The 446,295-nt window shown below is 69.9% G+C and carries 409 protein-coding genes, 4 tRNA genes, 3 pseudogenes and 3 riboswitches; of the genes and pseudogenes, 166 read left to right on the forward strand and 250 right to left on the reverse strand.

What is annotated here, in order from left to right:
* Window positions 1-368: 368 nt before the first annotated feature.
* The 9 genes from argH to J2Y69_RS00045 form a co-directional block, all read right to left on the reverse strand.
* Window positions 369-1,802, reverse strand: coding sequence for an argininosuccinate lyase (argH, locus tag J2Y69_RS00005; RefSeq protein WP_310016405.1), 1,434 nt, complete (start codon window positions 1,800-1,802; stop codon window positions 369-371).
* Complete coding sequence (gene argF / locus J2Y69_RS00010; RefSeq protein ID WP_310016407.1) at window positions 1,799-2,731, reverse strand: ornithine carbamoyltransferase; 933 nt, start codon at window positions 2,729-2,731, stop codon at window positions 1,799-1,801. Before argF ends, argH begins: the two co-directional genes overlap by 4 nt.
* On the reverse strand, window positions 2,728-3,933 hold the full coding sequence (locus J2Y69_RS00015) for an acetylornithine transaminase (protein WP_310016409.1): 1,206 nt from the start codon (window positions 3,931-3,933) through the stop codon (window positions 2,728-2,730). Before J2Y69_RS00015 ends, argF begins: the two co-directional genes overlap by 4 nt.
* Window positions 3,930-4,847, reverse strand: coding sequence for an acetylglutamate kinase (argB, locus tag J2Y69_RS00020; RefSeq protein WP_310016411.1), 918 nt, complete (start codon window positions 4,845-4,847; stop codon window positions 3,930-3,932). The genes J2Y69_RS00015 and argB overlap by 4 nt, the downstream gene beginning before the upstream one ends.
* Window positions 4,844-6,001, reverse strand: a complete 1,158-nt coding sequence (argJ, locus tag J2Y69_RS00025; protein WP_310016412.1) for a bifunctional glutamate N-acetyltransferase/amino-acid acetyltransferase ArgJ — start codon at window positions 5,999-6,001, stop codon at window positions 4,844-4,846. Before argJ ends, argB begins: the two co-directional genes overlap by 4 nt.
* A complete protein-coding gene (gene argC / locus J2Y69_RS00030; RefSeq protein WP_310016414.1) occupies window positions 5,998-7,050 on the reverse strand; it encodes an N-acetyl-gamma-glutamyl-phosphate reductase in 1,053 nt (350 codons plus the stop codon). Before argC ends, argJ begins: the two co-directional genes overlap by 4 nt.
* Window positions 7,051-7,316: 266 nt before the next feature.
* Window positions 7,317-9,635, reverse strand: a complete 2,319-nt coding sequence (locus J2Y69_RS00035) for a bifunctional hydroxymethylpyrimidine kinase/phosphomethylpyrimidine kinase (RefSeq protein WP_310016415.1) — start codon at window positions 9,633-9,635, stop codon at window positions 7,317-7,319.
* The gene (gene thiM, locus J2Y69_RS00040; RefSeq protein ID WP_310016417.1) at window positions 9,632-10,492 is read right to left on the reverse strand and encodes a hydroxyethylthiazole kinase; all 861 of its coding nucleotides are present in this window, start codon (window positions 10,490-10,492) and stop codon (window positions 9,632-9,634) included. Before thiM ends, J2Y69_RS00035 begins: the two co-directional genes overlap by 4 nt.
* A riboswitch (TPP riboswitch) is annotated at window positions 10,483-10,577 on the reverse strand. (Overlaps the previous gene by 10 nt.)
* 7 nt (window positions 10,578-10,584) lie before the next feature.
* The gene (locus J2Y69_RS00045; protein ID WP_310016418.1) at window positions 10,585-11,574 is read right to left on the reverse strand and encodes an NAD-dependent epimerase/dehydratase family protein; all 990 of its coding nucleotides are present in this window, start codon (window positions 11,572-11,574) and stop codon (window positions 10,585-10,587) included.
* Between the two features lie 111 nt (window positions 11,575-11,685).
* Between J2Y69_RS00045 and J2Y69_RS00050 the strand changes: the two genes are divergently transcribed.
* Complete coding sequence (locus J2Y69_RS00050; RefSeq protein WP_310016421.1) at window positions 11,686-12,828, forward strand: AAA family ATPase; 1,143 nt, start codon at window positions 11,686-11,688, stop codon at window positions 12,826-12,828.
* An 81-nt stretch (window positions 12,829-12,909) separates the two neighbouring features.
* Here J2Y69_RS00050 and pheT read toward each other — a convergent pair whose 3' ends face one another.
* From pheT to infC, 10 genes are all read right to left on the reverse strand, one after another.
* Window positions 12,910-15,408, reverse strand: coding sequence for a phenylalanine--tRNA ligase subunit beta (gene pheT, locus J2Y69_RS00055; protein ID WP_310016423.1), 2,499 nt, complete (start codon window positions 15,406-15,408; stop codon window positions 12,910-12,912).
* A complete protein-coding gene (pheS, locus tag J2Y69_RS00060; RefSeq protein WP_310016425.1) occupies window positions 15,408-16,448 on the reverse strand; it encodes a phenylalanine--tRNA ligase subunit alpha in 1,041 nt (346 codons plus the stop codon). The genes pheT and pheS overlap by 1 nt, the downstream gene beginning before the upstream one ends.
* Before the next feature lie 137 nt (window positions 16,449-16,585).
* Window positions 16,586-17,491 (reverse strand): amino acid ABC transporter permease, encoded by a 906-nt coding sequence (locus tag J2Y69_RS00065; protein WP_310016427.1) that lies wholly within the window; start codon window positions 17,489-17,491, stop codon window positions 16,586-16,588.
* A complete protein-coding gene (locus tag J2Y69_RS00070) occupies window positions 17,488-18,135 on the reverse strand; it encodes an amino acid ABC transporter permease (protein WP_310016429.1) in 648 nt (215 codons plus the stop codon). The genes J2Y69_RS00065 and J2Y69_RS00070 overlap by 4 nt, the downstream gene beginning before the upstream one ends.
* 60 nt (window positions 18,136-18,195) lie before the next feature.
* Window positions 18,196-19,107: a glutamate ABC transporter substrate-binding protein gene (locus J2Y69_RS00075; protein ID WP_310016431.1), complete on the reverse strand. Its 912-nt coding sequence runs from the start codon at window positions 19,105-19,107 to the stop codon at window positions 18,196-18,198.
* A gap of 94 nt (window positions 19,108-19,201) precedes the next feature.
* Window positions 19,202-19,951 (reverse strand): amino acid ABC transporter ATP-binding protein, encoded by a 750-nt coding sequence (locus J2Y69_RS00080; protein ID WP_396653005.1) that lies wholly within the window; start codon window positions 19,949-19,951, stop codon window positions 19,202-19,204.
* Window positions 19,952-20,055: 104 nt separating this feature from the next.
* The gene (locus J2Y69_RS00085) at window positions 20,056-20,868 is read right to left on the reverse strand and encodes a TrmH family RNA methyltransferase (protein ID WP_310016433.1); all 813 of its coding nucleotides are present in this window, start codon (window positions 20,866-20,868) and stop codon (window positions 20,056-20,058) included.
* A gap of 90 nt (window positions 20,869-20,958) precedes the next feature.
* Window positions 20,959-21,345: a 50S ribosomal protein L20 gene (rplT, locus tag J2Y69_RS00090; RefSeq protein ID WP_310016436.1), complete on the reverse strand. Its 387-nt coding sequence runs from the start codon at window positions 21,343-21,345 to the stop codon at window positions 20,959-20,961.
* A gap of 29 nt (window positions 21,346-21,374) precedes the next feature.
* On the reverse strand, window positions 21,375-21,569 hold the full coding sequence (gene rpmI, locus J2Y69_RS00095) for a 50S ribosomal protein L35 (RefSeq protein WP_310016437.1): 195 nt from the start codon (window positions 21,567-21,569) through the stop codon (window positions 21,375-21,377).
* A gap of 89 nt (window positions 21,570-21,658) precedes the next feature.
* Window positions 21,659-22,270 carry a translation initiation factor IF-3 gene (gene infC, locus J2Y69_RS00100; protein ID WP_310016999.1) on the reverse strand — a complete coding sequence of 204 codons (612 nt, stop codon included), beginning with the start codon at window positions 22,268-22,270 and terminating at the stop codon, window positions 21,659-21,661.
* Window positions 22,271-22,513: 243 nt separating this feature from the next.
* Here infC and J2Y69_RS00105 point away from each other — a divergent pair, with 243 nt between their 5' ends.
* Window positions 22,514-22,906: a DUF1844 domain-containing protein gene (locus J2Y69_RS00105; RefSeq protein WP_310016439.1), complete on the forward strand. Its 393-nt coding sequence runs from the start codon at window positions 22,514-22,516 to the stop codon at window positions 22,904-22,906.
* Window positions 22,907-22,921: 15 nt separating this feature from the next.
* Here J2Y69_RS00105 and J2Y69_RS00110 read toward each other — a convergent pair whose 3' ends face one another.
* The 6 genes from J2Y69_RS00110 to J2Y69_RS00135 form a co-directional block, all read right to left on the reverse strand.
* The gene (locus tag J2Y69_RS00110; protein ID WP_310016442.1) at window positions 22,922-23,719 is read right to left on the reverse strand and encodes an SseB family protein; all 798 of its coding nucleotides are present in this window, start codon (window positions 23,717-23,719) and stop codon (window positions 22,922-22,924) included.
* Window positions 23,703-24,449 (reverse strand): bifunctional 1-(5-phosphoribosyl)-5-((5-phosphoribosylamino)methylideneamino)imidazole-4-carboxamide isomerase/phosphoribosylanthranilate isomerase PriA, encoded by a 747-nt coding sequence (priA, locus tag J2Y69_RS00115; protein WP_310016444.1) that lies wholly within the window; start codon window positions 24,447-24,449, stop codon window positions 23,703-23,705. Before priA ends, J2Y69_RS00110 begins: the two co-directional genes overlap by 17 nt.
* A gap of 132 nt (window positions 24,450-24,581) precedes the next feature.
* Window positions 24,582-25,214 (reverse strand): imidazole glycerol phosphate synthase subunit HisH, encoded by a 633-nt coding sequence (hisH, locus tag J2Y69_RS00120; RefSeq protein ID WP_310016445.1) that lies wholly within the window; start codon window positions 25,212-25,214, stop codon window positions 24,582-24,584.
* Window positions 25,211-25,813 carry an imidazoleglycerol-phosphate dehydratase HisB gene (gene hisB / locus J2Y69_RS00125; RefSeq protein WP_396653006.1) on the reverse strand — a complete coding sequence of 201 codons (603 nt, stop codon included), beginning with the start codon at window positions 25,811-25,813 and terminating at the stop codon, window positions 25,211-25,213. The genes hisH and hisB overlap by 4 nt, the downstream gene beginning before the upstream one ends.
* Window positions 25,810-26,895, reverse strand: coding sequence for a histidinol-phosphate transaminase (locus J2Y69_RS00130; RefSeq protein WP_310016447.1), 1,086 nt, complete (start codon window positions 26,893-26,895; stop codon window positions 25,810-25,812). Before J2Y69_RS00130 ends, hisB begins: the two co-directional genes overlap by 4 nt.
* Window positions 26,896-26,981: 86 nt before the next feature.
* Window positions 26,982-27,404 (reverse strand): LysM peptidoglycan-binding domain-containing protein, encoded by a 423-nt coding sequence (locus J2Y69_RS00135; RefSeq protein WP_310016449.1) that lies wholly within the window; start codon window positions 27,402-27,404, stop codon window positions 26,982-26,984.
* A gap of 262 nt (window positions 27,405-27,666) precedes the next feature.
* Here J2Y69_RS00135 and lexA point away from each other — a divergent pair, with 262 nt between their 5' ends.
* Window positions 27,667-28,353: a transcriptional repressor LexA gene (lexA, locus tag J2Y69_RS00140; protein ID WP_310016451.1), complete on the forward strand. Its 687-nt coding sequence runs from the start codon at window positions 27,667-27,669 to the stop codon at window positions 28,351-28,353.
* 67 nt (window positions 28,354-28,420) lie between these two features.
* Here the strand turns inward: lexA and metE are convergent, their stop codons facing one another.
* Complete coding sequence (gene metE, locus J2Y69_RS00145) at window positions 28,421-30,739, reverse strand: 5-methyltetrahydropteroyltriglutamate--homocysteine S-methyltransferase (protein WP_310016453.1); 2,319 nt, start codon at window positions 30,737-30,739, stop codon at window positions 28,421-28,423.
* Between the two features lie 43 nt (window positions 30,740-30,782).
* Window positions 30,783-31,754 carry a methylenetetrahydrofolate reductase gene (locus J2Y69_RS00150; protein ID WP_310016454.1) on the reverse strand — a complete coding sequence of 324 codons (972 nt, stop codon included), beginning with the start codon at window positions 31,752-31,754 and terminating at the stop codon, window positions 30,783-30,785.
* A gap of 188 nt (window positions 31,755-31,942) precedes the next feature.
* Between J2Y69_RS00150 and J2Y69_RS00155 the strand changes: the two genes are divergently transcribed.
* A complete protein-coding gene (locus J2Y69_RS00155; RefSeq protein ID WP_310016455.1) occupies window positions 31,943-33,841 on the forward strand; it encodes a dipeptidyl-peptidase 5 in 1,899 nt (632 codons plus the stop codon).
* Between the two features lie 15 nt (window positions 33,842-33,856).
* Here J2Y69_RS00155 and smpB read toward each other — a convergent pair whose 3' ends face one another.
* From smpB to prfB, 4 genes are all read right to left on the reverse strand, one after another.
* Complete coding sequence (gene smpB / locus J2Y69_RS00160; RefSeq protein WP_310016456.1) at window positions 33,857-34,333, reverse strand: SsrA-binding protein SmpB; 477 nt, start codon at window positions 34,331-34,333, stop codon at window positions 33,857-33,859.
* A gap of 205 nt (window positions 34,334-34,538) precedes the next feature.
* Window positions 34,539-35,453, reverse strand: coding sequence for a permease-like cell division protein FtsX (ftsX, locus tag J2Y69_RS00165; protein WP_310016457.1), 915 nt, complete (start codon window positions 35,451-35,453; stop codon window positions 34,539-34,541).
* The gene (ftsE, locus tag J2Y69_RS00170; protein ID WP_310016458.1) at window positions 35,450-36,445 is read right to left on the reverse strand and encodes a cell division ATP-binding protein FtsE; all 996 of its coding nucleotides are present in this window, start codon (window positions 36,443-36,445) and stop codon (window positions 35,450-35,452) included. The genes ftsX and ftsE overlap by 4 nt, the downstream gene beginning before the upstream one ends.
* A 103-nt stretch (window positions 36,446-36,548) precedes the next feature.
* Complete coding sequence (prfB, locus tag J2Y69_RS00175) at window positions 36,549-37,658, reverse strand: peptide chain release factor 2 (RefSeq protein WP_310016459.1); 1,110 nt, start codon at window positions 37,656-37,658, stop codon at window positions 36,549-36,551.
* A gap of 338 nt (window positions 37,659-37,996) precedes the next feature.
* Here prfB and J2Y69_RS00180 point away from each other — a divergent pair, with 338 nt between their 5' ends.
* Window positions 37,997-39,262 (forward strand): MFS transporter, encoded by a 1,266-nt coding sequence (locus tag J2Y69_RS00180; protein WP_310016460.1) that lies wholly within the window; start codon window positions 37,997-37,999, stop codon window positions 39,260-39,262.
* A 70-nt stretch (window positions 39,263-39,332) separates the two neighbouring features.
* On the opposite strand, the gene J2Y69_RS00185 is transcribed toward J2Y69_RS00180, so the two are convergent.
* From J2Y69_RS00185 to J2Y69_RS00215, 7 genes are all read right to left on the reverse strand, one after another.
* Window positions 39,333-39,788: a pilus assembly protein TadG-related protein gene (locus J2Y69_RS00185; protein WP_310016461.1), complete on the reverse strand. Its 456-nt coding sequence runs from the start codon at window positions 39,786-39,788 to the stop codon at window positions 39,333-39,335.
* A complete protein-coding gene (locus J2Y69_RS00190) occupies window positions 39,785-40,255 on the reverse strand; it encodes a TadE family protein (RefSeq protein ID WP_310016462.1) in 471 nt (156 codons plus the stop codon). The genes J2Y69_RS00185 and J2Y69_RS00190 overlap by 4 nt, the downstream gene beginning before the upstream one ends.
* Window positions 40,256-40,262: 7 nt before the next feature.
* Window positions 40,263-40,652: a TadE/TadG family type IV pilus assembly protein gene (locus J2Y69_RS00195; RefSeq protein WP_310016463.1), complete on the reverse strand. Its 390-nt coding sequence runs from the start codon at window positions 40,650-40,652 to the stop codon at window positions 40,263-40,265.
* Between the two features lie 14 nt (window positions 40,653-40,666).
* Window positions 40,667-40,858 (reverse strand): hypothetical protein, encoded by a 192-nt coding sequence (locus J2Y69_RS00200; protein ID WP_310017003.1) that lies wholly within the window; start codon window positions 40,856-40,858, stop codon window positions 40,667-40,669.
* Between the two features lie 90 nt (window positions 40,859-40,948).
* Window positions 40,949-41,869: a type II secretion system F family protein gene (locus J2Y69_RS00205; RefSeq protein ID WP_310016464.1), complete on the reverse strand. Its 921-nt coding sequence runs from the start codon at window positions 41,867-41,869 to the stop codon at window positions 40,949-40,951.
* A complete protein-coding gene (locus J2Y69_RS00210; RefSeq protein ID WP_310016465.1) occupies window positions 41,866-42,720 on the reverse strand; it encodes a type II secretion system F family protein in 855 nt (284 codons plus the stop codon). Before J2Y69_RS00210 ends, J2Y69_RS00205 begins: the two co-directional genes overlap by 4 nt.
* Complete coding sequence (locus J2Y69_RS00215; protein WP_310016466.1) at window positions 42,717-43,868, reverse strand: CpaF family protein; 1,152 nt, start codon at window positions 43,866-43,868, stop codon at window positions 42,717-42,719. The genes J2Y69_RS00210 and J2Y69_RS00215 overlap by 4 nt, the downstream gene beginning before the upstream one ends.
* A gap of 109 nt (window positions 43,869-43,977) precedes the next feature.
* Between J2Y69_RS00215 and J2Y69_RS00220 the strand changes: the two genes are divergently transcribed.
* The 3 genes from J2Y69_RS00220 to J2Y69_RS00230 all read left to right on the forward strand — a co-directional run bounded on the left by J2Y69_RS00220 (window position 43,978) and on the right by J2Y69_RS00230 (window position 45,453).
* Window positions 43,978-44,059, forward strand: a tRNA-Leu gene (locus tag J2Y69_RS00220).
* Between the two features lie 42 nt (window positions 44,060-44,101).
* Window positions 44,102-44,506, forward strand: coding sequence for a VOC family protein (locus J2Y69_RS00225; RefSeq protein ID WP_310016467.1), 405 nt, complete (start codon window positions 44,102-44,104; stop codon window positions 44,504-44,506).
* A 299-nt stretch (window positions 44,507-44,805) separates the two neighbouring features.
* Window positions 44,806-45,453, forward strand: a complete 648-nt coding sequence (locus tag J2Y69_RS00230) for a DedA family protein (protein ID WP_396653016.1) — start codon at window positions 44,806-44,808, stop codon at window positions 45,451-45,453.
* Window positions 45,454-45,537: 84 nt separating this feature from the next.
* On the opposite strand, the gene ku is transcribed toward J2Y69_RS00230, so the two are convergent.
* Window positions 45,538-46,359: a non-homologous end joining protein Ku gene (gene ku / locus J2Y69_RS00235; protein WP_310016469.1), complete on the reverse strand. Its 822-nt coding sequence runs from the start codon at window positions 46,357-46,359 to the stop codon at window positions 45,538-45,540.
* A 56-nt stretch (window positions 46,360-46,415) separates the two neighbouring features.
* On the opposite strand from ku, the gene J2Y69_RS00240 reads away from it, so the two are divergent.
* Entirely contained in the window at window positions 46,416-48,902 is a 2,487-nt protein-coding gene (locus J2Y69_RS00240) for an ATP-dependent DNA ligase (protein WP_310016470.1), read from the forward strand.
* Between the two features lie 12 nt (window positions 48,903-48,914).
* On the opposite strand, the gene J2Y69_RS00245 is transcribed toward J2Y69_RS00240, so the two are convergent.
* From J2Y69_RS00245 to murI, 4 genes are all read right to left on the reverse strand, one after another.
* On the reverse strand, window positions 48,915-49,835 hold the full coding sequence (locus J2Y69_RS00245; RefSeq protein ID WP_310016471.1) for a cation diffusion facilitator family transporter: 921 nt from the start codon (window positions 49,833-49,835) through the stop codon (window positions 48,915-48,917).
* 92 nt (window positions 49,836-49,927) lie between these two features.
* Complete coding sequence (gene rdgB / locus J2Y69_RS00250) at window positions 49,928-50,539, reverse strand: RdgB/HAM1 family non-canonical purine NTP pyrophosphatase (protein WP_310016472.1); 612 nt, start codon at window positions 50,537-50,539, stop codon at window positions 49,928-49,930.
* A complete protein-coding gene (rph, locus tag J2Y69_RS00255; RefSeq protein ID WP_310016473.1) occupies window positions 50,536-51,288 on the reverse strand; it encodes a ribonuclease PH in 753 nt (250 codons plus the stop codon). Before rph ends, rdgB begins: the two co-directional genes overlap by 4 nt.
* Window positions 51,289-51,350: 62 nt before the next feature.
* On the reverse strand, window positions 51,351-52,187 hold the full coding sequence (gene murI / locus J2Y69_RS00260) for a glutamate racemase (protein WP_310016474.1): 837 nt from the start codon (window positions 52,185-52,187) through the stop codon (window positions 51,351-51,353).
* Window positions 52,188-52,262: 75 nt separating this feature from the next.
* Between murI and J2Y69_RS00265 the strand changes: the two genes are divergently transcribed.
* Window positions 52,263-53,588 carry a nicotinate phosphoribosyltransferase gene (locus J2Y69_RS00265; RefSeq protein WP_310016475.1) on the forward strand — a complete coding sequence of 442 codons (1,326 nt, stop codon included), beginning with the start codon at window positions 52,263-52,265 and terminating at the stop codon, window positions 53,586-53,588.
* Here J2Y69_RS00265 and J2Y69_RS00270 read toward each other — a convergent pair whose 3' ends face one another.
* The 3 genes from J2Y69_RS00270 to J2Y69_RS00280 form a co-directional block, all read right to left on the reverse strand.
* Window positions 53,589-53,855 (reverse strand): DUF3039 domain-containing protein, encoded by a 267-nt coding sequence (locus J2Y69_RS00270; RefSeq protein WP_310016476.1) that lies wholly within the window; start codon window positions 53,853-53,855, stop codon window positions 53,589-53,591.
* Between the two features lie 77 nt (window positions 53,856-53,932).
* A complete protein-coding gene (locus tag J2Y69_RS00275; RefSeq protein ID WP_310016477.1) occupies window positions 53,933-55,504 on the reverse strand; it encodes a hypothetical protein in 1,572 nt (523 codons plus the stop codon).
* A complete protein-coding gene (locus J2Y69_RS00280; protein WP_310016478.1) occupies window positions 55,480-57,405 on the reverse strand; it encodes an ABC transporter ATP-binding protein in 1,926 nt (641 codons plus the stop codon). The genes J2Y69_RS00275 and J2Y69_RS00280 overlap by 25 nt, the downstream gene beginning before the upstream one ends.
* A gap of 239 nt (window positions 57,406-57,644) precedes the next feature.
* Between J2Y69_RS00280 and J2Y69_RS00285 the strand changes: the two genes are divergently transcribed.
* The 3 genes from J2Y69_RS00285 (at window position 57,645) to J2Y69_RS00295 (ending at window position 59,870) form a co-directional block, all read left to right on the forward strand.
* Window positions 57,645-58,337: a phosphocholine cytidylyltransferase family protein gene (locus tag J2Y69_RS00285; RefSeq protein WP_310016479.1), complete on the forward strand. Its 693-nt coding sequence runs from the start codon at window positions 57,645-57,647 to the stop codon at window positions 58,335-58,337.
* A gap of 123 nt (window positions 58,338-58,460) precedes the next feature.
* Window positions 58,461-59,408 carry a hypothetical protein gene (locus J2Y69_RS00290; protein WP_310016480.1) on the forward strand — a complete coding sequence of 316 codons (948 nt, stop codon included), beginning with the start codon at window positions 58,461-58,463 and terminating at the stop codon, window positions 59,406-59,408.
* 165 nt (window positions 59,409-59,573) lie between these two features.
* Window positions 59,574-59,870, forward strand: coding sequence for a hypothetical protein (locus J2Y69_RS00295; RefSeq protein WP_310016481.1), 297 nt, complete (start codon window positions 59,574-59,576; stop codon window positions 59,868-59,870).
* Window positions 59,871-59,872: 2 nt separating this feature from the next.
* Here J2Y69_RS00295 and J2Y69_RS00300 read toward each other — a convergent pair whose 3' ends face one another.
* Both J2Y69_RS00300 and J2Y69_RS00305 read right to left on the reverse strand, forming a co-directional pair.
* Entirely contained in the window at window positions 59,873-60,187 is a 315-nt protein-coding gene (locus J2Y69_RS00300; protein ID WP_310016482.1) for a helix-turn-helix domain-containing protein, read from the reverse strand.
* Between the two features lie 150 nt (window positions 60,188-60,337).
* Window positions 60,338-61,633, reverse strand: a complete 1,296-nt coding sequence (locus tag J2Y69_RS00305) for a CDP-glycerol glycerophosphotransferase family protein (RefSeq protein ID WP_310016483.1) — start codon at window positions 61,631-61,633, stop codon at window positions 60,338-60,340.
* A gap of 83 nt (window positions 61,634-61,716) precedes the next feature.
* Between J2Y69_RS00305 and J2Y69_RS00310 the strand changes: the two genes are divergently transcribed.
* Window positions 61,717-62,799 carry a glycosyltransferase family 2 protein gene (locus tag J2Y69_RS00310; protein WP_310016484.1) on the forward strand — a complete coding sequence of 361 codons (1,083 nt, stop codon included), beginning with the start codon at window positions 61,717-61,719 and terminating at the stop codon, window positions 62,797-62,799.
* 35 nt (window positions 62,800-62,834) lie between these two features.
* Here the strand turns inward: J2Y69_RS00310 and J2Y69_RS00315 are convergent, their stop codons facing one another.
* The 3 genes from J2Y69_RS00315 to J2Y69_RS00325 all read right to left on the reverse strand — a co-directional run bounded on the left by J2Y69_RS00315 (window position 62,835) and on the right by J2Y69_RS00325 (window position 67,089).
* Complete coding sequence (locus tag J2Y69_RS00315; RefSeq protein WP_310016485.1) at window positions 62,835-64,271, reverse strand: CDP-glycerol glycerophosphotransferase family protein; 1,437 nt, start codon at window positions 64,269-64,271, stop codon at window positions 62,835-62,837.
* Entirely contained in the window at window positions 64,268-65,521 is a 1,254-nt protein-coding gene (locus J2Y69_RS00320) for a CDP-glycerol glycerophosphotransferase family protein (RefSeq protein WP_310016486.1), read from the reverse strand. The genes J2Y69_RS00315 and J2Y69_RS00320 overlap by 4 nt, the downstream gene beginning before the upstream one ends.
* 95 nt (window positions 65,522-65,616) lie before the next feature.
* Entirely contained in the window at window positions 65,617-67,089 is a 1,473-nt protein-coding gene (locus J2Y69_RS00325; RefSeq protein WP_310016487.1) for a S1C family serine protease, read from the reverse strand.
* 98 nt (window positions 67,090-67,187) lie between these two features.
* On the opposite strand from J2Y69_RS00325, the gene J2Y69_RS00330 reads away from it, so the two are divergent.
* Window positions 67,188-68,393, forward strand: coding sequence for an aminotransferase class I/II-fold pyridoxal phosphate-dependent enzyme (locus J2Y69_RS00330; RefSeq protein WP_310016488.1), 1,206 nt, complete (start codon window positions 67,188-67,190; stop codon window positions 68,391-68,393).
* Here the strand turns inward: J2Y69_RS00330 and J2Y69_RS00335 are convergent.
* The gene (locus tag J2Y69_RS00335; protein WP_310016489.1) at window positions 68,380-69,225 is read right to left on the reverse strand and encodes a carbon-nitrogen hydrolase family protein; all 846 of its coding nucleotides are present in this window, start codon (window positions 69,223-69,225) and stop codon (window positions 68,380-68,382) included. The genes J2Y69_RS00330 and J2Y69_RS00335 overlap by 14 nt on opposite strands.
* A gap of 128 nt (window positions 69,226-69,353) precedes the next feature.
* On the opposite strand from J2Y69_RS00335, the gene J2Y69_RS00340 reads away from it, so the two are divergent.
* The 3 genes and pseudogenes from J2Y69_RS00340 (at window position 69,354) to J2Y69_RS00350 (ending at window position 72,791) form a co-directional block, all read left to right on the forward strand.
* A tRNA-Met gene (locus J2Y69_RS00340) sits at window positions 69,354-69,427 on the forward strand.
* A gap of 135 nt (window positions 69,428-69,562) precedes the next feature.
* On the forward strand, window positions 69,563-71,479 hold the full coding sequence (locus J2Y69_RS00345; RefSeq protein ID WP_310016490.1) for a YhgE/Pip domain-containing protein: 1,917 nt from the start codon (window positions 69,563-69,565) through the stop codon (window positions 71,477-71,479).
* Window positions 71,480-71,614: 135 nt separating this feature from the next.
* Window positions 71,615-72,791 (forward strand): annotated as a pseudogene (locus J2Y69_RS00350) (IS3 family transposase).
* 38 nt (window positions 72,792-72,829) lie between these two features.
* Here J2Y69_RS00350 and J2Y69_RS00355 read toward each other — a convergent pair.
* From J2Y69_RS00355 to J2Y69_RS00495, 32 genes and pseudogenes are all read right to left on the reverse strand, one after another.
* Window positions 72,830-73,096, reverse strand: a complete 267-nt coding sequence (locus J2Y69_RS00355; RefSeq protein ID WP_310016491.1) for a hypothetical protein — start codon at window positions 73,094-73,096, stop codon at window positions 72,830-72,832.
* 81 nt (window positions 73,097-73,177) lie between these two features.
* Window positions 73,178-73,663 (reverse strand): hypothetical protein, encoded by a 486-nt coding sequence (locus tag J2Y69_RS00360; RefSeq protein WP_310016492.1) that lies wholly within the window; start codon window positions 73,661-73,663, stop codon window positions 73,178-73,180.
* A 33-nt stretch (window positions 73,664-73,696) separates the two neighbouring features.
* The gene (locus J2Y69_RS00365; RefSeq protein ID WP_310016493.1) at window positions 73,697-73,987 is read right to left on the reverse strand and encodes a hypothetical protein; all 291 of its coding nucleotides are present in this window, start codon (window positions 73,985-73,987) and stop codon (window positions 73,697-73,699) included.
* A gap of 27 nt (window positions 73,988-74,014) precedes the next feature.
* Window positions 74,015-74,479, reverse strand: coding sequence for a hypothetical protein (locus J2Y69_RS00370; RefSeq protein ID WP_310016494.1), 465 nt, complete (start codon window positions 74,477-74,479; stop codon window positions 74,015-74,017).
* Window positions 74,476-75,033, reverse strand: a complete 558-nt coding sequence (locus J2Y69_RS00375) for a hypothetical protein (RefSeq protein ID WP_310016495.1) — start codon at window positions 75,031-75,033, stop codon at window positions 74,476-74,478. The genes J2Y69_RS00370 and J2Y69_RS00375 overlap by 4 nt, the downstream gene beginning before the upstream one ends.
* Before the next feature lie 61 nt (window positions 75,034-75,094).
* The gene (locus J2Y69_RS00380; RefSeq protein ID WP_310016496.1) at window positions 75,095-75,559 is read right to left on the reverse strand and encodes a hypothetical protein; all 465 of its coding nucleotides are present in this window, start codon (window positions 75,557-75,559) and stop codon (window positions 75,095-75,097) included.
* Window positions 75,560-75,566: 7 nt separating this feature from the next.
* Entirely contained in the window at window positions 75,567-76,913 is a 1,347-nt protein-coding gene (locus J2Y69_RS00385) for a DNA/RNA non-specific endonuclease (protein WP_310016497.1), read from the reverse strand.
* 292 nt (window positions 76,914-77,205) lie between these two features.
* Complete coding sequence (locus tag J2Y69_RS00390) at window positions 77,206-77,733, reverse strand: DUF6301 family protein (RefSeq protein ID WP_310016498.1); 528 nt, start codon at window positions 77,731-77,733, stop codon at window positions 77,206-77,208.
* Between the two features lie 25 nt (window positions 77,734-77,758).
* A pseudogene (locus J2Y69_RS00395) lies at window positions 77,759-77,971 on the reverse strand (leucine zipper domain-containing protein); the annotation flags it as partial.
* A gap of 191 nt (window positions 77,972-78,162) precedes the next feature.
* Entirely contained in the window at window positions 78,163-78,435 is a 273-nt protein-coding gene (locus tag J2Y69_RS00400) for a hypothetical protein (protein ID WP_310016499.1), read from the reverse strand.
* The gene (locus J2Y69_RS18025) at window positions 78,432-78,560 is read right to left on the reverse strand and encodes a glycohydrolase toxin TNT-related protein (RefSeq protein ID WP_396653017.1); all 129 of its coding nucleotides are present in this window, start codon (window positions 78,558-78,560) and stop codon (window positions 78,432-78,434) included. The genes J2Y69_RS00400 and J2Y69_RS18025 overlap by 4 nt, the downstream gene beginning before the upstream one ends.
* A 493-nt stretch (window positions 78,561-79,053) precedes the next feature.
* A complete protein-coding gene (locus tag J2Y69_RS00405) occupies window positions 79,054-79,830 on the reverse strand; it encodes a TNT domain-containing protein (protein ID WP_310016500.1) in 777 nt (258 codons plus the stop codon).
* Window positions 79,831-80,015: 185 nt separating this feature from the next.
* Window positions 80,016-80,480: a YrhA family protein gene (locus J2Y69_RS00410; RefSeq protein WP_310016501.1), complete on the reverse strand. Its 465-nt coding sequence runs from the start codon at window positions 80,478-80,480 to the stop codon at window positions 80,016-80,018.
* A gap of 120 nt (window positions 80,481-80,600) precedes the next feature.
* Window positions 80,601-81,254: a hypothetical protein gene (locus J2Y69_RS00415; RefSeq protein ID WP_310016502.1), complete on the reverse strand. Its 654-nt coding sequence runs from the start codon at window positions 81,252-81,254 to the stop codon at window positions 80,601-80,603.
* Window positions 81,255-81,338: 84 nt separating this feature from the next.
* Window positions 81,339-81,569, reverse strand: coding sequence for an immunity protein Imm33 domain-containing protein (locus tag J2Y69_RS00420; protein WP_310016503.1), 231 nt, complete (start codon window positions 81,567-81,569; stop codon window positions 81,339-81,341).
* 136 nt (window positions 81,570-81,705) lie between these two features.
* Complete coding sequence (locus J2Y69_RS00425; protein ID WP_310016504.1) at window positions 81,706-82,272, reverse strand: hypothetical protein; 567 nt, start codon at window positions 82,270-82,272, stop codon at window positions 81,706-81,708.
* 13 nt (window positions 82,273-82,285) lie between these two features.
* Complete coding sequence (locus J2Y69_RS18030; protein WP_396653007.1) at window positions 82,286-82,447, reverse strand: GH-E family nuclease; 162 nt, start codon at window positions 82,445-82,447, stop codon at window positions 82,286-82,288.
* Between the two features lie 195 nt (window positions 82,448-82,642).
* On the reverse strand, window positions 82,643-82,927 hold the full coding sequence (locus J2Y69_RS00430; RefSeq protein WP_310016505.1) for a hypothetical protein: 285 nt from the start codon (window positions 82,925-82,927) through the stop codon (window positions 82,643-82,645).
* Window positions 82,924-83,166: a glycohydrolase toxin TNT-related protein gene (locus J2Y69_RS18035; RefSeq protein ID WP_396653008.1), complete on the reverse strand. Its 243-nt coding sequence runs from the start codon at window positions 83,164-83,166 to the stop codon at window positions 82,924-82,926. Before J2Y69_RS18035 ends, J2Y69_RS00430 begins: the two co-directional genes overlap by 4 nt.
* A 223-nt stretch (window positions 83,167-83,389) precedes the next feature.
* Window positions 83,390-83,992: a hypothetical protein gene (locus J2Y69_RS00435; RefSeq protein WP_310016506.1), complete on the reverse strand. Its 603-nt coding sequence runs from the start codon at window positions 83,990-83,992 to the stop codon at window positions 83,390-83,392.
* Between the two features lie 16 nt (window positions 83,993-84,008).
* Complete coding sequence (locus tag J2Y69_RS00440; RefSeq protein ID WP_310016507.1) at window positions 84,009-85,925, reverse strand: T7SS effector LXG polymorphic toxin; 1,917 nt, start codon at window positions 85,923-85,925, stop codon at window positions 84,009-84,011.
* Window positions 85,922-86,152 carry a hypothetical protein gene (locus J2Y69_RS00445; RefSeq protein WP_310016508.1) on the reverse strand — a complete coding sequence of 77 codons (231 nt, stop codon included), beginning with the start codon at window positions 86,150-86,152 and terminating at the stop codon, window positions 85,922-85,924. The genes J2Y69_RS00440 and J2Y69_RS00445 overlap by 4 nt, the downstream gene beginning before the upstream one ends.
* A 79-nt stretch (window positions 86,153-86,231) precedes the next feature.
* Window positions 86,232-86,549 carry a hypothetical protein gene (locus J2Y69_RS00450; protein ID WP_310016509.1) on the reverse strand — a complete coding sequence of 106 codons (318 nt, stop codon included), beginning with the start codon at window positions 86,547-86,549 and terminating at the stop codon, window positions 86,232-86,234.
* Window positions 86,542-86,955, reverse strand: a complete 414-nt coding sequence (locus tag J2Y69_RS00455; protein ID WP_310016510.1) for a DUF4176 domain-containing protein — start codon at window positions 86,953-86,955, stop codon at window positions 86,542-86,544. The genes J2Y69_RS00450 and J2Y69_RS00455 overlap by 8 nt, the downstream gene beginning before the upstream one ends.
* Entirely contained in the window at window positions 86,952-87,407 is a 456-nt protein-coding gene (locus J2Y69_RS00460) for a DUF4176 domain-containing protein (protein ID WP_310016511.1), read from the reverse strand. Before J2Y69_RS00460 ends, J2Y69_RS00455 begins: the two co-directional genes overlap by 4 nt.
* The gene (gene essC / locus J2Y69_RS00465) at window positions 87,404-91,879 is read right to left on the reverse strand and encodes a type VII secretion protein EssC (protein WP_310016512.1); all 4,476 of its coding nucleotides are present in this window, start codon (window positions 91,877-91,879) and stop codon (window positions 87,404-87,406) included. The genes J2Y69_RS00460 and essC overlap by 4 nt, the downstream gene beginning before the upstream one ends.
* Window positions 91,876-93,015: a type VII secretion protein EssB gene (gene essB, locus J2Y69_RS00470; RefSeq protein ID WP_310016513.1), complete on the reverse strand. Its 1,140-nt coding sequence runs from the start codon at window positions 93,013-93,015 to the stop codon at window positions 91,876-91,878. Before essB ends, essC begins: the two co-directional genes overlap by 4 nt.
* A 13-nt stretch (window positions 93,016-93,028) precedes the next feature.
* Window positions 93,029-93,268, reverse strand: coding sequence for a ubiquitin family protein (locus tag J2Y69_RS00475; RefSeq protein WP_310016514.1), 240 nt, complete (start codon window positions 93,266-93,268; stop codon window positions 93,029-93,031).
* Window positions 93,265-93,831: a hypothetical protein gene (locus J2Y69_RS00480; protein ID WP_310016515.1), complete on the reverse strand. Its 567-nt coding sequence runs from the start codon at window positions 93,829-93,831 to the stop codon at window positions 93,265-93,267. Before J2Y69_RS00480 ends, J2Y69_RS00475 begins: the two co-directional genes overlap by 4 nt.
* Entirely contained in the window at window positions 93,788-94,078 is a 291-nt protein-coding gene (locus J2Y69_RS00485) for a WXG100 family type VII secretion target (RefSeq protein ID WP_310016516.1), read from the reverse strand. Before J2Y69_RS00485 ends, J2Y69_RS00480 begins: the two co-directional genes overlap by 44 nt.
* Window positions 94,079-94,402: 324 nt before the next feature.
* Complete coding sequence (locus J2Y69_RS00490; RefSeq protein WP_310016517.1) at window positions 94,403-97,303, reverse strand: UPF0182 family membrane protein; 2,901 nt, start codon at window positions 97,301-97,303, stop codon at window positions 94,403-94,405.
* 86 nt (window positions 97,304-97,389) lie between these two features.
* Window positions 97,390-98,490, reverse strand: coding sequence for a YlbL family protein (locus J2Y69_RS00495; RefSeq protein WP_310016518.1), 1,101 nt, complete (start codon window positions 98,488-98,490; stop codon window positions 97,390-97,392).
* Between the two features lie 125 nt (window positions 98,491-98,615).
* On the opposite strand from J2Y69_RS00495, the gene J2Y69_RS00500 reads away from it, so the two are divergent.
* Window positions 98,616-100,097, forward strand: coding sequence for a zinc-dependent metalloprotease (locus tag J2Y69_RS00500; protein WP_310016519.1), 1,482 nt, complete (start codon window positions 98,616-98,618; stop codon window positions 100,095-100,097).
* An 832-nt stretch (window positions 100,098-100,929) separates the two neighbouring features.
* Here J2Y69_RS00500 and J2Y69_RS00505 read toward each other — a convergent pair.
* A complete protein-coding gene (locus J2Y69_RS00505) occupies window positions 100,930-102,636 on the reverse strand; it encodes an ATP-dependent helicase (protein ID WP_310016520.1) in 1,707 nt (568 codons plus the stop codon).
* Entirely contained in the window at window positions 102,633-103,604 is a 972-nt protein-coding gene (gene nudC / locus J2Y69_RS00510; protein ID WP_310016521.1) for an NAD(+) diphosphatase, read from the reverse strand. The genes J2Y69_RS00505 and nudC overlap by 4 nt, the downstream gene beginning before the upstream one ends.
* Window positions 103,605-103,683: 79 nt before the next feature.
* Between nudC and J2Y69_RS00515 the strand changes: the two genes are divergently transcribed.
* The gene (locus J2Y69_RS00515; protein WP_310016522.1) at window positions 103,684-105,147 is read left to right on the forward strand and encodes a phosphotransferase; all 1,464 of its coding nucleotides are present in this window, start codon (window positions 103,684-103,686) and stop codon (window positions 105,145-105,147) included.
* Here J2Y69_RS00515 and J2Y69_RS00520 read toward each other — a convergent pair.
* Together J2Y69_RS00520 and J2Y69_RS00525 are read right to left on the reverse strand one after the other, a co-directional pair.
* A complete protein-coding gene (locus tag J2Y69_RS00520) occupies window positions 105,093-108,533 on the reverse strand; it encodes an ATP-dependent DNA helicase (RefSeq protein ID WP_310016523.1) in 3,441 nt (1,146 codons plus the stop codon). The genes J2Y69_RS00515 and J2Y69_RS00520 overlap by 55 nt on opposite strands.
* Window positions 108,530-111,808, reverse strand: coding sequence for an ATP-dependent helicase (locus J2Y69_RS00525; protein ID WP_310016524.1), 3,279 nt, complete (start codon window positions 111,806-111,808; stop codon window positions 108,530-108,532). Before J2Y69_RS00525 ends, J2Y69_RS00520 begins: the two co-directional genes overlap by 4 nt.
* A 141-nt stretch (window positions 111,809-111,949) precedes the next feature.
* On the opposite strand from J2Y69_RS00525, the gene J2Y69_RS00530 reads away from it, so the two are divergent.
* Together J2Y69_RS00530 and J2Y69_RS00535 are read left to right on the forward strand one after the other, a co-directional pair.
* On the forward strand, window positions 111,950-112,174 hold the full coding sequence (locus tag J2Y69_RS00530; protein WP_310016525.1) for a DUF3107 domain-containing protein: 225 nt from the start codon (window positions 111,950-111,952) through the stop codon (window positions 112,172-112,174).
* 9 nt (window positions 112,175-112,183) lie between these two features.
* Complete coding sequence (locus tag J2Y69_RS00535; RefSeq protein ID WP_310016526.1) at window positions 112,184-112,471, forward strand: hypothetical protein; 288 nt, start codon at window positions 112,184-112,186, stop codon at window positions 112,469-112,471.
* Between the two features lie 264 nt (window positions 112,472-112,735).
* Here J2Y69_RS00535 and J2Y69_RS00540 read toward each other — a convergent pair whose 3' ends face one another.
* The gene (locus J2Y69_RS00540; RefSeq protein ID WP_310016527.1) at window positions 112,736-113,449 is read right to left on the reverse strand and encodes a ferritin-like fold-containing protein; all 714 of its coding nucleotides are present in this window, start codon (window positions 113,447-113,449) and stop codon (window positions 112,736-112,738) included.
* 182 nt (window positions 113,450-113,631) lie between these two features.
* Here J2Y69_RS00540 and J2Y69_RS00545 point away from each other — a divergent pair, with 182 nt between their 5' ends.
* Complete coding sequence (locus J2Y69_RS00545; protein WP_310016528.1) at window positions 113,632-115,167, forward strand: DEAD/DEAH box helicase; 1,536 nt, start codon at window positions 113,632-113,634, stop codon at window positions 115,165-115,167.
* A gap of 160 nt (window positions 115,168-115,327) precedes the next feature.
* Here J2Y69_RS00545 and J2Y69_RS00550 read toward each other — a convergent pair whose 3' ends face one another.
* Entirely contained in the window at window positions 115,328-116,206 is an 879-nt protein-coding gene (locus tag J2Y69_RS00550; RefSeq protein ID WP_310016529.1) for a PHP domain-containing protein, read from the reverse strand.
* Between the two features lie 95 nt (window positions 116,207-116,301).
* On the opposite strand from J2Y69_RS00550, the gene J2Y69_RS00555 reads away from it, so the two are divergent.
* Window positions 116,302-117,327 (forward strand): endonuclease/exonuclease/phosphatase family protein, encoded by a 1,026-nt coding sequence (locus J2Y69_RS00555; protein WP_310016530.1) that lies wholly within the window; start codon window positions 116,302-116,304, stop codon window positions 117,325-117,327.
* Between the two features lie 224 nt (window positions 117,328-117,551).
* Here J2Y69_RS00555 and J2Y69_RS00560 read toward each other — a convergent pair whose 3' ends face one another.
* On the reverse strand, window positions 117,552-117,998 hold the full coding sequence (locus tag J2Y69_RS00560) for a DUF3054 domain-containing protein (protein WP_310016531.1): 447 nt from the start codon (window positions 117,996-117,998) through the stop codon (window positions 117,552-117,554).
* Between the two features lie 97 nt (window positions 117,999-118,095).
* On the opposite strand from J2Y69_RS00560, the gene J2Y69_RS00565 reads away from it, so the two are divergent.
* Genes J2Y69_RS00565 through J2Y69_RS00575 form a run of 3 tightly spaced genes read left to right on the forward strand, consistent with a single transcriptional unit; the run spans window position 118,096 to window position 120,588 of the window.
* On the forward strand, window positions 118,096-119,523 hold the full coding sequence (locus tag J2Y69_RS00565; protein ID WP_310016532.1) for an aminopeptidase P family protein: 1,428 nt from the start codon (window positions 118,096-118,098) through the stop codon (window positions 119,521-119,523).
* A gap of 3 nt (window positions 119,524-119,526) precedes the next feature.
* The gene (locus J2Y69_RS00570; RefSeq protein WP_310016533.1) at window positions 119,527-119,691 is read left to right on the forward strand and encodes a hypothetical protein; all 165 of its coding nucleotides are present in this window, start codon (window positions 119,527-119,529) and stop codon (window positions 119,689-119,691) included.
* A gap of 9 nt (window positions 119,692-119,700) precedes the next feature.
* Window positions 119,701-120,588: a phosphotransferase gene (locus J2Y69_RS00575; RefSeq protein WP_310016534.1), complete on the forward strand. Its 888-nt coding sequence runs from the start codon at window positions 119,701-119,703 to the stop codon at window positions 120,586-120,588.
* A 24-nt stretch (window positions 120,589-120,612) separates the two neighbouring features.
* Here J2Y69_RS00575 and J2Y69_RS00580 read toward each other — a convergent pair whose 3' ends face one another.
* Window positions 120,613-121,302 (reverse strand): alpha/beta hydrolase family protein, encoded by a 690-nt coding sequence (locus J2Y69_RS00580; RefSeq protein WP_310016535.1) that lies wholly within the window; start codon window positions 121,300-121,302, stop codon window positions 120,613-120,615.
* Window positions 121,299-122,177 (reverse strand): YflT domain-containing protein, encoded by an 879-nt coding sequence (locus J2Y69_RS00585; RefSeq protein ID WP_310016536.1) that lies wholly within the window; start codon window positions 122,175-122,177, stop codon window positions 121,299-121,301. The genes J2Y69_RS00580 and J2Y69_RS00585 overlap by 4 nt, the downstream gene beginning before the upstream one ends.
* A gap of 205 nt (window positions 122,178-122,382) precedes the next feature.
* Between J2Y69_RS00585 and J2Y69_RS00590 the strand changes: the two genes are divergently transcribed.
* Genes J2Y69_RS00590 through J2Y69_RS00600 form a run of 3 tightly spaced genes read left to right on the forward strand, consistent with a single transcriptional unit; the run spans window position 122,383 to window position 125,314 of the window.
* Entirely contained in the window at window positions 122,383-123,657 is a 1,275-nt protein-coding gene (locus J2Y69_RS00590; protein WP_310016537.1) for a magnesium transporter MgtE N-terminal domain-containing protein, read from the forward strand.
* Window positions 123,657-124,181: a DUF1003 domain-containing protein gene (locus tag J2Y69_RS00595; protein ID WP_310017005.1), complete on the forward strand. Its 525-nt coding sequence runs from the start codon at window positions 123,657-123,659 to the stop codon at window positions 124,179-124,181. The genes J2Y69_RS00590 and J2Y69_RS00595 overlap by 1 nt, the downstream gene beginning before the upstream one ends.
* Window positions 124,178-125,314 (forward strand): Mrp/NBP35 family ATP-binding protein, encoded by a 1,137-nt coding sequence (locus tag J2Y69_RS00600; protein WP_310016538.1) that lies wholly within the window; start codon window positions 124,178-124,180, stop codon window positions 125,312-125,314. The genes J2Y69_RS00595 and J2Y69_RS00600 overlap by 4 nt, the downstream gene beginning before the upstream one ends.
* Window positions 125,315-125,399: 85 nt before the next feature.
* Here the strand turns inward: J2Y69_RS00600 and J2Y69_RS00605 are convergent, their stop codons facing one another.
* Window positions 125,400-125,807 carry a Sec-independent protein translocase family protein gene (locus J2Y69_RS00605; RefSeq protein ID WP_310016539.1) on the reverse strand — a complete coding sequence of 136 codons (408 nt, stop codon included), beginning with the start codon at window positions 125,805-125,807 and terminating at the stop codon, window positions 125,400-125,402.
* Between the two features lie 108 nt (window positions 125,808-125,915).
* Here J2Y69_RS00605 and J2Y69_RS00610 point away from each other — a divergent pair, with 108 nt between their 5' ends.
* Window positions 125,916-126,554 (forward strand): O-methyltransferase, encoded by a 639-nt coding sequence (locus tag J2Y69_RS00610; protein ID WP_310016540.1) that lies wholly within the window; start codon window positions 125,916-125,918, stop codon window positions 126,552-126,554.
* Between the two features lie 81 nt (window positions 126,555-126,635).
* On the opposite strand, the gene J2Y69_RS00615 is transcribed toward J2Y69_RS00610, so the two are convergent.
* The 3 genes from J2Y69_RS00615 to dapE all read right to left on the reverse strand — a co-directional run bounded on the left by J2Y69_RS00615 (window position 126,636) and on the right by dapE (window position 129,182).
* Entirely contained in the window at window positions 126,636-126,806 is a 171-nt protein-coding gene (locus J2Y69_RS00615; protein WP_310016541.1) for a DUF3117 domain-containing protein, read from the reverse strand.
* 76 nt (window positions 126,807-126,882) lie between these two features.
* Window positions 126,883-128,079, reverse strand: coding sequence for a hypothetical protein (locus J2Y69_RS00620; protein WP_310016542.1), 1,197 nt, complete (start codon window positions 128,077-128,079; stop codon window positions 126,883-126,885).
* Between the two features lie 23 nt (window positions 128,080-128,102).
* Window positions 128,103-129,182: a succinyl-diaminopimelate desuccinylase gene (dapE, locus tag J2Y69_RS00625; RefSeq protein WP_310016543.1), complete on the reverse strand. Its 1,080-nt coding sequence runs from the start codon at window positions 129,180-129,182 to the stop codon at window positions 128,103-128,105.
* 77 nt (window positions 129,183-129,259) lie between these two features.
* Between dapE and dapD the strand changes: the two genes are divergently transcribed.
* Complete coding sequence (gene dapD, locus J2Y69_RS00630; RefSeq protein ID WP_310016544.1) at window positions 129,260-130,213, forward strand: 2,3,4,5-tetrahydropyridine-2,6-dicarboxylate N-succinyltransferase; 954 nt, start codon at window positions 129,260-129,262, stop codon at window positions 130,211-130,213.
* A gap of 214 nt (window positions 130,214-130,427) precedes the next feature.
* Window positions 130,428-131,807 (forward strand): DEAD/DEAH box helicase, encoded by a 1,380-nt coding sequence (locus J2Y69_RS00635; protein ID WP_310016545.1) that lies wholly within the window; start codon window positions 130,428-130,430, stop codon window positions 131,805-131,807.
* Between the two features lie 213 nt (window positions 131,808-132,020).
* On the opposite strand, the gene J2Y69_RS00640 is transcribed toward J2Y69_RS00635, so the two are convergent.
* From J2Y69_RS00640 to J2Y69_RS00665, 6 genes are all read right to left on the reverse strand, one after another.
* Window positions 132,021-133,316, reverse strand: a complete 1,296-nt coding sequence (locus J2Y69_RS00640) for a citrate synthase (RefSeq protein WP_310016546.1) — start codon at window positions 133,314-133,316, stop codon at window positions 132,021-132,023.
* A gap of 152 nt (window positions 133,317-133,468) precedes the next feature.
* Window positions 133,469-134,581, reverse strand: coding sequence for a succinyldiaminopimelate transaminase (dapC, locus tag J2Y69_RS00645; protein ID WP_310016547.1), 1,113 nt, complete (start codon window positions 134,579-134,581; stop codon window positions 133,469-133,471).
* Window positions 134,582-134,583: 2 nt separating this feature from the next.
* A complete protein-coding gene (gene fdxA, locus J2Y69_RS00650) occupies window positions 134,584-134,904 on the reverse strand; it encodes a ferredoxin (protein WP_310016548.1) in 321 nt (106 codons plus the stop codon).
* 9 nt (window positions 134,905-134,913) lie between these two features.
* Entirely contained in the window at window positions 134,914-135,366 is a 453-nt protein-coding gene (locus tag J2Y69_RS00655; RefSeq protein ID WP_310016549.1) for a histidinol dehydrogenase, read from the reverse strand.
* Between the two features lie 75 nt (window positions 135,367-135,441).
* Window positions 135,442-135,756, reverse strand: a complete 315-nt coding sequence (locus tag J2Y69_RS00660; RefSeq protein ID WP_310016550.1) for an AzlD domain-containing protein — start codon at window positions 135,754-135,756, stop codon at window positions 135,442-135,444.
* The gene (locus J2Y69_RS00665; RefSeq protein ID WP_396653010.1) at window positions 135,753-136,553 is read right to left on the reverse strand and encodes an AzlC family ABC transporter permease; all 801 of its coding nucleotides are present in this window, start codon (window positions 136,551-136,553) and stop codon (window positions 135,753-135,755) included. The genes J2Y69_RS00660 and J2Y69_RS00665 overlap by 4 nt, the downstream gene beginning before the upstream one ends.
* Window positions 136,554-136,618: 65 nt before the next feature.
* Between J2Y69_RS00665 and J2Y69_RS00670 the strand changes: the two genes are divergently transcribed.
* Window positions 136,619-137,173, forward strand: a complete 555-nt coding sequence (locus J2Y69_RS00670; protein ID WP_310016551.1) for a helix-turn-helix domain-containing protein — start codon at window positions 136,619-136,621, stop codon at window positions 137,171-137,173.
* Between the two features lie 150 nt (window positions 137,174-137,323).
* Here J2Y69_RS00670 and typA read toward each other — a convergent pair whose 3' ends face one another.
* Window positions 137,324-139,234: a translational GTPase TypA gene (gene typA, locus J2Y69_RS00675; protein ID WP_310016552.1), complete on the reverse strand. Its 1,911-nt coding sequence runs from the start codon at window positions 139,232-139,234 to the stop codon at window positions 137,324-137,326.
* Window positions 139,235-139,346: 112 nt separating this feature from the next.
* On the opposite strand from typA, the gene J2Y69_RS00680 reads away from it, so the two are divergent.
* Both J2Y69_RS00680 and J2Y69_RS00685 read left to right on the forward strand, forming a co-directional pair.
* Window positions 139,347-140,120, forward strand: coding sequence for a CPBP family intramembrane glutamic endopeptidase (locus J2Y69_RS00680; protein WP_310016553.1), 774 nt, complete (start codon window positions 139,347-139,349; stop codon window positions 140,118-140,120).
* Window positions 140,121-140,474: 354 nt separating this feature from the next.
* Window positions 140,475-141,431 (forward strand): hypothetical protein, encoded by a 957-nt coding sequence (locus J2Y69_RS00685; protein WP_310016554.1) that lies wholly within the window; start codon window positions 140,475-140,477, stop codon window positions 141,429-141,431.
* A 173-nt stretch (window positions 141,432-141,604) separates the two neighbouring features.
* Here the strand turns inward: J2Y69_RS00685 and J2Y69_RS00690 are convergent, their stop codons facing one another.
* The 8 genes from J2Y69_RS00690 to gcvT form a co-directional block, all read right to left on the reverse strand.
* The gene (locus J2Y69_RS00690) at window positions 141,605-142,189 is read right to left on the reverse strand and encodes a PH domain-containing protein (RefSeq protein ID WP_310016555.1); all 585 of its coding nucleotides are present in this window, start codon (window positions 142,187-142,189) and stop codon (window positions 141,605-141,607) included.
* Window positions 142,186-143,880 carry an ABC transporter ATP-binding protein gene (locus J2Y69_RS00695; protein ID WP_310016556.1) on the reverse strand — a complete coding sequence of 565 codons (1,695 nt, stop codon included), beginning with the start codon at window positions 143,878-143,880 and terminating at the stop codon, window positions 142,186-142,188. Before J2Y69_RS00695 ends, J2Y69_RS00690 begins: the two co-directional genes overlap by 4 nt.
* Complete coding sequence (locus J2Y69_RS00700; RefSeq protein ID WP_310016557.1) at window positions 143,877-144,818, reverse strand: ABC transporter permease; 942 nt, start codon at window positions 144,816-144,818, stop codon at window positions 143,877-143,879. Before J2Y69_RS00700 ends, J2Y69_RS00695 begins: the two co-directional genes overlap by 4 nt.
* Window positions 144,811-145,737: an ABC transporter permease gene (locus J2Y69_RS00705; RefSeq protein ID WP_310016558.1), complete on the reverse strand. Its 927-nt coding sequence runs from the start codon at window positions 145,735-145,737 to the stop codon at window positions 144,811-144,813. The genes J2Y69_RS00700 and J2Y69_RS00705 overlap by 8 nt, the downstream gene beginning before the upstream one ends.
* A 98-nt stretch (window positions 145,738-145,835) precedes the next feature.
* Window positions 145,836-147,509, reverse strand: a complete 1,674-nt coding sequence (locus J2Y69_RS00710) for a peptide ABC transporter substrate-binding protein (RefSeq protein ID WP_310016559.1) — start codon at window positions 147,507-147,509, stop codon at window positions 145,836-145,838.
* Window positions 147,510-147,756: 247 nt separating this feature from the next.
* A complete protein-coding gene (gene gcvP / locus J2Y69_RS00715; RefSeq protein WP_396653018.1) occupies window positions 147,757-150,573 on the reverse strand; it encodes an aminomethyl-transferring glycine dehydrogenase in 2,817 nt (938 codons plus the stop codon).
* Window positions 150,574-150,629: 56 nt separating this feature from the next.
* A complete protein-coding gene (gcvH, locus tag J2Y69_RS00720; protein WP_310016561.1) occupies window positions 150,630-151,007 on the reverse strand; it encodes a glycine cleavage system protein GcvH in 378 nt (125 codons plus the stop codon).
* Complete coding sequence (gcvT, locus tag J2Y69_RS00725) at window positions 151,004-152,110, reverse strand: glycine cleavage system aminomethyltransferase GcvT (RefSeq protein ID WP_310016562.1); 1,107 nt, start codon at window positions 152,108-152,110, stop codon at window positions 151,004-151,006. The genes gcvH and gcvT overlap by 4 nt, the downstream gene beginning before the upstream one ends.
* A 53-nt stretch (window positions 152,111-152,163) precedes the next feature.
* A riboswitch (glycine riboswitch) is annotated at window positions 152,164-152,264 on the reverse strand.
* A 1-nt stretch (window position 152,265) separates the two neighbouring features.
* Window positions 152,266-152,359: riboswitch (glycine riboswitch) on the reverse strand.
* 140 nt (window positions 152,360-152,499) lie between these two features.
* On the opposite strand from gcvT, the gene J2Y69_RS00730 reads away from it, so the two are divergent.
* From J2Y69_RS00730 to J2Y69_RS00760, 7 genes are all read left to right on the forward strand, one after another.
* Window positions 152,500-153,237 (forward strand): NUDIX hydrolase, encoded by a 738-nt coding sequence (locus J2Y69_RS00730; RefSeq protein WP_310016563.1) that lies wholly within the window; start codon window positions 152,500-152,502, stop codon window positions 153,235-153,237.
* Window positions 153,234-154,574, forward strand: coding sequence for a quinolinate synthase NadA (gene nadA / locus J2Y69_RS00735; protein WP_310016564.1), 1,341 nt, complete (start codon window positions 153,234-153,236; stop codon window positions 154,572-154,574). Before J2Y69_RS00730 ends, nadA begins: the two co-directional genes overlap by 4 nt.
* The gene (gene nadB / locus J2Y69_RS00740) at window positions 154,571-156,100 is read left to right on the forward strand and encodes an L-aspartate oxidase (protein ID WP_310016565.1); all 1,530 of its coding nucleotides are present in this window, start codon (window positions 154,571-154,573) and stop codon (window positions 156,098-156,100) included. Before nadA ends, nadB begins: the two co-directional genes overlap by 4 nt.
* Window positions 156,100-156,966: a carboxylating nicotinate-nucleotide diphosphorylase gene (nadC, locus tag J2Y69_RS00745; RefSeq protein WP_310016566.1), complete on the forward strand. Its 867-nt coding sequence runs from the start codon at window positions 156,100-156,102 to the stop codon at window positions 156,964-156,966. Before nadB ends, nadC begins: the two co-directional genes overlap by 1 nt.
* Window position 156,967: 1 nt before the next feature.
* Window positions 156,968-158,119: a cysteine desulfurase family protein gene (locus J2Y69_RS00750; protein WP_310016567.1), complete on the forward strand. Its 1,152-nt coding sequence runs from the start codon at window positions 156,968-156,970 to the stop codon at window positions 158,117-158,119.
* Between the two features lie 369 nt (window positions 158,120-158,488).
* The gene (locus J2Y69_RS00755; RefSeq protein WP_310016568.1) at window positions 158,489-159,511 is read left to right on the forward strand and encodes a glycosyltransferase family 2 protein; all 1,023 of its coding nucleotides are present in this window, start codon (window positions 158,489-158,491) and stop codon (window positions 159,509-159,511) included.
* A gap of 22 nt (window positions 159,512-159,533) precedes the next feature.
* Window positions 159,534-160,301 carry an SDR family NAD(P)-dependent oxidoreductase gene (locus tag J2Y69_RS00760; protein ID WP_310016569.1) on the forward strand — a complete coding sequence of 256 codons (768 nt, stop codon included), beginning with the start codon at window positions 159,534-159,536 and terminating at the stop codon, window positions 160,299-160,301.
* A 69-nt stretch (window positions 160,302-160,370) separates the two neighbouring features.
* On the opposite strand, the gene J2Y69_RS00765 is transcribed toward J2Y69_RS00760, so the two are convergent.
* On the reverse strand, window positions 160,371-162,257 hold the full coding sequence (locus J2Y69_RS00765) for an ABC transporter ATP-binding protein (RefSeq protein WP_310017009.1): 1,887 nt from the start codon (window positions 162,255-162,257) through the stop codon (window positions 160,371-160,373).
* Between the two features lie 174 nt (window positions 162,258-162,431).
* Between J2Y69_RS00765 and J2Y69_RS00770 the strand changes: the two genes are divergently transcribed.
* Entirely contained in the window at window positions 162,432-163,931 is a 1,500-nt protein-coding gene (locus tag J2Y69_RS00770; RefSeq protein ID WP_310016570.1) for an MDR family MFS transporter, read from the forward strand.
* Between the two features lie 146 nt (window positions 163,932-164,077).
* On the opposite strand, the gene J2Y69_RS00775 is transcribed toward J2Y69_RS00770, so the two are convergent.
* Window positions 164,078-164,245, reverse strand: coding sequence for a hypothetical protein (locus J2Y69_RS00775; protein WP_310016571.1), 168 nt, complete (start codon window positions 164,243-164,245; stop codon window positions 164,078-164,080).
* 197 nt (window positions 164,246-164,442) lie between these two features.
* Here J2Y69_RS00775 and J2Y69_RS00780 point away from each other — a divergent pair, with 197 nt between their 5' ends.
* The 4 genes from J2Y69_RS00780 (at window position 164,443) to J2Y69_RS00795 (ending at window position 166,234) form a co-directional block, all read left to right on the forward strand.
* A complete protein-coding gene (locus J2Y69_RS00780; protein WP_310016572.1) occupies window positions 164,443-164,958 on the forward strand; it encodes a DUF6328 family protein in 516 nt (171 codons plus the stop codon).
* Between the two features lie 131 nt (window positions 164,959-165,089).
* The gene (locus J2Y69_RS00785) at window positions 165,090-165,389 is read left to right on the forward strand and encodes a Fe-S cluster assembly protein HesB (protein WP_310016573.1); all 300 of its coding nucleotides are present in this window, start codon (window positions 165,090-165,092) and stop codon (window positions 165,387-165,389) included.
* 156 nt (window positions 165,390-165,545) lie between these two features.
* A complete protein-coding gene (locus tag J2Y69_RS00790; RefSeq protein WP_310016574.1) occupies window positions 165,546-166,031 on the forward strand; it encodes a DUF2975 domain-containing protein in 486 nt (161 codons plus the stop codon).
* Window positions 166,031-166,234 (forward strand): helix-turn-helix domain-containing protein, encoded by a 204-nt coding sequence (locus tag J2Y69_RS00795; RefSeq protein WP_310016575.1) that lies wholly within the window; start codon window positions 166,031-166,033, stop codon window positions 166,232-166,234. Before J2Y69_RS00790 ends, J2Y69_RS00795 begins: the two co-directional genes overlap by 1 nt.
* 46 nt (window positions 166,235-166,280) lie before the next feature.
* Here J2Y69_RS00795 and J2Y69_RS00800 read toward each other — a convergent pair whose 3' ends face one another.
* The 16 genes from J2Y69_RS00800 to J2Y69_RS00875 all read right to left on the reverse strand — a co-directional run bounded on the left by J2Y69_RS00800 (window position 166,281) and on the right by J2Y69_RS00875 (window position 179,783).
* A complete protein-coding gene (locus J2Y69_RS00800; RefSeq protein WP_310016576.1) occupies window positions 166,281-166,922 on the reverse strand; it encodes a DUF1345 domain-containing protein in 642 nt (213 codons plus the stop codon).
* A complete protein-coding gene (locus J2Y69_RS00805; protein ID WP_310016577.1) occupies window positions 166,919-167,272 on the reverse strand; it encodes a VOC family protein in 354 nt (117 codons plus the stop codon). The genes J2Y69_RS00800 and J2Y69_RS00805 overlap by 4 nt, the downstream gene beginning before the upstream one ends.
* A 58-nt stretch (window positions 167,273-167,330) precedes the next feature.
* Entirely contained in the window at window positions 167,331-169,145 is a 1,815-nt protein-coding gene (locus J2Y69_RS00810; protein WP_310016578.1) for an amidase family protein, read from the reverse strand.
* A gap of 47 nt (window positions 169,146-169,192) precedes the next feature.
* Window positions 169,193-169,951 carry a cohesin domain-containing protein gene (locus tag J2Y69_RS00815; protein WP_310016579.1) on the reverse strand — a complete coding sequence of 253 codons (759 nt, stop codon included), beginning with the start codon at window positions 169,949-169,951 and terminating at the stop codon, window positions 169,193-169,195.
* A gap of 196 nt (window positions 169,952-170,147) precedes the next feature.
* Window positions 170,148-170,729 (reverse strand): alpha/beta fold hydrolase, encoded by a 582-nt coding sequence (locus J2Y69_RS00820; protein WP_310016580.1) that lies wholly within the window; start codon window positions 170,727-170,729, stop codon window positions 170,148-170,150.
* A gap of 163 nt (window positions 170,730-170,892) precedes the next feature.
* Window positions 170,893-171,339 carry an acetyltransferase gene (locus J2Y69_RS00825; RefSeq protein ID WP_310016581.1) on the reverse strand — a complete coding sequence of 149 codons (447 nt, stop codon included), beginning with the start codon at window positions 171,337-171,339 and terminating at the stop codon, window positions 170,893-170,895.
* A 49-nt stretch (window positions 171,340-171,388) separates the two neighbouring features.
* On the reverse strand, window positions 171,389-172,033 hold the full coding sequence (locus tag J2Y69_RS00830) for a dihydrofolate reductase family protein (RefSeq protein ID WP_310016582.1): 645 nt from the start codon (window positions 172,031-172,033) through the stop codon (window positions 171,389-171,391).
* 267 nt (window positions 172,034-172,300) lie between these two features.
* The gene (locus tag J2Y69_RS00835) at window positions 172,301-172,621 is read right to left on the reverse strand and encodes a HigA family addiction module antitoxin (protein WP_310016583.1); all 321 of its coding nucleotides are present in this window, start codon (window positions 172,619-172,621) and stop codon (window positions 172,301-172,303) included.
* Window positions 172,596-172,877 carry a type II toxin-antitoxin system RelE/ParE family toxin gene (locus J2Y69_RS00840; RefSeq protein ID WP_310016584.1) on the reverse strand — a complete coding sequence of 94 codons (282 nt, stop codon included), beginning with the start codon at window positions 172,875-172,877 and terminating at the stop codon, window positions 172,596-172,598. Before J2Y69_RS00840 ends, J2Y69_RS00835 begins: the two co-directional genes overlap by 26 nt.
* Before the next feature lie 94 nt (window positions 172,878-172,971).
* Window positions 172,972-173,556 (reverse strand): hypothetical protein, encoded by a 585-nt coding sequence (locus tag J2Y69_RS00845; protein ID WP_310016585.1) that lies wholly within the window; start codon window positions 173,554-173,556, stop codon window positions 172,972-172,974.
* 64 nt (window positions 173,557-173,620) lie between these two features.
* Complete coding sequence (locus J2Y69_RS00850; RefSeq protein WP_310016586.1) at window positions 173,621-174,061, reverse strand: type II toxin-antitoxin system VapC family toxin; 441 nt, start codon at window positions 174,059-174,061, stop codon at window positions 173,621-173,623.
* Window positions 174,058-174,291, reverse strand: a complete 234-nt coding sequence (locus tag J2Y69_RS00855; RefSeq protein ID WP_310016587.1) for a FitA-like ribbon-helix-helix domain-containing protein — start codon at window positions 174,289-174,291, stop codon at window positions 174,058-174,060. The genes J2Y69_RS00850 and J2Y69_RS00855 overlap by 4 nt, the downstream gene beginning before the upstream one ends.
* Window positions 174,292-174,822: 531 nt before the next feature.
* Complete coding sequence (locus J2Y69_RS00860) at window positions 174,823-176,490, reverse strand: DUF5677 domain-containing protein (protein WP_310016588.1); 1,668 nt, start codon at window positions 176,488-176,490, stop codon at window positions 174,823-174,825.
* 528 nt (window positions 176,491-177,018) lie between these two features.
* Window positions 177,019-177,726 (reverse strand): hypothetical protein, encoded by a 708-nt coding sequence (locus J2Y69_RS00865; RefSeq protein ID WP_310016589.1) that lies wholly within the window; start codon window positions 177,724-177,726, stop codon window positions 177,019-177,021.
* A 197-nt stretch (window positions 177,727-177,923) separates the two neighbouring features.
* Complete coding sequence (gene ychF / locus J2Y69_RS00870; RefSeq protein ID WP_310016590.1) at window positions 177,924-178,997, reverse strand: redox-regulated ATPase YchF; 1,074 nt, start codon at window positions 178,995-178,997, stop codon at window positions 177,924-177,926.
* Between the two features lie 48 nt (window positions 178,998-179,045).
* Complete coding sequence (locus J2Y69_RS00875) at window positions 179,046-179,783, reverse strand: class I SAM-dependent methyltransferase (protein WP_310016591.1); 738 nt, start codon at window positions 179,781-179,783, stop codon at window positions 179,046-179,048.
* Between the two features lie 82 nt (window positions 179,784-179,865).
* Here J2Y69_RS00875 and J2Y69_RS00880 point away from each other — a divergent pair, with 82 nt between their 5' ends.
* The 3 genes from J2Y69_RS00880 (at window position 179,866) to J2Y69_RS00890 (ending at window position 182,522) form a co-directional block, all read left to right on the forward strand.
* On the forward strand, window positions 179,866-180,477 hold the full coding sequence (locus tag J2Y69_RS00880) for a 3'-5' exonuclease (protein WP_310016592.1): 612 nt from the start codon (window positions 179,866-179,868) through the stop codon (window positions 180,475-180,477).
* Window positions 180,478-180,547: 70 nt separating this feature from the next.
* Window positions 180,548-180,961: an ankyrin repeat domain-containing protein gene (locus J2Y69_RS00885; RefSeq protein WP_310016593.1), complete on the forward strand. Its 414-nt coding sequence runs from the start codon at window positions 180,548-180,550 to the stop codon at window positions 180,959-180,961.
* A gap of 172 nt (window positions 180,962-181,133) precedes the next feature.
* On the forward strand, window positions 181,134-182,522 hold the full coding sequence (locus tag J2Y69_RS00890; protein WP_310016594.1) for a DNA recombination protein RmuC: 1,389 nt from the start codon (window positions 181,134-181,136) through the stop codon (window positions 182,520-182,522).
* Here J2Y69_RS00890 and J2Y69_RS00895 read toward each other — a convergent pair.
* Window positions 182,497-182,709, reverse strand: a complete 213-nt coding sequence (locus J2Y69_RS00895) for a UDP-N-acetylmuramyl pentapeptide phosphotransferase (RefSeq protein ID WP_310016595.1) — start codon at window positions 182,707-182,709, stop codon at window positions 182,497-182,499. The genes J2Y69_RS00890 and J2Y69_RS00895 overlap by 26 nt on opposite strands.
* A gap of 203 nt (window positions 182,710-182,912) precedes the next feature.
* Window positions 182,913-183,899 (reverse strand): class II fructose-bisphosphatase, encoded by a 987-nt coding sequence (glpX, locus tag J2Y69_RS00900; RefSeq protein ID WP_310016596.1) that lies wholly within the window; start codon window positions 183,897-183,899, stop codon window positions 182,913-182,915.
* 184 nt (window positions 183,900-184,083) lie between these two features.
* Between glpX and fbaA the strand changes: the two genes are divergently transcribed.
* A complete protein-coding gene (gene fbaA / locus J2Y69_RS00905) occupies window positions 184,084-185,112 on the forward strand; it encodes a class II fructose-bisphosphate aldolase (RefSeq protein ID WP_310016597.1) in 1,029 nt (342 codons plus the stop codon).
* A gap of 118 nt (window positions 185,113-185,230) precedes the next feature.
* Here the strand turns inward: fbaA and J2Y69_RS00910 are convergent, their stop codons facing one another.
* The 3 genes from J2Y69_RS00910 to J2Y69_RS00920 all read right to left on the reverse strand — a co-directional run bounded on the left by J2Y69_RS00910 (window position 185,231) and on the right by J2Y69_RS00920 (window position 187,567).
* Window positions 185,231-185,797 carry an MOSC domain-containing protein gene (locus J2Y69_RS00910; protein ID WP_310016598.1) on the reverse strand — a complete coding sequence of 189 codons (567 nt, stop codon included), beginning with the start codon at window positions 185,795-185,797 and terminating at the stop codon, window positions 185,231-185,233.
* Between the two features lie 145 nt (window positions 185,798-185,942).
* Window positions 185,943-186,491, reverse strand: a complete 549-nt coding sequence (locus J2Y69_RS00915) for a DUF6264 family protein (RefSeq protein ID WP_310016599.1) — start codon at window positions 186,489-186,491, stop codon at window positions 185,943-185,945.
* 2 nt (window positions 186,492-186,493) lie between these two features.
* Window positions 186,494-187,567: a 4-hydroxy-3-methylbut-2-enyl diphosphate reductase gene (locus tag J2Y69_RS00920; RefSeq protein WP_310016600.1), complete on the reverse strand. Its 1,074-nt coding sequence runs from the start codon at window positions 187,565-187,567 to the stop codon at window positions 186,494-186,496.
* 43 nt (window positions 187,568-187,610) lie between these two features.
* Between J2Y69_RS00920 and xseA the strand changes: the two genes are divergently transcribed.
* From xseA to J2Y69_RS00955, 7 genes are all read left to right on the forward strand, one after another.
* Window positions 187,611-188,996: an exodeoxyribonuclease VII large subunit gene (gene xseA / locus J2Y69_RS00925; protein WP_310016601.1), complete on the forward strand. Its 1,386-nt coding sequence runs from the start codon at window positions 187,611-187,613 to the stop codon at window positions 188,994-188,996.
* Between the two features lie 15 nt (window positions 188,997-189,011).
* Entirely contained in the window at window positions 189,012-189,260 is a 249-nt protein-coding gene (locus J2Y69_RS00930; protein ID WP_396653019.1) for an exodeoxyribonuclease VII small subunit, read from the forward strand.
* Window positions 189,257-189,904, forward strand: a complete 648-nt coding sequence (locus tag J2Y69_RS00935; protein ID WP_310016603.1) for a DUF4245 family protein — start codon at window positions 189,257-189,259, stop codon at window positions 189,902-189,904. The genes J2Y69_RS00930 and J2Y69_RS00935 overlap by 4 nt, the downstream gene beginning before the upstream one ends.
* Entirely contained in the window at window positions 189,901-190,575 is a 675-nt protein-coding gene (locus J2Y69_RS00940) for a carbonic anhydrase (RefSeq protein ID WP_310016604.1), read from the forward strand. The genes J2Y69_RS00935 and J2Y69_RS00940 overlap by 4 nt, the downstream gene beginning before the upstream one ends.
* Before the next feature lie 30 nt (window positions 190,576-190,605).
* The gene (locus tag J2Y69_RS00945; RefSeq protein WP_310016605.1) at window positions 190,606-192,000 is read left to right on the forward strand and encodes a class II fumarate hydratase; all 1,395 of its coding nucleotides are present in this window, start codon (window positions 190,606-190,608) and stop codon (window positions 191,998-192,000) included.
* A gap of 202 nt (window positions 192,001-192,202) precedes the next feature.
* Window positions 192,203-194,572 carry a PhoX family protein gene (locus J2Y69_RS00950; protein WP_310016606.1) on the forward strand — a complete coding sequence of 790 codons (2,370 nt, stop codon included), beginning with the start codon at window positions 192,203-192,205 and terminating at the stop codon, window positions 194,570-194,572.
* Between the two features lie 255 nt (window positions 194,573-194,827).
* Window positions 194,828-195,661, forward strand: coding sequence for a DUF559 domain-containing protein (locus tag J2Y69_RS00955; RefSeq protein WP_310016607.1), 834 nt, complete (start codon window positions 194,828-194,830; stop codon window positions 195,659-195,661).
* 246 nt (window positions 195,662-195,907) lie between these two features.
* Here J2Y69_RS00955 and J2Y69_RS00960 read toward each other — a convergent pair whose 3' ends face one another.
* The 3 genes from J2Y69_RS00960 to J2Y69_RS00970 form a co-directional block, all read right to left on the reverse strand.
* Window positions 195,908-197,182, reverse strand: coding sequence for a PhoH family protein (locus tag J2Y69_RS00960; protein WP_310017011.1), 1,275 nt, complete (start codon window positions 197,180-197,182; stop codon window positions 195,908-195,910).
* Window positions 197,183-197,428: 246 nt separating this feature from the next.
* The gene (locus J2Y69_RS00965) at window positions 197,429-198,553 is read right to left on the reverse strand and encodes an aminotransferase class V-fold PLP-dependent enzyme (RefSeq protein WP_310016608.1); all 1,125 of its coding nucleotides are present in this window, start codon (window positions 198,551-198,553) and stop codon (window positions 197,429-197,431) included.
* Between the two features lie 37 nt (window positions 198,554-198,590).
* Entirely contained in the window at window positions 198,591-199,373 is a 783-nt protein-coding gene (locus J2Y69_RS00970; protein ID WP_310016609.1) for an isoprenyl transferase, read from the reverse strand.
* A 112-nt stretch (window positions 199,374-199,485) separates the two neighbouring features.
* Between J2Y69_RS00970 and trhA the strand changes: the two genes are divergently transcribed.
* Window positions 199,486-200,223 carry a PAQR family membrane homeostasis protein TrhA gene (gene trhA, locus J2Y69_RS00975; RefSeq protein ID WP_310016611.1) on the forward strand — a complete coding sequence of 246 codons (738 nt, stop codon included), beginning with the start codon at window positions 199,486-199,488 and terminating at the stop codon, window positions 200,221-200,223.
* Between the two features lie 153 nt (window positions 200,224-200,376).
* Here the strand turns inward: trhA and J2Y69_RS00980 are convergent, their stop codons facing one another.
* Complete coding sequence (locus tag J2Y69_RS00980; RefSeq protein ID WP_310016612.1) at window positions 200,377-200,697, reverse strand: hypothetical protein; 321 nt, start codon at window positions 200,695-200,697, stop codon at window positions 200,377-200,379.
* Window positions 200,698-200,752: 55 nt separating this feature from the next.
* On the opposite strand from J2Y69_RS00980, the gene J2Y69_RS00985 reads away from it, so the two are divergent.
* Window positions 200,753-201,151 carry a DUF4307 domain-containing protein gene (locus tag J2Y69_RS00985; RefSeq protein ID WP_310016615.1) on the forward strand — a complete coding sequence of 133 codons (399 nt, stop codon included), beginning with the start codon at window positions 200,753-200,755 and terminating at the stop codon, window positions 201,149-201,151.
* Window positions 201,152-201,247: 96 nt separating this feature from the next.
* On the forward strand, window positions 201,248-201,736 hold the full coding sequence (gene greA / locus J2Y69_RS00990) for a transcription elongation factor GreA (RefSeq protein WP_310016617.1): 489 nt from the start codon (window positions 201,248-201,250) through the stop codon (window positions 201,734-201,736).
* A 200-nt stretch (window positions 201,737-201,936) separates the two neighbouring features.
* Here the strand turns inward: greA and ilvA are convergent, their stop codons facing one another.
* Together ilvA and J2Y69_RS01000 are read right to left on the reverse strand one after the other, a co-directional pair.
* Entirely contained in the window at window positions 201,937-203,175 is a 1,239-nt protein-coding gene (ilvA, locus tag J2Y69_RS00995; protein WP_310016619.1) for a threonine ammonia-lyase, read from the reverse strand.
* On the reverse strand, window positions 203,172-204,350 hold the full coding sequence (locus J2Y69_RS01000) for an AI-2E family transporter (RefSeq protein WP_310016621.1): 1,179 nt from the start codon (window positions 204,348-204,350) through the stop codon (window positions 203,172-203,174). The genes ilvA and J2Y69_RS01000 overlap by 4 nt, the downstream gene beginning before the upstream one ends.
* A 62-nt stretch (window positions 204,351-204,412) precedes the next feature.
* Here J2Y69_RS01000 and J2Y69_RS01005 point away from each other — a divergent pair, with 62 nt between their 5' ends.
* Together J2Y69_RS01005 and J2Y69_RS01010 are read left to right on the forward strand one after the other, a co-directional pair.
* Window positions 204,413-205,684 (forward strand): winged helix-turn-helix domain-containing protein, encoded by a 1,272-nt coding sequence (locus J2Y69_RS01005; RefSeq protein ID WP_310016623.1) that lies wholly within the window; start codon window positions 204,413-204,415, stop codon window positions 205,682-205,684.
* Entirely contained in the window at window positions 205,681-206,577 is an 897-nt protein-coding gene (locus J2Y69_RS01010; protein ID WP_310016626.1) for a nuclear transport factor 2 family protein, read from the forward strand. Before J2Y69_RS01005 ends, J2Y69_RS01010 begins: the two co-directional genes overlap by 4 nt.
* 134 nt (window positions 206,578-206,711) lie before the next feature.
* Here J2Y69_RS01010 and J2Y69_RS01015 read toward each other — a convergent pair whose 3' ends face one another.
* From J2Y69_RS01015 to J2Y69_RS01025, 3 genes are all read right to left on the reverse strand, one after another.
* Window positions 206,712-207,290, reverse strand: a complete 579-nt coding sequence (locus J2Y69_RS01015) for a LemA family protein (protein WP_310016628.1) — start codon at window positions 207,288-207,290, stop codon at window positions 206,712-206,714.
* A 96-nt stretch (window positions 207,291-207,386) separates the two neighbouring features.
* Entirely contained in the window at window positions 207,387-208,700 is a 1,314-nt protein-coding gene (locus J2Y69_RS01020) for a D-arabinono-1,4-lactone oxidase (RefSeq protein WP_310016630.1), read from the reverse strand.
* On the reverse strand, window positions 208,697-209,968 hold the full coding sequence (locus tag J2Y69_RS01025; protein WP_396653011.1) for an alanine racemase: 1,272 nt from the start codon (window positions 209,966-209,968) through the stop codon (window positions 208,697-208,699). Before J2Y69_RS01025 ends, J2Y69_RS01020 begins: the two co-directional genes overlap by 4 nt.
* A 76-nt stretch (window positions 209,969-210,044) precedes the next feature.
* Between J2Y69_RS01025 and J2Y69_RS01030 the strand changes: the two genes are divergently transcribed.
* A tRNA-Leu gene (locus J2Y69_RS01030) sits at window positions 210,045-210,120 on the forward strand.
* Window positions 210,121-210,429: 309 nt separating this feature from the next.
* Here the strand turns inward: J2Y69_RS01030 and J2Y69_RS01035 are convergent.
* Window positions 210,430-210,537, reverse strand: coding sequence for an Ltp family lipoprotein (locus J2Y69_RS01035; RefSeq protein WP_310016632.1), 108 nt, complete (start codon window positions 210,535-210,537; stop codon window positions 210,430-210,432).
* Window positions 210,534-211,190: a hypothetical protein gene (locus J2Y69_RS01040; protein WP_310016634.1), complete on the reverse strand. Its 657-nt coding sequence runs from the start codon at window positions 211,188-211,190 to the stop codon at window positions 210,534-210,536. Before J2Y69_RS01040 ends, J2Y69_RS01035 begins: the two co-directional genes overlap by 4 nt.
* A gap of 442 nt (window positions 211,191-211,632) precedes the next feature.
* Here J2Y69_RS01040 and J2Y69_RS01045 point away from each other — a divergent pair, with 442 nt between their 5' ends.
* Window positions 211,633-211,890, forward strand: a complete 258-nt coding sequence (locus tag J2Y69_RS01045) for a hypothetical protein (RefSeq protein ID WP_310016636.1) — start codon at window positions 211,633-211,635, stop codon at window positions 211,888-211,890.
* 923 nt (window positions 211,891-212,813) lie between these two features.
* Window positions 212,814-213,167 (forward strand): hypothetical protein, encoded by a 354-nt coding sequence (locus J2Y69_RS01050; RefSeq protein WP_310016638.1) that lies wholly within the window; start codon window positions 212,814-212,816, stop codon window positions 213,165-213,167.
* Window positions 213,168-213,192: 25 nt separating this feature from the next.
* Here J2Y69_RS01050 and J2Y69_RS01055 read toward each other — a convergent pair whose 3' ends face one another.
* The 11 genes from J2Y69_RS01055 to J2Y69_RS01105 form a co-directional block, all read right to left on the reverse strand.
* A complete protein-coding gene (locus J2Y69_RS01055; protein WP_310016639.1) occupies window positions 213,193-213,486 on the reverse strand; it encodes a DUF1905 domain-containing protein in 294 nt (97 codons plus the stop codon).
* Between the two features lie 76 nt (window positions 213,487-213,562).
* Window positions 213,563-214,933: a glutamate decarboxylase gene (locus tag J2Y69_RS01060; protein ID WP_310016641.1), complete on the reverse strand. Its 1,371-nt coding sequence runs from the start codon at window positions 214,931-214,933 to the stop codon at window positions 213,563-213,565.
* Window positions 214,934-215,090: 157 nt separating this feature from the next.
* Window positions 215,091-216,524 (reverse strand): NAD(P)/FAD-dependent oxidoreductase, encoded by a 1,434-nt coding sequence (locus tag J2Y69_RS01065; RefSeq protein ID WP_310016643.1) that lies wholly within the window; start codon window positions 216,522-216,524, stop codon window positions 215,091-215,093.
* A 38-nt stretch (window positions 216,525-216,562) separates the two neighbouring features.
* Entirely contained in the window at window positions 216,563-217,876 is a 1,314-nt protein-coding gene (locus tag J2Y69_RS01070; protein ID WP_310016645.1) for a S8 family serine peptidase, read from the reverse strand.
* A 10-nt stretch (window positions 217,877-217,886) separates the two neighbouring features.
* Window positions 217,887-218,411, reverse strand: a complete 525-nt coding sequence (locus J2Y69_RS01075; protein ID WP_310016647.1) for a DUF501 domain-containing protein — start codon at window positions 218,409-218,411, stop codon at window positions 217,887-217,889.
* A gap of 114 nt (window positions 218,412-218,525) precedes the next feature.
* Window positions 218,526-219,074 (reverse strand): FtsB family cell division protein, encoded by a 549-nt coding sequence (locus J2Y69_RS01080; protein ID WP_310016649.1) that lies wholly within the window; start codon window positions 219,072-219,074, stop codon window positions 218,526-218,528.
* A 44-nt stretch (window positions 219,075-219,118) separates the two neighbouring features.
* A complete protein-coding gene (gene eno / locus J2Y69_RS01085; RefSeq protein ID WP_310016651.1) occupies window positions 219,119-220,399 on the reverse strand; it encodes a phosphopyruvate hydratase in 1,281 nt (426 codons plus the stop codon).
* Window positions 220,400-220,633: 234 nt separating this feature from the next.
* Window positions 220,634-221,302 carry an O-methyltransferase gene (locus J2Y69_RS01090; RefSeq protein ID WP_310016653.1) on the reverse strand — a complete coding sequence of 223 codons (669 nt, stop codon included), beginning with the start codon at window positions 221,300-221,302 and terminating at the stop codon, window positions 220,634-220,636.
* A 109-nt stretch (window positions 221,303-221,411) separates the two neighbouring features.
* Window positions 221,412-222,449, reverse strand: coding sequence for a CPBP family intramembrane glutamic endopeptidase (locus tag J2Y69_RS01095; RefSeq protein ID WP_310016655.1), 1,038 nt, complete (start codon window positions 222,447-222,449; stop codon window positions 221,412-221,414).
* Complete coding sequence (locus J2Y69_RS01100) at window positions 222,439-223,563, reverse strand: DUF1648 domain-containing protein (protein ID WP_310016657.1); 1,125 nt, start codon at window positions 223,561-223,563, stop codon at window positions 222,439-222,441. The genes J2Y69_RS01095 and J2Y69_RS01100 overlap by 11 nt, the downstream gene beginning before the upstream one ends.
* Window positions 223,560-223,910, reverse strand: a complete 351-nt coding sequence (locus J2Y69_RS01105) for a GntR family transcriptional regulator (protein ID WP_310016659.1) — start codon at window positions 223,908-223,910, stop codon at window positions 223,560-223,562. The genes J2Y69_RS01100 and J2Y69_RS01105 overlap by 4 nt, the downstream gene beginning before the upstream one ends.
* Window positions 223,911-224,008: 98 nt before the next feature.
* Between J2Y69_RS01105 and J2Y69_RS01110 the strand changes: the two genes are divergently transcribed.
* A complete protein-coding gene (locus tag J2Y69_RS01110) occupies window positions 224,009-224,479 on the forward strand; it encodes a DUF4442 domain-containing protein (protein ID WP_310016661.1) in 471 nt (156 codons plus the stop codon).
* Between the two features lie 9 nt (window positions 224,480-224,488).
* Here J2Y69_RS01110 and J2Y69_RS01115 read toward each other — a convergent pair whose 3' ends face one another.
* Complete coding sequence (locus J2Y69_RS01115) at window positions 224,489-225,580, reverse strand: LacI family DNA-binding transcriptional regulator (protein ID WP_310016663.1); 1,092 nt, start codon at window positions 225,578-225,580, stop codon at window positions 224,489-224,491.
* Window positions 225,581-225,744: 164 nt separating this feature from the next.
* Between J2Y69_RS01115 and J2Y69_RS01120 the strand changes: the two genes are divergently transcribed.
* From J2Y69_RS01120 to J2Y69_RS01130, 3 genes are all read left to right on the forward strand, one after another.
* The gene (locus tag J2Y69_RS01120; RefSeq protein ID WP_310016665.1) at window positions 225,745-227,040 is read left to right on the forward strand and encodes an MFS transporter; all 1,296 of its coding nucleotides are present in this window, start codon (window positions 225,745-225,747) and stop codon (window positions 227,038-227,040) included.
* Window positions 227,037-228,695, forward strand: coding sequence for a CocE/NonD family hydrolase (locus J2Y69_RS01125; RefSeq protein ID WP_310016666.1), 1,659 nt, complete (start codon window positions 227,037-227,039; stop codon window positions 228,693-228,695). The genes J2Y69_RS01120 and J2Y69_RS01125 overlap by 4 nt, the downstream gene beginning before the upstream one ends.
* Window positions 228,696-228,770: 75 nt before the next feature.
* Window positions 228,771-230,021 carry an APC family permease gene (locus J2Y69_RS01130; RefSeq protein WP_310016668.1) on the forward strand — a complete coding sequence of 417 codons (1,251 nt, stop codon included), beginning with the start codon at window positions 228,771-228,773 and terminating at the stop codon, window positions 230,019-230,021.
* On the opposite strand, the gene J2Y69_RS01135 is transcribed toward J2Y69_RS01130, so the two are convergent.
* Window positions 229,984-230,763, reverse strand: coding sequence for an AraC family transcriptional regulator (locus J2Y69_RS01135; RefSeq protein ID WP_310016670.1), 780 nt, complete (start codon window positions 230,761-230,763; stop codon window positions 229,984-229,986). The genes J2Y69_RS01130 and J2Y69_RS01135 overlap by 38 nt on opposite strands.
* 74 nt (window positions 230,764-230,837) lie before the next feature.
* Here J2Y69_RS01135 and J2Y69_RS01140 point away from each other — a divergent pair, with 74 nt between their 5' ends.
* Complete coding sequence (locus J2Y69_RS01140) at window positions 230,838-231,422, forward strand: VOC family protein (RefSeq protein ID WP_310016672.1); 585 nt, start codon at window positions 230,838-230,840, stop codon at window positions 231,420-231,422.
* Here J2Y69_RS01140 and J2Y69_RS01145 read toward each other — a convergent pair.
* The 4 genes from J2Y69_RS01145 to nhaA form a co-directional block, all read right to left on the reverse strand.
* Window positions 231,406-232,218 (reverse strand): SGNH/GDSL hydrolase family protein, encoded by an 813-nt coding sequence (locus J2Y69_RS01145; protein WP_310016674.1) that lies wholly within the window; start codon window positions 232,216-232,218, stop codon window positions 231,406-231,408. The two genes, J2Y69_RS01140 and J2Y69_RS01145, sit on opposite strands and share 17 nt — an antisense overlap.
* A 53-nt stretch (window positions 232,219-232,271) precedes the next feature.
* Window positions 232,272-233,546 (reverse strand): histidine--tRNA ligase, encoded by a 1,275-nt coding sequence (locus J2Y69_RS01150; RefSeq protein WP_310017016.1) that lies wholly within the window; start codon window positions 233,544-233,546, stop codon window positions 232,272-232,274.
* A gap of 476 nt (window positions 233,547-234,022) precedes the next feature.
* Window positions 234,023-234,814, reverse strand: a complete 792-nt coding sequence (locus tag J2Y69_RS01155; protein WP_310016676.1) for a nucleoside triphosphate pyrophosphohydrolase — start codon at window positions 234,812-234,814, stop codon at window positions 234,023-234,025.
* Window positions 234,815-234,830: 16 nt separating this feature from the next.
* Window positions 234,831-235,997: a Na+/H+ antiporter NhaA gene (gene nhaA / locus J2Y69_RS01160; protein WP_310016678.1), complete on the reverse strand. Its 1,167-nt coding sequence runs from the start codon at window positions 235,995-235,997 to the stop codon at window positions 234,831-234,833.
* A 193-nt stretch (window positions 235,998-236,190) separates the two neighbouring features.
* Between nhaA and J2Y69_RS01165 the strand changes: the two genes are divergently transcribed.
* On the forward strand, window positions 236,191-238,794 hold the full coding sequence (locus J2Y69_RS01165) for a phosphoenolpyruvate carboxylase (protein WP_310017018.1): 2,604 nt from the start codon (window positions 236,191-236,193) through the stop codon (window positions 238,792-238,794).
* Window positions 238,795-238,900: 106 nt separating this feature from the next.
* On the forward strand, window positions 238,901-240,262 hold the full coding sequence (gene gdhA / locus J2Y69_RS01170; RefSeq protein ID WP_310017020.1) for an NADP-specific glutamate dehydrogenase: 1,362 nt from the start codon (window positions 238,901-238,903) through the stop codon (window positions 240,260-240,262).
* Window positions 240,263-240,562: 300 nt separating this feature from the next.
* Here gdhA and J2Y69_RS01175 read toward each other — a convergent pair whose 3' ends face one another.
* Entirely contained in the window at window positions 240,563-241,162 is a 600-nt protein-coding gene (locus J2Y69_RS01175; RefSeq protein ID WP_310016680.1) for a gamma carbonic anhydrase family protein, read from the reverse strand.
* Between the two features lie 57 nt (window positions 241,163-241,219).
* Window positions 241,220-242,776 carry an MFS transporter gene (locus J2Y69_RS01180; protein WP_310016682.1) on the reverse strand — a complete coding sequence of 519 codons (1,557 nt, stop codon included), beginning with the start codon at window positions 242,774-242,776 and terminating at the stop codon, window positions 241,220-241,222.
* A gap of 86 nt (window positions 242,777-242,862) precedes the next feature.
* Here J2Y69_RS01180 and J2Y69_RS01185 point away from each other — a divergent pair, with 86 nt between their 5' ends.
* The gene (locus J2Y69_RS01185; protein WP_310016684.1) at window positions 242,863-243,414 is read left to right on the forward strand and encodes a TetR/AcrR family transcriptional regulator; all 552 of its coding nucleotides are present in this window, start codon (window positions 242,863-242,865) and stop codon (window positions 243,412-243,414) included.
* Between the two features lie 57 nt (window positions 243,415-243,471).
* Here the strand turns inward: J2Y69_RS01185 and J2Y69_RS01190 are convergent, their stop codons facing one another.
* Window positions 243,472-243,636 (reverse strand): hypothetical protein, encoded by a 165-nt coding sequence (locus J2Y69_RS01190; RefSeq protein WP_310016685.1) that lies wholly within the window; start codon window positions 243,634-243,636, stop codon window positions 243,472-243,474.
* Window positions 243,636-245,429: a lipase family alpha/beta hydrolase gene (locus J2Y69_RS01195; RefSeq protein WP_310016687.1), complete on the reverse strand. Its 1,794-nt coding sequence runs from the start codon at window positions 245,427-245,429 to the stop codon at window positions 243,636-243,638. The genes J2Y69_RS01190 and J2Y69_RS01195 overlap by 1 nt, the downstream gene beginning before the upstream one ends.
* A gap of 418 nt (window positions 245,430-245,847) precedes the next feature.
* Here J2Y69_RS01195 and J2Y69_RS01200 point away from each other — a divergent pair, with 418 nt between their 5' ends.
* Window positions 245,848-246,729, forward strand: coding sequence for an SDR family oxidoreductase (locus J2Y69_RS01200; protein ID WP_310016689.1), 882 nt, complete (start codon window positions 245,848-245,850; stop codon window positions 246,727-246,729).
* A gap of 64 nt (window positions 246,730-246,793) precedes the next feature.
* Here J2Y69_RS01200 and J2Y69_RS01205 read toward each other — a convergent pair whose 3' ends face one another.
* Window positions 246,794-247,621, reverse strand: a complete 828-nt coding sequence (locus tag J2Y69_RS01205) for a MerR family transcriptional regulator (RefSeq protein ID WP_310016690.1) — start codon at window positions 247,619-247,621, stop codon at window positions 246,794-246,796.
* Between the two features lie 44 nt (window positions 247,622-247,665).
* The gene (locus J2Y69_RS01210) at window positions 247,666-248,688 is read right to left on the reverse strand and encodes an AsnC family transcriptional regulator (RefSeq protein ID WP_310016692.1); all 1,023 of its coding nucleotides are present in this window, start codon (window positions 248,686-248,688) and stop codon (window positions 247,666-247,668) included.
* Window positions 248,689-248,878: 190 nt separating this feature from the next.
* On the opposite strand from J2Y69_RS01210, the gene J2Y69_RS01215 reads away from it, so the two are divergent.
* Complete coding sequence (locus tag J2Y69_RS01215; RefSeq protein ID WP_310016694.1) at window positions 248,879-250,390, forward strand: AbgT family transporter; 1,512 nt, start codon at window positions 248,879-248,881, stop codon at window positions 250,388-250,390.
* A 42-nt stretch (window positions 250,391-250,432) separates the two neighbouring features.
* Complete coding sequence (locus J2Y69_RS01220) at window positions 250,433-251,653, forward strand: M20 family metallopeptidase (protein WP_310016696.1); 1,221 nt, start codon at window positions 250,433-250,435, stop codon at window positions 251,651-251,653.
* A gap of 96 nt (window positions 251,654-251,749) precedes the next feature.
* Here J2Y69_RS01220 and mfd read toward each other — a convergent pair whose 3' ends face one another.
* On the reverse strand, window positions 251,750-255,316 hold the full coding sequence (mfd, locus tag J2Y69_RS01225) for a transcription-repair coupling factor (RefSeq protein WP_310016698.1): 3,567 nt from the start codon (window positions 255,314-255,316) through the stop codon (window positions 251,750-251,752).
* A gap of 109 nt (window positions 255,317-255,425) precedes the next feature.
* Here mfd and J2Y69_RS01230 point away from each other — a divergent pair, with 109 nt between their 5' ends.
* The gene (locus tag J2Y69_RS01230; RefSeq protein WP_310016700.1) at window positions 255,426-256,037 is read left to right on the forward strand and encodes a hypothetical protein; all 612 of its coding nucleotides are present in this window, start codon (window positions 255,426-255,428) and stop codon (window positions 256,035-256,037) included.
* 24 nt (window positions 256,038-256,061) lie between these two features.
* Here J2Y69_RS01230 and pth read toward each other — a convergent pair whose 3' ends face one another.
* Both pth and J2Y69_RS01240 read right to left on the reverse strand, forming a co-directional pair.
* Window positions 256,062-256,661, reverse strand: a complete 600-nt coding sequence (pth, locus tag J2Y69_RS01235; protein WP_310016702.1) for an aminoacyl-tRNA hydrolase — start codon at window positions 256,659-256,661, stop codon at window positions 256,062-256,064.
* Between the two features lie 84 nt (window positions 256,662-256,745).
* The gene (locus tag J2Y69_RS01240; RefSeq protein ID WP_310016704.1) at window positions 256,746-257,333 is read right to left on the reverse strand and encodes a 50S ribosomal protein L25/general stress protein Ctc; all 588 of its coding nucleotides are present in this window, start codon (window positions 257,331-257,333) and stop codon (window positions 256,746-256,748) included.
* Window positions 257,334-257,520: 187 nt separating this feature from the next.
* Between J2Y69_RS01240 and J2Y69_RS01245 the strand changes: the two genes are divergently transcribed.
* The 5 genes from J2Y69_RS01245 (at window position 257,521) to J2Y69_RS01265 (ending at window position 263,106) form a co-directional block, all read left to right on the forward strand.
* Window positions 257,521-257,646, forward strand: a complete 126-nt coding sequence (locus J2Y69_RS01245; RefSeq protein ID WP_310016707.1) for a hypothetical protein — start codon at window positions 257,521-257,523, stop codon at window positions 257,644-257,646.
* Between the two features lie 108 nt (window positions 257,647-257,754).
* On the forward strand, window positions 257,755-259,209 hold the full coding sequence (gndA, locus tag J2Y69_RS01250; protein WP_310016709.1) for an NADP-dependent phosphogluconate dehydrogenase: 1,455 nt from the start codon (window positions 257,755-257,757) through the stop codon (window positions 259,207-259,209).
* 156 nt (window positions 259,210-259,365) lie between these two features.
* Window positions 259,366-260,061: an ABC transporter ATP-binding protein gene (locus J2Y69_RS01255; protein WP_310016711.1), complete on the forward strand. Its 696-nt coding sequence runs from the start codon at window positions 259,366-259,368 to the stop codon at window positions 260,059-260,061.
* Window positions 260,058-262,313: an ABC transporter permease gene (locus J2Y69_RS01260; RefSeq protein ID WP_310016713.1), complete on the forward strand. Its 2,256-nt coding sequence runs from the start codon at window positions 260,058-260,060 to the stop codon at window positions 262,311-262,313. The genes J2Y69_RS01255 and J2Y69_RS01260 overlap by 4 nt, the downstream gene beginning before the upstream one ends.
* Before the next feature lie 16 nt (window positions 262,314-262,329).
* Window positions 262,330-263,106 (forward strand): MerR family transcriptional regulator, encoded by a 777-nt coding sequence (locus J2Y69_RS01265; protein WP_310016715.1) that lies wholly within the window; start codon window positions 262,330-262,332, stop codon window positions 263,104-263,106.
* A 19-nt stretch (window positions 263,107-263,125) separates the two neighbouring features.
* Here the strand turns inward: J2Y69_RS01265 and J2Y69_RS01270 are convergent, their stop codons facing one another.
* Complete coding sequence (locus tag J2Y69_RS01270; RefSeq protein ID WP_310016716.1) at window positions 263,126-264,391, reverse strand: FAD-binding oxidoreductase; 1,266 nt, start codon at window positions 264,389-264,391, stop codon at window positions 263,126-263,128.
* Between the two features lie 77 nt (window positions 264,392-264,468).
* Between J2Y69_RS01270 and J2Y69_RS01275 the strand changes: the two genes are divergently transcribed.
* Both J2Y69_RS01275 and J2Y69_RS01280 read left to right on the forward strand, forming a co-directional pair.
* The gene (locus tag J2Y69_RS01275; protein ID WP_310016718.1) at window positions 264,469-265,200 is read left to right on the forward strand and encodes a response regulator transcription factor; all 732 of its coding nucleotides are present in this window, start codon (window positions 264,469-264,471) and stop codon (window positions 265,198-265,200) included.
* 67 nt (window positions 265,201-265,267) lie between these two features.
* Window positions 265,268-266,920, forward strand: a complete 1,653-nt coding sequence (locus J2Y69_RS01280; protein WP_310016720.1) for a sensor histidine kinase — start codon at window positions 265,268-265,270, stop codon at window positions 266,918-266,920.
* Window positions 266,921-266,959: 39 nt separating this feature from the next.
* Here the strand turns inward: J2Y69_RS01280 and J2Y69_RS01285 are convergent, their stop codons facing one another.
* The 4 genes from J2Y69_RS01285 to J2Y69_RS01300 form a co-directional block, all read right to left on the reverse strand.
* Window positions 266,960-268,513 (reverse strand): FAD-dependent oxidoreductase, encoded by a 1,554-nt coding sequence (locus J2Y69_RS01285; RefSeq protein WP_310016722.1) that lies wholly within the window; start codon window positions 268,511-268,513, stop codon window positions 266,960-266,962.
* Window positions 268,514-268,564: 51 nt separating this feature from the next.
* Window positions 268,565-269,434: an FAD:protein FMN transferase gene (locus tag J2Y69_RS01290; protein ID WP_310016724.1), complete on the reverse strand. Its 870-nt coding sequence runs from the start codon at window positions 269,432-269,434 to the stop codon at window positions 268,565-268,567.
* A 1-nt stretch (window position 269,435) separates the two neighbouring features.
* Window positions 269,436-269,939 carry an FMN-binding protein gene (locus J2Y69_RS01295; protein ID WP_310016726.1) on the reverse strand — a complete coding sequence of 168 codons (504 nt, stop codon included), beginning with the start codon at window positions 269,937-269,939 and terminating at the stop codon, window positions 269,436-269,438.
* Window positions 269,940-270,047: 108 nt separating this feature from the next.
* Complete coding sequence (locus J2Y69_RS01300) at window positions 270,048-270,902, reverse strand: FadR/GntR family transcriptional regulator (protein WP_310016727.1); 855 nt, start codon at window positions 270,900-270,902, stop codon at window positions 270,048-270,050.
* A 49-nt stretch (window positions 270,903-270,951) separates the two neighbouring features.
* On the opposite strand from J2Y69_RS01300, the gene J2Y69_RS01305 reads away from it, so the two are divergent.
* From J2Y69_RS01305 to ddaH, 3 genes are all read left to right on the forward strand, one after another.
* The gene (locus tag J2Y69_RS01305; RefSeq protein ID WP_310016729.1) at window positions 270,952-272,319 is read left to right on the forward strand and encodes an MFS transporter; all 1,368 of its coding nucleotides are present in this window, start codon (window positions 270,952-270,954) and stop codon (window positions 272,317-272,319) included.
* Window positions 272,316-273,536 carry a M20 family metallopeptidase gene (locus tag J2Y69_RS01310; RefSeq protein WP_310016731.1) on the forward strand — a complete coding sequence of 407 codons (1,221 nt, stop codon included), beginning with the start codon at window positions 272,316-272,318 and terminating at the stop codon, window positions 273,534-273,536. Before J2Y69_RS01305 ends, J2Y69_RS01310 begins: the two co-directional genes overlap by 4 nt.
* A 72-nt stretch (window positions 273,537-273,608) precedes the next feature.
* Entirely contained in the window at window positions 273,609-274,394 is a 786-nt protein-coding gene (gene ddaH / locus J2Y69_RS01315) for a dimethylargininase (protein WP_310016733.1), read from the forward strand.
* Window positions 274,395-274,802: 408 nt separating this feature from the next.
* Here ddaH and J2Y69_RS01320 read toward each other — a convergent pair whose 3' ends face one another.
* Complete coding sequence (locus tag J2Y69_RS01320; protein WP_310016735.1) at window positions 274,803-275,528, reverse strand: SDR family NAD(P)-dependent oxidoreductase; 726 nt, start codon at window positions 275,526-275,528, stop codon at window positions 274,803-274,805.
* Window positions 275,529-275,633: 105 nt separating this feature from the next.
* Between J2Y69_RS01320 and J2Y69_RS01325 the strand changes: the two genes are divergently transcribed.
* The gene (locus J2Y69_RS01325) at window positions 275,634-276,500 is read left to right on the forward strand and encodes a LysR family transcriptional regulator (RefSeq protein ID WP_310016737.1); all 867 of its coding nucleotides are present in this window, start codon (window positions 275,634-275,636) and stop codon (window positions 276,498-276,500) included.
* A 260-nt stretch (window positions 276,501-276,760) separates the two neighbouring features.
* Here the strand turns inward: J2Y69_RS01325 and J2Y69_RS01330 are convergent, their stop codons facing one another.
* From J2Y69_RS01330 to J2Y69_RS01340, 3 genes are all read right to left on the reverse strand, one after another.
* Window positions 276,761-277,795, reverse strand: a complete 1,035-nt coding sequence (locus tag J2Y69_RS01330) for a ribose-phosphate diphosphokinase (protein ID WP_310016739.1) — start codon at window positions 277,793-277,795, stop codon at window positions 276,761-276,763.
* Window positions 277,796-277,804: 9 nt separating this feature from the next.
* Window positions 277,805-279,235: a bifunctional UDP-N-acetylglucosamine diphosphorylase/glucosamine-1-phosphate N-acetyltransferase GlmU gene (glmU, locus tag J2Y69_RS01335; protein WP_310016741.1), complete on the reverse strand. Its 1,431-nt coding sequence runs from the start codon at window positions 279,233-279,235 to the stop codon at window positions 277,805-277,807.
* A gap of 1 nt (window position 279,236) precedes the next feature.
* Window positions 279,237-279,308 (reverse strand) — tRNA-Gln (locus J2Y69_RS01340).
* Window positions 279,309-279,446: 138 nt separating this feature from the next.
* Here J2Y69_RS01340 and J2Y69_RS01345 point away from each other — a divergent pair.
* From J2Y69_RS01345 to J2Y69_RS01355, 3 genes are all read left to right on the forward strand, one after another.
* Window positions 279,447-279,914 carry a GNAT family N-acetyltransferase gene (locus tag J2Y69_RS01345; protein WP_310016743.1) on the forward strand — a complete coding sequence of 156 codons (468 nt, stop codon included), beginning with the start codon at window positions 279,447-279,449 and terminating at the stop codon, window positions 279,912-279,914.
* Window positions 279,915-279,983: 69 nt separating this feature from the next.
* Window positions 279,984-280,493: a MarR family winged helix-turn-helix transcriptional regulator gene (locus tag J2Y69_RS01350; RefSeq protein WP_310016745.1), complete on the forward strand. Its 510-nt coding sequence runs from the start codon at window positions 279,984-279,986 to the stop codon at window positions 280,491-280,493.
* 574 nt (window positions 280,494-281,067) lie between these two features.
* Window positions 281,068-282,009, forward strand: coding sequence for a pseudouridine synthase (locus J2Y69_RS01355; RefSeq protein WP_310017022.1), 942 nt, complete (start codon window positions 281,068-281,070; stop codon window positions 282,007-282,009).
* 412 nt (window positions 282,010-282,421) lie between these two features.
* Here the strand turns inward: J2Y69_RS01355 and J2Y69_RS01360 are convergent, their stop codons facing one another.
* The 7 genes from J2Y69_RS01360 to J2Y69_RS01390 all read right to left on the reverse strand — a co-directional run bounded on the left by J2Y69_RS01360 (window position 282,422) and on the right by J2Y69_RS01390 (window position 290,371).
* Window positions 282,422-283,081, reverse strand: a complete 660-nt coding sequence (locus J2Y69_RS01360; RefSeq protein ID WP_310017024.1) for a methionine ABC transporter permease — start codon at window positions 283,079-283,081, stop codon at window positions 282,422-282,424.
* Complete coding sequence (locus tag J2Y69_RS01365) at window positions 283,081-284,154, reverse strand: methionine ABC transporter ATP-binding protein (protein ID WP_310016747.1); 1,074 nt, start codon at window positions 284,152-284,154, stop codon at window positions 283,081-283,083. The genes J2Y69_RS01360 and J2Y69_RS01365 overlap by 1 nt, the downstream gene beginning before the upstream one ends.
* 123 nt (window positions 284,155-284,277) lie before the next feature.
* Entirely contained in the window at window positions 284,278-285,195 is a 918-nt protein-coding gene (locus J2Y69_RS01370) for a MetQ/NlpA family ABC transporter substrate-binding protein (protein WP_310016749.1), read from the reverse strand.
* A 153-nt stretch (window positions 285,196-285,348) separates the two neighbouring features.
* Complete coding sequence (locus J2Y69_RS01375) at window positions 285,349-285,981, reverse strand: DUF305 domain-containing protein (protein ID WP_310016751.1); 633 nt, start codon at window positions 285,979-285,981, stop codon at window positions 285,349-285,351.
* A gap of 58 nt (window positions 285,982-286,039) precedes the next feature.
* Window positions 286,040-286,558, reverse strand: a complete 519-nt coding sequence (locus J2Y69_RS01380; RefSeq protein WP_310016753.1) for a hypothetical protein — start codon at window positions 286,556-286,558, stop codon at window positions 286,040-286,042.
* 65 nt (window positions 286,559-286,623) lie between these two features.
* Window positions 286,624-288,408: a Na+/H+ antiporter gene (locus tag J2Y69_RS01385; RefSeq protein ID WP_310016755.1), complete on the reverse strand. Its 1,785-nt coding sequence runs from the start codon at window positions 288,406-288,408 to the stop codon at window positions 286,624-286,626.
* A 112-nt stretch (window positions 288,409-288,520) separates the two neighbouring features.
* The gene (locus J2Y69_RS01390; protein WP_310016757.1) at window positions 288,521-290,371 is read right to left on the reverse strand and encodes an ABC-F family ATP-binding cassette domain-containing protein; all 1,851 of its coding nucleotides are present in this window, start codon (window positions 290,369-290,371) and stop codon (window positions 288,521-288,523) included.
* A 1,124-nt stretch (window positions 290,372-291,495) separates the two neighbouring features.
* Between J2Y69_RS01390 and J2Y69_RS01395 the strand changes: the two genes are divergently transcribed.
* From J2Y69_RS01395 to J2Y69_RS01455, 13 genes are all read left to right on the forward strand, one after another.
* Window positions 291,496-292,977, forward strand: coding sequence for an amidohydrolase family protein (locus tag J2Y69_RS01395; RefSeq protein ID WP_310016759.1), 1,482 nt, complete (start codon window positions 291,496-291,498; stop codon window positions 292,975-292,977).
* A complete protein-coding gene (locus J2Y69_RS01400; protein ID WP_310016761.1) occupies window positions 292,977-294,302 on the forward strand; it encodes a serine hydrolase domain-containing protein in 1,326 nt (441 codons plus the stop codon). Before J2Y69_RS01395 ends, J2Y69_RS01400 begins: the two co-directional genes overlap by 1 nt.
* Before the next feature lie 238 nt (window positions 294,303-294,540).
* Window positions 294,541-295,929, forward strand: a complete 1,389-nt coding sequence (locus J2Y69_RS01405) for a serine hydrolase domain-containing protein (protein ID WP_310016763.1) — start codon at window positions 294,541-294,543, stop codon at window positions 295,927-295,929.
* Entirely contained in the window at window positions 295,926-296,864 is a 939-nt protein-coding gene (locus tag J2Y69_RS01410) for a serine hydrolase (protein WP_310016765.1), read from the forward strand. Before J2Y69_RS01405 ends, J2Y69_RS01410 begins: the two co-directional genes overlap by 4 nt.
* Before the next feature lie 27 nt (window positions 296,865-296,891).
* A complete protein-coding gene (locus J2Y69_RS01415) occupies window positions 296,892-298,484 on the forward strand; it encodes an ABC transporter substrate-binding protein (protein WP_310016767.1) in 1,593 nt (530 codons plus the stop codon).
* Between the two features lie 19 nt (window positions 298,485-298,503).
* A complete protein-coding gene (locus tag J2Y69_RS01420; protein ID WP_310016769.1) occupies window positions 298,504-299,502 on the forward strand; it encodes an ABC transporter permease in 999 nt (332 codons plus the stop codon).
* Window positions 299,502-301,487 (forward strand): dipeptide/oligopeptide/nickel ABC transporter permease/ATP-binding protein, encoded by a 1,986-nt coding sequence (locus tag J2Y69_RS01425; RefSeq protein ID WP_310016771.1) that lies wholly within the window; start codon window positions 299,502-299,504, stop codon window positions 301,485-301,487. The genes J2Y69_RS01420 and J2Y69_RS01425 overlap by 1 nt, the downstream gene beginning before the upstream one ends.
* On the forward strand, window positions 301,484-302,470 hold the full coding sequence (locus J2Y69_RS01430; protein WP_310016773.1) for an ABC transporter ATP-binding protein: 987 nt from the start codon (window positions 301,484-301,486) through the stop codon (window positions 302,468-302,470). Before J2Y69_RS01425 ends, J2Y69_RS01430 begins: the two co-directional genes overlap by 4 nt.
* 75 nt (window positions 302,471-302,545) lie before the next feature.
* On the forward strand, window positions 302,546-305,878 hold the full coding sequence (locus J2Y69_RS01435) for a serine hydrolase (RefSeq protein WP_310016774.1): 3,333 nt from the start codon (window positions 302,546-302,548) through the stop codon (window positions 305,876-305,878).
* Window positions 305,878-307,044 carry a M20 family metallopeptidase gene (locus tag J2Y69_RS01440; protein ID WP_310016776.1) on the forward strand — a complete coding sequence of 389 codons (1,167 nt, stop codon included), beginning with the start codon at window positions 305,878-305,880 and terminating at the stop codon, window positions 307,042-307,044. Before J2Y69_RS01435 ends, J2Y69_RS01440 begins: the two co-directional genes overlap by 1 nt.
* Window positions 307,041-307,895 (forward strand): GNAT family N-acetyltransferase, encoded by an 855-nt coding sequence (locus J2Y69_RS01445; protein ID WP_310016777.1) that lies wholly within the window; start codon window positions 307,041-307,043, stop codon window positions 307,893-307,895. The genes J2Y69_RS01440 and J2Y69_RS01445 overlap by 4 nt, the downstream gene beginning before the upstream one ends.
* On the forward strand, window positions 307,892-308,995 hold the full coding sequence (gene menC, locus J2Y69_RS01450; protein ID WP_310016778.1) for an o-succinylbenzoate synthase: 1,104 nt from the start codon (window positions 307,892-307,894) through the stop codon (window positions 308,993-308,995). Before J2Y69_RS01445 ends, menC begins: the two co-directional genes overlap by 4 nt.
* 109 nt (window positions 308,996-309,104) lie before the next feature.
* Window positions 309,105-310,748 carry a PucR family transcriptional regulator gene (locus J2Y69_RS01455; protein WP_310016780.1) on the forward strand — a complete coding sequence of 548 codons (1,644 nt, stop codon included), beginning with the start codon at window positions 309,105-309,107 and terminating at the stop codon, window positions 310,746-310,748.
* 74 nt (window positions 310,749-310,822) lie between these two features.
* Here the strand turns inward: J2Y69_RS01455 and J2Y69_RS01460 are convergent, their stop codons facing one another.
* The 5 genes from J2Y69_RS01460 to J2Y69_RS01480 all read right to left on the reverse strand — a co-directional run bounded on the left by J2Y69_RS01460 (window position 310,823) and on the right by J2Y69_RS01480 (window position 317,173).
* Window positions 310,823-311,938 carry a substrate-binding domain-containing protein gene (locus J2Y69_RS01460; protein ID WP_310016782.1) on the reverse strand — a complete coding sequence of 372 codons (1,116 nt, stop codon included), beginning with the start codon at window positions 311,936-311,938 and terminating at the stop codon, window positions 310,823-310,825.
* A gap of 53 nt (window positions 311,939-311,991) precedes the next feature.
* Entirely contained in the window at window positions 311,992-313,296 is a 1,305-nt protein-coding gene (gene mmsB / locus J2Y69_RS01465) for a multiple monosaccharide ABC transporter permease (protein ID WP_310016784.1), read from the reverse strand.
* Window positions 313,293-314,861, reverse strand: a complete 1,569-nt coding sequence (gene mmsA / locus J2Y69_RS01470) for a multiple monosaccharide ABC transporter ATP-binding protein (RefSeq protein WP_463675499.1) — start codon at window positions 314,859-314,861, stop codon at window positions 313,293-313,295. The genes mmsB and mmsA overlap by 4 nt, the downstream gene beginning before the upstream one ends.
* Window positions 314,862-314,968: 107 nt before the next feature.
* Complete coding sequence (locus J2Y69_RS01475) at window positions 314,969-315,955, reverse strand: LacI family DNA-binding transcriptional regulator (RefSeq protein ID WP_310017028.1); 987 nt, start codon at window positions 315,953-315,955, stop codon at window positions 314,969-314,971.
* 219 nt (window positions 315,956-316,174) lie between these two features.
* Window positions 316,175-317,173, reverse strand: coding sequence for a LacI family DNA-binding transcriptional regulator (locus J2Y69_RS01480; RefSeq protein ID WP_310016786.1), 999 nt, complete (start codon window positions 317,171-317,173; stop codon window positions 316,175-316,177).
* 87 nt (window positions 317,174-317,260) lie between these two features.
* Here J2Y69_RS01480 and J2Y69_RS01485 point away from each other — a divergent pair, with 87 nt between their 5' ends.
* The 3 genes from J2Y69_RS01485 to J2Y69_RS01495 all read left to right on the forward strand — a co-directional run bounded on the left by J2Y69_RS01485 (window position 317,261) and on the right by J2Y69_RS01495 (window position 320,808).
* Complete coding sequence (locus J2Y69_RS01485; RefSeq protein WP_310016788.1) at window positions 317,261-318,361, forward strand: alpha/beta hydrolase; 1,101 nt, start codon at window positions 317,261-317,263, stop codon at window positions 318,359-318,361.
* Entirely contained in the window at window positions 318,358-319,359 is a 1,002-nt protein-coding gene (locus tag J2Y69_RS01490) for an alpha/beta hydrolase (RefSeq protein ID WP_310016790.1), read from the forward strand. Before J2Y69_RS01485 ends, J2Y69_RS01490 begins: the two co-directional genes overlap by 4 nt.
* 147 nt (window positions 319,360-319,506) lie before the next feature.
* Window positions 319,507-320,808 carry an MFS transporter gene (locus tag J2Y69_RS01495; protein ID WP_310016792.1) on the forward strand — a complete coding sequence of 434 codons (1,302 nt, stop codon included), beginning with the start codon at window positions 319,507-319,509 and terminating at the stop codon, window positions 320,806-320,808.
* A 67-nt stretch (window positions 320,809-320,875) separates the two neighbouring features.
* Here the strand turns inward: J2Y69_RS01495 and J2Y69_RS01500 are convergent, their stop codons facing one another.
* The 3 genes from J2Y69_RS01500 to rsmA all read right to left on the reverse strand — a co-directional run bounded on the left by J2Y69_RS01500 (window position 320,876) and on the right by rsmA (window position 323,917).
* Entirely contained in the window at window positions 320,876-321,811 is a 936-nt protein-coding gene (locus J2Y69_RS01500) for a 4-(cytidine 5'-diphospho)-2-C-methyl-D-erythritol kinase (RefSeq protein ID WP_310016794.1), read from the reverse strand.
* 7 nt (window positions 321,812-321,818) lie between these two features.
* Entirely contained in the window at window positions 321,819-322,883 is a 1,065-nt protein-coding gene (gene mgrA, locus J2Y69_RS01505) for an L-glyceraldehyde 3-phosphate reductase (RefSeq protein WP_310016796.1), read from the reverse strand.
* Between the two features lie 155 nt (window positions 322,884-323,038).
* Complete coding sequence (gene rsmA / locus J2Y69_RS01510; RefSeq protein ID WP_310016798.1) at window positions 323,039-323,917, reverse strand: 16S rRNA (adenine(1518)-N(6)/adenine(1519)-N(6))-dimethyltransferase RsmA; 879 nt, start codon at window positions 323,915-323,917, stop codon at window positions 323,039-323,041.
* 62 nt (window positions 323,918-323,979) lie between these two features.
* Here rsmA and J2Y69_RS01515 point away from each other — a divergent pair, with 62 nt between their 5' ends.
* Complete coding sequence (locus tag J2Y69_RS01515) at window positions 323,980-325,263, forward strand: MFS transporter (RefSeq protein ID WP_310016800.1); 1,284 nt, start codon at window positions 323,980-323,982, stop codon at window positions 325,261-325,263.
* Window positions 325,264-325,444: 181 nt separating this feature from the next.
* Here J2Y69_RS01515 and J2Y69_RS01520 read toward each other — a convergent pair whose 3' ends face one another.
* From J2Y69_RS01520 to rsmI, 3 genes are all read right to left on the reverse strand, one after another.
* The gene (locus J2Y69_RS01520) at window positions 325,445-326,332 is read right to left on the reverse strand and encodes a TatD family hydrolase (protein WP_310016802.1); all 888 of its coding nucleotides are present in this window, start codon (window positions 326,330-326,332) and stop codon (window positions 325,445-325,447) included.
* A gap of 2 nt (window positions 326,333-326,334) precedes the next feature.
* A complete protein-coding gene (gene metG / locus J2Y69_RS01525) occupies window positions 326,335-327,912 on the reverse strand; it encodes a methionine--tRNA ligase (protein WP_310016803.1) in 1,578 nt (525 codons plus the stop codon).
* Between the two features lie 279 nt (window positions 327,913-328,191).
* Complete coding sequence (gene rsmI / locus J2Y69_RS01530) at window positions 328,192-329,013, reverse strand: 16S rRNA (cytidine(1402)-2'-O)-methyltransferase (RefSeq protein WP_310016806.1); 822 nt, start codon at window positions 329,011-329,013, stop codon at window positions 328,192-328,194.
* 22 nt (window positions 329,014-329,035) lie between these two features.
* Here rsmI and J2Y69_RS01535 point away from each other — a divergent pair, with 22 nt between their 5' ends.
* Window positions 329,036-330,598, forward strand: a complete 1,563-nt coding sequence (locus J2Y69_RS01535) for a dolichyl-phosphate-mannose--protein mannosyltransferase (RefSeq protein WP_310016809.1) — start codon at window positions 329,036-329,038, stop codon at window positions 330,596-330,598.
* 103 nt (window positions 330,599-330,701) lie between these two features.
* On the opposite strand, the gene J2Y69_RS01540 is transcribed toward J2Y69_RS01535, so the two are convergent.
* The 4 genes from J2Y69_RS01540 to J2Y69_RS01555 form a co-directional block, all read right to left on the reverse strand.
* Window positions 330,702-331,757 (reverse strand): hypothetical protein, encoded by a 1,056-nt coding sequence (locus J2Y69_RS01540; protein WP_310016811.1) that lies wholly within the window; start codon window positions 331,755-331,757, stop codon window positions 330,702-330,704.
* A 164-nt stretch (window positions 331,758-331,921) separates the two neighbouring features.
* Window positions 331,922-332,719: an AraC family transcriptional regulator gene (locus tag J2Y69_RS01545; protein WP_310016813.1), complete on the reverse strand. Its 798-nt coding sequence runs from the start codon at window positions 332,717-332,719 to the stop codon at window positions 331,922-331,924.
* Window positions 332,720-333,122: 403 nt separating this feature from the next.
* Window positions 333,123-334,964: a thioredoxin domain-containing protein gene (locus J2Y69_RS01550; protein WP_310016815.1), complete on the reverse strand. Its 1,842-nt coding sequence runs from the start codon at window positions 334,962-334,964 to the stop codon at window positions 333,123-333,125.
* A 22-nt stretch (window positions 334,965-334,986) separates the two neighbouring features.
* On the reverse strand, window positions 334,987-335,823 hold the full coding sequence (locus J2Y69_RS01555; RefSeq protein ID WP_310016817.1) for an aldo/keto reductase: 837 nt from the start codon (window positions 335,821-335,823) through the stop codon (window positions 334,987-334,989).
* Between the two features lie 131 nt (window positions 335,824-335,954).
* On the opposite strand from J2Y69_RS01555, the gene hrpA reads away from it, so the two are divergent.
* A complete protein-coding gene (gene hrpA, locus J2Y69_RS01560) occupies window positions 335,955-339,944 on the forward strand; it encodes an ATP-dependent RNA helicase HrpA (protein WP_396653012.1) in 3,990 nt (1,329 codons plus the stop codon).
* 306 nt (window positions 339,945-340,250) lie between these two features.
* A complete protein-coding gene (locus J2Y69_RS01565) occupies window positions 340,251-341,195 on the forward strand; it encodes a quinone oxidoreductase family protein (protein WP_310016818.1) in 945 nt (314 codons plus the stop codon).
* A 168-nt stretch (window positions 341,196-341,363) separates the two neighbouring features.
* On the opposite strand, the gene J2Y69_RS01570 is transcribed toward J2Y69_RS01565, so the two are convergent.
* The 7 genes from J2Y69_RS01570 to J2Y69_RS01600 form a co-directional block, all read right to left on the reverse strand.
* Complete coding sequence (locus tag J2Y69_RS01570) at window positions 341,364-341,969, reverse strand: alkylhydroperoxidase domain protein (protein WP_310016819.1); 606 nt, start codon at window positions 341,967-341,969, stop codon at window positions 341,364-341,366.
* Window positions 341,966-342,628, reverse strand: a complete 663-nt coding sequence (locus J2Y69_RS01575) for a CMD domain protein (RefSeq protein ID WP_310016820.1) — start codon at window positions 342,626-342,628, stop codon at window positions 341,966-341,968. The genes J2Y69_RS01570 and J2Y69_RS01575 overlap by 4 nt, the downstream gene beginning before the upstream one ends.
* On the reverse strand, window positions 342,625-343,647 hold the full coding sequence (locus tag J2Y69_RS01580; RefSeq protein WP_310016822.1) for a putative FMN-dependent luciferase-like monooxygenase: 1,023 nt from the start codon (window positions 343,645-343,647) through the stop codon (window positions 342,625-342,627). The genes J2Y69_RS01575 and J2Y69_RS01580 overlap by 4 nt, the downstream gene beginning before the upstream one ends.
* Entirely contained in the window at window positions 343,644-345,275 is a 1,632-nt protein-coding gene (locus tag J2Y69_RS01585) for an ABC transporter ATP-binding protein (protein ID WP_310016824.1), read from the reverse strand. The genes J2Y69_RS01580 and J2Y69_RS01585 overlap by 4 nt, the downstream gene beginning before the upstream one ends.
* A complete protein-coding gene (locus tag J2Y69_RS01590) occupies window positions 345,272-346,060 on the reverse strand; it encodes an ABC transporter permease (protein WP_310016826.1) in 789 nt (262 codons plus the stop codon). Before J2Y69_RS01590 ends, J2Y69_RS01585 begins: the two co-directional genes overlap by 4 nt.
* A 230-nt stretch (window positions 346,061-346,290) precedes the next feature.
* Complete coding sequence (locus J2Y69_RS01595; protein ID WP_310016828.1) at window positions 346,291-347,271, reverse strand: ABC transporter permease; 981 nt, start codon at window positions 347,269-347,271, stop codon at window positions 346,291-346,293.
* Window positions 347,271-348,908, reverse strand: coding sequence for a TIGR04028 family ABC transporter substrate-binding protein (locus tag J2Y69_RS01600; RefSeq protein WP_310016830.1), 1,638 nt, complete (start codon window positions 348,906-348,908; stop codon window positions 347,271-347,273). The genes J2Y69_RS01595 and J2Y69_RS01600 overlap by 1 nt, the downstream gene beginning before the upstream one ends.
* Before the next feature lie 415 nt (window positions 348,909-349,323).
* On the opposite strand from J2Y69_RS01600, the gene J2Y69_RS01605 reads away from it, so the two are divergent.
* Window positions 349,324-350,844, forward strand: a complete 1,521-nt coding sequence (locus J2Y69_RS01605; protein WP_310016832.1) for a UDP-N-acetylmuramoyl-L-alanyl-D-glutamate--2,6-diaminopimelate ligase — start codon at window positions 349,324-349,326, stop codon at window positions 350,842-350,844.
* Between the two features lie 79 nt (window positions 350,845-350,923).
* On the opposite strand, the gene J2Y69_RS01610 is transcribed toward J2Y69_RS01605, so the two are convergent.
* Entirely contained in the window at window positions 350,924-351,784 is an 861-nt protein-coding gene (locus tag J2Y69_RS01610) for a sulfurtransferase (protein ID WP_310016834.1), read from the reverse strand.
* Between the two features lie 32 nt (window positions 351,785-351,816).
* On the opposite strand from J2Y69_RS01610, the gene J2Y69_RS01615 reads away from it, so the two are divergent.
* The 4 genes from J2Y69_RS01615 to J2Y69_RS01630 are packed head-to-tail and all read left to right on the forward strand — an operon-like array spanning window position 351,817 to window position 355,430.
* The gene (locus tag J2Y69_RS01615; RefSeq protein WP_310016836.1) at window positions 351,817-352,806 is read left to right on the forward strand and encodes a Gfo/Idh/MocA family protein; all 990 of its coding nucleotides are present in this window, start codon (window positions 351,817-351,819) and stop codon (window positions 352,804-352,806) included.
* Window positions 352,799-353,797: an NYN domain-containing protein gene (locus J2Y69_RS01620; RefSeq protein ID WP_310016838.1), complete on the forward strand. Its 999-nt coding sequence runs from the start codon at window positions 352,799-352,801 to the stop codon at window positions 353,795-353,797. The genes J2Y69_RS01615 and J2Y69_RS01620 overlap by 8 nt, the downstream gene beginning before the upstream one ends.
* Complete coding sequence (locus tag J2Y69_RS01625; RefSeq protein ID WP_310016841.1) at window positions 353,794-354,429, forward strand: DUF4166 domain-containing protein; 636 nt, start codon at window positions 353,794-353,796, stop codon at window positions 354,427-354,429. The genes J2Y69_RS01620 and J2Y69_RS01625 overlap by 4 nt, the downstream gene beginning before the upstream one ends.
* Window positions 354,426-355,430, forward strand: coding sequence for an epimerase (locus tag J2Y69_RS01630; RefSeq protein WP_310016843.1), 1,005 nt, complete (start codon window positions 354,426-354,428; stop codon window positions 355,428-355,430). The genes J2Y69_RS01625 and J2Y69_RS01630 overlap by 4 nt, the downstream gene beginning before the upstream one ends.
* Here J2Y69_RS01630 and map read toward each other — a convergent pair.
* The gene (gene map, locus J2Y69_RS01635) at window positions 355,405-356,184 is read right to left on the reverse strand and encodes a type I methionyl aminopeptidase (protein WP_310016844.1); all 780 of its coding nucleotides are present in this window, start codon (window positions 356,182-356,184) and stop codon (window positions 355,405-355,407) included. The genes J2Y69_RS01630 and map overlap by 26 nt on opposite strands.
* A gap of 67 nt (window positions 356,185-356,251) precedes the next feature.
* On the opposite strand from map, the gene J2Y69_RS01640 reads away from it, so the two are divergent.
* Window positions 356,252-356,560 carry a helix-turn-helix domain-containing protein gene (locus J2Y69_RS01640; protein WP_310016846.1) on the forward strand — a complete coding sequence of 103 codons (309 nt, stop codon included), beginning with the start codon at window positions 356,252-356,254 and terminating at the stop codon, window positions 356,558-356,560.
* Here J2Y69_RS01640 and J2Y69_RS01645 read toward each other — a convergent pair.
* Window positions 356,557-357,168 carry a TetR/AcrR family transcriptional regulator gene (locus J2Y69_RS01645; protein WP_310016848.1) on the reverse strand — a complete coding sequence of 204 codons (612 nt, stop codon included), beginning with the start codon at window positions 357,166-357,168 and terminating at the stop codon, window positions 356,557-356,559. The genes J2Y69_RS01640 and J2Y69_RS01645 overlap by 4 nt on opposite strands.
* Window positions 357,169-357,240: 72 nt before the next feature.
* Between J2Y69_RS01645 and J2Y69_RS01650 the strand changes: the two genes are divergently transcribed.
* A complete protein-coding gene (locus J2Y69_RS01650) occupies window positions 357,241-357,990 on the forward strand; it encodes a metallophosphoesterase (protein WP_310016849.1) in 750 nt (249 codons plus the stop codon).
* A complete protein-coding gene (locus J2Y69_RS01655; RefSeq protein WP_310016851.1) occupies window positions 357,987-358,616 on the forward strand; it encodes a LysE family translocator in 630 nt (209 codons plus the stop codon). Before J2Y69_RS01650 ends, J2Y69_RS01655 begins: the two co-directional genes overlap by 4 nt.
* A gap of 28 nt (window positions 358,617-358,644) precedes the next feature.
* Here the strand turns inward: J2Y69_RS01655 and J2Y69_RS01660 are convergent, their stop codons facing one another.
* Both J2Y69_RS01660 and J2Y69_RS01665 read right to left on the reverse strand, forming a co-directional pair.
* The gene (locus tag J2Y69_RS01660) at window positions 358,645-359,025 is read right to left on the reverse strand and encodes a PLD nuclease N-terminal domain-containing protein (protein ID WP_310016853.1); all 381 of its coding nucleotides are present in this window, start codon (window positions 359,023-359,025) and stop codon (window positions 358,645-358,647) included.
* Window positions 359,026-359,046: 21 nt separating this feature from the next.
* Window positions 359,047-359,976, reverse strand: coding sequence for an aldo/keto reductase (locus tag J2Y69_RS01665; protein ID WP_310016854.1), 930 nt, complete (start codon window positions 359,974-359,976; stop codon window positions 359,047-359,049).
* A 241-nt stretch (window positions 359,977-360,217) separates the two neighbouring features.
* Between J2Y69_RS01665 and J2Y69_RS01670 the strand changes: the two genes are divergently transcribed.
* The gene (locus tag J2Y69_RS01670; RefSeq protein WP_396653013.1) at window positions 360,218-361,789 is read left to right on the forward strand and encodes an amino acid permease; all 1,572 of its coding nucleotides are present in this window, start codon (window positions 360,218-360,220) and stop codon (window positions 361,787-361,789) included.
* Between the two features lie 126 nt (window positions 361,790-361,915).
* Here the strand turns inward: J2Y69_RS01670 and J2Y69_RS01675 are convergent, their stop codons facing one another.
* A complete protein-coding gene (locus J2Y69_RS01675) occupies window positions 361,916-362,389 on the reverse strand; it encodes a VOC family protein (RefSeq protein WP_310016856.1) in 474 nt (157 codons plus the stop codon).
* Between the two features lie 99 nt (window positions 362,390-362,488).
* Here J2Y69_RS01675 and J2Y69_RS01680 point away from each other — a divergent pair, with 99 nt between their 5' ends.
* The 4 genes from J2Y69_RS01680 to J2Y69_RS01695 all read left to right on the forward strand — a co-directional run bounded on the left by J2Y69_RS01680 (window position 362,489) and on the right by J2Y69_RS01695 (window position 366,977).
* Window positions 362,489-363,502, forward strand: coding sequence for a helix-turn-helix transcriptional regulator (locus J2Y69_RS01680; protein ID WP_310016858.1), 1,014 nt, complete (start codon window positions 362,489-362,491; stop codon window positions 363,500-363,502).
* Window positions 363,503-363,550: 48 nt separating this feature from the next.
* Entirely contained in the window at window positions 363,551-363,931 is a 381-nt protein-coding gene (locus J2Y69_RS01685) for a VOC family protein (protein ID WP_310016860.1), read from the forward strand.
* A gap of 201 nt (window positions 363,932-364,132) precedes the next feature.
* Window positions 364,133-365,686: a helix-turn-helix transcriptional regulator gene (locus J2Y69_RS01690; RefSeq protein ID WP_310016862.1), complete on the forward strand. Its 1,554-nt coding sequence runs from the start codon at window positions 364,133-364,135 to the stop codon at window positions 365,684-365,686.
* Window positions 365,687-365,927: 241 nt separating this feature from the next.
* On the forward strand, window positions 365,928-366,977 hold the full coding sequence (locus tag J2Y69_RS01695) for a hypothetical protein (protein WP_310016864.1): 1,050 nt from the start codon (window positions 365,928-365,930) through the stop codon (window positions 366,975-366,977).
* A gap of 91 nt (window positions 366,978-367,068) precedes the next feature.
* Here J2Y69_RS01695 and J2Y69_RS01700 read toward each other — a convergent pair whose 3' ends face one another.
* Together J2Y69_RS01700 and J2Y69_RS01705 are read right to left on the reverse strand one after the other, a co-directional pair.
* Window positions 367,069-367,305: a PLDc N-terminal domain-containing protein gene (locus J2Y69_RS01700; protein WP_310016866.1), complete on the reverse strand. Its 237-nt coding sequence runs from the start codon at window positions 367,303-367,305 to the stop codon at window positions 367,069-367,071.
* Window positions 367,306-367,327: 22 nt separating this feature from the next.
* Window positions 367,328-367,930: a class I SAM-dependent methyltransferase gene (locus tag J2Y69_RS01705; protein WP_310016868.1), complete on the reverse strand. Its 603-nt coding sequence runs from the start codon at window positions 367,928-367,930 to the stop codon at window positions 367,328-367,330.
* 97 nt (window positions 367,931-368,027) lie between these two features.
* On the opposite strand from J2Y69_RS01705, the gene J2Y69_RS01710 reads away from it, so the two are divergent.
* The 4 genes from J2Y69_RS01710 (at window position 368,028) to J2Y69_RS01725 (ending at window position 372,251) form a co-directional block, all read left to right on the forward strand.
* Window positions 368,028-369,464 (forward strand): MFS transporter, encoded by a 1,437-nt coding sequence (locus J2Y69_RS01710; protein ID WP_310016869.1) that lies wholly within the window; start codon window positions 368,028-368,030, stop codon window positions 369,462-369,464.
* Window positions 369,465-369,532: 68 nt separating this feature from the next.
* On the forward strand, window positions 369,533-370,213 hold the full coding sequence (locus J2Y69_RS01715) for an ArsR/SmtB family transcription factor (RefSeq protein ID WP_310016871.1): 681 nt from the start codon (window positions 369,533-369,535) through the stop codon (window positions 370,211-370,213).
* Window positions 370,214-370,696: 483 nt separating this feature from the next.
* The gene (locus J2Y69_RS01720; RefSeq protein ID WP_310016873.1) at window positions 370,697-371,737 is read left to right on the forward strand and encodes a LacI family DNA-binding transcriptional regulator; all 1,041 of its coding nucleotides are present in this window, start codon (window positions 370,697-370,699) and stop codon (window positions 371,735-371,737) included.
* Window positions 371,738-371,840: 103 nt separating this feature from the next.
* Window positions 371,841-372,251, forward strand: a complete 411-nt coding sequence (locus J2Y69_RS01725; RefSeq protein ID WP_310016875.1) for an L-rhamnose mutarotase — start codon at window positions 371,841-371,843, stop codon at window positions 372,249-372,251.
* A gap of 6 nt (window positions 372,252-372,257) precedes the next feature.
* On the opposite strand, the gene J2Y69_RS01730 is transcribed toward J2Y69_RS01725, so the two are convergent.
* A complete protein-coding gene (locus tag J2Y69_RS01730; protein WP_310016877.1) occupies window positions 372,258-373,016 on the reverse strand; it encodes an IclR family transcriptional regulator domain-containing protein in 759 nt (252 codons plus the stop codon).
* An 87-nt stretch (window positions 373,017-373,103) separates the two neighbouring features.
* Here J2Y69_RS01730 and J2Y69_RS01735 point away from each other — a divergent pair, with 87 nt between their 5' ends.
* Window positions 373,104-374,609 (forward strand): CoA transferase, encoded by a 1,506-nt coding sequence (locus J2Y69_RS01735; protein WP_310016879.1) that lies wholly within the window; start codon window positions 373,104-373,106, stop codon window positions 374,607-374,609.
* 139 nt (window positions 374,610-374,748) lie between these two features.
* On the opposite strand, the gene nrdF is transcribed toward J2Y69_RS01735, so the two are convergent.
* Genes nrdF through nrdH form a run of 4 tightly spaced genes read right to left on the reverse strand, consistent with a single transcriptional unit; the run spans window position 374,749 to window position 378,640 of the window.
* Window positions 374,749-375,726 (reverse strand): class 1b ribonucleoside-diphosphate reductase subunit beta, encoded by a 978-nt coding sequence (nrdF, locus tag J2Y69_RS01740; protein WP_310016881.1) that lies wholly within the window; start codon window positions 375,724-375,726, stop codon window positions 374,749-374,751.
* A gap of 32 nt (window positions 375,727-375,758) precedes the next feature.
* The gene (gene nrdE, locus J2Y69_RS01745) at window positions 375,759-377,903 is read right to left on the reverse strand and encodes a class 1b ribonucleoside-diphosphate reductase subunit alpha (protein WP_310016883.1); all 2,145 of its coding nucleotides are present in this window, start codon (window positions 377,901-377,903) and stop codon (window positions 375,759-375,761) included.
* The gene (gene nrdI / locus J2Y69_RS01750) at window positions 377,900-378,358 is read right to left on the reverse strand and encodes a class Ib ribonucleoside-diphosphate reductase assembly flavoprotein NrdI (RefSeq protein ID WP_310016885.1); all 459 of its coding nucleotides are present in this window, start codon (window positions 378,356-378,358) and stop codon (window positions 377,900-377,902) included. The genes nrdE and nrdI overlap by 4 nt, the downstream gene beginning before the upstream one ends.
* A 48-nt stretch (window positions 378,359-378,406) precedes the next feature.
* Window positions 378,407-378,640 carry a glutaredoxin-like protein NrdH gene (nrdH, locus tag J2Y69_RS01755; protein WP_310016887.1) on the reverse strand — a complete coding sequence of 78 codons (234 nt, stop codon included), beginning with the start codon at window positions 378,638-378,640 and terminating at the stop codon, window positions 378,407-378,409.
* A 437-nt stretch (window positions 378,641-379,077) separates the two neighbouring features.
* Between nrdH and J2Y69_RS01760 the strand changes: the two genes are divergently transcribed.
* From J2Y69_RS01760 to J2Y69_RS01780, 5 genes are all read left to right on the forward strand, one after another.
* A complete protein-coding gene (locus J2Y69_RS01760; RefSeq protein ID WP_310017033.1) occupies window positions 379,078-380,244 on the forward strand; it encodes an MFS transporter in 1,167 nt (388 codons plus the stop codon).
* A complete protein-coding gene (locus J2Y69_RS01765; RefSeq protein ID WP_310016889.1) occupies window positions 380,241-381,164 on the forward strand; it encodes a sugar kinase in 924 nt (307 codons plus the stop codon). The genes J2Y69_RS01760 and J2Y69_RS01765 overlap by 4 nt, the downstream gene beginning before the upstream one ends.
* A gap of 748 nt (window positions 381,165-381,912) precedes the next feature.
* A complete protein-coding gene (locus J2Y69_RS01770) occupies window positions 381,913-383,070 on the forward strand; it encodes an acyl-CoA dehydrogenase family protein (protein WP_310016891.1) in 1,158 nt (385 codons plus the stop codon).
* Between the two features lie 132 nt (window positions 383,071-383,202).
* Window positions 383,203-383,670, forward strand: a complete 468-nt coding sequence (locus J2Y69_RS01775; protein ID WP_310016893.1) for an Lrp/AsnC family transcriptional regulator — start codon at window positions 383,203-383,205, stop codon at window positions 383,668-383,670.
* A 73-nt stretch (window positions 383,671-383,743) separates the two neighbouring features.
* Window positions 383,744-385,147: an NAD(P)/FAD-dependent oxidoreductase gene (locus J2Y69_RS01780; RefSeq protein WP_310016895.1), complete on the forward strand. Its 1,404-nt coding sequence runs from the start codon at window positions 383,744-383,746 to the stop codon at window positions 385,145-385,147.
* A gap of 234 nt (window positions 385,148-385,381) precedes the next feature.
* On the opposite strand, the gene J2Y69_RS01785 is transcribed toward J2Y69_RS01780, so the two are convergent.
* Entirely contained in the window at window positions 385,382-385,654 is a 273-nt protein-coding gene (locus J2Y69_RS01785) for a metal-sensitive transcriptional regulator (RefSeq protein ID WP_310016897.1), read from the reverse strand.
* Between the two features lie 130 nt (window positions 385,655-385,784).
* Between J2Y69_RS01785 and J2Y69_RS01790 the strand changes: the two genes are divergently transcribed.
* Together J2Y69_RS01790 and J2Y69_RS01795 are read left to right on the forward strand one after the other, a co-directional pair.
* Window positions 385,785-387,062, forward strand: coding sequence for a DUF445 domain-containing protein (locus J2Y69_RS01790; protein WP_310016899.1), 1,278 nt, complete (start codon window positions 385,785-385,787; stop codon window positions 387,060-387,062).
* A 74-nt stretch (window positions 387,063-387,136) separates the two neighbouring features.
* Entirely contained in the window at window positions 387,137-388,078 is a 942-nt protein-coding gene (locus J2Y69_RS01795) for an arginase family protein (RefSeq protein ID WP_310016900.1), read from the forward strand.
* A 235-nt stretch (window positions 388,079-388,313) separates the two neighbouring features.
* Here J2Y69_RS01795 and J2Y69_RS01800 read toward each other — a convergent pair whose 3' ends face one another.
* Both J2Y69_RS01800 and J2Y69_RS01805 read right to left on the reverse strand, forming a co-directional pair.
* Entirely contained in the window at window positions 388,314-388,958 is a 645-nt protein-coding gene (locus tag J2Y69_RS01800) for an SDR family oxidoreductase (protein ID WP_310016902.1), read from the reverse strand.
* Window positions 388,959-389,462: 504 nt separating this feature from the next.
* On the reverse strand, window positions 389,463-389,612 hold the full coding sequence (locus tag J2Y69_RS01805; RefSeq protein WP_310016903.1) for a hypothetical protein: 150 nt from the start codon (window positions 389,610-389,612) through the stop codon (window positions 389,463-389,465).
* A 140-nt stretch (window positions 389,613-389,752) separates the two neighbouring features.
* On the opposite strand from J2Y69_RS01805, the gene J2Y69_RS01810 reads away from it, so the two are divergent.
* From J2Y69_RS01810 to J2Y69_RS18045, 6 genes are all read left to right on the forward strand, one after another.
* The gene (locus J2Y69_RS01810; RefSeq protein ID WP_310016905.1) at window positions 389,753-390,094 is read left to right on the forward strand and encodes a hypothetical protein; all 342 of its coding nucleotides are present in this window, start codon (window positions 389,753-389,755) and stop codon (window positions 390,092-390,094) included.
* A complete protein-coding gene (locus tag J2Y69_RS01815) occupies window positions 390,069-391,022 on the forward strand; it encodes a hypothetical protein (protein WP_310016907.1) in 954 nt (317 codons plus the stop codon). Before J2Y69_RS01810 ends, J2Y69_RS01815 begins: the two co-directional genes overlap by 26 nt.
* 1 nt (window position 391,023) lies before the next feature.
* On the forward strand, window positions 391,024-392,151 hold the full coding sequence (locus J2Y69_RS01820) for a peptidoglycan-binding domain-containing protein (RefSeq protein ID WP_310016910.1): 1,128 nt from the start codon (window positions 391,024-391,026) through the stop codon (window positions 392,149-392,151).
* Between the two features lie 43 nt (window positions 392,152-392,194).
* A complete protein-coding gene (locus J2Y69_RS18040; protein ID WP_396653020.1) occupies window positions 392,195-392,848 on the forward strand; it encodes an ABC transporter ATP-binding protein in 654 nt (217 codons plus the stop codon).
* Entirely contained in the window at window positions 392,841-393,992 is a 1,152-nt protein-coding gene (locus J2Y69_RS01825; RefSeq protein WP_310016911.1) for an ABC transporter permease, read from the forward strand. The genes J2Y69_RS18040 and J2Y69_RS01825 overlap by 8 nt, the downstream gene beginning before the upstream one ends.
* Before the next feature lie 137 nt (window positions 393,993-394,129).
* Window positions 394,130-395,092 (forward strand): AvrD family protein, encoded by a 963-nt coding sequence (locus J2Y69_RS18045; RefSeq protein ID WP_396653014.1) that lies wholly within the window; start codon window positions 394,130-394,132, stop codon window positions 395,090-395,092.
* On the opposite strand, the gene J2Y69_RS01830 is transcribed toward J2Y69_RS18045, so the two are convergent.
* The 5 genes from J2Y69_RS01830 to hutH all read right to left on the reverse strand — a co-directional run bounded on the left by J2Y69_RS01830 (window position 395,089) and on the right by hutH (window position 401,847).
* Entirely contained in the window at window positions 395,089-395,817 is a 729-nt protein-coding gene (locus J2Y69_RS01830) for a ScbR family autoregulator-binding transcription factor (RefSeq protein ID WP_310016913.1), read from the reverse strand. The two genes, J2Y69_RS18045 and J2Y69_RS01830, sit on opposite strands and share 4 nt — an antisense overlap.
* Window positions 395,818-395,904: 87 nt before the next feature.
* A complete protein-coding gene (locus J2Y69_RS01835) occupies window positions 395,905-396,828 on the reverse strand; it encodes an NAD-dependent epimerase/dehydratase family protein (RefSeq protein WP_310016915.1) in 924 nt (307 codons plus the stop codon).
* Window positions 396,829-397,223: 395 nt separating this feature from the next.
* Window positions 397,224-398,438 carry an imidazolonepropionase gene (gene hutI / locus J2Y69_RS01840; RefSeq protein WP_310016916.1) on the reverse strand — a complete coding sequence of 405 codons (1,215 nt, stop codon included), beginning with the start codon at window positions 398,436-398,438 and terminating at the stop codon, window positions 397,224-397,226.
* A 210-nt stretch (window positions 398,439-398,648) separates the two neighbouring features.
* Complete coding sequence (gene hutU, locus J2Y69_RS01845; protein WP_310016918.1) at window positions 398,649-400,313, reverse strand: urocanate hydratase; 1,665 nt, start codon at window positions 400,311-400,313, stop codon at window positions 398,649-398,651.
* Complete coding sequence (hutH, locus tag J2Y69_RS01850) at window positions 400,306-401,847, reverse strand: histidine ammonia-lyase (protein WP_310016920.1); 1,542 nt, start codon at window positions 401,845-401,847, stop codon at window positions 400,306-400,308. Before hutH ends, hutU begins: the two co-directional genes overlap by 8 nt.
* 184 nt (window positions 401,848-402,031) lie before the next feature.
* Here hutH and J2Y69_RS01855 point away from each other — a divergent pair, with 184 nt between their 5' ends.
* The 13 genes from J2Y69_RS01855 to J2Y69_RS01915 all read left to right on the forward strand — a co-directional run bounded on the left by J2Y69_RS01855 (window position 402,032) and on the right by J2Y69_RS01915 (window position 416,153).
* Entirely contained in the window at window positions 402,032-402,766 is a 735-nt protein-coding gene (locus tag J2Y69_RS01855; protein ID WP_310016922.1) for an SDR family oxidoreductase, read from the forward strand.
* 149 nt (window positions 402,767-402,915) lie between these two features.
* Entirely contained in the window at window positions 402,916-404,256 is a 1,341-nt protein-coding gene (locus J2Y69_RS01860) for a purine-cytosine permease family protein (RefSeq protein ID WP_310016924.1), read from the forward strand.
* Between the two features lie 32 nt (window positions 404,257-404,288).
* Window positions 404,289-405,836 (forward strand): hydantoinase/oxoprolinase family protein, encoded by a 1,548-nt coding sequence (locus J2Y69_RS01865; protein WP_310016925.1) that lies wholly within the window; start codon window positions 404,289-404,291, stop codon window positions 405,834-405,836.
* A 1-nt stretch (window position 405,837) separates the two neighbouring features.
* Window positions 405,838-406,929, forward strand: a complete 1,092-nt coding sequence (locus J2Y69_RS01870) for a DUF917 domain-containing protein (RefSeq protein WP_310016927.1) — start codon at window positions 405,838-405,840, stop codon at window positions 406,927-406,929.
* Window positions 406,926-408,050, forward strand: coding sequence for a DUF917 domain-containing protein (locus tag J2Y69_RS01875; protein ID WP_310016929.1), 1,125 nt, complete (start codon window positions 406,926-406,928; stop codon window positions 408,048-408,050). The genes J2Y69_RS01870 and J2Y69_RS01875 overlap by 4 nt, the downstream gene beginning before the upstream one ends.
* Window positions 408,051-408,059: 9 nt before the next feature.
* A complete protein-coding gene (locus J2Y69_RS01880; protein WP_310016930.1) occupies window positions 408,060-409,094 on the forward strand; it encodes an S-methyl thiohydantoin desulfurase domain-containing protein in 1,035 nt (344 codons plus the stop codon).
* Entirely contained in the window at window positions 409,091-410,629 is a 1,539-nt protein-coding gene (locus tag J2Y69_RS01885) for a PucR family transcriptional regulator (RefSeq protein ID WP_310016932.1), read from the forward strand. The genes J2Y69_RS01880 and J2Y69_RS01885 overlap by 4 nt, the downstream gene beginning before the upstream one ends.
* 84 nt (window positions 410,630-410,713) lie before the next feature.
* Window positions 410,714-411,589, forward strand: coding sequence for an IclR family transcriptional regulator (locus J2Y69_RS01890; RefSeq protein WP_310016933.1), 876 nt, complete (start codon window positions 410,714-410,716; stop codon window positions 411,587-411,589).
* Window positions 411,586-412,788, forward strand: coding sequence for an OmpA family protein (locus J2Y69_RS01895; protein WP_310016935.1), 1,203 nt, complete (start codon window positions 411,586-411,588; stop codon window positions 412,786-412,788). Before J2Y69_RS01890 ends, J2Y69_RS01895 begins: the two co-directional genes overlap by 4 nt.
* A gap of 30 nt (window positions 412,789-412,818) precedes the next feature.
* Window positions 412,819-413,373 carry a DUF3060 domain-containing protein gene (locus J2Y69_RS01900; protein ID WP_310016937.1) on the forward strand — a complete coding sequence of 185 codons (555 nt, stop codon included), beginning with the start codon at window positions 412,819-412,821 and terminating at the stop codon, window positions 413,371-413,373.
* 1 nt (window position 413,374) lies between these two features.
* The gene (locus J2Y69_RS01905) at window positions 413,375-414,094 is read left to right on the forward strand and encodes a response regulator transcription factor (RefSeq protein ID WP_310016939.1); all 720 of its coding nucleotides are present in this window, start codon (window positions 413,375-413,377) and stop codon (window positions 414,092-414,094) included.
* Window positions 414,091-415,131: a sensor histidine kinase gene (locus J2Y69_RS01910; protein WP_310016940.1), complete on the forward strand. Its 1,041-nt coding sequence runs from the start codon at window positions 414,091-414,093 to the stop codon at window positions 415,129-415,131. The genes J2Y69_RS01905 and J2Y69_RS01910 overlap by 4 nt, the downstream gene beginning before the upstream one ends.
* Before the next feature lie 101 nt (window positions 415,132-415,232).
* The gene (locus tag J2Y69_RS01915; protein WP_310016942.1) at window positions 415,233-416,153 is read left to right on the forward strand and encodes an AEC family transporter; all 921 of its coding nucleotides are present in this window, start codon (window positions 415,233-415,235) and stop codon (window positions 416,151-416,153) included.
* A gap of 208 nt (window positions 416,154-416,361) precedes the next feature.
* On the opposite strand, the gene J2Y69_RS01920 is transcribed toward J2Y69_RS01915, so the two are convergent.
* Window positions 416,362-417,261, reverse strand: a complete 900-nt coding sequence (locus J2Y69_RS01920) for a hypothetical protein (RefSeq protein WP_310016944.1) — start codon at window positions 417,259-417,261, stop codon at window positions 416,362-416,364.
* Window positions 417,262-417,373: 112 nt separating this feature from the next.
* On the reverse strand, window positions 417,374-418,240 hold the full coding sequence (locus tag J2Y69_RS01925; RefSeq protein WP_310016945.1) for a hypothetical protein: 867 nt from the start codon (window positions 418,238-418,240) through the stop codon (window positions 417,374-417,376).
* A 279-nt stretch (window positions 418,241-418,519) separates the two neighbouring features.
* Here J2Y69_RS01925 and J2Y69_RS01930 point away from each other — a divergent pair, with 279 nt between their 5' ends.
* The 3 genes from J2Y69_RS01930 (at window position 418,520) to J2Y69_RS01940 (ending at window position 422,624) form a co-directional block, all read left to right on the forward strand.
* Window positions 418,520-419,389: an AraC family transcriptional regulator gene (locus tag J2Y69_RS01930; protein WP_310016947.1), complete on the forward strand. Its 870-nt coding sequence runs from the start codon at window positions 418,520-418,522 to the stop codon at window positions 419,387-419,389.
* A 189-nt stretch (window positions 419,390-419,578) separates the two neighbouring features.
* On the forward strand, window positions 419,579-421,216 hold the full coding sequence (locus tag J2Y69_RS01935) for a glycosyltransferase family 39 protein (protein ID WP_310016949.1): 1,638 nt from the start codon (window positions 419,579-419,581) through the stop codon (window positions 421,214-421,216).
* Window positions 421,217-421,463: 247 nt separating this feature from the next.
* Window positions 421,464-422,624, forward strand: coding sequence for a hypothetical protein (locus tag J2Y69_RS01940; RefSeq protein WP_310016951.1), 1,161 nt, complete (start codon window positions 421,464-421,466; stop codon window positions 422,622-422,624).
* 231 nt (window positions 422,625-422,855) lie between these two features.
* On the opposite strand, the gene J2Y69_RS01945 is transcribed toward J2Y69_RS01940, so the two are convergent.
* The 3 genes from J2Y69_RS01945 to J2Y69_RS01955 are packed head-to-tail and all read right to left on the reverse strand — an operon-like array spanning window position 422,856 to window position 428,568.
* Entirely contained in the window at window positions 422,856-423,551 is a 696-nt protein-coding gene (locus tag J2Y69_RS01945) for a response regulator transcription factor (RefSeq protein WP_310016953.1), read from the reverse strand.
* Entirely contained in the window at window positions 423,548-424,819 is a 1,272-nt protein-coding gene (locus tag J2Y69_RS01950) for a sensor histidine kinase (protein WP_310016955.1), read from the reverse strand. Before J2Y69_RS01950 ends, J2Y69_RS01945 begins: the two co-directional genes overlap by 4 nt.
* The gene (locus tag J2Y69_RS01955; RefSeq protein ID WP_310016957.1) at window positions 424,816-428,568 is read right to left on the reverse strand and encodes an efflux RND transporter permease subunit; all 3,753 of its coding nucleotides are present in this window, start codon (window positions 428,566-428,568) and stop codon (window positions 424,816-424,818) included. Before J2Y69_RS01955 ends, J2Y69_RS01950 begins: the two co-directional genes overlap by 4 nt.
* Before the next feature lie 279 nt (window positions 428,569-428,847).
* Here J2Y69_RS01955 and J2Y69_RS01960 point away from each other — a divergent pair, with 279 nt between their 5' ends.
* Window positions 428,848-429,468: a TetR/AcrR family transcriptional regulator gene (locus tag J2Y69_RS01960; RefSeq protein ID WP_310016959.1), complete on the forward strand. Its 621-nt coding sequence runs from the start codon at window positions 428,848-428,850 to the stop codon at window positions 429,466-429,468.
* 184 nt (window positions 429,469-429,652) lie between these two features.
* Here the strand turns inward: J2Y69_RS01960 and J2Y69_RS01965 are convergent, their stop codons facing one another.
* From J2Y69_RS01965 to paaA, 10 genes are all read right to left on the reverse strand, one after another.
* Window positions 429,653-430,474, reverse strand: a complete 822-nt coding sequence (locus tag J2Y69_RS01965; protein ID WP_310016961.1) for an enoyl-CoA hydratase/isomerase family protein — start codon at window positions 430,472-430,474, stop codon at window positions 429,653-429,655.
* Window positions 430,471-430,824: a hydroxyphenylacetyl-CoA thioesterase PaaI gene (gene paaI, locus J2Y69_RS01970; protein WP_310016963.1), complete on the reverse strand. Its 354-nt coding sequence runs from the start codon at window positions 430,822-430,824 to the stop codon at window positions 430,471-430,473. Before paaI ends, J2Y69_RS01965 begins: the two co-directional genes overlap by 4 nt.
* 173 nt (window positions 430,825-430,997) lie before the next feature.
* Window positions 430,998-431,882, reverse strand: a complete 885-nt coding sequence (locus J2Y69_RS01975) for a 3-hydroxyacyl-CoA dehydrogenase family protein (protein ID WP_310016965.1) — start codon at window positions 431,880-431,882, stop codon at window positions 430,998-431,000.
* On the reverse strand, window positions 431,879-432,625 hold the full coding sequence (locus tag J2Y69_RS01980; RefSeq protein ID WP_310016967.1) for an enoyl-CoA hydratase/isomerase family protein: 747 nt from the start codon (window positions 432,623-432,625) through the stop codon (window positions 431,879-431,881). Before J2Y69_RS01980 ends, J2Y69_RS01975 begins: the two co-directional genes overlap by 4 nt.
* A gap of 61 nt (window positions 432,626-432,686) precedes the next feature.
* Window positions 432,687-433,865 (reverse strand): thiolase family protein, encoded by a 1,179-nt coding sequence (locus tag J2Y69_RS01985; RefSeq protein ID WP_310016969.1) that lies wholly within the window; start codon window positions 433,863-433,865, stop codon window positions 432,687-432,689.
* Window positions 433,866-433,968: 103 nt separating this feature from the next.
* Window positions 433,969-435,066 carry a 1,2-phenylacetyl-CoA epoxidase subunit PaaE gene (paaE, locus tag J2Y69_RS01990; protein WP_310016971.1) on the reverse strand — a complete coding sequence of 366 codons (1,098 nt, stop codon included), beginning with the start codon at window positions 435,064-435,066 and terminating at the stop codon, window positions 433,969-433,971.
* Window positions 435,067-435,597, reverse strand: coding sequence for a 1,2-phenylacetyl-CoA epoxidase subunit PaaD (gene paaD, locus J2Y69_RS01995; RefSeq protein ID WP_396653021.1), 531 nt, complete (start codon window positions 435,595-435,597; stop codon window positions 435,067-435,069).
* A gap of 8 nt (window positions 435,598-435,605) precedes the next feature.
* Complete coding sequence (gene paaC / locus J2Y69_RS02000; RefSeq protein ID WP_310016975.1) at window positions 435,606-436,541, reverse strand: 1,2-phenylacetyl-CoA epoxidase subunit PaaC; 936 nt, start codon at window positions 436,539-436,541, stop codon at window positions 435,606-435,608.
* Window positions 436,542-436,557: 16 nt separating this feature from the next.
* Window positions 436,558-436,854: a 1,2-phenylacetyl-CoA epoxidase subunit PaaB gene (gene paaB / locus J2Y69_RS02005; protein ID WP_310016977.1), complete on the reverse strand. Its 297-nt coding sequence runs from the start codon at window positions 436,852-436,854 to the stop codon at window positions 436,558-436,560.
* Window positions 436,851-437,807, reverse strand: a complete 957-nt coding sequence (paaA, locus tag J2Y69_RS02010) for a 1,2-phenylacetyl-CoA epoxidase subunit PaaA (RefSeq protein ID WP_310016979.1) — start codon at window positions 437,805-437,807, stop codon at window positions 436,851-436,853. The genes paaB and paaA overlap by 4 nt, the downstream gene beginning before the upstream one ends.
* Window positions 437,808-437,922: 115 nt before the next feature.
* Here paaA and paaZ point away from each other — a divergent pair, with 115 nt between their 5' ends.
* The gene (gene paaZ / locus J2Y69_RS02015; RefSeq protein WP_310016981.1) at window positions 437,923-439,986 is read left to right on the forward strand and encodes a phenylacetic acid degradation bifunctional protein PaaZ; all 2,064 of its coding nucleotides are present in this window, start codon (window positions 437,923-437,925) and stop codon (window positions 439,984-439,986) included.
* Window positions 439,987-440,090: 104 nt separating this feature from the next.
* Here the strand turns inward: paaZ and fdxA (J2Y69_RS02020) are convergent, their stop codons facing one another.
* On the reverse strand, window positions 440,091-440,414 hold the full coding sequence (gene fdxA / locus J2Y69_RS02020; RefSeq protein WP_310016983.1) for a ferredoxin: 324 nt from the start codon (window positions 440,412-440,414) through the stop codon (window positions 440,091-440,093).
* Window positions 440,415-440,568: 154 nt separating this feature from the next.
* Here fdxA (J2Y69_RS02020) and J2Y69_RS02025 point away from each other — a divergent pair, with 154 nt between their 5' ends.
* Both J2Y69_RS02025 and soxR read left to right on the forward strand, forming a co-directional pair.
* Window positions 440,569-441,195, forward strand: coding sequence for a superoxide dismutase (locus J2Y69_RS02025; protein WP_310016985.1), 627 nt, complete (start codon window positions 440,569-440,571; stop codon window positions 441,193-441,195).
* A gap of 4 nt (window positions 441,196-441,199) precedes the next feature.
* Window positions 441,200-441,670, forward strand: a complete 471-nt coding sequence (soxR, locus tag J2Y69_RS02030) for a redox-sensitive transcriptional activator SoxR (protein ID WP_310016987.1) — start codon at window positions 441,200-441,202, stop codon at window positions 441,668-441,670.
* A gap of 859 nt (window positions 441,671-442,529) precedes the next feature.
* Here soxR and J2Y69_RS02035 read toward each other — a convergent pair.
* Window positions 442,530-443,069 (reverse strand): TetR/AcrR family transcriptional regulator, encoded by a 540-nt coding sequence (locus J2Y69_RS02035; protein WP_310016989.1) that lies wholly within the window; start codon window positions 443,067-443,069, stop codon window positions 442,530-442,532.
* Between the two features lie 158 nt (window positions 443,070-443,227).
* Here J2Y69_RS02035 and J2Y69_RS02040 point away from each other — a divergent pair, with 158 nt between their 5' ends.
* Window positions 443,228-444,169 (forward strand): SDR family NAD(P)-dependent oxidoreductase, encoded by a 942-nt coding sequence (locus J2Y69_RS02040; protein WP_310016991.1) that lies wholly within the window; start codon window positions 443,228-443,230, stop codon window positions 444,167-444,169.
* 177 nt (window positions 444,170-444,346) lie between these two features.
* Here the strand turns inward: J2Y69_RS02040 and J2Y69_RS18105 are convergent.
* Together J2Y69_RS18105 and J2Y69_RS02050 are read right to left on the reverse strand one after the other, a co-directional pair.
* Window positions 444,347-444,466: pseudogene (locus J2Y69_RS18105) on the reverse strand (IS5/IS1182 family transposase); the annotation flags it as partial.
* A gap of 122 nt (window positions 444,467-444,588) precedes the next feature.
* A complete protein-coding gene (locus J2Y69_RS02050; protein WP_310016993.1) occupies window positions 444,589-445,344 on the reverse strand; it encodes an Imm52 family immunity protein in 756 nt (251 codons plus the stop codon).
* Between the two features lie 339 nt (window positions 445,345-445,683).
* Between J2Y69_RS02050 and J2Y69_RS02055 the strand changes: the two genes are divergently transcribed.
* Window positions 445,684-446,097, forward strand: coding sequence for a hypothetical protein (locus J2Y69_RS02055; protein ID WP_310016995.1), 414 nt, complete (start codon window positions 445,684-445,686; stop codon window positions 446,095-446,097).
* The last annotated feature ends 198 nt before the right edge of the window (window positions 446,098-446,295 follow it).

Genomic DNA, 446,295 nt, shown 5'->3' on the forward strand with positions numbered 1-446,295 from the left:
AAGGAATTCTCAACCACCAACAAAAAGTCAGTGGACGAGGATAATTTGGCATTTGACAAGTGCACGCTGTTGAGTTCTCAAGGATCGGATGCTCCCACAGCTCAGCCGCGAGGCTTCACAAATGGGGCAACGTCTCTCCCACTCCTGCTCGCACCCGGAGGTGAAACTGAGGAGTGAGTCTCCCATCCTACCTCATCGGCTCCCACGAGGGAAGCTCTTGATTCAGGATCGGGATGTGTTCACTGCTTGAGGGGAGCTGGGCCTTTCGGCCTCTCGCTCGACCCTTTGGGGCGAACAAGTAATAACTTACGCGGATCCCCGGGGTCCGGCAAATCGGGGCCGGATCCCGGGCGTGTCGGAGGGCGCCCTCACAGCCCGAGGGCGTGTGCTGCGGCCTGCGCGCGGGCGACGAGCTCGGAGCGCTGCTCCCCCACGCGGATCGGCGCGGTGCCGCCGACGCCGTCGCGGCTCGCCACCGATCCCTCGATCGACAGCACCTCGCGGACGGCGGGGCGCAGGTGCGCGGAGACCTCGGCGAGCAGCTCGTCCGAGGCGTCCTCGAGTCCGATTCCCCGCTCCTCGCACGCGCGCACGAGCGCTCCGGAGATCTCATGCGCCTCGCGGAACGGGACGCGGTTCTTCACGAGCCACTCCGCGACGTCCGTCGCGAGCGAGAACCCCTGGGGCGCCAGCTCCGCCATGCGGTCGACGTCGAACCTCAGCGTCGCCACCATGCCGGTGAAGGCCGGAAGGACCACCTCGAGCGTCCGCACGGAGTCGAAGACCGGCTCCTTGTCCTCCTGGAGGTCCCGGTTGTACGCCAGGGGAAGCCCCTTGAGCGTCGCGAGAAGGCCGGAGAGGTTGCCGATCAAGCGCCCCGACTTGCCCCGGGCAAGCTCGGCGATGTCCGGGTTCTTCTTCTGCGGCATGATGCTCGACCCGGTCGAGTAGCCGTCGTCGAGCGTCACGAAGCCGAACTCGCGCGTGTTCCAGAGGATGATCTCCTCCGACAGGCGCGAGAGGTTCACCCCGATCATCGCCGTGATGAAGGCGAACTCCGCCACGACGTCACGGGAGGCCGTCCCGTCGAGCGAGTTCTCCGCGGGACGGTCGAGCCCCAGCTCGCGCGCGACGAGCGCGGGGTCAAGGCCCAGTGTGGAACCGGCCAGCGCACCGCCGCCGTATGGAGAGACCCCTGCCCTGACCCGCCAGTCGACCAGCCGCTCCAGATCGCGGACCAGTGGCCACGCATGGGCCTGCAGGTGATGGGCGAGGAGCACCGGCTGTGCGTGCTGCAGATGGGTGCGCCCGGGGAGGATGGCCCCGGGATGCGCCTCGGCCTGGGCGACGAGCGCGTCAACCAGCCGCAGCAGATCGTGGGCGATCACCCTGGCGTGGTCGATGAGATACATCCGGACGAGCGTCGCGATCTGGTCGTTGCGGCTCCGGCCGGCGCGGAGGCGCCCGCCGAGGTCGGCACCCACCTCACGGATGAGGGCGGCCTCGAGCGCGCCGTGCACGTCCTCGTCCGAGGGATCGGGGAGCAGGCTCCCGTCGGCTATCGCCCCGGCGAGGGCGTCCAGGCCCTCGTGCATCCGCCGCTCCTCCTCCGGCTCCAGGTACCCCGCCGCGGCGAGCGCGACGGCGTGCGCGTGGGATCCCGCGATGTCGTAGGGGGCGAGCACCCAGTCGAAGTGCGTGGAGCGGCTCAACTCCACCAGCTCCGGGCTCGGCCCGCCTGCGAAGCGTGCGCCCCAGAGGGCGCCCTCGTTGGTCGCGCCGCCCGTGCCGTCGCCGCTCATGCCTCGTCCTGCTTCCCGAGGAGCCACACCAGCAGCGCCTTCTGCGCATGGAGCCGGTTCTCCGCCTCGTCCCACACGACGCTCTGCGGGCCGTCGATCACCTCGGAGTCGACCTCGTAGCCGCGATCCGCGGGGAGGCAGTGGATGAAGATCGCCTCCGGATCGGCCAGCCGCATCGTCTCGGTGGTCACCTTGTGCCCGCCGAGGTCTCGGAGGCGCTCGATCTTCTCCTCCTCCTTGCCCATCGACACCCAGGTGTCGGTGACGACGACGTCGGCGCCGACCGCCGCCTCCTCCGGGTCGGTCAGGAGCGTGATGGAGCCGCCGGTCTCGGCGGCGCGGCGGCGCGCGTCGGCGATCACGTCGGCGCGCGGCGCGTAGGCCGCGGGAGAGGCGACGCGGACGTGCATCCCGGCCGTGACGCCGGCGAGGACGTAGGAGTGGGCCATGTTGCTGCGCCCGTCCCCGAAGAAGGAGAGGGTGAGGCCGGCGAGGTCCCCCTTGTGCTCGCGGATCGTCAGGAGGTCCGCGAGCAGCTGGCAGGGGTGGAAGTCGTCGGACAGCGCGTTGACCACCGGGACGCGGGTGCCCGCCGCCATCTCCTCGAGCCCCGCCTGCGCGTAGGTGCGCCACACGATCGCGGCGACCTGGCGCTCCAGCACCCTGGCCGTGTCGGAGGGGGTCTCCTTGCCGCCCAGCTGGCTGTTCGCGGTGGAGATGATCAGGGGCGAGCCGCCGAGGTCGGCGATGCCGACCGCGAACGAGACGCGGGTCCGCGTCGAGGACTTGTCGAAGATCACCGCGACCGTCTGGGGGCCGGCGAGCGCCTTGCTGGCGAAGCGGTCCTTCTTCAGCTCGATCGCGAGGTCGAGGATCTCGGACTGCTCGGCCGGGCTCAGATCGTCGTCGCGAAGCAGGTGGCGGGTCATGCGGGGATCTCCGTGGTGCTGGGGACGGTCTCGGCGACCGCCGCGAGGGCGGCGCCGAAGAGGTCGAGGAACTCCGCCGTCTCGGCATCGCCGATCGTGAAGGCCGGAGCGATGCGGATGACGTCGTCGGTGGGCGCGTTCACGATCAGCCCGCGCTCCTGCGCGGCCTCGCGGACGGCGCCGGCGACCGGATGCGACAGCGTGACCCCGATCAGGAGCCCCGCGCCGCGGGTGCCGGTGACCAGCGGCAGCGTGGCGATCCCCTCGCGCAGCTGAGCGCCGCGGGCGACGACGTTCGCGAGGAGGCCCTCCTCCTCGATGTGGCCGAGGACCGCGTTCGCGACGGCGCTCGCGAGGGGGTTCCCGCCGAACGTGGAGTTGTGCGTCCCGGGGTAGAAGAGCCCGCTCGCCGCGCCGAAGGTGATCATCGCTCCCAGCGGGAACCCGGCGCCGATGCTCTTGGCGAGCGTGATCGCGTCGGGGACGATCCCCTCGCGCTGGAAGGCGAACCACTCCCCCGTGCGTCCGGATCCGGTCTGCACCTCGTCGAGGATCAGCAGCGCGTCGTGCTCGGTCGCGAGGTCGCGCGCACGGGCGAGGAACCCCTCGGGGAGCTCGACGACGCCGGCCTCGCCCTGGATCGGCTCGATGACGATCGCCGCGACCGTGTCGTCGAAGGACGCCTCCAGCGACGCGATCGTCCGCTCGACCGTACGGATCCCGGGGAGCGCAGGCTCGAAGGGATCGCGATAGGCGGCCTTGGGGGTCAGCGAGAGCGTGCCCATCGTGCGGCCATGGAAGGCGCCGTCCAGCACGAGGATGGTCGTGCGTCCCGACCTGTTGCCGTGCAGCCGGGCGAGCTTGATCGCCATCTCGTTGGCCTCGGTGCCGGAGTTCGTGAGGAAGACCCGCCCCTCGTCCCCCGTCCCGGCGAGGCGCTTGAGACGCGCGGCGAGCTCCAGCTGGCCCGGGGAGGCGAAGTAGTTGGACACGTGCGAGAGCGTCGCCGCCTGACGGGACACCGCCTCCACGAAGACCGGGTGCGCATGCCCGAGGCAGTTCACCGCGATGCCGCCGAGGAAGTCGAGGTATCGACGCCCGTCCGCGTCCCACACGGATGACCCCTCGCCGCGGACCAGGAGCGCGAGGCGCCCTCCCAGACTCATCAGATCGCGCGATGCGTCTTCCTGCCAGGCGCTCATTCGGCGTCCGCCTTTCCGTCTGCGACCACTTCGGTCCCGATCCCCTTGCTGGTGAAGAGCTCGACGAGCACCGAGTGCGGCACGCGGCCGTCGATGATCGCCGCGGCCGTGACCCCGCCCTCGACCGCTTCCAGGCACGCCCTCATCTTCGGGATCATGCCCGACTCCAGCGAGGGGAGCATCTCGGCGAGCTCCGACGTGGTGATGTGCGAGACGAGCGAGTCCCGGTTCGGCCAGTCCGCGTAGAGCCCCGCGACGTCGGTGAGGATCACGAGCTTGACCGCGCCGAGCGCGGTCGCGAGCGCGGAGGCCGCGGCGTCGGCGTTGACGTTCAGGGACTGGCCGGGGTGGTCCAGATCCGGGGCGATGCTGGAGACGACCGGGATGCGACCGGCCGCGAGATGGTCGAGCACCGGCGTCGGGTCGACCTGGACCACGTCGCCGACCCGGCCGAGGTCCACCTCCTCGCCGTCGACGAGGATCCCGCGGCGGCGGCCGCCGAAGAGCCCGGCGTCCTCCCCGCTGAGGCCGGTCGCGATCGGCCCGTGGCTGTTGATCTTGGCCACCAGCTGGGGGTTGATGTGCCCCGTCAGCACCATGCGCACGACGCTGATCGCCTCGGTCGAGGTGACGCGGTAACCGCCCTTGAACTCGCTCGGGATCGCGAGGCGGTCGAGCATGTGCGAGATCTGGGGGCCCCCGCCGTGCACGACCACGGGCTGGACGCCCACGTAGCGCAGGTAGGCGATGTCCTGGGCGAACGCGTCCTGCAGCTCGTCGCTGATCATCGCGTTGCCGCCGTACTTGACGACGACGATCTGGTCCCGGAACCTCTTTAGCCAGGGCAGGGACTCGATGAGCGTCGCGGCCTTCTCTGCGGCGACGTCCGGCGCGGTGTCTTGGAGATCTGTCATGAGGAGTAGGCGCTGTTCTCGTGGACGTAGTCGTGGGTGAGGTCGTTGGTCAGGATGGTCGCCGTGGCGGATCCCGCCTTCAGGTCGATGAGCAGGTCCGTCGCACGGGGCGTCAGATCGACCTCCTCACGGGGGCGGTCGGGGCCGCCGGCCGCGCAGACGCGGACGCCGTTCATCCAGACGTCCACCGCGTAGGGATCGAACTGCGCGCTCGTGGTGCCGATCGCGGCGAGCACCCGGCCCCAGTTCGGGTCGTTCCCGAAGATCGCCGCCTTGAACAGGTTGTTGCGGGCCACCGAACGGCCGACCTCGACGGCCTCGGCCTCGGTCGCCGCGTTCGTCACCTCGATCGTGATCTCGTGGCTCGCCCCCTCGGCGTCCTGCTGGAGCTTCTTGGCGAGCACGCCGCTGAGCTCCGCAAGCGCCTCGGCGAAGACCGCCGGATCGGGGCGGATGCCCGATGCGCCGCTCGCGAGGAGCGTGACCTGGTCGTTCGTGGACATGCACCCGTCCGAGTCGACGCGGTCGAAGGTCCGTGCCGTCGCACCGCGGAGCGCGGCGTCGGCCTCGGCGGCGTCGAGGTCCGCGTCCGTGGTGATCACGACGAGCATCGTGGCAAGGCCAGGGGCCAGCATCCCCGCGCCCTTCGCCATCCCGCCGATCGTCCAGCCGTCCCGGGAGACGACGGCCGTCTTCGCCATCGTGTCCGTCGTCATGATCGCCTCGGCGGCGGCCTGTCCGCCGTCCCGGCTCAGGACGGAGACACCGGCCTCGACGCCCGTGAGCACCTTGCGGCGGAACTCCTCGTCGCCGGTGCCGATGAGCCCGGTCGAGCAGACGACGACGTCGCCCGCGCTCACGCCCAGGAGCTCCGCGGCCTTCTCGGCGGTGAGGTGGCTGGTCTGGAAGCCGAAGCTCCCGGTGAAGCAGTTCGCCCCGCCGGAGTTGAGCACGACCGCCTCGATCACGCCGTCCTTCACGGCCTCCTGGGACCAGAGGATCGGATTGGCCTTGGCGCGGTTGCTCGTGAACACCGCCGCCCCGGCTTTGCGCGGTCCGCGGTTGACGACGACGGCGACATCGGGGCTGCCGGTGCTCTTGAGGCCGGCGGCGACGCCGGCCGCCTCGAATCCCAGGGGTGCGGTGACGCTCACGGGGCGACTCCGTTCGTGGTCAGCGCCGTCTCCTCGGGGAGGCCGAGCGCGATGTTCATGGACTGGACGGCGGCCCCCGCCGTCCCCTTGACGAGGTTGTCGGTCGCGGCCACCACCGTGACGCGGTTCGCCGCGCGGTCGATCGCGAGGCCGAGCAGCGCGGTGTTCGCGCCGAGGACGTCGGCCGTGCGGGGGAACTGCCCCTCGGGGAGCAGCTGCACGAACGTCTCGTCGCCGTAGGCCTGTTCCCAGGCCGCGCGGATCTCGGCGTCGGAGACGCCGGGGACGATGGGCGCGGTCGAGGTGGCGAGGATGCCGCGCGCCATGGGCACGAGGACGGGCGTGAACGAGATCCGGATCCCGGATCCGTCGCTTCCCGCCGCCGCGGCGAGCGCCTGCCGGATCTCGGGGATGTGCCGGTGGGTGCCGCCCACGGCGTAGGGCGCGGCCGAGCCGAGGATCTCGCTGGCCAGCAGGTTCGTCCTCAGGCTCTTGCCGGCGCCGGACGGGCCGACCGCGAGGACGCTGACGATGTCGGACGGGTCGATGACCCCGGCGGCGACGCCCGGCGCGAGGCTCAGGCTCACGGTGGACGCATTGCACCCGGGGGCCGCGATCCTGGTCGCTGTGCGCAGGCTCTCGCGCAGCTTCACCCCGTTGGAGGTGAGCTCCGGGACGCCATACGTCCACGGGTCGTGGAAGGCACCGCCGTAGAAGGCGTCCCAGGCTTCCCGCGAGGAGAGACGGTGGTCGGCGCCGGCATCGATCACGAGCGGCGCGTCGGCCAGGGCCTCGGTGTACTGGCCGGACTGCCCGTGCGGCAACGCGAGGACGACGACGTCGTGTCCGGCGAGGACCTCGGCCGTGGTGTCCTGGAGCGTGAGGTGCGCGAGGGAGCGCAGGTGGGGCTGGTGCTCGACGAGCGGCTGGCCGGCGTTCGAGTGGGCGGTGACGGTGCGGATCTCGATGTCGGGATGGCCCGCGAGGAGGCGGAGGATCTCGCCGCCCGCATAGCCGGATGCGCCGGAGACGGCGACGGAGTACGTCATGCTTCTACCTTAACGGTCGGGGTCGATGGGGCCGGGGCGGCGACACCGGGGCTCGACCGTCGCCGAAGGATCGGGACGAGAGCGCGGGGTCGCCTAGAGTCGGCGGTCGCCTCGACGGGTCCGGCGCCGGCGCACCGGAGCGACGCTCGGGAAGAGCGTGGCGGTGACGTGCGCGGCCGGAAGCATGTCGCGACGATAGCGCGCCGCTCCGCGACGGCGCAAATCCTGCCGTCACGGAGCAGCGCCCGGCCCGCCCTCCACCCTCCTCAGCGTCGCCGATCACCGCCCGCCGGCGTCACACCCGGCACCAGAATCGGGGCCGGCATCGGGTCTGGCATCGGGGCTGGCATCGGGTTCGGCATCGGGGCTGCGAAGAACGCCCGCTCGTAGACGACCGACCTCTCGAACGCGAGCCGCATCCGCTCCCTCGTCCGCGGATCGGCGCCGGCCGCGGTCTCCGCGACGAACCCGATCGCACGCCGGTTCGCCTCCTCGAACCCGGGGTCGGCGTAGGTCGCGAGCCAGGAGGCGTAGGGGTGGTCGGGGTCCTGCGGTCTCGTGCCGAAGGCGCCGCCGTGCAGGCGCGCGCCGAGGTCGGCGTAGAGCCAGAAGCAGGGCAGGAGGGCGGCGATGAGCACGCCGTGCTCGCCCGAGAAGGCCGCGGAGCGCAGATGGTCGAGGTAGGCGACGGTCGCGGGAGCCGGCTCCGCCCCGAACGCCTCCGCGCCGGACGAGCCCGCCCCGTCCGAGTCTGCGTAGGCCGCGGTGCCGAGCCAGGAGGCGTGCAGCTCCAGCTCCCCCGCGATCGCGTCGCGTGCGGCGCCGGCCCAGAACGCCTGCTGTGCGGACGTCGGCGCCGTGCGCGCGGCCTCGGCGAGGGTGCGCGCGTACTCGCGCAGGTAGAGCGCGTCCTGCTCCAGGTAGAACAGGAAAGCGGAACGCGGCAGATCGCCGTCGGCGAGGGCCCGGATGAAGGGAAGGCCATCGATCCCGGCGCGGACCCTCGCGATCCGGTCCCACCAGTCGGCGGCGACCGCGTCCGCCGTCGGACGCGTCTCCAGCCCTCCCCGGCTCCAGAGCCCGGCGAAGTGATGGACGGGTCCGTGCCCGCCGCCGACTCCGAGCGTGGAGCCCGCGATGATCGACTCCCGGAGCCACGCGCGCGACTCGGCCACGGCGTCCGGCCAGGCGGCGCCGCGGGCGCGCCGGGTCGCGAGGGCGGAGGACAGCGAGCACCCGGTGCCGTGGGTGGATCGCGTCCGGATCCGCTCGCCGGGGAACAGGCTGATCCCTCCTCCCGGCTCGACCAGCGCGTCCGGGGCGTCGTCCCCGTCGAGGTGGCCGCCCTTCACCAGCACCAGGGTCCCGGAGCGGCCGGCGACCCTGACCGCCTGCGCCAGCGCGTCGTCCCAGGTCGCCGCGACCTCCTCCTGCGCCAGCATCGCGAGCTCCGGCAGGTTGGGCGTCACGACGTCGACGAGCGGCAGCAGTCCGCGCAGCGCCTCCTCCGCCTCGGCGTCCAGGAGCCGGTCGCCGCTGGTCGCGACCATGACGGGGTCGAGCACGATCGTCGGCGGACGGTGCTCCTCGAGCCAGGAGCGGACCACCCGGATGATGCCGGTGTCGGCGAGCATCCCGATCTTGACCGCGTCGACGACGATGTCATCCGACACGGCGTCGAGCTGGGCGCGCAGGAAGTCCGACGGAGGGCGGTGGATCTCGCGCACCCCGCGCGTGTTCTGCGCGACGAGGGCGGTGATCGCGGTCATGGCGTAGCCCCCGTTCGCCGAGATCGACTTGATGTCGGCCTGGATGCCCGCGCCTCCCGACGGATCGGTGCCGGCGATGCTCAGAACTCGCGGCGGGCCGGTGATCGGCGAGGGCACGATCGGCGAGGGCGCGATCGGCGGGGGTGCGATCGGCGAGGGTGTCGGCGCGTCCCGCCAGGCACGCACGAGGCGCGTCGCCGCGGCGCGCGGGTCGGCAGCGGCGCACAGGGCCGAGACGACGGCGAGCCCCGCGGCCCCGGCACGACGGAGCGGTGCCGCATCGTCCTCCGTGATCCCGCCGATGGCGACGCAGGGCAGTGGCGACACCGCAGCGAGCGCGGCGAACCCCTCGACGCCGAGGACCGGCGGATGATCCGGCTTGGTCGTCGTCGGATGGATCGCGCCGACGCCCAGGTAGTCGACCGTGCCCGGCGGGAGCGCCCGGGCGGCCTCCAGATGCGCAGCGGTGTTCGCGGTCAGCCCGACGATCGCGTCGGGACCCAGCAGCTCCCTGGCGCGGAGGACGGAGGCATCGGACTGCCCGAGGTGTACGCCGTCCACACGTGCTCCTCGCCGACGGGCCTCGACCACGACGTCCAGACGGTCGTCGACGACGAGCAGCGCACGGCCGTCGATGACGGCGGCGAGCTCCACGAGCAGGGCGAGGAACTCCTCGTCCGTGGCGTCCTTGTCCCGTAGCTGGACGATGCGCGCGCCGCCCGACACCGCCGCGTCCACCACCGCGGGCACCCCTCGCCGACCGCACAGACGGGTATCCGTGACGAGGTACAGCGACAGGTCGATCGCGCGGGTCATCGTGCTGCTCCCTCGATCGCGCCGGTCCGCACCCGCGCACGGCGGACGACGTCCTCCGGCGCGAGGGCGGAGAGTGCATCGAGCAGTCGGACGGCGAACGTCCCCGGCCCCGGGGATCCCGCCGCCGCGTCCTCCGCGGCGACCGTGTATGCGAGGGTCGCCCCTGCGGCGGCGAGCAGCGGGGGGCATCCGGCGGGGGCCGCCCCGAGAAACGCGGCCATGACGGCGCCCAGCGCGCAGCCACCGCCGGTGATCCGGGTGAGGAGCGGGTCGCCGTTCGCGATGCGCACGACGTGAACGCCGTCGGTGAGCAGGTCGACCTCCCCGGACACCGCGACCGCTCCCCCGGTCCTCATCGCGAGCGATGCGGCCGCCTCCGCCGCGTCGTCCGGGCTGCTCGTCGCGTCGACGCCGCGGCCGCCCCGCCCGATCCCGGCGAGCGCGAGGATCTCCGAGGCGTTGCCGCGGATGACGGACGGACCACGTCCGAGGAGGTCCGCGGCGAGCGCGGTCCGGACCGGGAGCACCCCGATCGCCACCGGATCGAGGACCCACGGCGTCCCCGCGGACACCGCGCCGTCCGCGGCCTCGATGCTCGCGGCGCGCTGCTCCGGCAAGGGCGTCCCGAGGTTGATCAGCACGCCGGACGCGACGCCGGCGAACAGACGGGCCTCCCCGACGATATCGACCATCGCGGGGGCGGCCCCGATCGCGAGGAGGACGTTCGCGGTGTACCAGGTCACCACGCTGTTGGTGATGCAGTGCGTGACGGGGGAGCCGTCCCGCACGCGGGTCAGGAGATCCGCGGCGGTCTCAGCCACGGACTCGGCGGACGGTGGGCGCAGACGATCGCTCATCGCGACATCCCTTCGCTAGTACGAACTAGATCAGGTTCGACGGGTGTGCTCTCAGCCGCGCATCGCGGCACCCCGTGTCACTGCGGCCGAGTCTATCGAGCGGGGGCGTCGCCCGCGCAGCGCAGCGCCGAGAGGACGTCGCGCTCCGCTCCGCGGTCCAGGCCAGCCCGGCGCGGACGGTCCAGACCCCGCAGCCGTTCGTCGGCGAGCACATCGCCAATGGTCTCGTCCAGCGGACGCAGGCGCCCTCCCGCCGCACGATATGCGACGTTGGACCGGGTCATGAAGCCGGGCATGTCCGCGGGCAGCCAGAGCGGGAGCGACCGCTCCCCCATCCAGTGCGCGACGCCGAGGGCGAGGAGCTCCTCGTCGGGGACCTCGACGATCGCACCGCGATGGGAGGACAGGGCGCGGATCCGCTCCAGGACCTCGGCGAGCGGCCGGGCGTCGCCGATCGCGTTCACGGTCCCGGTCCCCTCCCCGCCGACGATGAACTCCGCGAGGTCCCCGAGGTCGATGACCTGCGCCGATCGTCCGTGCGCCGCCGGCACCAGGACCGGGTCGTCCCCCGCGCGGTCGAAGGCGGCAGCCCAGTAGCCGAAGCGATCGCTCGGGTCTCCCGTGCCGACGACGAGACCCGGCCGGACGATCCGCGCCCGATCGCCGAGCGTCCTCACGGCCTCCTCGGCCGCGACCTTCTCCGCGCCGTAGTCGTAGACGTCCCCGGTGCCCGCGGGCCGGTGAAGCGGCGCGGTCTCGTCCTGCCCCGTCGCGACGTCGTCCGAGTAGACGGAGAGGGAGGAGACGAAGGTCCACCGACCGGCGCGCGCGCCGAGCGCGGCCACCGCCCGGCGGACATGGTCCGCCCGCGACGAGATGTCCACGACCTCGTCCCAGTCCGTCGAGGCCAGGATGCCGTATGGGTCCTCTGCGTCGCGGTCCCCCACGACGAGAGCCGTGCCTTCCGGGGCGGGCCTGCCCCCTCGGGCGAGGCACGTGACGTCGGCGCCCCCGTCCCGCCATCGTCGCGCGATCTCGCCCGAGAGCCAGCCGGTGCCGCCCAGGATCAGTGTGTTCGTCATCCGCTCATGCCAGCACATCGGCCCCGCACGCGGAAGGGGAATCCACCGAGAGCAGAACGCCCGGCCACGGTCCGAACGGCGATGTCCGCGCCTGCTGAGACGATGGGCGGCATGCTGACCACACTCGCGATCTCGGGATACCGCTCTCTCGTCGACCTGGTGATGCCGCTCGGCCCGCTCACGGTCATCACCGGCGCGAACGGCAGCGGCAAGTCCAATCTCTACCGCGCCCTGCGCCTGCTCGCCGCGGCGGGCCGCGGCACGGTGGTCGGCGCGATCGCCCGCGAGGGCGGGCTCGGCTCGGTGCTCTGGGCGGGGCCCGAGAACCCGAAGGAGGGCGTGCCCGCCCAGGGCACCCGCCGCACCCGTCCGATCGCGGTACGGCTCGGCTTCGCCGGGGACGGTCTCGGCTATCTGATGGACCTCGGCCTTCCGCAGGCAGGTCCGGACAGCCCGTTCACCCGGGATCCGGAGATCAAGCGGGAGCAGGTCTTCACCGGTCCGGTCGCGCGCCCGGCGACGCTCGTCGTCGATCGGGACCGCTCCGGGGTGCGGGTGCGCGAAGACCACTGGCGATCGCTCGGCCAGTCGCTCGGCCCCGGCCAGAGCGTGCTCCTCGATCTCGCGGACGGCGGTGCGCAACCCGAGCTCGTCGCGCTCCGTCACGGCATGGACCGGTGGCGCTTCTACGACCACTTCCGCACCGACGAGGGCGCGCCGGCGCGTCTCCCCCGGATCGGGACGCGGACGCCGTGGCTGAGCGATGACGGCGCCGACCTCGCGGCCGTCTGGGCGACGACGCGGGACGCCGGGGCCGGCCCGGCGGCCGATGCCGTCATCGACCGCGCCTTCCCGGGGTCGCGCGTCGAGATCGACGACGTCGACGGGGTGTTCGTGCTGCGCCTGCGCCAGCCGGGGCTCCTCCGCGCCCTCTCGGCCGCCGAGCTGTCGGACGGCACCCTCCGCTTCCTGCTGCTGACGGCTGCGCTCCTGCCCGCCGTCCCTCCTCCGCTCATCGTCGTCAACGAGCCGGAGGCGAGCCTCCACGAGAGCCTGCTGGACCCGCTCGGCGAGCTCCTGCGAGCGGCGGCGGCGAAGACCCAGGTGATCGTGGTCACGCACGCGCCGCGCCTGCGCCGCGCTCTGGAGGACGCGGGCGGCGAGATCGTGGAGCTCTTCTCTCGCGGCGCGGGAACGCAGATCCGCGATCAGCTCCCGCTGGAGCGCCCGTCGTGGCAATGGCCGTCCCGGTGACGTAGCAGGAGGTCCTGCCCCCTGGGGCAGGACCTCCTGCTACGTCCTCCGGTGGCTCCGCGTCGTTCTCCGGTGAGGAGGCTAGTCGCGGATGGCCGCGCCGAACCGTTCGGCGGCGACGGACACGCCGGCGAGCTTCGCGTCGCTCGCCTCCGCCGCCGTGAGCGTGCGATCCGGCGCGCGGAAGCGCAGCGCGAAGCTGAGGCTCTTGGCTCCATCGTCCAGACCTTCGCCGCGGTAGTCGTCCACGAGGCGGACGGACTCCAGCAGCGGGCCCGCGCCCTCGCGGAGCGCGGCACGGACGTCCGCGGCCGGGACCTCGGCGGGCACGACAAGCGAGACGTCCTGCGTCGCCGCGGGGAACGTCGAGAGCGACTCCGCGACGACGCGGTGCCCGGCCAGTTCCAGGACGCGGTCCAGGTCCAGCTCCAGCACCACGGCGCGGCCGGGGAGGTCTGCGTCGGACGCGACCGAGGGGTGCAGCTCGCCGAGGTAGCCGACATCCTCGCCGGCGGCCCGGAGGACGCCGGTCCGGCCGGGGTGCAGCGCCGCGCGCTCCCCCTGGACGATCTCGATCTCGATCCCTGCACCCACGCCGATGACGCGCAGCGCGTCCAGCGCCTCGGCGAGCCCTGCGGCCTCGGCAGGGCGACCGGGCTGACGCGGCGTGACGTTGCCGGTGAGGAGAGCGGCGAGATGGCGGTGCTGCGGCGGGATCGCCTGGTTCAGCGCGGCGATGGTCTCGTCCGACGGCAGCTGTCCGAGCGGCGGGACCTCGTCCGTGCCGTACGTCCTGCCCTCCTCGGGGAGGAACACGGTCCCGGTCTCGAAGAGGGCCAGGTCCACGAGGCCGCGCGCGATGTTGCGGTGCGCGATCTGCAGCAGCCCGGGGACCAGCGAGCGGCGCAGGAACGGCGCCTGTCCGTCGAGCGGGTTCGCGAGCCGGATTCCGGGCAGGCGCCCGCCGCTCGCGGAGCCGTGCAGGTCGTTCTGCTCCTGGGTCGTGAACGGGAAGGAGGGCGTCTCGACGAAGCCCGCCGCCGCGAGCGCATCGGCGACCCGTCGCCGTCCGTGCTGGAGGACGGTGTACCCGCGGCCGGACGGCGGGGTCGGCAGGACCGACGGGATGCGGTCGAGGCCGTGGATGCGCGCGACCTCCTCCGCGAGCGTCCACTTGTCGGTGAGGTCCGGGCGCCAGCTCGGCGGGATGACCTGTCGCCCCTCCCCGGTCTCGGTGATCTCCGCGCCGATCGTCTCCAGCGCGCCGACGACCTCGGCGTCGGTGTAGTCGACGCCGATGAGCCCCTGCACGAAGCCGGAGGGCAGGTCGATCCCCTCGATGAAGACCTCGGCGAACAGGGCGCCGCCCTCGTCCGTCATGGTCCCGCCCGCGAGCTGAACCATGAGGTCGGCGACGCGACGCGCCGCCGCGAACGGGATGAGCGGATCCACTCCCCGCTCGAAGCGCTTGGACGCCTCGCTGGGCAGCTTGTGCCTGCGGGCGGACCGGGCGATGGTCACCGGGTCGAAGGTCGCCGCCTCGATGAGGACGTTCCGCGTCGTCCCGCTCATCTCGGTGGTGCCGCCGCCCATGACGCCGGCGAGGCCGATCGGGCCCGATCCGTCGGTGATGAGGAGGTCCTCGGAGTGGAGGGTCCGCTCCTGACCGTCGAGGGTGGTCATGGTCTCGCCGTCGTGCGCCCGGCGAACGGTGATCCCGCCCGTGAGCGTGTCGAGGTCGTACCCGTGCACGGGGTTGCCGAGCTCGAGCATCACGTAGTTCGTGATGTCGATGAGCACCCCCAGCGAGCGCATGCCGGCGAGCGTCAGACGAGCGACCATCCACGGCGGGGTCGGCCGGGACGGGTCGACGCCGCGGACGACGCGCGTGACGAACTCGCTGGCGCCCGCCCGGCCGCGGAGCGGGTTCCCGTCCTCCACGACCGCGGTGAACCCGGATCCCGGCTGCAGCTCGGCGAAATCACGATCGGCCGGATCGCGGAAGGCCGCGCCGGTGGCGTGCGCGTACTCCCGCGCGACGCCGCGGATCGAGAAGGCGTAGCCGCGGTCGGGCGTGACGTTGATCTCCACCGCGACGTCGTCGAGGCCCAGCAGCGCGATCGCGTCCGTGCCCTCCGGCGCGTCGATGCCCAGGGTGGAGAGGACGAGGATGCCGTCGTGCTCCTCGCCGAGGCCGAGCTCGCGCGCCGAGGCGATCATGCCGTCGGAGACGTGCCCGTATGTCTTGCGGGCGGCGATCGGGAACGGGCCGGGCAGCACCGCGCCGGGGAGGGTCACGACGACCTTGTCGCCGACCGCGAAGTTGTGCGCGCCGCAGACGATGCCGCGCGGCTCGGCCTCGCCGACGTCGACCTGGCACCACCGGATCGTCTTGCCGTTCGACTGCGGCTCCTCCTCGAAGGACAGCACCCGCCCGACGACGACGGGACCCTCGATGTCGAAGCGGTGGACGTCCTCCTCCTCGAACCCGACGGCGACGAGCGACGCCAGCACGTCCGCCGGCGTCGTGTCGGTGCCGACCTCGACGTACTCACGCAACCACGAAAGCGGGACGCGCATCACACCACCATCCCGAACTGCTCGCTGAACCGGATATCGCCCTCTGCCATGTCCCGCATGTCCTGCACGTCGCTGCGGAACATCAGCGCCCGCTCGACGCCCATGCCGAACGCGAAGCCGCTGTAGACCTCGGGATCGATGCCCGCAGCCCGCAGCACGTTGGCGTTGATCATGCCGCAGCCGCCCCACTCGATCCAGCGTGCCCCGCCCTTGAAGGTCGGGTGCCACAGGTCGAACTCCGCGGACGGCTCGGTGAAGGGGAAGAAGTTGGTGCGGAAACGGGTCTTGGCCTCAGCTCCAAAGAGCTGCCTGGCGATGTGGTCGAGCGTCCCCTTGAGGTTCGCCATGGTGATGCCCTTGTCCACGACCAGTCCCTCGACCTGCGTGAAGACCGGAAGATGCGTGGCATCGAACTCGTCGGTGCGGTAGACGCGACCGGGGCAGAGGATGTAGATCGGCACCTCGCGGTCCAGCATCGAGCGCACCTGCACGGGGCTGGTGTGCGTCCGCATCACGAGGTGGCGAGAGGGCGGGTCCACGTAGAACGTGTCCTGCTCCTGCCGCGCCGGGTGGTCGACGTCGAAGTTCAGGGCGTCGAAGTTGAACCACTCGTGCTCGAGCTCCGGCCCCTCCGCGATCTCCCAGCCCATGCCGACGAAGATGTCCGAGATCTGCTCCTGCATGAGCGCGAGCGGGTGCCGGGCCCCGACGCGCGCGCGGGAGGCGACGGCGGTGATGTCCACGCGCTCGGCCTCGAGCCGCGCCGCGGTCTCCGCCTCGGCGAGCTCCGCCTCCTTGGCGGCGAGGGCCTGCGTGACGCTGCCCCTCCCCTGGCCGATGAGCTTCCCGAACGCCGCCTTGTCCTGGGGCGCCACCTGGCGCATGGAGGCGTTCAGCACGGCGAGGGGCGAGCCCTCCGCGACGTGCGCGGCGCGCGCGGCTTTCAGCTCGGCGGTGTCGGCGGCGGCGGCGATCGCGGCGAGCGCTGCCGCCACGGCCGATTCCACCGCCTCGGGCGTGATGGCAGGGTTGTCGGACACGAGAACCGAGTCTACCGGCGGGCGCGCCGACCTCGATCTCGGCATAAGACGATGACGGCCGCCCGCCCCGACAAAGGGCGGACGGCCGACTGGTCAAGAGCGCGGGCAGGCCGGCGGAGATGCCGCCCAGCCAGGGCTCACCGGTTCTTCCGCGTTGCTCTTTGCTGAACGATCAGCTGCGTGTTCGTGGACTCCTCGTGTGTGCGCGGGTCGTCCGTCGGGTCGCCAATGATCGCCTTCAGCTTCGGCGACCGACGGGTGCGGATCTCCAGCCACTTCGCGACGCCCGAGAGGATCAGGCACATCACGATGTAGATGCTCCCGATCACGATCGCGGACTGCAGGATCGGCCTGCCCTGCTGGGAGCCCAGCAGCTTCGCGAAGTACAGCAGCTCGGGGTAGGTGATGATGAACCCGAGGGCGGTGTCCTTCATCGTGACCACGAGCTGGGCGACGATCACCGGCAGCATCGCCCTGATCGCCTGCGGGAGCAGGATCCGCGTCATCACACCGCTCTTGCGGAGCCCGATCGCGTACCCCGCCTCCTTCTGCCCCTTGGGAAGGGACTCGATGCCGGCCCTGAGGACCTCTGCGAGCACCGAGCCGTTGTAGACCATGAGCGCGATGACGACCGCCCAGTACGGCGGGATCCTCATCCCAACCACGGGCAGCCCGTAGAAGAGGAGCATCATGAGCACGAGCACCGGCACCGCACGGAAGAACTCCGTGACCACCGTGACCGGTATCCGCACCCAGCCGTGCTCCGAGAGGCGTCCGATCGCGAGGAGGAAGCCGAGCGCGATGCTGAGCACCGCGGCCAGCGCGAAGGCGGCCAACGTGTTCCCCAGCGCCGTGAAGATCTGCGTCCACACGGCGGTGAAGGTGAAGATGTGCCATCGGGAGGCGTCGAACTGCCCGCTCTCCCAGAACCGGTAGCCGATGAACCCGAGCGCCGCGAGGATGAGCAGCACCGTCGCCACGCCGATGATGCGGTTGCGCAGGATGGCCCGGGGGCCGGGGACGTCGTAGAGCACGGAAGTCATCGCGCGATCCTCCACTTGTTCTCCAGCGCCCGCTGCGCCCAGCTGAGCAGCAGCACCAGTGCGACGAAGATGACGGCCACCCACAGCAGCACGACGAGGGCGTTCTCCCCGCGCTCACTGAGGTAGGAGCGGACCGCGCCGAGGTCGAGCACGGAGAAGCCCGCCGCGACCGTGGTGTTCTTCAGCAGCGCGATGAAGACGCTCATCATGGGCGGGACGACCGAGCGGAACGCCTGCGGCAGCACGATCAGCGTCATCACCTGCCCGAACGGCAGGCCGATCGCGCGCGCCGCCTCCGCCTGGCCGACTGGGACGGTGTTGATCCCCGCGCGGAGCACCTCGGCGACGTAGGTCGCGGAGTAGATGCCGATGGCGAGGATCGCGAGCACCGTGGTGTCGAGCTTCGGGAGCCCGAGCTGCGGGTATCCGAAGATGAAGAAGAAGAACACCAGGGTGAGCGGGGTGTTCCGGATGAGGTTGACGTAGACGGTGCCCACCGCGCGAGCGATCGGCACCGGGGACACGCGCATCGCGCCCACGATGATGCCCAGGACGAGGGCGAGCAGGCCGCCGGCGACGAAGAGGATCAGAGTGTTCCTCAGCGCCACGCCCCAGAGATCCATGTTGTCGAAGATGACGCCCATGGAGCTCCTTCCGTTCAGTCAGTTCGGGGGCGGCCGGACGGCCGCCCCCGAACGAGGTGATCAGTACGCGTCGACCGCCGGCTGCTCGACCTTGATGCCGGACGAGCCGAGGTTCTTGTCGAAGATCGCCTTCCAGGTCGTGCCGCCCTTGGTGAAGAGGTCGTTGATGTGCGTGCGGAGGGCGGTGTCGCCCTTGGCCAGGCCGACGCCGTACTTCTCGACGGTGAAGGGCTCGCCCACGACCTTCAGGTTGTCCGGGTCCTTCGCCGCGTAGCCGATGAGGATCGCCTGGTCCGTGGTGACCGCCTGGACGCCGCCGTTGAGCAGCTCCTCGACGCAGGCCGAGTAGAGGTCGAACTCCTTGGTCGGCACGTTCGGGTAGTTGGTGCGGATGTTCTGGATCGGCGTCGAGCCGGTCGCCGAGCAGACCGTGGTCTTCTCGTTCAGGTCCTTCTCGCTCTTGATGGGGCTGTCCTTGGCCACCAGCAGGCCCTGACCGGTGACGAAGTAGGGACCGGCGAAGTCGATCTGCTCCTTGCGCTTGTCGGTGATCGAGTACGTCCCGACGTAGTAGTCGATGTCGCCGTTCACGATCGCCTGCTCGCGGTTGGCCGAGGCGATGGGCTTGAAGGTGATCTTGCTCTCGTCGTAGCCGAGCGAGGCGGCGATCCACCGGGCGATGTCGACGTCGAAGCCGGTGCGCTGGTTCGTCGTGACGTCGAGGTAGCCCAGGTTCGGCTGGTCCTCCTTGACGCCGATCGTGATCTTGCCGTTCTTGGTGATGCGGTCGAAGGTCGGGCTGCCGTCGACCTTCACGTCCTTGGCGACCTCGAACAGCGGCTTGTCGCCGCCGCCGCTTCCGCCGGTGGCCTCGCCGCCGGGGCTGGTCGGGCTTCCGCTGTTGCAGGCGGTCAGCGCCAGCAGTGCCGCAGCGGCGATGCCGATCGCCGCGAGTCCTCGTGTGCGTCGCATGTGGTTCTCCTTGGTAATGGGTGCGAATGGTCTCGTACGGGGGGCTGGTCGTGCTGTCGGAATGGGTGGGGAGGCGATCCGCGGGGACGGACCGTCAGTGGGTGAGGAGCTTGGAGAGGAAGTCCTTGGCCCTGTCGCTCTTCGGATTGGTGAAGAACTCCTCGGGCTTGGCCTCTTCGACGATGTGGCCGTCGGCCATGAAGACCACCCGGTTGGCGGCCTTCCGCGCGAACCCCATCTCGTGGGTGACGACGATCATCGTCATCCCCTCGGCCGCGAGCTCGACCATGACGTCGAGGACCTCGTTGATCATCTCGGGGTCCAGGGCGCTGGTCGGCTCGTCGAAGAGCATGACCTTCGGGTGCATCGCGAGCGCCCGGGCGATCGCCACGCGCTGCTGCTGCCCGCCGGACAGCTGGGCGGGGAGCTTCGACGCCTGCTTTCCGACGCCCACGCGCTCCAGCAGCTGCATGGCCTCCTTCTCGGCGTCGGCCTTCGACAGTCCTCGGACCTTGATCGGCCCGAGCGTGACGTTCTCGAGGATCGTCAGGTGCGCGAAGAGGTTGAAGGACTGGAAGACCATCCCGACGTCTGCGCGGAGGTTGGCGAGCGCCTTGCCCTCCGCCGGCAGCTCCCTGCCGTCGATGCGGATGGATCCGCTGGTGATCGTCTCCAGACGGTTGATCGTGCGGCAGAGCGTCGACTTGCCCGACCCGGAGGGGCCGATGATGACGACGACCTCGCCCTTCTCGACGGTCAGGTCGATGTCGGTGAGTGCCTGGAAGTCCCCATAGTGCTTCTGGACGTTCTCCACCACGACCAGCGGTCCACTGTCTTGTGCCATGCACCCAACCTAGGAGTGGGAACGGCCGATATGCGACAGGTGGGAACGCTGTTACCGAGATGTGATTGACCGGCGGGCGACGATCGGATGGCGCCCCGGAACGATCAGACGGCGTCGCCCGCGCGCTGGGCGAAGGCGCTCTCGTAGAGGCAGACGCTCGCCGCGGTCGCGAGGTTCAGGGATTCCGCGCGGCCGAAGATCGGCAGCTTCAGCGCCCGATCCGCCAGTTCCAGGGAGGAGGGCTCCAGACCCCGCGCCTCATTGCCGAACAGCCACGCCGTCGGCATCGCGAGGAGTCCCTCCGCCCGTGCCGCGAGCAGGTCGGCGCCCTTCACATCCGCCGCGAGGACGTGCATGCCCGCGCCGTGCGCGCGCTCGACGACGTCGGCGAGGTCGCCGCCGACCGAGATCGGGAGGTGGAACAGCGATCCGGTGGTGGCGCGGACCACCTTCGGGTTGTAGGGGTCGACGGTGCGGCCGGTCAGGACGACGGCGTCGGCGCCCGCGGCGTCCGCGGCGCGGATGATGGTGCCGAGGTTCCCCGGGTCCCGCACCTCCTCGCAGATCGCGACCAGCCGCGGCCCCGCGGCGAAGATCTCCCGCACGGAGGTGGGGGTCTGCTGCGCCACCGCCACCAGCCCCTGAGGGGTGACCGTGTCAGCCATGGCGTTCAGCACGTACTCGGTGACGTACTCCACCCGGACGCCGCCGTCCTCGGCCGCTGCGCGGATGTCGGGATGCTTCTCCCAGCCGGTGGGCGTCGCGAAGAGCTCGACGATCGCGTCCGGCCGATAGGAGAGCGCCTCGCGGACCGCTTGGGGCCCTTCGAGCAGGAAGAGCCCTGTCTCACTGCGGGCACTGCGTTTGGTGAGCTTCGCGACGGCCCGGACGCGTGGGGATCGGGGGTTCTCCAGCACGACTCACAGTCTAGGGACTTCCGGGCCCCTTCCGGAGACGACGACGGGGCGCCCTCCCGAAAGGAGGACGCCCCGGACGACGGGTACGGCTCAGGCGGCCGACTTCGGCGCGTTGACGTCCGAAGGCAGAGCCTTCTTGGCCGTCTCGACGAGCGAGGTGAAGGTCGCCGGCTCGTTGACCGCGAGCTCGGCCAGCATGCGACGGTCCACCTGGACGCCGGCGAGGCCGAGTCCCTGGATGAAGCGGTTGTACGTGATGCCGTTCTGGCGGGCAGCGGCGTTGATGCGCTGGATCCACAGACGACGGAAGTCGCCCTTGCGCTTGCGCCGGTCGCGGTAGGCGTAGACGAGCGAGTGGGTGACCTGCTCCTTCGCCTTCCGGTAGAGACGCGAACGCTGGCCGCGGTAACCCGAGGCGCGTTCGAGGATGACGCGACGCTTCTTCTGCGCGTTGACGGCGCGCTTGACTCTTGCCATGGTGTGTTCCTATCGTGCGTTCGGGCGCGTCAGCGGCCGAGGAGCTTCTTGACGACCTTGAGGTCGTTCCCGGAGATGACCTGGTCCTGGTTCAGGCGGCGCGTGCGACGGCTCGACTTGTGCTCGAGGTTGTGACGCAGGTTGGCCTGCTGCTTCTTGATCTTGCCGCTGCCGGTGATCTTGAAGCGCTTCTTGCTGCCCGAGTGGGTCTTCTGCTTCGGCATCTTCTCTTCCTTCGTATGGCGCCCCCTGGGGGACGACGGGGGTTACCCGCGCAATGCGGGAGTCTTCGTGACGCTCGGGCCGGTGCGGATCACTCCGCGGCCTCGGCGGGTGCCGGCTCGCCCGTCCGCGCGTCGCGGGCGGCCTGCTTGTTCGCGGCGCGCTGAGCGTTCTGCTCGGCCTTCGCCTCGGACTTGTTCTTGAGCGGAGCCACGACCATGACCATGTTGCGACCGTCGATGGTCGGGTTCGACTCGACCGTGCCGAGCTCGGCGACGTCCTCGGCGAACTTCCGGAGCAGACGAACGCCCTGTTCGGGACGGGACTGCTCACGACCGCGGAACAGGATCATCGCCTTGACCTTGTCGCCGGCCTTGAGGAAGCCCTCGGCCCGCTTGAGCTTGGTGATGTAGTCGTGCGCCTCGATCTTCAGACGGAAGCGCACCTCCTTCAGGACCGTGTTGGCCTGATTGCGACGCGCTTCCTTCGCCTTCTGCGCAGCCTCGTACTTGAACTTCCCGTAGTCCATGATCTTGACCACGGGGGGCTTCGAGTTCGGTGCCACCTCGACGAGGTCGAGGTCGGCTTCCTGCGCGAGACGCAGCGCCGCCTCGATACGGACGACGCCGATCTGCTCACCCGCCGGTCCCACGAGGCGGACCTCGGGAACGCGGATGCGCTCATTGGTGCGGGGATCGCTGATGCGGAACTCCTTAGCTGTGGGTTTCGGCCACCGGGACGCTGTCGGCCTCCCGGGCGAATTCGGAGTCTTCCCCACCCGCCGGTGTTCACAGAAACCGGCGTCGCACCCTGGCTACCGGCACGCGGCCGGCGGAGTGCAGAACCCGGTAGCCTTGAACGGCAAGCGCGGGTGGGATCGAGTCCTCTTTCGTTCCGGAGCACAACGCTCCGGAGCCCGCAGAAGTCTACCAGAAAGCGCGATGAAGTGACGATTCCGGAACCGGATGCCTCGACCGACGACCGCCACGAGCACTGGGAGAGGCAGGAGGAGGCCGCCAGCGCCGCGACCCGCGACATCGCCCATGTCCCCGCGGTCGAGGTGATCACGACCACGGCCGTGCACCTCATGAGCGCGGCGGCGGTGAAGGTCGGCCTCGCGGACGATCCGGAGAACCAGATCGACCTCGACGAGGCGCGCAAGCTCATCAACTCCCTCGCCGGGCTCATCACCGCCGGCGCACCGGAGATCAGCGACATGCACGCGCGCTCGCTGCGCGACGGGCTGCGCTCCCTCCAGCTCGCCTTCCGCGAGGCCTCCGTGATCGAGGACCCGATCGGCCAGGGCCCCGGCGAGAAGTGGACCGGTCCGGTCACCTGACGCGGGCGCGCGCCCTCAGGCGCTCCGGCGCAGCTCGATCCTGAGCGAGTCCACGAGCACCGCGATGCGGTCATCGGCAGCCCAGCGCTGGGCGAGACGGGCAAGGACCGCATCGAGCTGCGTCCGGTCCAGCCCATCGACGAGCTCCAGGACGACGACGAGCTCCGGTCCGCGCAGCCGCGCCTCCGGATCCCCTGGTGCCACGGCGACGTCGATCACCGCCAGCTCGGACGCGACGCTCCGCTGGAGCCCCTCGTAGACCTCCGGCGAGAGGAAGCTCGGCTCCCACGGCTGCCCCTGCGCGACCGCCCACACCGCGGGACGGCGCAGGATGAACTCGGTCGGGGACCCCGGGTCCAGCACGATCAGGTCGGTGTCCTCGGCCGAGGCGGCGAGGGCGGCGCGCACGGCCGGCACCGGGATCGGACGCGCGGTGCGATCCCACGCCGACATCGCCTGGACGGAGGAGAAGACGGGCTGGACGCGGCGGCCGTCGGGGGCGGCGACCGTGACGATCGACAGCTCCTGGGTCTTGTCCACGACAAGTCCGCCGGGCGCGACCCCCTCCTCGCCCCGCTCCGCCACCAGGGGGATCAGCACGCGGGCGGCGCGGAAGGCGTCCACAACGTCGGCCTGGCCGCCGGTGCCCGCGCGGAAGCGCAGCAGGGCGTCCAGCAGAGCGGGGTCCGCGGAGCCGTCATCGGCGGCGTGCGGATTGGACTCGAAGCTGCGCCCCTCCCACGGGACGCCGGCGGAATCCCCGACGCGATCGTCGGAGGTGCCGTGGTCGCAGGCGTCAGTCCCCTGCGACATCCAGCGCCTCGGCCAGGGTGAACGCTCCGGCGTAGAGCGCCTTGCCGACGATCGCTCCCTCGACCCCGAGCGGGACCAGTTCGCGGAGCGCGGCGATGTCGTCGAGGTCGGCGATGCCGCCCGATGCCACGACCGGCTTCGGCGTGCGGGAGGCCACCTCGCGGAGCAGGTCGAGGTTGGGCCCGCGCAGCGTGCCGTCCTTGGTGACGTCGGTGACGACGTAGCGGCTGCAGCCGGCGTCCTCCAGGCGGTCGAGCACCGTCCAGAGGTCCCCGCCCTCCTTGGTCCATCCGCGGGCCGCGAGCGTGGTCCCCCGCACGTCCAGCCCAACCGCGATGGCCTCGCCGTAGCGGGCGATGACGTCCGCGGCCCATTCCGGGTTCTCCAGGGCGGCGGTGCCGAGATTGATGCGCGAGGCGCCGCTCTCCAGCGCCGCCTCCAGCGTCGCGTCGTCGCGGATGCCGCCGGACAGCTCGATGCTGACGTGCGGGAAGCGCTTGATGACCTTGCGCAGGATGGCGGTGTTGTTGCCGCGCCCGAAGGCGGCGTCGAGGTCCACGAGGTGGATCCACTCCGCGCCCTGCTCGGCCCACTCTGCCGCCGCGTCGATCGGGTCGCCGTAGCTCGTCTCCGAGCCCGCCTCGCCCTGGGTGAGCCGGACGGCCTGGCCGCCTGCGACGTCCACCGCCGGGAGCAGGATCAGGGAGGGAGCCTGTGCGAAGTCGTTCATGTCGTCCTTCTGTCGCCGACCATCGGTGCCCCCGCGATCCAGGACGGCACGAGAACAGACACTAGTCGGCCGCGGGGTGCCGTTCAAAACGGGGATGAGCGAGGGAACGGACCCACCGAGGCGGGTCTCCCCTTAGAGGGACCCGATCCAGTTCCGGAGGAGCCGGATCCCGGCGTCTCCGGACTTCTCGGGGTGGAACTGGGTGGCCGCCAGCGGCCCGTTCTCGACGGCCGCGAGGAATCGGCTGCCGTAGGTGCTCCAGGTCAGGCTCGGCTGTGGGAAGGGCGGGACGACGTCGAGCTCCCACGACTGCGCGGCATAGGAGTGCACGAAGTAGAAGCGCTCCTCCTCGATGCCGCGGAAGAGCACGCTCCCCTCGTCGGGCTCGACCGTGTTCCACCCCATGTGCGGGAGGATCGGGGCGTCGAGCTCGCGGACGACACCCGGCCACTCCCCCAGTCCCTCGACGTCGGCACCGCGCTCCACGCCCCGCTCGAACATCACCTGCATGCCCACGCAGATCCCCAGCACCGGCCGCCCGCCGGCCAGCCGCCTTTCGATGATCTCGTCCCCCCGCTGCGCGGAGAGCGCCGCGCGGACCGCCGCGAACGCGCCGACGCCGGGAACGAGCAGACCGTCGGCCTCCAGGGCCGCCGTCCTGTCTCCGGTGAGCTCCGCGTCGGCGCCCGCCTTCACCAGCGCCTTGACCGCGGAGTGGACGTTGCCGGATCCGTAGTCGAAGACCACGACCCGAGGACGCGTCACAGCGCGCCCTTCGTGGACGGGACGCCCTCGACGAGCGGGTCCAGGGCCTTAGCCTGCCGGAATGCCCGCGCGAAGGCCTTGAACTCGGCCTCGGCGATGTGATGCGGGTCACGTCCGCCGAGCACCCGCACGTGCACGGTCAGGCCGGCGTTGAACGAGATCGCCTCGAAGGCGTGCCGCACCAGGGAGCCGGTGAAATGGCCGCCGATCAGGTGCAGCGGGAATCCGTCCGGCTCACCGTCGTGCACGAGGTAGGGGCGGCCGGAGATGTCGACGACCGCCTGCGCCAACGCCTCGTCCAGCGGCACCAGCGCATCGCCGTAGCGGGAGATGCCCGCCTTGTCGCCGAGCGCGTCGCGGATCGCCTGGCCGAGGACGATCGACACGTCCTCCACCGTGTGGTGCGCGTCGATGTCGGTGTCGCCGGAGGCCCGGACCGTCAGATCGGTCAGCGAGTGCTTGGCGAAGGCGGTGAGCAGGTGGTCGAAGAACGGCACGGAGGTGTCGATCCTGCTCCGGCCCGTGCCGTCCAGGTTCAGCTCGAGCTCGACCGTCGACTCCGAGGTCGAGCGGGTCCGGGTGGCGGTGCGGGCGGTCATGATGCCGATCCTACCGAGGCGAGGGCGTCCAGGAACGCGGTCGTCTCCGCCTCCGTCCCGGCCGTGACCCGCAGGTGGCCGGGGATCCCGACGTCACGGATGAGCACCCCGCGGTCGTAGAGCGCCGTCCAGGTCGCGGCGGGATCGGCGACGCCGCCGAAGAGCACGAAGTTCGTCCATGAGTCGTGCGGCACGTAGCCGATCGCCTCGAGCGTCGCGGAGATCCGATCCCGCTGCTCGACGATCTCATCGACCATCGCGAGCATCGTCGGGGCGTTCCGCAGCGCTGCGACCGCGGCCGCCTGCGTGAGCGCGCTCAGGTGGTACGGGAGCCGGACCAGGCGGAGCGCGTCGATGAAGGCGGGGTCGGCCGCGAGGTAGCCCACACGGGCTCCGGCGAAGGCGAAGGCCTTGCTCATCGTGCGCGAGACCGCCAGCCGCGGCCGGCCGGGGAGCAGCGTGAGGGCCGACGGCGCGTCCTTCGGCGCGAACTCCTGATACGCCTCGTCGACGACGACGATGCCGCGCGCCGTCTCGTAGACGGCCTCGATCAGGTCGAGGCCGAGCGGAGTCCCGGTGGGATTGTTGGGCGCGCACAGCAGCACGACGTCCGGGTCGGCCGCAGCGATCTGCGCGACGGCGTCCGCCACGGAGATCGTGTAGTCCGGCTGCCTGGTCCCGGCTTCCCAGCGCGCGCCCGTGCCTTGGGCGAGCAACGGATACATCGAGTACGTGGGGGCGAAGCCGAAGACGGTCCGCCCAGGACCGGCGAAGGCCTGGAGGATGTGCTGGAGGACCTCGTTGGAGCCGTTCCCGGCCCAGATGTTCTCGGCGCCCAGCCCGTGTCCCAGGTAGCCCGCGAAACCCTCGCGCAGCGTGGTGAACTCCCGGTCCGGATAGCGATTGACCTGCTGCAGCGCCACGGCGATGTCATCGAGGATGTCGCTGGCGACCGCGTCCGGCACAGGATGCGTGTTCTCGTTCACGTTCAGCGCGATGGGGAGCGGCGCTTGAGGCGCGCCGTAGGGGCGGAGTCCGCGGAGATCGTCGCGCAACGGGAGGTCATCGAGGGATGCAGTCACCCTGCCATGCTAGGACGCGGAACCCATAGCCGTGGGCGCTGGGGCGTCTTACAGCGCCGGTTGCCTTGCCTCGCTGACGGGCGAGGTCACTTCGCCGATGCGTACTCCGCGGGGATCGAGATCTGCTGTCCGATGTCCAGGGAGCCGCGCTCGATGAGGTTCAGCCGGGCGATGGCCGACACGACGTCGCGGGGATCGGCGTCCGGCGCCACCTCGGCGGCGATCGACCACAGCGTGTCGCCGGGCATGACCGTGACCGTCTCGAAGGCGCCACCGGTCGTCTGCGACCCCGAGGCGAGCGCCGACCCGCCGCTCAGGACCGCGAAAGCGATGGCCCCGGCGATCGGAAGCGCGGCGAAGGCCGCCAGGACGCGTCGTCCCCGTGCGGTGATGCGGAGACGGGTGCTCGTGGGTTCCGCACCCTTCTGCGGGCCACGGGCAGCGGTCACCGCACGCCGCTGGCGCGCAATCGAGGTGGGAACCACGGGGGTGATGGTGATGCTGCTCATGTCGTCTGCTCCTTCGGACGTCTGGCGTAGGTTCGCATCCTGCGATCCGGTGAGGGACCGGGATGCGAACCTACGTTCCGAAGATATCTTCGAGTTCGAACATCTGTCAAGCGTTCTTCGACGATCCGCCCCCGGATCCGAGGACACGCTCGAACAGATCTTCCTTTTCTACACGATCTTCGGATACGGTTTCGATATAGACAGCCCACCACGGGCCACCGACATTCGAATCCGCACCGGCGGAACTGACGGAGGAGAAGCCATGAGCGATGGCGCGACGTCCGGCCAGGAGGCCGCCCGCACCCGGCGGCGCAAGAGCCTCAGCCCGAAGCAGATGGCGATCCTCGAGGTCATCCAGACGGCGATCGCCCGGAACGGCTATCCGCCGAGCATGCGCGAGATCGGCGACGCCGTCGGCCTCAAGTCCCTCTCCAGCGTCACGCACCAGCTCGGCCAGCTGGAGCTCAGCGGCTACCTCCGCCGCGACCCCGGCAAGACGCGCGCCATGGAGGTCCTCATCGACCTTCCGGGCACCGCAGGGGAGAATCCGGCCGATCTCGCGCCGTCCGTCGGCGATGCGGCGCTCGTCCCGCTCGTCGGACGGATCGCCGCCGGCGTCCCCATCACCGCCGAGCAGCAGGTCGAGGAGATCTTCCCCCTCCCCCGTCAGCTCGTCGGCAAGGGCGACCTCTTCATGCTCAAGGTCTCGGGCGAGTCCATGATCGACGCCGCGATCTGCGATGGGGACTGGGTCGTCGTCCGCGCGCAGAACACCGCCGACAACGGCGAGATCGTTGCCGCGATGCTCGACGGTGAGGCGACCGTCAAGACCTTCCGCCGGCGCGACGGGCACACCTGGCTGCTGCCGCGCAACTCGGCCTTCGAGCCGATCCTCGGCGACGAGGCCGTCGTCCTCGGCAAGGTCGTCGCCGTGCTGCGCTCGGTCTGACGCCTCATCGAAGAGCGGGCCCCGCCGGATCCTGTCCGGCGGGGCCCGCTCTTCTGTGAGGGCCCGCTCAGACCGCCGCGGTCACACCCGCCCGCACCCGGTGCGTCGCCTCGACGATGTTGCGCAGCGATGCGTTCGTCTCCTCGTATCCCCGGGTCTTCAGCCCGCAGTCGGGGTTCACCCAGAGCTGACGGATCGGGATCTCCTCCACCGCCCGGCGGAGCAGGGACTCGATCTCGTCGACGCTCGGGACGCGCGGCGAGTGGATGTCGTACACGCCGGGGCCGATGCCGTGGTCGAAGCCGGCCGATGCGACGTCCGAGACGACCTCCATGCGGCTGCGGGCCGCCTCGATCGAGGTCACGTCCGCGTCGAGCGCCCGGATCGCGTCGATCACGACGCCGAACTCCGAGTAGCAGAGGTGCGTGTGGATCTGCGTGGCCGGGGCCGCGCCGGCCGTCGCCAGCCGGAAGGAGTCCACCGACCAGTCCAGGTAGGCGGGCTGGGCGGCCTTCTTCAGCGGCAGCAGCTCGCGCAGCGCCGGCTCGTCCACCTGGATGACGGCGATGCCCGCGGCCTCGAGGTCGGCGATCTCGTCGCGGAGCGCGAGCGCGACCTGGTTCGCCGTCTCCCCCAGCGGCTGGTCGTCGCGGACGAACGACCACGCCAGGATCGTGACGGGACCCGTGAGCATGCCCTTGACCGGCTTGACCGTGAGGGACTGCGCGAAGGCGGACCAGGCGACCGTGATCGGTGCAGGCCTGGACACATCGCCCCACAGGATCGACGGACGCGTCGCCCGGGAGCCGTAGGACTGCACCCACCCGTTCTCCGTGACATCGAAGCCGTCGAGGTGCTCCGCGAAGTACTGCACCATGTCGTTGCGCTCGGGCTCGCCGTGCACCAGCACGTCCAGCCCCAAGTCCTCCTGGAGCGTGACGACACGGCCGATCTCGTCGCGGAGAAAGCCCTCGTAGTCCTCCGCCGTGATCTCACCGCGGCCGAACCGTGCGCGCGCCCGGCGGATCTCGCCGGTCTGCGGGAAGGAGCCGATCGTCGTCAGCGGCAGCGCCGGCAGGCCGAGCGCCTCCTGCGCGGCCACACGAATCTCGTAGGCGTCGCGGGCGAAGTCGCCCTCGACCAGCGCAGCCGCGCGGGCGCGCACGGCGCCGTCCCGGACGCCCGGCGCGCCGAGGCGGTCGGCGAGGGCGGCGGACGCGGCGTCGAGATCCGCAGCGATCGCCGCGCGCCCCTCGCGGAGCCCTCGGGCGAGGGCGACCACCTGCGCGACCTTCTGGTCGGCGAACGCCAGCCAGGAGACCAGGCGCGCATCGAGCCTCGTCTCGTCCTCCACGTCGTGCGGCACGTGCAGCAGCGACGTCGAGGTGGCGGCGGCGACGGAGGCGCCGAGCGCCCGCAGCCGCTCCAGCGCGCCGAAGCCGGCGGCGAGGTCGCCCCGCCAGATGTTGTGCCCGTCCACCACGCCGCCGACGAGCGTCTTCCCGGACAGCCCCGGCACGCTCTGGGTCGGCACCGTGCCGCGGACGAGGTCGAGCCCGATCGCCTCGACGGGCGCTGCGGCGAGCACCGCGAGGTTCGCGTCGAGCGAGGCGTACGGTGCGGCGACGAAGATCGCCGGACGGTCCGCGGCTCCGCCGAGGACCGCGTAGGCGCGGGCGGCGGCCTCGCCGAGCACGGCGGGCGAGGCGGGCAGGGACTCGCTCACGAGCGCGGGCTCGTCCAGCTGGACCCATTCCGCGCCCGCCGCCTTCAGGCGGGCGAGCAGTTCGGCGTACACCGGGAGCAGGTCATCCAGACGGGAGAGCGGGTCGAACCCCTCGGGGGCCTCGTCCTGCGCCTTCGACAGCGCGAGCAGCGTGACCGGGCCCACGAGCACCGGTCGGGTGACGTAGCCGGCCTCCGCCGCCTCCGCGACCTCGCGGACGATGCGGTCGCTGGAGAGCGAGAAGGCGGTCCCCGGTCCGATCTCGGGCACGAGGTAGTGGTAGTTCGTGTCGAACCACTTCGTCATCTCCAGCGGCGCGCGCTCCCCCTCGCCGCGGGCGATGGTGAAGTACGCGGACAGACCGATCGACCCGTCCGCGTCCCGCAGATCCGCGAAGCGCTCCGGGATCGCGCCGACGGCCACCGCGGCGTCGAGGACCTGGTCGTAGTAGGAGAACGACTCGGGGATCGAGGAGTCGGCGCGCCCGAGACCGCGCTCGGCGAGACGCTCGCGCGTCGCCGACCGCAACCCTGCGGCCACCGCCTCGAGCTCGCCCTCGGCGATCCGGCCGGCCCAGTACGCCTCGACGGCCTTCTTGAGCTCGCGACGGCGCCCGATGCGCGGGTAGCCGAGGATCGTTCCCTCGGGGAATGCGGTCATGTCGGTCCTCTTCTCTGTGGGTGGGGTTCGTGTCCTGTCGCGCTCAGCGCGTCGGGACGGCGTGCAAGATGCCCGCGTCCTCGAGCACGCGGAGCACGGTGGTGTGCTGGTTGAAGGCGTACAGGTGCACGCCGGGGGCGCCGCCGGCGACGACCTCGCGGGCGAGCCTGGCCGCCCACTCGATCCCGATCCCGGTGCGGCCCTCGGCCGTCGGCTCCACCTGGAGCGCGATGGCCAGCTCGCTCGGCAGGTCCTCGCCGGTGAGCTCCAGGACGCGGTTCAGCCGGGCGGAGGAGGTGATCGGCATGATCCCGGGGAGGATCGGGATGGTGACGCCCGCCGCGCGCGCCCGCTCGACGAACGCGAGGTAGTCGTCGGCGTGGAAGAAGAGCTGCGTGATCGCGAGCGTGGCGCCGGCCGCCTGCTTGGCGACGAGGGCCTCGACGTCCTGCGTCCGGTGCGCCGAACGCGGATGCCCCTTCGGGAATGCCGCGACCGCGATGCTGACCCTGCGCCGCGGCGAGACGCGGACGGCGCCGGGCAGGCCGGGGACCGGCTCCTCCTCATAGGGGGCGCGCGCCGCCTGGACCCGGTCGATCAGCTGTACGAGCTGGGCGGCGCTCTCCAGATCGCCCAGGAAGGGCTCGCTCTCATCGATCGGCGGATCCCCACGGAGCGCGAGGAAGCTGAGGATCCCGGCGTCGAGGAACTCGCGGATGAGGCGGGTGGCGCCGGCGTAGGTGTTGCCCACGCAGGTGAGGTGCGCGAGGGGCTCGACATCGGTGTTCTCGCGGATGAAGCGGAGGATCTCCAGCGAGCGTCCGCCGGTGGAGCCCCCTGCACCGTAGGTCACCGAGATGAAGCGGGGGCCCGCCTGGGCGAGGCGGAGGACGGTGTCGCGCAGCGCCTCCGAGGAGGACACGGTCCTCGGGGGGTAGAGCTCGAAGGAGAACGGCACGGCCGGAGCCGGACAGGATCCCTCCGACGGCGCGCTGCGCGGCGACTCGAAGGACATGCGCTCTCCTTGACCCGGCGATCGGGGACCGATCGGCCATCCGGCGCGCGGACTGCTCCCGGATCGATGCCGGACTCGGCCCGAGGAGGACATCCGGATCGGCTGCCCTCCCACACGGTAGGCAGCGGCGGCCATGCCCGCACACTTGTGTGACGCCGTGTGTCGGACGGCATCGTTAGGCTCGGATCATGACCGCACCCTACGGTTCCTGGCCCTCGCCCCTGTCCGCATCCGAGCTCGCCTCGTCCGGTGCCCGCCTCGACGGCGCGCGCTTCGTGGGCCGCGAGACGTGGTGGGGCGAGTCCGTCCCGGCCGAGCGCGGGCGGATGGGCGTCCGGCGCCGGAGCGCCGACGGAGAGACCGCCGACGTGCTCCCCTCGCCCTGGAGCGCACGGTCCCGCGCGCACGAGTACGGCGGCGGCTCCTGGACCGCGTCTACGGACGGCACGCTCCTCTTCGTCGACGCGGAGGACCAGCGGATCCATCGGCTGGATCCCGATGCGGACATGCCCGTCCCGCTGACCGTGCCGGGCGCGCGCTACGGCGGCCTCTCGCTCCAGCAGGGACGCCTGTTCGCCGTGCGGGAGGATCTGCGTCCGGAACCGCACGAGCGCGCGCTCGTGGAGGTCCCGCTGGACGGATCCGCCGCGGAGGACGACGCGGCCCTGCGCTGGGTCGTCCGCGGCGAGTCGTTCTGGGCACACCCTGCGCTCTCCCCCGACGGCACCAGGATCGCGTTCGTCGAGTGGGGCGGCACCCGGATGCCGTGGGAGTCCGCGCTGCTGCGGATCAGCGCCGTGGACGGGTCAGCCTCCGTGGCCGTCCCGACGCGCGCGGCGCTCCAGCCGGAGTGGACGGGCGAGGACGAGCTGCTCTTCGCCGACGATCCGAGCGGGCGCTGGAACCTTCTGAGGGTGGGCGTCGACGGGCTCAGGATCACCGCGGACCCCTCCCCCGTCTCTCCCGCCGACGCCGACACGGGCGGCGGGCTCTGGGTCCTGGGCCAGCGGTGGTACCGGCCCCTCCCCGACGACCGGATCCTGGCGGTCCGTACGAACGGGTCCGACGAGCTGGTCGTGATCGGTCGGGACGGGGACGCGCGGCCCCTGCCGATCCCGATGGATGCGGAGCTCAGCATCGAGGACGTCCGCGTCGACGGGGAGGGCGTGCATGCGCTGATCTCCGGCCACGGCACCCGCGTCACCCCCGGCATCTGGCTCGTGGACGTCGACGGCGGCACCGTGGAGGCCGTGCGCGGCGGAGACGCGGTCGATGCCGCCTGGTTCCCCCCGGCGCGCCCTCTGACGTTCCCCGGCCCCCACGGTCCCGTGCACGCCTTCGACCATCCGCCCGCGAACCCGGAGACGACGGCGCCGGCCGACGAGCTCCCGCCGTACGTCATCTCCGTGCACGGCGGCCCGACGGCTCATGTCTCGGGTGCGGTCGCGCTGTGGATCGCCTACCTGACCAGTCGCGGGATCGGGGTGCTGGAGGTCAATTACGGCGGCTCGACCGGCTACGGCCGGGCCTACCGCGAGCGACTCGACGGCCAGTGGGGCGTCGTGGACGTGGACGATGTGCTGGCCGCCGCCCGCGGCCTCGCGGACGCCGGCCTCGCGGACCCTGCACGACTCGCGATCCGCGGCGGGTCGGCGGGAGGGTGGACGGTCCTCGGAGCGCTCGTGCGGGGCGGCGTCTTCGCCGCCGGGATCGATCGCTACGGCGTCGCCGACGCGCGGATGCTCGCCGCGGACACTCACGACTTCGAGAAGCACTATCTGGACGGTCTGATCGGACCGCTGCCCGCCGCCGAGGAGATCTACCTCGAACGCTCCCCGCTGACGCACTCGGATCGGATCGACGTTCCGGTCCTCATCCTGCAGGGCGCCGACGACGCGGTCGTGCCGCCGTCGCAGTCCGAGTCGATCCGCGACGCGCTGGCCGCCCGCGGCATCCCGCACGAGTACGTGCTGTACCCCGGGGAGGATCACGGGTTCCGTCAGGCGGAGACCATCATCGACGCGGCCAAGACCGAGCTCGGCTTCCTCGGGCGGGTCTTCGGCTTCGTCCCGGATCCGGGACGCTGAGCGTCCCTCGTCCTGCTACTCGCCGACGCGGTTGCGCAGGCGCATGGCGCGCTCGGCCTCGCGCGTGTCCTGGCGCTCGCGCAGGGTCTGGCGCTTGTCATACTCGCGCTTGCCCTTGGCGAGCGCGATCTCGACCTTCGCACGGCCGTCCGAGAAGTAGAGCCGCAGGGGGACGAGGGTGTAGCCGCCGGCGGAGACCGCATGCTCCAGCCTCGCGATCTCCTCCCTGTGCAGGAGCAGCTTGCGCACGCGCTTCGCCGAATGGTTGGTCCAATGTCCCTGGGAGTACTCCGGGATGTGCACGGAGTCCAGGAAGGCCTCGCCGCCCTTGATGAAGGCATAGCCGTCACTGAGGTTCGCACGCCCCTGGCGCAGAGACTTCACCTCGGTCCCCGTGAGGACGAGCCCCGCCTCGTAGGACTTCTCGAGGTTGTAGTCGTGACGGGCGCGTCGGTTGGTCGCGACGACCTTCTCCCCGCGTTCCCTGGGCATGATCTCTCCTGTGTCTGAAATGCCGGCTTCTCGCCTGCCTCAGCGCGAACGGCGTCGGGGCAGCCTGTCAGTCTAGCAAAGACACTGCCGTCTCCGCGCGCACGAGCCGGTGCGGGCGGGGCCGGCGCCCTCAGAGCCAGTGGGGAGAGCCTGTGCCCTCAGAGCCAGTGGACAGGGCCAGCGGACACGAAGCGCCCTCGCCCGATCAGGCGCGCAGCCAGCGACGGATCGCGAACCCCGCCGACAGCGCGGCGAGGATCACACCGATCCCGATGAGCACCGGAACGACCAGCAGCGCATCGTTCACGGTGATCCACGATGTGATGAACGACACCCTCGTGGACAGGTAGTCCTGCACGCCGAACCGCACGCCGAGCACCACCGCGGCGCTCGCCAGCAGCGAGCCGATCACCGCGGCGAAGACCCCCTCCAGGACGAACGGAGTCTGGATGAACCTGTTCGACGCGCCGACGAGTCGCATGATGCCGATCTCGCGGCGTCTCGCATAGGCGGACAACCGGATGGTCGTGGCGATCAGCAGGACCGCGGCGATCAGCATCAGCCCCGCGATGCCGACGGCGATGTAGGTCGCGACCGTGAGCGTGGTGAAGAGCGGATCCAGGTACTCGAGCTGATCCTTCACCTCTTCCACGCCCTTGACGCCCTGGAACGCCTCGGTGATTACGGACGACTGCGTCTGATCCTTCAGGTTGACCCAGAACACGTCGCTCATCTGGTCGACGCTGAGCACGCCTGCGTAGTCGCTCCCGACGAGGTCGAGGGTCTTCTGGTAGGTCTCCTCACGCGTCTCGAAGCGCATGTCGGCGATGAGCGGGGCGAGCGTCGAGCTCTCCAGCTCCGCCTTGACGGCGTCGATCTGCTCCGGAGTGGCGACCCCGTCGACACAGCCCTCGGTGGTCGAGGCCGCCGAGCACATGTAGACGGCGATCTGGGCGCGGTCCTCCCAGTAGGCCCGCATCGTGCCTATCTGGGACTGCATGAGGATCGCCGCACCGACGAACGTCAGCGACACGAAGGTGACGAGCACCACCGAGATGACCATCGAGGCGTTGCGGCGAAGGCCGGTGAACGCCTCGGAGAGGATGAGTCCGAGCCTCATGACGTCGGACCCACTTCCTCGTCGTTGCCGGTATCGAGCCCGAGCCGATCGGCCACGCCGAGCTCGGCGACGTCCACGGACGGGAGTGTGATGGGGTGCGTGCGCGGGTGCTCGGGCCCGGCCGGAGCCGCACCGGCGACCGGAGCTGTCTGCGCGGGCGCTGCCTGCGCCGGGGACGCCTGTACGGGGGCTGCGGGAGCCGTCTCGTTCACGGCGGCGGTCTGCCGCTGGACCTCCAGGACCGCGGTGAGCGCAGCCGTCGCGGCGGCGCCCTTGACGGCCTCGGGCTCCAGGAGCGGGACGTTGGAGCGGTCGCCGTAGCCGCCGCCGACCTCGTCGCGCACCATCTCGCCGTCGCGGAGCTCGATCACGCGGCGCTGCATCTGATCGACGAACGCCGCCTCGTGCGTGGCCATGAGGACCGTCGTGCCGCCCGCGTTGATGCGCGCGAGCAGCTGCATGATGTCCACCGACGTCGCGGGGTCGAGGTTTCCCGTCGGCTCGTCCGCGAGGACGATCTGCGGACGGTTCACGATCGCACGGGCGATCGCGACGCGCTGCTGCTCACCGCCGGAGAGCTCGTGCGGCAGCCGCTTCTCCTTGCCGGCGAGGCCGACGAGTGCGAGAGCCTCGGGAACGGCCTGCTGGACGAATCCGCGGGAGGAGCCGGTCACCTGGAGGGTGAAGGCGACGTTCTGGAACACGGTCTTCGACGGCAGCAGCCGGAAGTCCTGGAACACCGAGCCGATGTTGCGACGGAAGTACGGGACCTTGCGGTTGGCGATGGTGCGCAGGTCGCGGCCGAGCACGGCGACGCGACCCGACGAGGGCGTCTCTTCACGGAGGATGAGCTGCAGGCAGGAGGACTTCCCGGATCCGGAGGCCCCGACGAGGAAGACGAACTCACCCCGCTGCACTTCGAAGTCGACGCCGCTGAGCGCGGGGCGCTTGGTCCCGCGGTAGCGCTTGGTGACGTTCTCGAAACGGATCATGGCCTAACGAGCCTAAGCGGGGCCCGCCGCGTGCCCCGGCACGACACCCCGCACGACCGATCCGTCCGCACGACGGATCCGGCGCCGACCCGGTCCGTCGGGGTCAGTCCTCGTCCTTGCGCTTGCGCCAACGGATGCCCGCGGAGATGAATCCGTCCAGGTCGCCGTCGAACACCGATGCGGGGTTGCCCGACTCGTGACCGGTCCGCAGGTCCTTCACCAGCTGCTGCCCGTAGAGGAAGTAGGAGCGCATCTGGTCGCCCCAGCTCGCGGTGATCGTCCCGGCGAGCTCCTTCTTCTTCGCCGCCTCCTCCTCCTTCTGCAGGAGGAGCAGGCGGGTCTGGAGCACGCGCATGGCGGCGGCCCGGTTCTGGATCTGGGACTTCTCGTTCTGCATCGACACGACGATGCCGGTCGGGAGGTGTGTCAGTCGCACCGCCGAGTCCGTGGTGTTCACCGACTGGCCGCCGGGGCCCGAGGAGCGGAAGACGTCGACGCGGACATCGCCCTCGGGGATGTCGACCTCGGTGGCCTCCTCCATCAGCGGGATGACCTCGACCGCCGCGAAGGAGGTCTGGCGCTTGTCGGCGGAGCCGAAGGGGCTGATCCTGGCGAGACGATGCGTGCCCGCCTCGACCGAGAGCGTGCCGAACGCATAGGGGGTGTCGACCTCGAACGTCGCGGACTTGATCCCCGCGCCCTCGGCGAAGGAGGTGTCCAGGACCTTGACGGGGTACTTGTGCTGCTCGGCCCAGCGCAGGTACATGCGCAGCAGCATCTCGGCGAAGTCGGTGGCGTCGTCGCCTCCAGCGCCAGAGCGGATCGTGATGATCGCGGCCCGCTCGTCGTACTCGCCGTCCAGCAGCGTCTGCACCTCGAGCTGGTTGATGACGTCGGTGAGGGCGGCGAGCTCGGTACGGGCCTCTGCCGCCGAGTCCTCGTCCTCCATCTCGTTGGCGAGCTCGATGAGCACCTCGAGGTCGTCGAGCCGACGCCCGACCCCCTCGATCCTGGCGAGCTCCGCCTGACGCCTGCTGAGCGCGCTGGTCACCTTCTGTGCGTTGTCGGTGTCGTCCCAGAGGTCGGGGGCGCCGGCTTGTTCACTGAGGCGGGCGATGTCCGCGCGCACCGAATCGACGTCGACGACCTCACGGATGTCGCCGAACGTCTGCCGGAGGGAGTGGATGTCGGCGGAGAGATCGAGTTCGAGCATGGCACCTCAGACTATCGCGCGGCGCCCCGTTCTCCGCATCCGCCGGCTTCGCCCGCCCGGATCCCACCCGCCTGCGCCCTCCCCGCCTATGCTCTGCCCGCCTGCACCCTGCCCGCCTGCCCGCTTGCACCCTGCCCGCCTGCATGGGGATTCCCCGGATGCCGGGCCGATCACGCCTCTCCGTCCCGCCATCCGGGGGATCCCCATGCATCCGGACCGGCGATCCTCGTGCGGGCGGATCGGCGTGGGCTGTCCCGCACCGCAGGACTCGTGGCCACGCGCGCACAACGCCCCTGCGCCTCGGCTCGACCCGGCACTCCGGCGGTAGCGTGAGGGGCATGACCGACCGCGCCGCCTCCGTGCTCTGGCGCTTCGGACCGATGGTCTACCTGCCGACGCTCCTGTTCTCGGTGGGCGAGGGCGCGGTGCTCCCCCTCATCCCCGTGATCGCGGCGAGCCGCGGCGCGGATCTCGCGGCGGCGGCACTGATCGCCTCCGCGCTGGTCGTGGGCCAGCTGTGCGGCAACATCCCAGCGGGCTGGCTGGTCGCCCGGGCGGGCGAGCGGGTCACGATGGTGGTCGCCGGCATCGTTTCGATGCTCGGGGTGGTCGCGAGCGCGCTGGCGCCGAGCCTGGCCCTGTTCACCGCTGCGGTGTTCGTGATCGGCATGTCCGCGGCGGCTTTCGGCCTCGCCCGGCACGCGTTCATGACGACACGTGTCCCCCTCGCCTTCCGTGCGAGGGCGCTGTCCTTCCTGGGCGGATCGTTCCGTCTCGGGATGTTCATCGGCCCCTTCATCGCCGCGGCCCTGCTCGCCCTCTTCGGCACGCCCCTGTCCACGCTGTGGTTCTTCGCGGTCTGTCTCGTCGCCCTGATCCTGCTGGTGCTCCTCGGTCCCGATCCCGAGGCGGCCGCGGCGACCTCCGCCTCGCGCCTCACACCGACCGTCGAGGACTCCGGCGAGCCGGTGAGCGGGTCGATCCCGACGATCGAGCGCGCCGGGGTCTTCCGCACCATGTGGCGCAACCGCGGCGTGCTCTCCCGGCTGGGCCTCGCCGCAGCGAGCCTCTCCGCCGTGCGCTCAGCGCGGCAGGTGGTGCTGCCGCTCTGGGGCGTCTCGATCGGGCTGGACGCCTCGTCGATCGCCCTCGTGGTCGGGGTGTCCGGTGCGATCGACTTCGCGCTGTTCTATGCGAGCGGCCAGGTGATGGACCGCTTCGGGCGACTGTGGGCGGCGCTCCCGGCGATGATCCTGATGGGCTCGGGATTCCTCGTCCTGGCCTTCACCCATGACGGCGACGCCGCCGTGCTGTGGTTCGGGATGATCGCGGCGGTCCTGGGCGTCGGCAACGGACTCTCCAGCGGCATCCTGCTCACGCTCGGCGCCGACGTCGCGCCGCAGAACGAGCCCGCGGCCTTCCTCGGATCCTGGCGGACGCTCACCGACGCCGGAGGGGCAGCGGCCCCGCTCCTCTTCTCCGGCATCGCCGCGCTGAGCACGCTGTCGATCGCGACGGGGGCGATCGGCGCGATCGGCCTCCTCGGCGCGATCGGGTTCCTCCGCTGGATCCCCCGGTTCGTCCCCCGCCGCCCCGACGCCTGAGCGAACGGGCCCCCGAGGATCGCGCCGTCCGCGGCGAGTGCGAGCAGGCCCAATGCGCAAGCACAAAGCGTCATCGGAGCGCGGTGCGGCTGGTGGCGGTGGCTTCGAGCATGACCGCGGCAGGCACGAAGGAGCTCAGCACCGGCGGAGACCAGCCCATCCGGACGGTCACGCGCGCTGAGACGCCGTCGGGCGAATCGGCCGCGACCAGGACGACCCGGTCGTCCAGCACATTCGCCACGGATCCCGCCCGCTCTGCCACGGCGGCATCGGCCAGGACCGCGCGAACCCCCTCCCCCTCGATCTCCAGGGTGAAACCGTCAGCCCCGGCGAGCGCCGCCGCATCGGCGACCGACTCCAGCCTCTTCTGAGCGATGTACAGGTCCGTCGCGCACACGCAGACGGCGACGATCATGAGCGCGAGCACCACGTAGCCGAGGATCAGCGGAAGTGTCGATCCCGCCTCCGGATCCCGCGATCGGGGCGGGAGAACGGGGGTCGCCCGACCGACGCGCCCCGCCGTCATCCCCCGCCTCCGACCCGCGGGACCCGGTAGGCGGCGGAGGCCTGCACCGGGATCGTGCCGATCCGGTCGAGCCCAAGGACGGCGGGGATGAACGGCAGCTCGACCCCGGTCGACACCGTCACGACCACGGTCGCGCCGGCCGCGGGGCATTCGAGACCGGTCGGGATGCAGCGGACGACGAGATCGGTCTCGGCCGGATCCATCCCGTACTCCTCCATCGATGTCTCGATCGCCTGTCGCGCTCGCCTCTCCGCTTCCTCGGGCCCTGAGGCGGTGCTGACGAGGCGCGCCGTGTGCCTGGCCGCGGACTCGGCGCCCAGCAGCCGGTCCTGAACAGCGCCGAGGGTGAGGACCAGGGCGGCCAACGGCACCAGCAGGATCACGCCGACGACGATGAACTCCAGCGCCGCCGAGCCCCGCTCATCACGCCGTCGATCCTCGGGCTCCAGACGCAGCAGGCCGCGCATCCGGGCCTCAGTCGTCGAAAGACTCCTTCGGCGCACGTCCGCTCACCTCCAGTCCGGAGGGGACGCCGACGAGCCCGACCACCGGAAGCGTCGCCCGCACGCGGATCTCCATCGTGGGCACGCCGAGCGAGAGGGTCTCGACGACCGACACGTCCTCCACGAAGTCGGGACCGACGGCCCGCGCGATCGCCGAGCGCGTCCGCTCCACCCCGTCTTCGGGGTCGGCGTCGGCCAAGGCCGCGATGTGTGCACCCTCGACGGCCGCGTCGTGCACGATGTTCCGCACGTACACGAGGAATCCCAGCTGGAGGACGGCCAGGGTGAGGGCGGTGAGCAATGTGCCGACGAGCAGGAACTCCACCGGGGCCGAGCCGCGTTCGTCGAGGAGGCGGTGCACCCGCCCGCCCATGCTCAGAGCCCGCCGACCTTGGCGATCGCCTGCTCGAAGAGAGCCGTGAGCGCGGGACCGGCCACCGCCCAGATCAGGACCACCAGCCCCGCCGTCATCAAAGTAATGAGCACCCACCCGGGAACATCACCCCGCTCGTCGTCATCCGGGAGCGTCAGAGCGTCGGGAAGACCTCGCGCGGTGAGCGAGGGCAGGTCGCCGCTCGGGACACGGGAGCCGGGGCGGCTCTGGAACGGGATCGTGGTCATCGGGTTTCCTTTCATGGAGGTACGACGGCAGCGGCGTCAGCCGATGCCGAGACGGAGCACGAACACACCGGGGAAGACGGCGAAGATCACGCTGAGCGGGAGGATGAGGAAGACGAGAGGGACCAGCATGTAGATCTCCTTGCGTCCGGCCCGCTCGATCAGACCGCGCTTGGTCTCCTCCCGCGCATCCGAGGCCTGGGCCTGGAGGACCGAGGCGAGCGGGGCGCCGCGCTCCAGCGCCGCGACGATCTGGTCGACGGCCCTGGACAGCGCGGGGATCTGGAGACGACGCGCGCACTCCCCCAGTGCATCGGCGAGCCCGGAGCCCGTGCCCACGGCGAGGAGGACGTCTCGCAGCTCGCCGCTCAGCTCTCCGGATCCCACCGACGCCACCCGACGCAGCGCGTCGGGAAGCCCCTCTCCCGCCGAGAGCGAGAGGGCGAGGAACTCCAGCACGGTCGGCATCTCCTCGCCGAGGCGGGCGACACGTGAACGCGCACGCATCTTCAGCAGGGCGTCGCAGGCGAGCCCGGCTCCGCAGGCGCAGAGCACGGGAAGCAGCACCGCGGGAAGGCTCATGCGTCCCGCCAGCGCGAGCACGATGGTGATGACAGCTCCTGCCCCGAGGCCGCCGAGCGCCCAGCCGAGCTGGCGGATCCGGAATGACGCGGGGACGCTCCTCACCCCCGCCTGGGCGAGACGGACGGCGATGGCCGCATCGCCACCGCCGAGCGCCCGAGGGAGCCGCGCCGCAATGCCCGCCATCAGGCCACCACCGACAGGCCGATGGCCGCTGCGCGCCTCGGGGAGGTCCACGACGTCGCGGAGATGCGGCGCGATCCGCACGATGAGCGAGGAGGACCGCCACCGAGGGAAGGACGAGAACGCCATCAGCACACCTGCGGCGAGCGCACCGCCGAGCAGGACCGAGACGGCCAGGGCCGAGATCGGGCTCATCGGAACCACCGCCGCGGCTCGGGAAGCCTCCCGATCCGGATCATGATGCGGAAGGCGAGGAAGGACACGGCGGCGCCGCCGAGGATGACCATCGCACCCTCCGGGGTGCCGTAGGCCTCCGCCCCCTCGGGCCGCAGCAGCAGAAGGCCCAGGATCACCCAGGGAGCGATGGCGCCGAGGACCGCGGCACCGCGGATCCAGGACTGCCTGGCCTCGACCTCCGCCCGGAGCGCCGCCTCCGCGCGAACCGAGGAGGAGAGCGCCCGCAGCACGGTCGTCAGCTCCGTCCCGCCCACATCGCGCGCCATCCGGAGCGACTCCACGATGCGGTCGCCGACGGGATCCGCGAGGGCGTCCTTCAGCCGGGTCGCCGCCGTATCGAACCGTCCGGTGGCGTGGAGGTCGCGCACGAACCCGGCGAACTCCGGACGGAGCGCGGCGGGCGCGGACTCGGCGAGCGCGGAGACGGCGTCCGGGAGGGAGAGCCCGACCCTGATCGATGCCACCAGCAGATCGCAGACGTCGGGCCACAGGCCGCGGCGACTGCGCATCAACCGTCTCCGGCGTGCGCGCAGGGCGACGAACGGCGCGGCAGCGCCCGCCGCGCCGGCGACAACGGCGAGCGCGCCGGAACCGGACAACAGCCAGACGACCGCCGTCGCCACGGCCCCCGCCGAGACGGTTCCCACGACGAGAGAACGCGGGTTCGCGTCGAGCCCCGCCTCCCGCAGCAGACGGGCAGCCACCCCGGCCTTCGGCACGCCCTTCGCAAGCGGGTTCCGCGGCCACAGCCATGGCGAGACGACGAGAAGGAACCCGGCGGCGAGCACCGCACCGAGGAGGATCGTCATCGACCGCTCCCCTCGCCACCGGTCGCCCGGTACAGCTCCTCGGTCCGGAGCGCCCCGGAGGACGCGATTCCGTCGGGGCGGAGGACCTCGACGACGCTCCGCGTCCCATCGGCCGCGCGCCGGCAGTGGACGACGAGGTCGACGGCCGCGGCGACCGCCGGGGCGATGAAGCCGCGGTCGATGTTCCGCCCCGCGAGCAGCGGGAGCATCGTGAGCTTCTCGAGCGCGTCGGCGGCGGAGTTCGCATGGACGGTCGCCGCTCCCGGGACGCCGGTGTTGAGGGCGAGGACGAGATCGAGCGCCTCGGCATCCCTGACCTCCCCGATGACGAGGCGGTCGGGACGCATGCGGAGCGCCTCCTTCACCAGGCGCCGCAGCGTGATCTCCCCTTTGCCCTCCAGACTCGCCTGCCTGCCCTGCAGCGCGACCAGGTCCGGGGCCTCGACGCCGAGCTCGAAGGTCTCCTCGACCGTGATGATGCGCTGATCCGCGCACTCGCCGATCAGCGCGGCGAGGAGCGTCGTCTTCCCGGCGTGCGTCGGCCCGGACACGATCACGCTGCCCCCCTCGCGCATCGTGCGGGTGAGGAGCGCGGCCACGGACTCCGGCATCATCCCCTGCGTCACGAGCGCGGCGAGCGTGCGGTACCGTGGCAGAAATTTCCGGATGTTAACTGCCCAGGATCCGCGGACGACATCGGCGATCGCGACATGCAGGCGGGAGCCGTCGGGAAGCGAGGCGTCGACGAACGGCTGCGAGAGATCGACCCGTCGTCCCGAGCTGTGCAGCATCCGCTCGACGAGGTCGCGCAGCTCCGCACCGCTGATCCGGATGGCGACACGCTCCGCACGCCCGCCGCGCGCAACGAAGACGCGGTCGGGGCCGTTCAGCCAGATCTCCTCGACCTCCGGGTCCGTCAGCAGCGGTTCCAGGACCCCGAACCCGCTCACCCCCGCGAGGATGTCGCGAACGGTGCCCGTCTCATCGTCGATCGTCGCCCCACCCCTGGCCAGGGCCGCGTCGTTGTGCCGGCGCACCTCGAACTGCGCGATCCGGCGAGCCCCGTCCGGATCCGCGGCGGGATCGAGGCGCTCGGCACGCAGACGCGCACGGATCCGCTCGGCGACGGAGACGGAGGAGGAGGTCACCGGAGCATCCTGACAAGATCGGCCGCTCCGCCGCAGAAGTTATCCACAGGCCATACCCGTCGACCCGACGTTCGGCCGGACAACCGCGCTCACTAGAATGAATCCACCCGCGGGAGTGGTGAAACTGGCAGACACGCAGGATTTAGGTTCCTGTGCCTTCGGGCGTGTGGGTTCAAGTCCCACCTTCCGCACACGACAGGCGACGCCGCGTCTCGGTGCGCCATACTCGACGTATGGCACTCGTCGACCACCTCGGCATCACCGTCAGCGACATCGAGCGGGGGCGCGCGCAGTTCCACCCCGTGCTGACGGCCCTCGGCTACGAGTTCGGCTCCGAGGCCGAGAACGGCATCTCCTGGCATCACGGCGACGAGACCGAGATCATCCTGTTCGCCCCGCGCGAGGAGGAGCCCGGACCGCACGTGCACGGCCGCATCGGCTGGCAGCACCTCGCCTTCGCCGTCGACTCGCGCGAGGACGTCGACCGCCTGCACGCCGTCGCCGTGGGAGCGGGATGGGCAGTCGTCCGGGAGCCGAAGATCTATGAGCGCTTCAGCGATCGCTACTACGCCTCCTTCGTCGAGGAGGACAACGGCATCCGCATCGAGTTCATGCACAATCCGCCGCGAGAGGCCTGACCCCGATCGCATCGCATCGCATCGACCCAGGGATCTCGTCGTGCCGGCCCACGGATATCACAGAGTCGCACGGCTACACTGGTTCCACCGCGCGCTGGCCGCCGGAGGATCTGTGTGGGATCGGCGATCTCAGGGACGAACGAGGACACGGCTTTCTTCTGGTCAGAGCATGGAACAGCAGGCGCTAGCGCGCCTCGATCGCCGTCCGCCTCACCGCGGGCGTCACCGACCACCGCCGACACCATACCGACGGGAATCCCGTGCATCACGCCGCTCTCATCCCCTGGCTCGACCCTCAGATGATCATCTCCGCCGCGGGCCCCTGGGCCCTGCTGGTGGTCTGCTTCATCGTCTTCGCCGAGACGGGCTTGCTCATCGGCTTCCTCCTGCCCGGAGACACCCTGCTGATCATCGCCGGGCTCCTCACGCACACCAGCAACGTGTTCGGGCTGAACATCTGGGTCGTGACCCTGCTGATCGCGTTCGCGGCGTTCGCCGGCGGCGAGGTCGGCTATCTCATCGGCCACAAGGGAGGGCCGGCGGTCTTCGAACGCAAGGAGTCCGGGCTCTTCAGCAAGAAGAACGTCGAACGGACGAACGCGTTCTTCGAGCGCTTCGGCGGTCTCACCGTGATCCTCGCGCGCTTCGTCCCGATCGTGCGCACCTTCGCACCGGTCGCCGCAGGCGTGGGGCATATGCCCTGGCGCAAGTACTCGCTGTACAACCTGATCGGCGCGCTCCTGTGGGGCTTCGGGCTCACGATGGTCGGCTACCTGATCGCCTACATCCCGTGGGTCGCCGACCTCGTGACGCGGTACATCGACGTGATCCTGCTCCTCGCCGTCGGCGGCACGGCCCTGATCACCCTTTGGCACTACCTGTCCGAGCGGCGCAAGGCCAAGAAGGAGGCCGCCGCGAAGGCGACCGCGCCCTCCGTCGAGGGCTGACCTCCATCGAGAGCTGACCTCCGTCATCGAGGGCTGAGCGCCCCGACACGACGCAGAGGACTCCCCGCGGGCGCGGGGCGCGGCTCAGCCCGCGTCCTTCGCCTGCTCCCCCTCGGCCCTGGCGGCCCGCGAGCGTTCGACGCTGGCACGAAGCGCCTCCATCAGGTCGATGACCTCGCCGCCGCCCCCGGACTCGGCCTCGGTGAAGGCGTCGGCGACCTCGAACGCCTCGCCCTTCTCGACCTTGGCGTCGATGAGGGTGCGGAGCTCCGCCTGATACTCGTCGACGTACGCGGTCGGATCGAAGTCGCCGGAGAAGCTCTCGACCAGGCTGGCCGACAGCTCCAGTTCCTTGTCGGAGATCCGCACCGGCTCGTCGAGCGCAGGGAACGCCGCCTCGCGCACCTCGTCGGCCCAGAGCAGGGTCTGGAGCACGAGCACGTCGCCGCGGACGCGCAGCGCCGCCAACCGCGTCTTCTGCCGCAGGGTGAACCGGACGATCGCGGTACGGTCCGTCTCCTCCAGCGTGCGACGCAAGAGGACGTACGCCTTTGGAGAGGACGAGTCCGGCTCCAGGTAGTAGGCCTTGTCGAGCGTGAGCAGATCGACCTGGTCCGACGGCACGAACTCCACGACGTCGATCTCACGACTGCGCTCCGCAGGGAGGGCCGCGAGGTCGTCCTTGGTGAGCACGACCGTCTGCCCCTCCTCCACGTAGGCACGATCGATGTCCGCATAGGCCACCGTCTCGCCGCACACCTCGCAGGTGCGCTGATAGCGGATCCTGCCCCCGTCGGCGGCGTGCACCTGGTGCAGCGGGACGTCATGATCCTCCGTCGCCGAGTACACCTTGACCGGAACATTGACCAGGCCGAAGGTGAGCGCGCCCTTCCAGATCGTCCTCATCGCACCAGTACACACCAGTGCCACCCGTCGCACCAGACGGCGGCTACCCTGGGCGCATGGGAGGCGAGGGTCGGACGAGCGACGAGGCGCAGATCGTCCACATCGACGGGCGCCGCCTGCGCATCTCGAATCTCGGGAAGGTCGTCTACCCGGAGACGGGCACGACCAAGGGCGAGATCATCGACTACTACGCAAGGATCGCCCCCGCCATCCTCCCCGGTCTCGCCAGACGCCCCGTGACCCGCAAGCGCTGGGTCGAGGGCGTCGGCACCACGCAGGATCCCGCGGAGGCGTTCTTCGCGAAGCAGCTCGAACGCGGCGCGCCGTCCTGGATCTCCCGGCTGCCGATCGAGCATTCCGGAGGCGCCAAGGACTACCCGCTCGTCGAGGACGTGGCGACGCTGGTCTGGCTCGCCCAGGTCGCCGCGATCGAGCTGCACGTGCCCCAATGGCGTTTCGGCCCCGACGGGGAGCGTCTGAATCCCGACCGGCTCGTCCTGGACCTCGACCCCGGACCCGGCGCCGATCTCGCGCAGTGCGCCGCGGTGGCGCGCCTGGCCCGGCCGATCCTGGAGGGCATGGGGCTGGCGCCGGTCCCCGTCACCAGCGGGAGCAAGGGGATCCACCTGTACGCCGCGCTCTCCGGCGGGCAGAGCAGCGACGCCGTCTCCGCGGTCGCCCACGAGCTCGCCCGCGCGATCGAGGCGGATCACCCCGACATCGCCACCAGCACCATGTCCAAGGCCGTCCGCACCGGCCGGGTCTTCATCGACTGGAGCCAGAACAACGGCAAGAAGACGACAATCGCCCCGTACTCCCTGCGCGGACGCCCGCAGCCGTGGGTGGCGGCCCCCCGCACCTGGGATGAGCTCAACGACCCGGGGCTGCGGCAGCTCTCCTTCGATGACGTCCTGCAGAGGTTCTCCGCGGGAATCGATCCGCTCGGCGCGCTGGCCTCCGCACACGTCTCACCGGCGCTTGCCCCCTATGTCGCCAAACGGGACGCCTCCCGGACGCCGGAGCCGATGCCGTCGACCGCTCCCCCGGAACCGGGTGCGCCGCGGATCCCCGGGACACGTCGGTTCGTGATCCAGCAGCACCACGCCCGGCGGCTGCACTTCGATCTGCGGATCGAGGACTCCGGCGTCCTCGTCAGCTGGGCCGTGCCCAAGGGCGTGCCGGAGACGCCCGACCGCAACCACCTCGCCGTCATGACCGAGCCCCATCCGCTTGAGTACCTGACCTTCGCGGGCACGATCCCCCGCGGCGAGTACGGAGCCGGGGAGATGACCGTCTGGGACACCGGAACGGTGACGGTGGAGAAATGGCGGGACAACGAGGTCATCGGCACCTTCACCGGACGCCCCGGCGGTCCTCTCGGAGTCGCCAGGCTCGCGCTCATCCGGACCGGCGGAGAAGGCGAGAAGTCCTCCTGGCTCCTGCACAGGATGACCGGGAGACCGGAGCGCCGGCGCTCGCCGTCCTTCCGGCCGACGCCCGCTGACGCCTCCCCCGAAACTCCCGCCGGTTCCCCTTCTGGCTCTCCGGCCGGCTCCCCCTCGTCGGGGCTCTCCCCGATGCTGGCCGAGCACGGCACTCCGGGGAGCGTCAGAGCGCTCGGCGGGTGGGCAGAGATCAAGTGGGACGGGATCCGCGCGATCGGGACCTGGCGGCGCGACGGAACGGGCGCCGCCAAGCTCACCCTCCGTGCCCGCAGCGGCACCGACATCACCGACCGCTATCCGGAGCTCACCGCCGACGGCGCACCACATCTCACGATCGACGATGCGGTCGTGGACGGCGAGATCATCGCCCTCGACCACACGGGCCGCCCGAGCTTCACCCGGCTCCAGGCCAGGATGCACCTCACCCGCGCCCGCGAGATCGAACGGGAGGTGGTGCGCGTCCCGGTCCGCTATCACCTGTTCGACCTCCTCCGCCTCGACGGCCACGACCTCACCCGCCTGCCCCTGCGGGACCGCCGGGAGCTCCTGGAGCGGATCGTCGAGGGATGCGACGACGCCGTGGTCGTCCCTCCGGTGTTCGACGACGCGGATGCGGCGCTGGCCACCAGCGCCCGCCTCGGGCTGGAGGGGATCGTCGTCAAGGACCCCGCCTCCCCCTATCTCGCAGGGCAGCGCACGTCCCGGTGGCTCAAGATCAAGCACACCCGGATGCAGGAGGCGGTGATCGTCGGAATCCGGCCCGGCAAGGGCGACCGGGCGGGGCGGATCGGCTCGCTGCTCCTTGCCGTCCCCGACCCCGACGCCCCCACCGGCCTCCGCTACGCCGGGCGCGTCGGCACCGGTTTCACGGATCGGGAGCTGGACCGCCTCGGGACCGCCCTGGACCCTCTGCGGACGGACCTCTGCCCGGTCGACGGCGTGCCCCAGGCCGACGCGTCCGACGCGCGCTGGATCCTGCCGCGGCTGGTCGGCGAGGTGGAGTTCGCCAACTGGACCCCCGATCGGATCCTCCGCCACGCCCGCTGGCGCGGCCTGCGCTCCGACAAGGCCCCGGGCGGCGTGGTGCTCGAACCCTGACCGTCCTGCCGCTCAGGCGTGGACGGCCTCGCACTCGGAGCGGTCGTCCGGCTCGATCTGGAAGGTGGAGTGCTCCACGTCGAAGTGCTCGGCGAGGCAGGTCTGGAGCTCCTCCAGCAGGGCACCGGACCGTCCCTCCGCGATCAGCGCAGGCTCCACGGAGACGTGCGCGGTGAACACCGGCGCGCCCCTCGTCAGCTGCCAGACGTGCACGTCGTGCACCCCTGTCACGCCCGGGTAGTCCAGCAGGTGCTGCCGGATGTCCCCGACGTGGGTGTCCTTCGGCGCGGACTCCGCGAGGACCGAGAACACCTCGCGCAGCAGGATCACCGCGCGGGGGACGATCATCGCGGCGATGACGAGGGAGGCGATGGCGTCGGCCGGCATCCAGCCAGTGACGACGATCACGATCGCCGCGACGATCACCATGACCGAGCCGATGAGGTCCCCCATGACCTCCAGGTAGGCGCCGCGGACGTTGATGCTCTTCCGCTGCGCCGCGCTCAGCAGCCACATCGAGGCCGCGTTCGCGAGCATGCCGATCACGGCGACGGTGAGCATGAGGGGGCCGGCGACCTCCACGTCGCCCGGATCGAGCAGGCGCTGCACGCCCTGGACCGCCACGCTCACCGACAGGACGATGAGGATGATCGCGTTGATCAGCGCCCCGAAGACCTCGGCGCGCTGATAGCCGAACGTGCGGCGGTCATCGGCGGGACGGGCGGCGACCGCGCTCGCGATGAGGGCGATCACCAGCGCCGAGGAGTCGGTGAACATGTGCGCCGCGTCGGCGAGCAGGGCAAGGGACCCGGACAGGACGGCACCGACGATCTGGACCAGCATCACGGTTGCCGTGATGCTCAGGGAGATCGCCAGCAGCCGCCGGTTGCCGGCCGTACGGATGCCGCCGGGGGCGGGCGCGTGATCGTGCATGCCTCAAGGCTAGAGCCCGGATGTGCTGGTCCGGGGCTGTTTCCGCTAGTCGGGAAGGGTAACGAGAACCAGTCTCAGCAGGGGTGTCTCGATCACAGCTCCGCGAGGAGCGGGACGAGCTGCTGGAAGGCGCGCGAGCGGTGCGAGTCTGCGTTCTTCTCCTCGGCCGTCCACTCGGCGACCGTGCGCTCTGCGGCGCCCGGCTGGCCGTCCGGGATGAAGACGGGGTCGTACCCGAAGCCGCCCTCCCCCGCAGGCGTCACAGCCAGCCTCCCGGGCCAGACGCCCTGCACCACATGCTCCACGGCCGGGCCGTCCGTAGCCGGGATCACCAGCGCGATCGTCGACACGAACTGCGCACCCCGGCGCGGATCCCGGATGTCGCGGAGCTGGTCGAGCAGCAGCTCTCGGTTGGCGACGGCGTCCTTGCGCTGACCCGCCCAGTATGCGGAGAACGCTCCCGGCGCGCCGCCGAGGGCGTCGACGCAGATCCCGGAATCGTCGGCGAGTGCCGGGAGCCCGGTGTGAGCGGCTGCCGCCCGCGCCTTGATCAGGGCGTTCTCGCGGAACGTCGTCCCGTCCTCCACCGGCTCCGGCCCGTCGTAGCCTGTGACCTCGACGTCGGGACGGGTCGTGGCGACGATCGCGGCGAACTCCTCGATCTTGTGCGGGTTGTGCGTCGCGAGGACCACCCGGCCGCTCATGCGGACAGGACCGCGCTCTGGTGGTCGCGCAGCGTGGCGCAGCCGTTCACGCCGAGCTCCAGCAACGCGTCCAGTTCCCGCTTGTCGAAGGGCGCGCCCTCCGCCGTCCCCTGGACCTCCACGAACAGCCCGCGCCCGGTGACGACCACGTTCATGTCGGTCTCGGCGCGCACGTCCTCGACATATGCGAGATCGAGCATGGGCTCGCCGTCGATGATCCCGACCGAGACCGCGGCGACCGAGTCCCGCAGCACCGTGGCCTTCTGGCCGATGAACTTCTTGCGGCGACCCCACTCGATCGCGTCCGCGAGCGCGACGTAGGCGCCGGTGATCGCCGCGGTCCGGGTCCCGCCGTCCGCCTGCAGCACGTCGCAGTCGATGACGATGGTGTTCTCCCCCAGCGCCTTGGTGTCCACGACGGCGCGCAGCGCCCGGCCGATCAGGCGGGAGATCTCATGCGTGCGCCCGCCGATGCGACCCTTCACGCTCTCGCGGTCGTTGCGGTCGTTGGTCGCGCGCGGCAGCATCGCGTACTCGGCGGTGACCCAGCCCTTGCCCTTGCCGGTGAGCCAGCGCGGCACGCCGTTCGTGAACGACGCCGTGCACAGCACCTTCGTGCCGCCGAAGCTGATGAGCGCCGATCCCTCGGCCTGTGCGCTCCATCCCCGCTCGATCGTGATGGTCCGCAGCTCGTCGACGGATCGTCCGTCGGCGCGGACGGTCTGCTGCGTGCTCGGCGCTTCGGTCATGGGGTCTCCTCCATCGGGTCGGTGACGGTGTCGTCGGATCGTCGGCGGCGCCGACCGGGGCCTCAGCCCCGGATGCGCACGGTGTCTGGCAGGTCGATGACCCCGGTCTGCACGAGCTGCACATCGCGCACCTCGCTGCCCATCAGCCGGTTGGCGAGGGCGGTGAACTCGTCGGCGGAGTCGCCGGTGGCCTCGTACACGTAGGTCGCCCGTGCGTCCTGCGGGGCGAGCAGGTCCCCGCGGACGAGCTGGCGATAGACGTCGCCGGCCGTCTCGTCGTCGCTGGAGACGAGGGCGACGCCCTCCCCCATGACGTAGCCGATCGCGCCACGGAGGAACGGATAGTGGGTGCAGCCGAGCACGAGCGTGTCGACGTCCGCCTCGCGCAGGGGCGCGAGGTACTCCTCGGCGACGGCCAGGACCTCAGGGCTGTCCGTGATCCCCGCCTCCACGAACTCCACGAAACGCGGGCACGCCGCCGCGGAGACCTGCAGGCGCTCGTTGACCTCCAGCATGTCCTGGTAGGCGCGGGAGCCGATCGTGCCGATCGTGCCGATCACGCCGATCCGTCCGTTGCGCGTGGTCGACATCGCCCGGCGCACCGCGGGTCCGATGACCTCGACCACGGGCACGTCATAGCGCTCCCGCGCGTCGCGCAGCATGGCCGATGAGGCGGTGTTGCAGGCGATCACGAGCATCTTCACGCCCTGGTCGACCAGCGAGTCCAGCACCTCGAGCGAGTAGCGGCGCACGTCGGCGATGGGCTTGGGCCCGTAGGGCGAGTGGGCGGTGTCGCCGATGTAGACGAACGACTCGCGCGGCAGCTGCGCGCGGATGGCCCTGGCCACCGTCAGCCCGCCGACACCGGAGTCGAAGATGCCGATCGGCGCGTCGTTCATGATCCCCCAGCCTAGTCCCGCCTCCGCGCCCCGTCCTCGCGACGCATCGCGTCGCACGGTCATACACTGTCGATCATGACCGGCTCGACCGCGCTGAAGACCGACCGCTACGAACTGACGATGCTGGAGGCCGCGCTCCGCGACGGCACGGCGTCCCGACCCTCGGTGTTCGAGCTGTTCTCCCGCCGACTCTCCGGCGGGCGCCGCTTCGGCGTGGTCGCGGGCACCGGCCGCCTGCTGACGCTGCTGCGCGAGTTCCGCTTCGGCGAGGAGGAGCTGCGCTACCTCCGGGACGAGAAGGTCGTCGACGCACAGGCCCTGCAGTATCTGGAGCGCTACCGCTTCACCGGGACGATCCGCGGCTACCGCGAGGGCGAGCTGTACTTCCCCGGCTCGCCGATCCTCACGGTCGAGGGCACCTTCGCGGATGCGGTGATCCTGGAGACGCTGGCGCTCAGCGTCCTCAACCACGACTCCGCGGTCGCGACCGCCGCCTCCCGCATGGCGATCGCCGCCGGTGACCGCCCGCTGGCCGAGATGGGCTCGCGCCGTGCCGCGGAGGACTCGGCCGTCGCGGCCGCCCGTGCGGCGTACATCGCCGGCTTCGACGCCACGAGCAACCTGGAGGCCGGACGCCGCTGGGGCATCCCCACCATGGGCACGGCAGCGCACTCCTGGACCCTGCTGCACGACAGCGAGGAGGATGCCTTCCGCGCACAGGTGGAGACCCTCGGCACCGGCACCACGCTCCTCGTCGACACCTACGACATCCGCCGGGGCGTGGAGACCGCGGTCCGCGTCGCCGGCACCGGGCTCGGCGGCGTGCGCATCGACTCGGGCGACCTTCCGCTCGTCGCCGCGGAGGTGCGCGCGCAGCTCGACGAGCTCGGTGCGACGCAGACCAGGATCACGGTGACCAGCGACCTGGACGAGTACGCGATCGCGGCACTCGCCGCATCGCCCGTCGACGCCTACGGCGTTGGCACGTCGGTCGTGACCGGATCGGGCTACCCGACCGCGAGCATGGTCTACAAGCTCGTCGCGCGCCAGGGCGGCGACGGCGCCTGGGTGGCCGTCGCGAAGGCCTCGCAGGACAAGGCGTCCCACGGTGGACGCAAGGCCGCGTTCCGCATCCTCGCCGACGGCGTCGCGCAGGCCGAGACGATCTCGGTCGCCGACGGCTTCGAGAGCGTGGACACCGCATCCGCGCACCCCGACGGGCGTGCGCTCCAGGTGGTCCTCGTCGAGGACGGCGAGATCGACTCGTCCGCCGAGGGCGCGGCGGGCACCGTCGCCGCACGAGCCCACCACCTGCGCGTGCGCGAGGAGCTGCCGGTCAGGGCGCTCGCCCTCAGCAAGTCCGATCCGGCGATCCCGACCGTCTTCGTCGACGCCGGCTGATCAGCCGTTCATCGACTCGTAGATCTCCTTGCAGGTCGGGCACACCGGGAACTTCTCCGGATCCCGGCCCGGCGTCCACTTCTTGCCGCACAGGGCACGGACGGGCTTGCCGGTCAGAGCCGACTCGAGGATCTTCTCCTTCTTCACGTAGTGGGAGAACCGCTCGTGGTCTCCCGGCTCCTGCAGCTCCTCCTCGAGGAGCTGTTCGAGTTCGCGGTCGAGGGTGGCGACGCCACCCTGATCGGGGGCATCCAGCGGGGTACTCATAGCGTGATTCTAGCGGGGCTTCCCCGCCCCGGCTCCGGCTCGACGCAACCCGTATGACGGGCGCGACGACCCGGGGGTCAGGCGGTCTCGACGAACTCCATCAGCCGCTCGCCGCCGCGCTCGTAGATCCGACCGCCGACGACCGCGCCCACCACGAGGACCACGACGCCCGTCACGAGCCCCACCCACAGGGGCGCAGTGACCGATGCCGGCGGCTCGGTGAGCGCGAACCACCCCAGGACGATCGCGGGTCCGCTCAGGACGATCGCCCCCACGAGCGTCACCGCCTGGCCGATGGCACCGCGCGACGCGGCGCGCTGCGGCTGCTGGAACGGACTGTCCCCGGGACGCGAGACCGCGTAGGGCGTGACGACCGAGGTGATGCACGAGAGGCCCAGGCCGCAGAGCAGCAGGCTGAACGACACGCCGATGAACGTCGGCAGCAGCGACCAGCGGCCGATGACGGCCAGGGTCACCGAGACGGCCACGGCCAGCGCCGGAACCGCGATGAGGACGATCGGGACCAGTCGTCCCAGGCGATCGGGGAGGCCTCGGACGCCGCTGGCGACATGGGTCCACAGGGCCGTGGAGTCGTAGGCGACGTCGTTGTGGGGCAGCCAGCCGAAGAACAGCGCCATCACCGGCACCGGCAGCGCCGCGGCGAGCGGCAGCGGGACGCCGGCCACGACCAGGGGCACCGCGGTCAGGATCCCCGCGATCGGGACGATCACCACGTTCATCAGATAGCGCCGGTCCCGAAGCCAGTAGACGAGGCTCCGCGCCGCGATCGCCCCGAAGGCGTTCGAGGGGAGCAGGGCGAACCAGCCGAGCCCCGGACGCTCGCGGACGGCGGTGGGGCGCTCGGTCCTGGTCAGCGCACGGCGGACCAGCCAGGTCCAGGCGAGGCCCACTCCCGCCGCGGTGAGGACGGCGACGGCGGCGCTCGCCCAGGCGCCCGCGACATCGCCGGCCGCGGCGAGCAACGGGAACGCCGTGGCCGCGCCGAGCGGCGTGAACCCGAGGACCGCGGCGGTCCCGGCAAGGGTCTCCGGTGCCGCGCCCTCCCAGCGCAGGGACGCGACGAACACCCCGACGGGCACCGCGACGACGAGCACGGCGAGCGCGAAGAGACCGGTGAGCTCCCGCGAGCGGCGCTCAGGCAGGAGCAAGGCGCTGAGCGCCATTCCCACCCGCGCCGCGAGCACGGACGTGACCAGCGAGAGGAGCGCGCCGAGAACGGCGACGACCCACGGCGCGCCGAGCGAGATCGCCGTGATCGCCGCCGTGATCTGCACGGCGAGGAGCGCGATCGAGGGGACGCTCACAAGCGCGGCCAGCGCGAGGGTGCCCGGCATACGGCGCTCGTCCACGCCGAACACCACGAACCGGCGCGGATCGAGCTGATCCACCGTTCCTGCGAGCACGGGCGCCAGGAAGAAGCCGAGCACGATCGCCGATCCGCCCAGCACCATCACGGCGCGGGCGACCGTGACGGTCCCTGTGCCGAGGCTGTGCACGGCGACGACCGCGACGGCGGTCGCCGCGATCGTGAGCACGAGCGCGAGGACCATCCGGAGGATGCGGGCGCGGTCGCCGCGAAGCGCGCCGACCAGCAGCATCGCCCTCAGTCGGAGAATGCGTGCAACCACTCCAGCCCCTCCACCTCGGTCACGCCGCCCGAGAGCTCGACGAATCGCTGCTCCAGCGTCTGCCCCGCGCGCACCTCGTCGACCGTCCCCTCGGCGAGCACCTCGCCGCCGACGATGATGGCGATCCGCGAGCAGACCCGCTCGACCAGGTCCATGCCGTGGCTGGACAGAATAACGGTGCCGCCGTGCGCGACGTACGCACCGAGGATGTCGAGGATGACGCCGGAGGAGACCGGATCCACCGACTCGAACGGCTCGTCGAGCACGAGGACTCGCGGGGAGTGGATCATGGCGCCGGCGAGCATGATCTTCTTCGTCATCCCCGCCGAGTAGTCGGAGACGACGCGACCGAGCGCGCCGGTGAGGTCGAACGCCCGGGCGAGGTCGGCGGTCCGCGCCTCGACGACGTCGGCGGACAGCCCCCTCAGCAGGCCGTAGTAGTGCAGCAGCTGCCGTCCCGTCAGCCTGTCGAACGTGCGGAGCCGATCCGGGAGGACTCCCATGAGCTTCTTCGCGCCGCGGGGATCCTGCCTCTGGTCCACGCCGCAGACCTGGACCGTGCCCTCATCCCCGCTCAGGAGCCCGGCGACGATCGAGAGGGTCGTGGTCTTTCCCGCGCCGTTCGGGCCAACGATTCCGTAGAAGGATCCCGCGGGCACCGTGAGGCTGACCCCCTTGACCGCCCGGTGATCGCCGAACGTCTTGACCAGATCCCTGATCACCAGCGCGTACTCGCCGGAGGCGGCGTCTTCGGAAGCGTTTTCGGAGGCGTCCACCTCGGCGGCCTCCGACTCTGCGGCCTCCGGAGACTTCTCGGTGTCTTCGACGCCTTCCGTCTCTGCGGCCTCCGGCTCGGAGGACATCCCCGCTTCCGCGGTCTCCTGCTTGAGGACTTCCGACTCAAGGACTTCCGGCTCGGCGATCTTCGGCTCAAGGATCTCCGGCTCGGCAGGGGCCGCTTCCTCGGGGTCCGTCTCCGCCGGGCTCTGCTCATCGAGGTCGATCTCGGGCACCGGCTCAGCGACCGGAACGGGCGTGCTCTCGGGCGTCGTCTCAGGCAGGGCGACGGTCGCGTCCTCGATCAGCGGCTCGACGGGCGCGGCCACCTCGGCGACTGCCGGCGCGTTCGCCGCGCGAGCGGTCGCAGGACGGCGCGGAGCACGAGCGCTCGTGCCCTTCGCCGGGGTGCTCCTCGCGCTCGTCCGTGCCGCCGTCCCCTTGGCGCCGGCCTTCGCCGAAGCGCTCTTCGCCGCCGACGAGCGAGCCGTGCTGCTCCTGGCGGGGGCGCTCTTGGCGGGCGCGCTCTTGACGGGAGTGGTCTCCCCTGCTGACGCCTCCGTCTCCACAGCGGCCTCAGGCTCCGCAGCGCCCTCCGTCTTCGCCTCGGCGGAGGCGGTGCGACGCGCCGGCGTCTTCCTGGCCGGGGCCTTCGCCGCCGATGTCGACCTCGTCGACGGACGCTTGGCCGGGGTCCGGGGCGTCGACGCCTTGACTGCCGCGACCTTGGCGGCGGTCTCCTCCGCCTCGTGCGTCCGCTCCTCGGCCTTCGCCTCTTCGGCCTTGGCCGCTGCCGCCTTCGCCGATGCGGTGCGCGCCGCCGTGCTCTTCGCGGTTGTCCGTTTGGCCGCCGCGGTCCGCGCTGCGACCGTCGTGGCCCTGGCCTTGACCGCCGCGGCCTTCTCGGCCTCCTCAGCGCGTTCCGCCGCCGTCTTGCGGGCACGCGGGGCCGCGTTCTTCGCCGTGGTCCTCGTGCCCGCGGCCTTCGACGTGCCGGCGGCGCCCGTGCGCCGAGCCGTCGTCCGCCCGCTTCCCGCCGTCGATGTGGACGCCTCCGCAGCCCCGGAGGACGCGTCCGGAGGAGTCTGATCGGGAGGGGAGGTGTCAGGCGAGGGGTCGGTCACTCACCGAGGGTACCAATCCGCCCCGATCGGCACCGGATTCCCCCAGGGATTTCACGCAGGACGGCGACTTTTCTCCTCGCGCCCCCTATCCTGGGAGCCACCCGTGCAGTCGATCACGAAACGGCAACAGGCCTGGGAAAACCCCGGGCTTCACAGGCCCGCTCGTTAGCATGATCGGCGGCACGGAGAAGTGTCCAGACGGTGAACCGGCCGTGAACACACTTAACAGGAGTAGTTCTGTGACTCTTCAGACCATCATTCTCGCCGCAGGCATGGGCTCACGGCTCGGCCGCGCGCTGCCGAAGCCGCTGACACGGCTCGGCGACGGACGCTCCATCATGCAGCAGCAGCACGACAACATCCACGCGGCGTTCGGTGCCGATGTGCGCATCACCACCGTCGTGGGATACCGGGCGGAGACCGTGATCGAGGCCTTCCCGGCCGTCAATTACGTGCACAACGAGCGCTACGACGAGACGAACACCTCCAAGAGCCTGTTGCGCGGCCTCGCCGCCACGGGCAAGGCCGGCGTCCTCTGGATGAACGGCGACGTCGTCTTCGACCCGCGGGTGCTCGGCCGCGCGATCGAGCTCATCGAGCGGGACCAGTCCTTCGTCACGGTGAACACCGCCAAGGTCAGCGACGAAGAGGTCAAGTACACCGTCAGCGCCGAGGGGTACATCAAGGAACTGTCCAAGACGGTCGTCGGCGGCATCGGCGAGGCCGTCGGGATCAACTACGTCTCGTCCGCGCACAAGGCGGCCTTCATGCGCCAGCTGCAGCGCGTGGACGACCAGGACTACTTCGAGCGAGGACTCGAGCTCGCCATCGCGGAGAACCGCGTGCTCGTCGAGCCGCTGGACATCTCCGACCTCTACGCGGTCGAGATCGACTTCGCCGAGGACCTCGAGAGGGCGAACCTCTACGTCTGACCTGCATCACAGCGAAATCAGGGCCGCCCCATCGGGGCGGCCCTGATTTCTTCTCCGCATCCTTTCCCCGCATGCCCCTCCGGCACCCGGCGTTCTCGCGGGATGCCGCCCTAGGATCGACGCATGGCCGGGAAGGTGCACAAGATCCACTCGCTCCCCGACGACGCGCCCTGGGACGGCTCGCCTCCTCCGGGAGCGGACGAGCATCCGATGCTCGTCCGAGGCATCGATCGGGTGCTCGCCGTGCAGCGCCCCCTCGTTCTCGCCCACATCCGCAGCATCCGCCTCCGCAACCCCGACGCGACCCCCGAGCAGGTCATCCGGTCGCTGGAGCGCCGCTATCTCGCCGCCGTGACCGCGGGCGGCGCCGCCGTCGGCGCGACGGCCGTCATCCCCGGCATCACGACCGGGATCACCCTCGCCCTGTCCGGCGTGGAGACCGCGGGCTTCGTCGAGTCGACCGCCCTGTTCGCGCAATCGGTCGCCGAGGTGCACGGCATCTCGATCACGAACCCCGATCGGGCTCGCGTCCTGGTGATGACCCTCATGATGGGCAAGGAGGGCGTCGACCTCGTCGCCCAGCTGGCCGGTCAGGTCTCGGGACGCGGGGGCAGCCGTGCGGGGTACTGGGGCGAGCTCGTGACCAAGACCCTTCCCCGCGCCGCGGTCGGGCCGCTCGTGGACCGGCTCAAGTCGAGCTTCGTGAAGCAGTTCGCGGCGAAGGGCGGAGCATCCGTCCTCGGGAAGGCCCTGCCCTTCGGTGTGGGCGCAGCCGTCGGCGGGGCGGGGAACAACATCCTCGGCCGGCGGGTCCTCGTCACCTCCCGTCGCGCCTTCGGACCTCCACCCGCGACGCTGCCCTCCGAGCTCGAACCGTTGCCCGGCGCCCAGCGGGTCGAGGCGAGAGCGCTCCGTGGCGCACAGTTCGTCGGCTCGGCGGTCGTCGGCGCGGCCGGCACCGCGGCGCGCGGGGTGGGCTGGGCCGGGCGCAAGGCCGTCGAAGCCGCCCGCGGCGAGCGGCGGACCGGGGATCGGAAGCCGGAGCGGAAGGACCAGCCGGCGGAGGACTGAGCGGCGAGCTGAGCGGTGGAGCGCTGAGCGGTGGCGAGCTGAGCGGTGCCACGTCTCGGCGCTCTTCCTGCACAGGACAGGGAGAGGGCGCTCTTCTCCCCCGCTCCCGTCCCGTCTCCCCCGACAGCCGACGGCTCGTCGGACGCCCTCCCTAGCCTGGACGCCATGCTGCAACTCATGGACTCCGAAGCCCCGCCCGCCTACGCCGTGCCCTGGCTCATCGATCGCCGGGACAGGACGCATCCCGTCGTCGCCAACGGGGACACCCGGACAGCGGACTTCGTCCGGGTCTTCGCGAGCACCGGCACCGGCGTCCAGCGCACTCAGCTCTGGGGCAGGGTCGCGCCGGGGGAACAGCTGGAGATCTGCCTCTGCGACGTGGACCCGGACGATCTCGTGCTCACGCTGGCCTGGTTCCGCCCGGGAGACGGACTCGAGTACGTCTGGCGGTTCGTGGTGTGACCTCAGTCGTCGACGCGTCCGCGCAGCGCCTTGAGCGCCTTGCGATATCCGGCCTCCGAGTAGGGCTTCACACCGTCGGGGAGATCCGCGGCAGAGAGCCCATCGACGAACATCGTCGGGGAGACCTCGAGCGCCGTGGCGAGCTGGATCAGCACGAACAGGGTCGGATTGCCCTTGCCGCCTTCGATCCTGGCGAGGTGGGAGACGTCCATGTCGGCCAGCGCCGCGAGCTTCGCGCGACTGAGAGACGCTTTCAGACGGAGTTCCCCGACGAGCAGTCCGACATGCTCGGAGGCACGCGACCGGGGTTCCTTCATGCATCAAGCATCCTGACGAACACCTGTTTTCCCGCAGGCCTTCATGCGTAGGCTTTCACTCTCAGGGCTTTTATGCGCGCAGAGACATCGCCTCTGCGCCTGAGGTCATCGAGAGACTTCGAGCGAACACGGTGGGAGGGGGATGCCGGTTCAACCGACCTCGGGGTCGGCGTCGTCGTCGTGCGTGCGGGCCGCGGTGTCGGCTCCGTCGAGTCCTCGGACGGCCTCACGCGCGTGCCAACGCTCCCAATCGTCCATGAGCCGAGCGATCGCCGCGTGGAACGCCGCGGTCGCGACGCCCGGCGTGGTTTCTCCGAAGTAGTGCCGCACCCACTTGGTGAGGCGTTCGATCGCCTCGACGTCATCATGCACACGGTCAGCCTCGGCGATGATCCGCCCGGCATCGGCGGCGCTCAGCCACTCGCACTCCGCCAGGTAGCCGTCGGTGTCGATCTCGGCCTCAGGGTCCGTCGGGCGGGTGATCAGCAGCGGCTTCCCCGCGGCCAGCCGGTCGTAGACCATCGCCGAGATGTCGACGACGGCGACGTCCGCGGCCGCGAGCTGCCAGCCGAGCTCCGGCCCGTCGTCGAACACGTGCCCCGCGGAGGGGTCCGCCGCGTTCGCCGCGGCGAGCGCGCGGACGATCCTCTCGTTCGCCGCCGCGTACTCCGGGTCGACCGCGCCGCTGCGCGGGTGGGGTCGATAGATCACGCGATGGCGTCCGGATGCCAGGAGCGCGGCGACGAGCACCTCGCCGTGCGTGCGGATCGAACCGTAGTGCGCCGCGGGGCGATCCCCCTCCCAGGTGGGCGCGTAGAGCACGACCGAGCGCTCGTCCGGCGTGTACGGGAGCTCCCCGGTGTAGTGATCGGCCTGCGGACGCCCGATCACGATCGTCCGGGCATCGACGTCGTAGTCCCACAGCACGCGGGAGAGCCGCTCGCGAGCTGCCTGGCCTGCGACGAGCGCATAATCGTACGCCTTGTACTGGTTCGTCGTCATGTACATCTTGTCGGACTCGCCGTGGTTGATGAACACATGCCAGCGCCCGCCGTACCGGAACATCTGGAAGTTCCGGGTGTTCTGGTTGACGTAGAGGACGATACGGATGTCCTGAGCGGCGAGATAGCGTTCGAGGTCGCGCACCGTGGGGACGAAGGCCACCGGCGGCGCATCCTCGGCGAGCATCGCCTCGGCGCCCGTGGCCGAGCGGGCGAGCACGACGACCGGCCAGGTCTTCGCGAGCTCCGCCAGCGGACGGTACCACTGGCGGATCTGGTACATGTTCACCGCACCGTCGGCGAAGTACACCGCGACCTTGAACCGTCCCGCCGCGTGCACGGGCCTGGACGCCAACGCGCGCTCGACGCGTTGCACGGCCGCCCTGGATGCCAGCGTTCGCCGAAGGAGTCGATACGCTTTGCGAACATCGGAGACGACAGCCATCCTTCCAGGGTACCGAGCGACCCAGGGTACCGAGCGGCTCGAACGCTCAGGTGCGCAGGACCCGCCCGTGACATGATCGACGGGTGACGACCGACAGCACCCCCCTGCCCTCCGGCGTCTCGTTCGTCATGCCGGTCCTGAACGAGCGTGCGTATCTGGAGCACGCCGTCTCGTCGGTGCTCGCGCAGGACGTCGACGGCCCGATGGAGCTCGTCCTGGCCCTCGGACCGTCCACGGACGGCACCACGGAGCTGGCGGAGCGACTCGCCGTCGCCGACCCTCGGGTCCGCGTGGTCCACAACCGCGCCGCCCACATCCCGGTGGGTCTGAACGTCGCCATCCGAGCGAGCCGCTACCCGACCATCGTGCGCGTCGACGCCCATTCCGAGCTCGCCCCCGGGTACACCCGCCGGGCCATCGAGACGCTGCGTCGCACCGGCGCGGCCAATGTCGGCGGAGTGATGCGCGCCGCGGGGAGGACCCCTTTCCAGTGCGCCGTCGCCCGCGCCTACAACTCCCCTGCCGGACTCGGCGGAGGGACCTATCACGGCGGCACCCGCGAGGGCGAGGCCGAGTCCGCTTACCTCGGGGTGATGCGGCGTGATGTCCTTGACGAGGTCGGCGGTTTCGACGAGAGCATCCGTCGCGGCGAGGACTGGGAGCTGAACCTGCGGATCCGGCAGGCAGGGCATCGCGTCTGGTTCGACCCGGAGCTCGCCGTGACCTACTGGCCCCGGGAGAACTGGATCCGCCTCGCGCGTCAGTTCCGCGCGACGGGAGCCTGGCGAGGCGAGCTGGTCCGGCGCTATGGGCGACGCAACGGCATGCGCTTCTTCGCCCCCCCGGCGCTCGTGCTCGTCGCAGCCCTCGCGGTCGTCACCGGCGCCCTCCAGCTCACCGGCGTGCTCAATGGCCTCCCCTCCCTCCTCGCCTCGATCCTCTACGTGCCGCTGGCGGCCTACGCGGCGCTGATCCTCGTCATGGCGCTCTCCCCGCGGCGTCCCGCCGACTCGCCGCGCAGCCTGCGGGAACGCCTGTGGACGCTCGTCGTGGTGCCGACGATGCACGTCTCCTGGGGCCTCGGGTTCCTGGGCGGCGTCCTTCGAGGCGCACGGGGCACGGTCGACGCCTCCCGCCTCGGCGTCAGGAACACCCCGCTCCCCTAGCGAGAGGTCGGCCGGATCCGATCAGACGCCCCGACTCAGGCCGTGACGTAGCCGAGGTCGAGGATCCGGGAGACCACGCGCGATGCTGCGGCCCCGTCGTCGCGCGCGTTGAACTGGGCCTGCCAGGCCACGTACCGCTCGGCGTGGCGCACGATCGACCCGGTGTCGGCCAGCGCCGCGATCAGCTCCTCCTGGGAGCGGACGAGGGGTCCTGGGGCGCGCTCGGCGAGGTCGAAGTAGAACCCGCGCAGCTCCCCCCGATAGTGCTCCAGATCGGGCACGAGGAAGTACATCGGCCGCCCGGTGACGCTGAAGTCGAACATCACCGACGAGTAGTCGGTGATGAGGGCGTCCGATGCCAGAAGCAGCTCCCCGGTGTCGGGGTAGCCGGTGACGTCGATCACCCGCGCACCATCGTGGTCCCGTCCCGGCTTGATCGTGCGCGAATGCCCGCGGACGAGGACGACGGCGTCCGCGCGGACGGCGAGGCTCGCAGGATCCACGAAGTCCACCATCTCGGTGCGGTCGTCGCGCCAGGTGGGCGCGTAGAGCAGCACCGTCTCGTCCTCGCCGATCCCGAGCCGGGCGCGGACCGCCGCCGCGTCGCCGGTGACGAGCACGTCGTTGCGCGGATAGCCGTCCACCCAGATCGGCCGGCGGAGGAACGCGTAGGCCTTCCGCAGCACCCGGGCGGCGTACGGGTTCTGCGCGAGCAACGCGTCCCAGCGCCGGGACTCGCGGATGACCGCGAGCGCACGGCGGGGATGGAACCCCGGCCGATGGAGCGCGAGGCGCTTGAGCGGCGTGCCATGCCAGGTCTGCAGCACCCGCTGCCCCGGCTTCCGGTCGAACCGGCGTCGCAGCCAGTCGTTGACGACGAGAAGCCGCGCGGCTCCCCGTGCCCGCCACCATTCCGGAGTTCCCTCGATCACCGGGATCGCGCCGTCCGGCACCGCGATCGACAGGTCGGTCACGCTCCAGTAGCGGGTGACGCCGGGCGCGCGGACCGCCAGCTCCCGATCGATGGCACCGGGGTTGCATCCGGTGCTCTGCCCGTAGAAGCTCTCGAAGAACACGGCGTTCTCAGTGCCACCGGGAAGGGCGACGTAGCGCCCTTCGAGCGCGAGCTGCCCTTCGGCCGTCTCGTGCGCGGGATCGATCGGCGCCGCGACGCTCACAATGCCGCCGTCCACGGCCACCCGGAGGGCGGGGAGCAGGGTGGGCGGAAGATCGAGGCCGGCGAGGTCCTCATCGCCGATGACCAGGCGGTAGTCCCCGGCCGGGAGCGGGAGCTCCGCGCCGCCCCATCGCGACGCCCTCAGCGGCAGCGTCGCCTTCCAGGTCTTCCCGCCGCCGGTGACCCGTCCCGTGGCGTGAGCGCGCGGACCGACCAGCGCCGCTCCTGCCGGGCGGGGGCCCGTGCCGGAGACGATGAGCGTCTCCTTCTCCTCGTCGATGAGGACGGTGGTCATTCTGCTCCCTTCGGCCCGGGGACACCCCGGCTGCGGATCGCCAGATAGACGCGCTCGGCATTGCGCCCGTCGCGATGCGCGTGCATCTCGGCGCTCAGAGTACTGGATCGCCGAGCGCGCGCCGCGAACACGGCCTCGTCGCCGAGCAGCCGTTCCAGCTCCTCCACCGTCGAGGTCCAGTCCCTGTGGAAGTCCTCCCCCGCGACGTCCTCGTACCGTCCGTAGAATCCGCGACTGCGGCTGTATGCCTCCGGATCCGGTGCGAGGTAGAGGACCGGCATGCCGAGCAGCCCCACGTCGTAGGCGAGCGAGGAGTAATCAGTGACCAGCACGTCGACGGCGGGCAGGATCGGGGTGATGTCCGGCACGACCGACGATCCGATCGGACGGATCCGATCGGACGGGCTCGCCGGCCGGTAGTCCCCCTCCCCCAGCGGGTGGGAGCGCACGAGGAGAACGGCGTCCTGCGCGTCGAGGAGCCGCGCGATCAGATCCCACTCCTGCGGGGAGGGCACCGCGGGGTCCGCCGCGCCGTCCCGCCAGGTGGGTGCGTAGAGGATCACCCTGGCGCCTTCGAGGACCGCGCCCACGGCGGCGTCCCGGAGCCCGATCGCGGTTACGCGGCGCTGCTCGGGCTCCCCTGCCGAGAGCACGTCGACGCGCGGCTCTCCGGTGACGAGGACCTGCTCGACGCCGAGACCGAACGCCGACTCCAGCCGACCGCGGGCACGGTCCGAGGCGGCGGGGAGGATCCTGATCCGCTGAGCGGCGCTCCGATACAGCGCGCCGAGGAGGAGCTGCAGTGGGCGGAACCCGGGGAGGACGGCGCTCTGCACGGTGGCCGGGGAGTCCAATCCGATGCACTTAAGGGGGATCCCGTGCCAGAGCTGCACGACGAACGCCCCCGAGGAAGCGTAGCGGTTCACGTCGCCCAGGCCGTGGGTGACGATGACGACGCCGGCCCGTGCCGTCGCCCACCATCCGCGCAGGCCGCCTTTGCGGAGGGTCGGGATCCCGAGGGCGGCCGCATCGCGCTCCTCGCGCTCGGACCCGACCAGCCAGACGGCGCCGTGGCCCTCCGCGGCGGCGATCCGCCAGAGGGCGAGGGCGCCGTCGCCGATCCCCGCGCCGCAGCCGAAGACCCAGTCCTCGCGTCTCGGGATGAGGGTGTTCGCGATGCGCCCGGCGACGTACAGCGGGATGCGGAGGAGTTTCCCGGCGTTGCCCGCACGAAAGGAGAAGGACGCCACCCCGCGAGCCTATCGCGGGGTGGCGTCCTTTCCTCCGACCTCGGGTCAGAGGGCGGCGGGCGGCGGAAGAGGGGGGCGCCGGACCGCCGCGTCGATCACGACGTCAGCGTCCCCAGCGTCGCCGTGACCGTCTGAGAGCGACCGTCACGGACGAAGGTGATCTCCGCCTTGCTGCCGGCCGCTGCGGCGCGCACCTGGGCGGTGAGGTCGTTCGCGTCGGTGACCGGTGCGCCGTTGAACTCGGTGACGATGTCGCCGGCCTTGAGCCCTGCGGCCTCCGCGGCACCGCCCTGGGTGACCTCGGCGATCGCCGCGCCCACCACCTTCGCGTCCTGCAGGCTGCTGGCCGACTTCACCGACGCGCCGAGCAGGCCGTGGGTGGCGGCGCCCTTGTCGATGATCTCGGCGGCGACCCGCTTGGCCACGTCGGAGGGGATCGCGAAGCCGACGCCGATGTTCCCGGACTGATCGCCGGTCTGGCTGCTGCCCGCGCTGGCGATCGCCACGTTGATGCCGATCAGCTTGCCGTCGCCGTCCACGAGGGCGCCACCGGAGTTCCCGGGGTTGATCGCGGCATCGGTCTGGATCACCGAGATCGAGATCGTCTCCTTCGCCCCGGAGGACTGCCCGCGCCCAGGGATGTCGAACTGGAACGGCTGCTGGTCCTGACCATCCGGGTTCTGCTGATCCTGCTGCTGATCCGATCCATCGGACGGCAGAGCCGAGGACTGGATCTGGATGCTGCGGTTCAGGGCGCTGACGATGCCCGTGGTGACCGAGTTGGCAAGGCCCAGGGGCGCGCCGACGGCGACCGTGAGCGCACCGACGTTGAGCTTGGAGGAGTCGGCGAACTCGATCGGCGTCAGGCCGCTCCCGTCGTTCACCTTGATGACGGCCATGTCGTAGATCGGGTCGATCCCGACGACGGTGGCGTCAAGGAGACGCCCGTCCGAGGTCGTGACCCGGATGGTCGGGTTCGCTGCCGCGCCGTCGAGCGTGACGACGTGGGCGTTGGTGAGGATGTGTCCCTGCTTGTCGAGGACGACCCCCGATCCGCTGCCCCCGGACGATCCGCCGGACACCTCGATGGTGACGACCGACGGCACGACCTTCGAGGCGATGGCCGTCGCCTCCGACACCGACTCCGGGTTGTTCACCGTGACCGTCGACGGCCCGGTGGCGGGGGTGGAGGAGTTCTGCGCGTTGAGGGCGTTGGCGAGCGTCGCGCCGCCGAGGCCGACGCCTCCGCCGACGAGGGCTGCCGCGAGGACCATGGCCACCACGGCCGACGCTCCCACGCTCCGCTTCTCCTTGGGCTTGTCCGCGGACGGCACCGGCTGCGCGGCGATGCCGAAGGCGGCGCCGGAGGGCGCGGCTCCCGACGGCGCAGCGCCGGCCGCGTCCTGCAGCGGGAGGGTCGCCCCCGGGGGGATCGGCTCGGTGGGTGCCGTGGCGTACGCGGGGGTGCCCGTCGGAGCATCCGCCGGTGCGGCGGAGGTGTTCGACGAGAACGCCGCGGGGACGTCGTGGCCGGCGCCGGATTCGGGGCGAGGTGTCTGATCGTTCATTTCTGCTCCTTCGGACATTGCTCTTACAGACTGACGCCGGCGTCTGTGTATTCCTTATGGCCGACTTGGGATTCCGCTATGCCATTACCCTGGGCAGCATGGGAATCGTGACCGGCGCGTGGCGCCGAACCGCGGCCGGAGCCGGCCTTCTCTCGCCCGAAGGGCGCGCGGCGCCCACCATCTTCGCAGAGATGTCGGCGTTGGCGGCGAGGACCGGGGCGGTGAACCTCGGCCAGGGATTCCCTGATGAGGACGGCCCTTCGGTCATCCTCGATGCGGCCAGGGAGGCCATCGCCCGCGGTGCCAACCAGTATCCGCCGGGTCGGGGCGTCCCCGACCTCCTCCGGGCGATCGCGGAGCATCAGCGGCGCTTCTACGGGATCGAGGTCGACCCCGAACAGGAGGTGCTGGTGACGGCCGGCGCCACCGAGGCGCTGGCCGCGACGGTCCTGGCGCTGATCGACGGCCCCGACGACGAGGTCGTCGTGTTCGAGCCCTTCTACGACTCCTATGCGGCGATCGTCGCCCTCTCCGGCGCCCGGCTCCGGACGGTCCCCCTTCGTCGCCCCGATTTCCAGCCCGACCTCGAGGATCTCGCCGCCGCGGTCACCGACCGCACCCGCATCATCCTGGTGAACGATCCGCACAACCCGACCGGTGCCGTGTTCTCGGAATCCGTGCGCCAGGAGATCGTCCGTCTCGCCGAACGCCACGACGCGATCATCGTGACCGACGAGGTGTACGAGCATCTGGTGTTCGGGGCGGACCACGTGCCGATCGCCACGGTGCCCGGCGCGGCGGAGCGCACGCTGACCATCTCCTCCGCCGGGAAGACCTTCGCCGTGACGGGGTGGAAGATCGGCTGGGTGCACGGGCCCGCGGAACTGGTGACCGCCGTGCTCAGCGTCAAGCAGTTCCTCACCTACGTCAACGGCTCGCCGTTCCAGCCCGCGGTCGCGGTGGGCCTCCGGCTCGGCGACGAGTTCTTCCGCGACGCGGCGGAGACCCTCCGGCGCAAGCACTCGCAGCTCGCCGACGGGCTCAGGAGCGCCGGGTTCGACGTCCTGCCCCCTCAGGCCGGATACTTCACGGTCGCGGATGCGACGGCGCTCGGCGGCGCCGATGCCGCCGCGTTCTGCCGCGCCCTCCCGGAGCGGGCCGGGGTCGCGGCGATCCCGTTGACGGCGTTCGTGCAGCCCGAGCATCGCGAGAGCGTGGCTGGGCTCGTCCGATTCGCTGCGTGCAAGCGCCCCGAGGTGATCGCGGAGGCCGCCTCCCGGCTCGCGCGGCTCAGCGCGGAATGACGTCGTAGCGGCGCAGACGCAGCACCGGATTGATCTCCCTGACCCGGGTCACGGCGGCCCGGTCAAGCTCCGCGATCGCGATCCCCTCCCCCGTTCCGACGCCCGCCACCGTCACTCCCTGGGGGTCGACCACGCTCGAATGCCCCACTCCGATAGGCGTGGGGTGGTCCGCGGCGACCAAATAGACGGTGTTCTCGATCGCCCGTGCGGCGAGCAGGGTCGTCCAGTGGTGCTCCTTCAGAGGTCCGCGCACCCATTCGGCGGGGGCGACAATGACATCGACCCCCGCGTCGACGAGCGTTCTGGCGACCTCCGGGAACCTCAGGTCGTAGCAGGTCATCAGCCCGAACCGGAGGCCGTCCACCTCGAACGTCTCGGCGGCGCCGGTCTCCCCCGGCGCGATCCAGTCAGACTCGGTCTGACCGAACGCGTCGTACAGGTGCTGTTTGCGGTAGCGCGCACGGACCCCCGTCCCGTCGACGGCGACGACCGTGTTGTGGACACGGGCGGAGGCTCCGGACCGCTCCTCGGCGTCGACCCGTTCCACGACACCGGCGACGATGGTGACCTCGTGCGCGACGGCGAGCGCACGAAGCCCTTGCACGAACGGGCCGTCGAGCGTCTCGGCGTTCGCAGCGAGGGAGGCGTCCATCGGATCGACGAAGAAGCTCGCGTACTCCGGGAACACCAGCACCCGCGCTCCCCGTCCGACCGCGGATGCGGTCAGCTCGGCGATGCGCGCGAGGTTCCTCGGGCGGTCGGCGGTCGGGGCGAACTGGCAGACCGCGACGACTGTGGCGGCTGCCGTTGTGACATCGGATCCGGCGGACATGGCCCCATCCTCTCCCATCCCCGCCTCTCCGCGCCCCGTGCTCTCGCGCGCCGGCACCCTCGCTCCTCCGCCTCTCGGCGCCCCGATTGGACGACCCCCGAAAGCCGTGCTAGGCTCATGTCTTGTGCCGCGGGGTGGAGCAGTTCGGTAGCTCGCCGGGCTCATAACCCGGAGGTCGCAGGTTCAAATCCTGTCCCCGCAACAAAAGAAGACCCCCTGATCTGGAGAAATCCAATCAGGGGGTCTTTGCATTCCCCCTCCTGTACGACGCCTTCGGCTTATCGAGCCATCGGCTGAAGAAGACGCGAGCGAGCTGGACACAGTTGAGGAGATATGCATGGCGAACCTGTCAGCGAGGCCCCGAACGAGAACTGCGCGACTGGCTTCTGCGGCGATGCTGCTGGTGGCACTGTGCGCGAGCTTCGTGGCCGTGAACAACACCACCGCGCAGGGCGCCGAGAGCTTCAGGCCCACCGTGGGCTTGGTGAACGAGGATCTTGCCGCTGGTTTCAACGGTGACGAGTATTCATTCGGCACGTCGTTCGTCGACCGGATCTCGAAAGATTCCGACTACAACTGGATCGTGCTCTCCCGCCCTGTGGCGGAAAAGGCCTACAAAGATGGCTCCCTCGATGCGGTCTTCTACATCCCTCAGCCGTTCACGCGGGACATCCTGACGCTCCAAGAGCTCAATCCCACGAAAGCGACCGTCGAGTACAAGCTCCGATCCCAATCAGACGAGCGCGCAGATCAGCTGCTGGAGAGCAAGATCGTCGGTATCGTGCACGGGTTCAACCAGAGCGTCGTCAAAATGTACTATGCCTCGCTTGCCGACAACATCGCCGAGGCGGACGGACACATGTACGCCACGCTCGGCAACCAGGAAGCGCTCGTCGCAGCATTGACGGCGGACGTGCAGGAGCCGTTCACGGGCACGATACCCAACATCGAGAGCTTCGTGTCGAGCGCGACAAGCCTCAAGGACGTGAACGCTGCGACCGCCGAGGCTCAGAACACGTTCGCGAAGTCGGTCACGGATTCGCTTGCAACGAGCAGCGAAGCCCTCTCCGGGCAGCTGCCGAAGATCGAGGAGTACACGAACAGGCAACAGGAGATCGCGCAGATCAACGCGACCAACAGCAACAAGGGCATTGCCGGTCAGGCGACGTCCGACCAAGGTTTCTACGGCGCCCAGTTCGAGGCGTTCAGGACCAGCGTGCTGTGCATGCTGAGCGGACTCGACGCCTCTGACCTGCCCGCACTCTGCACACGCCCGGACGGCACCGTCCCCCCGCACCTGAGCAGCAGGATCGCCGAGCTTCGGCAAGCGATCGCGCAGTACACGACAGACCACACCCAGTCCGTTGACAGCGTGCATGCCGATCTCGACACGAGAATCCGGAATCTCCACGCCATCGAGGCGCGCCTCACCACTCCGACCGTCCCAAGTGACCCGGCTGATCCGACCGACCCAGCCAACCCAGCCGACCCAGCCAATCCGACCGACCCGGCCGACCCGACGGTTCCGGCCCCTCCTCTTGATCCGGCCATCCTTGCAAGCCTGCGGACAGAGATCCTCGCGCTTGAGGCCACCCGCGACGCGCTCCACACAGACATCCCTGCTCCCGTGCTCGATCCTGCCTTGACGAATGTGGACACCTGGTTCACAGACACGATCACGAGCATCAAGGCTGCCGCGCTGACGGCGAGCACCATCATCAGTCTCGAGGTCAGCGACTGGAGCAGCTACAGTCCCGACGGGGCCGGGCTCTACGTCGACGGCAGCGGTGAGCTCCAGACCGGCATCACCGGTCTCGTCACCCAGTCGGCGCAGACCGGCAGTCAGATCGCGAGCAGTGCGGCGACTGTACCCGACAACACCAGCCAGTTCGACGCGCTTCTGCAGAACGCCACGACCACATCCGCCGGCGCGGAGGATGTACTCGCCGGACTCAACGACCTGGTCACCACGGGCAACAGCGGACTCGAAGAGAACCAGGCCTTCTACGAGAACTTCTCGACTGTCCTGGCGAACACGAGGACGCAGGGCGTCGACACGAGCAGCATCTACGACTTCTTCGCCGCACCGATCAACGCAAAGAACATCACCGCAGAACGTGCGGCAACTGCGAACGTGCCCGACCCCGCCGGCTGGTTCGACATGAAATGGGCGGCCGTGTTCGGTGGCGGGCTCCTCGCCGGCATCCTCGCGACAGCACTCGGCGGCGCCCTCCGCAAGAGGAAGAAAGCCTGACCCCATAGGGCTACCGGCCTTTTCCCTCTCACTGGGCACCCCGCGGACCGATACGTTCGAGCTATCGGGCGTGAGGAACGGACTGGTGACAACTGATCGTTAGCGCTCAGGGGCGCTGGCGGGGAGGATGTCATCATGCCTGGTCCCTATCCCAGAGAGTTCCGTGAGGACGTCGTCGCGGTTGTTCGCAGTCGCGAGAGCGGCGTCACCATCAAACAGATCGCCACCGACTTCGGGATCAGCGAAGCGACGCTGCAGAACTGGCTGCGCCAGGCCGACGTCGAAGGGGGCAACCGTCCGGGTCAGACCGCTGCAGACGCGGCTGAGGCGCGAGAGTTGAAGAAGCGGATCCGGTTGCTGGAGCAGGAGAACGAGGTGCTCAGGAGGGCTGCGGCGTATCTGTCGCAGGCGAACCTCAAGCTCGGCGGCGCCCCAAAATGACGTACCCGCTCGTTGCTGAGCTCGCCGAAGCGGGGATTCCCGTGACGGTGTCGTGCCTGGTCCTCAAGCTCGCAAGACAGCCCTATTACCGGTGGCGCAACGACCCGATCCGGGACGCGGACGTGCTCCGCGCGCACCGACTCAACGCCCTGCATGACGCGCACCACGACGACCCGACATTCGGATACCGATACCTCGCCGACGAAGCCCGACGGGCGGGGTGGCGGATGAGCCGGCGGACGGCGTGGAAGCTGTGCTCGCGGGCCGGGATCCTCTCGTCCGCGCAACGCTGACGACGCGGGAAAGGCAAGAAGGCTGGCCCACCGGTATTCGATGATCACGTGCAAGGGGTGTTTCGCGCCGACGCGCCGAACCGGCTCTGGCTCACGGACATCACGGAGCAGAGGACGAGCGAAGGCAAGCTGTACTGCTGCGCGATTAAGGATGTGTTCTCGAATCGGATCGTGGGGTACTCGATCTCGGATCGGATGACCGCGAAGCTCGCCGTCGACGCCGTCCGCAACGCTGTCGCCCGCCGCGGTGAGGTCGCCGGTTGCATCCTGCACGCGGATAGGGGCAGCCAGTTCCGGAGCCGAGCTATGGCCCGCGAACTACGGCGTCACGACATGGTCGGCTCGATGGGCAGAGTCGGGTCCGCCGGGGACAACGCCGCCATGGAATCGTTCTGGTCGCTACTGCAGACCAACGTGCTCAACCAGCAGCGGTGGGCGACGCGGCAGGAGCTGCGCCTGGCCGTCGTCGTCTGGATCGAGCGGAGTATCACCGGCAACGAGCCCAAGACGCCCTCGGCGGGTTGACGCCCATCGAGTTCGAAGCCAAACTATCCGAGCCGCTCACACTCGCGGCCTAAACCGAACCTGTCACCAGTTCGTTCCTCACGCCCGAACGTCAGAGTCCAGCCCGGTCCTTGTACACCCACAGATACGCTTCCTCCAATGAGCCAACAAACGGCACACCATAGCTCACCGAGGCCTTGAAAAACAGATCCCTTTCGTCCGACTGCCAAATCTCGTACTGACCATCCCCGACAGGAACAAAATTGAACCTTCTTCGCACCAGATCCGTCTTGTCCTTAGATACCCAGACGAGATCTTCGGCGCTTTCGCGCGCGTACCCAAGAATCGCCATACATTCGAGATACTCTTCATGATTCATGGGATCTCCTTTATGTACCCAAAACGCTCGAGTTCTTTGATACCACCAGGGAAATGATACTGTGTCCCACCACCGCCTTGTTCAAATCCGGACGAGGTTCCCGGCGATCTGTCCGATCACGAACGCGTCACCACCGGCGACCTGCCCGGCAACGGTGCTGAGCTGGTTCCAGAGTTGGGAGCGCGCGTCCTCACTCGTCGCGAGAGTATAGATACCGGTACCGATCTCGACCACGTTCACCTGCGCGGCCTCGCTGACCACCTGACCAAGCCCGGAACCGACGCCCGCGAGAAGTTGGAGGCCCTTGTCGCCAGACGCGATCGCGGGTTGTGCGACGTTCACGTCATACCACTGACCGATGCCGTCGCTCGCCATCCCGATCAGATTCAACCCGTCACCCGTGCTCGCGATGGAGGCATGGTCAATCGCACTGTTCACCCCACCCACAACCAACGACCCACCCAGCACGGTCAAGCCAAGCGACACACCACCCGTAAACGGCGTGCCGACCACACCAATCGCGACGACGACCGCACCGGCGACAACCTGCAGGCCATCCCACAACAACCCCCACAGCGCATCTTCCTTCCGCTGCCGCTCCTACTCCACCTCCACATCAGCGACATACCCGGAAAGCAACGCCTCCCACCCGTCAGATGCAACCCGCGCATGCTCCTCGCAGTACCCCACCATCCCGCCGGTCAGCTCACCCAACCGCCCCAGGGCGAGATCGAAACTCCCCGGGGCGTAAGACCAACCCTGCCCGACGGTCAGGTTCCCCACATTCTTCACGACACTGTTCAGCTCAGCGATCAGCTCCCGCACCTGACCGAAACCCGGATCCGTGGCCTCATACGCCCCCCACGGCTCCTGCTGCGTCTTCGCGATCAACCGCGCACGCTCAAAATCACCCAGGCATTACTGGCCGGCGAGCTCAGCCTGCAGCTTGGCCTTCCACGCAAAGTCGCCTTCCCAGTGTTGCCAGAAGTCGTCCTTCTTCTCTTCCTCCGTCAGATCCTCGTAGTACGCCCAGTCGCTCTCGACCTGACCCGTCTTAGTATCCATTGCCCAACGGAATCTCACCGGCGACTTACCTTGCAGCTCGCGAAGAATGTCGTGCAACTCAACGATCCTCAGGGAGATAAAGGCTGAATTCTCCCTAAGCGCTTCGCGCGTCAGAACTTCGGAGTTGTTCAGTATGCGGTTCTGCTCGACTGCATACTTTAGAACGCCCTCGTAACTCGTAACGTTGCCCTGCAGGTCATCCGTGATCTTGCCTTGCACGTAGATTTTTTCAATGTCGTGGACGACCTGCTCTATCGTGAAATTGAGAATCTCGTCTTGAATCTCGGATAGTCTCGCGAAACTTGCCTCGTTGGTCATGGCTTCTCCTTAATCGGACGCGGGAACAGGATTCGGTAGGCGGCGCTCAAAGAACTCGCCATCAATATAAAACTCCGCTTTGAACCCGATCGGGCGTTCACTGCTGTCGTACAGAAGACGGATTTCGACATCGGTAACCTTCTTCGGTGGAATCGCAGAGAGGGCGCGCTGCCAGGCGCGTTCCATCGCGGCCCATTCCGATCCTGCACCCCGATTGAGTTTCCAAGCGTGGCCACGACCGTCACCGTGCTGCCAGCACCCTTGATCCAGTCGAGGACGCTGGTGATGGTGCTCGGAGTGGCAAGTCTTACGGGGCCTCCGAGGTCGGAAGCCTTGTTCCAGAGGCCGTCAGTCCTGGCAACGACGCCGCCGGTTTTGCCGATCTTCGCTGCCGCACCGAAGGGGACAAGGTTCCCGGCGATCTGTCCGATCACGAACGCATCCCCAGCAGCGACCTGCCCGACCGTGGCGGTGAGTTGGTTCCAGAGCTGGGAGCGTGCTTGGTCGCTGGTGGCGAGGGTGACGATGCCGGTACCGATCTCGACCACGTTCACCTGCGCGGCCTCGCTGACCACCTGACGGACACCGGAACCAAGACCTGCAAAGAACTGGAGACTACTGCCCGGCTAGCTCAGCCTCCAGCTGCGCCTTCCATGCAAAGTCGCCCTTCCAGTGCTTCCAAAAGTCGTCCTTCTTCTCTTCCTCAGTCAGGTCCTGATAATAGGTCCATTCACTGTCGACATGACGATTTTGGGTATCCACCGACCAGCGGAATCGCACCGGTGATCTGCCCTGAAGTTCAAGGAGCAGATCATGAAGAGCTTCAATACGGGTCGTAACAAATTGCGAGCTCTCGCGAAAATCGTCCTTTGAGATCACGTCACTATTGTTGAGCACTTCAGCTCCCCGGATCACATACTTGAGACTTCCCTGGACCATTGTGACGTGGCCGGCTCCGTCATCAACAATCTTTCCCTGAATGTAAAACTTGTCGACCTTGTCCGCCACCTGCCGCCAAGTGAACTGGAGAATCTCATCTTGAATCTGCGAAAGTCGCTCTAGCCCCATCGTCTCATTCATGTTTGCCTCACTTTGGGTTAGGAAATGGTGCGCTGAAGAATTCGTCGTCGACCTCGTAATCAACTTCAAACCCGGCTGGTCGTTTGTTGCTGTCGTATAAAACACGGATCTCGACGTTGGTGACGGCACGTGGCGGTGTGTCGCTGAGCGCGTCTCGCCAGGCGCGTTCCATCGCGGCCCATTCCGATCCTGCACCCCGATTGAGTTTCCAAGCTTGGCTGACGAGGTTACGAAGGGTGAAGTCGCCGTCGAACATGTCAGCAACCAGGTGTCCCGCGTCGTCCCCAGGGAGCTTACCGGGCGTGTTGCGGGCGTTGGGCAGGCGCGGCCGCTCGGGCTTGAGGTGCAGTTCGTCCACGATCACCCGATCGATCAAGCCTCTACTGTTCGTCTCGTACACGTAGTTGTGATTCGTGCCTGGGGCGCTCGCCCGATAGGTGACGTTAGGAAGCAAAGCACCCTTACGGTTCGGATCAAACGGGTCCACAACCTCAGTCTTCCCGCGAGCATTGCTCACCTTGTCCGGCACGCGTGCGGCGGGGGTGAACTTGTCGCTGACGGTTGGACCGTTTCCGCCGAGCTTGGATCTGATCCAGTCAAGGGCACTGGTGATGGTGCTCGGAGTGGCAAGTCTTACGGGGCCTCCGAGCTCGGAAGCCTTGTTCCAGAGGCCGTCAGTCCTGGCAACGACACTGCCCGACTTACCCAACTTCCCCGCCGCACCGAAGGGGACAAGGTTCCCGGCGATCTGCCCGATCACGAACGCGTCACCACCCGCGACTTGCCCGGCAACCGTGCTGAGCTGGTTCCAGAGCTGGGAGCGTGCTTGGTCGCTGGTGGGGAGGGTGACGACACCGGTACCGATCTCGACCACGTTCACCTGCGCAGCCTCGCTAACCACCTGACCAAGCCCGGAACCGGCACCCGCGAGAAGTTGAAGGCCCTTGTCCCCAGACGCGATCGCGGGCTGCGCAACGTTCACGTCATACCACTGCCCGACTTGTTCGCTGGCCATCCCGATCAGATTCAACCCGTCACCCGTGCTCGCGATCGAGGCATGGTCAATCGCACTGTTCACCCCACCCACAACCAACGACCCACCCAGCACGGTCAACCCCAGCGACACACCACCCGTAAACGGCGTGCCGACCACACCAATCGCGACGACGACCGCACCGGCGACAACCTGCAGGCCATCCCACAACAACCCCCACGCGGCTTCCTCCCGCCGCTTCCGCTCCTGCTCCGCCTCCACATCAGCGACATACCCGGAGAACAGGGTCTCCCACCCGTCGGATGCAACCTGCGCGTTCTCCTGGCAGTAGTCCAGCATCCCGCTCGTCAGCTCACCCAACCGCCCCACAGTGAGGTCGAAACTCCCCGGGGTGTAAGACCCGCCCCTGCCCGACGGTCAGATTCCCCACCTTCCTCACAACACCATTCAGCTCAACGATCAGCTCCCGCACCTGACCGAAACCCGGATCCGATTGCTGAGCCCAGTTCCCCGACCATTGGCGGCGAGCTGACCCGACAACTGGTCTCGGACGTCTCGGCCGGCGATCTGGGTCCGATGCTGTCGACGGTGTCGTGCGCGTCCAGTTGCAGCGAAGCGCTGAGGTCTCTGGACAGATCCTGTGCTGGTCTGTCTAGAGGTTGGACTCCTGATGATCGCCAATCGGACGCGACGGATCAAGACCTTGACGCTCTTCTTCCCGCTCAATGTTGGCGACCCACGGCGACAGCACCAAAAGGACGATCTCATGGGTAAGCCGCTCCACCGCAAGGCGGCTTTCGTTCCCCAAGTCCCAATGATAACGCTGAATCCCCGGAGCTCTCGTGAAGTTGCTTCCTAGGACAGAAGCAACTCCATCCGAAAGCAGTCTGAATGTGGATGACATGTCCCGCTGGATAGCATTGTGATGCCGCGCGCTTTCCGAGAGAGGAATGGTTATCTCGGCCGCCTTATCCTCCCTGAGAAGAACATGTATCGTTGCATCCTTTTCCGCCATATCAGCGGAAAGGCCCACCCCCTTCTTGCGGCCTGACGTGACCACCCAGTCAAGGTCGTCGGCAATTGCTTTCACCTGTTCCCTCGAAATCGGCCACTCAAGCGTGCTGAAGGTTTCAATGATCGGGCGCAGTCGATCCTCGGTCAGCGTCTTCAGTTCGTTCATTCTCTTCCTTAGGGGAAATTGTGAATGGGGTCTTGTTCGGATGCCGGTGCGGCCTGCTTGACCGGTCTGCCATCCCTGCCTCGCCCAGCTCGACGTAACGCCTCGCCCATTTCATCGCGGTCGGATACGACACTCGGAAGTACCTCGCGGCGCCCGCCACCGGCCACCCCTCATCGACGACCTGCCGAGCCAACCGGAGTCGTTGGCGCGGCGTCAAGGCCGCGTTAGCGTGGGACACGAGAACCTCCTCGGGTCAGAGCGGAAGCGGTAGCGGCTCCACTCTGCCTTGGAGGTTCTCGTCACATCAGAGCATCCAGATCAAACAACGTCCCTGGGCACTACAGCTAGCCATACTCAATATCTTCCATGCAAAGCCACTCTTCCAGTGCCGTCAGCAGTCCCCGCTCAATTCAAAACAAGATTCGGACGTCAGAGTCCAGCTCGGTCCTTGTACACCCACAGATACGCTTCCTCCAATGAGCCAACAAACGGCACACCATAGCTCACCGAGGCCTTGAAGTAGCCTCTTCTATCACTCGGAAGAAATACCTCGTACAGACCGTCACCTACCGGAACGAAGTTATACTCGCGTTGCGTAAGATTCGACTCGACACCATCAACGGAAATCCAGATAAGTCGATCAACTTCTTGATTAGAATACCCCAGATCCATCATTCGCTGCATGAATTCTTGATGATTCATGAGATCTCCTTTAGGCATCCAAATCGCTCGAGTTCTTTGATGCCACCTGGGAAACGATACTGCGTCCCACCACCACCTTGTTCGAACCCAGGCGCAATTTCACCCATACGGAGCTTATCGGGCAGAGGTTGCGTGCCTCATACCACACCACACCACACCACAGTAGTGTTTTCTCCTAGGCGGTCTGGTGACAATGACAATTGATCGAAAGTTGTTTCAAGCGAGGCTGTGAAACCGCCATTGCGAGGTTTCCCGTGCTGATCAATGTCGACTTGGGCAATGCTCGCATCCGAATGTGTGATCGCCTGGAAACCATCGATAAGAAATCACGCGGAGTTAGGCCGCAGTCGCACTTGCTTTTCGCGCCAGCTTCTTTTCCGCTCGAACACGTATTGATAGGCGTCGTCTAACGTCACCGCGGGGCCAGAATCCGCAACCCCACCAACCCGAAAGAAGCCATCTCTTTCGTTAGAGAACCAGACTTCATATAGACCGTCAGTCGTGGGTACGAAATTGTACGTCCTCAAAACCATGTCAGAGGAATCCCTTGACAGCCAGATAAGTCCCTCAGCATCCTCCTGCGAATATCCGATTTCCAACATGCTCTTGAGATATTGCTCATGATTCATTGCGTCTCCTTAAGGAAGCCTTATCTTGGATCCCGCGTGGGAAATGGTATTGGGTACCGCGCCCCGCTTGTTCGAATCCCGGGGCAATCTCACCCATTCGTATATCGTCAGGTAGCGGTTTGAGGATCTCGTATCTCAGTACTGTGGTGTTATGTCCAAGCCGATCAGGCGGTAGTGACAGCCGGTCGAAGGTCGTTCCGGGAGGAGCCGCGAAGCTCCCGTCGAGTGCCTCTCCATCCTTCCCCACAAAGGTAATACGCTCGATTCTATCCCCCGGAACAAGATCAGCCGGTTTCGATATTCCGTTCATGAATCCATTCGTATGTGGCGGATTGTCTGGCCAGTTCCACTTGGCATGCCCATGGCCGTCGAATCCGGCAACGTACTTGTCCATGAAGCGTTCCCAGCCCAGACCACCTGTGGGATCGTAGCCAGGCAAATTCTTCTGCTGAACGGCACCTTCCAGCGTGTCCCTCAAGGCCTGAACCTGCGGGTCACCGTGCCGACTGGATTCCCCGCCACCTCCAATATCCTGGAGGCCGTCGTCACGCTTCAGATTACCTACGTGCCCCCTACCCCTCAGCTTTTCGAGCACGCTTCTGACCTGGGTGGTGGCCACGACCGTCACCGTGCTGCCAGCACCCTTGATCCAGTCGAGGACGCTGGTGATGGTGCTCGGAGTGGTGAGCTGGTTCCACAGCTGCGCGCATGCGTCTTCGCTAGTAGCGAGTGTGACGACACCCGTACCGATCTCGACCACGTTCACCTACGCAGCCTCGCTGACCACCTGACCAAGCCCGGAACCGGCACCCGCAGGGAGCTGGAGACCATTGCCACCCGATGCGATCCCGGGCCGTGCGACAGTCATGTAATACCACTACCCGACACCCTCACTCGCCACCCCGATCAGGTTCAACCCGTCACCCGTCGCGGCGACGGAACTACGGAATTTTAGCGTTGGTCGACCCAGCGGCTCAGGATGGCTGAGAAGAATTCATCGAAAGTGTCGAACATCTCCATCTCTTCAGCAGAGGGCTTGTCGAGTATGAGGTACTTCTCGCGCTCGATGTCGTAAACGAACCAATCGATATTGCCGTCCCCGAGAAACGTGTAACGGCGCTGTTCTTCAACCCCATGCCAGATGATGTTGCTGGCGATGATCGCATTGTTCGTGGAAACATCCAATGGATTGATGTCGTCACTCAACTCGACGTCAACATGATAGAAAACGTTGCCGTCGTACTCCAACCCGTTCTGAATTCTCCAAAACTCGGCAAACTCAGCCGGAATGACGAGACTGTACACAGATCTAGCAAAATATAGAAAACTTCCTACGTCTTCAACGGGAGGCGAGATGGAATCCCCGTACTTTCCATTGATTTCGTTGATCACCTTGAGGCATTCAACCCAATTCACCGCTGACCTCCCGTGTAAACGTCGCCCAGGATCTTGGGTCAAGGAACCGGTCTCGACTCTCCGACACGTAGGCTCCTAGTGGTTTCGATCTGATAGTTCGTTATCATTTTATGGTAAGGCTCATTCTTGATGAGCACGAGGTTGCCGAAATCGTTGGTACCACTGCCGTCCAGGGGATGCTTGTGATGCACTTGATACCCCTTCGTGGGGTAGCCCATCTCTCATGCGAGCAACGTCAACATCATCGAACCCGAGGCGGCGCAGATCTTCTTGTTTTTGTGCAAGACCTTTCAAGAATTCACCACGGATTCCCCGGTCGAAGTCTTTTCGCAGTTGTGCCGCCTCACCGCGGTCGCGTTTGGTGTACTCGAAGCTCTTAACGCTGATGTCCTTAACAGTCAAGATCTCACCACGCAAGGACGCGGAGAAGACATCGCCGTTGGAGAGCCTCGCCTCAAACCCTATGGAATTTCCTCCACCGCCGCTGCCCCGGAGGTCGGTGCGTGCCGTGGTGGGTGTGTCAGTGGTGCGGAGCAGGCGTGTCAGGGCGTCCGTGACAGGTGTGCCAGGTGGGAGCTTTCCTACGCCCGCGAGGGCGGAAGCGGGGCGGAGGTTCTGCCCCACCTCGCTGAGCCTCTTCTCGGCGTTGCCGAGGGCGGTAAGGAAGTCGTCTCTCGAAGCGGTCAGGGCGTGCTTGACGGCGTCGGCCGCGTTCGTGACGACGACCTTCGCGGACCCGACCGCGCCCTTCCCCCACACCAGAGCGCTCGTCACGTTCTCCAGCTTCAGAGTGCGTCCGAGGCGGCGGATCTCGACCAGCGCGACGGGACACCCTCAGGCGACGAAGTCGATCCCTGACTACTGTCGGTAGCCTGGCGGGACGTACATCTGCTCGGGCGTCAACTCACGCCCTGTGGGCGTCTCCACGATGCGCTTACCCTGTTCGTCGACAACGATCTGCAGATCACTTCCCACTGGCAGATCGTAGATACCAATCAATGCAGGCTCGACCCCACAGGCATCATTGAAATCGGTGATGCGCCAATTGCTCGGATCAGCAAGATACTCGCCACTGTCCGCCGCGCTCATGATACGCCAACCGTATCGGCAGACGCTTTCGACGGCTCGCGCAGCATCCAACGCACCGGAGCCCTCCCCTCCCACGCGCTCACCGTCATCAAACACGCACCCGCCTAAGGAATAATATCCACGCTCCGCTCCCGACTCACGAGATCACATCAATGTCTTGGCCCGATGCGGCAGCATACGCGAGAACCTCATCACGCATGAAGCCGAACATGGTGCCCGCTAGATATTGCCCAACGCTCGCCTCACGACGCTTGTCGACATGCGCTGTCAGATCAGGCTGAGAGTGCACAATGGCAGCAGCAAACGCGGCGCGTGTGTACTCCTTGCTCGCTGAGATGTCAGTGACAAGCATCGTCAGCGGGAGACCGAACCGTGGGGAGCGAAGGTTGATGTCGGCACCTCCGTCCAACAAGCGACCGATGAGCGCCGCCTCGCCTTCCGGGTCACGATCCCGCTCACGCCCCCACAACACATGAAACACATTCACACGATCACCGCTCGTACTCACCAGGCTGGGGTCCGCACCGTCATCCAGCAAACGATTCGCAATCGCCAACCGCGCCCGAGGATCCTTATTCGACACCGCCTCACCGAGGAGCCCGACTACGCCTAAGGTGGCATCGAACGGCATGGCCCCGGGGTCATAGACTTCACAGAACTCCTCATACGTCCCGTAAGAGGCAGCCATTATGGGCGAGGCCATGAGTTTCTCCTAGCTAAAAGTTGTACTCGTCGACGTGTGATTGATTTCTCAGTGGATCCTCGACTCGATACCTGTCAGGATCACGATATCGCCTGAGGAAGTCGTCTCTTGAGATCTGGCCGCTGAGGTATTGCTTCCGAAGCCGGAATGACGAGACCGTACACAGACGCCGCAAATCTCACAAACTCTTCGACATTTTGAGCGAGTTTCGGGTTAGAGCAACCTCGCGTGGTTCTATCCTCGGGACAAGATCAGAAGCGCCTCTTGCCATCTCATCGCTGACCTCCCGTATACACATCGCCCGGGATCTCGGGCCAAGGAACCGATCTCGCCTCCACGACACGATTGGTCGGTCATGCCCCGTCGTCGACTACGTCCCCAACCGAAGCTTCCGCCGCTTGCTGACCTCCAGAATGTACTCAAACGCCTCGTCCAAGGTTCCCTTGAAGTCGCCACCGTCATCCGTCATTGCAGGGAAGTGGCCGGCTCTATCGCTGGGCTTGAGGATCTCATATTGATCGTGGTCGATTGGAACAATGTTGAACTCGCGCCCCGTGAGGTCTCTTGGATTGGAAGCAATCCAGACCGCGTCAAGTGCAGCTTCGCGGCTATAGCCGAGCAACATCATCCGCTGAACAAAGTCCTCAGTTGTCACTTGATCTCCTCAAGATATCCAAGTTCGACGAGTTGCTCGAAACCTGGAGCGATCTCTCCCATCTGCACATCATCCGGGAGGGTGTGCAGGATGCGGTAGTTCAGCTTGATGGTGTTGGCACTGAGCCGGTCGGGCGGGAGCGATAACTGGTCGAAAGGGGTACCGGGCGGAGCAGCGAAGTTTCCACCCAAACCGGGAGCGCTTCTGCCCCGCCCACAACGCCCCACCCGCGTCCTCATACTCGTCGACGCGGAATCCGCACCCAGATAAGTCCATCAACTTCTCGCTCAGAGTACCCCAGGCCCGTCATACGTTGCATGAATTCTTCATTATTCATGCAGTCTCCTTTAGGTATCCAAGTCGCTTGAGCTCTTTGATTCCGCCCGGGAAATAATACTGTGTCCTACCACCACCTTGTTCAAAACAACAACCCGAGCGCTACCATAGAGCATGCACGCAGCATCAGCTCAGCTGAAGCTGCCCAAGGGCACTTTCGGGATCAAAGAAACGACCCCAGTCGCCAAACTCAGGTATCTTGAACCAGTTAGCAGAGACGTCCACTCCTTGATATTCTCGAATCTCCACGTCGTCAGGGTTTCCAAAGCCGTGACTTGTTACGACTTCCTCCTTCGCATACCCATCCTCACGAAACTGCATTGTGATGTGGCCAGTTGACTGGTTCCGCCGGAGATGTTTACCCTCGTTAAGGTATGAATACCAAGTGATCTGGCCAAGAAAAACAGATTCATCACTTCCCGCGTACGGGATTGATTCATCTTCCGAGTGATAATACCCACTCCAAATATAGCCAACATCAATGGTGCGGTGCTGATTGATTTTGTGGAGCACAACACCGTTGGCACGTGGGTATATCTGCAGGTAGCTGGCCGGTTGCCCACTCCCATCGAGCCGCACAATGCCGAACCACCTATCGCGATTCGCGGCGTTCAGCTCGTATCGTGTGCGCGCCTCAACTTCGGTAAGCTCCGTTGAAAATAGACCCCACCGCTTCTTGGGGTTGTCCGGCCCTGCCCCTACCTTATCGCAGTAAATATAGTCAAGCATAGCCACATTCTACCATCTATTCGTAGATATTTCCCTGGACATCTCGGATAATGACCGGTGGTTCTTTTGAGGCGGCGTGCTCTAGCAGTTCTTTGGAAATCCCCCTATCTTGCACCGGCACCTCAAGAATCAGATCTCCGTCAAGGATGCCGCCGCCCTTTATTGGAGAATCCGGCGGGTACTTTCTCAGCATCTCGTCGATGTACTCCTTCCCAGTCTCCAAACGAATATCTGCAAGTTGCGTATTCTTCCGTGACACGATTTCTTTACCGGGTACATATGAATCGAGCACTTTGTTGTTTCCGAGTTGGAGCTCGTTGTGTGGGTATCGATGGTGGTTTTGATAGTTGAACTGTTGGCCTTCGGCCACTCGTTTGCGCCAGGGAGGAAGATCTTCTCTGGCGAGTAGATCATTCAGCCACTCTGGGTTCCGCGAGGCAACGATGCCTTGTGCCCCGTCCGGTACGCGTGCGGCGGGGGTGGATTCGTCGCTGACGGTGGGACCGTTTCCGCCGAGCTTGGATCTGATCCAGTCGAGGGCACTGGTGGTGGTGCTCGGAGTGGCGAGCTTGATGGGACCTCCGAGCTCGGAAGCCTTGTTCCAGAGGCCGTCAGTCCTGGCAACGACACTGCCCGACTTACCCAACTTCCCCGCCGCACCGAAGGGGACAAGGTTCCCGGCGATCTGTCCGATCACGAACGCGTCACCACCCGCGACCTGCCCGGCAACCGTGCTGAGCTGGTTCCACAGCTGCGAGCGTGCGTCTTCACTGGTCGCGAGAGTGACGATTCCGGTACCGATCTCGACCACGTTCACCTGCGCAGCCTCGCTGACCACCTGACCAAGCCCAGAACCGGCACCCGCAAGGAACTGCAGACCCTTGTCCCCCGATGCGATCGCGGGCTGCGCAACGTTCACGTCATACCACTGACCGATGCCGTCGCTCGCCATCCCGATCAGATTCAACCCGTCACCCGTGCTCGCGATGGAGGCATGGTCAATCGCACTGTTCACCCCACCCACAACCAACGACCCACCCAGCACGGTCAAGCCAAGCGACACACCACCCGTAAACGGCGTGCCGACGATACCGATCGCCATGACAACCGCGCCACCCACGACCTGCAGCCCGTCCCACAACAACCCCCACGCGGCTTCCTCCCGCCGCTTCCGCTCCTCCTCGGCCTCGACATCATCGACGTAACCAGCGAAGAGAGTCTCCCACCCGTCGGCGGCGACCTCCTGGTTGGTCTTGCAGTAGTCCAACATCCCCTTCGTGAGCTCATCCAACCGCCCGCGCGTGAGGTTGAAACTCCCCAGCTGGTATAAGCGTCCCTGCCCGTTGGTGAGACTCCCCACCTTCTTTATAGTCCCGTTCAACTCGCTAAGCAGGCTCTTCACCTGCGCGAAACCGGGATCCGTAGCCTCATACGCCTCCCACGTCTCCTTCTGCGTCTTCGCGATCCGGTGCAGGTCTTGGAAGCTGTCGGCCGTCCGGTCAGCAGCCCCCGCCCCCGCCCCACCCAACGACACCAGATGCGACGCGCTCGCAGCGATCGACCGGAGATCATCAGCGAAACCCCGAAGCTGTTCCATGCCCGTGTCCAGCTGAGTGAGGTGCGCATCGAACTCATCGTTCACAAGCCGGAAATTCCCGTCCGCGTCGACCTGAGAGTACCCGTTCCAGTACACCCCAATCGCAGTCTGGAACGTATACAAGCTCACCAACAGCGACTGCACGACCGGAACATGCACCTCCCGGATATACGCACGCATCGCATCCGCACCCACACCACTAATATTCCCCGACGCGGCAAGGGACTCCAGACCCTGCGCCAACTCTGCTAACGCCTCGATCCGATCCCCAAGTCCCTTCTGTAAACCCGGAGACGACGCCTGCCACGAATCAGCGGAAAACTCCACCACACTCACCGCGGCACCTCACACACCTGCGCGTCCTGCGCATCCTGCACCTCGATGTTCACCCCAAGCTGATCGAACTCCCCCGTATCCTTCTGCGCCAAAGCACCATACGACGCAATCAGCGCCGACAGATCGGCATAGATCTCCGAGACGACCGTAACTCCGGGTACGTTCAGGCCGTCTCCGCGATTCCAACCGTCTGTCGTCCCCGCCACGCGGGACGTGAGCGTGGACACGTTCCGGGTCTCCTCATGAAACCCATCACGAACACCCCGGGTTCCTGCATCCAACATCTGATATCTCCCTGGTGTCTGTTCAGTTCAGAGCCATCGTGACGGCCTGCGCCGACAGAATCGGATGCTCAAGCGGGTTGATGGAGAAGGCGAGCGTGCGTTGCCTGTTCTTGCAGTCACCGATGGCCTGCCCGATCTGCCCACTGATCTGCGCATAGTCGGACTTCGCGCTATCGAGGGCAGCCGTAAACCGGGAGCGCTTCTGCCCCGCCCACAACGCCCCACCCGCGTCCTCATACTCGTCGACGCGGAATCCGCCCACACTGTCACGCACGGCATTCAACCGGGTGATGATGTCCTCAAGCTCCCGCACCTGCGCCAACGCCTGCTCATCACTCATCATCGCCTCCAACGTCACGAACACCAGCGAACAGATCACCAGCTGCCACCGCAGGGGCAGGCGACATCCGGACCGGCGCCACTGGAGCGACAGCCGACTCACGCCGTCCCTGCTGAAACCGGAGATAGGCGTCGTTCAAGATCTCGAGCACCAGCTCATCATCGGTATCGCGGTACCCCTCGAAGACGTTCTTCAGAATGTCGTCGTGGTTGAAGTAGGCGATGTTCGTGTCGATCATGCCCTCCGGGAACAGAAATGCTCCGTAGTCGAAGAACTCACCCTCGACGATCGACCCGCGACTGACCACCAGGAGCTTCTTCACTGATCCTTTCAGGATCACCACGCTCCCCAATGGCAGAAACGACCGGCTCTCCTGCTGCACGGGGTCAGGCTGCTGATCGGTCATGTCCGTCTTCCTTTGCGTCGTAATTCACCGAACGGGTCTCTCACGTCTTGCCCGACATCGGGTGACGATCTCTCGCCTCCGGTCGCGGCCACGGGGGCAGCAGGAGCGACTGGCATGGTCGGCGCGGTGAGATCGACGGTCAGATCCGGCTCCGCCGCGGGGACCGGCCGCGCCTTCGGCGGTGTCCTCGCGTTCTCCAGCAGCTCTTTCGCGAACTCCGCATCCTTCTCACTCGCGTGTCCCGGATGCAGCACCTTCGTGATCTGCGTGTGTCGAATGACGAGTTCCCGCACCCCCGGTGCTGCACCCTGGGGGTGTGGCACCGCCTTGTAGCCGGCGAGGAACCCGTCCTCGTGTTTCTGGAAGCCTCTCGCGATGATGATGTAGACCCCCTCGTCATCCTCGATCTGAACGGCGCTCCCGAGTGGCAACAGCTCTGGCGTCTTGCTCATGCGAGAGTTCCTCTCGCCTGCGGAAGCTTGACCTTCTCGAAGGTGCTGCCACCGCGCAGCACGAAGAACGGCTCGTCGATGTTCGGTTCAGGCTCGGACGACGCTCCCATGCTCTTGACCAGCGGGCTGTCGTAGGCGCGTGCGCCGATGAGGCCGGTGAACTTGAGCTCGCGGAGGAGCTTCGGTACGGGGTCGAATGACTTCGCGAGATGGTCGTGCCTGCTGAAGATCACGAAATCGAGGCCTGCCTTGAACGTGTTCTTGAGCGCCAGCACGAAGTCCTCCGGCTTCAACCCGGTCACCGTGATGAAGTCAGGGAGGTTCGCGATCACGAGCACGGTAGGGACGCCCTGCTCCTTCTGCTTGTTCAGGTTCAGGTACGCGACGATGCCCGCGACAATCTGGTTCGCATCGCTCCTGCTGGTGATGCGGCCGAAGTTCGCCGGGAGCGGGGTACGTTCAAGCGCTTCCTCGAAGGTCGCGTCGAAGTCGACGATCAGGAACTCGGTCCGTGCCCGCGCGCCCTGGGTGAGCAGGGTCTCCTGGAAGAGGAGTTCTTGCTCGTCGTCCTTGGCCGCGAACACGAAACAGGGCTGTGAGCGGGGCAGGAACCCTCGCGCCTCGGTGCTGGCCATCGACAGCCCCAACGGCACGCCGCCCACCGCTTCGAGGGCACGCACCGAGACGCTCTCGACGAACGCCTCCGGCGTGAGCTCGCGTGGCACCATCGGGATCTTCGCCGGCCGCGCCCCCGTCCAGGCGGCGTTCAGCGCGGCGACCCGCTGTTCGAGCGCGGCGAGTGCCTCGGAGCTGTTCCCGCCCGGGGCCGGCTGGTAGAACTGGATCGCGGTCGGCGCGTCGGTGAGCACCTGGCCGCGACCGGGGACGTCGACCTGCACCAGGCGCTCGCGACCCATGAGCTGGGCCAGCTCACCCTCATCGTTGAGGTAGAGGCACAGCTTCGTCGAGATGTTACTGAGCATGTTCACGCGAACCCCGCCCACGCGGCTCGCGCTCATCACCAAATACACCCCGAGGCCCGCACCCTCGCGAAGCACCTGCAGCAGCAGATTGTCGATCTGGTCTTTGCGGCGGTCGTTCGCCGTGAGGTTGTCGTACCCGTCAAGCACGGTCACCACGATCGGGAGACCCCGCCGCGCCTTCGCGGTGTACTGCTCTAGATTCGCGACTCCGGAATCCTTGAACAACTGCTTACGGGCGACCAGCAGACCAGCGACCCTGTCGAGCATCTTGCCGAGCTTCTCGCTCTCCTCGAGCGTGACGATGTCCGCAACATGCGGCAGGTCCTTCAGCGGCAGCAGTCCGTTGTTCCCGAAGTCGATGAGGTTCAGATGGAGCTGTTCGGGTGTGCTGGTTCTCGCGAGCCCCATCACGAGGGTCTGCAGCACAGTGGACTTGCCGTACCCGGGGCTGCCGAACACGACCGTGTGCCCGGCCCTCGTGAGGTCGAGGTCGTAGTTCTCCTGCGCCTGCCGGGACGGGACGTCCAGCATTCCCAGCGGCACGGCCCAGCCGGCCCCCGCGGGTTCTGGAGTGGTGATGCTCGCCTCAAGATTCGGAAGCCAGGGCTTGTCCGGGATCGTGAGTGCAGCGTCGCTGCGGAAGATCGCGACAATGGTGTCGATGACCGCCCCGAGCTGTGTCGGGAGATCGCTCGTGTCCTTCCCCTGTGCGACCTCCTCGTCGGGGTCGTAGAACAGCTCGTACTGGCCGACCTCGTTGATCGTGTAGATCCGCTCGTCCACCTGCTCGGCGACCACCGCGTCCGGATCGTATGGCACTCCGGCGTAGCCGCTCTGGAACAGCTCGTAGACCTCGTTCTGCCCGACCTTCAGATACCCGCGGCCGGGGTTGGTGATGTGCGCGGCGTCCGTGGTCTTCAGGAGCTCGTTCGAGTCCTGTTCACTGGCCATCTTCAGCGCGATCTTCGACGTCGAGTTCGCCTCGATCTGGTCGTTGACCACGCCGCTGGGCTTCTGCGTCGCAAGAATCAGATGCACGCCGAGGCTGCGGCCGATACGCGCCACCGAGGTCAACTCGTCGAGGAACTCCGGCACATTCGCCTTCAGCTCCGCGAACTCGTCGGAGACCAGGACCAGATGCGGCAACGGCTTCGTCGGGTACTTCACATCAGGCTTCGGGGCATGCCTCTGCTTGTACAAGCTCATGTACGCGTTGATGCTGTTCACGCCGTAGACGGCGAACTCACGCTGACGCTTGTTCAGCTCCGCCTTGATGCTCGCCAGCGCACGCGCTGTGCCCGCACCGTCGAGGTTCGTGATCGCGCCCATGAAGTGCGGCAGCGTGTCGAGCGTGTTCGCGATCCCACCGCCCTTCCAGTCGATGATGAGCATGCCCACATCTTCCGGGGAAAAGTTGATCGCGAGACCGATCAGATAGGTCGTCAGGAACTCGGACTTGCCAGAACCGGTGGTGCCGCCCACGAGCGCATGCGGGCCGTGCGCACGCTCATGCAGATCCCAGTGCACATGGTCGGATCTGCCTCGCCACCCGATCAGCGACGCGATCGACTTGTTCGGTTCGGCCCTGGCCCAACGGTCTGCGATCTGCAGCTCCTCGACGGTCTTGACCTCGTACTGCTCCAACAGGCTCAGCGCCTCTGGGACGGCGTTCTTCTCGACCTCGAGGTGGTTCAGGTTCGACAGCTTCCGCAGCGAGTGCTCAAGATCCTCGGGCGGTGTGTAGGGGGCGAACGGGGTCGCAACGTACACGTCATCGTTGGTGACGAGCTCGCCTCTGACCACGTTGGGCGTCTGGATCAGCGCAGTGACCGTCTCGGGCAGGAGCTTCTCGTCCTCGCTGCACCAGATCACCGTCACCCCCAGCGCGCTCATGTCCTCGGCGAGCAGCTCGTTGATGCCGTGACCGGCGAGGTGGCGGTCATCACAGATCGTGAGCACATAGTGCGGCGCGAACTGGGGCTGTTGCGACCCCGCGTCCTTCACCACCTGCTTCCGGCTCTGGAGCAGCTGGTAGAAGCTGTTCAACACGATGTCGCGCAGCTTGTCGTTGTACACGAGCCCGCGCATGTTGAGCTCCTGCATCGTGAGATGCGGCAGCAGCCGCCATGCGCTCCAGGTCTGCCGGTAGGCCTCGCGGGAGATGAGGCTGACGAAGTTCACGTCGCGATACGAGTGGAAGAACGCCGTCTGGAACAGCAGCGACTGCAACTGGGCCTGGACGGCCTCCGGGGGTCCGACGAATCCGAGGGTCTGCCCCGCGAGGCTGATCGGAGTCGGGACATCGCGTTGCGTCTGGAACCCTGTCGCGAGCTCTGTGACCTGCTGTGCCTCGTCGCTGGCGTCTTTGTCGTTCACCTCGGAGGACACCTTCAGCACCGACGGACGGTCGGAGAGCCCGAGCGAGACATGCAGAAAATCTCTGTTGAAGCGCTGACGCTCGTAGATCCGCCGGTCGTACACCTCGACCATCCCGGCGAGCTCCTGCAGGCTCGGCTGCTGATACCGCAGCACCTCTCGCTCCTCGTCGTGCGCCTGCTTCACCGCGGCGACGGTTCTCACGAGGTACCGCGCGTAGTCGTCCTCCGCTTTGAGAGCCGCCCCTCTCGTCTCCTTCTTCTCGGTGACGTACTGCGACACCGTGAACGACGCCGTCAGCAGAGTTGCGAGCCCCAGCCCGAGCATCATCGCCGGGTTGCTGCCGGTGACCATCACCGTGACGCCGGATGCCACGATCATGAACAGCGGCGGCAGCACCATCCGCAGCAGTCGGTTCTTCGGCTTCGCCGGTGGCTTGTCCGGCCCCTGCAGCCGGAACTCGGCCTCACGGGTCTCGAGGTTCAGCTTCGGGGACCGCCGGTAGTCGGGGAACCCTTCCAGGAACTCACGGACCGGAGGCTGCGCCAGCGCCTTCGTGGGGTCGACCACGATCTCAGAGCCGAAGGCCGTGAACGTGAACTGAGCCGGACGCCTCTCCAACAGGTATCCGGCCGTCAGCACCACCGTGCCGACGGCGAGATCGCAGATCTGCCTCCCCTCGACCAGGACGCCGTTCACATACACGAGCTGATCGCGGGCGTCCACGATCAGCGAGTCCTCATGCACGACCAACAGCGGTGAATCCGCGACCCTGATGCCGGCATCGGAGACATCGCCGATCACGAGATCGCCGCCGTCCGTCACGAACGTCACCGTGCGGGCGTGGGCGGCGGGCACGACCACGCATTCCCGCGGGCCCACGCGCTGCCGTCCGGCATCGAGCCGGTCGCCGTCCACGTAGAGCAGATCGTTGATCACACTGAACTTATGACCCTGATGCTGGACGAAAGGGCGCTCCGCCGTCAACGACAGCGTGACCGCCCGCTGCCCGTCGAGCAGGTGCACCAGGAACAGTAGCTCGCCCGGATCGAGCCGGGAGTCGAGCCCCGTGCGCTGGATGCTCACGGACTGGTCGGTGTCGAAAACGCTCATTCCCTGGCCGCCGTGCCACTCGTGCCGCCGAGCTTCGCGGTCAGCTCATCGATCGCTTTCGCATACTCGTCGAGGAGCTCCTGCTTCTTACCACCGGGCATCTGAGCGTCGATCTTCGTCGCCTGATACAGATCCGTGTAGGCCAGGAGCGTGAGCTGATCGTCACCGAGGTTCTTGGCATAGTCGAGGGCCTGCTCGAACTCGCCACGCCCCATCGCGATCCAGTAGTTCAGGGTCACATCGTCGGACTTCTCGGAGATCGTGTTCAGGATCGTCTGCTTCTGCGTTGTGGTGAGGTCGTGGAGGTTGATGCTCGACACTGCCAGCACGTACTTCGCGGATGCGGGCAACGATGCAGACGTATGAGCGTCCAGCTCGGTCAGCGTGCCCGCGTAGTCGCTCGCGAGGAATCGGGCCTGAGCGGCGACCACCGCGGTCTGCAGACGGTTCTGACTCCCCGTCTGCCACGCGAACGCGCCGGCAGCCAGCGCGACGACCAGGCCGAGCGCGCCGAGCGTGCGGTACAGCGAGTACCGGCGCCTCGACAGGCTCACCTTGGTCGCGAGGACGTCCGACTGCTCCGTTCTCAGCTGCGCGTCGACATACGCGAACAGCTCCTCGACCGTGGCCGTCTGCCGCACCGCGGTGGAGAACTTGTCCCGGAGCGCGGACGCCCCGTCGAGGAGCTGCTCGAACGTCAGCTTCGGCCGGAACACCTGCAGCACCATCGCCTGCAATGAGGCGAGGAACCGCACTTCGTCGAAAGCCATCGGCGCGAGCATGCCCTCCAAACCGAAGTGCACCACCCGGAGCAGGCCACCGTTGAGGTACACGTTGTCGGGGTGGATCAACGGCACCATGAATCCGCCCCGATGGCGGGAACAGGCCACCAGGCTCTGAGCCAGGAGCAATCGGTCAAGCCGTGTCCGCGTCCGGCTCATCGCCTCGCGGAAGCTGATCTCCCCTTCCGCGAGCCCGTAGCCGAGCACGATCCCCGTGTCCGTCTCCTGCGTATCGACATATCGCGCTATCACGTCCAGGCACGAGCCGTCGAACCCGTTCTGCTCCACGCCGACGCGAAGGGCGTCATGGCCAGGGTCGAGCTCAAGAGCCGTGCCGTCTACAACAATGCGCATCACTCAATCAATCTCACTCTATGGCGACGATCTGCAGACGGTCGCCGTTGCCGATCCCGAATGACGAGATGACGTCGCAGCCGCTCACTGCAAAGGCTTTGTCTTTGAACAGCAAAGAGAGCCCTTCGGGCAGCATCGTCCCCTTTGCCGCGAACCCGTCCCGGATCAACTGCGTCAAACGGTCGAAGGTGATACCACCCGGCACCAGCAGATCGATATGTTTGCCGATGTATTCCAGGGTGATCTCGATCACGACGTCGACCGCCTTCTTCTCGCCCAGAACCTCCCCAGCAGCACACCCGCCACCAGGACCAGCGGCACCGCGACGACAGCCGCGGCGCCAGAGAACGTGGGCGACGCTTCGCTATCCTGTTGCCCCGGCTTGAGCACCACCGATGAGTACTCGTCGAAGAGCGCGGTCCTGACCGGTTGGTAGTCCACCGCCCCGGAGCTCGTTCCCACGAAGTCCAGGGTGCCGACGACCTGCAACCGTTCCGCAAGCATCTCGCGCCGCTCGTGAGCCCTCGTGGAGAGATCCGCGGAGAACAACGCTCCGCGGATCGCGAAGTCACCGGCAGAACCAGCCCTCACCGAGTCATCGACCAGCACAGCGGTGTCGAGGGTCAGCTGCCCCGCATCGTCATCATCAACGCCATCGGCGGCGAACGAGACAGCAGGTGCGCCCGCCATCATCGCGATGGCGAGCGCCCCTACAACGAGGCTTCGAAGAAGAAGTGACTGCCGCGCCTGGTCTGATGAGATCGGAGAGCTGTCAGAAGCCGAAGCTCTGCGCATCCTGCGCGTCACGCTCAGCAATGGTGTCTGCGTACTTGTTCAGCTGCTGGTTGATGTTCACCAGCAGCTCCTCGAACTTCTTCACGCTCTCAGAAAGCTGGTTGTACTGCTCGAGATACGCCTGGAACGCCTGACCCTTCCACTGCTCAGCAATGGTCGAGTTCATCTGGTTCACCTTCTGAATAGCCTGCTCGATCTCTTCCTTCGAGCGAGTGTAGACCTGGGCCTGCTGCTTCAGTTCGTCCGGTGTAACGCTGATCTGACTCATGAAAATGGTTCCCCCCATTTGATACTGCACATAGCCTATCACGCTGTTCGGACACGCATACAGGGCGCCCTCAAATGGGACTATCTAGCGAAATACGACATTTAAAAACTGATATCCGATCACCTTGCGGCAGGGATCATGGCGGCTGTCATCGCAGCCTATTGACCGCGACAAAGTGCCCCGCCGTGGCAGCTTTTGTGGGTTCAGCGCGTGTGAACCCACAACGAATGCCACGGCGGGGTATCAAACGGGGGACGGTGGTGAACGCACGGAGGGCGCCCCCAGCTTGGGGGCGCCCTCCGTGCGGTGCAGGAACAGGAACGGCTACTTGGCCGGGTCGGCCGTTTCCTGGGAGTCCAGCTCGATCAGCTTGTTGATCGCGTCGGTCAGCTTCTTGTCCGCCTCACCGAACTTGGTGAGGTCACCGGACTTCAGCGCCGTGTCCCTCTCGACCATCGCGTCCTTCGCCGCCTGGAGCGCGGCCTGTCGCGCCGCCGCCGCGGTCTGCGGCTGCTCCGTGGTGGTCCCGCCAGGGGTTTGCACCGGGACGTTGTTGTCGCCGCCCGCGGCCCCGGCATCCCCGTCGAACAGCTCATCGAGAGCCGCCGTGAGCGTGTCGGCGAACGCGATCTTGTCGCCGAAGGCAACGAGGATCTTCTGCAGACGGGGGACCTTCGTCCCCTTCGACGCCTGGACGTACACCGGTTGGACGTACAGCAGGCCGCCACCGACCGGCAGGGTCAGCAGGTTCCCGTGCAGCACCTCGGACTGACCGATCTTCAGCACGTTCAGCTGCTGGGAGACCCCCGGATCGGAGTTGAAGGTGTTCTGCATCTGCCCTGGGCCGGGGATCGTCGTGTCGGCGTCAATCTCCAGCATTCGCAGCTGACCATACGAGTCGGACTTCTTGCCCGCCGTGGCCCCCGCATCGGAGTCGACCGCGAGATATCCCATCAGCACGTTCCGGCTGTTCGAGTCCTGCGACGAGGGGATGAACGTCGTGAACATGGAGAACCTCGGCGAGGTCTCCCCCGGCATCTGCATCGTGAGGTAGTACGGCGGCTGCAGCTGCGCGTCGTTCTGCGGGTCGTTCGGCGTCTGCCAGCGGTTGTCCTGCTGCGCGAAGGACCGCGCATCGTTGACGTGGTAGACGCCGAGCATCGAGCGCTGCACCTTGAACAGGTCCGCCGGGTAGCGGACGTGGCTCATCAGGTCGCCCGACATGTCGCTGATCGGCTTCAGCGTGGACGGGTAGACCTTCTGCCAGGTCTTCAGCACCGGGTCCTCGGCGTCCCAGGCGTACAGCGTCACCTTGCCGTCGTACGCGTCGACGGTGGCCTTGACCGAGTTGCGGATGTAGTTCACGTTCTCGGAGGGGAAGGCCGGCGCGTTGACGTTGGCGTCGTCGATCGCCCCGGGGAGGTTCACGGTCGTCGAGTACGGGTACGTCGAGCTGGTGGTGTAGCCGTCGATGATCCACACGATCCGCCCGTCCACCACGCTCGGGTACGGGTCCTTGTCGAGGGTCAGGTAGGGCGCGACCTTCTGCACGCGCGTGGCGGGATTCCGGTCGTAGAGGATCTGGGAGTCCGCGTTCACGTAGTCCGAGAAGAGGATCTGCTCGGACTGGAACTTCAGCGCGTAGAGCATCTTGGTGAAGACGTTCCCGATCCGGGGTCCGCCGTCTCCGCTGAACGTGGTCTTGGTCTCGGTCGCCCCGTCCTTGCCTCGGGGGAAGTCGATCTCGACGTCGTCCGAGCCCTCGGGGGCGCCGACGATCGAGTACTGCGGCGACCTCTCGCCGAAGTACACGCGCGGCTCGAACTTCTCGGCGTCAGTGAGGAACCCCGCCGACGGGATGCCCCGTTCGAGGAAGGACGGCTCGCCGTCGGCCGTGCGCTGGTTGCCGGCCGCAGCGACCAGGCCGTAGCCGTGCGTGTAGACGACCGCGTTGTTGTTCCAGTTCTGCGCATCGCCGAGCTTGCTGTTGTCGAGCTCGCGGACCGCGACGACGGTGTCCTGCATCTCGCCGTTGATCTGGTAGCGGTCGACGTCGAGCGTGTCCGGGAACTGGTAGTAGTTGCGGTACTGCTCGAGCTGCTGCACCGCGGTGCCGACGATGTTCGGGTCGAGGATGCGGATCGACGCGGTCGTCTCGGCATCGGCGCGGAGCTGTCCAGGCTCGACGTCGGTCTTGGCCTTGAACGGCATCGTCTGCAGCGCATCGATCCCGTAGGCGGCCTTGGTCGCATCGATGTTGCGCTGGTAATACTCCGCCTGCAGCGTGTTCTGGTTCGGCCGCACCTGGAACGTGTTCACGACCCAGGGGTAGCCCGTCCCGACGACGAGCGCCGCCACGACCAGCAGCGCCGTCGCCGCCAGCGGGAACCGCCAGCGGCCGATCAGAGCGGTGATGAAGAAGAGCACGGCCACGGCCGCGGCGAGGATCGCCAGGATCGACAGGCCGGGGATCGTGGCGTTGGCGCCGGTGTAGGCCGCACCCGTGATCCGGTCGTCCGTGGTGACCAGCGTGTTGTACCGGTCCATCCAGAGGCTCGCGGCCTGCACGAGCAGGTAGACGCCGGCGATGATGGCGAGCTGGATGCGGGCGGCCTTCGAGATGCGCAGCTCGCCCTGCCCGATCCGGACCGATCCGTACAGGTAGGACACGAGCGCGGTGACGAGGAGGCAGAGGATCAGCACGGCCGAGCTGAAGCCGAGCAGCGCCTGATAGAAGGGCATGGCGAACATGTAGAAGCCGGTGTCAATGCCGAACTGCGGATCGACCGTGTCGGTCGCGACGCCGTTGGCCCAGAGCCACACGGTCTGCCACTGGCCACCGGCGGCAAAGCCGGCGAACAGGCCGAAGAAGATCGGCATCCCCCACATCGCCAGCCGCCGCAGGGGCTCGATGACCTCCTGGTAGCGGTCGAGCTGCGAGCTCAGCCGCGCGTAGACCGGTCGCAGCCGGTAGGCGAGCTGGATGGCGACGAACAGCGGCACCGCCATGCCGAGGAAGCCGACCACGAACATCACCGCCGTGGCGATCCAGCGCGTGGTCAGGACCTCGGTGAACTTCAGCTGGTCGTACCAGAGGAAGTCGGTGTAGAGCGACGCGAAGGCGAAGAAGCCTGCGATGAGCGCGGCGATGATCACCACCGACACCATGAGGATGCGACGAGAGGTGCGAGGTGTGGCCGGTTTCGGCGCCGAGGTCGTGGTCACCGTCCCATCCTAGATCGGCGTTGTTCTGCGGCGCCTGAGACCGGAGAACCCCTCTTCGCCTGCGGCGAACGCGGAACGGCCGCCGCTCAGGGCGTCGGCGCCGTCGTGCAGGTGGGAAGGGCGTCGACGTCGCCGCCGTCCGCGATGGTCTTCAGCGCCGTGACCGAGTCCGCGAGCTTGTCCGTCCGGATCACCCGCAGCCCGTCCGGCACATGCCCGACGACCTCGTCGCAGTTCGATCCAGGAGCGAGGAAATAGGTGGCTCCGGCATCGCGGGCGCCGTAGAGCTTCTGCCTGATGCCGCCGATCGGCCCGACCGCGCCGTCCGCGGTGATGGTCCCGGTGCCGGCGATCTGCTTGCCCCCGTTGAGCTCCCCCGGGGTCAGCACGTCGACGATCCCGAGCGCGAACATCATCCCCGCGCTCGGTCCGCCCACGTCGTCGAGACGGAGCGTGACATCGACGGGGAAGGCGTACGAGTCACGCAGCGTGACGCCGACGAGCCAGGTCTTCTTGCCGTCGCTCTCCTGCGCCTTCGGGGTGACGGAGACATCCTGCCTGGCACCCCCGCGCTCGATCGTGAGGGTGAGCGACGCCCCGGCGCCCTGCTGGACGCGGGCGCGCATCGCGGGCGCGTCGGTGACCGCCTCCCCGTCGATCGCGACGATGCGGTCGTCCTTCTGGAGCACGCCCTGCGCGGCGCCGCCGTCGATGACACTGTCGATCTCGATCGAGACCGGGACGTCGTAGCCGAGCTCGCGCAGCGCCGCGGCCGTCGCGTCGTGCTGGGAGTTGACCATCAGCGTCTGGTTCTGCTGGTTGCGCTGATCCGTGGTGACGCCCTGAGGGAAGACCGCGTCGATCGGGACCACGGCCCTGGCCGGATCCAGCCACGCCAGGATCAGCTCCATCCAGGACGGCGTGTGCTCGCGGTTGCCCACCACCTGGACGGTGGTGAGGTCGAGGGCGCCGGCGGTCGGATAGGTCTCCGCGCCGCCGATCGAGATCAGCGGGGTCTCGGTGCCGTCCTCCGTCTTCGCGTCGCCGAGGGTGTTGAACACCGGGCCAGGCCGCTGGATCACGTAGGGAGAAGGTAGGAAGGTGAGGACGAGCAGACCGACCAGCGCGACGATCAGCGCCGTCACCCCGACGGAAGCCGAGCGGCTACGAGCGCGCGTTGACGTCACTGATCCTCCTGAGATCTGGTCGTTCGCGACCGGCGTACAGCGAAGCGACCCGGGACCGGGCCACGATCCGCCTCGTGTGACTAGCGTAGATCCCACGGCTATAGACGTGCTGAGAGGGCCTTGCCATGGCGGAGAACGACCCGAATCCCGAAGACTTCCAAGAGTTCCTGCGCAAGATGCTGGGCGCATCCGGCGAGGACATCGATCTGAGCGCGCTGGAGGGTATCGAGGGTCTTGAGGGCATCCGCCTCGACCCCGCGATGATGGCCGCGTTCATGCAGCAGATGCAGGGCGCGATGGGCGCCGACCCGTGGGAGACCACGCTCCGGCAGGCGCTGCACATCGCCAACCGCGACGGCCTCGGCATCAGCGACGGCGGACGCTCCTCGATCGCCGATGCTTTCTCGCTCGCGAACCTGTGGGTCGGCGAGGCGACGACCATCTCGGAGCTCGCCTCTCCCCCTCGAGCGCTCACGCGCGGCGAGTGGATCGAGCAGACCCTGCCCGTGTGGAAGGAGGTCGCCACCCCCGTCTCCACGAGCATCGCCGACGCGCTCACCACGGCGCTGGAGGGGCAGACGCCCGAGGAGATGAAGGGACTCGTCGCCGGCGCCGGCCGGCTCATGCGCGGGCTCGGCACCTCGGTGTTCGCGATGCAGTTCGGTCAGGTGCTCGGCAACCTCTCGCTGGAGGTCGTCTCCGGCGGCGACGTGGGCATCCCCGTCCTGCCCGCCGGCACCGCCGCCGTGATACCGCAGAACCTCGCGGACTTCGGCGACGGCCTGGAGATCCCCGAGGACCAGATCTCGCTCTACCTCGCGGCGCGTGAGATCGCCTACGCACGCCTCTACCGGCACGCGCGCTGGCTCCACCTGCACGTGATGTCGCAGATCACGGACTTCGCCCGCGGCGTGACCGTGGACATGGACGCGCTGGAGGACGTCGCGGGCCGTCTCGACCCCAACGACCCCGAGGAGCTCCGCGCAGCGATCGAGGGCGGGGCGCTGCTCCCGGCGCAGTCCGAGGCCCAGCGCGAGGCGCTGGAGCGGCTGGAGAACCTCATCGCGATGATCGACGGATGGGTCGATGTCGTCACGTCCGCCGCGACCTCGCGGCTCCCGGAGAGCCCGCGGATCGCCGAGGCCGCCCGCCGTCGCCGCGCGGCCGGCGGACCGGCGGAGGATGCCCTGGGCGCGCTGGTCGGCCTCCAGCTGCGCCCCCGTCGCCTGCGCGAGGCCGCGGCCATGTGGCAGGCGGTCACCGATGCCGTCGGGATCGCCGATCGTGACGCGCTCTGGGACTACCCGGATCTGATGCCGACCGCTGAGGACATCGACGACCCGTCCGCGCTCGTCGCCCGGCTGCAGGCCCGCGCCCGTGGCGAGGAGCCCCAGCCCGACGAGATGGACGAGGCGCTCGCCCGGCTCCTCGACGGCGAGTTCACCGACCCGGCGTCCGCGGACGGAGACGGAACCGCGGGGCCCGACGGTGAGGGGCCCGACAGCGAGGAGACCGGCAGCAACGAGACAGGCGACGCCGGGAACGGCGACGAGGGCAACGGCGGCGAGAGCGCGGCGGGGCCGAACGGCGGCGAGAAGCCGGTCTGAGCGGCCTCCTCCCCACCCGCGACGGGGCCCCGGTTCTCCACTGATCCGGGGCCCCGTCCGCACGTCCGCCCCGTCCCCCGCGAGAATCGGACCATGCCGATCCTTCGCCTCGATCCCGCCCATCCGCTCCTCTGGCGCGACGCCGAGACGGTGCAGTTCGGCATCGACGCGATCCTCACCCTGCCCCTTCCCGGCCCCTGGGCGGAGCGGCTCCTGTCGGAGCTCCGTTCCGGATTCCCGAGCATCTCGTTCGACGTGGTCGCGCACCGCTGCGGCGCATCGAGGGCGGAGGCACGCGCCCTGCGCGAGCGGCTCGGCCCTGTGCTGCAGGCGGCGGAGACCGAGACCCGCGCCGTCCGGCTCGAAGCCGATGACGGGTTCGACCCTGCAGCCGTCCTGAGGATCGGCGAGGCGCTCCACGACGCCGGGATCGCAATCCTCGGCACCGATCCGGGGCCGCACTCAGGTTCGGTCTCAGGGTCGGTATCGGAACCGGACGCGCCGCTGCTGCTCCTCGCCCAGGGGGTTGCATCGGCTGCCGCCGCGAGCCGCCATCTCTCCGACGACCGTCCGCACCTCCCGGTCGCCTTCGACCCCGCCGGGACCACGGTCGGTCCGCTGGTGGTCCCCGGGCTGACGCCGTGCCTCTCCTGCCGCGACGGGCACGACCGGGATCACGATCCGGCGTGGGCGGCGGTGCACAGCCAGATGCTGCGCCGCTCCCCCGGACGGATCCCGCTCCGACGACTGTCCGCGGCCGCCGACACCGTGGCCCAGCTCCTCGCGGAGCGGCCGGACGCCACCCGCCACGGCTCCTCGCGGATCGTGCGGATCAGCGGGGACGGACGCCGCGCGTCGCGCGCGGTGCGGTTTCACGAAGAGTGCCGTTGCCGATCTCTCCCAGAAACCGCGACGGTCGCCGCTCGGACCGTGCGGACTCCCGCGACCACGACATCGTCAGAGTTCGCGCGGCGCGCGTGACGCCGACATAGGCGAGGCGGCGCTCCTCGTCGATCGCCTCGAACCCCGTCGCGTAGGAGATCGGAAGCAGGCCCTCGGACCATCCGAGGAGGTAGACGTGCGGCCACTCCAGCCCCTTGGCCGCGTGCAGGGTGGAAAGCGTGACGGTCTGCATCGTGGGCTCGTGCTGGTCCTTCGCCCTGGCGAGCAGCGCATCGCTGAAAGTACGCAGCGTGGCACCCGGAGCTGCGTCCTCCGCCAGCTGCAGCAGGGCACGCCGCGCCTCCCAGCCGTCGCGCAGCGCTCCGCCGGCCTCGGGGGGCTCGTCGGTGAACCCGAGGCTGCGAAGGACGTCGCGGACCGTCGGGAGGAAGCCCTTCTCCGTCGGCGCCACCGCCGCACCGCGGAGGGCGAGGACGGCCTGGCGCACCTCCGGCATGTGGAAGAACCGCTTGCCGCCGAGGACCGTCGCCGCGATGCGCTGGGCAGAGAGCGCCTGCAGGAGAGCCGCGGACTGGGAGTGCGCCCGATAGAGGACCGCGATCTCCTGCGCGGTCTCCCCCTGCGCGATCCGCGCGGCGATCGAGGCGGCGACGGCGGCCGCCTCCTCCGCATCGGAGTCGAATGCCGTCACCGTCGGCGGATCGGCGTTCGGATAGGCACGGGCGGGGACGAGCTCCAACGCCCCGGGCCGGCCGCGCATCAGGGCGTTGGCTGCGGCGAGCACCGGCTCCGCGGAGCGGTAGTTCGTCTCCAGACGCACCACCGTCGCATCCGGATAGCGTCGCTCGAACTCCAGCAGGTATCGCTGATCGGCGCCGGCGAAGGAGTAGATCGTCTGCGACGCGTCGCCGACGACGCACAGGTCGCTCCGATCGCCCAGCCAGAGCTCGAGAAGACGGTTCTGGAGGGGCGAGACGTCCTGGAACTCGTCCACGGTGAAGTGGCGATACTGCTCGTGCACCGCCGCCGCCACCCGCGGCTCGGTCTCGATCATCCCCGCGCAGGCGAGCAGCACGTCCTCGAAGTCGAGCTGGTGGCGCTCGTCCTTCAGCGTCTCGTAGGCGCGAGCGAGGTCCGCGAGCGCCGACGGGTCCAGCCGCCCCACGGAGCGACCGCGGGCCGCCGCCTCCTCGATCGAGATCATCGAGACCTTCCGCCACTCGATCGACGACGCGACGTCGCGAAGCGTGGCGGTGTCCGGACGCATCCGCAGCGTGTCGGCGGCCTGCGCGAGCAGACGCACCTTGTTGTCGACGATCTTCGGGGCCGGCGCCCCGGCCAGCTGGGGCCAGAAGAAGTTCAGCTGAGCAAGCGCCGCCGCGTGGAACGTCCGCGCAGCCACGCCCTCGACGCCCAGCGCCCGCAGCCGGCCGCGCAGCTCGCCCGCCGCCTTCGCGGTGAAGGTGACCGCCATCACCCGCGCCGGCGAGTACGCGCCCGTCTCCACGCCGTGCGCGATCCGGTGCGTGATGACCCGGGTCTTGCCGGTTCCCGCCCCGGCGAGCACGGCGACCGGGCCGCGCAGCACGGACGCGGCCTCGCGCTGTCTGGCGTCGAGGCCGTCGAGGGCGCTCACGCGCGTTCCTCGTACCAGTCCCGGATGAGCGCCCGGGCGATCGACGCCGCCCCGGGGAGCTCCACCGGGCCGTGCCCCGCGAGCGCCGAGCCGATCTCGGCGCGGGTGAGCCAGCGCACGTCGATGATCTCCTCGCCGTCGCCGTGCGCGAGCGCCTCGTCCACGGCGGTCGCGCGGAAGCCGATCATGAGCGAGCGGGGGAACGGCCACGGCTGGGATCCGCGGTAGCGCACATCCCGCAGCCGGACGCCGGCCTCTTCGCCGATCTCGCGGTGGACGGTGGTCTCCAGCGACTCCCCCGCCTCGACGAACCCCGCGAAGCAGGAGTACATCCGGCCCTGCCAGATCGCGTTGGCGCCGAGCAGGAGCCGCTCCCCGTCCGCGCTCTCGATCGCGACGATGACGGCCGGGTCGGTCCGAGGGAAGTGCTCCCTGCCGCACCCGGGGCAGTGCCGTGCCCACCCTGCGTTGCGCACCTCGGTGCGCCGGCCGCAGAACGGGCAGTGCGCGGCATCGCGCAGCCAGCCGGCGAGAGCGACGCCGGTGACCAGCAGCTCCGCCTCCTCCGCGGGGAGCCCCGCTGCGACATCGCGGATCCCCGCCCAGTCCCCGCCGCCCTGGGACGACGAGGTGGAGTCAGGGAGAGCGGAGTCGGGGGGCGAGGAGTCGGGGAGCGAGGCGAGGAGGACCGCGGACCCGTCCGATCGGCGCCCGAGCAGCGCCCAGCGGACGTCCTCGTCGGCGGATTCCACGCTCTCCGCAGGATGCGTGTCGGAGGAGGCGAGGAAGGACGCGAGGAGAGGGGCATCCGGCAGGAGGAGGCGCAGTCCGCCATCTCCCGCGACCAGGGTCCTGCCCCGACGGACGGCGAGCACGCGCGTCGCGGGATCCGAACGCAGCCGCTCGATGAGACCGGGGACATCGCGTTCTCCGCCGGCGCGATCCAGGACTCCGTCCGTCGCGATCATCCGCTCCCTCTCTCACGGGCGTGGCCTTCTCAGGCGTGGCGCGGCCCGGCGGGCAGCGCCACCGACCTACCCTGGTGGCATGGCTCGCTCTCCCTTCACTCTAGCCGCGGCGGTGACGGCCGCCGTGCCCGGAGCCGAGGTCGTCGGCGCCCGCGCGCTCACCTCGGACGGGGACGCCCGTTTCGACTCCGCGATCGCGACGTTCGCCGACGGACGCGAGGCGGCGATCCGCGTCGCGAGCGACGACGAGGCCGCCGCCGAGCTCGCCGCCGAGGAGCTGGCGCTGCGTGCGCTCTCCCCCGGCGCCCGCGAGATCCTGCCCTTCCTCGCCCCCGAGTTCTTGGGGCACACCCGTATCGGCCAGCATCGGGCGCTGGTCACCTCCCTCGTTCCCGGCTTCCAGGTCGACGCCGCCGACATCCCGCCGGGACGGGGCACGGCGGAGGCCGCCGGCGCCGCCATCGCACGGATTCACGCGCTGCCGATGTCCGTCGTCCGCAGCGCCGGTCTCGCCGACCGCTCCCCCGCCCAGATCCGTGAGGAGATCCGAGCGCTCGTGGACCGGGCGGCCGCCACCGGACGGGTCTCCGCACGCCTGACCGTCCGCTGGCGCGAGGCCGTCGAGTCCGATGACCTCTGGCGGTTCGAGTCGACTGTGACCCTGGGCGGCATCCACGACAGCTCCTTCCTCTACGAGGACGACGAGGCGTTCGGACCGCGGGTCGCCGGCATCATCGGGTGGTATGCGCTGTCCATCGGGGACCCGGCGGTCGATCTCGCCTGGCTCGCCTCAGCGCCAGAGGCCGCCGCCGACGTGCACCGCGCTTACGCGGCGACCGCGCTGCGGGCACCCGATCAGGCGCTGCGCATCCGCTCCCGGATGCTTGCGGAGCTGGAGTTCGCGCGCTGGCTGCTGCACGGGCACGAGACCCGGCGCGACGACATCGTCGACGACGCCGCCGGCCTGCTCGACGCGCTCGCCGAGGGCGTCCGCAACGACGACCTGGTCCCGCGCCCCGGCCCCGGCGCCGGCGTCGATGAGGCACTGTTCGCGCTGGAGAACGTGCCCGCGCACGCACCGGCCGAGGTGGACACGTCGATGCAGACCGACGCCTATGACCCTCGCGCGTTCGCCGGGCTCACCACGGACGACGACACCGCCGCCTTCGGGCCCCGTGGAGGAGGGCCGTCGGCGGGCTCCGAGGACCCGAACGCGACCGGCCCGCTCGACGTCGATGGCGTGGACGACATCGACGCCCCGGTCGCTCCGGAGTCGGTCCCGGCTGCTGCTCCGGTCCCGACTCCGGGAGCCGATCTCGCCGAAACGAGCGACCTCGGCGACATCGCCGTCCCTCCCGCACGTGACGCCCACGCCCACGCCCACGCCCCGAGCAAGGACACAGCCGCAGGCGCGGACACAAAAACTGCTGCAGGCGCGGACACGACCGATGCCGTGCCGCACGATGCGTCCGCCGACGAGGCGGAGGCTCAGCGCGCGGCGCGCGCCGCGTTCCAACGCTGGAGCAACTCCTCCTCCGAGTAGATCCGGTCACCGCGGATGATCAGGTCGTCGCCGACGTAGAACAGGGCGACGTCGATGTCCGTCAGCGGAACCCCCGAGCTGCGGTGATACGCGAGCCGGTACAGGGCCAGCTGCAGCATCCGCTCCTCCTGCTCGGCCGCGGTCGCGGGAGGGCGTCCGGTCTTCCAGTCCACGATCTCGATCCGGCCGTCCTCCCGCCGGTAGACCGCGTCGAGCTTGCAGATGATGATCCGTCCCGGCTCGCCGTCCGCCGACGGCAGGGCGAAGTCGATCTCGGTCTCCACGGCGATCGGCTTCAGCGTCGCCCACTCCGAGCGCTCGAAGACCTCCCGGAGACGCCCCAGGTCCTCGGCGTCGGCGCGGCCTGCCTCGTCGTGCACCGCGTCGTCGTCGAGCTCCCACAGCGCGTCATCGACGGAGGAGACCCCGCCGACCAGCCCGGAGCGGTGCTCGACCCAGGCGTGGAAGAGCGTTCCGAGCCTGGTCTGCCGGTAGGGCCGCTCCGGCATCGGTCGGGTGAGCGCACGCACGGTCCCGCGGAAGTCGGTCACGTAGTCCTTGAACCGAGACGCCGGGACGCGCGTGGGCGCATCGGCGACGATCCCCCGCTGCCGGGCCGCGCGCTCGGCGAGCAGGCGTTCCAGCTCGGGACTCGGGGTCGGCGCGACGGACGCGGCCAGCGCCTCCCGGACCTCGCCCGCTGCGCGCTCCACGACCGCTCTGCGGGCCCCCAGCGGGTCCAGCGGCCAGACCGTGGTGAGACCCTCGCCCTCGTACGGGTTCTCGTCCGGATCGACCTCGCCGATCGGCTCCAGCCCCCATGCGTCGATCGCCTCGCGGAGATACGGGCTGGGCGTGCGGGGCTTCTTCTGCCCCGCCCAGTGGGAACCGGTGAGGAGGAGGCCGCTCCGCGCCCGGGTGAACGCGACGTACGCGAGGCGGCGCTCCTCGTGCTTCTGATAGTCGCGATAGGCGTCCTTGAAGCGCCGGAGCGCCCCGCCGCCGGGGTGGGCCTTCGTGTATCCGGCTGCAAGGGCATCGAGCGCCGCCTTGTGCCGCTTGGCCGGATCCTCCCCTGCCCCGTCCATGGCAGCTTGGGGATCCCAGCGGAACGCCGGCAGCGCATCCCGGTCGCCGCGGAGGGCGAAGGGGACGACCCCGAACCCGAACCAGCCCGAGGTGTCGGAGACCCGACCCGGCAGCTCGTCCTCCACCAACCGCACCACCGCGACCGAGTCCCACTCCAGCCCCTTGGACCCGTGGATCGTGAGCAGCTGGACCACGCCCGGCTCCGGCGGCTCCGGGCGGGGCATGAGCTCGTCGGTGCTCTCCGCCTTGTCGAGCCAGGCCAGGAGACTCCCGATCGTGCCCCGCTCGTCGGCGACGAGGAACGCCCGCACCTCGTCCCCGAAGGCGCGGAGCTGGGTCGCGGCGATCCGGGCAGGCCCTCGCGTCTCGTTGGCGGCGAGCTCGATGTCCAGGCGCAGCTCCAGCTCGATCAGGCGGATGAGCTCCAGGATCGGCTGCGCCGCCGCACGGCGGAGGCGCTCCAGCATCTCCCCCGCGGCACGGAGACGGGCACGTCCGTCGGGGGTGATCCCCTCCAGCATCCGGTAGTCGTCCGCGACGACCCGGAGGAAGTCGACCGCGTCCACGATCGACACCGCCTCGTCGGCTCCCCGGGACGCCCGCAGGCGCTCGCGCACCTCGGCGGGCAGCGGCGTCAGCGCGCCGTCGCGCTGGGCGAGCGTGGAGGCGAGGTCGTGCAGCGCCGCCATGTCCGCGACCCCGACCGCGAAGCGCGGACCCACGAGCAGGCGGATCAGGGCGGAGCCCGAGTTCGGATCGTGCAGCACCCTCAGCGTCGAGACGACGTCGACGACCTCCGGCGTGGAGAGGAGGCCGCCGAGCCCGAGGATCCGATGCGCGACGCCCTCCCCGGCCAGCGCCGCCGCGAAGGTCTGCATGTGGCGCTTGGAGCGGAACAGGATCGCCCCGGTGTGCGGGCGCTCGCCCGAACGCTCCGCATCCTCGGACCGGCGTGCCGCGAACCATGCGGCGACCTCCGCAGCCTCCTCGTCGACCGTGTGCGCGAAGCGCACCTCGACCTGGCCCCGCTCCGCCCCCGGACGCGGCTCGAGGGCCGGCACGTCGAGCCCAGGGCGCTGAAGCGGCTCGAGCACCCGGTTCGCCGCGTCCAGGATCCGCCGGTCGTTGCGCCAGCTGGTCATCAGGCTGTACGTCCTCGCCCCGCTCTGACCGGCAAACTCCCGCGCGAACCCGTAGAGGTTGTCCGCGCTCGCGCCCCTCCAGCCGTAGATGGACTGATGCGGGTCCCCGACCGCCATCACCGGGGAATCGCGGAAGAGGGCGCCGAGGAACCGGGTCTGGACCACGGAGGTGTCCTGGTACTCGTCCAGGAGGACGACACGGTGCTGCTCGCGCAGCTCGGCGCGCACGTCCGGGGTCGACTCGACGATGTCGAAGGCGCCGCTCACCTGATCCGCGAAGTCGAGCACGCCGCGCCGGTCCTTCTCCGCGATGTACTCGCGGACGAGCCGGATCAGGACGGGCATGGTCTGGAGGTTCAGGGTGGCGACCTCGACCGCGGCGTTCTTCCGGTAGGGGCCGAAGGCCTCCGCCTGGTCGAGCGCGATCCGCTCGGCAGCGTCCAGGTCGACCCGATGGTCCAGTGCCTCCGCCGCGAGGCGCTGGACGGCGTCGATCACCCCGCCGAGCGAGCGGTCGATCTCCTCCAGGCCCGGGAGCTCCGCACGCAGGACGACGGTCCTCGCGAGCAGCCAGGACGCGGACTGGCTGAGCATCGCCGCGTCGGGGTCGCGTCCGATCCTCGGCGCATGCTCGCGGACGATCGAGTCGGCGAAGGCGTTGTACGTCGAGACGCGCGGCCGGATCATCAGCTCCTCCGCGCTCCGCGGCGCCGAGGAGCCGCGTCCGAGACGACCGGCGAGCTCGTCCAGCACCTGCGTGCGGACCGTCTCCCGCTGCCGCGCCCCGACCGCCGCGTCGATCCGGCGGAGGGAGCCGTCGGCGACCAGCTCGGGCAGGAGCGGGAGCAGACCGCGGCGTCCGTACTCGTCGACCACGGCGAGACGCGCGGCGATGCGCTCCGCGAGCTCGCCCGCCGCCTTGCGCGTGAACGTGAGGCCCAGGATCTCGTCTCGCCGGACGTGGCCGTTCGCCACCAGCCAGACGACGCGGGCCGACATCGTCTCGGTCTTGCCGCTTCCCGCCCCCGCGACGACGAGGGCCGGCGACGGCGGCGCCTCGATCACGCGCTGCTGCGCCTCGGTCGGCGCCGGCTGCCCGAGCGCCGCGGCGAGATCCGTCGCGGCGATCCCGAGCCCGTCCTCCCAGGTCGTCATGAGCTCACCGCGCCGATCGTGTGGATCCGGCAGGGACGGATGCGCACCTGCGTGTCCGCGCAGTGGGTCTCGACCTGGGCCGTGAAGCTGCTGGCCGCCATCCCGCGTCCCGCGTCCGCGACGCGGCGGAGGAACGCGTCCCGCTCCTCCGCCGCCAGAACGTGCTGGTGGGCGACGCGATAGTCGCTCCGGCCGACGGTCTTGGACACGATCACCAGCCGGGCCCCGGCGAGCGCCGCGGGGTCGGCGCCGTCGATCAGCCCCTGCTGGACGGCGATCTGGTACGCGGCGAGCTGCGCGTGGTCGAGGACGGCCGCCTCCGTGTCCGGCTCGTACTTCCCGGTCTTGAGGTCCACGACGACGACGCGCCCCTCTCCTGTGCCCTCGGTCATCGGCGACCAGGTCATCCCCCTGGCGGGCCCGTGCTCCCCCGCCCCCGGCGGGTAGGACTCGACGCGATCGATCACCCCGCTCACCAGTGCCTGATGGGCCGTGTCGTCCTCGTCGACGGGATGCACGGCGGGATGCGAATCCCCGGCATCCTCGCCCTCCCCGGCATCCTTACCATCCCCGGTAGGTAGGCCGAGGTCGACGGCGAAGCGGAAGGCGGTCTCGGCGGCGATGACGTCGCCCCCCTCCCGCGCGACGGTCTCGAGATACGCGTGCAGGCGGTCGATGTAGAGATCCGCGCGGCGGCGCTCCTTGCGCGCGATCCACGCCGTCTCGAAGTCGAGCTCCGGCCAGTGCTCGGCGACGACCGCGCGCATGGCCTCGATGTCGCCGTCGGGCACCCGCTCCATCGCCTCGTGCACGATCGTCCCGATCCCCGCGGACGGCGGGACGACGGTGTCGCCGCCGAGGGCGACGACCGCCCAGTTGAGCCCGCACTCCTCGAACGCCTCGAGCCGGGAGGGCGAGACCCGGACGCCGGCGGTCCCGAGGTCGCGCAGGGGCGCGGCGCTGGAAGGCGGGAGCACGCCGTACCAGTCCGTGGGCGCGGCGCCGGGGACACCGGCCTCGGCGAGCAGGCGCAGCTGTCCCGCGGCCTCCGCGCGGGCGCCGCGGTCCCGCGATGAGGTGAGCGTGCGCCGATGTCTCGCCACGAGGCCGCGGAGCGTGAGCGGGTGGGCGGCGCGCTCCTCGTCCGGCGGCAGCGGTGGGGGCAAGAAGGCGAAGAAGGGGCTCGGAGTGTGGTCGTCGTCGTCGACCGCGGTGACGAGGAGCCGGTGCCGCGCCCGCGACACCGCACGCACGAAGAGGCGCAGCTCGTCGTGCAGCGCCGCCCGTCTCCGGTCCAGGACGCTGTGCTCGTGCTCCGGCTCGCCCCGGCGCGCGGCCGTGATCGCCTCCGCGAGACGCCAGGTGCCGAGAAGACCGCCGCGCAGCCGTACATTGGGCCAGACCCCGTCCTGCACCCCTGCGACCACCACCGCGTCGAACTCGGTGCCGAGAGCGGTCGCCGGCGTCAGCAGCGTCACGACGCCCGGCCGCTCGGGCGAGGAGAGGGAGTCCTCCGGAACCTCGCTGCCGAGGATCTCGTCGATGAACGCCTTCGGTCGGTTCTCTCCTCCCCGCTCGACGGAACGCTTCGCCGCGGCGAAGAGCGCGACCAGGGCGTCCAGGGCGCGTGTCGTCTCCGCTCCGCCCTGCATCGTCGCCGTCTCCTGCCAGGTCGTGGCGAGGCGTCGGCCGTCCGGGCCGCGTGACCCGTCCCAGACGCGCCACAGCAGCTCATGGATCGTCTCGCCCCGCTCCGACGCCTCGTGCACATCGCGGAGCAGGCTGCCGAACCGGTCGGCGACCCGGGCCTCCGGGGTGTCGATCAGCGTGAGCTGCGCGGGCTCGGAGAGGGCGGATCGGAGCAGCTCGCGCGCCGGCGTCGAGCCGCCCGACTCGAGCTCGCGATGCCGCAGCCGCGCGCGCAGGCGGCGCAGGCCGACCCCGTCCAGACCGCCGAACGGGGTGCGCAGCGCCTCGGCGAGCTCCTCCGCCCCGCGTTCCTCCGACGGCGCCATCGCCAGGCGCACGATCCCGACGATGTCGCGGACCACGCCCTCGCTGCCCAGCGGCCGCTGGACGCCGGCCGCCCGCGTCGGCACCTCGCGCGCGGCGAGCTCGGTCTCCAGCGCCGTGACCTGGCGCGTGTCGTGGGCGAGGACCGCCATGCGCTCCCACGGGACCTCGTCCATCAGGTGCCACTCCCGCAGCGTCGCCGCGATGCGGTCGATCTCCTCGTGCGGCGAGGCCGCGACGACCACCGTGACGGCGGGGTCCTCGGACTCGGGGACCGGAGACGGGGCGCGACGGTGCTCCACCCGCCCCGCGACGCCGATCGCCTGCGTGACACCGCGGGTGAGCGCCGTGAGCGCCTCGTCCTGTCGGTGCGGATGGTCGAGGACGTAGAGGTCGCCCAGCAGGCCGGCGATGTCCGCGAAGAGCTCGGGGCCGGCGCCGCGGAACGCCCCGGACGAGATGTCGGGATCACCGAAGGCCATCACGGCGACCCCCCGCGCGCGGAGCGCCGCGACGATCGAGACACCGCCGATCGTGAGCTCCTGGGCGTCGTCGATGAGGACAGCGCGCAGCCGGCCGAGCGGACCGAGCGCCCCGGGCTCCGCGGTGCGGAGGATCGTGGCGGCCTCGGACAGGAGGTCGGCGGCGTCGCGGTGGGCGGAGCGCAGGCGATCCAGGATCCGGCGATACTCCTCGATGAAGGCCCCGGCCGCCTGCCAGGCGGGGCGCGTCGTCCCCTTCAGCTCCGCGGGCGAGACCCCCAGCTCCGCGCACTCCGCGAGGAACGCACGCAGCTCGGAGCGGAAGCTCCGCGACGAGCGCGCCGCCGGACCGATCTCCTCCGGCCAGCGCACGTGCCCCTCCTCAGCGGCGTCCCCCTCCTCGGCGACGTCCTCGACGAGCAGATCGGCGATGATCCGGTCCTGGTCGGCGCCGGTGAGCAGAGCGGGCGGCTCGTGACCTGCGCCGACCATCGCCCCGCGCACCAGCTGGAATGCGAAGGATCCGAGGGAGCGCGCGAGCGGACCGGGCGTCGCCACCGCGATCCGGACGCCGAGCCGATCCCGCAGCGCGGTGGCCGCCTGCCTGCTCGGGGTGAGGACGAGCACCTCGTCGACGCCGAGCGCGACGTCCTCGCCGAGCAGCCGCGCCACCCGCTCGACCAGGGCATGCGTCTTGCCCGTGCCCGGTGCACCGATCACGGTGCCCGACGCATCGACGGCGGCGGTGATGACGTCGCGCTGGCGGGAGTCTGCGGGCATCCCTCCACGCTAGCCGCGGCCGCCGACAATCGCTGTCCGCGAACACGGCGACCGCCGTGCCCTCCGGCCGATCCCGCCGCGGCCCGCCGAGGTAGAGTCGGAACCGGCATCAGCCGTCACCGACCCGCGAGGAGCGCATCCGTGGAAATCCGCATCGGCATCATCAACACCGGCCGCGAACTGAGCTTCGAGACCAACACCCCCGCCGACGAGGTCCGCGGCCAGATCACGTCCGCGCTCGAGCAGAACATCGGCCACGTGTCCTTCACCGACATCAAGGGCAACTCCTACCTCGTGCCGACCGCGAACATCGGCTACGTCGAACTGGGCACCGAGGAGTCGCGCCGGGTCGGCTTCGTCGCGTAACCGACCCGCATGTACATCCTGCTGGCGATCATCACAGCCTGCGCCCTCGGCGTCGCCGCGCACTTCGCCCTGCCGTCGCGCGAGCTCCGCGGCAACGCCGTCGCCCCCGCTGTCGCGACGGCGTTCGCCGCGGCCGCCTACGCGATCGGCCAGTGGGCGGGCCTCGGCGAGGACAGCGTCTGGCTCTGGCTGCTCTCGCTGGGCGGCGTCCTGATCGTGTGCATCGCCGTCGTCCTGACGCTCACGGGCGTCCGCACCCGCTCCGACGCCGCCCAGCGCGCCGCCCTCGGGATCTGACCGCTCGACGGTCCGTCCGACCGTCCCGTCTCACCGTCCGACGATCCGTCGACCGCCGCGGACTCTCTCGGCGTCCCGTTCACCTGCACGACCCGTGCACAGATGGACGACGGAAGGCACGGATCGGTCGTGCATCCATGCCGAGGTCGTGCATCTGTGCGCGGACGCACGACCGGGACCACATCCAGCCCCGGACCGACAGTCTCAGAACACCGACTCAGAACACCGGCAGTCTCAGAACACGGGTTTAGGACACCGACTGTCTCAGGATGCGAGGCCCATCGCGTCCATGCGGCGGGCGTGCGCGCCCATGAGCTCGGTGAACACCGGCTCCACCCTGGCGTCGTCGGCGGCGCCCTGCTGCGGGCGGCGGAGGGCGGTCCTGGCCACCAGCAGGGTGTCGCCGACGAGCCGCCGGCCCCACATCGACAGCAGCGAGCGCCACTCCTCGTCGCTGGAGATCGTCTCCTGGATGATGTCGACGATCTCGTGCCTGGCGTCGTCGACCGCGAGGATCTCCACGACCCGGTCGCCGGTCTTCCCGTAGCCGGATGCGAGCGCGAGGTAGAAGTCGTCCAGCATCCCCGCCGTGAGGTAGACCGCCAGGAGCGTCTCCCGGGGACGCACACCGATGGTCTTGCGCCGGAAGGCGTCCAACTGCTCCCGGAACGGCAGCATCACCTCGGTCGGGTCGTCGCCGCGCTCGCGGATGACCTCCACGATCCTGCCGTGCTTCTCCAGGGCGGCGCCCGCGGCGTGCGAGAGCGCCTCCTTCTCGGAGAGCTCGGGGGTGGCGCGGATGAGCCGGGTGAGGGTCTCGAAGTAGCCCAGCTGCAGATACGCCGCCTGCCCGAGGAACGTGTTCAGCTCGGGCGCGAGCTCGGCGAAGTCGACGCGCGCGGTATCGCCGAAGTCGCCCCGCGACCGGAGGACGAGCGAATGCCGCGGCGTCTTGCGCTGCCAGAACCACCTCACCACGCGCTCAGCCTACTGCGCCCTCTGGCGGGCCTTCTCGCCGCCGGACCCTCCTCGGGTAGTCTGAAGGGGCTCCGGCGACGGACCGGGGCCCCGCGCCTGAGCTTCGAGAAACGGCGTGGATCCGTAATCGAGGCGGACTCCGAGCATTGACGAGGGGCCGCCGGACAGGCTTGCAGAACACAGTGACGACATTCGCCGAACTCGGCATCGACCAGGACATCGTCGACGCGCTGGCGTCGAAGGGGATCATCGACGCCTTCCCCATCCAGGAACAGACCATCCCTCTCGGCCTCCCCGGCCAGGACATCATCGGCCAGGCCAAGACCGGCACCGGCAAGACCTTCGGCTTCGGCATCCCCGTGGTCCAGCGCCTCGGCAAGGACCCGGAGCCCGGCGTCAAGGCGCTGATCGTGGTCCCGACCCGCGAGCTCGCCGTCCAGGTCTACGAGGACATCGACCTGCTCACCTCCGGACGCTCCACGAGCGTCGTCGCGATCTACGGCGGCAAGGCCTACGAAGGCCAGATCGAGCAGCTGAAGGCGGGCGCGCAGATCGTCGTCGGCACCCCCGGGCGCCTCATCGACCTCGCGGGACAGCGCCTGCTCGACCTCTCCCACGCGGCCGAGGTCGTGCTCGACGAGGCCGACAAGATGCTCGACCTCGGGTTCCTCGCCGACATCGAGAAGATCTTCCAGAAGATCCCCGAGGTCCGGCACACGCAGCTGTTCAGCGCGACCATGCCCGGGCCGATCGTCGCCCTGGCCCGACGGTTCATGACGAACCCGATCCACATCCGCGCCAACGACCCCGACGAGGGCCTGACGCAGGCGAACATCCGCCACCTCGTCTACCGCGCGCACTCCCTGGACAAGGACGAGATCATCGCCCGCATCCTCCAGGCCGAGGGCCGGGGGAAGACCGTGATCTTCACGCGGACCAAGCGCGCAGCGCAGCGCCTCGTGGACGAGCTCGGCGACCGCGGCTTCAACGTCGGCGGCGTGCACGGCGACATGGGCCAGGACCAGCGCGAGCGCTCCATGGCGGCGTTCAAGGCCGGCAAGAGGGACGTGCTCGTCGCGACCGACGTCGCCGCCCGAGGCATCGACGTCGACGACGTCACGCACGTCATCAACCACACCATCCCGGACGAGGACAAGACGTACCTCCACCGCGCGGGACGCACCGGCCGCGCCGGACGCACCGGCATCGCCGTGACGTTCGTGGACTGGGAGGACCTGCACAAGTGGGCCCTCATCAACCGCGCCCTGGAGTTCGGCCAGCCCGAGCCCGTGGAGACGTACTCCTCCAGCCCCCACCTGTTCAGCGACCTCGACATCCCCGCGGGGACAAAGGGCCGCCTGGTGTCGGCTCCGACCTCGGAGAAGCCGGCGCGGAAGACGCGCCAGCCGGAGCGCGCCGCGGATGCCGCAGCGGAGGGCACCGATGAGGGCGGGACCCGCCGTCGGCGCCGTCGTCGTACGGCCGGCGACCGCGTCGGATCGACGTTCGCCGAGGGCGAGACCGCGACTGCGACGAGCGTCGCTTCGTCCGATGCCCCCGCCGACGGTCATGCAGCGACGTCCGATGACCGCTCCGCCGAGGGCGCCGGCACCCACGACGGCCACGGCTCGGAGCACCACGACGGCAACGCCGCCCCGCAGCGCCGTCGCCGTCGTCGCCGCCGGGGCGGGGCCGGAAGCGCCCCCGCGACCGCCTGAGCACCCCGACCTGAGCGCCCTGATTCGAGCGCACTGACTTGAGCGCCCCGGCCTGAGGTGCCGCAGACCCGTCCGCCCCGAGCACGCCGCATCGTCGGCCACTGCCCGGGGCGGACCTGTCTCCCCCCGCCGCGCGACGCGGGGTCGCGGATCAGACGGATCAGACGAAGAAGGGTTCCGACCCGGTCCCACCATCGAGGATGCGCTGCACCATCTCCGCCGCGGTGGTGTTCTCCCCCGGCCGGTTGGGCTTGCCGTGACCGTGGTAGTCGCTGGAGCCCGTGACCACGAGGCCGTGCTCGGCGGCGAGGTCGCGCAGCACCCGCCGCCCCGACGGCGTGTTCTCGCGATGGTCGATCTCGAACCCCGCGACGCCCGCCTCGATCAGGTCTTTCAGCAGCGGCACCGGGATCATCTGGCCTCGGCCGGAGGGGGCAGGGTGCGCCACGACGGCAACGCCGCCGGCGCGGGTGATCAGGCGCACGGCGCGCACCGGGTCCGGAGCGTAGTGCCCCTCGTAGTACCCCTCGCGCGGGTGCAGGATCCCCGCGAACGCCGCACCGCGGTCCTCCGCGATCCCCCGGGCGACGAGCGCGTCCGCGATGTGCGGACGGCCGACCGTCGCGTCTCCCGTGGTCTGCGCGAGGACGTCGTCCCAGGTGATCGGGTAGTCGCGGGAGATGCTCCGGACGATCCGCTCGGCGCGTCCGATCCTGTCGTCGCGGATCCGTTCCATCTCCGCGACCAGCGCGGGCGACGTCGGATCGAACAGGTAGGCGAGCATGTGGATGCTGCGCCAGCCGTCCCTTGTGGACAGCTCCATCCCGGGGATGAAGGTCATCCCCCGACGGATCGCCTCCTCCCGCGCCTCGTCCCAGCCGGCCGTGGTGTCGTGGTCCGTGAGCGCCAGGGTCCGTACGCCGTGCGCGTGGGCCTGCGCGACGACCTCCGCCGGCGGCTCGGTGCCGTCGGAGCGATTCGAGTGCAGGTGCAGATCGCTCGGCCCGTGGAACCGGCCGGCCTGCGCGTGGTCCGTCATCCTCCGAGCGTAGCGATCGCCGGAGGCCTCGGCCCCGAGGTCGCCCGGCGTCGCGCACCAGTGGTCTCCCAGTCTCCTCGCCTAGGCTCGAACCGATGTTTCGACTGCTGGGGATCCTGTTCACCGTGCTCTTCGCGATCGCCACGGTGGTCCTGGCCTGGCCGCAGTTCTTCCATCTCGAGCAGACCTTCCCGATCACCCAGCTGGTCGCCGCACGCGGGCTCGTGGTCCTCGCCTATCTGGGGATCCTGATCCTGGCCCTCCTCCTCGCGATCGCCCGCCCCCTCCGCGGATTCGCCGCCTCGATCGCGATCGTGGCACTGCTCGGCGCCGCGGCCTCCGCCGGTGTCGGAGCGGTGAGGGGCGTCGCGCCCTCCGCGCTGCCGGAGAAGACCGCCGAGAGCGTGCGCGTGCTGGCCTGGAACACCGCGGGCGAGGCGGTCGCCGCCGAGGAGATCGCGCAGACCATCGTCGAGCAGAAGGCCGACATCGTCGCCCTCCCCGAGACGACCGAGGCGGTCGGCGAGGAGATCGCGATCATGCTCCGCGACCAGGGGCGTCCGATGTGGGTGCACCACGTGCAGTTCCGCCCCGAGGTCGAGCGCGGACCGGACTCCTGGCAGACCACGCTCCTCATCTCCCCCAATCTCGGCGACTACTCGGTCATCCAGTCCTCGGCCGACGGCTCCAGCAACACCGGCTCCGTGCCCAGCGCGGTCGTCATGCCGGTCGACGGCAAGGGCCCGACCGTCGTCGCCGTGCACACTGTGGCGCCCCGTCCGGACGACATGGACGGCTGGCGCGAGGATCTGCGCTGGGTCGCGGACCAGTGCCCCGGCGGCAACGTGATCATGGCCGGAGACTTCAATGCCACCGTGGACCACATGGGCGAGCTCGGGAAGAACGGCGGCGATCTCGGCGCCTGCCTCGACGCGGCGTCCCGCACGGGAGCAGGGGCGCTGGGCACCTGGCCCACCTCCCTCCCCTCCCTCGCCGGGGCCCCGATCGATCACGTCATGGCCACCGCGCAGTGGCGGGCAAGCGGGTCGCAGGTGCTCGACGGCAACGCGAACGGCAGCGATCACCGCGCGCTCATCGCGCAGCTCGAGCCGGTCCGCTGACGCTCGCCCCCCCCTGTCCCCTATCGCCCCCAGCCGCCCGTCTGCCGTCCCGGACCGCGAGACTGCAACTGCGGAACGAGACTGCGCAATTTTCGCGCAGTCTCGTGACGCAGATGCAGTCATCGCGGTGATGAGACGCGAGAGCGACGCGAACGGGCGGGCGAGCCGGCGGGCAGGCGAGGCGGCGGCCAGGCGAGGCGGCAGGCGGGACTACGCGGGTAGGGCTACGGAGCGAGGCGGCCTGCGCGGGAACGGGCGACGAGGACGACGATCGCACGCCAACCGAGGAGGAAGACCAGGAGGGTGACTGCGGCGACGATGATGAAGGGCACCGCGATACCCGCGCCAGAGACGGCACGGAGCGCCATGCCGCCCGCGACCGTGATCGCCCAGAGCGGCAGGCCGGTGCGCAGGAGCGCCGCGGGGGCTGCCCATGCCCGCAGCACGAGCCAGCCGGCGGCGAGCGCGACGAGGAACGGCCAGGCGGTCTCCAGGACCCCGAGCACACTGAGCCCGCGCTCGTGACTGGCCCGGCCGATGGCGGCGAAGACGAGCACGAGCACGACGTCGGCGCCCACCGCCCACGGCCACGAGAGCGACGGACGACCAGAGGAGACGGAGCGAGCGGGGGTGGAGCGAGCAGGGTTGGGGCGGGACGCGGGAGCGGACATGATGCCCCAGCCTAATCCGGCTCCTCAGCGGGGGGCGGGGGCGGATGCTCGCGGTCCGGGGGTGACCCCCGGGCACCGGCGGTGAGAGACTGGAGACATGAGCACCGCAGAGCGCGACACGATCGCCGAGTCGACGAAGACCCCAGTGACGGACGCCGAGACGGCCAAGACCAATCGACGCCAGCCCTTCCCCCAGGGCTTCCTCGACGCCATCTCCACCGGATGGGCCGAGCGCCCCGAGTCCCTCCCCGCTTCGCGCGCGCAGGCCCCGTTCGCCGCGGCCCGGCGCGCGGCGGTGTCCGCCGCCTTCCCCGGCCGACGCCTCGTCGTCCCCGCGGGCTCGCTCAAGCAGCGCAGCAACGACACCGACTACCCGTTCCGCGCGCACTCCGCCTTCGCCCACCTCACCGGCTGGGCCGCGGACTCCGAGCCCGACTCCGTGCTCGTCTTCGAGCCCGTCGCCGGGGGGCACGACGTCACGCTCCACTTCCGCGAGCGCGCCGACCGCACGACGGCCGAGTTCTACTCCGATGCGACGATCGGCGAGTTCTGGATCGGTCCTCGCCCGTCGCTGGCCGGTGTCGCGGCCGACCTCGGGATCGCGACCGCGCACCTCGACGACTTCGCACCCGGCGAGGACGAGCTGGTCGTCGACGTCGACGAGGAGCTGACCCGGTTCGTCTCGGAGCTGCGGCTCGCCAAGGACGAATTCGAGATCGCCGAGATGCGCCGTGCCGTGCGCATCACCGCGGACGGATTCGATGACGTCGTGCGCGACCTCCCCCGCGCGATCGCCCACCCCCGCGGCGAGCGCATCGTGGAGGGCGTCTTCCACCAGCGCGCACGCAGCGACGGGAGCTGGGAGGGCTACGACACGATCGCCGCCTCCGGCCCCCACGCCTGCTACCTGCACTGGACGCGGAACGACGGCGCCCTGATCCCGGGCGATCTCATCCTCATCGACGCCGGGGCCGAGGCGGACAGCCTCTACACCGCCGACATCACGCGGACGCTGCCGGTCTCGGGCACGTTCACCGACGTCCAGCGCCGCGTCTATGACGCCGTGGTCGAGGCTGCCGACGCCGCCTTCGCCGCAGCGCGGGTCGGCGTCCCCTTCCGGACCGTCCACGAGGCCGCGATGGCCGTGATCGCCGCCCGCACCGCGGAGTGGGGTCTGCTGCCGGTCACCGCCGATGAGGCGCTGGACGCCGACCGTGGCGGACAGCACCGCCGGTACATGGTCCACGGGACGAGCCATCACCTCGGCATCGATGTGCACGACTGCGCGCAGGCCCGCCGCGAGATGTACTACGACGGCCTCATCGAGCCGGGGATGGTCTTCACGATCGAGCCAGGCCTGTACTTCCAGATCGACGACCTCACGGTCCCCGAGGAGTTCCGCGGCATCGGCGTGCGGATCGAGGACGACATCCTCATGACCGAGGACGGTCCGGTGAACCTCTCCGCCGACATCCCCCGCACGTCCGCGGACGTCGAGGCCTGGATCGCCCGGCTGCAGGGCTGAGCCATGATCCCCGGGACGTCCCTGCCGTTCCTGTTCATATCCCTCCTGATCTACGTCGTCATCGCGGCGCTCGCGGGAACGGTGATCTACCTGGCGGTCCGCCTCGCGGTGCAGCACGCGCTCCGCTCCCACGACCGATGGGTCGAGCAGGGCCGTCCCCGCCGCTGAGCCGCCGACATGCATCCCGGACAGCTCCCGATCGACGAGCGGATCGCCACAGCGGCGATCCGCTCGTCTTTTCCGGCGCTCGCAGAGCTGCCGGTGCGTCCCCTCCGGACCGCGGCCACCGTCAACGCGCTCTTCCGCGTGGGTGATCGCCTCGTGGCACGGTTCCCCCTTCAGGGCGCGTCGGCGGCAGAGCTCCACGACGAGGCGGGGGCGCTGGACGAGCTCGCGCAGAGCATCCCCTTCGCCTCGCCGTCCGTCGAGGGCGTCGGCACGGCGACGGAGGCGTTCCCCTCGGCCTGGTCGATCCAGACCTGGCTGGATGGGACGACCGCCGGGTCATCCGATCCCGCCCTGGCCGAGGACATCGCTGCCCTGATCATCGCCCTCCGCGCCGCACCGCTCCGCGGCCGCGCCTTCGACGGACGAGGGCGCGGAGGGACGCTGACCGATCATGACGACTGGGTCGCAGAGTGCCTCGGCCGCAGCGACCACCTCGTGGATGTCGCCGCGGCCGGTCGCGCATGGGACGCCTGGCGGACGCTTCCCGCGCCGCCGACGGAGGTCATGTCGCATCGCGACCTCACCCCGCCAAACCTCCTCGTCGCCGAGACCGCGCAGGGCCCCCGCCTGACCGGAGTGCTCGACGGCGGCGGGTTCGGCCCCGCCGACCCGTCCCTGGACGCGGTGATCGCCTGGCACCTCTTCGAGCAGGCGGACCGGCGGATCCTCCGCGAGGCGCTCTCGTCCGATGACCGGGAGTGGCACCGTGCCGCGGCGTGGGCGCTGCAGCAGTCCCTGGGCCTGGTCTGGTACTACGAGGAGACGAACCCGCCGATGTCGGCACTGGGCCGGCGGACGATCGCGCGCATCCTCGCCGATGAGGATCTGCGGAGCTGAATCGCGCCCGGCAGCACCGGTGGGTCAGTCGCCGCGGACGAAGGCCGTGACGAGCGGCGCGAGCGACGCGCCGATCGCAGCGGCATCGCGCGGGCGGCCCTTCACCTCGAAGGAGTGACCGCCGCCCTCGACCCACTCCACGCGCGCGTCCTGACAGGAGGCGACGGCATCCTCGAACTGCGCCGGCGGCTGGATGAACGGATCGTTCGTGCCCGAGATGAAGAGCTGGGGCACGGCGATCGCCGGGAGATGCTCGACGCGCGGCTTCTCCGGTCGTCCTGGCGGGTGCAGCGGATACCCCAGATAGACGAGCCGATCGACGCGGAGCCCCTCCGCCACCGCCATCGAGGCCATCCGTCCGCCGTAGGACCGGCCGGAGGCGATGACGCGTCCTGACGACCGCTCGCGCATCGCGTCCACCGCCGCACGCCAGGTGAGGATGGCGTGCGTGGCGGGCCCCGGCATGCGCCGCCCCGCCTCGGCGTAGGGGAAGGAGAAGCGGAGGGTCGACAGACCAGCGCGACGCAATGCCTCGGCGAATCCGAGGAGGAAGGGATGATCCTTCCCGGTCCCCGCGCCGTGCGCGACGATCACGGTCCCGACTGCACCGGCCACGGCCCCGTAGGCCGCGCTCACGGTCACGTCCCCCTTCGGCAGCGGGACGGTGAGCGTCATCGGCTGCTCGTCCGCGGGAACGGACGCGGCCTCGCTCATGGGCGCGGAGCGGATCCGCCGTTGTCCGGACGCTCGGTCGCGGGCGCGTCGGCCGGCGCCTCTGGCTGCACCACGGTTTCGGGGGCTGCAGTTTCAGGGGCTGCGGCGTCGGCCGCCGGCTGTTCCGGCGCGGAGACCGTCGGCACGGGGACCGCTGCCGCGGCGGCCTCCGCGGCCGAGCGCGCAGGGGGCGGCGGGGCGATCCGCTCGCCGTACCGCGGCGGCTCCTGGGCCGACGGCGTGCTCGTGGCAGGAGTCGTTGGTGCCTGACGATCGGCCACGGGAGCCGCGGGAGCCCCGGGAGCCGCGGTGCGGGCGGGTGCTCCTGAGGCTCCGGGGGCGACGCGCTCGCCGTAGCGCGGGGGCGTCGTGGTCGGGGAGGCAGAGGCCGCCGCCGGGCGGGCGGGCGTCGGCGCGGCGCCCAGCACCTGGCGGGCCTTGGAGAGCGACGAGGGCAGCACCGTCACCTCGTAGTGGTCCGCGGCGAGCTGCATGACGCTGGCATAGTCCCGACGACGACGGACGATCGCGTAGGTCACCAGGCTCAGGATCATGCCCATCGCCACACCGACGAACAGCACGCCCACGAACGCCTGGATCGGCGCGGCGGGGTTGCCCAGCACGAAGATCGCCGAAAGGAAGAGCCCGATGAGGAGGCCGTTCATGGCGCCGGACCGTGCCGCCGTCGCGTATCCGAGACGACCGGTCACCCGCTCGATCGTGCGGACGCCCATGCCCACGATCGCGATCTCGCGGGCCGGGACCTCGCCCGCGATCAGCTTCGAGACGAGCTTCTGCGCGGCCTCGTACTCGCGCACGGAGGCGACGGTCTCGCCGACCTCGGCGGAGCCGGCCGGGCGGTTCATCATGCTCATCCCCCCATTGTCCCACGCCCGTTTCAGCCCCGCCTGAGCGTCGGCGCCCGCACCGTCGACACGAGCCCGAAACCGACCCCGGCGCCCGACCCCGGCGTCGTCCCGGAAGGCGGCGGGTGAACGCCCGGGGAACGGGTGGGAACCGGGCGGGCCGGGCCGGATCGCCGCCCCCTCCCGGCGGGCTTGCGGACACTACTCTGGAGACATGAGCACACAGCGGGTTTTCGTCGCGCGCCTGGCCGGGTGCGCCGTCTTCGACCCCGCCGGCGATCGGCTCGGCAAGGTCCGGGACGTCGTCGTCGTGTACCGAAGTACCGCGGCTCCCCGCGTGATCGGCCTGGTGTGCGAGATCCCCGGCCGCCGGCAGGTCTTCCTCTCCATCGGACGGGTCACCTCGATCAACACCGGCCAGGTCATCACCTCGGGCCTCATGAACGTCCGCCGCTTCAAGCCCCGCAACGGCGAGGTACGGGTCATGGCCGAGCTCCTCGGCCGGCGCGTCGACCTCGCCGACGGCACCGGGTCCGCGGTGATCGAGGACGTCGGGATCGAGCCCAACCGGCTCGGCGAATGGTCCGTCGGCCAACTCTTCCTCCGCAAGCCCAAGACGAGCGCCTCCCCCTTCGCGAAGGGCCCGACGACCTTCGCCGCATGGAGCGAGGTCCGCGAGCAGCGCACCCCCGGGGAGTCCCAGTCGGCGGAGCAGCTGGTGGCCAGCTTCTCCGAGCTGCGCCCGGCCGACCTCGCCAACACCCTGCTCGACCTCCCCCAGCAACGCCGCATGGAGGTCGCCGAGGAACTCCCTGACGAGCGCCTCGCCGACGCCCTGGAGGAGATGCCGGAGGACGAGCAGATGCACATCCTCGACGGCCTCGGCGACGAGCGCGCCGCCGACATCCTCGACCAGATGGAGCCGGACGACGCGGCCGACCTCCTCGCACAGCTGCCGAAGAACCGCCTGGAGCACCTCCTGGAGCTCATGGAGCCCGAGGAGGCGGAGGACGTGCGCATGCTGCTCCGCTACAGCCCAGACACCGCGGGCGGCCTGATGACGCCGGAGCCGATCGTGCTCTCCGCCGACGCGACCGTGGCCGAGGCGCTGGCCCTCATCCGCCGCCACGAGCTGCATCCGGCGCTCGCCGCATCCGTCTTCCTCACCCTCCCTCCGTTCGAGACACCGACGGGACGGCTGCTGGGCGTCGTGCACTTCCAGCGGATGCTGCGCTACCCACCGCACGAGCGGCTCGGGGCGATCGTGGACGACACCCTCGAACCCGTGCCCGTGACCGCCTCCGCGCAGGAGGTCGCGCGCATGCTCGCCAGCTACGACCTCGTCTCCCTGCCCGTGGTCGATCAGGCGCACCGCCTGGTCGGCGCGGTGAGCGTGGACGACGTCCTCGACTACCTCCTCCCGGAGGACTGGCGCTCGCACGACACGGACGATGAGCACCACGTCCCCGTCACGGGGGCGACCGGATGATGGCGCGGGGCGGTTCCGGTCTGGACGCACCTCGCAGCGGCGGCTCCGTGCGTCCGCGTCCGCAGACCTCGCGGGACCGCTTCGGGCGGTTCACGGAGTGGGTGGCGCGCGCCATGGGAACGCCGATGTTCCTCCTGCTCCTGACGCTGTTCTGCGCGGCCTGGCTCGCGTGGAACACGCTCCTGCCGGAGAGCCTGCGCTTCGACGCCGCGGCCAACGGCTTCACCGCACTGACCCTCATGCTCTCGCTGCAGGCCTCCTATGCCGCGCCCCTCATCCTGCTCGCCCAGAACCGGCAGGACGACCGCGACCGCGTGCAGATCGAGCAGGATCGGCAGCGTGCCGAGCGCAATCTCGCCGACACCGAGTACCTCGCCAGGGAGATCGTGGCGCTGCGCATGGCGCTGGAGGACCGCACGGCGCAGCCCGTGACCCGCGACGTCCTGCGCCACGAGCTGAAGTCGCTGCTCGCGGAGCTGCGCGAAGAGGACGAGGAGCAGACGGAGCCGGGGCGGAACGCATGACCGGCCTCGCCGAGGAGGTCCGCCGCGCGGTCGGCGCGGTCATGGATCCCGAGCTCCGCCGACCCCTCGCGGATCTCGACATGCTCCGCGAGATCGACGTCGCGGACGGCCTGGCCACGGTCGGCATCGCGCTCACGATCGTCGGCTGCCCCGCCGCCCAGCGGATCGAGACGGAGGTGCGGGAGGCCGCCGCCTCCGTCACCGGCGTCTCGGCGGTCGAGGTCCTGGTGGGCGTCATGACGCCGGCGGAGCGGCGCGCGCTCACCGAGCGCCTGCGCGAAGGCCGTCCGGCCCGGCAGATGCCGTTCGGGCCGGACTCCCTGACCCGGGTCATCGCGGTCACCAGCGGCAAGGGCGGCGTCGGCAAGTCCTCGATCACCGCGAACCTCGCGGTCGCCCTGGCCGCTCGCGGACGGCGCGTCGGCCTCATCGACGCCGACGTCCACGGCTTCTCCATCCCGGCGCTCCTCGGCATGGCCCGGAACGGCGCCGTCCCGCAGCCGACCAGGATCGACGACCTCATGCTGCCGCCGATCGCCCACGACGTGAAGGCGATCTCGATCGGCATGTTCCTCCGTGACGGGGAGTCCGTGGTCGCGTGGCGCGGCCCGATGCTGCACCGGACGATCCAGCAGTTCCTCACCGACGTGTTCTTCGGCGATCTCGACATCCTGCTCATCGACATGCCCCCCGGCACGGGCGACATCGCCATCTCCCTCGGCCAGCTGCTCCCGCACGCCGAGGTGCTGGTGGTCACGACCCCGCAGGACGCGGCGGCCGACGTGGCGATCCGCAGCGGGCTCGTCGCCCGTCAGACCGGGCAGCGCATCATCGGCGTCGTCGAGAACATGACGGCGATGACCCTGCCGGACGGCACCGTTCTCGACCTCTTCGGCTCCGGGGGCGGCGCGGCCGTCGCCGCGGCGCTGTCCGCCCAGGGCGACCCCGTCGCCGTCCTCGCGTCGGTCCCGCTCAGCACCTCGCTCCGCACGGGGGGCGACGCGGGGACCCCCGTCGTCCTCGCCGCCCCGGAGGATCCCGCCACGCAGGCGATCGAGGCGCTCGCCGACGCGGTGGAGAACCGCGGCCGGAACCTCTCCGGCCGATCGCTGCCGTTCTCCCCGCGCGCCTGACCGGCCCGCGGGGAGAGCACGCCGCCGACGCCGGAGAGGAGCACGGCGACGAGGATCGATGCGCGCCCCTTGGACGCGCCCCGCCTTACGTGGCTTCGAGGTCGAAGGGCGGCGGCTCGCTCGCGGAGAACACTCGTGGCGGCGTCGCGCTCGTCGCCGCGACCGTGCTCGTCGCCGCGACGGCGCCGACACCTGCCGCGGTCCCCGCACCCGCGATGGCCGCAGGGGCCGGCGGGGTGTCGTCCATGAGCGCGTCACGGATGATGCGCCGCGGGTCGTACTGACGCGGGTCGAGCTTGCGCCAGTCGAGGTCGTTGATCTCCGGCCCCACCTCTTCCCGGACCTTGTCCTTGGCGCCGCGCATGTACTCGCCTGCGCGCCTCACGAACTGGGAGAAGGTCGCCGCGTACTTCGGCAGCCGCTCGGGGCCGATGAGAAGCCCGGCGATCACGCCGATGAGAAGAATCTTCTCGAAGGTCAAGCCGAAGAACATGTGACTAGGTTACCGCCGCGCCTGTCTCCTGGGTACTCATCCAGCATCTACGCTGGAAACGCCCAGGCCCGGAGCATTTCCGCGGAGCCGGCCAGGGCGGAGAGGGCCATGAGCGAGCAGGATGCCAACGCACGCTACGTGCGCGAGGCGATCGTCGAGCCGGATGCCATCGTGCGCGCCCGGGTGCACGCGATGGAGCTGGGTGCCGCGCCGATCAGCGCGGCCGTCGGCGCGCAGTGCGCGGTGATCGCGGCGGCGACCGGAGCACGTTCCATCGTCGAGATCGGCACCGGCGCCGGCGTCTCCGGGCTCTGGCTGCTCCGCGGGGCGCCGAAAGCGGTGCTCACCTCGATCGACAACGAGCCCGAGCACCTGGCCGCGGCCCGTTCCGCGTTCCACGACGCCCGCATCGCGCCGACCCGCGCCCGCTTCATCGCCGGCCGTGCCGCCGATGTGCTCCCGCGCATGAACGAGGCGGCATACGACGTCGTGCTCGTCGACGCCGATCCGGAGAACGTCATCGAGTACGTCGAGCACGGCCTCCGTCTCGTGCGCTCCGGCGGCACCGTGCTCATCCCCCGCGTGCTGGCGGGCGGGCGCGTCGCCGATCCGGTCCAGCGTGACGCGGTGGCCGTCGCCTACCGCTCCCTCATCCAGGAGACGCAGCAGTCGCCGGCCGTGCTCGCGGCGCTCTCGACCGCGGGCGAAGGACTCCTCCAGCTCACGAGCGTGTCCGCCCAGGACTGAGCGGACACGAACCCCAGAGCGGGCACACGAGAGGGGCGGCCGTTCTCCGGAACGGCCGCCCCTCTCGTGTGGTTGATGGGCTCAGGTGCTGACGACGCCTGCGAGCACGTCGTGAAGCTCCTTCGCCTCGGCGTCGTTGACGGAGACGACCAAACGGCCGCCGCCCTCGAGCGGAACCCGGACGATGATGAGGCGCCCCTCCTTAACGGCCTCCATGGGTCCGTCGCCGGTCCTCGGCTTCATCGCTGCCATCGCGGTGCTCCCTTTCCTCGGTGGTCTACAGGAGCATTCTATCGGGTCGCCCGCCCGCGATCGGCGTCATGACGGTTCACGGCACGCGCCAGAAGGTGTTCCCCATCGCGAAGACGTTGAAGATCCACAGCCACTGCAACGCCAGACAGACCACCAGGACGCCCCATCGGTAGAGGCGGGACCGCGGGATCGCCACCGCGCCCCAGAGCGGCGCGAGCGGGAAGAGCAGACGCAGGGTGCTCGACTGCGGGAAGAAGACCGCCAGGAGGTAGAGCAGGTAGCTCGCGCTCCAGAGCCGGATCTCGGGTCCCAGCCTCTTCACCCGCGGCCCGAACAGGAGCATCGCCGCGGCGGCTGCCACCAGGAGCACGAGCACCACGATGCCCACCCAGCCCGGGAGCCCCCAGATCCGGAACCACATCTGCGCGGCGGTGACCCATCCCTCGAACGGGAAGAAGCCGTGCGCCTCCTCCTTCGTCCAGTTCTTGCGCCAGGAGAGCTCGGTCGTGAGATACGCGTCGTGCTCGCCGGTGACGATTCCGGCGATGATCTGCCAGGAGAAGCCGACGATCGTCCCGAGCGCGCCGAGGGCGAGGAAGTGGGCGATCTCCCGTCCGCCGAGCGGGTCGGTACGCCGACGCCACCAGCGCATGACCAGCACGAGGCCGAGCAGCAGGGCGAAGGCCAGGACGCCTGGCCGGGTGAACCCCATGAGCGGGATGAGCACGTACAGCCGGACGTAGCGTCGGCGTATCAGTCCATCGAGCGCGAGGAGGAGGAAGAGCAGGCACAGCACCTCGGCGTAGCCGACCTGGAAGAGAGCGCCCAGGGGTCCCGCGGCGAGGAAGACCGTCGACCAGATCGCGGCCGTCCGGCCGATCCGTCGCGACATCATCCGGTACATCACCAGGCAGGCGAAGTATCCCGCGACGAGGGACACGATCAGCGCGCCGGCGCCCCAGCTCCCGAAGGGCAGGCCCACCAGCTGGGCAAGCTTCGGATAGAGCGGCATGAACGCCCAGGAGTTCTCGGTCACCGCGCCTTCCGGCGTGACCGGGAGCTGGGTCGGATAGTTGTGGACCGCGATGTACCAGTACCACTGCGCATCCCAGGCGAGGACGAAGTCTCCGATGCCCGCGTGCGCGCCGAACCGCGAGGCGGGACCGGACATCACGGCGGCGAGCCCGAGCATCCCGGTCGTGAGGAGACGGGCGACGAGATAGATGGCGAGCACGCCGACGCTCGCCGGCATCCGGACGAACAGTCGCGTCACGGACCGGCGACCTGCACTCATCCTCACGCTCCCGAACCGCCGAGCCAGGAACGCAGTCCCTGCTCGACCGCGACGATCTGCGCGATCGGCACGCGCTCCTCGTCATGGTGCGCGAGGTGGGGATCGCCAGGGCCATAGTTGACGGCGGGGATCCCGAGCTCGGAGAAGCGGGCGACGTCCGTCCAGCCGTACTTCGGCATGGGCGTGGCGCCGACCGCGGCGACGAACCGCTGCGCGATCGGGGCGTCCAGGCCCGGGCGGGCGCCCTCCGAGGAGTCGGTGACCTCCACCGGGAAGCCCGCGAAGACGCTCCGCACGTGCGCGGCCGCCTCCTCGGCGGTCTTGCTCGGCGCGAAGCGGTAGTTGACCTCTACCTCGCAGACGTCCGGGATGACGTTGCCCGCGACGCCGCCGCTGATCCGGACGGCGTTGAGCCCCTCGCGGTAGACGAGCCCCTCGACCGAGACGTCCCTGGGGCGGTACTCCGCGAGCCGCGCGAGAATGGGGGCCGCCCGGTGGATCGCGTTCTCGCCGACCCAGGCCCGTGCGCTGTGCGCCCTGACGCCCTCGGTCCGCACGACGGCACGGAGCGTACCGTTGCAGCCGCCCTCGACCTGGCCGTCGCTCGGCTCGCCGAGGATGGCGAAGTCACCGGCGAAGAGATCCGGGCGGCTGGCGGCCAGGAGCGCGAGCCCGTTGCGGGAGGCCTCGACCTCCTCGTTGTCGTACCACATCCAGGTCACGTCGGCCGAGGGCGCGACGAGCTCGGCGGCGAGCTTCAGCTGCACCGCGACACCGGCCTTCATGTCCACGGTGCCGCGCCCCCAGAGGACGGGCACGCCGTCGACCTCGGTCTCGCGCACCGGCACGTTGCCGTTGAGCGGGACCGTGTCGATGTGCCCGGCGATCACCACACGCTGCGCGCGTCCGAGGTTCGTGCGCGCGACGACGGTGTTCCCGTGGCGGATGACCTCCAGGTGCGGGAACGCAGAGACGGCCTGCTCGATCAGGTCGGCGAGCACGCCTTCCTCACCGGATACGCTCGGGATGTCGCATATCGTGCGGGTGAGATCGACGGAGGACATGGTCAGATCGAGCGCCATGGACCCAGCCTAGTGCGAGCCTCCGAAGGCCCCGTCCGGGCGGGAGTTCGGCGCCGTCCTTCGCTACCGTAGAGGGCATGAGCGACGCGCGCACCATCTCCGGTTCCGGCCTGTCCACCATCGCCGCGGACGGGACGGTCCTCGACGCCTGGTTCCCGGAGGTCGGTACGGGGATCCCCTCAGCCGGCGACGCCGTGGCCTCCGCCGCGACCTGGGAGGCGCTGGCCGGCCCCGATGAGGACCGAGGGGTCGAGCTGGAGCTCGTGCAGCTGACGATCGACCTCGACGAGGCACCGTCCTCCACCCCCGACGCGTACTTGCGCCTGCACGCGCTCTCCCGGCTCCTCGTGCGCCCCAACGAGCTCAACCTGGACGGGATCTTCGCGCACCTGCCGAACGTGGCCTGGACGACGGCCGGCCCCATGCTCCCGGCCGAGGCCGCGCGCCTTCGTCCGCTGCTCCAGCGGGCCGGGATCCAGATCCAGGCCGTGGACAAGTTCCCGCGCCTCACCGACTACGTCCTGCCCGAGGGCGTGCGGATCGCCGACGCCTCACGCGTGCGTCTCGGCGCGCACCTCTCCCCCGGGACGACGGTGATGCACGAGGGCTTCGTGAACTTCAACGCCGGGACACTCGGCGCTTCGATGGTCGAGGGCCGGATCTCCCAGGGCGTCGTCGTCGGCGACGGCAGCGACATCGGCGGAGGGGCCTCCATCATGGGCACGCTCTCCGGCGGCGGCAATCACCGCGTCTCGATCGGCGCACGGACGCTCCTCGGCGCGAACGCGGGGATCGGGATCTCCCTGGGCGACGACTGCGTCGTCGAGGCCGGCCTGTACGTGACCGCCGGGACGAAGGTCGTCCTCGTCGGCGAGGCGCCGGGCGCCGACGGCCGCGCGCGGACGGTGAAGGCCGCGGAGCTCTCCGGCCGGGACGGACTGCTCTTCCGCCGCAACTCCGTGTCGGGCGCGGTCGAGGCCGCCGCCCGTGCCGGGGTCGGGGTGACCCTCAACGAGGCGCTGCACGCCTGACCCGGGTACGCAGGGTAGGATAGGGAGGCTGCCCGGTCCGACCGGGTTGCTGCGTCGTCGTCACGGGGTCTCTGCGGACCGAAGCGAGCCTGACCGGCTCTCCACCAGCACGAGCTGGCCTTTCGAACGGCGAACCGATGCGCACCGACCGTTTTCGTGCGCCGTCGCCATCCGTCCCTACCGCGCATCGACCATGCGCCTCTGGAGTACCCATATGCCTTCCTTCCTCGATCTCGGCGTGCCCGCGCCGCTCGCGACCGTGCTCGCCGAGTCCGGCAAGTCCGAACCGTTCCCGATCCAGCGCGACACCCTTCCCGACTCCCTCGCCGGCCGCGACCTCCTCGGCCGCGGCCGCACGGGCAGCGGTAAGACCATCGCCTTCGCCATTCCGCTCGTCGCCCGTCTGACGGGCCAGAAGGCGCGCCCCGGCCACCCCCGTGGACTCGTGCTCGCCCCCACGCGGGAGCTCGCCAGCCAGATCGCCGCGGTGATCGCTCCGCTCGCGCAGGTCGCCGGACTCCGCGTGACCACCGTCTTCGGCGGCGTGAGCCAGCGCCCCCAGGAGGACGCCCTCCGTCGCGGCGTCGACATCGTCGTGGCCTGCCCCGGCCGCCTGGAGGACCTCATGAAGCAGGGCGTCGTTCACCTCGACGCCGTCGCGGTCACCGTCCTCGATGAGGCCGACCACATGGCCGACCTCGGGTTCCTCCCCGGCGTCACCCGCATCCTCTCCGCCACCCCCTCCGGTGGGCAGCGTCTGCTCTTCAGCGCGACGCTCGACGGCGGAATCGACGTGCTCGCGCGCCGCTTCCTATCCCGCCCCGTCAGCCACGAGGTCGACGAGGCCAGCGTGCCCGTCGGCGACATGACGCACCGGGTGCTCGAGATCGCCGACGCGGACGGCAAGAAGGACCTCGTGAACGCGCTCGCGTCCGGGACCGGACGGCGGATCCTCTTCACGCGGACCAAGCACCAGGCCAAGAAGCTCGCCAAGCAGCTCACCGCCTCGGGCATCCCCGCCGTCGACCTGCACGGGAACCTCTCCCAGGGCGCGCGCGAGCGGAACCTGGCCGCGTTCTCCGGCGACCCGGCGGACGGGGGCGTGCGCGTCCTCGTGGCCACCGACGTCGCGGCGCGCGGCGTGCACGTGGACGGCGTCGACCTCGTCGTGCACGTCGACCCTCCCGCCGAGCACAAGGCCTACCTGCACCGTTCTGGGCGCACCGCCCGCGCCGGTGCCGCGGGCACCGTCGTCACGGTCCTCCTCCCCGAGCAGCGCCGTGACGTCAAGGATCTGCTGCGCAAGGCGCGGATCACCGTCGGCATCGAGCAGGTCTCCGCCGACGCCCGTGCCGTGCAGGATCTCGTGGGCGAGCGGGCGGCATTCGTCCGGCCTGCACCCCCGCAGGCTCCGGCCACCCGCCCCGCGGCGAAGAAGAAGCCCTCCTCCGCACCGCGCTCCGCCGAGGGCGGCCGCAGGTCGGCTCCCGGCGCAGGGAACGGTGCGCCCGCGTCCGCCGGCGGCGCGAACCGTCGCCGTCGCCGGCCCCGTTCCGGCCAGGGCGCCCAGGGCGCCGGCCGCCCCCGGGGCTGACCCGGGCTCTGCCGGCCCGGCCCCGCTGGCCCGGGCCGTTCCGCTCCACCTCCCCCGCTTGGCGGGTGATTCCCCGTCTGGCGGGCTCCCTCGGCCCGAAGCTCCCGCCAGGCGGGGAATCCTCATGCATCCGGAAAGCCGGGCAGGCGCCCGGATACGCAGAAACGCTCGCACCGAGGTGCGAGCGTTTCTGCGTTCGGGGCAGGGCGCGGATCAGCCCCGCGGGAAGTCGCGGCTCGCCGAGCCCGTGTACAGCTGCTGCGGGCGGCCGATCTTGGTCTGCGGGTCATCCTGAAGCTCGCGCCACTGGGCGAGCCAGCCGGGGAGTCGGCCGATCGCGAACAGCACCGTGAACATCCGGGGCGGGAAGCCCATGGCCTTGTAGATGACGCCGGTGTAGAAGTCGACGTTCGGGTAGAGGCGCCGTTCCTTGAAGTAGTCGTCGGCGAGGGCGATCTCCTCGAGCTCCTTGCCCAGGTCCAGGAGCGGATCGGTCACGCCGAGCTCGGAGAGCACCTCGTCGGCCGCCTCCTTGACGAGCTTGGCGCGCGGGTCGTAGTTCTTGTAGACCCGGTGGCCGAAGCCCATGAGCTTGACGCCCTCCTCCTTGTTCTTCACCCGCTCGACGAAGCGCTGCACGCTCTGGCCGGACTCGCGGATCTGGCCGAGCATCGTCAGCACCGCCTCGTTCGCGCCGCCGTGGAGGGGGCCGGAGAGCGCCTGGATGCCGGCGGAGATGGAGGCGAACTGATTGGCGCCCGTCGATCCCACCAGACGCACCGTGGAGGTCGAGGCGTTCTGCTCGTGGTCCTCGTGCAGGATGAGCAGCAGCTCGAGCGCCTTCGACATCACCGGGTTCAGCTCGTACGGCTCGCTCATGACGCCGAAGTTGAGCTTGAGGAAGTTGTCGACGAAGCTCAGCGAGTTGTCCGGATAGAGGAAGGCCTGACCGATGCTCTTCTTGTGGGCGTAGGCCGCGATGACCGGCAGCTTCGCCAGCATCCGCACCGTGTTGAGCTCGACGTGCTCCGGGTTGTGCGGGTCGGACTCGTTCTCGTAGTACGTGGACAGCGCCGCGACCGCGGACGACAGCACCGACATCGGGTGGGCCGTGTGCGGGAGAGCGGAGAAGAAGTGCTTGAGGTCCTCGTGCAGCAGCGTGTGCCGGCGGATCCGCTCATCGAAGTCGGCGAGCTCGGCGGGGGTGGGCAGCTCGCCGTAGATGAGCAGCCATGCCACCTCGAGGTAGGTGCAGTTCTTGGCGATCTGATCGATCGGATAGCCGCGGTAGCGCAGGATCCCCTGGTCGCCGTCGATGAAGGTGATCGCGGACTTGGTCGACGCGGTGTTCACGTAACCGTAGTCGAGAGCCGTATGGCCGGTCTGCCGCATCAGGGTGGAGAAGTCGATGCTGTCGTGCCCCTCGGTGCCCCGCAGGACGGGGAACTCGGCAGCCTTCTCGCCGATGGTCAGAGTCGCCTTCGTGGGCCGATCTCCCGCTGCGCTCACGCGGACCTCCTTGCAGGTTGTTCGTCGAGGGCGATGTCCGGCGCGGACGCCGAGGCCGGGTCGGCCGGATCGCCATTACAGCCTAGTCGGCACGCGCGCCTACTGTGACATCCGCTAAGAGATGCGCAGTTCCATCGTGCGAAGCTACAGACTCAGCGCGAGGACGCCCGCAGCCGTTCCGCGCCCTGCGCCACGCGCTCGGTCGGCGCCGTGAGCGACAGCCGCACGTGCTCCTCGGAGAAGTCCCCGTAGAAGGGTCCGGGGCCCGCGAGGATGCCCAGATCCGCGAGCCGCCCGAGGGATTCCCAGGCGTCGCGCCCCTCGGTCGCCCACAGGTAGAGCCCCGCCTCGGAGCCGTCGACCCGGAAGCCCGCCTCGCGGACGGCGGGGAGGAGGAGGGCGCGGCGCTCCCGGTACAGCTCCTTCTGGGCCGCGACGTGCGCGTCGTCGCCCAGGGCGACGGCCATCGCGTGCTGGACGGGCGCCGGCGGCATCAGGCCGAGGTGCTTGCGCGCCGTGAGGATCCTCCCGACCACCTGCGCGCAGCCGGCGACGAACGCCGCGCGGTAGCCGGCGAGGTTGGACTGCTTGCTCAGCGAGTAGACGCTCAGCAGGTTCGAGCGCGTCCCGCCCGTGACCCGCGGATCGAGCACGGAGGGGACCGGCTCGGTCGCCCACGGCCCCTCCCAGCCGAGCTCGGCGTAGCACTCGTCGCTGGCGAGCACCGCTCCCAGCTCCCGCGCACGGCGCACGGCGGCGGCCAGCTCGTCCGTCGTCCAGGTGCGACCGTCGGGGTTGCCCGGGGTGTTGATCCAGATCAGCCTGGTGCCATCGGGCCATTCGGCCGGGTCGTCCGCCGGCACCGGCGTCGCGCCGACGACGCGGGCGCCCACCTCGTAGGTCGGGTAGGCCACGCGGGGGTGGACCACGATGTCGCCCGGTCCCAGGCCGAGGAGGGTCGGGAGCAGGGCCACGAGCTCCTTGGAGCCGATCGTGGGCAGGACGTTGTCGGGACGCAGGTCCGGGACGCCCCGCCGCCGGGCGTACCAGTCGACGATCGCCTCGCGGAGGGCCGGTGTGCCAACGGTCTGCGGATAGGAGTGCGCATCCGTGGCCTCGGTGAGCGCCCGCCGCACGACCTCGGGGGTCGGATCGACCGGGGAGCCGATGGAGAGGTCTACGATCCCGCCGGGATGCAGCGCTGCGCGCTCGCGGTACGGGGTGACGGCGTCCCAGGGGTAGTCGGCGAGATCGCGGACGCTCATGCCTATTCCCCCTGCGGGGGAAGGGCCTTGATGACCGGGTGGTCGTGGTGGATCACGCCGACCTTGGCGGCGCCGCCGGGGGAGCCGATCTCTTCGAAGAACTCGACGTTGGCCTTGTAGTAGTCCTGCCATTCGTCGGGGAGGTCGTCTTCGTAGTAGATGGCCTCGACGGGGCAGACGGGCTCGCAGGCGCCGCAGTCGACGCATTCGTCGGGGTGGATGTAGAGCGAGCGCTCACCCTCGTAGATGCAGTCCACGGGGCACTCATCGATGCAGGCACGATCCTTCACATCGACACACGGAAGAGCGATCACATACGTCACCTCTTCAGTCTACGTCCCGGTGATCGAGGTCGGCGGCGCGACGGGGCCGTCCGCGGGGGCGGCCGACGTCGCGGCCGGTGTCGCGGACGCCGGACCCGAGGTCCGCAGACGCGACAGGTCGGGCCAGGCGATGACGAGGAGGACGATGCCGGCGACGAGGTAGCCCCACACGCGTCCGAGGAGGCCGTCCGGGACGAGGACCGATCCGCCGGGGCCGCGTCCCGACAGGACCAGGACGGCCGCGATCATGCCGAGGCCCGCCGTGAGGGTCGCCCAGCGATCGTGCGTCAGCGTCCGCACCGCCACCAGGAGCGCCGCGCAGGAGATCGCGCCGACGATCATCCCGACCGGGACGGGACCCATCACCGAAGCGTGGCCGATGGTCGTCGCGATCCCGTAGACGGCGCCGACGATCAGCGTCCCCACCCACGACAGCACACGGGAGATCCTGGATTCACGCACGCCCCGAGCCTATCCGCGCCTGCTGTGAGCGACCTCCGGCCGGCCGACGATCCTGACCGACGGGTCCTCTGCCGGTCAGGTCGCCCAGCCGAGGAGTCGCAGCAGGGCAGCGACGGCGGCGGCCGCGATCACGACCACGAGGAACGACTGCCGAAGCCAGAGGAGGCCCGCGGCGACGAGGATCGCGGGCACCCTGGCATCGACCAGGACCGCGGTGCCCGCCGCGAGCGTCTGCACCGCGGTGAGCGCGGCGAGCAGCGCGACCGTCAGCAGGTCGGAGATGCGCGCGGGACGAGGCGCCTCCAGCACGGACGGCGGCACGAGGTAGCCGACGGCCTTGAGCCCGACGCAGACGATCGCGGCCAGGAGCACCGCGTTCCACAGGGTCATCGCGCCTCCTCCCCGGCCTCTGCCCGATCGCCGCGCGGGGTCACGAGTGCGCTGCCGGCCGTCCGCCCCGCCGGGGCGAACCAGTTGAACCAGCCGACGAGGACGGCGACGAGGGCCGCGATCAGCACCGGCATCCCCGGCATCAGCACCGGGGTGAGGGCGGTCGCGACGACCGCCGCGGCGATGCCGACCACGATCGCCTGGCGCTGCCTCAGCCGCGGCCAGAGCAGGGCCAGGAACGCCGCCGCGGCCGCCGCGTCCAGCCCGTACGCCTTCGGATCTCCGAGCACGTCGCCCAGGAGCGCGCCGAGGAGCGTGCTGAGGTTCCACCCGGCGTAGATGCCGAGCCCGGTCACCCAGAAGCCGACCGTGCGCGCCCGGGAGGAGGTCTGGGCGAGCGAGACCGCCGTCGACTCGTCGATCGTCACGTACGAGGCGGCGAGCCGCTTCCAGAAGCCGCGGCCGATCACCGGCGACATCCGGATGCCGTACGCGATGTTGCGGACCCCGAGGAGCGCCGCCGAGGCGATGGCGGCGGGCAGCGCCGCCATCCCGCCGGCCGCGATCACCCCGACGAAGGCGAACTGCGAGCCGCCCGTGAACATCACCAGGCTCAGCAGGCAGGTCTGCCAGATGTCCAGACCCGAGGCGACCGCGAGGGCGCCGAAGGAGATCCCGTAGGCGCTGGTCGCGATCGCGACGCCGATCCCCTCCCGCCGGGCGGCACGGACCTCGTCGTCCTCGGCGGACCGCCCCGGTGCCGGCGCATCCCCGGCTGTTCGCTTCGTCGAACGCACGTCCACCATTCTGAACGTTCTGAATATGATCGTCAAGGCGAACGTTCGTTTGAGATACTGAACACATGGACCTTCGCGAACGCATCGCCCGCGCCCTCCGCCGCGAGCGCGAGTCCGCCGGCATCTCCGTGTCCGAGCTCGCCCGACGCGCCGGGGTCTCCAAGGCCACCGTGTCCCAGCTGGAGAGCGGCTCGGGGAATCCGAGCGTGGAGACCCTCTGGGCGCTCGGCGACGCGCTGGGCATCCCGTTCGCCGATCTGGTGGACCGTCCGGCGACCGAGCCGACCCTGATCCGCGCCCGCGATCTCGGCCAGGCCCCCCGCGTCCCCTCGTCCGCCGCGCCCTACAGCGCGACCCTGCTGTCGGCCTGCCCTCCCTCCGCACGCCGGGACCTCTACCTCATCCAGGCCGACCCCGGCGAGCCCCGCCGGTCCCTCCCCCATCACCCGGGGACCACCGAGCACGTCATCCTCATCTCGGGAGCCGCCCTCATCGGCCCCGCCGAGGCGCCGGAGGCGCTGACGCCCGGCGACTACATCAGCTATCGCGGCGACGCACCGCACATCTTCGAGGCGACGGTCACCGGCACCGCGGCCGTCCTCATCTCCGAGCTGCGCTGAGAGTCCGCCGACCGCACCGCCCGCCGATCACGCCGTCTCCTCCGCCCGGATCTCCCCGCCCGGACCTCCCGGGGACACCCCCGCCCGGATCTCCCGCGGGACGACGAAGGCCCGCCTCCGCAGGGAGACGGGCCTTCGCGAGCGAGCGGATCAGGCGTTCGCGTCCTGGCGCTTCAGGCGCGCGGTCTCGCGGGCGCGGATCGTCTGGTCGAGGACCACCTTGCGGATGCGGACGATCTCCGGCGTCACCTCGACGCATTCGTCGTCACGGGCGAACTCCAGGCTCTCCTCCAGGGAGAGCTGGCGCGGCGGCGTCATCGACTCGAACGTGTCGGCCGTGGCCGAGCGCATGTTGGTGAGCTTCTTCTCCTTGGTGATGTTCACGTCCATGTCGTCGTTGCGGGAGTTCTCACCGATCACCATGCCCTCGTACACCTCCTGCGTGGGCTGGACGAAGAACGACATGCGCTCCTGCAGGGCGATGATCGCGAAGGGGGTGACGACGCCGGAGCGGTCGGCCACGATCGAGCCGTTCTGCCGGGTGACGATGTGTCCGGCCCAGGGCTCGTAGCCGTGGGAGATCGCGTTGGCGATCCCGGTGCCGCGCGTGGTGGTGAGGAACTCGGTGCGGAAGCCGATCAGGCCGCGGGACGGCACGACGAACTCCATCCGCACCCAGCCGGTCCCGTGGTTGGTCATGCCCTCCATGCGGCCCTTGCGGGCGGCGAGGAGCTGCGTGATCGCGCCGAGGTACTCCTCCGGAGCATCGATCGTGAGGTGCTCGAACGGCTCGTGGGTCTTGCCGTCGACCTTCTTCGTGACCACCTGGGGCTTGCCGACCGTGAGCTCGAAGCCCTCGCGGCGCATGTTCTCGACGAGGATCGCGAGGGCCAGCTCGCCGCGGCCCTGCACCTCCCATGCGTCGGGCCGGCCGACCTCGACGACCTTGAGCGACACGTTTCCGATCAGCTCGCGGTCCAGGCGGTCCTTCACCATGCGCGCGGTGAGCTTGTGCCCCTTGACCTTGCCGACCAGCGGCGACGTGTTCGTGCCGATGGTCATCGAGATCGCCGGGTCGTCGACGTGGATCGCGGGGAGCGGGCGGACGTCGTCCGGGTCGGCGATGGTCTCGCCGATCGTGATGTTCTCGAATCCGGCGATGGCGACGATGTCGCCGGGGCCCGCGCTCTCGGCGGGGTAGCGCTCCAGCGCACGGGTCTTCAGCAGCTCGGTGATGCGTGCGTTGGCGTGGCTGCCGTCGTGGCGCACCCAGGCGACGGTCTGGCCCTTCTTCAGGGTGCCGTTGAAGACGCGGAGGAGCGCGAGGCGCCCGAGGAACGGGCTGGAGTCGAGGTTCGTGACCCACGCCTGCAGCGGCGCCTCATCGTCGTAGGCGGGGGCGGGGACGTGCTGGAGGATCGCCTCGAACAGCGGCTCGAGATCGTCGTTGTCCGGCAGTGCGCCGTTCGCCGGGCGGTTGCGCGACGCCGCGCCCGCACGCCCGGAGGCGTAGACCACCGGCACGTCCAGCAGCGCGTCCACGTCGAGGTCGGGAACGTCGTCCACGAGGTCGGACGCCAGGCCCAGGAGCAGGTCGTGCGCCTCCTCCTCGACCTCCGCGATGCGGGCGTCGGGGCGGTCGGTCTTGTTGACCAGGAGGATGACGGGGAGCTTCGCCTCGAGCGCCTTGCGCAGCACGAAGCGGGTCTGCGGCAGCGGGCCCTCGCTCGCGTCCACGAGGAGCACGACGCCATCGACCATCGATAGGCCGCGCTCGACCTCGCCGCCGAAGTCGGCGTGCCCCGGGGTGTCGATCACGTTGATCGTCACGGGGACGTCGGTGTGCGCGCCGTTGTAGGTGATCGCCGTGTTCTTGGCGAGGATCGTGATGCCCTTCTCACGCTCCAGGTCGTTGGAGTCCATGGCGCGCTCCTCGACGTGAGCATGCTCGCCGAACGACCCCGTCTGGCGGAGCATCGCGTCCACCAGCGTGGTCTTGCCGTGATCGACGTGGGCGACGATTGCGACGTTGCGGAGGTCAGTGCGAAGGGCGTGCGCCATGCAGGTGTCCTAAAGATGCGAGTGGGATGCGCCGGGAATCCGACGTTCCAGGATAACGCACCGGAACGGGGCTTCTCTGCGCTCCTCATGGGAAAGCGTACGATCGTCCCTCATGAGCTCCCCCACCCCGTCCCGCGTCCGGCTGTGGTGGGAGATCGCGATCGTCCTCGCTCTCGGCCTCGGCCAGTCCGCCGTCTACGCGGTGGTGCAGCTCGCCTATCGGCTCAGCAGTCCGACACCGCTCGGGGACCAGACCGCGACCCTCAACCCGGCCCGCAGCGACCGTGAGGTGTTCGACCTCATCTATCAGGTGCTCGGGATCGGCTTCTCCGTCGTCCCCGTCCTGCTCGTCTGCTTCCTGCTCTGGCAGGGCTCGCGCCCGCACCTCGGCGCGCTCGGGCTGGACGGCCGGCGGATCGGGCGGGATGCAGGGCTCGGGGTCGGCCTCGTCCTGGCGATCGGGATCCCCGGCCTCGGCCTGTACCTCGTCGGTCGGATGAGCCAGCTCTTCGTCGCGGTCGATCCGGGGGCGCAGTCGACCTACTGGTGGACCGTCCCGGTGCTCCTCCTCGCGGCCGCCCGCGCCTCGATCCAGGAGGAGGTCGTCGTGCTGGGCTATCTCTTCCACCGACTGCGGCAGCTGGGCTGGGGGTCGTGGGCGATCGTGATCGCGACCTCCGTCCTCCGCGCCAGCTACCACCTGTACCAGGGGCCCGGCGCGTTCATCGGGAACCTGGCGATGGGGCTCCTCTTCGGATTCCTGTTCCTGCGCACGGGACGCCTGATGCCGTTCCTCGTCGCGCACTTCCTCATCGACGCCGCGGTCTTCGTCGGCTACCCCTGGGCCGCCTCGACCTGGCCGGCCCTCTTCGGCCTCCCCTCCTGACCCGTCCCCGGCCGCCTCTCTCCCGGCCGCGCCTCGTCCCTCCCGCCTCCCCCTTCCGCGCTTCTTCTCCGGCGAGACTGCATCCGCGTTTTCTCCGGCGAGACTGCATCCGCGTTCCGAGACTGCGCGATTTTCCTGCTGTGTCGGAACGCAGATGCAGTCTCGCGGTCCTGGGCGGGGTGGGACCGGAGGGGGCGGGACCAGGGGCGGAGCGAGACCGGGGGGGGCGGGACGAGACCCGGGGCGGGACTGGAGGGCGAGGCCTCTCCTCCCCGGACACCGAGACCGCGGAGTTCTCCCCGGATCCCGTGAACCCGCCTCCGCACCGGAGTGGAGGCGATCGATGATGGGCGGATGCTCGATCGCGACGTTCCCCTCCCGGCGGCCCCGATTCCCCTCCTCCGTGCCGATGCGGCCGGATCGGCCGCATCGCTGAGCCGATCCTGGCATCGGGGCGAGCTGACCAGGGTGATGCCGGGCGTCTACGCCGAGCTCGGTCGCTGGCGGTCGGCGACCCCCTGGGAGCAGTACCTCGCGAAGGTGCTCGCCGTCGCGGAAGCGCGTCCGAACGCCGTCTTCAGCCATGTCTCGGCAGCAGCGCTCCGGGGCGTCGTCATCGGCGGACCCGAGCATCCGGTCCATGTCCTCGACCCCGCCGGCACCAGCCGACTGACCGGAGCCGTCCGGACGCACACGACCGACGAGGCCCGCGATGTCGATCGGCTCGACGGACTGCTCGTGACGAGCGTCGAGGAGACGATCGTCGATCTCGCGCGGAGCCGCCCGCCGGCCGAGGGACTCGCCTACGCGAACGCGCTGCTCCGGACGGCCCCGGACGTCGTCGCCGAGCAGCTCCGGGCGAGGAACGAGTCCCGGAGATCCGCGCGCAACCGCAACCGTGCGCGGTGGGCGCTGTCTCGCGCGTCTGGCGTGCCCGAGACGGTCCTGGAGTCGCTCAGCCTCGCGGTGATCGAATGGGCCGGATTCGATCTGCCGGAGCTCCAGACCGTCTTCCGCGTCGAGGGGCATGAGGACCGCGTTGACTTCTTCTGGCCCTCGCTCGCGGTCGCGGGCGAGGCCGACGGGATGACGAAGTACTCCGGGGCCCACGGCGACCCCGGCCTCGCGATCCTCCAGGAGAAGCGGCGAGAGGCCCGACTCCGCCGCCACCTCCGAGAGGTGGTCCGCTGGGGCTGGGATGATGCACGCACGTCCCGCCCGCTGATCGGGCTGCTCTCACAGACCGGTGTCCCCCGCGTCCGCCCCGTCCAGTCGGCGATGCTGGCGACCCTGACGTCCTTCGGCCGCTGACCGTCCCCGGACCCTGCGCCACGGCCTTCTCGCGCTCCCGACGCCAAACCAAAACCGCGAGACTGCATCTGCGTTCCGAGACAGCGCGAAAATCGTGCAGTCTCGTGACGCAGTTGCAGTCTCGCGGGAAAGGGACCACGCCGAGGCGCGAGCGCGGGACCGACGAGGGAAGGTCAGGCGTGGGTGATGATGACGGCGGCCGTGGCCCAGATCGCGATCACGAGGAGCGCGACCAGTGCCGGGACGTCCCAGGAGCGCCGGATCGGGGCGTCGGAACCGTCCTGCGGCGTCGGGACGGCATCGATCGCCGCCTCCCACCGGTCCCGGACCTCGGTGAGCGTCCGCAGGCTCGCGGGAACCCGGACCTCTCCCTCGCCCCGACCGGTCTGCCGAGGCGGCCTCGCGCGCCCCGGCCCGCCGAAGCACGAGACCTTCGTCCCGTCGTCGAGGGCGAAGTCCAGCTGCCAGCGGAGATCGACGTCGCGCACCCGGCGCCAGCCGAACGAGGTGCGGCGCAGCAGGTTCCGCACGACGACGCCGTCGTCATCCACCCGGACGGCGGACACGAAGACCAGCTCGTACACGAGCCAGACGGCCAGCAGCGCCCACGGCGCGTACAGCAGCATCAGCCCCCAGCTGCCCCGCGCCACCGCGTCGCCGAGGAGGAACAGCACGAGAGCGACGGACAGCACGAGCACGACCGGCCCCGAGGGGGAGCGGTAGGTCCGCCCTCCCCCGGGTCGTGCGGGCGAGCTCACGAGTCGCTGCCGCCCAGCGTGATCGACGCGCCGGGGATCGCCTGCAGCAGGCGCTCGGTGTAGTCCTGCTGCGGGTTGGCGAAGATCTCGTCCACCGTCCCCTGCTCGACCACTCGGCCCTTCTCCATCACGCACACGAGGTCGCTGGAGACGCGGACGACCGCGAGGTCGTGCGTGATGAACAGATAGGTCAGGCCCAGCTCCGACTGCAGGTCGGCGAGGAGCTTGAGGATCTGGTCCTGCACGAGCACGTCCAGCGCCGAGACCGCCTCGTCGAGCACGACGATGTCGGGCTTGAGCGCGAGCGCCCGCGCGATGGCGACACGCTGTCGCTGACCGCCGGAGAGCTCGTTCGGGTAACGGGTCGCGAGGACCCGCGGCAGCGACACCTGGTCGAGAAGCTCCAGCACCCGCTCGCGGCGCGAATCCGCATCCCCGATGTTGTGGATCTGCAGCGGCTCCGCGATCGTGTTGCCGATGTTGCGCAACGGATCCATCGAGCCGTAGGGGTCCTGGAACACCGGCTGCATCCGACGCCGGAGTCCGAACGCCTGCGCGTTCGAGAGCCGCGAGACGTCCTGTCCGTCGATCTCGATCGTGCCGGAGGTCGGCTCCTCGAGCTTGAGGACCATCTTCGCGACGGTCGACTTGCCCGATCCCGACTCGCCGACGAGGGCGAGGGTCTTCCCGCGCGGGATGTCGAAGGACACGTTGTCCACGGCGCGGAACGGCTCGCTGCGGAACGCCCCCTGCCGGATCTTGTAGTCCTTGGTGAGCCCGGCCACCCGCACGGTCGGCGGGATGTCCGCCAGATCCTCCATCGTCTCCACGCCGCGGTCCTCGACCACGGCCTGGATCCGCTGGGAGGCGATGCTCGGGGCCGCAGCCACGAGTCGCTTCGTGTACGGGTGCTGCGGGTTCTCCAGGATCGCGCGGCTGGGGCCTGCCTCGACGATCGCGCCGTTGTTCATCACGATGATCTTCTCGGCGCGCTCGGCGGCGAGACCCAGGTCGTGCGTGATGAGCAGCACCGCGGTGCCGCGCTCCTTCGTGAGGCGCCCCATGTGATCGAGGATCACACGCTGCACGGTCACGTCGAGCGCCGAGGTCGGCTCATCCGCGATCAGCAGCTTCGGATCGGCGACGAGGCCGATGCCGATGAGCGCGCGCTGACGCATGCCCCCGGAGAACTGATGCGGGTACTGGTGCAGCCGCTTGGCCGCATCGGCGAGCCCTGCCTGCTGCAGCACCTCGATCGCGCGGGCCTTGACGGCCTCGCGACCCTGCGCGACACCGTTGGCCCTGATGGCCTCCTTCACCTGGAACCCGATGCTCCACACCGGGTTGAGGCTGGCCATCGGGTCCTGCGGCACGAAGCCGATGTCCCGTCCGCGGACGTTCTCCATCGCCCGGCGCCCGAGGGTCGTGAGCTCACGGCCGTCCAGGGTGATGCTGCCGTCGGTGACGCGTCCGGTACCAGGAAGCAGGTTCACGATCGCGGTCGCGGTCGTGGACTTGCCGGAACCCGACTCCCCCACGATCGCGACGGTCTCGCCGGGGAACAGGTCGAAGCTGATGCCGTGCAGGACCTCGCGCAGCCCGTCCTGCCCCTTGAACGCGACCTTGAGGTCGCGGACGCTCAGGACCGGAGCCGGTCCCGAGGCCGGAGCGCTCTGTGCAGGAGTGCTCATCGCTGGGCCCTCGCCTTCGGGTCGAGGGCGTCTCGGATGAGCTCGCCCAGGGTGACGAACGCGAGCACCGCGAGGGTGAGCGCGATCGACGGATAGATGAGCGCCGTCGGGGCGACGCGCAGCGAGGCCTGGGCCTGGCTGATGTCGTTGCCCCACGACATGACCGAGCTGCCGAGTCCGACACCGAGGAAGGACAGGGTCGCCTCGGCGACGATCGCCGCGGCCAGCGCCAGGGTGGAGACCACCAGTAGCGGCGCGATCGCGTTCGGGATCACGTGCCGGAGCAGGATCTTGAACCTCGATTGCCCCAGGGCCTTCGATGCCATCACGAAGTCGGCCTGACGCACCCGGAGGACCTCGGCGCGCACGACGCGCGCCGTGGAGGCCCAGGCGAACCCACCGATCGCGAAGGCCAGCGTCCACACCGACCGGTACTGCGAGAAGACGGTCATGACGACCACCGCGGCCAGGATGTACGGGATGGCGAAGAAGATGTCGCCGATCCGCGAGAGCAGGGCGTCGAGCCAGCCGCCGTAGAACCCGGCCAGCGCACCCATGATCAGGCCGAGGACGGCCGAGAGCAGGGTGGAGATGATGCCGACCGCGAGCGACGTCTGCGCTCCCCAGATGACGCGGGAGTAGATGTCACATCCCTGGAAGGTGTAGCCCAGGATATGGCCGGCGGCCGGGCCTTCGTTTCCGTACGTCAGGTCGCACGCACGCGGGTCGACCGAGGTGAACAGGAAGGGGAACAGCGCGACCACGATGAACAGCAGCGCGAGCACCAGGGAGAACCAGAAGAGCGGCCGGCGGCGGAGGTCCCGCCACGCGTCGCGCCAGAGGTTGCTGGGCTTCTCGGACACGCGAACGGCATCGACGGAGATCGTCTCCGTCTCCACCGGCGCGACGTAGTGCGGAGGGATGGTGGGCTCAGGCATAGCGGATCCTCGGGTCGAGCAGACCGTAGAGCAGGTCGACGAGCAGGTTCACCAGGACGTACAGGATGACGAAGACGGTGACGAAGGAGACCACCGTCGGCCCCTCCCCGCGGATCGCCGCCTGGTACAGGGTGTTGCCGACGCCGGGCACGTTGAAGATGCCCTCCGTCACGGTCGCGCCGACCAGCAGCACTCCGAAGTTGGTCGCGGAGTTGGTGATGACCGGGATGAGCGAGTTGCGCAGCACGTGCACCGGGATGACGCGGTTGCGCGAGAGGCCCTTGCTGTAGGCCGTGCGCACCCAGTCCTGGTTCAGCGTGTCGATGACCGAGCCGCGCATGAGGCGCATGCTGGTCGCGAACAGGCTGAACCCGAGCACGAGCGCCGGGAGCCAGAGGCCGCCCCAGTCGTTGTCCGCGCCGACCGTCGGGCTGAACCAGCCCAGCTGGATGGCGAGGAAGTACTGCGCGAGGAAGCAGAGCACGAAGATCGGGATCGCGATCGCGATCAGGGCGACGATCAGCGAGACGTTGTCGAAGATCTTGCCCTTCCGCAGCGCTGCGATCGAGCCGATGATGATCGACGTGACGAACTCGATGGCGATCGCCATGAGCGCCAGGCGTCCGGTGACCGGGAGGGTCTGCGCGAGCACCTCGGTGACGGGACGTCCGGAGAACGTGGTGCCCAGGTCTCCCTGGAAGACGCCGCTGATGTAGTACCAGTACTGCACGATGAACGGATCGTTCAGGTGGTACTGCTCGCGGAGCTGGTTCACGACCGCCGGGTTGGGCGTGCGGTCACCGAAGAGCGCGAGGATCGGGTCGCCGGGCATGGCGAACACGAGGAAGTAGATGAGCAGGGTGGCCCCGAAGAAGACCGGGATCACCTGCAGAAGACGCTTGATGATATAGCCGAGCATCCGCTGTCCCTTCTGTGGGACCGCTTGCAGGCCGTGACGACGACAGCCCGCGAGGCGGTGACGTTGACCGTCACCGCCTCGCGGGTGTCACGCACGACCTACTTGGCGGTCTTGGTGATCTGGTAGTACAGCGGGACCGAGTTCCAACCGAACTCGACGTTCTGCACGTTCTGGCTGTAACCGCCGGTCACGTTCGAGTACCACAGCGGGATGGCCGGGAGGTCCTTGAAGAGGATCTCCTGAGCCTTCTCGAAGTCCTTCAGCTGCGCGTCGGCGTCGGCGTTGCCGATGCCGGCCTTGATGGCGGCGTCGAAGTCGGTGCTGGAGTAGTCACCGTCGTTCGAGCCGGCACCGGTCGCGTAGAGCGGGCCGAGGAAGTTGTACATGCCGGGGTAGTCGGCCTGCCAACCGGAACGCGCCGCGGTCTTGATGGTGCGGGAGTTCACCTCGGTGCGGATCTGGGCGAAGGTCGGGTACGGAGCGCCGGAGGCGTCGATGCCGAGCGTGTTCTTGATCGAGTTGGTCACCGCGTCGACCCACTCCTGGTGGCCGCCGTCGGAGTTGTAGGCGATCTGGAAGGTGCCGTCCCACTTGGAGATCTTGTCGGCCTCGGCCCACAGCTTCTTGGCCTCCTCCGGGTTGTACTTCAGGACCTCGTTGCCGGGGATCTTGTCCGACCAGCCGGCGATGACCGGCGAGGTGAAGTCGCCCGCGGGGGTGCGGGTGCCCGAGAAGATCTTCTCGGTGATCTGCGCACGGTCGAAGGCCATCGAGATCGCCTGACGACGCAGCTTGCCCTCCTCACCGGAGAAGTGCGGCAGGAACTGACCGATCGTGAAGGACTGGAAGACGGCTGCGGGCTGGTTCACCGCGCGGTCGCCGAGGTCGCTCTGGAACGTCGGCAGCGAGACCGCCGGGATCGCGTCGATGACGTCGACCTTGTTGCCCTGCAGGTCGGCGTACGCGGCGTCCTGCGTGGCGTAGAAGTTGATCGTCAGGCCACCGTTCTGCGCCTTGCGGCCGCCCTGGTAGTCCTCGCTCTTGAGGAGCTCGATCTTGACGTCGTGCTGCCAGCCCTCGCCACCGATCTTGTAGGGGCCGTTGCCGATCGGGTTCTTGCCGAACGCCTCCATGTCGGCGAAGGCCGAGTCGGGCAGCGGGTAGTAGGCCGAGTAGCCGAGACGCAGCGCGAAGTCCGACGCCGGCTTGTTCAGCTTGATGGTGAACTCGTAGTCGTCCACCTTGACCAGGCCCGACAGGTCGCCCTGGGCGCCGAAGACGTCGTCATCCGGGGTGGCCGGGTCCTTCGGGTCGTTGAGGAAGCCCTCGATGTCCTCGAAGAAGTAGCCCGACTTCTGCTTGTTGTCGCTCTGCGCGCCGTAGTTCCAGGCCTTGATGAAGTTGTCGGCCTTGACCTCGGTGCCGTCCGAGAACTTCTGGCCCTTCTTCAGCTTGACCGTGATGTTCTGCGGGTCCACGGTGGTGATGGACTCGGCCATGTCGTTGACCGGCTTGCCCTTGGCGTCGTAGTAGACGAGACCGGCGAAGATCTCGTCGAGGATCTTGCCGCCGCCGACCTCGTTGGTGTTGGTCGGGATCAGCGGGTTCTCCGGCTCCGAGCCGTTCGTGGTGATGATGGCAGACGTGTCTGCCTTGGCTCCGGTGTCGCCCTTGTCGGTCGATCCGGATCCGCCGCCTGCGCAGCCCGCGAGTGCGAGGGTACCCGCCGCGAGCAGCGCGACACCCGAGAGGGCGATCTTGTTGCGCTTCACTTGTGTCCTCCTGTGGACCTAAATACAGCAAACTGCGTACTCGCCGTCGAGCACGTAGAGATATTTGAGCCTAACCGGCGAGCGCGTCACCGTGAAACCCGAACGACCAACCGTTACTGAGCGGTGACCAACTCCCGGCCGCCCCGCTCCGCCCCCGATCGACGGATCCCTCCTCTTTCTTCCGTCGCCGCGCACACGAACGCCCCGGCGCCGTGGGCTACCGGGGCGTTCATGTCTTTACGGCGGACTAGGCGAACGCCTCCACCGGCGGGCAGGCGCACACCAGGTTGCGGTCGCCGTAGGCCTGGTCGATGCGGCGCACCGGCGGCCAGTACTTCCCCGCCACGAGCGAGCGGATCGGGTAGGCCGCCTCCTCCCGCGTGTACGGGTGCGTCCACTCCCCCGCGATGAGCGAGACCGCGGTGTGCGGCGCGTTCACCAGCGGGTTGTCCGCGGCGTCCCAGCGTCCGGCGGCGACCGCATCGGCCTCCGCCTTGATCTGGATCATCGCCTCGATGAACCGCTCCAGCTCGCCGAGGTCCTCGGACTCGGTCGGCTCGACCATGAGGGTCCCCGCGACCGGGAACGACATGGTCGGCGAGTGGAAGCCGTAGTCGATGAGCCGCTTGGCGACGTCGTCGACCGTGATCCCGGTCGCCTCCTTGAGCGGGCGGAGGTCGAGGATGCACTCGTGCGCAACCCGGCCGCTCTCCCCCGTGTAGAGCACCGGGTAGTGGCCCTCGAGGCGAGCGGCGACGTAGTTCGCCGCGAGCACCGCGGCGGCTGTCGCATCGCGGAGTCCGTCGGCGCCCATCATCCGCACGTACGCCCAGGAGATCGGCAGGACGCCGGCGGACCCGTAGGGCGCCCCCGAGACCGGACCGCCCGCGAAGACGTGCCCGCCCGCGTGCTCGGCCCGCTGCGCCAGCGGGTGGGCGGGGAGGTGCGGTGCGAGGTGCGCCTTGGCCGCGACCGGGCCGACGCCCGGTCCGCCGCCGCCGTGCGGGATCGCGAACGTCTTGTGCAGGTTGAGGTGCGAGACGTCGCCGCCCAGGTCCCCGAAGCGGGAGTAGCCGAGCAGGGCGTTCAGGTTCGCGCCGTCGATGTACACCTGCCCCCCGGCGTCGTGCACCGCGGCGGTGATCTCCAGCACGTCCTGCTCGTACACGCCATGCGTGGACGGGTAGGTGATCATGAGTGCCGCGAGCGTCTCGGCGTTCGCGGCGATCTTCGCCCTGAGGTCGCCGAGATCCACGTTGCCCAGCTCATCGCAGGCGACGACGACGACCGTCATCCCCGCGAGGACCGCTGATGCCGCGTTGGTGCCGTGCGCCGAAGACGGAATGAGGCACACCGTGCGCTGCGCGTCACCGTTCGCACGGTGGTAGCCGCGGATCGCGAGGAGCCCGGCGAGCTCGCCCTGCGAGCCGGCGTTCGGCTGCAGCGACACCGCGTCGTAGCCGGTGACGTCGGCGAGCCAGGCCTCGAGCTGGTCGATGAGCTCCAGGGTGCCCCGCACGTCCTGCTCCGGGGCGAACGGGTGCAGCTCCGCGAACTCGGGCCAGGTGATGGCAGCCATCTCGGTGGCGGCGTTGAGCTTCATCGTGCAGGAGCCGAGCGGGATCATCCCGCGGTCCAGCGCGTAGTCACGGTCGGCCAGCGTCTTGAGGTAGCGCATCATCGCCGTCTCGCTGCGATGCGCGTGGAAGACCGGATGGGTGAGGTACTCGTCCTGCCGGTGGAGCGCTGCGGGCAGCGCCGTCGCCGGGATGTAGGCGAAGGAGTCCTCCCCCGCCCCGAACGCCGATGCGACCCGGAGGATGTCCTCGTGCGTGGTGGTCTCGTCGGTCGAGACGCGCACCGTGTCGGCGTCGACGAGGTTCAGCAGCGTGCCGAACTCGTCGTGCGCGCGCCGCACGATCTCCTCGGCACGTCCGGGGACGCGCACCGTGATCGTGTCGAAGTAGGCACCGTGCACGACCTCGGCGCCGGACCTCTCGAGCTGGGTCGCGAGGAACCGTGCGCCAGTCGCCGCGCGGCTCGCGATCGCCCGCAGCCCGTCCGGCCCGTGGCACACGGCGTACATCGACGCCATGACGGCCAGGAGCACCTGGGCCGTGCAGATGTTGGAGGTCGCCTTCTCCCGACGGATGTGCTGCTCGCGCGTCTGCAGCGAGAGGCGGTACGCGGGGTGCCCCTCCGCGTCCTGCGAGACGCCGACGAGACGGCCGGGAAGCTGGCGCTCCAGGCCCGAGCGCACGGCCATGTAGCCGGCGTGCGGCCCGCCGAAGCCCATCGGGACGCCGAAGCGCTGGGTGGTGCCCACCGCGACGTCCGCGCCGAGGGATCCCGGCGAGGAGATGAGGGTCAGCGCGAGGAGGTCGGCGGCGACCACGGCGAGACCGCCGGCGAGGTGTGCGGCATCGATCACGGCCGACGGGTCCCAGACCAGGCCGGACGCGCCCGGGTACTGCACGAACACGCCGAACAGCGCCTCCGGCAGGGTCTCACCGGCGGCGAGCGCCCGTTCGACCAGCTCGATCCCGACCGCTTCGGCGCGGGTCGCGAGCAGCGCCTTGGTCTGCGGCAGCGCGTCGGCGTCCACGACGAAAACGTTCGACGTCGCCTTCGAGGCCCGGCGGGCCAACAGCATCCCCTCGGCGACCGCGGTGGACTCGTCGAGCATCGAGGCGTTCGCCGTGTCGAGCCCGGTGAGCTCGGCGACCATCGTCTGGAAGTTGATCAGCGCCTCGAGCCTCCCCTGCGAGATCTCGGGCTGGTACGGCGTGTAGGCGGTGTACCAGGACGGGTTCTCCAGGACGTTGCGCTGGATGACGCTGGGCGTGATCGTGCCGTAGTATCCCTGCCCGATCATCGGGCGGTTCACGGTGTTGCGCGAGGCGAGGGCACGGAGCTCCGCCAGCGCCTCGGACTCGGAGGCGGCTGCGGGCAGCGTGGACTCCGCTGCGCGGTCACGGCGGATCGAGGCGGGGACCGCATCGCGCATCAGCGTGTCGACGGGCCTCTCGTCCTCGCCCGCGGCGATCCCCAGCGCGTCGAGCATGACGCGCTGGGCCTCCACGGTGGTCCCGATGTGGCGGTCGGCGAACGTGGTCACCCTCAGCCCTCCGTGAAGGCGACGTATCCGTCGCGGTCGAGGAGACCGTCGGCCGCGCCGTCGGCGATCGTGAGCCGGATGAGCCAGCCGCCCTCGTAGGGCGCCGCGTTCACCTGGGACGGGTCATCGACGACCGCATCGTTGATCTCGGCGACGGTGCCGTCCACGGGGGCGTAGAGCTCCCCGACCGATTTGGTCGACTCGATCTCGCCGACGACGGCGCCGGCGGCGACGACGGTGCCGACCGCCGGCAGCTCGACGAAGACGACGTCACCGAGCTTCTCGGCGGCGTAGTCGGTGATCCCGATGGTGGCGACGTCGCCGTCGACGGCGACCCACTCGTGCTCTTCGCTGTAGCGCAGGGTGTTCAGATCGGTCATTTCTTCCTCCGGTAGAAAGGCAGGGCGGTCACGGTCGCGGGGATCCTGGTCCCCCGCACGTCGAAGAAGAGCGGGACGTCGCCGGACGCGCGGTCCGGGGCGACGAAGGCCATGGCGATGGGGTGGCCGAGCGTGGGGCTCAGCGCGCCGCTGGTGATCTCGCCGACTGCGGTGCCGTCCTCCAGCACCACCGGGTAGCCGGCGCGACCGGCGCGACGCCCCTCGGCGACGAGCCCGACGAGCACCGGCGCATCCGCCTGCGGGGTCACGGCGTCCTTGCCGACGAAGCGCTCCTTGTCGGCCACCACGACACGGCCGAGGCCGGCCTGGGCGGGCTTGGTCTCGCGCGTCAGCTCGTGCCCGTACAGCGGCATGCCCGCCTCCAGACGGAGCGTGTCCCGCGCGGCGAGCCCCGCCGGGACCAGTCCCCGGTCGGCGCCGACGGCGAGCACTGCGTCCCAGAGGGCTCCCGCGTCGTCCGCGTCGACGAGGAGCTCGAAGCCGTCCTCGCCGGTGTAGCCCGTGCGCGCCAGCAGCAGCGGCTCGCCCAGGAAGCGGGCGCTCGCCCAGGCGTAGTACTTCTGCTCGGCCCACGGGACGCTGAGGTCCTCGATGCCGGCGACCTCGGCGAGGATCGCCTCCGCCTCGGGGCCCTGCACGGCGATCAGCGCGTAGTCGTCCGAGATGTCCTGCACCGAGACGGCGTACCCCGCGGTGCGGGCGGCGAGAGCCTCGCTCACCGCGTCACGGTTGCCGGCGTTGGAGATGATGAGATACCGCTCGTCCTCGAGCCGGTAGACGATCACGTCGTCGATGATGCCGCCGTCCTCGGCGAGCAGCAGCGAGTACTTCGCCTTGCCGACCGCGAGCGCGGAGAGCCGGCCGGCGAGCGCGTCATCGAGGTACTCGCCCGCCTGGGCGCCTCCGATGCTGAACTCGGCCATGTGCGAGATGTCGAAGATCCCCGCACCCTGGCGCACCGCGTGGTGCTCCGCGAGGTCCGAGGTGTAGCGGACGGGCATCTGCCAGCCGCCGAAGTCTGTGAAGGATGCCCCGAGCGCCTCATGGCGCTCACGGAGCGGGGTGTAACGGGGTTCGGTCATGGAGTTCTCCCGCGCTGATCGGTGAGACGCCCGCGGCGCGAGCGTCTGAGAACTCCCCCTCTGTCATGGGCCTGAGAGCTTCGCCCTGCACCGTAGCGGAGGGGGCTTTCACCGTCGGCGGACCCTCGCTGTCGAGGATCGCTTTCCAGAGCGGCCGGATCCGGGCGGTGGGGTTACCTGAGAGATTGGCGGGGAGGCTTGCTCCTTCGGTGCCCGGCTGCGTGCACCGGGCTCTCCCGCACGGATCGTACGGCCTTATTCGATTGTCCCGCTCACTCTAGCGTGCGCCGGCGCGCCCCGCACTCATTCAGGAGCGGAAAACGATCGCCGAGTCGGATGGACTTCTGGTCGTCGGCACTCTAAGATCGATCACGGAGGTTAAAGTCGTCATGACCAAAAGCAGGGGCATCGAGGAGGGCATCCGCGTCGCGGTGTCGACGGTCATCCTCACCCTGCGCCGCGAGACCGAGGAGCCACGGATCGCGCTCCCCCTCGTCCGCCGCATCCGCGACCCGCACCGGGACTGCTGGGCGCTTCCCGGCGGATGGCTCGACCCGCGCGAGAGCCTGGAGGAGGCCGCCGCCCGTACGCTCGCCGAGACGACGGGCCTCGCCCCGAGCTATCTGGAGCAGCTCTACGCGTTCGGCGCCGTGAACCGCTCCCCCGGCCGTGTGGTCTCGGTCGTCTATTGGGCGCTCCTGAGGCCGGACACCGTGGACGCGCTGGGCGCGCAGAGCACGGCTCCGCACGATGCCGCAGGCGCCGCTCCCGAGAACGTCGCCTGGTACGACGCCTCCGACCTGCCGCCGCTCGCCTTCGACCATGCGCAGATCATCGACTACGCGCTCTGGCGGCTCCGCAACAAGGTCGGCTACAGCCGGGTCGCCCAGGGATTCCTCCCTCCCGAGTTCACCCTCGCCGAGCTGCGCGAGGCATACGAGACCATCCTCGGACGCCGCCTGGACCCGGCGAACTTCCGCCGCCAGGTGGAGTCCGCGGGGAATCTCGTCCCCACGGACGCCTTCCGCACCGGAAGCCACCGTCCCGCCCGTCTGTATCGCAACGACACCGATGTCGAGCTGGCCGACCGCGGTCCGCTCGCCCCTGAGGAAACGAGGACCTCTTGAGCACGAGCCCTCTGCCGGCCCCGGCACTGCGCGACCCCTCCGTCGACCACGCCATCCAGGCGATCGTCGCCGGCGCCTCGTCCGACGCCGCGTGCGCCACCGATCTCGCGGCGGGCCCGTGGGACTTCGACACCGTCCCCGGATACGGCCCAGGCTCCTCGATGGGGGACGTCATCCCCACCGGCGCGCCACGCCAGGGCGAGCTCCCCGCCGAGTACCGCGAGGCCGACGAGGACGAGCTGGACGCCCGGATCAAGGCCGCGCGCACCGCCCTCGGCGATCGCGTCGTCGTGCTCGGCCATTTCTATCAGCGCGAGGAGGTGGTGCGGCACGCCGACCATGTGGGGGACTCGTTCCAGCTCGCCACCGCCGCGCGCGCCTACCCCGACGCCGAGGCGATCGTGTTCTGCGGCGTGCACTTCATGGCCGAGACCGCCGATCTCCTCTCGGGCCAGGACCAGGCCGTCATCCTGCCGAACCTCGCCGCGGGCTGCTCGATGGCCGACATGGCCGACATCGACCAGGTCGAGGAGTGCTGGGAGCAGCTCGCCGATGCCCTCGGCCCCCTGGACGAGCCCGATGCCGACGGGCTCGTGCCCGTCATCCCGGTGACGTACATGAACTCCTCGGCCGACATCAAGGGCTTCGTGGGGCGGCACGGCGGGATCGTGTGCACCTCCTCGAACGCCAGGACGGTCCTGGACTGGGCCTTCGCCCGGGGACGCCGCGTGCTCTTCTTCCCGGACCAGCACCTCGGGCGCAACACCGCGAAGGCGATGGGCGTGCCGCTGGAGCGCATGCCGATGTGGAACCCGAGGCGTCCCTTCGGCGGCAACTCCCCCGAGGATCTGCAGGACTCACGAGTGATCCTCTGGCACGGCTTCTGCTCGGTCCACCGCCGCTTCACGGTCGCGCAGATCGAACAGGCCCGTGCCGAGCACCCCGGCGTCCGGGTCATCGTGCACCCGGAGTGCCCGATGGAGGTCGTGGACGCCGCCGACGAGTCGGGATCGACGGACTACATCCGCACCGCGATCGCGGCGGCGACCGAGCCCACGACCTTCGCCGTCGGCACCGAGATCAACCTCGTGCGCCGCCTCGCCGCGCAGTACCCGCAGCACACGATCTTCTGCCTGGATCCGGTCGTCTGCCCCTGCTCGACGATGTACCGCATCCACCCCGGCTACCTCGCCTGGGTGCTCGAGGAGCTCGTCGCGGGCAGGACGCCGAACCGCATCCAGGTCCCCGCGGACGTGGCGGACCCGGCCCGTCTCGCCCTGGAGCGGATGCTCGCCGCGAAGCCACCGGTGACGGCGGGCGGAGGCGCGGCCCGGTGAGGGTCCTCGTCCTCGGCGGCGGGATCGCCGGGCTCACCGCCGCCCTGCACGCCCACGAGGCGGGGCACGAGGTGGTGCTCGCGCTGAAGGGCGCACTGGGCGACGGCTCGACGGCGCTCGCCCAGGGCGGGATCGCCGGCGTCTACCGCGGAGACGACTCGCCGTCCGCGCACGCCTCCGACACCCTGGCCGCCGGGGCGGGGCTCTCCGATCCCGCGGCGGTCGATGCCCTGGTGGGGGACGCGGCCGAGCGCATCGCGGAGCTGGTCGCGCGCGGGGTCGCCTTCGATCGCGACGCCGACGGACGCCTCCTCCTCGGCCGCGAGGCCGCCCACAGCGCCGCCCGCATCGCGCACGCCGGAGGGGACGCCACCGGTGCTGCGATCTCCCGCGCGCTGTGCGCCCGTGTGCGGGAGACACGGATCGCGGTGCGCGAGCACGCCTTCCTCCTCGATCTGGAACGTCGCGCCGACGGCGCCGTCGGCGGTGCGCGGATGCTCCTCGACGGGCGGGCGACCGTGCTGACCGCCGATCGCGTCGTGCTCGCCACGGGCGGGGCGGGGCAGCTGTTCCGGCACACGACGAACCCCGCGGGAGCCACGGGCGATGGCGTCGCCGCGGCGCTCCGCGTGGGCGCGGCGGTCGCGGATCTGGAGTTCGTGCAGTTCCATCCCACGATCCTGGCGACCGCGGGACCGGCCTTCCTCGTCTCGGAGGCCGTCCGCGGCGAGGGGGCGACGCTGATCGACGACGACGGGCACCGCTTCGTCCTCGACGTCCACCCGGACGGCGAGCTCGCCCCGCGCGATGTCGTCGCCCGGGCCATCGCCCGTCGTGCGGAGGCCCAGGGCGCTCCCGTGCGCCTGGACGCGACGGCGCTCGGGGCGGAGCGCCTCGCCGCGCGGTTCCCCACCATCGACCGGGTGACGCGGGAGCGGGGCCTGGACTGGGCGCGCGCACCGATCCCCGTGACGCCGGCGGCGCACTACCTGATGGGCGGCGTCGTGACGGATCTCGACGGCCGCACCACGGTCCCTGGGCTGTTCGCCGTCGGCGAGGTCGCCCGCACCGGAGTGCACGGAGCCAACCGGCTCGCGTCCAACTCGCTCCTCGAGGGCGCGGTCTTCGGTGCGAGGGCCGCCGCCGCCCTGGGCACGCCGACGCCACGGCACCTCGCCCCCACGTCGCCCCTGGCACCCGTGACGCCCCTGGAGCGCACGGCGGCCATCGCACCCCTGGATGCCGACCACGACGCCGCTCTCCCGTCAGACCTCCGCATCGCGCTGCAGGACCTGATGTGGGAGCACGTCGGCCTGCTGCGCACCGTGGACGGCCTCTCGCTCGCACTGCGGACCGTTCGCGGATGGCGGGCCGCCCTCCCCGCCCCGACCGTTCAGGCCGAGCACGAGGACGCGAACCTGCTCCTCATCGCCGAGGCCATGACCGCGGCCGCCCTCGCCCGGCCCGTCGCCGTCGGCGCCCACCACATCGACGCGGCGCGCACCGGCGCCCTGATCGGAGTCTGATGCCCCTCTCCGCCACGCTCACCCGCGCCACCCTCACCCGCATCGTCGGCGCCGCGCTGGAGGAGGACGCCCCCTGGGGCGATCTCACCAGCGCCGCGCTGATCCCCGCCGACGCGACGGCGTCCGCCGACCTCGTCGCCCGCGAGGCCGGGGTCTTCAGCGGCGGCGAGGTGTTCTCGGCCGCGTTCGCGCTCACGGACCCCGCGACCACGGTGGATCTGCAGGTGGCGGACGGCGGCGCCTTCGTCGACGGCGACGTGCTCGCGACCGTCTCCGGATCCGCCCGTTCCGTGCTCACGGCCGAGCGGGTCGCCCTGAACTTCGTCCAGCGCATGAGCGGGATCTCCACGCTCACCGCCGCCTACGTCGCGGCGGTCGATGGCACGGGGGTCCGCATCGCGGACACCCGCAAGACCACGCCCGGCCTCCGCGCCTTCGAGCGGCATGCCGTCGCCGCCGGCGGCGGACGCAACCATCGGTTCTCCCTGTCGGACGCGGTCATGGCCAAGGACAACCACCTCGCCGTGCTGCAGCGCGAGGGCGCGGACCTCGCGACGGCCCTGCGCGAGGCGATCGCGACGCTGCCGCACACCGTGCACGTGGTCGTCGAGGTGGACCGGCTCGACCAGATCGAGGCCGTCCTCGCGGGAGGGGCGCACACGGTGCTGCTCGACAACCTCTCCCCCGACGACCTCTGCGCCGGCGTCGCCCTCATCGGCGGCAGGGCCGTCGCGGAGGCCTCGGGAGGCGTGGACCTCGGCACCGTCCGCCGGGTCGCGGAGACCGGCGTCGATGTGATCTCGGTCGGAGCGCTCACCCACTCGGCACGGGCGCTCGACCTCGGCCTGGACGTGCGGATCGGCTGACATGGCCTCGCCCGGACCGCTCTATCTCGACCACGCGGCGACGTCCCCGGTCCGCCCCGAGGTCCTCGCGGCGATGGCGCCGTACCTCGGCGGGACGTTCGGTAACCCGTCGAGCCACCACACGGTGGGCGAGGCGGCGGCGAGCGCGCTGGCCGATGCGAGGGCCAGGGTCGCCCACGTCCTCGGGATGAGGGCGGGGGACGTGGTGTTCACGGGCGGGGGAACCGAGGCGAACAACCTCGCAGTCAAGGGGATTGTGCTCGCGGCGCTGGAACGCGGGCACCGGCATCTGATCACGACGCCGATCGAGCACGAGTCGATCCTGGAGTCGGCCGACCACCTCCGCCGGTTCCACGACGTGCGGACGACGCTCCTCCCGGTCGACGAGCACGGACGGCTCGATCCCGAAGCCCTCCGGGACGCGCTCCGCCCCGACACGGCCCTGGTGTCCTTCGGTCACGCCAACAACGAGGTGGGGACGGTCCAGGACGCACCGGCGCTCACCGCCGTCGCACGGGAGGCAGGCGTCCCGGTCCACGTCGATGCCGTGCAGTCCGCCGGATGGCTCCCGCTCGCGGGCCTCGGTGCCGACGCTCTCTCGATCGCGGGGCACAAGCTGGGGGCGCCCAAGGGCATCGGCGCGCTGGCGGTGCGGGGACGCATCCCGGTCGAGCCCCTGCTGCACGGTGGAGGCCAGGAACGCGGACGACGCTCCGGCACCGAGAACGTCGCCGGGGCCGTCGGCCTGGCAGTCGCGCTGGAGCTGGCCGAGGCCGAGCGCGAGGAGGCGGCCGCGCGGGTGTCCGCTCAGCGCCGCCACCTCATCGCCGCGGTGCTCGCCGCAGTTCCCTCGGCACGTCTCACCGGCGATCCGTCCCACCGCCTCCCCGGCACCGCGAGCTTCACGTTCGCCGGCACCAGCGGCGAGGCCGTGCTCCTCGAACTGGAGCGGCGAGGGGTGATCTCCTCCAGCGGATCAGCGTGCGCGGCAGGCAGCGACGACCCCTCACCGGTCCTGCTCGCGCTCGGGATCGAGCCCCAGGTCGCGCAGACCTCGGTGCGCTTCACCCTGAGCCACGCCGGCCTGCCGGGGGACGGTCCCGAGCGCCTGGCCGCCCTCGTCGCCGCCGCGGTCTCCGCCGTCGGCGCCTGACCCTCTTCGGTCCGCCGGACGTTTTGTCGGCCCGGTCCACGACACATCGGTCGGCCCAATCAACTCCCGTCGGCCCAATCCCACCCAACGAGCCGACAAACCTGCATCCATCCGACAAAAGTGCCGCACTCATCCCTGCCACCGCGTGCACGCCCGTCCCCTCCGACCAGATCAAGCCACCGCACATTCCGTCGGCCCGGTGCACTCCCGTCGGCCCATTCCTGCCCATCGGCCCGACAGACCTGCATCCATCCGACGGACTGAAGGCGCGCGGATCATCGCGCGCCGCGCAACGGCACAGCACAGCACACCACAGCACAGCACAGCGGCGACCGCGTCGGGCACATCCGGTCGCCATAGACTCGATCCGTGTCCCCCGCACCTCTCGTGACCGTGATCGTGCCCGGCCGCGACGTCGAGGCATACGCACCCGCCGCCATCGCCTCTCTGCAGGCACAGACGGAGCAGCGCTGGAGGGCGATCCTCATCGACGACGGATCCGCCGACGCCACCGGCGACGTCTTCGCAGCCGCGGCCTCGACGGATCCGCGGTTCACCCTCATCCGCCATGCGGAACCGCAGGGGCTGAGCGCCGCCCGCAACGCGGGCCTCGACCGGATCACCACCCCGTACCTCGGCTTCCTGGACGGCGACGATGAGCTGACGCCGTCCGCGCTGGAGCGGATGACCGGGACCCTCACCGAGACGGGCAGCGATTTCGTCGCCGCCGCCTACGTCCGCTCGCGCATCCACGGGACCGGGATACCGGACACGGCGACAGAGACGGAGACGAACCGCACGGAGACCAACCGCGTGGAGCCCCGCCCCTCGACGGATCTCTACCGCCCCGGCCGCGTGCAGCCCTGGGTCGCGGCGGCGACGGCGCCGGCACGACGGCGCACGACCATCCTCGAACACCCCTGGGCATCGGCGAACATCGTCGCCTGGTCGAAGGTCAGCCGCAGCGCGTTCTGGTCCGATCTCCGTTTTCCCGTCGGCGTGGCCTACGAGGATCAGATCGTGGCGCAGCGGATGTACACGACCGCGACGGCCTTCGACGTCATCCCCGACGTCGCCGTGCACTGGCGCCTGCGCGCGGACGGCACCTCGATCACGCAGTCCAAGGACCGACTGCCGACGCTGCGCGACTACCTCGCCGCGCTGCGCGGCGGAATCGACATCCTCCGAGACGCGGGAGCGACCGACGCGATCGTGGCCCGCCTCGAGGTCATCCTCGCCATGGACCTGCCCCCGCTGGAGCGCATCGCCGCGAGCCACCCCGACCCGGCCTACGCGGATGCGCTCGCCACGTTCCTCGATGAGCTGCACGACCTCCCCGAGTTCGGAAGCGCGACCCCCGACCCAGGGATGGCCGAGGCCCTGGCCTGGTGAGGACTCTGAGGAAAGGCACCGCATGAACGACTATCTCTCCGAGCTGTTCTCCCTGTCCGGTCTCACAGCGGTCGTCACCGGCGGCTCGTCGGGGATCGGCCGCGGCATCGCGACCGCGCTCGCCCGGTCCGGCGCATCGGTCGTCATCCTCGCCCGCGCAGCGGAACGAATCGACGAGACGATCGCCGGGCTGCCCGGCTGCGAGGTCGCCGGCGTCGTGGGCGACCTCGGCACCAGGGACGGCATCCTCGCGGCCGCGGAGGCGGCGGCGGAGCCTTTCGGCGAGCCGGACATCGTGGTCGGCTCCGCGGGGATCAACCTGCGCCCGCCGTTCGATGAGATCACGATGGACGACTGGGACCGGACGATGACGGTCAACCTGGAGGCGCCGTTCCTGTTCGGACAGCGCTTCGGACCGGGCATGGCCCGGCGGGGGTTCGGCCGGATGATCCACATCAGCTCGCAGCAGGCCCACCGGGCATTCGTGACGAGCGGGGCGTACGGCGTCTCCAAGGGCGGGCTCGAATCCCTCATGCGCTCCCAGGCCGAGGCGTGGTCTGCGCGGGGCGTCACCAGCAACACCCTCGTCCCGGGGTTCGTGCTCACCCCGCTGAACGCGCGTCTCCAGGAGGACCCGGCGCGGGTGCAGGAGCTCGCCGCCCGCACCATGGTCGGCCGGAACGGGCTTCCCACGGACTTCGCCGGGGCCGCCGTCTTCCTCGCCGGCCGTTCCTCCGGGTATGTGACGGGCCAGTCGATCTTCATCGACGGAGGACTGTCGGTCCACTGACCGGCCGGTCTCCGGCGAGGATCCGCTTCCCTCCCGCGGTCGACCGGAGCGGCGGAGGGGTTCCGGACCTCAGCCCGGCAACGCCCCATCCACGCGTGCCGCGGCGACCTGTTGCGCGGCGAGATCCGCGTAGAGACCGCCCAGCGCGAGCAGCTCCGCATGCGATCCGGACTCGATGATCCGTCCCGCCTCCACGACGTGGATGACGTCGGCGCCCATCACCGTGGAGAGCCGGTGGGCGACCGTGAGCGTCGTCCGTCCCTTGGCCGCCTCGTCCAGCGCCTCCTGCACGACCCGCTCGGAGACCGTGTCCAGCGCCGAGGTCGCCTCGTCCAGCAGGAGGACGGGCGGATCCTTCAGGAGCACTCGGGCGATCGCGATGCGCTGCTTCTCTCCGCCCGAGAGCCGATAGCCCCGCTCCCCCACGACCGTGTCGTAGCCGTCCTCGAAGCCGGCGATGACGTGGTGGATGTTCGCCGCGGTGCAGGCGGTGACGAGCTCCTCCTCCGTCGCGCCGGGCTTGGCGTAGAGCAGGTTCTCGCGGATCGTGGCATGGAAGAGATAGGTGTCCTGGGAGACGATCCCGATCTCGTCGATGATCGCCTCCTGCGCGAGGGTGCGCACGTCGGCGCCGCTGAACAGCACCTCACCGCCCTCCGCCTCGTAGAGCCGCGGGGCGAGGTACAGGACGGTTGTCTTCCCCGCGCCGGACGGCCCGACGAACGCGACGTGCGCGCCCGGCTCGGCGACGAAGGACACCCCGTCCAGCGTGGGCCGGGCGTCCGGCGGAGCGTCCGGATACCGGAACACGACGTCGCGGAACTCGATCCGCCCGCGAGGACCCGGGGTCGCTGTGATCGGGAGGGCGTCGGGGGCATCCCGGATCTGCGGCACGAGGTCGAGGTACTCGAAGATCCTCGCGAACAGCGCGGACGAGGTCTGCACGTCCAGCGCGACGCGCATCAGCCCGATCAGCGGCATGAGCAGCCGCGCCTGCACGGTCGTGAACGCGACGACCGTGCCCGCCGTGATCGCTCCGGTACCTCCCGCGACGAGATAGCCCGCGACGAGATAGATGACCGCGGGAACGGAGGACATGAGCACCTGCACGACGGCGAAGAACCCCTGCCCGCTCATCGCCCGACGCACCTGGAGCCGCACCTGGTTGCGGTTCTCCTCCTGGTAGCGCGCCGACTCGGTGCGCTGGCGGTTGAACGACTTGGACAGGAGGATCCCCGAGACGCTCAGCGTCTCCTGGGTGATCGAGGTCAGCTCGGACAGCGACTCCTGCGTCTCCCCCGCGATCCTCGCCCGCACCTGACCGACGCGGCGCTGCACGATGACGAGGACCGGCATGAGGACGACGGCGATCAGCGTCAGGCGCCAGTCGATCAAGAGCATCGCGACGAGCGAGGCGACGACGGTGACGGTGTTGCCGAGGATGCTCGTCACGGTGTTGGTGAGCACCCCGGAGACCCCGCCGACGTCGTTCTGCAGCCGCGACTGGATGACCCCGGTCTTGGTCCGTGTGAAGAACCCCAGCTCCATCGCCTGCAGATGCTCGAAGAGACGCACCCGGAGGTCGCCGGTGACGCTGTTGCCGACGGTCGCGGTCAGCCACGTCTGCGCGACGCCGAGGAGGGCGGAGAGCAGGAACAGACCGATCATGACGAGCACGAGCACGAGCAGCAGGTCCAGACGGGGACCGCCTCCCGCGATCGGGAAGAGCGCGTCGTCGAAGATCCGCTGCACGATGAGCGGCGGGATCACCGCGATGGCCGCCCCGAGGACGACGAGCACCCCCGTCGACAGCAGCCGCGCACGATAGGCACGGAACAACGACACCACGCGACGCCCGAGCCCCGGCACGACGGGCGCCTGCGCGTTGAGCCTGCGCTGGGCGCTCTCGTCCACCCCGCGGAACCCTCCCCGGCCTCCGCCCATGCCGCCGCCCATGCTCATGGAATCAGCGTATTCCTCCGGGCCGACATCGGCTCAGAGGGCCGGATCCGCTGGATCGGGAATGGAATGTCGGAGGCTGTGGTTACGCTGTAAGGTCTCAGCGCACTCGCGCACCTCCTCACCCTCGTTTCCTCGTCCTTCTTCCGATTTCCTGCCTGGAGGCAACCCTTGTCACACGTCGACACCGGATCGGTCCCCGCAGCGGCGACCGCCGCCCCGGGGACGCTCGGCCGCAACGAGAGCCGGATCATCTGGCTCCTGCTCGCCGCTGCCTTCGTCGCGATCCTCAACGAGACCACGATGGGCGTCGCGATCCCGCACCTCATCGGCGACCTGGGCATCACCGCGGTCGACGCCCAGTGGCTCACCACCGCGTTCATGCTCACGATGGCGATCGTCATCCCGACCACCGGCTTCCTGCTCCAGCGGTTCACGACGCGCCAGGTGTTCATCGCCGCGATGTCGCTGTTCTCCCTGGGAACCCTCATCGCGTTCCTGTCCCCCGGGTTCCCGCTGCTGCTCGTCGCGCGCGTCGTCCAGGCATCGGGCACGGCGATCATGATGCCGCTGCTGATGACCACGCTGATGACCCTCGTCCCGCCGCAGTCGCGCGGGCGGATGATGGGCCGCGTCAGCATCGTCATGTCGCTCGCGCCGGCGATCGGCCCGTCCGTCGCAGGCCTGCTGCTCGACTCCGTCGGCTGGCGCTGGATCTTCGGCATGGTGCTCCCGATCGCGCTCATCTCGCTCGCCATCGGCGCGAAGTGGATCCACAACCTCGCCGAGCCCAAGCACGCGCCGATCGACGTGCTGTCGATCATCCTGTCCGCGCTCGGCTTCGGCGGCCTCGTCTACGGCCTCACCCGGATCGGTGGCGGCGGGCACGGTGCCGACGCGGCAGCCGCCGCCTCCTCCGGCATGGTGATGACGGTGTCGCTCGTCGTCGGCGCCGTCGCGCTCGCGCTGTTCGTCTGGCGCCAGCTCGTCCTGCAGAAGGTCGACGACGCGCTGCTCGACCTGCGCGTGTTCCGCTCGGCGAACTTCTCGATCTCGATCCTGATGATGCTCGTCCTGTCGATGGCGTTCTTCGGCACCGTCACGGTGCTGCCGCTCTACCTGCAGGGCGTGCTCCACGTCTCCGCGCTGGAGACCGGCCTGCTCATCCTCCCCGGGTCCCTGGCCATGGGCCTGCTCGGACCGGTGATCGGTCGGGTCTACGACGCCCGCGGGCCGCGCATGCTGCTCATTCCCGGGACGATCATCGCGGCGGCGACGCTGTGGTTCTACGCGACCGTCGGCGAGACGACGCCGGTGTGGGTGATCGCGGTCGCGCAGACCGTCCTCTCGATCGGTCTGGCGCTCACGTTCACGCCGCTGTTCACCGCGTCCCTCGCCTCGATCCAGCCGCGCTTCTACTCGCACGGCAGTGCGGTGCTGTCCACCACGCAGCAGGTCGCCGGCGCCGCGGGCATCGCCACGATGATCGCACTCATGTCCGCGGTCACCGCCTCTACGGTCGAGAGCGGTGCCGCCGAGGCGGCGGCGGGCGGCGCGGGCGCCCGCGCGGCGTTCATCGTCGGCGCGATCCTGCTCACGATCACGATCGCCGGAGCGTTCTTCGTCCGCAAGCCGGAGGACGCACCGGAAGGCGCACCCGCCGGTCACTGACCGGCGGGACACCGGCCCCAGCGCCCAGATCCCCGCGGCATCGACCGCAGACGGAGATCGTCGGAAGAGCCTCGTACCCACCAGGGTGCGGGGCTCTTCCCATGCCCGAGATCCGCGATGCCCGTCTCAGACGGCCGCGGACGGCGTCAGTCCGCGGTCGTGCGGGGACGGGGAAGAGTGCAGAAGCCGCCGCTGCAGCTTCCCGCGGCCTCATCGAGGGGCAGCACGGTGAGACCGTCGACGGCGGACAGCGGCCGGAGAGTCTCCGCGAGGGGGGCGTCGGACGCGTCGTGAGCGTCCGTATGGCTGGTCATCGCTCCATGGTACGCCTGCCGACGGCGGCGGGCGCGGGTTCCCGCCGCCGTCCCCTGCGGCGCTCGCCGTCGAGACTATCTCCCGCCTCGCCGAGGGAGTAGCGTGCCTCCAAACGCAGCGAGAACCCGAGGCTCCGAGCGCGAGGAGCCGAGCACGAGGTGCTGAGCGCAAGGAGCCGAGCGAAGGAGCTGGACGCATGACCCCCGACTCCGCCGATCCCCTCCCCACCGATGACGGCCGCGGGGAGTCCCCTGCGGAGCGGGCCGACCGCAACTGGGACGAGCTGCTCCAGGAGCTCCGCGTCATGCAGACCGGCACCCAGATCCTCACCGGCTTCCTCCTCGCCGTCGCGTTCCAGCCGCGGTTCGCGGCGATGGCCCCGGAGCAGGTCGCGCTGTACATCGTCCTGGTCGCCCTCGCCGCAGTCGCCACGGTCCTCGCTCTGACACCGGTCGGGCTGCATCGGGCGCTCTTCCACCAGCACCGGAAAGAGGCGCTGGTCGCGATCGCCTCCAGGATCGTCGCCGTCGATCTGGCGGTCATCGGCGTCCTCAGCGCCGGTGTCACGACACTGATCGTCGACTTCACGATCGGCAGGCCGGCCGGGATCGCGGCGTTCATCGCCTCGATCGTCCTCGTCGCGGCCCTGTGGCTGATCCTCCCCCGCCTCGCGCGGCGCATCCGGGGCGGTGAGCCCGGGCGCCAAGGCTGAGTCTCCGGTGAGAGGACCCTCAGAATCCCTCGAAATCCGCGCGGCGCGGTTGAAGCCCGCTCGACGATCGGGAATCGTGGCCCGGACATGTCGGCGACCGCCGCATGTCCGCAACCGGAAGGAGAGCCGACGTGCTCACCCTGACCGACAACGCCACCGCCATCGTCGCCACCCTGGTGAACCGCCAGAGCGACGCCGAGGAGGCCGGCCTGCGAATCCAGACGGCCGACACCACGGGCCCCGCGGGAGAGTCCCGCCTCGCGGTCGTCGTCGTCCCCGCCCCTGCGCCCGAGGACGCGGTGCTCGACGTCCCCGGCGCCCATGTCTACCTCGAGGAGGGGGCAGCGACCGTGCTGTCCGACAAGATCCTCGACGCCAGCGTCGACGAGGAGGGCGCCGTCTCCTTCGCTGTCCTCCCCCAGCCGGTCTGAACACCGCCTCCGGGCTCCGGAGCCGCCGCGCGCCTCGGCCGCGGCGGCTCCTTTCATGCCCGGGCACTTCCATGACAGGACTCCGCCCGACAACGATCGGATTGACAGTTTCTATCGTTAAACGATAGATTTCTATCCTCTGACGAGAGGAATCTCATGCCAAGATCCCTGGTTCCGACCCTCAAGGCGATCATCGCGATCGCCCTTGCCGGCTCGCTCACGCTTCAGGTGCTCTTCGTCCCGTACTTCTGGATGGAGCTGGGGCACGAGGCCCTCTGGGGGCGCATCGCGCTCGTGATCATCGCCGTGCTCGGGATCGCCACGCTCCAGGTCTGCGGCGTGTGCATCTGGCGACTGCTGACCCTGGTTCGCCGGGGATCGGTGTTCTCCCCCAGGTCCTTCCGCTACGTCGACGTCATCATCGGAGCGATCGGCGCGGCCGCCGTCCTCGCCCTGGCCCTCGCCGTCCTCCTCGCACCGGGCGCAACCGCGCCAGGAGTCGTCGGGCTCCTCTGCGGAGCGGCCCTGGTCATCGCGGGGGTCGCCCTCGTGGTCGTCGTGATGCGCGCGCTCCTCGCCCAGGCCGTGTCGACGGATGTCGAGGCCCGCCATCTCCGCGCGGAGATGGACGAGGTGATCTGATGCCGATCGTGGTCGACGTCGACGTGATGCTCGCCCGGCGCAAGATGGCCGTGGGAACGCTCGCCGAGCTAATCGGGATCACGCCTGCGAACCTCGCCGTCCTCAAGAACGGGCGCGCGAAGGCGGTGCGCTTCTCGACGCTGGATGCGCTCTGTACCGCGCTCGACTGCCAGCCGGGCGACATCCTGCGCTGGGAGCCCTGACCGGCGGCACCTAGGGAACACCGGGACGGAGCCGGTGCTGCGCGCCTCAGCCGAGGCCGGTGATCAGGTTGATGATCGTGCCGAGGATCACGGCGCCGAAGAGGTAGGCGAGCAGCGTCTGGGCGATCACGATCCGCCGGAAGGCGTTGTCGGTCACGTTCGTGTCGGCGACCTGATAGGTCATGCCGAGCCCGACCGAGAAGTAGGCGAAGTCGGTGTACTCCGGATCCTCGTCCTGATTGAAGACGATGCCCCCGACCGGCTTCGCGTAGTACAGCCGGGCATAGCGGAGCATGTAGTCCACCTGGATGAGCGCCCAGGACGCGGCGACGCTCAGCACGGCGACCCCGGCGAGCAGGAACTGCTGCGGACCCTGCTCGTTACGCGCCTGGATCACCACCACCAGCACGGCGGCGAGGCTCACGACGCTGCCGACGATGGTGATGAACCGCGCCACCGAGTGTCCCGGATCCTCCACGGTCGCATGCGCGCGGGTCTGCGCAGGATCCATCCGCCATACGACCAGCAGGACCCACGTGACGCTGACGGCGGCCACGCCGCCCCAGCCTGCGAGGATCCCTGCGGCGAGCCCGAGGGCGGGAGTCGTCGCGACGCCGGCCCCGATCCCGACGAGCACGGAGACCAGTGCGCGGATGCGCAGCAGGTGACGGCGGGAGATCCTGGTCACCGATCGTCGTCCCTGGCCGCGGCGAACGCGATCCGGTTGCCGTCCGGGTCGACCACGACGACGTGGCGGACGCCGTTCCCGTACGTCTCCACAGCCTCCCGCTCGATTCCCTGCGCGTCCACGCGCGCGAGCATCTCATCAAGGGCGGACACGGCGATGGTGAGCTGCGTGTAGCCCGCCCGTTCCCGGTCCTGAACCGCGACGATCCACGCCGTGTCGGTGACCTCCCAGGTCGCCTCGCCGTCGCTGTCGTCGTCCGCCGAACGCCCGAACAGCACCGCGTACCAGGCCGCCGCCGCCTCGCGATCGCTGACGGGGACGACGCTGAAGAGGTGGGTCATCGCGGCCATGCCTCAAGGCTACCCGCGGCGGCCACCCGATCACGTGCCGGGTGGCCGCCGCGACCGGTCAGGGAAGCGGGCCGTACAGCGCCGGAGCCGTCCGAGCCGAGGTCACCGCTTCGAAGGCGTACGCGAGGCCGAGCAGCGGGCCCTCGCCGAAGTCCCTTCCGAGGAACTCCAGGTTGACCCCGCCTCCTGGCGTGCTCTCGCCCGCCACCGCCTGTCCCATCGGCACCGTCACCGCCGGCATGCCGGTGTTCGGGCTGAGCCGCATGTTCGTCGCCTGCGTCCCGTACGCGTTCGTGCTCGGGTAGATGATCGCGTCGAGATCGAGATCGTCCATCATCGCCGTGACGAGCTCCTTGCCCGCAGCGAGCTGGAGCGTGTGCGACCCGCTCGGTCCCGCCCAGGCCTCATACGCCTCCGGAGTGACGGCGATGCGTGCGTCGTACACAGGTTTCCGCGAGGTGACGTAGTTTCCCGTCGCAAGGATCTCCGGAAGAGTGCGCGCCTGCACGTCGGAGCCGAGGTGCGAGGCGATGTACCCGTCGAGATCGTGCCGGAACTCGTTCGTCGATCCCGATCCCTCGTTCAGGACGTCGGCGAATCCCTGCGGCGGGGCGACGGTCACGACCGTCGCGCCCTGCGCCTCGATCGCCGCTCTCGCCTGCGAGAACAGGCGAACCGTCTCCGCGTTGGATCCCACCATGGACTCGACATACCCGATGCGTGCCCCGGAGAGGGCGGCCGGGTCGAGGTAGGACGTGTAGGAGTCCGGGACGAGGCCGGCCTGGCGCGCGGTCACCGGATCCGCGTCGTCGACGCCCGTCACGGCATCGAGCGCCACGGCGGCATCCATGACGGAGCGGGCCATGGGACCGCCGGTGTCCTGCGTCAGAGCGAGGGGGATGATGCCGTCGCGGCTCGCCAGCCCGACAGTCGGGCGCACGCCGACGAGCTGGTTGTACGAAGACGGCACTCGAATCGATCCGCCGGTGTCGGTGCCGAATCCGACGGCGGCGAGGTTGGCGGACACGGCCGCCCCGGTGCCGCCGCTCGACCCGCCCGCCGTGCGGGTGGTGTCGTAGGGGCTCGCCACCAGCAGGGTCGATCCCGGCTCCTGGAACGACGAGAACTCGGAGACGAACCCGTAGGCGAACTCGTCGAGGCTGGCCTTGGCCAGGATCACCGCGCCCTCGGCCCGCATGCCCTCGATCATCGCCGCGTCCGTCGACGTCTGGTTCGCGTTCCAGCAGCCGCATCCGCCGGTAGTGACCATGTCGACGGTGTCGTAGTTGTCCTTCACCGCGATGGGCACGCCCAGGAGCATGCTCGTCATGCCCCGGCTCTTCCGCGTCTCGTCGGCGACGGCCGCGGCCTCCAGGGCGCGCTCGTTGAGCGTGATGATCGAGTTGAGCGGACGACTGCCGCCGGAGACCACCGTGCGGTCGTAGGCGGCGATCCGATCGAGGTACTCCTGCGTGATGTCGACCGATGTCGTCACGCCCGCGTTCATCGCCGCCTGCATCGCGACAAGAGACGCTTCGACCAGCTCGAAGGGACCGTCGTCATAGATCATCCGCTGGGAGAGGACCGACAGGTCCGCGATCGTGAGCTCCTCGTCATGGTCGGAGTCGAGCAGGGAGAGCCGGGGCCAGTCGGCGGATTCGTCCGTGATCCCGAGCGCGTCGATGAGGACCGCGAGATCGTCCTGCGAGACACGGGCGTCACCGGTGACATCGAGCTCGGTGTAGTAGGGAGCCAGCATCGGCGCGCTGGAGACGGGCGTGCTCTCAGCAGAAGCGGAGAATGCGCCCGTCACAGCGGCGATGACGCCGGCTACGGCGACGGTCGAGGTGACTCGCAGGACGGTGGTCTTCACGGTGGTTCCTCTCATGGATTCCGAGCGCGGTCGGGAGATGCGTCGGCTCATCGGGTCCTCCGTCGGACCACGATCATCACGCTGCCGGCGACGATCGCCGCGACGGCGAAGGCGCCTGCGATCAGCCACGGCACGGCGTCCCCGCCGGTCGAGGGCAGATCTGCCCCGTCGCTCGGAGGAGCGCTCTGCCCGCCCGCCCCTGTGCCTGCGCCGGCCCCGTTGCCGCTGCCGGGGTTCCCCGGATTGGAGCTGGGGCTCCCCGGATTCGTGCCCGGACCCGCCGGAGCGGTGATGGTCACCCGGGCCGTCGCACCCTCGCCCGTGATGTCGATGTCGGAGACGGCACCGGCGGAGTCGACGATTCGACCCGACGTCAGGCCGATCCCCGCGACGCCGGCGGCTTTCGCGATGAAGCGGAACGTGACGAGGGTCTGGGTTCCCGTCAGCCCCGGCGATGTGCCGAGCCTCGTGGCGACGACGGAGACCTCGGCGCCCTCGTCCGCGACGGATCCGAAGCCGCCGGAGGGCAGGGCGTCGCTGCCGTCGGCGTAGGCGAGGAGCGCCGTGTCGTAGCCCAGCGCGAGCTCGTACGCGTAGGCGTCGACCGTTCCGGTCGCGACGGCGGTCACCGTGACGACGTCGCCCACGTCGACGGCGGCGGGTTCGGCAGTGATCGTCAGCGTGTCATAGGCGTCGCCGGCCGCTGAGGCCGGTGCTGCGGATCCGAGCAGCAGGACGGCGGATGCCGCGAGCGAGATGCCTGCGGCGAGGAGTCGGTGTATGCGGGCAGGGGGATTTTCCGGCATGCGAGGTCGTCTTTCGTCGGCGATGACGAGCGCGACTGCACGGCGGTGCGGAGCAGCCGTGCTCTTCGGGTGTCGCCAACTCTCGCAGTCCGATGTTTCGGCTGCTGTGCACTGCTATTTCCGACAGGTAACAGCGCGAAACCGTGACATCTGCGCAGGAGGACAGCCGGGTGCCCGCTGCGCACGGGCCATCAGATCAGTCCCAGTCCAGGTACTCCTCGATCACGACGGCCGTCTCGACGGGATGGGTCGTCGGGAACAGATGATCCGCGCCGGGGATGGTCGTGACGCTCGCCCGATCGGACGCGGTCGTCTTCAGCCGCTCGCCCTGGGCCGGCGGCGTGACCTCGTCCTCCGCACCCTGCACGATCAGCACGGGGATCGCGGGGGCGAGCGGGATCTCCCGCTCCTCGACCCCGAGCAGCAGAAGACCGTTCATGCGATCGGTGCGGTCGAGGGCGAACGCACGCGCCACCGTCCCGCCGAACCCGTGTCCGCCGACCCAGGTCTTCGTCAACCCGATGTGGTCCATCACCGCGGCAAGATCCTCGACGCGCTCCTCCAGCGACACCGCGTCCTCTGCGCCGTTGAGCTCGCCCCGGGAGCCGATCCGCACCACGCGGAAGCCCGCCTCCTCGGCGAGATAGTGGGCGACGACTCCGAGCGCGGCACCGTCCTGACGGGTCCCGGGGATCAGGACGAGCGAGACGGGCCCCTCCCCCTCCTCGATGTAGGGGATGGCCCGGCCTGCCGGCTCAAAGACGCTGTTCGCGGTCACTTTCCCTCGATCCTCTCGCGTGTCCGCCCTGATCTGCTTGCCGTCTGTGCTCGGCATCGGGCGGTCGAACATCGTCGCGTGCTGGAGCGGAGCTCGACCGCACGCCACGGTTGCAGTCGATTCTATCCGCGTCGGCCGAGCGTCCCGTGGGGGATGCCCTCCGTTATCCGCCCAGACGCATGTGGAGCAGTGGGTAGGGGCGCCCTGCGTCATCGTGCGCGCTCCGTGACACCACGACGAACCCATGGTGCTCGTAGAAGCCCACCGCCTGCGGGTTCTGCTCGTTCACATCGACCTTCGTGACCCCGTGCGCGTCGATCGTGTGCGCGAGAAGAGCCGATCCGATCCCGCCGCCGCGCCGTGACGCGTCAACGAACAGCATCTCCAGGTTCCCTTCCGCGACCCCGGCGAAGCCCACCGGAACTCCGTTCGCGACGGCGACGGAGAGCTCGACCGCCGGAAGATACTCCGTGGCGAGACGCTCTTCGATCTCCTCGCGATGCTCCTCTGCGAGGAAGGCATGTGTCGCATCCACCGCCGTCCGCCAGATCTCGACGAGCGCCACGAACTCGGCGCTCCCGGTCGACGGCCGAATGCTCAACGGGGACACAGCGAAACCTCCTGAATGGATACGGATGAAAAAGCGATCCGCGAATCACTCACTCGCGGCTCTTCCTGTTCCACAGCTGATGCGTCAGCCCGCTGGGGGTGCTGACGGATTCGACGTCGAATCGGTCTTCCAGGCCGGCCAGGTGGTCCCAGATCCGGACACCGGAGCCGAGAACGATCGGAACGATCACCACATGCAGGAAGTCGATGAGGTCCGCTCGGAGGAATTCGCCCACAGTGGACGGGCCGCCGCCGATCCGCACATCCAACCCGCCTGCGGCGTTCTGCGCCAGGCGGAGCGCCTCCTCCGGCGGTGCATCCACGAAGTGGAAGCTCGTGCCGTTGGCGAACTCGATGCTCTCACGGGGGTAGTGGGTCAGGACGAAGCACGGAGTGAGGAAGGGCGGCGCGTCTCCCCACCACCCCTCCCATCCGTCGTCAGGCCATTCTCCTGACTGCGGTCCGAACTTGCGGCGGCCCATGATCTCCGCCCCGATTCCCTGGCCCCACATGCTGAACATGGCCCGATCCACGGTCATCGGGTCGTCGATGCCCTGGACGCCATGGATGACGCGTCCGTCGAACTTGCTGAAGAGCGCCTCGGCCCCACCGATCGGCGTCTCGAGCGTCACGTGATCACCTGCTGCATATCCATCCGAGGAGACGAACAGATTGTGCACTCGTGTGCGGAACATGAGGCTCCCTCCGTGATTGCAAAGTGAGATCACGTGCACTCTAACTCGACGCGCTGACTCGACGCGCTCGAGACGAGACGATCCGCGTCAACCAGTCCGCTCATGGATCCAGGTGAGGTGATCTCGTAGCTCCGGCGGGCCGTGCACCACGAAGCGGAGATGACCGGGCGATCCGAGGGGCGCAGCAGCGCTCCCGTGCGCTGAGGCGATCGTCTCAGCGCCGCAGAGCATCAGTGCCGCGGGGAAGAGGCCAGACGCACCGCTTGATCATGCCACTTTCAGCGGCGTGATCAGGGCAAGCTTGTCCTGCAAAGCCCGACGCTCGAGTCGCAGCTCGTAGCTGGACTGCAGGTTCATCCAGAACTCCTCGGACGTCCCGAAGTAGCGCGCCAAACGGATCGCCGTGTCAGCGGTGATGCCACGCTTGCCGTGCACGATCTCGTTGATCCTCCGTGGTGGCACTCCGATCGACACTGCCAGCCTGTTCTGCGTGATTCCGAATCCCTCGATGAAGTCCTCCATCAGGATCTCCCCCGGATGGATCGGCTCGATCCGGTCACCCTCAGTGATAGTCGACGAGTTCGACATCTTCTGCGCCTCCCTTTCTCCAGACGAAGCAGATTCGCCACTGGACATTCACCCGAATGCTGTGCTGGCCGCTGCGGTCACCGACAAGCCGTTCCAGACGATTCCCTGGAGGAATCCGAAGGTCCTCCACATCCTTCGCCGCGTGGATGAGTTCGAGCTTCCTCAGGGTCGCGCGCTGCACGACGCGATCGATGCCTCTGACATACCGCTCGTGCCAGATACGTTCGGTGTCCTTGCTCCCGAACGATCTGATCACGCGATCCAGCATATAACGAAGAGCGTTATACCGCCAGATGGGATCCGACCTCGTTGTTGTCCCACCGAAGCAGCGGCCTTGTCACCCCCAGCCGTCAGCCGTCGAACTCCGTCGGCCGTTCGTACTGCGCGCCGGCCCCCAGCGCGTCCACCAGGGCCTTCGGACAGTCTGGATCGAACGAACGATCCCAGCTTCGCAGCGCTCCGTCTGTGAACTGCGCCTCGATCGTGAAGCACGTGTATACCGCCGAGGGACCCGTGTAGCGTTCTCCACCCCTTGCTCCGATCTCATCACGCGGAATCTCGGGGTCGCGCGGACCCGAGAAGATCAGGGCGTCGAAGGAGAGCAACGCGTTCTTCTCGGCGCCTCGCCATCCCGGCGTGAAACCGTACACGACGACCGCCGACTCATCCGCCCGGAGGGACTCGGGCGCCCCTCCCCCGTCCCAGAGGAGGGTCTCCTTCTGTAGCGACGCCAGCATCTCGGCCGGTGTCGCCCCGAGCCTCTGCGCCTCGACCAGCTCGTCGTAGAGGGGGTTCTCCGCCGCGTCCATCTGCCGCCACAGGACACCGTCGTAGCCGCTTGAGCATCCGGCGAGCACGGACGTGGTGATCGCGATGAACGCCGTCGCGCCCGTTCGCACGAGCCTGCGGCGACGGATCCTTCTGGGTAGCGTCATGAAAAGGTCCGGTCCAAGTCAGTCGTTGAGGCGGAACTCCACCACGTTCCGATGGATAGAGCCATCACGACAAAGACGCGTGTTCCTCACCTGTCCACGGGTTGATGAGCGCGACGCCGGAGTGGATGAAGTCGTTCGTGTTGCGCGTCGCGCAGACCGCGTCCCTGGATCGACAGATGGCCGCGATCTGTGCGTCGCCGGTTGCAATCGGCAAGCCGGCGACTTCACGCGCGGCGAGGATGTCGGCGTAGCGAGGAGCCGCAGCGGCATCGAAGGCGATGATCGCCCCGGCGTCCCGATACGGCATGACCGCGGCCTCGACCAGCGACGTGAGGTCCTTCTTCCGTCGGCCGTCAGGAAGCTTACGAAGCCCTGCCAGGAGCTCCGCGAGAGTGACTGCGGCGATGGCGACATCATCAGCCAGCGATTCCAGCCAAGCGACGACGCGGGCGTCCGGCTGAGGCTTCAACACCTCGGAGACGACGTTGGTGTCGAGGACGATCACGAGAAGTCGACAGCTCGCGCGACGTCGGCCCGCTCAGGCACCGCGAGATCATCGATACCACCGACCGACCGCCCCGCCTGCAAGAGCGCCAAGCCGATGTTCGGCCGCGTGGCTGCGTTGGTCAGGATCTCACGCACCTCGGCTTCCATGGAACGGCCATGCTGCTTCGCCTGAGCGGCGATCCGGGCCTTGACGGACTCGTCGAGCCCGCGAACGACGATGGAGGACATGCCAACCACCTCCCAAGAGTGATTGCATTAATGCTAGCACTTTGGGTACGAGCCGAGGCGAGACCCGGTGTCCGAGGACCGCGATGAACTCAGCATCACCGAGGACTGGCACGTTGGCGTTATGAGTGCCCACGATGGGCTCCTTCTTGCCTCCCCGCCAGACGTCAACGTGAAGATCAGGTGTCAACGTGAAGATCAGTTGTTGAAGCGGAACTCCACCACGTCGCCGCGGTTGAGAACGAATGCCGTCCGAACGGCGGGCGCCTCCCCTAGTTCCGTGATCGGTTCGACTCGCTTCGTGAGACCGCTGGACTGCAGTTAGGTCTCCAGCGTCGGACGCAGAATACGGATTCCGACCCTCGGCGTCATCTGTGGGCGCGCGCGTAGTTGCTCGGCGTACCTGCCTCCAAGCCACTTCTGTCTACGGAGCGCGCAGTTGAGGGGCCAGCGGGGTTCGGTTCGGACAATGTGGCCAGACGGACGGCCCTGCTCTGGCACCACAGCGTCCGACTTCCTCGCGAGGGGCGTCGCTCACGCTCCTCCCAAGTCAACTTCGGGGGCGTCGGCGGTGGCAGGAGTCTTATCGGCGTCGAGCCAGGCGAAGGCGCGTCCAACGGCCGACTCATCAGTCCGAAGAATCTGAAGGCCGTCGCGCATCAGAGCATGATATTGCTCCACCCAGGCACGAGCCAATTCGACGTTGCCTCCCGGATTGATCGACAGGCTCGGGATCAGGTGCATCCCATGCAACACGTTGAGGCACCTCTCCATTGCGTGGGTTTCGATCGACCACCACTCAGAGTGAGCAACCCCGCTCGACATCGAGTATGCATGCCGGTAGTAGTCAAGGAGGCCTCCTTCTTGCGCCATGGCTCGGATGGACTTTCCCTCGGCAAACGTATCCCGAGTGTCGACAGTCCGCAGATCAAGGGGATGGTCATTGTGGCTAAGTCGGCGCAACTCCTCGATGCTCTCGCGAAACCCTGCTGTGCGCGCGTGATCTGGCAACTCGTCGAAGATCTGGGCGTACAGCTTCGCCTTCCCCGCACCGTATTCTTGGAACTGCTTGTAAATCGCCGGGTCTTGAATTGCCATCCAATGCAGGTATATCTCGATCTCGACGAGCATGCGACCGATGTGTGCACCGTGCTCAAGGCACCAGAGCGACGGCGCACCAAGCACGGCAATCAGGTCACGTCCCGCGCGCGAGACCAGTCCTGACACAACCTCCTGCCGCTCCTGCGCATGCAGGTGTGCCGGAGCTGTCTCCAGCGCCTCAACAAAGCTGCTCATGAGATCCATCACGAGTCGCCGCAAATGCGCACCGTCTTCGGGCATCTCAGCTGGCGCGATCTCAACGTCGTCCTCCGCAGTATCCTGCTCGGCCGCCTCTGCCGAGTCCTTGGGGGTACCGTTCGACGAGTCAAGGTCCCGATCCCGGATGCACCCCGAAGTCATCGAGTTAGCTCCCCAGAACATTCGAGCCCAGTCGGTTGCAGCATCAAAGCAGTTCGGGTCTTCGTGTTCTATCAGACCCCTGTGGGCGCCCCACATTGCTCGAACGGCAGTGTCGGCCTCCGCCCGCTTGCCGAGGTTGCCAGGGTAGTCCTTAAGCAAGTCAATCGTCTCGGCGCTGGAGCGGAACGTCCCGGCCTGGACGATACTCCAGATCCGCAAGCACTTTATGAGCGCTTCGTGGTGATCGTTCCCGACGGCACCGAGCAATGCGTCGCGAACCAGTTCCAGGTCTTCCACGTCGGGAGCCTTTAACTCCAGTCCGCCTGTGATCCACTGAGCAGGCATATGCGGGTACGACGCCAGGACTCGAGCCACACGCTCCGCAAGCAGGCCGCGTCGTCGCGCCTCCTGAACGACGACTGTCTCAGCACTCGGGAACCTCTTCGCAAGGTCGTCCAGCGAGGTGAGGCGTCCGTCGAGACGCTCTGCGATCCACTCGTTCTCACTGTGCCCAGAGAGACGGTCCTGAACAGCCTTCTGCCAGCGGACCATGTCGCGGATGCCATCCTCGCCACGGTCGGCGAGGATGAGTGCCGGCCACAGCAGGTCCGGAAAGTCGTCCTTGATCCAGTTGCCGATGTTCATCACGCCGGTCGCCATCAGCGGCGGTTTGAAAACGCGCCCCTTGCGGACGTGGCCCGTGAGAGGTCCATCCTTCTGATTCACTGTCGGGAAGTTCACTCGGCGACCATAGCGCGTGCTTCCGACACTCCCACGCTAGAAGGTTCCCATCGTGCTTCCCTCAATCTTCGGCGACGTTGGCGGGCGCCGGGGACGCCTGGTGGGCCTCGCCCGCAGGGAGACAGTGTCGCGTCACGCGTCACTTAACACGGTCATGAGTGCGTCCTCAACACGAGAGCGCGCAACTGGGTCAACCGCTTGCGACTACCCGCCCGACGATCTTGCGCGACTGATCGAGGCCGATTCGGATCGCATCTTCATCGAAGCGCGGCTACCTCGAAGTTCGTGTGCGGCTGAAACATGAACGAGCCATGCGGCCGCGAAGCGGCACACACGTGAGGCTACTCACCATCCCGGTCAATGAGCAGGATCCATCGGTTGCCGACCGATTCGAGGATCTACTCGCGCGCGCCCGTGTGCTCGATTAGCACGACGGTGTCCGCGACATGCTGCGGGAGCGCGGAATCACGGGCTGCCTGTGACCTGCCCAGCGCGCCGGCCGTCGTGATGATGCGCGGACGGCCGTTGTCAGACCGCCGATGTCTGCGTTGGCGTATCGACGACGACGAAGTCGCTCCACCTGAGCGCACCCGTGAACGACGCGCCGAGCACCCGGCATTCGACCTCGTCGTCGATGGCGTTGGACACATGGTGCCCGTAGTTGTCCGCGACCTCATCGGCGAGTGCGTCGACGTCGGGCAGTCGGCATCCAGTCTTGAGGTCCACGACGAGCGCGATCCGATCGTGCCCCCGGTGCACGAGCAGGTCGACGCGCGAGCGTGCGGCCCGCTGCTCCTTGGGCGTCCGAGCTGAGAGCATCGCGTACGGATCGGCGACCTCCGACAGGATGGCGACCCAGCCGTCCCGCTTCGCTTCGTCGAGGATCGCGCGCGCGATGCGGACGACCAACTCCTCGAGCCCGTCCAGGATTCGGTCGCGCTGCACGTCCGAGAATCTCACGGCGTCCTCGTACGCCGCGTTCCAGTACGGGCCGCCCGCGTCGATGAGCGCCCACCCGAGCTCCTCGTCCTCAGTCGTGATCGCATCGGTCAGCCGTCGGGCCATCCACCGCGCCTCGGCGACGAATACGGACTCATCGACACCACAGAACGCGGTCGTCTGTAGCGCCTTCTCGATCGTGAGCCATTTCCCGGCCGCAGCCAGGACGCAGCGGTGAACGAGCACACCCTTGGCCGCTACCCACCGGGGTTCAGTACCTTCTCCGTGTGACGTCATGCGCTCACGGTGCCATCAAGCGCCGACATCCGTGGACAGTCCGCACTGCGGAACAACGCTGGTACTGGGCACACGGATTTCGCCATGGCGACCGCGACAGCACCTGCTGGATCCTCTTCGGCGATACGGCGTCGCCGTGATGTTGAATCAGAACTCAACCAGTAAGAAGATCACTAAAGTCCTGGTCAGGAGCCAAATCAGTTATTGAACCTAAACTCCACCACGTCGCCGTCGCGCATCACGTAGTCCTTGCCCTCCAGGCGGGCCTTGCCCTTCGCGCGGGCCTCGACCACGGAGCCGGTCTCGACGAGGTCGTCGAAGGAGACGACCTCCGCCTTGATGAAGCCCTTCTCGAAGTCGGTGTGGATGACGCCGGCGGCCTGCGGGGCCTTCCAGCCCTTGCCGATCGTCCAGGCACGGGCTTCCTTGGGACCGGCGGTGAGATAGGTCTGCAGCCCGAGGGTGTCGAAGCCGATGCGGGCGAGCTGATCCAGGCCCGACTCCTCCTGGCCGGTCGAGGCCAGCAGCTCCGCGGCATCCTCGGGATCGAGGTCGATGAGCTCGGACTCGATCTTGGCGTCGAGGAAGATCGCCTTCGCCGGAGCGACGAGAGCCGCGAGCTCCGCCGTGCGGGCGGCGTCGGTGAGAACGCCCTCGTCCACGTTGAAGACGAAGATCACCGGCTTGGCGGTGAGGAGGCCCAGCTCGCGGATCGGCGCGATGTCGAAGCCCGCGGTCGAGAGGAGCTGTCCGCGCTCGAGCGCGTCCTGCGCGGCCTTGGCCGCCTCCAGGACGGACGGGTCAAGCTTCTTGCCCCGCACCTCCTTCTCGTAACGGGGAACCGCCTTCTCCAGCGTCTGGAGGTCGGCGAGCATGAGCTCGGCGTTGATGGTCTCCATGTCCGAGGCCGGGTCCACCGCGCCCTCGACGTGCACGACGTCGTCATCGGCGAAACCGCGCACCACCTGTGCGATCGCGTCGGCCTCGCGGATGTTCGCGAGGAACTGGTTGCCCAGCCCCTCCCCCTCGCTCGCGCCGCGGACGATGCCGGCGATGTCGACGAACGACACCGTCGCCGGCAGGATCCGCTCGCTGCCGAAGATCCCTGCGAGGGTCTCGAGCCGTGGGTCGGGCAGGTTCACAACGCCGACGTTCGGCTCGATCGTCGCGAACGGATAGTTCGCCGCGAGCACGTCGTTCTTGGTGAGGGCGTTGAAGAGGGTGGACTTGCCGACGTTGGGCAGTCCTACGATTCCGATGGTGAGAGCCACGGGGTAGGAGTCTACCGGCGCGGCCGGGTCCGCGACTCCGGCGAGCGCTCAGTCTCGCGTGGCCCGGAAGGCCGCAGTGACATAGGGCATGGCGATCGTTCGGCCGGGAGCGAGCCCGAGGTCGTCGAAGAGCGCGTCCATCTCCCGCTCGATCCGCTCCTTCTCCTCTGCGCTCGCGGTGATCACGGCGCTCCGGGAGCGAGCCATCTCGTGCAGTTGCTCCCGGGTCATCTCACGGCTCCATTCCCAGCGCCGCGTCTGCATCTCACCGAAGGGCTCAGCGAACCGGGGACCGCCATAGGCGACCATCTGCTCCGCGGGGCTGCCGTGCATGATCGCGGTCAGCCTCTGCACCCAGTCGACACGATCGTCGCGGACGTTCCAGATGGCGCCGAGCGTTCCTCCAGGACGCACCACGCGGCCGATCTCCGCCGAGGCCGCGATCGGCTCGACCCAGTGCCAGGCCTGCCCGAGAACCACCGCATCCACGCTCGCGTCGTCGAGCGGGAGGCGCTCAGCGGTGCCCACGCTCGTCGGCACGTCGGGGAGGTTCCGCCGCAGCGCCGCGAGCATCTCCGAATCCGGATCCACCGCGATGACGTCCGCACCCGTCGCGAGGAGCGCACGGGTGAGCTTCCCGGTCCCCGCGCCGACGTCCGCCACATGGCGCGCTCCTTCGGGCAGCCCATCGAGCAGCCAGTCGACGGCGTCCTGCGGATACTCGGGTCTCCCCACGTCGTAGCTTCCCGTCGCCGCCCCGAAACTCGTCGCCCGTTCCACGCTCATGGCGCCAGCCTACGCTCGCGCTTCCCGACATTTCTCGGCGCGCCTGGAGCGACGGGAAGCCGGGCCGGGCGATGGTGGATCCGTGCCCCTGGACTTCACTGCGATCGACTTCGAGACCGCGAACTCCAGCCCGGCCTCCGCCTGCTCGGTCGGTCTCGTGCGCGTCCGCGGCGGCGAGGTCGTCGCCACCGCCGGATGGCTCATCCGACCGCCGGCGGGGCACGACGAGTTCCAGGAGTGGAACGTCCGCATCCACGGGATCCGTCCGCACCAGGTGGCCGATGCCGCGAGCTGGAGCGAGCAGCTGGACCGTCTGTGCGGCTTCGCCGGCGCCGATGTGCTCGTGGCCCACAACGCGGGCTTCGACCTGAACGTGCTGCGCCGCGCGTGCGAGGCGACCGGCGACACGGCTCCTCCTTACCGCTCGCTGTGCAGCCTGCACGTGGCACGGAAGGTCTACGACCTCGACTCCTATCGTCTGCCCGTCGCCGCCGCAGCCGCCGGTTTCGGCGACTTCCCGCACCATGACGCCCTGGCCGACGCCCGCGCCTGCGCGCAGATCGTGATCGACGCGGGCAGGCGCCTCGGCGCCGAGTCCGTTGACGCGCTGGCCGACGCCCTCGGCGTGCGGATCACCGCTCCCGCGACGGCGGCCACCGTCTCCGCTGGCGCTCCTGCACGCGCCGTCGCCTGATCCTTCCCGGTCGTTCCCCCTCCGCCTTCTCCTCAGTCGCTTCCCTGCTGCGGACCGCGACAATGGACGGATGACCGAACAGCAGCCCGGTGACTCCGGCCTCAGCCTCGAGGTGATCGAGGGCACTTTCGATCTGGCCCGCGACGGGCGGGTCGGTCCCCTCGGCGAGATGATCGACGCCGGCGTCCCCATCGACCTCCGCAACCCCCGTGGAGACACCCTGCTGATCGTCGCCGCCTACGCCGAGCGCGTCGACGTGGTCGCAGACCTCCTGGCGCGCGGAGCCGATACCGACGCGGTCAACTCCCATGGACAGACGGCGGTGGCCTGTGCGGTCTTCCGTCGCAACGAGCCCCTGCTCCGGATGCTCCTCGACGCCGGCGCCGACCAGAATGCCGGAGGCCATCCGGCAGCGCAGATCGCGGACCAGTTCGGCCAGCCCGCCATGCGCGCTGTCCTGGACGAGTACGCCGCCCGCGCCTAACCGCGCGCTGCCCTGACCGGGCTGCGCGCCTTTCCAGGTCTTCCGGTCTTTCCAGACCTTCCGGTCGCGAAATCTGCCGCTCCTGGGCCGCTGAGACGGCCGTTTTCGCGACGGGAGCCGACGGATCGGACGACACCGGTCGAATGTCGGTGGCCCCCACCACGATGGACGCATGGAAGCCCCGCTCGTCTTCGCCATCGCCCTTCTCGCGCTGATCGCCGGCGCGGGTGCAGGCTGGGTCGTCGCCCGTTCCCGCGCGGCCGCCGAGGTCGCCCGTGCCACGGCCGAAGCCGCGGCCCTGCGTGACGACCGCGACCGCCAGTACGACCTCTACCGCGACGCGGTGGAGCACTCGCGAACCGAACAGCGCGCCGCCGCCGAGCGCTCGCAGCAGCAGAACGCGGTGCTGACCGCACTCGCGCCGGTGCGCGAGACACTGCACCTCATGCAGCGGAAGGTCTCGGACCTGGAACAGGACAGGCATGCCCAGTTCGGGGCCTTGAGCGAGCAGCTCCGCAGGGCGCACGAGTCGGATGAGGCGCTGCGCGCGACGACCGAGGCGCTGGCCGGTGCCCTGCGCTCCACTGCGACGCGCGGCGTATGGGGCGAGACGCAGCTGCGTCGTGTGGTGGAGGCCGCCGGACTCACCCGGCACATCGACTTCGACCTGCAGACCACCATCTCCTCGGACAATGGCAGGGGCCGCCCCGACATGGTGATCCGGCTGGCCGGCGGCGCGTCGATCGCGGTCGATGCGAAGGTTCCGCTCGACGCCTATCTGGAGGCGAGTGCGCTCGGCGCCACGGACGAGGCCCGACGCCGGACGCTCATGCAGCAGCACGTCAAGGCGGTCCGGGCACACGTCGATGCACTCGCGAAGAAGGCCTACTGGGCGGGGCTCGACGCCGGGCCGGAGTTCGTCATCTGCTTCCTGCCCAGCGAGTCGCTACTCGCCACGGCGATCGACGAGGACCCCTCCCTCCTCGATCACGCTTTCGGGAAGAAGATCGCGCTCGCCTCCCCCGTGAACCTCTGGGCGGTGCTCAAGACCGTGGCCTACACCTGGACGCAACAGGAGGTCTCCGCCGAGGCGCAGTCCCTGCTCACCCTCGGCACGCAGCTCTACGACCGGCTCGGAGTGCTCGCCCACCACGCCGATGACCTCCGCCGAGCCCTCGAACGCACCGTGGAGAGCTACAACCGGTTCGCCGGATCCCTGGAGAACCGCGTGCTGGTGACCGCCCGCCGATTCCCCGGGATCGATCCGTCCTCGCTCGACTCACCGGCGACGATCACCGAGGGGACACGTCGCTTCACCGCGGAGGAGCTCACGACCGAGCCCGACCTCGACGATTCGGGGAGGATCACCGCCGAGCTCGGCGAGGTGCGTGCGCGGATCGCCGCCGAGGCTCCCGTCGATGCGGATGGTGCGTGGATCTCAACACCGGCGGGGGTTTCTCTTGATGACGTCGCGCCGAGAGACGGAGACGATCAGCCGGTGGACAGGAAGATCGACCCCTCGGAGGGAGAGGAGGTCACGCGCCCCCGGGAACGAAGCTGAGCATCGCGATCACCGCGCCGGAGAAGGCCACGAAGGCACCGATCATCCACCACGCGCTGATCTCATGACCCTCTTCGCGGCGCACACGGAACAGCACGTCGGTGCGACGGGACGGATCCATCTCGATGACGGTGACGGTGCCGGTGTCGGTGACCGTCGTGTGCCGGTACACGTTCTCGGAAGCCATCCGCCCGCCCTTCTCACTGTCCGGCGCCAGCCAGTGCCGGTGCGCTACGGACGGGTTCCATTGTGCCAGGCATCGGCCGATCCATGCGGATGCAGCTCGATATCGCGGTACCGGGTCGGTAACGATCCCCTGATCAGAAGCCGATCAGGGAACCGATATCGCCGTCGTGAGGCGTCAGACGTGAGGCATCAGAATCTGAGGCGTCAGAGCCACTTCGAGACGAGGTGCTCGGATGCGATCCTCCGGAGCGTTCCGGAGGCGCTGCGGAGGACGACGCTCTCGGTGTAGAGGTACTCGCCCTCCCGCCGGACCCCCGCGACGAGCTGCCCGTCGGTGACACCGGTGGCGACGAAGATCGTGTTGTTGCCCCGCACGAGGTCATCGGCCTCGTAGACCTTGTCCATGTCAAGGCCCGCGTCGATCCCGCGCTGACGCTCCTCGTCGTCGCGCGGCCAGAGGCGGCCCTGGATGTGACCCCCGAGAGCCTTGATCGCACAGGCCGTCACGATCCCCTCCGGGCTGCCGCCGACACCGACGCACATGTCCGTGCGCGCCCCGTGCCGCGCGGCGTTGATGCCGCCGGCGACGTCACCGTCCGACATCAGTCGGGTGCCGGCGCCCGCCTCGCGGATCTGCCGGATGAGATCGTCGTGGCGCGGACGGTTCAGCACCGAGACGACGATCTCCTCCACCGGCTTGTCGAGCGCTCCGGCAAGGAGTCGGATGTTCTCGGCGATCGGCAGACGGATGTCGACGACGCCGACACCGGCGGGTCCGGTGACCAGCTTGTCCATGTAGAAGACGCTCGACGCGTCCAGCATCGTCCCGCGGTCGGAGACGGCGATGACCGAGAGCGCGTTCTGGCGCCCGGCCGCAGTCAGCGACGTACCGTCGATCGGGTCCACGGCGATGTCGCAGGCGGGGCCCTGCCCCGTGCCGACGCGCTCGCTGTTGAAGAGCATCGGGGCGTTGTCCTTCTCCCCTTCGCCGATCACGACCTCTCCGTCGAAGTCGACGGTCCCGAGGAAGGCGCGCATCGCGTCCACGGCGGCTCCGTCGGCCGCCTCCTTGGCGCCGCGTCCGATGAAGGGGACAGCGCGGATGGCCGCCGCCTCCGTCGCGCGGACGAGCTCCAACGCAAGGTTGCGGTCGGGGCGGAGTGGACTGAGATCGGCAGTGAGGCTCACCATGAGGCTCAGCATAGGAGTCAGGCGTTCAGGGATTCACGGATTTGCACGTCCGTTCATCGAAAGATGCGCGCTTCTTGCCAGGATCGAAGATCTGCCCGTCGTCACGACCGGATCGGCGATCAGAATCCCGGAACACACGGCGATAGAGTGGCTCTGAACCCCGTCGCTCAGCACAGGAGATGCCATGCCCGTTGCCACCCCGGATCAGTACGCCGAGATGCTCGATCGCGCGAAGGCCGGCGGTTTCGCCTACCCCGCGTTCAACGTCTCCAGCTCGCAGACGATCCACGCCGTGCTGCAGGGCCTGACCGAGGCCGGCTCCGACGGCATCATCCAGGTCACGACCGGCGGTGCGGACTACTTCGCCGGCCAGACCGTCAAGGCCCGCGCCACCGGAGCCCTCGCCTTCGCGAAGTACGCCACCGAGGTCGCCAAGTCCTACCCGGTCACCGTCGCGCTGCACACCGACCACTGCCCGAAGGATGCCCTCGCCGGCTTCGTCGAGCCGCTGATCGCCGCCTCCGAGGAGGAGGTCAGGGCCGGACGCAACCCGATCTTCCAGTCGCACATGTGGGACGGCTCGGCCGTTCCCCTCGCCGAGAACATCGAGATCGCCAAGGATCTCCTCCCCCGCATGAAGAACATCAACGCCATCCTCGAGGTCGAGATCGGCGTCGTCGGCGGCGAGGAGGACGGCGTGCGCCACGAGGGCTCGAACGACGCGCTCTACACGACCTTCGCCGACGTCGATCAGGCCGTGCAGGCGCTGGGCCTCGGTGAGCAGGGCCGCTACATCGCCGCGCTCACCTTCGGAAACGTGCACGGCGTCTACAAGCCGGGCAACGTCAAGCTCCGCCCCGAGCTGCTCGGCGACATCCAGCAGCAGGTCGCGGCGAAGTACGGCACCGGCCCGAAGCCGCTCGACCTCGTCTTCCACGGCGGCTCCGGCTCGACCGACGAGGAGATCGCGCTCGCGGTCGCCAACGGCGTCGTGAAGATGAACATCGACACCGACACGCAGTACGCCTTCACCCGGTCGATCGCCGGCTACATGTTCGCCAACTACGACGGCGTGCTGAAGGTCGACGGCGAGGTCGGCAACAAGAAGGTCTACGACCCGCGCGCCTGGGGCAAGGTCGCCGAGACGGCCATGGCCGCGCGCGTGACCGAGTCGACCCGCCAGCTCGGATCGTTCGGCACCTCCCAGAGCTGAGGCCTACGAGACGATGCCCCGGTCCGGACGGATCGGGGCATCGTCGTCTCCGCTCAGAGTCGCAGTTCAGAGTCTCCGCTCAGAATCTCCACTCAGAGACGCAGTTCGGGCCTTCGGCTCAGGCCCCGCGGTAGATGTCCAGGATCGTCGGGCCTTCGGGGCGCAGCAGGACCTCGATCGGGTCGCCCGCCGAGACACGTCCGGTCCGGAGGACCCGCAAGTAGGGACCGAGACGGCGGGCATCGGAGAAGCGGCGCACCCATCCGTCCGCGGCCTCCTCCGCCACGTGCTCGCCCATGCGGCGCGCGAACGTCTGACATGGCGTCCGGGGCATGGTCACCTCGACCTCGACCGCCCTCGGCCCCTCCCCGATCCGCCAGACCTCACCGATGCGGGCGGCGTTGACGTCGATGCCCTCGGTCCGGAGGTTCTCGCCGAACACGCCGGGCGCGATCTCGTGCCCGAGCTCCGCACCCCACCAGTCCGCGTCCTCCTGCGCGTAGGCGTAGAGCGCCTTCTCCAGCCCGCCGTGGTGCTTGCGGTCGGCCTGGACGTCGGCGTACGCCCCGTACCGGCCGACCTTCACCGGACCGTCAACGGGTCTCTTGTCGATCGCCGTCGTCCCGACCGTCCCCGCATCCGGGAGGAGCTGATGCACGACGCAGACGGCGAGGAGTCGGGGCATGGATATCACCCTAACCGTCCTCCCCGCTCCGACGTCGCGCTGCCGTTTCCTGCGTACGCTGCGCAGGTCTCCGCCGCGCGCGCAGAGACAAGCAGCGCGAGCCGAGAGCGGCGCGAGTCAAGGCGTTGAGCCCGGGTCCGGGGCGTCAGCCGCCGCGAACGGTGTCCATGTAGGCGATGAAGGCGGGATCGGCGAACATCGGCACGCTGAGGCAGAGGGAGGCGGCGATCGTCGTGACGACCGCGCCGACCAGTGGGATCCACCAGGTCGAGCGCCGACGACGCAGCTGCAGCACCGATAGGGCGGCGGTCACGGTCCAGCCGAGGATGAGGACGATCGACGCGATCATGCCCCACGTCTTCCCCGCCTCGAAGTTCGTGAACTCCCCCTCGACGCCGATCAGCTTCATGCTCTGGTTCATGAGGCGCGGGACGTCGCCGTAGGCGACCACCGTCATGATCACGTTGACCAGGCCGTAGGCGAGGAGCGCGAGCGTGACGGCACGCCCGATGGGGCGGTTCCTCCCGCGGTCCGCGACCTCAGCCGCAGCCCCGGCCTGCGGAGCCGCGATCGCGGGCTCGGTCGCCGCAGCGACCACGCCCGCGGGCGGCGGGGTGACCAGATCGCGTCCCGCGCGTCGGTCCTGCTCCTCGGGCGTCGCGTACTCGCCGAACTGCGGCCGGGCGTCCGTCACGGTCAGCGACCGACCCGTCCGCCGAGAGCGCGCGCGTCGCGCTGTCCCGCGTTGTCCTGTCGCAGCTCCTTCGGCAGGGAGAACATGAGGTCCTCCTCCGCGGTGCGCACCTCCTCGACGTCCCCGTAGCCGGCCTCGGCGAGCGCCTCCAGCACTTCCTCGACCAGCACCTCCGGCACCGATGCGCCGCTGGTGACGCCGACGGTGGAGACCCCGTCCAGCCACTCCTGGCGCACCTCGTCCGCATAGTCCACGCGATAGGCGGCGGTGGCGCCGTGCTCGAGCGCGACCTCCACCAGGCGAACGCTGTTGGAGGAGTTGGCGGAGCCCACCACGATCACGAGCTCCGCGTCCCTCGCGACCTTCTTGATCGCGACCTGACGGTTCTGCGTGGCGTAGCAGATGTCGTCCGACGGCGGATCGTGCAGCTCGGGGAACCGCACGCGCAGCCGGTTCACGGTCTCCATGGTCTCGTCCACCGAGAGGGTCGTCTGCGAGAGCCAGACCACCTTCGAGGGGTCCTTGACCTCGACGACGTCCGCCTCATCCGGCGAGTTGACGATGGTGACGTTGTCGGGCGCCTCGCCCGCCGTCCCCTCGACCTCTTCGTGGCCCTCGTGGCCGATGAGCAGGATCTCGTAGTCGTCACGGGCGAATCGGACGGCCTCGCGGTGCACCTTGGTCACCAGCGGGCACGTCGCATCGATCGCGTGGAGCCCCCGGTCCGAGGCCGCGGACACGACGGCCGGCGAGACGCCGTGCGCGCTGAAGACGACATGGGCGCCCTCGGGCACCTCGTCGACCTCCTCGACGAAGATCGCCCCCTGGGCCTCGAGCTCGGTGACGACGTGGATGTTGTGGACGATCTGCTTGCGCACGTACACGGGCGCCCCGAACCGCTGGAGCGCCTTCTCGACGGCGATGACCGCACGGTCCACGCCCGCGCAGTATCCTCGGGGAGCTGCCAGCAGCACCCGCTTGTGTCCGTCCACCGGGTTATCCTGAAGGCGCTCCCGCACCTCGGACCGGCGCGCACGGGGCACCTGCGGCACGGGCAGCGAAACAGCAGTCGACATCACACGCCGAGTCTACCGGCGCGGTACCGGGGAGGAGCTGGGGATGACCTCTTTCGAGCCTGCGCATGTGCCGGGGGAGGCGCCGCCCGCCGACTCCGTCGCGCCCCGCGACTCCACCTCGGAGGCGCCCACCTCCGTCGCGCGGCTGAACGCCACCATCCGCGACTTCATCGCCCGGTGGAACACCGTGTGGGTCGAGGGCGAGATCACCTCCTGGAACCTCCGCGGCGGCAACGTGTTCGCACGGCTCAAGGACACCCGCTCGGACGCGCAGATCTCGATCCGGATCTGGTCGAGCGTCCGCGCGCGGATCCCCTCCGACCTCGGCGTGGGCGATCACGTGGTCGCCGCGGTGAAGGCGGACTACTTCGTCAAGGCCGGCGACTTCAGCTTCGCGGTGTCGACCATCAAGCACGTCGGACTCGGCGACCAGCTGGAGCGTCTGGAGCGCCTGCGCGCCCAGCTGCGCCAGGAGGGTCTGTTCGACCCGGCTCGCAAACGACCACTGCCGTTCCTCCCCCACGTGATCGGTCTCATCACCGGTGAGAACTCCGATGCGGAGAAGGATGTGCACCGCAACGCCGAGCTGCGCTGGCCGCAGGTGCGGTTCCGCACGGTCCACGCGGCGGTCCAGGGCGAGCGCTGCGTCCCCGAGACGCTCGCCGCGCTCCGGACGCTCGACGCCGACCCCGAGGTCGACGTGATCGTCATCGCCCGCGGCGGCGGCGACCCGCAGACGCTCCTGGGCTTCAGCGACGAGCGCCTCGTGCGTGCGGTCGCCGCGGCCGCCACGCCCGTCGTCAGCGCCATCGGGCACGAGAACGACCACCCGCTGCTCGACGATGTCGCCGACCTGCGTGCCTCCACGCCGACGGATGCGGCGAAGCGCGTCGTCCCGGACGTCGGCGAGCAGCGCGCGCTCATCGCGCAGCTGCGCTCCCGCGCGACCACACGGGTCTCGCAGCGCGTCACGCACGACATCGCCCAGCTGGAACAGCTCCGCTCGCGTCCCGTGCTCCGCTCGCCCGAGCCGCTCATCGATCGCCGGGCCCAGGAGATCCACCTGCTCGCCGCCCGAGGACGCGAGGCCGTGGTCCGCGGCGTCGACCGCGGGACGCGGCACACCGTGGAGCTGCGCGCGTCGCTGCGCGCCCTGTCGCCGGCGGCCACCCTGGCTCGGGGCTATGCGATCGCCCACCTCGACGGCGGGGTCATCCTGCGCGACGCGGCCGCCGCCCCGCACGGGACGCCTCTGACGATCACGGTCGACCGCGGCTCGATCCGCGCGATCTCCGACGGCGAGATCCCCGAGATACCGGAGTCCCCGACGGCCCCGGACACGATGGACGCGGCGGAAGCGACGGGCGAGCAGGCGGACGGCACATCATCGCCCGCCCGCTCGGATCGGACGTCGGGGGTGCGCGGCTAGGATGGTGGGGTGACCGTGAGCGAGGAGTCTGCGAGCCCCGGGGCGATCCGTCCCGCCGATCCCGCGACGCTCACCTTCGAGGAGGCCAGGGACGAGCTCGTCCGGGTCGTCGCGGAGCTCGAGCAGGGAGCGCCGACGCTGGAGCAGTCCCTCGCGCTGTGGGAGCGCGGCGAGGCGCTCGCCCTGCGGTGCGAGGAATGGCTCCTCGGCGCCAAGCGTCGCCTCGACGCCGCGCGCGGTGTCGCCGAGGAGGCCGCATCGTGAGCCGCCCCTCCGCACCCGTCGTCGCCGAGCTCGGCCGTCCGGAGACCCCGTCGGAGACCGCTGAGCGCAAGGCGGCGTCGTCGGCGGCCTACCGCTCCAGCCAGAACTTCCGCAGCCTGATCGCCGCGCTCGTGGTGACGCTGGCCGTCGTGATCGTGATCGTCCTCATCGTCCCCCGCGGCGAGCCGGCTCCGAAGCCGCCGATCGACCTCCCCGGCATCGCCGCGAACGCCGAGACCGCGATCGGCGGGCCGGTCGTCCTCCCCGAGGTCCCGGAGGGCTGGGCGGTCAACCGCGCCGAGCTCACCGGCGGCGCCGTGACCGTCTGGGACGTCACGATCGCCCCCACCGGCGACAACGACCGCGGATTCGCCCACATCGCACAGGCCGTCGACGTCGGCGCCTCCTGGGCCGCGACGCCCCTGAAGGGCACCCCGAAGGACGGCACGGTCTCGATCGCCGGACGCGACTGGGACGTCTACAAGGTCGCGCGCCCCGCCGACTCGGCGAACGTCTCCTACGCGCTGGGGACGGCCGCAGGGCCCGACTACGTACTGATCTACGGGTCGCTGAGCGAGAAGACCGCCGCGGGGCTGGCCGAGAGCCTCGCCCCCCAGCTGGACGCGGTCGAGGGGACACGATGATCCCGCACCGATCCCGGCTGACCCCCGACGAGGCCTGGCAGCAGATGCTCGACGGCAACCGCCGCTTCGTCGCCGGCTCCCCCGCCCACCCGAACCAGGACGTCGGGAAGCGGAACGAGCTCGCCGAGGGCCAGGCGCCCATGGCGACGCTCTTCGGCTGCTCCGACTCGCGCCTGGCCGCCGAGATCATCTTCGACAAGGGCCTGGGCGACCTCTTCGTCGTGCGGAACGCGGGCCAGGTGCTCGGCGAGTCGATCGTGGCGAGCCTGGAGTACGCGGTGGAGATCCTCGGCGTCCCCCTCATCGTGGTCCTGGCGCACGACGAGTGCGGCGCGGTCCGCGCGGCGATCGACGGCACCGCGATCGACGCCGCCCCCCTGCCCCCGCACATCTGGAAGCTCATCGCGCCGATCGTCCCGGCGGCGCGGAAGGTCCTCGCCGCCGCCGGCGGATCGCGCCCCGAGGACATCGACGCCGAGCTCGTCGGGCGCGAACATCTGCGCAACACCGTCGGCGACGTGCTGCAGTCGTCCGAGCTGATCAGCGCCGCCGTCGCGGAAGGGCGCCTCGGCATCGTCGGCGCCAACTACCGACTCACCGAGGGCACGGCCGTGCCCATCGTCTCCGTGGGCCTCGCCGACGACGCGGCCCTTGCCACCCCGGCCTCATAGCCGGCTACCGTCACCTCTGGAGGAACAGCCGTGACCGACATCGAGTACCGCATCGAACACGACACCATGGGCGAGGTGCGGGTGCCTGTCAACGCGCTCTACGGCGCGCAGACCCAGCGCGCGGTGGAGAACTTCCCGATCTCCGGGAAGGGGCTCGAGTCCGCGCAGATCGCCGCGCTCGCCCGCATCAAGAAGGCCGCAGCCCTCGCGAACAAGGAGCTGGGCACGCTGGACGGCGGCATCGCCGACGCCATCGCGCAGGCCGCCGATGAGGTGGCGGCCGGCAAGCACGACGGCCAGTTCCCCGTCGACACCTACCAGACCGGTTCCGGCACGTCGTCGAACATGAACATGAACGAGGTCCTGGCGACCCTCGCGACCCGCATCCTCGGGGCGACCGTGCATCCGAACGACCATGTGAACGCCTCACAGTCGTCCAACGACGTGTTCCCGACCTCGGTGCACATCGCCGTCACGCAGGCGCTCATCGACACCCTCATCCCGGCGCTGGACCACCTCGCGGTCGCGCTCGAGGCGAAGGCCGTGCTGTGGAAGGACGCGGTCAAGTCCGGACGCACGCACCTCATGGACGCGACGCCCGTCACCCTCGGCCAGGAGTTCGGCGGCTACGCCCGCCAGATCCGCCTCGGCATCGAGCGCGTCCAGGCCGCGCTCCCCCGCGTCGCGGAGGTCCCGCTGGGCGGCACCGCGGTCGGCACCGGCATCAACACGCCGCTCGGCTTCCCGCAGAAGGTCATCGCGCTGCTCGCCGCCGAGACCGAGCTGCCGGTCACCGAGGCGAAGGACCACTTCGAGGCCCAGGCCAACCGCGACGGCCTCGTCGAGGCGTCCGGCGCGCTGCGCACCATCGCGGTGTCCCTGACCAAGATCAACAACGACCTGCGCTGGATGGGCTCCGGCCCGAACACCGGCCTCGGGGAGCTGCACATCCCCGACCTCCAGCCCGGGTCCTCGATCATGCCCGGCAAGGTCAACCCCGTCGTCCCTGAGGCCGTCCTCATGGTCTGCGCGCGCGTCATCGGCAACGACGCGACCGTCGCCTGGGCCGGAGCCTCGGGCTCCTTCGAGCTCAACGTGGCCATCCCGGTCATGGGCACCGCGCTCCTGGAGTCCATCCGCCTCCTCGCGAACGCCGTGCGGGTCCTCGCCGACAAGACCGTCGACGGGCTGCAGGCCAACGTCGAGCGCGCCGCCGCCTTCGCCGGCATGTCGCCCTCGATCGTCACACCCCTGAACAAGGTCATCGGCTACGAGGCCGCGGCGAAGATCGCCAAGCACGCGGTCGCGAAGGGCATCACCGTCCGTGACGCGGTGATCGACCTCGGCTACGTCGAGCGCGGCGAGATCACCCTCGAGGTGCTGGATCAGAAGCTCGACCTGCTCTCGATGACGCACGCCGGCTGAGAGACACGCATGGAGGGCCCGGGAGGATTCGTCCTCCCGGGCCCTCCGTCGTGCAGCGGGGCGCGCGTACCTCGTCATCGGTCGGACCCGTCATCCGGATTTCGGCTCGATGTCACCTTCCGGACACCCGGGGTTGCTGTGCTGGCACGGCGGGCCCTTCCGGCTCGACCAACGACGTCGTCCTTCGTGCTCAGGAGCCCACATGGTCATCAACATCGGTCGCACCTCGTTGCCTATGGCACAACACGTCAAAGGCAAGCGCAGTGCCGTCACCTGCCACCTCAAGTGCGGGAACGCCTGCGCCCAGGGCGTGTGCAACGAATCCTCCAACGGCTACTTCCGCGACATCGTGGACGCCCAGCTCTCGCGGCGTGCGCTGCTGGGCTTCGGGGCCGTTGGCGCTGCGGCCATCGTCCTCGCCCCGTCTCTCTCCGGCGGACAGGCCGCCGCGGCGGCGACCGGCGTGCCGATGGCGCCCGTCGGCGGCACCGGCGCCTTCGGCTTCACCCCCATCGACCCGGTCGCCCACACCGTCGACACGTTCGCGGTCCCGGACGGCTTCGACTGGACGCCGATCATCCGCTGGGGCGACCCGCTCTTCGCCGACAGCCCCGCCTTCGACCCCGCCAATCAGACGCCGGAGGCCCAGGCCCGCCAGTTCGGCTACAACGTCGACTACACCGACGTCATCCGCACCTCGCCGACGACGGCCATCCTCTTCGTCAACCACGAGTACACGAACGAGGGGATCATGTTCCCGGCGGCTCAGCTCGCGAGCGAGACCGAGCGGGTGCGCCGTGTCGGGCTCAAGGCGCACGGGCTGAGCGTCGTCGAGCTGAGCAGGTCGAACGAGACCGCGCCGTGGACACCGATCGTCGGCGCACCCCTCAACCGCCGGTACCTGGACGACACCCCCTACTCCTTCACGGGTCCGGCGGCAGGAGGCGCGCTCCTGCGCACCGCGGCCGACCCCGCGGGGACGACTCCGCTCGGCACCTTCGGGAACTGCTCGGGCGGGACGACCCCATGGGGCACGATCCTCAGCGGCGAGGAGAACTTCAACGGGTACTTCCGCTCCGGCGGGATCTCGGCGAGCGATCGCCGCTACGGTCTGCAGGACAAGGCGACCGCCCGCGGGTGGGAGGAGCTCGACCCGCGCTTCGACGCGCGCACCCCGGGGAACGAGAACGAGGTCAACCGTTTCGGCTGGATCGTCGAGATCGATCCGACCGACCCGACGTCGACGCCCCGCAAGCACACGTCGCTCGGGCGCCTCAAGCACGAGGGGGCGAACGTCATCGTGGCGGCGAACGGCAAGGTCGTCGCGTACACCGGTGACGACGAGCGCTTCGACTACCTCTACAAGTTCGTCTCCCGGGACGCCTACGTCGACGGCGACCGCCGCCACAACATGACCCTGCTCGAGAACGGCGACCTCTATGTCGCACGCTTCTCCGGGGACTCGCCGGCCTCCGAGATCGACGGCTCGGGAGCGGTCCCGACCGACGGCGGCTTCGGCGGCACGGGCGAATGGCTCCCGCTGGTCGTGAACGGCGCCTCGGCGATCGAGGGCATGTCGGTCGAAGAGGTGCTGGTGTACACGCGGCTCGCCGCCGACCGCGCCGGCGCGACCAAGATGGACCGGCCCGAGGACGTCCAGCCGCACCCCACGACGGGGCGTGTCTACGTCGCGTGCACGAACAACTCCAATCGCGGTGTGGGGGACAACGCGGCACCGGACGAGACCAACCCCCGCACGAAGAACCGGGACGGCCACATCGTCGAGATCACCGAGGACGACGGCGACCAGACCGCCACGACCTTCACCTGGACGCTGCTCCTCGTCGCCGGCGACCCGGCGCAGAACCCGACGGCCTACTTCTCCGGCTTCCCCGTCGATCAGGTCTCGCCCATCTCCTGCCCCGACAACCTCGCGTTCGACTCGGCCGGAGCGCTGTGGATCTCGACCGACGGGGCACCCAGCACCATCGGCTACAACGACGGGCTGTTCCGTGTGACGCTGGACGGCACCGACCGCGGGAAGGTCGAGCAGTTCCTCTCGGTCCCGCGGGAGGCGGAGACCTGCGGACCGGTGATCCACGACGACGAGTGGCATGTCTTCGTGGCGGTCCAGCATCCGGGTGAGGACGGGTCCTTCGAGGCTCCCACCTCGCAGTTCCCCGACGCCATGCGTCCGGCTCCGCTCGCGGGCCTGGGCGGCGGCACCACGTCGATCCCCCGCCCCACCGTGGTGCAGGTGATGCCCACCGTCGTCGTGACGCCGACGCCTACCCCGACTCCCAGTCCGACTGCGACGCCCGGTCCGACGAGCACGCCGACGCCGACCCCCTCCCCGTCCGCGACTTCGACGCCCACGCCGGGCGGCACCCCCGCCCCCACCCCCTCGCCGATCTCGCCCTCCGGGCCGCTGGCGACGACCGGTGGCGGCGGCGATGTCGGGGGCCTCCTCGCCGGAGCCGGCGCCCTCGCCGTCGCCGGTCTCGCGCTGCTGGCACGCCGGAAGCGGGAGAACGGCCGCCAGTCCCCGGAGGAGCCGGCCGCCGAGGCCTGATCCCCGGGGGGCCTTTCGGGGCGCTTCCGGCGCCTCCGGATCTTCAAGGCCGCTCGGGTCGTCACGGCTGCACGATCAGATCACGGATGCACGACCAAGTCCCCCACTCGGTCGTGCATCCGTGATCGAGTCGTGCAGGTGTACGCCTCTCGGGGCACGGACGAACGTCCTCCACAAGCCGCGTCCGCGCCGAGGCTCTCCACCGGTTCCGCAGCGCGCGCCTCACCGCATCCGATCGGGCGACATCCTGGTCGGATGCTCCACCCCACAACGCTTCTGGACGGTCTCGGCGGGATCGCCCGCGGCTCCGCGCTGCAACGGCTCGGCACCTCGCGTCGAGCACTCGCGCGAGCCGTGGACGCCGGGGAGATCCTCCGAGTCCGACCGGGCGTCTTCGCTGTCCCATCCGCTGATCCGAACGCGATGACGGCTGCGGCGCACGGCGGCGCGCTGACCTGCGGCACGGCTCTCCGCGCGCACGGGATCTGGGTTCTCGACGATGGCCCGCTCCATGTCTGGCTCGGCCGGAACGGCCGGGTCCATCCGCATGAGCGATGCCGATGCATCGGCCACTTCTTCCACGGACCGACCCGCTTCGGTGTCGTCGCCATCGAGATCGCCCTCGTCCACCTCCTCGAATGCGCCGGCGACGAGGCCTTCTTCGCCGCTTACGAATCCGCGTGGCGTCAATCTCGGCTCTCTTCCACGGCGCGGGCGAGGATCCGCCGGGCACTGCCGGCGAGCGCACGCTGGCTCGTCGATCTCGCCAGACCGGACGCCGACAGCGGCATCGAGTCCCTGCTCCGGCTACGGCTGCATCTCCTCGGCATCCGCGTCCGCTGTCAGGTCCTGATCGATGGCGTCGGACGCGTCGACTTCTTGATCGAGGACCGTCTCATCCTCGAAGCGGATGGACGGGAGAACCACGATGGCGACTCCCACCGCCACAAGGACCTCGTCCGCGACGCAGCGTCATCCCGTCTCGGCTACGAGACGCTCCGCTTCGACTACGCCCAGATCGTCCACGACTGGCCGTCGGTGCGCTCCGCCGTCCTCGCCGCCCTCGGCCGCGCCCAGGACCGGGTCTGATGTCCGAGCCGATCCCGATCGCGACCATGGCTGCCGGCGTTCCCGTCACTCCGCGGGCGCACAACTCAATGCACACGGACAGGTGCACGACCTCGTCACGGGTGCACAACCATCTACGCGATCCGGTCGTGCACCCGTGACAGTGTCGTGCAGGTGCACCGCGGAAGAACCGAGAAGGACGGACCGGATCGAGACGGCCCGGACCGGCCCGGAAGGAACGGACCGGCCGTGGCCATCCCGTCCGGATCAGCTGAGCTCGCCGCCCTCCAGGAGCTCCGTGACGAGGGCGGCGATCGCGGAACGCTCCGAACGCTGCAGGGTCACGTGGCCGAAGAGCTCATGCCCCTTGAGGGTCTCGATCACGCTGGCGATGCCGTCGTGACGTCCGACGCGGAGATTGTCGCGCTGGCCGACGTCGTGCGTCAGCACGACCCGGGAGTTCTGCCCCATGCGGCTGAGGACCGTCAGCAGGACGTTCCTCTCCAGCGACTGCGCCTCGTCCACGATCACGAAGGCGTCGTGCAGGGACCGCCCGCGGATGTGGGTGAGCGGGAGGACCTCGAGCATCCCGCGCTCCAGGACCTCGTCGATCACGTTGCCGGAGACCACCGAGCCGAGGGTGTCGTAGACCGCCTGCCCCCAGGGGTTCATCTTCTCGCCCTGGTCGCCGGGAAGGTAGCCGAGCTCCTGGCCGCCCACCGCGAACAGCGGGCGGAACACGATGATCTTCTTCTGTTGCTGCCGCTCCAGCACCGCCTCCAGACCCGCGCAGAGGGCGAGGGCGGACTTGCCCGTCCCCGCGCGTCCGCCGAGGGACACGATTCCGACCTCGGGATCGAGCAGGAGGTCGATCGCGATCCGCTGCTCCGCCGATCGCCCGTGCAGCCCGAAGACCTCCCTGTCTCCGCGGACCAGCGCGAACTCGCCGTCCCCGGTCACCCGGCCGAGCGCCGCCCCGCGCTCGGAGCGGATGATGAGGCCGGCGTTCACGGGAAGGCCGATGGCGTCCAGGCTCGTGCCGACCTCGCTCTCGTACAGATCGCTGATCTCATCGCCGGACAGATCGAGGGTGGTGATGCCGGTCCACCCCGAGTCCACAGCCTGCTCCGCGAGGTACTCCTCCGCGTTGAGACCGAGAGATGCGGCCTTGACCCGCATCGGGAGGTCCTTCGAGACGATCGTGACGTCCTGGCCGTCCTGCGCGAGGTGCATCGCGACGGCGAGGATGCGACTGTCGTTGTCGTTCAGACGGATCCCGCTCGGGAGCACCGACTGGTCGGTGTTGTTGAGCTCGACCCGCAACGTCCCGCCCTCGCCGATCGGCACCGGGAAGTCGAGGCGCCCGTGCTCGATGCGCAGCTCGTCGAGGTGACGGAGCGCTTGACGGGCGAAGTACCCGATCTCGGGATCGTGGCGCTTGCCCTCCAGCTCCCCGATCACCACGACGGGCAGGACGATCGAGTGCTCGGCGAACCGGAAGAACGCCTGGGGGTCCGACAGGAGCACGGACGTGTCCAGCACGTACGTCCGAAGGTCCTGATCAGGTGTCCCTCCGGTGCTGGTGCGGGTGCTGCTCCGGTGTGCTGCCTGCTTGGTGAACTGTGCGGCCACGACCCTCTCCCGACCCGGGTTCTTCCCGGTGATAGGCGAATCGGCCAGGGCCACGAGTCGCGATCCAGAAGGCCGACCCGACCGGGCACCGTGCCCGATGCCCCGAAGGTACGTCCGCGAGGCGTCGGCCGCACGCTCCGACACGCGACGAGTCGGTTACCGGCGGGTGAACTTTGCCGCCGCGGCCACCGCATCGTCGAACATCGCGAGCGTCTCGGCGCCCGTGCCCGCGTGCGGGGCGACGCGTACCGATCCAGTCCGCACGGTCACCGTGACGCCGGCATCGGCGAGGACGGCGCCGAAGCCGGCAGGATCCTCGGGCTCGAGCACCACGATCCCGGCGCGCCGCTCCTGCTCGCGCGGCGAGACGACCGGCACGCCATGCCGGTCGGCGATCTCGATCACGGCATCCACGTTCGCGGCGAGGCGGTCGGCGACGGACCGGACGCCCACCGCGCGGATCTCGGCCAGCCCTGCCGAGAGGCGCCCCGCTGCGAGATGGTCGGGAGAACTGGTCGCATACGCCTGCCCGCTCGCGGCGGCGTCCGGGATCTCATCGACGAAGAACCCCGGCGCGGTCGTCGCTGTGAAACCGCTCAGCACCGGGACGATCCGCTCGCGCGCGACAGCGGTGAAGCGTGCGAAGCCGGTGCCGCGGCCGGCGCGCAGCCACTTGTACCCGTGCCCGACGACGACGTCGGCGACGGCGTAGTCCTCCTCCACGACCCCGAACGACTGCACCGCATCGACGATGAGGAGACGATCCGGGCCCAGCACCTCTCGGAGTCCCGCGAGATCGGCGCGGTATCCACTGCGGAAGTCCACATGGCTCACCACGAGCGCGGTGACATCCGCATCGAGCGCCTCGGCCACCGCCTCCGGGGTGACATGCGTGCGGGGCGGGGAGAACCAGCGTGCCGTCAGCGTCCCGCGCGAGGCCGCCGCGGCGCGATCGATCGTGACCGTGACGCTCGGGAACTCCGCGGTCGATGCCATGACCTTCCCGCTCAGCCCGGTGAGAGCGTGCTGAAGTCCGGGCGAGGACGCCACCTGCAGCGTCACGTCGTCCGCCTGCGCGCCGAGGAGCGCGGCAAGGCCCGCCCTGGCCTCGTCCACCCGCGCCCACACGGCGGCGAGCGCGGCGGGTCGGCCGGTGGACAGCAGGGCACTGTCGGCGACCGTCGCCGCACGGGCGGCGGTCGAGAGCGGCCCGAAAGCCGCCCAGTTCAGGTATCCGGGCGTCTCAGTGAAGGTCTCGGCGTAGTCCTGGATCGCGGTCACCGCGTCATTGTGACATGCGACCGCCGATCCGGTCCGCTCACTTGCCGAATCGGCGATCCCGATCGGCGAAGTCGCGGATCGCCCGGAGGAAGTCCACCTCGCGGAGATCCGGGCCGAGCGCCTCGACGAAGTAGAACTCGCTGTGCGCGCTCTGCCAGAGCAGGAAGTCGCTCAGCCGCTGCTCACCGCTGGTCCGGATCACCAGGTCGGGGTCGGGCTGGCCTCCGGTGTACAGGTGCTCGCCGATCATCTCAGGCGTCAGGTGCGCGGCCAGATCCTCCAGCGTCCCGCCCGATGCATCGTGGTCGGCGATGATGCTGCGCACGGCGTCGACGATCTCGTTGCGCCCCCCGTAGCCGACCGCGAGGTTGACGTGCAGGCCGGTGTGCTCCCGCGTCCGGGCCTCGGCGTCCTCCAGCACCCGGGCGAGGGGCTGCGGAAGGACCTCCGAGCGGCCCACGTGCTTGACCCGCCAGTTGCCCTCGTGCGAGAGGGCGTCGGCTAGCTCCCCGATGATCTCGATCAGATCCGAGAGCTCCGCCTGATCGCGCTTGAGGATGTTGTCCGCGGAGAGGAGGTAGAGCGAGACCACCCGGATCCCCAGATCGTCGCACCAGCCCAGGAACTCGTGCATCTTGGCGGCGCCCGCGCGATGCCCGTGCGCGGCGGACGCATAGCCGAGCTGCCGCGCCCAGCGCCGGTTGCCGTCGATCATCATCGCGACATGGTGGGGCATGGTCGCGGGGTCCATCCGGCGCCGCAGCCGGCGGATGTAGAGCCGGTAGAGCGGACCGCTCCCCTGGTCTGACCGTGCACTCACTCCCCTACGCTATCGCGCATGGCCTCGAACCCGCCGGATGCCTTGAAACAGGACTTCTCACGAGGCGGCGTATGTGCCTCCCGCGGCATGCCGGACGGCTTAGAGTGTGCGCATGAGCAGAGCCACCCGATCCCCCGGTCCTGACGTGCCTCAGCTCCCTCTGCTGGACGCCGCCGTGCAGGATGCGCAGGTCGAGATCAAGCCCACGTGGCGCGGCTGGATCCACGCCGGGACCTTCCCCGTTGCGATTGCGGCGGGGGTGATCCTCATCGTCCTCGCCAACGGAACCCCGGCGAAGTGGGCCGCGGCGGTGTTCATGGCCACGTCCCTCCTGCTGTTCGGCAACTCGGCCGTCTATCACCGCTTCAACTGGGGCCCGCGCGTCAAGAGCATCCTCAAGCGCATCGACCACGCCAACATCCTGCTGCTCATCGCGGGGACCTACACGCCGATCGCAACGCTCGCCCTCCCGCCGGAGAAGGGAGCGCTGCTGCTGGTGCTGGTCTGGAGCGGTGCGATCCTGGGCATCCTGTTCCGCGTCCTCTGGATCAACGCGCCGCGCTGGCTCTACGTCGCCCTCTACATCCTGCTCGGCTGGGCCGCGGTGATGTACATCGTCGATCTGGTGAACGCGAACGTCGCGATGATGGTCCTGGTCATCGTCGGCGGCCTGCTGTACACCGGCGGGGCCATCGTATACGCGCTGAAGCGGCCGAACCCCTGGCCCGGTCACTTCGGATTCCACGAGATCTTCCACGTCTGCACGGTCCTGGCGTTCCTGTGCCACTGGGCCGCATGCCTGCTGATCGCGATCTCCCCCGCCGTGCCGTCGCTCGGCAGCGCCGGCTGACCCCGGTCGCTCGTCGCCCCTTCGTCGCCACGCCGGTCGCCCTGGCGCCGTCACCCGGCGTTCCCGTCGCAAAAGCGGCCGCCTCAGCGGTCCGCTCGCGGCCGATTTCGCGACGGGAGCCGGATGGACTAGGCCGGACGAGGGCGACCCTGGTCAGCGACGCGGAGGGTTCGGGGCTACTCCGCCAGGAGCGCCCGGGGTCTCGTCCGGGTCCGGTGCGGGGCGAGCAGGAGAGCCGGGGTCGCCGGGAGCGGCGGCACGGCCGGCCAGTTCCTCGGCGTCGAGCTCCGCACGCACCTCCTCGCGGTAGCGCACCCGGCGGATGCGGCGCTGCATGTCCCAGATCAGCAGCACCACGCCCACGACCAGCACGGCCATGATCCCGAAGCCGATCGGGCCGGGGGTGACCAGCTCCGGGTCCACGGTCGGGGTCGGTGACGGGGAGACCGCCGCCCGAAGGAGCGCATCGATCATGTGTCCGCCTTCCCGGAATCACGCGTTAGCCTGGAACCACCAGCCTAACGATCGGATGACCCCCGCCGTGACGACGCCCGCCCAGCTCGACGAGCGCTATGGCCGCACCCCTCGTGGGCGCCTCCCGTGGATCGTCGTCGGGATCGTCGCGGCCGTCGTCATCGGCATCGCCGGCTGGCTCACCGTCCGCTCCTCCTCCGACTCCGTCGACATCACCGGCACCGGCTACGAGGTCGTCGACGAGCACACGGTGACCGTGTCGTTCCAGATCACGGCACCGCGCGATCGCACGGTCCACTGCATCGTCGAGGCACAGGACGAGGAGTTCGGGATCGTCGGCTGGCGGGTCGTCGAGTACCCCGCCTCGGCCGATCATTCGCGGGCGTTCGTGGAGACCGTTCCCACGCTCGGCCTTGCGACGACGGGTTTGGTGAACGCCTGCTGGGTCGCATAGGCTCGATGTGATCGACGACGCCCCGGCACGGTGCCGGGGCGTTTTGCCATACCCCCGCGGCTCCCGCCGCGGGGGTTCGACCAAAGGAGTGTCGCCGTGTCGAACGACGCACAGGTCCCCTTCCTCACGCAGGAGGCGTACGACCGTCTCGTCACCGAGCTCGAGCACCTGTCCACCGTCGGCCGCGATGAGATCGCCAAGCGCATCGAAGCGGCCCGCGAAGAGGGCGACCTGAAGGAGAACGGCGGCTACCACGCCGCGAAGGACGAGCAGGGCAAGCAGGAGGCGCGCATCCGCACCCTCCAGGGGCTCCTGAAGACGGCGAAGGTCGGCGAGGCTCCGGCCAGCCGCGGTGTCGTCGAGCCCGGCACGGTCGTCACGGCGCTCGTCGCCGGCGGCGAGGAGGTCTTCCTCCTCGGCAGCCGCGAGATCGCCGGGGGGACGGACCTCGACGTGTACAGCGAGGCGAGCCCGCTGGGGACGGCCATCCAGGGCCTCAAGGTGGGAGAGAAGACCTCCTACGAGGCCCCCAACGGGCGATCGATCGCGGTGGAGATCGTCAAGGTCGAGACCTTCGCCGGCTGACCCGGCCGCGCGCGCCTCGACGTCGCGCTCAGCATTCGCCCGGCCGCGACTTTGCCCCGCCGTGGCAGTTCTGGTGGGTTGACAGGCACGTCAACCCACAGAAACTGCCACGGCGGGGCAAAAAAGTAGCCACGGCGGGGCGAACCCAGTGCCCGGACGAACCGCCGGACTCCGAGCCGGACCCGGAGGGGGAACGAGAATCAGTCCGGGACGACGATCGGGTCGAAGCCCGCGGCGCGGAGGGTGTCCAGCGTCAGCTCGGAGTGCTCGGGGCCGCGCGTCTCGACGCTCAGCTCCAGCACCACCTCGCTGATCTGCAGACCGTGCCCGTGCCGGGTGTGCATGGCCTCGATGACGTTCGCCCCGGCCTTGGCGATGAGCTCGGACACGCGCGCGAGCTGACCCGGACGATCCGGCAGGGGGATCCGGAGCGTGAGGTAGCGTCCGGAGGCGGCGAGCCCGTGCGCCACGACCCGCTGCAGCAGCAGAGGATCGATGTTCCCGCCCGAGAGCACCGCCACGGTCGTCCCCGTGCCGGTGACCTTCCCGGCCAGGAGCGCGGCCACGCCGACGGCGCCGGCGGGCTCGACCACGACCTTCGCCTGCTCCAGCAGCACGAGCAGCGCCCGCGCAATGTCGTCATCGGTCACCGTGACGACCTCGTCGACGAGCTCGCGGACGATCCCGAAGGGAATGTCACCGGGCTTGGCCACGAGGATCCCATCCGCGATGGTGGGAGAGGTCTGGATCTCCACCGGCTCGCCGGCATCCAGCGACGGCCGCATCGCCGCGGCGTTCACCGCCTGCACGCCGATGACGCGGACCGTCCGGCCCTGGGCCGCGGCGACGGCCTTGACCGCCGCAGACACCCCGGCGATGAGCCCGCCGCCGCCGATCCCCATGATCACGGTGTCGACGTCGGGGACGTCCTCGATGATCTCCAGCCCGAGGGTCCCCTGCCCCACCACGACGTCCCGGTGATCGAAGGGATGGATGAGCACGGCGCCGGTCCGCTCGGCGTACTCGGCCGCGAGCCGCAGGGACGTCGCGACCGTCTCGCCCTCCAGCACCACCTCGGCGCCGTAGCCGCGTGTGGCGAGCAGTTTCGGAACCGGGACCCCGATCGGCATGAAGATGGTCGCCGAGATCCCGAGCGCCTGCGCCGCCAGCGCGACACCCTGGGCGTGGTTGCCGGCGGACGCGGCCACCACTCCCCGTGCCCGCTCCTCCGCGGTCAGCCGGGAGAGGCGGTGCACGGCGCCTCGGATCTTGAACGAGCCGGTGCGCTGCAGGTTCTCCATCTTCAGCAGCACCGGCGAGCCGATCGCATCCGCCAACGCCCGCGAGGGCAGGGCAGGGGTGTGCGTGACCACGCCCTCGAGACCGCGCGCGGCGGCCTCGATCTCGGCAAGGCTCGGCATCGGATCGGCTGTCGTCATCGTCTCGCTCCTCTCCGTGCCCGCGGCACGGTGCTCCAGATGTAGTCCCCGTTCGGGTCGGCGCCGGTGCGCCATGCGCCGCTGCTGATGGTGACCGCCGCGACATTGATGAACGCCGCCAGCGGCACCGCGAACAGCGCACCGGGGATGCCGGCGATCATCGCGCCGCCCGCGACGACGAGGACGACGGCGAGGGGGTGGACCTTCACGGCCGAGCCCATGAGGATCGGCTGCAGCACGTGCCCCTCCAGCTGCTGGACGGCCAGCACGACCAGCAGCATCCAGAGCGCGATCCACGGACCGTTGTAGACCAGCGCGAGGAAGACCGCGAGCGCCCCGGTGACGACCGCTCCGACGATCGGGACGAACGAGCCGAGGAACACGAGCACCGCGACGGGGATCGCGAGCGGCACACCGAGGAGGAAGGCGCCGAGGCCGATGCCGATCGCGTCGATGGTGGCGACGAGCAGCTGCGTCCGTGCATAGTTCACGACGGTTGCCCAACCGTTGCGTGCGGCGGCGTCGACGGCGGGGCGCGCCTTGCGCGGGAAGAGGCGGGAGGTCCATCGCCAGATGCCGGCACCGTCGGCGAGGAGGCAGAGCAGGATGAACAGCGCGAGCACCGCCCCGGTCAGGACGTGGCCGAACGTGGTCCCGATCGCCATCGCCCCGGACCAGAGCGCCTGCGCCTGCTCCTGGAGCTGAGCCAGCCCCAGGGAGACGTACTCCTCGATCTGCCCGGCCGAGAGATGGAACGGCCCGTCGATGAGGAAGACGCGCAGGTCCTCGATCGACTGCCCGGTCCTGGCCTGCACCTCCCCCCATTGCTGCGTGATCTGCCAGACGGCGAGCCAGAGCAGACCGACCACGATCGCAAGGGTTCCGACCAGGGAGATCACGATGGCGAGCCAGCGCGGCACGCGGTGACGCAGCATCGCCTCGAACGCGGGCCACAGCAGTGCGGAGACGAGGATCGCCACGAGGAGCGGGATGACCAGGAGCTTCAGCTGCATCACCAGCCAGATGAAGACGCCCACCGCGGCGGCGATCACGAGGAAGCGCCAGGCGTAGGCCGTGGCGATCCGCAGGCCGGAGGGCAGCTTCTGCTCGAGGTCGCCCGAGACGGTCCGATTCTGCAGGAGGTCGCGGAGACGGGGACGGCTCTCGTCGCTCATCAGCCAAGTGTACGGCGCGGGCGAGGCGGCCGATGTCCGAGGCCGCTTGTACGCTGGCGTCCGTGACCGACACTCTCAGCGCCGCCGAGGCACGCCGCGTCGCGCTCGGCGCGCAGGGATTCTCCCGGCGACGACCGGAGCGACCGCAGACCCGGCATGTCCACACGGCGATGGCGCGCATGGGCGTGCTGCAGATCGACTCGGTGAACGTGTTCGCCCGCTCGCACTACATGCCGCTCTTCTCACGCCTCGGCGCCTACGATCCGGCGATCCTGGACCGCGCTTTCCTCGACCGCTCCTCCCGCTACGTCGAATACCTGGCCCACGAGGCCACGTTCGTCCCGGTGGAGGACTGGACGCTCTGGCAGTTCCGGATGGACGCGTTCCGCGCCCGCCACGGCGGTGTCTGGCAGGGCGGGCCGCCGGAGACGCTGGAATGGGTCCGGGACGAGCTGCGCTCCCGCGGCCCGTCCCGTCCTGCGGAGATCCGCGGCGACGCCCCCCGCAACCGCGGGCAGTGGTGGGACTGGGACGAGGTCAAGCACGCGCTGGAGCACCTCTGGCGGGTGGGCGACGTCGCGATCGCCGGCCGCTCGGGCTTCGAACGCCGGTACGCCCTCGCCGAGCACGTCATCCCCGATGCGGTCCGTGAGCGGGACGTGCCGCAGGCGGACGCCGTCCGCGAGCTCGTCCGCCGCGCCGCCCGTTCGCACGGCGTGGCGACGGCTGCCGATCTCGCCGACTACTACCGGATCAAGGACCGCAGGGCCGTGCTGGACGCCCTCCAGGACCTCGAGGACTCCGGTGAAGTGCGCCCGGTCGCCGTCCGTGGCTGGGAGCGCGCGGGGCGCCCGATCCCGGCCTGGATGCATGTCGACGCCGCCCTCCCCCGCCGCATCGACGCCGCCGCGCTCCTCACCCCGTTCGACCCCGTCGTCTGGTTCCGCGATCGGGCGCTGCGCGCCTTCGAGCTGGACTACCGCATCGAGATCTACACGCCGGCGGCCAAACGCCGCTACGGCTACTACTCGCTCCCCGTCCTCGTCGGCGACCGGATCGCCGCCCGGGTCGATCTGAAGGCGGATCGCGCCGCGTCCACGCTGCGCGTGCAGTCGGCGTGGTGGGAGCCGCAGGCCCGGCCCGCGCAGGACGCGGAGCGGATCGCCGGCGAGATCCTGCTCGCCGCCCGCTGGCAGGGTCTGGAGCGGGTCTCCGTCTCGCGGTGGGGCGATGCGTCCGACGAGCTCGCCGGAGTGCTCCGGGCGCTTCTCCCCGGCGTCCTCCGCCACGACCACGACCGCACGACGGAGGAGCCCGCGGAGGCGCTCGGATGAGAGCCCGTCGCCGCGTCCTCCTCCTGGTGGGCGCCGTCACTGCCGCCGCGATCGTCACGGCAGGCGTCTGGTGGTGGCTCGCACGCCCGGCCCCCGGCCCCGAGGAGACGGCGCTCGGCTATTTCCATGCACTGGCGACCGGCGACCCCGCCGCCGTCCGCGCCAGCGGGCTGGAGGTCGACGAGGCAGCGGCGACCGCCTACGCCTCGGCGTTCGGCACGGTGAGCGATCCCACGGTGACCGACGTCGACCCGCACGCGGACACGGCCCGAGTGACGGTCTCGTTCCGGCTCGACGGCGCCGAGCACCGCACCATCGTGGCGATGATCGAACGGGACGGTCGCTGGCACGCCTCATCGCCGATCACGGGCACGCTCACCGTGGCCCGCCCATGGGGTGAGGCGGCCGTCGGCGGCACGCCGATCGGAGCCGGGCCCCTCCCGCTCCTCCCCGCGGTCTACGAGGTCCGTGCAGCGCCCATGGAGCTGGTCACCGGGTCGGCGGAGGCCGTTGTCCTGCCGGGCGAGGAAGCCGACGCCGCCCTCGCCCCCGCGCTCACGGAAAGAGCCGCCGCCGAGGCTCAGGCCCGGCTGGAAGACCGCCTCCGGCAGTGCGCGGAGCCCGCCTCCGCCGTCCCGGAGCACTGCGGCATGCGCGTGCCGTGGGCCGCGGACCTGGCGACGATCGACCGCGTGCTCTTTCGGATCGAGAAGATGCCGACGGTCGCGCTCGACCCGCCGTCCTTCGCCGCGACGGGCGGAGCGCTGGTCGCCACGGTCACCGGCGCCGACCACGCGGGCGCGCCTGCGGCCGCCACCTACCGCACGGATTCCTGGGGTGTACGCGGGGATCTCCGGTTCGACGACGACCGTCTGCTTCTCGCGGTGCGCTGAGCGTTCTCGCAGTCCGCTGAGCGTGGACCGCAGAGGCCCCGCTGCCCGACGGAGAGCAAGAACGCGAACGGCCAGATCGGGCAAAAGCCGATCCGGCCGTTCGCGGGGCCGCGTCCGGATCGGACGCGGTGACGTCAGAACTGGACGCGGGGAGGCTCGGCGATCGCCGCACCGTCGATGACCTCGAAGAACTCCCGCTCGGCGAAGCCGAGGTTCCGTGCGAAGAGGTTGTTGGGGAAGACCTTGATCTTCGTGTTCAGCTCACGGACGCCGCCGTTGTAGAACCGGCGCGATGCCTGGATCTTGTCCTCCGTGTCGACCAGCGCGTGCTGGATCTGGAGGAAGTTCTGGCTCGCCTGAAGCTGCGGATACGCCTCTGCGACGGCGAACAGGCTCTTCAGCGCCTGCTGGAGATGTCCTTCGGCCACACCCGCATCGGCCGGCCCCTGCGCGGCGAGCGTCTCGGCGCGGGCCCGGGTGACGTTCTCGAACACGGCCTTCTCATGCGCGGCATAGCCCTTCACCGTCTCGATGAGATTCGGGACCAGGTCGGCACGGCGTTTGAGCTGAACGGTGATGTCGCTCCACGCCTCGTCGACACGGACGTTGAGTTGCACCAGCGAGTTGTACGTCGCCCAGAGATAGATGCCGGCGATCACCACCAGCAGCACGATCACTCCGACGATGATCAGAACCGGAACGAGCCCTTCCATGGAAGGCGGCCCCCCTTCAGCACGTTTTTCCCATCCTAGACCCCGACCCCGTACGTCCCCTGAGTCCGCCGGGCCCGCTCGGTGTTCGCCGTGCGTTCAGTCGCCGAGGACCCGGGAGAGGTAGCGGTTGTCGAATCGGCGCTCGGGGTCGAGTTGGTCGCGCAGGGCGACGAAATCGTCGAAGCGCGGATACCGGAGCGCCAGCTGCTCCCGGTCAAGGCTGTGCAGCTTGCCCCAGTGGGGTCGCCCGTCGTGCTCGATCATGATCCGCTCCACCGCGTCGAAGTACTCGCGAGGATCCTGTCGCCAGTACCGATGCACGGCGATGTAGGCGGTGTCCCGGCCGTGCGCCGTGGAGAGCCAGCGGTCATCGGCCGCGGCGAAGCGGACCTCGACGGGGAACTCGATGCGCCAGCGGCGCCGGGCGATGAGCTCCTGCACGGCTCGGAACGCCGGCACGGCGGCCTCGGCCGGGAGCGCATACTCCATCTCGCGGAATCGCACCGTGCGGCGCTGGGTGAGCACCCGGTGCGAGAGGTCCGTGTACTCGCGATCGCCGGTGAGGCGCACCGCGAGGCGGCTGAACGGCGGGATGATCGCCGGCACCGCCGTGCCGGCCGCGCAGACCGCGCGATACACGCCGTTGGAGAGGAGCGTCTCGTCCACCCACTTCCCCACCGCGGGCAGCGGATGCCGAACCGCGGACTCGGGCAGACGCTCCGAGCTCTTCGTAAGCGCGACGTCGGTGTGCGGAAACCAGTAGAACTCGAAGTGGTCAACGGCGGCGGCCCGCTCGTGCAGATCCCCCAGCAGCTCCTCCAACGGAACAGGCTGATCCACCTCGTGCAGGACGAAGGCAGGAACGCACTGCAGCGTCACCTCCACGATGACGCCGAGCGCTCCGAGCCCCAGCGCCACGGCGGGGAGCAGCTCGGGCTGGTTCTCCTCGTCGATCCGCAGGAACTCCCCCGTCGCGGTGATCAGGGTGACGCCGGCGACCTGGGTCGCGATCCCGCCGAACCGGGCGCCGGTGCCGTGGGTCCCCGTGGAGATCGCCCCGGAGATCGACTGCCGGTCGATGTCGCCCAGGTTCTCCATCGCCAGGCCGTGACGCGCGAGCAGAGCGGGGATCCGATGCAGGCGCGTGCCCGCGAGAAGGGTCGCGCGGCGCCGCTCCTCGTCGACCCGGACGAGTCCCTGAAGATCGTCGAGCTCGAGGAGCACGTCGGGCGCCACCGCGATGCCGGTGAAACTGTGGCCCGCACCGATCGCCTTGACCCGCAGTCCCTGCTTGGCCGCCGCGATCACCGCGCGCTGCACGCCCTCCGGACTGCGCGGACGCTCCACGCGCAACGGACGCACGGACGCCGACCGTCCCCAGTTCTGCCAGGTTCCGCCAGGTCGAGTCACAGGAACGTCTTCCCTTCGCCACGATAGGTGGGGAGCTCATCGATCACCCGATCGCCCTCCACGAGGTGATATCGATCGATCCGCTCCGCGGGCTCCCCGCTCTTGGCATGACGGAACCACACCCGATCCCCCACCCGCAGCCGGGAGGCGGCCGGGCCACGCAACGGGGTCTGGACCTCCCCCGCCGCCTCCCGCGGCATCGTGCGCAGCCCCTGCGGCCAGACGACCAACGGCTGACGCGAGGCGAGGGCGGGCCCGGAGGCGATCCACCCGCCGCCCAGGACCGTGGCGATGTCGGACGCCGGACGCCGGACGACATCGAAGGCGATCGCGGCGGCCGGAGCCGGGGAGAACGAGCGGTAACCGTCGAAGAGATGACCGGCGAGCAGCCCGCTCCCCGCCGTGATCTCGGTCAGAGCCGCATCGGATCCGGAGAACTCGAGGGAGCCCGTGCCGCCGCCGGTAACGAACTCCAGCGGCACGAGGGACTCGATCGCCGCGGCGATCCCCGCCCTGCGTGCCCGCAGCTCCTCCTTGGAGCGCGCCTGCACGGCGCGGATCAGCGCATCGCCGCTGCCCGTCGCGTCGCCCTGCCCCGCGATCTGCGCCTCATACATCTGTAGTCCCACGAGCCGGAAGCCCTCGCGCTCGGTGATGGTCCGCGCGAACCGTGCCGCATCCTCCGGTGTGAACAGCGATGAACGCCGCACGCCGATGTGCCCGAGGGCCGCGGAGCGGAGCGAGGCGTCCGCATCGATCGCGACGCGGATCGTCGGCCTCCGCGACGGCGGCGTGACGGCATCGATGAGATCGAGCTGGGAGACGTCGTCGATCATGAGCGTGATGCGCGAGGCCGACTGCTCGTCGGCGAGCAGTCGGGCAAGCCCCACGCGGTCGGCGGTCGGATAGGCCAGCACGATGTCGTCGTGGTCCTCGGCGAGCCACAGCGCCTCGGCGAGGGTGAAGGCGAGGAGACCGCGATAGCCGGGAAGCCGCAGCGCGGCGTCGATCACCGCACGGACCCGCACCGACTTCGTCGCGATCCGGATCGGAAGGCCGCCTGACCGCACCGCCATGTCCATCGCGTTGTACCGGAGGGCGTCCAGGTCGATCACCCCGACGGGGGCGGCGCGGTCGGCGACCGCGTCCGTCAGACGCGGCCACCATCTCGCCGGATCCTCCCAGGGGCGGCGCGAGGGCGGACCGGTGCGCACGTCGGCGCGTCGGTCTCCGGGGGTGAGGCTCTGTTCGGCGATGAGGTCGAGCACTCCCCCACCCTACGACCTCCCGGCCCGGGCGCCGCTAGGCTCGTAGACACGCCGTCCATGTCTGCGACAACGCGACGCCCCCGTAGCCCAACGGCAGAGGCAGGCGACTTAAACTCGCTTCAGTGTCGGTTCGAATCCGACCGGGGGTACCAGAAAAACCAGTTCCGATCTGGTATTTAACTCACCGATACAGCGATCGTGAATCGTATCTCCTCCCGAAATTCATCGTTTACTCACCGTTTTCACCCCAGGACGACAGCGCCGAAGTCGCATCCGGCCCCATGTGTAGAGGCTGGATGTCGTGCTTCCTCGTGACCGCGTCCGTAGCGTCTTCGCGGATCCTCGGCCGTTCTCTTGGCGATGACCACCGGCATCCTCGCCCCAGACCTCTGCCGCGTCCGAAGTCGGGGGCGATCATCTGGTACGAGCGGCCGGCGCGTGCTGTCAGTCACACTTCTCCTTCAGCCCCCCAGGTTCTGGAGAGCGTAGTCTGCTTCCTCCGGAGTGAATTGCTCGCCATATTCGCTGGTGAGCTGGTCCCAGATCGCATCGGGTGACATCGCCATCATGTCCTAACAGGACTGCCGCCGTCCATCAGATCGAGGCTCGGTTTTAACCCGTCGACAAAGCCCGTGAGTTCTTCGAGCGCCGCGTCGAAGACAGCGTCATGCCACATTGGCAGCCAACAGTGCTTCCAAACCAACTCGTGAACCATGACGTCCGGGCACAGCATGAGCGCCGCAACGCGCAACTTCAACAGGATGATCCTGAGGTTCGCTTCAAACGCCGCATTGGCACCGTCCAATGCGATCTTCACGACACCACGTACGCAACCTTTGAGGATCGTCGATTCGATCGACAACCCCGCGTCGACATCAAGCTCCGCTCTCGTCTTGGACTTCCCGTTCTTCAGTTTGGTTGCAGGCTTGCCTTCTTCCGCCACACGAGCCTCTGCCAGGAGCTTGACTGCAGTGTCAGCCACAACGTCCGCAAGCTTGTCCTTGGTAATGGACTCCAACTTCCCGACCACCTCGACAGCACACACGACGCTGGCAACGAGGTCGCACCACAGATGATCGAGAATCCGCATACGAAGTGCCGCACGCTTGCGTCTTGGAGCGGGCTTCAGCAGGTCCTCCGACGCTGTAACTAGTTGCTCGACGATGCTCGACAATTGATCGCGCTCCGTCGGGTGCGTCACGAGCCACTCAACAAGGTCCACAGTCCTTGCGTACTCAAGGGCCGCATTCGTGTTCACCCTGGAGAGACCGCGCGACGCCTTTGACTTCTTTGCCTGCGCGGTGCGCGCCGCCAAGAGATCTGTGGCTCTCGCCTGCCTCCGGACCACTTCGCTTAGTTCACGCGACGGCCCGGGCGCCGACCTGCCCTCCGTACTCAGCACCGACGCCCACTGAAGGCGTCCCGCAAGCCCATGGCGGGCATGCGTGCACGGGCAGACACACCCCGGGCTCATGGACGTGGCACAACTGCCAGTGTGTTGCGACATGTGACTCCCTCGCCATTGAGCGGTTGTCCGTGGACTCCGTTGACGGGTGCCATCAGGAGATTGACTACTGACGGGCGGCCCTTCGATCTACCGTTAGTCTGTCAGCCACATCCGACATTCGCCCGGATTTCTCAGGAGTGCGGGTCATACTGAGCGCATGACCGACCAGAACCGACCTGCGCCCATCGTCATAGAGCTCAACGTCGAAGAAGTTATTGATGGCGCTTGGAGTGGTGACCACTCGTTGCTGCCTGCACTGTCAAGCAAAGGTGAGAGTCCGCTCCCTGAGCATGGCGGGTACCTTGAGGCGTACACGCGAGTCTACGAGGGCTACGTCCGCCGATTTAGGGAGACCGCCATGCGTATCGCGAAGCTCAGAACACCCCCCCCAGGAGGTTCACGTCGAAGCTGGTGACCTGCTTCGACCGTGGCATAAAGGTCCGTCCAGCTCATTCGGTGATCCTCTATTCGATGAGGCTCTCAAGCAGACTCCACTGCCCACTCGAGACGAGATAGAGAGCTTCTGATGTCAGCGGTCCGAGATCGTCACTTGCTTGTGCGACTGCTGGCCGATGAAGCGGCCGGTGACGGATGTGTGGCAATCCTTGAGCGTTCTCGACAGGCTGGGTCGCTTGGTAATGGCGCATCGCTCGTTTGGGGGGCAACTCCTTGAACTAGGCGGAAACGTCTACGCAGCGCGGCGAAGACCGCACTGATCGCTGACCCTCCAAGGAACGCGCGAAACTAGCGCTCAATCTACATGGCGACCTGGTCGATACCTCTCAGCCAGTCGCTGGCGAACCTCAAGCAGGGAGACCGATTCGACGACCGCGGGGACGGATCGTCGCGCCCGCAGTCGACGACTGCCCGACGGATAGCACCCTGACTGACTCCGAAGTGCAGCCCGACTTCCATCCGCGTCATCCCACTCGCGTAGAGGACCACGGCCTCGGACACGCGCTCATCTGCGAGCCTTCTTGTCCGCATCGGCACAGACCGGCGTACGAGATGCGCGGCGGCGGTTCGGTGGACGCTGAACCTCTCACCGGGCTCCGGCAGGTCAGACCTTACCCGTACAGCGCCACGAGTTCATCGATGATCGACTGCTCCGACAGCCTCCGACTACTCTGGTAGAAGCCCCGATACAGGCGGGAGACTACGGTTTTCAAGGCCGGGCCGGGGCTCTTGAGCTGTCTACGAAGGGGCACTCCTCCTGCACGACCGGCCGAATCGGCAGCTCATCCACGCCTTTCGGCGGAGGTGACTGGCCGATGGTCTCGTTGTCATAGATTCTCCTCATCAGCCCGACGTCGTCGGGGCAGAATAGGAGGCGTGTACGTGTCACCGGAGATGATCGCGATCGTGCTCAGCGCGGTGGGTCTCGTCGCGGCCACGGTCGCGTCCATGTTCTCCGGACTCACCTGGGTCGTACGCCGGATCGATGCGCTGGACACGAAGCTCACTGATCGGATCGACGCCGTTGACGCAAAACTCACCGAACGAATCGACACCGTCGACGCAAAACTCACCGAACGAATCGACACCGTCGAGACAAAACTCACGGCTCGGCTCGACACCGTCGAGACCAGACTCACGGATCGAGTCGACGCGGTCGGGAATGGGCTCTCCGAGGTGAAGGTCTCCATCGCCCGACTCGAAGGGCCACGTCCGCGTCTCATCGTCGGGCGTTGATCTCCCGTCCGCGGCGGAGGCCGTGCTACCCGAGACGCTCAGTCAGGTGGATCGTGACGGTGTCGCCCGTGCCCTTGCCGATGGCACGCCGAAGTGGAGCGGCGATCGGGAGCTTGTGCGTCCCGTCGCCGAGCGCCATGAAGGAGCTGCGGAACGGGACGCCGTCCACGGTTCCGCTCACCTTCACCAGGCCCCTCGTGCCGAAGAACTCTGCCGAGCCCTCCATCTTCACGAAGGTCCATCCGCCCTCGGCGGCGCTGGTGACGAGCACGGCCGTGAAGGTCCGATCCAGCGGGCCTTCGCTTCTGCCCTCATCCATATCCACTCCGTCCTCTTGTCCTTGCTCTCGCCATTGCCCTTGCCCATGCATCTCCACGCCGCCGATCGAATCGTCCTCAGTGACGGAAGCCGCCGTGCCCTTCGCCGCGCGGCAACGGTGCCGGCAGCGAGTCCAGGTACGCGACCTCCTCGCGGACGGTCCTCAGCAGCGCCTCGGCGAGATCCTGGGTCAGGCCGTTGCGGACCACGATCCGCTGGACCACCATCTCCTGCAGATCGGCGGGAAGCGGATAGGCGGGGACCAGCCACCCCCTCATCCGCAGCCGGTCCGAGAGGTCGTACAGGGTCCAGTTCTCGGTGTGCCCGTCGACGAGCCGCCAGGCGAACACCGGGATCGTCGATCCATCGCTGATCAGCTCGAACGCCGGCAGCGCCCCGATCCCGTCCGACAGATAGGTCGCGACCGCGCGAGACGTTCCCTGCACCTCGGCGTACCCCTCCCGGCCCAACCGCAGGAACAGATAGAACTGCAGCAGCACCTGAGCGCCGGGGCGCGAGAAGTTGAGCGCCAGGGTCGGCATGTCCCCGCCGAGATAGTCCACGCGGAAGACCATCGACTCCGGCAGGGCGTGCTCGTCCCGCCACACGATCCAGCCGAGTCCCGGATAGACCAGCCCGTACTTGTGGCCGGAGGTGTTGATCGACGCGACACGGGAAACACGGAAGTCCCACCGGAGGTCGGGGTCCAGGAACGGCGCGACCATGCCACCCGATGCCGCATCGACGTGGACGGGGACGTCGAATCCCCTGGCCCGCTCGATCGCGTCGAGTGCGGCGGCGATCTCCTCGACCGGCTCGTAGGCGCCCGTGTAGGTCACCCCGAGGATGGCGACCACGCCGATCGTGTTCTCGTCGACGAACGGGTCCAGCAGCGTGCCGTCGAGCGCCGGATGCTCCGCGCTGACCGGGACATACCGCGGCTCGACGTCGAAGTAGTTGCAGAACTTCTCCCAGCACACCTGAACGGCGCTGGACATCACGAGGTTCGGCCGGGAAGCGTCCTTCCCCTCGTCCCGCCTGCGGTGCTGCCAGCGCCGTTTCAGGGCGAGGCCGGCGAGCATGCACGCCTCCGAGGAGCCCACGGTCGACGTCGCCGGGGCGGTGTCCGGGTCCGGGGCGTGCCACAGGTCCGCGATCATCCGTTGGCAGTAGGTCTCGATCGCCGCGGTCTGCGGATACTCGTCCTTGTCGATCATGTTCTTGTCGAACGCGTCGGAGTACAGCTTCTGCGCCTCCTCGTCCATCCACGTGGTCACGAACGTGGCGAGGTTCAGGCGCGCGTTGCCGTCGAGCATGGTCTCGTCGTGAACCACGTGATAGGCGCTGAGCGGATCCATGCTGTGCGTCGGGATCCGGTACTTGTCGACGAACGGGGCATCGCCCGATCGACGGTGCAGGGGGTTGACGTGGATGCGATCCGCGGGCATCTCTCCTCCGTCCGGGCGCCGTGGGAACGACGTCACGATCGAGAACACGCCCCTGGAAGAGGTGCGTGGGCGCCACCATAGCACCGAGGTCCTGGAGCGCCCCGCGAACGCCGAACGCCCCGATCCATGCGGATGCGGGGCGTTCGGATATGGCCTGCTACTTGGCCGCGGCGGTTGCTGCCTTCTTGGCGGGTGCCTTCTCGTCCGACTTCGCGTCGGCCGGCTTCTCGGCGGGTGCCGCCGGTGCCGCAGCGGGGACGGCCTCGGCTGCGGGGCGGGGCCGGGCGGCGAACTCCTCGAAGACGTAGCGCGGATCCTGCACGGTCTCGAGGTTCACCATGTCGCGGCCGAGCCACAGGTTGTGCCACCAGCCCCACAGCACGCGCCACTTGCGCTCCCACGACGGCATGGCGAGGCCGTGGTAACCGCGGTGCGCGACCCAGGCGACGAAGCCCTTGAGCGCGAGGTTGCCCGACTGGAAGACGCCGTTGTAGAGCCCGAGGCCTGCGACGGCACCGAGGTTCTTATGGAAGTACTGCTTGGGGTCATCGCCGCGGAGGACCGCGACGAGGTTCTTCGCGAGCAGCTTGGCCTGACGGACCGCGTGCTGGGCGTTCGGCACGCAGTACCCGCCCACGCCGCCGCCCGTGAGGTCGGGCACGGCCGAGACGTCGCCGGCCGCCCACGCGCCCTCGACGAACTCCTCCTCGGTGCCCACGCGAAGGTCGGCGCGGGTGCGGATACGGCCGCGCTCCTCGATCGGGAGGTCCCCGCCGCGGACGACGGTCGGGTTCGCCATGACTCCGGCGGCCCAGACGATCACGTTCGTCGGGATGACCTCGCCCGTGGAGAGCTCGACGTTGCCGTCGATGGCACCGGTGACCTGCGTGTCGAGGTGGACGTTCGCCCCGCGCTTGGCGAGGTCCTTGAGCACCCACTCGCTGGTCTTCAGCGACACCTCGGGCATGATGCGCCCCATGGCCTCGATGAGGTGGAAGTGGGTGTCCTCGAAGGAGATCTGCGGGTACTTCGCGACGAGCGACGAGGACAGCGACCGGAGCTCGGCGAAGACCTCGATGCCCGCGAACCCGCCGCCGACCACGACGACCGTGAGCAGACGATCGCGGTCAGGGCCTGCGGGAAGGGAGGACGCCCTGTCGAAGTTGGAGATCACGCGGTCGCGGATCGCCACGGCCTCCTCGATCGTCTTCAGGCCGATCGCGTTGTCGGCGATGCCAGGGATCGGGAAGGTGCGGGACACGGCGCCGGCGGTGACCACGATCTGGTCGTAGGCGAACTCGTACGACTCGCCCGACGGGGGCGTGATCGTGGCGACCTTGTTCGCGTGGTCGATCCCGGTGACCTTCGCCGTGACGACGTTGGTGCGCTTCAGGTGACGGCGGTGGGAGACGACGGAGTGACGCGCCTCGATGGACCCGGCCGCGACCTCCGGCAGGAACGGCTGGTAGGTCATGTACGGGAGCGGGTCGACCATCGTCACCTCGGCCTCGCCCTTGCGGAGGTGCTTCTCCAGCTTCCACGCCGTGTAGAAGCCTGCGTAGCCTCCGCCGACAATCAGGATCTTGGGCACAGAAGGATTCTTCGCCACAGGGGGACTGCTCCTCGTCGTCAGGGTCTTGGCGTGCGTCGGGCGCGCGCCGATCGGATGCGCCGGGCAGCAGCGGTGACGCCAAGCCCAATCAGAATACCAGGGACCGTGACCACGATGAGCGGCAGGGTACCGTACAGCAATGTGCCCGCGCTGGGGATGAGCGGCGACCCCGGCTTCGAGGGCTCATCGGCCGCCGCCAGCGGCGGGATTGCCACGGGGGTCGAGGTCTGCTGAGGGGCCGGGCTCTGCGCCGCGCGGCGGTACAGGTGGATCCACTCCGAGAGGTCCCCCATCGGGTTCGCGGAGACCTCGTCGACCGGTGCGTTGACGGCCGCGGCGGCGTCCACCAGCCCGAAGCCGTAGAGCGGATCCGGCGATCCCGTGGCCATCGCCGCCGGCCGCGCCGTCCGGATGATGCGGTTGATCACGTTGGCGGCGTCCAGGTCGGGGTGCGCCGCGCGAACCAGGGCCGCGATCCCCGCGACGATCGGGGCGGCGCCGCTCGTGCCGTTCCATCGGATGACCTGACCGTCGGCCGCGACGCCCAGAAGGCCTTCGCTCGGTGCGGATACGCCGATCGTGATCCCCTGCGTGGACGCGGCGCGGCTGGCGATGCCGTGCTGGTCGACGCCTCCGACCGTGAGCACGCCGGGGATCGTCGCGGGAGCCCCGACCGAGGTCGTCCCGCTGCCGCGGTTCCCCGCGGCGACCACGACCACGACGTCGTGCTCGAACGCGTAGAGGAAGGCGTCGTCCCAGCTCCGGTCCCAGTCCAGGGTGTTGGTCGTGAAGGAGAGGTTGATCACCTTGGCGCCATGGTCGACGGCCCACACCATGGCGTCGGCGACCTGCTTGGCGAACGGGACCGGCGCGGAGGCGCCGAATCCCACGGAGAGGGAGAGGAGGTCCGCCTCGGGCGCGACGCCGATCATGCCCGTGCCGTCGGCGTTCGGGCGCCCCGCGACGAGCGAGGCCACCAGCGAGCCGTGATCGCTGTCGATCGGCCCCACCGGCGTGCGCCCGTCCGGCGAGCCGAGCTGCGACACGTCCGTGCCGTCCGTGACCGCGGCGTCGAAGGCCGCCCCCTTCGCGATGCCGGTATCGATCACGGCGACCTTGACTCCGGCGCCGCGGGTGACGGCCCACGCGTCCCGGACATGCGCGCCGTCGAGCCAGTACTCCGCCAACTGCACCGGATCGGGCGTCGGGGTGGGCGTGGGAGTGGGCGTCGGGGTCGCGGCGATCAGCATCGCCGATGCCGCCACGACGATCGCCGCCGCGGTCGCCCGGACGAGCGATCGCGGCGTGCGCAGGCGGCTTCCCGCGGTCATGGCGATCCGTTCACTCCGCCTTCGCCGCGCCGGGCTGGTCGCACTCGCAGCGTTCCGGCGACCAGCGGGAGCGGCGCAGCGCCTCGTCGCCGATCGGGTTCACACCGACGCCCGCGGCCAGCGCGTGCCCGGCGAGTGCGTGCAGGCACTTGACGCGGGTGGGCATGCCGCCGGCGGAGACGCCGACGATCTCCGGGACGTCCCCGAACCCGGCACGGTCGGCGAGATACGCCTCATGCGCCCGGCGGTAGCCCTCCGCGACGTCGTCGTCCTCCTCCAGCAGACCCGCGAGCTCCGGCATGACCTGCGTGGCCTCGAGGGTCGACATCGCAGCCGTCGCGGCAGGATGGGTGAGGTAGTAGAAGGTGGGGAACGGCGTACCGTCCGGAAGCCGCGGCGCGGTGGCGACGACCGTCGGGTTGCCGCAGACGCAGCGTGCGGCGATGCCGACGACGCCTCGCGCGACGCGACCCAGCTGCGCGGAGACGACCGCGATCTCGGCGTCCGTTGGCGTGGCGAAGGGGGGCGTGGTCACCCCACAAGGGTAGAGGACGCACCTGTGCGGAGGCCGTCGGCCGTGCCGCGACGGCTCTTCTGGGACCGCCCGATCACGAGGGCGTCCGGAGAAGCTCCGCCCCGAGAGGCGACGTCAGTTCGCCGGCACGTCGGTCACGCCCTGGGTGAGACCGGCGGAGGTCAGGCTGCGCAGGATCTGGGGCATCCAGTCCGACGGCCGCTCCTCGATGGTGTCGCTGACCGGATCCTGCTCCCGCGGGACGAGCGCGGGATCGAGGTCGTCGTCGACGAGATAGATGACCTCGCCCGGCTTGTAGTAGAACAGCCGCTCGCGCGCCTGGGTGGTGATGTACGCCGGGTCCTTCCAGCGCTCCCGTTCGAGCTTGAGCTCGGCGATCTTCTCGGTGCTCACGTGCGCGGACTGCTCGAGCGCCGCGATCTTCTGCCGCTGGTCGAGGTACGTGCCCAGGGTCGGCACGAGGACCCACGCCCCGAGCACGACCAGCGACAGCATGATCACCATGAAGCCGGAGAGGCGGATGCCGCCGACCCAGCCGCGCACATCGACCGTGCGCGCACCGCCGCGACGGGAGGGGCGCGATGGCGGCGCGGGATCCGTCCGCCCCGTCCCGGAGGACGAGGGGCCGGAGGACGACGAAGGGGGAGTCGGCCGACGTGCCATGACTCCCCCTTCGCTGAGATCCCTGATGCGCAGGTAATCCCTGATCAGTCCTTGAAACGCGGGAAGGCGGAACGCCCGGCGAACACCGCGGCGTCACCCAGCTCCTCCTCGATGCGCAGAAGCTGATTGTACTTCGCGACGCGCTCGCTCCGGGCAGGCGCACCGGCCTTGATCTGGCCCGCGTTGGTGGCGACGACGAGGTCGGCGATCGTGGTGTCCTCTGTCTCGCCGGAGCGGTGCGAGAGCATCGCGGTGTAGCCCGAGCGCTGGGCCAGGCTCACCGCGTCGAGCGTCTCGGACAGGGTACCGATCTGGTTGACCTTGACCAGGAGCGAGTTGGCGACGCCGCGCGCGATGCCGTCGGCCAGACGGGCCGGGTTCGTGACGAACAGGTCGTCTCCGACGAGCTGGACCTTGGTCCCCAGCGCGTCCGTGAGGGCCTTCCAGTTGTCCCAGTCGTCCTCCGCGAGCGCGTCCTCGATCGTCACGATCGGGTAGTCGTTCACCAGTCCGACGTAGTACTCGGTGAGGGCTGCGGCGTCCCAGTCCTTGCCATCGAGGCGGTAGACCCCGTCGGAGAAGAACTCGGTGGCGGCGACGTCGAGGCCGAGGGCGATGTCGGTCCCGGGAGTGAAGCCGGCCTTCTCGATCGCCTTGACGAGGAAGTCCAGGCCCTCGCGGTTGCTGGGCAGGTCGGGCGCGAAGCCGCCCTCGTCGCCGAGACCGGTCGCGTAGCCGGCGGCCTTCAGCTCCGCCTTGAGCACGTGGTAGGTCTCCACGCCCCAGCGCAGCGACTCCGAGTAGGTGTCGGCACCGATCGGCGCGAGGAAGAACTCCTGCATGTCGATGCCGTTGTCTGCGTGCTCGCCGCCGTTGATGACGTTGAACAGCGGAACGGGCAGCACGTGCGCGTTCGGTCCGCCCAGGTAGCGGAACAGCGGCAGGTCCGCCGAGTCGGCGGCGGCCTTGGCGACGGCGAGGCTGACGCCGAGGATGGCGTTCGCGCCCACGCGCTTCTTGTTCTCGGTGCCGTCGACCTCGATGAGGATCTCGTCGACGATGCGCTGCTCGCTCGCCTCGACGCCCTCGAGCGCCGGGCCCAGCTCGTCGATGACCGCCTCGACGGCCTTCAGGACGCCCTTGCCCCCGTAGCGGCTCTTGTCGCCGTCGCGGAGCTCGTACGCCTCGAAGGCGCCGGTGGATGCGCCGGACGGAACGGCAGCGCGCTGCACGATGCCGTCATCGAGGAGCACCTCCACCTCGACGGTCGGGTTGCCGCGGGAATCCAGGATCTCGCGAGCGCCTACAGCCTCGATCAGTGCCACGGATGTGCTCCTTGCTCAAAGGGAAGGGAAGGTGGAGCGACGTCGGTCCGCCGCCCAGTCTAGCGACCCGACCCCGTCCCACGACGAGACTGCATCTGCGTCGCGAGACTGCAGGATTTTCGCGCTGCCTCGTGACGCAGATGCAGTCTCGCGGGCAGTAAGGCGCAGGCCGGGCGCGGCGCGGCGGGGCCGGGCGCGGGGCGGGCGGAGGGGCGCGGGACGGGGCGGCGGGGGTCAGGCGACGACGGCGAGGGCGAAGCCGTCCCAGCCCTTGACGCCGACGGTCTGCAGGGCGGTGGCGTCGAACCGGGGATCCTCCCCCAGCATCCGCAGCCCCGCACGGGTGCCGATGACCTTCGGATCCGTCGAGCGCTCGTTGACGATCTCGCCGTCGCGGCCGATGTTGTCGAGCACGATGACGGTCCCCGGGCGTCCGAGGCGCGCGGCCCAGTCGAGGTAGAGGGTGTTGGACTCCTTGTCCGCGTCGATGAAGACCAGATCGAACGGCTCCTCCCCGACGAGCCGAGGGAGCACGTCCTCCCCGCGGCCGATCCGGATGTCGATGCGATCGCCGACCCCCGCCGCATCGACGTTCGCCCTCGCGACCGCGGCATTGCCCGGCTCGGCCTCGATCGTGACGACCCGCCCTCCGTCGCCGATCGCGCGGGCCATCCAGATCGTGGAGTAGCCGCCGAGCGTGCCGATCTCCAGGACGCGCCGCGCGCCGCCGATCCGGACCAGCAGGCTCAGGAGCTTGCCGCCGACCGGGGCGACCTCGATCGCCGGGAGCCCCGCGGCGTCCTGCGCGGCGAGCGCGGCCTCGAGGGCGGAGTCGCGGCCGACGAGGGCCTCGGCCAGGAACTCGTCGGAGGCGCGCCAGTTCTGCGGAGTGGAATCAGCCATGCCCCCAGCAAATCCCGCCGCGCGCGCCGCGTCAATCGCCTTCTCCACGGCGGCGCGTCATCACGCCGCGCTCACGCCGGCGTCACGCCATCGGCCTCGCACCTCGGCGTCATGCCATCGGCGGGGTGGTCTCCGCCCGTGGGTCGGCGAGCGGCGGCTGCCTGCGGAACTGGCCGCTGAGCACCAGGACGACGACCACCACGGCGCAGACGATCCAGCCCGCGGCGCCGAGAACGCCGGACAGCACCGGATCCGTCGTCGTCCCCGCGGCGAAGAACCACACGAACATCCCCGCCGATGCGTTCAACGCGCCGTGCGCGAAGACGGCCGGCCAGACCGATCCCGAGCGCAGTCGCAGCCAGCCGAGCAGGATGCCCCAGGCGACGCAGCCGCCGACCATCGTCAGCACGCCCGTGATGTCGGTGCGCCCGAAGTTGTAGCCGAGCAGGATGATCGGCGCGTGCCACAGACCCCACACGACGCCGCTGAGGACGAGCGCCGGCCAGGTGCCGAGCGGGCGCAGCGCGGGGAGCAGGAAACCGCGCCAGCCGAGCTCCTCGCCGAACGCGGCGAGCGCGTTGACCGTCGCCGCCGCGATCGGGATCGACACCAGCTGGGCGAGGACGATCACCACGGCGGGCGGCAACGGCGTGCCGGGCGGGGTCTGCGCGGCGAGCACCTCCTGGAATCCGGACAGACCGATCAGGTCCAGCCGGATCCACCCGAACGCCCCCGCGACCAGGACCGTGACGAACACGAGCGCGACCGGCGCGAGGAGCCCGAGCACGACCAGCCAGATGACGCGCTTGGCCGGGCGCAGCGGCCAGATGCCGAGGAACCGCAGGCGATGCCCCCGACCGGGGATCCGCAGGATCAGCATGACCAGCAGCGTCGCCACCGCCGGGGTGTACATCATCACCGGGAGGAGCAGTCCCGCGTACGGCTCACGCAGGCCGTCGCCGAGCCACAGCGGCAGCGCGACCAGCCAGGCCAGCCCGCAGGCCAGGACGACGTAGAGGAGCACGGCGCCCCAGGGGACGCGATCGAATCCCACAGACGTCGCCGACGCGGCGGGCTGCGCGGAGGGCGGCGTCTGTGCCTGAGGCGGTGTCTGTGCCGGGGGTGGTGTCGAGGTGTCATCGGTCATGGTCTCGTCCTTTCTCCTGAGCCGGATCCGTATGCTGTACCGGCCTCTGCGCCGGGCTCTGTGCCGGGCTCTGCGCCGGGCTCACGACGGCCGTCAGCGCGGCGGCGGCGCGACGCGCGTCCTCGACGGTGACGACGAACGTCCGCCCGTTGCGACGGCGGACCTGGAGCGCATCACCGGCGCGGAGGACGATGCCCGTCCGCCCGTCGAGGCCGATGCGCCATCCCCAGCCCCCGAAGTCGGCCATCGGGGAGACCGGGACGATGCCGACGTCCGCGATCTCGGCGGCGGGGATGCGGACGCGCGGCCAGCCGAGGACGGAGCGGACCGACAGGCCGCCGGAGGACACCCGCACGCGGAAGACGAGCGTCGCGAGGATGAACGCGGTGGCGATGCCGAGGATGAGCGCGGGCACCCACCAGGACCGCACGCCGCTCGCCGCGAGGACCACGGTCAGGCCGATCGAGAACAGCGCCACCGCCCCGAGCACGATGCGTCCGGCCATCCCGGTCGTGGCCGTCCCGATCCAGGCGATCCGCTCCCCCGGCGTGAGCGGTGCCGCGGCCACAGGGGTCGCACGCACGGGGCTCGCCGTGATCCGCGGCTGCAGGAACCAGCCGGCGACGGCGAGAGCGACCAGCACCCCGAAGCCGAGGGCCGCCCAGGGGCCGATGTCGGGCGTCCGCGTCGCGTCCGTGAGCCCTCGCTGCATTCCCGCGGTGGCGATGGACACCGTGCCGAGGAGCCCGGCGACCCCGAGGTTCACGGCACCGAGGAGCCGTCCGGTCGCCGACCATCGAGGCACGTCGTCCTCGTCGGCGATCACGCCGCCCCGTTCCGGCGACGCTCCAGGCAGGTGGTGGGCGACGAGCCCGAGCACGCCGATCAGGAGGACGACGCCGATCCCGATCAGCGGAGGCATCAGCGCGCTCCAGCGCGGACCGAGCCCGTCCACGCCGCGAGAGCCCCAGTGCATGGCCACCGGGTCGGGGAGCTCGGGCAGCCAGACGGCGACGATCGTCAGCGCGACGACGAGCAGGGCGAGCGGCGTGTACAGCCCCACCCATCGGAACGCGGTCCTGGCACGGCGGATCTCCGAGGTTGACGAGATCATGGCGTCGCCTCCTTCACGAGAGCGGCGAGGGCGGTGGGCGAGAGGCCGAGCTGGGCGGCGTGGCCCACCAGGGCACGGATGTCCTGCGCCAGCTCGGCGAGCGGCGCGGCGGAGGTCGAGACGATGGCGCCACGACCCCGTCGAAGGTCGATGAGGTCCTCGTCGCGCAACTGCTGATAGGCGCGCAGGACCGTGTGCACGTTGATCTCCACGGCCGCAGCGACCTCGCGCGCCGGAGGCAGCCGGTCGCCGGGGGCGAGGCGCCCTGCGGCGATGTCCGCACGGACGGAGGCGGCGACCTGCTCGTAGATGGGGCGGGCCGCTGTGGGGTCGATCCTGATCAGCATCAGGCCTCCCTTCACCCTTAATTCTATGTCAAGTAGAACTATTGTGAAGACCCTCCAGCAGATGCGCCTGAATCGTGCACCTCCGACACACTGTTTTCATGCGCATCACTCCCCGCCGCCTCGCCGTCGGCATGAGTCTGTGGATCCCCAACCTGTTCAGCGGCATTCGCGTCCGCCGATTCAGCGAGGACTGGACGCATGCGACCGTCGAGCTGCACGTGAACCTCTTCACCCGCAACTACGTCAAGACCGCGTTCGGCGGATCGATGTCGGCGATGACCGACCCCTACTTCTTCATGCTGGTGATGCACCAGCTCGGCCGCGACTACGTCGTCTGGGACACCAGGGGCGAGATCGAGTTCCTGAAGCCGGGCCGGGGCGTCCTGACCGCCGAGTTCTCGGTGTCCCGGGAGAAGGCGGAGGAGATCCGGGAACGCGCGACCGGCGGCGCCAAGGTCCTCGAGTGGTTCGAGACCGTCGTCACCGACCGGGACGGCGACGTGGTCGCCAGGGTGCGCCGCGAGGTCTACATCCGCGAGAAGAAGCGCGTGACCCAGGCCCGTCCGTAACCTCCAGGGTCACGACACCGAGATCGACGCGGGCCGCCCGTCGCCGCAGCCGCACGAGCCGCGCAGCAGCAGCTCGACCGGCAGCATAGGGTTCCGCGGACCGAGGCCGGGGTCGGCCAGGCGCTCGGCGAGCAGACCCATGGCCGCCCGGCCGAGTCGTTCCATCGGCTGCCGGACGGTCGTGAGCCCAGGGTCCGTCAGCCGTCCGGCGTCGATCCCGTCGAACCCGGTCACGATGACGTCCTCCGGGATGCGGTGCCCGGCGGCGCGCACCGCCTCCATGACGCCGAGCGCGGTCTGGTCGCTCGCGCACACGATGGCGCGGGGCGGCTCCTCCGCGGCGAGCAGTCGCGCGGCGATCTCCCGGGACGCCGCCCGCGAGCCGGCGTCGACGACGGTCGGCCCGGGGAGCGGGACGCCGGCGCGCGCGAGCGCGGAGTCCAGCCCTCGGCGACGCGCCTCGTGCTCGTAGCCATTCTCGGGCCCTGCGTACCAGAGGGCGCGGACCCCGTGCACGTGAACCAGATGCTCCGCGAGGGCCGCCATGCCCCCCTCGTTGTCGACGACGACCGAGTCGATCCCGTCCCGCCCGCCCCCCGGCTGGGAGACGAGGACGACCGCCTTGGTCTTCGCGAGCTGTGCGAGCTGGGCCTCCGAGATCGTGGACGGCAGCACGACCACCCCGTCCACCCGCCGCGCGATCTCATCGAGCGAGATCCCGGCCTCACGTCCCAGCTGCCACCCCACCACCAGCGGCAGCCGGCGCAGCGTGCACTCCAGCTCGACGCCGCGCAGCACCTCGTCGGCGAACAGCGGGTACAGGCGCGGGCGCACCGGGCCCTCCGAGTCCGCCGCCCGATCGGCGTCGATCAGCTCATCGGGCTCATGACCGCTGAAGGAGTAGAGGCCGACGGCTCCGGTCTGCCGTTCGGCGAGCCCCCGAGCCATGCCGCTCGGCAGGTAGCCGAGCCGGTCGACGGCCTCCCTCACCAGGTCGAGCGTCGCCTGGCTGAGCTTCTCGGGACTCCGGAAGTACCGCGAGACGGTCGCCGTGGAGACGCCCGCCGCGGCCGCGACGTCGTACACGTTCGCCGGCTTCATCGTCGGCGCACCTCCTCGCTGATCGGCGGGAACAGCCTAGCCGGACGGCGAGGAGCGCCCTCCGGGCATCGAACTGTTGACGGGGTAAATGTACGCGCGTACACTCCTCGCAGGCCATCCGTTTCCGGAGGCCGCTGCAACGGCTATGCGCCGAGGAGACGATGATGTCCGCACCCGCGCTCGACCCGACCGCCCCGCCGACCCCTGTGGCGACGGACGACGACGAGATCCCCGGCCACCGGCAGCGCTGGTGGTTCTGGGCCGCGTTCACCCTCGCCTGGCTCGCGAGCGGGATCGCACAGGGCATCGCGAGCGTCGCGGTCCCCCAGCTGCTGAAGGAGTGGGACCCCGCGGGCGCCACCGGGAACCTCAGCATCCTGCTCACGGTCGGCGGGGCCGCGATCCTGGTCACCACCCCCGTCTTCGGCCGCCTCAGCGATCGATCGATGTCGCGCCTCGGCATCCGCCGCCCCTGGATCCTGTACGGCTCCCTCATCGCCCTGGCCGGGTACGTCGTGCAGGCCGTCGCCGACTCGCTCCTCATGCTGGGTGCGGGACTCGTCCTCGTCCTCATCGGATGGGGCGCGGTCTCGATGATCGTGCACACCCTGTTCGCGGATCAGATCCGGCGTCGCATCCGGGCCATCATGTCCGCCGTCACGGGAGCGGCGAGCACCGTCGGCATCCTGCTGGGCGTCGCAGCCACCGGGGCGATCGCGGGTCTCGGCCAGGCGCCGATGTTCCTCATCCCCGGGGTGCTCTCCGTGATCCTGGCGATGACGCTCTTCTTCGCCCTCGACGACATCCATCGCGACGCCCCCGCCGATCCCCTGCGCTGGCGTCACGTGGCGGAGACCTTCTGGCTCAGCCCGCGGCGGTACCCCGACTTCGCCTGGGCGTGGGCCTGCCGTTTCCTGATGACCGCCTCGATCATCTCCGTGACGAGCTACCTCTACCTGACGATCTCCAGTCGATTCGGCCTGAGCGATCCGGCACAGATCGCCGCGGTGCAGACCCAGGCGACCGGGGCGTTCACCCTCTTGAACCTCGTCATGGCCTTCGTCTTCGGGGTGATCTCGGACCGGACGGGCCGGCGCAAGCCCACGGTCGTGATCGGGGCGCTGATGAGCGCCGTCGGCCTCGTGCTGGCGGTCGCGTTCGGCGACACCCTGTTCTTCCTCATCGGGATCGCCATCGTCGGCGCCGGGCAGGGCGCCTACATCGCCGCCGACGTCGCGCTCATGACCGAGTGCCTCCCCTCGACGGAGGATGCGGGCAAGGACCTCGGGATCGTCGCGCTGGCCTACCTGGTGCCGGGGATCGTGGTGCCCGTCTTCGGGTTCTTCGTCACCAGGATCGGCTCGCCCACGGGCGAGAACTTCGTCGCCCTCTACGTCACGGCTGTCATCATGGCGGTGCTGGCCGCGTTCGCGGTCACCCGCGTGAAAGGAGTGCGATGAGCAGCTCCCCCCGGCCCACCCGCCCTCGGCTCACCCGCGGTGCCCGCCGCGAGCACCGCGCGCTCACCCGCGCCCCGGGCATGCCATCGCCCACGCATGAGGGCGTCGTGGTCGATCGCGACATCCGCGTCCTCGGCGAGGACGGCAGGGCGCTCCTGACCGACCATTGGCACGCCAGGGACGCCGACGCGACGACCCTGCTCATCCGCACTCCCTACGGTCGGGACAGCGTCGCCGGACCCGCGCTGTTCTTCGCCGAGCGCGGGCACCACGTCGTCGTGCAGAGCTGCCGCGGAACCTTCGGCTCGGAGGGCGTCTTCGATCCGCTGCACGACGAGGCATCGGACGGACGGGCGACGCTCCGCTGGGTGCGCGCACAGCCGTGGGCCACCGGCCCCGTCCACACCTGGGGCGGGAGCTACTTCGGGGTCACCCAGTGGGCGATGTGCGAGGCCGACCAGCGCCCGGACGCCCTGGGCATCGCGGTGTCGGCGCGCTCCTTCGACAGCGCCATCATCTATCGCGGCGGCGGGTTCGCGATGGAGACGGTCCTCGCCTGGGCCTACGCCCTCGACCTTCAGGAGCGCAGGCCCCTCTCCCGTCTCTGGGCGATGCTCCTCGCCCACGGGCGCCTGCGCCGCGGATCGTTCGCGATCCCGCCGTCGGATGCCGGGATCCGCGCCCACAGCGGAGACCCCGCGTTCCTGCGCGACTGGATCGCGCACAGCGACCCCGGCGACCCCTGGTGGGAGCCGCTGCACTTCGCCCAGGACCCCGCGACGATCCCGCCCGTGGCCCTGCTCGCGGGCTGGCAGGACCTCTTCCTCGAGGGCCAGCTGGACGACTACGCCGCCCTCCGCCGGAGCGGGGTCCCGGTGCGGCTCGCGGTTGGCGACTGGCGGCACGGAGCCCCGGAGACGCTCGCCCTCGGCACGCGGGAGGCCCTGCGCGGCTTCGAGGACCCGACGGCAGGACCGGCCGTGCGCATCGAGGTCACCGGCGGCGGCGGGTGGCACGAGCTCGCCGAATGGCCGCCGCCCGGCGACGAGATCGCCTGGGAGGCCTCCGCCGACGGCGCCCTGCAGAGGCGCGGAGGCCCGCTCCGCACAGCATCGGCGACGTACGTCTACGATCCGGCGAACCCCACCCCCAGCGCCGGAGGGCGGAGCCTCAACCCCTTCACAGCGGGACGCCGGGATCAGCGCCGTCGTGAGCGACGCGAGGACGTGCTGGTGTTCACCGGACCGAGGCTCGCCGAGGATCTGGTCCTCGGCGGCACGCCCGTCGTCGAGCTCACCCTCGCCTCGACGAACCCGCGCGCCGACGTCTTCGTGCGCCTCTGCGATGTGGACCGGCGGGGACGGTCCCTCACCGTGACGGACGGCTACCTGCGCCTCAGCGCGGACGCGGCCTCCGGCGAGCGCCGCCGCGTCCTGCTGGACCTCGCCCCTGCCGCGCACCGCTTCGCCGCCGGCCACCGCCTCCGCCTCCAGGCCTCCTCCGGCGCGCACCCGCTACGGCTGCGCAACCCCGGCACGGACGACCCGGTACGGGACTTCAGCCGGCTCATCCCGAGCCTGCAGACCGTCTCGCTCGGCGGAGAGGACCCGCTGCTGCTGCGTCTCCCCGTCATCGCCCTCCCGGCGGTCCGGTGAGGAGACCCTGCGGCGAGGACACCTGTCCTGTCGCGAGGACACCGGCCGTTCACCCGCCATGGGCATGATGACCCGATGCCCCTCCTTCGCCGTCTGAGCCTTGCGGACGCCGTCGCCATCGGCCTCGGCGCGATGATCGGCGCCGGAGTGTTCGCGGTGTGGGGACCGGCGATCGGCGCGGCGGGAAGCGGGGTCGGGATCGCCCTGGCGATCGCCGCGGTGATCGCGTTCTGCAACGCCACCTCCTCCTCCCGGCTCGCCGCCGCGTATGCCGTCTCCGGAGGCGTCTACGCGTACGGCCGGGCCGAGCTCGGACCGTGGTGGGGGTACGCGGCGGGCTGGTGCTTCGTGATCGGGAAGCTCGCGAGCTGCGCGGCGATGGCGATGACCTTCGCCGCCTACGTCGCACCGTCCTCCTGGCGGATCCCCGTCGCCGTGGCCGCGGTCGTGGCGCTCACGATCGTCACGAGCGTGGGCATCACCCGCACCGCTCGGCTGACCCGGATCCTGGTGACCGTCGCGCTCATCGGCCTCGCCGTCGTCGTGATCGCGGCCGGCATCGCCCTCCCGGACGCCGACCCGGCGCCGCTCCCCGACCCCACCGCCTACGGCGTGCTCCAGGGCGCGGGGCTCCTCTTCTTCGCCTTCGCCGGCTACGCGCGGATCGCGACGATGGGCGAGGAGGTCCGCGACCCCGCCACGACGATCCCGCGGGCCGTGTCCATCGCCCTGGGCGCCGCGCTGGCGGTCTATCTCCTCGTCGGCGGCGCCGTCGTGCTGACGCTGGGCGGCGACGCCGCGGCCTCCGCGTCCCCGCTCACCGACGTCGTCGCCCGTGCCGGCTGGGGGGCGGGCGCCGACGTCGTCGTCCGGGCGACGGCCGCCGCGGCGTCCCTCGGCGCCCTGCTGGCGCTGCTCGGCGGAATCGGCAGGACGACTCTCGCCATGGCCCGCGAGCGGGATCTGCCGCACGCGCTCGCCCGCATCGATCCCGTGCACCGCGTCCCTCGCCGCGCGCAGCTGGCGGCGGGGGTCGTCGTCGTGGCGATCGTGCTGGTCGCCGACCTCCGCGGAGCCATCGGCTTCTCGTCGTTCGGCGTGCTGCTCTACTACTTCGTCGCCAATGCCGCCGCGTTCGCGCAGCGGCCGGAGGGGCGACGGCTTCCCCGCGCGCTGCCCGTCGTCGGCGCGATCGGATGCCTGACCCTCGTCCTCGCGCTCCCGCCGCTGTCCTCGGCGATCGGCGCCGCCGTCGTCGCTGTGGGCCTGCTCCTCCGGGCGCTGCGCCTCAGTCTCGACCGGCGGCGCGGTACGCCGATGGCGTGAACCCGAGGACCGTGCGGAAGTCGTTCGTCAGGTGCGCGTGATCGGCGTAGCCGAGGTCCGCGGCGATGGTCGCGAGATCGGCCCCCGGATCCTCCCGCACCAGCCCCGCCGCCTCCTGCAGCCGACGGCGACGGATCATGGCGGCCGGCGACACCCCGACGTACCGGTGCGCCATCCGTTGCAGGGTCCGCAGGGAGACGGCGAGCCGGGCCGCGGCGCTCTCCGGATCCCGCACCGACGAATCGGCCATCAGCAGCTCGGCCATCGCGTTCGCCTGCCGCGCAGGCTCGGACACCGTCCCGACCCGATCCGCCAGCCAGGACCCGAGCACCGCGGCGGCGCGTTCCCGATGCCCGTCGCCCGAGCCCATCGCGGCGACGACGGCCGCGTGCAGCCCCGGCTCGTCGAGCGTGCGCTCGTCGTCGCGGAGGGCGGCCGGCTCGTCGATCAGCGCCGTGACGGCGGCCGGGCGGAGCAGCGCCCCCACGGCCCAGCCCCGGCCCGTGAGGTCGCGATGGCTCAGACGCGTGGACGGCCCCACCAGCGAGACGCCGTGCGGCTCGACCACGAGGTTGAGCGCGGGATAGGCCACGAGCTCCTGCCGGGAGGACCGCCCTGCCTCGATGTCCCACTCCGGGATCCAGATCCACACGGCGAGCTCGGCTGCCCCCTCCGGCGCGGGAAGGCGATGGAAGCTCGGAAGGCGCGCGGGATAGAGCACCCCACGGGTCGGATCCACCATGGCACCAGCGTAGGGCCGGAAGGATGGCGCGGATCTTCAAGCCGCCGCGCCCCCGCCGCTCCTACCGTGGACCCATGACCGAGAACAAGAGCCCAGAGACCGGCACGACCCCCACGACCGGCGTGACCGGCGTCCACACGACCGGCGGCCGGCCGAACACGGCGACCTCGCTGACCCCCTTCCTCGCGATCCCCGGTGCCGCCGAGGCGATCGCCTTCTACCGGGACGTCTTCGGCGCCCGTGTCGTGGACGTCACCGAGTTCGGCGGAGTGGTGGCGCACGCCGACCTCGACTTCGGGCTCGGCCTCCTCCAGCTCGGCGAGCCGAGCCCGGAGTACCGGCTCGTCCCCCCGCCCTCGGGCGAGGAGGACTGCTACTCGATGGGGCTGTACGTCGCGGACGTCGACGCCGTCGTCGATCGGGCCGTCGCCGCGGGCGCGACCGTGCGCGAGGCGCCGTCCACCTTCGTCTCGGGCGATCGGTTCGCGAGCATCCGCGATCCGTTCGGCGTGCGATGGTCGGTCATGACCCGCGTCGAGGACCTCTCCGAGGAGGAGAGCGCGCGCCGCGTGGCCGAGTGGGCCGCGACGTTCACCCAGGCACCCACCGAGGTCGCTCCCGGCGAGGTCACGGCCGGCGAGGTCATGCCCGGCGAGTGAGCGCCTGCGCTGCTCCCCGCGCGAGAGCGGGGAGCAGCGCGTCGGCGGTGCGCCGATACCCGAGCGCGCTCGGGTGGAACCGATCGAGGCTGAACATCGTGTCGGGCTCGTCGAAGAACATCGGCCCCACGGCGCGGCGCAGATCGACGGCTCTCGCCCCGCCTCTGGTCGCCGCCTCCATCTGCGCCTCGGCGAGCCGGCGTGAGAGCCGCGAGGCGAGATGGCGGAGCGGCTGAGGGACGGGGCGCAGGGCGCCGAGGTCGGGGCACGTCCCGACGACGACCTCGACGTCTCGGATCCGGAGGCGCGAGATCGCCTCCTCCAGGTGCCTGACCGACACCGATACCGGGATCCGGTGGGTCACGTCGTTGCCACCGACCACGATCACGGCGACGTCCGGGCGATAGCCCGCGGGGAGGCCGTCGAGCTGGGACTCCAGGTCAGGGGACTCGGAGCCGACGACGGCCGCCGTCCGCAGCCGGACCGGCCGACGGGCGCGGCGCGCCAGCCCCTTCGCGAGACGTCCGCCGAGTGTGTCCTTGCGCCGCTCGGCGCCGAGCCCGGCCGCGAGCGAGTCCCCGAGCACGAGCAGCTCCAGCGCCGGACCGTCGAGCCGGCGGCGCCAGACCCGGTCCGCGTCGATCGCGTCCTCCCCCAGCGGCTTGCCGATCCGCCGGCGGGCGATCGCCGCCTGCCTGGTCAGCGTCACCCCCGCCGCGACCGCCGCGGCCGTCACCCCCGCCCCGACGGCGACGACGATCCCGGCGGTCGATCCGATGCCCCGTGCGCGAGCCATGCTCCGATGACACCTCGTGCAGATGAACGGACGGTGACGGCGCGGCTCCGGCGTCAGCTGAGCGGGCGGAGCTCCAGGCTGCCCGGGGCATCGCCCGTGCGCACCGAGGCGAAGGCGGAGTAGCCGTCGGCCGCGGCGCGCTCCAGGAGCGCCTTCAGGTTCTTCGTCCGCCGCTCCAGGCGCACCCGGGCGACTCCGCCCGTGTCGAGCAGGGCGGACTTGTGCGCCAGGAGCTCCGCCACCGGGACGTCCGCATCGTGCACGAGCACCGCGGCGGCGGCCGTCTCGTCCTCCCGATCCGCGACCAGATCGACGATCCGCTCGAAGCCGATCGAGAACCCGACCGCCGGGACGTCCTGTCCGAGGAACCGCCCGATCATGCCGTCGTAGCGGCCTCCGCCGCCCAGCGAGTAGTCGACCGAGGGGTGGGCGAGCTCCAGGATCGTGCCGGTGTAGTAGCCCATGCCGCGGACCAGGAACGGGTCGAAGACGAGGGGGATCGGATCGATTCCCGGGGCAGGCGTCCGCGCGGCCGCGACCGCCTCGCCGAGGCCCACGAGGTGGCCCACGACGTCGTCCGGGGCGCCCTCCGGCAGCGCGCTCCTGATCTGGCGCTCGCCGTAGGGGTGGTACTCGGTGGTCCGCGGCCGGCGGAGGAACGCCTCGAACGCGTCCACCGCGGCCGGCGACGCCTCCCGCGTGCGGAGCTCGGCGACGATGCCGTCCTGGCCGATCTTGTCGAGCTTGTCGATCGTGATGAGGACCCCCGGACGCTCCTCCGCCGTGAAGCCGAAGGAGTCGAGCATCCAGTCCAGCGCCCGCCGGTCGTTCACCCGGACGGTGCCGCCGTCGAGCCCCAGCGCATCGATCGTGTCGAGCGAGGCGACCACGAGCTCGGCCTCGGCGCGAGCGGAGTCATCGCCGATCACGTCGATGTCGCACTGCACGAACTGCCGGTAGCGCCCCTTCTGCGGACGCTCCGCCCGCCAGACCGGACCGATCTGGATCGACCGGAACACGGACGGCAGCTGCCCCCGGTTGGTCGCGTAGAAGCGGGCGAGGGGCACCGTCAGGTCGTAGCGGAGCCCGAGGTCGGAGAGCGCGGCGGGGTCCTCGGAGGCCTCCCGGATGGCGGCGGCGTCAAGCCCCCGGCGCAGGACGGAGAAGGAGAGCTTCTCGTTGTCGCCGCCGATCCCCGCGTGCAGCCGTTCGTACTCCTCGACGACCGGGGTCTCGATCTCGTCGAAGCCGTGCGCGCGGTACCGCTCGCGGATCGTCGCGAGCACGCGCTCACGGCGTGCCTTGTCGGCGGGCAGGAAATCGCGCATGCCGCGCGGAGGGTTCACGGTGGCCACGGATCCATCATCCCAGGTCGACGGATGCCTCCCGGATCGGCCGGGATTGCCGGATCGGTCGGATCGGTCGGGGTCGGCCGGGTCGGCCGGGGTTGCCGGGGTTGCCGGGGTTGCCGGGTCGGCTGGGTTGCCGGATCGGCCGGGGTGCTGGATCGGTCGGGGTTGCCGGATCACCCGGGTCGCCGGATCGGTCGGGGTTGCCGGATCGGTCGGGCTCCTGTCCCCCTTTCGGGGATCCGCGTCCCACAATCGGTGCCCCATGTCCCACTTCTGGTTGCGAAAAGGCCCCCGAACCAACAGAAATCGGGACACATCGAAACCGGATGGCCCTCGAACAGGACCGCCCAGGCCTTCCCTCCGTGTCCCACTTTCTGTTGCTGGCAGGCTCAGAACCAACAGAAATCGGGACACGGCTCACGGAAAGTGGGACATGGGCGGCGGCGGCGGGCTCACGCCTCGGCGGCGCGGACCTCGCCCTCCAGGCGACGCAGACGCTCGCGGAGCGCGCGCTCGGCATCCCACCCCTCGGCCCTCGCCCGAGCGACCAGCCCGAGAAGCGCATCGCCCAGCTCCGCCTCAGAGGTCGGAACCGGAACCGGAGGCGGAACCGTGGCCGGAATCGAGGTCGCCTGCGGCGCCTGCCCACTCACGGCCCCCGCTCCAGCCCCGACCCCACGTAGATCGGCCGGCGCGCTCGTACCCGCCACGCCCACGCCGGTCACACCCACGCCGGTCACACCGACGCCCGCACCCGCGGCGCGGCCGAGCAGCTTCTGGGCGAGCGCCAGCGCCGGCATCCCCCGCGGCACGCCGTCCAGCACGCTCCGGCGCTCGTGCTTCTCCGCGGCCTTCGCGGCGTTCCAATGCACCAGCACCTCCTCCGGCGTCTCGGCCACGGCATCCCCGAACACGTGCGGATGCCGGCGCACCATCTTCTCCGTGAGGGTGCGGGCGACGTCGTCGATGTCGAACGGATCCTCCGGGTCCTGCGCGGCGATCGCGGCGTGGAACAGCACCTGCCAGAGCAGGTCGCCCAGCTCCTCCCGCAGCTCGCCCCGCGCGCCGGTCTCGACGGCGTCGATCACCTCGTGCGACTCCTCGATGAGGTAGGGCACCAGCTCGCGATGGGTCATCCGCTGCGACCAGACGCACCGCTCGCGCACCTGCCGCATGGTCTCCGCCGCTTCCCGGAGCGGGTCGGTCGCCGCGAGCCGGTCGGCCGCCGCCGCCCCCTCGCTCATGCCGCCGCCCCCTCGCTCATGCCGCCGCTCCCGCGGCCCGGCGATGGCTCCGCGCACGCATCGAGACGAGGACGGCGGCGAGCACGAGCGCGATGAGGGAGCCGACGAGGACGCCGAGGATCGCCTGATCGCGGATGAGCGCATCGTCCGCGAACGCGAGGTTCGCCAGGAGGAGGGAGACGGTGAACCCGATGCCGCCGAGCGCGCCGGCCGCGAGGATGTCGGCGAAGTCCAGCCCCGGTGCCGTTCCGCGGGGCCGGATGCGCATCGCGACCCATCCGAACACGGCGATGCCGAGGATCTTGCCCACCGGCAGCGCCACCACGATCGCCCAGAACGCCGGTGACAGCTCCGACGGCGACAGCTGCGGGATCACCACGAACGCGGCGACGAAGGCGAACAGCGGCAGGATCAGGGCGTTGACCCAGGGCTCGAGGACGTGGCGGGTCGCATCGGCAGGACGGGGGGCCATCGCGAGGCCGAGCATGACGCCGGCGATCGTCGCGTGCACGCCCGAGGAGGCGACGAGCCCCCAGGCCGTCAGCCCCACGATCACCATGAGGATCGCCGCCGGGACGCGCATCCGACCACCGAGCATCCGGCTGAGCGCTCCGAACACGATGACGGCGAGGACGCCGAGGCCGAGGAGCAGGAAGTCCAGGTCGTGCGCGAACAGCACGGCGATGAAGATGATGCCGACGATGTCGTCGAGGATCGCGAGGGCGAGGAGGAACACGCGCACGCCCGTGGGGAGCCCGCGTCCGAACACCGCCAGGACGCCGAGGGCGAACGCGATGTCGGTGGCCGTGGGGATCGGCCATCCGCTGCTCGTCGTCGGCCCGCCGGCGATCAGGAGGTACAGCGCGATCGGGACCACGATGCCGCCCGCCGCCGCGATCGCCGGCTGCACGGCCTTGCGCACGCTGTTGAGATCGCCGCGGGTCAGCTCGTACTGCAGCTCCAGGGCGACGACGAAGAAGAAGACCGCGAGCAGCCCGTCCGAGACCCAGTGCTCGATCGAGAGGTCCAGCGTCGTGCCGGGGACCGCCAGATGCGCGCCGAGGAGTCCCTCGATCCCGTCGTGCAGCGGGGAGTTGGCCAGCAGCAGCCCGACGGCCGCCGCCCCCAGGAGGAGGATCGCGGGGAACTGCTGCGAGCGGAGGAGTCTCAGGCGGCCAGTCATCCCCTCCATCGTATTGCCGCGCGCGGAACCGCCGCTCGGGCGGAGGCGGCCCGCAACTGCCCGCAACGGTTCAGGGCGGCTCAGCGGGCACCGTCGCGAGGGATACTCTCGAACGGTGACCCCCGAACCCACGAACACCGAAGCCATCGCCCTCGTCGGCCGTTTCGAGGCAGGGCGCGAGATCCCGGAGGCCATGCGCGCCGACGTGCGCATGCTCGGGGCGCTGCTCGGCCAGGTCCTCCGCGAGTGCGGCGGCGACGGCCTGTACGAGGACGTCGAGCGACTGCGGATCGCGACCATCCAGGCGTACACGGATGAGTCCTCCGATGCCTTCGAGCGCGCCACCGCGATCGCGGACTCGTTCACGGTGCAGCGCGCCGACGAGGTCGCCCGCGCCTTCACCGCCTACTTCCACCTCGTCAACCTCGCCGAGGAGCATCAGCGCGTGCGGGTGCTCCGCGAGCGCGCCGGCGTCCCCGGACGCGAGGAGGCCGGCGACACGGTCGCCACCGCCTTCGCCCGGCTGCGCCGCGAGGTCGGGGAGGACGAGGCGCGCCGCCGTCTGGCCGCGCTCCGCTTCCACCCGGTGTTCACGGCCCACCCGACGGAGGCGCGCCGCCGCGCCGTGTCGTCGAGCATCCGCCGGCTCGCCGGACTCCTCGTCGAGCACGACGCCGCCAGCACCGGCGGGGCCGAGGAGCACCGGGCACGGCGGCGCATGCTGGAGGAGATCGACACCCTGTGGCGCACCGCGCCCCTCCGTGCCGAGAAGCCGACGCCCACCGACGAGGTCCGGACGGTCATGAGCGTGTTCGACGAGACGCTGTTCACGACCGTCCCGCACGTCTACCGCCGCATCGACGACGAGCTTCGGGGCGAGGACTCCGGCAGCTCCGCCCCCGTCGCCCCCGCGTTCGTGCGGATCGGGTCCTGGGTCGGCGGCGACCGGGACGGCAACCCGTTCGTCACCTCCGCCATCACGCGCGAGGCGGCGGCCATCGCCTCCGAGCATGTGCTGCGCGGCCTGGAGCGCGCGATCGAGCGGATCGGACGCACCCTCACGCTCGGCGCAGAGGGCACCCCACCGAGCGCCGCGGTCTCCGCGCTCTGGACCCGGCTCGCCGAGGGGGACGCCGAGGCCGCGGCCGAGATCGCCACCCGCTCCCCCGACGAGCCGCACCGCCGAGTCCTGCTGCTCCTGGCCCGCCGGGTCGCGGCCACGCGCCGCGGCGACGACGACGCCTACCGGGAGCCCGGGGAGCTGCTGGCCGACCTGCGCACGGTCCAGGATTCCCTCGCCGCCGCCGGCGCTCGTCGGCACGCGTTCGGGGGCGTGCAGCACCTCATCTGGCAGGTGGAGACCTACGGCTTCCACCTCACGGAGCTCGAGGTCAGACAGCACTCCCAGGTGCACGCCCGTGCGCTCGCCGAGCTCGACGGCGGAGGCCCCCTCAGCGCGCAGACCGAAGAGGTGCTGGAGGTCTTCCGCGCGATCGCCGGGATCCAGCGCGCCTCCGGCCCGCGGGCCGCCGGCCGCTACGTCGTGTCCTTCACCCGCTCGGCCCAGGACCTCGTCGCGGTGCACCGGCTCGCCCGGCACGCCTTCCCCGACGGCGGCGGCCCCGTCCTGGACGTCGTCCCGCTGTTCGAGACCTTCGCCGACCTGCAGGCGGCCCCCGCGATCCTCGCCGAGGTCGTCGGGGATCCGGACTTCGCCGGCAGGCTCGCCCAGACGGGCCGGCGCCTGGAGGTCATGCTCGGCTACTCCGACTCGTCGAAGGACGTGGGACCGGTCGCCGCCAACCTCGCGCTGTACGCGGCTCAGGCGGAGATCGCGCGCTGGGCGAAGGACTCCGGGATCGAGCTGACCCTGTTCCACGGACGCGGCGGCGCGCTCGGCCGTGGCGGCGGGCCCGCCAACTCCGCGATCCTCGCCCAGCCGCCGCACTCCGTGGACGGCCGGTTCAAGCTCACCGAGCAGGGCGAGGTGATCTTCGCGCGCTACGGGGAGCCCGCCATCGCCATGCGTCACATCGATCAGGTGGCCGCGGCGACCCTGCTCGCCTCCTCCCCCGAGGTCGAGGAGCGCACGAGCAAGGCCGCTGCGCGCTTCGCCGACGTCGCGGCGGTCATGGACACCGCCTCCCGCGAGCGCTTCTTCTCCCTTGTGAAGGCCGAGGGCTTCGCCCCCTGGTTCGCGACCGTGACCCCGCTCGAGGAGATCGGCCTGCTCGCGCTCGGCTCGCGTCCCGCCCGGCGCGGGCTGTCGGTGGAGTCGCTGGAGGATCTGCGGGCGATCCCCTGGGTCTTCGCGTGGACCCAGGCCCGCATCAACCTCGCCGGCTGGTTCGGTCTCGGGACCGCGCTGGAGGCGGTCGGCGACGCCGAGCTGCTGCGCTCCGCCTACCGGGACTGGCCGCTGCTGCGCACGATGGTGGACAACGTGGCGATGAGCCTCGCGAAGACCGATGACCGCATCGCCCGCCGCTATCTCGGTCTCGGGGACCGTCCGGAGCTGGCCTCCCTCGTGCTGGAGGAGCTGGAGCTCACCCGCACCTGGGTGATCCGGCTCACCGGCGGCAGCGAGCTCCTGGAGAACAAGCCCGTGCTGCAGCGCGCGGTGAAGATGCGCAGCCCGTACGTGGACGCGCTGTCCCTGCTCCAGCTGCGGGCGCTGCGAGGACTCCGCGACGCCGCGAGCACGTCCGAGGGTGACGCCGCACCGGATCCGGAACTGCAGCGGCTCCTGCTCCTCTCCGTGAGCGGAGTGGCCGCAGGCCTGCAGAACACCGGCTGAGCCCGCGCTACAGTGAAGACTCCGCGCCGCATCCGGCGCCCTGCGCGACACGACCGCGCTTCCTCGTCTCTTCGTCCAGAAAGCTCCCCGCGTGACCGAGACCGCAATGCTTGCCCCTGAGTTCCATCCGCTTGCCGACATCGTGCAGCCCGTCTTCGACACCGTGCAGGCGCGCAGCCCGCAGGAGCCGGAGTTCCACCAGGCCGTGCACGAGGTGCTGCACTCGATCACGCCCGTGCTCGTGAAGCACCCCGAGCTCGGCGAGAACGGTGTGCTGGAGCGGCTGGTCGAGCCGGAGCGGCAGATCATGTTCCGCGTGCCGTGGATCGATGACACCGGCCGCCTGCAGGTGAACCGGGGCTACCGCATCCAGTTCTCCTCGGCCCTCGGCCCGTACAAGGGCGGCCTGCGCTTCCACCCCTCGGTGAACCTGTCCATCATCAAGTTCCTCGGGTTCGAGCAGATCTTCAAGAACGCGCTCACCGGCCAGGGCATCGGCGGCGGCAAGGGCGGATCGGACTTCGACCCGCACGGCAGGTCCGACGCCGAGGTCATGCGCTTCTGCCAGTCGTTCATGAACGAGCTGTACCGGCACATCGGCGAGCACACCGACGTCCCGGCCGGCGACATCGGCGTGGGCGGACGGGAGATCGGGTACCTGTTCGGCATGTACCGCAAGATCACCAACCGCCATGAGTCGGGCATCCTCACCGGCAAGGGCATCGGCTGGGGCGGCGCGCAGGTGCGCACCGAGGCCACCGGGTACGGCGCGGTGTTCTTCGTGCAGGAGATGCTCGACGTGCACGGCGAGTCCCTCGAGGGCAAGCGCGTTGTCGTGTCCGGATCCGGCAACGTCGCCATCTACGCGATCGAGAAGGCGCAGCAGCTCGGGGCGCGCGCGGTCACCGCGTCCGACTCGTCCGGCTACATCGTCGACGACGCCGGCATCGATCTCGCCCTGCTGCGCCAGATCAAGGAGGTCGAGCGCGGCCGCATCGTGGAGTACGCGAACCGGCGTCCGGGCGCGCGCTTCGTCGAGCGGGGCACCGTCTGGGAGGTGCCGGCGGACATCGCGATCCCGGCGGCGACGCAGAACGAGCTGAGCGAGGAGTCCGCGCACATGCTCATCGCCAATGGCGTTCGTGCGGTCGCCGAGGGGGCCAACATGCCCTGTGTGCCCGAGGCCGTCGAGGTCTTCCAGCGGGCAGGCGTCCTCTTCGCACCGGGCAAGGCCGCGAACGCCGGCGGCGTCGCGACCTCGGCATTGGAGATGAGCCAGAACGCGGCGCGCCAGCGCTGGGGCTTCGCGGAGAGCGAGCAGCGGCTTCGCGACATCATGGCCGACGTCCACCACGCGGCGTTCTACGCCGCCGAGCGCTATGACGCCCCGGGCGACTACGTGGTCGGCGCGAACTGCGCCGGCTTCGAGCGCGTCGCCGGCGCCATGCTGGCCCAGGGCGTCATTTGACCCGGCGCGTCATCTGACCCACTGCGCTCGCTCGCGCCGCGGTTCCTGCCGCGGCGCGAGCTGCTGTATTCCGCGCCCGCGCTGTCGATATCCGCACTCGCGCTGCTGATTCCCGCTCACGCGCCAACGATCTGCGCAGCGCGGGCAAGATTCGGCAGCGCGAACGAGCTTTCACGACCCTTACCGCCTCCCCTGCCACCGCTCCTGCCGCGCTGCTGTATTCAGCTCACGCGCCAGAAATTCACGCAGCGCAGACAGAAATCAGCAGCGTGAACGCAAATATCGACAGCGCGAGCGGGGTCAGCCGACCTCGCGGTCGTCGGCATGGCGTGCGAGTGAGCGGCCGTAGCGCTCGGTGAGCTGCACCATGAGGTCGGGGGTGTCCCTGTCCAGGCCGAAGACGTAGCCGGGGAAGTCCAGCTCGCGCTGCGCCGCGGCGATCTCCTCGTGCCGCTCCGGCGGGAGGACCAGAAGCGGATCCCCCACCGCGACCCATCCGATCGGCACCACCGTGTCGGGCGGCACGGTCGTCCGCAGATGCACCACCGCGTTGATCTGCACCTCGGCGCGCTCGCCGATCCGCGCCCCGTTGAACACGCGGGTTCCGGTCGCGAGGAACACCTCATCGGCGATCGTCGCGCCGGACACCGAGGCGCCGGGGCCGACGAGGACGTGATCGCCGATGTGCGCGGGCCCGGTCGCCGTCGCCCGGATCACGGCGTTCTCCATGACGATCACGTTCTCGCCCAGCGTGATCGGACCGCCCTCCGCCGTGATGACCGCGCCGTGGAGCACCTGACACCCCGGCCCGATCTCCACGTCGCCCGAGATGACGGCGGAGGGGGCGATGACGGCCGTGTCGTGGATCCGGGGCCGAGCCCCGAGGTGCTCGTAGATCATGCCGCCAGCGTAGCCGCGCGGTCGGACGGTGTCAGCCCGCCCCGGCGGATCACCGGGTCAGTGACCGGCGTCGACGGCGTCCGCCTCGGTGAGGTCTGCCGCCGAGGAGACCCCGCGGAGTGTGATTCCGGCGAAGACCGCCGCCCCGATCATGAGCACCGCGCCGATCCCGCCGGTCCAGGCCGACGCCTGGCTGAACGAGCCCGTGGCGAGGTCGGCCAGCGACGCACCGATCGTCCCCGGAAGCTCCGCCGCGATCGCGAGCGCCGAGGCGAGGGTCTCCTCCGCTGCGGCGAGCGCGCTCTCCGGCACTCCGAGCGCGGCGCCGTCGGCGAGGCCGGAACGGTAGAACGCGAGCAGCACCGAGCCCAGGATCGCCGTGCCGAGCGCCGTCCCCAGCTCGTACGCGGTCTCGCTCACGGCGGCGGCCTGCCCGGCGTTCTCGCTGCGGACCGAGCTCATGATGATGTCGTTCGTGAGGGTCAGCCCGACGCCCGCCCCCAGCCCGACCAGGCAGAGCGAGACCGCGATCACCACCGGCGAGGTGTGCGGCGTGAGCGTCAGCAGGAGCGCGAACCCGCCCGCCGTGACGACGGCGCCGACCGCCACGAGCACCGACGCCGGCACCCGCTTGACCAGGGCGGCGGCGATGAAGCCCGCCGTCGCCGAGACCGCCGCCTCCGGGAGCAGCCACAGCGCCGACTGGATGGGGGTGAGCCCCACCACGAGCTGGAGGTACTGGGTGAGGGCGAAGAGCGACCCCACGAGTGCGAACACCGAGACGAGGTCGACGATGACCGCGCCCGAGAAGGCACGGACGCGGAACAGGCGGACGTTGATCATCGGGTCCGGGATCCGCAGCTGCCGACGCCCGAAGACCACGAGCAGCACGAGGCCGGCGACCAGCACGGCCAGTCCGCTCCAGGGGCTCTTCCCCTCGGCCAGCGTCTTGATGCCGTAGACGACGGCGATCATCCCGACGAGCGAGAGGACGACGCTGAACGGATCGATGCGTCCGGGGGCGGGATTCCGGCTCTCCGGGATGAAGAAGGGGGCGAGGATCAGCAGCAGCACCATCACCGGGATGTTCATGAGGAAGGCGACGTGCCAAGTGAAGTGCTCCATGATCCAGCCGCCGACGATCGGCCCTCCGGCCGCGCCCACCGAGGCCATCGCCGCCCAGACCGCCATCGCCCCGCGCCGCTGCGCGCGGTCGAGGAACATGTTGCGGATGAGCGAGAGGGTGGACGGCATGATCGTCGCCCCGGCCACGCCAAGAAGCGCGCGGGAGAGGATGAGCATCCAGGGCGCCGTGGCCAGCGCGCCGAGGATCGAGGCGGCGACGAAGCCGACCGCGCCGATCATCAGGAGCCGCCGACGGCCGATCCGGTCGCCGATCGACGACATCGTGATCAGCAGACCGGCGATCATCAGCGCATAGATGTCGAGCATCCACAGTTGCTCCGCGCCCGAGGGCTTCAGCTCCTCGGTGATGGCGGGGAGCCCGAACATGAGCACCATGCCGTCGATCGAGATCAACAGCATGGGGAGCACCAGGACGGCGAGACCGATCCAGGTCCGCGGTGTGGCGCGCTTCTCGGCGGGCGTGGTCATCTGGTCTCTCCGATCGTCGATCCCTCGTTACTTCACCAAACAGTGTACTACACCAAATGGTATAGTAACGTGACGGAGGAGGGGACATGGCACGACCGAGCGGACGCACGGCGATGATCGAGGCGGCTCTGCGCGTGATCGAGGAGCACGGGATCGCGGCGCTCACGCTCGACGCCGTAGCCGCCGAGGCCGGAGTCACCAAGCGCGGCCTGATCTACCACTTCCCCACCAAGCACGCCCTGATCGGCGGGATCCACGAGTTCCTCGCCGAGAGCGCAGACGCCGCCCTCCGCGCAGCGCTCGGCAAGGACCCCGCCGACGCCACGGAGGAGGAGCGCACGATCGCCTATGTGCGCACGGCGACGACTCCCACGCCGCGCCTGGATCTGCGCCTGATCGCCGAGGCGGCGAACGATCCGGAGTGGATGGCCCCATGGCAGCGGATCGGGGAGATCTGGTTCCCGGACGCCGAGGTCACCGAGGACGTCGACGAGCGCATGCTGCGCAACCTGATCGTGCGGATGGCCGCCGACGGACTCTGGGGCTACGAGCTCACCCCCGGGGCGACGCTCGCCCCGGCCATCCGCGAACGCGTGGTCGATCGGATCATCGCGCTGCTCGACGCGCCGACGCCCTGACCCTCCGAGGTCGCCGCCGCATGCGGCGCGGCCGACGGATACCCGACGTCGGACGCGTCAGCCGCAGTCCTTCTCGACCGTGTAGGGGGCGTCGACGAACTCGATGCTCGCCTCCGAGGCGGCAGCGTGAGGGACGGCGACCGCGGCGGCGATGAGCGGAACGCTCCAGATCATGGTGCGACGGGTGAGGGTCGCGCGGGAGGTCGTGTCTTCGGCGGTCATCAGGAGGCGTTTCCCGTCGTGCAGATCGTGGTGATGGTCGTGACGGCGTGCAGTGGAGCGGATGAGGTCGCAGCCGAGGCCTCGAGGGCGGTGGCGCCGAGGCCGGTGCCGTAGATCCGCGCGCTGACCTGTCCGTTCTCGTCGGCGGGAAGGACGATGGTGCTGCTCCCGTCCTCGAAACGGGCGATCCCGGGATCCGTGATGGTCAGGGTGACCGGCGTGCCCCGGGGAACCGGGAGCGATGTGCCGGGCCCACCGGTGAGGCGCACCGTGACGGTCTCCGTCTTCGCGGGGACGACCGCCTCGATCTCGGCGATCTGAGGACCTGCCGCGGTGATCTGCCCGGCCGGGTAGACGAAGGGATCCCATCCCGGTTGTGTCCCGCCGGTACGGGTGAGCGCCTGCGCGTCCGCGGGCATGTCGGAGAGAAACCGGATCGTGGTGGTCTCCTGCGTCGGGGTGAACGTGTACAGGTACGCCTGCCAGTCCGGCCCTGCGGCGGGATCCTGCGTGGTCGCGAGCGGCAGGACGTATTCGGTGCGCGCCGTCCCCTCCCCCGTGTCGGCATACAGCGCGGCCTGCCGGAGCGGCGCGCCACCGGCTCCCCTCAGGACGTCGACGTTCGTCGATGCGAGGAAGCGGACGGTGACAGGGACGCCTGGCCGGGTGGCGAGCGTCGTCTGGATTCCACCGAAGCGCGCAGCGGCGTTGAGGTCGACCGACCTCTTGCCCGCGCCCAGCCCGGTGTCCGCCTCGCCGTAGACCTCGGCTCCCGCTCCGATCGCCGTCCACCCAGGGAGCCAGCTCTCGCCCGCCGCGAGGACCCTGCGCTCCGCCGGGCCGATCGAGGAGCCGCTGAGATCGGCGAAGGAGCCGTTGACGACATCGACAGGCACGCCCAGAGGCAGGACCGCCGCAGATTCCGGGGCTCCGCAGGAGGGGGTCTCACCCCGCAGCGCGGACGACACGATCGTGTAGACGGAGACGTCCGCCGGCATGCCCACGGGGGCTGCCCAATGGTTCACCTTGAGGTCGGCCCCGCACGCCTGCTGCAGGTTCAGGTTCGTCACGTTGCTCTGCGGATGCTGCACCCAGGTCCCGTCGAGGGCCTGCCCCGCCGCGGGGATGTAGGAGCCGCCTTCGGCGACCCCCGTCGTGTCGAACAGCGGCGGTGTGATCGTGTCGTCACCCGTCGTCCCCACGGCCGTGTAGCGCACAGGTCCCGGCGCCGGGTCCCCGGCGTTCAGCGTCTGCAGGAAGCTCGACCCCCACGCCATGTCCTTGCACGCCTGCTGCCTGAAGAGACAGAGGAAGTCCTCCAGGCGCCCCTGCCCGTTCGTGCCCTGCTGCACGCCGGACAGGCCCACGTACTGGTCGATGACCGAGTCGAGCCCGTTGTACTTGATGGCGTATCGGCCGATCGTCCCGCCCTGCGAGAACCCGACGTACCCGACCCGCTCCGCACCGATCTCGTCCCGGAACGCCCGGACCTGATCCGCGATGGTCGCCGCGGAGGCGGCGATGCTCCCCGTGCCCGATCGCGGGCTCCCGTCCAGTCCCTCCCCTGGGTCCAGCGTCCCGTCCGCGGCGGGGATCCCCATCACGCGGACCCGGTACCCCTCCGCCTCCAGACGGTCGGCGAGCTGGCGCATGTTCTCCGCCTGCCCCCAGGTCCCCGCGAGCAGGAACACTCCCCGCACCGGCGCCGCGGAGGCCTCGCCCATCGGCACCACGGCCCCGAGCACCGCGAGGGTCGCGACGGACAGCACGGCGAGAAGACGTCGAAAGCGCACCACAGATATCCCCCAGCAGCAAAGACGAGAGGCCCCCCATAGACCACTCCCGTACGCTCCACGATCCCATCCGGGCCGAGAGCGTCGGCCTCGAACACGACCGACCGGTCACCCTATCCCCGGATCTCCACTGGGTCTCCTCTGGACCAGGGCGTCCGGATCCGATACGCCGGTCGGCGGAAGTAAGCTGACCGGGGAAAAGCGCTCTGACGTGGGGAAACATCGTTCGCCTCCGATCGGTCGGGCACAGGCGACAACAAGGGCGCGCTGTATGTAGAAGCACTCATGAGCACTGTCGATGCCCTGCGATCGACGATGCCGCTAGGCTCTCGAACATGCAATGCCGCTGAGCCCGTCCCCCTCCCCGCCGCCCGCGCACCTGCGCCCCGCGGCTCATCCTGGAAAGGCTCTCTTCGTCATGCACCCCGAACGACTCCCCCTGCACGGGCGGACCGCGCTCGTCACCGGCGTCTCCCGCCGTCGCGGCATCGGCTATGCCGTCGCCACCACGCTCGCCCGGCTCGGTGCGCACGTCTTCATCCACCATCACCGGCCCCACGACCTCGACCAGCCCTGGGGCGGAGACGACCTCGACGCGGTGCGCGCCGGAATCGCCGCCGCCCTCGCTCCCGATGCGCGGATGGGCGATCGCGGCGGAGATCTCGCCGCCGCCTCCGTGATCGAGGATGTCCTGGATGCCGCATCGGCCCTGACCGGATCGCTCGACATCCTGATCTGCAATCAGGCGGTCAGCGGATCCGACGGCGGCGTCCTCGACATGACCCCCGAGCGCCTCGACAGGCACTGGGACGTGAACGCCCGCGCCACGCTGCTGCTGACCGCCGGCTTCGCGCGCCGGAAGGCGCACGCGCTCGGAGCCGTGACGGAGCGGGTGCTGCGGCCGGGTGAACGGCCGGATGCGCTCGGTCCTTTCGAGAGGCCGACCGGATCGGTGGTCTGGATGACCTCGGGACAGGTCCACTCCCCGATGCCCGGCGAGGTCGCCTACGCGACGAGCAAGGCCGCGCTCGCCGGAGTGACGGCGAGCGCGGCCGCCGACCTCCTACGCCTCGGGATCACGCTGAACACCGTTGATCCCGGTCCGGTCAACACCGGCTACCTCGACCCCGAGAGCTCCGACCGCGATGCCGGGGCGATGGACTGGCTGGATCGGCTCCCGTTCGGCCGCCTCGGCGTCCCCGACGATCCGGCACGCCTGATCGGCTGGCTGTGCACCGAGGCCGGGGCATGGATCGTCGGCCAGGTGCTCACCAGCGACGGAGGCTTCCGCCTGACCTGATCAGGACCCGCCCGCCGGTGGGGCGGAACGGTCAGATACTCCGCCCCACCGGCACGGCAGCCGGTCAGGCCAGCGGCTCGTAGACGTCGGTGATGAGGTCGTCCTCGCCGACCTGGTCCGGCGTGGTGAGGTACCGGTTGAACGCCTTGCTCGCGATGGTCCCGTCGTCCCTCACGGCCAGCCCCTCCGCGGCGAGACGATCGTTGATGAGGTCATGGGCCTCGCTGATCTGCGAGTACGGGCCCCGCACCTGCGCGACGAGGCAGTCGCGTTCGGGCAGCTCGAGGATCTCCAGGGGCGCCTCGACGCGGGTTCCGGCCGCGACGGGGGCGAAGATCGAGAGGTCGACGTCTTGGTCGGTGTACTGGTCATCGTGCTCGATGACGCCGCATGGCCCGGCCTGCGTGATGCCCTGGGCGATGAGGGCCGGCAGCATCCGGTCCCAGAGCTGATCCTCGTCGCTGTAGGTCGGGACGGTGCCTCGAAGGGCGACGACGGTCATCGCGGGGACGGTGGTGCGGTCGATGGTGATCGACATTCTGGGTTCTCCTTGGTCGAGCAGACGGTTGATGAGGGAGAGCCGTCCCTGGGCGGCGCGCAGTTCTTCGGCCAGGCTCGTGCTCTGCAGGTGCAGGGCGGTGGACCAGGCCGGAGTGCCGCGGGCGGCGAGGAGGGCACCGATGGCGGAGACGCCGAAACCGACATCGCGCAGGTTCCGGATGTCGGCGGCGTCCGCGAGCTGGCTCGGGGCGTAGCGCCGGTATCCGGTCCACGGGTCGCTGTCGACGGGAACCAGGACGCCATGGGCGTCGTAGTGTCGCAGCATCCGGACGGACAGCCGGCTCAGCGAGCTGAACCGGCCGATCGTCATGAGGTTCGTGGTCTCGGCCATGAAGCCAGCGTCGCACCTGACACGGTGTCAGAGGCAAGCGCCGGTCAGGCGTCGCCCGGTGCCGAGACGATCCGGATCGTGCGCTGCCTGTCGTCGAGGACGTGGTTGAACCGCTTGTAGTGGCGGAGGATGATGCCCCGTTCGACGATTCGAGCACCCGCGATGGTGGCGACGAACCTCTCGACCGACGGGATCTCGTCCGGACCACGGAGCCAGCACTGGATCAACAGATTGCTCTCCCCGCCGACGATCGCGACACAGACCCGCACCACCCGTTGCTGTGAGAGCTCATGCGCGATCGCGCCCAGGCGCTCGGGGGAGACCGAGAGCCACAGCACCAGGTCCACGGGGCGCCCCACCGCCGCGTGGGAGACCTCGCAACGCTGAAGAAGGTGACCGGCGCCGAGGAGGTCGGCGAGAGCACGCCGGGCGGTCGGCTCGGATTCGCCGAGACGCTCGGCCACCCGCCGGACGGACATCCGTCCGTCCTCGTTGAGGAGGGCGAGCAGGGGCTCTCGGAGCCGACGGGCCGCGGGCCCGAGACCCCGGGAACTGTCAGGAGGACGGCGTGTGGCGGCAAGCGCCCCGCTGCTCTCCTCATCCAGCGCACCGACACGCCAATCAGCCCCCTGACGGAAGATACGGGTCACGACGGAGACGCGGTGCGCCTGAATGCCCGGGATGGTGGAGACGTCATCGATCGCGGCGACGTTCAAGGCCTCGATGCGCGGGACGACGGCGAGAGCGAGGAGCCCGTACGAGCCGCCGCCCTGCGTCTGGACCGTGACGAAGCGAGGCCGTTCCACGAGCTCCGCGGCGATCCGCGCCGTGTCACCGGGTGCGCACGCGATCTGGATGTGCGCGAACACGGCGGGCGATGCCGGTCCCGGAGTGCAGGCGATCCAGGCGAGTCCCTCGTCGCGCAGGCGAGCCCAGCGCCTGCGCGCGGTCCTCGTCTCGATGCCGAGCGATCGTCCGATGTCGCGCCACGTCGCACGCGGTGACAGCTGCAGTGCTTCCACGAGCGAGAGGTCGTCCTCGTCGACGAGGTTCGAGGGCGAGGACATGCGCTCATCGTACGGTCTTTCCGCTCGTGATGAGCATGTCCGTCGTTATGACGAGAACGAACCGATTTCGAGTGCTTTCTGACGCAGAAGAGCATTGCAAGGGCTTGTGGCGCAAGCCGCGGATAGCGTGACGGCGACCCCGTTCCCGATGAAGCGAGCGCCCCCGATGATGAGAATCCGCACCGAGACCTTGACGACGACGTCCTTCCGCACAGGACGGACTCTGCGGCTACTGGAACGCGTCGGCAACAGGCTGCCGCACCCGTTCTACCTGTTCCTCATCGTCGCGGCGCTCGTCGTGGTCGGCTCCGCCATCGCCTGGGCGTTCGGGGCAACGGCGATCGACCCGTCCAGCGGGGAGCGCGTCCCGGTGCGCAGCCTGCTCTCCGCCGAGGGGCTCGCCTACATGGTCACCTCGGCGATCCCGAACTTCGTCGCCTTCCCGCCGCTCGGACTCATCCTCACCGTCATGCTGGGCATCGGGCTCGCCGAGCGGGTCGGACTCATGGAGGCGCTGATGCGCCGCTCGGTCGCCTCGGCGCCGCCCCGGCTCACGACGTTCGTCATCGTCGTCGTCTGTCTTCTGAGCAACCTGGCCTCGGACTCGGCGCTGCTCGTGCTTCCTCCGCTCGCCGCGGCCGCCTTCCTCGCCGCGGGGAGGCACCCGTTGGCCGGATTCGCGACGGCCTACACGGCGGTGGCCGCGGGGTTCAGCGCGAACGTCGTCATCGCGGGGACGGACGTCCTCATGTCGGGCATCAGCACCCAGGCGGCGCGCATCGTGGATCCGGACCTCCACGTCTCGCCCCTCGCGAACTGGTTCTTCATGTCGGCGTCCACGCTCGTGCTCGCGGTGGTCATCACCGTCGTGTGCCATCTCGTCGTCGAGCCCCGGCTCGGCCACTACGTCGGTGCCGTGGCAGATGCCCCGCCGGAGCCGATCACCGCGGAGCAGCGCCGTGGCCTCCGCCGGTCCGGGGTCGTCGCCGCCGTGTTCGTGACGGTCCTCGCCCTCGCCGTCGTCGTGCCGGGGTCGCCGTTGCGCGGCGAGGACGGCGACCTTCTCCGGTCCCCGTTCCTCGAGGGACTTCCCCTGTTCATCCTCCTCTTCTTCGTTGCGGTCGCGATCGCCTACGGCAGGGGCGCGGGAACCCTCTCCTCCTGGGGCGAGGTGCCGGTCACGATGGCCGGCCCCGTGCGGGACCTCGCTCCCTTCATCGTCGTGATCTTCGCCGCCGCGCAGGCGATCGCGTACTTCAACTGGACGGGCATCGGCCTCGTCGTGGCGACCGGCGGAGCAGAGCTGCTGGAGACGCTGCACCTGGACGGCATCTGGGGGCTCCTGTTGTTCAGCATCCTGGTGGCCGTCCCCGCGCTGGTCATCGGGAGCGGATCGGCGCTGTGGGCGCTCATCGCGCCGATCGCGATCCCCATGTTCGCGGTGACCGGAATCGATCCGGCATACGTCCAGGCAGGGTTCCGGCTCACGGACTCGGCGACCAATCCCCTGGTCCCGATGAACCCGATGCTGCCGGTCATGCTCGGCATGATCCAGCGATACCAGCCTCGGGCGGGCCTCGGGACGTTCTTCAGCCTGGTCCTCCCCTTCACCCTGGCCGTGTGGGGCACCTGGCTGCTGCTGTTCCTCGTCTGGGGACTGCTCGGGCTGCCCGTCGGACCAGGGCACGGCCTCCTGCTCTGATCCACGCCAAAGACCTGACCCCGAAAGCAAAGGAAAGACACCATGGAAAACACCCGCGCCTGGCTGCAGAGCATCCGCGACGAGATCGAGCCGTCGATGACCGAGCTCGATGCGGAGCTGGTCGGCGTCGCCGCGCACCTGCACGCCCACCCCGAGACGCGTTTCGAGGAGGTGGAGGCCTCGCGCCTCCTCACGGAGCGACTGCGCGAGCACGGATTCGAGGTCAAGCGGGGATTCGCGGGATTGGACACGGCGTTCGTCGGCCGGTGGGAGAGCTCCCCCGGGACGGATGCGCCGACGATCGCGATCTTCTGCGAGTACGACGCCCTCGAGGGCATCGGTCATGGATGCGGCCACAACATCATCGCCGCCTGCGGGCTCGGCGCCGCGATCATCGCCAAGACCTGGCTCTCGCAGCATCCGGAGACCCCGGGACGCCTCGTCGTCGTGGGCAGTCCCGGTGAGGAAGGCGGAGCGGGGAAGGTGCCGATGATCGAGGCGGGCGTGCTGGACGGAGTGGATGCGGCGATGATGATCCACCCGCTCTTCTGCGACCTCGTCGACATGCGGTCCCTGGGCCGCTCAGCTCTGGACATCTCCTTCGACGGCCGCGCCAGTCATGCGTCCGGGAGCCCTCACGACGGGATCAACGCACTCGACGCGGCGACGCTGACGCTGACCGCGATCGGCCTGCTGCGACAGCAGATGCGCTCCGATGCACGGGTGCACGGCATCATCTCCGACGGCGGGCAGGCACCGAACATCATTCCCGAGCACACGGCGCTCCGCGTGTTCGTGCGGACGCCGGGCAGCCAGGAGGACCTGCGGTCGCTCACGGAACGCGTGAGCAACTGCGCCCGCGGCGCGGCGCTCGCGACCGGCTGCACCGTGCGGATCGACGAGGAGACGCCGGCGTATCTGCCAATGCGTCAGAACAGGGCGCTCGGCGAGGTCGCGTGGCACGCCTTCGAGACGATCGGACGCACCCCGATAGAGCCCTATGCGGGCATGGGCGCAGGCTCCACCGACATGGGCAATGTGAGCCTGCGGGTCCCGTCGATCCATCCGGTCATCCGCCTCGGCGATGGCCTGAACATGCACACCCGGGAGTTCTCCGAGGCAGCGGGCGGACCGGAGGCGGCGGGCACCGTACGGGACGGCGCGCGAATCCTCGGGCTGACGGCCATCCGCGCTTTCGCTGACCCTGCGCTCCTCACCCAGGCCAGGGAGGAGTTCCAACGAACACCCGCCACCCGGAGCTGACACGACCGGGCACGGACACGACGGGTTCCGTGACGGAGGGCGCGACTGGTGTGCCCTCCGTCACCCTCGAGGCGTGATGCGGCATCGGCCCGAAGGCTAGGCGACCGGGACCGGATCCGGGAACAGGGCGGTGAACAGCTGGCCGACCCATTCGAGCAGACCGGCATCGGTCGGAGCCTCTCCCCCGGGACGGGGCATCGGCACGACCAGGGCCTCTCCCCCGCCGACGAGCTTGGCCTGCGGGTAGAGGCGCTGCAGGCGCACCTTCATCGAGTCCTCGAAGCGCGCGGGGGCGACGCGCAGGTTGCTCCCCATCGCCACCACATCGGTGAGCCCGGCTCGCGCCGCGCGTCGGCGCAGGCGCGCCACGGCGACGAGCCCCTCGACCTCGGCGGGCAGGGCACCGTACCGGTCGGTCAGCTCGTCCACCACCAGGCCGATCGCCTCGTCCGGTGCGGTCGCCGTGGCCGACGAGGACAGCTTCTGGTAGGCCTCCAGGCGCAGCCGCTCGCTGTCGATGTAGGCGTCGGGGATCCGGGCATCCACCGGCAGCTCCAGCCGCAGCTCGGCCCCGGTCTCGGTCTCCTCGCCCCGGAACGTCGCCACGGCCTCGCCGATCATCCGCAGATACAGGTCGAAGCCGACACCGGCGATGTGCCCGGCCTGCTCCGCGCCGAGGAGGTTGCCCGCGCCGCGGAGCTCCAGGTCCTTCAGCGCCACCTGCATGCCCGAGCCGAGGTCGTTGTTGACGGCGATCGTCTGCAGCCGATCGGCTGCGGTCTCCGACAGCGGCTTCATCTCGTCGTAGAGGAAGTACGCGTAGGCACGCTCGCGTCCGCGACCGACGCGCCCCCGCAGCTGGTGCAGCTGGGAGAGCCCGTACCGGTCGGCGCGATCGATGATGATCGTGTTCGCGTTCGAGATGTCCAGGCCCGTCTCGATGATGGTCGTGCAGACGAGCACGTCGAACTTGCGCTCCCAGAAGTCGTCGACGACCTGCTCCAGCTGATGCTCGCCCATCTGCCCGTGCGCGACGGCGATGCGAGCCTCCGGCACGAGCTCGGCGAGCTCGGACGCGACGCGCTGGATCGACTGGACCCGGTTGTGCACGTAGAAGATCTGTCCCTCGCGCAGGATCTCGCGCCGGATGGCGGCGCCGAGCTGCTTGTCGCTCTTGGGGCCAACGAAGGAGAGGATCGGGTGGCGGTCCTCCGGGGGCGTCGCGAGCGTGGACATCTCGCGGATCCCGGTCACCGCCATCTCCAGCGTCCTCGGGATCGGCGTCGCGCTCATGGCGAGGATGTCGACGTTGGTCTTCAGCCTCTTCAGCGCGTCCTTGTGCTCGACGCCGAAGCGCTGCTCCTCGTCGACGATCATCAGGCCGAGGTCCTTGAAGCGCACCTGCTCGGTGAGGATCCGGTGCGTGCCGATGACCATGTCCACCGACCCGTCCAGCAGCCCCTCCACCACCTGCCGCGCCTCCTTGTCGGTCTGGAAGCGGGAGAGCGGGCGCACCTTCACCGGGAACCCGGCGAAGCGCTCGGTGAAGGTCTCCAGATGCTGCTTCACGAGCAGTGTCGTCGGGACGAGCATCGCGACCTGCTTGCCGTCCTGGATCGCCTTGAACGCCGCGCGCACCGCGACCTCGGTCTTGCCGAAGCCGACGTCTCCGGACAGCAGCCGGTCCATCGGGATCGGACGCTCCATGTCCGCCTTGATCTCGTCGATCGTCTGCAGCTGGTCCGGCGTCTCGGCGAACGGGAAGGCCTCTTCCAGCTCCCGTTGCCACGGCGTGTCCGGGCCGAAGGCATGTCCCTTGGACGACATCCGTGCCGAGTAGAGCTTGACCAGCTCCACCGCGATGTCGCGCACGGCCTTGCGTGCCTTGCCCTTGGCCGCCGCCCAGTCGCCGCCGCCCATCTTCGACAGCGTCGGCGCCTCGCCGCCGACGTACTTCGAGAGGAGGTCGAGCTGATCGGTCGGCACGTAGAGCTTGTCGCCGGGGTAGCCGCGCTTGGAGGGCGCGTACTCCAGGACGAGGTAGTCGCGCGTGGTCCTGGTCGGGTTCCGGCCACCGGAGGAGACCTCGCGCTGCGTCATCTCCACGAACCGGGCGATGCCGTGCGTCTGGTGCACGACGTGATCGCCGGCCTTCAGCTGCAGCGGGTCGACGACATTCTTGCGCCGCGAGGCGAGCTTCTTCACGACCCGCTGGTCGCCGCCGATCGTGCGGCCGTAGAACTCGTTCTCCGTGAGCACGGCGAGCTTCGCGTCCGGCACCTGGAAGCCGGCCTCGACCGACCCCACGACGAGCGTCGCCACCCCCGCGTCCGGCGCGTCGGGCAGTCCGTCGACGATCCGGGCGGCGACGCCGCGATCGGAGAGCACGTCCCTCGCCCGGTCGACCAGCCCCGCGCCCGAGGCGACCAGCACCACGCGCCACCCCTCGGAGACCCGCGATGCGACGAAGTCGATCGCGCCGTCCACGTTCCCGTGGAAGGAGGGGATACCCGCGGCGATCTGGCCGTCGCTCCCCTGCTCGAAGAGGGCGTCCTCGGACCCCGGGTCGAAGGCGCTCAGCCGCCACCACACGCCGTCATGGCCGTGCACCGCATCGCGGAGGTCCGGGATCGAGAGGAAATCGCCCTGCTGCAGATCGATCGGCGCCGAGGCCCCGGCCGTCGCGGCGCTCCACGCCGCCTCCAGGAACTCGCGGTTCGTCTCGCCCAGGCTCCCTGCCCTCGCACCCGACCGCTCGGGATCGACCAGCGCCACGGCGGCGCCGGTGGGAAGGTACTCCGTCAACGGCACGACGGGCCCCGCGACGACGGGCAGCAGGGACTCCATCCCCTCGACGGGGATGCCCTCGGACATCTTCTGCAGCATCCCGGCGATGCCGGGGAAGGCCGTCACCAGCGCGCCGGAGCGCGCGCGCACCTCGGGCGTGAGCAGCAGCTCCCGGCTCGCGGGCAGCACGACCTCCGCGATGTCGCCGGGCAGCGAGCGCTGGTCGGCGACCGAGAACAGGCGGATCTGATCCACCTCGTCGCCGAAGAACTCCACGCGCGACGGGTGCTCCGCCGTCGGGGGGAAGACGTCGAGGATGCCGCCGCGCACGGCGAACTCCCCTCGCCGGGACACCATGTCGACGCGGGAGTACGCGCGTTCGACGAGATCCATCGCGACCGCGTCGAGGTCGAAGCCACGACCGCCGACGCGCAGCACGAGCGGCGCGACCGTGCCGAGGCCGGCCGCGATCGGCTGCAGGGCCGCACGCACCGAGGCGACGACGATCAGCGGGCTCGCCGCATCCCAGGTCGTCATGCGGCGGAGCACGTCCAGCCGCCGCCCCACCGTGTCCGGGCTCGGGCTGAGCCGCTCATGAGGCAGGGTCTCCCAGGCGGGGAAGGTGAGGACCTCCGCCTCCGGCACGTAGGAGGCGAGCGCCGCGGCGAGCGACTCCGCACGTCGCCCGGTGGGGGTCACGGCGAGGAGCGTCGCCGGCTTCCCGGACGCCGCGCGACGGCCGAGGAGCCCCGCGAGCATCGGAGCGTCCATGCCGTCTGCAGCGAGCAGATCGGCGTCGGTCTGGGCCCAGCTCAGGGCGTCGCGGAACGGCGACGCATCCTGATCCAGGGCGCGGATGATCCCCTGCACAGTCACCGGACGAGTCTACGGCGAGCCTCGGACACCGGGACGATCACGCCCTCTGCTCCCCGGAGAGGCGCCTCCCGCCACTCCCGCCACAGGGCCCGCCGTCTAGGATGAACGCGTGAGCGATCCTCAGCAGCCGTCCGTCCCGCCGTCCGAGGCGACCGCGGCGTACCCGGTCCCGCCGCAGTGGGCGGCGACCGGACAGGCCGGCCCGCCCGCGCCCGCCCCGACGCCTCCGGGGTATCAGGCGGTCCCCGCCTACCAGGCCCCGCCCGGGGCGTACGCGGGTCCCGCGGCGACCGGTTACGACACGCCCTTCACCCCCGAGCAGGACCGTTCCTCGACCGGTGGCGGGCTGGGCCTCACGGCGCTCGTCCTGTCGCTCATCGCCACCATCGGATCGTCGATCGCCGGCGGCTGGGCCTCATTCGAGATCGGGCGCGGCGTGATCGACGTCGACAACCTGCGCGCGCTGAACGGCTCGATCCTGCGCGTGCTCTCCCCCGTGCGTGACATCGTGCTCTGGGCGGAGATCTCCTTCTGGACGGGCACCGTCCTCGGGATCCTGGCCTTCGTCGTCGGGATCATCGCGACCGTCCGTCGGCGAGGACGGGGAGCGGGGATCGCCGCGATCGTCCTCTCGGTCCTCGGCCCGATCGTCTTCGGCGGCGTCGTCTTCACGCTCCTGACGATGGGCGCGGCCGCCGGCACCGCCCAGATCAACGGCTGAGCGGATCGCGCACCGCGCTGCGCGTCAGGCCCGCGGCGCGTGGTGCTTCTGCTGCGCGGCGACGAGCCCCTCGCCGATGAGCTGCTCGACGGCGTCGGCGGCATCCGAGACCAGGATCGGGAGGGTGGGCAGCTCGGCGGTCCCGAACGGCGCCAGCACCCAGTCCGCCGGGTCCTGACGGCCGGGGGGCCTGCCGATCCCCACCCGGACGCGCGGAAAGTCGGGAGTGGCGAGTACACGGGCGACATCGCGGATGCCGTTGTGCCCGCCGTGCCCGCCGCCCGTCTTCAGCTTGATCGTGTCGAAGGGGATGTCCAGTTCGTCGTGGACGAGCACGATCCGCTCCGCTGGCACCGAGTAGAACCGTGCGAGGGCGCCGACGGGCGGACCCGAGACGTTCATGAAGGTGATCGGCTTGGCGAGGACGATCTTGTCGCCCCCCGGACGAAGCCAGGTCTCCACGACCCGCGCGCCCGTCGCCTGGCCGCGGACGGAGTGCTCGCGGAACGTCTCCCCTCGCCTGCCGGCGAGCTCGTCGAGCACCATCTGACCCACGTTGTGCCGGGTCGTCGCGTAGCGGGGGCCGGGGTTGCCCAGCCCCACCACGAGCCATGTCTGTGCCATGTCCTCATCCTTCCGGAGACGCAGAAGGGGGCGCGACCGTGGTCGCACCCCCTTCGGAGCTGAATCGGGGCGAGCCCCGGCGGATCACTCCGCGGCGGCCTCCGAGGCCTCGGCCTCGTCGTCGCCGGCCTCGCCCGAAGGCGTCGAGACGAGCACGAGCAGCAGGTCGGGCTCGTCGATGAGCGTCGCGCCCTTGGGCAGCGTCACGTCGCTGGCGGTGATGTGCGCGCCGTCCTCGAGACCCTCGACGCTGACCTCCACGTGCTGCGGGATGTGGGTGGCCTCGACCTCGAGCCGCACGGTGGCGACGTCGACGGTCACGATGGTGCCGGAGAAGGACTCGCCGGTGACGATGACCGGGATCTCGACGGTGACCTTCTCGCCCTTGGTCACGACGAGCAGGTCGATGTGCTCGATGATCTGGTGCACCGGGTCCTTCTGGACGTCCTTGACCAGCGCGAGCTGCTCCTTGCCCTCGATGTCGAGCCGGAGGAGCGCGTTGGCGCGGCGGATGATCAGCGAGATCTGGTGGCCCGGGAGGGCGAGGTGCACGGGGTCGGTGCCGTGGCCGTAGAGCACGGCGGGGATCTGCCCTGCGGCGCGCAGACGGCGGGCGAAGCCCTTGCCGAAGTTGGTGCGGACCTCGGTGGGGACCTTGTTCTCGTCGGTCATGATGTCTCCTTCGTACACGCGGCGGACGGCCGCGCGGTGGTCTTCTTCACGTCTTCTCGGGCACGGACGCGTAGAGGAGAGCACCGGGGCTCACAACGCCGCGTCGATCACGGATGGGCGCACGCGCGCGCCATCCCTCGCCGAGGAACTCCTCCATGGTACCGGAAAGACCCGGTAGGCTGAATCCATGCTCGACGGCGCCTTCCTCACCCATGTCCTCTTCTGGCTGATCGGCGCCATGGCGGTCGCCGGCGTGGTCCTCGGCTTCGGTGCCATCTTCAGCATGGGCCGCTCCGGGTACCGCAAGGACTGAGCGGCACCGGGCGTCGGGCGCACGACGCGGGCGCCGTCGTCCCTCGGCACGGCGCTACGCTGATTCCGTCATCCATGAGATCAGGAGCGCATAGTGTCTGGAGCGTCAGTGCCCGAAGCCACAGCCAACATCGGAGTCGTGGGACTCGCCGTGATGGGCTCGAATCTGGCCCGCAACCTCGCCAGTCGCGAGGGCAACACGGTGGCCGTCCACAACCGCAGCCGTGAGAAGACCGACGTCCTGGTCGCCGAGCACCCGGAGGCGGGCTTCGTCCCCGCCTTCTCCTACGAGGAGTTCGCCGCCGCTCTGCAGAAGCCGCGCACCGCGATCATCATGGTCAAGGCCGGTGCCGGCACGGACGCCGTGATCGACGAGCTCGTCCGCGTCTTCGAGCCGGGCGACATCATCGTCGATGGCGGCAACGCCTACTTCCCCGACACCATCCGCCGCGAGAAGGCGGTCCGCGAGACCGGGATCAACTTCGTCGGCGCCGGCATCTCCGGCGGCGAGGAGGGCGCGCTCACCGGGCCCTCGATCATGCCGGGCGGCTCGGACGAGTCCTGGGTCACGCTCGGCCCGATCCTGAAGTCCATCGCGGCGATCGCCGAGGGCGAGCCCTGCGTGACGCACATCGGACACGACGGCGCCGGTCACTTCGTGAAGATGGTGCACAACGGCATCGAGTACGCCGACATGCAGCTCATCGCCGAGGCGTACGACCTCATCCGCCGCGGCACCGGCAAGTCGCCGGCCGAGATCGCCGAGATCTTCGCCGAGTGGAACAAGGGCGAGCTCGAGTCGTACCTGATCGAGATCACGGCCGAGGTGCTGCGCCAGGTCGACGCCACGACCGGCGCACCGCTCGTGGACGTCATCCTGGACCAGGCCGGCGCCAAGGGCACCGGCGCCTGGACCGTGCAGACCGCGCTCTCGCTCGGCGTTCCGGTGTCGGGCATCGCCGAGGCGACGTTCGCCCGGTCCCTCTCCTCCCACCCGGAGCAGCGCGTCGTCGCCGCGGGCCTCCCGGGCCCCGACGAGACCTTCTCCGTGGCCGCCGCCGACGTCGACGCCTTCATCGAGGACGTCCGCCTCGCCCTCTACGCGTCGAAGATCGTCGCCTACTCGCAGGGCTTCGACGAGATCCGCGCCGGCGCCGCCGAGTACGGCTGGGACATCGACCTCGGCGCGATCTCGAAGATCTGGCGCGGCGGCTGCATCATCCGCGCGCAGTTCCTCAACCGCATCGCCGACGCCTACGCCGAGACCCCGGACCTCGCCGTCCTCATGACGGCGCCGTACTTCGCCGACGCCCTCGGACGCGGGCAGGCCGCGTGGCGGCGCGTCGTGGTGGCCGCAGCGCAGGCCGGGATCCCGGCGCCGGCGTTCTCCTCCTCGCTGTCGTACTACGACGGCATCCGCGCCGACCGTCTTCCGGCGGCCCTCGTGCAGGGGCAGCGCGACTTCTTCGGGGCGCACACCTACAAGCGGATCGACCGCCCCGGCACCTTCCACACGCTGTGGTCGGGGGATCGCACCGAGATCGAGGCCGAGGACACGCACTGACACCACCTCCGCGACGAGATCGTCCGCGGCCCCGAGAGGGGGCTCCACATCGTTGGAGCCCCCTCTCGCTGCTTTTCCCGCCCTCCGCTTGACCTTGATGCTGCATCAACCCTGCACCCTGATCTCGTACGAGAGTCACACGAGAGGGGCAGCGGCATGTTCTTGGCAGTATCGGGTCTGAAGAAGAGCTATGGATCGGGGGTCGTCACGCCCGTGCTGCGAGGCACCGGCCTCGAGCTCGAACGTCAGCGGATCGGCGTGATCCTCGGGCCCTCGGGCTCCGGGAAGTCGACGCTGATGAACATCATCGGCGGGATCGACCGTGCCGACGCCGGCACGGTCGACGTGGACGGCGAGCGGATCTCCGATCTCACCGACGACGAGCTGCTCGAGTACCGCCGCACGAGCGTCGGCTTCATCTTCCAGTTCTACAACCTGGTGCCGAACCTCACCGCGGGAGAGAACGTCGAGGTGGTGTCCCACATCAGCGAGAAGCCGCTGAAGGTCGACGACGTGCTCGCCGCCGTCGGACTCGCCGACAAGAGGAACCGCTTCCCTCGTGAGCTGTCGGGCGGTGAGCAGCAGCGCGTCGCGATCGCGCGGGCGATCGTGAAGAGCCCACGCCTCCTGCTCTGCGACGAGCCGACCGGCGCGCTCGATCTGGAGACCTCGCGCGATGTCCTCGCGCTGCTCCAGCGGGTGAACGCCGACTTCGGCACGACCATCCTGATGATCACCCACAACGCCGCCATCGCCGACATGGCCCACTCGGTCTACCGGATGCGCGATGGCCTGGTCGAGGAGAGCACGCACCACGACCAGCCCCTGCCCGCCGAACGGATCCAGTGGTGAGCGCCCTCAACCGCCGCATCTGGCGGATGCTGCGCGAGCACCTGGGCCGCTACATCGGCATCGCCGTCCTCGTCCTGCTGGGGAGCTTCTACTTCACCGCGGCCACCGGGGTGGCCGGCAGCATGGAACGCACGGTGGTGGGGTTCGCCGACGGGAATCAGCAGGAGGACCTCAGCTTCACGACCGACAAGCCGCTCGACATCGCCGAGTGGGAGGGCGAGTCCGGCGCGACGATCGAGGCCGCGCCGCGCCACGACGTGCGACTCCCCGAGGGAGAGCTCCGCCTGCTGAGCCCCGGCCCGACGCTCAACCTCGCCCAGGTGACCTCGGGCCGAGCGCTCGCCGATCCCGGGGACCTGCTCGTCGATCCGCATTTCCTGGGGGCGCGCGGCCTGAGGATCGGCGACACGCTCACCCTCGACGGCCTGGGCTTCACCATCGTCGGCACCGTCGCCGTGCCGAACTACGTGTATCCGCTGAAGGGCCTCTACGACGTCCTGCCGACCGCGGGGTTCGGCATCGGAGTCGTGGCGCAGACCGACCTCCAGGCGCTCTCCCCGGCCGTCGAGACGTCGACCACGACGTACAGCGTGCGCTTCCACGACCGTGAGGGGATCGAGGCGCAGACGGCTGCGCTGCGGAACATGCTCGGCGACGAGGGACACCACCTCACCGAGTGGATCGATGCCGAGCACAATCAGCGCATCAGCATGCCCTGGGGGAACATCTCGAGCATGAAGTCGATGAGCTTCCCGGTGGCGATCGCGTTCTTCATCCTGGGATGCGTGATCGTGAGCGTGATGATCACGCGCACCGTCAAGGCCGACAGCGTCATCGCCGGCAGTCTGTACGCGCTCGGCTATCGTCGAGGCGAGCTGACCCGGCACTATCTGGCGGTTCCTGTGCTGGTCGCCCTGGCCGGCAGCCTCGTCGGCACGCTTCTGGCCCTCCCCTGCGTCGCTCCGGTGATCGGCACCATGCTGGCCTCGTACAACCTGCCGGACACCGGCCTGACCTTCGCCCCGCACAATCTCGCGATCTCGCTGCTCGCGCCCGTCGCGCTGATCGGGGCGGCCAGCGCCCTGTTGATCCGCCGCGTCCTGCGCAAGAGCGCCGCCGACCTGATGAAAGGCGGCGAGAAGACCGGAAAGGTGACCGCGCTGGAACGCGTGCTCCGACTGGACCGATTCCGGTTCGTCACCGCCTTCCGGATCCGCGAGCAGGTGCGGAGCATCCCGCGTCTGCTGTTCCTGGTGTTCGGCGTGGCCGCCGCATCCATGGTCATGCTCTTCGGCCTGACCTACAGCCACTCGATGGACATCGTCACCGAACGCGGTGCGCTGACCAGGTACGAGTATCAGATCGAGTACAACTTCACTGACGTGCAGAACCTGAAGGACTCCGCGGTCCCGGACGGCGCGGAGCCGTACAACACGATTCGGGTGCATCCCGAGGGACGCGAGGGCATCGGGTTCTACCTGACCGGGATGCTGCCGGACTCCGTGGGCATGAAGCTGAACGACACGCGCGGCTCTCCGCCGCCGCGGAACCAGGTCAACATCACCGAGCCGCTGGCCACCCGGCTGCATCTCGAGGTCGGCGACACCCTTCGATTCGTCAGCCAGCTCGATGGCGCGTCCTACGCCCTGCGGATCGACGGGATCGTCCAGGCCTACGGCGAGCAGTTCGTCACCATGCCCCTGGAGGAGTTCAACCGGCTGACCGACCAGCCGGCGGGGAGCTATCGCACGGTGCTGGCGAGCCGGGAGATGGACTTCGACGAGTCGGTGCTCGCCGGAGTGCTCGACACCCGCGACCCCGGCGCGTTCGAGCAGATCGGCGCCCCCACCTCGCAGATCATGGGGTCGGTGTCCGCCCTCGCCGTGCTGATCGCGGTCGTGATCCTGTTCCTCGTCACATCCCTGATCATCGAGGAGAACCATGGGACGGTCGCCCTGTTCACGGTGCTGGGCTACCGCCGACGGGAGCTTGCCCGATTGATCCTGAACAGCGCGACGCCGGCGGTGGTCATCGGGATACTCCTCGGCTACCCGCTGATGCTCGCGTTCGCGAACCTGCTCTTCGGGATCGTCGCCGATACGCTCAACATGCTGATTCCGATCACTGTGGATCCCTGGCACGTCCTGATCAGCTTCGTGGTGATCTTCGTGGTGTACGAGATCACGAAGTGGCTGTCCGGGCGGAGACTCGCGAAGATCGCCATGAGCGACGCCCTCAAAGGGGCCGAATGAGAATCCGGGAGGCGACGTGAATGACAAGCTGACCATCAGTCAGCTCGCCGCGTATGCCGGCATCACGGTGGCGACGGTGCGGCACTATCACCGGATCGGGCTGCTGCCGGAGCCTGCCAGGGACGGCTCCGGCTACCGACGGTACGACGCGGCGGCGGTGGTGCGGCTGATCCGGATCCATGTCCTGGCGAGCGCCGGGGTGCCGCTGGCGAAGGTCGACGACCTGCTGGAGGCGGGTCCCGCGGAGTTCGCCGACGGTGTCGAGCAGATCGACCAACGGCTCCGCTCGGAGATCCGAAGGCTGCAGCGGACCCGGGAACGGCTCGCCCGGCTCGCGGGCGGAGAGCAGATCGCCCTCCCTCCGAGCGTGATCGGCTACCTCGACCGGCTGCGTGCCATCGGCGTCGACCAGCGCTACCTCGATTTCGAGCGGGATGCCTGGATCCTGGTCGCCGCCCACGTCCCCGATCAGATCGACTCCATGATGGTCGTCAAGCACGCGGCCTTGGACGACCCCGACATGATGCGGCTCTACAGCCTCCTCAGCGGTGCGATCGATTGGCCGGTCGATGACCCGCGGGTGATCGAGGTCGCCGACATCCTGGATCGGATCAACCACGGTGCCGTCGCCGCGGGGGTTCCGCGTGACGACGACGGGTTCGAGGACCGCTTCGTCGATCTTCTGGACACCGCGATGATGTCGTCGGCGCCGCTGGCGCGTCGGCTCATCTCCCTCCTGGAGGAGCGGGGTTGGACGGGCTGGACGAGACCCGAGCGCATCTCACCCGACTGACATCCGAGCAGCGACCCTTCTAGACCGACGGCGGCACGTTGTGGTTGCCGCGGAACAGGTTCTGCGGGTCCCACTCGGCCTTGATCCGCGCGAGACGCTCATAGGCGGCCGGCGTGAACATGCTCCGGGCATCCCCCGCGCTCGCGGAGTCGACGAAGTTGCCGTACTCGGCCAGTCTCCCCGTGCTGATGGCCGACCAATCGCGCTCCACCGCCGCGCGGCCGGCATCGTCGAGCAGACCGGGCACGTCGAACGCGCCGGCCATCACGAACCAGGTGGCGTCCCGCCCCGGAAAGGGGGTCGCGTCCTGCGGGACGTCGCCGAACGCGCCGCCGAGGGATCGCAGGAAGAGCACCGAGGCGGGGTACGTGCGCCGGAAGGCGACCAGGCGCTCGATCAGATCGTCGCCGAGGTCGGCATAGAGCCCGTTGCCTCCGAGGAAACCCGGCGGCTCCTGTCCGGGCTCGGCCTCCGGCATCTCCATGAGGATCTCCCGGTACCGCGGACGGGTGACCTCTCCCGAGACGCCGCTCAGGCCCGCCACCGGTGCCAGCTCCGCTGCGAGCCGGGCGGCGTCCTCCCCCGCCCAGACCGCGCTGAGGCGGGCGCCGGCGGGAGCGCTCGGATCCATCGGCGGCACGTCCATGAAGGTCACGGTCAGCTCGCGCGGCGCCGTGCGCATGAGCTCGCGGACTGCGCGGAGGAACTCCTCCGCGTCGTCGCCGGCCGTGTACTCCGCGAAGGCGATGCCGGGGAGCGGATGGGCCTCGAAGTCGAAGCGCGTGACGATGCCGACGTTGCCCCCTCCGCCGCGCAGCGCCCAGAAGAGATCGGGGTTCTCCTCCGCGGACGCCTCCACGATCCGGCCGTCGGCGGTCACCACCTGCGCGCCGACGAGCTGGTCCACCGCCGCGCCCCACGCCCGTGCCATCCACCCGAGTCCTCCGCCGACGGTAAGGCCGCCGACACCGACCGACGCGGTGTCGCCGGAGCTGATCGCCAGGCCGTGCGGCTCAAGCGCGCCGGCCACCCGGCCCCACACCGCTCCCCCGCCGATCGCCACGCGCGTGCCATCGACCTCGACCCGCGACAGCGCACCAAGGTCGATCAGCAGCCCGCCCGGCTCGACCGGCCAGTGGCCATGCCCGCCGGCGAGCACCGCGACTGGTCTCCCTCTGTCCGCCGCATGCCGTATGGCGACGGCGACCTCCTCCGCGCTCTCCGGCCGCACGCGTTCGGCGTGCGCCTCTTCCTGCCCCGCTCCCATGTCTGTCTCTCCGGTCATGGTGCGAGGCTACGACAAGCCACCGACATCGCCGTCCCTCATAGGAAAGACATAGAGAAACGGCGGAGGATGGAGACATGAACGATCACGTCTCGTCCGAACTGCGTCGTGCCGACGGCGCTCCGCTGCGCATCCTCGCCGTCGACGACGAGCCCATGCTCACCGACCTCCTCTCGATGGCCCTACGCATGGAGGGCTGGGAGGTGCGGACGGCGGGATCGGGCCTGGAGGCACTGCAGACCGCCCGGGACTTCGGCCCCGACGCCCTGGTCCTCGACGTGATGATGCCGGACCTGGACGGCCTGGGCGTCCTCAAGCGGCTGCGCGAGAGCGGGAACATGGTCCCCGTCGTCTTCCTCACCGCCAAGGACGCGGTGGGAGACCGGATCGCGGGACTCACCGCGGGCGGCGACGACTACGTGACCAAGCCCTTCAGCCTGGAGGAGGTGGTCGCACGCCTGCGCGCCGTGATCCGCCGCAGCGGTGTCGCCGCGTCCGACTCCGGAGACTCCGTGCTGCAGGTCGGCGACCTCACGCTCAACGAGGACAGCCATGAGGTGATCCGCGACGGCGTCGAGATCGAGCTCACCGCGACCGAGTTCGAACTGCTCCGCTATCTGATGCGCAACGAGCGCCGGGTGCTGTCCAAGGCGCAGATCCTCGACCGGGTGTGGAGCTACGACTTCGGCGGACGGTCCAGCGTCGTCGAGCTCTACATCTCCTATCTCCGGAAGAAGATCGACGCCGGCCGCACCCCCCTCATCCACACCGTCCGCGGCGTCGGGTACATGATCAAGGCGCCGCAGTGAGCCCGGAACGCCCCTGATGTCCCTGTGGAGCACCGGCCGGAGGCCACCGACGCTGCAGTCCCGGCTGATGACCGCCGTGATCGGCATCGTCTCGCTGATCCTGGTGACCGTCGCGATCGTCACCAGCGTCTTCCTCGGACGGGCCCTCGAGGACGGCCTGGCCGGTCAGCTGCGCACGTACGGCGACCGTCTCCAGCAGACCGCCACGGTCCTGCACGGGATCTCCGCCGAGACGCCGACCGCGGTGGAGATCCTCAGCGGGACCGCCGTGCCGCCCGGTCTGATGCTGATCGTGATCCCGACCGACGGGAGCAGCCCCAACGGCTTCATCGTCAACGCCAACGGGCACGGGACCACGGTCGATCAGAACCAGATGCTCGCCGCCGTGCAGCAGATCAACAGCGCAGAGTCCGTCGTCGATCTCGATTCCCTGGGTTCGTACCAGCTCGTCCACAAGCAGGTTTCCAACTCACGCTCGATCGCGTCGAACGCGGCGACGACGCCGTTCACACTGATCGTGGGGCTGCCCCGCACCGACATCCAGCGCACCCTCTCCTCTCTCTTCACGGTCATCGCGCTCGCCACGGCCGGCGGGCTGATCCTGCTCGGAGTGACGACGGCGGTCACCGTCCGGGTGAGCCTGCGGCCGCTGCGCGCGGTCGCCGCCACCGCCACCCGCGTCGCGAACCAGCCGCTCGACCGCGGCGACGTCTCGATCCAGGAGCGCGTGCCCCCGGCCGAGGCGGACCCGCGGACGGAGACGGGCCTCGTGGGGGCCGCGTTGAACACCCTCCTCGACCATGTGGACACCTCTCTCGCGGCCCGTCAGCGCAACGAGGAGCGGATGCGGCAGTTCGTCGCCGACGCGAGCCATGAGCTGCGCACCCCGCTCGCCTCGATCCGCGGCTACTCCGAGCTGTCCCTGCGCTCCCCCGAGCTCCCCGAGACGGCGCAGACGGCGCTGGAGCGGATCCAGGCGCAGTCGCTGCGGATGACCCGGCTCGTGGAGGACCTGCTGCTGCTCGCCCGGCTGGAGGAGGGCCAGGAGCTCATCCACACCCCGGTCGACCTCACCCGTCTGGCGATCGAGGGCGTCGAGGACGCGCGCCCCACCGCCCACGACCATCTGTGGGAGATCGACGTCCCCGCCGAGCCCGTCATGGTGCTCGGCGACGCCGGACGCCTGCAGCAGGTGATCGCGAACCTCCTCGCGAACGCCAGGACCCACACGCCCGAAGGGACCCGCATCACGATCGAGCTCGGCGTCGACGGCCCGTCCGCGCTCCTCCGCGTCCGCGACGACGGCCCGGGGATCGACGCGGCGGTGCGGGACGACCTGTTCGCCAGGTTCGCCCGCGGCGACCGCTCCCGGACCCGTGCCACGGGCGGGACGGGCCTCGGGCTCGCGATCACCAAGGCGATCGTCGAGGGGCACTCCGGGACCATCGCCGTCGAGAGCGAGCCCGGGTCCACGGTCTTCGAGGTGCGCCTCCCCCGCTATCGCGCGGAGACGGCGGACGACGGCGCCGACACGACCGGTACGAGCGACGGGACCGATACGAGCGATACGGGCGACGCGACCGACACGACCGACACGGGCGATGCGATGAGGCCGGGTGCTGATGGGCGCATGCCGGACGGGGCCTCCCCCGCTCAGGGCCAGCACTTCATCGACGGTCACCCGTCCTCGGACGGAGACCCTAGGCCCGGCCCTCAGTAGCCCGAGCCCTCAGTAGCCGATTCCTCAGTAGCGGGGTCCTCAGTAGCCGGCGAAGGCGTCGGTGGTCAGCCTCCGGCAGGAGCGGAGCGCCGGGGCGAGCTGGGCGATGAGCGCCGGCGGGCCGGAGACGAGCGCATGCCGGCGGGAGAGGTCGGGGACGAGGCCCGTGAGCAGCGCGGCGTCCAGGCGAGCGCCTCCGGCCCACCGCCAGCCGTCCGGCAGGTCGGCGGGCTCATCGGGGGTGACGACGATCCCGGAGACGCCGCCGGCGGCGATCTCGTCGAGGTAGGCGAGCTCGTCCGCGGCGGAGGCGATCAGCACGACCACGATGTCCCCGCCCGTTCCCTCACCCGTCCGCATCCGGTGGCCCAGCTGCGAGACGAACGGCGTGACGCCGATCCCCGCCCCGACCAGGAGCAGCGGCGCAGGACCGGTCGGGAGCACGAAGTCGCCCCAGATCCCCGTCGCGCTGAGCACGTCGCCGTTCTGAGCGGCGCCAAGCGCGCGCTTGTAGCTGGACTCGGGCCGCTCGCCCTCGGTCTCCCGGTAGGCGATCCGCACGAGCGGGAGCTCCTCCGGAGCGGACACGATGCTGAACTCACGCCGGGTTCCTCGGGCGTCGGGACGACGATGCGGCACCTGCAGCTCGACGTACTGCCCCGGCGCGAACGGGACGGGCCGCCGCAGTCGGAAGGTCAGCTCGCGCACGGTCGCCGTCACCGTCCTCCGCCGCTCCAGGGTCAGCCGCAGGCCACCGCGCCGGGCGAGCAGGAACGCCAGGAGGTTGCCGATCAGGAGCGCCCGCTCCTGTCCGAGGGTGATCAGGCCGAGGTTGATCGGCCAGCCGACGAGCACCCCGACGACACCGGCCACGAGAAGCTGCTGCCACCGGCGGGACGGGAGGGTCAGAGGCTCGGCGAGCATGAACGCGCCGAGGAAGAGCACGGGAGACCGGAGGAGAGCGAGCGTCAGATCCGCCCACGGGTCCGGCGCGAGCCCGGCCTCCACGCCCTGCACGGCCAGGCGGACCATCGCGACGGCCACCGCCACGACGACGAAGAGCGCGACGACGCGGATCCGCTCGGTGCGCCAGAGCACCACGAGCCCGAGGAGCACGACCGCCGCCGCGAGCGTCGGCGTGCCGACCCACCAGGCGGAGAAGCCGAGCGTGGAGAGGGTGAGCACGGTCGCGGCCACGGCGACCGGGTTGAACACGTGCCGCCCGCGCCAGACAAGGATGTACTTCGACAGGGCGGCGATCCCGCCCGCCAGGGCCGCGGCACCGAGCTGATCGGGGTTCGTCCCCGGCTCGATGACGAACAGGAGGATGAACGCGGTGATCAGCGAGGACTCCACGCGCCGCGGCACCCGCAGCAGCTGCTGGGCGACCGCGTCGACGAGGAGGACGGCCACGAGGAGGACCGCGAGCGTGGCCACGATCTCGAAGGGGGTCAGCGAGAGGACGCCGAGGACGCTCTCGATCAGGGCCACCGCGGCGAGCGCGACCAGCGCCCAGAGCGTCAGCCGGTACATCGACAGGCGTCCGAGGGCGGCCAGGATCCGCTGCCGGACGGCGGTGGACATCGCGATCATGCGGGACTCCCCTATCGGAACAGCTCGGCCCTTATCGGAACAGCTCGGCCTTCATCGGAACAGCTCGGCGGTCGATCCCGGCGACCACTCCACCGCGCCCGCCGTCGTCATCCGCACCCATTCCACACCCTGCGCGTGCGCGAAGGCGGGACCACCGTCGAAGAAGAGCGCCGTGGCGGCCGCATCCGCCGCCATCGCGGTCGCCGCGATCGCCCAGGTCGCCGCGATCGTGCGCACCGGCTCCCCCGTGCGCGCATCGAGAACGTGGTGGAGCCCGTCGCCCCATGCCCGCCGGTTGACGGCCGACGCGCAGAGCGCCCGGTCGGCCACATCGACGACGCCGATCGCCCGCCGAGGGTCGTAGGGGTGTTCCAGGGCCACGCGCAGCGTGGTTCCCCGGACGGCGAGGTCGCCACTGCCGTCGACGACGGCGGTGCCGTGCCCGCGGTCGCCCAGAAGGGCGAGGACGAGGTCGACGAGACGGCCCTTGCCGAGCGCGCCGACGTCGATCCTGGCGGGTCGGCCGAGCGTCAGCGCGCCGTCCGCCCAGCCGAGGACCTCACGCCAGTCCGCGGGCGCGGAGACGGCTCCGCGATCGCGGAGGCTCAGCGCGGCGTCGTAGCCGCGGTGGGCGAGGCTCTCCCCCACGAGCGGATTGACGGCGCCTCCCGTGGCTTCGTCGAGCGCGGAGAACAGGTCGAGCATCGGCTTCGCGTCGGGCGGCGCCGGAACGGTTCCCGGGGCCTCGGCAAGACGTGAGACCGTCGAGTCGGCGCGGAACCGGGACCAGGTGCGATCGAACTCATCGACGAGCGACAGGACGGCCGTGCGGTCGCCCTCGCTCAACGGCTCTTCGGTGTCGATCTGCCACGCGGTGCCGATCCCGTCGAACCGCCACGAGGATCGGCCCGCGGGATCCACGTCAGGACGCAGCCTGCTCGCGGATCTTCTCGATCGCCTGGTTGAAGCCCTGGCTGGTGAGCGAGGAGCCGGCGACCTTGCTCACGGAGATGTCGTCGAGGGACTTGCCCGTCACGACCTCGGCGATGCCGCCGATGAACTCCCCCTGGTAGCGGGTCGTCTCCGGCGCCTGCGGGTCGCCGGTCACCGAGACGTCCTCGATCACGCCGCCCGCGAGCGTCACGGTGACGCTGATCTTCTCCACGGTCTCCGGTGTGCGGTACGAGCCGTCCGCGGTGTACTTCCCGTCCTTGTACGCCCCGGTCGAGGACGAGCCGGAGGATCCGGTGCCGGACGACTCTGTGCCGGACGACGCAGACGGGGATGTGGTCGCGCCCGACCCCGAGGCGCCGCCGGTCCCCTCGGCGTCGCTCACGGCGGGCGATGCCGCGCATCCGGACAGCAGCAGCGCGCCGGCGATGCCGACCAGAGCGGATCCGTGACGGACCGAAGGCGAGATGTTCATGCGAACAGCTTCCGCGAACGGCCTATGAGCAGCCTTGGAGCGGGCGCTCATCCCTGCGACGGCGCACCTCGCCCGTATCCTGTATCGCCGGCGACCACGGGCCACTCCTCACCCCTCGGAGGAGCTCCGCATTCCATCGAGCAGCCTGGTGAACTGGCCATGCGACTCGCGCAGATGTGCCAGCATCTCGGTTCTTGCCCCGTCGGCATCCGAACGGCGAATCGCTTCGACGATCGGTTCGTGGTCCCGTCGAAGCACGGTCTCCAACTGCTCGCCGTCGCCGTAGACATCGTGCCATTCGGCGTGCAGCCAGAGCACGTTCGTGTCCGAGAACATCTGCGCCCTGGCAGCGGTGACCGCCTCGGCGAGCATGGGGTTGCCGGAGGCCCTGGCGATCGACAGATGGATCAATGTGTCGGCCCGATGGTAGGAGGCGAGGTCGTCCGCTCTCATCGAGAGCGCCGCGTCGATAGCGGCCCGATCCGCATCGCTCGCCCGCAGCGCGGCGAGCTCGGCGGCGGGCGGTTCGATCAGGCTGCGGTACTCGGTGTGCGCGTCGAGGGCCCGTTGGAAGCTGGCGACCGCCGTGGCGCGCTCGGCGCCGTCGTCAAGGCGACGAGCGACGACGCGCGTTCCGCCCGTCCGGCCGAGCGTCGTCTCCACGACGCCCTCGGCGGCGAGTTGCCGGACGGCGCGGCGAACGGTGTTGCGACTCACCTCGAGCACCTCGGCGAGCTCGCGTTCGGTCGGCAGCCGGTCGTCCGTCGAGAAACCGCCGAGGAGGATGCGCCGTTTGAGGACTTCGGCCACAGCCTCGTGCGACGCGGCGCCCGGCAGCGGCCCGGTAGCCGCCAGCGCATCGGCGAGTAGATCCTCCACGCGTTGATCGTAGACCGTTTCCGGGATGTTAACTCTTCGGCGAGCTATGGCGCGGCAGGCCGATGCATCGTAGGTTGAATCCAACTTCTTTTGGGTCCACTAAGACCCAAAAACATGAACGAAGGATTCGACCATGAACGAGAGTGTTCGACAGGCCGTGGACGGCCCCAGGGAGGGGCGCACTGTGCGGCCCTGGAAGATCGCGGCGGCGACCCTGATCGGCGTGAGCATCGAATGGTTCGACTACGGCATCTATGGCTTTGCCGCAGCCGTCGTCTTCCCCACCGCCTTCTTCCCTGAACTCGACCCCGCCGTCGCCATACTCGCCTCTTTTGCGACACTGGCGGTGGGGTCCCTCGGGCGGCCCTTCGGGGCGCTGCTGTTCGGCCACATCGGCGATCGCTATGGCCGGCGTCGCTCGATGGTGCTGTCGCTGACCCTGATGGGGGCGATGACGGTCGCCGTCGGCCTCTTGCCGACCTATGCCCAGATCGGGGCGCTCGCCCCGATCCTGCTGCTTCTGGTCCGCATCGCCCAATCGCTCGCCGTCGGCGGCGAATGGGGCAGTGCGCTCCTCTTCGCGGTGGAGAGCGCACCCCCTGAGCGCAGGGCGTTCTTCGGCTCTTTCACGCAGATGGGCAGCGGCCTCGGAGCCTTCATGACCGCAGGGGCGTTCAGCCTCATCGGGCTGCTCGGCGACCAGGCGGTGCTCGAATGGGCGTGGCGGCTGCCGTTCCTGGCCTCGATAGTGCTCATCGTCCTCGGCCTGTTGATCCGGACCCAGCTGCCCGAGACCGAGGTCTTCACGGAGGACGAGCAGATCGAGGAAACACGCAAGAGGCCGCCCATCCTCGCACTCCTGAAGGACCACTGGGCGGTCGCACTGCTGTCGATCGGCGCGTTCCTCGTCCCGGTCAGCGGCTACTACATCGTCGGCAGCTTCTTCGCCTCCTACGCCACCGGGACGCTCGGACTCAGCACCGGAGCCATTGCGAGCGCCGGGCTGCTCTCCTCCCTCGTCTCCATCGTCGCCACCCCGATCGCGGCGATACTGGCCGACCGCATCGGCGTTCGCCGGATGACGGTGATCGGACTCGCGTTGCACCTGGTGATCGCACTGCCGATCTTCCTTCTGCTCGACCAGGGGACGGTGCTCGCCTTCACCCTCGCCGGCGCACTGGGGATGCTGATCAGCACCCTCGCCTATTCGACCGTGGGCACGCTCGTAGCGGGCTGGTACCCGACGGGCGTCCGGCAGACCGGCGTCTCGCTGACCTACCAGATCACCGGCGTCATCGGCGGGCTGATGCCCGCCCTGTCGCAGACGCTCTCGATCGCGGGGCACGGCGGATGGGCGCTCGTCGCCCTGCTCTTCGCCGCGATGTCCGCGATCAGCCTGGTGAGCGTTCTGCTCAAGCGCTCGGCCGGATACTTGGACCTCAAAGGCAGCAACAGCATCGGGACGATCGCCCCGGCAGTGCAAGGGGAGGGACTCGCATGAGTCACGACACGATCGACGCCGCGGTCGACGAGCTGAGGGACGCGCTCATCGGGCTCAGCCATCAGATCCATGCGCTCGCGGAGCCGGGATTCGAGGAGACGAGATCGGCGGAGGCGGTACGCTCGCTGCTTTCAGCGCTGGGCCACGACGCCAGAGTCGGCGGATACGGACTCAGCACCTCCCTGGAGGCCCGGGCCGGTTCCGGCGCCCCGACGATCGCGCTGATGGCCGAGTACGACGCCTTGCCGGGCATCGGCCACGCCTGCGGACACAATGTCATCGCGGCCTCCGCGGTCGGCGCGTTCCTCGCCACGGCCCGCTCCCTACAGGAGTCAGGGGCTCCCGGGACGATCGTGCTGCTCGGCACTCCCGCGGAGGAGAACGGGACCGGCAAGGAGGTCATGGCCCGCCACGGCGCATTCGAGGGGATCGATGCGGCACTGATGATCCATCCCACGGGAGGCGATGACCTGCCCAGCGGTCGCAGCCTTGGCCTGCGCGAGGTCGAGATCGTCTTCCAGGGCAGGGCGAGCCATGCCTCGGCCGCGCCGCAGTTCGGGATCAATGCGCTCGACGCCGCCGTCGCCGCCTATCAGGGCATCGCGACTCTGCGCCAGTCCCTCCTCGTCGGAGACCAGGTCCACGGGATCATCACCGACGGCGGCGAGCGGCCCAACGTCATTCCGGAGCGGGCCGCGCTTCACTTCTACGTCCGCTCGCCGAGCTCGGCTCAGCTGCTCGATATCTCCCGACGCATCGAGGAGATCGCCTACGGCGCGGCTCGGATGATCGGCGCCACGGTGGAGCTCGTCTGGGATCGCTATCCCGCCTGCCTGCCGATGCAGAGCAACGAGCCCTTGAGCGACCGATTCACCCAGTGGATGGAGACGATCGGCCGATCGACGCCCGTCCCGCACAGCATCGAGCGCGGCCTCGGCTCCACCGATGCGGGGAACGTCAGCGTGCGCATCCCGACCATCCACCCCATGATCTCCATCGCACCGGCGGGAATCGTGCCGCATACGGAGCGCTTCGCGCACGAGGCCGTCAGCGAAGCCGCCGATCGAGCCATCGTGGAGAGCGCACGCGGGCTGGCGCATACCGCTCTGGACTATCTCACCTCCGCGACGCTGAGAGCCGCGGCCGCAGAGGCCTTCGAGCGTGAACGGAACCCCGCGGTGAACGTGCTGCTCGCAGGTTCCGAGCAGCACGTGTGAACAATTGGGTCTATTCGGACCCAATTGTCGATAGAGTGAGACCATCCACCGACGTGAGAATCGAGACAGCCGATGACTGCATTTCCCCCCACCCCCGAACGCCCTTATGTCCTGGTCCGACGCCCGGCGAAGACTCTGAGCGATGGGATCGTCACCTTCCGCGAACGCGAGGAGCTCGATCTCGCACTGGCCGATGCGCAGTGGCTCGAGTACGTGTCGGTCTTCGCCGACCGCGGCTGGGGCGTCGTGGAAGTCCCGTTCGCCGATGAACTGCCCGATTCGGTCTTCATCGAAGACACCGTGGTTGTCTTCGGCGGGCTCGCGGTCGTCACGAACCCCGGCGCGCCGGCGCGCAACGCCGAGACGGATGAGGTCCTGCCCGTGGTGCGCGACTGCGGGTTCGAGGTGGTCAAGATCACCTCTCCCGGCACTCTCGACGGCGGCGACGTGCTGAAGGTGGGCTCGACGGTGTACGTGGGCCGCACCGGCACCACCAACGCCGAGGGGATCCGGCAGCTGGCCGCCTTCGTGGAACCGCATGGCTACCGGGTTCAAGAGGTCCCTGTGACCAAGGCACTTCACCTCAAGAGCGCGATCACCGCCCTGCCGGACGGGACCGTCATCGGCTACGGCCCCGTCGTCGATGACCCGTCGCTCTTCGCCGACTACCTGGAGGTCCCGGAGGAGCCGGGCGCGCATGTCGTCGTGCTGGGCGACAACGAGGTCCTCATGTCCGCCGGGGCGCCGCGCAGCGCGCAGCTCTTCCGCGATCGCGGACTGAAGGTCATAGAGGCGGATGTGACGGAGTTCGAGAAGCTCGAAGGCTGTGTGACCTGCCTTTCGGTACGCGTGCGCTGACTCCTGACGCTTCTCTGCGAGGAGGCCCGCCCGATCACCAGGTTGGCGGCCTGTTGTATCGACGCAGCTCAGAGCGCGGCGCCAATAGAGCTCTTTTCACCTGCCTCTTCGCGCCCTGGAATAGGACCTCATCATCATGAGATACCACCAGAGGATGGCTACGACCGCCGGTCCGTAGAACCACATCCGATACTCGCTGAAAGCCGTGCCGAGCCAGAAGCCTCCGATGAACACGACCAGCATCGCCAGCGTTGCAATGAGGTGACTCCTGGGGCGGGTGATGGTACGGAACCATCCGACCGGGTGGGTCTGGGATACTCCGGACATGTGTTTCCTCCTGTCACGAGGCTAGTTGCAGGGACCCTCGAGATACGTGTCAACCCACCAGATGGGCGCCGGCGTGCCCGATCACCAGGGCACCGTCCCTGCGTCGTCGAAGAAGCCGCCGGTCGGACCGTCGTCGGGAAGCGTCGCGAGGCGGATCGCGATGGCCGCACCCTGTTGCGGTGTACGGACACCGTGGAAGTCGTTGAGGTCGGTGGCGGTGTAGCCGGGGCAGCCGGAGTTGACCAAGACGCCGGCGTCGCTCAGCTCCTTGGCGTACTGGATCGTGAGGGCGTTGAGAAAGGTCTTCGAGGCCAGGTAGGCAGCAGGAGCCGAGCCCATGTCGATGCCGGGGGTCGTCTGCAGCGCGAGCGAGCCGACGCTGCTGGACATGTTGACGATCCGCGGTGACGCCGAGGCCCGCAGCATCGGCAGCATCGCGTTGGTCACGCGGACGACACCGATCACGTTGGTCTCCACGACGGCTCGCATGGTCGCCGGATCGACCGTGGTCGGCGTCTGCGGCATACCGCCCGTGATCGCGGCGTTGTTCACCAGGACGTCGAGGCCTCCGGCGCGGTCGGCGATCACCACGGCGGCCGCAGCCACGCTCGCGTCGTCGGTCACGTCGAGCGGCACGCCGAACGCCTCGACGCCGGTTGCGCGCAACGCCTCCACCGCGGTGTCGCGGCGCCCCCTGTCGCTCGCCCCCACACCGATCCGCCAGCCGAGCGCACCCAGGCCCGCGGCGATCTCGTATCCGATTCCCTTGTTCGCGCCGGTCACCAGCGCAGTCTTCTGTTCACTCACAACGCCGATCCTGGCGCGGTTCCTGGTGCGGCGTCCAAGACCGATCGGGTGGGCGGCGATACCCCACGGGTATCGACCCTGATCATCGCCGGATACCATGACCGGGTGGAGACGAGGGAGATGCGGTACTTCGTGGCCGTCGCCGAGGAGCTGCACTTCGGACGGGCGGCACAACGGCTCTCGATCGCGCAACCGCCGCTCTCACGCGCAATCCAGCAGCTCGAACGGCGGCTGGGCGTCGTCCTGCTGCATCGCACCTCTCGCGCGATCGCCCTGACCGACGCCGGAGCGGTGCTCCTGCAGGAGTCCCGGCTCGCCCTCGAAGCGGTGGAGGCCGCCGAGCGCCGCACCCGCCGCGCCGCCGCCGACCAGGCCGGCCTGGTGCTGGCCACCAAGGCGGGGGCGTCCAGGGAGCTGGTGTCGAGGCTGCTGGACGCATATGCCGCCCAGCCCTCCGCTGTCGCCATCGAGGTGCTGCTCTGCGGACCGGGCGAGTCGGAGGGCATGCTCCGCGACGGGCGTGCGGATATTGCGCTGCTCCAGCGTCCCTACGACACGACGACCGGGTTCGACGCCGAGGACCTGCACACCGAGCATCAGATCGTGGTCCTGCCCGCGGGACACCCGCTGACCGGCCGACCATACGTGTCGATGGCGGAGGTCGAGGCGCTGACGGACCTGCCCCTGCCCCGTTGGCCGCGGCCGGACGGGAGCTTTCCGGACGGCCCCGGCCCGAAGGTCCGCGACCATACCCAGCTGACCCAGCTGATCGCGCTCGGCCGGGCATGTGCGCTCATGCCCGAGTCCCTCCGGGACCAGCTCCACGGCGATCACGCCATCGTGCCGGTGCCGGACGCGCCGGCGGTCACGACCGTCATCGCCTGGCCGCCGCACCGCAGATCCCGAGCCGTCGCCGACCTCGTCCGCGCGGCGACGCAGCGGCTCTTCCCGAGCCCCTTGCCGAACGGCTAGCACTCGCGGTGCTGCCCGGTTTCGCGGACGGGCGGAGCCGTGCGGCGAGTCTCACCGAGGCGCTCCCCCGCGTCCGCGAAAGCACCGGCACCGACCGCGTGGAGCCGCTGACGCCCGCCCGCCTCTAACGACGATCGTGCCCCTCGGCCGTAGCGAGGGGCACGCGCCGCGTCTGTTCGAGACTGTGGAGGTGCGGTCACAGAGGTGAGGCGTCAGAGAGCCCGCGCCCTCGCGACTCACACGCCCCTGGGTGTTGATGTCTAGGCGTCGCCGCCGAACATGCTGGTGACCGAGCCGTCCTCGAAGACCTGCTTGATCGCGCGCGCCAGCAGCGGCGCGATCGGGAGGATCGTGAGCTGGTCCCAGCGGCGGGACTCGGTCAACGGGATCGTGTCGGTGACGACGACCTCGTCGATCGCCTCGTCCTGAAGGCGCACGTTCGCGGGATCGCTGAAGATCGCGTGCGTGGCCGCGACGATCACCCGCCGGGCGCCGCTGGCCTTGAGCGCCTGGGCCGCCTTCACGATCGTGCCACCGGTGTCGATCATGTCGTCGACGAGGAGACAGGTGCGCCCGTCGACCGTTCCGACGATCTCGTGCACCGAGACCTGGTTGGCGACCTTCGGGTCGCGACGCTTGTGGATGATCGCCAGGGGGGCGCCCAGGCTGTCCGACCAGGTGTCCGCGACGCGGACGCGACCCATGTCGGGCGAGACCACCGTGAGCGTCTCGCGGTCCTCGGCGGTGAGGTTCTCCTCGAAGTGCTCGAGCAGGACCGGCTTGGCGAAGAGGTGGTCCACCGGACCGTCGAAGAAGCCCTGGATCTGCGCGGCGTGCAGATCCACGCTCATGACCCGGTCGGCGCCGGCGGTCTTGAGCATGTCCGCGACGAGGCGCGCGCTGATCGGCTCGCGCCCTCGGCCCTTCTTGTCCTGCCGGGAGTACGGGTAGTACGGGGCGACGACCGTGATGCGCTTGGCCGACGCGCGCTTCGCGGCGTCGAGCATGATGAGCGTCTCCATGAGCCACTCGTTCACCGGCTCGCCGAACGACTGCACGATGAACAGGTCGCACCCGCGGATCGACACCTCGAAACGGGCGTAGATCTCGCCCGAGGCGAACGTGCGGTGCTCGACCGGAGCGATCTCGGTGCCGAGCGCCTCCGCGACGGCCGCGGTCAGCGCCGGATGCGACCGGCCGCCGGCGACGACGAGCCGTTTCTTCGTCTTGGCGATGAGGCCGGGGGCGACCCCGTTCTCGCGATCCAGCTCAACCGTCTTCTTCTTGCGCCCCATCGGACCCGCCTATTCCGCCGATCGTGAACGGGATGCCGCGTCCGCGGCCCCCGTGCCTGCCCTGTTCTTCTCGACCCACCCCTCGATGTTGCGCTGAGGGGCGACGCTCATGGCCAGGGCGCCGGCGGGGACATCCTTGCGGATGACGGCTCCGGCGCCTGTCTTCGCACCGTCCCCCAGCCTAACCGGCGCGACCAGCACCGTGTGCGACCCCGTGTGCACCTCGTCTCCGATCTCGGTGCGGTGCTTGTGCACGTCGTCGTAGTTCGCGGTGATGGTGCTCGCGCCGAGGTTCACGCCTCGCCCGATCGTCGCATCGCCCACATAGGACAGGTGCGGGACCTTGCTGCCCTCGCCGATCTGGGCGTTCTTCGTCTCCACGTAGGCGCCGATCTTGCCGTTGGCGCCGAGCACGGTCCCGGGGCGGAGGAAGGAGAAGGGGCCGACGGTGGCGCCGTCGCCGATCACGGCGAGCGTCGCGTCCGTGCGGCGGACGGAGGCGTCGATGCCCACCTCGCAGCCGACGAGGGTGGTGTCCGGGCCGATCGTCGCACCCTCGGCCACGGTCGTGGCGCGGAGGATCTGCGTGTTCGGGAGGATCGTCACATCGGATGCGAGGGTCACGTCGTCGTCGATCCAGGTGGTCGCCGGGTCCAGGATCGTCACGCCCTCGCGCTGCCAGTGACGCACGATCCGGTCGTTGAGCGTCCGGGCGGCCTCGGCGAGCTGGGCGCGGTCGTTCACCCCGAACGTGGCCTCGGTGTCGTCGGCGATCTCGACGGCGACCGTCTCCCGCTCCTCGCGGAGCAGGCCGATCACGGTCGTGAGGTACATCTCGCCCTGGGCGTTGTCCGTGCCGACCCTGGCGAGCTGGGCGCGGAGCGGAGCCGTGCGGAACACGTACACGCCGGAGTTGATCTCGGTGACCGCCGCCTCGTCGGCCGTGGCGTCCTTCTGCTCCACGATGCGGGCGACGCCGCCGTCGTCCCCGCGGATGACGCGTCCGTACCCGGTCGGGTCGTCGACGATCGCGCTGAGGACGGTGGCCGCGGCCGCCGCCGCGCGGTGCCCGTCGACGAGGTGCTGCAGTGTCGCCGCCTCCAGCAGCGGCACGTCGCCGGAGAGCACGAGCACGTCGCCGTCGAAGCCGGTGGGCAGCGCGTCGAGCGCGACCTGCACGGCACGACCCGTCCCGGGGATCTCGTCCTGGTCGACGACGATCGCGTCCGGGTACTGCTCGGCGAGCACCTCCACGACGCGGTCGCGCTCGTGGCGGACGACGACCTCGATGTGCTCGGCGCCGAGGCGGGCGGCGGTCGCCAGCACGTGGCCGACGAGCGGCCTGCCGCCGATGGGGTGGAGCACCTTGGGGAGCCGCGACTTCATACGGGTCCCCTGGCCCGCGGCCAGGACGATGATGGCGAGATTGTTACCGGTCATGCTCCGCCGCCAGGACTCGAACCTAGACCTCACAGCTCCAAAGGCTGTCGTGCTGCCATTACACCACGGCGGACCGCGGCGCCGGTTCCCCCGCGCCACCCAGCAATTCTGCCACGCGCGTCCTCGTGCGTCCGTCATGCCGGGTCGCGGTGTGATCGGCCCGGAACCCGAGCGCAACACCGTCGTAACGGCGATGAGGCAGCGTGAGGGCATGACGATCAGCATCGAGCTCGTGCGCTCCGCCACTCCCGCTCTGGAGGACTTCCTCGCCGCGCACCTCCGCGACATGGAGCCGACCGCGCCGCCGGAGAGCCGCCATGCGCTGGGGACGACCGCGCTGCTCGCACCCGATGTCCGGCTGTTCGCCGCGTTCCTGGACGGCGTCCTCGCCGGGACCGGCGCGCTGACGACGCTCGGGCCGGAGCACGAGGAGATCAAGTCCCTGCGCACCGAGCCGTCGATGCGGGGGCGCGGGATCGCCTCCGCGATCCTCGGCGCGCTGCTGGACGACGCCCGCGCCCGCGGCATCCGTCGTGTGTCGCTGGAGACCGGGTCATCGGACTTCTTCTGGCCCGCGCACCGCCTGTACGCCAAGGCCGGCTTCGATGAGAGCGCGCCGTTCGGCTCCTACGTCGACGATCCGCACAGCCTCTTCCTGACGCGGCGCCTCGATGGCTGAGGCAGGCGAGAGGCAAGGCGACCAGGGCTCGCACGGCAGCGACCGGCGACCTCGCGCGATAATGGGCGGATGAGCACAAGCGAGAGCGCGACCGGCGACGAGGTCGACCGGATCGTCTCCGCCTGGGGATCGCAGCGGCCGGATCTGGACTTCGCGCCGCTCGAGGTCTTCTCGCGGGTCGACCGTCTCTCCCGCCTGCTCGACCGCGCGCGTCGCGACGTCTTCCGCCGCAGCGACCTGGAGGCGTGGGAGTGGGACGTGCTGTCCGCCCTCCGCCGGGCCGGAGCCCCGTTCCAGCTCTCCCCCAAGCAGCTGCTGCAGCAGACCCTGGTCTCCAGCGGCACCATGACCAATCGCATCGACCGCCTGGTCGGTCGTCGGCTCGTGCGACGCGAGGCCGATCCAGGCGACGGCCGGAGCGTCCTGGTGACCCTCGCGGACGACGGCCGCGTCCGCGTCGATGCGGCGATCACCCGTCTGGTCGATGCCGAGGCCACCCTCCTCGCCGCGCTCCCCCGCGGCGACCGCGAGCGGCTGGCGGGCCTCCTCCGCAAGCTCAGCCTGAGCTTCGACGTCTGACCCGGGCGTCGCGCCGCGGTTCCCTGCCCGCGCTGCTGTTTCGGTGCTGCTGTTCCGGCTGCGCTGCTATTCCCTGCCCGCGCTGCGGAGATATCGGCAGCGCGAGCGACAAACAGCAGCGCGACGCCATCCAAGTGCAGGAAAGAGCAGCGCCACCCAGGAAAGTGCAGCGCAACATCACGACCCCTCGGCCGCGCTGCACCTCCCAGCTGCGCTGCTATTCCCTGTCCGCGTTGCCGAAATCCCCGCAGCGCGAGCGACAAACAGCAGCGCGAGGCCATCCGGATGCGGGAAAGGACAGCGCGAGAGGCAGGTTCAGGAAACGACAGCGCGAGCAAGTGCAGGCCAGCGCGAGCCCCTCCCGGAGCCCCTCCCGGAAGCGCGGCCGGAAGCCCACTCGGAATCCCACTCGGAATCCCACCCGGAATCCCGCCCGGAAGCGTGGGCCGGAATCTCGCCCGGACGCACGGCCGCGTCCGGGACCGGTTCGCCGTGCTCCTGCACCGGCTGCTGGCTAAGGTGGACCGGTACCCGTCGCCGGCGGGCGGCACGGCTCGGAGGTCGATCCATGGGAATGCGCTCGCCGCTCCCCGTCCGCGACGGTGTCGGCGCGACCCGGCTGCACGTGCCGCTCCAGGGGTCGTGGCCGACGATCTCGGCCTACATGGTCGAGCGGTTCTTCCACCTCGAGCCCGATCGCCTGCTCCGCCGCTTCGACCAGGGCGAGATCGTCGCCCGCGACGGCGCACCGCTCAACCGGGACACCCCGTTGGGCGCGCAGGAGTTCGTCTGGTACTACCGGGAGCCGCTCGTGGAGCGGGACATCCCGTTCCACGAGGAGATCCTGCACGTCGACGACCACCTGGTCGTGATCGACAAGCCGCACTTCCTGCCCACGACCCCCGGCGGCAAGTACCTGCAGAACTCCGCGCTGGTGCGGCTCCGCAATCGGCTCGACAACCCCGAGCTCACCCCGATCCACCGACTCGACCGCGCGACGGCCGGAATCCTGATGTTCTCCGCCCGTCCGGACACCCGCGGCGCCTATCAGCTGCTGTTCGAAAACCGCCGCGTCGAGAAGGTATACGAGGCCGTCTCCGCGCTGCCGCCGGACTGGGACCCCGCCGATCCCCGCCTCGGTGGCCTGCCCTTCCCGATCGTGCACCGCAATCACATCGAGAAGCTCCGCGGGAACGTCTGCGTGCGCGTGGCCCCGGACCGGGAGCCGAACTCCGAGACCCTCGTCGAGCTGATCGGCGCAGACGATCGCGTCCTGCACACGCTCCTGCGACCGCACAGCGGACGCATGCACCAGCTGCGCGTGCACCTGGCGGCGCTCGGCGCCGGCATCCTCCACGATCCGTTCTATCCGGAGCTGCTGCCGGAGGCCCCGGACGACTTCACCCGCCCCCTCCAGCTCCTCGCCCGGGAGCTCCGCTTCACGGACCCGCTCTCCGGGGCGCCGCGCGAGTTCCGCACCAAACGCGTCCTTCAGGACGCCCCGCCCGCCCGCTGACCGGCCCACCGACCGGTTCCCGTCGCGAAATGTGCCGCTCGGCGCGGCTCGGAGCGGCACATTTCGCGACGGGAGCGATGGATCGGAGGCCGAGTCAGGCCGGGCCGGAACAGCGGAGCGAGCGGGCCAGCGGGCGGGGGCGTGGGCGGGGCGAGCGAGTAAGCGAGCGGGAGCTGAGCTGGCCGGGCCGGAACGCCGAGCACGCACGACCGGCGCGGGCACACACAGCCGCAAGGCCAGCGGGCGCGAGCGGGCCAGCGGGCGCGAGCGGGCCAGCGGGCGCGAGCGGGCCAGCGGGCGAGGCGGGCGTCGCGAGCGAGGCGGGCGTCGCGAGCGAGGCGGGCGTCGCGAGCGAGCAGGCGGCGCGGGCGCACACGACCGCAGGGCCGGAGGGCGCGGGCGCGCGCGGGGGTCAGCGGCGCATGATGCGCCGGGCGAGCCAGGTCCCGAGGGTCTGCACGAGGTGCACGAACACCACGATCAGCACGATCGCCGCCCACATCACGACCGGCTCGAACTGCCGGAAGCCGTAAACCTGGGCGAAGGCGCCGAGACCGCCGCCGCCGACCAGCCCCGCCATCGCGGTCATGTCGATGAGCGCCACCACGATGAACGTGTAGCCGAGGATGAGCGGGCCGAGCGCCTCGGGCATCGCGACGGTGAAGAGGATCCGCCAGGGCCCCGCGCCCATCGCACGCGCCGCCTCGATCACACCGGGCGACACCGAGACGAGATGCTGCTCGACGATGCGTCCGATCGCGAACGCCGCCGCGATCCCGATCGCGAAGGCGCCGGCGTTGATGCCGATGCCCGTGCCGATCACGAGGCGCGTGAAGGGCTGCAGGACCGCGATGAAGATGACGAACGGGATCGGCCGGAAGAAGTTCACCAGGAACCCGATGAGCAGGCTCGCCGGACGGTTCGGCAGCAGCCCACCAGGACGGGTGACGTACAGGCCGATGCCGATGATCGTGCCGATCACGCCCGCCATCGCCAGCGCGAAGGTGGTCATGTACAGCGTCTCGAGCGCGGCCTGCCAGAAGTCCGGAAGCAGTTCGATGAGGCGGTCCATCACCGCACCCCGCCTTCTGTCGATGCCGTGCCCGCCGGCGCATCGGATCCGATCTCGGTCACCGTCGCATGCGCGCGGATCTTCTGCAGCGCGGCGTCGATCGCCGCTTCCTGTCCCCGGATCGCGAGCGTGAGGTGCCCGAAGGCGCGGCCGCGGATGTCGTTGATGCCGCCGTAGATCAGCTCGAACCCGAGACCCGCCTCGACGAGGTCCAGGAACACCTGCGCCTGCGACGAGTCACCGTCGCGGAACGAGAACGTGACGAGACGCCCCTCGTGCCGTTCACGCAACGACGCCTGCTCCGCCGGCGACGGGATGCCCTTGATGACGGTTCCGACAAAGCGCTGCGACGCGGGGTTCTGCGGGTTCGAGAACACCTCGAACACGTCGCCCTGCTCGACGACGCGCCCCCTCTCCATCACGGCGACCTTGGTGGCGAGGGTCTGGATCACGTCCATCTCATGGGTGATGACGACGATCGTGACGCCCTGCTCCCGGTTGACCCGGGCGAGGAGGTCGAGCACCTCGTGCGTGGTCTGCGGGTCGAGGGCGCTGGTCGCCTCGTCGGCGAGCAGGATCGCCGGGCGGGTCGCGAGAGCCCTCGCGATGCCGACGCGCTGCTTCTGGCCGCCGGAGAGCTGCTCGGGAAACGCCTTCGCCTTGTCCGCGAGCCCGACGAACTGCAGCAACTCGGCCACCCGCGCATCGACGTCGGCCTTGGGCCATCCGGCGAGCTTGAGGGGGTAGGCGATGTTGGCCTTGACGGTCTTCGACGCGAACAGGTTGAACTGCTGGAAGATCATGCCGATGCCGCCGCGCACTCGGCGCAGCTCACGTTCGGGAAGGGTCGTGATGTCGACGCCGTCGACGACGAGCCGGCCGCTCGTGGTCGGCTCGAGCGCGTTGATCAGCCGTACCAGGGTCGACTTCCCGGCTCCGGAATATCCGATGATCCCGAACACGTCGCCCTGAGCGATGTCGAGAGACACGTCGTCGACCGCGACGACGGGAGCGCCGTCCCGCGCGGTGGGCGGATAGGTCTTGGTGACGCCTTGCAGGCTCACGATCGGCATGGGCTCTCCGGTTCCGTTTCTGCGGCGCAGTTCTCGTGACACCGAATCGGGCGACGCGGATCTGCGTCGCCCGATTCTCTCGTATGCGGCAGGTTCCCCCCCACCGCCGGTCAGCCCGAAGGCTCAGCCTTTGTGGGCCTTGACATCGGCCTCGACCTTGGCCTGCACCTTCTGCAGGTCGGCGGCGGGGAGGACGGTGGGGACGCCGACGTCACCGGATGCCTTCTTGAGGCCCTCCTGCACAGCGGCGTCCGTCTGGAAGATCTCGACGAGCTTCAGGTACGTGGGGTTGTCCTTGTCCTTCGCACGTGCGGCGAAGATGTTCACGTAGGGCTGCGCGCTCGCGTCCTTGGCGTCGTCCTGCGTGAGGGCGTCGGCGAAGGTCAGGCCGGCATCCTTCACGAAGTCGTTGTTGATGATCGCGGCGTCGACATCCGGCAGGGACGTCGGGATCAGGGCGGCCTCCAGAGCCGTGACCTTGACCTTGGACGCAGCGGTGTCCACGTCCGCGAGATCGGAGAGCGCAGTGCCGCCGGACTTCAGCTTCACCAGGCCGGCCGACTGCAGCACGAGCAGGGCGCGCGCCTGGTTGGAGGCGTCGTCCGGGACCGCGACCGTGCCTCCGGCCGGGATCTCCTTCACGTCCTTGTGCTTCTTCGAGTACAGACCGAGCGGGTAGATCGCCGTGGAGCCGATCGCCTGCAGGTCCTTGCCGGACTTCACGTTGTACTGCGCGAGGTAGACGATGTGCTGGAACTGGTTCAGATCCAGCTCCCCCTCGGAGAGCGCGGGGTTGGGCTGCTCGTAGGAGCCGAAGTCGATGAGCTCGACGGTGATGCCCTCCTTCTTCGCGGCATCGACGAAAGCGGGCCACTGCGGGTCGCTCTTGCCGACGACGCCGATCTTGACGGGCTTGTCGCTGGAGCCGGTGGGCTCGGTACTGGGTGCTGCGGCGGATCCGGATGCGCAGCCGGCGAGGGCGACGGCGAGAGCCGCCGTCGCCGCGACGGCGGCGAGGACGGAGGTGATACGACGGGACATGGCTGTGAGTTCCTCTCTCGGGGGACGACGACACGCTATGCGCGGGACCCGGTGTCACCCGAATCGGTTCGTCACAGAGCGTCACAGCCTCCGAGGAGGGCAGCGGCGGCCCCGGATGGGGCGGACCAGGAGCGCCCGGTCCGCCCCACCGCGTCACTCCGTGAGCAGCCCCTGCATCTCCGCGATCTCGGCCGTCTGGTCCTCGATGACCTGCGCGGCGAGCGCGCGGACCTCGGGGATCCGTGCGCCCTCGAGCGCCTCCTGGGCCATGCCGACGGCGCCCTCATGATGCCGGATCATCTGCTCCAGGAACAGGCGTCCCGCCTCGGCGCCCTGAGCGCTCGCGAGCGCGGTCATGTCGGCCTCGGTCATCATGCCCGAGCCGTGATCCATGCCGCCCGAATCGGACGGCTCCTCGACGCCCCAGTCCGCCAGCCACTCCCGCATCCGGTCGATCTCGGGCTGCTGGGCGGCCTTCACCGCCTGCGCGAGCGTGATCACGCGGGGATCGACGCCGTCCTTGCCGAGAAGGACGTCCGCCATCTCGATCGCCTGCCGATGGTGCGGGATCATCATCGTGACGAACATGGTGTCCGCGGGCGCGGGTGCGCCGGCAGACGGGTTGGCTGGTGTGGGGGCGCCGCTCGATCCCGGCGACGGGGCGGTCGATGCGCCGTGAGCGCCGTGCCCCGGCGCAGGGTCCTGGCCGCCGGTCGCGGTGCAGCCGGCGAGGGCCAGGGTGAGGACGAGCGCGCCGGCTCCGAGCGCGCGGGTGAACGTGGTCATGTGCTTCTCCTTCTCGATGTCGTGAACGTGCGGATCCGGCCGGGCGGCCGGACCCGGATCACGTGCGACTGATCGAGAGGAGATGCAGGGACGGCGGCCGTGGCCCGGCGAGCGCGCGGGCCGAGCCGTGTGCGGCGAGCATGCAACGAGGTGCGAGGAGGAAGGGGACGAGCGGCGGGAACAGCAGCAGGAGCCCCGCGAGCAGCGCGAGGACGCAGGCCGTCATCCCCTCATGCACTGTCCCGCCGTTCGACATCCCCTCGTCCTGAGACATCGGGTGCAGGGACATCGGGTGCGGGGAGGTCGGGGCAGGCATGCCGTGAGCGGTCATCGAAGCGCTCATCGGGACGGTCGTCGGAGCCGCCATCGGCGCGCCCGCCGATCCGGCCAAGGGGACGGTACTGGCACTGGCACTGGCACTGGCACTGGCACTGGCACTGGCACTGGCACTGGCATCAATACCGGCTCCGGGGAGGGCGGCGAGATGCGCGCCGTGGTCGACGGCGGAGCCGCTGAAGATGTGCATCCCGAGGAGGCCCGCGAGCAGCAGGAGCGCCAGCCCGAACATCCTCGGCATCGCCACGACATCCTTCCTATACCCATCCGGGGTATAGGAAGGATGCTACCGCAGCTCCGGATCCCTCAGTCGACGTCCTCGATCCCCTGCAGGCGGACCTGCTCCAGATCCAGGCGTGCGGAGATGCGTCGGACCACGAGGTCATCGACCGTGCCGGCGCGACGGAGGCCGTGCAGCACGCCGCGCTTGTGCTCCAGCATCGCGAGCTTCAGACGGGCGAGCTCCTCATGCCGGAGGAGCGGCGAGCGCTGCAGCAGGTCCACGTCCTCCGAGGTCGCGATCATCTGCAGCGTCGTCCCGTCCGGGAGGTCGGAGAGGACGGAGGGCCCGCCGACGCCGTCGACCAGATCCGCGTCGGCATCGGTGTCGGCACGCGCGTCGCCGGTCGTCGCCGCGAGCGGGTCGGGGGTGTCGAGCATCGCTTCCATGGCACCGACCTCGGCGTCGATCAGCGCGCGCTCCCTGGCCATCGCCCGCGCGTTCGCGAGCTCCAGCCGCTCGTACCCCTCGCGCCGGACCCGGTCCCGGACCTCGGCGCTGATGGCGTGCTCGGTCGCGAGGTCGTCGAGGGCCGCCATCGCCGCCCCGGAGATCGCGCGCTCGGCGAGCTCGTACTCCTCGTCCTCCGCGTGGTCGACGGGGAAGCCGGCCCAGCGGACGATGGCGGGCAGGGCCGGGGCCTGCACGAGCAGGCTCAGCAGGATGACGCCCGCGGTGACGAAGACGATCTCGTCCCGCCCCGCCAGCGGCGAGCCGTCCGGCATGGTCAGCGGCACCGAGAGGGCGATCGCCAGGGAGACGGCGCCGCGCATCCCGGCGACGGTGCTGACGACCCGTGCCCGGGTGCGGAGCCCACGCGGATGCTGGGGCGTGCCCGCGATGCGCTGGAACGGTGCCGAGAGCAGCTGGAACAGGAAACGCACGACGAGCAGCGTCGCCCAGACCGCGAGCGTCACCAGCACGAGCCGGCCGATCATCTCGAACGAGGTCTGGTGCACCACCCACTGCACCTCGAGGCCGATGAGGACGAACAGCGCCCCGTTGAGGAGGAAGACCCCGAACGGCCAGACCGCCTCCGCCTGACGACGCGATGCCGCGGTGCTGATCCGCGGGCCGAGGAAGGCCACGATCAGCCCCGCGACGACGACCGCGAGGACTCCGGAGGCGTGGATCAGCTCGGCGAGCAGGAACGCCGTGAACGGCACGAGCAGCATCGCGACGTTGATCGCGATCGTGGTGGTCATGCGACGCAGCAGCGCCCAGGCGAGCGCAGCGACGACCGCGCCGGCGGCGATGCCGCCGAGGTAGGAGACGACGACGGTCATCGTGACGGAGAGGGGCGAGATGTTCCCGCCCATCGCCAGCGACACCGCGATCGCGTAGAGCACGAGGGCCGTGCCGTCGTTGGTCAGGCTCTCCGCCTTCAGCTTCATGAACCCGCGGCGCGGCAGCAGTCGCCCGAGGGCGGCGACGGCGGTGGCGTCCGGCGGGGCGACGGCGGCGCCGAGGATCAGCGCGATCTCCCACGGCACGCCGAAGAGCGTGCCGACGGCGGCCACCGCGAAGGCGGAGGCGACGACGAGCAGCGTGCTCATCGGAAGTATGTAACGGAAGTCACGACGGATCGAGCGAAGCGACGTCGTGATGCTCTCCCAGTAGAGCATCACCGGCAGGAACAGCAGCAGCACCGTCTCCGGCGGCAGCTGCACCTCCCTGAGCGCCGGCACGAAGCCGAGCAGCAGGCCGAACACGACCAGGACGAGCGGCAGCGCGACCCGCAGCCGCGGCGCGAGCATCGTCCCCGCCAGGATCGTCAGACCGAGCAGGACGGTGACTTCGAGTCCCTCCATACGGCGTTCCCCTCTCTGCCGTGCGCGAGCGGATCCGCGAACATGCCCCTGGCACAGCGTCCTGTGACGCCACCGTATTCCCGCCGCGCCGCCTGTGGAAGGGCGAGAGGGCTCAGCCCAGCTGCTCGGTGAGCGCGAACCAGCGCAGCTCGGCCTCCTCGACCTCGGCCTCCTGGGCGGAGATCGCCTTCATCCGATCGGCGAGGCCGGTGTAGTCGGACTGGTCGTGATCGGCGAGCGCATGCTTGGCGGCGGCGATCTGCGCGGCCAGCTTCTGCATCCGCCGTTCGAGCGCCGCCAGCTCCTTCTCGGCCGTTCGCCGCGCGGCGCCGTCGAGCGCCGGCGCGGCAGCTGTTCCCGCCGCGCCTCCTGCTGTGCTTCCTGCTGTCGGGGCGGGACCTGCTGCCTGGCCCGCCGGGGCGGTGGCCTGCTCGTGCTTGCGCAGGCGCAGGTACTCGTCCACCCCGCCGGGGAGGTGCCGGAGGCGGCCGCCGAGGATCGCGTACTGCTGATCGGTCACGCGCTCCAGGAAGTAGCGGTCGTGGCTGACGACGAGGAGCGTGCCCGACCACGAGTCGAGCAGGTCCTCGATCGCGGCGAGCATGTCCGTGTCCATGTCGTTCGTGGGCTCGTCCAGGATGAGGACGTTCGGCTGGTCCAGCAGCACGAGCAGCAGCTGCAGCCGCCGCTGCTGTCCGCCGGAGAGGTCCTTCACGGGCGTCGAGAGCTGGGCGGAGGAGAAGCCGAGCCGCTCCAGGAGCTGCCCGGGGGTGAGGTCCTGCGCCTTGGATCCGCTGCCGATCGTGTAGGAGGTACGGAGGCCCTCGATCACGATGCGGACCGGCTTGTCCCAGACGTCCTGCAGCTCGTCCAGACGCTGCGTGAGGGTGCGCACCTGCACCGTCTTGCCCTGCTTCACGCGCCCCGCGGTCGGCCTGATCTCCCCCGAGACGATCCCCAGCAGCGTCGACTTGCCCGCGCCGTTCACGCCGAGGATGCCGGTGCGCTCGCCGGGGGCGATCCGCCACTCCACGTCGCGGAGCACCTCCCGCTCCGCCGAGACGTCGGTGGCGGGGAAGGTGACCCCGACGTCGATGAGGTCCACGACGTCCTTGCCGAGGCGGGAGACGGCGAGGGACTGCAGCGCGACCGTGTTGCGGATCTCCGGGACGTCGGCGATCAGCGCGTTCGCGGCATCGATCCGGAACTTCGGCTTCGCTGTCCTCGCCGGTGCCCCTCGGCGGAGCCACGCGAGCTCCTTGCGGGCGACGTTCTGCCGCTTCGCCTCGGTGGCCGCCGCCATCCGGTCCCGCTCCACCCGCTGCAGGATGTACGCGGCGTAGCCGCCCTCGAACGGCTCGACGATGCGGTCGTGCACCTCCCAGGTCTCGGTGCACACCTCGTCCAGGAACCACCGGTCGTGCGTCACGACCATGAGTGCGCCCTGGTTCGCGGTCCACCGCTTCCTCAGGTGCCCGGCGAGCCAGGTGATCGCCTCGACGTCGAGGTGGTTGGTCGGCTCGTCCAGGGCGATGACGTCCCAGTCGCCGGCGAGGAGCTGTGCGAGCGCAACGCGGCGCCGCTGGCCACCGCTCAGGGCGGCGATCGGGGCGTCCCAGGCCAGGTCGCCGACGAGTCCGTCGATCACCTCGCGCACGCGCGGATCCCCGGCCCACTCGTGCTCCGCCGCGTCTCCGACGATCGCCGCGCTGACGGTGAGCCCGTCATCGAGCACATCGGCCTGATCCAGCACTCCGATCCGGATGCCCCCGCGCACGGTGACACGACCCGCATTCGGCTCGAGGCGCCCGGCGAGCATCGCGAGAAGGCTCGACTTGCCGTCGCCGTTGCGCCCCACGATGCCGATCCGGTCCCCCTCCTCGATGCCGAGGGTCACGGAGTCGAAGACGATGCGGGTGGGGAACTCGAGATGGAGGCCCTCGGCCCCGAGAAGATGTGCCATGTCCCTCCCAGGGTAGTCGGCGGCGTTCCCCTTCCGCCGGGCGCCGGCTGTTCCGTCGGGTGGATGTCTGTTCCCCGGGTGGGTGCGGTTCCCCGGGATGCCTGTTACGCGGGCGGGTGCGGTACCGGTCAGGCGGGCGCCTCGTGGTGGGTGGATGCCGTCACCAGGTCGGACCGATCCACTTCCGTCGGATGCTCTGGCTTGAATCGGCCGACAGAGGTGCATCGGGCCGACAAGAGTGCACGGAGGTGGCGGGGTAGCAGGTGGCCCCTCAGGTCCGGACGGACATTGGGCCTGTTCCCTCGGGATATGCCCGCTGCTTCCCGAGGGGCATGCAGATCACCGCTGTCGCACCGACAGATTTGTCGGCCAATTTCACTTCCGTCGGCCAATACCGGCTGAATCGGCCGACAGAGGTGCATCGGGCCGACAGAACGCAGGGAGGCAGCGGGCTGAGGAAGCTGGATCGGGATCGGATGAACGCCCGCCTAGCCACCCGACCGGTTGCTCCTGTCGGCCGACATCCCCCTGTCGCCCCGACACACTTTGTCGGCCAATCTCCTGTCGCACCGACAGATTTGTCGGCCAATTTCACTTCCGTCGGCCAATACCGGCTGAATCGGCCGACAAACATGCACCAGGCCGACAGAACGCACGGATGCTGCGGGCCAGCACCCTCCTGTCGGACCGAATCTTGTCGGGCCGACACACTTATCGGCCCGACACACTCCCGTCGGCCCACATACTCCTGTCGGCCCAACCCACTCCTGTCGGCCACACACACTCCCCTCGGGCCTGCTCACTGCGGTCACTTCTGTCGGGCCGATCCACTTTTGTCGGCCAATCCGAGCCCAACTGGCCGACAGAGCTGCATCTGGCCGACAGAATGGGCCCGCCGGGCCGACAGAACGCGACAGAAACTGCCACGCCGGGGCAGCAAGCAGGGCAACACGAGAAGCAGCAAGCCGGGCAGCACGAGGGGCAGCAAGCGGGACAGCACGAGAGGCAGGAAGAGAGCAGGAACGGGCGCGGGGCGGCGGGTCCTGTCCGGACGGACGATCGGATGCCGCCCACTTCGTGCTCCCGGCCCAGTCCCTGGCCGATCGATCTGACACGGTGTGAGCGTGGACACACTTCTGCGAGGCGGCAGGGTCATCGATCCGGGGACGGATCGGGATGCTGTCGCGGATCTCCTCATCGCCGACGGACGCATCGCCGCGATCGGCGCCGACCTCGCCGTGCCCGACGACGCCGAGGTCGTGGACGCCGCGGGCCTCGTCGTCGGCCCCGGCTTCATCGACCTGCACAGCCATGTGCACTCGATCGCGGGTCATCGTCTTCAGGCGATGGACGGCGTGACGACGGCGCTGGACCTGGAGGCGGGCCTCATGCCGGTGGCCGAGGCGATCGCCCGGGCCTCCGCCGACGGCCGGCCGCTGAACTACGGCTTCTCCGCCTCCTGGGCACAGGCCCGCGCGCTCGCGCATCTGGATCTCGCCCCCGTCGCCGATCTCGTCGCCGCCCTCGGACTCCTCGGCGACCCGGAGTGGCAGCGCTCCTCCTCCCCCGCCGAGCGCCGGCGCTGGCTCGCCGCGCTGGAGGGGGAGCTGGCCGCCGGCGCGATCGGCATCGGCGTGCTCATGGGCTACGCGCCGCGCACCGATCCGACGGAGTACCTGGAGGTCGCGCGCCTGGCCGCAGCCGCGAACGCCCCGACCTTCACTCACGTGAGGGAGCTCGTCGAGGCCGATCCGGAGACCCCGATCGACGGCACGGAGGAGCTCGTGCGCGCCGCCGGCGAGACCGGCGCCCACATGCACCACTGCCACGTCAACAGCACGTCCCTCCGCCGGATCGATCGGGTGCTAGGCCTGCTGGAGCGCACGCAGGCCGCGGGATCCCGCGTGACCGTCGAGGCCTACCCCTACGGCGCGGGGAGCACGGGCGTCGGCGCCTACTTCCTCGCACCCGAGAAGCTCGCGGGCCTCGGGATCACGCCGCAGTCGATCGTCCTCGTGGACACCGGCGAGCGCATCGCCGACGTCGGGCGTCTGCGGGAGATCCGGGCGACCGACCCTGGCGCACCGTGCATCGTGACCTTCCTGGACGAGGACGACCCGGCCGACCGCGCCCACCTCCGACGCTCGCTCGCCTATCCGGACTCGATCGTCGCCAGCGACGCGATGCCCGTGGCCTGGCCGGACCCCGCCGGGACCAGGCACGACTCCCGCGAGTGGCCGCTGCCGCCGGGCGGCCGCACGCACCCGCGCACGGCGGGCACGTTCGCGAAGTCGATCCGCCTCATGGTGCGCGAGTCCGGTGCATGGAGCTGGCACGAGGCGTTCCGCCGCTGCGCCTACCTGCCCGCGCGCGTCCTGGACGCGGCGGCGCCGTCGATGCGCGCGAAGGGCCACCTCGGCATCGGCGCGGACGCCGACCTCGTGCTGATCGACCCGCTCTCCTCCACGGACACCGCCACCTATCTCGACCCGACCCGGCCCTCGGCGGGCGTCCGTCACCTGTTCGTGGGCGGGACGCCGGTCGTCCGCGACGGCGCGCTGCTCACCGACGCCTACCCCGGCCGGGCCGTGAGAGGAGAACCCTGATGATCGATGACCTGCAGCACGAGCTGGACGCCATGGCCGCGGAGCTGGAGGTGCCGGGGATCGCCGTCGGCATCGTGGACGGCGACGCGGACCACGTCCTGACGACGGGCGTGGCCTCGGCGGAGACCGGGACGCCCGTGACGGAGGGCACGCTCTTCGCGATCGGCTCGACGTCGAAGACCGTGACGGCGACCGCGGCGATGCGGCTCGTCGAGGAGGGCGCGCTCTCCCTCGACGCCCCGGTCGCGGAGATCCTGCCGAACCTCCGCCTCGAGGACCCCGACGCCCTCGCAGCGCTCCGCGTGCGCCACCTCCTCACCCACTCGGGTGGATTCCTCGGCGACGCGGACGGCGCCGACGGATGGGGCGACGATGCCCTGGAGCGCAGCGTCGAGGGCATCGATCCGCTCCCCCAGCTGTTCCCGCCCGGCGCCCTGACCTCGTACAGCAACAGCGGCCTCCGCGTCCTCGGCCGGATCGTCGCGGTCGTCGCGGACGGGGTGTTCGAGGAGGTGGTGCGCGAGACCGTCTTCGAGCCGCTCGGGATGACCGAGAGCGTGTATCACCCCTGGGACGCCCTGACCCGGCCGCACGCGGTCGGCCACACCGTGACGGACGGCATCGCCGCCGTCCCCCGGACCTGGCCCCTGGGACGCGGCATGGCCCCGGAGGGCGGCGTCCTGTCCACCGTGGGCGACCAGCTCCGCTACGCCCGGTTCCACCTCCGCGGCGAGAGCACGGGCACCGCGCCTCTCGGTGACGCCACCCGGCTGCGGATGCAGGAGCCGCAGATCGCGGCGAGCCCTCCGATGGACGCGATCGGCCTCCCCTGGCTGATCCGCCGGCAGGGGGATGCACGGATCGTCGAGCACGGCGGCAACGTCAGCAACCTGCAGCTGAGCGCGTTCGCCCTCGCCCCCGACCACGACCTCGCCGTCACCGTGCTCACGAACAGCGCGGGCGGCAAGGAGGCGGGCACGCGGATCCTCGCCTGGTGCCTCGACCGTCTCCGCGGCGTGCGTGCGGGAGAGCCGGAGGAGGTCGCAGCCGCCTCCGATCCCACGGCCGACGACCTGCGCGGGCGATACGACGTCAACCAGTGGCAGTGGATCGTGGACCGAGAGGGCGACGAGCTCGTCATCTCCTCGGAGCTCCGCGCGGACCTCGCGGCCCAGGGCATCCCGCCGCTCCCGACGGTCCGCGGCCGCCTCGGCGACGACCTCGTGATCCGCAGCGCCGGAGGGCAGCCCATCGGGCGCTTCCTGACCACCGCGGACGGCCACGAGTTCCTCCACCTCGGGATGCGCGCCGCACGACGGATCTGACGACGGGCAGCCGGAACGGGGGTCCGGACCGGGATCCGGATCCCGGTCCCGGCGTCCGCCCGCGCGCCCAAATCGTCCGCCTCGACTCGCTTGGGCGAGGAGCACGAACTGAGAATGAACTCTTGTCGTCCACGACGAACGACGGAACCACACCGGTGAATACGCTCGGGGCCATCGCCATCCCGACATCGCTCGCGCCGCACCCGACGCGGATTCACTCAATGAAGAGGAGCACGTCATGTCTCACCTGTCCGATCTCGGCGCCTGGGTCGCCGAGACCCTTCCCGGTCTGATCCAGCGCGCAGGCGTCCCCGCCGCCTCCGTCGGCGTCCTCGTCGGCGACGAGGTCTTCACCTCCTCGGCGGGCATCCTCAACCTCGGCACCGGCGTGGAGGCCGACGACGACTCGGTGTTCCAGATCGGGTCGATCACGAAGGTCTGGACCACCACGCTCGTGATGCAGCTGGTCGATGACGGTCTGGTCGACCTGGACCTGCCGGTCCGCTCCTACGTTCCGGAGTTCGCCATCGCGGACGAGGACGCCGCCTCCGCCATCACCGTCCGCCAGCTCCTCAGCCACGTCTCCGGGTTCGAGGGCGACATCTTCACCGACACCGGCGTCGGCGACGACTGCGTGGAGAAGTACATCCGCGTCCTCGCCGACGTGCCGCAGCTCTTCGCCCCCGGCGAGCGCTTCTCCTACAACAACGCCGCGTTCGTCGTCCTCGGCCGCATCGTGGAGGTGCTCCGCGGCAAGCCCTACGACCAGGCCCTCCGCGAGCACCTGATCGCGCCGCTCGGCCTCCCCCGCGTCGCCACGAGCGCATCGGAGGCGATCATGTTCCGCGCGGCGCTCGGGCACATCCCCGCACCGGGCAGCGATGGCGTCGTCCCCGCCCCGGTGTGGAACCTCGTCCGCTCCAACGCCCCGGCCGGATCCATGCTCGCGATGACGGCCCGCGACCTGCTCGGCTTCGCCCGGATGCACATCGACGGCGGCACCGCGGCCGACGGCACGCGCGTGCTCTCGGCGGCGGGCGTCGCCGCGATGCAGGAGCGTCAGGTCGAGCTCCCCGACCTCGGCCTGATGGGCAACGCCTGGGGCCTCGGCTGGGAGATCTTCGACTGGGAGGGCGGCACGGTCATCGGCCACGACGGCGGCACGATCGGGCAGAACGCCTTCCTGCGCATCGCCCCGGAGGCGGGCGTCGCCGTCGTCGTCCTCACCAACGGCGGCGGCACGGTCGAGGTGTTCGAGGAGATCGTCCGCCGCGCGTTCGACCAGCTGGCCGGCATCGTGGTCCCCTCCTTCCCCGTCCCGCCCGCGGAGCCGGCGGAGGTGGATCTGGACCGGATCCTCGGCACCTACAGCTCCTCCGTCGCCGACAGCACGGTGCGTCTGGACGAGGCGGGCCGGATCTGGCTGGACCGCGTGCCGAAGGGCATCTTCGCCGAGCTCGGCCCGGCGCCCGAGCCCATGGAGCTGATCGGCTGGCGCGGCGACTCCCTCGTCACCCGCGAGACGACGCACGGGATCCACCTGCCCCACGCCTTCGTCGGCGACGACGGATCCGGTCGCGCGCAGTTCCTGCACACCGGACGCGCGGATCGCCGGGTGGACGCATGAGCACCGGGTCCGTGACCGACGTCACGCCGGAGACCGATGCCGAGGCGGTGTCCGCACAGATCGCCGACGTGTTCGCCGCGGCGGGCGCGACCGGTCACCTGCACGCCCGCGAGGTGGGCGTGCAAGGAGGCCCTGAGGTCTCGGTCGCCGCCGACGAGCCCGTCGTCCTCGCCTCGGTCTTCAAGATCCTCGTGCTCACCGCCTATGCGCGGGCCGTCGAGGACGGCACCCTGGACCCCGAGAGCCGGGGCACGGTCACGGCGCGCTACCGCATCGGAGGCGTCGGCACGGCCGGCTTCCTGGACGACGTCGAGGTGAGCTGGCGGGATCTCGCGACCCTCATGATGACCATGAGCGACAACGCCGCGACCGACGTGATCTACCACCGGCTCGGCCGGGAGGCCGTGGACCGGGTCATCACAGACCTCGCCCTGGACCGGACCCGGCTGATCGGATGCTGCGAGGACCTCTTCGCGACCATCCCCGGCGACCTCGGCGTCGCCCCGGGCGAGGACCTGGAGGCTGTCCTCGCCCGAGCGACCCCCGAGACGCTCGGCTCGCTGTCGATGGTCGATCCGCTGCGCACCTCGGCATCGACGCCCCGCGACGTCACGACGCTGCTGAACGCGCTGTGGACCGATGCCGCCGCGCCACCTGCCGGCGCCGCCGCCGCGCGGGAGATCATGTCGCGGCAGATCTGGCCGCATCGACTGTCGTCCGGATTCCCCTCGGACGTCCAGATCGCCGCGAAGACGGGGACCGTGCCGTCCTGGCGGAACGAGGCCGGGGTCGTCACCTATCCGGACGGACGCCAGTACGCCGTCGCCGTCTTCACCAGGGCCGACTCGTTCGACCCCCGACTCCCCTCGGTCGACGCCTCGATCGGCGAGGCCGGCTTCGCCGCGGTCGAGCATCTGCGCGCCCGCACACTCTGACCGTCCCCCATCTCAGGAGGCACACCCATGCGTTCCCCCGCCCCGCTGGTCGCCCTTCTCGGCGCATCGGCCCTCGCCCTCACCGCCTGCGCCGGCTCCGCCGGCCCGTCATCCCCCTCCGCCGGCGGCGCTCTCGCCGACGGCAAGACCTTCACCCTCTCGATCGGCACGGATCCGGGGACCCTCAACCCCCTCGTCACCGTCATGTCGGTGGCCCGAGCGATCGACCGCTTCCTCTACGCCCGGCTCGTCGAGACGGGGCCGGACGGCACGATCGTCGCCGGCCTCGCCGAGAGCTGGCAGTCCGACACGACCGGCGCCACGTTCACCCTCCGCACGGGAACGACCTGCGAGGACGGCACGCCGATCACCGCGAAGGACGTCGCCGCCAACATCACCTACGTCGGCGACCCCGCCAACGGCTCGCCGCTGATCGGGCTCCAGGTGCAGCCGGGGACGACGGCGGTCGGCGACGACGCCGCCGGGACCGTCACGGTGACCAGCGGCCGGCCGGACGCGTTCCTGCTGGAGAACATCGGCAGCATCGCGATCGTGTGCGGGAACGTCCTGAACGACCCGGATGCGCTCGCCAAGGGCAAGGGCGCCACTGGGATGTTCACGATGACCGAGATGTCGCCGAACAACCAGTACACCCTCACGCGGCGCACCGACTTCACCTGGGGCGCCGGTGACTGGGACCCCGCGCAGAAGGGCCTGCCCGAGAAGGTCTCCTTCCGGGTGGTCCCCAATGAGACCACCGCCGTCAACCTCCTCCTCTCCGGGGAGATCACCGCGGCGGGCGTGATCGGTCCGGACAAGAAGCGGCTGGTGGACCAGGGCTACTTCGCCACGAACCTCCCCGCCCCCACCGGACAGCTCCTCTACAACCAGCACGAAGGCCGCCCCACGTCCGACAAGGCCGTGCGGACGGCGCTCACCCAGGCGCTGGACCTGGACCAGCTGCGGACGATCATCACGACCGGCGAGGGGACCAAGCCCACCGGCCTCGTCACGGTCTCCCCCAACCCCTGCCGCGCCGACGTCGTCTCCGGGAACCTGCCGTCCTTCGACGAGAAGGCAGCGGGCGACGCGCTCGACAAGGCCGGCTGGACGACCGGCTCGGACGGCGTCCGCGCCAAGGACGGCAAGCGGCTCGAGCTGACGCTGCTGTCCCCCTCGGTCCTCGGCGACGCCGGGAAGGCCGCCGCGGAGTACGTCCAGGCGTCGTGGAAGAAGCTCGGCGTCGCCCTGACCGTGCGCAGCGCCGACTCCCCGGCGATCAACGAGGCGCTCTTCTCCACCGGGGACTGGGACGTCTCCGGCGTCCCGCTCACGGTGAGCATGCCCAGCATGCTCATCCCGTTCTACTCGGGCCCGACGCCGCCGAACGGGTCGAACTTCGCCGCGATCGCGAACACGGACTACGACACGGCGGTGGCCGCCGCCTCGCAGCAGGCCGGCAGCGGCGGATGCGAGGACTGGGGCACCGCCGAGAAGGCGCTCTACGAGAACGTCGCCGTGGTCCCTTACGCCGACCAGCCCCGCTCGACCTTCGCCAGCAAGGCGGAGTTCACCGAGAGCGACGGCATCGATCCCACCTCGATCCGCATGTTCGAGTGATCGACGCGGAGGACAGCCGATGACCAGCACCACCGCCACCCAGGCGATCCTCGTCCGAGCCGCACGGTCCGACAACCCCTGGCTGTCGTTCCTGCTCCGCCGCGGCGGGCAGTTCCTCCTCTCGGTGTGGGTGCTGGTCACCGCCGCCTTCCTGATGATCCATCTCATCCCCGGCGATCCGGTCCGCACCGCCCTCGGCATGAACGCGGCGCCGGAGGTCGTGGAGGCGAAGCGGGCGGCGCTGGGCCTGGATCTGCCCCTCCCGGTGCAGTACGCGAACTACATCGCGAACCTGTTCCGCGGGGACATGGGCGTCTCGATGCAGACCAATCAGCCGGTGGCCGACATCATCGCCACACGGCTTCCTGCGACGCTCCAGCTCGCGGCCCTCGCCGTCCTGGTCGTGCTCGTGGTCTCCATCCCCGTCGGGGTGATCATGGCGGTCCTCACGAACGGCGGACGACGGCGCGGGCTGGAGCTCGGCTTCGCGACCGCGAACGTGATCGTCGCGGCGATCCCGGAGTTCCTGCTCGCGGTCGGCCTCGTCTTCCTGTTCGCCGTGACCCTGCGATGGCTGCCGGTGGCCGGGAACTCGGGCCCGCTCTCCTTCGTCCTCCCGGTCGCGGCCCTGGCCATCGGGCCGATCGCGGTGTTCTCCCGCATCATCCGCGTCGAGGTCGTCTCGGTCCTCGGCCAGGACTTCATCCGCACGGCCCGCGCCAAGAGGCTCGCCCCGGCGCGGATCTACCGGCGCCATGCCCTCCCGAACGCCATGACCGCGACCCTGACGCTCACGGGGCTCCTCCTCTCCGGGATGGTCGCCGGCACCGTGCTGGTCGAGATGATCTTCGCCTGGCCGGGACTCGGGCAGATGATCGTGAGCTCGATCCTCTCGAAGGACTACCCGGTCGTGCAGGCGATCGTGCTGATCTACGGCGTCGGGGTGCTGCTGGTCAACCTCGTCGTGGACCTCCTGCTCATGGCGCTCGACCCCCGCTCCACGATCAAGGAGGCCTGATGTCGGCGTTCACGAAGTGGCGGGCAGTCGTCCGCACGCCGATCGGCGCGACCGCGCTCACGCTCCTCGCCCTCGTCGCGCTCGTCGCGGTGTTCGCGCCCCTGGTCTGGGGGACGCAGGCGGAGACGAACGACCCGGCCGCCGCTCTCCAGGGCCCCACCGCCGCGCACCTCCTCGGCACGGACTCGCTCGGTCGCGACGTGCTCGCCCGGGTCCTCGTCGCCACGCGCCTGTCGGTCCTCCTCGCCCTCCTCGCCGTGCTCATCGGCATCACCGCCGGCGTCGTCCTGGGCACGGCCCCCGCGCTCCTCCCCCGATGGGCCGGGCGCCTGGTCACCGGGTTCGTCAACATCGCCGTCGCCTTCCCCTCGCTCCTGCTCGCCCTCTTCTTCGCCGTGATCTTCGGCGTGGGGGTGACCGGGGCGGTCCTGGCGATCGGGTTCGCGATGGCGCCGGGGTTCGCCCGCTTCACGCACACCCTGTCGTCCTCGATCACCGGACGCGACTACATCGCCGCCGCGCGGGTCGCCGGCGTCTCCCGCTTCCGCGTCCTGATCCGGCACATCCTCCCCAACATCGGCGAGCCGCTCGTGGTGAACGCCACGATCGCCGCCGGCGGCGCGCTCCTCGCCTTCGCCGGGCTCTCCTACCTGGGCCTGGGGGTCCAGGTGCCCGCCTACGACTGGGGCAAGCTGCTGAGCGAGGGCCTGAACCGCATCTACCTCAACCCGGCCGCCGCGGTCGGGCCGACCGTCGCCGTCATCGTCACGGGTCTCGCGTTCAACCTGCTCGGCGAGACCGCGGCGTCGGTCCTCGGCGGCCGGTCGCGCCGCATCCTGGGCGTGCCCGTCCCCGCCCTTCCGGCGAAGACCCGCATGCGGGTCGCCGACGACGGGATGGTGCTCGACGTCGACGACCTGCGTGTGTCCTTCCCCACCCCCACCGGCCCCGTGACCCCGGTGCGCGGGGTGACCTTCCGCATGGCGGCGGGCGAGGCGATCGGCGTGGTCGGCGAATCCGGCTCGGGCAAGAGCCTGACCGCGCTCGCGATCGCGCAGCTCGTCGAGCACCCGGGGCGAGTCGCCGCGGAGCGGATCGACTTCTGCGGGACGCCGCTGCTCGGCGCTCCGGAGCGATCCGTGCGGAGCCTCCTCGGCACGTCTCTCGCGATGGTGTTCCAGGACCCGATGACCTCGTTCAACCCGACGCGCAAGGTCGGCTGGCAGCTCGCCGAGGCGGCCACCGAGCACCAGGGGATCGGCTGGCGCGAGGCGACGGGGCGCGCCGTCGAGCGGCTCCGCTCCGTCCGGGTGCCCGCCGCCGAACGCCGCGCGGCGCAGTACCCGCACGAGTTCTCCGGCGGCATGAGGCAGCGGGCGATGATCGCGATGGGCCTCATGAACGCCCCTCGCCTGATCATCGCCGACGAGCCGACCACGGCTCTGGACGTCACGGTGCAGCGGCAGGTGCTCCGTGTGCTGGCGGCCGTCCGCCGGGACACGGACGCGGCGATCCTCCTCATCAGCCACGACATCGCGGTCGTCGCGCAGACCTGCGACCGGGTGCTGGTGATGTACGCGGGGCGCATCGTGGAGGACCTCCCCGCCTCACAGCTGCACACCCACGCCTGCCATCCCTACACGCGGGCGCTGATCGAGGTCGTGCCAGAGCTGGACACGGATCGCGATCGGCCGTTGAAGACCATCCCCGGCCGTCCGCCCGCCCCCGGCGCATTCCCGGCGGGCTGCGCGTTCGCCGACCGCTGCCCGCTCGCCACCGCGCTCTGCCGCGAGCGCGACCCGGAGCTGGCCCTCGAACGGCCGGGGCACCGCGTCGCCTGCTGGAACCCGGTCGGCGGCGCCCCCGACGCCGAGACCCCGACCGCCGAGCCCCGAGTCGCACAAGCCCAGACCGCCGACCCCCAAGCCGCCGAAACCCAGGCTGCCGAGCCCCTGTCCGCACAGCCCGAGGGAGCGACACGATGAGCGAGCTGCGGTTCTCCGAGGTGAGCATCCGCTACGGCTCAGGGCGCCGCGGCCTCACCGCCGTGCGCGATGCGAGCCTGGTCGTCCCCTCGGGAGCCGTCCTCGGCCTCGTCGGGGAGTCCGGATCCGGCAAGTCGACCCTCGCGAGGGCCGCGATCGGCCTCTCCCCGCTGACCGAGGGGACGATCACCCTGGGCGGTGCGGACGTGCGCACCTTCCGTCGGCGCCGCCCGATCCAGATGGTGTTCCAGGACCCCTACTCCTCGCTCGACCCGCGGATGACGATCGGGGAGTCGATCTCCGAGGCCTTCCCCCGAGGCGCGATGTCGGCCGCCGAACGGCGCGCCGAGGTCGCACGCCTGCTGGACCTGGTGAACCTCGACCCCGAGCGCGCCGGGGATCCCCCCTCCGCCCTGTCCGGCGGCCAGCGCCAGCGGATCGCGCTCGCCAGGGCGCTGGGGGCGGCCCCCGAGGCGATCATCGCGGACGAGATCACCTCGGCCCTCGACGTCTCCGTCCAGGGCTCGATCCTGAACCTCGTCCGCGACCTCCAGCGGGAGCTCCGCCTCACGCTCCTGTTCATCTCGCACAACCTGTCCGTCGTCCGGTACGTCAGCGACTACGTCGCCGTGATGTATCTCGGCCGGATCGTCGAGGTCGGCACGGTGGACGAGGTCCTGTCGGATCCGCAGCATCCCTACACCCGGGAGCTCCTCGCCTCGGCGCCCACCAGGCACGGCGACCTGCTGGCGACGACGGCGGGCGCCGTGGATGCGGAGCCCGCGGATCCGCACCGCCCTCCGGCAGGGTGCCGCTTCCATCCCCGGTGCCCGATCGGCCCCCTCGCGCGCCCCGACCGCACGCTCTGCACCACCATCGAGCCCGTCCTCCCTGCGGAGGACCACGCCGCCGCCTGCCACTTCGCGGAGAGCGGTTCGTCCGCCCCGGGAAGAATCGTCCAGGAGACCAGTTCGCCCCGGTGATTTCAGCCCCGACGACGAACCCTCCCCTCCCCCGGACGCGGCACAGTGAACCCAAGAAGCGAAAAGGAGATCCCCATGGCTCGTCCGACGATCGACGACTTCCTCGCCATCGCCTCACCCGAGAACCCGGCCCTCTCACCGGACGGCTCGCAGGTCATCTACGTCCTCCGGACCGTCGACCGCGACGCCGACCGCGACGTGCGCTCGCTGTGGAGTGTGCGCACGGACGGCGGGGAGCCGCGACGCCTCACCCGGGGCATCGCGGACAGCGCGCCCGTCTGGAGCCCGGACGGGTCATCGATCGCGTTCCTGCGCGCCGACGACGGCCCGCCGCAGCTCTGGGTGCTCCCCGCGGACGGCGGCGAGGCCCGCCGGCTCACCTCCCTCGTCCTGGGGGCCGGCACCGCGCACTGGAGCCCCGACGGCACGAGGATCGCCTTCTCGGCCGCCGTCGACACCGCGGCCGCCCCCGGTGAGGACGCGGCCACGACGACCGCGCGGCGCGGCGCGCCGGCGGTCGCGGACGCCCTCGGGTACAAGTTCGACGGTGCGGGGATCTTCGGGACGCTCCGCGCGCAGATCCACGTCGTCGACGTCGCCACGGAGACCGTCACGGTGCTGACCGAGGACGATCGTCATGCGAGCGAGCCCTTCTGGTCCCCGGACGGCGCCCTCCTGGCGTACTCGGCCGCCGCCGAGCCGGATGCGGACCTGACCCTCAGCGCGGCCGTGTTCACGATCGACCCCTCCCGTCCGCTCCACCGCCCGACGCTCGTCAGCGCGACGGACGTCCAGACCGGGGTCGTCGGATGGACGGCCGACGGCACCGCGATCGAGGCGGCCGGGCGCCTCGACACCGGGATCGGCGTCGCGAGCCTGCTCCTGTTCCCCCTCGACGGAGGGAGCCCGGTGGATGTCACCGCCGGCATGGACCGCAACCTGATGACCGGCGGTCCCGGATACCCCGGCGGGATGCCGCAGCACGGTCCGGACGGCGGCTACGTGGTGTGCGTCCGGGAGAACGGGTACACCCACGTCCGCACGGTCGCCGCCGACGGAGGCGGGGTCCGCGAGATCGTGGCGGGCACCGACAGCGTCGCGGGTCTCTCCGTGGTCGGCGACCACGCGGCGATCGTCGTCTCCTCGCCCACCGCATTCGGCGAGATCGCCCTCGTCGACCTCGCCGACGGCGCGGTCCGCACCCTCACCGCGCACGCGCCGACAGACCTCCCCCTCATCGTCGCGGAGGAGCGCCGCTTCACGATCTCGGACGGCTCGGTCGTCACCGGCTGGCTGCGCCGCGACGCCGTGGCGCAGGGGCCGCTCCCGCTGCTCCTGGACATCCACGGCGGCCCGCACAACTCCTGGAACGGCGCGGCGGACCTGACCCACCCCTATCACCAGCTCCTCGCCCGGCAGGGGTGGGCGATCCTCACCGTCAACCCCCGCGGCAGCGACGGCTACGGCGAGGCCTTCTTCCGCGGCGTCGTCGGCGACTGGGGCCTGGCGGACGCCAAGGACTTCCTCGAGCCGATCGATCAGCTGGTCGCCGAGGGGCTGGCGGATCCCGCCCGGCTCGCGGTCACCGGCTACAGCTACGGCGGATACATGGCCTGCTACCTCACCTCGCGTGACGACCGGTTCGCCGCCGCGGTGCCGGGCGGCGTCGTCACCGACCTCATCAGCATGGGCGGGACCTCGGACGCCGCCCACTACATCACCGCCGCGGAGAACGGCGGCCTGCCCTGGAGCGATCGCGAACGCCTCCTGGAGCGGTCGCCGTACACGCACGTGGACCGGGTCACCACGCCCACCCTGATCCTGCACGGCGCCGCGGACGACCGCTGCCCCGTGGGACAGGCCGAGCAGTGGTTCACCGCCCTCCGCGAGCGCGGCGTCCCCGCGCGGCTCGTGCTCTACCCGGGCGGGACGCACCTGTTCCCCCTGATCGGCCCGCCCTCGCACCGCGCCGACTTCTCGACCCGCATCATCGACTGGGTGTGCCGGCATGCGCCGGCCGCGGGTACGAAGGGACGCGCGCGCATCGACGCCGCACGCTGGCAGCGGCGGCTGAGCACGCTCGCGACCGCGCACGGGGTGCCCGGCGCGTCGCTCGGCATCCTGCGCCTCGGCGAGGATCCGTCCTACGCCCACCACGGCGTGCTCAACGTGCGGACGGGCGTGGAGACCACCGCGGACTCGCTGTTCCAGATCGGCTCCATCACGAAGGTGTGGACGGCGACGGCGGCCATGCGCCTGGTCGACGAGGGGCGACTCGCCCTCGACACCCCGGTCGTCGAGTACCTGCCCGGGTTCCGCGGTCCGACCGAGGAGATCACGACCGGGGTGACCCTGCGCCATCTCCTCTCGCACACGAGCGGCATCGACGGCGACTTCGTCGTGGACACCGGGCGCGGGGACGACTGCCTGGAGGAGTTCGTCGCACGCTTCCCCGAGGCCCCGCAGAACCACCCGCTCGGGGCGACCATGTCCTACTGCAACGCCGGGTTCTCGCTCATCGGGCGCCTGATCGAGACCGTCACCGGGACCACCTGGGACCAGGCGATGAAGGACCTGCTCTACACGCCGCTCGGCCTCCCCCGCACGGCCACCCTGCCGGAGGAGGTGCTCCTGCACCGGGCCGCGAGCGGGCACCCGGAGGCGGACGAGAACGGCCCCGTCCTCGCGAAACACTGGACGCTCCCGCGCTCCATGGGTCCCGCCGGCCTCATCAACGCGCCCGCGGCGGACGTGCTCGCCTTCGCCCGGATGCACCTGGAGGGCGGGGTGGCCGCCGACGGCACCCGGATCCTCGCCGAGGACACCGTCGCCCGGATGCGGGAGACGCAGATCGAGATGCCGGATCCCTACACGCTCGGCACGGCGTGGGGGCTGGGCTGGATCCTCTTCGACTGGGACGGTCGCCGGCTCATCGGGCACGACGGCAACACGATCGGGCAGTCCGCGTTCCTGCGGATCCTCCCGGACGAGGGTCTCGCCGTCACGCTCCTGACCAACGGCCCCGGGGCGAGGGCGCTGTACCAGGAGCTGTTCACGGAGATCTTCGCGGAGCTCGCCGACCTCCGCGTCCCCGGCCCCTTCGCGATCCCCGATGAGCCGTACGCGGCGGACTTCTCTCGTCACCTCGGCACCTACGAGCGCGCCGGCGTCCGCAGCGAGGTGTTCGAGGAGGGCGGAGGGCTGCGCCTGCGCACCACGCTCACCGGTCCGCTCGCGGACATGCTCCCCGAGACCGTCCAGGAGCACGACCTCGTGCCGGTCCGGGAGAACGAGTTCGCCGTCCCCACCCCCGGATCCGACCTGACGATGCCCGTGGTGTTCTACTCGCTGCCCGCCGGGGAGCAGTACGTCCACATGGGCGTCCGCGCAGCGCCGAAGGTCTCGTGATGCCCGGTCTCGACGCGCTGCTCGCGGACATCGGGACGCTCGTGCGCTGCGAGTCGCCGTCCGCGGACCTGGACGCGGTCGCCGCGAGCGCCGACGTCGTGGCCGCACTCGGCGAGCGCATCCTCGGCGCCGCCCCCGAGCGGATCGTCCTGGACGGGCGCACGCATCTGCGGTGGCGCTTCGGCACGCCGCGGGTGCTCCTCCTCGGGCACCACGACACCGTGTGGCCGCGGGGCACCCTGGCACGCCTGCCCTTCGAGATCCGGGAGGGGATCGTCCGCGGACCCGGCTGCTTCGACATGAAGACCGGCGTCGTGATGGCCCTCCACGCGGTGGCCGCGCTGTCCGATCGCGAGGGCGTCTCGATCCTCGTGACCGGCGACGAGGAGCTCGGCTCGCCGACCTCCCGCGCCCTGATCGAGGAGGAGGCCCGGCTCTGCGCCGCCGCCCTCGTGCTCGAGGCCTCCGGCGACGGCGGTGCGCTGAAGACCGCCCGCAAGGGGGTCTCCCTCTACCGCGTGCGGGTGACCGGGCGGGCGGCGCACGCGGGCCTGGAGCCGGAGAAGGGCGTGAACGCCTCGATCGAGGCGGCGGGGCAGCTCCTCGCCGTCGCGGGGCTCGGCGACCGCGCGCGCGGCACGACCGTGACGCCGACGCTGCTGAGCGCGGGGACAACGACCAACACCGTCCCCGCCGAGGCCGAGTTCTCCGTGGACGTGCGGGTGCGCTCCCTCGCCGAGCAGGAGCGCGTCGACGCGGCGATGCGAGCGCTGCGCCCGACCGTCGACGGCGCGCGGATCCTCGTCGACGGCGGCCCCAACCGCCCGCCGATGGAGGAGCGGTCATCGGCCGCCCTCCTCGCCCTCGCCGCCGAGGTCGCAGCGGGCCTCGGCCTGCCGCCCGTCGAGGGCATCGCCGTCGGCGGGGCCTCGGACGGCAACTTCACCGCGGGGCTGGGCGTGCCGACGCTCGACGGCCTGGGGGCCGTGGGCGGCGGAGCGCACGCGGAGGACGAGCACGTGGTCGCCGCCCGCATCCCCGAGCGCACCGCGCTGCTGACCGGCATCGTCGCCGCCCTGCTCTCCGGTGCCGGCACAGGCACGGGCACGGGCATAGGCACAGGCACGGGGTTCGTGCGTGCCGTCTCCGGAGGGGGCGGACGATGACGATGGTCGACCAGCGGAGCAGGGACGCCGCCGCCCACGCGGCGCACGCGGCCTCCGAGGCAGGGGTCAGCATCCGGCTCCTGGACACGGTGGCGGAGTTCACCCAGGTCGTCGAGCTCTTCCGCAGCATCTGGACCTCGGGCTCCGAGCAGGTCCCCGTGAACGTCGAGGTGCTCCGCGCCCTGGCGAAGTCCGGGAGCTACGTGGCCGGCGCCTACGACGACGACGAGCTGGTCGGGGCGTGCTTCGGGTTCTTCGCCGCCCCGGAACGCCGTGCGCTGCACAGTCACATCGCCGGGGTCTCCGAGCGGATGCGCGGGCGGAGCGTCGGCTTCGCGCTCAAGGTCCACCAGCGCGCCTGGGCGCTGGACCACGACCTGGACGAGATCTCCTGGACCTTCGATCCGCTGATCAGCCGCAACGCCTACTTCAACCTGGTCAAGCTCGCCGCGACCCCGGTCTCGTACCACCGGAACTTCTACGGCCAGATGCGCGACGCCCTCAACGGCGGCGACGACACCGACCGCATGCTGGTGACCTGGTTCGTCCGCGACCCCCGCGTCGAGGCGGTCTGCGCGGGGCGTCCCGTACAGACCCCTCCCCCCGCGAGCGAGGCGCTCCTGTCCAGGAGCGAGGCCGACGAGCCGGTCCGCCACGACGCGGACGGCCGTTTCGTCCGGGTCCGCCTCCCCCACGACATCGAGCGCATCCGCCGCGACGACCCCGCCAGGGCGACCCGCTGGCGCATCGCCCTGCGGGAGTCCCTCGGCGAGCTGCTCGACGGGGGCGCGAGGGTGATCTCCTTCGACCGCACCGACACCTACACCATCGACAGAGGAGAACAGCCATGAAGCTCACCGGGATCGAGCTGCGCGTCATCGAGATGCCCCTGGTGGCGCCGTTCCGGACGTCCTTCGGCGTCGAGACGGTGCGCGAGGCGGTCATCGTCCGCGCCGCGACCGCCGACGGCGAGGGCTGGGGCGAGTGCGTCTCGATGACGAGCCCCCTGTACTCCTCGGAATATGTCGAGGGGAGCATGGACGTGCTCCGCCGGGCCCTCATCCCCGCGATCGCCCGGGCCGGCGACATCGACGGCGCCGGGGTCGGCCGGATCGTGGAGCCCTTCAAAGGCCATCGTATGTCGAAGGCGGCATTGGAGACGGCGGTCCTCGACGCCGAGCTGCGCACCGCGGGCGTCCCCCTCTCCCGCGAGCTCGGCGCCGTGCGCGACGAGGTGGACTGCGGCGTCTCGGTGGGGATCATGGACTCGATCCCCGAGCTGCTCGACGCCGTGGCGGGATACCTGGACCAGGGCTACCAGCGCATCAAGCTGAAGATCGAGCCGGGGTGGGACATCGACCCCGTCCGCGCGGTGCGGGAGCGCTTCGGGGACATCCTGCTCCAGGTCGACGCCAACACCGCCTACCGGCGGGGGGACGCGCAGCACCTCGCGCGTCTCGACCCCTTCGACCTCCTGCTCATCGAGCAGCCCCTGGACGAGGAGGATCTGATCGGGCACGCCCGGCTCGCCGAGATCGTCCGCACGCCCATCTGCCTCGACGAGTCGATCGTCTCGGCCAGGGCCGCCGCCGACGCCATCGCGCTCGGCGCCTGCTCGATCGTGAACATCAAGCCGGGCCGCGTCGGCGGCTACCTCGAGGCGCGCCGCATCCACGACGTCTGCCGCGCCAACGACGTCCCGGTCTGGTGCGGCGGGATGCTGGAGACGGGGATCGGCAGGGCGGCGAACCTCGCCCTCGCCGCCCTTCCGGGGTTCACCCTGCCCGGCGACACCTCGGGGTCGGACCGCTACTACGCGCACGACATCACCGATCCGTTCATCGTCGCCGACGGAAGGCTCGCCGTCCCCACCGGGCCCGGGATCGGAGTCGCCCCGCACGCCGATGCGCTCGACGCGGTCACCACCCGGACGGAGTGGATCCCGTTCTGATCCGTCCCCCGCGCACGCCCCTGTGGGGCACGACGAATCGGCGATACGATTTCGTCGTGCCCCACAGGACTCCCCCCGGTCAGGGCGGCATACGCTCGGTCTCGTGCTCATGTCAGTGAGGACTCGGCCCCGTGCGAGCCTCGGCCGCGTCATCGAAGATCTCGGAACGACCCTGCTCGACGCGATCGCCGGCGACGTCGCCGGTGACGCGCTGATCGACACGGTCGTGATCCACGACGCCCTGGACGACGCGATGCCGATGCGCCGCGCGCTCGTCCTCGGCGTCGGCCTGAACGAGCCGGAGGAGGTCGCGGCCCTCCTCGCCGTCCTCCGCGAGCAGCAGGCGACGGCCCTCGTGCTCCGCGCGCCGGTCGACGTCGACGGGCCGATCGCCGCGGCCTCCGCCGCCAGCGGCGTCCCCGTGCTCGCCCTCACCCGCGGCGCGTCCTGGGCGCAGCTGACCGCGATGCTCCGCGCGCTCATCGCCGAGGGCGACCTCGGCGAGCAGGAGGCCAACACGCTCGGCGGCATGCCGGCCGGCGACCTCTTCGCGATCGCGAACGCCGTCTCCACGCTGCTCGACGCCCCCGTCACGATCGAGGACCGCAGCTCCCGCGTGCTGGCCTTCTCCAGCCGTCAGGACGAGGCGGACCCGCCCAGGGTCGAGACGATCCTGGGCCGCCAGGTGCCGGACCGCTACATGCGCGAGCTCGAGGCACGCGGGGTGTTCCGGGAGCTGTACCGCAGCACCGACCCGATCGACGTCGCCCCGGTCGGCACCGACGGCACCCCCGCCATCCCCCGCGTCGCCTACGCCGTGCGCGCGGGAGACGAGATCCTCGGCTCGATCTGGGTCGCCGTCCAGGAGCCGCTCTCCGCCGACCGGCTGCGCGCGCTCAAGGACGCCGCGAAGCTCGTCGCCCTGCACATGCTGCAGCAGCGGGCGGGCGCCGACGTCGAGCGGCGGCTGCGCGCGGACCTCCTCGCCGCGGCGCTGGAGGGCGGCGCGGGGGCGAGCGACGCGCTCTCCCGGCTCCGGCTCAGCGACCACCGCTGCGTGGTGCTGGCGCTCTCCACCGCCGAGCCCGCCGAGCAGACCGACGCGACCGATGCCAGGGTGCTCGGCGAGCGGCATCGCATCGCCGACGCCTTCGCGATGCACCTGGGCGCCGTCTACCCGCGCTCGGCCGTCGCGATGATCGGCGACATCGTCTACGCCGTCGCCGGCGTCCGCTCCGAGCAGGCCGACGCCGACCTCCGGGCCGCGCGCGTGGCGACGGACTTCCTCGGGCGGCTCGGCACCTCCGCCGACGTCCTCGTCGCCGTCGGGGCTGTCGCCGATGACGGGTCAGCCCTCCCGCTCTCCCGTCAGAGCGCCGACCGCGCCCTGCGAGTGCTCCGCAACGGACGCCGGCCGGGCTCGGTCGTCCTCTTCTCCGCGGTGCAGATGGAGGCGCTCCTGGTCGAGGTCGCGGACCTCGCCCGGGCCAGGGGCGAGCGGGCGACGGGCCCTGTCGCCCTCCTGATCGAGCACGACAGGGAGCGCGGCACCCACCTCGTGGAGACCCTCCGGTCGTGGCTCGACTGCTTCGGCGACGTCGCAGCGGCCTCCGCCCGCGTCTTCACCCACCCCAACACGTTCCGCTACCGGCTCCGGCGGCTCTCCGAGATCAGCGGCCTGGATCTGGCCGATCCCGACGCCCGCTTCTCGGCCATGGTGCAGCTGCGCCTCCTCGACATCGACGCCCGTTGATGCCCCCGGGCGTCGATACGAGGACGGGCCGCGCGGCTTCCCCTGCCGCGCGGCCCGTCTGCTGTGTTCCGCTCTTACTTGAAGGACTTCACGATGTCCAGGAGCTTCGGGACGTTGGCGTAGGCCTCGGCCGCGTTCTCCTTGGTGACGATCACCGGGGCCAGCAGGTACGACGGGACGACCTTGACGCCGTTGTCGTACTGCTTGGTGTCGTTGACCTCGACCTCCTCGCCCTTCTGGAGCTGGCCGACCATCGTGATGGCCTGCTTCACCAGGAGCGCGGTGTCCTTGTTGATCGTGGAGTACTGGACGCCCTCCATGATCGACTTCACCGACTCGACCTCGGAGTCCTGGCCGGTGACGACCGGGACGGGCTTGCCCGCCTGTTGCACGGAGGTGATGATCGCCCGCGCGAGCGTGTCGTTGGGCGAGAGGACGCCGTCGAGCACCTTGTCGCCGTAGCTCGCGGTGAGTAGCGAGTCCATGCGGCGCTGGGCGTTCTCGGCCTTCCAGCCGTCGGTCGCGGTCTGCTTGATGTCGGTCTGACCCGAGGAGACGACGAGCGTGCCGTCGTCGATCTTGGGCTTGAGGACCTCCATGGCACCGTTGAAGAACACCGCCGAGTTGGCGTCGTCCGGCGAGCCGGAGAACAGCTCGACGTTGTAGGGCGCGGGGTGGCCGGCGCGCGCGGCGAGGCCGTCGAGCAGTGCCTGGCCCTGGAGCTGGCCGACCTTGAAGTTGTCGAAGGCGACGTAGTAGTCCAGCGCCTCGGTGTTCTCGATCAGGCGGTCGTAGGCGATGACCGTGGCGCCGGCGTCCTTGGCGGCCTGCACCTGCGTGGCGAGCTGCTTGCCGTCCTTGGCGCCGATGATGATGACCTTGGCGCCACCGGTGACCATCGCCTGGATCTGGTTCTGCTGCTCGGCGACGGTGTTGCTCGCCGGTGCGTACTGCACGTCCGGCTTGAAACCGGCCTCGGTGAGCCCGTCCGTGAACAGCTGCCCTGCCAGCACCCAGTTCTCGCTGGTCTTGTCCGGGAGGGCGACGCCGATCTTGGCGCCGGCCTCGAAGCCGGCGGGTGCCTTGCTCTCGGAGCCGGCCGGGGTGCCGCCGCGCTCCGACGAGCAGCCGGTCAGCGCGAAGGCACCCGCGACGACGATCGCTGTCGCCGACAGAAGGATTTTCTTCATGTGATCTCTTTCTCTGGTGTGCGAGAGCCGGTCAGCGCGGGGCTGCCGGATCCCTACTTCCCGCTCGCGTTGCCGGAAGCGGTGGTCTGGAAGGGCTCCGGCGTGCGGCCGAAGCGACGGGTGAGGAAGCCGATGATCGACGGGCGGCCCTGGCGCTTGTTCCATACGTCCACGCCGACGGCGATCAGCAGCACGAGGCCCTTGATCATCGCCACGACGTCGGCGCCGGCGCCGAGGAGGGCGAGGCCGTTGTTGAGGAAGGCCATCACCAGACCGCCGATGATCGATCCGAGGACCGTGCCGATGCCGCCGGAGACGGCGGCGCCGCCGATGAACACGGAGGCGATCGCGTCCAGCTCCCAGCCGTTGCCGTCCTGCGGGCCGGAGGCGGTGGCGCGGGCGACGTAGATCATGCCGGCGACCGCGGCGAGGACGGACATGTTCATCATCACGAAGAAGTCGGTCCAGCGGTCCTTGACGCCGGAGAGGCGCGCGGCCTGCCTGTTGCCGCCGACCGCGTAGATGTGCCGGCCGAACACGGTGTTGCGCGTCGCGAACGTGTAGAGGATCACCAGCGCGAGCAGGATGATCCCCGAGATCGGGAAGCTCGTCCCGACCCGGCCGGTGGCGAACTGCCAGCCGGCGACGAGCACGATCACCGACAGCAGGACGACCTTCACCACGCTCACCCACAGCGGGGCGCGGTCGGACCCGGTCTTGCGCTGCGAGTAGCGCAGCCAGAGCTCGAACCCGACGACCCAGAGGACGCCGGCGACCGCGAGGAGCATGGTCGGCACGTTGAAGTTCACCGGGATGGGCAGCTCGCCGAGGTAGCCGGCGCCGATCTTCTGGAACTCCTTCGGGACCGGGATCGTGGAGGAGTCCCCGATGAACTGGTTCGCCCCGCGGAAGAACAGCATGCCGGCGAGCGTCACGATGAAGGCGGGGACGCCGACGTACGCGACCCAGAACCCCTGCCATGCGCCGACCACGACGCCGACGCCGAGCCCGAGCAGGATGCCGGCCCACCACGGGACGTGCCACTCGGACATCGCCTTGGCCACGATGATCCCGGTGAAGGCGGCGACCGAGCCGACCGAGAGGTCGATGTGCCCCATGATGATGACCATCACCATGCCGATCGCGAGGATCAGGATGTAGGAGTACTGGTTGACGACGTTGATCAGGTTCTCGGAGGAGAGGGTGAGCCCTCCGGTGAGGAACTGGAACAGGACGATGATGACGATCAGGGACCCGAGGATGCCGAACTGGCGCCCGGTGGACTGCCCGCCGCCGAACATCTTCTTGATGTCGCCGAAGCGGAAGCCGTTCCGTTCGGTCTCGGTGGTTGCGCTCATGCGCTCGCTTTCTGGGTCAGGGAGGTCATGCTGCGCATGAGCGCCTCCGGCGTTGCCTGGGATGCGGGGATGCAGTCGGTGACGCGTCCCTCGAAGACGGTGTAGATGCGATCGGAGATGCCCAGCAACTCGGGGAGCTCGCTGGAGATGACGATGACGCCCTTCCCCGCGGCGGCGAGCTCGTTGATGATCGCGTAGATCTCGTACTTCGCCCCGACGTCGATGCCGCGGGTGGGCTCGTCGAGGATCAGCAGGTCGGGGTCGGTGAACATCCACTTCGCCAGCACGACCTTCTGCTGGTTGCCCCCGGACAGGGTGCCGACGCCCTGCTCGACCGTGGGGGTCTTGATCCGGAGGGACTTCCGGTACTGCTCCGCGACGGTCGTCTCCGCGCGGTCGTTGACGACCCCGCGGCGGGAGATCTTCGACAGCTTCGCCGAGACGATGGACCGCTTGATGGTGTCCAGGAGGTTCAGCCCCAGCGTCTTGCGGTCCTCGCTCACGTAGGCGAGGCCGTGGCGGATCGCGCTGCTCACGTCGTGGAGCTCGATCTCCCGCCCGTCCTTCACGAGCGTCCCGGAGAGGTAGGTGCCGTAGGAGCGCCCGAAGATGCTCATCGCGAACTCCGTGCGGCCCGCGCCCATGAGGCCGGCGATCCCGACGACCTCGCCCCGGCGCACCTCGATGCCCGACCCCTTCACGACCATGCGCTCGGAGACCGTCGGATGCTGGACCCACCAGTCCTTGACCTCGAAGAACACCTCGCCGATCTCGGGCGTGCGGTCGGGGTAGCGGCTCTCCAGCGACCGGCCGACCATGCCCCGGATGATCCGGTCCTCGTTGATCTCGCCCCGGCCGACGTCGAGCGTCTCGACCGTGCGCCCGTCGCGGATGATCGTGATCTCATCGGCGATCTGCTCGATCTCGTTGAGCTTGTGGCTGATGATGATCGACGTGATGCCCTTGGCCTTCAGACCGAGGATCAGGTCGAGCAGGTGCTGCGAGTCGTTCTCGTTGAGCGCGGCGGTCGGCTCGTCGAGGATGAGGAGCTTGACGTCCTTGTTCAGCGCCTTCGCGATCTCGATGAGCTGCTGCTTCCCGACGCCGAGGTGCTTGATCGCCAGGTCCGGGTCCTCGTCGAGACCGACGCGGGCCAGGAGCTCGACCGTCCGCGCCTTCTGCGCGGTCCAGTCGATCCGGAGCCCGCGGCGGAGCTCGTTGCCGAGGAAGATGTTCTCGGTGATCGAGAGCTCGGGGATCAGGGCGAGCTCCTGGTGGATGATCGCGATGCCCGCCTGCTCGCTCGCCGCGATGTCCTTGAACCGCTGCTCCTGCCCGTACAGCAGGATGTCGCCGTCGTAGCTGCCGAACGGGTAGACGCCGGAGAGCACCTTCATCAGGGTGCTCTTGCCCGCGCCGTTCTCCCCGCAGATCGCATGGACCTCGCCCGCACGGACGGTGATCGACACGTCGGCGAGTGCCTTCACCCCGGGGAACTCCTTGGTGATGCGACGCATCTCCAGAATCGGGCCCGACACGGCCGGGAGGGTAGTTGTGCTGCTCACGAATCATCCTCGATATCGACGGTCACTCCCAATGTGACCGTTCACATTGAGATATATCGTCCAACGGGCATCGGGCGCTGTCAAGTACGCGCGCCGTTTTCGTGTCCCTACCGTGACGCGGCGGATTCCCTGCCGCAGAGCACGGGGGCGACCGGCCCGAAGGCGGGCCGCTCCTCGCCGCGGATCTGCGCGAGGAGGATCTGGACGGCACGCCGTCCGAGCTCGGGGAAGTCCTGGTGCACGGTCGTCAGCGGCGGCGCCACGTGCGCCGCCACCGGGACGTCGTCGAACCCGACGACGCTGACGTCCGCCGGAACCCGCAGACCCGCGTCGCGGAACCCGTGCATCAGACCGATCGCCATCACGTCGTTGGCGGCGAACACCGCCGTGAAGTCGCGGCGGCGGGCCAGCTCCTGTCCCGCGAAGTAGCCGAAGTCGGCCGTCCAGTCCCCGCGGATCGGCGGGAAGGTCGGCAGGTCCGCGTCCCGAAGCGCGTCGAGGTAGCCGCGCATGCGCGACTCCGCCTCGATCCAGTCCTGCGGCCCCGCCACATGCAGGATGTCGGTGTGCCCGAGGCGGATCAGATACTCCGTGATCATCCGCGCACCGGCCACCTGATCGGCGGAGAGCGTGACCCCGTCCGAGCCCGATGCGGTCTGCAGGCTCACGAACGGCACCGCGACCGCCATGCCGCGCAGCACGCTGAACACGCGCACCTGGGGGGCGAGGACCACGATGCCGTCGACGTGCTCACGGACCAGCTGGCGCACGGCCGCGCCGATCGCCTCGGGCGTCGTGTCGGGGATGTTCAGCGTGCTCACCGCATAGCCCGCGGCGCGCGCCGCGTCCTCGATCCCGGCGATCGAGGACGTCGGCCCGAACTCCCCCGTCGTGGAGGAGAGGATGCCGAGCGTGCTGGACCGGCTGGTCGCGAGCGCGCGGGCGGCCACGTTCGGCCGGTAGTCGAGCACCTGGATCGCGTCGAGGACCCTGGCCTTGGTCTCCGGGCGGATGCTCGGATGATCGTTGAGCACGCGGGAGACGGTCTGGTGCGACACCCCGGCGAGACGTGCCACATCGCGGATGCTCGGCATCCGGGCGCGTTCGGACGGATTCGTCACGACGGCCTCCCGGGGATGTGCACGGTCACATGATCCACCCCATTATGTCCCGCGCTCCCGATGTGCGCATGCGCCCGCCACGCCGGTCCCCGACCGCCGTGCCAGAGGACCGTGCCAGTGGGCCGTGCCAGTGGGCTGTGTCAGAGCGCCGTGCCAGAGGACCGTGCCAGTGGGCCGTGCCAGTGGGCTATGTCAGTGCGGATGGTCCGCTGTTCCCGAGGAGCCGCGGACGATGAGCTCCGGCGCGAGCCGCACGACCTCCCCCGCCCCGACCGCGCCCCCGGCGACGATCCCGAGCACGAGCTCCAGCGCGACCCGGCCGGTCTCCTCGAGCGGCTGGCGGACCGTGGTGAGATCCAGCGCCCTGGCGAGGTCCCCGTCGTCGTAGCCCACCACCGCGAACGCGCCGAGCGAGGGATCCTCCCTGATCGCGACGAGGACGGCCGCGGCCAGGTGGTCATGGCCCGCCGCGATCGCCGTCGCGCCCCAGGAGCGGACCGCCCGGAGGACGTCGGCCCCCACGCGCTCGGGCCCCGGGACAGCGAACGCCCTCACCTCGACGTGCCCGGCGAGGCCCTCGGCGCGAAGCATGCCCGCAGAGACATATCCCCGCGAACGCTGGGCCTCGTGCACGAAGGCGACCCTGCGGTGCCCGAGGGCGGCGAGGTGGGCGCCGATCTGCGCGCCGCCCGCCCTGTCGTCGACGAGGACGACGGGGCCGACCGGGGCGCCCGCCGCCGGGACGACGTCGACGTAGACCACCGGGATCCTGGCGGCGCGGCTCGCCCGGCGCGCCGCCGCGCCGAGCGGGACGCCCATCACGACGAGACCCGAGACGTCCGCCCGCGCCGGGAGCGTCTCCAGAAGGGGCGACTCCGCGCTCGCCGCGGAGTCCAGGTCGTACGGGATGACGTCCGCCGCCGCCGTCCGCGCCCGCAGGAGCATGCCGGAGAGCCGGCGGAGATAGGACGGATAGGTCGTGAAGGGCGCCGCGACCGCGATGCGCGCGGCGCCGACCCGACGCCCAGGGCCCATCCGGTAGCCGAGCTCGGCGGCCGCCGTCACGATCCGCTCCCGCGTCTCCGGACGCACGCGGTGCGGGGCGTTGACCACGAGCGACACCGTCGAGATGCTGACCCCCGCCCGCGCGGCGACGTCGTAGATGGTCACGCGGCCTGGCTTGGAGCGCATGGGTCCTCCTCGGGACGGGAACAGACGTCTTCATCGAAGTTCTTCGATGAATCACAATCGTTCCCACTGGACCAGGAGGTCGTCAAGATGCCGTTCCGTTCCCCGTTCCGCCGTCCGGCGCTGGACGCGTCCGTCGCAGCCTTCGAGGCGCGGACCGCCCCGCTCCTCACCCCCGAGCCGGCGGACCCGGCCGGGCGACGACGCGTCGCCCAGGAGAACGACACCAGACTCAGCGCTGCCCTCGGCATCCGCCCCATCGACACCGCGTCCGAGGACCACCTCGTCGCGGTCGACGGCCACCCGGACGTCCGCGTCAGGGTGTACTGGCCGGAGGCCGAGCGGGCGGGAGCGGGCGAGGATCTGCCGGTCCTCGTGTACTTCTACGGCGGCGCCTTCACGATCGCCGGCATCGACTGGGTCTCCTGGGACGCGCGGTTCCGCGAGCGGGCACGGGATGCTGGGATCATCATCGTCGCCGCCGACTACGCCCATGCCCCGGAGACCGCATACCCGGCCCAGCCCGAGCAGTGCTGGACCGCCATGGAGTGGACCTTCGAGCATGCCGTGGGCCTCGGCGGCTCGCCGGACCGGATCGCGATCGGCGGGGCGTCCTCCGGGGGGAATCTGGCCGCCGCCGTCACGCTCATGAACCTCGACCGGAAGCGCCGGCCGATCCGGCTGCAGCTCCTGGAGAACCCCGCGCTGGACCTCACGATGGGCCACGCCGACATGCGGGGCATCTCGAAGGGCATGCCCGGCGTGATCGTGCGCCGAATGGGCCGCACCCTCGTCCGCCGGTACCTCGGCGATCCGCGCAGGGCGCGCGAGCCCTACGCCTCACCGCTGCTCGCCCCCTCCCGGACGGGACTGCCCCCGGCGTGGATCTGCACCTGCGAGCTGGATCCCCTGCGCGGCGACGGCGAGGCCTATGCCCGCGCCCTGTCGGCGGCCGGCGTCCCCGTCACCGCCGTGCGCTACATCGGGCAGACCCACACCTCGCTCGGCGCCACCGGGTTCGTCCCCGCCGCGGACGCCGCCCACCGCGACGTCATCGCCCAGCTGCGAACCCTCCATGACCTTCCGACGGGCCACGATCTCCCGGCAGGCCACGATCTCCCGGCGAGCGCTGACCTCCCGACGCGCCATGATCTCCCGACGGGTGCTGATCTCCCGGGCGTCGGCGCATGAGCGGCCGGCTGGAGGCGGCTCCCGTCTTCCCCGACCTCGACCCCGCCGTCATCGGATGGGCGCAGCGCACCGGCGAGCTCGCCGCCGACCTCCCCGGGCTCGCCTCTGAGGACCAGTCCGTGCGCCGTGCGGCCGCGCTCCGGCTCAGCGATCTGCTCGCCGAGGAGTACACCGAGCCGGTCCCGGACGGCGCGCGCATCGACGACCTCACGGTCGCGGGCGGCGACGGACCGATCCGCGCCCGCCGGTTCCGGCCCCGGGACGCCACCGGGCCCCTGCCGACCCTGGTCTGGTGCCACGGCGGCGGGTTCGTCGGCGGGACGATCGACGAGATCCTGAACGACCGGCTCTGCGCCGACCGGGCGCTGCGCTCCGGCGTGCAGATCATCTCGCTCGAGTACCGGCTCGCGCCGGAGCACCCCTTCCCCGCCGCCGTCGAGGACGCCGTCGCCGCCGTCCGGGACGTGCGCGACCGTGCGCACGAGCTCGATGCCGACCCCGCCCGGATCGGGATCGGCGGCAACTCCGCAGGCGCCGCCGTCACCGCCATCGCAGCCCTCCGGCTGCGGGACGCCGGGGAAGGCGTGCACCACCAGGCCTTCGAGGTGCTGCCTGGTGCCCTCCGCCCCGTCGGCGCATCCTCCGAGCGGTTCGCACGCGGCTTCGGCCTCGACGACGCAGAGCCCCTCGGCGCGCTCTACCTGGCGGGCGCCTCCCTCGCCGAGGCGTCCCCTCTCGACGCGCCGGACCACAGCGGCCTCCCGCCGACCGTGATCCTCGTCGCCGAGTTCGATCCGCTGCGCGACGGCGCCCTCGCCTACGCCGAGGCCCTCCGCGCCGCCGGCGTCCCCGTCACCGTCTACGAGGGCGCAGGGCACGTGCACGGCTCTCCCGCGCTCACCGCCGGCTGGCAGGGGGCAAGGGACTGGCGCGACGCCTTCGTCGCCGCCCTCACCCTCGCCTACGCACCGTCCGACGCCCCTCCTCCGCGCGACTGACGCCCTCCCCCGGAAGACGCGCGACTGATGCACTGACGCCTTCCTCCGACACCGCTTCGCCCTCCTTCGACACCACTTCGAACGCCCCCGCCGGTACCCGTCCGGCACATCCCCGCACGACCGCTCTCCCCACCACCCGAAAGGACGATGATGTCCAGAGCCACCCGTACCCGCCCGTCTGAGGCTGACCGACCATCCGCCCATCCGCTCAGCACGGACGTCCCCGGATCGCCGCAGTCCCGGCTGTTCCTGCCGCTCTTCGTCCTCAGCTGGTTCGGCCTCAACCTCGCCTCCAGCACGATCGGCGGCGCCGCGATCCCCAAGACCTTCGCCTTCCTCGACGACGCGACGAAGGAGGTGAACCTCTCGATCGTCACCGCCGTCGGAGGCATCGCGGTCATCATCATCACCCCGCTGTTCGGCAGGATGAGCGACCGCACCCGCTCCCGGCTCGGGATCCGACGGCCGTGGATCCTCGGCGGAGCGATCGTGGGCTTCGCCGGGGTCCTCGTACTCGCCTTCGGCTCATCCCTGTGGGCGATCGTGCTGGGCTGGGTCATCGCCCAGACCGGGTTCGGCGCGACGAACGCCGCCGTGCACGCCCTGCTCGCCGACCAGATCCCGGCGCGGATCCGCGCCAGGGTCTCCGGGATCGCCAGCGCGTCGGCGAGCCTCGCCCTCATCGTCGGCGCGCAGATCGTCGCCGCCCTCCCCAACGACGCCCGCTGGCTGTGGTTCGTGGTCCCCGGTGCGATCGGCGCGGTGCTCGCCGCCCTGCTCTTCCTCGGCCTCCGCGACATCGTCCGCACCGAGCCGAGGGAGCCCTGGAGCTGGCGGGACGTGCTCTCCACCTACTGGCTCAGCCCGCGCGACCACCGCGACTTCTTCTGGGCATGGCTCTGCCGGCTGTTCGTGACGATGTCGATCTTCTCCATCGCGACCTACCTGCTGTTCTTCATCATCGACCGCCTCGGCGTCCCGAAGGAGGAGGCATCGGGCGTGCAGGCGACGGCGCTCATCGTCTTCACCGTCGGCGGTCTCGTCACCAACATCCTGTTCGGCTGGATCTCGGACCGGACGGGGCGGCGCAAGACCATCGTCTGGATCTCCTGCGCCTTCTCGGTGGCGGGCCTCCTCGTGGCGATGTTCGCCCCCGACACCGCGGTCTTCCTCGCCGCCTTCGCGCTCATCGGCGCGGCGCAGGGCGCCTACGTGTCGGTCGACATCGCGCTGATGACCGAGGTCCTCCCCCACCTCCGCGACGCAGGCAAGGACCTCGGCATCGTCGCGCTGTCCTACCAGGTGCCCCAGTTCCTGGTCCCGATGCTCGCGATCCCGCTGCTCGCGATCGGCGGGGGCAGCTCGAACTACACGGCGCTGTTCGCGGCCGCGATCGTGTTCGGGGTCATCGGCGGGCTCGCGGTGCTCCCCATCCGATCGGTGAAGTAGACGGTCGAGGAGACGACGAAGCAGGCGACGAAGGCGCGCTCGCCCGGCGGCCGGGCGGACCGGGTCGTCAGGCGAGGATCCGCGCGCCGGGGACGGGGCCGTGGACGTGCAGTGCCTCCCTGCCGCCCCCGGCGAGCCGGTCGCGGACGAGCGCCGCCTCCCCCGGGCTCGCGCACAGGAACGCCACGGTGGGGCCGGATCCCGACACGATGCCACGGAGCGCCCCGGCCGCCAGTCCCTCGTCGATCACGGTCTGCAGATCGGGACGCTCCCGGAGCGCCGCCACCTGCAGGTCGTTGTGCAGCTCCGCCGCGAGCAGGCGCGGCTCCCCCGAGAGCAGCGCCTGCAGCAGCGCCGGCGGGACGTCGAGCGACGGGGACGGATCGTCGGCGAGCAGCCCCTCCTCGTCGCGGTGGCGGTCGAGCCGCGCGTACACCGCGGGCGTCGACATCCCCTCCTCGCTGAGGACGAGCACCCAGTCGAAGCGGCCGCGCGCGAGTGCCGGCGTCAGCACGTCGCCCCGACCGGTCCCCACCGCGATGCCGCCCTGGAGCGCGAACGGGACGTCGGCGCCGAGGCGGGCGGCCAGCTCATGGAGCCGGGCGTAGGGCAGATCCGTGCGCCACACGGCGTCGCAGGCGAGGAGGGCGGCGGCGGCGTCGGCCGATCCGCCGCCCATCCCGCCGGCGACGGGGACGCTCTTGTGCACCTCCAGGTGCACGCCGCCCTCGTAGCCGGTCGCGGAGGCGAGGAGGCGGGCGGCGCGCATCGCGAGGTTGCGGTCATCGAGCGGGACGGAGCCGGGGTCGGCCGTGCCGGAGACGGCGATGCTGAACCCGGGCGCGGCGGTCGCCGTGACCTCCTCCGGCAGCGACACCGCCTGGAAGACCGTGGCGAGGGCGTGGTAGCCGTCGTCGTGCCGATCGCCCACGCCGAGGTGGAGGTTGATCTTCCCGTGGGCGCGGACGCGGACGGGGCGGGGCAGCGCGACGGGCGCGGTCATGCGGCGCTCACAGCTCGGACGACGTGGCCCAGAGGTTCACGTCGATCCCCCCTGCCACCTCGTCGATGCGGGCGAGCTCCTCGTCCGTCAGCGGCGGCGCGTCGAGCGCGGCCAGGTTCTCATCGATCTGCGCGGGACGCGACGCCCCGATCAGCGCGGAGGCGACGACCTCGTCGCGCAGCACCCACTGCAGGGCGAGCTGCGCGAGCGACTGCCCCCGCTCGCGGGCCAGATCGTTCAGCGTGCGCAGCGTCCGCACGGCGTCCTCGGTGAGCGGAGCGTCCGGCAGCGATCCCCGCTTCTGCGCACGCTCGGCGGTGCCGTCTCCGAGATAACGATCGGTGAGGAGCCCCTGGGCGAGCGGCGCGAAGGCGATCGCCCCCAGCCCCTCCTCGCGGAGCGTCTCGGTGAGGCCGTCCTCGACCCAGCGGTTCAGCAGCGAGTACGACGGTTGATGGATCACCAGGGGCGTGCCGAGCTCGCGCGCGACGTCGGCCGCGGCCTCCGTCCGCTCGGCGCTGTAGGAGGAGATCCCGACGTACAGTGCCTTCCCCTGGCGGACCAGGGCGTCGAGCGCCGCGACCGTCTCCTCGATCGGGGTGACCGGGTCCACCCGGTGCGAGTAGAAGATGTCGACGTAGTCCAGGCCCATGCGGGCGAGGGACTGCTCGGCGCTGGCGACGATGTACTTGCGGCTCCCGAAGTCCCCGTACGGGCCCGGCCACATGTCCCAGCCGGCCTTGGAGGAGATGATGAGCTCGTCACGGTAGGGGCGGAGGTCCTCCGCGAAGATTCGTCCGAAGTTCTTCTCGGCCGATCCGTACGGCGGACCGTAGTTGTTCGCCAGATCGAAGTGCGTGATCCCGCGGTCGAACGCGTGCCGCAGGAGCGCGCGCTGGTTGTCCAGCGGGATGTTGTCGCCGAAGTTCCACCACAGGCCGAGCGAGATGGCCGGGAGGAAGAGGCCGGACGAGCCGACCCGGCGGAACCGTGCGCCGTCGTAGCGATCGGACGCCGCGGCGTAGGGGCGATGGAGATCGGGCACGTCGGGGCGGAAGCGCGATTCGGTCACAGTGTCAGGGTAGCGGGCCGTCCCTCCGCCCGCCCGGGGAACTCCGCCGCGCCTTTTTCCGCGAGACTGCATCTGCGTCACGAGACTGCGGAATTTTCGCGCTGCCTCGTGACGCAGATGCAGTCTCGTCGTCGGAGGGCAAGCGGACCGCGCGGCTAGCCGGACGGGGTTGCCGACGGGGCGGCCGGTGTCCCGGGGGACGCGAGCGCGATCCGGTGATAGTCGTCCACCGTGAGATCCTCGCCGCGGCCGGTGGGGGCGACCCCGGCGCTCTCCAGCACCGCGCTCGCCGCCGCCGATCCGCCGAAGAGGCCGGACAGCGCCTGGCGCAGCATCTTCCGCCGCTGGTTGAACGCCGCGTCCACGATCGCGAACGTCCGGCGCCGCTCCTCCTCGCTCCCCCGCGGCTCGGCGTCGCGGGCGAATCCGACCAGGAGGCTGTCGACGTTGGGAACCGGCCAGAACACCCGGCGCGAGACGTTGCCGGCCAGATGCCACGGGCCGTACCAGGCCGCCTTCACGCTCGGAGCGCCGTAGATCTTCGATCCGGGCGACGCTGCCAGGCGCTCGGCGACCTCGGCCTGCACCATGACCACTCCCCGGTCGATCCCCGGGAAGGTCTCCAGGAAGTGCAGCAGCACGGGCACCGACACGTTGTAGGGCAGGTTGGCCACCAGGACGCGCGGGTCGCCGGGCAGTGCGGTCACCCGAAGGGCGTCCGCGTCGACGACGGTCAGCGCGCCGTCGGCGACCCCGTGGCTCCGCGCCGTCTCGGGCAGCTGCGCGGCGAGGCGGTGATCGATCTCCACGGCTGTGACGGTGGCCCCCGTCTCCAGGATCGCGAAGGTGAGGGATCCGAGCCCCGGCCCGATCTCGACGACGCTCTCCCCGGCGCGGACATCGGCGGCCTGCACGATCCGGCGCACGGTGTTGGCGTCGACCACGAAGTTCTGGCCCAGCTTCTTGGTCGGGGTGACGTCGAGCTCGGCGGCGAGTCGGCGGATCTCGGTGGCGCCGAGCAGGGTGACGGTCATCCCCCCATTCTCCCGCACGTCCCCGACCTCTCGGTGTCGGAGGCCGCCCCTAGGATCATCCGGTGACCTCCGTCGGCGAACTCATCGCGCCCCGTCGCCTCGGCCGCGACTTCCGCTGGCTGATGGCGTCGTCGTGGACCAGCAACGTCGGCGACGGGATCGCGCTGGCCGCGGCCCCGCTCCTGATCGCCTCGATGACCGACGCGCCCTTCCTCGTGGCGCTCGGCGCGATGATGCAGTTCCTCCCCTGGCTGCTGTTCGGGCTGCACGCCGGCGCGATCGCCGACCGCTTCGACCGGCGCCGGCTCGTCATGCTCGCGAACGGGTCGCGCGCGGTCGTGATCCTCGCGCTCTGCGGGTTCCTGCTCGCCGGTCAGGCGACGATCTGGATCGTGCTCGGCGCCGCGTTCCTCTACGGCACCGCCGAGGTGTTCGCCGACACCACCAGCGGCACCCTGCTGCCGATGCTCGTCCGCAAGGAGGATCTCGGGACCGGCAACGCGCGGCTGCAGGCCGGCTTCCTCGTCGCCAACCAGTTCGCCGGCCCGCCGCTGGGCGCCTTCCTGTTCGCGATCGGCTCGTTCTGGCCCTTCCTGCTGCAGGTGCTGTGCGTGACCCTCGCAGTGGTGCTGATCGCGCGGATCGCGCGGACGCCCGTTCCTCCGCGGGAGGGAGCCGCCCCGCCTCCCGTGCACACCGACATCGCCGACGGCATCCGCTGGCTCTGGCGCAATCCTCCGGTGCGGATGCTGGTCATCATCATCCTGGCCTTCAACGTCACGTGGGCGGCCCCGTGGAGCGTTCTCGTGCTCTACGCCACCGAGCACCTCGGGATGGGCCCGGTCGGCTACGGCGCGCTGACGACCGCGTCCGCGGCGGGCGGCCTGCTGGCGACGATGAGCTTCGGCTGGCTGGAACGGCACGTGTCGTTCGCCGCCCTGATGCGGATCTGCCTCTCGCTGGAGGTGGTGATGCACCTCGCCTTCGCGCTGACGACGACCGGCGCCGTCGCGCTGGTGATCATGTTCGGCTTCGGCGCCTACGCATTCGTCTGGGGGACGATCTCGACGACCGTCCGGCAGCGGCTCGTCCCTCACGAGCTCCAGGGCAGGATCGGCTCGGTCAACATGGTCGGCGTCTTCGGCGGCATGGTGATCGGCCAGGCCGCCGGTGGCCTGATCGCCCAGGTCTGGGGGCTGACGGCGCCGTGGTGGTTCGCGTTCGGCGGCGCGGCGCTCACGCTGCTGCTCGTGTGGCGTCCGATCTCGCACATCGCGGCGGCGCGACCCGTGGCCGAAGACGATGACGCGGCCCCGCCCGGGGATCCCGACCCGCCCCGACCGTGATCCGCCCGGCTGGGTTCGTCCGGTTCGGGTCGCCCGGCCGTCCGCTCGTCCGGCCGTCGGCTCGTCCGGATGCATGGAGATCCCTCGCATGGCCGGCCCCCGGCGCGGGTTTCTCCCGCCGAACGGGGAATCGCCATGCATCCGTGCCTGGGAACCCGAGGGGCGACGCGGACGAAGAGGATCAGGCGAAGGAGCCGTAGACCTCAAGGGTGTTCGCGGCGACGTCGGCGGCGAGCTCATCGACGTCGATCCCGAGCTCCGCCGCCATGAATCGCAGTGTGATCGGCACGAGATACGGCGCGTTCGGCCGGCCGCGCAGCGGCGTCGGCGTGAGGAACGGCGCATCCGTCTCCACGAGGATCCGCTCGCGCGGGGTGACCTTCAGCGCGTCGCGCAGGTTCTGCGCGTTCTTGAAGGTCACGTTGCCCGCGAACGACAGGTAGTGGCCGGCATCGGCGCAGACACGCGCCATCGCCTCGTCGCCCGAGAAGCAGTGGAAGACGGTCCGCTCCGGCGCGCCGACGCGGGAGAGGACGGAGAGGACGTCGTCGTGGGCGTCCCGATCGTGGATCTGCATGGCGATGCCGTGCTTCTTCGCCAGCGCGATGTGCGCCTCGAAGGACTCGTGCTGGGCGGCGTGCCCTTCGGGTCCGGTGCGGAAGTAGTCCAGCCCGGTCTCGCCGATCGCGCGCGTGCGCGGATGCGCGGCGAGCTCGTCGATCGCCGCGATGGCCTCCCCCAGCATCCCCGACCGCGCGTAGGTCGGAGCATCGTTCGGATGGATCGCGACCGCCGCGAGCACCCGCGGATCCGCTTCGGCGGCTGCCACCGCCCAGCGGGAGGACTCGATGTCGCCCGAGGCCTGCACGACACCGAGGATGCCGGCGGCCTGGGCCCGGTCCAGATGCTCCGCGAGGCTCAGCCCCTCATCGCCGTCCTCGATCTCCAGGTGCGCGTGGTTGTCGTACACGGGCACGGAGAGCGGCTCGGGGGCGGGCGGGTACCTCAGGTCCTTGCGCCCGTCCGCCGAACGCTCGCGCACGTAGGTCTCGGGGACGTCCGCCGTCATGCTCAGGCAGTCGCCTCGACGCGGGGGAAGAGCGGCGAGAGTGTCTGCACGCGCGTGCCGGCCGGCAGCTGCCCCCAGTCCCCGGCGGTGCGGATCGGCTGTGCGCCGAGCGCGCCGAGGGAGCCCTCGACGCCGAGCGCGTCCCAGAGCCGGGCCGTGGACTGCGGCATGACCGGAGAGAGCAGCACGGCGAGCGCCCGCAGCCCCTCGGCGCACGTGTAGAGGACCGTGCCCAGCCGCTCCCGCTGCTCCTCGTCCTTGGCCAGCGCCCAGGGCTCGTTGTCGGTGATGTAGCCGTTCAGCTCATCGACGATGGTCCAGACCGACTGGATCGCCTCGTCCAGACGGAACCGCTCGACCGCCGCGTCCGCGTTCGCCGTTGCCGCCGCCACGGTCTGCTGCACATGGAGGTCCTGCTCGCCGTACGCGCCGGCCGCCGGGACGACGCCGTCGAAGTACCGCTCGACCATCGCGATGGTCCGCGAGGCGAGGTTGCCGAAGCCGTTGGCGAGCTCGGCCTGGTAGCGGGCGGACAGGTCCTCCCAGGAGAACGATCCGTCCTGCCCGAAGGCGATCGCCGACAGGAAGTAGAAGCGGTACGCGTCCGATCCGAAGACGTCGGTGATCTCGGTCGGCGCGATCCCGGTGAGCTTGGACTTCGACATCTTCTCGCCGCCGACGAGCAGCCACCCGTGCGCGAACACGCCCTTGGGCACCTCGAGGCCCGCAGCCATCAGCATCGCGGGCCAGATGACGGCGTGGAAGCGGAGGATGTCCTTCCCGACGACGTGGTAGGCCGGCCAGCGACGGGCGAACAGTTCCTCGTCGGCGCCGTAGCCGACGGCGGTGGCATAGTTCAGCAGCGCGTCCACCCACACGTAGATGACGTGGCTCGGGTCCCAGGGCAGCGGGATCCCCCAGTCGAAGGTCGAGCGCGAGATGGAGAGGTCCTTCAGACCCTGCGACACGAAGGACACGACCTCGTTGCGGGCCGAGTCCGGGCGCACGAAGTCGGGCTCGTCCTTGTACAGCTCGAGCAGGCGGTCCTGGAACTCGCTCAGCTTGAAGAAGTAGTTCTTCTCCTGGAGCAGCTCCAGCGGCTTCGAGTGGATCGCGCAGACCTTGAGCCCTTCGAACGGCCCCGTGCCGTCGACGATCTCGGACTCGGGCTTGAACTCCTCGCAGCCGACGCAGTACAGCGCCTCGTACTCGCCCGCGTAGATGTAGCCGGCGTCGTAGAGACGCTGGAAGAACACCTGCACGTTGGTCTCGTGCCGCTCCTGCGTGGTGCGGATGAAGTCGTCGTTGGCGACGTCGAGGGTCTTCAGCAGCGGGAACCAGGACTCGCTCACGAGCCTGTCGACCCACTCCTGCGGGGTCACGCCGTTCGCCGCGGCCGCCCGCAGCATCTTCTGCCCGTGCTCGTCGGTGCCGGTGAGCATCCAGGTGTCATCGCCCGCCTGACGGTGCCAGCGCGCCAGCGTGTCCACGGCGACGGTGGTGTACCCGTGGCCGATGTGCGGCACATCGCTGGGGTAGTAGATCGGCGTGGTGATGTAGAAGGATTCGCCTGCGGGCATGCGTTCGATTCTAGGCGGGATGCCGTCGCCGTCGCGCTCCATGACGCCCGCCCCAGTGCCCCTGGGCTGGTGCCCCTCTACATCGCCGTGCTGCCTGACGTCGCCGTTTCTGCCCCGCCGTGGCACTTCTTGTGGGTTGACGCGCCCTCCAACCCGCAAGAACTGCCACGGCGGGGTAGAAACCGCGGGTTGGGGCGAAGCAAGGCACGCCCACCAAGGCACGCCCCAGCAGGGCACGCCCCAGCAGGGCACGCCCACACAGGGCACGCCCAGGACGGGTCAGGGCCTGCGGGAGGCGAGGGCCGCCTGATACAGGTCGCGGGAGGAGAGCCCGGTCTGCGAGGCGACCTCGGAGGCGGCGTCCTTCAGCCGCGCGCCGCCGGCGACGAGGGACTGCACCTGTGCGAGCGCGTCCTCCGGCGAGACCTCGCGCGGGGCCGCCCCGGCGACGACCACCACGATCTCGCCCTTCACCCCGGCGTCCGCCCATTCCGCCAGCTCCGTGACCGAGCCCCGACGGACCTCCTCGTAGAACTTCGTGAGCTCGCGGCACACGGCGGCGCGACGGGACGCCCCGAAGGCGCCGGCCATGTCGGCGAGCGTCGAGGCCAGGCGGGACGGCGACTCGAAGAACACCATCGTCCGCGGCTCGCCGGAGAGCGACGACAGCACGGAACGCCGATCCCCGGGCTTCCGCGGAAGGAAGCCCTCGAAGGTGAACCGGTCGGTCGGCAGGCCGGACACGGCGAGGGCGGTGATCACGGCGCTCGGACCGGGGATCGCGGAGACGGTCACGCCCTGCTCGACGGCCGCGGCGACGAGGCCGAAACCCGGGTCGCTGACGGTGGGCATCCCGGCGTCGCTGAGCACCACGACGTCCTCGTCGGCGGCGAGGGCGGCGATCTCGGCGGCCTTGGCCTTCTCGTTGTGATCGTGCAGCGGGATCAGCCGCGGACGGTTGGACACGCCGAGCGCGGAAAGCAGCCGCTGGGTCGTCCTGGTGTCCTCCGCGGCGACGATCCTCGCGTTCTCCAGCACCTCGATCAGCCGCCGCGACGCGTCGCCGAGATTGCCGATCGGAGTCGCCGCGAGGATGATCACCCGCCCAGCATAGGCTGGTGCGATGACAGCGCCCCTGCTCCCGCCGGTCGACCTCCGGCCGACCCGCTGGGAACGAGTGCGCGACGCCTGGATCCTGGATCCGCGCCGCCATCGACTGCTCTCCTGGCTCGCCCCGACACTGCTGATGCTGCTGGCTGCCGTGCTGCGCATCCCGGGCATCGGAAGCCCGCATACGCTGGCGTTCGACGAGACCTACTACGTCAAGGACGCGTGGTCGCTCTGGGCGCAGGGGTACGAGGGCGAGTGGGGGGAGAACCACGACGAGCTCTTCAACGAGGGCGTGACCACGCCCTTGAAGACCACGGGGAGCTTCGTCGTCCACCCGCCGCTCGGGAAGTGGATCATCGCCCTGGGCATGGGGCTGCTGGGGCCGGGATCGAGCGTCGGCTGGCGCCTCATGACCGCGGTGGCCGGCGTCCTGACGGTCCTGGTGATCTACCTCGTCGCCCGCGAGCTCACCCGCTCCATCGTCGTCGCGTCGATCGCCGGTCTCTTCCTCGCCGTCGACGGCCTCGCGATCGTGCTGAGCCGGATCGCGCTCCTCGACGGGATCCTCTCCTTCTTCATCCTCCTCGGGTTCCTCTTCGTCCTCATCGACCGACGACGCACGATGCCGATCCTCGAGGACCCGCGCACCCATGCCGGGACGGACGGCGCGCAGCCGCTGTGGGGACGCGTGCTCTGGCGGCGGCCCTGGATCCTGGCCGCCGGTGCCGCGCTCGGCGCGGCGACCGCCGTGAAGTGGTCGGGGATGTACGCGCTGGCCGCGCTCGGCCTCTATCTGGTCGTCACCGACGCCCTGGCGCGACGGCGCGCGGGGATCTCGATGTGGCCGACGGATGCCGCCCTCCGCCAGGGTCCCGTGTCATTCCTCCTGCTGGTACCGCCTGCCCTGCTGGTCTACCTCGCGTCCTGGACCGGGTGGCTCGTGACGGCCGGCGGGTACAGCAGGCCGAGCGACCCCAACCCCCTCATCGCGCTGTGGAAGTACCACGAGGTGATCCTGAACTTCCACGTGAACCTGACCTCCACGCATCCCTACGCGAGCCCGGCGTGGCAGTGGCCGCTGCTGCTCCGGCCCACCGCGGTGTGGGTCGGCGGACAGGGCGAGCCATGCCCCGGGTCGGACAACTGCATCGCCACGATCTCGTCGATCCCCAACCCGGTGCTGTGGTACCTCGGCGTCGCTGCCGCCCTCTACCTGCTCTTCCGCCTCGTCCGCGGGCTCATCGACCGCGCCCCGATGCCGTGGACGCATGCGATCCCGCTCGTCGGCCTCGCAGGCACCTACGTGCCGTGGCTGATGTTCCCGGAGCGCACGATCTTCCAGTTCTACACGGTCGCGATGCTCCCGTTCCTGATCCTCGCCCTCGTCCTCGCCCTGAAGGACGTCGCGGGGCCGCGGAGCGCACCGGTGTCGCAGAGGAAGGCCGGGCAGCGCACGGTCGCCGTGGTCGTGATCGTCGTCCTGCTGGTCTCCGCCTTCTTCTACCCGCTCTGGGTCGGGATGGCCATTCCCTATGACTTCTGGGTCCTGCACAACTGGATGACCGGCTGGGTCTGAGCGCCTCGGACGGGAACCCCTCGGACGGGAGCCCCTCGGGGCACGCAGAAGGCGCCCCGCCTCGCGGCGGGACGCCTTCTGACCTCCGGTCGTTCTCCGCTTCCTAGAGAGCGGACGTGTTGCTGATGATCGGAGCCGAGGCCAGGTCCTCCAGCTTGTAGTTCGAGCCGGTGTTGTCCGGCAGGGTCTTGCCCGCCACGCGGGCTGCCAGCCCGGTGTTCGGGTCGAGCGAGTGCACGTCTCCCAGCACGGGCCCGCCATAGGCGACGTAGAACATGCCGGAGTCGTACGTCGCGCCGGTGCCCTTCCAGGCCAGGCCGTCGAGGAAGCGCATCTCCCACGCACTGGTGCCGATGGTGCCCCCCGACACCTTGAACACCGGTTCGACGCCGAGCTGCATGTTCGGCGTGAAGTGATAGCGGGCCATCCAGTACTCGCTGGACACGTTGTCCCAGATGAGACCCCACATCCCGCCGTCGGGCGTGAAGGTGATGTCCGGTCCCATCAGCCCTCCGGGCTGGACCTTGGCGGCGTTCGGGCCGATGCCATAGGTCCCCGCGTCATTCGTTTGGCAGGCGAGCGTGAGCGGGTCGATGAGCGCGACCTGCGCCACGTTCATGGCGGCTGTGTTGGACACCGCCCAGACGTTGCCGACAGTGTCGACGGCCAGGCCGCCCCACGCGGCCTGGTAGCCCCCGATCGGGAGGCAGCCGAAGGTACCGAGATCGGTGACGATCGAGGTCGCCCCCTTCGTGTTCGAGTCCGGGACCGCCTTGTACAGGTGGCTCTGGTTCCCCGCGCTCCTGTCCCAGGTCACGCCGTAGAAGGCGTAGCTCGCCGCGCCGCAGTTCGGCTGGGGGACCTTGTCCAGCCCGAAGCCGAGGCTCCCCGCCCAGTCATAGAACGGGCCCGTCTTGGGAACCGTGAACGTGGCGGGGTTCCTGTCGCCGACGTACTGGAAGATCGCCTGCCCCGACGAGCCGTAGACCCCGTGCGGGTCATACGACACGCAGGCGGTCGGCACGCTCGCCGAGCTCGTCGGTATGGCGACGGCCGCGGCGATGATCGGAACCGACCAGGCCCCGCCCTTCACGATCGTGCGGCGTGAGAGCCCCGTGGACGAGGCCTCCTCGAAGGCGCTGAGATCATCGATGGTCATTCTTTTCCCCCCGTGTGGTGCCAATGAACGCGCCAGACCATGCACGACATCCATCGACGTGCATGGGGGCACAAGCGTTCATGGTTCCATCGCGCGTTCCGTGCTGTCCCCCGGGATGCGCACCTTGGTTTCCGGCGCGCGCCCATTGGCTTCGGACGGTGCGCTCAGCCCAGTTCCCGCGCCAGGACCTCGCGCATGGCCTTGACCGAGGAGAACCCCACCGTGCGGGCGATCTCGGCTTGTCCGCGCAGGCCGTCCGCCCCCTCGTCCTCCATCAGCGCCCGTGCCCGCAGCGCCCGGACGATCCGCAGGTACCGCAGCGGAGACACCCCGGTCGGCCGGAAGGCGCGCTGGAGGTACTGCTTGGAGACGTTCACCTCCGCGGCGATCGCGTCGATCGTGAGGAGCGGATCGGCAGCGCGCGCGTCGATCAGCGCGACCGTGCGGTCGAACAGCTCCCGCATCGACGCCGATGACCCCGGATAGACCGGCACCACCGCGTGCTTCTGCAGGACCGCCGCCGCCAGCGCCTCGGCGCTCCCGCGCAGGTAGCCGAACCCCGCGCTGTCCGCACCGAGCGAGGAGTGCAGCAGGGAGGTCGCCATCGTGACCAGCACCTGTTTCATCTCCGGCTGCGCGGGAAGCAGGATCGCATCGATCGGCGCCCACCAGCGCAGCGCCGACCAGGTGGTCCTGAGCTGGAGGACCTCCACCGTCGCCGGGGCGTCGATCGCCACCTCGGTGCGCAGCGACCGCACATGGACATGCTCGGCATCCGCCTCCGTCCCGTCCAGAAGGAACCGGCCGTCGATGATGACCGTCAGCTCCGCGGCATCGGGCGCCGCCCCGGGATCCGCCGGCCAGGTCGCCGTCAGCCCCGAGAACCGGACGCGCCGGAGCGCGAACCCGCCGTCGACGATCTCGGAGGCGTGCAGGCGCAGCCCTTCTGTCTCCCCCGCCATGCTCCACCCGCGATTCGCGAGCCAGCTTCGCGCGGCATCACCGCGGAACGTCACGCCTCGCCCACTCGTCCGATCCTTCGTTCTCGATGAGTAATCCACCCCTCTGCTCCCCCCTCGCCGGCGTCGCCGGCGCCGATCATCGGCCCGGCCGAGAGTACCGACGGAGAGGTTCGCAGATTCAGAGGAATGACGATGCATTCGCGATTCGATGACCGGAGGTCACGGATCCGATCATTCCGTGCACGCATTGTCGCATTTCGGCGCCGATTTCCCCACAAATCACCGGGAGCGGTGCACGATCGGATCCCCCGCGGGACCGCGACGACCGTTGGCGGATGCGATGACGGAGCACGACGACAGCGTGCGTTGACAGTGCGCGTTGACAGTGCGCGATGGCGGGAGCTCAGCGGTCCGGGGCCAGATCCGAGGGCTCCCGGACCGGGAGCCGGCACACGAAGGCCCGGCAGTCGTACGCGAGCCCCGCGTCGCCGTCCCTGCCCTCGAACAGCGTGAACCCGGCATCGGCGAAGGCGCGGGCGCCCCGTCGCCCGACCACCGCCACGACATCCGCGTCCGCACGCCGCGCCGCGTCCGCGAGCGCCCCGTCCGGCGCCTCGGTCACCACCACGATCTGACGCGGCGGCCGCACGAGGCCGGCAGCGGCCCTCAGGAGCGCGCCGTGGGCGAAGGGCTGCGCGAGAGCGCGGTCCCCGAGCCCTGCGACCAGTCCCTCGGCGGCGGTCCGGTACTCCTCCCCCGCTCCGAGCAGCCAGGCGGTGCGTGCCGCCGTCGCGAGCGCGGCGGTGCCGGAGGGGAGGTCGCCGTCGCTCTCGTCCGGCGAGGCGACGATGCCCTGCGCGACCAGCACGGGATCCGGCCCCACTCCCGCGAGACCCGCGTCGAGCACGTCCCGCGCCGCGACCGCCCAATCCGCGTCGCCGGCGGCGAGGGCCAGGGCGAACAGCCCATCGGCGAGCAGACCGAGATCCGCCCGCGTCGCGACGGCGTCCGCGGCGACCCCTTCGAGCGAGGAGCGCACGAGGGCGCCGTGCGCGTCCCGGTTCACAGCGAGGACGGCGCGGGCGGCGTCCTCCGCCGCGCGGATCCAGTCGGGCTCCCGCAGCGCGGAGCCGGCACGGGCGAGCGCGCCGATCGCCAGGCCGTTCCATCCCGTGATGACCTTCCCGTCCACCGCCGGCGGTGCGAGCAGCGCGCGCCCCTCGGCAGGGAGCGCGTAGTACCCGCCCTCGCTGCGTCGTCCGTCGATCCAGGATTCGGAGTCCTGCGCGGCCCGGAAGCCGCCGCCGGGAACACCCAGCGTGCGAAGCAGGAACGCGGCGATCCCGCGCGCGACGGCCGTGTCCCCGGCGACGAGGGCGATGTCCAGCAGCTGCGCGTTGTCGGTCAGCATGCGCTCGAAGTGCGGGACGGTCCAGTCGCGCTGCGTGGCGTAGCGGAAGAACCCGCCGTCCACGCCGTCGCGGAGCGGGGAGGACGCCATCGCGGCGAGCGCGCGCTCCGCGGACGAGGCGGCGTCCGGGGCAGTCTCCCGGAGGAGGGGGTGCAGCAGGAACCCGAGGGTCGTGGCGACGGGGAACTTCGGCGCTCCGCCGAACCCGCCGAATCGCGTGTCCTCGCGCTCGGCGATCCGTGCCGCGGCCTCGGCGAGGGCCTCCGCCGTCGGGAGAGCGCCCTCGCGTTCCTGCCCGTCCTCGCCCACGTCCGCCCGTTCCTGCCCGGCTGTCGAGGCGCGGGCGAGTGCGGCGGCGAGACGTGCCGCCGAGTCGTCCACCTCGTCGCGTCGGGCGGTCCACGCCTCCCGCACCGCGGCGAGGACGTCGCGGAAGGCCGGCAGCGGGGGTCGCCCCACCGGAGGCCAGTACGTCCCGGCGTGGAACGCCCTGCCCTCGGGGGTCGCGAACACCGTGAGCGGCCATCCCAGGTCCTGCGTGAAGGCGGAGGCCGCGGCGAGGTAGGCGGCATCCACGTCCGGGTGCTCCTCACGGTCCACCTTCACCGCGATGAACCCGTCGTTCAAGGCGGCGGCCGTCACCGGGTCGGCGAAGGACTCCCGCGCCATCACATGGCACCAATGGCAGGTGGAGTACCCGATCGAGATCATCACCGGCAGATCGCGCCGCCGCGCCTCGGCGAAGGCCTCCTCGCCCCAGGGGTACCAGTCGACGGGATTGTCGGCATGGGCCCTCAGGTACGGGCTGAGCGTGTCGGCCAGCCGGTTCGCCATGTCCGCGCCCGCCCCGCCCGCGTCAGTTCACGTCGTCGGGGTGTGAGCCCACGCGCCCCGAGCCGTCGCCGGGATCGATCGCGTCGATCGCGGCGAACTCCACGTCGCTGAGCGCGAAGTCGAGCACGTCGAGGTTCTCGCGGAGGCGTTCCGCGCGCACCGACTTCGGGAAGACGATGTTGCCGTGCTGCAGGTGCCAGCGCAGCACCACCTGTGCGGGGGTCTTGCCGTGCGCCGCGGCGGCGTCGGCCACCGCCGGGATCGAGAACAGGTCGTACTTGCCCTGGCCGAGCGGCCCCCACGCCTCGATGCGGACGTCGTTGTCGCGCGCCCAGGAGACGATCTCGCGCTGCTGATGGGCGGGGTGCAGCTCGATCTGGTTCACCGCCGGGACGACCCCGGTCGCAGCGACGATGCGCGTCAGGTGCGGGACGAGGAAGTTCGAGACGCCGATCGATCGCGCCAGTCCCCGCTCGCGGATGCCGACGAGCCTCTCCCATGCGTGGAGGTACTCGTCGTTCGCCGGCGCCGGCCAGTGCACGAGGTAGAGGTCGACGGCGTCGAGGCCGAGCTTGTCCAGGCTCTCGGCGATCGCGGCGTCCGGTCCGTCTCCGGCCTGACGGTCGTTCCAGAGCTTCGTGGTGACGAACAGCTCGTCCCTGGCGATCCCGCTCCGGGAGATCGCGGCGCCGACACCCTCCTCGTTGCCGTAGATGGCGGCGGTGTCGATGTGCCGGTAGCCGACCTCGAGCGCCTCGCTCACGGCGCGCTCGGTGTCGTCTGCGGGGACCTTGAAGACGCCGTATCCGATCTGCGGGATGGAGCGTCCGTCGTTGAGGGCGAGGGTGGGGATCGTCATGCTCCCAGCCTATGACCGTGCACCGACAGGCGGCCCGGGAGGGAGCGCAGGATGACGCCCGGAGGCGGCGATCGCGTCGTCCGCCGTCATCGTGGGCGGCCCCGGGCTCCGCCGTCATAGACTGGAGGGCTATGTCTGCGCCCGTGATCGCCTATCCGCCGGAACTTCCGGTCAGTGCCGCGCGCGACGAGATCGCCGCCGCGATCCGCGACCACCAGGTGGTCATCGTCGCCGGCGCCACCGGATCGGGCAAGACCACCCAGCTGCCCAAGATCTGTCTCGAGCTCGGTCGCGGACGCATCGCCCACACCCAGCCGCGGCGGCTCGCGGCCCGCACGATCGCCGAGCGCGTGGCGGAGGAGATGCGCGTCCCCCTCGGCGGCCTCGTCGGCTACAAGGTGCGCTTCACCGATCAGGTGTCCGCGGAGACCCGCATCGCGCTGATGACCGACGGGATCCTCCTCAACGAGATCCACCGGGACCGTCTACTCCGCCGCTACGACACGATCATCATCGACGAGGCCCACGAGCGCTCCCTCAACGTCGACTTCCTGATCGGCTACCTGCAGCGCATCCTCCCCGAGCGCCCCGATCTGAAGGTGATCGTGACCTCGGCGACGATCGATCCGGAGAGCTTCGCGCGGCACTTCGCCGCAGCCGACGGGACGCCGGCCCCGGTGATCGAGGTGTCAGGGCGCACTTATCCGGTGGAGGTCCGCTACCGGCCGCTCATCGACGAGACGGCGCAGGATCCCGCCGACCCCGAGCCGGGCGACGAGGTCTCCGCGATCGTCACGGCGCTGCGCGAGCTGGACCGCGAGGCCCCCGGCGACGTGCTCGTCTTCCTCCCCGGCGAGGCGGAGATCCGCGATGCCGCGGACGCCGTACGCGGCGCATACGGCCGCGACTCCTCCCCCACCGAGGTGCTCCCCCTGTACGGCCGGCTCTCCGCCGCCGAGCAGCACCGGGTCTTCGAACGGTCCTCCGTCGCGGGCCTGCGCCGGCGGGTCGTGCTCGCCACGAACGTCGCCGAGACGAGCCTCACCGTCCCCGGCATCAAGTACGTGATCGACACCGGCACCGCACGCATCTCGCGGTACAGCAACCGCTCCAAGGTGCAGCGTCTGCCGATCGAGCCGGTCTCGCAGGCCTCCGCCGCCCAGCGCTCCGGACGGGCGGGGCGGACGAGCGACGGCATCGCGATCCGGCTGTACGGCGAGGAGGACTTCGGCGCCCGCCCCGAGTTCACCGAGCCGGAGATCCTCCGCACCTCGCTCGCCTCCGTCGTGCTCCAGATGCTCTCGCTCGGGTTCGGCGACATCGCCGACTTCCCGTTCCTCACCCCTCCGGACTCGCGAGGGGTGAAGGCCGCGCTCGACCTGCTGACGGAGCTGGGCGCCGTCGTCCAGGGCGACGGCCGCGGCGCCGACGCCGACACGCCACGGCTCACCCGGATCGGCCGGGACATCTCCCGCATGCCGATCGATCCGCGCTTCGCCCGCATGCTCGTCGAGTCCGTCAAGGCCGGCGTCTCCGCATCCGTGCTCCCGATCGTCGCCGGCCTGTCGATCCAGGACGTGCGGGAGCGTCCGTCCGCCGACGCCCCGCAGGCCGTCCGCGACGAGGCCGACCGTCTGCACGCGCGCTTCGCCGACCCGACCAGCGACTTCCTCACGCTGCTGAACCTGTGGAGCCATCTGCGCGAGCAGCAGCGCGAGCTGGGGTCCAGCGCGTTCCGCCGCCTCTGCCGCAGCGAGCACCTCAACTACGTGCGGGTGCGGGAATGGTTCGACGTGCACCGGCAGCTGCGCACGCTGGTGAAGGGCGGAGGGGCGAGAACGACCGACGCCGCCACTGACACCACCGCCGGCTCCGCCGCCGATCCCGATGCCGTGCATCGCGCGCTGTTGTCCGGTCTCCTCTCGCAGATCGGGATCGTCGACGAACGCACCGCCGCCAAGGGCGTGAACAAGACCGTGTCCCCCAGGGAGGCCAAGCGCCGGATCGCGGAGTACCGCGGCGCCCGCGGGATCCGGTTCTCGATCTTCCCCGGGTCCGCCCTGCGCAAGAAGAGCCCGCAGGCGGTGATGGCGGCCGAGGTCGTGGAGACCTCGCGGACCTTCGCCCGCACCGTCGCCGCGATCGACCCCGCCTGGGCGGAGAGCCTCGCCGGCGACCTCGCCAAGCGACAGGTGTCCGAGCCACACTGGTCCAAGGACGCGGGAGCCGCCGTCGCGTTCGAGAAGGTCACGCTCTTCGGCGTGGAGATCATCCCGCGTCGGCGGGTGCAGTTCGCCCGCATCGACCGGGCGGGCGCCAGGGACCTCTTCGTGCGCCACGCGCTCGTGGAGGGCGAGTGGGACCCGTCGAGGCTGGACAAGCGGGTCAGCGCCTTCTGGCGGAGCAACGCCGAGCTGCGCCGCCGGCTGGAGAAGCAGGAGGAGCGCGAGCGCCGTCGTGACATCCTCGCCGGCGACGAGGCCGTGTTCCGGTTCTACGACGAGCGGATCCCGGCCGAGGTCTTCGACGTGCGCTCCTTCGAGACCTGGTGGCGCGAGACCCTCGCCGGCACGCCGAAGCTGCTCGTGATGCGCGAGCAGGACCTCCTCGGCGACGCCGATCGCGCGGACCAGGGCGAGTTCCCCACCCGCTGGCCGCAGGGCGATCAGGTGCTGGGCCTCGCCTACCGGTTCGAGCCCGGCGCCCCGGACGACGGCGTGAGCGTGGTCGTCCCCCTCGCACTCCTGCAGCAGATCGAGGACACCGGCTTCGACTGGCAGGTGCCCGGTCTCCGCGCGGAGCTGGTGACGGCGCTCCTGCGCTCGCTGCCCAAGGCCATCCGCCGCCATGTGGTCCCCGCCGCGGACTGGGCGGACAGGTTCGGGGAGGCCCTCGCCGCCGACGGCCCGGAGCATCATGACGGACGGCCGTCCCGGTCGCTCGCCGAGGCGCTGGCGAAGCTCGTCCAGCCTCTGGCCAACCAGCCGGTCTCCGTCGCCGACTTCGACGAGGACCGCGTGCCAGGACACCTGCGGATGAACTTCCGCGCCGTGGACGAACGAGGGCGCGTCGTCGGATCGGGCCGCGACCTGCGCACCCTGCAGACGACCCTGTCCGACCGGTCGCGCGCGAGCGTGGCCCGGTCGGTGCGGGCGGCGTCCCCATCGGGTGGCGCGTCGACCGCACCGCGGCAGGGATCTGCGGTATCCGCCGCGGTATCCGGACCCGCCGCCGCGATCCGCGTCCCCCTGGAACGGGAGGGGATCACCGCCTGGGATCTCGGGGACCTCCCCGAGGTCCTGGACACGAGGGTCGCCGGCGGCGTGGTGCGCGGCTATCCCGCGCTGATCGATGCGGGCAGGAGCGTGTCGCTCCGGGTGGAGGCCACCGCCGAGACGGCCGCCGCCGAGACGCGCGCCGGTGTGCTCCGCCTGGTGCTGCTGAACGTCCCCTCCCCGGCCTCCTACGTCCAGGAGCACCTGACCAGCCAGGAGAAGCTCGCGCTCGCCGCATCCCCCTACCCCTCGGTCGCCGCCCTCGTCGAGGACTGCCGCGCCGCGGTCGCGAGAGCGATCATCGAGCGCACCCGGCCCGGGGGCATCATCCGCTCCGAGGCGGACTTCGCCCTGGTGCGGGACGCGGTGTCGCGGACGATCGTGGACGAGCTCTTCGCCTGCGTCTCCCTCGTCGCCCGGATCCTCACGGCGTCCAGGGGCGTCGAGCGCGCGATCAAGGCGCAGAACTCCCTCACCCTCCTCGGCCCGCTCAACGACGTCCGCGGCCAGCTCTCCGGCCTCCTGCCCTCGGGGTTCGTCTCCGCGAGCGGCGTGGAACGGCTCGCCCATTTCCCCCGGTACCTCGGTGGCATGCTCGATCGTCTGACCTCCCTGGCCGACGCGCCGGGCAAGGACCGGACCCGGATGACCGAGTACGAGCGGGCGGCCCAGGCCTTCGCCGATGCCGGCGGCACGATCCCCCTCCCCGCGGACGCGCCGGCGGCGCTCGTCGAGGTGCGCTGGCTGCTGGAGGAGTACCGCGTGAGCGTCTTCGCCCAGCGCCTCGGCACCGCGCAGCCGGTCTCGCCCCAGCGGATCGCCAAGGCCCTCGCCGACGCCCGGTAGGGGTTTGGGGGCTCCGCCTCGTCGGATCGATGCACTTCCGTCGGACCATTCAGGCTCATCGGTCCGACACAATGGCATCCGCCCGACCGGGCGTCGCACAGCTGGCCCCCGCCCCTGTCCCGGCCGGCCCGTCCCTGCCGACCTGTCCCGGAGACTCCCTGCGAAGGACCGATGCAACTCTGTCGGCCCGGTGCTCTCGAATGGTCCGACGGAAGTGCATTCTCCCGACCAGACGTCACCGGACGAAGCCGGGCGTCACCGGACGAAGGCAACGCCTGCGGCTCGGAGGACGCGTAGCCTGACGGTATGGCTCACGCGATCGTGCATGCCGCCATCGGCGGCCCGGAAGTCCTCACCCTCGTCGAGATCCCCGAGCCCGAGCCTGCTGCGGGCGAGGCCGTGGTGCGCATCGAGGCCGCGGGGGTCAATCCGATCGACGCGAAGCAGCGCGGCGGCGTCCGCCCGATCCCCCCTTTGACCGAGCCGCGTCGTGTCGGGTTCGATGGCGCGGGCGTCGTGACCGCTCTGGGAGACGGGGTCTCCGGCCTCGCGATCGGCGATCGGGTCGCGATCCGGGACACGCTCGGGACTTACTCGACCGCGCTGGCCGTCCCCGCCGCGCACCTGGCCCCGCTCCCGGATGCGGTCACGGCCGGGGAGGGGGCAGCTCTCGGGATCCCCGCGGGCACGGCGTACCAGTCACTGCGCTCGCTCGGCGTCCGCGACGACGACGTGCTCCTCGTCCATGCCGGATCCGGCGCCGTCGGCCAGGCCGCCGTGCAGTTCGCGGTGGCGTGGGGCGCGACCGTGATCGCCACCGGCGGTCCCGGATCGCATGAGCGGCTGCGCGAGCTCGGCGCGATCCCCGTCGCCTACGGAGAGGGGCTCGAAGAGCGGATCCGCGCCGTCGCTCCCCGTCCGGTCACCGTGGCGCTCGACGGCGCCGGGACCGACGAGGCGATCGAGGCCTCGCTCGCCCTGGTGTCGGACCGCGAGCGGATCGCGACGATCGTGCGAGGGCCGGATGCGGCGTCCTTCGGCATCCGCGCCTTCAGCGGCGGCAGCCCCATCCCCCTCAGCGCCCAGGAGCTCGTCTGGCGGGCGGAGGCGCTGCCGGCGACGATCGCGCTGATCGCCGCAGGCAGGTTCTCCGTCGAGTTCGGTCCCGACCTCCCGCTGGCCGATGCCGCCGAGGCCCATCGCCTGATCGAGGTCCGCGCCGTGCGCGGCAAGATCCTGCTGCACCCCTGATCTCGGCACCGGGTGTCCACGGCATCCGGTCGGACGGATGCCATGGCGTCGGCCCGTTTCGGGGATATGGGCCGACGGAGTTGCATCCGTCCTGCATTCGGAACGACACGAGGCGACCGACACGAGGCGCCCCGAACGGAACGCCGAACGGACGCGGGCCCTCGCGTCTCAGCCCTCCGCGGGGGCGACGGGGCGTCCGAGCGAGAGCATCAGCCGGTTCGCCCAGTTGAAGAAAGCCGCGCCGTGGATGACATCGGCGATCTCGCCCTCGTCCAGACCCGCGTCGCGGAGCCGGCGCACATCGTCGGCGCCGAAGGCGAGCGGGGTGTCGGTGAGGGCGACCGACGCCGCGACGATCGCGTTCCACCGCTCCCCCAGGTCCGCGTCCACTCCTTCGGCGAGGAGCCTGTCCACGTCGTCCGGCCGCTTGCCATGGTGCGCGGCGAACCGGGCGTGCACCGAGGCGCAGAACACGCAGCCGTTCCGACGGGATGCGGCGGCGGCCGCCAGCTCCCGGTCGGCGCGGGGAAGCCCGTCGGCGACGTTGTAGAAGATGTCCTTGTCCACGAGCGTGCGGGCCCGCAGCACCTCCGGGTCGCGGGCCAGCAGCCGGAAGTAGTCGCTCTTGGCACGGGATGCGTCGACGAGCCCGTCGAGGTGCCGCCCGGTCAGCTCGTCCTCGGCGAGCGGCGCGAGGTTCGGGATCCAGCCGACCTCCGCGCGCGTGAACGCGTCGGGATACGGTGGGGCGGATGCGAGGTCGGACCCGCTCATGCCGCGATCTCCTCTCGGCTGGAGTCCGTCGAGAGCGCGGTGAGGCCGGCCACGACGCGCTGCTGGAAGGCGAGGAACGCGATGAGCTGCGAGAGCGTGACGACGCCGTCCGGCGACCAGCCCGCCGAGAGCAGCCGGTCGATGTCCGCGCTCCGCGCCTCGCGCGGACGGAAGGTCAGCAGATGCGCGTGCCCGAGGGCCACGGCCAGCCGGACCCCGAGATCCTCCCTGGCCTCCTCGTCCGGCGTGTACCGGACTCCCTCGCTGTTCTCCGCCTGAAGCCCCTGCTCGGCGTACCGCCCGAAGGGTCCGGCGGCCGCGGCCCGCACGGCCTCGGCGATCACGCGTGCGCCGCGCGGATCCGCGGCCGATGCGCGCTCGGCGTAGAAGCGCGCCGTCGCGTCGTCGGCGGTGGCCCTGGTCACGAAGGCGGCGATGAGCTCGCGCTCGGCGCGGGTGACGTGCTCCTCCGACAGCGGCCGGAACAGCGCGTCGAAGCTCGCCTGCAGCTGTTCCCTGGTGTGCGGGCGTCGACGGCGCAGCGCATCGATCCCGGGCGCCGGGCCCACGATCGCGTCCACAACGTCCACAACGTCGGCGGGGGCGGGGGCGGGGGCGGGGGCGTCGAATGCGCGGTCCGCCTGGTCCTGGATGGTCATACTCGCTCCTTCACGGTGTAGCCGAGCAGCGGGGCGACCTGCTCCGCGAACAGCTCGATCGAACGCAGCACGTGCTCGTGCGGCGCGTCGACGGAGTGCACCTGGAAGGCGATCTCCGTCGCACGGCTCAGGGCGGCATCGGCCGCGAGCGACTCGGCGACCTCCTCCGGTGTGCCAAGGTGCGTGTCCAGCGCGACGATCAGCTCGTCGAGCGTGTCCCCCGGGATCACCTGGCCCTGCCGCCGGAAGCCCTCGGCGGCGCGACGCAGGCCCACCTCCGCGAACCGGAGTGCCTCGGCGCGGTCGTCCGCGACGAACACGGTGCGCGAGGCGGTGATCCGCGGCGCGACCCCCTCGGGCAGCGCGTCGAGATAGGCGTCGATGATCGGATCCTGGACCGCGGACAGCGGCGCATGCAGGTCATCGGCCGGACGCGGCTGGGTGCGCGAGAGCAGCAGCCCGTGCCCGTGCTCGCCGGCGCGGCGGCCTCCGGCGGCCGAGAACGTCGCCTGCCAGACGCGGCGGCCGAGGTCGCCGCCCTCCGGATAGAGCACATTCCCCGCACCGAGGTCGCGCCCTTCCAGCGCGTCGAGGAGGATGCCGAGCTTGCGCTCGTAGACGGCCGCCTTGTCCTTCGCCTCCTCGCCGAACGGGACGAAGGACGACGGCGTCCCGCCGCTTCCGAGGCCCAGGTCGATGCGGCCTCCCGAGAGGAGATCGGCGACGACGGCGTCCTCCGCGACCCGCACCGGCGACTCCAGCGGCAGCGTGATGATGCCGGTCGCCAGGCGGATGCGCGTCGTCCGGGCCCCGAGGTGGGCAAGGAGCACGAGAGGCGCGGGCAGCCCGCCCTCGGCGGCGTGGAAGTGGTGCTGCGCCACCCAGGCACGACCGATCCCGACGCGCTCCGCCTGCTGGATCTGGGCCACGGCCAGGGCGTATCGCTCGGCGGGCGGGGCGTCGTCGAGCAGGCGGGTGAACAGGGCGACGCTCGGCGCGCCGTGGCGTTCCTCGGTCATGCGGGGGCCTCCGATCGGCCGGGGACTGCGGAGAGCAGCTCCCGGGTGTAGTCGTGCTGCGGATCATGGAACAGCTCGTCCGTCGCGCCCTCCTCCACGACCCGCCCGCGATGCATGACCGAGACGGTGTGGCTGATGCGGCGGACGACGGCGAGGTCGTGCGAGATGAAGAGGTAGGTGAGTCCGCGCTCGGCCTGCAACGAGGCGAGCAGCTCGAGGATCCGGGCCTGCACGGTGACGTCGAGGGCGGACACGGCCTCGTCGAGCACGAGGATCTCGGGATCCACCGCGAGCGCCCGAGCGATCGCCACCCGCTGCCGCTGACCGCCGGAGAGCTCGGCCGGCGACCGCCGCGCGACATCGGACGGCAGCGCGACCCGCTCGAGCAGCGCCTCGGCCCGCTCCCGGCGCTCGCCGCGGTCGCCGATCCGGAAGTTGTGCAGCGGCTCGGCGACGATATCGACGATCCGCTGCCGCGGGTCGAGCGAGGCGAAGGGGTTCTGGTGCACGAGCTGGATGCGGCGGCGGAGCGCGCGCAGCCGGTGTCCCGACGCATCGGAGACGTCCTCGCCTCCCAGCAGCACCCTCCCTGCGCTCTGGCGCTGGAAGCGGGTCACGATCCGCGCTGTCGTGGTCTTGCCGGAGCCGGACTCGCCCACGAGCGCGTGCGTGGCGCCCCGGCGCACGCGGAACGACACGTCCTGGACCGCGCGGAACGGCTCGCGCCCGCCGGTGCGGAACTCCTGCACGAGCCCTTCTGCGACGATCGCGGCCGTCTCCTCCGTCGCCGCCGTCGCCGCGTCCCGGAGGAACGCCGGCACGGGTGTCGCGGGGAAGCCGCTGACGAACGCGGGAGCGTCGGCGAGCAGCTGTCGCGTGTACCCGTCGGCGGGACGGGCGATCACGGACGCGGTCTCGCCCGCCTCGACGATCCGGCCGCCGGAGAGCACGACGAGACGCTCGGCGCGGTCCGCGGCGACGCCGAGGTCGTGCGTGACGAGCAGGATGCTGGTCCCCTCCTCCCTGCGCAGGTCGTCCAGCAGGTCGAGCACGCGGCGCTGCACGGTCGCGTCGAGGGCGCTGGTCGGCTCGTCGGCGATCAGCAGCCGCGGGCGCAGAGCGATCGCGGTGGCGATCAGGACCCGTTGACGCATGCCGCCCGAGAGCTCGTGCGGATACTGCCGCGCGCGGAGCCCCGGGTCGTCGATCCCGACGCGGTCGAGGAGGTCGAGGACTCTCGCGCGCCGCGCCGCGCGGTCACGATGCCCGTGGAGGCGCAGGATCTCGCCCACCTGCACGCCGATCGGGCGGACGGGATCGAGCGAGGTCGTCGGATCCTGCGGCACCAGGCCGATCTCGGGCCCGCGGATGATGCGGAGCGCGCGGTCGGACCATCCCGCGATGTCCAGGCCACCGAGCCGGATGCCTCCGGCGTCGACACGTCCGCCCGCGGGGAGGAGCCCGAGCACGGCGTGCGCGATCGTGGACTTGCCGGAACCCGATTCGCCCACGAGTGCGAGGGTCTCCCCCTCCTCGATCTCGAATCCGATCCCGTGGACGACCTCGCGACGGCCGCGGGAGCGGGAGGCGTAGGAGACGCGCAGGGCGTCGACGGCGAGGACGCTCATGGCGTGCTCCTTCCGATGCGATGGCTGAGACGGTTCGCGGCGAGCACGACCGCGACGACGACCAGGCCGGGAAGCGTCGTGAGCCACCACGCGGTGCCGACGTAGTTGCGCCCCTCCGCGATCAGCAGCCCCCACTCCGGGGTCGGGGGCGGTGCACCGTAGCCGAGGAAGCCGAGGGTGGAGATCGCGAGGATCGCCGTGCCGAACTGCAGCGCGGCAAGCGCCAGGATCGGCGTGAGCGCGTTGGGGAGCACGTGACGCCGGAGCACCGCGACGAACGTGCCGCCGCTGCCGAACGCCGCCTCGACGTACTCGGTGCGTCGTACGCGCACCACCTCCGCCCGCATGAGCCGGGCGAACGCGGCGACGCTTCCGAGGCCCACCGCGATCGCGGCGTTCACCGTGCCGAAGCCGAGCAGGATGATCACGGAGAGCGAGAGGAGGAGCCCCGGCACGGCGAGCAGCACGTCGACGATCCGCATCAGCACGTCGTCGACGATCCCTCCCGCCGCTCCCGCGACGAGGCCGATCAGCGTGCCGAGGGCAAGCCCCACCGTGACGGCGATGAGGGCTCCCGAGAGCGAGTGGACGGCGCCGTGCACGACCCGCCCGTAGAGGTCCCGTCCGAGCACGTCGGTGCCGAACCAGTGCTCCGCGCCGGGCGGGAGCAGCTTCTGCGCCGGCACGCCCCGCAGCGGATCCGCCGGGGCGAAGACGCCGGGGACGAGCGCCCAGAGCACCGCGACGAGGAGCACGAGCGCGGCGACGACGAGGCTCCACGGCACGGCGCGCCATGCCGTGGACCGGGCCGGTGTGGGGGTGGGGGTGGGCGTGGGCTCCGGGGTGCGCGAATGCCCCGGCGTGGCACTTCTTGTGGGTTGAGCGGCGTCCCAACCCACAGAAACAGCCACGGCGGGGCCGAAACGGTGCGCAGGCACGACGGGCACAGCCGACCGGGCCGCCTCAGCGGGCTGCGAGCCCGGCCCCAACCCCGCGGACGAGTCAATACCGGCGGTCACGCGATCGCCTCCGCCGTGATCGGCCGCGGATCGCGGATCCGGCGAACGCCCTCGGCGCGACGCTGTCGCGGGTCGATGAGAGGCGCGAGCAGATCGACCACCAGGCCGACGAGGACGAAGCCGAGCGCGGAGAGGAGCACGATGCCCTGCAGCACCGGGATGTCCTGGTTCGCCACGGCCTGCTCCGTGAGCCGGCCGATCCCGGTGCGGCCGAAGACCGTCTCGGTGACGACGGCGCCGCCGACGAGCTCGCCGAACAGCACGCCGGCGATGGTGAGCGCGGGAAGGGCCGCGTTGCGTGCCACCGACCGCGTGAGGATCCAGGCGGTCGGCGCGCCCTTCGCGCGGAGGACCGTGATGAAGGGCTGCGCGCGCACACGATCGATCGAGCGGACGAGCACCTGGGCCAGGGGCGCGGAGATCGGCACGGCGAGCGTCAGCACGGGAAGGATGAGCCCGCGCACCGGGTCTGCGCCGACCACCGGCACCCAGCCGAGCCCGAACGAGAACACCTGGATCAGGATGATCCCGAGCCAGAACACCGGGACGGCCACGAGGAGCCCCGGCGCCTGCCGGATCCCGGCGCGCAGCCAGCCGAACGGAGCGAGGACCGAGAGCGCGGCGACCGCCACCGCGAGCAGGATCGCGACGGCCAGTCCGAGCGTCGCCAGCAGCAGCGTGGACGGCAGCGCCTCGGCGAGCATGGTCCGCACCGGCGTGCCGAACTGCGTCGACGAGCCGAAGTCGCCCGCGGCGAACCCGGCGAGCGCGTGGAGGTACTGCTGCCACCACGGGACGTCGGACCCGTAGCTGGCGCGGATCGCGTCGAGCTGATCGGGGCTCAGCCCGAGGCTCGGATCGGCGAACTTGATGAGGATCGCGTCCCCCGGCAGCAGCTGGAGCAGGACGAAGGTGGCGGTGAAGGCGGCGATCAGCACGATCGCCGCCTGACCGATCCGCCGCAGGACGAAGCGCATCAGTGGTCCTGGAGCCAGACGCCCGCGAACCACGGACGGCCGACCGACTCGTATGCGACGCCCTGCACGTACGGCGCCGTGCCGTACACCTGGGGCTCCTCGAAGAGCGGGATCACGTACGCCTGCTCGGCGAGGTAGTCCTGCACGGCCTGCGAGGCCGCGATGCGCTTCTGCGGGTCGGGCTCGGAGGCGACGACGAGCAGCAGCCGGTCCAGCTCCGCGTCGCCCGAGATCAGCACATCGCGGTTCTTCGAGTAGTACTGGCTCTTGATCACGTCGAGGTCGGCGCGTCCGACCATCGAGTGGTAGAAGCCGGTCTTCTGCGGATCGCGGGTGTCCTCCGCATAGCTGCCTGCATCGCCGGGCTTGACGTTCAGCTCCACCCCGATGCGGCCGAGCTGCTGCGCGATGAGCTCGAGCGTCTGCTTGGACTGCGGCTGCGGCTTGGCCTCGTAGACCGTGATCGACAGCCGCTGGCCGTCCTTCTGGCGGATTCCGTCCGCGCCGGGGACCCATCCCGCGTCATCGAGAAGCCGCTGCGCCTTCTTCGGGTCGTACTGGTAGTGCGCCGACTCGTCCTTGTAGCCGAGGGCCGTGGAGGAGAGCGCGGAGGTCGCGACGGGGTAGTTCTCCGTGAAGATCGTGTCGACGACCTCCTGCGCGTCCACCCCGGCGACGAGGGCCTGTCGCACGCGGATGTCCGTGAGGAGGGCGTTGGTCGGACGCAGCGCGAGCGAGTTGTTCACGCCGCGGGTCTGCGGGGCGTGCAGCACGAAGCCGGCCGAGGCGACCCTCGCCTCGTCGAACGACTGCACGTAGCGGACGTAGTCGGCCTGCCCGGCCAGCAGGGAGCCGATGCGCACCGAGTCCTCGGGGGTCACCAGGATGTGCACCGCGTCGAGATACGGACGGCCCTGGTTCGCCGCGCTCTTCGGCGCCCAGGCGTAGTCCTCGCGGGCGGTGAGGGTCAGCTCCGTGCCCAGCTTCTCGGCGCCGGCGGTGAACGGCCCCGATCCGATCACGTTCGCCGCGTTCCCGGCCCCGAAGTCCTCGATCGTGCCGTCGAGGGTGGCGGGCGAGAGCAGCCCGGAGGTGATCGTGGAGGTCGCCTGGAGGAACCCGGGCGACGGCGCACTGAAGCGGAAGGTCACGGTGTCGGTGTCCACGACGTCGCTCCCGGCGTAATTGTTGATCGCCTCCGAGACGGTGAGGCCGCGCTGCGGATCGCCGAGTCCGTAGGTGTCGTAGTTCTTCTTCACGGCCGCGGCGTCGAGCGGAGTGCCGTCGGAGAAGGTCGCGCCGGGGCGGAGATCGAACGTGTACTCGGTCGCGTCGGCGTTCACGGTCCAGTCGGCCGCGATCCACGGCTCGATCTCCAGCGTCTCCGGGTTCTGCCAGGTGAGGCGGTCCGCGATGTTCCCGACGATCCCGCCGTTCGGGTAGAAGCCGGCCTGCGGCGGATACAGGTTCGTGTAGGTCTGGTACTCCAGATAGGTCAGCGTCCCGCCCGTGACGGGGTCCCCGACGGCGGCGGAGGGCGCGGCATTCGGCGTGCTGGTCGCCGCGCAGGCCGACATCCCGGCAGCGAGGACGAGCGTGAGCGCTGCTGCGGCGGCGCGGGGGATGCGGGTCGTCATGCGGGTGCCTCCTGGGTTCGGGTCGTACGGGGAGCGGTCCGCGGAGGGCGGATGGGAGCCCACGCTAGGCGCGTGGCGCACCGCGGCGCCCATGTGACGTCATGGACCGTCTCTCCCGGTCATACGGCGTCTCGTCCGGTCACACGACGCAACAGTTCGACACGCCGCCGGGGCGGGGTGGGGTGGGACCCGGGGCCGGGCGGCGTGGGCGTCGGTCGGCATCTCCGGCCCCGGCGTGGCAGTTCTTGTGGGTTGACACGCCGCTCAACCCACAAGAGGTGCCACGCCGGGGCACCTACGGCACGCCGGCGCACCCACCCCACGCCCAGCCGCCCACGCCCGGCCCCCACCACGCCATCCGCCCCGCCACGCCCCAACAAGCCCACGAGCCGCCCTCGCGTAGAATCGGACGGTCATGCCATCCGCCTCGAACTACGCCGCCCCGCGCCTCGACTCCCGGCCCGTCGAGAGGTTCTCGTCGACGCTCGGCGACCTGGCCGCACGCGTCGAGGCGCCCGCGCCGGAACGGGCGGAGACGACGTTCACCGGCATCGCGATGTCGACCTCGAACGTGCGCCGCGGCGACCTGTTCGTCGCCGCGAAGGGCGCCAACGCGCACGGCGCGCGCTTCGCCGGGAAAGCCCGTGAGGCGGGTGCCGTCGCCGTGCTCACGGATGCGGACGGCGCAGCGCTCCTCCCGGACGACCTCCCCGTCCTCGTCGTCGACGATCCGCGCCTGGCCGTCGGTCCTGCAGCCGTCCAGCTCTACCGGGACCCTGCGTCGTCGCTCACTGCGATCGGCATCACCGGCACGCAGGGCAAGACCACCACGGCGTTCTACGTCGCGGCCGCCGCCGGCATGGCGTCCTCCGGCACGATCGGCTCGATCGGCACGACCGTGGGCGACGTGCTGTTCCCGCCGGAGCTGACCACCCCCGAGGCGCCGGAGCTGCACGCCCTGTTCGCCGTCATGCGCGAGCAGGGTCTCCGCACCGTCGCCGTCGAGGCCTCCAGCCACGCGCTGCGACAGGGCAGGGTCGACGGCTTCGCGTTCGATGCGGGCATCTTCCTGAACCTCGGACACGACCACCGCGACTACCACCCCACCCAGGCGGACTACTTCGCCGCCAAGGCGCTGCTGCTCACCCCCGAGCACGCGCGCACGGGGATCGTCGACGTCGACTCGCACTGGGGCCGCGTCCTCGCGGCGCAGGCGACGATCCCGGTACGGACGACCTCTGCCGCCGGCGCGGATGCCGACTGGCGTGCCGAGGGGATCGAGCTGCGCGCCGACGGATCGTCGTTCCTCGTCCGCTCCCCCCACGGCGAGGCCGTCCGCTTCTCCACACAGCTCACCGGCGCCTTCAACGTCAACAACATCCTTGCCGCCGTCGCCGCGCTCGCCGAGCAGGGGCGCGACCTCGGCGAGCTCGCCGACGGCATCGCGTCACTCCCCAGCGTCGAGGGACGCCTGCAGCGCTTCGACTTCGGACAGCCCTTCACCGCGATCGTCGACTCGGCGCACAAGCCGGAGGCGATCAACGCCGCCCTCCGCGCCCTCCGCACCACCGCTCCGGAGGGCCGCCTCATCGCGGTGCTCGGCGCGAACGGCAACCGAGATGCCTCCAAGCGCCGCATGATGGGACGCTTCGCTGCGATGTTCGCGGACGTCCTGATCGTCACCGACGACAACCCCTACGACGACGACCCGGCGGAGATCCGCGCCGCGCTCATCGACGGCGCACGCTCCTCGCAGGCGGAGATCGTCGAGATCGGCGACCGCCGGGAGGCGATGTCGGCGGCGGTGCGGATGGCCGTGCCGGGCGACACCGTCGTGATCCTCGGCAAGGGCCACGAGCGCTACCACGCGCTGGCCGGCGGGGACATCCCCTGGTACGACCCCGACGTCCTCCGCGAGGTCATCGAGGCGCTCTGAGCACCGCCCCTCAGCCCAGCACCGCCCCGCCGCTCGGACCAGCGCAGCCCAACCCCTCATACCAGCGCTGCCCAGCCGCTCAGCCCAGGTCGTCCTCCTCGGCGGGCATCGACCCGGTCGCGACCGGGAGGCCAGGCGTGTTCGACCAGGCGCTCCAGGACCCCGGGTAGACCGTCACCTCGCGTCCGATGAGGGCTCCGGCGAGCGCGAGCTGCGCCGCGGTGACGCCCGAGCCGCAGTAGGCCGCGATCGGGATGTTCTCCCCCGCTCCCACCATCTCGAACGCGTCCGCGATCTCCTGTGCGCTCCGGAACCGGCCGTCGTCGGTGAGGACGTCGGCGATGGGCAGGTTCCAGGCGCCGGGGATGTGTCCCGCCACCGGGTCGATCGGCTCGGTCTCGCCGCGGAAGCGCTCGCCGGCCCGCGCGTCCAGGAGCACTCCGGTCCACAGCGCCACCTGCCCGGTGTCCAGGACGTCCGCGGTCCCCGGGGAGCCGAGGCGTATGTCGCCCTCCGGCGGCACGACGGCGCCCTCCGCCAGCTCTCCCCCGGCCGCCCGCCAGGCGGAGAGCCCGCCGTCCAGCACCCGCACGTCGGCGAGGCCCGCCCGGCGCAGCGCCCACCAGACCCGGGACGCCGGGAGGGAGCGGGAGTCGTCGTAGACGACGACCGGCTCGCCCTCGCGGATCCCCCAGCGCCGGGCGGCCGCGGCGAGGTCCTCGTCCGCGGGCAGCGGATGGCGGCCCTCGGAGGGCGCTCCCGGACGCGAGAGCTCCCGCTCCAGATCGACGAAGACGGCACCGGGGATGTGCGCGGCGAGGTAGTGCTCGTGCCCGTCGTCGAATCCGAGGCGGTAGCGCGCGTCGAGGATGCGGACGGGGCGGCCTCCGGCGAGCAGCTCGCGCAGGTCGGCGGCGGAGATCAGCGGCGAAGCGGACATGCTCCATTGTCTCAGCCCCTACGCTGGAAGCCATGACCGCACTTCGCTGGGGAATCCTCGCCACGGGCGGCATCGCCGCCGCTTTCGCCGCCGACCTGCGCACCGCGGGCCTGGACCTCGTGGCGGTCGGATCCCGATCCCAGGACTCCGCCGATGCCTTCGCCGCTCGTTTCGACATCCCCCGCGCGCACGGCTCGTACGAGGCGCTGGCCGCGGACCCCGACGTCGACATCGTCTACGTCGCGACCCCGCACCCGATGCACCTCGCCGACGCCCGTCTCGCGCTCTCGCACGGGAAGCACGCGCTCGTCGAGAAGGCCTTCACCGTTAACCGCGCCGAGGCCGAGGAGCTCCGCGCCCTCGCCGCCGAGAAGGGCCTGCTGGTGATGGAGGCGATGTGGACGCGGTACCTCCCGCACATGATCCGGATCCGCGAGCTCATCGCGGCCGGCACCCTGGGCGAGATCCGCTCGGTGTCCGCCGACCACACCCAGCTGCTCCCCACCGACCCGGCGCACCGTCTGAACGCGCTGGAGCTCGGCGGCGGCGCGCTGCTCGACCTCGGCATCTACCCGGTCTCGTTCGTCTGGGACATCCTGGGCGCTCCCGAGACCCTGCACGCGGTCGGCCGGCTCGGTGACACGGGCGCGGACACCGAGGTCGCCACCGTCATGACCCACGCGGGCGGGGCGGTCTCCACCACGCTCTCCTCCTCCCGCGCCGCGGGCCCGAACGTCGCGGCCATCGTCGGCACGAAGGCGCGGATCGAGATCGACCGCGTCTGGTACACGCCCACCTCGTTCCGCGTGGTGGCTCCTGACGGCACCGTGATCGAGGAGTACGTCTCGGACGTCGAGGGCCGCGGCATGCAGTATCAGGCACGAGCGGCCGAGCGCTACGTCGCCGACGGCTCGGTCGACAGCGACCTGCTCCCCGTCGCCGAGAGCGCGGCGATCATGGGCGGTCTCGACGAGATCAGGGCGCAGATCGGCGTCCGCTACCCCGGGGAGAACAATGGCTGATCCGCAGGACACCCGCGTCGCCGTCTATCTGGACTTCGACAACATCGTCATCTCCTGGTACGACCGGGTGCACGGGCGCAGCGCCTACAGCAAGGACCGGCAGCGGATCCTGGAGGACCCGCACGACCCGGAGGTCGCCGAGCGCCTGTCGCGCGCGATGATCGACGTCTCAGCGATCATCGACTACGCCTCCTCGTTCGGCACCCTCGTGCTGACCCGCGCCTACGCGGACTGGTCATCGCCGGTGAACGCCGAGTACCGCTCGCAGCTGGTGGCCCGCGCCGTCGACCTCGTCCAGCTCTTCCCGGCGGCCGCCTACGCCAAGAACGGTGCCGACATCCGTCTCGCCGTCGACGCGGTCGAGGACATGTTCCGTCTTCCCGACCTCACGCACGTCGTGATCGTCGCCGGTGACTCGGACTACGTCCCGCTCGCGCAGCGCTGCAAGCGCCTCGGCCGATACGTGATCGGGGTCGGGGTCGCCGGCTCCACCGCCAAGTCCCTCGCGGCGGCCTGTGACGAGTTCGAGTCCTACGACTCCCTGCCCGGCGTCGAGCGCCCGCAGCCGGAGCCGCGCAGGGCGAAGGCGAAAGAGACGGCCAAGGAGCCGGTGAAGGAACCCGCGAAGGAGCCGGCGAAGGAGAGCACTCGCGGTTCCCGGAGGCAGAAGGCGGCCCAGCCCGTCGACGAGGCGGAGGCCGTCGTGGAGGTGCCGGCTCCGATCATCGTCCTGCCGGATCCGGTTCCCGACGACCAGGAGCAGGCGACGAAGACCCTTATCCGCGCGCTCCGTCTCGGCCACGACAAGGCCGACGCCGACGAGTGGCTGCACAGCTCGGCGGTGAAGACGCAGATGCGCCGCATCGACCCCTCGTTCAGCGAGAAGGCGCTCGGCTATCGCTCCTTCTCGGACTTCCTCAAGTCGCGCGACGGCGTCGCGGAGCTCTCCGAGGAGGGCCACGAGCGTCTCGTCCGCCTGAAGGAGGAGTGACCCCGGTCGGCACGATGGACCACGTGGCCTCCTCCCCCTACCTCCGCGCGCTCGGCGATCGCGCCGGTGACCTCCACCCCGCCCTGCAGCGTTACTTCCGCGCCGTCCCGCCCGGTCAGATCGGGATCGGCGAGGGCGTGTTCGAGCGTGCGGGGACGCCGCGCCGGCTCCTCTGGCCGCTGCTGCGCCTGTTCGAACGCCGCGGCGTCGCCTTCGGCGGCTGGGAGCGGGATGTGCCGTTCACGGTGCGCAATCGCGGCGTCTCCGGTCGGGTGGTGGCCGAGCGGGAGTTCCGACTCGGCCGCGGCGCCTGGACGATGCGCGATGCGGTGGCGGCGCGACCGGGCGGGCGGGTCGTCGACCAGCTCGGCGAGCCGGGCACGGTCAGCGCCCTGTTCGACGTCCGCGTCGACCGCGGGGCCCTCGTCCTCCGGAGCACGGCCGTCGGCGTCCGATGGCGGCGCCTCTGCGTCCGGATCCCGCGGATCCTCGCCCCACGGATCCGGCTGACCGAACGCTACGACGGGGACATCGACCGTCAGCGCGTGGATCTCACGATCGACCTCCCGCTGCTCGGCCGGATCTACGAGTACGCGGGGACCTTCTCCTACCGGATCGAGGATGCAGCATGAGCGCAGGAGACGCCACGGGACGGGTCGTGATCGGCGGCTCGACGGGATTCATCGGCCGCCGTCTGCAGGAGGTCTATCGACAGGCCGGGCGGGAGGTCGTCACGATCTCCCGGTCCGGGGCCGACCTCGGCTGGGACGACCAGGCCGGGATCGATGCGGCCGTCGACGGGGCGGCGCTCGTCGTGGGCCTGGCCGGCAAGAGCGTCAACTGCCGCTACACGCCGGAGAACCGCGCGGAGATCTTCCGCTCCCGCCTCACCACGACCGCGGCCCTCGGCACGGCCGTCTCACGCGCCGCCGCACCGCCGGCGCTCTGGGTGAACTCCTCCACCGCGACGATCTACCGTTACGCCGAGGACCGTCCCCAGACCGAGGCGGCGGGCGAGCTCGGCACCGGCTTCTCCGTCGAGGTCGCCAAGGCATGGGAGCGCGCGCTGTACGCCGAAGACCTCCCGTCCACGCGCCGGGTGGCGCTGCGCACGGCGATCGTCCTCGGCGACGGCGGGGTGATGGGGCCGTTGCGCGTGCTCACCCGGCTGGGGCTCGGTGGGACGCAGCACGACGGCCGGTGGCCGATCTCCCGGAGGCGGCGCGAGGCGGGGACGGCTCACGTCCGCGGCGCCCGCGGCGGGCGGCAGCGCTTCAGCTGGATCCACATCGACGACGTCGTGGGGATCATCGACTTCCTGGAGCGGACCCCGCAAATCGACGGTCCCGTCAACGCGGCCTCACCGAACCCGACCGACAACGCAGGCTTCATGGCGGCGCTCCGTCGCGCCCTCGGAGTGCGGATCGGCGTCCCGACGCCCCGGTGGATGCTGGAGCTCGGCGCGATCGGCATCCGCACCGAGACCGAGCTCATCCTCAAGAGCCGCTGGGTGCTGCCGGAGAGGCTCACGGACGCGGGCTACGCGTTCCGCCACCCGACACTCGACGAGGCGATCAGGAGCTCCCTACCTGGCTCTGCCACCCGCGTCACCGCCGCCCCGTCGGCAGGGTGAGGATCTCCGCGCCGTCCTCCGTGATCGCGATCGTGTGCTCGCTGTGCGCGGTGCGGCAGCCCGTCGCGCTGCGGAGCGTCCAACCGTCGGCGTCGGTGACGAGCTCGGCCGTGTCGGCCATGATCCAGGGCTCCAGCGCGAGCAGGAGGCCCGGACGCAGCCGGTAGCCGCGACCCGGTCGCCCGGTGTTGGAGACGTGCGGGTCCTGATGCATCGTCGACCCGATGCCGTGTCCGCCGAACTCGGTGTTGACCTCGTACCCCGCCTCCCCGAGCACCGAGCCGATGGCGTGGGAGATGTCGCCGATGCGCGCCCCGGGGCCCGCCACCGCGATCCCGGCGTGCAACGCCCGCTCCGTCGCCTCGATCATCGCGACGCTCCCGGCCGGTCGCGCCTCGCCCACGAGGAAGCTGATCGCGGCGTCCGCGGCGATGCCCCCCAGGGAGACGGCGAGGTCGAGGGTGACGAGATCGCCGTCGGCCAGGCGGTAGTCGAAGGGCCTTCCGTGGAGGACGGCATCGTTCACGGCCGTGCAGATGTGATGCCCGAACGGCCCGCGGCCGAAGGAGGGCGCGTAGTCGACGTAGCAGGACTCGGCACCGGCCTGGACGATCATGGCCTTGGCCCACCGGTCGATGTCCAGCAGGTTCGTGCCGACGCCGCTCCGCTCCTTCAGCGACTGCAGGATGTCCGCCACCAGGGCGCCGCTGCTCCTCGCCCGGATCAGCTCGGCAGGGTTCAGGATCTCGATCATTCGACGCCTCTTTCCATCTCGACCAATAACTATACCGGTATCATCATCCCGGTATTACAATCGGACCATGGTCAGACTGCCGCTCACCCCCGCGGAGATCGAGCGCGGCGAGCGCCTCGGCGCCCTCCTCCGCCACGCCAGAGGGGCGCGCTCGATGCTCGAGATCGCCCTCGACGCCGGCGTCTCGCCGGAGACGCTCCGGAAGATCGAGTCCGGCCGGGTCGCGACGCCGGCCTTCCCGACCATCGCCGCGATCGCCGACGTCCTCGGACTCTCCCTCGACGCCGTCTGGGTAGCCATCAGCCGCCCCGCGGACGACGATGTCGACGGCCCGGCCGACGCCGACCACGACGCGCCGGAGCGCTGGGCCTCCTAGGAGGCAGCAGTCTCGCTCCGCGGGGCCAAAGTCGCTTCGAGGAGTTCCATCAGCTCTTCCGTCGCTAGACGCATCGGCTCCGCATCACCGAGCGCACGGGAGAGCACATAGCCGCCCTGGATGACGGCCACGGCGGTCATGGCACGACGCCGGGAGACATCGGGTGAGTGTCCCGCCTGCTCGAACGCACCGGCGACGAGTTCGAGGAGCCGCAGGAAATAGTCGCGTACAGGCTGACGCAGCCCTTCATCGGTCATGACCGATTGATCGCTGACAAGACGCCCGATGCGGCACCCCGCCACCGCGTCTCGCGGCCTCGTCAGGTACCCGCGCAAGCGTTCGTCCGGCTCGACGTCCCGCCCCAGCGAGGCGCGGGACCGTTCGAGCAACTGTTCCGCAGTGAGAGAGATCGCCTCGAGCACGAAGTCATGCTTGGTCGGGAAGTGATGGTAGAGACTCCCCTGCCCTGTGCCGCTGCGCTCCCAGACCTGTCGCGGCGTTGTGGCGGTCACCCCCTGCTCCCAGATGAGTTCTTGAGCCGCGGCGATCTGACGCTCCCGAGTCGCGGCTCCACGATCGGACCTCGCCCCTGACGCTGATGCTCCCATGGGTACGATTCTACATACCTACCTCTAGGTATGTTACGGTCTCCTCCTCGACACCATCAGGAAGGACAGATCATGGTTCGCATCGCCCACCTGAGCGACACTCATCTCGACGGCACTCCGGAGCGTGCGCTGCGTGCGCAGCGCGTTCTGCACGAGATCACGGAGCTCGACGACATCGACCTCGTGCTGGTGTCCGGAGACCTCACGGACCACGCGGCGCATGCCGAGTACGTTCAGTTCTTCGACATCTTCTCGGCCTTCTCACCACTGCTCGTCGTCCCCGGGAACCACGATCGCCGCACGCCGCTCGCCGCTCATCTCGAGCCAGCAGCGGACGGTTACTTCAACACCGTCTCGACCGTCGACGGCCTCACGGTTATCGGGCTCGACAGCCTGATCGAGGGAGAGACCGCCGGACGACTCGCAGAAGGCACAATCGAGTTCGCGCACGACGCGCTTCGTTCGGCCGACGGCCCCGCGATCCTCGCCTTGCATCATCCCCCAGTACCCGTCGGGCACGATTTCGCCGACCAAAACGGCCTGCTCAACGCCAGTGCACTGGCCGAGATCCTGACGATGCACGATCACGTCATCGCCATCCTCACCGGCCACGTTCACACGGCTCTTGCCGCAAGCTTCGCCGGCCGACCGCTCCTGGGCGCGCCGGGCATCGCGTCGACGATGCGTCTCGGCAGCAGGATGGACCCCATCGCCGACACGAACGCAATGCCCGGTCTGGCAGTTCACACCGTCGAGCACAGCGCCTCGGAAAGCACCTCGATTCGCAGCATCTTTCACTACCTCAGCCCAGACACCCCATGACGGAGCTGTTGGTCCTCGTCACAACGGCGCTCCCGTTCGTCATCGCTCCAGGCTCCAGCTTCACTCTGATCATCGCGAATGTGCCGCTCGGACGCCGCGCGAGCTGGTGGCACATCAGCTGCGGCACAGGCCTCGGCGTCCTCGTCGTCGCCATCGCGCTCGGTGCGACCGGAATCGGCACCGTCCTGCAGACGCGTCCACTTGCCCGTGGATGGCTCGGCGTTGGGGGTTCAATAGTCCTCATCGCTCTCGGCGCGGCCCACATCCTCCGCCATCGAAAGCAACAGTCCGGCAATCCACAGCGATCGCGCGGCCTTGCTCGATGGGCCTTCCTCTCGGTGCTGACCAACCCGAAGGCGCTGAGCATCTACGTGCTGGTCGTCCCCGCCTTGAGCAGTACGCGATTGAACGGCCCCGGCCTCTTCCTCGTCTTCGCCTGCATCCATTCCCTGATGCAAGGCATCTGGCTTCTCCTCGTCCACGAGGGAGCAGCACGGATCCCTGGCATTGCGAACTCCGCCCGGGTGCGGTCGGTGATATCCATCGCGGCCGGTGCGCTTATGGTCGCGCTCGGCCTGTTCACTGCGGTCACATCCGTCCGGCAGCTTCTGCAGTCCGCCGCGTGACGCGGACCTACGATTTCGACAGCAGGGGTCAGTCGGCGGCCGGGCCGCCGCCGTCCTCCTCGCGCTTGCGCCGCTCGATCTCGGCGCGCAGCCGCCATTCCTCGATCTCGCGATCGAGGTCCGCGATCTGCTGCTCGGTGCTGCGGGAGTCGACCGGTGCCGCCGGCGGGGCCTGCTCGCGACCGGGCGCCCGGCGCTCACGGCGCATCCGCGGGATCCGCACCCCGCCCTCCCCGTACTCACGGCCGACCAGGAACCAGATGACGCTGCCGGCGAGCGGGACGACGATCACCAGGATGATCCAGAAGACCTTCGGCAGGTGCTTCACCTGCCCGTCCTCGCGCGTGATGATGTCGATCAGGGCGCCGATCATCAGCGCCAGGATCAGCACGGGGAACAGGACGGTCATGCCCACCAGCCTAAGAGGTGGCTACGGAAGATGGTGGCCGGCGGTGCGGAACAACTCGTACCACTCCTCCCGGCTGAGCTCGACGTCGGCTCCGGCCGCCGCGTCGCGCACCCGCTGCGGCGTGGTCGTGCCGAGCACCGTCTGGATGCCTGCAGGGTGCCGTGCGATCCACGCGGTCGCGATCCCCGTCGGCGTGATGCCGTGCGCCGCCGCGATCCGGTCGATCGCCTCATTGAGTTCCGCATACTCCGGGTTGCCCAGGAAGGGTCCCGCCGCCGTGCCGGACTGGTAGGGCGACCAGGCCTGAAGCGTGATTCCCTGGATCCGGCAGTACTCCAGCAGGCCGCCGCCGTCCACCACCGTGCTCTGCGGGTGTCCTGCGATGTTCGCGGCGATCGGCTGGGCGATGATCGGCGCGTGCACGAGCGAGAGCTGCACCTGGTTCGCGACGATCGGCTGCCGGACGGCGGTGCGCAGGAGGTCGATCTGCCGGGGCGTGTGGTTGGAGACGCCGAAGGACAGCACCTTGCCCGCGCTCTCCAGCTCATCGAAGGCCCTGGCGACCTCCTCCGGCTCCACCAATGCGTCAGGGCGGTGCAGGAGCAGCACATCGATGCGATCCGTGCCGAGAGCGCGCAGGGATCCCTCGACCTGCGCGAGGATGTGCGCAGCGGAGAAGTCGAACACGCCCCTGGCCGGGTCGATGCCGCACTTCGTCTGGATCACGATCTCGTCGCGCTCCGCCGGCGCGAGACGCAGCGCCTCCGCGAACCGCTCCTCGCAGCCGTGCATCCGGCCGCCGTAGATGTCCGCATGGTCGAAGAAGTCCATGCCCGCGTCCCGCGCAGTGCGGTACAGCTCGCGGATCTCCTCGTCCGACCTGTCCGCGATCCGCATCATGCCCGCGACGACGGCGGGCGCCGTCCCCTGCCCGAACGCGATCCTCTTCATCCTCAGCCCCTTCCGGCGGCGCCGCCCGATGACGGTGCCGTCCCATTCTCACCCCATCCGTCCCACCGGACCCGCCTTTCCCATCAGTACCGCGACGAATGGAGAGGACCCGCCACACGCCGCGGCGAAGAGGGACCGAATCCGGTCGCGGGGAGCATGATCGACGCACCGGAGGATGTGTCAACACGGTGGCGACGGGGCCCAGGGTGCCGGAGCCGCCTCGTGCTCGAAAGGCAACCTGATGAAAGACCCTGAAACCCGTTCCGCGCGCGATCCGGAGGACGCGCTCGAGAACGACCGGGAGCTCACCGGCGACCGCACCATGGCCGTCGAGGACTTCTCCAGCGAGGAGGCGGGCTATCACAAGACGCTCCGCCCGCGACAGATCCAGATGATCGCGATCGGAGGGGCGATCGGGACCGGGCTGTTCATGGGGGCGGGCGGACGCCTCGCCTCCAGCGGCCCCGCGCTCATCCTCGTCTACGCCGTCTGCGGCTTCTTCGCGTTCCTGATCCTGCGCGCGCTCGGCGAGCTGGTGCTCCATCGCCCGTCGTCCGGCTCGTTCGTCTCCTACGCCCGGGAGTTCTACGGGGAGAAGCTCGCCTTCACGAGCGGCTGGCTCTACTTCCTCAACTGGGCGATGACCTCGATCGTCGACGTCACGGCCGCCGCCCTCTACGTGAAGTTCTGGGCGCAGTACTGGGAGCCCCTGCAGGCGGTGCCGCAGTGGGTGATCGCGCTCGTGGCCCTGGTCGTCGTGCTCTCCCTGAACCTCGTCAGCGTCAAGCTGTTCGGCGAGATGGAGTTCTGGTTCGCGATGATCAAGGTCGCCGCCCTGATCGTCTTCCTCATCGTGGGAACGTGCTTCATCATCTTCCAGGGCACCACCGAGGCCGGCGTCACCGGCTTCTCGGTCCTGGCCGACAACGGCGGGCTGTTCCCGATGGGCATGGTCGCCCCGCTCCTCGCGATCTCGGGCGTCGTCTTCGCCTACGCCTCGATCGAGCTCGTGGGGACGGCGGCCGGGGAGACCGCCAACCCGGAGAAGATCATGCCGCGGGCGATCAACACCGTGGTGATCCGGATCGCGATCTTCTACGTCGGATCGATCCTGCTCCTCTCGCTCCTGCTGCCGTTCGGCACCTACAAGGGCGGCGAATCGCCGTTCGTGACTTTCTTCTCGCACATCGGCTCCCCTGAGACCGGGGCGATCGCGGGATCGGTCATGAACTTCGTCGTGCTCACCGCGGCGCTGTCGAGCCTCAACGCCGGGCTCTACTCGACCGGCCGCATCCTGCGGTCGATGTCGGTCAACGGCTCGGCGCCGCGGTTCACGGCGGCGATGAGCCGGAACGGCGTGCCATATGGCGGGATCCTGCTCACCGCGACGATCACCCTCATCGGCGTCGGGATCAACGCCCTCTGGCCGTCGCAGGCGTTCGAGATCGTGCTGGAGGTCTCGGCCATCGGGATCATCGGCGGATGGGCGACGATCATCCTCTGCCAGCTGAAGTTCCACTCGCTCACCCGGAAGGGGATCCTGGAACGGCCCTCGTTCCGGATGTTCGGCGCACCGTACACGGGCTACCTGACGCTGGCGTTCCTCGTCTTCGTCCTGGTGACGATGGGCTTCTCGGAGACCGGCCGGTGGGTGCTGGCCTCGCTCGTGGTGCTGATCCCCGCGCTGATCGTCGGATGGTTCGTCGCGCGGAAGCGGATCGCCGCCGCGGCGGCGATCCGCGAGGGCCACACCGGCGCCTACCCGGTCGTCGCCGGCAGGCAGGCGACCGAGGCGCTCCGCCACGAGGACTGAGCACCCCCGCTCCCCTGCTCCGTCTCCGCCTTCCCGTCGCGATTTCTGCCGCTTTCTCTCCGTCCGAGCGGCAGATTTCGCGACGGGAGGGCAAGGGCGCCGCAGATTTCGCGACGGGAAGCGCGCTCAGGCCGAGACGTCGATGACCCAGGTGACGCCGAAACGGTCCCTGATCATCCCAAACCCCGCCGACCAGGCCGAGGAGGCCAGTCCCTCGATCACCGTCGCCCCGTCGCCGAGCCCTTCCCAGTGCCGCGCCGCCTCATCGAGCGTGCTCGCGCGCAGCGAGAGGAAGAACGGACGATCCGTGATCGTGGTGCCGTTCTCGCGGCGGGTCTCCGTCGGCGACGAGGGCGACGTCGGCAACGAGGGCGGCGAGACGACAGCGCCCGGCACGTCGTAGGCCATGATGCGGAGGCCGCCTGGCCCGATGAGCTGACCGAAGACGACCTTCTCCGCGTCCGGCGCCTCGGCGGGCATCCCCAGCTGCCCGTAGGTCGCGATGACGAGCTCGCCGCCGAAGACCCCCTGGTAGAACCCGAGGGCCGCCCGCGCCTCCCCCTGAAAGAAGTTGAGATGAGTGGTGAGGGTGATGGCCATGACTGCTCCTTGCTCTGAACGGACGACCGATCGGCCGTTCCTCCACCGTGACAGGCATACAGGTCAGCTTCTGTCCTCTACTTCCACCAGACTGTTCCCATGACCGAAAGGGCCTCTCGGCTTCTCGCGCTCCTGTCGTTCTTCCAGGCGCGGCGGGACTGGTCCGGTCACGCCCTCGCCGAACGCCTCGGAGTGGGCGAGCGGACGATCCGCCGCGATGTCGAGCTGCTCCGGACGATGGGCTACGACGTCGAGGCGTCGAAGGGCCCGGACGGCGGATACCGGCTCGGCGCGGGGCGGGAGATCCCCCCGCTCCTCTTCGACGACGACCAGGCCGTCGCCGTGGCCCTCGCCCTGCAGAGCGCACCGGCGATCGGGGTGGACGTCGGCGACGCCGCCGAGCGGGCGCTGTCGACGCTGCGCCAGGTGATGCCGTCGCATCTGCGCCACCGCCTGGACCGGATCCGCTTCCTCGGCGAGCCGGCACCCGAACGGGTCGCCCCGGAGACCCTCGCTGCGGTCAGCGACGCGGTCCGCGATCGGATGACCCTGCGCTTCGACTACGGCACGGCCGATGCCCCGCCCCGCCGCACTCAGCCGCACTCAGTGATCGCCCGCGACGGACGCTGGTACCTGATCGCGTGGGACGTCGACCGCGAGGACTGGCGGGTCTTCCGGCTGGACCGGATGCGTCCGCGGAGCCCGGCCGGCCCGTCCTTCCCCTCTCGTCCGATCCCCGGGGGAGACGCACGCGCGTATCTGCGCGCCCGGTTCAAGGGGGCGGAGATGGACCGCTGGCCGTGCATCGGCACGGTCGTCGTGGATCTCCCCGTCGCCGAGGTCGCCCGCTGGGTGACCGACGACGGCGGGGTCGAGGAGCTGCCGGACGGGCGCTCCTCGGTGACCCTCGGATCGTGGTCGTGGACAGCGCTCCTCGCGCAGGTGCTCCGCTTCGACGCGGCCTTCACGATCATCGACCCTCCCGCGCTGCGACAGGCGGCCGACGCCCTGGCCACCCGCCTCTCCGCCTCTACCTCCACCCCCGCCTCTTCCTCCGCCTCCCCCTCTGCCCCCGCGGCAGACCCTCTGGCGGGTGTCGGTGGCCGGTCGTAGCTTTGACAGTGACGGGAGATCGACTCCCGCGACGACGAGGGGAACAGCATGGACTGGAAGATCGAGCTCATCTTCGTGCCGGTCACGGATGTGGACCGAGCGAAGGACTTCTACGTGAAGATCGGCTTCAACGCCGATCATGACCAGAGGGTGACGGATGAGCTGCGGTTCGTGCAGATGACGCCGCCCGGATCCGCGTGCTCCATCGCCTTCGGCACTGGCCTCGGCGTGGATCTGGAGCCGGGACAGCAGAACACCATCCAGGTCGTGGTCCCGGATGCCGACGAGGCGCTGGCCCACCTGCAGGGGCTCGGCGTCGAGGCGAAGGGCGTCGACGATCTGGCGTGGGGCCGTTTCGTCTCCTTCGACGATCCCGACGGCAACACTTGGACTCTTCAGGAGCTGCCGGACTACAGCGCGCAGGCCTGATCGCGCGACCCGGAACGGCGGAGCGGAGCGCCCCGCCGGTGCCTTCCCTCCTTTTCCGTCGAAGACATCACAGACGTCTTGACCGATCCTCCCGATCCGCTGCGGAGGATCGGTCAAGACCCCTCCGCCTCCCGGGGCGCACGAGGCCTTCCTGCTGTGGGCGTATGATCACGCAGTCAATATGGGGCCTAGGGGATTGTGATGTTGCTTTTCGAGGATGCGGCGCGCATCGCCGCGATGGGAGGACAGCTCGCGCGGCCGGTCGCACCGCACGTCGCAGGAGAGATCGCACGGCTGGGAGTTCTGGCTCCGCTCGATCTCCTCCACATCTTCCGTTCCCTCACGCCCGGCCAGCTCGCCGGGTTGGAGGCGCTCCCGGGCAAGGTACCGATCCCCGCCGGGACGCAGAAACGGTTCACCGCGCGGACCAGATCGCTCGACCCCGCAGGGCGACGTCTCCTGCTCACCGCCGCCCTGTCCACGACGGACCGGCTCGACGTCGTCCTGGTCGCCGCGGCGACCGACCCCGCGGTGCTGTTCTCGGAGGACATCGAACGGATCCTTACCTGGGAGAACGGCCGCTACGCCTTCCGCTCCGAGAGCAGCAGGTCGATGATCATCCAGGACGGGCGCGAGGACGTGATGCAGGTCCACGGCGCGCTCGCCCACACCCACCGTCAGCGCCGGGAGTACGGCCGAGCCGTGTGGCATGTGATGCAACGGCGGACGCCGGTCTCGGAGTCCGCCGCCCGGACGCTGATCTCCTTCGGCGAGCAGCTCCTCGCCGCCGGGTCCACGGACGGCGCCTATCGGATCGGACGCCTCATCGAGCGGGGAACCGGCCGCCCGCAGAGCACCCAGGGCGCGCTGCTCGCCGCACGCGCGGCGCTCGGGATGGGCTGCTTCGAGGAAGCCGCAACGGCATTCGAGACGCTGATGGACGGGCCGGACCGGGAGACCGCCGTACTCGGTCTGGAGGCCGCCAGGGGGTTCCTCGCCGGGGCGATGCCCGGCGAGACCCTCACCGCCCTCGCAGACCGACAGGTCATCCTCCTGAGGAGCACGGAGACGGCGTACTCGGACCGGGGGGCCGTGGCCGCGGTCGAAGACCTCATGCGCTCCTGGAACAACTACGACGACGACGAGGTCGACGCAATCCAGGCCCGGCTCATGCTCACGTTCGTCGGCTCGCGCCGAAAGTGGCCCTGGGAGACCACGACCGGACCGGTCTCGCCGATCATCGAGGGGTACATCCGCGGTCAGCAGTCCGGCCTCCTCCTCCTCAGCGGCGCCCGCGAGGCCTCCGCCTCGACCCTCCGCGAAGCCCTGATCCGCCTTCCCATGACCCACCTCGTCGCCGGCACCACGGCCAGCGCCCTCTACATCCTCCGCGACACGGACCCGGCTCTCTGGGAAGGACTCGGCCCCTCGCTCATGAGCGTCTCCCCCGCCCGCCCGATCGACTTCGCCATGACCTATCAGCTCCGGAGCACCCGGATCGCGACGATCGCCCACCGGCTCCAGAAGGACGTGGAGAAGCGCACGCAGCTGACGACGCTGACTCCCCGCGAGAACGAGATCGTCGACCTCGTCGGGGACGGCTTGAAGAGCCGGGAGATCGGGGAGCACCTGGGCATCGCGGGACGCACCGTGGAGATCCACCTCGGCCGCATCTTCCGCAAGCTCGGGATCAACACCCGCGGCGAGCTCATCAGCATCGTCCTCCAGCACCGCGGACGGCCGCCGCTCCAATAGCGCATGCCGTCGATCGCCTGCCCGCAGATGGCCTCGATCGGCGATTCCAGGGCGAAGACGCCTATGTAGAAATGCATAGGCGACCCGAACCAGACGAAACCCGCCATTCCGGGCCCGCGCGCTCCCGCGCTCGTCGCGAACACCCCCAGCGGAGCGCTGGCGCACCCCTCTCGTGTTACAAAATCGCCCGGCGCCGAAAGCCCGGTCGCCTCGACATGAGAACCGCTCCACAGGGGGAACGATGACTTCCAGCCAGGAACAATATGAAAGCCCGCAGGCGACCGGCGTGTCCCGCCGCACGATCGTCAAGGGAGCGGCGTGGTCGCTGCCGGTGATCGCCACGGCCGTCGCGATCCCCATGAGCAGCGCGTCGACCCCCAGCCAGTGCGTGTCGTATGACCCGCACGGGGTCTACGGCTCCTCCGGGCAGGCGATCTTCCAGTACGTCGGCGACAGGAACCCCGCCACGTTCACGGTTCCGCAGACCGGACCGTTCTACGACTGGGCGGGGAGCCTCGGCTTCGGGCTGGACAAGGTCCCCCAGCCGAACTGCGGCGCGGCGAGCTACGCCTTCTACGGCGTGACCTGGGACACCAGCGCAGGGAACCAGAACCACCTGTACAAGGCGATCCCGGACCCGAATACAAACGGGACGACCTCGATCGTCACCGACCTCGGCACCTTCGGCTGCCTCCCGACCGGCGGCTACCAGGCCGCCTGGGGCGGCCTCGCCGTCGACACCGGCGGCAACGTCTGGGCCGTGGCCAACACGTCGTACATGAGCACGACGCAGGTCGCACTGATCGACCCGCTCACCCTCGCGTGCCAGACGAGCGCACCGGGAACGGTCGGGATCGGCCCGAACGCCGCCAAGGTCCAGCCCAACGGTCTGATGGCCGCCGACATCACCTTCACCCCCAACGGGGAGTTGTGGGGTCTCATCTGGGACAACGTGTCCGGTGAGTACTGGATGGCCCGCTACCACTTCACCCCGGGCGCGCAGCTAGGAGTCGAGCCCGTCTTCCGGGTCACCGGTGAGATCGGGACCACCGTGACCGAGATGATCTACCTGGACGGGCTGGCCTGGAAGGGCACCGGCGCCGACTACACCTCCGGCACGTTCTACGTCGCCTGGGGCGGGGGATCCCGTGGGGACGTCTATGCGGTCGACCCGAACACCGGCGTCTCGACGCTCGTCGCGAGCAAGACGCTGCCGGACGGCACCGGCTCCACCTACCGCCTGGAGGACCTGGCCTCGGCGCCGGTCGTCAGCAGCACCTCCGCTCTGTGACCCACGCCTGGATGCACTGACCTCGACCGCCGAGAAGAACAGAACGCGGGCGCTCCCTCCTCTGGGCGCCCGCGTTCTCTCATTCTGAGCGTCAGTCCTTCTGAGCGTGAACCCGGCCCCGCGCGGCCGGACGCCCGATGAGGAACCACGCGGTGGGCCCGAGCACAGGGACCGCCAGGACGACGACGAACCAGAAGATGAGCGTCAGGGCCTCGACTCGTCGCGTGCGGAGGATCGATACGAAGGCCACGACCCCGTAGACGACGATCAGCAGCGCGATCAGCACCATGAACACGTCGTAGGCCGTGGGAATCAGCGGGTTGTGCATGCGCGGACCTCCTCTCGTCACCCTATCGTCGGCGGCTGGCCACGATCGCTCCGTGCGAGCGGACGCCCGGATCCGTGCGCGTCTCCGTGTGGACGACGGTGAAGCCCGCCGATTCGACCATCGACGTGAGGAGGTCGACGGGCCAGTAGTAGGCCGTGACGATCGCGTGCGCGAACGGCTCGACCTCCGGACCCGTGAAGAAACCGAGAGCGAGCCCGCCGCCCGGGCGGATGCCGCGGGCGAACTCGGCGAGCGCGTCGCCGATGCGCGCGGGGTCGGTGTGGATGAGGGAGTACCACGCGAGCACGCCGCCGAGAGCACCGTCCACCACGTCCAGATCCTCCGCCCGCCCGAGGCGGTATCGCTGATCGGGATAGGCGGCTCTTGCCCGTTCGATGAACTCCGGCACAGGATCGACGCCCTCGACGTCGACGCCGAGGTCCGCGAGGTGATGAGTCCACTGCCCGGCACCGCACCCGACGTCGAGCACCGGCCCCTCGATGCCGAGCGCCCACGCCTCGATGAGCGCACGGTCGGGGTCGGCTGCGTGGTCGATGCTCCCGAAAGCCGCGACGCACTCGTCCGCGCGCGCACCGTAGGAGGCCCGGACAGCAGCGAAGGTCATGGCACCTATCGTCCCACCGTGCACGATCACGGGCCGGAGATCGGGGCGGTGTCCGGTTCCACTTGACATGTTCTAATAATCTTTAGATCATTGCTATATGACTTCTGTGACTCCACCTGAGACCAAGGCCACCTGGTCCGCCCTCTTCGCGCGCGAACATCGTGGCGTGGCCATCGTGCTCGCCGGCGGCGTGGCCATGTACGCCACGAACGTGTACCTGACCACCACCCTGCTCCCCAGCGCGGTCCGGGAGATCGGCGGCGAGCAGTACTTCGCGCTGGCGATGTCGGGATTCCTGATCGCCTCCGTCGTCACGTCGATGTTCGTGCGTCGCGCGATCGATCGTCTCGGCCCCTTCGGCGCCTACGCCATCGCCCTGTCCGCGTTCGCGGTCGGCAGCGCCGTGGCGGCTCTCGCGCCGACGATGACCGTCTTCCTGGTGGGACGGGTGCTCCAAGGGCTCGGCGGCGGCCTCATCACCGGACTCGGCTTCTCGATGGTCCGGCTGGCGATGCCCGAAAACCTGCGCAGCAGGGCGATCGGCCTGGTGTCGGCGATGTGGGGCGTGGGGAACATCGTCGGCCCGCTCCTGGGAGGGCTCTTCGCCCAGCTCGGCGCCTGGCGGGCCGCGTTCTGGCTGCTCGTCGTCCTGTGCCTGCTCCTGATGCTCCTCGCATACCGTTCGCTGCCGTCCCGCGAGCGGCACAAGCCTGTGGGCCGGCTCCCGATCGGAGCCCTGATCTTCCTCACCCTCTCCGTCGCGTCGGTCAGCGTCGGTTCGATCGTCGAGATCCGGTGGGCGAGCTGGGCGCTGTTCGCCCTCGCGCTGCTCGCGCTCATCCCCTTCGTCCTCACCGACCGCAGGGCTCGTGAAGGGGTCCTGCCCCAGTTCACCTACAACCGCGGCTCCTCGCTCAAGTGGGTCTACATCGGCCTCGCTCTGCTGGTGATCGGGTCCACGATCGAGACCTACATCCCCTTCTTCGGGCAGGCGCTCGGCGGCCTCTCCCCCCTGTGGGCCGGCCTTCTCGGCGCGGTCCTGTCCTGGGGGTGGAGCCTCGGAGGCATCCTGAGCTCGTCGATCGACCGCCCGAAGCTGAAGGCCTCCGCCCGCATCCTCGGGCCCGTCATCCTGGGGGTCGGCCTGGCCGTGTTCGGTCTGCTCCAGGTCCCCTCGCCCACGATCGCGGTCATCATCTGGTGGTATGTCGTGCTCTTCCTCGCCGGACTCGGGATCGGCATCGCCTTCGTGCACAACGTGACGGCGGCCATGTCCAGCACGGACGATCCCGAGGAGGCCATGCAGGCATCCGCCGGGGCGAACTCCGTGCAGCTGATCAGCACCGCCTTCGGAGCCGCCGTGACCGGATTCGCCGTCAACTTCAGCCTCGCGTCCGGAGAGGCGTTCGCCTCCCGCACCCTGGCGTTCGTCATGGCCGCCATCGTCCTGCTCGGAGCCGTGCTCACCGCGAGCACCATCCGACGCGGACGCTCCACGACGAAGTCCGGCTCGGGCCCCGAGAGCACATCGTGACCGGCTTCCGTCCGGTCGGCGTCCGGGCCATCGCCGACCGCTCCGCTTCTCTCGATACCCTGGGGATCATGGACGACGGAGGATCTGATGACCTGGTGACCTTCGCCTCCTTCGCCGAACGCCCCATATACGAGGCACTGGCCGAGGTCGGCAAGGCGCTCGGCAACGCGGTTCGCCTGAGGCTCCTGGACGCGCTCCAACAGGGCGAGCGGACCGTGGAGGACCTCGCCGAGTTCGCCGGCGTCCCCCTGAAGAACACATCCGCTCAGCTCCAGGTCCTTCGGGCATCCCAGCTGGTGGTGAGCCGCCGGGCGGGCACGCGCGTGATCTACTCGGTCCCCCCGGCCGTGGGCGCGCTCATCGCCCATCTGGAGGCGTTCGGCCAGGAGCACGTGGCCCGCGTCCGTGACGAGTTCGCCGCCCATTTCGCCCATCATCCGTGGGTCAACCCCGTCAGCGTCGCCGAGCTCATAGGCCTCATCGCGGACGGCGCCGTCACCGTCGTCGACGTCCGCACCGAGGACGAGTTCCGACGCGGGCACATCGACGGGGCCGTCTCCATCCCCCTGCCCGAGCTCGCCGACCGGATGACCGAGCTCTCCTCGCACTCCCCCGTCGTCGCCTACTGTGAAGGCCCCTACTGCCTCGCCTCACCGCGCGCCGCCGAGCAGCTCGCCGCCGCCGGATACGCCTCCATGAACATCAGGGGCGGCTACACCGCCTGGAAGCGTCACAACGCCGAGGCGTGACGCGAGCCTCGCGGGCATCTCCGCCCCGGGCGTTCACGACTCCTTGATTCCTTCTGTATCGGTACAGTACGATGTCTGTACCGATACAGAAGGGATGGTCGTCATGGATCACATGGCAATCAGTGCGCTGACCGAAGCGAACGATCTCGCCTCTCGCAGGGGCCTGGACCAGGATCGGCGACGCGCGACCCTCTTCGACCGAGAGCGACGGGAGCGCGCGCGTCGCCACCGTGCCGCACGAGCACGGATCCGCACACGGATCGCCGACCTGCTCCGAAGGGCCGCGACGATGATCGATCCGTGCCCGGCGCCCGCACTTGCCCCCGCACTTGCCCCTGCGCCGGAGTCCGCCCCGGCGTGAGTCCGCAGGCCCCGCAGAGCCTGGACCGGTTCCGCACGATCGTCCGCACGGTCGAGCCGGCTCCAGACCTCCGCGCGCCCGCCTCGACCCTGCGAGAGAATGGGAGGGATCGAGGGAGTGAGATGGCGCGCGTGACGCTGCAGACGATCGCCGACGAGGTCGGCGTGAGCCGGATGACGGTCTCGAACGCGTTCTCCCGGCCGAACCAGCTGTCCGCCGCACTCCGGTCGCAGATCATGGACGCCGCCGCCCGGCTCGGGTACTCCGGGCCCGACCCGTCAGGACGCGCGCTGGCCCGCGGCCGGACGGGCGCGATCGGGGTCGTGCTGACCAACTCCCCGCGTGACGCGTTCACCGACGAGACCGCGGTCGGCTTCCTCCGCGCGGTGGCGGGAACCCTCGCCGACGCGGGGTACTCCCTGGTGCTCCTGCACTCGTCCGAACGGAGCGATGTCGACCCCGTCCGGGACATCGCGATGGACGGCGCCATCGTCTACTCGTGCGCGCCGCGCGCGCGAGAGGTGACGGCGTTGCACGAGCGGCGGCTGCCGCTGGTGACGGTCGAGTCCGCTCCTCTCGGGGACGAGCCGCAGATCCTGCTCGATGATGCCGCGGGCAGCCGTCAGGCGGCCGCGCATCTCCTCGAGCTCGGGCACCGGGACGTCGCCCTCATCGTCACCTCGGTCGATGTCGCGGATGAGCCCCTCACGGCGGAGCATCGTGCGTCGGCCTCCGACACCATCGGCCGACGCCTGGACGGCTGGACGTCGGAGCTGGCGACCGCGGGCGTCGCTCCCCGGATCGTCGGGACGACCGGCTTCGACGTGGACGACGTGCTGCGCGACCGCATCGGCGCCATGCTGGAGACCCCGCCGACCGCCGTGCTGGCGTTCTCGGACCTCGCTGCCCTCGAGGTCATCGAGCAGGCCCGAGCCCGCGGCATCCGGGTGCCCGAGGACCTCTCCGTCGTCGGATTCGACGACAGCCCGCTCGCCGCGCGACTCTCCCCGCCGTTGACCACGGTCCACCAGGACGTCGACGCGAAGGGCACGGCTGCAGCGACGACGCTGCTGGCTCTGCTGAAGGAGGAGAAGCCGACGACGCTGACCCTGCCCACCTCGCTCGTCGTCCGCGGGTCCACCGCGGCCGCACCCCGGCGCTGACCCGATCGCGACCACGGAAGCGCATTCCTCGGTACGCTTCGGGACGTGAGCCGACGGCGTCGGCTGCACCGCTTCCCCCTCGATCGACGAAGAGAGTATGACCATGGCCCGTGTCGCGTTCCAGCTGCAGGTGCGTCCGGAACTGCTCGACGAGTACCTCGCCCGGCACTCGCCCGTCTGGCCCGAGATGCTGGCCGAGATCGCGGCCGCCGGCCGCCGGAACTACTCGCTCTTCCTTGCAGATGGCGGGCGGCTGACCGGCTACTACGAGGTCGATGACGATGCCGCGGCGCAGGCCTATCTCGCCGCCTCCCCCGTCGCCGCACGCTGGGAGGCCGAGATGAGCCGCTTCTTCCTAGACCTCGACGGCCGTCCCGACCAGGCGGCCACCGCACTCACGGAGGTGTTCAACCTCGAGGACCAGCTCACCGACGCCGGCGCCCCGGCAGCGGCTGGCACGGCGGGCAACATCCGCTTGGCGCTAACCCAGCCATCTCGCCATGACAAGCCCTGATCCAGATCAGGACATGTCTGACAATTGCTTCGCCCAGGCGTCGTGAACCCGATGCGCGGCGATGTCGAGCTTGATGTCGGTGGTGCCGGGCTGCTCGACGGCGGCGAACAGGACGAGGGCAGCTGTCACTTTCCCGGCCTCGATGACGGGGATCGCCAGTGCCCGTGCCCCTGGGTCGGTAAGCCCTTCACTCCGGGCATAGCGGTTCTTGCGGATCGTGGGAAGCTCCTCCCTGAAGGCGTCCACCTCTGCCGATTGGTCGACCTGAAGTCCGCTGAGGATGTCCTCGCGCTCGGTGGGATCGGTGAAGGCGAGGAGAAGACGTCCGGCTGCTGTGCCGAGCAGTGGCCGGGCGAGATGGTCGTCGATGATGTGCACCGATGCCGGCCATAGATCGGAACCGCTTCTGGCCAGGTAGATGACCTCGCTTCCGACCCTCGTCGCCAGGGTGATCGGTATGCCCGCGACACGTCCCAGGCGGTCCAACTCGCGCTGATCGATCCACGGGAGCGCCCGTCCTCCTACCAGTGCGAGAAGGGCGGGCGCCAGGCCCAGGGTGTACCGCCTTTCGCGTTCCCGGAGGAATCCGGTTGCCACCAACCCATTGAGCAGGTGCTGCACGGAACTGATCGGAGCTGTCAGCGCCGAGGCCGCTTCGCTGAGGGTTATTCCGCGTTGGGCGCGGGCTGCAAGGTCGAGCAAGGCCGCGATCCGGTCCGTGGTTCGGTGGTGCGGCCTCCGGGGAGACGTCGACGGTGTATCCACTCGGCGATTCTACGTATATAGGTATTTATTCGCTCGTACGCGTCTTCTTCGCGAGGATTCCGAGAGTACCGACCAGGGAGGATACTCATGAATCTCGGAACGCACACCTCATCTTCTCCGACCCAGGAACCCATTGAGGCGTTGAAGGTGATGAATGACGTGCTGGAGCTTGTGGACCCGGCTCTGCGGGACTTCCAAGGCTTTGATCCGCGGCACGCCGTGGTGCTGACCGGCTGTGATCCGGTGACACCGTCGGTGCACCATATCGGGGATGCGGCGCTCGGCGCGATCGGGGCCTATGGTGTCGAGCTTGCGGCTTTCAGCCGGGCCCGCTCCGCCGAGCTGCCTCACGCCCGGATCGATATCCATGACGCCGTCGCGCAGCTGATGGCGCCGTTCTTTACCCGTGTGGGGCAGACGCCGATCGCGGAGGTCGCAGACGACCCGCGCCTGATGGAGAACACCGGCTTCTACGCCACGAAGGACGGCGGCTGGATCCTGCTGGTGCTCTCCTACCCCCATCTGCGAGACCGGGTATGCCAAGTCCTCGATTGCCCGCCCGAGAAGAGCAGGATCGTTGCAGCCGTAGCGCAGTGGGACGGACTTGAGCTCGAAGAGGCCATCGCCGCGGCCCGTGGCTCGGCGACGGTGGTCCGCAGCCAGGAGCAGTGGCGGCAGAGCCCGCCTGGACGCGCACTCGTTGGACGTCCTGTGGTGAGTGTCGAGCGCATCGGGGACGCCCCGCCCCGCCCGCTCCCCCCGATCTCAGGACCAACATCGGCGCCGATGGTCGATGTCCGGGTCGTCGACAACACCCACGTCATCGCCGGGCCGGTCGCCGGCCGGCTCTTCGCCGATGCGGGGGCGGAAGTCCTGCATGTCTCCCGGCCAGATCGGCCGGACTCGAATCAGATGCTCCTCGAAACGGGTCGGGGGAAACGCAACGCCTACTGCGATGTGCGTGACCCGGAACAGGCCGAACGGCTATGGGAGATCCTCGCTGAGGCGAACGTCTACCTCTGCAACTACAACAACCTGGATGCCAAAGGCCTCGGCGCAACGGAAATGGCGCTCCGCTGCCCGGGCATAGTGATCGCCGATGTTCACGGCTGGGGCGTGCACGGACCGTGGAAAGCACGCGGCGGTTTCGACCAGGTGGCCTGCAGCGCAACGGGTTTCGCCCTGGAGGAGGGCGGGGATCATCCCGCGCTGCCGCCCACACACCTCCTCAACGACTACCTCGCCTCATACCTCCTTTCGGCCGGCACGATTGCGGCCTTGCGTAGGCAGTCGACCGAGGGCGGGAGCTGGCAGGTTCACGTGGATCTCGCAGCGATCTCGATGTGGGTCCAAGATCTGGGCCTCTTCGAGCGCGCGGACGTCGAAGACCTTCCACATCCGCTCCAGGGCATGAATGCGGTGGCGACTTTCACCAACCACGGTCCCTTCGGAGAGGTCTCCTCCCTCGTGCCGCCCATCACCGGCACACCGGAGTCTGGCATCGGCCCTCAGCCGCTGGGTTCCTCCGTACTCGGCTGGAGCACGGATGTCACCGACATGGACTCGTCGCGATCAGGATTCACGAGCAGCTGAACAGCGCTTGCCGATGAGCTCGTACCCTGCGTGACCCGCCGGATGCAGGTATCAGCGACAGTGGGCACAAAGAGGGCAGGACCTGCAGAAGTCTGCAGATCCTGCCCTCTTTTCAGCCTGTCCGAGCTTCACAAGGACTCTAGAAGTCCCAGTCGTCGTCCTCGGTGGCCTCGGCCTTACCGATCACGTAGGACGAACCCGACCCGCTGAAGAAGTCGTGGTTCTCATCGGCGTTCGGTGAGAGCGCCGACAGGATCGCCGGGTTCACGTTGGTGACCGAGGAGGGGAACATCGCCTCGTAGCCGAGGTTCATCAGCGCCTTGTTGGCGTTGTAGTGCAGGAACTTCTTGACGTCCTCGGTCAGGCCGACGCCGTCGTAGAGGTCCTGTGTGTACTGCACCTCGTTGTCGTAGAGCTCGTAGAGCAGCGAGAAGGTGTAGTCCTTCAGCTCGTCCCTCTTGGCCTGATCGAGCGTCTCGAGCCCCTTCTGGAACTTGTAGCCGATGTAGTAGCCGTGCACGGCCTCGTCGCGGATGATGAGGCGGATGAGGTCGGCGGTGTTGGTCAGCTTCGCGCGGCTCGACCAGTGCATCGGCAGGTAGAACCCGGAGTAGAAGAGGAAGCTCTCCAGCAGGGTCGAGGCGACCTTGCGCTTGAGCGGCTCGTCGCCACGGTAGTAGTCCATGACGATCTGAGCCTTCTTCTGAAGGTTCGGGTTCTCCACCGACCAGCGGAACGCCTCGTCGATCTCCTTCGTCGAGCACAGCGTCGAGAAGATCGACGAGTAGCTCTTCGCGTGGACCGACTCCATGAACGCGATGTTCGTGTACACGGCCTCCTCGTGCGGGGTGATCGCATCGGGGATCAGCGACACGGCGCCGACGGTGCCCTGGATCGTGTCCAGCAGGGTGAGGCCCGTGAAGACGCGCATGGTGAGCGTCTGCTCCTCGGCGGTGAGCGTGTTCCACGACTGGATGTCGTTGGACAGCGGCACCTTCTCGGGCAGCCAGAAGTTGTTCACCAGACGGTTCCAGACCTCGAGGTCCTTGTCGTCCTGAATGCGGTTCCAGTTGATCGCCTGCACGTGCGACACAAGCTTGATCTGCTCGGGGGTCATTTCTTCCTTCTCACGGATTCCGGATCAGCGGCTCAGAGCATGCACGAGACGCACTCGGTCATGTCGGTGCCCTCGAGAGCCAGCTGGCGCAGCCGGATGTAGTAGATCGTCTTGATGCCCTTCCTCCAGGCATAGATCTGAGCCTTGTTGATGTCGCGCGTGGACGCCGTGTCCTTGAAGAACAGCGTCAGCGACAGGCCCTGATCAACGTGCTGGGTGGCGGCGGCGTACGTGTCGATGACCTTCTCGTAGCCGATCTCGTACGCGTCCTGGTAGTACTCCAGGTTGTCGTTCGTCATGAACGGCGCCGGGTAATAGACGCGGCCGAGCTTGCCTTCCTTGCGGATCTCGATCTTCGACGCGATCGGGTGGATCGAGCTCGTCGAGTTGTTGATGTACGAGATCGAGCCCGTCGGCGGCACCGCCTGCAGGTTCTGGTTGTAGATGCCGTGCTTCTGGATGGACTCCTTCAGCTCGGCCCAGTCCTGCTGGGTGGGGATGTGCTTGCCTGCGAACAGCTCGGCGACCTTCGCGGTGCTCGGGACCCAGGCCTGCTCGATGTACTTGTCGAAGAACTCCCCCGACGCGTAGGTCGAGTCCTCGAAGCCATCGAAGGCCACGCCGCGCTCGATCGCGAGGGCGTTCGAGGCCCGCAGCGCGTGGAAGAGCACCGTGTAGAAGTAGATGTTCGTGAAGTCGATGCCCTCGTCCGAGCCGTAGAACACGTGCTCGCGGGCGAGGTAGCCGTGCAGGTTCATCTGGCCGAGGCCGATGGCGTGCGAGCGGTCGTTGCCGTCCTCGATCGAGCGCACGGAGCCGATGTGGCTCTGGGTGCTCACCGCGGTGAGCGCACGGATGGCGGTCTCCACGGTCTGGCCGAGGTCCTGGGCGTCCATCGCGAGGGCGATGTTCATCGAGCCGAGGTTGCAGGAGATGTCCTTGCCGATCTCCCGGTACGAGAGGTCCTCGTTGTAGGAGGTCGGCGTGTTCACCTGCAGGATCTCGCTGCAGAGGTTGGACATGTTGATACGGCCCTTGATCGGGTTCGCCCTGTTCACCGTGTCCTCGAACATGATGTACGGGTAGCCCGACTCGAACTGGATCTCGGCGATCGTCTGGAAGAACTCGCGCGCGTTGATCTTCGTCTTCTTGATGCGCGGGTCATCGACCATCTCGCGGTACTTCTCGGTGACGGAGATGTCCCCGAACGGCACGCCGTAGACGCGCTCGACGTCGTACGGCGAGAAGAGGTACATGTCCTCGTCGTTCTTCGCCAGCTCGAAGGTGATGTCCGGCACGACGACGCCGAGGGACAGCGTCTTGATGCGGATCTTCTCGTCGGCGTTCTCCCGCTTGGTGTCGAGGAAGCGCATGATGTCGGGGTGGTGCGCCGAGAGGTACACGGCGCCGGCGCCCTGACGGGCCCCCAGCTGGTTCGCGTAGCTGAAGCTGTCTTCGAGCAGCTTCATGACCGGGATGATGCCGGACGACTGGTTCTCGATCTGCTTGATCGGGGCGCCGGACTCACGGATGTTCGAGAGCAGGAGCGCGACGCCGCCGCCGCGCTTGGAGAGCTGCAGCGCGGAGTTGATGCCCCGGGCGATCGACTCCATGTTGTCCTCGATGCGCAGCAGGAAGCAGCTGACGAGCTCGCCGCGCTGCGCCTTGCCGGCGTTCAGGAAGGTCGGGGTGGCCGGCTGGAAGCGTCCGGAGATGATCTCGTCGACGAGGGCCGTGGCGAGCTTCTCGTCGCCCTCCGCGAGCGCGAGGGCGGTCATCACGACGCGGTCCTCGAAGCGCTCCAGATAGCGCTTGCCGTCGAACGTCTTCAGCGTGTAGCTGGTGTAGTACTTGAACGCGCCGAGGAAGGTCTCGAAGCGGAACTTCTTCGAGTAGGCGAAGTCGTTGAGCCCCTGGACGAAGTCGAACGAGTACTGCTCGATGACGCTCGCCTCGTAGTACTCCTTCTCGACCAGGTAGTCCAGCCGCTCCTTGAGGGAGTGGAAGAACACCGTGTTCTGGTTGACGTGCTGCAGGAAGTACTCGCGCGCAGCCCTGCGGTCGGCGTCGAACTGGATCTTCCCGTCCGCGTCGTAGAGGTTCAGCATGGCGTTCAGGGCGTGGTAGTCCAGCCCCTCGTATGCGGCGTTCACCTTGAATGCGACCTGCTCGGTCACTGCGTCATGCTCTGCATGCTCGACTGCGATACCCACCATCGTTCCAATCCGTCGCTCACGCGATCGACGTCATCCTGTGTGCCGAACAGTTCCAGCCGGTACAAGTGGGGCACGTGGCACTTGCGGCTGACGATCTCGCCGGCGAGGCAGAACGCCTCGCCGAAATTCGTGTTGCCCGCGGAGATGACCCCGCGGATGTGACGCCGGTTTCGCTCGTCGTTGAGGAACCGGATCACCTGCTTGGGGACGGCCCCCTTCTCCTCGCCGTGCCCCTGGCCTCCGCCGTATGTCGGGGTGACGAGGACGAAGGGCTCGTCGATGACGAGCGGCTCGTCCGCGCGGTACAGCGGGATACGGCGGGCGGGCAGCCCCAGCTTCTCGACGAATCGCGCCGTGTTGCCGGAGACGCTCGAGAAGTAGACCAGGAGCGGTGCCGATGTGGCCAGAGACCTCATCTCAACCCCTTCCCTCGCCTCTCGTCCGCCCAGAGCCCGCCGGCCGCGTCAGGCCAGACGCGAGGCGAGCTCGTCGATCTTGTCGGGACGGAAGCCCGACCAGTGGTCCTCGTCGGTGACGACGACCGGTGCCTGCATGTACCCGAGCGCCTTGACCTGCTCGAGCGCCGTCGGGTCCTCCGACAGGTCGTGGATCTCGTACGCGATCCCCTTCGCGTCGAGCGCGCGGTAGGTCGCATTGCACTGCACGCACGAAGGCTTGGTGTACACCGTGATCGACATTTCTTGAGCCCCTTCTTCCCCTCGAGAACCTGATGGTCCCGGCAGACCTCCGCCGGGACTTCAATACTACATATGGGGATGGACATCGGGGTCAACCACAAGGGGTAGTAGTTACATCCATGTAGTTTTCCACCGTTATCCACCGGTCGACCACAGGTTTCTCCACCGATCCATCCACACCCCGCGGGGCCGATCGAGGCCCTCCGAGGCGCGGATTCCTGCGGACCGCCGAAGCCTCGGCCGGATCCATCCACAGGAGCGACGCTACGCCGGGCCACCGACATCCCACAGGGTGTGGAAATCGCCCTCCGGCGTGTCGGCGGCGTGTCGTCCCCGGCCGCCCACAGCCCCCTCCGGACCGCCCCGCGCACCGCTAACGTTGACGGGTGGCCGCATCCGGATATCGCGAACTCCTGCGCACGCCCGGCGTCGGGCGCATGATCGCCGCACAGCTGACCGCGCGCTTCCCCAACGGCATGTCGAGCCTCGCGATCCTGCTGCACGTCGAGCACGTCTCCGGCTCCTACGGCGCCGCCGGCCTGGCGCTGGCGGCGACCTCGGTGGGCCAGGCGATCGCCGGCCCCATCACGAGCCGCTGGATGGGCGTCTGGGGGATGCGCCGGGTGCTCACCCTGACCCTCTCCGTGTGCGTCCTCGCCTTCCTCGGGCTCGCCCTGCTGCCGCTGAACATCGCCGGCTACATGGCGCTCGGGCTGGTCGCGGGTCTCTCCACACCTCCGGTCCAGGCGGCGGTCCGCACGATCTACCCCAAGCTCGTCAACTCCTCCCAGCTGACGCCGCTGTTCTCGCTCGATGCCTCCCTGCAGGAGATCATCTGGATCCTCGCGCCGGTGGCCATCACCTTCGTCTCCACCCAGCTCGGCACCGTGACGGGGCTGCTGCTGGTCGCGGCCATCCTCGTCGTCGGCGGAGGCTGGTTCATCCTCTCCCCCGAGGTCGGCCGGGTGCGCATCCCCCGCAGCAGACGCGGGTTCGGGGCCGTGGTGCTGAAGCCGCCCGTGCTGCTGGCCACGGCGATCGGCTTCCTCCTCATCGGCGCCTGCGCCGCCGTCGAGGTCGGCGTGGTGGCGACCTTCGACCACGGCGGGCTCGAGGCGGGCCTCGTGCTCGCGGTGTTCTCCGTCGGCAGCCTGGTCGGCGGCCTTGCGAGCGGGCGCGTGCCGATCGGCCCGTGGGCGATGGCCCGGCGCCTCGCGATCGTCACCGTCGGCCTCACCCTCACGATGATCTCCCTCAACGTCTTCTGGCTCGGCGGCACGCTCCTCCTCGCCGGCATCGGCGTCGCCCCGGCGCTCGCGGTGCTGTTCGCGATCACCACCGCGAGCGTCAAGTTCAGCGAGACGGCGGAGGCGTTCGGCTGGGCCGGGACGGGGCAGCTCATCGGCGCCGCCGTGGGATCGGCGATCGCCGGCTTCCTCATCGACCGCACCGGGAGCCCGCAGGGCGCCTACCTCGCCGCCGCGCTGTTCGCCGCCGTCGGGATGCTCGTCGCCATCGTCTTCGTCCGCGCCTTCCCCGATCTCCGCCACCGCGATCCCAGCCCCATCCCCGACACAGAACCGGTACCTCTCCCGCCATCATGACGAACTCCCCCTCCCCCGCCGCCACGCCCATCGCCCCCGAACTCGTCTGCGTCGGCGAGAGCATGATCCTGGTGACGCCGTCGGACGGCCCGCTCGCCGACGCGTCCGCCGCGACCATCGGGATCGCCGGCGCCGAGTCGAACGTCGCCGCGCAGGTCGCCGCCGCGGGCCACCGGGTGGCCTGGGCCTCGCGACTCGGCGATGACCCGTTCGCGGACCGGATCCTCGCCGAGCTCCGCCCCCGCGGCATCGAGCTGTGGGTCGAGCGCGACGCCGACGCCCCCACGGGCGTGATGTTCAAGGACCCCGGCGTCATCGCATCGTCGGTCCACTACTACCGGCGCGGATCGGCGGCGTCGCGGATGCGGGCCGGGTTCCTCGACGGCGCCAGGCTGGCCGGCGTGCGGATCGTCCACACGACCGGGATCACCCCGGCGCTCTCCCCGGACTGCGCGCGGATGGTGGATCGGCTGTTCGCCGACGCGCGGGACGTCGGCGCCCTGGTCTCCTTCGACGTCAACGACCGGCGGGCCCTGTGGCCGTTGGCCGATGCCGCCCCGGCCCTGGCCCGCCTGGCGAACGCCGCCGACATCGCCTTCGTCGGGCGCGACGAGGCCGAGCGGCTCTGGGGCACCGCGACCCCGGCCGGGATCCGGTCCCTGATCCCGGACGCCGGGATCCTCGTCGTCAAGGACGGCGAGGTGGGCGCGACAGCGTTCGCCGGCGCCTCGGCCCCGGTGTTCGTGCCCGCCCCGGTGGTGGACGTCGTCGAGCCCGTGGGCGCGGGCGACGCCTATGCTTCCGGCTTCCTCGCGGCCACGCTCGACGGCCTCCCGCTCGCCGACCGTCTGGCCGCCGGGCACGCCGCCGCCGCGCGCGTGCTCACCATCCCGCACGACCTCCCGCCCCTCGCCCGCTGACCCGTCGGCCGTCGGCCCGTCTGGCGGCGTTGGCTTGGCGGCGTTCGTCTGGTCGGGTTCGTCTGGTCGGGTTCGTCTGGTCGGCCTATTGCACTCCTGTCGGCCCGATCCGGGGATATCGGCCGACCAAAGTGCAATCATCCGACGCCACGACACCCGTCATCGCACCCACGCCGTATCCGGTACCCGGACGATCTCAACCGGCCTCCGATCACACCCTTCACTCCGTCGGACGGATGCACTCTTGTCGGACCAATCCGAGGATATGGGCCGACCAAAGTGCAATCATCCGACCTCGTGAGCCGTCCGGCGCGGCAATCACCACAGGCCGGGTCCGAAGAGTTGAAACGAACCGCAACCAGATGCTCCACCGGAACCTCACGTGACCCCTCAACCGGCCAGGTGGGCGGGTGGTTGCACTCTGGTCGGACAATCACACCCTTGTCGGACCGATCCGGGGATATCGGCCGACCAGAGTGCAATCGCCCGACGCGCTGTCAGCCCCTGACCTCGCCCAGCAGCCAGCACCCGGCACTCGGCACCCGGTAGCCGGCACCCGGCACCCGGTAGCCGGCACCCGCGGATCCTCCGGCCCGATTCATCGTCCCGTCGGATGGATGCACTCCTGTCGGACCGATCCGGGGATATTGGCCGACCAGAGTGCATCGATCCGACCTATTGAGCCCAAGCGCCGGAGATCACAAAGAGCCAAAGGCCCGGTGTCCGAGGCGGGAACTAGGCTCGGAACATGGTGTTCGATCCCGCCGCGTACCTGCCCGACGACCTGCTGGAGCGCATCCGCGAGCGTGCGCCGATCCACGACAGGGACAACACGTTCCCGCAGCAGGATCTGGACGAGCTGCGCGAGGCCGGGTACCTCTCGATCCTCGTCCCGACCTCCCGCGGCGGGGCGGGACTCGGGCTCGTCGAGGCGTCTCTGCTGCAGCAGCGCCTGGCATCGGCGTCGCCCGCGACGGCACTGGCGATCAACATGCACCTGGTCTGGACGGGCGTCGCCAAGGTCTTCTCGGACCGCGGGGTCCCCGGGCTCGAGTTCGTGCAGGACGAGGCGGTCGATGGCGAGGTCTTCGCCTTCGGAATCAGCGAGGGCGGCAACGACCTGGTGCTCTTCGGCAGCGACACGGACGCCGTGCCGGGCGCCGACGGCTCCTATGCCTTCACCGGGACGAAGATCTTCACCTCGCTCGCCCCGGTCTGGACCCGGCTCGGCCTCCACGGGCTCGACACCACCGGTCCCGACGCACCGAAGCTGGTCTTCGCCTTCGTCGAGCGCACCGAGGAGGTGGTCACCGGCGACGATTGGGACACGCTTGGCATGCGCGGCACGCAGAGCCGCACCACCCGCCTGAACGGCGCGACGGCATCGGCGGATCGGGTCGTCCGCCGCATCGATCCCGGCCCCAACCCGGATCCGATCGTGTTCGGGATCTTCTCCGTGTTCGAGATCCTCCTCGCGTCGGTGTACACCGGCATCGCCCGGCGTGCGATCGACCTCTCGGTGGAGACGGCGCTGTCCCGGCGCTCCAAGCGGACCGGCGCGACCTATGCGCAGGATCCGGACATCCGCTGGCGCGTCGCCGACATGGCCCTCGCCTACGACGCCCTCCCCCCACAGATCGCCGCGCTCGCGCGAGACGTGGACGCGCTCGTCGACCACGGACCGCGCTGGTTCACCCTCCTCTCCGGCGTCAAGCACCGCGCCGTCGTGATGGCCAAGCAGGTCGCGGACCAGGCGATGCTGGTGGCGGGCGGCGGGTCGTACTTCACCAGGAACGAACTGTCGCGCCTCTACCGGGACGTGCTCGCGGGGATGTTCCATCCGTCCGACCCGGAGTCCGCGCACTCCACGGCGGCCAGCGCCTGGCTCGGACCCGTCGAGGGCTGAACAAGCCTTCCGAGGGCCGAGAGGACCGAACAGGTCCGCCACACAGCGCTCTTTCCACGAGTTCCGCGGAAGGAGGCGGAGAGCTCCACGGAATCGGTTGTGCGGCATCCGCATCGATGCGACGATCGGCAGATGGCATCGAAGCCCAAGACCCCGACGCTGGACGACGTCTCCAAGACGATCATCGAAGTGCTGCAGGAGGACGGACGCCGCTCCTATGCCGACATCGGCCGCGTGGTCGGCCTCAGCGAGGCGGCGGTACGGCAGCGCGTGCAGCGGCTCACCGAGTCCGGGGTGATGCAGATCGTCGCCGTCACCGACCCGTTGCAGCTCGGGTTCCTCCGCCAGGCGATGATCGGCATCCAGGTGACCGGCGACGCCGTGGCCGTGGCGGAGGCGCTGGCCGCGATCCCCGAGATCGATTACGTCGTGGTCACGCTCGGACGCTTCGACGTGCTCGCCGAGGTCGTCTGCGAGAGCGATGCCGACCTCCTCGACCTCCTCGGCACGCGGATCCGGACCATTCCGGGGGTCTCCACGACCGAGACGCTGGTGTACTCCCGCCTGCTCAAGCAGCACTACAACTGGGGCACGAGATGACCTCGGCCCGCCGAACCGGCGTCCGCTGAGAACCCACGTCCGCTGAGTCCGCCCCGTCGACCGAGGAGCATCCATGGGAACCACCGTCTTCGAGCGCCGCCCGCCGCAGGCGAGCGTCGTCGATCACGCACTGGAGGGAACCGCGTTCGCGACGTTCTGGCTCGACGATATCGCCCGAGCCGAGCACCCGCGCCTCACCGGCACCATCCGGGCCGATCTCGCGATCGTCGGCGGCGGGTACACCGGCCTCTGGACGGCGATCAGGGCCAAGGAGCGGGATCCCGGCCTCCGGGTCGTGATCCTCGAGGCGTCGCGGATCGCGTGGGCGGCCTCCGGCCGGAACGGCGGCTTCTGCGAGGCGAGCCTGACCCACGGGCGTGAGAACGGAGTGAATCGCTGGCCCGAGGAGATCGACCGGCTCGACGACCTGGGCCGGCGCAACCTCGACGAGATCGAGGAGACGATCCATCGCTACGGCATCGACGCCGACTTCGAGCGCACCGGCGAGCTCAGCGTCGCCGTCGAGCCGCACCAGGTCGAGTGGCTCCGCGAGGAGGAGGGCTTCCTCGACCAGGACGCCGTCCGCGCCGCAGTGCACTCGGACACCTACCTCGCCGGCGCCTGGGACAGGGAGGGGGCCGCGATCCTCCATCCCGCCAAGCTCGGGCAGGAGCTCGCACGCGTCGCCGTCGAGCTGGGCGTGGAGATCTTCGAGCGCTCCCTGGTGCGAGGGCTGGACGGCGACGGATCGGGGCCGCTCACCCTGGAGACCGCCGACGGTCGGGTCATCGCGGATCAGGTGGCGCTCGGCACCAACGTGTTCCCCTCGCTCCTCCGCCGCAACCGACTCATGACCGTCCCGGTGTACGACTACGTCCTGATGACCGAGCCGCTCTCCTCCGCGCAGCTCGCCTCCATCGGCTGGTCCGACCGCCAGGGCATCGGCGACAGCGCCAACCAGTTCCACTACTACCGCCTCAGCGCCGATGACCGCATCCTCTTCGGCGGCTACGACGCGGTCTACCACTTCGGCGGTCGGGTGCGACCCCGCTACGAGGATCGGATGGCGAGCCACCGGCGTCTCGCCGCGCACTTCTTCACAACCTTCCCGCAGCTGGAGGGGCTGCGCTTCACCCATCGCTGGGCGGGCGCGATCGACACCTGCAGCCGGTTCTGCGCCTTCTACGGCATCGCGCGCAAGGGCCGGGTCGCCTACGCCACGGGCTTCACCGGGCTCGGCGTCGGAGCGTCCCGCTTCGCCGCGGACGTCATGCTCGACCGCCTCTCGGGCGAGGAGACCGAGCGCACCCGGCTGCGGATGGTGCGCGAGCGTCCGATCCCGTTCCCGCCGGAGCCCGCCGCCTCGATCGGGATCAACCTGACCAGGGCCGCACTCGACCGCACCGACCATCGCGAGGGCCGCCGCGGACCGCTCCTGCGGACACTGGACGCCCTCGGAATGGGGTTCGACTCCTGACACCCGCGCGGCCCTCCGGAGGTTCTCCCCCATGGTCGTGGGCGCAAGTCTGTCGGCCCGATGCACTTCCGTCGGCCCGGAACCGCGAATCCATCCGACCACGGTGCATCGATCCGACCAGAGTGAGCCGGGCCAGCGAACCGAACCGGGCCGGGCGGGGCCAGGCCGAGCCGGGCCGGGCCGGCCCGCAAACCGGGCCGATGAACCGGCACCGGACCAGCGGCGCCGGAGAGGCTACTTGCCCTGAAAGTCGAAGGCCTTGAGGATCTCGTCCACGGCCTTGTCGCGCTCCTCGCCGCCCGCGTCGAACATGTGCACGACGTGCGTGCGCATGTGATTCTCGAGCAGGAGGCGGTTGAGGGACTCGAGCGAGCGCTGGATCGCCCGGGACTGCGTGATGATGTCCATGCAGTAGTCCTCGTTCTCGATCATCCGCGTCACGCCGCGGAGCTGTCCCTCGAGGATGCTCGCACGGTGCAGAGCGCGCTTCTTGATGTCTTCGATCACGCTCCGAGGCTACCGCGCCCTGCCGCACGGGAGCCGAGCGCGAGTCGCGCACCGGCCGGACGATCCGTGCATCTGCCGCATGATGCCCCTCGATCATCTCCACGAGCGCGGGGCGTGGAAGGATGAGCGCATGCCGTCCGCATCGATCGCGCTGCTGTCCGACGCCGATCGGGAGCGCCTCCGCGCCCTCCGGCGCATGAAGGCCGTCGCGCTGGCCGCCCTCGTCTTCATGGCCGTCGTCTTCGTCCTCGCGTTCTGGTTGCAGGGGCGCTTGCCCTGGCTCTCCTACGTGCGCGCCGCCGCCGAGGGCGGGATGGTCGGCGCGCTGGCCGACTGGTTCGCCGTGACCGCACTGTTCCGCCGCCCGCTCGGTCTGCCGATCCCGCACACCGCGATCATCCCGAACCGCAAGGACGAGATCGGGCGGACCCTCGGCGAGTTCGTGGAGACGAACTTCCTCTCGGCCGAGGTCGTGCGCACCCGACTGGGCGAGACCGCGCTCTCGCTCCGCCTCGGCGAATGGCTGCGACAGCCGGCCCACGCCGAACGCGTCGCCTCGGAGGGGGCGACGGTGGCCGCAGCCGTGCTGCGCGCGCTCAGCGACGACGACGTCCGCGACCTCATCGCCGACCTCGCCCGCGAGCACCTCGTCGAGCCGGAGTGGGGGACGCCGGCGGGCGCATGGCTGGAGCGGATCGTCGACGCCGAGGCCCACCACGGCGCGGTCGATCTCGCCGTGGACAGCATCGCGACCTGGCTGGACGGGAACGCGGCGGTCTTCACCGGCCTCATCTCCCGCCGCCTCCCGTCCTGGGTCCCGCGGCTCGCGCACCGTTTCGTCGACGAGACCGCCTACAACGAGGCGCTGCGATTCGTCCGGGCCGTGCAGGCCGATCCGAACCATCCCGCACGGCGCGCGATCGACGGCTACCTCGCCCGGCTCGCCGAGAACCTGCAGCACGACCCCTCCACCCGCGCGCGGCTGGAGAACGCGAAGGCGGCCCTGTTCGACAGCCCCCGCGTCGGCGCCCTCGCCGCCGAGGCGTGGAACACCGCCAAGAACGGGCTGCTGACCGCCCTCGCCGACCCCGAGAGCGGACTGCGCCGCCGCGCGGCCCAGGCGCTCGCGGACATCGGCGGGCGCCTGGCGACGGATCAGGGGCTCCAGCGCCGGGTGGACGGCTGGGCCACCGAGGCCGCCGTCTTCCTCGTCGACCGCTACCGCCACGACATCGCCTCGATCATCACGAACACCGTCGAGCGCTGGGACCCGGCCGAGACGACCGAGAAGATCGAGCTCATGGTCGGCCGCGACCTGCAGTACATCCGTTTGAACGGCACCGTCGTCGGCGCCATCGCGGGAGTGCTGATCTTCACGATCGCCCACGCGATCATCCCGAGCGTCTGACCTCCGCCCGCTCGTCACGCCCTGCCTCGCATCCCCGTACACCGGATCCGCCTCGCACAGAACGGAGCACGCCCTTGGCCCTCTCGCACGACCCTCTCTGGCCCCGAGGCGGCGGCTGGCCCTCCTTCGATCCGCAGAGCAGCGCCGACGCCTCGATCCTCGGCGTCCCGACGTGGCGCACCTCCCTGTCGCCGACCGGCGCCCACGCCACGCCCGCCGCGATCCGCGAGGCCCTGCGCCGCTACAGCCCCGCGCTCATGGGCCCGCCCGCGATCGATCTGGACGAGGCCCTGCGCATCGTCGACGCCGGCGATGTGGACGAGCCCGACGGCGACGAGGGCATCGTGCGGACGATCGCGCGGACCGCGGAGCTCGCCGCCGCCACGCGCCTCGTCATCGCCCTCGGCGGGGACAACTCCCTCACCTATCCGGTCGCCCAGGGGTCGGGGGCCACGGGGCTCATCACGATCGACGCCCACTTCGACCTCCGCGACGGCGTCTCCAACGGCTCCCCGGTCCGTCGTCTCGTGGAGGACGCCCCCGACGGGGCCAGGATCGACCCGCGCCGGATCGTGCAGATCGGCATCGCCGACTTCGCGAACTCCGCCGCCTACGCCCGGCGCGCCGCCGACTGGGGCATCCGCGTCATCACGCTCGATGAGGTCCGCCGCCGCGGGATCGCCGATGTGACGGCCGAGGCTCTGGAGATCGCCGGCGCCGGCCCCCAGCCTGGCTCTGGTGCTGGCTCTGGTTCTGGCTCCGGTTCCCGGATCCATCTGGACATCGATGTGGATGCGTGCGACCGCGCCGCCACGCCGGGCTGCCCCGCGAGCGTGCCCGGCGGGTTCGCGGCATGGGAGCTGCGCGGCCTCGTCCGCGCGCTCGCCGGCGACGACTGTCTCGTCTCCGCCGACATCGCCGAGGTGGATGCGACGGCCGACGCCGAGGACGCCCGCACCGTCCGCCTCGCCGCGTTGTGCGTGCTGGAGCTCCTCGCCGCCCTCGCCCTGCGCTGACCCCCGCTGATCCTGCACTGACCCCCGCGCTGCTGCTCGTCCCGGCTCGCGCTGTCCTTTCCGTCGCGCTGTCGTTTTCCGCTCACGCTGCGGTTATTCACGCAGCGTGAGCAGAGAACGACAGCGCGACCACCGGGAAGTGCAGCGCGAACCGGGAAGTGCAGCGCGAACCGGGAAGCGCAGCGCGAACCGGGAAGCGCAGCGCAAGCCGGAAAGCGCAACGCGGGGCGGGCTGCTAGAGCGTCAGGGCCTGGGCGACCGGCACGGCGCCGTCGTTGAAGCGGATCGTGCGACGGATCGTCGTGTCGTCGAGGAGGGTCTGCGCGATCACCTGGGCCACGTTCGCCCGCGAGACCTCGCCGGATGCCGCGGCCGTCGCGTCGATCAGGCCGGTGGCCGGCTCGTCGATGAGCCGGCTCGGGGCCAGCACCGTCCAGTCCAGGGTCGTGGCCCGGAGGTGCTCGTCCGCCGCGGCCTTCGCCTCGGCATACGTGTAGAAGGAGTCCGACGGGTCGACGCCGTGATTCGGCGAGGCGCCGAAGTACGACACCATGACGAACCGGCGCACGCCCGCATCGTCCGCCGCGTCCATCGAGCGGATGGCGGCGTCCTGGTCGACCGCACGGGTCCGATCCGCCGACCCTCCGCCCGCACCGGCCGACCAGACCACGGCGTCGTGTCCGGCGATCAGGCGGGCGAAAGCCGCCCGGTCCTCGTGCTCGACGTCGAAAACCAGGGGCTCCGCGCCGGTCTCGCGGATCTCCTGCGCGTGCCTCGGATCGCGGATGACGGCGGTGACCTCGTCGCCGCGAGCGCTGAGGAGGGGTTCCAGGAGCAGGGCGATCTTGCCGTGACCGCCGATGATGAGGATTCGTGCCATGCGTTCCACGTTAGGCGCTCGACGGACCTCGAAGGCCGGATCCGACGAGGCGGGGCGGAGCCCGCCGGACGGCACGGAAGCCCGCCCTCTCCCCAGCCATCGGATCCCGGGGCGCCGTGGAAGGCGCCCGTAGTGATCGCCGCATCGATCTCCCCGCCCTCAGAGAGCTCGGCAACCGGGCGGTCTCGTACTCCGGGGTGCGCGCCATATAGACAAGCATCCGCATGCCGCCCTCGCTCGCCCGCTCCGTGACCACGTGCACGAACCGACCCAGGATCACCCCGGAGACTCCGCCTACGTAGGGATTCGAGCTGGATGCTGATGGTGGAGCTGCGCCTTGTGCGCAGCTCCACCATAGTCATTGAAAAGGCAGCGGGATAGCCGGAGCGATGTAGAACGACCGCCCGGGTGTCGACTCCCTTCTGCCGACAGCCCGAACCAGAGGACCGCGCTCGACCTGGTCCAGTACCTCACGGGCACGGAACGAGCAGGTGCCCGTGGATCTCAGAAACCCATGCCGGCGAGAAAGACGAGGCCGACCAGCAACGGACCGACTGCCTGGCTTGCGCTGCTGACCTCCTCAGCACCCAGCATGGCGCGATCCGCCAGATCCTCATCGGACCTCATCCGAACCTTGCAAAGTTGAACGTTCACCTTGTATTCTGATCGAAACGGCGGACCTGTTTCACACGAAAGAAGAAAGACGCGCTTGTCCCGCATGGGGCATTGCAGTTCGGCGGGTAACGCAGGCAAGGCCGAGACGAACTACCTACCTGAAAAGCAAGGAGAGATCAATGAAGAAATCTATTCCAGCTGGAATCACTCTCGCCACAGTGGCAGGCCTTGCGCTGCTCGGGGCAGCACCCGCTAATGCGGCTGCCACCTGCTACGCCGGCAATATCTGTTCCTATGATGGGAACGACTTCGGCGGCACCATGTGGGCAGGTGCGGCGACGGACTTCGTCGAGGTGCCCGATGACGTGACAAACTCCACTGACAACAACACCAGCCGCGGATACAACGCGCAGAACAACACCGCATGGGGTCAGGAGCAGACCATCATGTATATCTCCGCTGGGGGCGAGATCACGACCTACAGCGGCAATAACAATGTCCTGGACCACTACCGCGCCTGATCGCAAGAAGGTGGTAAATCGCAATCTCCAGTCCCGCTACCGCAATATCACCGCGGTAGTGGGACTGACTCTGCTGTTGACAATCACAGGATGCTCAGATTCTCCCCAATCCGAAGCAGTTTCTGAGGAGACATTGCGTGCAGCATCAACTTTGACGGACTTCCCGCCCGAGATCGAGATTGCGGAGTCGATTAGCATTCACGACTGCATTCGCCGGGCGGGTATCGATATGCCGTTTGACTCGCGAGCAGGATCATCCCCCTCTTTGACCTTTGGTCTATCAAATATATTCACAACTGCCGATGAGGCGAAGCGCCTCGGCTATACATCCACTATCTCGGATGGTGGAGAAGTCATCCAAGAGTGGGAGGACAACCTCACCGGCACAGAGCGTGAGAAATACTATCTGGCACTGCTCGGACCGGACGGCGGAGAGAAAGCAGAAGTCCAGCTTGGCAACGGAACCGTGATATCCACCTCTCGAGAAGGGTGTATTGCGGAGGCACAAACGGAGATCTACGGTTCCGTTGACGCCGCATTGTCCTTCCTTGCCCTCGTGAACGAGTACCTATCTGCCGCTGGCGAAGGCGCTTCCGATAGAGACGCGAGGCTCAAGGCACTCATACCAGACTTCGAGGAGTGCATGAAGCAGCAGGGATACAAAGTGGACGGTCTCGGCGTGCAAGACACTGCCGAGCAGATGTTCGGCGGATACCGCGCACCTGGTGACCCTCCCGGCCAGGCCGAGCAGCAGCTTGCACTCGCCGACTTTGAGTGTCAACAAGATATCGGGCTCCGTGATGCTGTGGCGGAGTCATTTGCACACACAGCGTCCGACTGGCTTCGCGCGAACGAGGGAAAACTGCTTGCCATGCAGGAGGAGTTGAAGCTAGTGAAGGACCGTGCGATCGAGATCATCAACAAGTAGCATGGGCAGGGTTACTCGAACTCCCGTCGCGATAGGCATCGGCGCAGTGTGCGCTGCCATCGTCATTGCTGCCCTCTGCGCAGCGCTGCTCATTATGACTGGAGTACAAAACTTCCAGACAACTCAAAAATCCCCCGAAGAGGCGCCTCCGGTCCTAGCGACAGTTGAGCTAGGGTCGGTAGAACGATTGGTCTCTGTGGGGGTTCACACATCACCGTCATTTTCTCTTGAAATACCTTCATCGCAATTTGGTGCCGGCGTCGTTACTAGCGCAGCGTTGGGCAAAAATGCCGTGCTGAATGAGGGAGATATGCTTGTCGCGATAGATGAGAAGCCAGTGATGATTATTCAAGGCGAGACCCCCGCTTATCGCAGCCTCAGCGGGGGAATGGAAGGAAGTGATGTTAGACAGCTTCAAGACTATCTTCGCGATAGGGATTATTCCATTTACGACGATGACGGAGTTTTCGGGCCCTCGACAGCGTTAGCCCTGAGTGAGCTTTATGAAAGTCGTGGCGAACCTCTGATAACAAGCACCGGAGTTCAGACATTAAATTGGGAGGAAGCAGGCCTTCCTTTGTCTCGATACGTATTCGTGGCCTCGACTCCGGTCGTTGTCGGCACGCAATGTGGTCGCCTAGGCCAGCTTGCAGACACATTGAAATGCACGCTAATCTCACAGGCCACAACAATTGCAATTTCGGACACGTCAGGCCAAGCGTTGACCGGCCTCACGGTGACTATCCGGACGAAAGAAGGCGCGGAGCTCTCCGGCACCGTTGGCGATTCCATTACACCCTTTGTCAGGAATGAGGATCCTGAATCGGAGGAGCCGAAAGAAGAGACAGAGTCGTGGTACTCACTGCTCGACCTCCCGGAAGAGGGAGTGGCAGGCCTCCCCGACAGCGCTCAGGTTCTCGTCGAAGCGACATCTCCGGAAGGTTTCCGCGTGCCAGCAACCGCCGTTCGTGAGTCCGACAATGGAAAGTCCTTCCTACGAGAGAAGCCATCAGATCGGAACAGCTCCGCACCGGACATCCCGGTTCGAGTGGATATGTGCTCGGGAGGATATTGCGCAGTGAGTGGCGACGGCTTGATCGCTGGAATGCAGGTCGTGCTCCTTGGCTGAGTCCGCCGCCTCTTCTACCTCAGGTGTCGCACTCATTGAGGCAGTGGGAGCACGCCTAGTCTTCCCCCCGGACGAACAAGGGCTTCGGTCTGCAACATTCCACGTCGACGCTGGTTCATCTGTCGCAATCATCGGACCGAGCGGATCAGGGAAGACCACCCTGCTTACTCTTCTCGGACTGTTGGAAAAGCCACAGGAAGGTCATCTCCGAGTTCTAGGGCGCGACGTCTCGACAATGCGGTCAGCCGATGTCGAGATGGTTCGACGGTCGGAGCTTTCTTTCATCTTTCAAGCGTTTCATCTGATAGCCCACCTCACAGTCTTTGAAAACGTGATGCTAGGGCTTCACTATCGAGACATGCCTCATTCTCGGCGGCGTGATCTAGTACGACAGCAGCTTGTCGAACTTGGCCTCGAAGGCCATGCGAGCGCGTTCCCTAAGACGCTTTCGGGCGGGGAGCAACAGCGTGTCGCGATCGCCCGCGCTCTCGTCCGTCGTCCACGGCTCTTGCTGTGCGATGAGCCGACAGGGAATCTCGACAGCGCGAATGGCGAGATCGTCGTTGGTGCACTGCTCCGTTCCGCCTCACCGAAATCAGCGGTTGTCATAATCACGCACGACGAGCAGTTGGCCGCACGATGCTCTCGGCAGATCAAAGTTCGGGACGGAAAGACCGAGGGACCGGCCGATGCTTGAGTCGATGCGTTTGTCGCTGAAGTCTGTGATGCGTAGGTGGCGGCGCAATCTTGTTTCACTGATCGTCATCGCAGCAGGAGTCGGGGCACTCGTCGTTCTCTCCTCTGTCTCGGTGGGCTCCTCAGAGACCGTCAGTTCTCGACTCGACTCGTCCGTTAGCTCAAGCGTGATAGCACTTTTGCCTGCGAGAGCCTGGAGCCTCGGGGAAGCGACGCTCCTCGCGAACATGTGGGAGAGCCAGCAGGTGATAGCAGCGGGGACGCTCGTCTCTCCGGATCGCACGGCAGGCTCAGCGGTCATCACCAATCCAAGATCCTCACAGACCGTTGAGTCATCCGTTGGCGTGGCCACCCCAAGCGGACTGCGTGTTGCATCAGCCACCGCAAGATCTGGAGGGATAGGCACTGACACGGTTGTCAACTCCCTCGACAACGCCGTGTATCTTGGCGCTCGCCTCGCCCGAGAACTTAACTATCCTGGGGTCGAGGCCGGGCCGGTGGTTATCAATGGACAGGTCTTCTCTGTGCTCGGCATCGTGACGAGTGATGAGGCGTGGATTTCGGCAAGCATCATTTTTCCGCCTGCGGCAGCGGACTCAGCCGGCTACCGGCCGAGTAACCGTGTCCTCACTGTTTCTACCCGTGGCGATGTCTCCTCGAAGTTCCAGAACTGGGTCGCTCTGGCCTTATTTCCGGCGGACCCTTCTACCGTCAGTGTTCTAAGTCCTCCCAGCGCGCGGGAACTACGCGCCGAGATATTGGAACGCGGAAATAGCCTCACCGGCCTAATCGGCATCATTGCAACTCTGACCGCCTTCCTCACCCTCGCAGCAACCACATTCGCGTCCCTCACAGAGCGTCGACACGAGATGGGGCTCTACCTGGCTCTTGGATATGGAAGGCCTTTTGTCTCTGGTCAGATCGTAGCGGAAGGTACGATCGTGGGATTGTTGTCAGGGCTGGTTGGACTTTTGCTCGGGACAGTGGTCTCGGCAATCATAGGCATGTACTCATTCCCTCTATTTTATATCCCCCCGTTGTTGCTGATCCTTCCGGCAGCCGCTGGAGCACTGGGGTTCATGAGTGCCCTGTTCCCCGCTCTCGTGGCCACACGCGTCGCACCGAGCGAACTTCTCCGTGACTAGATTCAAGACGGTGGGGCGGCGCCGATGATCCGCGCAAGTACGACCAATCGGAGGGCGAATCGCCCACAAGTGCTCGTCACGAACAAGTGGCACGGCTCGATTTAGCGCTAAAAGAGGGGGAGAGAGGACTGCCAAGGATGCCGTTTACAACCTGCGCATCAAGTAGCAACGACCACACGGGGTCACGCACGTTCGATTCCTTCCTCGGCCCTGCCCATCGGCGGTATTTCGGCACTGGCTATCGTCGCACCTCCTACGTGCTCGAAGGGCTGGAACTGGTTGGCGACGTGCTAAATGCATATGCGAATGTTTCCTACTCGGCCGATTGGTCGCAGAAGGCAGGAGTCGCCCGCGTACCGCACCTGAGTACGATCGACGCGGCGATCCTCGCAGCGGGGATGAGTGAGACGTACCTCGCGAGCACGTTGCCGCTCTCCGTCAACGTTCTCCGGAATGCATGGATCGAGAGATTCACCATTCGAGCGGGAACAACCCCGTTGGATACGACCCGCGCGGTGCCTCTGTCTTCTTCCTTGAGTGCGCGATCTATGGGAAAGAAGAACGACGTTCGCACGGTCCTGACACACAGGATCGGGCCGATGAGGGTTGTAACAGCGGTACGTCACAGCGCAGCCGGCCCTCTCCGGAAAACGCCGTCTCCTTGCCCGACTCAGCCGCATATCGACAGCCACCGAGAGAATCGTCATGACGGACGCGTGCTGTGGCTGGAAGCCGAGCGGGGTCGGCTACTTTGTTCCCTCGACTTGCACGCAGAGTCCGGTCCTACGACGGGACTGGAAGCAGCGTACCGACCGTCAGCGACTTTTGTGGACGCGCTGGTTCTAGCTGGACAGATGGCGCAGATCCTTCTTTACGCACGACAAAACGTGGATCGAGATATGACACCCAACCTTTGGATGCGTCACGTTTCGATCAATAGGAGAATACCCCGCGACTCTGCTGCTTTCACCACCACGGAGAGCTGCATGCGTGTCGTCAGTGATCGAGTGGTCGCTGTCGATCGCCAAGAGTTCCACAGTGTCAACGTCACTGTCCCCGACCTGTTCGGTTTCGCTATCGAGTCCGCGGTAGCCCTCTAATCCATCGGACCGTTTCTTGGCCTTTTCGGTTGGCTGGCTGAAAAACGCCGATGCACGAGGTCTAGCAGGTTGGCTCGACGTTCTGGCGCGACGGCGGCACCGATCAGTACGCGCCACATCGGATCCAGAGCGGAGTATACGTTCTTCCTGTCCGACATCACATTAGAGACCACATGCACGCCGGTGAAATACGGAACGAGCGTACGGCCGAGTTCTTCTGGGGTGAAGTCGTCGACGATCTCGCCTTCGTCCTTCGCTCGCTGAAATAGCGCGGAGACGGAATCGATCCACTCACGGTAATAGTCTGCGGTCGGCTCCGAGAACGTTCCCTGCTCCAACGAGAGTCGAATACCGGCACTGACGACTGGGTCGACGATCAACTGATCGATTATCTCCGCAGAAGACAGGATGAGAACAGCGATCGCGCTACATCCAGGGTCATCGAGAAGCACCGCAGCGGTGCGAGCATTCTGTTCCTGAATGATCGCGAGCGCAATCTCCTTCTTCGACTTGAAATAGAAATACAATGATCCTGGAGAGGAATCAGCCTCACGCACGATGTCGCTTAGACTGGCCGCACCGTAGCCCACCCGCTCGAACACACGAGCGGCACCCTCGATGAGCGACTGGCGCCGCATGTGCCCCCGAAGCTGTTGCGGTTTACGCCCCTTGGGCGCCCTTGTCTCTGCTTCGGACGAGTCCGATCTTTTCATGCTGTTCATCATCTCCTGACAAGTGTCGCGCTCCCCTTCACCCGGTTCCTGGAGTCATTCACCCCCATGGCAACATGCCACACCTCCCTCGAACCGCGATCATTCAGCGACCGTCTGTTGATACCACTGGATCGCGGCATCGTCTAGCGCAACGCCCTCAGGTGCCTGCACTCCGGAGAGGTCCCAGATCTCCTGGCTGTCTACCCAGCGATCCTGACTCACCATCGCCAGTTGACCCGCAGAAACTCCAGACCTCGCACGTTGAGCACTTGCTTCCGCGGCGGACACGGTCACAGAAGGCAACGTCCACGCCAAGGGCGTGGCAGCCATCGTCAGAACATCGCGCACCGTAACGGGCGCAGGCAAAGCTGTATGGAGAACGCCGCGCACAGGCTCCGACGAAGATCGTCCAACGAGGCCGAGCACCACCGCGGCCAGCTGGTCTGCGCGTATCACCGAGATACGCGAGCGTCCGCCATCGACCAGCGCGCCGAGACGACGAGTGAATGCGACAAGCGACGGGACGACCAACCGGTCGCCCCTGCCGTAGACGACGTTCGTGCGGAGAATCAAGCCCCCCGCCTCAGCGACCAACATGTCTGCCGCGAGCCGAGTGCGACTCAGGAGAGACAGCGGGTCGGGGCGAAGCTGCAGAACGGATTGCCCGGAAAGCTCAGTGCGACCATATACCGCTGTGTTGCTGAACGAGATGATCGTCCGGACACCCACCCGCTTTGCTTCCCACAACAACGCTTCAGTTCCCGCCACGTTCGTTGCTTTCTGAAGCGCCGGGTCCTCGCCCAGATAGGAGGCGGCGTGAACCAGCACGTCGCAGTCGCGCATCGCATCTCGTAACGAGCTCGGCTCTAGCAGGTCGCCTACTACCGTCTCCGAGCCCTCGAAGTCTCGACTGTCCGCCGTTCGGACCAAGACCCGAAGCGAAATACCGGGAGTGCGCTGCGCCAGTCGTCGAATTGCACCCCCGATGAGTCCCGTGCTGCCTGTAAGGAAGATTCTGTTCATGTCCACAGTCCCCCTAGAGTGTTCTGCCTGAGAGGCCCGACCCGAAAGGGCGCCGGGAGGTGTGAAGTCGTTCGGTCAGCCTACTTCCGATCTCTATGTACGAGAAGCCGATGGCTGCAGTGACGACGCTCAGGGCGAGGGCCACAGTCAGAGGAACCGCCCCGTCGCGAGGAGGATGGCGGCGATCAAGGTGTGGTTTGCGAGGCCGGGCAGCAGGTTGCCGCCGAGGGCGACAACAACCGTTCAGTTCACCGCAACATCCGGAGGACGGGATCAACGCTGCCGAATGCTGTTCACGCTGGGGATATCTCCGCAGCGCGAACAGGGTTCCGCAGCGCGGACCAGGATTCAACAGCGTCCGGCCAGGATTCCGCAGCGTGAAGGCGTTCCGCGGGTCAGGCGACGACCGTGCCGTCCTTCCACACGCGGGAGACCAGCGGAACCCCGGGGCGGTAGGCCAGATGCACCCTGGTCGGCGCGGCGAGGAGCACGAGGTCGGCCCGCATGCCCGGCGCGATCCGTCCGATGTCGTCCCGGCGGAGCGCCGCCGCTCCCCCGGCCGTGGCCGCCCAGACCGCCTCGGCCACCGTCATCCGCATGTCCCGCACGGCGACCGCGATGCAGAACGGCATGGACGAGGTGAAGCTCGATCCGGGGTTGGTGTCGCAGGCGATCGCGACGGTGACGCCGGCGTCGATGAGACGACGGGCATCCGGATACGGCTGCCGGGTGGAGAACTCCACGCCCGGCAGGAGGGTCAGCACGGTCTCGGAGGCGGCGAGCGCCGCGATGTCCTCCTCGGTCAGGAACGTGCCGTGATCGACGGAGGCGGCGCCCAGCCCGACGGCCATGCGCACCCCGTCGCCCGGACCGAGCTGGCCGGCGTGGAGGCGCGGCACGAGGCCCCGCGCGATCCCCGCCTCCAGGACACGGCGGGACTGATCGACCGTGAACGCCCCGGTCTCGCAGAACGCATCGATCCACCGCGCGTGCGGGGCGCAGGCGTCGAGCATCGACCCTGTGACGAGATCGACATAGTCGTCCGGACGATCCGCGTACTCCGCAGGCACCACATGCGCGCCGAGGAACGTGACCTCGGGGGTGACCTCCGCCGCGAGCCGGACCAGGCGCTCCTCGGTCTCGACGTCCAGTCCGTAGCCGCTCTTGATCTCCACCGTTGTCGTGCCCTGAGCGTGCAGCTCGGCGATGAAGGCGTGCAGACGGACGCGCAGCTCCTCGTCCGAGGCCGCACGCGTCGCCGCGACGGTTGACCGTATGCCTCCCGCGGCATACTTCTGCCCCGCCATCCGGGCCTCGAACTCCGCCGCACGGTCGCCGCCGAAGACGAGATGGCTGTGGCTGTCGACGAAGCCCGGGATCACCGCGGCGCCCCCGGCATCGATCCGTTCGACGGGACCGTCGACCTGCGCCGATGCCGGCTCCGACTCCGACAACGACGCCGATGCCGCCTCCGCCTCGTCGGCCGTCCCGACCCAGACGATCCGCTCGCCGTCGATGAGGACGGCGGCGTCTCTCATGGTGCCGCACGGGTCACCACCGGCTTCGACGTTCGTCGTCAGCTCACCGATGTTCGTGATCAGCGTCCGCATGATCCGATCCTCCCTGGTCTCCCGCTCTGCCCTGCCCGACCCGGACCTCTTGACATGTCCCGATTTCCGCGACCCGTGTCCCACTTCTCGCGGACCGTGTCCCGGATTCTGTTCCCTCCGAGGCCGATCTGCAACCAGAAGTGAGACACGGACCCCGGCTGCCCGACCCCGGCCCCGACCACGAGCCCACCTCCGAGCCCCGAGCCCGCGTCAGAGGCCCATCGGCACCGTGAGGCCGCGCTCGCGGGCGATGTCGCGCGCGTGCTCGTAGCCGGCGTCGACGTGGCGCATGACGCCCGTCCCCGGGTCGTTGGTGAGGACCCGCTCCAGCTTCTGCGCGGCAAGCTCCGACCCGTCGGCGACCGTCACCTGGCCGGCGTGAAGGGAACGGCCGATCCCGACGCCGCCACCGTGGTGCAACGACACCCAGGAGGCGCCCGACGCCGTGTTCAGCAGCGCGTTCAGCAGCGGCCAGTCGGCGATCGCGTCGGAGCCGTCCTTCATCGCCTCGGTCTCGCGATAGGGCGAGGCGACGGATCCGGAGTCGAGGTGATCCCGGCCGATCACGATCGGGGCCGACAGCTCCCCCGAGGCGACCATCTCGTTGAACCGCAGACCCGCGAGGTGGCGCTCCTTGTAGCCGAGCCAGCAGATGCGCGCCGGAAGACCCTCGAAGTGCACGGTCGACGCCGCCTTCTCCAGCCAGCGGTGCAGCGCCGTGTCCTCCGGGAACAGCTCGGCGATCGCCCGGTCGGTCTTGTAGATGTCCTCGGGGTCGCCGGAGAGCGCGACCCAGCGGAAGGGCCCGCGTCCCTCCTCGAACTGCGGGCGGATGTAGGCGGGGACGAACCCGGGGAAGGCGAAGGCGCGATCGAAGCCGCCGAGCTCCGCCTCGGCCCGGATCGAGTTGCCGTAGTCGAACACCGCGGCCCCGTCGTCCTGGAACGCGACCATCGCGGCGACGTGCGCGGCCATGGATTCGCGGGAGCGTCGGGTGAAGTCCGCGGGATCCCGCTCGGCCTCGGCCTTCCACTCCTCGAAGGCGACACCAGCGGGCAGGTAGGCGAGCGGGTCGTGGGCGCTGGTCTGGTCGGTGACGACATCGACGGCGATCCCGCGCCGGCGGACCTCGGGGAACACCTCCGCGGCGTTGCCGACGACGCCGACGGACAGCGCCTCCCCCGCCTCCTTCGCCGCGACCACGCGGGCGATCGCCGTGTCGAGATCGGTGGTGTACTCGTCGAGGTAGCCGTGGGCGACGCGGCGGGCGAGCCGGGACTCGTCGACGTCGACGATGAGCACGGCGCCCTCGTTGAGGGTGACCGCGAGCGGCTGCGCCCCGCCCATGCCGCCTGCGCCTCCCGTGAGGGTGAGGGTCCCGCGCAGGGAGTCCCTGCCGAGGGAGCGCGCGACCGCCGCGAACGTCTCGTACGTGCCCTGGAGGATCCCCTGGGTGCCGATGTAGATCCAGGACCCCGCCGTCATCTGGCCGTACATCGTGAGCCCGAGATCCTCGAGTCGGCGGAACTCCGGCCAGGTGGCCCAGTCCCCGACGAGGTTGGAGTTGGCGATGAGCACCCGCGGCGCCCACTCGTGCGTGCGGAAGACGCCGACCGGCTTCCCGGACTGCACCAGGAGCGTCTCATCCGGCTCGAGCTCGTCGAGGGTGCGCACGATCGCGTCGAACGCCGCCCAGCTCCGCGCGGCCCGCCCGGTGCCGCCGTAGACCACGAGGTCCTCCGGGTGCTCGGCGACCTCGGGGTCGAGGTTGTTCATGAGCATCCGCTTGGCGGCCTCGGCCCCCCAGCTCTTGGCGGTGCGCTCGTTGCCGCGGGCGGCGCGGACGGGTCGGGAACCGGCGCTGAAATCAGACATCGGCGTGCTCCTTCGCGGTGCGGGCGACCTCACCGGAGCGGACGAGCTCGGTGACGGCCTCCATGTCGGGTGAGAGGTAGTGGTCCGGTCCTGGGCCCGCGGCGACCGTGCGGACGAGATCCCGGACGGCGCCCGTGGCAGGGCCCGCCTCCAGCGGCGCGCGCAGATCGAGCGCGCGGGCGCCGGTGAGGATCTCGATCGCCAGGACCCTGGTGAGCCCGTCGAGGGATCGGCGGAGCTTCCGGGCCGCGGCCCATCCCATCGAGACGTGGTCCTCCTGCATCGCGGAGGAAGGGATGGAGTCGACCGAGGCCGGCACGGCGAGCCGCTTCAGCTCGGAGACGATGCCCGCGGCGGCGTACTGGGCGATCATCAGCCCCGAGTCCACACCGACCTCGTGCGCGAGGAACGGGGGAAGGCCGTGGCTGCGCGCCGGGTCGAGCGCGCGGTCGGTCCGGCGCTCCGACACCGATGCGACGTCGGCGGTGGAGATCGCGAGGAAGTCCAGCACCGCGGCGATCGGCGCGCCGTGGAAGTTGCCGTTGGACTCGATCCGCCCGTCGGAGGTGATGACGGGGTTGTCCACGACGCTGGACAGCTCGCGCTCCGCGATGGACTCCGCGTGGGCCATGGTGTCGCGCGCGGCGCCGTGCACCTGCGGCGAGCAGCGCAGGGAGTAGGCGTCCTGCACCCGCCCGTCCTCCGGGCCCTTGTGGCTGGCGACCATCGGCGAGGATCCGAGGAAGGCCCGCAGGTTCGCGGCCGAGACCGCCTGGCCGACCTGCGGACGCAGCGCCATGAGGTCGGCGGCGAAGACCGCGTCGGTGCCGAGCTGCGACTCGATCGACATCGCCGCGGCGATGTCGGCGGTCGTGATCAGCGTCTCCAGATCGTGGAGCGCGAGGACGAGCATGCCGAGCATGCCGTCCGTGCCGTTGATGAGGGCCAGGCCCTCCTTCTCCACGAGGACCAGCGGCTCGATGCCCGCGGCGGCGAGCGCGGCCCCTGCCGGGATGAGGTCTCCACCGGCGACGCGCACATCGCCCTCGCCCATCGCGGCGAGCGCGATGTGGGCGAGCGGGGCGAGGTCGCCGGAGCAGCCGAGCGACCCGTACTCGCGGACGACGGGGGTGATCCCGGCGTTGAGCATCGCGGCGTAGGCCTCCACGACCGCGGGACGGACGCCGGTGTGCCCCGAGGCCAGGGTCTGGAGCCGGAGGAGCTGGAGGGCGCGGACGACCTCCTCCTCGACCTCGGCCCCGGTGCCTGCGGCGTGCGAGCGGATGAGGCTCGCCTGCAGCTGGCGGCGGCGCTCCGGGGCGATGAACGTGGTCGCGAGGGCGCCGAACCCGGTCGAGACGCCGTAGTGCGGGTTCGGATCGGCCGCCATCCCGTCGATCACGCCGCGCGCCGCAGCGACCCGGTCCAGGGCCGCCGGGTCGATGACGATCGCGGCCCGGTGCCGGGCGACCGCGACGACCTCCTGCGGGGTGAGGGGCGCGGAACCGACGGTGACCTGTGGGGTGAGGGGCATGCCTCCGATTCCACACCGTCGAGCGTCGCCCCACACCGGCCCCTCCGGTCGTTGTGTCTGCTATCCCAGACATTCACCTCGGACACACCATCTGCCGCAGGATGTGCGCCCCGCACAGCACACCCGTCGTGCGGGGCACTGTGCACACCGCGGATCGTCCGCGAAGGCGGCTACGGTGGGGCCCATGCGCGCTTCCTCTCCCCTCGCCCTGCAGGACAGGACCGTCGTCCTCATCGGAGGGAGCACCGGGATCGGCTACGAGACGGCGGCGCTCGCCATCGCCCAGGGCGCCCGCGTCGTGCTGGGCGGGCGGACGCCTGCCCGCCTGGAGTCCGCGGTCTCCCGACTGGGCGGGAACGCCGCCGCGCGCGTGGTCGACACCTCGGAGGAGGAAAGCATCGCTGCCTTCTTCGCCGGCGTCGGCACGGTGGACGCCGTCTTCACCACCGCGGCGGACTACGCCACCGGCCCCTTCGCGACGCAGACCGTGTCCGAGGCGCGCAGCCCCTTCGAGTCGAAGTTCTGGGGACAGTACCGGGTCGTCCACGCGGCGCTCCCCCATCTCTCGCCCGACGCGTCGGTCGTGCTCATGTCGGGCGCCGCGAGCGTGCGTCCGCCCGGCCCCGCTGCCGCCTACGTCGCCGCCAACGCCGCGATCGAGGGTCTCGCCCGTGGGCTCGCCGTCGAGCTCGCCCCCATCCGCGTCAACGCCGTGGCTCCCGGCACGATCGACGGTCATCTGTGGCGATCGCGCCCCGCCGAGGTGCGCGACGCCGCCTTCTCCGCCTATAGCGCGGACGCCCTCCTCGCCCGCCCCGGCACGGAACGGGAGATCGCCGCCGCCGTGATGCACCTGTTCACCAGCACCTACACGACCGGATCGACGCTCTATGTCGATGGCGGCTACGCCCTGCGCTGATCCCGCTTCCCACAGCGGCTCCTCGGAGTCAGTGACAGTGCACAGTGCTGCTCACCCAGCGCGATCAGTGCAGATCGCACATGGATCGAGGAAACCGGCGACGCTAGCGTGAGCGGAACCCGACCCGTCCCCCTCCCGAAGGACGCCCCATGTCCCGCATCGTGCAGCACGACGACTTCGCCCTCTCCCGTGTGACCCCGCAAGCGCGCAAGCCCTGGTTCGGCATCGCCGTGCAGCGTTTCGGCCAGGTGTCCGCACTCTCCCAGTTCCTCCTCGGAGCGACCCTGGGCTACAGCATGACCTTCGGCGAGGCCGTCCTCGCCTTCCTCTTCGGCTCCATCATCCTCGAGGTGATCATGTGCCTCGTCGGCTTCATCGGCCAGCGCGAGGGACTCAACACGGCGCTCCTGGCCCGCTGGACCGGCTTCGGCGAGATCGGCGCGTCCCTCGTCGGCCTCGCGATCGGCATCAGCCTCATCGGCTGGTTCGGCATCCAGTCCGCGATCTCCGCCCAGTCGCTGGACGCGCTCATGCCCGGCGCGCTCCCGGTCTGGGTCTGGAGCCTGCTCTTCGGACTCGCCGTCACCGGCATCGTGGCCTTCGGCTTCCTCGGGATGCAGTGGCTCGCGAACATCACGGTCCCGCTCTTCCTGATCCTGGTCGGATGGTCGGTGATCTCCGAGCTCTCCCGCCACGACATCGGCGAACTGCTCACCGGCCCCGCCCCGGGTCCCGCGATGAGCGTCTGGACCGGCACCGGCATCGTCGCCGGCGGCCTCATCGTCGGCGCGATCATCACCGGCGACATGACCCGGTTCAACCGCTCTCGCGCGGACGTCGTGAAGCAGACGGTCGTCGGGGTGACCCTCGGCGAGTTCGTGATCGGCCTGGCCGGCGTCCTCCTCGCCCACGCGGCGGGATCCGGCGACATCGTCGCGATCGTCACCTCCTCCGTGGGTCTGGTCGGACTCATCATCGTCATCACCGGGACGCTGAAGATCAACGACTGGAACCTGTACTCCTCGACGCTGGGCCTCGTGAACTTCATCTCCACCGCGTTCGGCCGCCACCTCAACCGGGTCACCACCACGATCGTGCTCGGCATCGTCGGATCGATCCTGGCCGCCGCCGGGATCCTCGGCCAGTTCACGCAGTTCCTCACGGTGCTGAGCGTCGCCTTCCCGCCGATCGCGGGGATCATGGTCGCGGAGTACTTCATCGTGCGCCGCTGGCGGGGCGAGCTCGACGCCAGCAGGGAGAAGGGGCTGCTGCCCGCGACAGCGCCGCGCATCGTCCCGGCGACGATCGTGGTGTGGCTGATCTCCTCCCTCGTCGGCTACTTCGTCACCTGGGGCATCCCGTCACTGCTGAGCCTGTTCCTCTCGATGGTGCTTTACGTGATCGCCGGGAAGCTCGGTCTCGTCCGCGGCGTCGGCAGCGCCGCCACCCGGCAGCCCGAGACCGGCGACGCGGAGCCCACGCAGCGCTGACCGCCCCGAGACCTCACCAGAAAGCGAGAACCATGCACATCGGCATCGACGTCGGCGGCACGAACACCGACGCCGTCCTCATGGACGGAACCCGCACCCTCACCGGGGTCAAGCACTCCACGACCCCGGACGTCACGAGCGGGATCGTGCAGGCGATCGAGGAGCTGCGCGCGCGCCACCCCTTCGACGGCGGCGACATCGACGCGGTGATGATCGGCACCACGCACTTCATCAACGCCCTGGTCCAGGCGCAGCGGCTGGCCCCCACCGCCGCGCTGCGCCTCGGTCTGCCCGCCACCCGTGCCCTCCCGCCGCTCGTGGACTGGCCGGAGGTGCTGGTCGAGGCGACGCGGGCCCGCAGCTACCTCGCCCACGGCGGCTACGAGTTCGACGGGCGCCCGATCTCGCCGATCGACCAGGACGAGCTGCGGACGGCGGCGGAGGACATGAAGGAGCACGGCATCCGCTCCGTCGCGATCTCGTCCGTGTTCAGCCCCGTCAACCACGACCTGGAGGTCAGGGCCGCCGAGATCATCGGTGAGGTCCTCGGTCCCGATGTCGCGATCTCGCTGTCGCACGAGATCGGCCGGATCGGTCTGCTCGAACGGGAGAACGCGACGATCATCAACGCCGCGCTCCGCGAGCTCGCCTCGGAGATCGTCGATGGCCTCACCTCCGCCGTCCGCGCGCACGGGATCGAGGCGCCGATCTTCCTCAGCCAGAACGACGGGACGCTGATGGACGAGGAGTACGTGCGCCGCTACCCCGTCGCGACCTTCGCCTCCGGACCGACCAACTCGATGCGGGGCGCCGCGGCCACCAGTGGCCTGGACGACTGCGCCGTGATCGATGTCGGCGGGACCACCGCCGACATCGGCCTGCTCATCAACGGCTTCCCCCGCGAGACGGCCAACGAGGTCAAGGTCGCCGGCGTCCGCACCAACTTCCGGATGCCCGACGTGCTCTCGCTCGGCATCGGCGGCGGCAGCATCGTCGATCCCGAGACCGCCGAGGTGGGGCCGGCCTCCGTCGGCTTCCGGCTCACCACCGAGGCCCTCGTCTTCGGCGGATCGACCCTCACCGCCACCGACATCGCGGTCGCGGCCGGACGCGCCGAGGTGGGCGACCCCGCCAAGGTCGCCCACCTCGACCCCGGGTTCGTCGAGCGCGTCCTCGCGCGCATCGCGGAGCGCGTCTCCGAGGCGATCGACCGGATGCGCACCTCCCCCGAGCCGATCGCGGTCGTCGCCGTCGGCGGAGGCTCCATCCTGCTCCCCGACGAGCTGCCGCTGTTCGGCAGGGTGCACCGCCCGGAGAACTATGCGGTCGCCAACGCGATCGGCGCCTCGATCGCCCAGGTCGGCGGCGAGATCGACAAGGTCTACGCGATCGCGCCGGGTGCGCGTGACGAGACGATCGCGGCCGTGCGCGCCGAGGCGATCGACAAGGCGATCGCCGCGGGGGCGAAGCCCTCCACGGTCTCGATCATCGACTTCGACGAGGTGCCGATCCCCTACCTCCCGGGGAATGCGACGCGCATCAGGGCGAAGGCCGTCGGCGACCTGGACATGGAGGCGTGAGATGAGCTGGCAGATCTCAGCCGACCAGATCGAGGACCTCGCGCGCGGCGCCGCCGTCTTCGGCACCGGAGGGGGCGGCGACCCCTACATCGGCGGGCTGCTCGCCCGCCGCGCCCTCGCGGCGGGGCCCGTGACGGTCGTCGGCCTCTCGGAGGTGCCGGACGACGCCCTCGTGCTGTTCGTGGCGATGATGGGCGCGCCGACGGTGATGATCGAGAAGCTCCCCAGCATCGACGAGGTGGTGGAGCCCGTGCACGCGCTCGCCACCTACCTCGGCCGCCCGGTCACGCACATCGCCTGCGCCGAGGTCGGCGGGGTCAACTCCACCATCCCCGTGGTGGCGGCCGCAGCCCTCGGACTCCCCCTGGTCGACGCCGACGGCATGGGCCGGGCGTTCCCGGAGCTGCAGATGGTGCTGCCGACCCTGTCGGGCGTCACGGCCTCCCCGCTCGCGCTCAGCGACGAGAAGGGCAACGTCGCCGTGCTCAACACGATCGACAACGGATGGACCGAGCGCATCGCCAGGGTCGCCACGGTCGAGATGGGCTGCTCCACCATGATCGCCGGGTTCTCGATGTCCGGCGTCGAGGCGCGGGCGACCCTCGTGGACGGGTCCCTGTCCCGCTGCGCGGAGGTCGGCCGAGGGATCGCGGTGGCACGGCAGGAGAAGACCGATCCCGTGTCCGCGACCGTCGCCCTCCTGGACGGTCGCGAGCTGTTCGGCGGGAAGGTCGTCGACGTGCAGCGCGCGACGACGACGGGCTTCGCCCGGGGCAGCGCCCTGATCGAGGGCGACGGAGCGACGACGCTCACCCTGCGGTTCCAGAACGAGCACCTGGTCGCCGAGGTCGACGGCCGCACCCTCGTCACCACGCCCGACCTGATCATGGTCGTCGACGCCGAGACCGGCGAGCCGATCACGACCGAGGGCCTGCGCTACGGCCAGCGCGTCCGGGTGCTCGCCGCCCCGGCCGACGAGCGCTGGCACTCCTCGGCGGCGCTCGCGATGGTCGGCCCCGGCTACTTCGGCTACGACCTCCCCGCCCACCGGTTCGACGGGACCGTCTCGGACGGAAGGGCGGCCGTCGCATGAGCTGGCTCCTGACCGCGGCGGACCTCCCGGACCTCGCCCGCGGCGCGACCCTCCTCGGCACCGGCGGCGGCGGCGATCCGTACATCGGCACCATGCTGGTCGAGGGCGTGCTGGGCGATCGCGCGATCACCGTCCTCGATCCGGACGAGCTGCCCGACGACCTGTTCGTGATCCCGACCGCCCAGATGGGCGCGCCGACGGTGATGATCGAGAAGATCCCCGCCGGGACCGAGCCCACGCTCTCCCTGCGCATCCTGGAGGAGCATCTCGGCCGGACCGCGGACGCGACCATGCCCATCGAGTGCGGCGGGATCAACTCCATGATCCCGCTCGTGGTGGCCGCCGAGACCGGGCTCCCCGTCGTCGATGCAGACGGCATGGGCCGGGCGTTCCCCGAGCTCTCGATGGAGACCTTCGCCGTCTACGGCGTGCACGGCTCCCCGCTCGCGCTCGCCGGCGAACGAGGCGAGCGCGTGATCATCGACACGGGTGACGACGATCGCCAGATGGAATGGCTCGCCCGGGCGGTGACCATCCGTCTCGGCGGCGTCGGGCACATCGCCGAGTACGCGATGACGGGCGCGGACGTGCGGCGCACGGCGGTGCCGCGCACGCTCTCGATGGCGCTCGCGCTCGGCCGGGCGATCCGGATCGCCCGGGAGGAGAATCGACCGCCGTTCGCGGCGATCGCGGACACCCTGTCCCGCACGCTCTACCCGCATCTGCGCGAGCTGTGCGTCGGGAAGGTGATCGACGTCGAGCGACGGACGACCGAGGGGTTCGCGAAGGGCAGGGCCGTGATCGCCCCGCTGGAGGGCGAGGACGTGTTCGAGATCGCCTTCCAGAACGAGAACCTCGTCGCGCGGAGGAACGGGGCAGTGGTGGCGATCGTCCCGGACCTCATCTGCGTCGTCGACCACGAGACCGCCGAGCCGATCACGACCGAGGGCCTGCGCTACGGACAGCGCGTCCGCGTGCTCGGCATCTCCACGCCGGAGATGATGCGGACCCCGGCCGCCCTCGCCGCCTTCGGACCCGGCGCGTTCGGCCTGGACGAGCCGTTCGCGCCCGTCGAGGGCGAGGGCGGATCCGAGCCTCCTGCAGCGGTGCCCCGCGCATAGGCTGGGACGATGGCGTGGCGACTGCGACCCGAGGACAGGACGGCGCTCGCCCGCGGCTACGCGCTGCTGGGCGCGGGCGGCGGCGGCACGACCACCATGCTGGAGCTGATGGTCGACCGTGCGCGACCGGACACGATCGACATCGCCGACGTCGAGGACCTCGACCCCGCGACCCCCTGCCTCGGTGCGGCGTTCGTGGGGTCGACGATCCTCCTCGGTGAGCGGCTGCCGGGGAACGACCCGTTCGGGCGCCTGATCGCCGCCGCGGAGCGCTGGCTCGGCACGCGCATCCCCGCCGTCTGCTCGCTCGAGGGCGGCGGGCTGAACGGGCTCTCACCGCTCCTGCTCTCCGGCTCCCGTGCCGTCGTGGACGCCGACTGCACCGGGCGCGCGGTGCCGGAGCTCGATCAGATGTCGCTCTTCGTCGACCGGGTGCCCGGCCTCGTCTTCACCTGCGACACCGGAGCCGGAGGGGTCGCGCTCGTCGAGACCGACCGGGCGGTCGACGCCGAGCGCATCGTCCGGTCCGCGATCATCCAGGCGGGAGGCGCGGGCGGCGCGGTCCTGGCCGGCTTCACGGTGGGCGACCTGCGCGAGCACGCCATGCCGGGGCACCAGCGGCGGGCGCTGGAGCTCGGCCGATCCTTCCTCGACGCGGAGGCGTCCCCGCTGCCCGTGCTTGCCGCCGCCCTCCACGGCCGGCTCCTCACGCAGGGACGCATCGCCGCGATCGTCCCGGCCGGCGGCGACCCGCACGTGAAGGTCGCCGAGATCACCGGACCCTCGGGGAGCGTCGACCGGGTGGTGACCCGGTCCGAGTCGCTCGCGGTGCTGAGCGACGGCGCGCTGCTGTCCGCCTCGCCCTCGGTCATCCTCATCCTGGACGCGGTCTCCCGGGAGATCCTGCAGGTGACCGACCTCGCGCCGGGCCGGCAGGTGGCGGTGCTCGACCTCCCGGCTCCGGAATGGTGGCAGGAGCGTCCGGAGCGCCTCCGCCGGGTCGTCCCCTCCGCCTACGGGCTGGACGAGCTGGACGCCGCATGAGCGCCGCGCTCTCCCTCTCCAATCTCCTGGCCCACCCCGACGCGGGTGGCCTCCGGCACGTCGCGGGGCCCCGGGACGCGGAGTGGCTCACGGTCCGCGTGGAGACCGCGGAGAACGACCTGCCCGCGGCCGAGGGCGGTGACGGCCTCGCGATCCTCATGGCGTCCTCGCCGCCGAGCCCCTGGCAGCAGGACGCGATGCTGCGCCGCGTGCATGAGCGCGGCTATCGGGGACTGGCGATGCCTGGGGCGTCGGACCTCGACCCCGGCTCGCTCCGGCTGGCCGGGCGGCTGGGCCTGTGCCTCATCGACGTCGCCCGCCCCATCGCGCTGGCCAAGGTCTGCTGGATGATCGTCGAGGCGCAGGACGCGCTGATCCTCGGGCACGTGCGCAAGGTGGCGCAGTCCTTCGAGTATCCGGCCCACGATCTCCCGGATCTGCTGCGACAGGTGTCCGCCAACCTCGGGTACGCGATCGCCCTCGTGGACGGGACGGGAGTACTGCATCAGGCCGGAGGGGAGCTTGAGGACGACCTCTTCGCGATGATCGAGGGGCGCCCCTGGGTGGACCTTGCCCGGGTCGGGACGCGGGCGGCGGCCTCCGTGCGCGTGGACAGCCCGAGCCGGGCGGGCCTCCGGCTGGTCGTGTTCGGCGACGGGCTCGGCGAGACGCAGCTCGCGGCGCTCTCGGTCGCCGCGGAGGTCGCGATGCCCGCGGTCGCCGCCCGGATCCTCATCGACGAGGTCGACGAGGTCAACGACGTCTCCGCCTCCTCCGCGCTGCTGCGGGACTTCGCCGATGCCAGGGGACTCCCGGACGCGGAGGTCGAACGCCGCATGTCCGAGCGCGGCTGGCGCACGGCCGGCCATCATCTCGGCTTCCGGATGATGGGCCGCGGCCGACTCGATCCGCTCCAGCTCCTGCGCGGCGTCCGCGCCGGCATCGGCGCCATCGGGGCCGATGCGCAGGTGACGACGGCGGGGCGCGGGGTCAGCGGCTGGCTGACCTTCCCCTCACCGCCCGAGCCCGCCCTCGTCGAACGGCATGTCCGGGCGCTCCGGGCGCTGCACCTGGAGACTGGGCGCACGTTCGCGATCGCGACCGGCGTCGGGTCCCTCCAGCACGGTCCGCGAGGGCTGTCGACGACCCTCGACGAGGCGGCGGACGCCGCCCGCATCGCCGCCTCCCGGTCCGCGACCGGATGGTTCGTCCGCGTGGACAGCCTGGGACTGGAGCAGCTGCTCCTGGCCTGGACAGACAACGACACCTTCGTCCCGGCCGCTTCCTCGCTGCTCGCTCCGCTGCGGGAGGGGACCGGAGACCTGCTGCGCACGCTGTCCGCCTACCTCGATCACGAGTCGAGCCTGGTGGCCACCGCCGACGCGCTGGGTCTGCACCGCAACACCGTCGCCCTCCGGATCCGCCGGGTGCAGGAGCTGCTGGGCGTGGACCTCGCCGATCCGGAGACCCGGCTCGCGGTGCATCTGGCCTGCCGGGCCGTGCTCAGCCGCCGCACGCCCGCGCCACCCCTCTGATCCGGGGTCGTGCTGAACCCGGGTCGCACTGATTCCGGGTCGCACTGAACCCGGGTCGCGCGTCCTCCGTGGCATCCTGGAGCCGTGACACCCCGCGCACCGGACGACGACGACTCCGGCCCCGGTCGTCCCCAGGTGCCGGCGGCAGATCAGACGCTGCGGATCCTCCGGCACCTCGCCCGGCGCCCCGGGCCCATCGCCGCCTCGGCGCTCGCCAGGGATCTGTCCATCCCCCGCTCCACCGTCTACCATCTGCTGGCGACCCTGGAGGAGCACGGTTTCGTCGTCCACCTCCCGGATGAGCGCCGCTGGGGTCTTGGCACCTCGGCGTTCGAGCTCGCCGGCGGCTATGCGCGGCAGGAGCCGCTCGCCCGCCTCGGGCGACCGCTCGCCGCGGGCCTCGCCGACCGTCTCGGCGAGAGCACGCATCTGGCGGTGATGACAGGGCGGGACGTGCTCTACATCGTCGAGGAGCGCGCCGTGCGGCGACCGGCCCTCGTCACCGACGTCGGTGTGCGTCTCCCCGCACATCTCACCGCGACCGGCCGGGCGATGCTCGCCGCCCTCCCCCGCCCCCAGGTCCGGGCGCTGTACCCCGACGCGTCGGCGTTCACCGATCGCACCGGACGGGGCCCGTCCCGACCGGCCGAGCTCCGCGAGCTGCTCCGCGAGGTCCGCCGCACCGGGATCGCGACGGAGGACGGCGAGGTCACCGAGGGCTTCCGCTCGGTCGCCGCCGCCGTCCGGGACCATTCCGGCTGGCCGGCCGCGGCCGTCGCGGTCACCTGGGCGGGGGAACGCTCCGACGTCGACGTGGCCGAGATCGCGACGGCGGTCGCCGAGGCGGCGGCGGGGCTCGAGCGCCGCCTCGGCCTGGCGCCTGCGGTCGCCATCGTGTCGCGAAACTGCGACACGATCGCGACAGCTCCGCGACACGCCGTCGATAGCATCGAGCCATGAGCACAGCCCGCGAATCACTCCGCCGCCGCTCCGCCCTCGGAATCGCCCTCGGCACCGCTGCGGCCCTCACCCTGAGCGCCTGCGCCTCGACCGCGCCGCCGGCGACGACGCCCGCCGCCGACCCGTCGCCCAGCCCGTCCACGACTCACGCGGCGTCGGTGCCCTCGGTCCCCGGCCACGACGTCGGCCAGTTCCCGCCCGTCCCGCTGTTCCTCCTCCCTGATCTCTCCCTGCTCGACGCCTCCGCCTCCGCGTTCACGATCGAGACCTCGAAGGACTTCACGGACATCCCCGGTGTCACCGTGGCACCGGCGCACTGCGATGCCGGCGGACAGGTCGTCTCCGGATCGGGCTCCGCGTACCTCTACGGCGACGGATCCGGGAACTACACGGGCCCCGACGGCACGATCCAGAACTTCGGCGACGGTTCCGGGAACAGCACGGTCGACGGCACCAGCATCCAGAACTTCGGAGACGGATCCGGGAACTACGACGACGGCACCGTGCAGATCCAGAACTTCGGAGACGGGTCGGGCAACTACCAGGACGCGACCACGCAGATCCAGATCTTCGGGGACGGATCGGGGAACTACACAGGCCCCGACGGCACGATCCAGAACTTCGGCGACGGATCGGGCACCTACGCGCGCGGCAGCACCAGCATCCAGAACTTCGGAGACGGGTCGGGGAACTACGACGACGGCACCGTGCGGATCCAGAACTTCGGAGACGGCACCGCCAGCGTGAACGGCGAGACGGTGAAGGCCGAGCCGATCGCCCCGGTGCCGAAGCTCGGCTCCTTCCCTCCGCTCGCCGCCATCGCCCCGGTCGCGTCCTGCGGCACGACGATCACCTTCCAGGACGGCGTCCTCTTCGACTTCGACAAGAGCGACATCCGCTCAGATGCCGTCCCGACCGTCACGTCCGTCGCGGCGGTCCTCGCCCGTCTCGGCGTCGCCGACGCCGTCGTCTCCGGGCACACCGACGCGATCGGGACCGATGACGAGAACCAGGCGCTCTCGGAGGACCGCGCGAACGCCTTCGTCGCGGCGTTGCGCGAGCACGGCGCCACCGCCTCGCTGGACGCTGTCGGCTACGGCGAGGCCCGCCCCGTCGCCCCGAACGAGGTGAACGGGGCGGACAACCCCGCCGGCCGGCAGCTGAACCGCCGGGTCGAGATCTTCATCCCGGCGCTCTGACGCCGCCCTCCGGACAGACAGGAGACCACCGTGCACCGCACCATCCGGCCCATCCGGCCCGTCGCCGTCATCCTCGCCGCAGGGCTCGCGCTGGGCCTCACGGCATGCTCCGTGAACGTCGTCGACGAGACGGCTCCGGCCGGCACACCTTCGGGCGCGTCGTCCGCCCCCTCCTCGACCCCGCCCGCCGCCCCCTCGGGGGCCGCCTCCGACGAGGGGTCCACCACCCAGAGCGACACGCCGAAGGACGCCCCGAAGGATTCGGCCGATGAGGCCGGTCCCTCTCGCGAGGAGCTCGCGGCGGCGGCGACCACGGTGCGCTGTGACGGGGAGCTCGTGCTCGACGGCGACGGGGAGGCGATCCGGGTCGACGGACCCTGCGATCACCTCCTGGTCACCATGAACGCCGGCGTCGTGATCGCCGACGACATCCGCGCGCTCGACGTCCGCGGGGCGGGGCTGGTGATCCTGACCGGCACGATCGCCGTCCTCGACGTCACCGGGAGCGGCAACACCGTCCGCTGGACGGGGGCCACGCCGAAGGTGACCGACGGCGGGGCCGGCAACCTGCTCACGGCGGGGTGACGTGAGCGGATCCGAGCGCCCCCGCATCCTCCTCATCGACGATGAGGAGGCCATCACGACCGCGCTCGGGCCCTTCCTCGAACGCAGCGGCTTCGCCGTCGAGATCGCGGTCGACGGCCTCCGCGGCCTCGCCTCGGTCGAGCGCCGCGCGCCGGACCTCGTGGTGTGCGACGTGCTCATGCCGCACCTGGACGGTCGGGGGTTCGTCCGACGTGTGCGCGGGCGCAGCCTGTGGCTGCCAATCATCCTGCTCACCCAGATCGGGGAGTCCTCCGAGCGCAGCGCCGCCCTCGACGAGGGGGCGGACGACTACCTGAACAAGCCCTTCGACCCGCACGAGCTCGTCGCGCGGATCCGCGCGGTGCTGCGCCGGGCCGCGCGCGGGGACGATCTCCTCGCCGCATCCGGTCGTCTCCGTGCGGACGGACTGGTGCTCGATCGCACCTCGCGCCGCGCCTGGCTCGAAGACGTCGAGCTCACCCTCACACCCAAGGCGATGACCCTCCTGGAGTACCTCATGCTCCATCCGGAAGAGCTGCACACGCGCGAGCGGCTGCTCGGCGCGCTGTGGGGATTCGACTTCGCGTCGTCGAGCCGCGCGGTCGATCACCGGATCGCGGAGCTCCGCCGCGTGCTGCACGATGACGCCGCATCGCCCCGTTTCCTCGAGACCGCGCAGGGCCTCGGCTACCGTTTCGTGGCGCCCGTGAGGCCGATGTGACGAGGACCGAGACCCCGGGCGCGGGCGGTGCCCGGACCTCCGCGGGGCCCCGGCGCCCGCCCGTATGGGTCTGGCTGCTCACCGCGATCCCCCTGGTCCTCGGCGGGGCGGTCGCGGGCGCGCTGCTCGCAGCCGATGACCGTCGACGTCTCGAGATCGCCCTGCCCCTCCCGGCCGCGGTCCTCCTCGCCGGTCTCGTCCTCACCGCTCTCGCCCTCCTGGTGGTCCTGTCGATCGCCCTCGTCGGTCGCCGCGCGCGTCGATCGCTCGAGGAGCGGCAGCGGGCAGTGGCGGAGGGCGCCGCCCGGGAACGCGAGAGCCATCGCCGCTTCCTCGCGCGGCTCGACCATGAGCTGAAGAACCCGATCACCGCGATCCGCGCGACGGCGGCGGCACAGGGCTCGGAGACGACACAGGGCTCGGAGACGGATCAGGGCTCTGAGACGACACAGGGCGCAGAGGAGGGCCGTCAGCCCACGGCCTCCGCCTGGTCGGCGATCGATGCCCAGGCGGCCCGGCTGAGCGGACTCGTGCGCGATCTGCGAAAGCTCGCGGATCTGGAGACGCGCGAGCTGGAGTACGAGACCGTCGATCTGGAGCCCTTCCTCGTGGACGCGATCGAGGCGCTCGGACAACGGGATCGTGCCGCGGGCGCTCGCACGACCCTCGCCGTCACCCGCGTCCCCTGGCCCGTTCCCCCTCTCGTCGTGGACCTCGACCTGCTGTCCCTCGCGATCGACAACGTGCTCGGGAACGCCGCCAAGTACTCCTCGGGCGGACCGATCGAGGTACGCCTGCGCGAGGAGAGCGGATGGGCCGTGATCGAGGTCGCCGATCAGGGGCGGGGAATCCCCGCCCCCGACCTCCTCCAGGTCTTCGACGAGCTCGCTCGCGCGCACAACGCCAGGGACGTGCCCGGATCGGGCATCGGGCTCACCCTCGTGGCGACCGTCCTGCGCCGGCACGGCGGCGACGTCTCCGTGCGCTCCGCGGAAGGCTCGGGATCGGTCTTCACCCTCCGGCTGCCTCTGCGCTGATCGGACGGGATCAGGCCGGGATCAGGCTGGGTCGGGGCCGGATCGGATCTGGACCGGGCGGTCCGGGCTCCGAAGGCTCCGGGCATCGATACGCTCGGAGCATGCTCGACACGCTCACCGGATTCGCCGTGGTGGGCGTGGCGATCGCGGTCGGCTACATCATCGGCCGGATCGATCTGCTGGGACCGCACGCGCGGCACGTGCTCGGGCGGCTGATCTTCTTCGTCCTGTCCCCCTTCCTGCTCTTCGTCGTCCTCGCGCACGCCGATGCGCGAATGCTCTTCTCCTCGCTCCTGCCCGTCTCCGCCATCGCCGCCGTCACGGTCATCGCGGCCTACGCCCTCATCGCACGGCTCGTCTGGCGCCGCCCGGTCGGCGAGACGGTGATCGGGGCGCTCTCGGCGGGACAGGTCAACTCCAACAACATCGGCATCCCGCTGTCGCTGTACCTCCTCGGCAGCGCCGCGTATCCGGCACCGGTCATCCTCATGCAGCTGCTGGTGTTCACCCCGATCTCGCTCGCGCTCCTGGACGCGATCACCAGCGACCGGGTCTCCCTCCGACGCACGCTCACCCGCACGGCGACGAACCCGATCCTCATCGGCTCGGTGCTGGGGACGCTCGTCTCCGTGACCGGCATCACGGTGCCGGCGATCGTGATGGACCCGGCGCAGCTGATCGCGGACGCCGCCGTGCCCGTCCTCCTCATCAGCTATGGGATCTCGCTCCACGGGCAGCGCGTGCTCGGCTCCCGCGGCCGCCGCAGGGACGTGCTCCTGGCCACCGGCCTGAAGCTCGTCGCGATGCCGCTGATCGCCTGGGCGGTCGCCGACCTCGTCTTCGGCCTCTCGCCCGCAGAGGTCCTCATCGTCGTGGTGCTCGCCGCCCTGCCCACCGCCCAGAACGTCTTCAACTACTCGCAGCGCTACGACGTCGGCGAGTCCATCTCCCGCGACACCGTCTTCCTCACCACGCTCGGCTGCCTGCCCGTGCTGGTCCTGATCATGGTGCTCCTCGGCTGACCCCGGTCCTGTCCCGCCCGGCCCTGTTCCTTCCCGGCCCCGTCCCTTCCCGGCCCTGTCCCTTCCCGACCCCGTCCCGCCCGCCCGGGTTCACCTGGCGGGAGAACGCCCGCCCGGCGGGGGATCCGTCGGCGAGTCTCCCGCCGGACGGGATTCCTCCGGCCATACGTACCACCAGTCCACCAGACCTCCGCCGGACGCGCACGCGTCACCGCCCGTCGAAGCCCCACTTCACCCCGAAGAACCCGGGGCCGAAGCCGTGCCGCACCGCATGGGCGGTCGTGCCGCGGAGCGGGCGGCGGGGAAGGTCGCGCTCACTGTCCCCGTCCTCCTCGAACTCCGCCACCCAGTCCGGGAGCGCCTCGGGGTCGAACTGCACCCAGACCACCATCTCGCGCGCCTTGCGCGTCGCTCCGTGGGCGACCGCGTACTGGGGCGGATAGCCGTCGGGGAGGGCGAGCTCGAACTCGATCAGAGCCGTGTCCGGCACGCCGATCGGCGCATCCAGCTCGACGCGGGAGCCGACCATCGTGCCACTGGGATGGATGTAGTCGAACGCGATCCGTCCGCCCGCGATGGCGGCGAAGGCCGGCTGATCCGCAGCCCCCTCCTCGACGGGGCTCACGAGACCGACCGACCGCACCAGCTTCGTCGTCGCCTGGACCAGCATCCTGCAACGGAACCCGCGCAGGGCTCCGTCCGGCCCGACCTGCGCCAGGGTGCTCGACGACACCTCGCGCAGATACGTCGTCGGATCCGCGTCCAGGGCGGCATAGGTCTCGGCGAGCGTCGTCTCGTACTCGTCGGAGAACGCCGGCCCCGGCCCGGAGGCCTGCCCCGGCCGTTTGGTCATGCCGACGAGATCCGTCAGCCCGCCGGCGGGGATCCCCAGGATCCGTTCGAGCTCGGTGATCGCCACCCGGGAGTGCGCCCCCTCGGGGCGGCGGGCGCCCGAACGCCAGTAGCTGAGAGTGGAGACCGAGACGGGACTCCCGAGATCTCTCAGCAGACGGTGCAGATGGGAGAGTGAGAGACCGCTCGCCTCGACGGCGTCCCGCAGCGACGCGGCGAACGACCGATCCTCCGGGTGGGTCTCGGAAACGTCCATAGGACATTCTGCGCGAAACCCGGCCCGGAAGGACAAGTCCTGAGGGGTGAGCCTCAGGAGGAAAGCCCCGGCGATGATGGGGAGACCACCGCCGGGGCTGGGAGACGTCGGATCAGCAGCTGAACGCGAAGAGGTTCGTGACCTGCCCGACGTGGTCGTCCTGCGCGTCGGTCCACTGACCGGTCGCCGTCAGCTCGAGCACCGGGCTGAGCGAGCCGACCGCGGTGTTCCAGGCGCTGACGATCATCGGGCCGGCGATCGGGATCGACCCCAGACCCTGGATGATCCCGTCGATGACGCTGAAGCCCGGAACGCCCGTGACGTCCGGCGGGACCAGCGCGCCGAAGTAGCCCCAGAACGTCTGGTCGCCGGGGACGAGCCCGTTGAGGGTGAGGTCGCGGTTGATGTCCCAGACGCAGCTCAGGGTCACGGTCCGGTTGATCCCCGTGTTCTGGTAGACATGCGTCAGGGTCGGCGGGGTGAGGTAGTCCAGGACGCTGGTCGGCGTGATCCAGAGCTCGCCCGCCACCTTCGGGCCGTGGATGGCGATCGCGGCCGGGACGAGGACCGCCGCGACGATCGCCGTGGCGTAGGCGAGCGCGAACGCCTCGAAGGCCTCCTTCGCACCCGGCACCATGGTCGGGTCCGTGGCGACGCCCAGCACGACCGGCGCCGGAAGGGTCATGCTCCAGGTGCCTGCGGCGTTCTCGGTCACCTGCAGCAGCGCCGGGATCGGGTCGGTCCCGGAGTCCGCCTTGACGAGGAAGCCGGGGGCGGCGAGGCCGGTGCCGCCGGCGTCGACGACGCAGGTGCCGTCGATGCTGACGTTCCACGGGGTGACGCTCGCGGACGCCAGCGGCATCGCTGCGGCCGTGGCGATCACGGGCACCGACCAGGCAGCGGTCTTCACGACCGCGCGGCGGCTGAAACTGCGCCCCGCGACTCCCTGCTCGACCGGGTTGTTGTTCGTGCTCTCCAAAATTTCCCCCTTGGTTGCCTCGCCGTGTGGGCGGGCCTCGGTGGTCTTGTTTGCCCCCGCTCGCTGCGAGCCGGGGTAGGCCGCCGTCGCTGGCAGCCGACGTCGATTCTGTGCGGCCCACCGCCGGCACGGCACCCTCCGTCCGCGGTATGCGAGAGGTTTTCCCTGGATCGTGAGAGATTTTCCGAGCGCCGCCGATGGGCGCCCCTCGCGTATACCACAGCACCGCCGACCGATGGCTCCGGACCGATGGCGGCGATGGTCTGGTATTCCATTCGCATGGGGGATGGCAGCGCCGAATCGGTCGCCGATGAGTTCGTCGACGCCGACGACGTCCACGCCATCGGCTGGAACGTGCTCAGCACCCCCTTCCCTCGCGCGGTGCTGGATTCCCGGCGAGGGGAGGAGTGGCGCGTCACCCGGCTCTGGTCCACGGGTGCGGTGTTCACGGCCCCGCCGCTTCCGCCCGGGAGGCTCCGCGCCTTCATCGGCGTGGAGGGGGAGGCGACGGTCAGCACGTCGTCCACGTCCGTCGTCGTGCGCCCGCGGGAGCTCGTGCTGTTCCCCGGCGACACCGGGATCACGACGACGCACTCGGTCCCCTGGGCGCGGCTCATCTGGGACGTCGACCACCCCCTCCTCCGCCAGTCGAGCTTCGAGGGCTCCTTCGGCGTCCCGCTGGCCCTCGACGACGTGCTCTGGAACCTCGTCGCGTCCGTCACGAACGTCCTCTCCCCCAGCGGGGAGGACTCCCGGGAGAGCAGCGACCGGTTCCTCGCCACCGTCGTGGGATCCACGCTCGCCGCCGCTCTCGCCGACGCGATGGAGCGCGTGCGGGCCGACCATCCCGCCCAACGCCTCGATCTCTATCGCCAGGCCCTGCGCGTCATCGACGAACAGCACCGGGACGCCTCCCTCACCGTCACGACGCTTGCGCAGCGGCTGTCCATCTCGGTCCCCCACCTGCACCGCGTCCTCGCCCAGGAGGGCACCCGCCCCCGCGACGAGATCGAGCAGCGCCGCGTCTCCACCGCTCTCATGCTCCAGAGGCAGGCCGACGCTTCCTGGACCCCGGAGGACATCGCGTCCCGCTCCGGCTTCACCACCGTCGAGCGGATGAAGAGCGCGCTCAGACGACGCCACCCTTAAGGGGTCTCTCTTAAGGCGACCGCTTTCCGGTCAAATCCGACCTTCCTCTTGAGTCACTCCCGACACATCAGCCCCACGCCGGCCTCGCACCCGTCTCACGACCGCTCATGCCCTTGCCGACGCCGCATCCCGCAGTCGCGTCGAGCGCGTTCACAGGCGGGTCGACCATCATCGATGGGGAGGAACACGATGGAAGCGCAGCACACCGTCGACGCACCATCGCGTCGGACCCCCGACGGACCCCTCGGCCGGATCGGCTCTCTGATCGACCGCACCCCGCTGCGTCGGATCGCCACCATCCTCGGGCTGGTCGCGACGATCCTCGGCGTCCTCGGCGCGTGGATCCCGTCCTACTGGGGCGACGAGGCGGCGAGCGTCATGTCGGCGGAGCGGAGCTGGCCGAGCCTGTTCCGTCTGCTCAGCAGCATCGACGCGGTGCACGGCGTCTACTACATGTTCCTGCACCTGTGGATCGATCTCTTCGGCGCCAGCGAGTTCTCCACCCGGGTGCCGAGCGCCATCGCGATGGGCGTGATGGTCGCGGGGATCGTGGTCCTCGCCGGGCGTCTCGGCGGGCCGAGGCTCGCACTGGTCGCCGGGATCGTGGCGACCGCGCTCCCCCGGTCGACGTACATGTCCGTCGAGGCACGCGCGTACTCGATGAGCGCGGCGATCGCGGTCTGGGCGACCGTGCTGCTCGTCGGCCTCCTGCAGCGGCAGCGCTCACGCTGGGCCTGGGCGGCCTACGCCGCGCTGATGGCCGTGGGCATGTACGTCTTCCTGTACCTGGGCCTCCTCCTGGTCGTGCACGGGATCGTCGTGGCGATCCTGCACCGGGAGCGACTGGGCCGCTGGCTCCTCGCTGCGGGCGGGGCGCTGATCCTCGCGCTCCCGATCATCGTGCTGGGCTACCTCGAGCGGGGACAGATCGGGTTCCTCGCCCGGCGGAACTATGCCACGGCGTGGAACGTCTACTCGTCGCAGTGGTTCGACCCGCTCTCCGCCGTGTTCTGCTGGGCGCTGATCCTGCTCGCCGCCGTCACCCTGATCCGCGCGCTGATCCGAATGCGTCGGGCCGGTGGCGCCGCGGGTGCTGTGAGCGCAGATGCCAATGGCGTCGTGGGCGATGGCGCGGTGGGCGATGGCGCCGTGGGCGCAGGGGCGGCGGAGCGCGATCATCGCCTCCTCGGCGTCCTCACCCTCGTCTGGCTGGTCCTGCCCACGACCGCGCTGCTGCTGGGCAATGCGCTCGTCTCGCCGATGTACAACATCCGCTACCTGTCGTTCTGCGCGCCGGCCGCCGCGATCCTCGTCGCCCTCGGGATCAGGGCGCTGGCCAGGCTCACGCCGCCGCGGGCCCGGCTGCTGACCGGCGCGACCGCGACCGTCGTGGTCGCCCTCGCGATGTCCCCGAGCTACGTCGTGCAGCGCGAGCCCTTCGCCAAGGACGACGGCAGCGACTGGCGCGCGGTCGCCGAGTACATCGACGACAACGCCCGCCCCGGGGACGCGATCGTGTTCGATCAGAAGACCAAGCCCTCGCGGAATCCCCGTCTGATGGTCTCGCTGTATCCCGACCGCTTCACCGGCCTCGACGACGCGGCGCTCGTCGCCCCGTTCGAGACCCAGGCGCATCTGTGGGACAAGGTCGTGCCGAACGACACGCTCACCGCGGAGGATCTCGGATCCGACGTCTGGGCGGTGGAGCTCACCGGGAAGAGCAAGGACATCCCGGACGACGTCGCTCACCTGCAGAGCCTCGGCTACGAGATCTCGTCCTCGACGCTCGTGAACCGGACCCGCGTCTTCCACCTCGTCCAGCGCTGATCCCCCGGGGTGCTGTCCGAAGGACTTGCCATCGGTTCGTTGCGTTCAGAGCTATGGCGTCGCATGCGCTTGGTGCGCCCATCGACCGTAGGAGCGGCGAACACCTGGCAGTAGCAGGATCAGCACCGAATCGATAAGGTGAGCGCAACCGCACCTTGGGGAAGGACCCATCATCGCAAAAAGACAGTCCACGAAAATGCTCCGACGGGGGACCATCTTCGTCGCCGCAGCCCTGTTCCTCACGGGGATGGGAAGCACCGCCTATGCCGCCAATGGTAGTTCAGACGGAGACAAAGACAAGGCTGTCGATGAGTTTCTCGCCCCGACCGTGAATCCCGCCATGCAGACGACCATGTCACTTTTGGAGAAATACGGTATCGACGAACGAAATCAAAAATACGAGGGCGCTTACACTCTCGAGGAAACTGACAGTGGAACTAGACTCGTTGTCCGGTATACCCGGACACATAACGCAGCCAATTCGCTTCTCGCCGCATTGAAGGAGGTCCAGGCAGAATCTCCCATCGCTATTGACATAATCCCAGTCGATTTCAATATGGCAGAGAGCGAAGCCGTCGCTGCACTTCTTATGGGCGCAGATTCACCATTGGTTACCGAGTATGGCCTTACCCCGACGATCGCCGTTGTCGACATGATGACCGGAAAGGTCAATGTCGAAACTTCCGACCTCCTCGAAGGGGAGGCAGCGCGCGGACCCTCGGACGCACTTTCACTCTCCATTGAGGGGGTCGATATTGATGTGCACCTTGGCGTGGGTCAGCCCATGGACCTTCAATATTCTCGAAACGATGACGCGGCACCCTATTCTGGCGGAATCGCGCTGGACTCCGGAAACGTCGGAGTGACCATGGGCTTCACATGGGTTCGCTGGTCCGATGGAGAGCTTATGGGCTCTACGGCAGAACACGCATGGGAGGAAACCGGCGTATCAACTTGGTATAGTAACGGCCTCGTCGGAACCCGCTATTTCTACAACACCAAGACTGATTCAACACTTCTCCGCAGTTCGCCTCAGAGTCAGTTTAACCACAACATGTACGTAGGCGACTCAACGACCTCAAACCGCAGAGACGTTGTCGGTGCACTAAATAATCTTGCCTATGGAACACCAATGGCAATCAACGGTCGATTCGGCCTACGGCCCGCAACGACCGTCATCGGAGTTGGCGCCTTCACCGGCGGTAAAGGACCTTTTGTCTTGACTAGCTCTGGCGCCTGTTCTGCAGGCGATTCCGGAGGGCCTTGGATCCAGACTGATGGGGTGGGAGACGTGATAGCCGCAGGACAACACGTGGGTCGCGCCTACTACAGCGGAGCATATCGATGCGTGGTTTCCCCTCTCGGGCCGATCAGCAGCGCAATGGCAGCGAGTATCTACACTCGTTAGAGATTATGCGCAGGGTTCGCATCCAAAATAAATTGAATGCAAACCCTGCGCATACTCTGCCATGTATCCCATGCTGTTGCCGAAGCCGAAGGTCGTGAAGATCGGGACATGATTTGGCTCGCTCCACTCGGCCACCATGCACAGCGCCCCGGACCAAACCACAAGCGCCTCGCCGCAGGCACCGTCCAGACGCGGCCTGCGGCGCAGGAAGTCGGGGCAAGCCATCGTAAGTCAGGGGTCGAGGGTCAGCCCATTGCGGAACGCGTAGACGACCGCCTGCACGCGATCGCGCATGCCGAGCTTCTGCAGGACCCGGCCGACGTGGGTCTTCACCGTGGACTCGGACAGCCACAGCCGCTCAGCGATCTCTCCGTTGGAGAGCCCCTGGACCATCGCGTCGAAGACGTCCCGCTCGCGGTCGGTGAGGATCCGCAGCCGTTCAGCGGCGGTCCGCCGGGCCTCCTCCTGCGACTGCCGCACCGGGTCCTCGGCGCGGGTGACCAGGGCGCCGAAGCGCCGCAGCAGCTCCGACGTCACCCGCGGCGCCAGGACCGCGTCGCCCGCGGCCACCGCGCGGATCGCGGCCACGATGTCCTCCGCGTCGGAGTCCTTGAGGAGGAATCCGCTGGCGCCGGCGTCGATCGCGCCGAAGGCGTAGGCGTCGAGGTCGAACGTGGTGAGCACCAGGACCCGGCCGAGGCCACCCGCCGCCGCGATCTCCCTGGTCGCCTCGATCCCGTCCATCCTCGGCATCTGCACATCCATGAGCACGACGTCCGGCCGATGCACCCCGGCGAGGGCGACCGCCTCGATCCCGTCGGCCGCCTCGCCGACGACCTCGATCCCCGGCGTCGCGCCGAGGACCATGGCAAGGCCCGTCCGGATGAGGGCCTGGTCGTCGGCGATCAGCACTCGGATGTCGCTCATGACTCCCCCTCCGGAAGGACGAGGCGCACGATCCATCCGCGACCGCCGTCCTCGACCGGCCCGGCGTCGAGGGTCCCGCCGTACAGCGCTGCCCGCTCCCTCATCCCCACGAGGCCCCGGCCGATCCGGTCGCCGGTCGCCGGTGCGGCGGCGGGCTCGCCGTCGTCGCGGATCTCCGCACGGACGCCGTCGGCGGACACCCGGACGCTCACCTCCACCCTGGTCGGTGCCGCCGCGTGCCGCAGGGCGTTGGTGAGGGACTCCTGCATGACGCGGAACACGGTCATCTGAACACCCGCCGGCACCTCGCGCTCGCCCGCGCCCGTGAGCACGAGCTCGACGGGCAGGCCGATCCCGCGATACACCTCGGCGAGACGGGGGAGGTCGTCGAGGCCGGTGCTGCTCCGCGGCGGCGCCTCCCCGGAGGGACGCTCCAGCACGCCGATCGCCCGGCGCATCTCGTCCAGGGACGATCGGGCGACGCCGCCGATCTGCGCGACCGCCTCTCGGGCGCGGATCGGATCGCCGTCCAGCACCACTCTGGCGCCATCGGCGAGGCGGACGATGACCGACAGCGAATGGGACACGATGTCGTGCACGTCGCGCGCGATGCGGGAGCGCTCGGCGAGCGCGGCGAGCTGCGCCTCCTGGTCCCGCTCGTGCTCGAGCACCCTGGCGCGTTCGAGGAGCGCGTCGACGTAGCGACGCCGGTTGCCCGCGTTCTGGCCCCAGAAGAGGGCGACCAGGAGCAGCAGCAGGTCGAAGACCAGGTAGGAGATCACCGTCGCGACGGTCGAGCCGTCGCGGCTGACCGGGGGAAGGCCGAACCCCGTGACCAGGTGCACGCCGCACTGGATCAACGTCAAGGCGTAGGAGATGCCCGCGGCGATCCAGGCCCGCCGGACGGAGTCGTACACGGCGATCGCGAAGACGGCGTAGGCCGCGGCCAGCGCCCCCACGTCGAGCCAGAACGGCATCAGCACGAGGGAGGCGATGAGCGCGACGACGAACACGAGCACCGGCCACCGTCGGCGGAAGAGCGCGAGCGCCACCCCGACGAGGATCGCGACCAGTCCGAACAGGATGTAGCCGATCGGGCCGGGATCCACTCCCGTCGTCGACTGCGTGCCCACCACCGGCACCGCCGTCAGGACGAACCAGCTCACCGCGGTGAGCACGTCGACCAGACGGGGGTGCCGCTGCCAGCGCCCGGCGACACGGTCCGCGGCGGCGGCACGATCCGGGGCGGTCGCCGGGGTGTCGGTCACGTCGCCAGTCTCCCACGCCCCTGTTCCGGCGACTCCGGCAGGTCCGGCGTTCCCGACGTACCCGGCGTCGAGGCGGTCGTCTCGGCCTCGATCCGCGCCAGCGCCTCACCATCGCTGTCCACGCCTCCACCCTGACCGTCCCCGTCCTGACCGCCCCTCCGGGCGGCACGACGCGCGGCACGGCGCTCCCGCCGCGCCTGACGACGGTCCCCCCGACGCTCGTAGAGCACGAACAGCGCGGGCACCAGCAGCAGGGTCAGCGCCGTGGACGAGACCAGGCCGCCGATCACGACGATCGCGAGCGACTTGGAGATGAATGCCCCGCCGCCGGTCACGCCGAGGGCCATGGGGATCAGGGCGAAGATCGTGGCGCAGGCGGTCATGATGATCGGCCGCAGCCGCAGCCTCGCCCCGTGCACCACGGCGTCGTCCAGATCCGTGCCGTCCCTGCGGTACTCGTTGATGAGGTCGATCAGCACGATCGCATTCGTGACGACGATGCCGATCAGCATGAGCATCCCGATGAGCGCCGGGATCCCCATGGGCGTCCCCGTGAGGAGGAGGCCCGCGATGGCGCCGGTGGCCGCGAACGGCACCGACACGAGCAGGAGGAGCGGCTGCATGAGCGACCGGAACGTCGCCACGAGCACGATGTAGACCAGGGCGATCGCCGCGAGCATCGCGACACCGAGCTCGCCGAAGGACTGCGCCTGCTCGGCGGCCGCCCCGCCCTCGTCGAGCGTGACGCCGGCCGGGAGGTCGAGGCCGTCGAGCACCGTCTGCACGGAGACCGCCGCCTGCCCCAGATCCTCCCCCGCGGGGGTGACCGAGACCGTCACGGCCCTGGCGCCGTCGATCCGCAGGATCGTCGCCGGTGCCGTGACGACCTCGACGGAGGCGATGTCGCCAACCCGGATCGGCGTCGCCCGCAGCTTCTCCAGATCGCGCTGCGCCTGGGTGAGCCGATCCGTCTCCGCCTGCTGCGCGGCGCTGTCATCCATCCCCGTGCGCAGGGCACGGATCTGCTCGTCCAGCCCGCTGAGACTGGCCTCGGCACCCGCGACGCCCTGGATGAGCTGCTGGACCGCCTTCTGGTACTCGAGGGCGGCGATCGCGCCCTGCGATGCGGGGTTGGGGTCGAACGGCGGCGGCGAGGCGAGGAGGCCTGCCAGCTGCTCGCGAAGCGCCGCCAGGTCCTGCTCGCCGCGGTTGCGCGTGTCGATCAGCTCGGACAGCTGCTCCTGCGTCTTCGCCTCGGCCTCGGCGCGCGCGTCGGCGGACATCTGCTCCTGCTCGCGCTGCAGCGCGTCCGCGGCGTTCTTCTGGGTGCGCTGGGTCTGCAGGGCGGAGACCGGAAGCGGCATTGCGCGGATCGCCTCGGGGTCGGTCGTCGAGGACTGCGCGCGCAGCACCAGGTCCCGGGACGTGCCGTCGATGCCGACCTTCCCGAGGCGCTCGCCCTCGACCGCCGACGCGATCGCGGCGCCGACCTCGGGGACGGTGAAGCCCTGCACCGCCGCGGCGTTCTGGTCCACCGACACCTTCAGCACCGGGAGCTCGGCTGCGAGATCGCTGCGGACGTCGCCGACGCCGGCGGCGCCGTCCAGCGCGGAGCCGATCTGCTCCGCCGCTGCGGCGAGCGCCTTCTCGTCCGGGCTCTTCACGATGACGTCGATCGTCGAGGACGTCGTCTGCGTCGCCTGGGTGGACACCGTGATGTCCTCGCCCTTCGGGAGCCCCTCGGCGGCCGTGCGGATCCGCTCCAGCACGATGTCGGGATCGGCGTCCTTCGCGATCACGAGGTCCAGGATCACCGGAGCGCCCAACTCTCCCGCGGTGGTGCGGTAGGACGAGACGCCGTCCACCGCGCCGACGGCCTGCTCCAGGGTCGTCGCGGCCTCATCGGCGACGGCGAGCGTGGTGTCCAGCGGCATCTTCTGCTCGACCTGCACGGCGCGCGCGTCGGCGAAGCTGCCGAGCATGTCGGTCTTCAGGAAGCCCGACATCACGATCGTCCCGGCGAAGACGATCACCGAGACCAGCACGACCGTCACCGGACGACGCAGCGAGAAGCGGAGCGCGGGCAGGTACGCGCGCTGCATCCGGGTCACCCGCTCGGCCGACGCGGCCTCGGTGACCTCACCCGTCGTCCGGCCGGCGATCTCATCGGCCGCCTCGTCGGCGGCTCCGCTCGCGACCAGCGCCTGCGAGGACTCGGCAGGTGCGGAACCGGCGGGTGCGTCCTCAGTGGGCGTGTCCTCCCCCGCCTTCTTCCGGGACGGGCGGCGCATGAACCAGTACGCGAGCACCGGCACGATCGTGAGCGACACCAGCAGGGACGCGAGGAGCGCGATCGTGACGGTCAGCGCGAAGGGCCGGAACAGCTCCCCCGACACCCCGCCCACGAGCGCGACCGGCAGGAACACCGCGACGGTCGTGAGGGTGGAGGCGGTTACGGCCCCCGCGACCTGCCCGACCGCGGCACGGACGTCCGCCGGCGTCAGTCCGCCCGACCCCCGCCGTCTCGCGATGTTCTCGATCACGACGATCGAGTCGTCCACCACGCGCCCGACCGCGACGGTGAGCGCCGCGAGCGTGAACACGTTGAACGAGAACCCGCCGACCCGCAGGCCGATCACCGCGATCAGCAGCGACAGCGGGATCGAGACGGCGGTGATGACCGTCGCCTTGGGCGAGAGGAGGAAGACGAGGATGATGAGCACCGCGAAGACGAGTCCGAGACCGCCCTCGACGGCCAGGTCGTGCGTGGACTGCTCGATCATCGTCGACTGGTCGAAGAGCGTGGTGACCGTCGCGCCCGCGCCGACGCCCGGCAGCGCGTCGTCGATCGCGGCGGCGACCGCGTGCGAGACCTGGACGGCGTTGGCGTCGGGGGTCTTGGTGATCGTGAGGCCCAGCGCCGGGCGACCGTCCGCGCGGGACAGCGTGCTCTGCGGGACCGGGGCGAGCTCGACGGCGGCCACGGCGGACAACGGGACGGGCCCGTCCATCGTCGGGATTGGGAGGGCGGCGATCCCCTCGACCGTCGTGCCCTCCTGGCCGACCTCGATCGCCATCGCCTTCGCGCCGTCGTCGCTCGTGCCGGCGGGGACGACGGTGCCGGCGGTGCGCAGCAGCGCGGAGACCACGGACGGATCGATCGAGCGGGCGGAGAGCTCCGCCGGGTTCAGCGTGACCAGGACGCGCTCCTGGATCTGCCCCGAGACCTGCACCTTCCGGACGCCGGGGACGTGCTCGATCGCGGGGACCAGGGTCTTCTCGACCCGATCCGCGAGCGTGTCGAGATCATCGCCGCTCGTGAGGGCGAGGCTCAGCACCGGGATGTCGGAGGAGCTGCCCGCGTAGACCTCGGACTGCACGCCGTCCGGTGCCGTGGCGAGGACGGCGTTGGTCGCGGTCTTCACGTCGGCGAGGATCTTGTCGTCGTCGCCGCCGAAGGTCCAGGTGACCGTGACCTGACCGTTTCCGCTGGACGTGCTGGCACGCACCTCGTCCACGCCGCCCACGGCCGACAGGGCGTCGGAGAGGGGCGCCACCACCTCGCGGTCCAGGGTCTCGGCGGAGGCGCCGGGCTTGACCACGGAGACCACCGCGGCGGGCTGCGACATCGACGGCAGGAGCTCCTGCTTCATCGATCCCGTGGCCCAGAGGCCCACGCCGACGATGAGGACGCTGAACAGCGCCACGACGGCGCGGTTGGCGAGGCTGAGACGGGTCAGCAGGGTCACGGATCCTCCAGTGCAGAGCGCTCAGGGCATGCCGGAGCGGAACGGGCTCTGCCACGGTAAGCGGCGGGCTCGACCCGGCACATCCGCTTCCGGGAGGATCCCCCGCCTCCCGGTGTGGTCCTCAGGTACCACATCGTCCTTCGGCTTGCCCCGGACCCTCCGGTCCCGTCCCGAAATCGGTGGCCATCTTCCGTTCCCGTCGCGAAAACGGCCGCCCACGGACCGTCGAAGCGGCCGTTTTCGCGACGGGAACGGGCTCTTCGCCGATATCGTGAGGAGGTGACGGATGAGATCGGCGAGACGGGGGCGGCAGCGCCCGTCCGTCGCGGCCGGCCCGGCTACGACCGCGAGCAGGTGCTCGCCGTCGCCGTGCGTCTCTTCACCGAGCAGGGCTACGACGCGACATCGATCGCGGACCTCTCCCAGGCGCTCGGGCTCACCAAGTCGGCGCTGTACCACCACTTCTCCTCGAAGGAGGAGCTGCTCGCGCTCGCGCTCGAACGGGCGCTGAGCGGTCTGGAGGGGGCGCTGGAGACCGCCGTCGCCGAGCAGACGACGGCGACGGATCGTCTCACCGCCGTGGTGCGCGGGGCGGTCGAGGTCCTCACGGCCGCGCAGCCCCACGTGACGCTGCTGCTGCGCCTTCGCGGGAACAGTCCGGTGGAGCTGGAGGCGATGGAGCGACGGCGGCGTTTCGATCAGCGCATCTCGGCCCTCGTCCGCGAGGCGCAGGACGAGGGCACGATCCGCACGGACATCGACGCGGGCACGGTCACGCGCCTCGTCTTCGGGATGATCAACTCCGTCGTCGAGTGGTACCGCCCCGATGGGAGGATCGACCGGGCGCTGCTCGGCGAGGACGTCCTGACCCTCGCCCTCGACGGCCTACGCCCCCGCTGACACCGCCGCCCGCGTATCCGGTCCCGGTCCCGCCCGGCCGGATGGCGGGAGTTCTTACAGACGGCGGCCACCACCCCGGCGATTCCCCCGCCATCCGGGCCCGCTCCCGCCATCCGACCCGGCCAGCCCCGGCCGAAGGCAGGCCGAAGGGCCGAATAGCCGAAGGGCCGGCCGAAGGCGACGGTCACTCGCCGCGGAAGACCGGGGGCTGCCGGGCGAGGAACGCGGCCACCGCCGCCGTGTGGTCCTGCGTGGCCCCGCACCGGGTCTGCGCGTCGGCCTCGGCCGCCAGCGCGGCGTCGAGCGACAGCGCGGGCGCCTCCAGGAGCAGGCGCTTGCTCTCCGCGAACGCGGCCGTCGGCCCCGCCGCGAGCAGCCGGGCAAGCTCCACCGCTCGGTCCAGGACGAGGGCGCCGTCGACGATCTCCCCCGAGATCCCCCAGGACACCGCCTCCTCGGCGCTGAAGACCCGTCCGAAGAGGATGAGCTCCCGCGCCCTGGCGTCGCCGACCGCGCGGGGCAGAGTCACCGAGAGACCGGAGTCGAACGTCAGCCCGATGCCGGAGAAGGCGGTGCCGAGCTTCGCCCCCGCGGCGAACACCCGGTGGTCGCAGGCCAGCGCGAGGCCGAGCCCCGCGCCGACACAGGTGCCGGGAACAGCCGCGATCACGGGCTTCGGCATCGTCAGGAGCGCCCGGACGATCGGCGTGTAATGCTCCCGCACCGTCGCGAACGCCGTCTCGGATCCCTCCGGGAGCACCCGGGCGTGCTCGGCGAGGTCCTGCCCGACGGAGAACGCCCGTCCCTCCGCGGCGAGCACCACGGCGCGGACGGACCGGTCCGCCCCGATCCGCACGAGGGCGTCCCTGAGGTCCGTCTTGGCCGCGGTGGTCAGGGCGTTCCGGCGGTCGGGGGCGTCGAGGGTGACGATCGCCACGGCGCCGTCGCGGTCCACGCGCACCGGACGATCGTCGACCGGGTGCCCGTCCGGGGTCGCGTCGGTCATGATTCCTCCTCCAGGACGGGGCGGCCGAGCGAACGGCTGCGCCCGCGGAACACGGCGACGACGGTCTCCCCGCGCCGCACGACGATGTCGTAGATGCCCGAGCGCCCGCGCAGCACGGTCTCGCGCGCGGTCGCGACCAGGACGTCCCCGACGCGCGCCGGCTCGAGGAAGTCGATCTCGAACCCGGACGCGACCGTGACCACGCCGCGGCTGTTGCAGGCGAAGACGAACGCGCTGTCGGCGAGCGCCGCGACGAAGCCCCCGTGACCGATGCCGTGGCCGTTGGCCATGTCGGGGCGGACCGTCATCGACAGCACCGCGCCGCCGGGGACGACGCCGTCCAGCCGCATCCCGAGCCCCCGGCTCGCGTGATCCGACGCCCACATCCTCTCGGCGCAGGCCCGCGCGAGCGCCTCCGGATCCCGAGCCCCGCCTGCATCACCCCCGGACCCAGACCCGCCCCCAGGGCCGGACCCGCCCCCGGAGCCAGACCCGCCCCCAGACCCAGACCCCGCCCCCATCGTCACCATGCGTAGAACCCCTGTCCCGTCTTGCGTCCCAGCCTCCCGGCCGCCACCAGGTCCCGCAGCACCTGCGGAGGGGCGAACCGCGAGCCCAGCTCCCGCTCCAGGTGCTCCGCGATCGCGAGGCGCACGTCGAGCCCGACGATGTCGGTCGTCCGCAACGGGCCCGTGGGGTGCCGGTAGCCGAGGGTCATCGCACGGTCGATGTCCTCCGCGCTCGCGACGCCCTCCTCCAGCATCCGCATCGCCTCCAGCGCGATCGCGACGCCGAGGCGGCTGCTGGCGAACCCCGGGGAGTCCCGCACCACGATCGGGGTCTTCCCGAGCCCGTCCACCCAGGCACGGGATCGCACGACGAGCTCCGGCGCGGTCCTCGCGCCGACGACGATCTCGACCAGGTCGCTCACCGGGACCGGGTTGAAGAAGTGCAGCCCGATCAGCCGCGACGGATCGGGCAGGGCGTCGGCCAGCGCATCGATCGGGAGCGAGCTCGTGTTGCTGCCGATCGCGGCGTCCGGCGCCGCCTGCGCGATGCGCGCGAGCACCCGCGTCTTCAGGTCCGCCGCCTCCGGCACCGCCTCCAGCACGAGCGCGCAGCCCGCGAGCGCATCGGGGTCCACGACGACCTCGATCGCCCCACGGACCTCCATGCCCCGCTCCCGCGCCTTCGCCAGCGAGGCGGCGATCCGCTCGCGCGCCGCGTGCGCGGCTCGGTCATCGCCCTCCACGACCGTGACCGCGGCTCCGACGGCCGCGAAGGCGTGCGCGATCCCGCCGCCCATCCGCCCGCCGCCATAGACGCCGACCCGCACCGGCACCGGCACCGGCACCTCAGGCAGCCCAGCCGGACCGACCGTCCCGCGCGTCTCCGCCGCGCCGGTCATCGCGCCTCCCTCCGTCGCTCCAGGAACCCGGTCATGCGGTCGTGCTTCTCCTGCGTCTCGAACAGCACCGCCTGCGCGATGTCGTCGATCAGCGGATGCGCCTCCCTCGGCGCGTGGAACACCGACTTGGTCAGCCGCACGGCGAGCGGCGCCTGGGCGGCGATCCGGTCGGCCAGGCGGTGGCCCGCCGCCTCCAGGTCCTCCGGCTCGACGACCTCGCCGAGCAGCCGCGCCTCCCGCGCCTCGTCGGCGGTGAGGACGCGGCCGGCCAGCAGGATCTCCTTCGCGAGCGGCTCGCCGACCAGCTCCTTCAGCCGCCAGGCGGCGCCCGCCGCGGCGAGGATCCCGAGGCCCGGCTCCGGATTCCCGATGCGCGCCGACGGCGTGCCGAGGCGGAAGTCGCAGGCGTAGGCGAGCTCCGCCCCGCCGCCGAGCGCGTAGCCGTCGATGAGCGCGATGACGGGCATCGGCAGCCGCTGCACACGGGCGAAGAGCCCTGAGTTGATGCCGGAGAGGGCATCCTCCCTGCGCCGCTCGCGCAGCTGGGCGATGTCGGCGCCGCCGGCGAACACGCCGCCGGAGCCGATGATGAGCGCGATCCGAGGCTCCGCCTCCAGAGCCGCGCACGCGTCGTGCAGGGCGTCCACCATCGCGCGGTCGATCGCGTTGCGCACCTCCGGCCGGTTGAGCCGGAGCACCACGCGATCCGCGGACTCCTCGATCAGGATCGGCGCCGTCGTCATGCTCCCGCCCTCCTCGTCATCGTCATCGTGCTCGTGCTCGTCATCCTGGTCCGTCCCCGTCTCACGGCCGCTCCAGCAGGAGGGCCGACCCCTGCCCCACGCCGACGCACATGGTCGCGAGCCCCCGGCGCCCTCCCTCGCGTTCGAGGCGGTTCAGGAGGGTCACGACGATGCGGGTGCCCGAGCAGCCGAGCGGGTGCCCGAGGGCGATCGCGCCGCCGTCGGCGTTGACGGTCCGCTCGTCGAGCCCGAGATCGCCGATGACGGCGAGCGCCTGCGCGGCGAAGGCCTCGTTCAGCTCGACCGCGTCGAGGTCGGCGATCCCCCACCTGGCCCGCTCCAGCGCCTTGCGCGTGGCGGGCACGGGCCCCATGCCCATGATCTCCGGCGCGACACCAGCGTTCGCCCCGCCCACCACCCGGGCGCGGGGCGCGAGTCCGTGCGCCTGCGCATACCGCTCGCTGACGAGCACGACCGCGGCGGCGCCGTCGTTGAGCGCACTGGAGTTGCCCGCCGTGATCACACCGCCCTCGCCGTGGATCGGGCGGAGCGCGGCGAGCCTCTCCGCCGTCGTGTCCGCCCGCGGCCCCTCGTCCCGCGTCATGTCGCCGACCGCGACGATCTCGGCGTCGAAGCGACCGGCGTCCTGCGCGGCGAGCGCCCGACGATGCGAACGCAGCGCGAACGCGTCCAGCTCCTCGCGGCCCAGGCCCCACCGCTCCGCCACGCGCTCGGCGGTCTGCGGCATGGTGAGCGTGGTCTCCGCGTCGAACCGCGGGTTGGTGAAGCGCCAGCCGATCGAGGTGTCCCAGCTCCGGCCGGGCCTCGCCCAGGCCCGCTCCGGCTTCTCCATGACCCAGGGCGCCCTGGTCATCGACTCGACGCCCCCGGCGACCACGACGTCGGCGTCGCCCGCCACGATCATCTGGCGGGCGGTCGTGATCGCCGTCATGCCCGAGGCGCACAGCCGGTTGACCGTGAACCCGGGAATGCTCTCGGGGAGCCCGGCGAGGAGCACCGCCATCCGCGCGACGTTCCGGTTGTCCTCGCCCGCCTGGTTCGCCGCTCCCAGGACCACCTCGTCGATGTCGCCGGGGTCGATGCCGCAGCGCTCGACGACCGTCCTCACGACATGGGCCGCGAGATCGTCGGGACGCTCCCCGGCGAGCGCTCCCCCATAGCGTCCGATCGGGGTGCGCACACCGTCCAGGAGGAAGGCGGATCGGGCGGTGTCTGACATGGCTCTCCGGAACGGTCGTGAGCGGATCGGGGCGAATCGATGGAGTGAATCGACGGGGGCGAATCGAGAGGACGAGGATCGGGGCGAGGATCGACAGGGCGGATCAGGCGTCGAAGTCGACCGTGACCTCGTCGCTGAGCGGATAGGACTGGCAGGTGAGGATGAAGGAGTCGGCGACCTCCGCCGGCTCCAGCGCGTAGTTGCGCACCATGTCCACCTCTCCCGTGCAGAGCTTCGCCCGGCAGGTGCCGCAGACGCCGCCCTTGCAGGCGAAGGGCAGGTCGGTGCGCACCCGCTGTGCGGCGTCGAGGATCGTGGTGTCCCTGGGCATGGCGGTCGTGCTGCTCCGCCCGTCGATGACCACCGTCACGTCGCTCGTGACGCCCTCGACGACCCGGTCCGCGTGCCGCAGCTGCGGCGGCGGCTCGTCGACGTAGAACAGCTCGAAGTGGATCCGCTCCGGAGGGACCCCGAGCTCGGCGAGCACCACGCGGGCGTCGGTCAGCATCCCGAACGGACCGCACAGCCACACGTGGTCCATCAGCTCCAGCGGCACCAGCGTCGTCAGCAGCAGACGCAGCCGATCGGCGTCCAGGCGCCCGGAGAAGAGCTCGACGTCGCGCGGCTCGCGGGAGAGGACGTGCACGAGATCGAGCCGGTCGGGATGCGCGTCCTTGAGGTCGGCGAGCTCCTCGGCGAACATGACCGAGGTCGCGCTCCGGTTGCCGTAGAGCAGCGTCACCCGCGCGTCGGGCGCCGACAGCACGGTGGCCGCGATCGACAGCATCGGGGTGATGCCCGATCCCGCCGCGATGCACAGATGACGGCCGGACTCGGCCGCCTCCACGCGGAAGCTGCCGCTCGGCGGCTGCACCTCGATCCGGTCCCCCGGACGGACCTCGCGCACCAGCCAGGTGGAGAACAGGCCGTCCGGGATCACCCGCACCCCGATCCGGGGCGCGCCGCCGGCGGGGGCGCAGATCGAATAGGTGCGCCGGTGCTCGACGCCGTCGATCGTGCGGCGGAGCGTGAGCGACTGCCCCGCGGCGAAGGCGTACACGTCGCGCAGTCCCTCCGGCACCTCGAAGGCGACCGCGGCCGCGTCGTCGGTGAGCGGGTCGACCGATGCCACCGTGAGCGCGTGGAACGCGGCCCGCGCGGACGCCCCACGCTCCGACACCGCTCCTGCCGTCGCGCTCATTCAGATCTCCTTCACGTGGTCGAAGGGCTCCAGGCACGCCAGGCACCGGTACATCGCCTTGCAGGCGGTCGAGCCGAACTCGCTGCTGAGTTCCACCTCGGCGCTGCCGCACTGCGGACAGTGCAGCGCCCGCCGGGTCGGCAGCAGCCGGACGGTCACCGGTCCGGTCCGCCGCGGCGCGTCCCCGGGCGGCGAGATCCCCGCAGCGAGGAGGGCCGCCCTCCCCTCCGGGGTGATCCAGTCGCTCGTCCACGCGGGGTCGAGGGCGATCCGGATCCGTGCATCGGCGAAGCCGGCGTCCTGGAGCTCGCGCAGCAGGTCGTCGCGCATCGTCGCCATCGCGGGGCAGCCGGAGTAGGTCGGGGTGATCGCGGCGACCACGGCGCCGTCCTCCGCGACCTCGACCGCACGCAGGACTCCCAGGTCGACGAGCGTGAGCATCGGCAGCTCGGGGTCGACCACCCGCGAGGCGGCCGCCCACGCGCGGTCCACGGCCGCCGCCCGGGAGCGATCAGCCGTCATCGTCGTCATCGCGGCGCTCACCAGTTACCCCTCGGATGCGCGCGCGCCACGACCTGCATCTCGGCGAGCAGTCGGCTGAGCGCCTCGGTGTGCCTTCCGTCGCGGCCGGTGCGCCCCTGCACGCCCGCCAGCGGCGCACGCTCGGGACGGTCGATCCCGCTCACGGCCAGCACCTCGTCGAGCGCCGCGTCCACCTCGCCCACGACACTCGCGGGGTCTACCCCGACCCCGGCCGCGGCGACCGAGCGCTCCACGGCATGGGGCACGAGGACCTCGGGCCACAGCGGCCACAGCGCGTCGAGGGCGGTCACCAGCCGCCGGCGCGACTCGGCGGTGCCGCGGGCGAGGGTGAGGAACCAGCGCCCGGCGTAGTCGCGGTGATAGGCCAGCTCCTTCGCGCCCTTCGCCGCGACCGCCGCGAGCACCGCGTCGCGGCTGCCCGTCAGGCGGGAGAGGATCGCGGAGCGGGCGATCGAGAACAGCAGGATCCGCGCGACGGTCTCGGCGAAGTCGCCGTTCGGCACCTCGGCGAGACGGACGTTGCGGAACTCCATGTCCTCCCGGAAGTACGCCAGGCGGTCCTCATCGGGCACAGGGGACCCTTCCGGCAGCACGGGGACGATCGACGGGTCGGCCGCCGCCGCCCGGGCGAGCAGGAGCCTGGCCTGGCCGAGGAGGTCGAGGGCGATGTTCGCCAGCGCGATGTCCTCCTCCAGATCGGGCGCGCGGCTGCACCACTCCGAGATCCGCTGCGAGAGGACGAGGGCGTCGTCGCCGAGCATCAGGCAGTAGACCGCGAGCTCCGCCGGGTCCACGCCGTCCGGGACGGTGGTGTCGACGCCGGCGAGCGGATCCTCGAAGTCGGTGCCGAACGCCCAGTGGGCGTCGTTGACGAGGAGCCCGGAGTACGCGCTGTCGTGGGCGTCGGGCTGGGGGGTGTGCACTTCGGGCATGGCGTGTCCTTCCTCCTCACATGTGCGGGACGTCGGCGGGGATCTCGTAGAACGTCGGATGGCGGTAGACCTTGTCGCCGCTGGGCGCGAACATCGGGTCCTTCTCGTCGGGACTGGAGGCGGTGATGTCGTCCGAGCGGACGACCCAGATGCTCACCCCCTCATTGCGCCGGGTGTAGACGTCCCGGGCGTGCAGCACGGCCATCGCGTCGTCGGCGGCGTGCAGCGAGCCGACGTGGACGTGGTTCAGCCCTCGCTTGCCGCGCACGAAGACCTCGTACAGGGGCCATTCGGCCCTGCTCGTCACGGTCATGCGGCCGCCTCCTTCGCGCTCTCCTCGGACGCGGCGAAGGCGAGCGCCGCCTCGCGCACCCAGGCGCCGTCCTCCCACGCGGCGGCGCGATGCGCGACGCGCTGCGCGTTGCACGGGCCGTTGCCGCCGACGACCGCCCAGAACTCGTCCCAGTCCGGCTGCCCGAAGTCGTAGTGCCCCCGGTCCTCGTTCCAGCGGAGCTCTGGATCGGGCAGCGTGACGCCGAGGGCCTCGGCCTGCGGGACGGACATGTCGACGAACTTCTGCCGCAGCTCGTCGTTGGTGTGGGTCTTGACGCCCCAGGCCATCGACTGCGCGGTGTTCGGCGAGGCGTCGTCCGGAGGCCCGAACATCATCAGCGACGGCCACCAGAGCCGGTCCACCGACTCCTGCACCATCCGGCGCTGCGCCTCGGTGCCGCGCATCATGGTCATCAGCAGCTCATAGCCCTGCCGCTGGTGGAAGGACTCCTCCTTGCAGATGCGGATCATCGCCCGCCCGTAGGGCCCGAACGACGTGCGGCACAGCGGCACCTGGTTGCAGATCGCCGCACCGTCGACGAGCCAGCCGACCGTGCCCACGTCGGCGTAGGAGAGGGTGGGGTAGTTGAAGATCGAGGAGTACTTCTGCCGCCCCGCGATGAGCATCTCGGTGAGGTCGTCCCGCGAGGCGCCGAGGGTCTCCGCTGCCGAGTAGAGGTAGAGGCCGTGGCCCGCCTCGTCCTGCACCTTCGCGAGCAGGATGGCCTTGCGGCGGAGGGACGGCGCGCGGCCGATCCAGTTCCCCTCCGGCTGCATGCCGATGATCTCGGAGTGCGCGTGCTGCGCGACCTGCCGGATGAGGGTCTTGCGATAGGCCTCCGGCATCCAGTCCCGCGGCTCGATGCGGTCCTTGCGGGCGATGGTGGCCTCGAACTGCGCTTCGAGCCCCGGCTCGGCGACGACCGTCGACATGGCACCTCCTCGTGCTGTCGGCCTATTTACTGACCGAACGTTCTGTACTACTCTGACACACGGCAGCGGGCCGCGCAATGAGGCGCCGCACGACAGATCGAGAGGGATCCGCACCGTGAGCGCACTTCTGGAGAGCTACGTCGCCGGCCACTGGTTCCGCGCCGCCGACGAGGGGCAGACGGTGCTGGACGCCGTGACCGGCGAGGAGGTCGCGCGGGTCTCCAGCAGGGGTCTCGACGTCTCGGCGCTCGTCGCGCACGCCCGCGACGTCGGCGGGCCTGCGGTCAGGGCGCTGAGCTTCCACGAGCGGGCGGGCATGCTCAAGGAGCTGGCGCTGCACCTCGGGGGCCACAAGGACGAGTTCTACGCCCTCTCCTTCCGCACCGGGGCCACCCGGCGGGACTCCGCGGTCGACATCGACGGCGGCATCGGCACCCTCTTCTCCTATGCGAGCAAGGGCAAGCGGGAGCTCCCCGACGACACCGTCTTCCTCGATGGCGCGGTCGAGCCCCTCGGACGCGGCGGGACCTTCCTCGGCCAGCACGTGTACACCTCCCGCACCGGGGTGGCCGTGCAGATCAACGCCTTCAACTTCCCGGTGTGGGGCATGCTGGAGAAGCTGGCGCCGGCCTTCCTCGCCGGCCTCCCCAGCATCGTCAAGCCCGCCACCCAGACCGCCTACCTCACCGAGGCCGTCTTCCGCCGGATCATCGAGTCCGGCATCCTCCCCGACGGATCGATTCAGCTGATCTCCGGCGGCGTCGGCGCGCTCTTCGACGAGCTGGGCGAGCAGGACTCCGTCGCGTTCACGGGTTCCGCGAGCACCGCCGAGATCCTGCGCCGCGACCCCGCCGTGCAGGAGCGCGGCCTGCGCCTCGGGATCGAGGCCGACTCGCTGAACGCCTCGATCCTCGGAACGGACGTGGCCCCCGACGATCCCGAGTTCGAGCTGTTCGTGAAGGGCGTCGTCACCGAGATGACGGTCAAGGCGGGGCAGAAGTGCACCGCGATCCGGCGGGTGATCGTCCCCGAGCCGATCGCCGACCGGGTGATCGCGGCGCTGTCGGACCGGTTGTCGCGGATCGTCGTGGGCGACCCCGCCGATGAGACCGTGCGGATGGGCGCGCTCGCGAGCATCGGACAGCGCGAGGAGGTCCGGCGGGCGATCACCGCCCTCCGCCGCAGCGCCGACCTCGTGTTCGGCGACCCCGACGCGGTGCAGACCAGAGGGGCCGATGCCGAAGCGGGCGCGTTCCTCTCCCCCGTGCTGCTGCGCGCGCACGAGGGCGCGGACGAGCCCCACGACGTCGAGCCGTTCGGCCCGGTCAGCACCGTGCTCACGTACCGGACGGTCGAGGAGGCCGTGGCGCTGACCGCGCGGGGACGCGGGAGCCTGGTCGCCTCCGTGGTCACGCACGACCCGGTGGTCGCCCGCGCGATCACCCTGGGCCTTGCCCCCTGGCACGGGCGGGTGCTCCTGCTCGACCGCGACGACGCCGCCGAGTCGACCGGCCATGGGAGCCCGCTGCCGATGCTCGTGCACGGCGGGCCGGGTCGAGCCGGCGGGGGCGAGGAGCTGGGCGGCATCCGCGGCGTCCTCCACCACATGCAGCGCACCGCGATCCAGGGCTCCCCGGACATGCTCACCGCGATCACCGGCCGCTGGACCACGGGCTCGCAGCGCGAGATCACCGACGTCCACCCCTTCCGTAAGAGCCTCGCCGAGCTGCGGATCGGCGACAGCGTCGCGACGATGTCGCGCACCGTCACCCTCGCCGACATCGATCATTTCGCCGAGTTCACGGGCGACACCTTCTACGCCCACACCGACCCCGAGGCGGCCGCGGCCAACCCGCTCTTCGGCGGGATCGTCGCGCACGGCTATCTCGTCGTCTCCCTCGCCGCCGGCCTCTTCGTCGAGCCGAACCCCGGGCCGGTGCTCGCCAACTTCGGCGTCGACCACCTGCGGTTCCTGACGCCGGTGAAGGCCGGGGACGCCATCCGGGTGCTCCTCACGGTGAAGCAGATCACGCCGCGGAGCTCCGCCGACTACGGCGAGGTGCGCTGGGACGCCGTGGTGCTCAACCAGGACGAGGAGCCCGTCGCGACCTACGACGTCCTCACCCTGGTCGCGAAGACCTGGCCCGCCGAGAAGACCTGGCCCGCCGCAACCCCCTGACGCCCGCCCCGCCGGCGCGTCCTTCAGAACGCTCCCGTCGCGAAAACGGCCGCCCGCCGCCTCGAGAAACGGCAGATTTCGCGACGGGAAGGCCGCGAGCGCGCCTACTCGACGGCCTGGGGAGGCAGCGCGGCGATCAGCGGATGGTCGTAGGGGACGAGCCCGGTCCTCGCGGCCCCGCCCGGCGATCCGAGCTCGCGGAAGAACTCGACGTTGGCGCCGTAGTAGTCGGCGTACCGATCGGGGAGATCGTCTTCGTAGTAGATGGCCTCGACGGGGCAGACGGGTTCGCAGGCGCCGCAGTCGACGCATTCGTCGGGGTGGATGTAGAGCGAGCGCTCGCCCTCGTAGATGCAGTCCACGGGGCACTCATCGATGCAGGCCTTGTCCTTCAGGTCGACACAGGGCAGAGCGATCACATACGTCACGATCTCGACGCTATGCGCTCAACCGCGGTTGACATCAAGTCGGCCGACGCGAAGGTGAACGCCGCGTGAATCCCGGTCGATGACCTCAACCGGACTTGACTTCAACCATGGTTGAGGTCATAGCGTCGTTCCTGTCACCACGAAAGGACAGAGCATGCCTCTCTACACCCTCCCCGACCTGCCGTACGACTATGCGGCCCTAGAGCCCCACATCTCCGGACGGATCATGGAGCTGCACCACGACAAGCACCACGCCGCCTACGTGACCGGCGCCAACGCCGCGCTCGACAAGCTCGAGGAGGCGCGGGCGAGCGGGGACTTCGCCGCGGTCAACCTGCACGAGAAGAACCTCGCCTTCAACCTGGGCGGCCACACCAACCACACCGTCTTCTGGCAGAACCTCTCCCCCAACGGCGGCGGCGAGCCCGAGGGCGAGCTGGCGGCGGCGATCACCGATCAGTTCGGCTCCTTCTCCGCCTTCCAGGGTCACTTCGCGGCCACCGCGGTCGGGATCCAGGGCTCCGGCTGGGCCGTCCTCGGCTGGGACTCGATCGGGCAGCGCATGTCGATCTTCCAGCTGTTCGACCAGCAGGCCAACGTCCCCGTCGGCATCACGCCACTGTTCATGCTGGACATGTGGGAGCACGCGTTCTACCTCGACTACCTGAACGTCAAGGCCGACTACGTCAAGGCCGTATGGAACATCGCGAACTGGGCCGACGTGAGCGCCCGTCTCGACCGCGCCCGCACGGCGACGGCCGGCCTGATCACCGGAGCCTGATCGCATGACGGAGGCCGGGCGCATCGATCTCGACGTTCCCCTCACCATCGGTGAGGTGATCAGGAGGACCGGCGTGCCCGCCTCCGCGCTCCATTTCTACGAGCGCAAGGGCCTGATCCGCTCGCAGCGCAACAGCAGCAACCAGCGCCTGTACGCCCGGCATATGCTGCGGCGCATCTCCCTGATCATCGTCGCCAAGCGCCTCGGCATCCCGCTGTCCGACCTGGGCGCAGTGTTCGCCGGCCTCCCCCGCGACCATGCGCCGACCCATGAGGACTGGCAGCGGATGTCCCGCGCCTGGAAACGGCAGATCGAGGAGCGACGCCGCATCCTGGAGAACCTCGAGCACGAGCTCACCGGCTGCATCGGCTGCGGCTGCCTGTCGATGAAGGCGTGCCGCCTGATGAACCCCGACGACGCCCTCCAGGACGACGGCCCCGGCCCCGTCCGCCTCCAGGACCCCCGCCGCGACTGACCGCTCCCCCGTCCTTCCCGGCGGGCCGGCGCAGCCCACGCCCGGCGATCCGGTCCGGCCCGCCCCGCCGAACCCCGGCCTCTCCCGCGAGACGGCAACTGCGTTCCGAGACAGCAGGATTTTCGCGCAGTCTCGGAACGCAGTTGCGGTCTCGCCGATCGGACAGACGCTAAGCCTCGATCACACGTAGTGCACTCGCTCCGCATTGCCCCCTGCATGGCCGATTGCCTATCGTGACACTCGGAGAACAACGCACCAACCGGGGGGGGGGAAACGATGGAGACAGTACCTGCATGGATCGAGGCCATTGCGACCGTGCTCGCATTTGTGGCGGCATCGATCGCTGCCTTCGCGGCGTGGAGGACAATGCAGCACGACCGGGAACGAAGCCGGAGAGAAGCGGGAGCCGGAGTGTCCGCCTGGTGGGTTCATTCGATCTCCGGGACAGAGGACGCATGGGGTGTCATCATTACGAACACCTCATCGAATACGCGCACCGGCGTCCGAATCTCAACGCGAGGGAACGCGCGCTCCGCGAGCGGAGCCATCGAGATAGGGCTTCTGCCCCCTGGCCTTTTCTTCGTTGAGTCCTGCAACGGGAAGTCGACCGAGAACCGCGCCTGGCACCTGCCCCGTTCCCTCGTGACGCTGCAAGACTTCGAGGCGCTCACCCGCTCGACCAAGCATGAGGTGACGCGGATCGAGTACGACGACAGCGCCTCTGCGACATCCTGGAGTTGGACACCCACATCTGGGCTGACAGAGCTACGACAGGCGGGGCACGGAACGATCGTCGACGAAGCTCCGCGCTGAGTCGCATCACGGACGCCCCCGGATCGGCAGAGCTCCGACCCGGGGGTCACGCGGGTCGAAGCCCGCGCAGCACGACGTCGAGGTAGAGGTCGACGTCGGCGCGCTCACCGATCCTGACCGCGTGCTCGATCCCGCAGACGAGGTGCTGAAGTCGCGCGACGGTGAGGTCCGGGCGGATGACCCCCTCCCGCCGCGCCCGGGCGACGAGCCCCTCGAGGGTGGCGAACAGCTCGACCTTGAGGCGTACAGCGTCCTCCGTCTCGCTCTCCGTCGCCATGAGCACGGGCTGCAGCCCGTCGTCGGAGAGCTGAAGCTCGACGGCGGACCGCAGCATCTCCTCGATCGCGCGCCCCGTATCGGGATCCGCGGCGGCGCGCGTCGCGCGATCGTGCAGATCCTGCAGCGCATCGATGGCGAGCGCTTCGAGCAGCGACTGCACGGTCGGGAAGTGGCGGTAGACCGTGCCGACCCCGACTCCGGCATCACGCGCGATCTCGTTGAGCCGAAGATCCTGCGCAGGCAGGTCACGGGCGACGCTCAGGATCCGAGAACGCGATCGGAGCGCATCGGCTCGGGGCTTTCGCATACACGGCTCCTCACGGTCCGGGTCACGGCCGGCCACGCTGCCCCCTCCTCGGAGAGGACGAGCAGCATCCGCGACCTCACCCCATCATAACCGGATGAGCAATCCGGTTTGTGTACACTAGCCGGATAGATCATCCACTTACTATCGATGGGCTCACAATGACCTGGTCCCCCGCTGACATCCCTCCCCTGCAGGACCGAGTGTTCGTCGTCACCGGCGCAACGGCGGGGATCGGCTACTTCTCCTCCGAGCTGCTGGCGAGATCCGGCGCGCACGTGGTCCTCGCGTCGCGGTCGGCGTCGAAGCTGCGGACCGCGCAGGGCACCATCCGCAGCCAGGCGCCTGGGGCGTCACTGAGCGCCGTCCCGTTCGATCTGACGTCGTTGACCTCGGTCGCTGATGCGGCGGAGGAGCTCGCGGCGATGCCGAGGATCGACGGCGTGCTGCTCAACGCCGGGTCGATGGACCTCACCCGCGGCAAGCAGACCGCGGACGGCCTGCCGACGATCCTCGGCACCCACGCGGTCGCGAACTTCGCGCTCCTCGCGGGGCTCGTCCCGTCGCTCATGCGCACAGCGCCCACCGCCGGGATCGTGTCCCGCATCGTGCATACCTCGACCGGGTTCGTGAACCTGCGGGCCTACGACGTCGACGACGTGTCGGCCCTGCCCCGGTCGGGAGTCGGGGAGTACACCAAGGCGAAGACGATCACCGAGGTCTTCGCCTTCGAGCTCGACCGCCGGCTCCGCACGAGCGGCGCCCAGGTCTCCTCGCTCGTCGTCCGTCCTGGCGTCGGCGTGGATGCGAAGACTCCGGAGCGGACGGGGATCCGCGACGCGACCACCCCCTACCAGCGCAACTACCTGACGCCCTTCGCCCAGGGGAAGGACACCGCGTCCTGGTACGGCGTGCGCGCGCTCACGGACCCGGACGCGCAGGGCGGCGACTACTTCGCCCCGCCCCGGCCGTTCCAGGGGCCACCGGTGCGAGTACGGCCCCTCGAGCGCACCCGGGCGCCGGGGGCCGAGATCGCCGGTGCCGTCTGGCGCCAGCTCGAGGAGCTCTCCGGAACCCGTCTCGACCTCGACGCTTCTCGCTGAGCGTCGGCAAGGAAGAGCCCGACCGCCACTCAGGGGGCCTTTTCCACCGAGATGCAACACCCTGGAAGTCTGCGGACATGAACAGAGTGAACGGATCATCGGAGGGAACCCGTGGACGACACTCAGCTCGACAAGCTTCTCTCGCCGCGCGACGGGTGGGCAGAGTCACCTGAACTCCTAGGGCGTGTCTCTTAAATGGTGGGTCCAGGCGATGGCGGCGTTGAGGACGGCTGCTGAGCGGTAGACGGTGGTGAGTTTGTCGTAGCGGGTGGCGATGCCGCGCCATTCGGAATGTAGAGATCGTAAACGGATTCCGCGAACTTCACGAACTTTTCATTACCATGCGCAGGCTTGGGATTGGAGCGATCACGCTCATCTAGATCTTGAGCCAGTACCTGCAGGGCTTCTTGCCAGTTCATCTACTTACTACCCAGTACTGCTTCCTGAATCTGTCGCCCGAGTTGAGTCTCAGCTGTGTCGTTCTCATCGAGCACCCGGCCGTCGCCGATGCGGAACAACACTCCACCGTTGAACGGCTTTCGCTCTACATCAGCAGGAAGACAGTCAGCAAATGAAGCATCTGCCCGATAATTCAGCCACCCCAGTTGTTCCCGAGTTTCTGGGTCACGTACTGCATCACGATATTGCTGCTCGGTAATGAACGCCCTTTCTGGGCTCCAAAACTCGACCATGTATCGGAAGACCTTCTCCGACATCACCGAATCGAGCAACGGCGACTCCAAATTATCAACTTTCAACAAGACTCTATTTGGGATCCTGGGGGCCACGCCTCCAACATGAATCGAAGCATGCACAAAATGGCTCGTGCGCTGGGCTTCCAGCTCCGTCACCAACCCGAATCCCCAGCCCAGACGACAACGGGAGTTCACGGTTGGACGCTCGGTGGCGTCAAGGTAAGTGAATCTATCCTTGGGAGCCTCCGTGTCCCAACCTCGCTCAAGCGTGAGTTCATCAAGATGCTCTAGATGGGCTCCGAGGGTGTTCTCATCGTTCATTCGATCGCCGAGAACATACCAAGTCTTGAAGATAGGATCCAGCGTCTGCAAGCCTTCGAGAAACTCTCGCATCTGGGTTTTAAACTCCCCGAACGTCAGCGCGCGGGGGCCCCAGAATGCTCCGAAGTAGGGTCTAAATTCACTCATCTTATCATCCAATTATACATCAAAACGGAGTGAAAACGGTCCTGATTGCGTCATCCAATCCTTCTTCCCTGAGGAGCAGATCGATCACGCTCTTCTTGTCCAAGGTTGAGAAATGCCACTCAATAGGCATCTCCCCAACAGCATCGATTTGACTTTGGATTTCTTTCAGCACCTTTTCTTGCCAGAAGGTGGTTCCTGTGGCACGGTCTCAGAGTGCTGTTCAGTCATCCCTGTTTCCCTTTGCGTCGTAGCTCACTGAACGGGTCTTTCGCATCTTTCACTATAGCGGGGGGCGACATCTCACCCCTGGCTACAAGTGTCGCGACCCCGGGCGTGATGGGGGCGGGGGTAGTGAGGTCGACGGTCAGATCCGGTTCCGCAGCAGGCGATGGTGAGGTCTCGGTGGGGTCTTCGCGTTCGCAAGCTGCTCTTTCGCGAACACGACATCCCGTTCACTCTCATACCCCGGGTGGAGGACTCGTCGGTGCGGAAGTTGATGTCGCGCCACCGGAGACCGAGTACCTCGCCACGACGCATGCCGTAGAGGAGGTTGAGGAGTTCAAACTCGTCCACCAAGTCCAGCTCCTCGAGAACCCGTACGATCTGTACGCCGCGACCACAGACGAGGTCCGTCGGCGTATGAGCCAGGCCGTCTTCGGCGCGATCTACATCATCGACGACGACGCCGGGTCAACGCTCACCGCACCCCACGACGAGCTCTTCGCCGCCCAGGCTGCATACCGGGCCGCGGTCGCCGAACACTGACACGCCCGACCCATCCACACGTTCTTGCCTATAGGGTCTGCTGAACGGATAGGTGACACCTGATCTGTGGTGCCGAAGGGTGCCGCTGGGAGGATGTCATCACGCCCAAGCCTTATCCCCGCGAGTTTCGTGAGGACGTCGTCGCGGTTGCTCGTGATCGGGATCCGGGGGTGCCGTTGCGGAAGATCGCGGCGGACT

This window comes from Microbacterium resistens, assembly GCF_031456305.1.
Taxonomy (GTDB): Bacteria; Actinomycetota; Actinomycetes; order Actinomycetales; family Microbacteriaceae; genus Microbacterium; species Microbacterium resistens_A.

Excerpts from the sequence above, each read along its gene's own strand:
- argH (WP_310016405.1), bottom strand. The coding sequence starts at position 1,802 with ATGAGCGGCGACGGCACGGGCGGCGCGACCAACGAGGGCGCCCTCTGG.
- argF (WP_310016407.1), bottom strand. The coding sequence starts at position 2,731 with ATGACCCGCCACCTGCTTCGCGACGACGATCTGAGCCCGGCCGAGCAG.
- J2Y69_RS00015 (WP_310016409.1), bottom strand. The coding sequence starts at position 3,933 with ATGAGCGCCTGGCAGGAAGACGCATCGCGCGATCTGATGAGTCTGGGA.
- argB (WP_310016411.1), bottom strand. The coding sequence starts at position 4,847 with ATGACAGATCTCCAAGACACCGCGCCGGACGTCGCCGCAGAGAAGGCC.
- argC (WP_310016414.1), bottom strand. The coding sequence starts at position 7,050 with ATGACGTACTCCGTCGCCGTCTCCGGCGCATCCGGCTATGCGGGCGGC.
- J2Y69_RS00035 (WP_310016415.1), bottom strand. The coding sequence starts at position 9,635 with ATGACCCGCGCGATCGACCTGTCGCTGTACCTCGTCACGGATACCCGT.
- thiM (WP_310016417.1), bottom strand. The coding sequence starts at position 10,492 with ATGAGCGATCGTCTGCGCCCACCGTCCGCCGAGTCCGTGGCTGAGACC.
- J2Y69_RS00045 (WP_310016418.1), bottom strand. The coding sequence starts at position 11,574 with ATGACGAACACACTGATCCTGGGCGGCACCGGCTGGCTCTCGGGCGAG.
- J2Y69_RS00050 (WP_310016421.1), top strand. The coding sequence starts at position 11,686 with ATGCTGACCACACTCGCGATCTCGGGATACCGCTCTCTCGTCGACCTG.
- pheT (WP_310016423.1), bottom strand. The coding sequence starts at position 15,408 with ATGCGCGTCCCGCTTTCGTGGTTGCGTGAGTACGTCGAGGTCGGCACC.
- J2Y69_RS00065 (WP_310016427.1), bottom strand. The coding sequence starts at position 17,491 with ATGACTTCCGTGCTCTACGACGTCCCCGGCCCCCGGGCCATCCTGCGC.
- J2Y69_RS00070 (WP_310016429.1), bottom strand. The coding sequence starts at position 18,135 with ATGGGCGTCATCTTCGACAACATGGATCTCTGGGGCGTGGCGCTGAGG.
- J2Y69_RS00075 (WP_310016431.1), bottom strand. The coding sequence starts at position 19,107 with ATGCGACGCACACGAGGACTCGCGGCGATCGGCATCGCCGCTGCGGCA.
- J2Y69_RS00080 (WP_396653005.1), bottom strand. The coding sequence starts at position 19,951 with ATGGCACAAGACAGTGGACCGCTGGTCGTGGTGGAGAACGTCCAGAAG.
- rplT (WP_310016436.1), bottom strand. The coding sequence starts at position 21,345 with ATGGCAAGAGTCAAGCGCGCCGTCAACGCGCAGAAGAAGCGTCGCGTC.
- rpmI (WP_310016437.1), bottom strand. The coding sequence starts at position 21,569 with ATGCCGAAGCAGAAGACCCACTCGGGCAGCAAGAAGCGCTTCAAGATC.
- J2Y69_RS00110 (WP_310016442.1), bottom strand. The coding sequence starts at position 23,719 with ATGTCGCAGGGGACTGACGCCTGCGACCACGGCACCTCCGACGATCGC.
- priA (WP_310016444.1), bottom strand. The coding sequence starts at position 24,449 with ATGAACGACTTCGCACAGGCTCCCTCCCTGATCCTGCTCCCGGCGGTG.
- hisB (WP_396653006.1), bottom strand. The coding sequence starts at position 25,813 with ATGACCGCCCGCACCGCCACCCGGACCCGCTCGACCTCGGAGTCGACG.
- J2Y69_RS00135 (WP_310016449.1), bottom strand. The coding sequence starts at position 27,404 with ATGAGCAGCATCACCATCACCCCCGTGGTTCCCACCTCGATTGCGCGC.
- lexA (WP_310016451.1), top strand. The coding sequence starts at position 27,667 with ATGAGCGATGGCGCGACGTCCGGCCAGGAGGCCGCCCGCACCCGGCGG.
- metE (WP_310016453.1), bottom strand. The coding sequence starts at position 30,739 with ATGACCGCATTCCCCGAGGGAACGATCCTCGGCTACCCGCGCATCGGG.
- J2Y69_RS00150 (WP_310016454.1), bottom strand. The coding sequence starts at position 31,754 with ATGTCCTTCGAGTCGCCGCGCAGCGCGCCGTCGGAGGGATCCTGTCCG.
- J2Y69_RS00155 (WP_310016455.1), top strand. The coding sequence starts at position 31,943 with ATGACCGCACCCTACGGTTCCTGGCCCTCGCCCCTGTCCGCATCCGAG.
- smpB (WP_310016456.1), bottom strand. The coding sequence starts at position 34,333 with ATGCCCAGGGAACGCGGGGAGAAGGTCGTCGCGACCAACCGACGCGCC.
- ftsX (WP_310016457.1), bottom strand. The coding sequence starts at position 35,453 with ATGAGGCTCGGACTCATCCTCTCCGAGGCGTTCACCGGCCTTCGCCGC.
- ftsE (WP_310016458.1), bottom strand. The coding sequence starts at position 36,445 with ATGATCCGTTTCGAGAACGTCACCAAGCGCTACCGCGGGACCAAGCGC.
- prfB (WP_310016459.1), bottom strand. The coding sequence starts at position 37,658 with ATGCTCGAACTCGATCTCTCCGCCGACATCCACTCCCTCCGGCAGACG.
- J2Y69_RS00180 (WP_310016460.1), top strand. The coding sequence starts at position 37,997 with ATGACCGACCGCGCCGCCTCCGTGCTCTGGCGCTTCGGACCGATGGTC.
- J2Y69_RS00185 (WP_310016461.1), bottom strand. The coding sequence starts at position 39,788 with ATGACGGCGGGGCGCGTCGGTCGGGCGACCCCCGTTCTCCCGCCCCGA.
- J2Y69_RS00190 (WP_310016462.1), bottom strand. The coding sequence starts at position 40,255 with ATGCGCGGCCTGCTGCGTCTGGAGCCCGAGGATCGACGGCGTGATGAG.
- J2Y69_RS00205 (WP_310016464.1), bottom strand. The coding sequence starts at position 41,869 with ATGAGCCCGATCTCGGCCCTGGCCGTCTCGGTCCTGCTCGGCGGTGCG.
- J2Y69_RS00210 (WP_310016465.1), bottom strand. The coding sequence starts at position 42,720 with ATGACGATCCTCCTCGGTGCGGTGCTCGCCGCCGGGTTCCTTCTCGTC.
- J2Y69_RS00225 (WP_310016467.1), top strand. The coding sequence starts at position 44,102 with ATGGCACTCGTCGACCACCTCGGCATCACCGTCAGCGACATCGAGCGG.
- J2Y69_RS00230 (WP_396653016.1), top strand. The coding sequence starts at position 44,806 with ATGATCATCTCCGCCGCGGGCCCCTGGGCCCTGCTGGTGGTCTGCTTC.
- ku (WP_310016469.1), bottom strand. The coding sequence starts at position 46,359 with ATGAGGACGATCTGGAAGGGCGCGCTCACCTTCGGCCTGGTCAATGTT.
- J2Y69_RS00240 (WP_310016470.1), top strand. The coding sequence starts at position 46,416 with ATGGGAGGCGAGGGTCGGACGAGCGACGAGGCGCAGATCGTCCACATC.
- J2Y69_RS00245 (WP_310016471.1), bottom strand. The coding sequence starts at position 49,835 with ATGCACGATCACGCGCCCGCCCCCGGCGGCATCCGTACGGCCGGCAAC.
- rdgB (WP_310016472.1), bottom strand. The coding sequence starts at position 50,539 with ATGAGCGGCCGGGTGGTCCTCGCGACGCACAACCCGCACAAGATCGAG.
- rph (WP_310016473.1), bottom strand. The coding sequence starts at position 51,288 with ATGACCGAAGCGCCGAGCACGCAGCAGACCGTCCGCGCCGACGGACGA.
- murI (WP_310016474.1), bottom strand. The coding sequence starts at position 52,187 with ATGAACGACGCGCCGATCGGCATCTTCGACTCCGGTGTCGGCGGGCTG.
- J2Y69_RS00265 (WP_310016475.1), top strand. The coding sequence starts at position 52,263 with ATGACCGGCTCGACCGCGCTGAAGACCGACCGCTACGAACTGACGATG.
- J2Y69_RS00270 (WP_310016476.1), bottom strand. The coding sequence starts at position 53,855 with ATGAGTACCCCGCTGGATGCCCCCGATCAGGGTGGCGTCGCCACCCTC.
- J2Y69_RS00290 (WP_310016480.1), top strand. The coding sequence starts at position 58,461 with ATGGCCGGGAAGGTGCACAAGATCCACTCGCTCCCCGACGACGCGCCC.
- J2Y69_RS00295 (WP_310016481.1), top strand. The coding sequence starts at position 59,574 with ATGCTGCAACTCATGGACTCCGAAGCCCCGCCCGCCTACGCCGTGCCC.
- J2Y69_RS00300 (WP_310016482.1), bottom strand. The coding sequence starts at position 60,187 with ATGAAGGAACCCCGGTCGCGTGCCTCCGAGCATGTCGGACTGCTCGTC.
- J2Y69_RS00305 (WP_310016483.1), bottom strand. The coding sequence starts at position 61,633 with ATGGCTGTCGTCTCCGATGTTCGCAAAGCGTATCGACTCCTTCGGCGA.
- J2Y69_RS00315 (WP_310016485.1), bottom strand. The coding sequence starts at position 64,271 with ATGACCACCGTCCTCATCGACGAGGAGAAGGAGACGCTCATCGTCTCC.
- J2Y69_RS00325 (WP_310016487.1), bottom strand. The coding sequence starts at position 67,089 with ATGAACGATCAGACACCTCGCCCCGAATCCGGCGCCGGCCACGACGTC.
- J2Y69_RS00330 (WP_310016488.1), top strand. The coding sequence starts at position 67,188 with ATGGGAATCGTGACCGGCGCGTGGCGCCGAACCGCGGCCGGAGCCGGC.
- J2Y69_RS00335 (WP_310016489.1), bottom strand. The coding sequence starts at position 69,225 with ATGTCCGCCGGATCCGATGTCACAACGGCAGCCGCCACAGTCGTCGCG.
- J2Y69_RS00345 (WP_310016490.1), top strand. The coding sequence starts at position 69,563 with ATGGCGAACCTGTCAGCGAGGCCCCGAACGAGAACTGCGCGACTGGCT.
- J2Y69_RS00355 (WP_310016491.1), bottom strand. The coding sequence starts at position 73,096 with ATGAATCATGAAGAGTATCTCGAATGTATGGCGATTCTTGGGTACGCG.
- J2Y69_RS00370 (WP_310016494.1), bottom strand. The coding sequence starts at position 74,479 with ATGACCAACGAGGCAAGTTTCGCGAGACTATCCGAGATTCAAGACGAG.
- J2Y69_RS00380 (WP_310016496.1), bottom strand. The coding sequence starts at position 75,559 with ATGAATGAGACGATGGGGCTAGAGCGACTTTCGCAGATTCAAGATGAG.
- J2Y69_RS00390 (WP_310016498.1), bottom strand. The coding sequence starts at position 77,733 with ATGAACGAACTGAAGACGCTGACCGAGGATCGACTGCGCCCGATCATT.
- J2Y69_RS00400 (WP_310016499.1), bottom strand. The coding sequence starts at position 78,435 with ATGAATCATCAAGAATTCATGCAGCGAATGATGGATCTGGGGTATTCT.
- J2Y69_RS00420 (WP_310016503.1), bottom strand. The coding sequence starts at position 81,569 with ATGAGCGCGGCGGACAGTGGCGAGTATCTTGCTGATCCGAGCAATTGG.
- J2Y69_RS00425 (WP_310016504.1), bottom strand. The coding sequence starts at position 82,272 with ATGGCCTCGCCCATAATGGCTGCCTCTTACGGGACGTATGAGGAGTTC.
- J2Y69_RS18035 (WP_396653008.1), bottom strand. The coding sequence starts at position 83,166 with ATGAGGACGCGGGTGGGGCGTTGTGGGCGGGGCAGAAGCGCTCCCGGT.
- J2Y69_RS00435 (WP_310016506.1), bottom strand. The coding sequence starts at position 83,992 with ATGCTTGACTATATTTACTGCGATAAGGTAGGGGCAGGGCCGGACAAC.
- J2Y69_RS00450 (WP_310016509.1), bottom strand. The coding sequence starts at position 86,549 with ATGAGTGATGAGCAGGCGTTGGCGCAGGTGCGGGAGCTTGAGGACATC.
- J2Y69_RS00455 (WP_310016510.1), bottom strand. The coding sequence starts at position 86,955 with ATGACCGATCAGCAGCCTGACCCCGTGCAGCAGGAGAGCCGGTCGTTT.
- J2Y69_RS00460 (WP_310016511.1), bottom strand. The coding sequence starts at position 87,407 with ATGAGCAAGACGCCAGAGCTGTTGCCACTCGGGAGCGCCGTTCAGATC.
- essC (WP_310016512.1), bottom strand. The coding sequence starts at position 91,879 with ATGAGCGTTTTCGACACCGACCAGTCCGTGAGCATCCAGCGCACGGGG.
- essB (WP_310016513.1), bottom strand. The coding sequence starts at position 93,015 with ATGCGCATTGTTGTAGACGGCACGGCTCTTGAGCTCGACCCTGGCCAT.
- J2Y69_RS00485 (WP_310016516.1), bottom strand. The coding sequence starts at position 94,078 with ATGAGTCAGATCAGCGTTACACCGGACGAACTGAAGCAGCAGGCCCAG.
- J2Y69_RS00500 (WP_310016519.1), top strand. The coding sequence starts at position 98,616 with ATGGCGGAGAACGACCCGAATCCCGAAGACTTCCAAGAGTTCCTGCGC.
- nudC (WP_310016521.1), bottom strand. The coding sequence starts at position 103,604 with ATGATCGCGACGGACGGAGTCCTGGATCGCGCCGGCGGAGAACGCGAT.
- J2Y69_RS00515 (WP_310016522.1), top strand. The coding sequence starts at position 103,684 with ATGGCTCGCTCTCCCTTCACTCTAGCCGCGGCGGTGACGGCCGCCGTG.
- J2Y69_RS00520 (WP_310016523.1), bottom strand. The coding sequence starts at position 108,533 with ATGACGACCTGGGAGGACGGGCTCGGGATCGCCGCGACGGATCTCGCC.
- J2Y69_RS00525 (WP_310016524.1), bottom strand. The coding sequence starts at position 111,808 with ATGCCCGCAGACTCCCGCCAGCGCGACGTCATCACCGCCGCCGTCGAT.
- J2Y69_RS00535 (WP_310016526.1), top strand. The coding sequence starts at position 112,184 with ATGTACATCCTGCTGGCGATCATCACAGCCTGCGCCCTCGGCGTCGCC.
- J2Y69_RS00550 (WP_310016529.1), bottom strand. The coding sequence starts at position 116,206 with ATGACGGACCACGCGCAGGCCGGCCGGTTCCACGGGCCGAGCGATCTG.
- J2Y69_RS00555 (WP_310016530.1), top strand. The coding sequence starts at position 116,302 with ATGTTTCGACTGCTGGGGATCCTGTTCACCGTGCTCTTCGCGATCGCC.
- J2Y69_RS00560 (WP_310016531.1), bottom strand. The coding sequence starts at position 117,998 with ATGTCCGCTCCCGCGTCCCGCCCCAACCCTGCTCGCTCCACCCCCGCT.
- J2Y69_RS00565 (WP_310016532.1), top strand. The coding sequence starts at position 118,096 with ATGAGCACCGCAGAGCGCGACACGATCGCCGAGTCGACGAAGACCCCA.
- J2Y69_RS00570 (WP_310016533.1), top strand. The coding sequence starts at position 119,527 with ATGATCCCCGGGACGTCCCTGCCGTTCCTGTTCATATCCCTCCTGATC.
- J2Y69_RS00575 (WP_310016534.1), top strand. The coding sequence starts at position 119,701 with ATGCATCCCGGACAGCTCCCGATCGACGAGCGGATCGCCACAGCGGCG.
- J2Y69_RS00580 (WP_310016535.1), bottom strand. The coding sequence starts at position 121,302 with ATGAGCGAGGCCGCGTCCGTTCCCGCGGACGAGCAGCCGATGACGCTC.
- J2Y69_RS00585 (WP_310016536.1), bottom strand. The coding sequence starts at position 122,177 with ATGAGCATGATGAACCGCCCGGCCGGCTCCGCCGAGGTCGGCGAGACC.
- J2Y69_RS00590 (WP_310016537.1), top strand. The coding sequence starts at position 122,383 with ATGAGCACACAGCGGGTTTTCGTCGCGCGCCTGGCCGGGTGCGCCGTC.
- J2Y69_RS00595 (WP_310017005.1), top strand. The coding sequence starts at position 123,657 with ATGGCGCGGGGCGGTTCCGGTCTGGACGCACCTCGCAGCGGCGGCTCC.
- J2Y69_RS00600 (WP_310016538.1), top strand. The coding sequence starts at position 124,178 with ATGACCGGCCTCGCCGAGGAGGTCCGCCGCGCGGTCGGCGCGGTCATG.
- J2Y69_RS00605 (WP_310016539.1), bottom strand. The coding sequence starts at position 125,807 with ATGTTCTTCGGCTTGACCTTCGAGAAGATTCTTCTCATCGGCGTGATC.
- J2Y69_RS00610 (WP_310016540.1), top strand. The coding sequence starts at position 125,916 with ATGAGCGAGCAGGATGCCAACGCACGCTACGTGCGCGAGGCGATCGTC.
- J2Y69_RS00615 (WP_310016541.1), bottom strand. The coding sequence starts at position 126,806 with ATGGCAGCGATGAAGCCGAGGACCGGCGACGGACCCATGGAGGCCGTT.
- dapE (WP_310016543.1), bottom strand. The coding sequence starts at position 129,182 with ATGGCGCTCGATCTGACCATGTCCTCCGTCGATCTCACCCGCACGATA.
- dapD (WP_310016544.1), top strand. The coding sequence starts at position 129,260 with ATGAGCGACGCGCGCACCATCTCCGGTTCCGGCCTGTCCACCATCGCC.
- J2Y69_RS00635 (WP_310016545.1), top strand. The coding sequence starts at position 130,428 with ATGCCTTCCTTCCTCGATCTCGGCGTGCCCGCGCCGCTCGCGACCGTG.
- dapC (WP_310016547.1), bottom strand. The coding sequence starts at position 134,581 with ATGAGCGTCCGCGATCTCGCCGACTACCCCTGGGACGCCGTCACCCCG.
- J2Y69_RS00660 (WP_310016550.1), bottom strand. The coding sequence starts at position 135,756 with ATGACCCTGTGGAACGCGGTGCTCCTGGCCGCGATCGTCTGCGTCGGG.
- J2Y69_RS00670 (WP_310016551.1), top strand. The coding sequence starts at position 136,619 with ATGGACCTTCGCGAACGCATCGCCCGCGCCCTCCGCCGCGAGCGCGAG.
- typA (WP_310016552.1), bottom strand. The coding sequence starts at position 139,234 with ATGGCGCACGCCCTTCGCACTGACCTCCGCAACGTCGCAATCGTCGCC.
- J2Y69_RS00680 (WP_310016553.1), top strand. The coding sequence starts at position 139,347 with ATGAGCTCCCCCACCCCGTCCCGCGTCCGGCTGTGGTGGGAGATCGCG.
- J2Y69_RS00685 (WP_310016554.1), top strand. The coding sequence starts at position 140,475 with ATGCTCGATCGCGACGTTCCCCTCCCGGCGGCCCCGATTCCCCTCCTC.
- J2Y69_RS00695 (WP_310016556.1), bottom strand. The coding sequence starts at position 143,880 with ATGAGCACTCCTGCACAGAGCGCTCCGGCCTCGGGACCGGCTCCGGTC.
- J2Y69_RS00700 (WP_310016557.1), bottom strand. The coding sequence starts at position 144,818 with ATGCCTGAGCCCACCATCCCTCCGCACTACGTCGCGCCGGTGGAGACG.
- J2Y69_RS00705 (WP_310016558.1), bottom strand. The coding sequence starts at position 145,737 with ATGCTCGGCTATATCATCAAGCGTCTTCTGCAGGTGATCCCGGTCTTC.
- gcvP (WP_396653018.1), bottom strand. The coding sequence starts at position 150,573 with ATGCTCGACGCGCTGGGGATCGCCGCGGGCGAGGACGAGAGGCCCGTC.
- gcvH (WP_310016561.1), bottom strand. The coding sequence starts at position 151,007 with ATGACCGATCTGAACACCCTGCGCTACAGCGAAGAGCACGAGTGGGTC.
- gcvT (WP_310016562.1), bottom strand. The coding sequence starts at position 152,110 with ATGACCGAACCCCGTTACACCCCGCTCCGTGAGCGCCATGAGGCGCTC.
- J2Y69_RS00730 (WP_310016563.1), top strand. The coding sequence starts at position 152,500 with ATGACCAAAAGCAGGGGCATCGAGGAGGGCATCCGCGTCGCGGTGTCG.
- nadC (WP_310016566.1), top strand. The coding sequence starts at position 156,100 with ATGCCCCTCTCCGCCACGCTCACCCGCGCCACCCTCACCCGCATCGTC.
- J2Y69_RS00750 (WP_310016567.1), top strand. The coding sequence starts at position 156,968 with ATGGCCTCGCCCGGACCGCTCTATCTCGACCACGCGGCGACGTCCCCG.
- J2Y69_RS00760 (WP_310016569.1), top strand. The coding sequence starts at position 159,534 with ATGAACGACTATCTCTCCGAGCTGTTCTCCCTGTCCGGTCTCACAGCG.
- J2Y69_RS00765 (WP_310017009.1), bottom strand. The coding sequence starts at position 162,257 with ATGGGCGGCGGCATGGGCGGAGGCCGGGGAGGGTTCCGCGGGGTGGAC.
- J2Y69_RS00775 (WP_310016571.1), bottom strand. The coding sequence starts at position 164,245 with ATGACCAGCCATACGGACGCTCACGACGCGTCCGACGCCCCCCTCGCG.
- J2Y69_RS00780 (WP_310016572.1), top strand. The coding sequence starts at position 164,443 with ATGACCCCCGACTCCGCCGATCCCCTCCCCACCGATGACGGCCGCGGG.
- J2Y69_RS00790 (WP_310016574.1), top strand. The coding sequence starts at position 165,546 with ATGCCAAGATCCCTGGTTCCGACCCTCAAGGCGATCATCGCGATCGCC.
- J2Y69_RS00795 (WP_310016575.1), top strand. The coding sequence starts at position 166,031 with ATGCCGATCGTGGTCGACGTCGACGTGATGCTCGCCCGGCGCAAGATG.
- J2Y69_RS00805 (WP_310016577.1), bottom strand. The coding sequence starts at position 167,272 with ATGGCCGCGATGACCCACCTCTTCAGCGTCGTCCCCGTCAGCGATCGC.
- J2Y69_RS00815 (WP_310016579.1), bottom strand. The coding sequence starts at position 169,951 with ATGCCGGAAAATCCCCCTGCCCGCATACACCGACTCCTCGCCGCAGGC.
- J2Y69_RS00830 (WP_310016582.1), bottom strand. The coding sequence starts at position 172,033 with ATGTTCCGCACACGAGTGCACAATCTGTTCGTCTCCTCGGATGGATAT.
- J2Y69_RS00835 (WP_310016583.1), bottom strand. The coding sequence starts at position 172,621 with ATGTCGAACTCGTCGACTATCACTGAGGGTGACCGGATCGAGCCGATC.
- J2Y69_RS00845 (WP_310016585.1), bottom strand. The coding sequence starts at position 173,556 with ATGACGCTACCCAGAAGGATCCGTCGCCGCAGGCTCGTGCGAACGGGC.
- J2Y69_RS00855 (WP_310016587.1), bottom strand. The coding sequence starts at position 174,291 with ATGTCCTCCATCGTCGTTCGCGGGCTCGACGAGTCCGTCAAGGCCCGG.
- J2Y69_RS00865 (WP_310016589.1), bottom strand. The coding sequence starts at position 177,726 with ATGACGTCACACGGAGAAGGTACTGAACCCCGGTGGGTAGCGGCCAAG.
- J2Y69_RS00875 (WP_310016591.1), bottom strand. The coding sequence starts at position 179,783 with ATGAGCGTGGAACGGGCGACGAGTTTCGGGGCGGCGACGGGAAGCTAC.
- J2Y69_RS00885 (WP_310016593.1), top strand. The coding sequence starts at position 180,548 with ATGACCGAACAGCAGCCCGGTGACTCCGGCCTCAGCCTCGAGGTGATC.
- J2Y69_RS00890 (WP_310016594.1), top strand. The coding sequence starts at position 181,134 with ATGGAAGCCCCGCTCGTCTTCGCCATCGCCCTTCTCGCGCTGATCGCC.
- J2Y69_RS00895 (WP_310016595.1), bottom strand. The coding sequence starts at position 182,709 with ATGGCTTCCGAGAACGTGTACCGGCACACGACGGTCACCGACACCGGC.
- glpX (WP_310016596.1), bottom strand. The coding sequence starts at position 183,899 with ATGGTGAGCCTCACTGCCGATCTCAGTCCACTCCGCCCCGACCGCAAC.
- fbaA (WP_310016597.1), top strand. The coding sequence starts at position 184,084 with ATGCCCGTTGCCACCCCGGATCAGTACGCCGAGATGCTCGATCGCGCG.
- J2Y69_RS00910 (WP_310016598.1), bottom strand. The coding sequence starts at position 185,797 with ATGCCCCGACTCCTCGCCGTCTGCGTCGTGCATCAGCTCCTCCCGGAT.
- J2Y69_RS00920 (WP_310016600.1), bottom strand. The coding sequence starts at position 187,567 with ATGTCGACTGCTGTTTCGCTGCCCGTGCCGCAGGTGCCCCGTGCGCGC.
- xseA (WP_310016601.1), top strand. The coding sequence starts at position 187,611 with ATGACCTCTTTCGAGCCTGCGCATGTGCCGGGGGAGGCGCCGCCCGCC.
- J2Y69_RS00940 (WP_310016604.1), top strand. The coding sequence starts at position 189,901 with ATGATCCCGCACCGATCCCGGCTGACCCCCGACGAGGCCTGGCAGCAG.
- J2Y69_RS00950 (WP_310016606.1), top strand. The coding sequence starts at position 192,203 with ATGGTCATCAACATCGGTCGCACCTCGTTGCCTATGGCACAACACGTC.
- J2Y69_RS00955 (WP_310016607.1), top strand. The coding sequence starts at position 194,828 with ATGCTCCACCCCACAACGCTTCTGGACGGTCTCGGCGGGATCGCCCGC.
- trhA (WP_310016611.1), top strand. The coding sequence starts at position 199,486 with ATGAGCAGAGCCACCCGATCCCCCGGTCCTGACGTGCCTCAGCTCCCT.
- J2Y69_RS00980 (WP_310016612.1), bottom strand. The coding sequence starts at position 200,697 with ATGATCGATGCGCTCCTTCGGGCGGCGGTCTCCCCGTCACCGACCCCG.
- J2Y69_RS00985 (WP_310016615.1), top strand. The coding sequence starts at position 200,753 with ATGACCCCCGCCGTGACGACGCCCGCCCAGCTCGACGAGCGCTATGGC.
- ilvA (WP_310016619.1), bottom strand. The coding sequence starts at position 203,175 with ATGACGACAGCCGATCCGATGCCGAGCCTTGCCGAGATCGAGGCCGCC.
- J2Y69_RS01000 (WP_310016621.1), bottom strand. The coding sequence starts at position 204,350 with ATGAGCGACGAGAGCCGTCCCCGTCTCCGCGACCTCCTGCAGAATCGG.
- J2Y69_RS01010 (WP_310016626.1), top strand. The coding sequence starts at position 205,681 with ATGAGAGCCCGTCGCCGCGTCCTCCTCCTGGTGGGCGCCGTCACTGCC.
- J2Y69_RS01015 (WP_310016628.1), bottom strand. The coding sequence starts at position 207,290 with ATGGAAGGGCTCGTTCCGGTTCTGATCATCGTCGGAGTGATCGTGCTG.
- J2Y69_RS01035 (WP_310016632.1), bottom strand. The coding sequence starts at position 210,537 with ATGATGGCGATGTCACCCGATGCGATCTGGGACCAGCTCACCAGCGAA.
- J2Y69_RS01045 (WP_310016636.1), top strand. The coding sequence starts at position 211,633 with ATGACCGACCAGAACCGACCTGCGCCCATCGTCATAGAGCTCAACGTC.
- J2Y69_RS01055 (WP_310016639.1), bottom strand. The coding sequence starts at position 213,486 with ATGGATGAGGGCAGAAGCGAAGGCCCGCTGGATCGGACCTTCACGGCC.
- J2Y69_RS01060 (WP_310016641.1), bottom strand. The coding sequence starts at position 214,933 with ATGCCCGCGGATCGCATCCACGTCAACCCCCTGCACCGTCGATCGGGC.
- J2Y69_RS01070 (WP_310016645.1), bottom strand. The coding sequence starts at position 217,876 with ATGACCGCGGGAAGCCGCCTGCGCACGCCGCGATCGCTCGTCCGGGCG.
- J2Y69_RS01080 (WP_310016649.1), bottom strand. The coding sequence starts at position 219,074 with ATGGCACGTCGGCCGACTCCCCCTTCGTCGTCCTCCGGCCCCTCGTCC.
- J2Y69_RS01090 (WP_310016653.1), bottom strand. The coding sequence starts at position 221,302 with ATGGCTGATTCCACTCCGCAGAACTGGCGCGCCTCCGACGAGTTCCTG.
- J2Y69_RS01095 (WP_310016655.1), bottom strand. The coding sequence starts at position 222,449 with ATGACCGATGACACCTCGACACCACCCCCGGCACAGACACCGCCTCAG.
- J2Y69_RS01100 (WP_310016657.1), bottom strand. The coding sequence starts at position 223,563 with ATGATCTCGTCAACCTCGGAGATCCGCCGTGCCAGGACCGCGTTCCGA.
- J2Y69_RS01105 (WP_310016659.1), bottom strand. The coding sequence starts at position 223,910 with ATGCTGATCAGGATCGACCCCACAGCGGCCCGCCCCATCTACGAGCAG.
- J2Y69_RS01110 (WP_310016661.1), top strand. The coding sequence starts at position 224,009 with ATGCGCATCACTCCCCGCCGCCTCGCCGTCGGCATGAGTCTGTGGATC.
- J2Y69_RS01115 (WP_310016663.1), bottom strand. The coding sequence starts at position 225,580 with ATGAAGCCGGCGAACGTGTACGACGTCGCGGCCGCGGCGGGCGTCTCC.
- J2Y69_RS01120 (WP_310016665.1), top strand. The coding sequence starts at position 225,745 with ATGTCCGCACCCGCGCTCGACCCGACCGCCCCGCCGACCCCTGTGGCG.
- J2Y69_RS01125 (WP_310016666.1), top strand. The coding sequence starts at position 227,037 with ATGAGCAGCTCCCCCCGGCCCACCCGCCCTCGGCTCACCCGCGGTGCC.
- J2Y69_RS01130 (WP_310016668.1), top strand. The coding sequence starts at position 228,771 with ATGCCCCTCCTTCGCCGTCTGAGCCTTGCGGACGCCGTCGCCATCGGC.
- J2Y69_RS01135 (WP_310016670.1), bottom strand. The coding sequence starts at position 230,763 with ATGGTGGATCCGACCCGTGGGGTGCTCTATCCCGCGCGCCTTCCGAGC.
- J2Y69_RS01140 (WP_310016672.1), top strand. The coding sequence starts at position 230,838 with ATGACCGAGAACAAGAGCCCAGAGACCGGCACGACCCCCACGACCGGC.
- J2Y69_RS01145 (WP_310016674.1), bottom strand. The coding sequence starts at position 232,218 with ATGGCTCGCGCACGGGGCATCGGATCGACCGCCGGGATCGTCGTCGCC.
- J2Y69_RS01150 (WP_310017016.1), bottom strand. The coding sequence starts at position 233,546 with ATGCGCGATTTCCTGCCCGCCGACAAGGCACGCCGTGAGCGCGTGCTC.
- J2Y69_RS01155 (WP_310016676.1), bottom strand. The coding sequence starts at position 234,814 with ATGAGCGAGGGGGCGGCGGCGGCCGACCGGCTCGCGGCGACCGACCCG.
- nhaA (WP_310016678.1), bottom strand. The coding sequence starts at position 235,997 with ATGACTGGCCGCCTGAGACTCCTCCGCTCGCAGCAGTTCCCCGCGATC.
- J2Y69_RS01165 (WP_310017018.1), top strand. The coding sequence starts at position 236,191 with ATGCGCGCCGACGTGCGCATGCTCGGGGCGCTGCTCGGCCAGGTCCTC.
- gdhA (WP_310017020.1), top strand. The coding sequence starts at position 238,901 with ATGCTTGCCCCTGAGTTCCATCCGCTTGCCGACATCGTGCAGCCCGTC.
- J2Y69_RS01175 (WP_310016680.1), bottom strand. The coding sequence starts at position 241,162 with ATGATCTACGAGCACCTCGGGGCTCGGCCCCGGATCCACGACACGGCC.
- J2Y69_RS01180 (WP_310016682.1), bottom strand. The coding sequence starts at position 242,776 with ATGACCACGCCCGCCGAGAAGCGCGCCACACCGCGGACCTGGATCGGT.
- J2Y69_RS01185 (WP_310016684.1), top strand. The coding sequence starts at position 242,863 with ATGGCACGACCGAGCGGACGCACGGCGATGATCGAGGCGGCTCTGCGC.
- J2Y69_RS01190 (WP_310016685.1), bottom strand. The coding sequence starts at position 243,636 with ATGACCGCCGAAGACACGACCTCCCGCGCGACCCTCACCCGTCGCACC.
- J2Y69_RS01200 (WP_310016689.1), top strand. The coding sequence starts at position 245,848 with ATGCACCCCGAACGACTCCCCCTGCACGGGCGGACCGCGCTCGTCACC.
- J2Y69_RS01205 (WP_310016690.1), bottom strand. The coding sequence starts at position 247,621 with ATGGCCGAGACCACGAACCTCATGACGATCGGCCGGTTCAGCTCGCTG.
- J2Y69_RS01210 (WP_310016692.1), bottom strand. The coding sequence starts at position 248,688 with ATGTCCTCGCCCTCGAACCTCGTCGACGAGGACGACCTCTCGCTCGTG.
- J2Y69_RS01220 (WP_310016696.1), top strand. The coding sequence starts at position 250,433 with ATGGAAAACACCCGCGCCTGGCTGCAGAGCATCCGCGACGAGATCGAG.
- pth (WP_310016702.1), bottom strand. The coding sequence starts at position 256,661 with ATGGCACAGACATGGCTCGTGGTGGGGCTGGGCAACCCCGGCCCCCGC.
- J2Y69_RS01240 (WP_310016704.1), bottom strand. The coding sequence starts at position 257,333 with ATGACCGACGAGAACAAGGTCCCCACCGAGGTCCGCACCAACTTCGGC.
- J2Y69_RS01245 (WP_310016707.1), top strand. The coding sequence starts at position 257,521 with ATGCTCGACGGCGCCTTCCTCACCCATGTCCTCTTCTGGCTGATCGGC.
- J2Y69_RS01255 (WP_310016711.1), top strand. The coding sequence starts at position 259,366 with ATGTTCTTGGCAGTATCGGGTCTGAAGAAGAGCTATGGATCGGGGGTC.
- J2Y69_RS01270 (WP_310016716.1), bottom strand. The coding sequence starts at position 264,391 with ATGACCGGAGAGACAGACATGGGAGCGGGGCAGGAAGAGGCGCACGCC.
- J2Y69_RS01275 (WP_310016718.1), top strand. The coding sequence starts at position 264,469 with ATGAACGATCACGTCTCGTCCGAACTGCGTCGTGCCGACGGCGCTCCG.
- J2Y69_RS01280 (WP_310016720.1), top strand. The coding sequence starts at position 265,268 with ATGACCGCCGTGATCGGCATCGTCTCGCTGATCCTGGTGACCGTCGCG.
- J2Y69_RS01285 (WP_310016722.1), bottom strand. The coding sequence starts at position 268,513 with ATGATCGCGATGTCCACCGCCGTCCGGCAGCGGATCCTGGCCGCCCTC.
- J2Y69_RS01295 (WP_310016726.1), bottom strand. The coding sequence starts at position 269,939 with ATGAACATCTCGCCTTCGGTCCGTCACGGATCCGCTCTGGTCGGCATC.
- J2Y69_RS01305 (WP_310016729.1), top strand. The coding sequence starts at position 270,952 with ATGAACGAGAGTGTTCGACAGGCCGTGGACGGCCCCAGGGAGGGGCGC.
- J2Y69_RS01310 (WP_310016731.1), top strand. The coding sequence starts at position 272,316 with ATGAGTCACGACACGATCGACGCCGCGGTCGACGAGCTGAGGGACGCG.
- ddaH (WP_310016733.1), top strand. The coding sequence starts at position 273,609 with ATGACTGCATTTCCCCCCACCCCCGAACGCCCTTATGTCCTGGTCCGA.
- J2Y69_RS01330 (WP_310016739.1), bottom strand. The coding sequence starts at position 277,795 with ATGGGGCGCAAGAAGAAGACGGTTGAGCTGGATCGCGAGAACGGGGTC.
- glmU (WP_310016741.1), bottom strand. The coding sequence starts at position 279,235 with ATGACCGGTAACAATCTCGCCATCATCGTCCTGGCCGCGGGCCAGGGG.
- J2Y69_RS01345 (WP_310016743.1), top strand. The coding sequence starts at position 279,447 with ATGACGATCAGCATCGAGCTCGTGCGCTCCGCCACTCCCGCTCTGGAG.
- J2Y69_RS01350 (WP_310016745.1), top strand. The coding sequence starts at position 279,984 with ATGAGCACAAGCGAGAGCGCGACCGGCGACGAGGTCGACCGGATCGTC.
- J2Y69_RS01355 (WP_310017022.1), top strand. The coding sequence starts at position 281,068 with ATGCGCTCGCCGCTCCCCGTCCGCGACGGTGTCGGCGCGACCCGGCTG.
- J2Y69_RS01360 (WP_310017024.1), bottom strand. The coding sequence starts at position 283,081 with ATGGACCGCCTCATCGAACTGCTTCCGGACTTCTGGCAGGCCGCGCTC.
- J2Y69_RS01365 (WP_310016747.1), bottom strand. The coding sequence starts at position 284,154 with ATGCCGATCGTGAGCCTGCAAGGCGTCACCAAGACCTATCCGCCCACC.
- J2Y69_RS01370 (WP_310016749.1), bottom strand. The coding sequence starts at position 285,195 with ATGTCCCGTCGTATCACCTCCGTCCTCGCCGCCGTCGCGGCGACGGCG.
- J2Y69_RS01375 (WP_310016751.1), bottom strand. The coding sequence starts at position 285,981 with ATGACCACGTTCACCCGCGCGCTCGGAGCCGGCGCGCTCGTCCTCACC.
- J2Y69_RS01380 (WP_310016753.1), bottom strand. The coding sequence starts at position 286,558 with ATGCCGAGGATGTTCGGGCTGGCGCTCCTGCTGCTCGCGGGCCTCCTC.
- J2Y69_RS01385 (WP_310016755.1), bottom strand. The coding sequence starts at position 288,408 with ATGGAGGGACTCGAAGTCACCGTCCTGCTCGGTCTGACGATCCTGGCG.
- J2Y69_RS01390 (WP_310016757.1), bottom strand. The coding sequence starts at position 290,371 with ATGGCACATCTTCTCGGGGCCGAGGGCCTCCATCTCGAGTTCCCCACC.
- J2Y69_RS01400 (WP_310016761.1), top strand. The coding sequence starts at position 292,977 with ATGATCGATGACCTGCAGCACGAGCTGGACGCCATGGCCGCGGAGCTG.
- J2Y69_RS01405 (WP_310016763.1), top strand. The coding sequence starts at position 294,541 with ATGTCTCACCTGTCCGATCTCGGCGCCTGGGTCGCCGAGACCCTTCCC.
- J2Y69_RS01410 (WP_310016765.1), top strand. The coding sequence starts at position 295,926 with ATGAGCACCGGGTCCGTGACCGACGTCACGCCGGAGACCGATGCCGAG.
- J2Y69_RS01415 (WP_310016767.1), top strand. The coding sequence starts at position 296,892 with ATGCGTTCCCCCGCCCCGCTGGTCGCCCTTCTCGGCGCATCGGCCCTC.
- J2Y69_RS01420 (WP_310016769.1), top strand. The coding sequence starts at position 298,504 with ATGACCAGCACCACCGCCACCCAGGCGATCCTCGTCCGAGCCGCACGG.
- J2Y69_RS01425 (WP_310016771.1), top strand. The coding sequence starts at position 299,502 with ATGTCGGCGTTCACGAAGTGGCGGGCAGTCGTCCGCACGCCGATCGGC.
- J2Y69_RS01430 (WP_310016773.1), top strand. The coding sequence starts at position 301,484 with ATGAGCGAGCTGCGGTTCTCCGAGGTGAGCATCCGCTACGGCTCAGGG.
- J2Y69_RS01435 (WP_310016774.1), top strand. The coding sequence starts at position 302,546 with ATGGCTCGTCCGACGATCGACGACTTCCTCGCCATCGCCTCACCCGAG.
- J2Y69_RS01440 (WP_310016776.1), top strand. The coding sequence starts at position 305,878 with ATGCCCGGTCTCGACGCGCTGCTCGCGGACATCGGGACGCTCGTGCGC.
- J2Y69_RS01445 (WP_310016777.1), top strand. The coding sequence starts at position 307,041 with ATGACGATGGTCGACCAGCGGAGCAGGGACGCCGCCGCCCACGCGGCG.
- menC (WP_310016778.1), top strand. The coding sequence starts at position 307,892 with ATGAAGCTCACCGGGATCGAGCTGCGCGTCATCGAGATGCCCCTGGTG.
- J2Y69_RS01455 (WP_310016780.1), top strand. The coding sequence starts at position 309,105 with ATGTCAGTGAGGACTCGGCCCCGTGCGAGCCTCGGCCGCGTCATCGAA.
- J2Y69_RS01460 (WP_310016782.1), bottom strand. The coding sequence starts at position 311,938 with ATGAAGAAAATCCTTCTGTCGGCGACAGCGATCGTCGTCGCGGGTGCC.
- mmsB (WP_310016784.1), bottom strand. The coding sequence starts at position 313,296 with ATGAGCGCAACCACCGAGACCGAACGGAACGGCTTCCGCTTCGGCGAC.
- J2Y69_RS01475 (WP_310017028.1), bottom strand. The coding sequence starts at position 315,955 with ATGCCGAGCATCCGCGATGTGGCACGTCTCGCCGGGGTGTCGCACCAG.
- J2Y69_RS01480 (WP_310016786.1), bottom strand. The coding sequence starts at position 317,173 with ATGCGCTCCAAGCCAGGCCGCGTGACCATCTACGACGTCGCCGCGCGG.
- J2Y69_RS01485 (WP_310016788.1), top strand. The coding sequence starts at position 317,261 with ATGCCGTTCCGTTCCCCGTTCCGCCGTCCGGCGCTGGACGCGTCCGTC.
- J2Y69_RS01490 (WP_310016790.1), top strand. The coding sequence starts at position 318,358 with ATGAGCGGCCGGCTGGAGGCGGCTCCCGTCTTCCCCGACCTCGACCCC.
- J2Y69_RS01495 (WP_310016792.1), top strand. The coding sequence starts at position 319,507 with ATGATGTCCAGAGCCACCCGTACCCGCCCGTCTGAGGCTGACCGACCA.
- J2Y69_RS01500 (WP_310016794.1), bottom strand. The coding sequence starts at position 321,811 with ATGACCGCGCCCGTCGCGCTGCCCCGCCCCGTCCGCGTCCGCGCCCAC.
- rsmA (WP_310016798.1), bottom strand. The coding sequence starts at position 323,917 with ATGACCGTCACCCTGCTCGGCGCCACCGAGATCCGCCGACTCGCCGCC.
- J2Y69_RS01520 (WP_310016802.1), bottom strand. The coding sequence starts at position 326,332 with ATGACGGCGGACGTCCCCGAGACCTACGTGCGCGAGCGTTCGGCGGAC.
- metG (WP_310016803.1), bottom strand. The coding sequence starts at position 327,912 with ATGCCCGCAGGCGAATCCTTCTACATCACCACGCCGATCTACTACCCC.
- J2Y69_RS01535 (WP_310016809.1), top strand. The coding sequence starts at position 329,036 with ATGACAGCGCCCCTGCTCCCGCCGGTCGACCTCCGGCCGACCCGCTGG.
- J2Y69_RS01540 (WP_310016811.1), bottom strand. The coding sequence starts at position 331,757 with ATGACCATCGATGATCTCAGCGCCTTCGAGGAGGCCTCGTCCACGGGG.
- J2Y69_RS01545 (WP_310016813.1), bottom strand. The coding sequence starts at position 332,719 with ATGGCGGGGGAGACAGAAGGGCTGCGCCTGCACGCCTCCGAGATCGTC.
- J2Y69_RS01550 (WP_310016815.1), bottom strand. The coding sequence starts at position 334,964 with ATGGCGAACCGGCTGGCCGACACGCTCAGCCCGTACCTGAGGGCCCAT.
- J2Y69_RS01555 (WP_310016817.1), bottom strand. The coding sequence starts at position 335,823 with ATGACGATCCCCACCCTCGCCCTCAACGACGGACGCTCCATCCCGCAG.
- hrpA (WP_396653012.1), top strand. The coding sequence starts at position 335,955 with ATGTCTGCGCCCGTGATCGCCTATCCGCCGGAACTTCCGGTCAGTGCC.
- J2Y69_RS01565 (WP_310016818.1), top strand. The coding sequence starts at position 340,251 with ATGGCTCACGCGATCGTGCATGCCGCCATCGGCGGCCCGGAAGTCCTC.
- J2Y69_RS01570 (WP_310016819.1), bottom strand. The coding sequence starts at position 341,969 with ATGAGCGGGTCCGACCTCGCATCCGCCCCACCGTATCCCGACGCGTTC.
- J2Y69_RS01575 (WP_310016820.1), bottom strand. The coding sequence starts at position 342,628 with ATGACCATCCAGGACCAGGCGGACCGCGCATTCGACGCCCCCGCCCCC.
- J2Y69_RS01580 (WP_310016822.1), bottom strand. The coding sequence starts at position 343,647 with ATGACCGAGGAACGCCACGGCGCGCCGAGCGTCGCCCTGTTCACCCGC.
- J2Y69_RS01585 (WP_310016824.1), bottom strand. The coding sequence starts at position 345,275 with ATGAGCGTCCTCGCCGTCGACGCCCTGCGCGTCTCCTACGCCTCCCGC.
- J2Y69_RS01595 (WP_310016828.1), bottom strand. The coding sequence starts at position 347,271 with ATGCGCTTCGTCCTGCGGCGGATCGGTCAGGCGGCGATCGTGCTGATC.
- J2Y69_RS01600 (WP_310016830.1), bottom strand. The coding sequence starts at position 348,908 with ATGACGACCCGCATCCCCCGCGCCGCCGCAGCAGCGCTCACGCTCGTC.
- J2Y69_RS01605 (WP_310016832.1), top strand. The coding sequence starts at position 349,324 with ATGCCATCCGCCTCGAACTACGCCGCCCCGCGCCTCGACTCCCGGCCC.
- J2Y69_RS01610 (WP_310016834.1), bottom strand. The coding sequence starts at position 351,784 with ATGTCCGCTTCGCCGCTGATCTCCGCCGCCGACCTGCGCGAGCTGCTC.
- J2Y69_RS01615 (WP_310016836.1), top strand. The coding sequence starts at position 351,817 with ATGACCGCACTTCGCTGGGGAATCCTCGCCACGGGCGGCATCGCCGCC.
- J2Y69_RS01620 (WP_310016838.1), top strand. The coding sequence starts at position 352,799 with ATGGCTGATCCGCAGGACACCCGCGTCGCCGTCTATCTGGACTTCGAC.
- J2Y69_RS01630 (WP_310016843.1), top strand. The coding sequence starts at position 354,426 with ATGAGCGCAGGAGACGCCACGGGACGGGTCGTGATCGGCGGCTCGACG.
- map (WP_310016844.1), bottom strand. The coding sequence starts at position 356,184 with ATGATCGAGATCCTGAACCCTGCCGAGCTGATCCGGGCGAGGAGCAGC.
- J2Y69_RS01640 (WP_310016846.1), top strand. The coding sequence starts at position 356,252 with ATGGTCAGACTGCCGCTCACCCCCGCGGAGATCGAGCGCGGCGAGCGC.
- J2Y69_RS01645 (WP_310016848.1), bottom strand. The coding sequence starts at position 357,168 with ATGGGAGCATCAGCGTCAGGGGCGAGGTCCGATCGTGGAGCCGCGACT.
- J2Y69_RS01650 (WP_310016849.1), top strand. The coding sequence starts at position 357,241 with ATGGTTCGCATCGCCCACCTGAGCGACACTCATCTCGACGGCACTCCG.
- J2Y69_RS01655 (WP_310016851.1), top strand. The coding sequence starts at position 357,987 with ATGACGGAGCTGTTGGTCCTCGTCACAACGGCGCTCCCGTTCGTCATC.
- J2Y69_RS01660 (WP_310016853.1), bottom strand. The coding sequence starts at position 359,025 with ATGACCGTCCTGTTCCCCGTGCTGATCCTGGCGCTGATGATCGGCGCC.
- J2Y69_RS01665 (WP_310016854.1), bottom strand. The coding sequence starts at position 359,976 with ATGAAGAGGATCGCGTTCGGGCAGGGGACGGCGCCCGCCGTCGTCGCG.
- J2Y69_RS01670 (WP_396653013.1), top strand. The coding sequence starts at position 360,218 with ATGAAAGACCCTGAAACCCGTTCCGCGCGCGATCCGGAGGACGCGCTC.
- J2Y69_RS01675 (WP_310016856.1), bottom strand. The coding sequence starts at position 362,389 with ATGGCCATCACCCTCACCACTCATCTCAACTTCTTTCAGGGGGAGGCG.
- J2Y69_RS01680 (WP_310016858.1), top strand. The coding sequence starts at position 362,489 with ATGACCGAAAGGGCCTCTCGGCTTCTCGCGCTCCTGTCGTTCTTCCAG.
- J2Y69_RS01685 (WP_310016860.1), top strand. The coding sequence starts at position 363,551 with ATGGACTGGAAGATCGAGCTCATCTTCGTGCCGGTCACGGATGTGGAC.
- J2Y69_RS01690 (WP_310016862.1), top strand. The coding sequence starts at position 364,133 with ATGTTGCTTTTCGAGGATGCGGCGCGCATCGCCGCGATGGGAGGACAG.
- J2Y69_RS01695 (WP_310016864.1), top strand. The coding sequence starts at position 365,928 with ATGACTTCCAGCCAGGAACAATATGAAAGCCCGCAGGCGACCGGCGTG.
- J2Y69_RS01700 (WP_310016866.1), bottom strand. The coding sequence starts at position 367,305 with ATGCACAACCCGCTGATTCCCACGGCCTACGACGTGTTCATGGTGCTG.
- J2Y69_RS01705 (WP_310016868.1), bottom strand. The coding sequence starts at position 367,930 with ATGACCTTCGCTGCTGTCCGGGCCTCCTACGGTGCGCGCGCGGACGAG.
- J2Y69_RS01710 (WP_310016869.1), top strand. The coding sequence starts at position 368,028 with ATGACTTCTGTGACTCCACCTGAGACCAAGGCCACCTGGTCCGCCCTC.
- J2Y69_RS01715 (WP_310016871.1), top strand. The coding sequence starts at position 369,533 with ATGGACGACGGAGGATCTGATGACCTGGTGACCTTCGCCTCCTTCGCC.
- J2Y69_RS01720 (WP_310016873.1), top strand. The coding sequence starts at position 370,697 with ATGGCGCGCGTGACGCTGCAGACGATCGCCGACGAGGTCGGCGTGAGC.
- J2Y69_RS01725 (WP_310016875.1), top strand. The coding sequence starts at position 371,841 with ATGGCCCGTGTCGCGTTCCAGCTGCAGGTGCGTCCGGAACTGCTCGAC.
- J2Y69_RS01735 (WP_310016879.1), top strand. The coding sequence starts at position 373,104 with ATGAATCTCGGAACGCACACCTCATCTTCTCCGACCCAGGAACCCATT.
- nrdF (WP_310016881.1), bottom strand. The coding sequence starts at position 375,726 with ATGACCCCCGAGCAGATCAAGCTTGTGTCGCACGTGCAGGCGATCAAC.
- nrdI (WP_310016885.1), bottom strand. The coding sequence starts at position 378,358 with ATGAGGTCTCTGGCCACATCGGCACCGCTCCTGGTCTACTTCTCGAGC.
- nrdH (WP_310016887.1), bottom strand. The coding sequence starts at position 378,640 with ATGTCGATCACGGTGTACACCAAGCCTTCGTGCGTGCAGTGCAATGCG.
- J2Y69_RS01760 (WP_310017033.1), top strand. The coding sequence starts at position 379,078 with ATGATCGCCGCACAGCTGACCGCGCGCTTCCCCAACGGCATGTCGAGC.
- J2Y69_RS01765 (WP_310016889.1), top strand. The coding sequence starts at position 380,241 with ATGACGAACTCCCCCTCCCCCGCCGCCACGCCCATCGCCCCCGAACTC.
- J2Y69_RS01770 (WP_310016891.1), top strand. The coding sequence starts at position 381,913 with ATGGTGTTCGATCCCGCCGCGTACCTGCCCGACGACCTGCTGGAGCGC.
- J2Y69_RS01775 (WP_310016893.1), top strand. The coding sequence starts at position 383,203 with ATGGCATCGAAGCCCAAGACCCCGACGCTGGACGACGTCTCCAAGACG.
- J2Y69_RS01780 (WP_310016895.1), top strand. The coding sequence starts at position 383,744 with ATGGGAACCACCGTCTTCGAGCGCCGCCCGCCGCAGGCGAGCGTCGTC.
- J2Y69_RS01790 (WP_310016899.1), top strand. The coding sequence starts at position 385,785 with ATGCCGTCCGCATCGATCGCGCTGCTGTCCGACGCCGATCGGGAGCGC.
- J2Y69_RS01800 (WP_310016902.1), bottom strand. The coding sequence starts at position 388,958 with ATGGCACGAATCCTCATCATCGGCGGTCACGGCAAGATCGCCCTGCTC.
- J2Y69_RS01810 (WP_310016905.1), top strand. The coding sequence starts at position 389,753 with ATGAAGAAATCTATTCCAGCTGGAATCACTCTCGCCACAGTGGCAGGC.
- J2Y69_RS01815 (WP_310016907.1), top strand. The coding sequence starts at position 390,069 with ATGTCCTGGACCACTACCGCGCCTGATCGCAAGAAGGTGGTAAATCGC.
- J2Y69_RS01820 (WP_310016910.1), top strand. The coding sequence starts at position 391,024 with ATGGGCAGGGTTACTCGAACTCCCGTCGCGATAGGCATCGGCGCAGTG.
- J2Y69_RS01825 (WP_310016911.1), top strand. The coding sequence starts at position 392,841 with ATGCTTGAGTCGATGCGTTTGTCGCTGAAGTCTGTGATGCGTAGGTGG.
- J2Y69_RS18045 (WP_396653014.1), top strand. The coding sequence starts at position 394,130 with ATGCCGTTTACAACCTGCGCATCAAGTAGCAACGACCACACGGGGTCA.
- J2Y69_RS01830 (WP_310016913.1), bottom strand. The coding sequence starts at position 395,817 with ATGATGAACAGCATGAAAAGATCGGACTCGTCCGAAGCAGAGACAAGG.
- J2Y69_RS01835 (WP_310016915.1), bottom strand. The coding sequence starts at position 396,828 with ATGAACAGAATCTTCCTTACAGGCAGCACGGGACTCATCGGGGGTGCA.
- hutI (WP_310016916.1), bottom strand. The coding sequence starts at position 398,438 with ATGCGGACGCTGATCACGAACATCGGTGAGCTGACGACGAACGTCGAA.
- hutU (WP_310016918.1), bottom strand. The coding sequence starts at position 400,313 with ATGTCTGATTTCAGCGCCGGTTCCCGACCCGTCCGCGCCGCCCGCGGC.
- hutH (WP_310016920.1), bottom strand. The coding sequence starts at position 401,847 with ATGCCCCTCACCCCACAGGTCACCGTCGGTTCCGCGCCCCTCACCCCG.
- J2Y69_RS01855 (WP_310016922.1), top strand. The coding sequence starts at position 402,032 with ATGCGCGCTTCCTCTCCCCTCGCCCTGCAGGACAGGACCGTCGTCCTC.
- J2Y69_RS01860 (WP_310016924.1), top strand. The coding sequence starts at position 402,916 with ATGTCCCGCATCGTGCAGCACGACGACTTCGCCCTCTCCCGTGTGACC.
- J2Y69_RS01865 (WP_310016925.1), top strand. The coding sequence starts at position 404,289 with ATGCACATCGGCATCGACGTCGGCGGCACGAACACCGACGCCGTCCTC.
- J2Y69_RS01870 (WP_310016927.1), top strand. The coding sequence starts at position 405,838 with ATGAGCTGGCAGATCTCAGCCGACCAGATCGAGGACCTCGCGCGCGGC.
- J2Y69_RS01875 (WP_310016929.1), top strand. The coding sequence starts at position 406,926 with ATGAGCTGGCTCCTGACCGCGGCGGACCTCCCGGACCTCGCCCGCGGC.
- J2Y69_RS01880 (WP_310016930.1), top strand. The coding sequence starts at position 408,060 with ATGGCGTGGCGACTGCGACCCGAGGACAGGACGGCGCTCGCCCGCGGC.
- J2Y69_RS01885 (WP_310016932.1), top strand. The coding sequence starts at position 409,091 with ATGAGCGCCGCGCTCTCCCTCTCCAATCTCCTGGCCCACCCCGACGCG.
- J2Y69_RS01895 (WP_310016935.1), top strand. The coding sequence starts at position 411,586 with ATGAGCACAGCCCGCGAATCACTCCGCCGCCGCTCCGCCCTCGGAATC.
- J2Y69_RS01915 (WP_310016942.1), top strand. The coding sequence starts at position 415,233 with ATGCTCGACACGCTCACCGGATTCGCCGTGGTGGGCGTGGCGATCGCG.
- J2Y69_RS01920 (WP_310016944.1), bottom strand. The coding sequence starts at position 417,261 with ATGGACGTTTCCGAGACCCACCCGGAGGATCGGTCGTTCGCCGCGTCG.
- J2Y69_RS01930 (WP_310016947.1), top strand. The coding sequence starts at position 418,520 with ATGGGGGATGGCAGCGCCGAATCGGTCGCCGATGAGTTCGTCGACGCC.
- J2Y69_RS01935 (WP_310016949.1), top strand. The coding sequence starts at position 419,579 with ATGGAAGCGCAGCACACCGTCGACGCACCATCGCGTCGGACCCCCGAC.
- J2Y69_RS01940 (WP_310016951.1), top strand. The coding sequence starts at position 421,464 with ATGGGAAGCACCGCCTATGCCGCCAATGGTAGTTCAGACGGAGACAAA.
- J2Y69_RS01945 (WP_310016953.1), bottom strand. The coding sequence starts at position 423,551 with ATGAGCGACATCCGAGTGCTGATCGCCGACGACCAGGCCCTCATCCGG.
- J2Y69_RS01965 (WP_310016961.1), bottom strand. The coding sequence starts at position 430,474 with ATGACCGACGCGACCCCGGACGGGCACCCGGTCGACGATCGTCCGGTG.
- paaI (WP_310016963.1), bottom strand. The coding sequence starts at position 430,824 with ATGCGGCTGGACGGCGTCGTCCCCGGCGGCGCGGTGCTGTCGATGACG.
- J2Y69_RS01975 (WP_310016965.1), bottom strand. The coding sequence starts at position 431,882 with ATGACCGGCGCGGCGGAGACGCGCGGGACGGTCGGTCCGGCTGGGCTG.
- J2Y69_RS01980 (WP_310016967.1), bottom strand. The coding sequence starts at position 432,625 with ATGACGACGGCGCCGATCCTGATCGAGGAGTCCGCGGATCGCGTGGTG.
- J2Y69_RS01985 (WP_310016969.1), bottom strand. The coding sequence starts at position 433,865 with ATGTCAGACACCGCCCGATCCGCCTTCCTCCTGGACGGTGTGCGCACC.
- paaE (WP_310016971.1), bottom strand. The coding sequence starts at position 435,066 with ATGAGCGCGACGGCAGGAGCGGTGTCGGAGCGTGGGGCGTCCGCGCGG.
- paaD (WP_396653021.1), bottom strand. The coding sequence starts at position 435,597 with ATGACGACGATGACGGCTGATCGCTCCCGGGCGGCGGCCGTGGACCGC.
- paaC (WP_310016975.1), bottom strand. The coding sequence starts at position 436,541 with ATGCCCGAAGTGCACACCCCCCAGCCCGACGCCCACGACAGCGCGTAC.
- paaB (WP_310016977.1), bottom strand. The coding sequence starts at position 436,854 with ATGACCGTGACGAGCAGGGCCGAATGGCCCCTGTACGAGGTCTTCGTG.
- paaA (WP_310016979.1), bottom strand. The coding sequence starts at position 437,807 with ATGTCGACGGTCGTCGCCGAGCCGGGGCTCGAAGCGCAGTTCGAGGCC.
- J2Y69_RS02025 (WP_310016985.1), top strand. The coding sequence starts at position 440,569 with ATGCCTCTCTACACCCTCCCCGACCTGCCGTACGACTATGCGGCCCTA.
- soxR (WP_310016987.1), top strand. The coding sequence starts at position 441,200 with ATGACGGAGGCCGGGCGCATCGATCTCGACGTTCCCCTCACCATCGGT.
- J2Y69_RS02035 (WP_310016989.1), bottom strand. The coding sequence starts at position 443,069 with ATGCGAAAGCCCCGAGCCGATGCGCTCCGATCGCGTTCTCGGATCCTG.
- J2Y69_RS02040 (WP_310016991.1), top strand. The coding sequence starts at position 443,228 with ATGACCTGGTCCCCCGCTGACATCCCTCCCCTGCAGGACCGAGTGTTC.